General features: G+C 35.7%; 470 protein-coding genes, 1 tRNA gene, 15 pseudogenes, 7 riboswitches and 6 other annotated features (2 of these 499 running past the window's edge). Of the genes and pseudogenes, 129 read left to right on the top strand and 357 right to left on the bottom strand.

Features of this window, described 5'->3' with window-relative positions; all coding sequences use genetic code 11:
- The 30 genes from NSQ08_RS06360 to NSQ08_RS06215 all read right to left on the bottom strand — a co-directional run.
- On the bottom strand, positions 1 to 10 hold the 5' portion of the coding sequence (locus tag NSQ08_RS06360; RefSeq protein WP_340772636.1) for a uracil-DNA glycosylase. The gene continues 641 nt to the left of window position 1, outside the view; only the first 10 of its 651 coding nucleotides appear in the window; it begins with the start codon at positions 8 to 10; the stop codon falls past the left edge of the window.
- 133 nt (positions 11 to 143) lie between these two features.
- On the bottom strand, positions 144 to 824 hold the full coding sequence (locus NSQ08_RS06355) for a zinc metallopeptidase (RefSeq protein WP_002086606.1): 681 nt from the start codon (positions 822 to 824) through the stop codon (positions 144 to 146).
- Positions 825 to 929: 105 nt separating this feature from the next.
- The gene (gene ypjB, locus NSQ08_RS06350; RefSeq protein WP_002141040.1) at positions 930 to 1,715 is read right to left on the bottom strand and encodes a sporulation protein YpjB; all 786 of its coding nucleotides are present in this window, start codon (positions 1,713 to 1,715) and stop codon (positions 930 to 932) included.
- 107 nt (positions 1,716 to 1,822) lie between these two features.
- The gene (gene lit, locus NSQ08_RS06345; RefSeq protein WP_340772632.1) at positions 1,823 to 2,509 is read right to left on the bottom strand and encodes a lipoprotein intramolecular transacylase Lit; all 687 of its coding nucleotides are present in this window, start codon (positions 2,507 to 2,509) and stop codon (positions 1,823 to 1,825) included.
- A gap of 25 nt (positions 2,510 to 2,534) precedes the next feature.
- Entirely contained in the window at positions 2,535 to 3,125 is a 591-nt protein-coding gene (locus tag NSQ08_RS06340; RefSeq protein ID WP_002086612.1) for a DUF1405 domain-containing protein, read from the bottom strand.
- Positions 3,126 to 3,637: 512 nt separating this feature from the next.
- The gene (qcrC, locus tag NSQ08_RS06335) at positions 3,638 to 4,405 is read right to left on the bottom strand and encodes a menaquinol-cytochrome c reductase cytochrome b/c subunit (RefSeq protein ID WP_002011836.1); all 768 of its coding nucleotides are present in this window, start codon (positions 4,403 to 4,405) and stop codon (positions 3,638 to 3,640) included.
- A 43-nt stretch (positions 4,406 to 4,448) separates the two neighbouring features.
- On the bottom strand, positions 4,449 to 5,123 hold the full coding sequence (qcrB, locus tag NSQ08_RS06330; protein ID WP_000932700.1) for a menaquinol-cytochrome c reductase cytochrome b subunit: 675 nt from the start codon (positions 5,121 to 5,123) through the stop codon (positions 4,449 to 4,451).
- A complete protein-coding gene (qcrA, locus tag NSQ08_RS06325) occupies positions 5,124 to 5,636 on the bottom strand; it encodes a menaquinol-cytochrome c reductase iron-sulfur subunit (protein WP_002030772.1) in 513 nt (170 codons plus the stop codon).
- A 144-nt stretch (positions 5,637 to 5,780) separates the two neighbouring features.
- Positions 5,781 to 6,236, bottom strand: a complete 456-nt coding sequence (locus tag NSQ08_RS06320; protein WP_113770076.1) for a YpiF family protein — start codon at positions 6,234 to 6,236, stop codon at positions 5,781 to 5,783.
- Positions 6,237 to 6,389: 153 nt separating this feature from the next.
- On the bottom strand, positions 6,390 to 6,926 hold the full coding sequence (locus NSQ08_RS06315) for a ReoY family proteolytic degradation factor (protein ID WP_002086615.1): 537 nt from the start codon (positions 6,924 to 6,926) through the stop codon (positions 6,390 to 6,392).
- A 73-nt stretch (positions 6,927 to 6,999) separates the two neighbouring features.
- Complete coding sequence (locus NSQ08_RS06310) at positions 7,000 to 8,262, bottom strand: tetratricopeptide repeat protein (protein ID WP_340772619.1); 1,263 nt, start codon at positions 8,260 to 8,262, stop codon at positions 7,000 to 7,002.
- Between the two features lie 107 nt (positions 8,263 to 8,369).
- A complete protein-coding gene (gene aroA / locus NSQ08_RS06305; RefSeq protein WP_002086617.1) occupies positions 8,370 to 9,644 on the bottom strand; it encodes a 3-phosphoshikimate 1-carboxyvinyltransferase in 1,275 nt (424 codons plus the stop codon).
- Between the two features lie 157 nt (positions 9,645 to 9,801).
- Positions 9,802 to 10,914 (bottom strand): histidinol-phosphate transaminase, encoded by a 1,113-nt coding sequence (gene hisC, locus NSQ08_RS06300; protein ID WP_002086618.1) that lies wholly within the window; start codon positions 10,912 to 10,914, stop codon positions 9,802 to 9,804.
- A 116-nt stretch (positions 10,915 to 11,030) separates the two neighbouring features.
- Positions 11,031 to 12,116, bottom strand: coding sequence for a 3-dehydroquinate synthase (aroB, locus tag NSQ08_RS06295; RefSeq protein WP_061675130.1), 1,086 nt, complete (start codon positions 12,114 to 12,116; stop codon positions 11,031 to 11,033).
- Positions 12,116 to 13,288: a chorismate synthase gene (aroC, locus tag NSQ08_RS06290; RefSeq protein WP_340772610.1), complete on the bottom strand. Its 1,173-nt coding sequence runs from the start codon at positions 13,286 to 13,288 to the stop codon at positions 12,116 to 12,118. The genes aroB and aroC overlap by 1 nt, the downstream gene beginning before the upstream one ends.
- A 300-nt stretch (positions 13,289 to 13,588) precedes the next feature.
- Positions 13,589 to 14,035, bottom strand: a complete 447-nt coding sequence (ndk, locus tag NSQ08_RS06285) for a nucleoside-diphosphate kinase (RefSeq protein WP_000415879.1) — start codon at positions 14,033 to 14,035, stop codon at positions 13,589 to 13,591.
- Between the two features lie 124 nt (positions 14,036 to 14,159).
- Positions 14,160 to 15,122, bottom strand: coding sequence for a heptaprenyl diphosphate synthase component II (hepT, locus tag NSQ08_RS06280; protein WP_002011823.1), 963 nt, complete (start codon positions 15,120 to 15,122; stop codon positions 14,160 to 14,162).
- Positions 15,123 to 15,160: 38 nt separating this feature from the next.
- Positions 15,161 to 15,874, bottom strand: a complete 714-nt coding sequence (gene menG / locus NSQ08_RS06275) for a 2-heptaprenyl-1,4-naphthoquinone methyltransferase (RefSeq protein WP_002086620.1) — start codon at positions 15,872 to 15,874, stop codon at positions 15,161 to 15,163.
- A 29-nt stretch (positions 15,875 to 15,903) separates the two neighbouring features.
- Positions 15,904 to 16,656 carry a heptaprenyl diphosphate synthase component 1 gene (locus NSQ08_RS06270; RefSeq protein WP_201039686.1) on the bottom strand — a complete coding sequence of 251 codons (753 nt, stop codon included), beginning with the start codon at positions 16,654 to 16,656 and terminating at the stop codon, positions 15,904 to 15,906.
- Between the two features lie 271 nt (positions 16,657 to 16,927).
- Positions 16,928 to 17,497 carry a GTP cyclohydrolase I FolE gene (gene folE, locus NSQ08_RS06265; RefSeq protein WP_002011819.1) on the bottom strand — a complete coding sequence of 190 codons (570 nt, stop codon included), beginning with the start codon at positions 17,495 to 17,497 and terminating at the stop codon, positions 16,928 to 16,930.
- A 121-nt stretch (positions 17,498 to 17,618) separates the two neighbouring features.
- Positions 17,619 to 17,891 carry an HU family DNA-binding protein gene (locus NSQ08_RS06260; RefSeq protein WP_001043860.1) on the bottom strand — a complete coding sequence of 91 codons (273 nt, stop codon included), beginning with the start codon at positions 17,889 to 17,891 and terminating at the stop codon, positions 17,619 to 17,621.
- A 298-nt stretch (positions 17,892 to 18,189) separates the two neighbouring features.
- On the bottom strand, positions 18,190 to 19,668 hold the full coding sequence (spoIVA, locus tag NSQ08_RS06255) for a stage IV sporulation protein A (RefSeq protein ID WP_000416521.1): 1,479 nt from the start codon (positions 19,666 to 19,668) through the stop codon (positions 18,190 to 18,192).
- A gap of 242 nt (positions 19,669 to 19,910) precedes the next feature.
- Positions 19,911 to 20,624, bottom strand: coding sequence for a hypothetical protein (locus NSQ08_RS06250; RefSeq protein WP_002126422.1), 714 nt, complete (start codon positions 20,622 to 20,624; stop codon positions 19,911 to 19,913).
- A gap of 65 nt (positions 20,625 to 20,689) precedes the next feature.
- The gene (locus NSQ08_RS06245) at positions 20,690 to 20,893 is read right to left on the bottom strand and encodes a DUF2768 domain-containing protein (RefSeq protein WP_002011815.1); all 204 of its coding nucleotides are present in this window, start codon (positions 20,891 to 20,893) and stop codon (positions 20,690 to 20,692) included.
- A 227-nt stretch (positions 20,894 to 21,120) separates the two neighbouring features.
- Positions 21,121 to 21,372 carry a stage VI sporulation protein F gene (locus NSQ08_RS06240; RefSeq protein WP_000369753.1) on the bottom strand — a complete coding sequence of 84 codons (252 nt, stop codon included), beginning with the start codon at positions 21,370 to 21,372 and terminating at the stop codon, positions 21,121 to 21,123.
- A 116-nt stretch (positions 21,373 to 21,488) separates the two neighbouring features.
- The gene (locus tag NSQ08_RS06235; RefSeq protein ID WP_002011813.1) at positions 21,489 to 22,511 is read right to left on the bottom strand and encodes an NAD(P)H-dependent glycerol-3-phosphate dehydrogenase; all 1,023 of its coding nucleotides are present in this window, start codon (positions 22,509 to 22,511) and stop codon (positions 21,489 to 21,491) included.
- An 18-nt stretch (positions 22,512 to 22,529) separates the two neighbouring features.
- A complete protein-coding gene (der, locus tag NSQ08_RS06230) occupies positions 22,530 to 23,840 on the bottom strand; it encodes a ribosome biogenesis GTPase Der (protein ID WP_002011811.1) in 1,311 nt (436 codons plus the stop codon).
- 124 nt (positions 23,841 to 23,964) lie between these two features.
- Positions 23,965 to 24,150, bottom strand: coding sequence for a capping complex subunit for YIEGIA (locus NSQ08_RS06225; protein ID WP_002086624.1), 186 nt, complete (start codon positions 24,148 to 24,150; stop codon positions 23,965 to 23,967).
- The gene (locus NSQ08_RS06220) at positions 24,147 to 25,040 is read right to left on the bottom strand and encodes a YIEGIA family protein (RefSeq protein WP_002086625.1); all 894 of its coding nucleotides are present in this window, start codon (positions 25,038 to 25,040) and stop codon (positions 24,147 to 24,149) included. Before NSQ08_RS06220 ends, NSQ08_RS06225 begins: the two co-directional genes overlap by 4 nt.
- Entirely contained in the window at positions 25,033 to 25,644 is a 612-nt protein-coding gene (locus tag NSQ08_RS06215) for a YphA family membrane protein (protein WP_002086626.1), read from the bottom strand. The genes NSQ08_RS06220 and NSQ08_RS06215 overlap by 8 nt, the downstream gene beginning before the upstream one ends.
- 117 nt (positions 25,645 to 25,761) lie before the next feature.
- On the opposite strand from NSQ08_RS06215, the gene NSQ08_RS06210 reads away from it, so the two are divergent.
- Complete coding sequence (locus tag NSQ08_RS06210; protein ID WP_000513901.1) at positions 25,762 to 25,896, top strand: YpzI family protein; 135 nt, start codon at positions 25,762 to 25,764, stop codon at positions 25,894 to 25,896.
- A gap of 143 nt (positions 25,897 to 26,039) precedes the next feature.
- Here the strand turns inward: NSQ08_RS06210 and NSQ08_RS06205 are convergent.
- The 5 genes and pseudogenes from NSQ08_RS06205 to NSQ08_RS06185 all read right to left on the bottom strand — a co-directional run bounded on the left by NSQ08_RS06205 (position 26,040) and on the right by NSQ08_RS06185 (position 30,502).
- Positions 26,040 to 26,830, bottom strand: a pseudogene (locus NSQ08_RS06205) (hypothetical protein).
- A 151-nt stretch (positions 26,831 to 26,981) separates the two neighbouring features.
- Positions 26,982 to 28,031: a type 2 isopentenyl-diphosphate Delta-isomerase gene (gene fni, locus NSQ08_RS06200; protein WP_340772584.1), complete on the bottom strand. Its 1,050-nt coding sequence runs from the start codon at positions 28,029 to 28,031 to the stop codon at positions 26,982 to 26,984.
- Positions 28,032 to 28,043: 12 nt separating this feature from the next.
- A complete protein-coding gene (gene rpsA / locus NSQ08_RS06195; protein WP_002126412.1) occupies positions 28,044 to 29,192 on the bottom strand; it encodes a 30S ribosomal protein S1 in 1,149 nt (382 codons plus the stop codon).
- A 328-nt stretch (positions 29,193 to 29,520) separates the two neighbouring features.
- A complete protein-coding gene (gene cmk, locus NSQ08_RS06190; RefSeq protein WP_340772577.1) occupies positions 29,521 to 30,198 on the bottom strand; it encodes a (d)CMP kinase in 678 nt (225 codons plus the stop codon).
- Positions 30,199 to 30,328: 130 nt separating this feature from the next.
- Positions 30,329 to 30,502 (bottom strand): DUF5359 family protein, encoded by a 174-nt coding sequence (locus tag NSQ08_RS06185; protein ID WP_002135263.1) that lies wholly within the window; start codon positions 30,500 to 30,502, stop codon positions 30,329 to 30,331.
- 213 nt (positions 30,503 to 30,715) lie between these two features.
- Between NSQ08_RS06185 and ansA the strand changes: the two genes are divergently transcribed.
- On the top strand, positions 30,716 to 31,690 hold the full coding sequence (gene ansA / locus NSQ08_RS06180) for an asparaginase (RefSeq protein WP_088030883.1): 975 nt from the start codon (positions 30,716 to 30,718) through the stop codon (positions 31,688 to 31,690).
- A gap of 34 nt (positions 31,691 to 31,724) precedes the next feature.
- Here ansA and NSQ08_RS06175 read toward each other — a convergent pair whose 3' ends face one another.
- The 12 genes from NSQ08_RS06175 to NSQ08_RS06120 all read right to left on the bottom strand — a co-directional run bounded on the left by NSQ08_RS06175 (position 31,725) and on the right by NSQ08_RS06120 (position 41,735).
- Positions 31,725 to 32,705, bottom strand: coding sequence for a YpdA family putative bacillithiol disulfide reductase (locus NSQ08_RS06175; protein ID WP_002030753.1), 981 nt, complete (start codon positions 32,703 to 32,705; stop codon positions 31,725 to 31,727).
- A 109-nt stretch (positions 32,706 to 32,814) separates the two neighbouring features.
- The gene (locus tag NSQ08_RS06170) at positions 32,815 to 33,345 is read right to left on the bottom strand and encodes a peptidoglycan recognition protein family protein (RefSeq protein ID WP_002011791.1); all 531 of its coding nucleotides are present in this window, start codon (positions 33,343 to 33,345) and stop codon (positions 32,815 to 32,817) included.
- Between the two features lie 79 nt (positions 33,346 to 33,424).
- Entirely contained in the window at positions 33,425 to 33,661 is a 237-nt protein-coding gene (locus NSQ08_RS06165) for a DUF3961 domain-containing protein (RefSeq protein WP_002011789.1), read from the bottom strand.
- A 94-nt stretch (positions 33,662 to 33,755) separates the two neighbouring features.
- Complete coding sequence (locus NSQ08_RS06160) at positions 33,756 to 33,965, bottom strand: hypothetical protein (protein WP_002126403.1); 210 nt, start codon at positions 33,963 to 33,965, stop codon at positions 33,756 to 33,758.
- An 80-nt stretch (positions 33,966 to 34,045) separates the two neighbouring features.
- Complete coding sequence (gene gudB / locus NSQ08_RS06155) at positions 34,046 to 35,332, bottom strand: NAD-specific glutamate dehydrogenase (RefSeq protein WP_000225168.1); 1,287 nt, start codon at positions 35,330 to 35,332, stop codon at positions 34,046 to 34,048.
- A 348-nt stretch (positions 35,333 to 35,680) separates the two neighbouring features.
- Positions 35,681 to 36,289: a genetic competence negative regulator gene (locus NSQ08_RS06150; RefSeq protein ID WP_002011786.1), complete on the bottom strand. Its 609-nt coding sequence runs from the start codon at positions 36,287 to 36,289 to the stop codon at positions 35,681 to 35,683.
- Positions 36,290 to 36,366: 77 nt separating this feature from the next.
- Positions 36,367 to 37,242 (bottom strand): MerR family transcriptional regulator, encoded by an 876-nt coding sequence (locus tag NSQ08_RS06145; protein ID WP_215591000.1) that lies wholly within the window; start codon positions 37,240 to 37,242, stop codon positions 36,367 to 36,369.
- Positions 37,242 to 38,018, bottom strand: coding sequence for a metallophosphoesterase (locus NSQ08_RS06140; protein ID WP_002188977.1), 777 nt, complete (start codon positions 38,016 to 38,018; stop codon positions 37,242 to 37,244). The genes NSQ08_RS06145 and NSQ08_RS06140 overlap by 1 nt, the downstream gene beginning before the upstream one ends.
- A gap of 71 nt (positions 38,019 to 38,089) precedes the next feature.
- A complete protein-coding gene (locus tag NSQ08_RS06135) occupies positions 38,090 to 38,569 on the bottom strand; it encodes a LysM peptidoglycan-binding domain-containing protein (protein WP_002030746.1) in 480 nt (159 codons plus the stop codon).
- 22 nt (positions 38,570 to 38,591) lie between these two features.
- Positions 38,592 to 39,155, bottom strand: a complete 564-nt coding sequence (locus NSQ08_RS06130; RefSeq protein ID WP_002064506.1) for a CPBP family intramembrane glutamic endopeptidase — start codon at positions 39,153 to 39,155, stop codon at positions 38,592 to 38,594.
- Positions 39,155 to 40,684, bottom strand: coding sequence for a RecQ family ATP-dependent DNA helicase (locus NSQ08_RS06125; protein ID WP_002188974.1), 1,530 nt, complete (start codon positions 40,682 to 40,684; stop codon positions 39,155 to 39,157). Before NSQ08_RS06125 ends, NSQ08_RS06130 begins: the two co-directional genes overlap by 1 nt.
- Complete coding sequence (locus tag NSQ08_RS06120; RefSeq protein WP_002188973.1) at positions 40,674 to 41,735, bottom strand: helix-turn-helix domain-containing protein; 1,062 nt, start codon at positions 41,733 to 41,735, stop codon at positions 40,674 to 40,676. The genes NSQ08_RS06125 and NSQ08_RS06120 overlap by 11 nt, the downstream gene beginning before the upstream one ends.
- Before the next feature lie 297 nt (positions 41,736 to 42,032).
- Here NSQ08_RS06120 and NSQ08_RS06115 point away from each other — a divergent pair, with 297 nt between their 5' ends.
- On the top strand, positions 42,033 to 42,281 hold the full coding sequence (locus NSQ08_RS06115; RefSeq protein ID WP_001151994.1) for a ferredoxin: 249 nt from the start codon (positions 42,033 to 42,035) through the stop codon (positions 42,279 to 42,281).
- Between the two features lie 117 nt (positions 42,282 to 42,398).
- Here NSQ08_RS06115 and NSQ08_RS06110 read toward each other — a convergent pair whose 3' ends face one another.
- Positions 42,399 to 42,977, bottom strand: a complete 579-nt coding sequence (locus NSQ08_RS06110) for an ECF transporter S component (RefSeq protein ID WP_002011769.1) — start codon at positions 42,975 to 42,977, stop codon at positions 42,399 to 42,401.
- 163 nt (positions 42,978 to 43,140) lie between these two features.
- Positions 43,141 to 43,280: riboswitch (FMN riboswitch) on the bottom strand.
- Positions 43,281 to 43,528: 248 nt separating this feature from the next.
- On the opposite strand from NSQ08_RS06110, the gene NSQ08_RS06105 reads away from it, so the two are divergent.
- A complete protein-coding gene (locus NSQ08_RS06105; protein WP_002030740.1) occupies positions 43,529 to 44,215 on the top strand; it encodes a hypothetical protein in 687 nt (228 codons plus the stop codon).
- A gap of 220 nt (positions 44,216 to 44,435) precedes the next feature.
- On the opposite strand, the gene NSQ08_RS06100 is transcribed toward NSQ08_RS06105, so the two are convergent.
- The 14 genes from NSQ08_RS06100 to NSQ08_RS06035 all read right to left on the bottom strand — a co-directional run bounded on the left by NSQ08_RS06100 (position 44,436) and on the right by NSQ08_RS06035 (position 57,483).
- Positions 44,436 to 45,050 (bottom strand): peptidoglycan DD-metalloendopeptidase family protein, encoded by a 615-nt coding sequence (locus NSQ08_RS06100; protein WP_002141020.1) that lies wholly within the window; start codon positions 45,048 to 45,050, stop codon positions 44,436 to 44,438.
- Between the two features lie 85 nt (positions 45,051 to 45,135).
- On the bottom strand, positions 45,136 to 45,717 hold the full coding sequence (locus tag NSQ08_RS06095) for a cob(I)yrinic acid a,c-diamide adenosyltransferase (protein ID WP_002011763.1): 582 nt from the start codon (positions 45,715 to 45,717) through the stop codon (positions 45,136 to 45,138).
- Positions 45,718 to 45,859: 142 nt separating this feature from the next.
- Complete coding sequence (gene resE, locus NSQ08_RS06090; protein WP_002011760.1) at positions 45,860 to 47,635, bottom strand: sensor histidine kinase ResE; 1,776 nt, start codon at positions 47,633 to 47,635, stop codon at positions 45,860 to 45,862.
- A complete protein-coding gene (resD, locus tag NSQ08_RS06085; protein ID WP_002011758.1) occupies positions 47,635 to 48,351 on the bottom strand; it encodes a DNA-binding response regulator ResD in 717 nt (238 codons plus the stop codon). Before resD ends, resE begins: the two co-directional genes overlap by 1 nt.
- Positions 48,352 to 48,652: 301 nt before the next feature.
- On the bottom strand, positions 48,653 to 49,810 hold the full coding sequence (gene resC / locus NSQ08_RS06080; RefSeq protein ID WP_061675124.1) for a cytochrome c biogenesis protein ResC: 1,158 nt from the start codon (positions 49,808 to 49,810) through the stop codon (positions 48,653 to 48,655).
- Between the two features lie 14 nt (positions 49,811 to 49,824).
- Positions 49,825 to 51,450, bottom strand: coding sequence for a cytochrome c biogenesis protein ResB (resB, locus tag NSQ08_RS06075; RefSeq protein ID WP_340772535.1), 1,626 nt, complete (start codon positions 51,448 to 51,450; stop codon positions 49,825 to 49,827).
- 121 nt (positions 51,451 to 51,571) lie between these two features.
- Positions 51,572 to 52,093 carry a thiol-disulfide oxidoreductase ResA gene (gene resA, locus NSQ08_RS06070; protein WP_002141016.1) on the bottom strand — a complete coding sequence of 174 codons (522 nt, stop codon included), beginning with the start codon at positions 52,091 to 52,093 and terminating at the stop codon, positions 51,572 to 51,574.
- A gap of 94 nt (positions 52,094 to 52,187) precedes the next feature.
- Positions 52,188 to 52,916, bottom strand: coding sequence for a 23S rRNA pseudouridine(2605) synthase RluB (rluB, locus tag NSQ08_RS06065; RefSeq protein ID WP_002011753.1), 729 nt, complete (start codon positions 52,914 to 52,916; stop codon positions 52,188 to 52,190).
- A 288-nt stretch (positions 52,917 to 53,204) separates the two neighbouring features.
- Positions 53,205 to 53,735, bottom strand: a complete 531-nt coding sequence (gene spmB / locus NSQ08_RS06060) for a spore maturation protein SpmB (RefSeq protein ID WP_002086660.1) — start codon at positions 53,733 to 53,735, stop codon at positions 53,205 to 53,207.
- A complete protein-coding gene (spmA, locus tag NSQ08_RS06055; protein WP_002086662.1) occupies positions 53,732 to 54,328 on the bottom strand; it encodes a spore maturation protein SpmA in 597 nt (198 codons plus the stop codon). The genes spmB and spmA overlap by 4 nt, the downstream gene beginning before the upstream one ends.
- On the bottom strand, positions 54,321 to 55,445 hold the full coding sequence (locus NSQ08_RS06050) for a D-alanyl-D-alanine carboxypeptidase family protein (protein ID WP_002086664.1): 1,125 nt from the start codon (positions 55,443 to 55,445) through the stop codon (positions 54,321 to 54,323). Before NSQ08_RS06050 ends, spmA begins: the two co-directional genes overlap by 8 nt.
- Positions 55,446 to 55,558: 113 nt before the next feature.
- Positions 55,559 to 56,473: a superoxide dismutase gene (locus tag NSQ08_RS06045; RefSeq protein WP_002030730.1), complete on the bottom strand. Its 915-nt coding sequence runs from the start codon at positions 56,471 to 56,473 to the stop codon at positions 55,559 to 55,561.
- Positions 56,474 to 56,579: 106 nt separating this feature from the next.
- Entirely contained in the window at positions 56,580 to 57,071 is a 492-nt protein-coding gene (locus tag NSQ08_RS06040; protein WP_002141015.1) for a YpuI family protein, read from the bottom strand.
- 22 nt (positions 57,072 to 57,093) lie between these two features.
- A complete protein-coding gene (locus NSQ08_RS06035) occupies positions 57,094 to 57,483 on the bottom strand; it encodes a hypothetical protein (protein ID WP_063218626.1) in 390 nt (129 codons plus the stop codon).
- A 186-nt stretch (positions 57,484 to 57,669) separates the two neighbouring features.
- Here NSQ08_RS06035 and mprF point away from each other — a divergent pair, with 186 nt between their 5' ends.
- A complete protein-coding gene (gene mprF / locus NSQ08_RS06030) occupies positions 57,670 to 60,255 on the top strand; it encodes a bifunctional lysylphosphatidylglycerol flippase/synthetase MprF (protein WP_002141014.1) in 2,586 nt (861 codons plus the stop codon).
- Between the two features lie 4 nt (positions 60,256 to 60,259).
- Here mprF and NSQ08_RS06025 read toward each other — a convergent pair whose 3' ends face one another.
- Positions 60,260 to 61,054, bottom strand: coding sequence for a hypothetical protein (locus NSQ08_RS06025; protein WP_016101477.1), 795 nt, complete (start codon positions 61,052 to 61,054; stop codon positions 60,260 to 60,262).
- A gap of 173 nt (positions 61,055 to 61,227) precedes the next feature.
- Here NSQ08_RS06025 and deoD point away from each other — a divergent pair, with 173 nt between their 5' ends.
- From deoD to NSQ08_RS06005, 4 genes are all read left to right on the top strand, one after another.
- On the top strand, positions 61,228 to 61,935 hold the full coding sequence (gene deoD / locus NSQ08_RS06020; protein WP_000110707.1) for a purine-nucleoside phosphorylase: 708 nt from the start codon (positions 61,228 to 61,230) through the stop codon (positions 61,933 to 61,935).
- A gap of 201 nt (positions 61,936 to 62,136) precedes the next feature.
- Positions 62,137 to 63,948, top strand: a complete 1,812-nt coding sequence (locus NSQ08_RS06015; RefSeq protein WP_340772506.1) for a sensor histidine kinase — start codon at positions 62,137 to 62,139, stop codon at positions 63,946 to 63,948.
- A gap of 107 nt (positions 63,949 to 64,055) precedes the next feature.
- The gene (locus tag NSQ08_RS06010) at positions 64,056 to 64,586 is read left to right on the top strand and encodes a tyrosine-type recombinase/integrase (RefSeq protein ID WP_000806230.1); all 531 of its coding nucleotides are present in this window, start codon (positions 64,056 to 64,058) and stop codon (positions 64,584 to 64,586) included.
- Positions 64,587 to 64,711: 125 nt separating this feature from the next.
- Positions 64,712 to 64,906, top strand: a complete 195-nt coding sequence (locus NSQ08_RS06005; protein ID WP_002011737.1) for a DUF3924 family protein — start codon at positions 64,712 to 64,714, stop codon at positions 64,904 to 64,906.
- Between the two features lie 264 nt (positions 64,907 to 65,170).
- Here NSQ08_RS06005 and NSQ08_RS06000 read toward each other — a convergent pair whose 3' ends face one another.
- The gene (locus NSQ08_RS06000) at positions 65,171 to 66,016 is read right to left on the bottom strand and encodes a DUF72 domain-containing protein (protein WP_012260627.1); all 846 of its coding nucleotides are present in this window, start codon (positions 66,014 to 66,016) and stop codon (positions 65,171 to 65,173) included.
- Positions 66,017 to 66,176: 160 nt separating this feature from the next.
- Between NSQ08_RS06000 and NSQ08_RS05995 the strand changes: the two genes are divergently transcribed.
- The 3 genes from NSQ08_RS05995 to NSQ08_RS05985 all read left to right on the top strand — a co-directional run bounded on the left by NSQ08_RS05995 (position 66,177) and on the right by NSQ08_RS05985 (position 69,359).
- Entirely contained in the window at positions 66,177 to 67,427 is a 1,251-nt protein-coding gene (locus NSQ08_RS05995; protein ID WP_002030719.1) for an ATP-binding protein, read from the top strand.
- 309 nt (positions 67,428 to 67,736) lie between these two features.
- Positions 67,737 to 68,711 carry a Gly-Xaa-Xaa repeat protein gene (locus tag NSQ08_RS05990; RefSeq protein WP_078175641.1) on the top strand — a complete coding sequence of 325 codons (975 nt, stop codon included), beginning with the start codon at positions 67,737 to 67,739 and terminating at the stop codon, positions 68,709 to 68,711.
- Between the two features lie 219 nt (positions 68,712 to 68,930).
- Entirely contained in the window at positions 68,931 to 69,359 is a 429-nt protein-coding gene (locus NSQ08_RS05985) for a hypothetical protein (RefSeq protein ID WP_016101480.1), read from the top strand.
- A 178-nt stretch (positions 69,360 to 69,537) separates the two neighbouring features.
- Here NSQ08_RS05985 and NSQ08_RS05980 read toward each other — a convergent pair whose 3' ends face one another.
- Positions 69,538 to 71,577: a transglycosylase domain-containing protein gene (locus NSQ08_RS05980; protein WP_016101481.1), complete on the bottom strand. Its 2,040-nt coding sequence runs from the start codon at positions 71,575 to 71,577 to the stop codon at positions 69,538 to 69,540.
- Positions 71,578 to 71,888: 311 nt separating this feature from the next.
- On the opposite strand from NSQ08_RS05980, the gene NSQ08_RS05975 reads away from it, so the two are divergent.
- The 3 genes from NSQ08_RS05975 (at position 71,889) to NSQ08_RS05965 (ending at position 74,437) form a co-directional block, all read left to right on the top strand.
- On the top strand, positions 71,889 to 72,509 hold the full coding sequence (locus NSQ08_RS05975; RefSeq protein WP_000231445.1) for a DUF47 domain-containing protein: 621 nt from the start codon (positions 71,889 to 71,891) through the stop codon (positions 72,507 to 72,509).
- An 11-nt stretch (positions 72,510 to 72,520) separates the two neighbouring features.
- Positions 72,521 to 73,519, top strand: a complete 999-nt coding sequence (locus tag NSQ08_RS05970; RefSeq protein WP_002030715.1) for an inorganic phosphate transporter — start codon at positions 72,521 to 72,523, stop codon at positions 73,517 to 73,519.
- A 117-nt stretch (positions 73,520 to 73,636) separates the two neighbouring features.
- On the top strand, positions 73,637 to 74,437 hold the full coding sequence (locus tag NSQ08_RS05965) for a sulfite exporter TauE/SafE family protein (RefSeq protein ID WP_002086690.1): 801 nt from the start codon (positions 73,637 to 73,639) through the stop codon (positions 74,435 to 74,437).
- Between the two features lie 293 nt (positions 74,438 to 74,730).
- Here the strand turns inward: NSQ08_RS05965 and NSQ08_RS05960 are convergent, their stop codons facing one another.
- The gene (locus tag NSQ08_RS05960) at positions 74,731 to 74,958 is read right to left on the bottom strand and encodes a hypothetical protein (RefSeq protein ID WP_000883004.1); all 228 of its coding nucleotides are present in this window, start codon (positions 74,956 to 74,958) and stop codon (positions 74,731 to 74,733) included.
- Positions 74,959 to 75,128: 170 nt separating this feature from the next.
- On the opposite strand from NSQ08_RS05960, the gene NSQ08_RS05955 reads away from it, so the two are divergent.
- Positions 75,129 to 75,641 (top strand): Crp/Fnr family transcriptional regulator, encoded by a 513-nt coding sequence (locus tag NSQ08_RS05955; RefSeq protein WP_002149445.1) that lies wholly within the window; start codon positions 75,129 to 75,131, stop codon positions 75,639 to 75,641.
- 29 nt (positions 75,642 to 75,670) lie between these two features.
- On the opposite strand, the gene hmpA is transcribed toward NSQ08_RS05955, so the two are convergent.
- From hmpA to NSQ08_RS05940, 3 genes are all read right to left on the bottom strand, one after another.
- Complete coding sequence (gene hmpA / locus NSQ08_RS05950; RefSeq protein ID WP_002126349.1) at positions 75,671 to 76,879, bottom strand: NO-inducible flavohemoprotein; 1,209 nt, start codon at positions 76,877 to 76,879, stop codon at positions 75,671 to 75,673.
- Between the two features lie 191 nt (positions 76,880 to 77,070).
- Entirely contained in the window at positions 77,071 to 77,589 is a 519-nt protein-coding gene (locus tag NSQ08_RS05945; RefSeq protein WP_061688841.1) for a hypothetical protein, read from the bottom strand.
- 114 nt (positions 77,590 to 77,703) lie between these two features.
- Positions 77,704 to 78,801 (bottom strand): site-2 protease family protein, encoded by a 1,098-nt coding sequence (locus NSQ08_RS05940; RefSeq protein ID WP_340772457.1) that lies wholly within the window; start codon positions 78,799 to 78,801, stop codon positions 77,704 to 77,706.
- Positions 78,802 to 78,953: 152 nt separating this feature from the next.
- On the opposite strand from NSQ08_RS05940, the gene NSQ08_RS05935 reads away from it, so the two are divergent.
- Positions 78,954 to 79,151, top strand: a complete 198-nt coding sequence (locus NSQ08_RS05935) for a hypothetical protein (RefSeq protein ID WP_000776287.1) — start codon at positions 78,954 to 78,956, stop codon at positions 79,149 to 79,151.
- A 184-nt stretch (positions 79,152 to 79,335) separates the two neighbouring features.
- Here the strand turns inward: NSQ08_RS05935 and NSQ08_RS05930 are convergent, their stop codons facing one another.
- Positions 79,336 to 80,187, bottom strand: a complete 852-nt coding sequence (locus NSQ08_RS05930; RefSeq protein WP_002011668.1) for a hypothetical protein — start codon at positions 80,185 to 80,187, stop codon at positions 79,336 to 79,338.
- Between the two features lie 108 nt (positions 80,188 to 80,295).
- On the opposite strand from NSQ08_RS05930, the gene NSQ08_RS05925 reads away from it, so the two are divergent.
- Complete coding sequence (locus NSQ08_RS05925; RefSeq protein WP_002030704.1) at positions 80,296 to 81,072, top strand: class I SAM-dependent methyltransferase; 777 nt, start codon at positions 80,296 to 80,298, stop codon at positions 81,070 to 81,072.
- Between the two features lie 39 nt (positions 81,073 to 81,111).
- Here NSQ08_RS05925 and NSQ08_RS05920 read toward each other — a convergent pair whose 3' ends face one another.
- Entirely contained in the window at positions 81,112 to 81,321 is a 210-nt protein-coding gene (locus NSQ08_RS05920; protein WP_000880630.1) for a hypothetical protein, read from the bottom strand.
- A gap of 262 nt (positions 81,322 to 81,583) precedes the next feature.
- Positions 81,584 to 81,842, top strand: a binding site (T-box leader).
- 59 nt (positions 81,843 to 81,901) lie between these two features.
- Here NSQ08_RS05920 and brnQ3 point away from each other — a divergent pair.
- Positions 81,902 to 83,257: a branched-chain amino acid transport system II carrier protein BrnQ3 gene (gene brnQ3 / locus NSQ08_RS05915; protein WP_340772448.1), complete on the top strand. Its 1,356-nt coding sequence runs from the start codon at positions 81,902 to 81,904 to the stop codon at positions 83,255 to 83,257.
- 24 nt (positions 83,258 to 83,281) lie between these two features.
- On the opposite strand, the gene NSQ08_RS05910 is transcribed toward brnQ3, so the two are convergent.
- The 6 genes from NSQ08_RS05910 to NSQ08_RS05885 form a co-directional block, all read right to left on the bottom strand.
- Positions 83,282 to 83,638 (bottom strand): DUF3992 domain-containing protein, encoded by a 357-nt coding sequence (locus NSQ08_RS05910; protein ID WP_002193226.1) that lies wholly within the window; start codon positions 83,636 to 83,638, stop codon positions 83,282 to 83,284.
- A gap of 10 nt (positions 83,639 to 83,648) precedes the next feature.
- The gene (locus NSQ08_RS05905; RefSeq protein WP_000598709.1) at positions 83,649 to 84,281 is read right to left on the bottom strand and encodes a response regulator; all 633 of its coding nucleotides are present in this window, start codon (positions 84,279 to 84,281) and stop codon (positions 83,649 to 83,651) included.
- A complete protein-coding gene (locus NSQ08_RS05900) occupies positions 84,278 to 85,333 on the bottom strand; it encodes a sensor histidine kinase (protein ID WP_002011673.1) in 1,056 nt (351 codons plus the stop codon). Before NSQ08_RS05900 ends, NSQ08_RS05905 begins: the two co-directional genes overlap by 4 nt.
- The gene (liaF, locus tag NSQ08_RS05895) at positions 85,333 to 86,073 is read right to left on the bottom strand and encodes a cell wall-active antibiotics response protein LiaF (RefSeq protein ID WP_002126337.1); all 741 of its coding nucleotides are present in this window, start codon (positions 86,071 to 86,073) and stop codon (positions 85,333 to 85,335) included. The genes NSQ08_RS05900 and liaF overlap by 1 nt, the downstream gene beginning before the upstream one ends.
- Before the next feature lie 106 nt (positions 86,074 to 86,179).
- A complete protein-coding gene (locus tag NSQ08_RS05890) occupies positions 86,180 to 86,842 on the bottom strand; it encodes a PspA/IM30 family protein (RefSeq protein WP_002011675.1) in 663 nt (220 codons plus the stop codon).
- A gap of 44 nt (positions 86,843 to 86,886) precedes the next feature.
- On the bottom strand, positions 86,887 to 87,243 hold the full coding sequence (locus tag NSQ08_RS05885; RefSeq protein WP_002011676.1) for a lmo0954 family membrane protein: 357 nt from the start codon (positions 87,241 to 87,243) through the stop codon (positions 86,887 to 86,889).
- A 310-nt stretch (positions 87,244 to 87,553) separates the two neighbouring features.
- On the opposite strand from NSQ08_RS05885, the gene NSQ08_RS05880 reads away from it, so the two are divergent.
- Positions 87,554 to 87,976: a GNAT family N-acetyltransferase gene (locus NSQ08_RS05880; RefSeq protein ID WP_078175633.1), complete on the top strand. Its 423-nt coding sequence runs from the start codon at positions 87,554 to 87,556 to the stop codon at positions 87,974 to 87,976.
- A 68-nt stretch (positions 87,977 to 88,044) separates the two neighbouring features.
- Here NSQ08_RS05880 and NSQ08_RS05875 read toward each other — a convergent pair whose 3' ends face one another.
- From NSQ08_RS05875 to gltP, 3 genes are all read right to left on the bottom strand, one after another.
- Complete coding sequence (locus NSQ08_RS05875; RefSeq protein WP_078175632.1) at positions 88,045 to 89,361, bottom strand: Na+/H+ antiporter NhaC family protein; 1,317 nt, start codon at positions 89,359 to 89,361, stop codon at positions 88,045 to 88,047.
- A 94-nt stretch (positions 89,362 to 89,455) separates the two neighbouring features.
- Positions 89,456 to 89,561: riboswitch (SAM riboswitch) on the bottom strand.
- 120 nt (positions 89,562 to 89,681) lie between these two features.
- Positions 89,682 to 90,200 carry a DUF402 domain-containing protein gene (locus NSQ08_RS05870; RefSeq protein WP_002030693.1) on the bottom strand — a complete coding sequence of 173 codons (519 nt, stop codon included), beginning with the start codon at positions 90,198 to 90,200 and terminating at the stop codon, positions 89,682 to 89,684.
- A gap of 68 nt (positions 90,201 to 90,268) precedes the next feature.
- Entirely contained in the window at positions 90,269 to 91,543 is a 1,275-nt protein-coding gene (gene gltP, locus NSQ08_RS05865) for a glutamate/aspartate:proton symporter GltP (protein ID WP_340772427.1), read from the bottom strand.
- A gap of 491 nt (positions 91,544 to 92,034) precedes the next feature.
- Between gltP and NSQ08_RS05860 the strand changes: the two genes are divergently transcribed.
- Both NSQ08_RS05860 and NSQ08_RS05855 read left to right on the top strand, forming a co-directional pair.
- Positions 92,035 to 93,309 carry a murein hydrolase activator EnvC family protein gene (locus NSQ08_RS05860; protein WP_340772426.1) on the top strand — a complete coding sequence of 425 codons (1,275 nt, stop codon included), beginning with the start codon at positions 92,035 to 92,037 and terminating at the stop codon, positions 93,307 to 93,309.
- A gap of 98 nt (positions 93,310 to 93,407) precedes the next feature.
- Positions 93,408 to 93,572 (top strand): hypothetical protein, encoded by a 165-nt coding sequence (locus NSQ08_RS05855; protein WP_003188170.1) that lies wholly within the window; start codon positions 93,408 to 93,410, stop codon positions 93,570 to 93,572.
- Positions 93,573 to 93,604: 32 nt separating this feature from the next.
- On the opposite strand, the gene NSQ08_RS05850 is transcribed toward NSQ08_RS05855, so the two are convergent.
- The 12 genes from NSQ08_RS05850 to NSQ08_RS05795 all read right to left on the bottom strand — a co-directional run bounded on the left by NSQ08_RS05850 (position 93,605) and on the right by NSQ08_RS05795 (position 104,611).
- Entirely contained in the window at positions 93,605 to 94,960 is a 1,356-nt protein-coding gene (locus NSQ08_RS05850; RefSeq protein WP_002140989.1) for a sodium-dependent transporter, read from the bottom strand.
- 111 nt (positions 94,961 to 95,071) lie between these two features.
- Positions 95,072 to 95,318 (bottom strand) — a binding site (T-box leader).
- A 61-nt stretch (positions 95,319 to 95,379) separates the two neighbouring features.
- Entirely contained in the window at positions 95,380 to 95,997 is a 618-nt protein-coding gene (locus NSQ08_RS05845; protein ID WP_002140988.1) for an NAD(P)-binding protein, read from the bottom strand.
- Positions 95,972 to 96,724, bottom strand: a complete 753-nt coding sequence (locus NSQ08_RS05840; protein ID WP_002030685.1) for a sirohydrochlorin chelatase — start codon at positions 96,722 to 96,724, stop codon at positions 95,972 to 95,974. The genes NSQ08_RS05845 and NSQ08_RS05840 overlap by 26 nt, the downstream gene beginning before the upstream one ends.
- Before the next feature lies 1 nt (position 96,725).
- Positions 96,726 to 97,502, bottom strand: a complete 777-nt coding sequence (cobA, locus tag NSQ08_RS05835) for a uroporphyrinogen-III C-methyltransferase (protein ID WP_002030683.1) — start codon at positions 97,500 to 97,502, stop codon at positions 96,726 to 96,728.
- 84 nt (positions 97,503 to 97,586) lie between these two features.
- Positions 97,587 to 97,787 (bottom strand): DUF3906 family protein, encoded by a 201-nt coding sequence (locus NSQ08_RS05830; RefSeq protein WP_000366913.1) that lies wholly within the window; start codon positions 97,785 to 97,787, stop codon positions 97,587 to 97,589.
- Between the two features lie 10 nt (positions 97,788 to 97,797).
- The gene (locus NSQ08_RS05825; protein ID WP_098636230.1) at positions 97,798 to 99,420 is read right to left on the bottom strand and encodes a nitrite/sulfite reductase; all 1,623 of its coding nucleotides are present in this window, start codon (positions 99,418 to 99,420) and stop codon (positions 97,798 to 97,800) included.
- Positions 99,421 to 99,431: 11 nt separating this feature from the next.
- Positions 99,432 to 100,025, bottom strand: coding sequence for an adenylyl-sulfate kinase (cysC, locus tag NSQ08_RS05820; RefSeq protein WP_061675107.1), 594 nt, complete (start codon positions 100,023 to 100,025; stop codon positions 99,432 to 99,434).
- A gap of 12 nt (positions 100,026 to 100,037) precedes the next feature.
- Complete coding sequence (gene sat / locus NSQ08_RS05815; RefSeq protein WP_002011693.1) at positions 100,038 to 101,174, bottom strand: sulfate adenylyltransferase; 1,137 nt, start codon at positions 101,172 to 101,174, stop codon at positions 100,038 to 100,040.
- A 39-nt stretch (positions 101,175 to 101,213) separates the two neighbouring features.
- Positions 101,214 to 101,918, bottom strand: coding sequence for a phosphoadenylyl-sulfate reductase (locus NSQ08_RS05810; protein ID WP_002011694.1), 705 nt, complete (start codon positions 101,916 to 101,918; stop codon positions 101,214 to 101,216).
- An 87-nt stretch (positions 101,919 to 102,005) separates the two neighbouring features.
- On the bottom strand, positions 102,006 to 102,149 hold the full coding sequence (locus NSQ08_RS05805; protein WP_000116159.1) for a YezD family protein: 144 nt from the start codon (positions 102,147 to 102,149) through the stop codon (positions 102,006 to 102,008).
- Positions 102,150 to 102,221: 72 nt separating this feature from the next.
- Positions 102,222 to 102,330: riboswitch (SAM riboswitch) on the bottom strand.
- A gap of 117 nt (positions 102,331 to 102,447) precedes the next feature.
- A complete protein-coding gene (lysA, locus tag NSQ08_RS05800) occupies positions 102,448 to 103,764 on the bottom strand; it encodes a diaminopimelate decarboxylase (RefSeq protein ID WP_002126306.1) in 1,317 nt (438 codons plus the stop codon).
- A gap of 180 nt (positions 103,765 to 103,944) precedes the next feature.
- Positions 103,945 to 104,126, bottom strand: a riboswitch (Lysine riboswitch).
- Positions 104,127 to 104,215: 89 nt separating this feature from the next.
- Positions 104,216 to 104,611, bottom strand: a complete 396-nt coding sequence (locus NSQ08_RS05795) for a DUF3888 domain-containing protein (protein ID WP_176280957.1) — start codon at positions 104,609 to 104,611, stop codon at positions 104,216 to 104,218.
- A 253-nt stretch (positions 104,612 to 104,864) separates the two neighbouring features.
- On the opposite strand from NSQ08_RS05795, the gene NSQ08_RS05790 reads away from it, so the two are divergent.
- Positions 104,865 to 106,751 (top strand): LTA synthase family protein, encoded by a 1,887-nt coding sequence (locus NSQ08_RS05790; RefSeq protein WP_033708925.1) that lies wholly within the window; start codon positions 104,865 to 104,867, stop codon positions 106,749 to 106,751.
- A 182-nt stretch (positions 106,752 to 106,933) separates the two neighbouring features.
- A complete protein-coding gene (gene pssA, locus NSQ08_RS05785; protein ID WP_002011698.1) occupies positions 106,934 to 107,635 on the top strand; it encodes a CDP-diacylglycerol--serine O-phosphatidyltransferase in 702 nt (233 codons plus the stop codon).
- 32 nt (positions 107,636 to 107,667) lie between these two features.
- Here the strand turns inward: pssA and NSQ08_RS05780 are convergent, their stop codons facing one another.
- The 20 genes from NSQ08_RS05780 to ilvE form a co-directional block, all read right to left on the bottom strand.
- Entirely contained in the window at positions 107,668 to 108,648 is a 981-nt protein-coding gene (locus NSQ08_RS05780) for a 2-hydroxyacid dehydrogenase family protein (RefSeq protein WP_078175629.1), read from the bottom strand.
- Positions 108,649 to 108,783: 135 nt separating this feature from the next.
- Positions 108,784 to 108,948 (bottom strand): YozQ family protein, encoded by a 165-nt coding sequence (locus tag NSQ08_RS05775; protein WP_002011700.1) that lies wholly within the window; start codon positions 108,946 to 108,948, stop codon positions 108,784 to 108,786.
- Positions 108,949 to 109,016: 68 nt separating this feature from the next.
- On the bottom strand, positions 109,017 to 110,036 hold the full coding sequence (locus NSQ08_RS05770) for a histidinol phosphate phosphatase domain-containing protein (protein ID WP_078175627.1): 1,020 nt from the start codon (positions 110,034 to 110,036) through the stop codon (positions 109,017 to 109,019).
- Positions 110,037 to 110,048: 12 nt separating this feature from the next.
- The gene (hisE, locus tag NSQ08_RS05765) at positions 110,049 to 110,372 is read right to left on the bottom strand and encodes a phosphoribosyl-ATP diphosphatase (protein ID WP_002011702.1); all 324 of its coding nucleotides are present in this window, start codon (positions 110,370 to 110,372) and stop codon (positions 110,049 to 110,051) included.
- Between the two features lie 10 nt (positions 110,373 to 110,382).
- Positions 110,383 to 110,688 (bottom strand): phosphoribosyl-AMP cyclohydrolase, encoded by a 306-nt coding sequence (hisI, locus tag NSQ08_RS05760; RefSeq protein ID WP_002086731.1) that lies wholly within the window; start codon positions 110,686 to 110,688, stop codon positions 110,383 to 110,385.
- Positions 110,685 to 111,443 (bottom strand): imidazole glycerol phosphate synthase subunit HisF, encoded by a 759-nt coding sequence (gene hisF, locus NSQ08_RS05755; protein WP_078175626.1) that lies wholly within the window; start codon positions 111,441 to 111,443, stop codon positions 110,685 to 110,687. The genes hisI and hisF overlap by 4 nt, the downstream gene beginning before the upstream one ends.
- Positions 111,437 to 112,156 carry a 1-(5-phosphoribosyl)-5-[(5-phosphoribosylamino)methylideneamino]imidazole-4-carboxamide isomerase gene (gene hisA / locus NSQ08_RS05750; protein ID WP_002086736.1) on the bottom strand — a complete coding sequence of 240 codons (720 nt, stop codon included), beginning with the start codon at positions 112,154 to 112,156 and terminating at the stop codon, positions 111,437 to 111,439. The genes hisF and hisA overlap by 7 nt, the downstream gene beginning before the upstream one ends.
- Positions 112,129 to 112,758, bottom strand: a complete 630-nt coding sequence (hisH, locus tag NSQ08_RS05745; RefSeq protein WP_002011707.1) for an imidazole glycerol phosphate synthase subunit HisH — start codon at positions 112,756 to 112,758, stop codon at positions 112,129 to 112,131. The genes hisA and hisH overlap by 28 nt, the downstream gene beginning before the upstream one ends.
- Positions 112,759 to 113,343 (bottom strand): imidazoleglycerol-phosphate dehydratase HisB, encoded by a 585-nt coding sequence (gene hisB / locus NSQ08_RS05740; protein WP_002030662.1) that lies wholly within the window; start codon positions 113,341 to 113,343, stop codon positions 112,759 to 112,761.
- Positions 113,343 to 114,632 (bottom strand): histidinol dehydrogenase, encoded by a 1,290-nt coding sequence (gene hisD, locus NSQ08_RS05735; RefSeq protein WP_061675104.1) that lies wholly within the window; start codon positions 114,630 to 114,632, stop codon positions 113,343 to 113,345. The genes hisB and hisD overlap by 1 nt, the downstream gene beginning before the upstream one ends.
- 11 nt (positions 114,633 to 114,643) lie before the next feature.
- The gene (gene hisG / locus NSQ08_RS05730; RefSeq protein WP_033708301.1) at positions 114,644 to 115,279 is read right to left on the bottom strand and encodes an ATP phosphoribosyltransferase; all 636 of its coding nucleotides are present in this window, start codon (positions 115,277 to 115,279) and stop codon (positions 114,644 to 114,646) included.
- Positions 115,255 to 116,517: an ATP phosphoribosyltransferase regulatory subunit gene (locus NSQ08_RS05725; protein WP_002140970.1), complete on the bottom strand. Its 1,263-nt coding sequence runs from the start codon at positions 116,515 to 116,517 to the stop codon at positions 115,255 to 115,257. Before NSQ08_RS05725 ends, hisG begins: the two co-directional genes overlap by 25 nt.
- A 308-nt stretch (positions 116,518 to 116,825) precedes the next feature.
- Positions 116,826 to 117,407 (bottom strand): 3-isopropylmalate dehydratase small subunit, encoded by a 582-nt coding sequence (gene leuD, locus NSQ08_RS05720; protein ID WP_078175625.1) that lies wholly within the window; start codon positions 117,405 to 117,407, stop codon positions 116,826 to 116,828.
- Positions 117,385 to 118,779, bottom strand: coding sequence for a 3-isopropylmalate dehydratase large subunit (leuC, locus tag NSQ08_RS05715; protein ID WP_002011716.1), 1,395 nt, complete (start codon positions 118,777 to 118,779; stop codon positions 117,385 to 117,387). Before leuC ends, leuD begins: the two co-directional genes overlap by 23 nt.
- Entirely contained in the window at positions 118,779 to 119,843 is a 1,065-nt protein-coding gene (gene leuB, locus NSQ08_RS05710) for a 3-isopropylmalate dehydrogenase (protein WP_002011718.1), read from the bottom strand. The genes leuC and leuB overlap by 1 nt, the downstream gene beginning before the upstream one ends.
- 78 nt (positions 119,844 to 119,921) lie before the next feature.
- The gene (leuA, locus tag NSQ08_RS05705) at positions 119,922 to 121,442 is read right to left on the bottom strand and encodes a 2-isopropylmalate synthase (RefSeq protein ID WP_002064438.1); all 1,521 of its coding nucleotides are present in this window, start codon (positions 121,440 to 121,442) and stop codon (positions 119,922 to 119,924) included.
- A gap of 1 nt (position 121,443) precedes the next feature.
- Positions 121,444 to 122,460 carry a ketol-acid reductoisomerase gene (gene ilvC, locus NSQ08_RS05700; RefSeq protein WP_003188179.1) on the bottom strand — a complete coding sequence of 339 codons (1,017 nt, stop codon included), beginning with the start codon at positions 122,458 to 122,460 and terminating at the stop codon, positions 121,444 to 121,446.
- A 21-nt stretch (positions 122,461 to 122,481) separates the two neighbouring features.
- Entirely contained in the window at positions 122,482 to 122,991 is a 510-nt protein-coding gene (gene ilvN, locus NSQ08_RS05695; RefSeq protein WP_000822948.1) for an acetolactate synthase small subunit, read from the bottom strand.
- On the bottom strand, positions 122,988 to 124,688 hold the full coding sequence (ilvB, locus tag NSQ08_RS05690) for an acetolactate synthase large subunit (RefSeq protein WP_078175624.1): 1,701 nt from the start codon (positions 124,686 to 124,688) through the stop codon (positions 122,988 to 122,990). Before ilvB ends, ilvN begins: the two co-directional genes overlap by 4 nt.
- A 73-nt stretch (positions 124,689 to 124,761) precedes the next feature.
- Positions 124,762 to 124,990: a binding site (T-box leader), on the bottom strand.
- Positions 124,991 to 125,005: 15 nt separating this feature from the next.
- Positions 125,006 to 125,902, bottom strand: a complete 897-nt coding sequence (gene ilvE, locus NSQ08_RS05685) for a branched-chain-amino-acid transaminase (RefSeq protein ID WP_002011723.1) — start codon at positions 125,900 to 125,902, stop codon at positions 125,006 to 125,008.
- A gap of 415 nt (positions 125,903 to 126,317) precedes the next feature.
- Between ilvE and NSQ08_RS05680 the strand changes: the two genes are divergently transcribed.
- Together NSQ08_RS05680 and NSQ08_RS05675 are read left to right on the top strand one after the other, a co-directional pair.
- Entirely contained in the window at positions 126,318 to 126,557 is a 240-nt protein-coding gene (locus NSQ08_RS05680; RefSeq protein WP_002140966.1) for a DUF3911 family protein, read from the top strand.
- A gap of 86 nt (positions 126,558 to 126,643) precedes the next feature.
- Entirely contained in the window at positions 126,644 to 126,883 is a 240-nt protein-coding gene (locus NSQ08_RS05675) for a YkuS family protein (protein ID WP_002011725.1), read from the top strand.
- Positions 126,884 to 127,311: 428 nt separating this feature from the next.
- Here NSQ08_RS05675 and NSQ08_RS05670 read toward each other — a convergent pair whose 3' ends face one another.
- Both NSQ08_RS05670 and ytfJ read right to left on the bottom strand, forming a co-directional pair.
- Entirely contained in the window at positions 127,312 to 127,401 is a 90-nt protein-coding gene (locus tag NSQ08_RS05670) for a hypothetical protein (RefSeq protein WP_000608225.1), read from the bottom strand.
- A 108-nt stretch (positions 127,402 to 127,509) separates the two neighbouring features.
- A complete protein-coding gene (gene ytfJ, locus NSQ08_RS05665; RefSeq protein ID WP_002030645.1) occupies positions 127,510 to 127,917 on the bottom strand; it encodes a GerW family sporulation protein in 408 nt (135 codons plus the stop codon).
- A 172-nt stretch (positions 127,918 to 128,089) separates the two neighbouring features.
- On the opposite strand from ytfJ, the gene NSQ08_RS05660 reads away from it, so the two are divergent.
- On the top strand, positions 128,090 to 128,464 hold the full coding sequence (locus NSQ08_RS05660; protein ID WP_002011728.1) for a hypothetical protein: 375 nt from the start codon (positions 128,090 to 128,092) through the stop codon (positions 128,462 to 128,464).
- 34 nt (positions 128,465 to 128,498) lie between these two features.
- Here the strand turns inward: NSQ08_RS05660 and NSQ08_RS05655 are convergent, their stop codons facing one another.
- A complete protein-coding gene (locus NSQ08_RS05655) occupies positions 128,499 to 129,842 on the bottom strand; it encodes a TrkH family potassium uptake protein (protein ID WP_002140965.1) in 1,344 nt (447 codons plus the stop codon).
- A 1,208-nt stretch (positions 129,843 to 131,050) separates the two neighbouring features.
- Here NSQ08_RS05655 and NSQ08_RS05650 point away from each other — a divergent pair.
- Positions 131,051 to 132,286 (top strand): dicarboxylate/amino acid:cation symporter, encoded by a 1,236-nt coding sequence (locus NSQ08_RS05650; RefSeq protein ID WP_002030637.1) that lies wholly within the window; start codon positions 131,051 to 131,053, stop codon positions 132,284 to 132,286.
- A gap of 22 nt (positions 132,287 to 132,308) precedes the next feature.
- Here the strand turns inward: NSQ08_RS05650 and NSQ08_RS05645 are convergent, their stop codons facing one another.
- Both NSQ08_RS05645 and NSQ08_RS05640 read right to left on the bottom strand, forming a co-directional pair.
- Positions 132,309 to 132,464: a hypothetical protein gene (locus tag NSQ08_RS05645; protein ID WP_002011733.1), complete on the bottom strand. Its 156-nt coding sequence runs from the start codon at positions 132,462 to 132,464 to the stop codon at positions 132,309 to 132,311.
- A 153-nt stretch (positions 132,465 to 132,617) separates the two neighbouring features.
- On the bottom strand, positions 132,618 to 133,037 hold the full coding sequence (locus NSQ08_RS05640; protein ID WP_002064429.1) for a MarR family winged helix-turn-helix transcriptional regulator: 420 nt from the start codon (positions 133,035 to 133,037) through the stop codon (positions 132,618 to 132,620).
- 162 nt (positions 133,038 to 133,199) lie between these two features.
- Between NSQ08_RS05640 and NSQ08_RS05635 the strand changes: the two genes are divergently transcribed.
- Positions 133,200 to 133,631 carry a regulatory YrvL family protein gene (locus tag NSQ08_RS05635; protein WP_002126264.1) on the top strand — a complete coding sequence of 144 codons (432 nt, stop codon included), beginning with the start codon at positions 133,200 to 133,202 and terminating at the stop codon, positions 133,629 to 133,631.
- A gap of 33 nt (positions 133,632 to 133,664) precedes the next feature.
- Positions 133,665 to 134,252, top strand: coding sequence for a thioredoxin family protein (locus NSQ08_RS05630; RefSeq protein WP_078175613.1), 588 nt, complete (start codon positions 133,665 to 133,667; stop codon positions 134,250 to 134,252).
- A 39-nt stretch (positions 134,253 to 134,291) separates the two neighbouring features.
- Here NSQ08_RS05630 and NSQ08_RS05625 read toward each other — a convergent pair whose 3' ends face one another.
- Together NSQ08_RS05625 and uppP are read right to left on the bottom strand one after the other, a co-directional pair.
- On the bottom strand, positions 134,292 to 134,756 hold the full coding sequence (locus tag NSQ08_RS05625; RefSeq protein WP_012260608.1) for an SRPBCC family protein: 465 nt from the start codon (positions 134,754 to 134,756) through the stop codon (positions 134,292 to 134,294).
- 195 nt (positions 134,757 to 134,951) lie between these two features.
- Complete coding sequence (gene uppP, locus NSQ08_RS05620) at positions 134,952 to 135,743, bottom strand: bacitracin resistance undecaprenyl-diphosphatase (protein ID WP_002030627.1); 792 nt, start codon at positions 135,741 to 135,743, stop codon at positions 134,952 to 134,954.
- 181 nt (positions 135,744 to 135,924) lie between these two features.
- On the opposite strand from uppP, the gene NSQ08_RS05615 reads away from it, so the two are divergent.
- The 3 genes from NSQ08_RS05615 to NSQ08_RS05605 all read left to right on the top strand — a co-directional run bounded on the left by NSQ08_RS05615 (position 135,925) and on the right by NSQ08_RS05605 (position 137,701).
- On the top strand, positions 135,925 to 137,283 hold the full coding sequence (locus NSQ08_RS05615) for an MATE family efflux transporter (protein ID WP_002140955.1): 1,359 nt from the start codon (positions 135,925 to 135,927) through the stop codon (positions 137,281 to 137,283).
- A 76-nt stretch (positions 137,284 to 137,359) separates the two neighbouring features.
- Positions 137,360 to 137,533: a hypothetical protein gene (locus NSQ08_RS05610; RefSeq protein ID WP_000343684.1), complete on the top strand. Its 174-nt coding sequence runs from the start codon at positions 137,360 to 137,362 to the stop codon at positions 137,531 to 137,533.
- An 18-nt stretch (positions 137,534 to 137,551) separates the two neighbouring features.
- Positions 137,552 to 137,701, top strand: coding sequence for a hypothetical protein (locus NSQ08_RS05605; RefSeq protein WP_000743737.1), 150 nt, complete (start codon positions 137,552 to 137,554; stop codon positions 137,699 to 137,701).
- A 25-nt stretch (positions 137,702 to 137,726) separates the two neighbouring features.
- Here the strand turns inward: NSQ08_RS05605 and NSQ08_RS05600 are convergent, their stop codons facing one another.
- Positions 137,727 to 138,236, bottom strand: a complete 510-nt coding sequence (locus tag NSQ08_RS05600) for a hypothetical protein (protein WP_002030623.1) — start codon at positions 138,234 to 138,236, stop codon at positions 137,727 to 137,729.
- Positions 138,237 to 138,335: 99 nt separating this feature from the next.
- On the opposite strand from NSQ08_RS05600, the gene NSQ08_RS05595 reads away from it, so the two are divergent.
- Entirely contained in the window at positions 138,336 to 139,244 is a 909-nt protein-coding gene (locus tag NSQ08_RS05595) for an aminoglycoside phosphotransferase family protein (protein WP_002030620.1), read from the top strand.
- Here NSQ08_RS05595 and NSQ08_RS05590 read toward each other — a convergent pair.
- From NSQ08_RS05590 to NSQ08_RS05570, 5 genes are all read right to left on the bottom strand, one after another.
- Positions 139,241 to 139,402, bottom strand: a complete 162-nt coding sequence (locus NSQ08_RS05590; RefSeq protein ID WP_002126244.1) for a hypothetical protein — start codon at positions 139,400 to 139,402, stop codon at positions 139,241 to 139,243. The two genes, NSQ08_RS05595 and NSQ08_RS05590, sit on opposite strands and share 4 nt — an antisense overlap.
- A 97-nt stretch (positions 139,403 to 139,499) precedes the next feature.
- A complete protein-coding gene (locus tag NSQ08_RS05585) occupies positions 139,500 to 140,273 on the bottom strand; it encodes a hypothetical protein (RefSeq protein WP_002140953.1) in 774 nt (257 codons plus the stop codon).
- A 24-nt stretch (positions 140,274 to 140,297) separates the two neighbouring features.
- On the bottom strand, positions 140,298 to 140,744 hold the full coding sequence (locus NSQ08_RS05580) for a flavodoxin (RefSeq protein ID WP_002086759.1): 447 nt from the start codon (positions 140,742 to 140,744) through the stop codon (positions 140,298 to 140,300).
- Positions 140,737 to 140,901: a hypothetical protein gene (locus NSQ08_RS05575; protein WP_002011628.1), complete on the bottom strand. Its 165-nt coding sequence runs from the start codon at positions 140,899 to 140,901 to the stop codon at positions 140,737 to 140,739. Before NSQ08_RS05575 ends, NSQ08_RS05580 begins: the two co-directional genes overlap by 8 nt.
- Before the next feature lie 223 nt (positions 140,902 to 141,124).
- Positions 141,125 to 142,303 carry an amidohydrolase gene (locus tag NSQ08_RS05570; RefSeq protein WP_002030615.1) on the bottom strand — a complete coding sequence of 393 codons (1,179 nt, stop codon included), beginning with the start codon at positions 142,301 to 142,303 and terminating at the stop codon, positions 141,125 to 141,127.
- A gap of 359 nt (positions 142,304 to 142,662) precedes the next feature.
- Here NSQ08_RS05570 and NSQ08_RS05565 point away from each other — a divergent pair, with 359 nt between their 5' ends.
- The 5 genes from NSQ08_RS05565 (at position 142,663) to dltD (ending at position 146,979) form a co-directional block, all read left to right on the top strand.
- Positions 142,663 to 142,809, top strand: a complete 147-nt coding sequence (locus NSQ08_RS05565; RefSeq protein WP_002011626.1) for a teichoic acid D-Ala incorporation-associated protein DltX — start codon at positions 142,663 to 142,665, stop codon at positions 142,807 to 142,809.
- Positions 142,810 to 142,821: 12 nt separating this feature from the next.
- The gene (dltA, locus tag NSQ08_RS05560) at positions 142,822 to 144,336 is read left to right on the top strand and encodes a D-alanine--poly(phosphoribitol) ligase subunit DltA (RefSeq protein ID WP_078175607.1); all 1,515 of its coding nucleotides are present in this window, start codon (positions 142,822 to 142,824) and stop codon (positions 144,334 to 144,336) included.
- Positions 144,333 to 145,499 (top strand): D-alanyl-lipoteichoic acid biosynthesis protein DltB, encoded by a 1,167-nt coding sequence (dltB, locus tag NSQ08_RS05555; RefSeq protein WP_340772362.1) that lies wholly within the window; start codon positions 144,333 to 144,335, stop codon positions 145,497 to 145,499. The genes dltA and dltB overlap by 4 nt, the downstream gene beginning before the upstream one ends.
- Positions 145,500 to 145,567: 68 nt before the next feature.
- On the top strand, positions 145,568 to 145,807 hold the full coding sequence (gene dltC / locus NSQ08_RS05550) for a D-alanine--poly(phosphoribitol) ligase subunit DltC (protein WP_002011622.1): 240 nt from the start codon (positions 145,568 to 145,570) through the stop codon (positions 145,805 to 145,807).
- Positions 145,804 to 146,979: a D-alanyl-lipoteichoic acid biosynthesis protein DltD gene (gene dltD, locus NSQ08_RS05545; protein ID WP_002126231.1), complete on the top strand. Its 1,176-nt coding sequence runs from the start codon at positions 145,804 to 145,806 to the stop codon at positions 146,977 to 146,979. Before dltC ends, dltD begins: the two co-directional genes overlap by 4 nt.
- A 17-nt stretch (positions 146,980 to 146,996) precedes the next feature.
- Here dltD and NSQ08_RS05540 read toward each other — a convergent pair whose 3' ends face one another.
- The gene (locus NSQ08_RS05540) at positions 146,997 to 148,133 is read right to left on the bottom strand and encodes an NAD(P)H-dependent flavin oxidoreductase (RefSeq protein WP_002140949.1); all 1,137 of its coding nucleotides are present in this window, start codon (positions 148,131 to 148,133) and stop codon (positions 146,997 to 146,999) included.
- Positions 148,134 to 148,206: 73 nt separating this feature from the next.
- Between NSQ08_RS05540 and NSQ08_RS05535 the strand changes: the two genes are divergently transcribed.
- Entirely contained in the window at positions 148,207 to 149,127 is a 921-nt protein-coding gene (locus NSQ08_RS05535) for a S66 peptidase family protein (RefSeq protein WP_002011617.1), read from the top strand.
- Between the two features lie 27 nt (positions 149,128 to 149,154).
- On the opposite strand, the gene NSQ08_RS05530 is transcribed toward NSQ08_RS05535, so the two are convergent.
- From NSQ08_RS05530 to NSQ08_RS05520, 3 genes are all read right to left on the bottom strand, one after another.
- Complete coding sequence (locus NSQ08_RS05530) at positions 149,155 to 149,553, bottom strand: SseB family protein (protein WP_002011614.1); 399 nt, start codon at positions 149,551 to 149,553, stop codon at positions 149,155 to 149,157.
- 87 nt (positions 149,554 to 149,640) lie between these two features.
- Positions 149,641 to 150,195 carry a cysteine hydrolase family protein gene (locus NSQ08_RS05525; RefSeq protein ID WP_002126225.1) on the bottom strand — a complete coding sequence of 185 codons (555 nt, stop codon included), beginning with the start codon at positions 150,193 to 150,195 and terminating at the stop codon, positions 149,641 to 149,643.
- 13 nt (positions 150,196 to 150,208) lie between these two features.
- Complete coding sequence (locus NSQ08_RS05520) at positions 150,209 to 150,622, bottom strand: carboxymuconolactone decarboxylase family protein (protein WP_170935223.1); 414 nt, start codon at positions 150,620 to 150,622, stop codon at positions 150,209 to 150,211.
- A 123-nt stretch (positions 150,623 to 150,745) separates the two neighbouring features.
- Here NSQ08_RS05520 and NSQ08_RS05515 point away from each other — a divergent pair, with 123 nt between their 5' ends.
- Positions 150,746 to 151,198, top strand: a complete 453-nt coding sequence (locus NSQ08_RS05515; protein WP_002030598.1) for an Lrp/AsnC family transcriptional regulator — start codon at positions 150,746 to 150,748, stop codon at positions 151,196 to 151,198.
- Between the two features lie 100 nt (positions 151,199 to 151,298).
- Positions 151,299 to 151,481, top strand: a complete 183-nt coding sequence (locus NSQ08_RS05510; protein ID WP_000707108.1) for a DUF3913 family protein — start codon at positions 151,299 to 151,301, stop codon at positions 151,479 to 151,481.
- A 29-nt stretch (positions 151,482 to 151,510) separates the two neighbouring features.
- On the opposite strand, the gene NSQ08_RS05505 is transcribed toward NSQ08_RS05510, so the two are convergent.
- The 17 genes and pseudogenes from NSQ08_RS05505 to NSQ08_RS05425 all read right to left on the bottom strand — a co-directional run bounded on the left by NSQ08_RS05505 (position 151,511) and on the right by NSQ08_RS05425 (position 169,342).
- The gene (locus tag NSQ08_RS05505; RefSeq protein WP_060750607.1) at positions 151,511 to 152,524 is read right to left on the bottom strand and encodes a CPBP family intramembrane glutamic endopeptidase; all 1,014 of its coding nucleotides are present in this window, start codon (positions 152,522 to 152,524) and stop codon (positions 151,511 to 151,513) included.
- Between the two features lie 312 nt (positions 152,525 to 152,836).
- Positions 152,837 to 153,613, bottom strand: coding sequence for an ABC transporter permease (locus tag NSQ08_RS05500; protein WP_002030593.1), 777 nt, complete (start codon positions 153,611 to 153,613; stop codon positions 152,837 to 152,839).
- Positions 153,613 to 154,515 (bottom strand): ABC transporter ATP-binding protein, encoded by a 903-nt coding sequence (locus NSQ08_RS05495; protein WP_002030591.1) that lies wholly within the window; start codon positions 154,513 to 154,515, stop codon positions 153,613 to 153,615. Before NSQ08_RS05495 ends, NSQ08_RS05500 begins: the two co-directional genes overlap by 1 nt.
- A gap of 14 nt (positions 154,516 to 154,529) precedes the next feature.
- Positions 154,530 to 155,318 carry a hypothetical protein gene (locus NSQ08_RS05490; protein WP_061675928.1) on the bottom strand — a complete coding sequence of 263 codons (789 nt, stop codon included), beginning with the start codon at positions 155,316 to 155,318 and terminating at the stop codon, positions 154,530 to 154,532.
- Positions 155,315 to 156,013, bottom strand: coding sequence for an ABC transporter ATP-binding protein (locus tag NSQ08_RS05485; RefSeq protein ID WP_002186347.1), 699 nt, complete (start codon positions 156,011 to 156,013; stop codon positions 155,315 to 155,317). The genes NSQ08_RS05490 and NSQ08_RS05485 overlap by 4 nt, the downstream gene beginning before the upstream one ends.
- Positions 156,010 to 156,390, bottom strand: a complete 381-nt coding sequence (locus tag NSQ08_RS05480) for a GntR family transcriptional regulator (RefSeq protein ID WP_002030586.1) — start codon at positions 156,388 to 156,390, stop codon at positions 156,010 to 156,012. The genes NSQ08_RS05485 and NSQ08_RS05480 overlap by 4 nt, the downstream gene beginning before the upstream one ends.
- A gap of 193 nt (positions 156,391 to 156,583) precedes the next feature.
- Positions 156,584 to 157,957: a putrescine aminotransferase gene (locus tag NSQ08_RS05475; protein WP_078175602.1), complete on the bottom strand. Its 1,374-nt coding sequence runs from the start codon at positions 157,955 to 157,957 to the stop codon at positions 156,584 to 156,586.
- On the bottom strand, positions 157,958 to 159,451 hold the full coding sequence (locus NSQ08_RS05470) for an aldehyde dehydrogenase family protein (protein ID WP_078175600.1): 1,494 nt from the start codon (positions 159,449 to 159,451) through the stop codon (positions 157,958 to 157,960).
- Between the two features lie 269 nt (positions 159,452 to 159,720).
- Entirely contained in the window at positions 159,721 to 161,850 is a 2,130-nt protein-coding gene (locus NSQ08_RS05465) for a sigma 54-interacting transcriptional regulator (RefSeq protein ID WP_063219081.1), read from the bottom strand.
- 144 nt (positions 161,851 to 161,994) lie between these two features.
- Positions 161,995 to 162,243, bottom strand: a complete 249-nt coding sequence (locus NSQ08_RS05460) for a hypothetical protein (protein ID WP_002011502.1) — start codon at positions 162,241 to 162,243, stop codon at positions 161,995 to 161,997.
- Between the two features lie 417 nt (positions 162,244 to 162,660).
- A complete protein-coding gene (locus NSQ08_RS05455) occupies positions 162,661 to 164,010 on the bottom strand; it encodes an APC family permease (protein ID WP_078175598.1) in 1,350 nt (449 codons plus the stop codon).
- A 422-nt stretch (positions 164,011 to 164,432) separates the two neighbouring features.
- Positions 164,433 to 165,401, bottom strand: a complete 969-nt coding sequence (gene nrdF, locus NSQ08_RS05450; protein ID WP_078175596.1) for a class 1b ribonucleoside-diphosphate reductase subunit beta — start codon at positions 165,399 to 165,401, stop codon at positions 164,433 to 164,435.
- Positions 165,402 to 165,495: 94 nt separating this feature from the next.
- Positions 165,496 to 166,881, bottom strand: a pseudogene (locus NSQ08_RS05445) (ribonucleoside-diphosphate reductase subunit alpha); the annotation flags it as partial.
- Between the two features lie 401 nt (positions 166,882 to 167,282).
- Positions 167,283 to 167,981: pseudogene (locus tag NSQ08_RS05440) on the bottom strand (ribonucleotide reductase N-terminal alpha domain-containing protein); the annotation flags it as partial.
- Complete coding sequence (gene nrdI, locus NSQ08_RS05435; RefSeq protein ID WP_000959445.1) at positions 167,968 to 168,327, bottom strand: class Ib ribonucleoside-diphosphate reductase assembly flavoprotein NrdI; 360 nt, start codon at positions 168,325 to 168,327, stop codon at positions 167,968 to 167,970. The gene nrdI and the pseudogene NSQ08_RS05440, both read right to left, overlap by 14 nt.
- Positions 168,328 to 168,804: 477 nt before the next feature.
- On the bottom strand, positions 168,805 to 169,122 hold the full coding sequence (locus tag NSQ08_RS05430; RefSeq protein ID WP_002030565.1) for a hypothetical protein: 318 nt from the start codon (positions 169,120 to 169,122) through the stop codon (positions 168,805 to 168,807).
- A 25-nt stretch (positions 169,123 to 169,147) separates the two neighbouring features.
- Positions 169,148 to 169,342, bottom strand: coding sequence for a hypothetical protein (locus tag NSQ08_RS05425; protein WP_002030563.1), 195 nt, complete (start codon positions 169,340 to 169,342; stop codon positions 169,148 to 169,150).
- Positions 169,343 to 169,603: 261 nt separating this feature from the next.
- Between NSQ08_RS05425 and NSQ08_RS05420 the strand changes: the two genes are divergently transcribed.
- Entirely contained in the window at positions 169,604 to 170,182 is a 579-nt protein-coding gene (locus NSQ08_RS05420) for a GNAT family N-acetyltransferase (RefSeq protein ID WP_078175594.1), read from the top strand.
- A gap of 60 nt (positions 170,183 to 170,242) precedes the next feature.
- On the opposite strand, the gene NSQ08_RS05415 is transcribed toward NSQ08_RS05420, so the two are convergent.
- Positions 170,243 to 170,845, bottom strand: a complete 603-nt coding sequence (locus NSQ08_RS05415) for a histidine phosphatase family protein (RefSeq protein WP_078175592.1) — start codon at positions 170,843 to 170,845, stop codon at positions 170,243 to 170,245.
- A gap of 81 nt (positions 170,846 to 170,926) precedes the next feature.
- A complete protein-coding gene (locus tag NSQ08_RS05410) occupies positions 170,927 to 171,085 on the bottom strand; it encodes a hypothetical protein (RefSeq protein WP_002086806.1) in 159 nt (52 codons plus the stop codon).
- Between the two features lie 253 nt (positions 171,086 to 171,338).
- On the opposite strand from NSQ08_RS05410, the gene NSQ08_RS05405 reads away from it, so the two are divergent.
- Positions 171,339 to 171,524 carry a YkvS family protein gene (locus tag NSQ08_RS05405; protein WP_002064385.1) on the top strand — a complete coding sequence of 62 codons (186 nt, stop codon included), beginning with the start codon at positions 171,339 to 171,341 and terminating at the stop codon, positions 171,522 to 171,524.
- 50 nt (positions 171,525 to 171,574) lie between these two features.
- Here NSQ08_RS05405 and queF read toward each other — a convergent pair whose 3' ends face one another.
- The 4 genes from queF to queC are packed head-to-tail and all read right to left on the bottom strand — an operon-like array spanning position 171,575 to position 173,953.
- Positions 171,575 to 172,072: a preQ(1) synthase gene (queF, locus tag NSQ08_RS05400; protein WP_002140938.1), complete on the bottom strand. Its 498-nt coding sequence runs from the start codon at positions 172,070 to 172,072 to the stop codon at positions 171,575 to 171,577.
- Positions 172,073 to 172,090: 18 nt separating this feature from the next.
- The gene (gene queE, locus NSQ08_RS05395) at positions 172,091 to 172,807 is read right to left on the bottom strand and encodes a 7-carboxy-7-deazaguanine synthase QueE (RefSeq protein ID WP_078175590.1); all 717 of its coding nucleotides are present in this window, start codon (positions 172,805 to 172,807) and stop codon (positions 172,091 to 172,093) included.
- Positions 172,800 to 173,291: a 6-carboxytetrahydropterin synthase QueD gene (gene queD / locus NSQ08_RS05390; protein ID WP_002011526.1), complete on the bottom strand. Its 492-nt coding sequence runs from the start codon at positions 173,289 to 173,291 to the stop codon at positions 172,800 to 172,802. The genes queE and queD overlap by 8 nt, the downstream gene beginning before the upstream one ends.
- Positions 173,291 to 173,953, bottom strand: a complete 663-nt coding sequence (queC, locus tag NSQ08_RS05385; RefSeq protein WP_078175588.1) for a 7-cyano-7-deazaguanine synthase QueC — start codon at positions 173,951 to 173,953, stop codon at positions 173,291 to 173,293. Before queC ends, queD begins: the two co-directional genes overlap by 1 nt.
- A 93-nt stretch (positions 173,954 to 174,046) precedes the next feature.
- Positions 174,047 to 174,090, bottom strand: a riboswitch (PreQ1 riboswitch).
- Between the two features lie 208 nt (positions 174,091 to 174,298).
- Between queC and NSQ08_RS05380 the strand changes: the two genes are divergently transcribed.
- A complete protein-coding gene (locus tag NSQ08_RS05380) occupies positions 174,299 to 175,507 on the top strand; it encodes an ATP-binding protein (protein WP_002140936.1) in 1,209 nt (402 codons plus the stop codon).
- 9 nt (positions 175,508 to 175,516) lie between these two features.
- Here the strand turns inward: NSQ08_RS05380 and NSQ08_RS05375 are convergent, their stop codons facing one another.
- From NSQ08_RS05375 to NSQ08_RS05360, 4 genes are all read right to left on the bottom strand, one after another.
- Entirely contained in the window at positions 175,517 to 175,633 is a 117-nt protein-coding gene (locus NSQ08_RS05375) for a DUF6254 family protein (protein ID WP_000038354.1), read from the bottom strand.
- Between the two features lie 105 nt (positions 175,634 to 175,738).
- Positions 175,739 to 176,272 (bottom strand): DinB family protein, encoded by a 534-nt coding sequence (locus NSQ08_RS05370; protein WP_078175586.1) that lies wholly within the window; start codon positions 176,270 to 176,272, stop codon positions 175,739 to 175,741.
- Positions 176,273 to 176,410: 138 nt separating this feature from the next.
- On the bottom strand, positions 176,411 to 178,105 hold the full coding sequence (locus NSQ08_RS05365) for a M3 family oligoendopeptidase (RefSeq protein ID WP_340772322.1): 1,695 nt from the start codon (positions 178,103 to 178,105) through the stop codon (positions 176,411 to 176,413).
- A 160-nt stretch (positions 178,106 to 178,265) separates the two neighbouring features.
- Positions 178,266 to 178,712 (bottom strand): MarR family winged helix-turn-helix transcriptional regulator, encoded by a 447-nt coding sequence (locus NSQ08_RS05360; protein ID WP_078175583.1) that lies wholly within the window; start codon positions 178,710 to 178,712, stop codon positions 178,266 to 178,268.
- Positions 178,713 to 178,906: 194 nt separating this feature from the next.
- Between NSQ08_RS05360 and NSQ08_RS05355 the strand changes: the two genes are divergently transcribed.
- Complete coding sequence (locus tag NSQ08_RS05355; protein WP_002140933.1) at positions 178,907 to 180,403, top strand: DUF3149 domain-containing protein; 1,497 nt, start codon at positions 178,907 to 178,909, stop codon at positions 180,401 to 180,403.
- A gap of 29 nt (positions 180,404 to 180,432) precedes the next feature.
- Here the strand turns inward: NSQ08_RS05355 and NSQ08_RS05350 are convergent, their stop codons facing one another.
- Complete coding sequence (locus NSQ08_RS05350) at positions 180,433 to 180,714, bottom strand: aspartyl-phosphate phosphatase Spo0E family protein (protein WP_002030543.1); 282 nt, start codon at positions 180,712 to 180,714, stop codon at positions 180,433 to 180,435.
- A gap of 489 nt (positions 180,715 to 181,203) precedes the next feature.
- Between NSQ08_RS05350 and NSQ08_RS05345 the strand changes: the two genes are divergently transcribed.
- Complete coding sequence (locus NSQ08_RS05345; protein WP_078175581.1) at positions 181,204 to 181,974, top strand: divergent polysaccharide deacetylase family protein; 771 nt, start codon at positions 181,204 to 181,206, stop codon at positions 181,972 to 181,974.
- Between the two features lie 67 nt (positions 181,975 to 182,041).
- On the opposite strand, the gene cbpA is transcribed toward NSQ08_RS05345, so the two are convergent.
- From cbpA to NSQ08_RS05290, 11 genes and pseudogenes are all read right to left on the bottom strand, one after another.
- The gene (gene cbpA, locus NSQ08_RS05340; protein WP_002086818.1) at positions 182,042 to 182,665 is read right to left on the bottom strand and encodes a cyclic di-AMP binding protein CbpA; all 624 of its coding nucleotides are present in this window, start codon (positions 182,663 to 182,665) and stop codon (positions 182,042 to 182,044) included.
- Between the two features lie 125 nt (positions 182,666 to 182,790).
- Complete coding sequence (locus NSQ08_RS05335) at positions 182,791 to 183,420, bottom strand: class II aldolase/adducin family protein (RefSeq protein WP_002011549.1); 630 nt, start codon at positions 183,418 to 183,420, stop codon at positions 182,791 to 182,793.
- A 249-nt stretch (positions 183,421 to 183,669) separates the two neighbouring features.
- Positions 183,670 to 185,928: an NEAT domain-containing leucine-rich repeat protein gene (locus tag NSQ08_RS05330; protein ID WP_340772314.1), complete on the bottom strand. Its 2,259-nt coding sequence runs from the start codon at positions 185,926 to 185,928 to the stop codon at positions 183,670 to 183,672.
- A gap of 440 nt (positions 185,929 to 186,368) precedes the next feature.
- Positions 186,369 to 187,151, bottom strand: coding sequence for a DeoR/GlpR family DNA-binding transcription regulator (locus NSQ08_RS05325; RefSeq protein ID WP_002030497.1), 783 nt, complete (start codon positions 187,149 to 187,151; stop codon positions 186,369 to 186,371).
- 40 nt (positions 187,152 to 187,191) lie between these two features.
- The gene (locus NSQ08_RS05320; RefSeq protein WP_242246220.1) at positions 187,192 to 188,376 is read right to left on the bottom strand and encodes a saccharopine dehydrogenase family protein; all 1,185 of its coding nucleotides are present in this window, start codon (positions 188,374 to 188,376) and stop codon (positions 187,192 to 187,194) included.
- Positions 188,373 to 189,470, bottom strand: a complete 1,098-nt coding sequence (phnW, locus tag NSQ08_RS05315) for a 2-aminoethylphosphonate--pyruvate transaminase (protein ID WP_340772310.1) — start codon at positions 189,468 to 189,470, stop codon at positions 188,373 to 188,375. Before phnW ends, NSQ08_RS05320 begins: the two co-directional genes overlap by 4 nt.
- Before the next feature lie 16 nt (positions 189,471 to 189,486).
- A complete protein-coding gene (gene phnX, locus NSQ08_RS05310; protein ID WP_002126164.1) occupies positions 189,487 to 190,281 on the bottom strand; it encodes a phosphonoacetaldehyde hydrolase in 795 nt (264 codons plus the stop codon).
- A gap of 21 nt (positions 190,282 to 190,302) precedes the next feature.
- A complete protein-coding gene (locus tag NSQ08_RS05305; protein WP_340772307.1) occupies positions 190,303 to 192,060 on the bottom strand; it encodes a putative 2-aminoethylphosphonate ABC transporter permease subunit in 1,758 nt (585 codons plus the stop codon).
- Positions 192,061 to 193,058, bottom strand: a pseudogene (locus NSQ08_RS05300) (ABC transporter ATP-binding protein).
- A gap of 19 nt (positions 193,059 to 193,077) precedes the next feature.
- On the bottom strand, positions 193,078 to 194,154 hold the full coding sequence (locus NSQ08_RS05295; RefSeq protein ID WP_002030507.1) for a putative 2-aminoethylphosphonate ABC transporter substrate-binding protein: 1,077 nt from the start codon (positions 194,152 to 194,154) through the stop codon (positions 193,078 to 193,080).
- A 228-nt stretch (positions 194,155 to 194,382) separates the two neighbouring features.
- Positions 194,383 to 194,538 carry a hypothetical protein gene (locus tag NSQ08_RS05290; RefSeq protein WP_002011566.1) on the bottom strand — a complete coding sequence of 52 codons (156 nt, stop codon included), beginning with the start codon at positions 194,536 to 194,538 and terminating at the stop codon, positions 194,383 to 194,385.
- Between the two features lie 97 nt (positions 194,539 to 194,635).
- Between NSQ08_RS05290 and NSQ08_RS05285 the strand changes: the two genes are divergently transcribed.
- Positions 194,636 to 195,019, top strand: a complete 384-nt coding sequence (locus NSQ08_RS05285; protein WP_002011568.1) for a DUF3905 domain-containing protein — start codon at positions 194,636 to 194,638, stop codon at positions 195,017 to 195,019.
- Positions 195,020 to 195,057: 38 nt separating this feature from the next.
- Here NSQ08_RS05285 and NSQ08_RS05280 read toward each other — a convergent pair whose 3' ends face one another.
- From NSQ08_RS05280 to phaR, 5 genes are all read right to left on the bottom strand, one after another.
- Complete coding sequence (locus NSQ08_RS05280; protein WP_002126155.1) at positions 195,058 to 196,407, bottom strand: TrkH family potassium uptake protein; 1,350 nt, start codon at positions 196,405 to 196,407, stop codon at positions 195,058 to 195,060.
- A gap of 23 nt (positions 196,408 to 196,430) precedes the next feature.
- Positions 196,431 to 197,624, bottom strand: coding sequence for an NAD(P)/FAD-dependent oxidoreductase (locus tag NSQ08_RS05275; protein ID WP_340772304.1), 1,194 nt, complete (start codon positions 197,622 to 197,624; stop codon positions 196,431 to 196,433).
- Positions 197,625 to 197,718: 94 nt separating this feature from the next.
- On the bottom strand, positions 197,719 to 198,804 hold the full coding sequence (gene phaC / locus NSQ08_RS05270) for a class III poly(R)-hydroxyalkanoic acid synthase subunit PhaC (protein ID WP_000206840.1): 1,086 nt from the start codon (positions 198,802 to 198,804) through the stop codon (positions 197,719 to 197,721).
- Positions 198,805 to 198,887: 83 nt separating this feature from the next.
- Positions 198,888 to 199,631, bottom strand: a complete 744-nt coding sequence (locus NSQ08_RS05265) for an acetoacetyl-CoA reductase (protein WP_002030515.1) — start codon at positions 199,629 to 199,631, stop codon at positions 198,888 to 198,890.
- A gap of 152 nt (positions 199,632 to 199,783) precedes the next feature.
- On the bottom strand, positions 199,784 to 200,266 hold the full coding sequence (gene phaR / locus NSQ08_RS05260; RefSeq protein WP_000566956.1) for a polyhydroxyalkanoic acid synthase subunit PhaR: 483 nt from the start codon (positions 200,264 to 200,266) through the stop codon (positions 199,784 to 199,786).
- A 198-nt stretch (positions 200,267 to 200,464) separates the two neighbouring features.
- Between phaR and phaQ the strand changes: the two genes are divergently transcribed.
- The 7 genes from phaQ to NSQ08_RS05225 all read left to right on the top strand — a co-directional run bounded on the left by phaQ (position 200,465) and on the right by NSQ08_RS05225 (position 205,936).
- The gene (gene phaQ, locus NSQ08_RS05255; RefSeq protein WP_000903018.1) at positions 200,465 to 200,917 is read left to right on the top strand and encodes a poly-beta-hydroxybutyrate-responsive repressor; all 453 of its coding nucleotides are present in this window, start codon (positions 200,465 to 200,467) and stop codon (positions 200,915 to 200,917) included.
- Between the two features lie 42 nt (positions 200,918 to 200,959).
- Complete coding sequence (gene phaP, locus NSQ08_RS05250) at positions 200,960 to 201,484, top strand: polyhydroxyalkanoic acid inclusion protein PhaP (RefSeq protein WP_002011575.1); 525 nt, start codon at positions 200,960 to 200,962, stop codon at positions 201,482 to 201,484.
- A 101-nt stretch (positions 201,485 to 201,585) separates the two neighbouring features.
- A complete protein-coding gene (locus tag NSQ08_RS05245; protein WP_001067911.1) occupies positions 201,586 to 202,029 on the top strand; it encodes a MaoC family dehydratase in 444 nt (147 codons plus the stop codon).
- 142 nt (positions 202,030 to 202,171) lie between these two features.
- Positions 202,172 to 202,357 (top strand): alpha/beta-type small acid-soluble spore protein, encoded by a 186-nt coding sequence (locus NSQ08_RS05240; RefSeq protein WP_000241212.1) that lies wholly within the window; start codon positions 202,172 to 202,174, stop codon positions 202,355 to 202,357.
- Positions 202,358 to 202,470: 113 nt separating this feature from the next.
- On the top strand, positions 202,471 to 203,790 hold the full coding sequence (locus tag NSQ08_RS05235) for a TrkH family potassium uptake protein (protein WP_033708914.1): 1,320 nt from the start codon (positions 202,471 to 202,473) through the stop codon (positions 203,788 to 203,790).
- 38 nt (positions 203,791 to 203,828) lie between these two features.
- Positions 203,829 to 204,001, top strand: a riboswitch (yybP-ykoY riboswitch).
- Positions 204,002 to 204,080: 79 nt separating this feature from the next.
- Entirely contained in the window at positions 204,081 to 204,875 is a 795-nt protein-coding gene (locus tag NSQ08_RS05230) for a TerC family protein (protein ID WP_002011580.1), read from the top strand.
- A 209-nt stretch (positions 204,876 to 205,084) separates the two neighbouring features.
- Positions 205,085 to 205,936, top strand: coding sequence for a formate/nitrite transporter family protein (locus NSQ08_RS05225; protein WP_002011581.1), 852 nt, complete (start codon positions 205,085 to 205,087; stop codon positions 205,934 to 205,936).
- A 27-nt stretch (positions 205,937 to 205,963) separates the two neighbouring features.
- Here the strand turns inward: NSQ08_RS05225 and NSQ08_RS05220 are convergent, their stop codons facing one another.
- The 9 genes from NSQ08_RS05220 to NSQ08_RS05180 all read right to left on the bottom strand — a co-directional run bounded on the left by NSQ08_RS05220 (position 205,964) and on the right by NSQ08_RS05180 (position 214,123).
- Entirely contained in the window at positions 205,964 to 206,275 is a 312-nt protein-coding gene (locus NSQ08_RS05220) for a cyclic-phosphate processing receiver domain-containing protein (RefSeq protein ID WP_340772297.1), read from the bottom strand.
- Positions 206,276 to 206,289: 14 nt separating this feature from the next.
- Positions 206,290 to 207,012 (bottom strand): prepilin peptidase, encoded by a 723-nt coding sequence (locus NSQ08_RS05215; protein ID WP_033708915.1) that lies wholly within the window; start codon positions 207,010 to 207,012, stop codon positions 206,290 to 206,292.
- Positions 207,013 to 207,124: 112 nt separating this feature from the next.
- Positions 207,125 to 207,835 (bottom strand): LutC/YkgG family protein, encoded by a 711-nt coding sequence (locus NSQ08_RS05210; protein ID WP_002030525.1) that lies wholly within the window; start codon positions 207,833 to 207,835, stop codon positions 207,125 to 207,127.
- Positions 207,835 to 209,256 carry a LutB/LldF family L-lactate oxidation iron-sulfur protein gene (locus NSQ08_RS05205; protein ID WP_002011586.1) on the bottom strand — a complete coding sequence of 474 codons (1,422 nt, stop codon included), beginning with the start codon at positions 209,254 to 209,256 and terminating at the stop codon, positions 207,835 to 207,837. Before NSQ08_RS05205 ends, NSQ08_RS05210 begins: the two co-directional genes overlap by 1 nt.
- 16 nt (positions 209,257 to 209,272) lie before the next feature.
- Positions 209,273 to 209,992 carry a (Fe-S)-binding protein gene (locus tag NSQ08_RS05200; RefSeq protein WP_002011587.1) on the bottom strand — a complete coding sequence of 240 codons (720 nt, stop codon included), beginning with the start codon at positions 209,990 to 209,992 and terminating at the stop codon, positions 209,273 to 209,275.
- 168 nt (positions 209,993 to 210,160) lie between these two features.
- Positions 210,161 to 210,850 (bottom strand): FadR/GntR family transcriptional regulator, encoded by a 690-nt coding sequence (locus NSQ08_RS05195; protein ID WP_307838320.1) that lies wholly within the window; start codon positions 210,848 to 210,850, stop codon positions 210,161 to 210,163.
- Positions 210,851 to 211,079: 229 nt separating this feature from the next.
- Complete coding sequence (locus NSQ08_RS05190) at positions 211,080 to 212,480, bottom strand: sensor histidine kinase (RefSeq protein ID WP_002011591.1); 1,401 nt, start codon at positions 212,478 to 212,480, stop codon at positions 211,080 to 211,082.
- Positions 212,481 to 212,483: 3 nt separating this feature from the next.
- Positions 212,484 to 213,155: a response regulator transcription factor gene (locus NSQ08_RS05185; protein WP_340772290.1), complete on the bottom strand. Its 672-nt coding sequence runs from the start codon at positions 213,153 to 213,155 to the stop codon at positions 212,484 to 212,486.
- Positions 213,152 to 214,123 carry a YncE family protein gene (locus NSQ08_RS05180; protein WP_002030528.1) on the bottom strand — a complete coding sequence of 324 codons (972 nt, stop codon included), beginning with the start codon at positions 214,121 to 214,123 and terminating at the stop codon, positions 213,152 to 213,154. The genes NSQ08_RS05185 and NSQ08_RS05180 overlap by 4 nt, the downstream gene beginning before the upstream one ends.
- 136 nt (positions 214,124 to 214,259) lie before the next feature.
- On the opposite strand from NSQ08_RS05180, the gene NSQ08_RS05175 reads away from it, so the two are divergent.
- The 4 genes from NSQ08_RS05175 (at position 214,260) to NSQ08_RS05160 (ending at position 219,526) form a co-directional block, all read left to right on the top strand.
- Entirely contained in the window at positions 214,260 to 215,375 is a 1,116-nt protein-coding gene (locus tag NSQ08_RS05175; RefSeq protein ID WP_340772286.1) for a PucR family transcriptional regulator, read from the top strand.
- A 117-nt stretch (positions 215,376 to 215,492) separates the two neighbouring features.
- On the top strand, positions 215,493 to 216,905 hold the full coding sequence (gene glcD / locus NSQ08_RS05170; protein ID WP_340772284.1) for a glycolate oxidase subunit GlcD: 1,413 nt from the start codon (positions 215,493 to 215,495) through the stop codon (positions 216,903 to 216,905).
- Positions 216,902 to 218,230 carry a (Fe-S)-binding protein gene (locus NSQ08_RS05165; protein ID WP_340772283.1) on the top strand — a complete coding sequence of 443 codons (1,329 nt, stop codon included), beginning with the start codon at positions 216,902 to 216,904 and terminating at the stop codon, positions 218,228 to 218,230. Before glcD ends, NSQ08_RS05165 begins: the two co-directional genes overlap by 4 nt.
- A 465-nt stretch (positions 218,231 to 218,695) precedes the next feature.
- Positions 218,696 to 219,526 (top strand): CAP domain-containing protein, encoded by an 831-nt coding sequence (locus NSQ08_RS05160; RefSeq protein WP_002030537.1) that lies wholly within the window; start codon positions 218,696 to 218,698, stop codon positions 219,524 to 219,526.
- 35 nt (positions 219,527 to 219,561) lie between these two features.
- Here the strand turns inward: NSQ08_RS05160 and NSQ08_RS05155 are convergent, their stop codons facing one another.
- The 11 genes from NSQ08_RS05155 to inhA1 all read right to left on the bottom strand — a co-directional run bounded on the left by NSQ08_RS05155 (position 219,562) and on the right by inhA1 (position 232,696).
- Positions 219,562 to 220,167 carry a DUF1648 domain-containing protein gene (locus tag NSQ08_RS05155; protein ID WP_340772280.1) on the bottom strand — a complete coding sequence of 202 codons (606 nt, stop codon included), beginning with the start codon at positions 220,165 to 220,167 and terminating at the stop codon, positions 219,562 to 219,564.
- A 91-nt stretch (positions 220,168 to 220,258) separates the two neighbouring features.
- Complete coding sequence (locus tag NSQ08_RS05150; RefSeq protein WP_002126127.1) at positions 220,259 to 221,182, bottom strand: RluA family pseudouridine synthase; 924 nt, start codon at positions 221,180 to 221,182, stop codon at positions 220,259 to 220,261.
- A gap of 100 nt (positions 221,183 to 221,282) precedes the next feature.
- Positions 221,283 to 221,699, bottom strand: a complete 417-nt coding sequence (locus NSQ08_RS05145) for a hypothetical protein (RefSeq protein ID WP_002126125.1) — start codon at positions 221,697 to 221,699, stop codon at positions 221,283 to 221,285.
- 100 nt (positions 221,700 to 221,799) lie between these two features.
- Positions 221,800 to 223,992 (bottom strand): MMPL family transporter, encoded by a 2,193-nt coding sequence (locus NSQ08_RS05140; RefSeq protein WP_002140908.1) that lies wholly within the window; start codon positions 223,990 to 223,992, stop codon positions 221,800 to 221,802.
- A gap of 110 nt (positions 223,993 to 224,102) precedes the next feature.
- Positions 224,103 to 224,750, bottom strand: a complete 648-nt coding sequence (locus tag NSQ08_RS05135) for a phosphatase PAP2 family protein (RefSeq protein ID WP_078422531.1) — start codon at positions 224,748 to 224,750, stop codon at positions 224,103 to 224,105.
- A 59-nt stretch (positions 224,751 to 224,809) separates the two neighbouring features.
- Positions 224,810 to 225,859 carry a spermidine/putrescine ABC transporter substrate-binding protein PotD gene (gene potD, locus NSQ08_RS05130; RefSeq protein ID WP_002011485.1) on the bottom strand — a complete coding sequence of 350 codons (1,050 nt, stop codon included), beginning with the start codon at positions 225,857 to 225,859 and terminating at the stop codon, positions 224,810 to 224,812.
- A 38-nt stretch (positions 225,860 to 225,897) separates the two neighbouring features.
- A complete protein-coding gene (gene potC / locus NSQ08_RS05125) occupies positions 225,898 to 226,698 on the bottom strand; it encodes a spermidine/putrescine ABC transporter permease PotC (RefSeq protein WP_002011483.1) in 801 nt (266 codons plus the stop codon).
- A 6-nt stretch (positions 226,699 to 226,704) separates the two neighbouring features.
- Positions 226,705 to 227,553 (bottom strand): spermidine/putrescine ABC transporter permease PotB, encoded by an 849-nt coding sequence (potB, locus tag NSQ08_RS05120; RefSeq protein WP_002126118.1) that lies wholly within the window; start codon positions 227,551 to 227,553, stop codon positions 226,705 to 226,707.
- Positions 227,550 to 228,533, bottom strand: coding sequence for a spermidine/putrescine ABC transporter ATP-binding protein PotA (gene potA / locus NSQ08_RS05115; RefSeq protein WP_002030425.1), 984 nt, complete (start codon positions 228,531 to 228,533; stop codon positions 227,550 to 227,552). Before potA ends, potB begins: the two co-directional genes overlap by 4 nt.
- A 237-nt stretch (positions 228,534 to 228,770) precedes the next feature.
- Positions 228,771 to 230,138: an aldehyde dehydrogenase gene (locus NSQ08_RS05110; protein ID WP_340772267.1), complete on the bottom strand. Its 1,368-nt coding sequence runs from the start codon at positions 230,136 to 230,138 to the stop codon at positions 228,771 to 228,773.
- Between the two features lie 170 nt (positions 230,139 to 230,308).
- On the bottom strand, positions 230,309 to 232,696 hold the full coding sequence (gene inhA1 / locus NSQ08_RS05105) for a M6 family metalloprotease immune inhibitor InhA1 (RefSeq protein ID WP_340772265.1): 2,388 nt from the start codon (positions 232,694 to 232,696) through the stop codon (positions 230,309 to 230,311).
- Positions 232,697 to 233,038: 342 nt separating this feature from the next.
- On the opposite strand from inhA1, the gene NSQ08_RS05100 reads away from it, so the two are divergent.
- On the top strand, positions 233,039 to 233,173 hold the full coding sequence (locus tag NSQ08_RS05100) for an anti-repressor SinI family protein (protein ID WP_002011474.1): 135 nt from the start codon (positions 233,039 to 233,041) through the stop codon (positions 233,171 to 233,173).
- A gap of 79 nt (positions 233,174 to 233,252) precedes the next feature.
- The gene (locus tag NSQ08_RS05095) at positions 233,253 to 233,576 is read left to right on the top strand and encodes a helix-turn-helix domain-containing protein (protein ID WP_002030429.1); all 324 of its coding nucleotides are present in this window, start codon (positions 233,253 to 233,255) and stop codon (positions 233,574 to 233,576) included.
- Positions 233,577 to 233,658: 82 nt separating this feature from the next.
- On the opposite strand, the gene calY is transcribed toward NSQ08_RS05095, so the two are convergent.
- The 6 genes from calY to NSQ08_RS05065 all read right to left on the bottom strand — a co-directional run bounded on the left by calY (position 233,659) and on the right by NSQ08_RS05065 (position 238,812).
- Positions 233,659 to 234,252, bottom strand: a complete 594-nt coding sequence (gene calY, locus NSQ08_RS05090; RefSeq protein ID WP_088038971.1) for a biofilm matrix protein CalY — start codon at positions 234,250 to 234,252, stop codon at positions 233,659 to 233,661.
- A gap of 441 nt (positions 234,253 to 234,693) precedes the next feature.
- A complete protein-coding gene (locus NSQ08_RS05085) occupies positions 234,694 to 235,563 on the bottom strand; it encodes a DUF4047 domain-containing protein (RefSeq protein ID WP_340772262.1) in 870 nt (289 codons plus the stop codon).
- A 161-nt stretch (positions 235,564 to 235,724) separates the two neighbouring features.
- Positions 235,725 to 236,312, bottom strand: coding sequence for a CalY family protein (locus tag NSQ08_RS05080; RefSeq protein WP_193652820.1), 588 nt, complete (start codon positions 236,310 to 236,312; stop codon positions 235,725 to 235,727).
- A 64-nt stretch (positions 236,313 to 236,376) separates the two neighbouring features.
- Positions 236,377 to 236,946 (bottom strand): signal peptidase I SipW, encoded by a 570-nt coding sequence (sipW, locus tag NSQ08_RS05075; RefSeq protein WP_340772258.1) that lies wholly within the window; start codon positions 236,944 to 236,946, stop codon positions 236,377 to 236,379.
- A 197-nt stretch (positions 236,947 to 237,143) separates the two neighbouring features.
- Entirely contained in the window at positions 237,144 to 238,430 is a 1,287-nt protein-coding gene (locus tag NSQ08_RS05070; protein ID WP_340772256.1) for a D-alanyl-D-alanine carboxypeptidase family protein, read from the bottom strand.
- A gap of 154 nt (positions 238,431 to 238,584) precedes the next feature.
- Positions 238,585 to 238,812 carry a hypothetical protein gene (locus NSQ08_RS05065; protein ID WP_000251865.1) on the bottom strand — a complete coding sequence of 76 codons (228 nt, stop codon included), beginning with the start codon at positions 238,810 to 238,812 and terminating at the stop codon, positions 238,585 to 238,587.
- Positions 238,813 to 239,095: 283 nt separating this feature from the next.
- On the opposite strand from NSQ08_RS05065, the gene NSQ08_RS05060 reads away from it, so the two are divergent.
- Complete coding sequence (locus NSQ08_RS05060) at positions 239,096 to 239,320, top strand: hypothetical protein (RefSeq protein ID WP_002188839.1); 225 nt, start codon at positions 239,096 to 239,098, stop codon at positions 239,318 to 239,320.
- Positions 239,321 to 239,510: 190 nt separating this feature from the next.
- Positions 239,511 to 239,583: transfer RNA gene (locus tag NSQ08_RS05055), tRNA-Val, on the top strand.
- 648 nt (positions 239,584 to 240,231) lie between these two features.
- On the opposite strand, the gene NSQ08_RS05050 is transcribed toward NSQ08_RS05055, so the two are convergent.
- The 7 genes from NSQ08_RS05050 to NSQ08_RS05020 all read right to left on the bottom strand — a co-directional run bounded on the left by NSQ08_RS05050 (position 240,232) and on the right by NSQ08_RS05020 (position 244,107).
- On the bottom strand, positions 240,232 to 241,473 hold the full coding sequence (locus NSQ08_RS05050; RefSeq protein WP_340772252.1) for an ABC transporter permease: 1,242 nt from the start codon (positions 241,471 to 241,473) through the stop codon (positions 240,232 to 240,234).
- Positions 241,466 to 242,365, bottom strand: a complete 900-nt coding sequence (locus tag NSQ08_RS05045; RefSeq protein ID WP_078179203.1) for an ABC transporter ATP-binding protein — start codon at positions 242,363 to 242,365, stop codon at positions 241,466 to 241,468. The genes NSQ08_RS05050 and NSQ08_RS05045 overlap by 8 nt, the downstream gene beginning before the upstream one ends.
- A gap of 32 nt (positions 242,366 to 242,397) precedes the next feature.
- Complete coding sequence (locus NSQ08_RS05040; RefSeq protein ID WP_340772249.1) at positions 242,398 to 242,556, bottom strand: SDR family oxidoreductase; 159 nt, start codon at positions 242,554 to 242,556, stop codon at positions 242,398 to 242,400.
- A 263-nt stretch (positions 242,557 to 242,819) separates the two neighbouring features.
- The gene (locus tag NSQ08_RS05035; RefSeq protein WP_340772247.1) at positions 242,820 to 243,173 is read right to left on the bottom strand and encodes a hypothetical protein; all 354 of its coding nucleotides are present in this window, start codon (positions 243,171 to 243,173) and stop codon (positions 242,820 to 242,822) included.
- A 133-nt stretch (positions 243,174 to 243,306) separates the two neighbouring features.
- Entirely contained in the window at positions 243,307 to 243,489 is a 183-nt protein-coding gene (locus NSQ08_RS05030) for a DUF3976 domain-containing protein (RefSeq protein ID WP_340772245.1), read from the bottom strand.
- Between the two features lie 28 nt (positions 243,490 to 243,517).
- Positions 243,518 to 243,895, bottom strand: coding sequence for a permease (locus NSQ08_RS05025; RefSeq protein WP_340772243.1), 378 nt, complete (start codon positions 243,893 to 243,895; stop codon positions 243,518 to 243,520).
- Entirely contained in the window at positions 243,892 to 244,107 is a 216-nt protein-coding gene (locus NSQ08_RS05020) for a helix-turn-helix transcriptional regulator (protein ID WP_002140896.1), read from the bottom strand. The genes NSQ08_RS05025 and NSQ08_RS05020 overlap by 4 nt, the downstream gene beginning before the upstream one ends.
- Before the next feature lie 826 nt (positions 244,108 to 244,933).
- Between NSQ08_RS05020 and odhA the strand changes: the two genes are divergently transcribed.
- From odhA to NSQ08_RS04990, 6 genes are all read left to right on the top strand, one after another.
- Positions 244,934 to 247,801: a 2-oxoglutarate dehydrogenase E1 component gene (odhA, locus tag NSQ08_RS05015; protein ID WP_002011454.1), complete on the top strand. Its 2,868-nt coding sequence runs from the start codon at positions 244,934 to 244,936 to the stop codon at positions 247,799 to 247,801.
- Positions 247,802 to 247,930: 129 nt separating this feature from the next.
- On the top strand, positions 247,931 to 249,187 hold the full coding sequence (gene odhB, locus NSQ08_RS05010) for a 2-oxoglutarate dehydrogenase complex dihydrolipoyllysine-residue succinyltransferase (RefSeq protein ID WP_002168867.1): 1,257 nt from the start codon (positions 247,931 to 247,933) through the stop codon (positions 249,185 to 249,187).
- A gap of 125 nt (positions 249,188 to 249,312) precedes the next feature.
- Complete coding sequence (locus tag NSQ08_RS05005) at positions 249,313 to 251,232, top strand: putative thiazole-containing bacteriocin maturation protein (protein WP_340772233.1); 1,920 nt, start codon at positions 249,313 to 249,315, stop codon at positions 251,230 to 251,232.
- A complete protein-coding gene (locus NSQ08_RS05000; RefSeq protein WP_340772231.1) occupies positions 251,229 to 253,178 on the top strand; it encodes a TOMM precursor leader peptide-binding protein in 1,950 nt (649 codons plus the stop codon). Before NSQ08_RS05005 ends, NSQ08_RS05000 begins: the two co-directional genes overlap by 4 nt.
- Before the next feature lie 22 nt (positions 253,179 to 253,200).
- Positions 253,201 to 254,763, top strand: a complete 1,563-nt coding sequence (locus tag NSQ08_RS04995; protein ID WP_340772229.1) for a SagB family peptide dehydrogenase — start codon at positions 253,201 to 253,203, stop codon at positions 254,761 to 254,763.
- A gap of 92 nt (positions 254,764 to 254,855) precedes the next feature.
- Positions 254,856 to 255,446 carry a class I SAM-dependent methyltransferase gene (locus tag NSQ08_RS04990; RefSeq protein WP_340772227.1) on the top strand — a complete coding sequence of 197 codons (591 nt, stop codon included), beginning with the start codon at positions 254,856 to 254,858 and terminating at the stop codon, positions 255,444 to 255,446.
- Between the two features lie 32 nt (positions 255,447 to 255,478).
- Here NSQ08_RS04990 and NSQ08_RS04985 read toward each other — a convergent pair whose 3' ends face one another.
- From NSQ08_RS04985 to NSQ08_RS04975, 3 genes are all read right to left on the bottom strand, one after another.
- A complete protein-coding gene (locus NSQ08_RS04985; RefSeq protein ID WP_340772225.1) occupies positions 255,479 to 255,889 on the bottom strand; it encodes a DUF3908 family protein in 411 nt (136 codons plus the stop codon).
- A 239-nt stretch (positions 255,890 to 256,128) separates the two neighbouring features.
- The gene (locus NSQ08_RS04980; protein ID WP_340772223.1) at positions 256,129 to 256,617 is read right to left on the bottom strand and encodes a GNAT family N-acetyltransferase; all 489 of its coding nucleotides are present in this window, start codon (positions 256,615 to 256,617) and stop codon (positions 256,129 to 256,131) included.
- 101 nt (positions 256,618 to 256,718) lie between these two features.
- Positions 256,719 to 258,053: a CoA-disulfide reductase gene (locus tag NSQ08_RS04975; RefSeq protein ID WP_193652812.1), complete on the bottom strand. Its 1,335-nt coding sequence runs from the start codon at positions 258,051 to 258,053 to the stop codon at positions 256,719 to 256,721.
- Positions 258,054 to 258,252: 199 nt separating this feature from the next.
- Here NSQ08_RS04975 and NSQ08_RS04970 point away from each other — a divergent pair, with 199 nt between their 5' ends.
- A complete protein-coding gene (locus tag NSQ08_RS04970; RefSeq protein WP_340772220.1) occupies positions 258,253 to 258,675 on the top strand; it encodes a hypothetical protein in 423 nt (140 codons plus the stop codon).
- A 43-nt stretch (positions 258,676 to 258,718) separates the two neighbouring features.
- Here NSQ08_RS04970 and NSQ08_RS04965 read toward each other — a convergent pair whose 3' ends face one another.
- Positions 258,719 to 259,954 carry a TcaA 3rd/4th domain-containing protein gene (locus NSQ08_RS04965; RefSeq protein ID WP_340772218.1) on the bottom strand — a complete coding sequence of 412 codons (1,236 nt, stop codon included), beginning with the start codon at positions 259,952 to 259,954 and terminating at the stop codon, positions 258,719 to 258,721.
- A gap of 19 nt (positions 259,955 to 259,973) precedes the next feature.
- Positions 259,974 to 260,756 (bottom strand): zinc ribbon domain-containing protein, encoded by a 783-nt coding sequence (locus tag NSQ08_RS04960; protein ID WP_002086912.1) that lies wholly within the window; start codon positions 260,754 to 260,756, stop codon positions 259,974 to 259,976.
- A 200-nt stretch (positions 260,757 to 260,956) separates the two neighbouring features.
- On the opposite strand from NSQ08_RS04960, the gene NSQ08_RS04955 reads away from it, so the two are divergent.
- Positions 260,957 to 261,790, top strand: a complete 834-nt coding sequence (locus NSQ08_RS04955; protein ID WP_201051571.1) for a hypothetical protein — start codon at positions 260,957 to 260,959, stop codon at positions 261,788 to 261,790.
- Between the two features lie 45 nt (positions 261,791 to 261,835).
- Here the strand turns inward: NSQ08_RS04955 and NSQ08_RS04950 are convergent, their stop codons facing one another.
- The 12 genes from NSQ08_RS04950 to trpE all read right to left on the bottom strand — a co-directional run bounded on the left by NSQ08_RS04950 (position 261,836) and on the right by trpE (position 272,705).
- Positions 261,836 to 262,807, bottom strand: coding sequence for a DUF4179 domain-containing protein (locus tag NSQ08_RS04950; RefSeq protein ID WP_340772214.1), 972 nt, complete (start codon positions 262,805 to 262,807; stop codon positions 261,836 to 261,838).
- Between the two features lie 4 nt (positions 262,808 to 262,811).
- Positions 262,812 to 263,351 carry a sigma-70 family RNA polymerase sigma factor gene (locus tag NSQ08_RS04945; protein ID WP_002202739.1) on the bottom strand — a complete coding sequence of 180 codons (540 nt, stop codon included), beginning with the start codon at positions 263,349 to 263,351 and terminating at the stop codon, positions 262,812 to 262,814.
- 159 nt (positions 263,352 to 263,510) lie between these two features.
- Positions 263,511 to 264,203: a YukJ family protein gene (locus NSQ08_RS04940; RefSeq protein ID WP_340772212.1), complete on the bottom strand. Its 693-nt coding sequence runs from the start codon at positions 264,201 to 264,203 to the stop codon at positions 263,511 to 263,513.
- A gap of 81 nt (positions 264,204 to 264,284) precedes the next feature.
- Positions 264,285 to 265,784 carry an L-lactate permease gene (locus NSQ08_RS04935; RefSeq protein WP_340772210.1) on the bottom strand — a complete coding sequence of 500 codons (1,500 nt, stop codon included), beginning with the start codon at positions 265,782 to 265,784 and terminating at the stop codon, positions 264,285 to 264,287.
- Between the two features lie 127 nt (positions 265,785 to 265,911).
- Positions 265,912 to 266,262: a DUF4029 domain-containing protein gene (locus NSQ08_RS04930; protein ID WP_002086916.1), complete on the bottom strand. Its 351-nt coding sequence runs from the start codon at positions 266,260 to 266,262 to the stop codon at positions 265,912 to 265,914.
- 74 nt (positions 266,263 to 266,336) lie between these two features.
- On the bottom strand, positions 266,337 to 267,113 hold the full coding sequence (trpA, locus tag NSQ08_RS04925; protein WP_002011422.1) for a tryptophan synthase subunit alpha: 777 nt from the start codon (positions 267,111 to 267,113) through the stop codon (positions 266,337 to 266,339).
- Positions 267,114 to 267,116: 3 nt separating this feature from the next.
- Complete coding sequence (gene trpB, locus NSQ08_RS04920) at positions 267,117 to 268,310, bottom strand: tryptophan synthase subunit beta (protein ID WP_002086917.1); 1,194 nt, start codon at positions 268,308 to 268,310, stop codon at positions 267,117 to 267,119.
- Positions 268,307 to 268,921 (bottom strand): phosphoribosylanthranilate isomerase, encoded by a 615-nt coding sequence (locus NSQ08_RS04915; protein WP_016119827.1) that lies wholly within the window; start codon positions 268,919 to 268,921, stop codon positions 268,307 to 268,309. Before NSQ08_RS04915 ends, trpB begins: the two co-directional genes overlap by 4 nt.
- Positions 268,918 to 269,679, bottom strand: a complete 762-nt coding sequence (gene trpC, locus NSQ08_RS04910) for an indole-3-glycerol phosphate synthase TrpC (protein ID WP_078175505.1) — start codon at positions 269,677 to 269,679, stop codon at positions 268,918 to 268,920. Before trpC ends, NSQ08_RS04915 begins: the two co-directional genes overlap by 4 nt.
- Position 269,680: 1 nt before the next feature.
- Positions 269,681 to 270,706, bottom strand: a complete 1,026-nt coding sequence (trpD, locus tag NSQ08_RS04905) for an anthranilate phosphoribosyltransferase (protein WP_044437821.1) — start codon at positions 270,704 to 270,706, stop codon at positions 269,681 to 269,683.
- Entirely contained in the window at positions 270,703 to 271,290 is a 588-nt protein-coding gene (locus NSQ08_RS04900; protein ID WP_340772198.1) for an aminodeoxychorismate/anthranilate synthase component II, read from the bottom strand. The genes trpD and NSQ08_RS04900 overlap by 4 nt, the downstream gene beginning before the upstream one ends.
- On the bottom strand, positions 271,287 to 272,705 hold the full coding sequence (gene trpE / locus NSQ08_RS04895; protein WP_340772196.1) for an anthranilate synthase component I: 1,419 nt from the start codon (positions 272,703 to 272,705) through the stop codon (positions 271,287 to 271,289). Before trpE ends, NSQ08_RS04900 begins: the two co-directional genes overlap by 4 nt.
- A gap of 51 nt (positions 272,706 to 272,756) precedes the next feature.
- Positions 272,757 to 273,001 (bottom strand) — a binding site (T-box leader).
- Positions 273,002 to 273,043: 42 nt separating this feature from the next.
- Positions 273,044 to 273,282: a binding site (T-box leader), on the bottom strand.
- 307 nt (positions 273,283 to 273,589) lie between these two features.
- Between trpE and putP the strand changes: the two genes are divergently transcribed.
- Positions 273,590 to 275,068: a sodium/proline symporter PutP gene (putP, locus tag NSQ08_RS04890; protein ID WP_002188786.1), complete on the top strand. Its 1,479-nt coding sequence runs from the start codon at positions 273,590 to 273,592 to the stop codon at positions 275,066 to 275,068.
- Positions 275,069 to 275,226: 158 nt separating this feature from the next.
- Positions 275,227 to 275,625 carry an Ig-like domain-containing protein gene (locus tag NSQ08_RS04885; RefSeq protein ID WP_201051550.1) on the top strand — a complete coding sequence of 133 codons (399 nt, stop codon included), beginning with the start codon at positions 275,227 to 275,229 and terminating at the stop codon, positions 275,623 to 275,625.
- A gap of 24 nt (positions 275,626 to 275,649) precedes the next feature.
- On the opposite strand, the gene NSQ08_RS04880 is transcribed toward NSQ08_RS04885, so the two are convergent.
- Positions 275,650 to 276,045, bottom strand: coding sequence for a PH domain-containing protein (locus tag NSQ08_RS04880; RefSeq protein ID WP_078184104.1), 396 nt, complete (start codon positions 276,043 to 276,045; stop codon positions 275,650 to 275,652).
- An 87-nt stretch (positions 276,046 to 276,132) separates the two neighbouring features.
- Here NSQ08_RS04880 and NSQ08_RS04875 point away from each other — a divergent pair, with 87 nt between their 5' ends.
- Complete coding sequence (locus tag NSQ08_RS04875) at positions 276,133 to 276,804, top strand: DUF4386 domain-containing protein (protein WP_340772187.1); 672 nt, start codon at positions 276,133 to 276,135, stop codon at positions 276,802 to 276,804.
- Here NSQ08_RS04875 and NSQ08_RS04870 read toward each other — a convergent pair.
- Entirely contained in the window at positions 276,794 to 277,369 is a 576-nt protein-coding gene (locus NSQ08_RS04870) for a Crp/Fnr family transcriptional regulator (protein ID WP_340772185.1), read from the bottom strand. The genes NSQ08_RS04875 and NSQ08_RS04870 overlap by 11 nt on opposite strands.
- 180 nt (positions 277,370 to 277,549) lie before the next feature.
- On the bottom strand, positions 277,550 to 278,461 hold the full coding sequence (locus NSQ08_RS04865) for a DMT family transporter (protein WP_002030492.1): 912 nt from the start codon (positions 278,459 to 278,461) through the stop codon (positions 277,550 to 277,552).
- 203 nt (positions 278,462 to 278,664) lie between these two features.
- Here NSQ08_RS04865 and NSQ08_RS04860 point away from each other — a divergent pair, with 203 nt between their 5' ends.
- The 6 genes from NSQ08_RS04860 (at position 278,665) to exsF (ending at position 283,880) form a co-directional block, all read left to right on the top strand.
- Positions 278,665 to 279,396 (top strand): alpha/beta hydrolase, encoded by a 732-nt coding sequence (locus NSQ08_RS04860; RefSeq protein ID WP_002030493.1) that lies wholly within the window; start codon positions 278,665 to 278,667, stop codon positions 279,394 to 279,396.
- Between the two features lie 90 nt (positions 279,397 to 279,486).
- Positions 279,487 to 280,005, top strand: a complete 519-nt coding sequence (locus NSQ08_RS04855; RefSeq protein ID WP_002011397.1) for a YjcG family protein — start codon at positions 279,487 to 279,489, stop codon at positions 280,003 to 280,005.
- 1 nt (position 280,006) lies between these two features.
- Positions 280,007 to 280,429, top strand: a complete 423-nt coding sequence (locus tag NSQ08_RS04850) for a GNAT family N-acetyltransferase (protein ID WP_340772180.1) — start codon at positions 280,007 to 280,009, stop codon at positions 280,427 to 280,429.
- A 99-nt stretch (positions 280,430 to 280,528) separates the two neighbouring features.
- Positions 280,529 to 282,595 (top strand): ATP-dependent helicase, encoded by a 2,067-nt coding sequence (locus NSQ08_RS04845; RefSeq protein WP_002011394.1) that lies wholly within the window; start codon positions 280,529 to 280,531, stop codon positions 282,593 to 282,595.
- A gap of 143 nt (positions 282,596 to 282,738) precedes the next feature.
- Positions 282,739 to 283,209 carry a spore coat protein CotY gene (cotY, locus tag NSQ08_RS04840; protein ID WP_002011392.1) on the top strand — a complete coding sequence of 157 codons (471 nt, stop codon included), beginning with the start codon at positions 282,739 to 282,741 and terminating at the stop codon, positions 283,207 to 283,209.
- Between the two features lie 167 nt (positions 283,210 to 283,376).
- The gene (gene exsF / locus NSQ08_RS04835) at positions 283,377 to 283,880 is read left to right on the top strand and encodes an exosporium protein ExsF (protein WP_002011391.1); all 504 of its coding nucleotides are present in this window, start codon (positions 283,377 to 283,379) and stop codon (positions 283,878 to 283,880) included.
- Positions 283,881 to 283,956: 76 nt separating this feature from the next.
- On the opposite strand, the gene NSQ08_RS04830 is transcribed toward exsF, so the two are convergent.
- Together NSQ08_RS04830 and NSQ08_RS04825 are read right to left on the bottom strand one after the other, a co-directional pair.
- The gene (locus NSQ08_RS04830) at positions 283,957 to 284,142 is read right to left on the bottom strand and encodes a hypothetical protein (RefSeq protein ID WP_033708144.1); all 186 of its coding nucleotides are present in this window, start codon (positions 284,140 to 284,142) and stop codon (positions 283,957 to 283,959) included.
- A 164-nt stretch (positions 284,143 to 284,306) separates the two neighbouring features.
- Positions 284,307 to 284,666 (bottom strand): DUF1360 domain-containing protein, encoded by a 360-nt coding sequence (locus NSQ08_RS04825; RefSeq protein ID WP_002140858.1) that lies wholly within the window; start codon positions 284,664 to 284,666, stop codon positions 284,307 to 284,309.
- Between the two features lie 124 nt (positions 284,667 to 284,790).
- Here NSQ08_RS04825 and exsY point away from each other — a divergent pair, with 124 nt between their 5' ends.
- Entirely contained in the window at positions 284,791 to 285,255 is a 465-nt protein-coding gene (gene exsY, locus NSQ08_RS04820) for an exosporium assembly protein ExsY (protein ID WP_340772172.1), read from the top strand.
- 48 nt (positions 285,256 to 285,303) lie between these two features.
- Here the strand turns inward: exsY and NSQ08_RS04815 are convergent, their stop codons facing one another.
- From NSQ08_RS04815 to NSQ08_RS04770, 10 genes are all read right to left on the bottom strand, one after another.
- Entirely contained in the window at positions 285,304 to 285,828 is a 525-nt protein-coding gene (locus NSQ08_RS04815) for a CotO family spore coat protein (protein ID WP_340772170.1), read from the bottom strand.
- Between the two features lie 147 nt (positions 285,829 to 285,975).
- Positions 285,976 to 286,746, bottom strand: coding sequence for an enoyl-ACP reductase FabI (fabI, locus tag NSQ08_RS04810; protein ID WP_002011384.1), 771 nt, complete (start codon positions 286,744 to 286,746; stop codon positions 285,976 to 285,978).
- A 108-nt stretch (positions 286,747 to 286,854) separates the two neighbouring features.
- Positions 286,855 to 287,709 (bottom strand): dTDP-4-dehydrorhamnose reductase, encoded by an 855-nt coding sequence (rfbD, locus tag NSQ08_RS04805; RefSeq protein ID WP_002011383.1) that lies wholly within the window; start codon positions 287,707 to 287,709, stop codon positions 286,855 to 286,857.
- 11 nt (positions 287,710 to 287,720) lie between these two features.
- A complete protein-coding gene (rfbB, locus tag NSQ08_RS04800; protein WP_340772165.1) occupies positions 287,721 to 288,692 on the bottom strand; it encodes a dTDP-glucose 4,6-dehydratase in 972 nt (323 codons plus the stop codon).
- Positions 288,693 to 288,707: 15 nt separating this feature from the next.
- Positions 288,708 to 289,253: a dTDP-4-dehydrorhamnose 3,5-epimerase gene (gene rfbC / locus NSQ08_RS04795; RefSeq protein WP_340772162.1), complete on the bottom strand. Its 546-nt coding sequence runs from the start codon at positions 289,251 to 289,253 to the stop codon at positions 288,708 to 288,710.
- Between the two features lie 8 nt (positions 289,254 to 289,261).
- Entirely contained in the window at positions 289,262 to 289,999 is a 738-nt protein-coding gene (locus NSQ08_RS04790; RefSeq protein ID WP_002011380.1) for a sugar phosphate nucleotidyltransferase, read from the bottom strand.
- Between the two features lie 14 nt (positions 290,000 to 290,013).
- Positions 290,014 to 290,694, bottom strand: a complete 681-nt coding sequence (locus tag NSQ08_RS04785; RefSeq protein WP_016119820.1) for a glycosyltransferase family protein — start codon at positions 290,692 to 290,694, stop codon at positions 290,014 to 290,016.
- Positions 290,695 to 290,705: 11 nt separating this feature from the next.
- On the bottom strand, positions 290,706 to 291,392 hold the full coding sequence (locus tag NSQ08_RS04780; protein WP_002140852.1) for a glycosyltransferase family protein: 687 nt from the start codon (positions 291,390 to 291,392) through the stop codon (positions 290,706 to 290,708).
- Positions 291,389 to 292,078, bottom strand: coding sequence for a class I SAM-dependent methyltransferase (locus NSQ08_RS04775; RefSeq protein ID WP_002125965.1), 690 nt, complete (start codon positions 292,076 to 292,078; stop codon positions 291,389 to 291,391). The genes NSQ08_RS04780 and NSQ08_RS04775 overlap by 4 nt, the downstream gene beginning before the upstream one ends.
- Before the next feature lie 155 nt (positions 292,079 to 292,233).
- Positions 292,234 to 293,331 (bottom strand): tetratricopeptide repeat-containing glycosyltransferase family 2 protein, encoded by a 1,098-nt coding sequence (locus tag NSQ08_RS04770; RefSeq protein ID WP_016119819.1) that lies wholly within the window; start codon positions 293,329 to 293,331, stop codon positions 292,234 to 292,236.
- 165 nt (positions 293,332 to 293,496) lie between these two features.
- Here NSQ08_RS04770 and NSQ08_RS04765 point away from each other — a divergent pair, with 165 nt between their 5' ends.
- The 7 genes from NSQ08_RS04765 to NSQ08_RS04735 all read left to right on the top strand — a co-directional run bounded on the left by NSQ08_RS04765 (position 293,497) and on the right by NSQ08_RS04735 (position 301,007).
- Positions 293,497 to 294,393: a BclA C-terminal domain-containing protein gene (locus tag NSQ08_RS04765; protein WP_340772150.1), complete on the top strand. Its 897-nt coding sequence runs from the start codon at positions 293,497 to 293,499 to the stop codon at positions 294,391 to 294,393.
- A gap of 123 nt (positions 294,394 to 294,516) precedes the next feature.
- Positions 294,517 to 295,362, top strand: coding sequence for a TylF/MycF family methyltransferase (locus NSQ08_RS04760; protein ID WP_002186420.1), 846 nt, complete (start codon positions 294,517 to 294,519; stop codon positions 295,360 to 295,362).
- 224 nt (positions 295,363 to 295,586) lie between these two features.
- A complete protein-coding gene (locus tag NSQ08_RS04755) occupies positions 295,587 to 296,345 on the top strand; it encodes a class I SAM-dependent methyltransferase (RefSeq protein WP_340772147.1) in 759 nt (252 codons plus the stop codon).
- A 6-nt stretch (positions 296,346 to 296,351) separates the two neighbouring features.
- On the top strand, positions 296,352 to 297,278 hold the full coding sequence (locus NSQ08_RS04750) for a glycosyltransferase family 2 protein (protein WP_002030400.1): 927 nt from the start codon (positions 296,352 to 296,354) through the stop codon (positions 297,276 to 297,278).
- Positions 297,279 to 297,408: 130 nt separating this feature from the next.
- Complete coding sequence (locus NSQ08_RS04745) at positions 297,409 to 298,569, top strand: FtsW/RodA/SpoVE family cell cycle protein (RefSeq protein WP_002030401.1); 1,161 nt, start codon at positions 297,409 to 297,411, stop codon at positions 298,567 to 298,569.
- 79 nt (positions 298,570 to 298,648) lie between these two features.
- Positions 298,649 to 299,389, top strand: coding sequence for a bis(5'-nucleosyl)-tetraphosphatase PrpE (prpE, locus tag NSQ08_RS04740; RefSeq protein WP_002030403.1), 741 nt, complete (start codon positions 298,649 to 298,651; stop codon positions 299,387 to 299,389).
- 223 nt (positions 299,390 to 299,612) lie between these two features.
- Positions 299,613 to 301,007 carry a peptidase G2 autoproteolytic cleavage domain-containing protein gene (locus NSQ08_RS04735; RefSeq protein WP_061674938.1) on the top strand — a complete coding sequence of 465 codons (1,395 nt, stop codon included), beginning with the start codon at positions 299,613 to 299,615 and terminating at the stop codon, positions 301,005 to 301,007.
- Positions 301,008 to 301,052: 45 nt separating this feature from the next.
- Here the strand turns inward: NSQ08_RS04735 and NSQ08_RS04730 are convergent, their stop codons facing one another.
- From NSQ08_RS04730 to NSQ08_RS04715, 4 genes are read right to left on the bottom strand one after another with little or no spacing between them, the layout of a single operon-like run.
- Positions 301,053 to 301,946: an RluA family pseudouridine synthase gene (locus tag NSQ08_RS04730; RefSeq protein ID WP_340772139.1), complete on the bottom strand. Its 894-nt coding sequence runs from the start codon at positions 301,944 to 301,946 to the stop codon at positions 301,053 to 301,055.
- Between the two features lie 15 nt (positions 301,947 to 301,961).
- Positions 301,962 to 302,759, bottom strand: a complete 798-nt coding sequence (locus NSQ08_RS04725; protein ID WP_002011365.1) for an NAD kinase — start codon at positions 302,757 to 302,759, stop codon at positions 301,962 to 301,964.
- Positions 302,760 to 302,777: 18 nt separating this feature from the next.
- Positions 302,778 to 303,416 carry a GTP pyrophosphokinase gene (locus tag NSQ08_RS04720; protein WP_002125951.1) on the bottom strand — a complete coding sequence of 213 codons (639 nt, stop codon included), beginning with the start codon at positions 303,414 to 303,416 and terminating at the stop codon, positions 302,778 to 302,780.
- A 30-nt stretch (positions 303,417 to 303,446) separates the two neighbouring features.
- Entirely contained in the window at positions 303,447 to 303,818 is a 372-nt protein-coding gene (locus NSQ08_RS04715) for a UPF0738 family protein (protein ID WP_002030390.1), read from the bottom strand.
- A 144-nt stretch (positions 303,819 to 303,962) separates the two neighbouring features.
- On the opposite strand from NSQ08_RS04715, the gene NSQ08_RS04710 reads away from it, so the two are divergent.
- The 4 genes from NSQ08_RS04710 to NSQ08_RS04695 all read left to right on the top strand — a co-directional run bounded on the left by NSQ08_RS04710 (position 303,963) and on the right by NSQ08_RS04695 (position 306,421).
- Complete coding sequence (locus NSQ08_RS04710; RefSeq protein WP_002030388.1) at positions 303,963 to 304,541, top strand: CYTH domain-containing protein; 579 nt, start codon at positions 303,963 to 303,965, stop codon at positions 304,539 to 304,541.
- A 185-nt stretch (positions 304,542 to 304,726) separates the two neighbouring features.
- The gene (locus NSQ08_RS04705) at positions 304,727 to 305,125 is read left to right on the top strand and encodes a globin domain-containing protein (protein ID WP_340772133.1); all 399 of its coding nucleotides are present in this window, start codon (positions 304,727 to 304,729) and stop codon (positions 305,123 to 305,125) included.
- The gene (locus NSQ08_RS04700; protein ID WP_002125944.1) at positions 305,125 to 306,018 is read left to right on the top strand and encodes a ClpXP adapter SpxH family protein; all 894 of its coding nucleotides are present in this window, start codon (positions 305,125 to 305,127) and stop codon (positions 306,016 to 306,018) included. Before NSQ08_RS04705 ends, NSQ08_RS04700 begins: the two co-directional genes overlap by 1 nt.
- Before the next feature lie 229 nt (positions 306,019 to 306,247).
- Positions 306,248 to 306,421 (top strand): hypothetical protein, encoded by a 174-nt coding sequence (locus NSQ08_RS04695; protein ID WP_000748141.1) that lies wholly within the window; start codon positions 306,248 to 306,250, stop codon positions 306,419 to 306,421.
- Positions 306,422 to 306,553: 132 nt separating this feature from the next.
- Here NSQ08_RS04695 and pepF read toward each other — a convergent pair whose 3' ends face one another.
- The 4 genes from pepF to mecA all read right to left on the bottom strand — a co-directional run bounded on the left by pepF (position 306,554) and on the right by mecA (position 312,058).
- On the bottom strand, positions 306,554 to 308,380 hold the full coding sequence (gene pepF, locus NSQ08_RS04690; protein ID WP_340772129.1) for an oligoendopeptidase F: 1,827 nt from the start codon (positions 308,378 to 308,380) through the stop codon (positions 306,554 to 306,556).
- Positions 308,381 to 308,430: 50 nt separating this feature from the next.
- Positions 308,431 to 309,666: a competence protein CoiA gene (locus tag NSQ08_RS04685; protein ID WP_340772126.1), complete on the bottom strand. Its 1,236-nt coding sequence runs from the start codon at positions 309,664 to 309,666 to the stop codon at positions 308,431 to 308,433.
- A gap of 91 nt (positions 309,667 to 309,757) precedes the next feature.
- Positions 309,758 to 311,302 carry a cardiolipin synthase gene (locus NSQ08_RS04680; RefSeq protein WP_340772124.1) on the bottom strand — a complete coding sequence of 515 codons (1,545 nt, stop codon included), beginning with the start codon at positions 311,300 to 311,302 and terminating at the stop codon, positions 309,758 to 309,760.
- A gap of 72 nt (positions 311,303 to 311,374) precedes the next feature.
- Positions 311,375 to 312,058, bottom strand: coding sequence for an adaptor protein MecA (mecA, locus tag NSQ08_RS04675; protein WP_002011351.1), 684 nt, complete (start codon positions 312,056 to 312,058; stop codon positions 311,375 to 311,377).
- Between the two features lie 436 nt (positions 312,059 to 312,494).
- Between mecA and NSQ08_RS04670 the strand changes: the two genes are divergently transcribed.
- The gene (locus NSQ08_RS04670) at positions 312,495 to 313,169 is read left to right on the top strand and encodes a TerC family protein (RefSeq protein ID WP_340772121.1); all 675 of its coding nucleotides are present in this window, start codon (positions 312,495 to 312,497) and stop codon (positions 313,167 to 313,169) included.
- Positions 313,170 to 313,219: 50 nt separating this feature from the next.
- On the opposite strand, the gene spx is transcribed toward NSQ08_RS04670, so the two are convergent.
- Positions 313,220 to 313,615 (bottom strand): transcriptional regulator Spx, encoded by a 396-nt coding sequence (gene spx, locus NSQ08_RS04665; protein ID WP_002011348.1) that lies wholly within the window; start codon positions 313,613 to 313,615, stop codon positions 313,220 to 313,222.
- Between the two features lie 580 nt (positions 313,616 to 314,195).
- On the opposite strand from spx, the gene NSQ08_RS04660 reads away from it, so the two are divergent.
- Complete coding sequence (locus tag NSQ08_RS04660; RefSeq protein WP_000559981.1) at positions 314,196 to 314,399, top strand: hypothetical protein; 204 nt, start codon at positions 314,196 to 314,198, stop codon at positions 314,397 to 314,399.
- A 29-nt stretch (positions 314,400 to 314,428) separates the two neighbouring features.
- Here NSQ08_RS04660 and NSQ08_RS04655 read toward each other — a convergent pair whose 3' ends face one another.
- Positions 314,429 to 316,075 (bottom strand): peptide ABC transporter substrate-binding protein, encoded by a 1,647-nt coding sequence (locus tag NSQ08_RS04655; protein WP_002140829.1) that lies wholly within the window; start codon positions 316,073 to 316,075, stop codon positions 314,429 to 314,431.
- Between the two features lie 354 nt (positions 316,076 to 316,429).
- On the opposite strand from NSQ08_RS04655, the gene NSQ08_RS04650 reads away from it, so the two are divergent.
- Positions 316,430 to 317,875 carry an MATE family efflux transporter gene (locus tag NSQ08_RS04650; RefSeq protein WP_002166144.1) on the top strand — a complete coding sequence of 482 codons (1,446 nt, stop codon included), beginning with the start codon at positions 316,430 to 316,432 and terminating at the stop codon, positions 317,873 to 317,875.
- 190 nt (positions 317,876 to 318,065) lie between these two features.
- Here the strand turns inward: NSQ08_RS04650 and NSQ08_RS04645 are convergent, their stop codons facing one another.
- From NSQ08_RS04645 to NSQ08_RS04625, 5 genes are all read right to left on the bottom strand, one after another.
- On the bottom strand, positions 318,066 to 319,001 hold the full coding sequence (locus tag NSQ08_RS04645; RefSeq protein ID WP_002086978.1) for an ABC transporter ATP-binding protein: 936 nt from the start codon (positions 318,999 to 319,001) through the stop codon (positions 318,066 to 318,068).
- Positions 318,994 to 320,037 carry an ABC transporter ATP-binding protein gene (locus tag NSQ08_RS04640; protein WP_002011337.1) on the bottom strand — a complete coding sequence of 348 codons (1,044 nt, stop codon included), beginning with the start codon at positions 320,035 to 320,037 and terminating at the stop codon, positions 318,994 to 318,996. Before NSQ08_RS04640 ends, NSQ08_RS04645 begins: the two co-directional genes overlap by 8 nt.
- An 18-nt stretch (positions 320,038 to 320,055) precedes the next feature.
- Positions 320,056 to 321,072 carry an oligopeptide ABC transporter permease gene (opp3C, locus tag NSQ08_RS04635; RefSeq protein WP_002086981.1) on the bottom strand — a complete coding sequence of 339 codons (1,017 nt, stop codon included), beginning with the start codon at positions 321,070 to 321,072 and terminating at the stop codon, positions 320,056 to 320,058.
- A complete protein-coding gene (gene opp3b, locus NSQ08_RS04630; RefSeq protein WP_000534165.1) occupies positions 321,069 to 321,998 on the bottom strand; it encodes an oligopeptide ABC transporter permease in 930 nt (309 codons plus the stop codon). The genes opp3C and opp3b overlap by 4 nt, the downstream gene beginning before the upstream one ends.
- Positions 321,999 to 322,124: 126 nt before the next feature.
- Positions 322,125 to 323,774 (bottom strand): peptide ABC transporter substrate-binding protein, encoded by a 1,650-nt coding sequence (locus NSQ08_RS04625; RefSeq protein WP_340772112.1) that lies wholly within the window; start codon positions 323,772 to 323,774, stop codon positions 322,125 to 322,127.
- A 319-nt stretch (positions 323,775 to 324,093) separates the two neighbouring features.
- On the opposite strand from NSQ08_RS04625, the gene NSQ08_RS04620 reads away from it, so the two are divergent.
- Together NSQ08_RS04620 and trpS are read left to right on the top strand one after the other, a co-directional pair.
- Positions 324,094 to 324,474, top strand: coding sequence for a DUF3899 domain-containing protein (locus NSQ08_RS04620; protein ID WP_033708890.1), 381 nt, complete (start codon positions 324,094 to 324,096; stop codon positions 324,472 to 324,474).
- A gap of 105 nt (positions 324,475 to 324,579) precedes the next feature.
- Positions 324,580 to 324,797, top strand: a binding site (T-box leader).
- A gap of 74 nt (positions 324,798 to 324,871) precedes the next feature.
- A complete protein-coding gene (trpS, locus tag NSQ08_RS04615) occupies positions 324,872 to 325,861 on the top strand; it encodes a tryptophan--tRNA ligase (protein ID WP_098635454.1) in 990 nt (329 codons plus the stop codon).
- Positions 325,862 to 326,125: 264 nt separating this feature from the next.
- Here the strand turns inward: trpS and NSQ08_RS04610 are convergent, their stop codons facing one another.
- The 7 genes from NSQ08_RS04610 to NSQ08_RS04580 form a co-directional block, all read right to left on the bottom strand.
- Positions 326,126 to 326,872, bottom strand: a complete 747-nt coding sequence (locus NSQ08_RS04610; RefSeq protein ID WP_002030367.1) for a YjbA family protein — start codon at positions 326,870 to 326,872, stop codon at positions 326,126 to 326,128.
- A gap of 141 nt (positions 326,873 to 327,013) precedes the next feature.
- The gene (locus NSQ08_RS04605) at positions 327,014 to 327,805 is read right to left on the bottom strand and encodes a DUF2268 domain-containing protein (protein ID WP_002030365.1); all 792 of its coding nucleotides are present in this window, start codon (positions 327,803 to 327,805) and stop codon (positions 327,014 to 327,016) included.
- Between the two features lie 115 nt (positions 327,806 to 327,920).
- Positions 327,921 to 329,159 (bottom strand): beta-ketoacyl-ACP synthase II, encoded by a 1,239-nt coding sequence (fabF, locus tag NSQ08_RS04600; RefSeq protein WP_061688962.1) that lies wholly within the window; start codon positions 329,157 to 329,159, stop codon positions 327,921 to 327,923.
- Positions 329,160 to 329,190: 31 nt separating this feature from the next.
- Positions 329,191 to 330,123, bottom strand: coding sequence for a beta-ketoacyl-ACP synthase III (gene fabH / locus NSQ08_RS04595; RefSeq protein WP_001100550.1), 933 nt, complete (start codon positions 330,121 to 330,123; stop codon positions 329,191 to 329,193).
- Between the two features lie 435 nt (positions 330,124 to 330,558).
- Entirely contained in the window at positions 330,559 to 330,735 is a 177-nt protein-coding gene (locus tag NSQ08_RS04590; protein ID WP_002011319.1) for a ComZ family protein, read from the bottom strand.
- A gap of 64 nt (positions 330,736 to 330,799) precedes the next feature.
- Positions 330,800 to 331,672, bottom strand: coding sequence for an NAD-dependent epimerase/dehydratase family protein (locus NSQ08_RS04585; protein ID WP_002086991.1), 873 nt, complete (start codon positions 331,670 to 331,672; stop codon positions 330,800 to 330,802).
- Positions 331,673 to 331,701: 29 nt separating this feature from the next.
- A complete protein-coding gene (locus NSQ08_RS04580) occupies positions 331,702 to 332,436 on the bottom strand; it encodes a hydrolase (protein WP_000028694.1) in 735 nt (244 codons plus the stop codon).
- A gap of 156 nt (positions 332,437 to 332,592) precedes the next feature.
- Here NSQ08_RS04580 and NSQ08_RS04575 point away from each other — a divergent pair, with 156 nt between their 5' ends.
- Entirely contained in the window at positions 332,593 to 332,775 is a 183-nt protein-coding gene (locus NSQ08_RS04575) for a YjzD family protein (protein ID WP_001211111.1), read from the top strand.
- Positions 332,776 to 332,808: 33 nt separating this feature from the next.
- Here NSQ08_RS04575 and clpB read toward each other — a convergent pair whose 3' ends face one another.
- Positions 332,809 to 335,409, bottom strand: coding sequence for an ATP-dependent chaperone ClpB (clpB, locus tag NSQ08_RS04570; RefSeq protein ID WP_340772104.1), 2,601 nt, complete (start codon positions 335,407 to 335,409; stop codon positions 332,809 to 332,811).
- Positions 335,410 to 335,582: 173 nt separating this feature from the next.
- On the bottom strand, positions 335,583 to 335,762 hold the full coding sequence (locus tag NSQ08_RS04565) for a YjzC family protein (protein WP_002086997.1): 180 nt from the start codon (positions 335,760 to 335,762) through the stop codon (positions 335,583 to 335,585).
- Between the two features lie 491 nt (positions 335,763 to 336,253).
- Here NSQ08_RS04565 and NSQ08_RS04560 point away from each other — a divergent pair, with 491 nt between their 5' ends.
- The 3 genes from NSQ08_RS04560 (at position 336,254) to NSQ08_RS04550 (ending at position 337,507) form a co-directional block, all read left to right on the top strand.
- Complete coding sequence (locus tag NSQ08_RS04560; protein WP_002030271.1) at positions 336,254 to 337,063, top strand: Cof-type HAD-IIB family hydrolase; 810 nt, start codon at positions 336,254 to 336,256, stop codon at positions 337,061 to 337,063.
- 105 nt (positions 337,064 to 337,168) lie between these two features.
- The gene (locus NSQ08_RS04555) at positions 337,169 to 337,309 is read left to right on the top strand and encodes a hypothetical protein (RefSeq protein ID WP_000516816.1); all 141 of its coding nucleotides are present in this window, start codon (positions 337,169 to 337,171) and stop codon (positions 337,307 to 337,309) included.
- A complete protein-coding gene (locus NSQ08_RS04550; RefSeq protein WP_002011309.1) occupies positions 337,310 to 337,507 on the top strand; it encodes a DUF3813 domain-containing protein in 198 nt (65 codons plus the stop codon).
- A gap of 26 nt (positions 337,508 to 337,533) precedes the next feature.
- Here the strand turns inward: NSQ08_RS04550 and NSQ08_RS04545 are convergent, their stop codons facing one another.
- Entirely contained in the window at positions 337,534 to 338,391 is an 858-nt protein-coding gene (locus NSQ08_RS04545; RefSeq protein ID WP_002125914.1) for a YitT family protein, read from the bottom strand.
- A gap of 100 nt (positions 338,392 to 338,491) precedes the next feature.
- On the opposite strand from NSQ08_RS04545, the gene NSQ08_RS04540 reads away from it, so the two are divergent.
- Together NSQ08_RS04540 and prsA are read left to right on the top strand one after the other, a co-directional pair.
- Positions 338,492 to 338,623 carry a DUF3941 domain-containing protein gene (locus NSQ08_RS04540; RefSeq protein ID WP_001120851.1) on the top strand — a complete coding sequence of 44 codons (132 nt, stop codon included), beginning with the start codon at positions 338,492 to 338,494 and terminating at the stop codon, positions 338,621 to 338,623.
- A 130-nt stretch (positions 338,624 to 338,753) separates the two neighbouring features.
- A complete protein-coding gene (gene prsA / locus NSQ08_RS04535; protein ID WP_340772100.1) occupies positions 338,754 to 339,611 on the top strand; it encodes a peptidylprolyl isomerase PrsA in 858 nt (285 codons plus the stop codon).
- Positions 339,612 to 339,765: 154 nt separating this feature from the next.
- On the opposite strand, the gene NSQ08_RS04530 is transcribed toward prsA, so the two are convergent.
- The 11 genes and pseudogenes from NSQ08_RS04530 to NSQ08_RS04480 form a co-directional block, all read right to left on the bottom strand.
- Complete coding sequence (locus tag NSQ08_RS04530; protein ID WP_340772098.1) at positions 339,766 to 340,461, bottom strand: hypothetical protein; 696 nt, start codon at positions 340,459 to 340,461, stop codon at positions 339,766 to 339,768.
- Between the two features lie 86 nt (positions 340,462 to 340,547).
- Complete coding sequence (locus NSQ08_RS04525) at positions 340,548 to 341,033, bottom strand: hypothetical protein (protein ID WP_340772096.1); 486 nt, start codon at positions 341,031 to 341,033, stop codon at positions 340,548 to 340,550.
- A 139-nt stretch (positions 341,034 to 341,172) separates the two neighbouring features.
- Positions 341,173 to 341,616: a hypothetical protein gene (locus NSQ08_RS04520; RefSeq protein ID WP_340772094.1), complete on the bottom strand. Its 444-nt coding sequence runs from the start codon at positions 341,614 to 341,616 to the stop codon at positions 341,173 to 341,175.
- A 255-nt stretch (positions 341,617 to 341,871) separates the two neighbouring features.
- Positions 341,872 to 342,234: a hypothetical protein gene (locus NSQ08_RS04515; RefSeq protein ID WP_340772092.1), complete on the bottom strand. Its 363-nt coding sequence runs from the start codon at positions 342,232 to 342,234 to the stop codon at positions 341,872 to 341,874.
- Between the two features lie 19 nt (positions 342,235 to 342,253).
- Positions 342,254 to 342,844: pseudogene (locus NSQ08_RS04510) on the bottom strand (RHS repeat-associated core domain-containing protein); the annotation flags it as partial.
- A gap of 140 nt (positions 342,845 to 342,984) precedes the next feature.
- Entirely contained in the window at positions 342,985 to 343,350 is a 366-nt protein-coding gene (locus NSQ08_RS04505) for a YxiJ family protein (RefSeq protein ID WP_340772087.1), read from the bottom strand.
- Between the two features lie 24 nt (positions 343,351 to 343,374).
- A pseudogene (locus NSQ08_RS04500) lies at positions 343,375 to 343,854 on the bottom strand (RHS repeat-associated core domain-containing protein); the annotation flags it as partial.
- Positions 343,855 to 344,065: 211 nt separating this feature from the next.
- Entirely contained in the window at positions 344,066 to 344,503 is a 438-nt protein-coding gene (locus tag NSQ08_RS04495; protein WP_340772085.1) for a hypothetical protein, read from the bottom strand.
- 92 nt (positions 344,504 to 344,595) lie between these two features.
- Positions 344,596 to 345,063 (bottom strand): hypothetical protein, encoded by a 468-nt coding sequence (locus NSQ08_RS04490; protein WP_002202793.1) that lies wholly within the window; start codon positions 345,061 to 345,063, stop codon positions 344,596 to 344,598.
- A gap of 4 nt (positions 345,064 to 345,067) precedes the next feature.
- Positions 345,068 to 346,897 (bottom strand): annotated as a pseudogene (locus NSQ08_RS04485) (RHS repeat domain-containing protein); the annotation flags it as partial.
- A 161-nt stretch (positions 346,898 to 347,058) separates the two neighbouring features.
- Positions 347,059 to 347,913, bottom strand: coding sequence for a CvfB family protein (locus NSQ08_RS04480; RefSeq protein ID WP_002011240.1), 855 nt, complete (start codon positions 347,911 to 347,913; stop codon positions 347,059 to 347,061).
- A 285-nt stretch (positions 347,914 to 348,198) separates the two neighbouring features.
- Here NSQ08_RS04480 and NSQ08_RS04475 point away from each other — a divergent pair, with 285 nt between their 5' ends.
- Positions 348,199 to 348,690: a YajQ family cyclic di-GMP-binding protein gene (locus tag NSQ08_RS04475; protein ID WP_002011241.1), complete on the top strand. Its 492-nt coding sequence runs from the start codon at positions 348,199 to 348,201 to the stop codon at positions 348,688 to 348,690.
- 18 nt (positions 348,691 to 348,708) lie between these two features.
- Here the strand turns inward: NSQ08_RS04475 and NSQ08_RS04470 are convergent, their stop codons facing one another.
- Positions 348,709 to 350,070 carry an alpha-amylase family glycosyl hydrolase gene (locus tag NSQ08_RS04470; RefSeq protein ID WP_193652775.1) on the bottom strand — a complete coding sequence of 454 codons (1,362 nt, stop codon included), beginning with the start codon at positions 350,068 to 350,070 and terminating at the stop codon, positions 348,709 to 348,711.
- 157 nt (positions 350,071 to 350,227) lie between these two features.
- On the opposite strand from NSQ08_RS04470, the gene NSQ08_RS04465 reads away from it, so the two are divergent.
- Complete coding sequence (locus NSQ08_RS04465; RefSeq protein WP_256484863.1) at positions 350,228 to 351,460, top strand: ammonium transporter; 1,233 nt, start codon at positions 350,228 to 350,230, stop codon at positions 351,458 to 351,460.
- Between the two features lie 202 nt (positions 351,461 to 351,662).
- Here the strand turns inward: NSQ08_RS04465 and katB are convergent, their stop codons facing one another.
- From katB to asnB, 3 genes and pseudogenes are all read right to left on the bottom strand, one after another.
- Positions 351,663 to 353,129 carry a catalase KatB gene (gene katB, locus NSQ08_RS04460; protein WP_340772072.1) on the bottom strand — a complete coding sequence of 489 codons (1,467 nt, stop codon included), beginning with the start codon at positions 353,127 to 353,129 and terminating at the stop codon, positions 351,663 to 351,665.
- Positions 353,130 to 353,366: 237 nt separating this feature from the next.
- Positions 353,367 to 353,628 (bottom strand): annotated as a pseudogene (locus NSQ08_RS29890) (ferrochelatase); the annotation flags it as partial.
- A 189-nt stretch (positions 353,629 to 353,817) separates the two neighbouring features.
- On the bottom strand, positions 353,818 to 355,665 hold the full coding sequence (gene asnB, locus NSQ08_RS04450) for an asparagine synthase (glutamine-hydrolyzing) (protein WP_061675293.1): 1,848 nt from the start codon (positions 355,663 to 355,665) through the stop codon (positions 353,818 to 353,820).
- A 242-nt stretch (positions 355,666 to 355,907) separates the two neighbouring features.
- On the opposite strand from asnB, the gene NSQ08_RS04445 reads away from it, so the two are divergent.
- Positions 355,908 to 356,462 carry a DUF2777 domain-containing protein gene (locus NSQ08_RS04445; protein WP_002140810.1) on the top strand — a complete coding sequence of 185 codons (555 nt, stop codon included), beginning with the start codon at positions 355,908 to 355,910 and terminating at the stop codon, positions 356,460 to 356,462.
- Between the two features lie 53 nt (positions 356,463 to 356,515).
- On the opposite strand, the gene NSQ08_RS04440 is transcribed toward NSQ08_RS04445, so the two are convergent.
- The gene (locus NSQ08_RS04440; protein ID WP_002011256.1) at positions 356,516 to 356,884 is read right to left on the bottom strand and encodes a YisL family protein; all 369 of its coding nucleotides are present in this window, start codon (positions 356,882 to 356,884) and stop codon (positions 356,516 to 356,518) included.
- 150 nt (positions 356,885 to 357,034) lie between these two features.
- On the opposite strand from NSQ08_RS04440, the gene rocD reads away from it, so the two are divergent.
- Positions 357,035 to 358,225 (top strand): ornithine aminotransferase, encoded by a 1,191-nt coding sequence (rocD, locus tag NSQ08_RS04435; protein WP_000616665.1) that lies wholly within the window; start codon positions 357,035 to 357,037, stop codon positions 358,223 to 358,225.
- Between the two features lie 105 nt (positions 358,226 to 358,330).
- Entirely contained in the window at positions 358,331 to 358,615 is a 285-nt protein-coding gene (locus NSQ08_RS04430; protein ID WP_000925332.1) for a hypothetical protein, read from the top strand.
- A 34-nt stretch (positions 358,616 to 358,649) separates the two neighbouring features.
- Here the strand turns inward: NSQ08_RS04430 and NSQ08_RS04425 are convergent, their stop codons facing one another.
- Entirely contained in the window at positions 358,650 to 359,549 is a 900-nt protein-coding gene (locus NSQ08_RS04425; RefSeq protein WP_044438097.1) for a fumarylacetoacetate hydrolase family protein, read from the bottom strand.
- Positions 359,550 to 359,795: 246 nt separating this feature from the next.
- On the opposite strand from NSQ08_RS04425, the gene NSQ08_RS04420 reads away from it, so the two are divergent.
- The 7 genes from NSQ08_RS04420 to gerPF all read left to right on the top strand — a co-directional run bounded on the left by NSQ08_RS04420 (position 359,796) and on the right by gerPF (position 362,056).
- Positions 359,796 to 359,975 (top strand): aspartyl-phosphate phosphatase Spo0E family protein, encoded by a 180-nt coding sequence (locus NSQ08_RS04420; protein WP_002087032.1) that lies wholly within the window; start codon positions 359,796 to 359,798, stop codon positions 359,973 to 359,975.
- A gap of 96 nt (positions 359,976 to 360,071) precedes the next feature.
- Positions 360,072 to 360,293: a spore germination protein GerPA gene (gerPA, locus tag NSQ08_RS04415; RefSeq protein ID WP_001111190.1), complete on the top strand. Its 222-nt coding sequence runs from the start codon at positions 360,072 to 360,074 to the stop codon at positions 360,291 to 360,293.
- A gap of 14 nt (positions 360,294 to 360,307) precedes the next feature.
- Positions 360,308 to 360,514, top strand: coding sequence for a spore germination protein GerPB (gene gerPB, locus NSQ08_RS04410; protein WP_001012505.1), 207 nt, complete (start codon positions 360,308 to 360,310; stop codon positions 360,512 to 360,514).
- A gap of 67 nt (positions 360,515 to 360,581) precedes the next feature.
- Positions 360,582 to 361,196, top strand: coding sequence for a spore germination protein GerPC (gene gerPC / locus NSQ08_RS04405; RefSeq protein ID WP_001070757.1), 615 nt, complete (start codon positions 360,582 to 360,584; stop codon positions 361,194 to 361,196).
- A gap of 6 nt (positions 361,197 to 361,202) precedes the next feature.
- Positions 361,203 to 361,397, top strand: a complete 195-nt coding sequence (gerPD, locus tag NSQ08_RS04400) for a spore germination protein GerPD (RefSeq protein ID WP_001052805.1) — start codon at positions 361,203 to 361,205, stop codon at positions 361,395 to 361,397.
- A gap of 14 nt (positions 361,398 to 361,411) precedes the next feature.
- Entirely contained in the window at positions 361,412 to 361,798 is a 387-nt protein-coding gene (locus NSQ08_RS04395) for a spore germination protein GerPE (RefSeq protein WP_002030295.1), read from the top strand.
- Positions 361,799 to 361,840: 42 nt separating this feature from the next.
- Complete coding sequence (gene gerPF, locus NSQ08_RS04390) at positions 361,841 to 362,056, top strand: spore germination protein GerPF (RefSeq protein ID WP_098385040.1); 216 nt, start codon at positions 361,841 to 361,843, stop codon at positions 362,054 to 362,056.
- A 50-nt stretch (positions 362,057 to 362,106) separates the two neighbouring features.
- On the opposite strand, the gene NSQ08_RS04385 is transcribed toward gerPF, so the two are convergent.
- From NSQ08_RS04385 to NSQ08_RS29885, 9 genes and pseudogenes are all read right to left on the bottom strand, one after another.
- Entirely contained in the window at positions 362,107 to 362,814 is a 708-nt protein-coding gene (locus NSQ08_RS04385; RefSeq protein WP_016119808.1) for a DNA alkylation repair protein, read from the bottom strand.
- 215 nt (positions 362,815 to 363,029) lie between these two features.
- Positions 363,030 to 363,308, bottom strand: a complete 279-nt coding sequence (locus NSQ08_RS04380; protein WP_002030298.1) for an RNA polymerase alpha subunit C-terminal domain-containing protein — start codon at positions 363,306 to 363,308, stop codon at positions 363,030 to 363,032.
- Positions 363,309 to 363,331: 23 nt separating this feature from the next.
- Positions 363,332 to 367,057 (bottom strand): helicase-exonuclease AddAB subunit AddA, encoded by a 3,726-nt coding sequence (addA, locus tag NSQ08_RS04375; RefSeq protein ID WP_340772037.1) that lies wholly within the window; start codon positions 367,055 to 367,057, stop codon positions 363,332 to 363,334.
- Positions 367,054 to 370,569 (bottom strand): helicase-exonuclease AddAB subunit AddB, encoded by a 3,516-nt coding sequence (addB, locus tag NSQ08_RS04370; protein ID WP_340772035.1) that lies wholly within the window; start codon positions 370,567 to 370,569, stop codon positions 367,054 to 367,056. The genes addA and addB overlap by 4 nt, the downstream gene beginning before the upstream one ends.
- Positions 370,570 to 370,686: 117 nt before the next feature.
- A complete protein-coding gene (gene lepB / locus NSQ08_RS04365; protein ID WP_002011277.1) occupies positions 370,687 to 371,250 on the bottom strand; it encodes a signal peptidase I in 564 nt (187 codons plus the stop codon).
- 56 nt (positions 371,251 to 371,306) lie between these two features.
- Positions 371,307 to 371,900: a TVP38/TMEM64 family protein gene (locus tag NSQ08_RS04360; RefSeq protein ID WP_002011278.1), complete on the bottom strand. Its 594-nt coding sequence runs from the start codon at positions 371,898 to 371,900 to the stop codon at positions 371,307 to 371,309.
- A 354-nt stretch (positions 371,901 to 372,254) separates the two neighbouring features.
- Positions 372,255 to 372,859 (bottom strand): annotated as a pseudogene (locus tag NSQ08_RS04355) (DUF4306 domain-containing protein).
- Positions 372,860 to 373,109: 250 nt separating this feature from the next.
- Positions 373,110 to 373,691 carry a competence protein ComK gene (locus NSQ08_RS04350; protein WP_002011279.1) on the bottom strand — a complete coding sequence of 194 codons (582 nt, stop codon included), beginning with the start codon at positions 373,689 to 373,691 and terminating at the stop codon, positions 373,110 to 373,112.
- 49 nt (positions 373,692 to 373,740) lie between these two features.
- Positions 373,741 to 373,827, bottom strand: a pseudogene (locus NSQ08_RS29885) (RNA-guided endonuclease TnpB family protein); the annotation flags it as partial.
- A gap of 293 nt (positions 373,828 to 374,120) precedes the next feature.
- Here NSQ08_RS29885 and NSQ08_RS04345 point away from each other — a divergent pair.
- Complete coding sequence (locus tag NSQ08_RS04345; RefSeq protein ID WP_002188726.1) at positions 374,121 to 374,306, top strand: hypothetical protein; 186 nt, start codon at positions 374,121 to 374,123, stop codon at positions 374,304 to 374,306.
- A gap of 50 nt (positions 374,307 to 374,356) precedes the next feature.
- Here NSQ08_RS04345 and NSQ08_RS04340 read toward each other — a convergent pair whose 3' ends face one another.
- Together NSQ08_RS04340 and cspA are read right to left on the bottom strand one after the other, a co-directional pair.
- A complete protein-coding gene (locus tag NSQ08_RS04340; protein ID WP_340772028.1) occupies positions 374,357 to 374,611 on the bottom strand; it encodes a hypothetical protein in 255 nt (84 codons plus the stop codon).
- A 33-nt stretch (positions 374,612 to 374,644) separates the two neighbouring features.
- Positions 374,645 to 374,848 carry an RNA chaperone/antiterminator CspA gene (gene cspA, locus NSQ08_RS04335; protein ID WP_002011282.1) on the bottom strand — a complete coding sequence of 68 codons (204 nt, stop codon included), beginning with the start codon at positions 374,846 to 374,848 and terminating at the stop codon, positions 374,645 to 374,647.
- A 275-nt stretch (positions 374,849 to 375,123) separates the two neighbouring features.
- Here cspA and NSQ08_RS04330 point away from each other — a divergent pair, with 275 nt between their 5' ends.
- A complete protein-coding gene (locus tag NSQ08_RS04330) occupies positions 375,124 to 375,618 on the top strand; it encodes a DUF6584 family protein (RefSeq protein WP_002011284.1) in 495 nt (164 codons plus the stop codon).
- Positions 375,619 to 375,754: 136 nt separating this feature from the next.
- Here NSQ08_RS04330 and aceA read toward each other — a convergent pair whose 3' ends face one another.
- The 11 genes and pseudogenes from aceA to NSQ08_RS04280 form a co-directional block, all read right to left on the bottom strand.
- The gene (gene aceA, locus NSQ08_RS04325; RefSeq protein WP_002140795.1) at positions 375,755 to 377,032 is read right to left on the bottom strand and encodes an isocitrate lyase; all 1,278 of its coding nucleotides are present in this window, start codon (positions 377,030 to 377,032) and stop codon (positions 375,755 to 375,757) included.
- A 25-nt stretch (positions 377,033 to 377,057) separates the two neighbouring features.
- Positions 377,058 to 378,647, bottom strand: coding sequence for a malate synthase A (gene aceB / locus NSQ08_RS04320; protein WP_340772011.1), 1,590 nt, complete (start codon positions 378,645 to 378,647; stop codon positions 377,058 to 377,060).
- A gap of 179 nt (positions 378,648 to 378,826) precedes the next feature.
- Positions 378,827 to 379,504, bottom strand: a complete 678-nt coding sequence (locus NSQ08_RS04315; protein ID WP_340772008.1) for an S-layer homology domain-containing protein — start codon at positions 379,502 to 379,504, stop codon at positions 378,827 to 378,829.
- Positions 379,505 to 379,852: 348 nt separating this feature from the next.
- A complete protein-coding gene (locus NSQ08_RS04310) occupies positions 379,853 to 380,509 on the bottom strand; it encodes an S-layer homology domain-containing protein (RefSeq protein ID WP_088030986.1) in 657 nt (218 codons plus the stop codon).
- Between the two features lie 401 nt (positions 380,510 to 380,910).
- Positions 380,911 to 381,807, bottom strand: coding sequence for a DMT family transporter (locus tag NSQ08_RS04305; RefSeq protein WP_113769110.1), 897 nt, complete (start codon positions 381,805 to 381,807; stop codon positions 380,911 to 380,913).
- 219 nt (positions 381,808 to 382,026) lie between these two features.
- Positions 382,027 to 382,818, bottom strand: coding sequence for a methyl-accepting chemotaxis protein (locus tag NSQ08_RS29880; protein WP_407707571.1), 792 nt, complete (start codon positions 382,816 to 382,818; stop codon positions 382,027 to 382,029).
- Positions 382,819 to 382,974: 156 nt separating this feature from the next.
- Positions 382,975 to 383,754 (bottom strand): annotated as a pseudogene (locus NSQ08_RS29875) (MCP four helix bundle domain-containing protein); the annotation flags it as partial.
- A 150-nt stretch (positions 383,755 to 383,904) separates the two neighbouring features.
- Positions 383,905 to 385,167 (bottom strand): M48 family metallopeptidase, encoded by a 1,263-nt coding sequence (locus NSQ08_RS04295; RefSeq protein WP_340771993.1) that lies wholly within the window; start codon positions 385,165 to 385,167, stop codon positions 383,905 to 383,907.
- Between the two features lie 261 nt (positions 385,168 to 385,428).
- Positions 385,429 to 385,728, bottom strand: coding sequence for a hypothetical protein (locus tag NSQ08_RS04290; RefSeq protein WP_340771988.1), 300 nt, complete (start codon positions 385,726 to 385,728; stop codon positions 385,429 to 385,431).
- A gap of 83 nt (positions 385,729 to 385,811) precedes the next feature.
- Complete coding sequence (locus NSQ08_RS04285) at positions 385,812 to 385,949, bottom strand: hypothetical protein (RefSeq protein WP_340771985.1); 138 nt, start codon at positions 385,947 to 385,949, stop codon at positions 385,812 to 385,814.
- 234 nt (positions 385,950 to 386,183) lie between these two features.
- Positions 386,184 to 387,032 (bottom strand): CPBP family intramembrane glutamic endopeptidase, encoded by an 849-nt coding sequence (locus tag NSQ08_RS04280; RefSeq protein WP_340771983.1) that lies wholly within the window; start codon positions 387,030 to 387,032, stop codon positions 386,184 to 386,186.
- 139 nt (positions 387,033 to 387,171) lie between these two features.
- Here NSQ08_RS04280 and NSQ08_RS04275 point away from each other — a divergent pair, with 139 nt between their 5' ends.
- Both NSQ08_RS04275 and NSQ08_RS04270 read left to right on the top strand, forming a co-directional pair.
- The gene (locus NSQ08_RS04275) at positions 387,172 to 387,873 is read left to right on the top strand and encodes a response regulator transcription factor (RefSeq protein WP_340771980.1); all 702 of its coding nucleotides are present in this window, start codon (positions 387,172 to 387,174) and stop codon (positions 387,871 to 387,873) included.
- 9 nt (positions 387,874 to 387,882) lie between these two features.
- A complete protein-coding gene (locus NSQ08_RS04270; RefSeq protein ID WP_340771977.1) occupies positions 387,883 to 389,625 on the top strand; it encodes an ATP-binding response regulator in 1,743 nt (580 codons plus the stop codon).
- 153 nt (positions 389,626 to 389,778) lie between these two features.
- On the opposite strand, the gene NSQ08_RS04265 is transcribed toward NSQ08_RS04270, so the two are convergent.
- On the bottom strand, positions 389,779 to 390,681 hold the full coding sequence (locus NSQ08_RS04265; RefSeq protein WP_033730687.1) for an AraC family transcriptional regulator: 903 nt from the start codon (positions 390,679 to 390,681) through the stop codon (positions 389,779 to 389,781).
- 136 nt (positions 390,682 to 390,817) lie between these two features.
- Between NSQ08_RS04265 and NSQ08_RS04260 the strand changes: the two genes are divergently transcribed.
- Positions 390,818 to 391,303: an RNA polymerase sigma factor gene (locus NSQ08_RS04260; RefSeq protein WP_002125854.1), complete on the top strand. Its 486-nt coding sequence runs from the start codon at positions 390,818 to 390,820 to the stop codon at positions 391,301 to 391,303.
- 5 nt (positions 391,304 to 391,308) lie between these two features.
- Complete coding sequence (locus NSQ08_RS04255) at positions 391,309 to 392,430, top strand: anti-sigma factor (RefSeq protein ID WP_340771964.1); 1,122 nt, start codon at positions 391,309 to 391,311, stop codon at positions 392,428 to 392,430.
- A gap of 67 nt (positions 392,431 to 392,497) precedes the next feature.
- On the opposite strand, the pseudogene NSQ08_RS04250 reads toward NSQ08_RS04255, so the two are convergent.
- From NSQ08_RS04250 to NSQ08_RS04235, 4 genes and pseudogenes are all read right to left on the bottom strand, one after another.
- A pseudogene (locus NSQ08_RS04250) lies at positions 392,498 to 392,731 on the bottom strand (hypothetical protein); the annotation flags it as partial.
- A gap of 398 nt (positions 392,732 to 393,129) precedes the next feature.
- Positions 393,130 to 393,501, bottom strand: a pseudogene (locus NSQ08_RS04245) (hypothetical protein); the annotation flags it as partial.
- Positions 393,502 to 393,984: 483 nt separating this feature from the next.
- Positions 393,985 to 394,962: an HD domain-containing protein gene (locus tag NSQ08_RS04240; protein WP_340771961.1), complete on the bottom strand. Its 978-nt coding sequence runs from the start codon at positions 394,960 to 394,962 to the stop codon at positions 393,985 to 393,987.
- A 240-nt stretch (positions 394,963 to 395,202) separates the two neighbouring features.
- On the bottom strand, positions 395,203 to 396,309 hold the full coding sequence (locus tag NSQ08_RS04235) for a metallophosphoesterase (RefSeq protein ID WP_340771958.1): 1,107 nt from the start codon (positions 396,307 to 396,309) through the stop codon (positions 395,203 to 395,205).
- A gap of 34 nt (positions 396,310 to 396,343) precedes the next feature.
- On the opposite strand from NSQ08_RS04235, the gene NSQ08_RS04230 reads away from it, so the two are divergent.
- On the top strand, positions 396,344 to 396,517 hold the full coding sequence (locus NSQ08_RS04230) for a TetR family transcriptional regulator (protein ID WP_340771955.1): 174 nt from the start codon (positions 396,344 to 396,346) through the stop codon (positions 396,515 to 396,517).
- 179 nt (positions 396,518 to 396,696) lie between these two features.
- Here NSQ08_RS04230 and NSQ08_RS04225 read toward each other — a convergent pair whose 3' ends face one another.
- From NSQ08_RS04225 to NSQ08_RS04200, 6 genes and pseudogenes are all read right to left on the bottom strand, one after another.
- Entirely contained in the window at positions 396,697 to 396,864 is a 168-nt protein-coding gene (locus NSQ08_RS04225) for a hypothetical protein (RefSeq protein WP_340771952.1), read from the bottom strand.
- Positions 396,865 to 396,871: 7 nt separating this feature from the next.
- Positions 396,872 to 397,720: a hypothetical protein gene (locus tag NSQ08_RS04220; RefSeq protein ID WP_340771949.1), complete on the bottom strand. Its 849-nt coding sequence runs from the start codon at positions 397,718 to 397,720 to the stop codon at positions 396,872 to 396,874.
- A 599-nt stretch (positions 397,721 to 398,319) separates the two neighbouring features.
- The gene (locus NSQ08_RS04215; RefSeq protein WP_215584670.1) at positions 398,320 to 399,249 is read right to left on the bottom strand and encodes a hypothetical protein; all 930 of its coding nucleotides are present in this window, start codon (positions 399,247 to 399,249) and stop codon (positions 398,320 to 398,322) included.
- 110 nt (positions 399,250 to 399,359) lie between these two features.
- Positions 399,360 to 399,824 carry a DUF6882 domain-containing protein gene (locus NSQ08_RS04210; protein ID WP_215584668.1) on the bottom strand — a complete coding sequence of 155 codons (465 nt, stop codon included), beginning with the start codon at positions 399,822 to 399,824 and terminating at the stop codon, positions 399,360 to 399,362.
- 94 nt (positions 399,825 to 399,918) lie between these two features.
- Positions 399,919 to 400,092, bottom strand: a complete 174-nt coding sequence (locus NSQ08_RS04205; RefSeq protein WP_201066347.1) for a hypothetical protein — start codon at positions 400,090 to 400,092, stop codon at positions 399,919 to 399,921.
- Positions 400,093 to 400,505: 413 nt separating this feature from the next.
- Positions 400,506 to 401,060, bottom strand: a pseudogene (locus tag NSQ08_RS04200) (RHS repeat-associated core domain-containing protein); the annotation flags it as partial.
- A 105-nt stretch (positions 401,061 to 401,165) separates the two neighbouring features.
- Between NSQ08_RS04200 and NSQ08_RS04195 the strand changes: the two are divergent.
- Positions 401,166 to 401,297, top strand: a pseudogene (locus tag NSQ08_RS04195) (IS6 family transposase); the annotation flags it as partial.
- A 17-nt stretch (positions 401,298 to 401,314) separates the two neighbouring features.
- On the opposite strand, the gene NSQ08_RS04190 reads toward NSQ08_RS04195, so the two are convergent.
- The 12 genes from NSQ08_RS04190 to NSQ08_RS04135 form a co-directional block, all read right to left on the bottom strand.
- Complete coding sequence (locus NSQ08_RS04190) at positions 401,315 to 401,560, bottom strand: hypothetical protein (RefSeq protein ID WP_098167239.1); 246 nt, start codon at positions 401,558 to 401,560, stop codon at positions 401,315 to 401,317.
- A gap of 23 nt (positions 401,561 to 401,583) precedes the next feature.
- Positions 401,584 to 408,192, bottom strand: coding sequence for a DNRLRE domain-containing protein (locus NSQ08_RS04185; protein ID WP_340771923.1), 6,609 nt, complete (start codon positions 408,190 to 408,192; stop codon positions 401,584 to 401,586).
- A gap of 533 nt (positions 408,193 to 408,725) precedes the next feature.
- Positions 408,726 to 409,799 carry a sulfate/molybdate ABC transporter ATP-binding protein gene (locus NSQ08_RS04180; RefSeq protein ID WP_340771920.1) on the bottom strand — a complete coding sequence of 358 codons (1,074 nt, stop codon included), beginning with the start codon at positions 409,797 to 409,799 and terminating at the stop codon, positions 408,726 to 408,728.
- 12 nt (positions 409,800 to 409,811) lie between these two features.
- Positions 409,812 to 410,669, bottom strand: coding sequence for a sulfate ABC transporter permease subunit CysW (gene cysW, locus NSQ08_RS04175; protein WP_340771917.1), 858 nt, complete (start codon positions 410,667 to 410,669; stop codon positions 409,812 to 409,814).
- 11 nt (positions 410,670 to 410,680) lie between these two features.
- Complete coding sequence (cysT, locus tag NSQ08_RS04170; protein WP_242246139.1) at positions 410,681 to 411,508, bottom strand: sulfate ABC transporter permease subunit CysT; 828 nt, start codon at positions 411,506 to 411,508, stop codon at positions 410,681 to 410,683.
- A 21-nt stretch (positions 411,509 to 411,529) separates the two neighbouring features.
- Positions 411,530 to 412,585: a sulfate ABC transporter substrate-binding protein gene (locus NSQ08_RS04165; RefSeq protein WP_340771908.1), complete on the bottom strand. Its 1,056-nt coding sequence runs from the start codon at positions 412,583 to 412,585 to the stop codon at positions 411,530 to 411,532.
- Positions 412,586 to 412,818: 233 nt separating this feature from the next.
- Positions 412,819 to 413,844: an S-layer homology domain-containing protein gene (locus tag NSQ08_RS04160; RefSeq protein ID WP_340771906.1), complete on the bottom strand. Its 1,026-nt coding sequence runs from the start codon at positions 413,842 to 413,844 to the stop codon at positions 412,819 to 412,821.
- A 27-nt stretch (positions 413,845 to 413,871) separates the two neighbouring features.
- Entirely contained in the window at positions 413,872 to 414,123 is a 252-nt protein-coding gene (locus NSQ08_RS04155) for a hypothetical protein (protein WP_002030353.1), read from the bottom strand.
- A 185-nt stretch (positions 414,124 to 414,308) separates the two neighbouring features.
- Entirely contained in the window at positions 414,309 to 415,841 is a 1,533-nt protein-coding gene (locus tag NSQ08_RS04150) for a fatty acid--CoA ligase family protein (RefSeq protein ID WP_061688990.1), read from the bottom strand.
- Between the two features lie 146 nt (positions 415,842 to 415,987).
- Positions 415,988 to 416,431 (bottom strand): hypothetical protein, encoded by a 444-nt coding sequence (locus NSQ08_RS04145; protein ID WP_016101568.1) that lies wholly within the window; start codon positions 416,429 to 416,431, stop codon positions 415,988 to 415,990.
- 170 nt (positions 416,432 to 416,601) lie between these two features.
- Positions 416,602 to 417,591, bottom strand: a complete 990-nt coding sequence (locus NSQ08_RS04140; protein WP_002030357.1) for a lipoate--protein ligase — start codon at positions 417,589 to 417,591, stop codon at positions 416,602 to 416,604.
- A gap of 9 nt (positions 417,592 to 417,600) precedes the next feature.
- A complete protein-coding gene (locus NSQ08_RS04135; RefSeq protein WP_340771888.1) occupies positions 417,601 to 418,335 on the bottom strand; it encodes an MBL fold metallo-hydrolase in 735 nt (244 codons plus the stop codon).
- A gap of 203 nt (positions 418,336 to 418,538) precedes the next feature.
- On the opposite strand from NSQ08_RS04135, the gene yhfH reads away from it, so the two are divergent.
- Positions 418,539 to 418,667, top strand: coding sequence for a protein YhfH (gene yhfH, locus NSQ08_RS04130; RefSeq protein WP_000567010.1), 129 nt, complete (start codon positions 418,539 to 418,541; stop codon positions 418,665 to 418,667).
- 39 nt (positions 418,668 to 418,706) lie between these two features.
- On the opposite strand, the gene NSQ08_RS04125 is transcribed toward yhfH, so the two are convergent.
- Together NSQ08_RS04125 and NSQ08_RS04120 are read right to left on the bottom strand one after the other, a co-directional pair.
- Positions 418,707 to 419,720, bottom strand: coding sequence for a LacI family DNA-binding transcriptional regulator (locus NSQ08_RS04125; RefSeq protein ID WP_002087115.1), 1,014 nt, complete (start codon positions 419,718 to 419,720; stop codon positions 418,707 to 418,709).
- Between the two features lie 224 nt (positions 419,721 to 419,944).
- Positions 419,945 to 420,454: a GNAT family N-acetyltransferase gene (locus NSQ08_RS04120; RefSeq protein WP_193652844.1), complete on the bottom strand. Its 510-nt coding sequence runs from the start codon at positions 420,452 to 420,454 to the stop codon at positions 419,945 to 419,947.
- Positions 420,455 to 420,603: 149 nt separating this feature from the next.
- Here NSQ08_RS04120 and NSQ08_RS04115 point away from each other — a divergent pair, with 149 nt between their 5' ends.
- Positions 420,604 to 420,945: a PH domain-containing protein gene (locus NSQ08_RS04115; protein WP_316281902.1), complete on the top strand. Its 342-nt coding sequence runs from the start codon at positions 420,604 to 420,606 to the stop codon at positions 420,943 to 420,945.
- A gap of 175 nt (positions 420,946 to 421,120) precedes the next feature.
- Here the strand turns inward: NSQ08_RS04115 and NSQ08_RS04110 are convergent, their stop codons facing one another.
- From NSQ08_RS04110 to NSQ08_RS04100, 3 genes are read right to left on the bottom strand one after another with little or no spacing between them, the layout of a single operon-like run.
- Entirely contained in the window at positions 421,121 to 421,798 is a 678-nt protein-coding gene (locus tag NSQ08_RS04110) for a Yip1 family protein (protein WP_340771873.1), read from the bottom strand.
- A gap of 24 nt (positions 421,799 to 421,822) precedes the next feature.
- Complete coding sequence (locus NSQ08_RS04105) at positions 421,823 to 422,125, bottom strand: DUF2087 domain-containing protein (RefSeq protein ID WP_340771870.1); 303 nt, start codon at positions 422,123 to 422,125, stop codon at positions 421,823 to 421,825.
- 36 nt (positions 422,126 to 422,161) lie between these two features.
- On the bottom strand, positions 422,162 to 422,377 hold the full coding sequence (locus NSQ08_RS04100; RefSeq protein ID WP_340771867.1) for a hypothetical protein: 216 nt from the start codon (positions 422,375 to 422,377) through the stop codon (positions 422,162 to 422,164).
- Between the two features lie 143 nt (positions 422,378 to 422,520).
- Here NSQ08_RS04100 and NSQ08_RS04095 point away from each other — a divergent pair, with 143 nt between their 5' ends.
- Positions 422,521 to 423,282, top strand: coding sequence for a hypothetical protein (locus NSQ08_RS04095; RefSeq protein WP_340771864.1), 762 nt, complete (start codon positions 422,521 to 422,523; stop codon positions 423,280 to 423,282).
- Between the two features lie 39 nt (positions 423,283 to 423,321).
- Here NSQ08_RS04095 and NSQ08_RS04090 read toward each other — a convergent pair whose 3' ends face one another.
- The 4 genes from NSQ08_RS04090 to NSQ08_RS04075 form a co-directional block, all read right to left on the bottom strand.
- Positions 423,322 to 426,072, bottom strand: a complete 2,751-nt coding sequence (locus NSQ08_RS04090) for a YhgE/Pip domain-containing protein (RefSeq protein ID WP_340771860.1) — start codon at positions 426,070 to 426,072, stop codon at positions 423,322 to 423,324.
- 206 nt (positions 426,073 to 426,278) lie between these two features.
- Positions 426,279 to 426,851 (bottom strand): TetR/AcrR family transcriptional regulator, encoded by a 573-nt coding sequence (locus NSQ08_RS04085; RefSeq protein WP_000963368.1) that lies wholly within the window; start codon positions 426,849 to 426,851, stop codon positions 426,279 to 426,281.
- A 272-nt stretch (positions 426,852 to 427,123) separates the two neighbouring features.
- Positions 427,124 to 429,061, bottom strand: a complete 1,938-nt coding sequence (locus NSQ08_RS04080) for a M56 family metallopeptidase (protein WP_340771857.1) — start codon at positions 429,059 to 429,061, stop codon at positions 427,124 to 427,126.
- 2 nt (positions 429,062 to 429,063) lie between these two features.
- Entirely contained in the window at positions 429,064 to 429,465 is a 402-nt protein-coding gene (locus NSQ08_RS04075) for a BlaI/MecI/CopY family transcriptional regulator (RefSeq protein WP_340771855.1), read from the bottom strand.
- Between the two features lie 240 nt (positions 429,466 to 429,705).
- On the opposite strand from NSQ08_RS04075, the gene NSQ08_RS04070 reads away from it, so the two are divergent.
- Complete coding sequence (locus tag NSQ08_RS04070) at positions 429,706 to 430,548, top strand: ABC transporter permease (RefSeq protein WP_016101578.1); 843 nt, start codon at positions 429,706 to 429,708, stop codon at positions 430,546 to 430,548.
- A gap of 202 nt (positions 430,549 to 430,750) precedes the next feature.
- On the opposite strand, the gene NSQ08_RS04065 is transcribed toward NSQ08_RS04070, so the two are convergent.
- The 6 genes from NSQ08_RS04065 to NSQ08_RS04040 form a co-directional block, all read right to left on the bottom strand.
- Positions 430,751 to 431,050 carry a hypothetical protein gene (locus tag NSQ08_RS04065; RefSeq protein WP_199662666.1) on the bottom strand — a complete coding sequence of 100 codons (300 nt, stop codon included), beginning with the start codon at positions 431,048 to 431,050 and terminating at the stop codon, positions 430,751 to 430,753.
- 112 nt (positions 431,051 to 431,162) lie between these two features.
- Positions 431,163 to 433,529, bottom strand: coding sequence for a DUF6359 domain-containing protein (locus NSQ08_RS04060; protein WP_340771845.1), 2,367 nt, complete (start codon positions 433,527 to 433,529; stop codon positions 431,163 to 431,165).
- 223 nt (positions 433,530 to 433,752) lie between these two features.
- Positions 433,753 to 435,174 (bottom strand): protoporphyrinogen oxidase, encoded by a 1,422-nt coding sequence (hemY, locus tag NSQ08_RS04055; RefSeq protein WP_033706504.1) that lies wholly within the window; start codon positions 435,172 to 435,174, stop codon positions 433,753 to 433,755.
- A 19-nt stretch (positions 435,175 to 435,193) separates the two neighbouring features.
- Positions 435,194 to 436,129 (bottom strand): ferrochelatase, encoded by a 936-nt coding sequence (gene hemH / locus NSQ08_RS04050; RefSeq protein WP_340771838.1) that lies wholly within the window; start codon positions 436,127 to 436,129, stop codon positions 435,194 to 435,196.
- Positions 436,130 to 436,143: 14 nt separating this feature from the next.
- On the bottom strand, positions 436,144 to 437,190 hold the full coding sequence (hemE, locus tag NSQ08_RS04045) for a uroporphyrinogen decarboxylase (protein WP_002011155.1): 1,047 nt from the start codon (positions 437,188 to 437,190) through the stop codon (positions 436,144 to 436,146).
- Positions 437,191 to 437,379: 189 nt separating this feature from the next.
- On the bottom strand, positions 437,380 to 439,497 hold the full coding sequence (locus NSQ08_RS04040; protein ID WP_002011154.1) for a transglycosylase domain-containing protein: 2,118 nt from the start codon (positions 439,495 to 439,497) through the stop codon (positions 437,380 to 437,382).
- Between the two features lie 127 nt (positions 439,498 to 439,624).
- Between NSQ08_RS04040 and hmoB the strand changes: the two genes are divergently transcribed.
- Complete coding sequence (gene hmoB / locus NSQ08_RS04035) at positions 439,625 to 440,128, top strand: heme-degrading monooxygenase HmoB (RefSeq protein WP_002011151.1); 504 nt, start codon at positions 439,625 to 439,627, stop codon at positions 440,126 to 440,128.
- Positions 440,129 to 440,227: 99 nt separating this feature from the next.
- Here the strand turns inward: hmoB and NSQ08_RS04030 are convergent, their stop codons facing one another.
- The 13 genes from NSQ08_RS04030 to NSQ08_RS03970 all read right to left on the bottom strand — a co-directional run bounded on the left by NSQ08_RS04030 (position 440,228) and on the right by NSQ08_RS03970 (position 457,773).
- A complete protein-coding gene (locus NSQ08_RS04030) occupies positions 440,228 to 441,646 on the bottom strand; it encodes a PH domain-containing protein (protein WP_340771829.1) in 1,419 nt (472 codons plus the stop codon).
- Positions 441,639 to 442,115, bottom strand: coding sequence for a PH domain-containing protein (locus NSQ08_RS04025; RefSeq protein ID WP_002168951.1), 477 nt, complete (start codon positions 442,113 to 442,115; stop codon positions 441,639 to 441,641). The genes NSQ08_RS04030 and NSQ08_RS04025 overlap by 8 nt, the downstream gene beginning before the upstream one ends.
- Before the next feature lie 192 nt (positions 442,116 to 442,307).
- Complete coding sequence (locus NSQ08_RS04020) at positions 442,308 to 442,982, bottom strand: hypothetical protein (protein WP_340771823.1); 675 nt, start codon at positions 442,980 to 442,982, stop codon at positions 442,308 to 442,310.
- A 249-nt stretch (positions 442,983 to 443,231) separates the two neighbouring features.
- The gene (locus tag NSQ08_RS04015; RefSeq protein ID WP_340771820.1) at positions 443,232 to 444,227 is read right to left on the bottom strand and encodes a hypothetical protein; all 996 of its coding nucleotides are present in this window, start codon (positions 444,225 to 444,227) and stop codon (positions 443,232 to 443,234) included.
- 797 nt (positions 444,228 to 445,024) lie between these two features.
- Complete coding sequence (locus NSQ08_RS04010; RefSeq protein WP_340771817.1) at positions 445,025 to 451,963, bottom strand: SpaA isopeptide-forming pilin-related protein; 6,939 nt, start codon at positions 451,961 to 451,963, stop codon at positions 445,025 to 445,027.
- Positions 451,964 to 452,021: 58 nt separating this feature from the next.
- Positions 452,022 to 452,114: riboswitch (cyclic di-GMP riboswitch) on the bottom strand.
- Positions 452,115 to 452,285: 171 nt separating this feature from the next.
- A complete protein-coding gene (locus tag NSQ08_RS04005) occupies positions 452,286 to 452,822 on the bottom strand; it encodes a TetR/AcrR family transcriptional regulator (RefSeq protein WP_002087150.1) in 537 nt (178 codons plus the stop codon).
- Between the two features lie 417 nt (positions 452,823 to 453,239).
- Positions 453,240 to 453,506, bottom strand: coding sequence for a CPCC family cysteine-rich protein (locus NSQ08_RS04000; RefSeq protein WP_340771812.1), 267 nt, complete (start codon positions 453,504 to 453,506; stop codon positions 453,240 to 453,242).
- A 9-nt stretch (positions 453,507 to 453,515) separates the two neighbouring features.
- Positions 453,516 to 453,950: a hypothetical protein gene (locus tag NSQ08_RS03995; protein WP_002087154.1), complete on the bottom strand. Its 435-nt coding sequence runs from the start codon at positions 453,948 to 453,950 to the stop codon at positions 453,516 to 453,518.
- Between the two features lie 218 nt (positions 453,951 to 454,168).
- Positions 454,169 to 454,822 (bottom strand): DUF975 family protein, encoded by a 654-nt coding sequence (locus NSQ08_RS03990; protein ID WP_061674025.1) that lies wholly within the window; start codon positions 454,820 to 454,822, stop codon positions 454,169 to 454,171.
- A gap of 201 nt (positions 454,823 to 455,023) precedes the next feature.
- Complete coding sequence (locus NSQ08_RS03985) at positions 455,024 to 456,463, bottom strand: PH domain-containing protein (RefSeq protein WP_002087156.1); 1,440 nt, start codon at positions 456,461 to 456,463, stop codon at positions 455,024 to 455,026.
- Positions 456,456 to 456,932 (bottom strand): PH domain-containing protein, encoded by a 477-nt coding sequence (locus NSQ08_RS03980; protein ID WP_002087158.1) that lies wholly within the window; start codon positions 456,930 to 456,932, stop codon positions 456,456 to 456,458. Before NSQ08_RS03980 ends, NSQ08_RS03985 begins: the two co-directional genes overlap by 8 nt.
- 83 nt (positions 456,933 to 457,015) lie before the next feature.
- Positions 457,016 to 457,186 (bottom strand): hypothetical protein, encoded by a 171-nt coding sequence (locus NSQ08_RS03975; protein ID WP_002011131.1) that lies wholly within the window; start codon positions 457,184 to 457,186, stop codon positions 457,016 to 457,018.
- Between the two features lie 2 nt (positions 457,187 to 457,188).
- Positions 457,189 to 457,773 carry a TetR/AcrR family transcriptional regulator gene (locus NSQ08_RS03970; protein WP_002087159.1) on the bottom strand — a complete coding sequence of 195 codons (585 nt, stop codon included), beginning with the start codon at positions 457,771 to 457,773 and terminating at the stop codon, positions 457,189 to 457,191.
- Positions 457,774 to 457,929: 156 nt separating this feature from the next.
- Between NSQ08_RS03970 and NSQ08_RS03965 the strand changes: the two genes are divergently transcribed.
- The gene (locus tag NSQ08_RS03965) at positions 457,930 to 458,073 is read left to right on the top strand and encodes a sporulation protein YjcZ (RefSeq protein WP_100248471.1); all 144 of its coding nucleotides are present in this window, start codon (positions 457,930 to 457,932) and stop codon (positions 458,071 to 458,073) included.
- Positions 458,074 to 458,266: 193 nt separating this feature from the next.
- Here the strand turns inward: NSQ08_RS03965 and NSQ08_RS03960 are convergent, their stop codons facing one another.
- From NSQ08_RS03960 to ecsC, 4 genes are all read right to left on the bottom strand, one after another.
- The gene (locus NSQ08_RS03960; protein WP_002087162.1) at positions 458,267 to 458,968 is read right to left on the bottom strand and encodes a LutC/YkgG family protein; all 702 of its coding nucleotides are present in this window, start codon (positions 458,966 to 458,968) and stop codon (positions 458,267 to 458,269) included.
- The gene (locus tag NSQ08_RS03955; RefSeq protein ID WP_340771786.1) at positions 458,949 to 460,379 is read right to left on the bottom strand and encodes a LutB/LldF family L-lactate oxidation iron-sulfur protein; all 1,431 of its coding nucleotides are present in this window, start codon (positions 460,377 to 460,379) and stop codon (positions 458,949 to 458,951) included. The genes NSQ08_RS03960 and NSQ08_RS03955 overlap by 20 nt, the downstream gene beginning before the upstream one ends.
- Positions 460,380 to 460,381: 2 nt before the next feature.
- A complete protein-coding gene (locus NSQ08_RS03950; protein WP_002087164.1) occupies positions 460,382 to 461,119 on the bottom strand; it encodes a (Fe-S)-binding protein in 738 nt (245 codons plus the stop codon).
- A 136-nt stretch (positions 461,120 to 461,255) separates the two neighbouring features.
- Positions 461,256 to 461,373: the 3' end of an ecs operon protein EcsC gene (gene ecsC, locus NSQ08_RS03945; protein WP_002030211.1), read on the bottom strand. Its footprint extends 590 nt past the window's final position; only the last 118 of its 708 coding nucleotides appear in the window; its start codon lies off the right edge, out of view — the gene reads right to left on this strand; its stop codon occupies positions 461,256 to 461,258.

The following is a 461,373-nucleotide window of genomic DNA, read 5'->3' as shown; positions in this document are numbered from 1 at the left end:
TGTCCGTCACCTTCTTTCATCATTCCATACTTATCTTTATTTTAACTAGTTCTATACCCCATATTCTCTCTATTATTTCCATTTGTAACATATTATAAGATTCAATCCACAAAACAAAAAAAGACTATCAAAATTGATAGTCTTTAATCGTCGCTACGCTGCATACCAGTATAAATTAATACGAGACGTAATAATTCAAATACTGCTACAGCAGCTGCTGCTACATATGTTAATGCTGCCGCATTTAATACTTTACGAGCTTGACCGTACTCATCTGTTGATACGATACCAAGTGCTTCAATTTGTTGCATTGCGCGTTTTGATGCATCAAACTCAACTGGTAATGTAACAAGTTGGAAAATAACACCTGCTGCCATTAAAATAATTCCTAGTAACAACAAACCAGACATTTGTGCAAATACACCAATTAGGACAAAAACCCATGACATGTTTGAACCAAAATTAGCAACTGGCACTAACGAATGGCGTACACGCATAAAGTTATAATCTTTCGCATCTTGAATTGCGTGTCCTACTTCATGTGCTGCTACAGCTGTACCAGCAACTGAATGACCATAATAGTTATCTGTCGATAATCTAACCGTCTTTACACGCGGGTCATAATGATCTGACAAATGACCTGGCGTTTCTTCTACGGCTACATTGTACAATCCATTTTCATCTAAAATTTTTCGAGCCACTTCCGCTCCTGTCATACCTGATGTTGAATAAACTTGTGAATACTTGCTATAGGCACTACGTACTTTTGACTGTGCATACAACGGTATGATCAAAATGATCGCGAAGTAAATTAAATAAAACATCATAAACCTCCATTGAAGTTTTAATTATAGTACTTCTCATTCTATTTTTTTCTTCCACCGTTGTCAATAAATAAACCTTACAATCCGTATCTTTATTTATGCGTATTATCTATCTTTAGAATGCAAGTTGCTTCTCCGCTTCTCTCTCTCCCCTTTATACTTTCTCCATCCAACATACGTTAAAGTGAACAAAATAAGTCCTCCAGTAATTGTCATAAACCAAATGAGAGATGGAGCAATCTCATCTTTTTTTACTGTATGAAATATTTTTTGCAAATCACCTTTAATAATCCCTAGTTGCATTTGTCCACCTTTCGTTTTTAACATAACGTTACGAAATTCATCCAAATAAGATAAATGTGCATTTACACGCTGCGCTTCGTTTTCTGGCAGAGCAATCATTAAACTAGGATAAATAATATTAAATTCATTTAAAAATGTATTTAGCGTCTGTTGGAACTGTCCATCATCTTCTTTTTCCATCGCCTTTTCTACTTGAGAAAAAGCATTCATTATCTTTCTTTCTCTTTCCATCCAAAGTGGCTGATATTTAGATACTTGTGCATCAACAGCAAGTTGTAACGCTAACATATTATCCACTTTAACTTGCCTATCTGAATCTTCCGCGAGAGATTGTTTCGCCTTATCGTATGCTAAAGAAACGACTCTAATTTGTCCCGGAGTTACTTTTGAATTATTTTCATTCTCCTTTGATAGAAATTGCTCTGAGAAATGGTACAGTACTTGTATTGCCTTTTCATCTTCTTTTTTCTTCACTAACTGCAAAGAGTCATCTAGCAATCCAGTTAGTTCACTCCACTCTTCAGCATATATACGTACTGGAAACATTATAATTAGAAATGCTATCAGTCCAATTAATGTTCTCTTCATCCCGGTCCCCCCTATAACTACTAGTACAAAATATGTGGAATTGGACAAGAATAGAACAGAACAAAACCAAAAAATATATTATCTCTATGAAAACAAAAAAATTCTCTTTAAACAGAGAATTTTTTCTTTGAAACCCTTTTCTTTTTCACTAAATATTTATACACACCGTAGCAAAGCATGCTACCACCTAAAATCAATAATAAAATAATACATGCAGCATGCATAAAGAATTCTTCCGGTAACATTAAAATAACCGGATCTGTTTCAATATCAAACATCCAATAATCATTGCTAAATAAAAGCTTATGAAATAATACGAAACTCTTTTCAAAATTAATAGCAATTGGTAACGTAAGAGCTATTGGAAAAATAATTGTAAGAATCGCTCCATGAAGTAAAAACTTTTCTTTTTTCTTTTTTAATAAATACGCTCCTCCTAATACAACAATTACAATCGTTCCATACATTATATATTGAATCTTTACTAAAATATTTTTAACATCTACAAAATGAATGCGTCCATTTGTGGACATATCTAATGTCGGCAATTGTAATGCACCTTCATAAAACGGCGATAAATATGTAATAAGCACATCATAGTTTCTCTTAATTTCATCTTTCGTCATATCCGCTAAATCTGGAATATTTAAAAAATCAATTTCAAAATAATACAACCATTTTCCATATACAACTACCGTTGTCGCGAGAGCGAAAACAGAAAATGCTATGCTATAGGAAACTACTAAAGTGATCAATCGATCCAATATGTTTATACCGCTCTTATTTTTCTTCATTTTCTCCCCCTAAATGTCCTCACCATCATAAAGAAAACTGTTTTCGGTTCTCACGTAAGCAATAATAATATGTAATACACAGTACAGCAATACTTAACCAAAACGTAAAATAACCAATTTTCTCTACAAATAAATGCATAATCCCATATCTCGGCATTTGCCAAAATAAATAATCAATTGCATCATTATGTAATGTCCATATGCCAGCTACAGTGAAGTGCCATTTTTTTATCCGATAAAACGGAGCATATAACATTCCCTGCACTGCCATCGCAAAATGAGATAACATTAACATATATCCCATAAGGCCAATAGGGCCTTTTACATAAATCATAATTGCATTTACAACAACAGCCCAAACACCATATTTTATTAAAGTAACTATCGCTAGCGCTTCTATTAACCCCCAGTTCTTCTTCATCAAAAAAGCAATTAAAACAAAGACAAAAAAGAGAGTCGCCATAGGGCTATCTGGTACAAACGGCCAAAATATAGGTGAGGTTTCTTTTAATTGATTTCCATACCATATGAATCCGTAAATTGTACCTAATATGTTAACAACCAATAAAAATAATAGTACCGAACGTTGCCTTAACATTGCATACAAGTAAGCCAATCTGTATGTCCAACACCTTTCAAACAAAGTAATTCTTTCATCGAACTCTACTCTATTATATAGCAAACTTTCCGTCATCGTAGAGTAGAAAACTGAAACAGATTAAATTTTCTTTAGGGATGGCTTTGCTATCCCTTTTCTGTTTCAGCTTCCCCTCATCAAACCGTACGTGAGGTTTTCCCTCATACGGCTTTCCGATGCTCTTCCTTCTTTAGCTTTCAGTTTGTTCTAGCTTCCTACTTTCACGAGTGTGTATGTTATTTTCTTCATCAAGTCCTTGATACGACCATGTTTCTTTCGAACATTTCTTTTCTTATTCCAAAAAAGGTTAAGCCGTTCTAAGACGTACCAATCTATTTTACCGAGCCACTTCTGTCCAATTGAAGATAGGCTATAATAATTTTTGAATCCTTGTAGAATTCTATTTAAACCTTTCACCATCAAACAGTGCCCAGCTTAGCTGGGCACGCAAAATAAAAAGCTGACTACAGATTTTGTAGTCAGCTTTTCTATTATTTTTTATTATACTTTGCAACGAATTCCGAAAGCTTTTTCAGTTCCTCATCTGTACCTTTAAATACACCTTTAGGCATTGAACCTTTTCCATCTTTCGCAATTTTAGCGATCTCTTCTGGTTTTAAAGTTAAGTTTTGTAAAGCCGGTGCTGCCGCTCCGCCCTGTAAATTGTCACCATGACATGTTAAACAAGTATTTTTTTGCATCAACTTGTAGCCGTCATCATTTTTATCAACTGGTGCTGTTTTTACAATTGCTCCTTGTTTTTTTGCAGCTTCCCAATCGTGGTGTGCTACAGATTCCCAAGTTAAAAAAATAATCGATGCAATTGCTAAAAGCATAAACCCCGTTGCTACAGGACGCTTCAATGGTGCTCTTTCTGGGCCTCGATCTAGAAACGGAGCTAATAGTAACGCTCCAAACGCAATCCCCGGCATAATAAACGCACCAATTACAGTAAATGAGCCTGAAGCATACGAATACTTTAATAACTGATACAAGAATAAGAAATACCAATCTGGAAGTGGTATATATCCTGCATCTGTAGGATCCGCCATTCTCTCAAGCGGTGACGGATGCGCCACTGTTAAACATAAATAACCGACTAAAAAAACTGCACCAACCATCCATTCTTTTAACAAGAAATTCGGCCAAAACGCTTCTGTTTTCCCTGGATATTCAGAATAATCTTTTGGAATATTTGGTTTCCGGGCTACTGGTACCCGAGAATCTCCTACAAACTTCATCCCTTTGCCGCGATGCATAATCTCCCTCCTTTTGTTCTTTCCCCTTTAATTTAGCAATCTCTTATAGCGGACCGGAAATACCTTGTTTGCGAATCATGATGAAGTGGAAGGCCATTAAACCTAGAAGTGCTGCTGGTAAGAAGAAGACGTGAATAGCAAAGAAGCGAGTTAATGTTTGAGCGCCAACGATTTCGGAATGACCAGCGAGTAATGTTTTAATATAAGGACCAATGAGCGGCGTTTGCTCTGCAATTTGAATCCCTACTTTCGTAGCAAATAACGCTTTCATATCCCACGGTAATAAATATCCGGTAAAACCAAGACCTAACATAACAAAGAAAATAAGAACACCAACAATCCAGTTTAACTCACGAGGCTTTTTATACGCACCTTGGAAGAAAACTCTGAGTGTATGTAAAAACATCATTACAATTACGAGACTAGCACCCCAGTGATGCATACCACGAACAATTTGCCCGTAAGCTACTTCATTTTGTAAATAATAAACCGACTCCCAAGCATTTTTAATATCCGGCACATAATACATCGTCAAAAACATTCCGGACAAAATTTGAATTACTGTAACGAAAAAGGTAAGTCCTCCAAAGCAATAGACGAATGCAGAAAAGTGATGTGCCGGGTTAACATGCTCAGGTACTTCATGATCAGCGATATCACGCCATATCGGTGTAATATCTAAACGTTCGTCCACCCAATCATAAATTTTATTTAACATCTACTTTGCACCCCCTCTTGGCTTCGCTTTTCCTAAATACAGCGTTCCATCTTTCACTTTAGACTCGTACACATCAAGCGGAGCAAGAGGCGGTGTGCCTTTAATGTTCATCCCATCTTTTGTGTAACGTCCCCCGTGACATGGGCAAAAGAATTGATTAGGATGTGCTTTGTCCGAATTCCAGTTCACTGTGCAACCTAAATGTTTACACACTGGAGAAAATGCAACAATGTCTCCGCTTTCATCTTTATGCACCCAAGCAGATTTTGGCTCTTCAGACTTGTACCATCCGTCAACCTGCTTCACCTTAAAATCGAAGCGCTTCGGCTCTGTTGTAATATCCTTTACTTGTCCAACAGCAACCATATCTGTTCCCACTTCTTTTCTTAACACCGGATCAAGCGCAAACCTCGTCATCGGCATTAAAATACCCGCCGCCATAAAGCCTCCTACCCCTGTAAGTGTGTAATTTAAAAACTGTCTTCTTGACACACGATGTTCTTTCTCGCTCACGAAAATTTCCCCCCTCTATCAGAAATTGTCCCCTCGTGAAAAAATTATATAAAAAATAAAAACTAGGACACTATCATGATATAATACCCTCTTGCATAGGTCAATATCATACTACTCATAATAATAAGAACTTTCTGTTTATTGTTATTTTATCCATCTTTCTTCCAACATTTCCATAATATTTTTTATGTGTGCACGAATAACTTCCCTTTTCGCTTGGTCACTAAATTGCTCTAATGATAACGATGGAAACCAAAATAAATCACCCTGCACATCTCTCATATCTTCTTTCCATGAAAAGTCACTTGTCACATAGGCAATATGCTTAAAACCTTGCCTTTTTAAATGATCTGTCCATTCTTGCAAACGGTCTTTTTCATTCTTTTGGCTCTCTACCAAATACGTAAATGCGGGCAGTAAAAGCACTCTTCCTTTATACTCCCTTTCCAACTCCATACTCAAAGCCTCAATAAATTCACCTTGCTCTACAACCATTTTCATCCCTTTTGCTGCCGAAATAGACAAAAGGGGTATAATCCCTGTATCTACATACTCCCTCGCTTGCTCAAACTGTTCTACATCTTTTACAATCCATTTCACCTTTTCTCCCCTCCTCCATTCGAAATAACAGAACTTTCACTTTATATATATTAAACCATACTAAAAGAGGTAAAAAAAGAAAAACTACCTATTATTAAGTAGTTTTTCTTAAAAAGTCTGAATTTCGTAAAGATTACATAATCAAAATGAATTCTATAAAATTTTCAACTCTGCTGTTAACCTATGAAATGCTTCCTTATCTTGCTTATCCAAAGCTTCATCAATTTGTTTCAAAAGACGTTCTCTTCTAAATGAGAATACACTTTCTTCTAAAAATCGTTCTGCAAGCAATCGATCTTTTTCATTCACTTCAATATGCTTTGGCAAATATGGGTTTTCTTCTAATACAGCTACATAGTTTGCATTTTGGAACGATGATTTAAAATTAAGCTGAATATAAATATCCTCATCTCGATTCAAACGAATATCATGAAACGATTTTTCTGCATCTGTTGTCATTACATTTTGTTTGAAAAAGTGAAACGGTGTGTCTTTCACACAATTTGCTGACATTACTAAGCCACGCGGACAATATTTTGCATGTTCTACGAAGTGGACTTTATGCATTAATTGATCGTGACTCATTAAATAATTCAAAATCCATACACATTCACGCTGTTTCAGTTGGTAATTATTCAAAAACCATTTTACAAAATCCTTCTTCTCGTTTACAGAAACAGGGGTATTCATAGCGATTAAGTCCCTCCTCTGTCTTTCTCTTTTCTTTTTAGATTCAAGAAGCGGCATTCAGTTTCCTTCCAACTTATGAAAAATCCTCTAAATTATATAACAATTCTTCAATATGAATTTGTGTCGGGTCTAGTTGTATTAACTGCGTAAATACTTCTTTCGCCTCTTTTCGCATTCCTTCTTCTAATAAGAAATAACCGTACTCTTCCAAGAAATCTGGATGATTCTTAAAAGAAGTATATGCACTTTCATAGTGTTTTAATGCATCCGAATACATTTCTAATTGTTTTTTTGCAAATGCAAGATCCCAAAGTAGTTGTGTATCTGGTTCTCCACTGTCAATTGCACGCTCTACAACTGCAATTAGCTCTTCGTATTTCTCTTGTTCTTTTAAAATATACGCATATTTTAATATCGCACCTAAATGTCCCGGATCTAGCTCCAGTGCTTTTTGAAGCACTTCTTCTGCCTCCGCTATTTTACCTAATTTCGCCGCAATATTCGCTAATTCTACATAGAAAGGAACAGACAGCTCATCTACTTTAATTCCTTCTTGAAGTGTTTCATAGCTTTCTTGAAGCATGCCTTCTTTTTCATAGCTTTTCGCTAAATACATGTATAACGATGCGTATTCAGGATCTAATTCTTTTAATTCTTGCCAAGCACCAATTGCTCTTTGATATTCTTCTCCTTGGTATAATGTGAAGGCATATCCAAATAATGAGTGAATATCTTTTTGCTCTTCTAACCCCGCTTCATAGTAAGAGATTGCCTCTTCCCAGTTTCCAATAGCACTTAAAGTTTCTGCTAGACGAAGCGCAATGACAACACCACCCATAGCTTCATGTTCTGCTAGTAACGATTCATAATAAGTGATCGCCTTTTGCTCTTCACCTTTACTACTATATAATTCTGCTAACCCAAACGTAATAACAGGTTCGTCTGGCATCATTTCTTTCGCCTTTAATAGTTTTTGTTCTGCTACATCATCAAAACCTTGCATTTGGAATAAATCCGCTACAAGTAATAACGATTGAACATATAAATCATCGTTTTCTGGAATATCATGAAGCACTTCAATCGCTTCATCTTCTTTATCTAAATCAATATATAATTCTGCTAAAAATACCGTAAATTCACTTTCTTCCGGATATAGCAAGCGTAAGTCTTCAGTAATTGCTAACGCCTCATCCATAAACCCAAGTGTATGATAGTAACGAGCGATATCATACTTCTCTTCATCATTAGCAACTCGTAGTTGTTCTTTTAATAATTGTAATCCTTTTTCTGCTTCACCGTTTTCAATATAAGAAACAGCCTGTTCAAACTTTTGCATAAACGTCTCCTTTAATTCAAAAAATATTCTCTTCTGTTCATTTATCATAAGCAACTAGGTGTAAGAACGCAACCTTTTGAGTGAGCTACCTCTTCCTATACTTTCTCTCATAGCGCAGCTAATTGTTCGAAAAATTCCGGATACGATACAGCGACCGCATCACTATTCTCTATTTTCACTTCTCCATCTATAATACACGATGCGATTGCAAGCATCATCCCAATACGATGATCGCCATGACTATTAACAGTATTGCCTTTTAAACTTTGTTTACCATATATAATCATACCATCTGGTGTAGCTTCAATCTTCGCACCTAATTTGCCTAATTCATCTACAACCGTATCGATACGATTTGTTTCTTTTACTTTTAACTCCTCAGCGTTTTTAATAACAGTAATTCCTTCTGCCTGCGTTGCCAATAAAGCAATTACAGGAATTTCATCAATTAATCTTGGAATAAGAGTTCCACCAATTTCTATTCCTTTTAGTTTAGATGTTTCAATCGTAATATCCCCGCACGGTTCAAACTCTTCATTTCTAATATGATCGATAGAAATAAGTGCACCCATCTTTGTTAATACATCTAAAACCCCTGTTCTCGTCGGATTTAAACCAACGTTTTCCAATACAAGCTTACTATTTTGGACAATTGCACCAGCTACTAAGAAAAACGCCGCCGAAGAAATATCTCCTGGAACTTCTATGTCTGCACCTTTAAGTTGTTGTCCACCTTGTAATGAAACAGTCCGTCCATTAACATCTACGGTACAACCGAATGCACGCAACATTCTTTCCGTATGATCACGAGATTGCATAGGCTCTGTTACCGTAGTAATCCCTTCCCCTTGCAAACCCGCAAGTAAAACTGCTGACTTCACTTGTGCGCTTGCTACTGGTGAATGGTAATGCATACCTTTTACCTTACCACCGCGAATAGATAAAGGTGTATATTGTCCGTTTTCTCTACCATCAATTTGAGCATTCATCTTACTAAGCGGGTCTGTAACACGTTTCATAGGACGTTTTCCAATTGATGCATCACCAATTATCGTACTATGGAACGGCGTATTTGCTAAAATCCCAAGCATAAGACGAATAGTCGTCCCTGAATTCCCCACATCTAATACTTCTTTCGGTTCTTGTAAATTATGTAATCCTTTACCGTAAATCGTGACATCGTTACCAAACTGTTCAATCTGGACACCTAGTTTTTGAAAACATGCAATTGTACTTAAACAATCTTCTCCTAATAAAAAATTTGATACTTTCGTCGTCCCTTCCGCTATCGCTCCAAACATAACAGAGCGATGCGAAATAGATTTATCTCCTGGAACAACAATTTTCCCATTCAAACTATTTTTTCGTCCTACTAGTTTCAAACTGTATCCTCCTCACATTTTAAATAAGTTATATGTACAATAGTTCTTCTTATACGTCTACTTCTATTGTAACGTTTTCTTTCTTGAACGTGCAAACAACTCCCCTTATTGCAGTTCAAATGAAAAAGGCTCCTGTAACAGGAGCCTCCACCATTTCTTAAGAATACGTTTCTTCTTTCTTCACTTGTTCTTTTACAAGTTCCGTAAGTAATTCAATAATCTCATCATTTTCTTCTTTTAATCCAACAGTAATACGAATACCATCATGCATACCAAATGCTGCACCAGAACGAACGATATATCCTTTTTTCATTAATCGTTCGAAAGCTTCATTACCAGGTATACCAAGTTTCAAGAAAATAAAATTCGTTTGAGATGGATAGTAGAATACGTTATATTCCTTACAAAATGCATAATATTGATTTAATCCTCCGGCATTTTTCTTCACACACTCTTGTAAAAACTGTTGATCCTCTATTGCCGCTAATGCTACCGCTTGGGCGATAGTTGATGTGTTAAATGGTAGTCTTGCTACCTCTAGCTGCCCAATAAGCTTTGCATCACCAATCGCATATCCAATACGAAAAGCAGCTAATCCATATGCTTTTGAGAATGTGCGTAACACCATAAGATTTTCGTACTTTTCAAGAAGAGGTAATGTTTGCGGATAATCTTCTGCCCCAGCATATTCATAATATGCTTCGTCCATAATAACGAGCGCTGACTTTGGAACTGATTCTAAAAATGAAAGTAATTTTTGTTTTTCTACATATGTACCTGTCGGATTATTCGGATTACAAATCCATACAATCTTCGTTTTCTCATCTACTTGTTGTAACATTGCATCTAAATCGTGAATGCCATCTTTAAGTGGTACTTCACGAACTTCTGCTCCTTCAATAACAGCATGGTGATGGTATTGCGAGAACGTAGGGTTCGCCATTACAACATTTGTTCCATTATGTAGCAAAGCACGACTAATCATTTGAATGACTTCATCTAGCCCACTACCAAATAAAAGCTGTTCCGCTTTTACACCTAAATGCTCTGCTACTTTCTCACGAAGCTCAAATGCCGCCCCGTCCGGATAGAGTGCATATTGATTAGCTAACGAAGTTAATGCTTCTGTCACACGCGCAGAGCAGCCAAACGGATTTTCATTCGATGCTAATTTTACAATTTTTGACAATCCGTATTCTCTTTTTACTTCCTCAATATTTTTCCCAGGTACATATGCTCTCAAAGTTAACAATTGCTCTTTTACTCTCACTTTTCTTCCCCCAGTCATTGATATGATTTATAATGTCTTACTGTCATCTTTAATCATAACCGTTACCATTACGAGAATACCTTTAAATATGCATTTCATACCTGCTCTATGACTTTTTACACCATATCCTTTTGAAATGCTTCTAACGCAATATGAACAGTCTCATCTGAAATAGATACGACATTCACTCCCCCATATTCCTGCATAAGCACCATATGAATTGTTCCAGCATTTGCTTTTTTATCTTGTTTCATCAACTGAACGAGACGTTCTACATTCAAGTCACTTGGCATTTTTGGATAACCGTATTTCAAGAACCACTGCTTTATTTCTTTATAAGAAAGATCAACTTTGTACACTTGCTCACTTAAAAACATAGCAAATAGCATGCCAACCGCTACTCCATCACCGTGAGTAATATTCCCATATCCTAACTCTTTTTCAAGAGCATGTCCTAACGTATGCCCAAAATTCAAATGGGCACGTACACCTTTTTCTGTTTCGTCTTGCGACACAATATTCGCTTTCACAGGAATCGCCTTCGTTAATATATGAATTAACTTTTCATCACGAAGATCCGTTAACGTTTGTACTTCTTCTTTTAACCAATGATATAGCTCTACATCACCAATAAGAGCATGCTTTATCACTTCTGCATAACCTGATCGCCACTCTTTTTCAGGAAGTGAATGTAAAAATGGCGTATGATATACAACAGCTTCTGGCTGATGAAACGCTCCAATCATATTTTTTCCTAGTGGATGGTTAATTGCTACTTTCCCGCCTACTGCGCTATCGTGAGCTAATAAAGTCGTTGGAACTTGGACAAAGCGAATACCACGCATAAACGACGCGGCAACAAATCCAGCCAAATCTCCAATCATTCCGCCTCCAAGTGCGATGATTAAAGAATTTCTATCTAATTTATTTTCAAGAGCCGAAGTGTGAGCCTCATAGAAATTTTCAAAAGACTTCTCTTTTTCGCCACTCGGTACAACAAACGAAAATACTTTTTGCTCTACTTGCAATGCATCAACAACTGTCTGTAAATGCAGTGATGCAACAGCTTCATCAGAAATGATCATTATGTTAGATACTGCAGGATTCATTTTTTGAATAAGCGTTGTTAAGTGTGACAACGCCTCCCTTCCAACATGTACATCATATTCTTTTGATTTCGTTTGAATATGTATGTTCTCCATTAAAATCCCCTCGCATATTCATTATGTTTCTCAATATTTTCACGTATAAGATCGATACGATCTAATCCAAATTGTTCAATTAAAGCTGTTGCGAGCTCCCAAGCCACAACAGCTTCAGCCACAACGCTAGCTGCTGGCACTGCACAACTATCTGAACGTTCAATACTCGCTGTAAAAGGTTCTTTCGTATCAATATCAACACTTTGAAGCGGTTTATATAATGTCGGTATCGGTTTCATAACACCGCGCACAACAACCGGCATACCAGTTGTCATGCCACCTTCTAATCCACCTGCATTGTTCGTTTTTCTTCTGTACCCCTGCACTTCATCCCAAAGGATTTCATCATGCACTTCACTTCCAGGTCTATGTGCTGCTTCAAAACCAATTCCAATTTCAACACCTTTAAAAGCGTTAATACTCATAATTGCCGCTGCTAATTTTGCATCTAATTTTCTATCATAATGTACATAGCTACCTACTCCAATTGGCATTCCTTCTACAACTACTTCAACAATACCACCGATAGAATCACCATTTGCCTTCGCATCATCAATTGCTTGCATCATCTTTTTACCGGCCTCTTCATCTAAACAACGTACAGGAGATGCTTCTGTAGTACTTTGTAATTCCACAATAGAGTTATATTTAATATTTGCTGCCTGTACACCACTAATCTCGATAACATGTCCCGCTACTTGTATACCTAATTCCGCTAATATTTTTTTTGCAACTGCACCAGCTGCAACACGAACTGTCGTTTCACGTGCTGAAGAACGCTCTAATACATTCCTCATATCTCTATGACCATATTTAATCGCACCATTTAAATCTGCGTGTCCAGGTCTAGGTTTCGTAACTTGCCTTTTCATTTCTTTCTCTTCCTGCTCAGTTAACGGCTCTGCGCCCATAACCTTTGTCCAATGTGTAAAATCACGATTTTCAACAACAAGTGCAATCGGTGACCCCATCGTCTTCCCATGCCTAACACCACTTACAATTTGCACTTGGTCTTTCTCAATTTGCATGCGTCTACCGCGTCCATATCCTTTTTGTCTTCTAGCTAATTCTTCATTTATATCATTCGCTACTAAAGATACCCCTGCCGGAACACCTTCTAAAATTGTCGTAAGTTGCGGACCGTGGGATTCACCAGCTGTAATATATCGCATACGTTATTCCTCTTTTCGCATATGTATTTATCCCGCTACATAAAGCAGCTATATTATCTTCCATCACTCTTTAAAATACAAAGAAATTATATAGTAAATCGAATGTTTGCTTTCCCTACTTGTAATTGTTCGATTATTTTCATAATAGTAAACCTTTTACTTTACATACCAATATATCATAACAGCCCTAACTTCGTAACTGATCGAAATAAAAAAAGTGCAAGAAGAATACCCCTATTCTTCTCACACTTTTTACTATTATCACAGTTATTAAAGCGTTTACAAATTATTTCAAAATAATTAGTAAATCCATTGATTCATTAATTTTGAGTAGTCTACTAATTCTTCTTCCTTAAAGAAAATAGCAATCTCGCGTTCTGCACTTTCTAAAGAATCCGAACCGTGGATAATGTTTTTCGCAACAGTTACACCGAAATCTCCACGAATTGTTCCAGGAGCAGCTTCATGTGGTCGTGTTTTACCCATCATATTGCGTGCTGTATCTACTACACCTTCACCTTGCCATACCATTGCGAATACAGGACCAGATGTAATAAAGTCTACTAATTCACCAAAGAAAGGTCTTTCTTTATGCTCACCGTAGTGTTGTTCAGCAATTTCCGGAGTAACTTGCATTAATTTTGCACCAACTAATTGAAAGCCCTTTTTCTCAAAACGAGCTACAATTTCCCCAATGAAGGCACGTTGTACACCGTCTGGTTTTACCATTAGAAATGTTTTTTCCATAAAAAATCTCTCCACTTCTGAATTATGTATGTAATTGTATATCCCCACACACATATTAACACCCTTATCACAATTGCGCAATAGTTTTGAAATAGAGAGATTATTTTATTTTTTAGACAAAACACTAAAATTTTCGTTTTCCAATATACTTTGCGACATTTTGCAACGCATACTTCGCCTGTCCACGAGGGAGTGGTTTTATTATTTCTAATGCTTTATGTAAATAACGTTCACTAAACGAAAATGCTTTATCAATAGCTTCGCTCGCTTTAATATCATCAATAATTTCTTTCATTTCACTTGCTGTTGTATTTTCATGCACAGATGTAATTTTTTGACGAAGAACTGGATCTTCCATGGCATACAAAACAGGTAATGTAATGTTACCTTGTAATAAATCACCACCAGCAGGCTTTCCAAGCTTCTCTTCTGTCGATACGAAATCTAAAATATCATCAATAATTTGATAAGACATACCAACAAAATATCCGTACCAAAATAGACGATTTACAGTATCACGATTAGCACCAGCAGCAATCGCTCCCAACTGACAACTTGCGGCGATTAACAATGCTGTTTTTCGTTTTATCCTTCTTAAATACGTTCTTAAATTTTGATCATAGTTATACTTATCTTTAATTTGTTCGATTTCACCTTTACAAACTTCTAAAATTGTATGAGACAACGCTTGATGTGCATCTGGAATTTCTATATTTGTTATACATTCAAGAGACTTCGCAAACAAGTAGTCTCCTGTATACATTGCAATACGATCTCCCCATTTCGCATTCACTGTTGCGCTACCGCGTCGTAAAAACGCAGCATCAATGACATCATCGTGAACAAGCGAAGCCATATGAATTAGTTCTAATGCAACCGCAACATGCTTAATTGCATCTAACTTATAATCCCCAAATTTCCCTGCAAGCAAAACAAAAACAGGGCGAATCCGCTTCCCACCTGCTTCAATAAGCTGTAATGCCGCTTCTTCTACTAACGGCTGCTCCGAAGCAACTGTCTTCTTCAATTCTTTTTCTATAACATTAATATCCGATCGTAAAAAAGAGTACATAAGTTGTAACTTCATATTGTTCACCTTAACCTAAAACGTCTTTTTTCTATTTTCTATTTTGATTCTGGTTTAATACCTAAATGCATAGCTGCTACACCAAATGTAAATGGTTTCACTTGCACATTCTTAAGCCCAGCTTCTTCAAACATACGTGCTAACTCTTTCATCCCAGGGAATGTACTAGCAGATTCCTGAAGCCATGAATATTCTTTATAACTTTTCGCAAACATCTTTCCAAATAACGGCATGATATATTTAAAGTATAAGACATATCCTTGACGAAAACCTATCATCGTTGGTTGAGATGTTTCCAGGCAAATTACTTTTCCACCAGGCTTTACTACACGCGTCATTTCTTTTAATACTTGCATGTAATCCGGAACGTTACGTAACCCAAAACCAATCGTTACATAATCAAACGTATTATCTTCATAAGGAAGTTCCATTGCATTTCCATGCATAAGTTCTACTTGCTTTAATTCTAAAGCTTCTACCTTTTGTTTACCGACAGCTAGCATATTTTCGCTAAAGTCTAAACCGTAAACCTTCCCATCTTCACCTACAGCTCCCGCTAGTGCAATTGTCCAATCTGCCGTCCCGCAGCACACGTCAAGTGCCTTACTCCCGGGTTTCACATCCATAATTCGCATCGTTTCTTTGCGCCATGCCTTATGCCTTTGAAAACTAATTACAGAATTCATCACATCGTATTTATCAGAAATTTTCTCAAATACGTCATGTACTCTTTCTTCTTTTGATTGTTGCATGCTCGTACCTTCTTCCAATGTAAAGTTGCTTATGTCCTTGATTTATCTCTTAACATAGAAATTATCTCATTAACTTCTGTATGATTCTCTAAAAAATTTTCTTCTTGCTTTCTCATTTCCATAAGCCATTCATTAATAACTGTTTCCAAATTTTCATCATCATCCAATGAGATTTTTTGGACTGCTTGAAAAACAGGTGAATTTTGTTTATCAGCATACAATTGACACTCTTTTTGAAGACGATTTTTTCCTAACACATAAGTTATATATGGTTTCCAATTAGATAACTGAAAATGATCACATGTTTTTTGCAAAAGCGCAGATTCAATTATTACTACACTTTCCATTATGTCTTGAATCGTCACATGTGCTTTTTGATACAGCATAATTTTATGTTCATTAATCTCCTTAATTCCTTCAGCAAGTGCACGAATTAAGATAATATCACAATTCATTGACAATAAGTAATAGTATAGACCACTATAATAATCCCCTGCAAGAACTGTCAATTGACGACGCTTATGGAATCCACTCGTCTCTTCGTTTGCTTTATTTGATACTTTTTCATGTGTATCAAGAGCAATTTGTACAAGCATAATCGTTACGACATAATGATCAATTTGTTCTTTATGTATATTTGCACTTTTTAATGCACCGTATAACAGCGCTATTTTTTCTTCATCAATAAATGGTTCTTCAATATAGTTTATAAAATAAGGATGGCGTAATTTCTCCATCAATTTCTCTTTAATACCCGCATACCCTCCGTAGATGTCACACACAAAAAATCACCCTTGTTTTCTAATTCATAAAATTTATTATAACACATACATTCTATTTTCTATAATCAAAACTTGGCTACTTCTGCCAAACTGCCACCGAATAAAGCCTCAACTTTTATTCATACAAGTTATCTTCGTCTCTAACAACTACAAACATTCATTTACACAAAAGACAGAAGTAATTTTCAACCTTTATATTCTTGCTCTTTAACATTAAAACTATATCATTTTTTTGTATATAAAAAAAAGAAAAGCAGTTTCCCGCTCTTCTTTAATTCGTCTTAATAAACGATAAAATTTCACTACGTGCTGCTGCATCATTTTCTAACACGCCGCGCACTGCAGTCGTTACTGTTTTCGCACCAGGCTTTTTCACACCACGCATCGTCATACACATATGCTCTGCTTCTACTACTACCATTACACCATGCGGCTCTAGTACTTCCATAATAGAGTTAGCTACTGTTGATGTAATACGTTCTTGTAGTTGCGGACGACGCGCAATTGTGTCTACAGTACGAGCTAATTTACTTAGTCCCGTTACTTTTCCACCTTGCGGAATATATGCAACGTGAGCAACTCCATAAAACGGAACAAGATGATGCTCACACATCGAATAGAATGGTATATCTTTTACTAGCACAAGCTCTTCGTGGTCTTCTCCGAATACTTTGTGTAAATGCTCTTTCGGATCCTCATGCATTCCTGAGAATACTTCTGCGTACATTTTCGCAACACGTTTCGGTGTATCAAGTACTCCCTCGCGATTTGGGTCATCTCCGATTGCCTCTAAAATAAGACGTACTGCATGTTCAATTTGTTCTAAATTAACTTTTGCCATCCGCTAGCCCTCCCGAAAAACCTAAAAGTGATACGAACACATTCTAGCATATTTATGTTTTTAAAAGCAAAAAGAAGAGTTTCCAAAAAGGAAACTCTTCTTCCCTGTTAATATGTAAGGATTATTTAACCGCATCTTTTAACGCTTTACCAGGTTTGAATGCAGGTACTTTACTTGCAGCGATTTCAATCTCCTCACCTGTTTGTGGGTTACGACCTTTACGAGCCGCACGCTCACGAACTTCGAAGTTACCGAATCCGATTAGTTGTACTTTATCACCTTGTTTTAAAGCTTCTAAGATAGAATCAAAAACAGCGTCCACTGCTTTTGTTGCGTCCTTTTTAGAAAGGGAACTTGCTTCTGCAACAGCATTGATTAAATCTGTCTTGTTCATGCCATTCACCTCCTCCCAAAGATAAGACTGTATAATGATCATAAAATGAGTCTTACTTTCATTTGTAGGCAATTTTTACAAATTCTATACTACAAAGATGTAGATAAATCATTATCAACGCCTATATTATACGATTCTCCTTTATAATTCAATATTTTTAAGGAAATTGTTACTCTAAAAATGTGAAATTCTGATGAAACTTGACAATTTACAACAAAATATTAGATAATGACTGTTTATTTTTCTATTACGTACTCAAAAAGAAAAAAATCCCTCTGCAATTAGAGGGATTTTTTTCTTATAATATAATCGCAATTAATCCGCCAGATCCTTCATTAATAATTCTTTCTAGCGTTTCTTTTAATTTATAACGAGCGTTTTCTGGCATTAGAGATAACTTCGCTTGAATTCCTTCTCTAACAATAGAGCTAAGAGAGCGCCCAAATATATCAGAATTCCAAATTGATAGCGGGTCATCTTCAAAATCTTGCATCAAGTAACGAACTAGTTCTTCACTTTGTTTTTCAGTACCGATAATTGGTTCAAATGTTGATTCTACATCCACTTTAATCATATGAATAGACGGCGCAACCGCTTTTAATTTAACACCGAACCTTGAGCCGTGACGAATAATTTCCGGTTCATCTAAGCTCATATCAGCTAATGCAGGCGCTGCTACTCCATATCCGGTTTGTTTTACCATCCGCAAGGCATCCGCCACTTGGTCATATTCTGTTTTCGCATGAGATAAATCGAGCATAAGCTTTAATAAATGATCTTTCCCTCGAATCTCTACTCCTACTACTTCTTTTAAAATTTGATCATACAATTCATCTGGCGCATATAAATCAATCTCTGCCACACCTTGCCCCATATCGATGCCAGCTAGACTCGCTCGATCAATAAATTCATATTGACTAAACTGCCAAACGACACGGTCCACATCACGAAGACGTTTTATATCCTTTACAGTCTCTTGAACCGCTTCCTGATAACTTTGGCGTAACCAATGCCCTTCATTTAGTACCATTACCCAGCTCGGAAGGTTTACATTCACTTCTAAAACCGGGAACTCGAATAATGCTTCTCGCAGTACGTTATACACATCTGTTTCTCTTAAACTCTCTACACTCATCGCAATTACTGGGATATCATATTCTTCTGATAAACTTTGACGTAACTGCTCCGTATCTGGATGGTATGGCTGTACAGTATTGATAATCATAATGAAAGGCTTTCCTACTTCTTTTAACTCATTTACAACGCGTTCTTCTGCCTCTATATAATCTCTTCTTGGAATTTCACCAATTGTTCCATCTGTTGTAATAACGACACCAATTGTTGAATGCTCTTGAATTACTTTACGTGTTCCGATTTCTGCAGCTTCATGGAATGGAATAGGCTCTTCATACCAAGGAGTATTAATCATGCGCGGACCATTCTCATCTTCATAGCCTTTTGCTCCTGGAACCGTATATCCAACACAATCTACTAATCGAATATTCACTTCAAGACCTTCATCTACTTCGATAGAAACCGCTTGGTTTGGAACAAACTTCGGTTCCGTCGTCATTATTGTACGACCAGCAGCACTTTGAGGCAGTTCATCCTGCGCTCTTTGACGGTCTGACTCATTTTCAATATTAGGAATAACAACAAGTTCCATAAATTTTTTAATAAATGTTGATTTCCCTGTTCGAACAGCTCCTACAACTCCAAAATAAATATCACCGCCTGTGCGTTCCGCAATATCTTTAAAAATATCTACCTTTTCCAAGTGATTCCCTCCCTCAATATTTTTGGGAATAATTCCACGTTTATAGTCAACTAATACCTTCTCTAATGTTGCCTATAATATCTGATATAATATAATGGTATTCTAGAAGTTCGGACAATATATCATATAATTTTGTCCAATTTCATATGACTATTTAAAAATACCTTTTGTTTGCATCGCAAGTTGTATAACATAAAAAACCTTTCTTCTAGAACTTATTCACTAAAAGAAAGGTTCATGACTTATGATTTCAAAAAAATTGGTTCTCCATTTTTTACTGTATACGGCAAAGAGTATGCAGGAACAAACGGAGAATCCTTCGATAGTATACTCCGGATATCTTCACCTTCTTTAAATTGTCCTTCATTTTTTTTCAACGCTTCATATAAGTCGATTCTATAATCAACAAACAATTCTCCTTTTTCATTAATTACAAGAGGGAGACCTTTTCCTGAGTACGGACTTGTCACTTGTGGTACATCTTTATATCCTAGTTTTTTGAAGTCTAATTCATAAACACCATCTGTGATCACTTTTTTAAAAGGTGGATATTGATGTTCATCACGATACATTCTTAGCTTCAATGCCACTTCTTGAATTTGTTCCGCCATTCTCACATCAATTAACTTTACTGTCGGATTTTTTTCAACATCTATTAATACATATTGATATACTCCACCACTTTCATACGCATTCCCTGGTGCCTCTTGTATGTACCTTGGAGCAATTTTTTGAAAATCAATTGGATACTTCTGATAAATCGGCGTACTCATATCACGCGTCTTAATTGGTAATAAACCATCCGTTTGCTCCTTATATGTATTAATGGCTTTTTGTACAACTTGCAACTGGTCTTCATAAGGAATAGCACTTTGTTTCATATTTTCTCTTGGATACATACACCCTGTTAAAATGCTCATGCAACAAAATATTAAAATAATATGGATTTTTTTCACTGACAATCACCTTTTCATGCTAGTATGGACTGTTGCTTTTGTAACATTTACCGACTACACATCCTTTATTGCTCAATAGGGCCACTAAATACAACAAGGAAAATAACAATTCCCGATACAATCATGAGGGTGTACGCTACTAAAGCTGTAATCCCTTTCAAAAATTTATTCTTCATTTTATGCCTACTCAATAAAATAAAACTTACTGCAAGAAACATAAATCCAATTGCCCCTAAAGCAAACCACATTTTCATAAGTCCTTCCGACATATATACACCCCTTTACTTTCAATCTATTTTTATACTATTTTAACAAATTAAAATCTTTAAACAAATAAAAATCATCATTTTTCCGTGAATTGATGATTTTTATTTAAAATAATAAAACCGAAGCACGAAATGATGCGCTTCGGTTGACCAAATATGCCCTTAACAGCTCTATTCCCATTCTTTCATAACTATCATATGCATTCTCTAAACTCTTTGTTTCTCATAATTTATTTTTTAAACATTTTACTTAACGAACCAAAATCCGCCGGCATATTATTGTTAATAATCGCTTTTACAATTTGATCCTCTTGCTCTTTCGGCACTTCGCGTCCTGCCATTAGAGCAACTTGATGAATCAATTGGCGAAGCACTGTCTCATCACGTAAGTTCGCATTTTGAACAGACGACGCTAATTTAAAAATATCTTCTTTGTTCACTTTCGCTTCTTTTTCAATGTTATTAAAAATGTTGTTATCCATTCTTTTCACCCTCTCCTCAAGTTACTCTTCATCCTATGCAGAGATGAAAAATTGGTGAAAAGACCCATAAAAAATAAAAAACGGTAGAAGTACGAAATGTACTTCTACCGCTTTCTTTATAACAAATCAGGTATCGCTTCAACTTCATGTTTTCGAACACGTCCCATCAATGAGCCTACTGCGTCTTTCACATTATTCCCATTGAACAGCACGTCATATAAAGCAGCTGTAATCGGCATTTCAACTTCCATTTTCTCTGCCAATTCATGAGCAGCTTTCGTTGTTCTTACACCTTCTACAACCATACCCATACTTTCTAGCACTTCTTCTAAAGAGTGCCCTTTTCCAAGCATATTCCCAGCGCGCCAATTTCGGCTATGCACACTTGTACAAGTTACAATTAAGTCTCCCATACCAGTTAGACCAGCAAACGTTAACGGATTTCCGCCCATTTTTCTTCCTAAACGAGCAATCTCTGTTAAACCACGTGTCATTAATGCCGCTTTCGCATTATCACCTAATCCAAGCCCGTCAGATATCCCCGCAGCTAGTGCAATAATATTTTTTAAAGCACCACCAAGTTCAACTCCAACGATATCTGGGTTTGTATATACACGGAAATAGCTATTCATAAACAAATCTTGTACTCCCTCAGCCGCTTCCATACGCTTTGCTGCAGACGTAACAGTTGTCGCTTGACGCAATCCAACTTCTTCAGCGTGACTCGGCCCAGATAGTACAACAACATCCTTAATCAAGCTCTCTGGAATTTCTTCCTCAATCACTTCCGAAATACGTTTTGACGTACCTGGTTCGATTCCTTTACTTGCATGAATCCAAGTAATTGGCTCTGTAACAATTTCTTTCATCTCTTGCAATACGTCTCGGTACGCTTTCGTCGGTACTACTAGCAGTACTGTATTTACATCTACTAATGCTTCTTCTAAAGAAGAATAGGCTACGATTGTGCTTGGCAATGTAATCCCTGGAAGATATCTACTGTTCTCACGCTTCGTATTAATTTCATTCATGAGTTCAGGACGGTTTCCCCAAATACGTACATCATGCCCATTGTCAGCTAATACCATCGCTAACGCTGTTCCCCAGCTACCTGCTCCTATTACTGTGATTTTTGTCATAAAATCACATCCTCTCCATTAGTCTCTTGCTCTAGCGATAATGTGAATCGGCGTTCCTACAAAACCGAACGCTTCACGTAAACGGTTCTTTAAGAAGCGCTCATATGAAAAGTGCATTAATTCTGTATCGTTTACAAATATAACAAATGTTGGTGGTTTTACCGCAACCTGTGTCGCATAGAAGATTTTCAGACGGCTACCATTATGTGTCGGCGTTGGATTCATCGCTACCGCATCCATAATTACATCATTTAATACATTCGTTTGTACACGGATGCTATGGCTTTCATTTACCTCATTGATAACCGGTAATAACGTTTGTGTACGCTTTTTCGTTTTCGCAGATAAGAATACAATCGGTGCATACTCTAAAAATTGGAAATGAGCACGGATGTTTTCTTCAAATGCTTTCATTGTTTTTTCATCTTTTTTCACTGCATCCCATTTGTTTACAACGATAATAACAGCTCGTCCTGAATCATGAGCATATCCAGCGATTTTTTTATCTTGCTCAATAATTCCTTCTTCTCCGTCTAAAACGACTAAAACAACGTCAGAACGTTCAATCGCTCTAAGTGCACGAAGTACACTATACTTTTCTGTACTTTCGTATACTTTCCCTTTTTTACGCATACCAGCTGTATCGATGATTACATAATCTTGATCATCTTTACTATATGGTGTATCAACAGCATCACGTGTCGTTCCCGCTATATTACTTACAATTACACGTTCTTGACCAAGAAGTGCATTTACAAGTGATGATTTCCCTACGTTTGGACGTCCAATTAAAGAGAAACGGATTGTTTCATCGTCATACGCTTCTTCTTCAATCTTTGGAAAATGATTTGCTGCTTCATCTAACAAATCACCAAGTCCTAAACCGTGTGTACCTGAAATCGGGAATGGCTCGCCAAATCCTAATGCATAAAAATCATAAATATCACTACGCATGTCTGGATTATCAACCTTATTTACCGCAAGTACAATTGGTTTTTTAGAACGGTATAAAATTTTAGCAACTTCTTCATCTGCTGCAGTTACACCATCGCGACCATTCGTCATAAAAATGATAACATCTGCTTCATCAATCGCTACTTCCGCCTGTTGACGAATTTGTGTCAAGAACGGCTCGTCTCCAATATCAATTCCACCTGTATCAATAATGTTAAACTCATGATTTAACCATTCTCCCGCACTATAAATACGGTCTCGCGTTATACCTGGTATATCTTCTACGATTGAAACTCTTTCTCCAACAATTCTATTGAAAATAGTAGATTTCCCTACGTTCGGGCGGCCTACTATCGCTATTACTGGTTTCGGCATATACTTTCATCCTTTCAACTTGCTTCTGTTTATTATGTAAAAAACCCTTCTTTGTGCAAGAAGGGATTTGCATTCCAGAATATTTCTCAACGTATCAAAACACCTCACATTATACCACACGTTACTAATGTTTCACAATAATATATACATTATCTTGTAAGCGATGTGCAATACCATCTAAAATAGCCTCTAAATTATTTGCAACAAATTCCAGTTCCTCTGTCGACTCGCAAATAAATAAAGGGGCACCACCTGCAAATTTCTCTGGCGTTGTTGTAATGACTGCGAGAATAACACTTTCTAACATCATCTCTTATCTCCCCTTCCTTTCGGAGCTTCTGATGACATATGAACAGCACTCTCTAATGTTGGTACATTTCCGATTACCCCTATCGCTTTTTCTGCATCTTGATCTTGCGGCAGAACAAAAATCCCAACTCTCCCATCCTCTAAATCACGCTTCGCTAACGGTACAAGTGCCGGCGTTCCAGAATCTCTATATATTCCTAAAGCAACCGAAACATCATGTAAAATAGCTTGCCGTTGTCCTAAGTTTGAGATTGTAACCATCGCATCTATCGATTTCGGTTTTAAAATAAACCCCATTCCATATTTCATAATTTCTTCTTGCCTTGCTGGCAATCCAATATTCATAATGTAAATATTATCAATATAAAGTCCCGCTCCTTCAAAACGAAGTGGAACGTGCTCTATTTCTACAAGGTCATGAAGTCTTTTACCTGACATTAATTTTTTCGCAATGAAAAAACTTACTATACCAGTAATTACCCCGGCAATCCATGAATCGAATCCTATATACGCAAACGTTGTTACAAACGACGTTAACATCGCCAAGTAGTTACGACTTTCAAATACTAATGCAATTCCTTCAATGTATGTATTACCACGTGGTACGAGCTCATATCCATCTAATTGTTGAAGCGTATTTCTTTCCATATTGCGCACATCACGAAATTGCGTCGCTGCTAACGTAAGAAATGTAATTGCAGAGAAATCTTTTTTCAAAACAGACGGAATCGCAATTGCTCCTAAGGCAGCCGCAATTAATCCCATCGCGATATGAATAATTTTCCCGTGAAGCCTCGTCGGATATTGCCTCGTATCGGTACGAAGCATTAACAACCTAGTTATTGTACCTGCAATTACGCCACATAAAATAGCTGGTGTATATTCAGTCATGTATTACCCTCGCCTTTCTTTTACGTGTTTTCCTCTTAAATTGTTCCATATATACCGATGCCTTTGTAATCCAAAGTAAAATCGCCATAAATAAAGTGGAAACAGCAGCAACATCTAAAAAAGCTAAACTGCCGTATTCATAAGGAAAATGTAATTTACGAAAAATCAGCGTCACCAATAATTCTCCTTGTAACATCCCTATATATAAGGAGCATAATCGTAATATGCGATCCCCGTGCAATAAAACCGATGCATACACAAGTGCACCACTTAACAGCAACAACCTATCAACCACAATCCAAATTGGATCATATACTTCTAACAAATGAAAGCTTGTATATAACATTGCAATAATAAGTGCCGAAAGTAAGGTATATAATTTTTTCCAAATAGAATATAACGCGATACCTACAAAAGAAATAATACAAAGCAAAAGGGCATTTACCGATATCGTGAAAGAAGCAATCGTCACATTTAACGGAGAACAAATAATAAAAATTAATATACAAGCACTTATCTTCCAACGAATAGATTCCTTTTTCATAAAAAAGGTCACGACAATCCACCCTATCCAAGCAACAAAATAAAAAGTACTCCCATCCATCATTTCACCTCCTATGATTTCCATTATGGGAACTTTTTATGAAAGTTAATCCTCCTTTTCTTTGTGCATAGTTTTTCTCATAACAGCAAAACTTTTAATAAGGAGGTGTAACTCACAATGGGTAAAGATCGCCAAGAACGAAAGCTAAGAGAATCACGCCGCGTTGAATCTGATCGCGACCAATCACTTCAATATCCCGGTGCAACAAGTCTTGATACACCGGAGCAAGCTCGAAAGCAGAATCAGCATTAAATAAAGTGAAACCTCAGTGGGGGGGTATCCATCCCCACTGATTATTAGCTCACACCAATCAAGTTGCCCTCAAATAGGCAATACAAAAAGACGGTTTCGATATTGTACGAAACCGTCTTTTCACACAATTATTTTATTTATTTCTACTCGTAATATAATTCTTTTGTTTTCGCATTATAAACCCTATCACTCAACGAGGCATCAATCGTAACTACACCTGTTGGTTTTTTAGAATATGTAATAACATAATACGTATGTAGAGAAGGATTTTTACTCTTTTTACCTCTACACGTACATAATCTGTCTCTCCTATCTCATTTAACTTTCGCTCAACCTCTTTTTTCGCACCTACAATATATTCTTTTTCTCCTTTAATTTCCCTACTCACAATGGTATATCCTTGATCAGAAAGTAATACTACTTCAGAATTACTTAAACTCACTTCATTTGGTATATTAAAATAATAATTTGCATACGAATCTTCCGATGGATTTTTGTCTTCTCCTAATTCCCTTGGCAAAATTAGTGCTTCTATTCCACTTCCTGCATTCACCGTTGGATTCCTATACAATTTATTCCCGACTGCGATTGTAATATTCGCCGTTTTAATTGCTGATTGTGCTGTTGTTGAACTAGAATCTCCTTCTCTTACATTTGAAGTTAATGAAATTTCAACCTTTTTATTATATCCAGAAACCGCTGTATCTTCTCTTATATTTCGTGCATGGATGTTAACATCTTCACTATTATATGTAATGCGTCCTATTGTATTTTTACTATTTGAAGATACATTATCTCCTTTTTTATTAACATCCTCATCCCCTAAATTATCGTAAATTTTTCCTTGTTTCTTTTGACTCTTAAATAGCAATCTCTTATCTTGTTTTATCGCTAACCAGCTATATAGAGAAGAATACTTTCTTACTTTTACCATATTTTTTCGCACGATATTTATATATACTTTTATTATAATGTAAATTCTCTCTTTTTTCCATTTATAGAATTATATAGAATGATAACTTCTCGCCCTCCCTCTTCATTTTACGAAAATAAAACGCAAAAAAATCAACCGGATGGTTGATTTTTTATCGCCTACTATAATGTGCAGTGTCAATCCCTCGCTGCGCTAACCAATGGTACGTTTCACCTTTTACAACAAGAGGTACAGATTGTAACTCTTCTATCGTCTTCACGCCAAGAGCTGTCATAATAAATTTTAAATCTGTATGTAAAAGATCAATTTCATCCACTAAATCCTCAACACCATCTTGCATTAAAATACGTAAAAAGTATCCAGCAAACGCAGTTGTATTCGCCCCTAATGCGATTGCCTTCGCCACGTCAAGTGCTGTTTGTATACCCCCAGATGCAATAAAAGAGAGGTTATTATTTGTAGAGGTTGCTTCAATAATCGAGGTAGCTGTTTGTATGCCCCAGTTATTAAAATAAGAAAGTATTCGCTGTCTTCTTTCATTTTCAACAGCAGCAAAATTCGTACCACCTTGTCCGCCAATATCAATTGCTGTTATACCTATATTCGCTAACTGTTGTACTGTTTCCTTACTCATTCCAAAACCGACTTCTTTTACGATGACAGGTACTTTACTTTTTAAAACTATTTTCTCAATCCGCTGAAATACACCAGTAAAATCACGGTCTCCTTCTGGCATCGTTAACTCCTGTATGACATTTAAATGAATTTGCAGTGCATTCGCTTCAATCATATCAACGGCACGCTCTGCCTGTTCGACAGTTGCCTCACTTCCTAAGTTTGCGAAAAAAATCCCATTCGGATTTACTTTCCTAACAACTTTATACGAAGCCGCTTCACTTTCATCTTTTAAAGCTGCCATTTGCGAACCTACAGCCATAGCAAGGTTATGATGTTTCGCTACATATGCTAATTGCTCATTAATATGTAATGTTTGCTCTCCTCCACCACCAGTCATCGCATTGATAAAAATCGGCGAACTTAGTGAAAGTTCGCCGATTTTTGTTTCACATGTTATAGTGTCATAACTTGAATTTGGCAAGCTTTGATGCACAAAATCAATATCATGAAAGCCATGCGTACGAGACTGACCAGTAGAAAGAGCATATTCAATATGATCTAATTTACGTTTTGCCCTTACCACTTGTACCCCTCTTTATTTCTTTAATTTTTTCAGTTGTTCACCAATAATATCACTTAACTGGAAAGTAGCCGAATCAGCATTTGGCTCATATTGGCTATAATCTTCTGTTACATTATTTTCTTCAAGCGTTTCTTTTATGCTTAAAGAAATACGTTTTTCTGCTACATGGACTTCAAGTACTTTCACTTTTACTTCTTGTCCCATTTCCAATACTTCATTTGGATTTTTCACGTGACGATTTGCAATTTGAGATACATGTACAAGCCCTTCAACACCAGGTAAAATTTCAACAAATGCACCGAATGTAACAAGGCGTTTTACTACTCCCTCACGAATATCTCCAGCTTTTATTTCGCCAGCAACATTTTCCCAAGGTCCTGGCTGAGCTGCTTTAATTGATAAAGAAATACGTTGCGTATCAGCATCAACAGATAACACTTTTACCTTTACCTTTTGACCTTGCTCTAATACCTCAGAAGGTTGCTCTACACGTTCGTGTGAAATTTGTGAAATGTGAACTAAACCGTCCACACCACCAACGTTAACGAAAGCACCAAAATCCGTTAATCGTTGTACTGTTCCTTCAACAATATCCCCTTCTTTTAACGAAGAGATTGCTTCTTTTTTCTTAGAATCTAGTTCTAGTTCTACTACCGCTTTATGTGAAAGAATAACACGATTTTTTTCACGGTCTAATTCAACAATTTTCACCGCTAATGTTTTTCCTTTATAGTCAGCAAAGTCTTCTACATAATGTACTTCTACAAGTGAAGCTGGGATAAAACCACGAACACCAAGGTCCACAACTAACCCACCATTCACGATATCTTTTACAATAACATCAAATACATGACCAGAATTAAATTTTTCTTGTAATTCTACCCACGCTTTTTCTGCGTCAACAGCTCTCTTAGATAAAACAAGATCATCATCTTCTAATTTAATAATTTTCAATTCAAGTGTTTGATCTAATTCTACAACATCGCTTGCTTTTTCAATATGAACGTTAGCTAATTCACTAATCGGAATTACGCCATCTGTTTTGTATCCAACATTTACAAGAACTTGTTTCTCTTCAACTTTCGTTACAGAACCTGTAACAACGTCACCAACTTGTAATTCTTTTGAATTCATAACTTCTTCATTCATTTTCTCTACCATGGAAATACCTCCCTACAGAATTGACAAAGCATTTTTATGTATATACGAAATGAAAACAAATGTTTTCATTTGCATGTTTAAGAATTTATCATCACATATTCTGTTTCAATACAGCTCACAAGAAACTATATTAAATCTATATAAATAGTATACAGCAAAATCATCTTGAAGAAAGTATGATTTGAAATATAATAGCGAATATATTCTGACAGTTTTTTTCCTCTGTAACTAACTTCTTACAAATTAGCCCATTTGTCAAGAAAAGAGACTTATAATTCACTTATCCTTTACAATTCAAAAAAAAAAGAAAGAGGATAGTCCTCTTTCTTTATTTCGCAAATACTCCTGAAACAATACCCATAATTTTTTGGACAACTTCTTCAATTGATAAAGAAGTTGTATCTAATTCCAATGCATCATCAGCTTTTTTCAAAGGAGAAACTTCGCGTTCTGAATCTAATTTATCACGCCTAGCAATTTCTTCTCTTAACTGCTCTAAATTAGAATCGAAATCTTTATTCATATTTTCTAAATGTCTTCTTTCCGCTCTTTCTTCTACAGAAGCAAGCATAAAGATTTTCACTTCAGCATCCGGTAGTACATGTGTACCAATATCACGGCCATCCATTACTACGCCGCCTTTTTTAGCTAATCCTTGTTGACGACGTACCATTTCTTCACGAACAAGACGATGCTTCGCTACAATAGATACACGATTCGTCACATCTGGCGTACGAATCACTTCAGAAACATCTTGTCCATTTAAAAATACAAGTTGTGTATTTTCCCCTTGCTGAAATTCAATATTTACATTTTTTACAACTTCCATTAACTTTTCTTCATTTTCAATATCCACTTTTTGTTCAAGGGCTGCATATGTAATAGTACGGTACATTGCGCCTGTATCAATGTAAACATATGAAAGTTTTTTTGCAACAACTTTTGCCACTGTACTTTTCCCAGCAGCCGCTGGACCATCTATAGCAATCGAAATTCGTTTATCCATTGTAACACCTCATTTTTCACTTATAAAACAAAACGAAAAGCAGGTATTTTCCCCCTGCTTCTTCTCATTTGCCTCACGTCATTAAATCCTCAATAATTGTAGCATAATCCATCATAGAAGAAAATGAAAACTACTTATTCACCTGTAAGATTTCCGCCTTATTTTTCGTGACGACACCTTCGTAATAAACAATTTTCGATAAATATTTCACTGAAGATTTATGTATAAAAAGCAGTTGGACGACAGAAAGAAAAATAAATTGAATCAGTAATATACGAATTATAATTTTCTCCACTTTTTTCAAAAAAACTCACTCCTTCCCTCTCTACACTTACACATCCACTCTCATAAATTTCCATAAACAAAACCTAACCTAATAACCACTTACCGGAGCACACTTAAAGTAATTTATTTTATTGTCATTTTCTAAGCATACTTTTATACATTTTCATTGTCGAATTTACTCAAAACATGTTATGTTCTAAATGTATTTTTCAACTTGAAAGGGGTATAAGCATTGAAAAGAATCCTAGTTTTACACACAGGTGGAACAATTGCAATGGAGGAAGATAAAGAAACTGGGGTCGTACAACCAGGTAAAAAGAATCCTCTTTTAAAATTCATTCCTGATTTAGAAGGCGATGTTGATTTAATTGTCGAAGATGTGTTCCATCTTCCATCTCCTCACATGACTCCTAGCGAAATGCTACAATTGCAAGTCATCATTGACGAAAGAGTAAAACAAGACGATATTCACGGCGTAGTCATCACGCATGGTACCGATACATTAGAAGAGACAGCTTATTTTCTTGATTTAACAGTTCAAGCAACTATCCCAATCGTTGTGACAGGGGCAATGCGTTCTAGTAATGAATTAGGTGCCGATGGTCTATATAATTTCTTATCAGCTGTAAAAGTTGCTAGTAGTAATGAAGCTGCTGAAAAAGGTGTTCTAGTCGTATTAAATGACGAAATACATTGTGCTACAAATGTAACAAAAACGCACACAAGTAATGTCGCGACATTCCAAAGTCCACAGTACGGACCAATTGGCATGGTAACAAAACGTGGTGTTGTTTTCCATCATGCTTTAGTGCATCACGAAACATGCACAGTACGACAGATTTCTAAAAACGTTGTCGTTCTAAAAGCATACGCAGGTATGGATGATACATTATTATCAGCAATCGAAACACTACCAGTAGACGGAATTGTTATTGAAGCACTTGGACAAGGTAATTTACCTCCAAGAACACTTCCTAGTCTAAGGCGATTAATAGAAAAAGGCATTCCAATTGTATTAGTTTCACGCTGCTTTAACGGTATCGTTCAAGACGTATACTCTTATGAAGGTGGCGGAAAACAATTAAAAGATATGGGCATTGTTTTCACCTACGGTTTAAACGCTCAAAAGGCGCGAATTAAATTACTAGTCGCACTAGAAAACACAAACTCTCACGAAACAATCCAACATATGTTTATGCACGATTAAAAAAGAAGCTGTCGAAGATTTCGACAGCTTCTTTTTATTCTTCTCTTGATGCAATGGTTTGCGCAATCGCATCTCCATGGAATCTACCGTTCTCGATAAATATTTCATTTGCGTTATTCCCCGCAGCAATTACACCTGCAATAAAAATATTTTCAGCGTTTGTTTCCATACTACCCTCTATATAAATCGGGCGCCCTGTTTCTTCATCAATCCGAACTCCCATTTTTGTTAAGAAGCTGTGGTCTGGATGGTAACCCGTCATAGCAAATACAAAATCGTTTTGAATTGTATTTGCCTCACCATCTACTGTATACGTCAACGTATGCTCAGTAATTTCTTTTACATGCGCATGGAAATGCATTTGAATTGTCCCATTTCGTACTAACGCCTCAAATTCCGGCAAAATCCACGGCTTAATACTTGGCGAGTATTCCCCACCACGGTATAGAACTGTTACACGTGCACCCGATTTAACAAGCTCTAACGCTGCATCTATACTTGAATTTTTACCACCTATTACAACGACATCTCGATCAAAATAAGGGTGTCCTTCTTTGAAATAATGAGCTACTTTCTCAAGTTTCTCACCAGGTACATTCATATAATTTGGATTATCATAATATCCAGTTGCGACAACAATATATTTCGCAACATATATTTCTTTGTTTCCGTCACGCTTCGTCGTTTCAACTTTAAAAACATCACCATCTTTTTGAACTTGTTCCACTCGTTCAAATGCATTTACACGTATAGATTTACGCTTTACTACTTCACGATAATACGCAAGCGCCTGATTACGAAATGGCTTACGATTTTCTGTAATAAAAGCAACTTCACCAATTTCTAATTTTTCACTAGAGGAGAAAAATGTTTGATGAGTTGGATAATTATAAATTGCATTTACAATGTTTCCTTTTTCGATTACTAACGGATTTAACCCCACTTTTTGCAACGAAATCGCCGCTGCTAATCCGCATGGACCGCCTCCGATAATAATAACTGTTTCTTTTTGCATACTTAGTTCACTCCTAGTCTTCTACCTCTGCTCTATTTATATAAACAAGAAAAAACCTACTTACAGCAGTAGGCATCTATCTTTATTGTATTCATTTTTCATATATTTGTCATCTAAACGAAACATACATCCGATAGACATCTGCTAAAAACTGCTGAAATTTAATTCCTTGTTGCCCTAATACATTCTCAGGATCGATTTTCCGAGTAGGATCCAACGTTTTGTGTGACACAATAGCCTTTTTAGGATTTAAACCGAAATTTTGACATAAATAAGCGTGATACCACGTAAAACGAGTATACGCCTCCCAAAAGTTTACGTCGCCACCATAGCAAAGTTCAACCCCAATTGCAGCCTTATTCGCATCATAACCGAATAACTCATTATCCGTTGGCACATTGTATCGAACATGGTACGCAACTTCATTTATAGGGACAATTTCTAATATTGTTTTATCATCAATAAATGTATGCGCTGAAGCTTTCGGTTGTATTTCATTAAAGTAATCCCGATTTCCTATCGCATTGCTACCAGGGTTCCCCGTGTCATGACTTACAATAAATCTTACTTTTGAAAGAGGAATTCCTGGTCGTGAATTTCCATACCCAATATAGTTACGCTCTATAGGGAACATCGCCATTACTACCAACTCCCGCTCTAAAAAATTACCTTACTTCCTTATATATGTATTCGGTGGCAATGTCCTTATGGCATATTTCTTATGCGAAGAGAACATCGAAAATATTTGATGTGAATACCATAAATAATACAATACTTACAGCCACTCCGTAAAAACCGTAAAACCAAATACAATCTTCTTTCGTATCTAAACCGAAAAATTTATTTACCGATTGTAATAATGTGCCACGCTTGCTTTGTTTGTTTCGTAATACTTCCACTCGTTCTACAACATCTGCTGGCATCATAAATCTTTGGTCTACTGTCATTTTCATCATTTATCTCTCCTTAAAATCATTTCCGTTTTGCTTATCTAAGGAAAGTATAGCACGTTTGTTCGTGTAGAACAAGCGTTCTTTTTTATTTTTTATTCTATTTTTCACCAAACCAAGTAATAATTGTGAATATAAACGCGATAATTGGTCCAACTACAACTGCACCAAATATTAAAAATAATAATCCTTCGCCGAACACCCGAACGACACTTGTTTTTCGGGCTCTCTTAGCTCTTGCAAGTTCACCCTCTAACACCTTAACCTTTTCTTCTAATTGGTCTACTCGTTCCATTATTTCATTCCCCATATACAACACCTCATTTAATACTTCAACAAAAAAACGCGATTCCCTCGAAAGGAAATCACGTTTTCTCAAAACATTATATATTATACCCAACCTCTGAAGCGACTAGCCTCAGCCATTTTACGAACACCAATCATGTATGCAGCTAAGCGCATGTTCACTTTACGAACTTGTGATGTTTCATAAATTGAATCGAATGATTTTACCATTACTTTTTCTAAACGTTGTTCTACTTCTTCTTCAGTCCAGTAGTAACCTTGGTTATTTTGTACCCACTCAAAGTAAGATACCGTAACGCCACCAGCACTTGCTAATACGTCTGGAACAAGTAAGATACCACGATCTGTTAAGATTTTTGTTGCTTCTAATGTAGTTGGACCATTTGCAGCTTCAACCACAATTTTCGCTTTAATCTTATCAGCATTTTCTTCTGTAATTTGGTTCTCAATTGCAGCAGGAACTAAAATGTCGCAATCAAGTTCTAACAGTTCTGTATTTGAAATTGTATTATTAAATAGTTTTGTTACAGTACCAAAGCTATCGCGACGATCTAGTAAGTAGTCAATATCTAATCCATTCGGATCATGTAATGCACCGTAAGCATCTGAAATTGCAATTACTTTCGCGCCTGCATCATGCATAAATTTAGCTAAGAAGCTACCCGCATTACCAAATCCTTGAACAACAACGCGTGCACCTTTAATATCAATGTCACGTTTTTTCGCAGCTTCACGAATACAAATTGTTACACCTTTTGCAGTCGCTGTTTCACGTCCGTGTGATCCACCTAATACAAGTGGTTTACCTGTAATAAATCCTGGTGAATTAAATTCATCGATACGGCTATACTCATCCATCATCCATGCCATAATTTGTGAGTTTGTAAATACATCTGGAGCCGGAATATCTTTTGTCGGACCAACAATTTGGCTAATTGCTCGTACATAACCGCGGCTTAATCTTTCTAATTCACGGAAAGACATCTCACGTGGGTCACAAATGATTCCACCTTTACCTCCACCATATGGTAAATCAACAATACCACATTTTAAACTCATCCAAATAGAAAGTGCTTTCACTTCATTTTCTGTTACGTTTGGATGGAAGCGAATTCCACCTTTCGTTGGACCAACAGCATCATTATGTTGTGCACGATATCCTGTAAATATTTTAACAGTCCCGTCATCCATACGAACTGGAATTTTCACTGTCATCATACGAATTGGTTCTTTCAATAATTCATATACTTCGTTTGGATAACCCAATTTTTCTAATGCTTCATTAATTACAATTTGTGTTGAATTTAACAATTCAAAATGTTGTTCCCCTTGTTGTTGTGTTTTCGTTTGAGTTCCCTTTTCGGCTACCATAGTAAGTAAACCCCCTGTAATTTCACTTGTTTAGTAAACCTTCATTGCCTAGTATACACCGTTAAATTTGGAATGCAATAGAAAACGCTAACAAATATATACAAACTATTTTGTATTGCAAGCGTTTTCACTATTATTATAGTCCTTTTATTGCTTTTAGAAAAGTAAAATACTTAAATATTTAAATATTTTTTATTTTCATCAAAATACATTCGATAAAACCATTATTTCATCAAGAAATACTGATTACATTTTAACATACAGATCGGCTAGTCTTGTTACCTACACTTCGTTTTATAGATTTTAGATTTTCAGCTGAATAAAAATAAAACCTCAAGCTACGTTACATTAGCTGAGGTTTTGTTTTTTCACAAAGTAATTGTATATTTGTTCAATCGCTTGAGAATCCATTAATTCTTTACCATATTCCATTACGCGGTAAATTGTTGCTGTTGACGGATTACCGTACTCCGCTAAAATAGCTATAAAATCCGCCTTCAATAATTGAAATTGCTCTTCTTCTTCTATCCAAAGATAAAAACGATCATCCCACGTATACAACTTCCCATCAGTTACACCAAGGTTATATAAGCGATTTGACAAATTGATTACATCATCTAATGTAGCAAACTCGTAAAGTATATGTTCACTTTCATCAAGAGTCACTTGCATTTCAATAAACTCGTCACGGAACTCATCTTCTGTGTCCACTTCGTGATTTTCTTTTGTTACAATTACAACCATACCTTGAGCTTGTAGAGAAAATACTTCAACAGCAATCGGTCCATCCGCTTCAAACCCTAATTCTGTATTTGCTTCTTGCATCATATCACGGAATAGTTGCTGTACTTTCGGTGCATTTCTCCACAAATCTTCTTTCGTTAATCCTCGTTCAGATAAATCATCAAATGTTAGGAAAATTTTAATCTTATTATAATTTAAACGTTCCAGTCTCATCTCATACCCTCCCTACGTAACCATTGCATCTAATTTTTATTATATGAAATAGAAAATAGATGGTTCTTTTCGAACGACTATTCCGACATCTTTAACCATCCATCCCATTCTTCTTTCGTGTTACCAATTAGGATATTTTGAAGATTTAATTGATCTCCAATGCCTTTTCTTCCTATAAAACCACCAGAGATGTTTTCATTTTTTTCTTGCAACAAGTCAATAAATTCTACTGCCTCTTCAAGTTCTCGTTCATCATCAAAAGATATAAACAAATATTTAGGTTGTAATTGTTCAATAGCTAGTAAAATACCTTCTTCATCTAAACTTGTCCCCATATACATTGTTTGATATCCTTTTAGTCGTAAATACGTCGCGAAAATAAATCCTTTTAATATATTATTTTCTAAAACGAAAACTTTGTTAACGGAAGAATACACCGACGCATTATGATAGATCATTCCTAAACGTGTTTGTAAGAATGATACAACATATTTGAATTGCGACATTGTAATCTCATTATTACTTTTTAAAGTTAACAACTTGTTTGCCACTTGAAGAATGATGCTTGCAACAACCTTTTCCGTTGAATATATACTAAAAACCTCGTTTAATAATGCAGAAATTGTAATTTCATCAAATTCTAACAAAGCTTGTAGTATATCGTCCACTAAAACAACTTCTGTATCAGTAATTTTTTCTTTTTGAACGTTGTTCTGCAACCGATTCCCTTCTAATAACTGAACTGCTTGTCCAATCATCATCCCCTCAGAAACTTTGTTCATTAACCATTTCAAAATATGAATATGCTCTTCTGTATATAAACGATGCCCCGCACGATTTCTCTTTGGGGCAATAATATGATAGCGTCTTTCCCATGCGCGAAGTGTACTCGGTTGAATTTCGAGTATATTTGAGACAGCTTTTATATTATATTTTCCATTTGAATTCGGCATTATTTCCCTCCGCATAACGTAATGATATGTGTTTGGGAAGGTGCCCGAAAACGAAGAGGGAACAATGTTGTTCCATACCCATTACTAACAAAGAGAGTCGTATTAGAATGCTTATATACGCCACCCTTTAAATACTTTTCAGATGGAAACAACCGAATCTGGCCTCCATGTGTATGTCCACTTAATACGAGCGAAATTTGTTCATTACCAGACATTTTCTTTATTATATCTGGGTTGTGACTAATTAAAATGCGAAAACCTTCTTCTTTACAATCAGACAACGCTAAATCTAAACGATCTCGTTCTAATCCAACATCATCGATACCGAGTAAGCAAATTTTCTCTCCTAATTCAGACTCAAATACAACTCTTGTATTATCTAATACCTTCACATTATTTTCTATTAATAAAGCATCTAATTCGTGATATTCAATTTCATAGTCATTATTTCCCCATACAAAATATACAGGGGCTATTTCTCTTAACTTTTGAATATTTAAAGAGATTTGCGATAAAGGTACTCCTTTTTCAGCTAAATCACCGCCAATAATTACGATATCTGCTTTTCCTTTCACTCGTTCAATTAGCGAGCTAGAAATGATCCTTCTATGAATATCCGAAATAAAAAAAACTTTAACTTTTTGAAAACTTTCCGGAAATTCTTCGAACACTAAAGTATGTTCCAACACTGTATTACGCATCGCTTCTTTATACATTCCAAAAAGACATACAAAACCAATGCATATGAGAGTACATAATAATATAATCCATGACATATATTTTTTACTCTCCCTCCTCGTAAAGTATAGTCCTTAATTTTATGTGGAGCTATATATCACTCATTTAGCTAGCTCTCATACTTCGTGGACTTATCTTTTATAGGAATTTTCAATTCTTGTCCTACCTTCACTTCGTCTTCTTGTAAATCATTATACTTTTTTATTATTTCTATCCCATCTTCATCTGAGAAATATTGCTTCGCTATACTTTCTAAAGTTTCTCCATCTTTCACAACATGAGTTGCTACTTTCTCAGACTGCTTCTTTGATTCAGTCTTAGCGGAATCAAAGAAAATTACTTCAAACGCACTTTTCTCAGCATTATTACTATCACTTTTTACCTGTATATACTTATCCGTATACCATAGGATACTAATAGGTAACAATATGAACAAAAATGTTAGCACTCGGACGAAAATGTGATTCATTTTAAACTTTGGTTTGTTCTCTTTATTTCTATGAATTTCACTACGCGGCGGTAAACTTTCATCTTCTTCCACTTGCTCAACTTCTAACTCCTCTTCAAAATCAGGAATTCGTTTTCTCATGTTGTTCACCACCACCTTCCATTTATTTTCTTAATTGGAGCCCCATTATAAAATCAACAAGAAAGTGTGCAAAGATTGTTATAAACAAATTTCCTGTCCACTCGAATACATAACCAAAAACAAAACTAATAAAGCAGACGAAACAAAACAAAAAAGGCTTCGTTATATACCGAATATGTAACACAGCAAAAATTAAACTCGCTATTACAATTCCGAAATGAGTCTGCACTACACCTCTAAATAAAAACTCTTCCGCAAAGCCAATAATAAACGTAATAACGAGTAAATGCATGACAGAAATCCCTTGAAACATTCTATCGTTAATGCCACCATCATCAAACCAAGATTCTGGAAACACTCGCATTGCAACATAATCTAATAACACAATACAAATCGCTAACAAGCTACCTATTAAAAGTATAGAAACCGGTTCCCATTTCCATAAACTATAAACTTCTCTTTTATCTTGAAATAATATATATGCTAGTAAACAACCGATACCAATAATGATTAGTTGTGTTATGTAGAGATTCAGTCTTATTTCTCTCGGACTCATATCTTCAACATTATGCCTTTGAATGTTCATCATTCCTCCATCTTTCTTAGGCCGAAAAGCTTTTGTAACTCTGTTTCCCAATTATAGTCGAAAACTAACTGTTGCGCTCGTCTTTTTTTATAATCCGTTTTTGTAATACCACAGTAATCACAACAGTTTTCTATCTCTTTTTCTTTTCTATAACCGAATTGTTGTAATAAATATTCACGTCTACATCCTTGAACTTGTATCCATGACTTCATATTTTCTAACTCACTATATTTATTACGCATTCTCACTTCCACTTCCGCTATTAATCTGTGCATTATTTCATCTGACAAGCTCTCTAGCATGAGATTCCGCTGTTGTATGATTCCAAGATGTTCGAGATGATAACGTGTAAAGCGCCAATACTGTTCATTAAATCTTGCTGCATTATAACAAATTTCTTCTACATCTTCTAATGGTAATACTTTCGTTTGAAACATTCTTTCTTGTAGTAACGAAAATAAAAATTGTATTTGCGATTTACTTGGTAATTCATCTTCAATGATTGAAATTGGCAAATCGTGATCCAATGGACTACATAATAAAATGGCTATACTCAATTCTCCATCTCTTCCGGCTCTTCCAATTTCTTGTAAATAGGAAGCTACATTTGTCGGATATTGAAAATGAATAATATATCTTGTATTCGCCTTATTTACCCCCATCCCAAAAGCACTTGTACATATTACAATTTGCAACTGGTCATTCATAAACTGTTGTTGAATTAACATACGCTCTTCATGTTCCATACCACCATGATAAAAAGCTACACCTGTAATTCCTTTTCCTCTTAAATACTCGGTTAAACGCTCTGTCCAGGCCCTACTTGAACAATAAACAATACCAGGCCCTTGCAAATACATTACATGCTCAAAAAGCGCCTCTTTTTTTTCTTCTATTGTTTCCACAAATTGCACTTCCATCGCAATATTTGGACGATCAATTGAGTACACATGCTCAGCAATATTTTTTAGATTTAAACTTTCCGCTATATCTCGCAGTACATCCTTTGTCGCAGTTGCTGTTAATGCTAGTACTGTCGGAGATCCGATACTCTCAATTACTTTATCTAATTTTTTATAATCTGGCCGAAAATCATAGCCCCATTGTGAAATACAATGCGCTTCATCTACGACAAATAATGAAATATGAATTTTTTTCAATTCTCTTATTAGAAGTTCCGACTGCAACATCTCTGGCGATACGAAAACAAATTTATAAAAAGATAGCTTTTTCATTGCTTCTCTTTTTTCAATTAACGTCCGAAAACTATTCAATGCAATAACTCGATTTTTCACGACATACTTTAATTGCGTAACTTGGTCTTCCATTAAAGATAATAATGGTGATACAACAAGCACCGTACCCTCTTGCAGAAGCCCCGGAAGTTGATAACACATTGACTTTCCCCTTCCAGTCGGAAGCATTGCTACAACATCTTTTCCTTCCAATAAGTCCGTAATAACTCCTTTTTGCCCCGGACGAAATTCAGAATATCCAAACCACTTATATAAATATTCCTCAAGCTTCATTTATACCCTCCATCCGTGCCAATACAAGACGTACTTCAAAATAAGAGATTTCCTCTCCAACCGCTTGCTTCAACACACGCAATTTACGTGTTTGTAATGCTTCAATTACTTTTGTTACTTTTTCCATTTTTTCTTTTTCCATAAACATTTCAATAGAAAATTCTTTTTCTCGTAAAGCAATTTCTACAAAATGGTCTTCTATCGTGGCAACCTTCAAATTCCGAATTGTTGCTATTTCTTCTAAAGAGCGTCCTTGTCTCCAAAGATTATATGTTTTTTTCGTTGATAAACTAAATAAATCAGCTTTCTCATTTGGATAAGATATAATTTCAGCTAATAATGGAAACTCATTTTCTTTATTGCGAACTTCTTGAATAAGGAAATGAATTGTACCCCAAAATAAAAAATACACTCGAAATATATCTTGTTTCGTAATTTCCGCTAATTGTTGTAAAGTACACCCAATACGTTTATACCCAGTTAACCGATATATTACGATTGTCGCCTCTACTGGATTATTTTTTTGTAAAAGAGTATGCATTTCCTTCCATAATCTTTTAGCCAATTCACTTCTCATATACGGTATTCCAGTGAGAAAACGTTTCACCCACATCATTATTTCTGTATCCTGTTGAATTGGAATAAATTTCGTATTCGCCTGTTGTAAATTCGAAATGGTTTGAACGATCAATGATAATCTCTTCCAAAACGTTTCACCTATTTCACCATAGTGTAAACCATTTAAATATGTCGGAAAGGCAAAGTCACCTTCCCATTTGTTTAATTGCACGTTACCAGCAGTCGTTAACACATATGTATTATCATGTATACCTTGAACTAAATCCGTTTGTAACAACTTTGCAACTTCTTGATTATAATCAGCTCTATTTAATGACTTATAAATCCCAAACAAAAAAGAAATTTGAAACATATTCCCATCTTGTAATGTTTGCGACGATCTCTTTCCTTTTAATAAATAATAAATCGAAGAAACGGTTCTTTCACCATTCAATTGTTTTAAACAATATAATAAAGTATATTGTAGCTGCATTACCGCTTCCACCTCTCAGTCTAACTTCATTCCTTTTTCAATACGATTGCACATTAACTGCTATTCATTGAACTTATCATATTCACACTACATGCTTGTATATATTCTATTGTATCAAACGAAATAACATTTAAGTATTTTGAAAATCTTATGAAATAATTCAAAAATAAGTTGACACTCTAATTGATAAGCATTATCATTATAATTTTATGTTGAAAAGTTTTTAAAACCGTTTTACAATAAGATTATAATTTTTTGGCGAACTTTTCACATACATATTATCAGGAGGGAAAAAATATGGCAAAATATACAATCGTTGACAAAGATACTTGTATTGCATGCGGTGCTTGTGGTGCTGCTGCACCAGACATTTATGACTATGATGATGAAGGCATTGCATTTGTAACATTAGACGATAACCAAGGTATCGTTGAAATTCCAGATGTATTAATTGAAGATATGATGGATGCATTCGAAGGTTGTCCAACTGACTCAATTAAAGTTGCTGACGAATCATTTGATGGCGACTCTTTAAAATTCGAATAGTCTTTTATTAACTTCAAAAAATCCCCCTCATACTTATGAGGGGGATTTTTTGAACTCTTTTTCATTCTCACTAACAAAAAAACCATTAGCAGTTACGCTGCCAATGGTTTAATATTTTTAAGCATTTTTCATTTTTGCAAATACCCATACTTTCAAGCGTGAAAATAGTGCTACAAATACAATTGTTACAACAATTCCTTTAATTACATTAAACGGTAATATCGCCGTTACAATAGTTTGTCGCATAATATCACTAGACATAGCTGGTGAATTTAAAAACCAAGTGTACGCTGGTAAAATAATAAAGTAGTTTAACACACTCATAATAACTGTCATAGTAATTGTACCTAGCATTAATCCTGTCGTTAAACTTTTTACTGTGCGATACTTTCGGAATAAGAATGCTGCTGGACCAATAAATAAACATCCCGCTATAAAGTTTGCTACTTCTCCTACTGGTACTCCCGTTAAACTTCCTTGAATTCCGTAATGCAAAATATTTTTTATCGCTTCTACAATTACACCTGCAATTGGACTAAAAATTATCGCCGCAATTAAAGCTGGCACATCACTAAAATCAATTTTTAAAAATGGTGGAAGCCCTGGGAATGGAAAATCCAACATCATTAGTAAATACGCAATACTACTTAGCATCGCTACACTCACCATCTGCACTACACTGTTTTTTTGTTTCATCTTTCTCTCTCCTTTTCCATCGATCTTCTCATGGAAAGTGGAAAGGTTCTGCTATGCCTATTTTTTCATAGAACGAAAAAACCCTTTGTGATTTACACAAAGGGAGAATTTTAAGGCACATCAAACAGACGTTCAAATACTTATCTTTTTTGAACGCTTGAACCTCCATCTTCTCCCATCCAGACTGTACTGTCGGCTTTGGAATCACACCAAATCCTGCCTTAACGGCTCGCGGGCTTAGAACGAAATTATTAAATGTTCATCACCGCCGGTCGGGATTTTCACCCTGCCCCGAAGATAGACCGATATTCTATTTTCCACTTCATTATACAACAACATGATCGGATTGTGAACAAAAAAAGTGTAACTTACTAAAAATAAGTTATTAATTTTATATAATTAAAGAAACGATCACTATATTTTACAATACAACCCATATTTTTTATAATTCGGTATTTCTCTTATGAATCCCCCTAGTCATATGTCGTCAAAAGTGATAAGATGTTGAATTGTTAAGATAAGAACATTTTCTGAGTTATGGAGGAAATGTCATGAAGAAAGATAAAAGACACTCTATTCGAGAAGCAATGAAAAAGAACTTAAGAAAAGAATACTTTTATTTGAAAAAAGAATTACTTTTCTACTGTCCAATTGATCTAGGCACATTCTCAAGAGAGACATACTACGCTACTTTTGACCAAGATGGCATAAGTATTTATCAGTATGATAAAAAAACAGAAAGTAAATTAAAATTGTGTGAGCGTCATCCATGGAAGAGTTGGAATAAGGTAAAAGTTGATCACTATTTAACAACTTCTCAATTTATTTTCCAAGGTGAGCGAAACTGGATTTTATCCCTTTTCCAAAAAGGAAAAGAAGCTCAAAAAATAATTGAAGAACATACATCTTTACAAACGGAAGTTGTTTCCCGTCCGTTTTCCAAGAAACTTCCTGGTTTCCGTTCTGATACACCATTGAATAAATACATCGGTTGCATTTGTTACACTGCACTTATTGCATTTTTATTAAAATGGATGATTCCATTTCAAGCACCACAAATCGCCCTGTATTCTCTTTCAATTGGCTTTATGCTTCTTGGTTTACTTTGTCTTACAATTGGTCTAATCGAACCAACTATCGTACTATTTCGGACAAAAGAAAAAACAAGAACAAAAGTCTTTTACTTATATAGCTACTTAGCTATTACTGGATTTATATGTGTCTTTATTTTTTGGTAAAAGAAGCCGTCCCAAAAGATCTTTTGGGACGGTTTTTCGTTAGGAATAGGTTGCTCTTACTGTCGCATTTTATTGTTAGTCGACATTTCTTGTCGAAATGTCGATATAATAATAGCTATGTTCGATATAAATTTGCGTCGATATAATTTCATTTACTATCGCAATCTTAAATAAGAAAAAAATAAATTTATTCAAAAGTTATGCTTTTGGGACGTTGCCTTTACTTGACGTATAGTTGTTGGTTCGGATAGATTTGCTCTTGTCGCAATCCATTCCTCACTTTAATTTCCTCAACTGTCATACTAAATTTCCGGGCAATACCAACTAAAGTATCACCTTTTTGTACAATATATAGTGATGATGACACAACTTGATTTTTTTGTTCATTTAAAACAAGCAACGGATTCATCGCATTCCTTTTCTCCATCGTCCATCTCCCTTGATGCACTTCTAAATGTAAATGCGCTCCTCGCGATTCTCCTGTATTCCCTACCTCTCCAATTAGCTCTCCTTTTGAAATGTTATCACCTTGAACTACATATCTCTTATTTAAATGCGCATAAACAGCCTCATATTCTCCATGTTTAATAAACACAACATTTCCATAACTACTTGAAAAATAAGACTTTGTCACCTTACCATTTTGAATAGCTGCAACAGGCGTTCCAATAGGCGCAGCTATATCAATACCATAGTGTTTCCCATGTCTTGTCCCAAAATAATCACTTATCTGCCCATCAACAGGCCATATCCACTGATTCCCTTCAGCGTAAACATGTAATTGAGATAAAAATAATACACTCAATATCACCACGCCACATTTTAACGCTTTCATATACATCCTCCGTTTTCTAATAGCCGTCATACCTTCTCTATTGTGGGATATTACAGAAAAAAGTATACAAAAAAAAGAAAGTGTATTACTCCACTTCCTTCTCTTCTTTATTACGAAAAACAAGTGCACTGCGGTTATACTCCACATCTTTCACTTGTAAACGCGCATTTATTACTCTAGCAAGCGCAAATAAATAATCAGATAACCTATTTACATACTTTAGAACAATTTCATTGGTTTCTCCTTCTTTTTGCAATGACACTATACAACGTTCTGCTCTTCTTATAACTGTACGTGCAATGTGTAGTGCAGCCGATATCTCGCTACCGCCTGGTAAAATAAAACGCTCTAAAGGCGGCGCTTCTTCTGTATACGAATCAATTCGTCTCTCTAAATACTCGACCATCTCTATCGTTACTTTATAAGGGATTTTCTTCTCTACTATTGCTAAATCCCCTCCACAATCAAATAGTTCATGTTGAATATTTTCAAGTTCGTTATAAATGTTACGAAAACATTCCTCTTGTAATTTAGACATGGCATATCCGATATGAGAATTTGCCTCATCAATTGTTCCATAAGCTTCTACACGTATATGATCTTTATCCACTCGGCCACCTATGACACTCGTTTCCCCTTTATCACCTGTTTTTGTATAAAGTTTCATTTCATTATGACACCTCTCTTTTTATTTTCATTCTGATTATTAAAGAAAAAAACTCTACCATTCTTTATTTAATTGCACTTACAAAAAAATAAAAAAACAGTAAAGCTTTTATTCATAATCAACTTTTAAAAAACATATATATCTAAATTATACGATTTGGTAAATATACAGAGAATGTAGTTCCTTCTCCAACGACACTTGATACAAAAATCTTCCCGTCATGACCTTGAACAATATTTTTAGCAATCGCAAGCCCGAGTCCTGTTCCAATTTTTTTTCCGCGAGTTCTCGCTTTATCAGCTTTATAGAATCGATCGAACAAGAACGGAATATCTTCTTCTGGAATACCAGCACCTGAATCTTGCACTTCGAAAGTAAGGCCACTATTTTTCGTATTAATTACAAGTGTAACATGTCCACCTGCATTTGTATGACGGATTGCATTATCAATTAAATTCGTCAGTACCTGTTCCATACGGTCTGCATCAAACGGATATTGTTCAATTGGACTTTGGAAATCCACTGTTAATTGGACTTCTTTATCCTTTGCAATCCCCTGGAATTTACGGCCAATTTTTTCGACAAATGGATGAATATCTACTTCACCTATATGTAACTCTACATGTCCACTTTCCATACGGGCTAAATCTAATAACTCATTTACAAGTTTACCTAAACGAACAGATTCATCATAAATAATTTGAACAAACTCATTAATTTCTTCTTTCGTTTGCACAATATCATCTAAAATTGCTTCACTATATCCTTGAAGCATTACCATCGGTGTACGAAGTTCATGTGATACATTCGCAATAAAGTCTTGACGCATTTTCTCAAGACGACGCTCCTCCGTCATATCTCGCAATACTGCTACAGCTCCACGAATTTTTGTTTGATTGTAAAGCGGTGTCATAAGAACTACGTAGTTACCTTTTTGCAAATTAATTTCAACAACTTGTTGTTGCTCACTTTCTACAACGAGATGGAATAGTTCAACAAGTTCAGAAGGCAGTTTTTTAATTAACTCTACTTCTTTTTCTTCTTGCCAAACTTGTAAGAAGTGTTCTGCCGGTGGGTTGATAACAACGACTTCACCTTCTTGATTTAACGTAACAACACCATCTGCCATACTACTCAAAATGCTAGCTAACTGCTCTTTTTCTTGCTGCAGGGCATTCATATTAAACTTCAACTGTTTTCCCATTTGATTTAAAGCAGTTGCAAGCTCACCAATTTCGTCCTGCGACACCATAGGGGCTTTCGTATCAAATTTCCCGCGCGCTACCTCAAATGCAACCTCACGCATTTTACGAAGTGGTGCCGTAATTCGAGTAGATAAGAAAAATGCAAAGAAAGTCGTTAAAATAATCGCAATCCCGGCTGATAAGAAAATAAAATCAGTCGTTCTCTCCATACCTTGTATTGGAACTTGCAATGATTCATATACAAACACTGCACTTTGATTTTTTGACTGTACTGGCTTCCCGACGATCATAATATCATTTTCAGTATTTTTATTCTTCCTACTATTAGAAGCTTTTCTAATATTATTCTTAATATCCTTTTTATCTGTAAAAACAGCTGCTAATTCTTTATCATTTTTCAAATCATCTATTGTAAGAGTAACTAATCCTTCTTGTTTCGGCGAAGAAGAAATTTCCTTACCGTCTTCTACAATGATAATCCTTGAAAGTGGATCAGAAAATTTGTAAGCAATATCCTCAATCGTTTTTACATCGGCACCTTCTTCAATTAATTCCGTGACACTTGTTGCAACTTTCTGAAGCCTAGCTTCACTCATATCAACATAATACGTTCTAAAAAACTGTGAAAGTAAAATAGCAACAAATCCAAGAACAAACGAAACGAGAAGTAATATGGTCATCCATAACTTCCCTACTACACTTCTCCAAAGCATCAGTCGTTCACAACCTCAAACTTGTAACCTACGCCCCAAACGGTAACAATCATTTTCGCTGCATCTGGTGATTGTTTACTTAACTTTTCACGTAAACGCTTTACATGCGTATCAACTGTACGTAAATCTCCGAAGAACTCATATTGCCATACTTCTTTTAACAATTGCTCACGGTCAAAAACTTTATCCGGGGATTTCGCTAAGAATAATAGTAATTCATATTCTTTCGGTGTTAAGTTTACTTCATTACCATCCGCTGTAACGCGGTGCGCATCATTATCAATTGTTAAATGAGGGAAAACAGTAACATCTTTCGTCGTTGTATCTTGTGTAAAGAATGTCGTTGGTACAGCGCGGCGTAATACCGCTTTCACACGAAGTACTACTTCACGCGGGCTAAACGGCTTTACAATATAATCATCAGTTCCAACTTCAAACCCTTGTACCCTATTTACTTCTTCACCTTTTGCTGTCAGCATAATAATTGGCGTCGCTTTCTTCTCACGAATCCCTTTACACACTTCGATACCATCTTTACCAGGCATCATAATATCCAGTAGGATTAAATCATAATCATTTTGTAACGCCATTTCTAAAGCTGTATCACCATTATCCGCTTCTTCAATTGTGTATTGCTCTCTTTCTAAATACATCTTTAATAAACGACGAATACGATCCTCATCGTCTACAATTAAAATTCTTGATTCATTTTCCATTTCTACCCGCTGCGTACTTTTACCACAACGGTTTACACCTACCCTTCTACAATATAATGTTGCACCTATCCTCGTTTAATTAAGCATTTTTTAACGTTCCACTTCCCATATTATGCTTCACAAGAATAATAAAGTTTGTTCATTTTTTTTCCAAAACTATGTATTTTTTTTGAACAGTATATTTGGTCCTCGACATCATTTTACAGAATCAACCGCTACTTTGTCATGTTTTTCTCAAAAAAGAAGAAAATTTGACAAAAATAAAATAGGAAAGTGACATACACTTTCCTATTTTATTTCTCTATGCATATGAATGTAAACCCGCGATAATTAAGTTTACTACAATAAAGTTAAACATAATGATTGCAAAACCAATCACTGCAAGCCAGGCGGATTTTTCTCCATGCCATCCTTTAGATAAACGTAAATGTAATACCGCAGCATAAAAGAGCCAAGTAATAAGCGCCCAAACTTCTTTTGGATCCCAACCCCAAAAGCGCGTCCAAGCGATTTGAGCCCAGATCATTGCAAAGATTAATGCTCCTAATGTAAACACCGGGAATCCTATCGCAATAGAACGATATCCGATTTCATCTAATAAATCACTATTCGTATTCTTTACTAACGGCTGAAGTGCCGCTGACACTCGCTTACGTAAAACAAGTCTTAATACAATATAAAGTAGCGTTCCCACTAACACTGACCAAATAACAGTATTTAATTTTTTCGCATTTACAATCGCTGGAACTTCAACTGTTGGCTCTAATTTATTTTCTGTCATTAACTTCCCTTCATGCGGTCCAACTAAAGCAGGGAGATTATACTTCATTTCAACTTGTTGTTCATTTTTATCAATCCATTGAAACTTCGCTTCGTATTTCATACTAGAAAATACCGTTGTTATTCCAATAAACCCAACTGTACAAACAAGTGTGAAAACTACTGTCTCTAACCAAAATGTACGTTTGCTTCTCGTTGATTGATCTACATTCTTCAATAAATACATAACGCCCGTAATAAAACTAATTGCTAAAATTGCTTGTCCTGCTGCTGCAGTCGTCACGTGAATATGTAACCAATTACTTTTTAAAGATGGAATAAGCGGAGATATTTCCCTCGGAAACATACTCGCATATGCAATTAATAAAAGCGCAACTGGTAATGCAAAGAGTCCAATTATACTTACGCGGTACATAAAATACATGACAATAAATGCTCCAACAAGCATCATGCCGAAAAACGTACCGAATTCAAAAAAGTTACTAACTGGTGCATGTCCTGATGCAATCCATCTTGTAACAAAATATACTGTTTGTGCAATAAACCCTAAAATTGTAATCGTTATTCCTATATTTGCCCATTTATGACCTTTTTCTTTAATTGCTCCCCCGAAAAATAGAGTTGCAATTAAATATAAAATAAATGCGGTAAAGAGAAAGTTACTACTTATTTGCACCATATCGTTTCCCCACCTTAACTAATTTTTTTATCCACTACTTTATCGCTTGGCTGCGGAATTGCTGTACCTTCTAGTACTCTTTCAATATCTTTCTTTAAACCGAACCAATTTTTATTCGTATGTCCTGCAATCCACCATTCATCATTAACGCGTTGTATCCAAATACGGCGATGATTCCAATACATCCCTTGAATCACACCAACCATAAATATAAATCCTCCAATACCGAGAATCCAAAGCGTTAAATCTTTCCTTACAGTAAGTGCTGTTGCATTTTGCATTTCCACACCTGCAAAGGACATTTTATATTTGTTATTCCCATCTGGTTCTATATTTTGCTGAATACCGACAAAACTCACTTCACCATCTGGTGTTTCAGGCGTAAACATTTTAAACACAAATGCAGGGTTGTTTGGTAATTTCGTTTTCGTATTTGGTCTTCCATTCTCGTCAAAATAAAAATCTGGAAAATAGCTTAATAGTTCTAAAGAATAACCATTTCCTAAATCAAATTTTTCTGTAGGATTCGTTAAATCTACTTTAATCGGTCCCCACTTTTGATTATTTTCTTTGTTTTGCAAATGGAATGACATGCTTTTAAATTCACTTTCTTTGTAATCCACTTGATATACAGCAAATTGATCAAATTTCAGCGGTTCATTCACTCGAATTTCCGCTTCTTTTACTTTTTCTAATTTCGGTTTTTGTCCTGCTATATTTTCGCCGACCGCTTTATATAATACAGCATTCGTTTGGAAGTTTTTCGCAATCATTTTATCGCCTACACGATCAATCGCTTCATCAAAAACTTCCTTGTCCTTACTTTTATCATAAACTTCCTTAATAAATTTCTCGTTTTTTAAATAGTATTGACCATCCGTTCCTGGTATTTCTTTCGTTTCACCGTCACGTAACCAAAGGGCTTCGTCTACGTACATACTCGGTAAAAAACGGAGCATTGCACCGAATAAAAAGATAATGAGACCAATATGATTCACATATGGACCCCAGCGTGAAAACCGTCCCTTTTCAGCTAAAATGTTACCGTCTTCCACTTTCACATTATAATTACGTTTCTTTAAATTAATTTGAACTCGTTCTAAGTCACCTTCATGCGGCGTACCAGTCCCGTGCACTCTCTGTCTTTTCAAAAAACTTTGGTGTCTTTTCACCCCTTGTTTTTTTAAAGCTTTATAAAGAGGAATGACACGGTCTAAACTACATATAACAAGTGAAATACCAATGGAAGCAATTAAAATCATGTACCACCATGATCCATATAAATTATTAAATCCTAATTGATAGTATAATTGTCCTAAAAATCCATACTCGGTCTTATAATATTCAGCTGGTTCGATTCCTGGAGTTATGTACATTTCTTGGGGAAAGATAGTTCCTATTGCCGATGCAGCTAAAGTTATTACGATTAACCATACACCTACTTTTACAGAAGAGAAAAAACTCCAAATTTTATCGACTATCGTTTTTGTATGTGTGAGAGATCTCCGAGCACTCCCCTCATATCTCATATCCAATAATTTTATATTTTCATTACTTTCAAATGGTTTCCCACATGCTTCACAAAAAATGGTTCCTATCGGATTAACATGTCCACATTCACACTTAATTTCTTTCAACACTCTCACCGCCCCTATATCTATATGTACTATTGTATATTCTAACCTCAAGTTACCGCAATACTCAGAATTTTTAAATCAGAGGCACTATAAGGATGCACCTCATATGTAAAGGCTTTCTTTATTACGGAGTAATTTTCTTTAAATATCCTTCTAACTGTTCTTTCGTTTGTTCACCTATAATTTGTTCGACTACTATTCCATCTTTATCAATCAAAAAGCTTGTCGGTAATGGTCCTACCCCATATGTGCTTATGATTTTTGTTCCTTTATCAATAGCAACTGGGAATTTCAAATCATATTGTTTCACAAAGTTCTTAACAGCAATATCTGTTTCATCTGCATCTAACGCAATAATTTCAACGCCTTTTTCTTTATACTTTGGATATAATTCGTTCATATAAGGCATTTCTTTTTCACACGGTTTACACCAAGTGCCCCAAAAATTTAAAAATACACCTTTTCCCTTTAAATCTTTCAGTTCAATTTTCTTTCCTTCTAAATCTGTCACAACAAAGTTAGGTGCTTCTTTTCCAATTTGCATTTTCTCTTTATCAGCAAAAAATCCTTGATAAAGTGTAAATCCTACAGCACCGCATAAAATGAGTAGAATAATAACACGAAATAATAAGCGATTTTTTTTCATATTGTCTCCCCTCTCTTCGACGAGTGATGAATATATGTATTTTTTAATAAATCACCAGCGGAGCATTCCACTGGTGAAAGTTTCACACTATCGATTAGCGCGGCTTTGTAGAAGCCAATGCACGTAATTGTTTCACCTCATGTGGTGTCAATTCTCTTGCATCACCAGGTCGCAAGCTACCTACTTCTAAAAAGGCGTAGCGTTCACGCTTTAGTTTCACTACTTTACAATCTAACGCTTCAAACATGCGGCGTACTTGACGATTACGTCCTTCATGAATCGTTAATTGTACAATTGCCATCTCTTTACGCTTGTCCCAAGAAATAATTTTCGCTTGTGCTGGTGCTGTTTTCCCATCTTCTAATGCAACACCTCGTTCTAACATGCGAATTTTCTCACCTGTTAATGGCCCTTTAATTTTCGCAACATACGTTTTTTCAACTTTATATCTCGGATGCATTAATACATTTGCAAATTCACCATCATTTGTCATCAATAATACGCCAGACGTATCATAATCTAAGCGTCCGATTGGGAATAAACGTTGTCTAATTTCAGGGAAAAAGTCTGTTACAACATTTCTTCCTTTATCATCTGATACACTTGAAATTACACCAGTTGGTTTATATAGTAAAAAATAAACAGGTTCTTCTTTTTCAAGAGGGATGTTATTTACTTCCACTTTATCTTGAGGAGTTACTTTTGTTCCTAACTCCTTCACTATTTTCCCATTAACTTTCACTTTCCCTTGCTGAATTAATTCCTCAGCCTTTCTTCTCGATGCAATACCTGCTTGCGCAATCACTTTTTGTAATCGTTCCATTTCTTTTTTTCACCTCAAATTTATCTTACCTTACATTAGAAAGACTTGGCAACCGCCTAAGCTTTATGCCATTTACTTCGCCTATCTTTAACAACATAGCAATGATGATAAACGTCTAAAGGCATATCACGTTTTCACCCTTTATTATTGTTTACACTTTTTCATGTTGTCCACGATAAAAGTTCATCATTTTGTCAAAAACACCGCATAAAAAAACCACTATTAAACTACACGTTAATAGTGGTCGTATACGTATTATAAGCTAAATAGCGCAAAAAATGAATAGCATTACCGAAACAATAGGGAAACAAACACAATTGAACAAATAATTCCGATTAAATCTGCAAAAAGTCCTACCTTTAATGCATCTCCCATTTTTCTAATACCGACAGCCCCAAAGTATACTGTTAATATATAAAAAGTCGTATCTGTGCTACCTTGCATCGTTGAAGCTAACCTACCAATAAACGAGTCTGGCCCATATGTAGCGATTAAGTCGGTCGTAATACTTAAACCAGCAGATCCCGAAATCGGACGTATAAGTGCAAGTGGAACGATTTCGGCTGGTACATGAATAAAGTCTAACATCGGCTTCATTACCGATATCATCGCATCTAAAGCACCTGATGCCCGGAAAATAGAAATAGATACAAGCATTCCAACCATAAACGGCAAAATGGAAACCGCAATTTGAATCCCTTCTTTTCCGCCCTCAACGAACGATTCGTACGTTGGAACTTTCTTTATCGTGCCATACAAAAGGATAAAACCAATTACACAAGGAATTACCCATAATGAAATTGTATTTACAATACTCATTTTTTCCGCCCCTTTCTACTCCTTCTCCGGTAAAAATAGCGGTCAATCCAAATCGCTCCAATCATCGATAACACTTGTGCTATAAATGTTACGCCAACGATTTCAGTAGGGTTTGCTGATTCATAAGTCATTCGAATCGAAATGACAGTAGTCGGAATTAATGTAATCGCTGAAGTATTTAATGCTAGAAACGTCACCATAGAACGACTTGCTGAATCCTTTCCACCATTTAACTCTTTCAATTGTTCCATTGCTTTAATACCTAAAGGTGTTGCTGCATTACCTAACCCAAAAAAGTTCGCCATCATATTTGATAAAATGAATCCCATTGACGGGTGATCCTTCGGTATTTCTGGAAATAATCTTTTTACTATCGGCATAAAAAGTGATACTAACTTCTTTAACAATCCAGCTTCCTCAGCAATTTTCATTAAACCGAGCCAAAATACTAAAACACTAATAAGTCCAATACAAATCGTTACAGCATCTTTTGACCCTTCAAACACTGCTTTGGTCACTTCTTCCATCGTTCCATTTATCATGGCATACACAATCCCTATAACTGCCATCGCTGCCCATACGAGATTAACCATCTATCCCAACACCTATCATGTAAGAGAAGATTTCTTTTACGTTATTCCAATACATTCCCGTTGTAGCTACTAACTTTCGTTTACTGTAAAACAAATTTCGTTCTCCAACTTTCTCGTTCCCTACATAAATTTCTGTCTTCCCAATCTTTACTCCATCCGTAAGTTTTGCACTTTTATCGAGCTCAACTTTCAATAACACGCTCTTTCTTTCCTCTTCAGTTAAAGGTACAGAAAAACTATTTTTCGTATAAACATGATTGGCATATTTCTTTTCATTTATTTCAGCGAGTGCGCCTTGTCCTAAAACTTTCGCTTGCTTATAGCGTTCAAAGCCTTTATCAAACAAATTCATATGATCATCCCAGTCACTAGAAGCACTCAAAGTTACGACAATTAAATCTAGTCCATCTTTTGAAGCTGTTGTGACAAGCGTCCGTCCTGCTTTCTTCGTAAAACCTGTCTTTCCCCCTGTTGCAAATTCATAATAAGATGTCACAAGCTTATGTTTATTTTTCCACGGATAATCCCAAGAATCTGATTTATACGTTTTTGTTCCAAAAATTTTCTTAAAGGTCTCGTTCCCCATTGCATATTTCGTTAATAATGCCATGTCATAAGCCGACGAATAATGCGATCCATCCCCATCCAAGCCATGCGGGTTTGAGAAATGCGTATCTTTCATTCCGATTTCTTTCGCCTTTTCATTCATTAAATATACAAATCCTTCTATACTCCCTCCCACATTTTCAGCAATTACTTGTGCTGCATCATTACCAGATCTAAGCATTAATCCGTAAACTAAATCTTCTAACTTAACTTTTTGTCCAGGTTTTAAATAAATTGCCGATCCTTCTACTCGTACCGCTTCATTACTAACCGATACTAACTCTTTCATTTTTCCTGATTCAGCAGCTAACAATGCTGTCATAATTTTTGTTATACTAGCAATTTTTTGTGGCTCATGTTCTAATTTCCCATATAGCACACGACCGGATTGTTGTTCCATTAAGACTGCGTTACGAGCACTGACACCACCGTTCATTTTTGCATATGCAGGAATTGGCATAACGCTTGCGTACATTATAATTAGCGTAATTATTATACAAATTCGTCTCATATTTCCCCCCCACGTCCTTTTGGCACTTTTTGTACAAGTGTATGCTTGGCCTTTTAAAATATGAACGAAATCTTCCTTCCACCTCCACTAAAAAAGACGCATGAGATATGCGTCTAATACGGTGTCCATTCAATTTGCTTCGCACTTTCAAATCTCTTTTCTACATCTGGCCAATTTACAACATTCCACCAATTTTTAATATATTCATCTTTTCGATTTTGATATTGTAAATAATACGCATGTTCCCATACATCCAGTACAAGGAGTGGTATCGTATCCCACTGTGTAAACAATTGATGAAGCGTGCTTTGCAAAATTTCTAACCTTCCTGAACGGGGTACCCATACAAGAATTGCCCATCCTGAACCTTCCACTTTAGAAGCGGCTTCCGTGAAATGCTTTTGAAAACGTAAAAAACTTCCGAAATCTTGCTCAATTTGTTGTGAAAAAGCCCCTCTCGGACTTCCACCCCCATCTTTTTTCATGTTATTCCAAAATATCGTGTGTAAGTAATGACCTGATCCATGAAAAGCCGCTTCTCTTTCCCAATGCTTAATTAAATCAAATTGATTTGTTTTTCTCGCTTCTTCCATCATCTTCTCTGCTTTATTTAATCCTTCCACGTAACTACGATGGTGTTTATCATGGTGTAACATCATAATTTCTCGTGAAATGTACGGTTCTAGCGCATTATATGGATAAGGTAATGGCGGAAGGGTATGCCCCCCAATCGGAACAGCTCGTTCGCTATCCCCTCTTTCACATAGTTCATATTCCTCTCCTTCTTGCATAAATACTTCCTGTAAATGGTGTTGAATATGTTCTACATCATCACTTATTTCATACATAAACTCGGCATCTGTGTCGTATTCATGCTCTTTCATACGCTCTAATAACGTTTGAATTTTATAAGCAAGCATATGGACATCATACACTTCCATTGCACGGCTATCTAATACTTGAAGAACACTTTCACACCAGCTTTCTACTTCATGAAAGTAATCTGTAAATACACCTTGCTGACTCATGTCACACCTCCTTGATGCTATCCACTTTAACTATATTCAATTAAAATCCCTTATATAACTGGACAAAAGGAAAAGAAGCTAAGTATCCTTAGCTTCTTTTCCTTAATTAATATTTGTGCAACATTTTTGTTTGGTAATCTGTCTCATAATATTCTAGTTCTTCACGCATCAATTGAAATTTCCCTTCTAAATCCTTCATCATTCGTTCTATAGATCCAGGGGGGATTTGCTGAAAAACAATAGAATTTTTCCCTGTATAAGCAGAACGACTATTTTCATACCACTGATCATTCTTTGGCGAAAAAAACTCTGCAATTACTTGATGGTAAATCTTATATAAAACTGTTTCAGCTGCGGTCTTTCGAAATGGTTGGCTATTCAACAAAACAAAACATGCATCAAGTCCTTCTTCACAAAAAACAAGAAGTCTTCTTATTGATGCTAATATCCCTTTATAGTATTGCTCGTTTCCTGTTGGTGTCTCCTCCAATAAAGAAGGTAACGTATGATAATTCACATAATTAGTTATCAAGGAAATTACATCTTCTAAAAATATAGAAACTTGTTCTGTTTGATTTTCAACCATCAAATTAGACATGGCTTCTCTCTCCTTTGCCGTTTTACGCTATTTCTACTCTTTTATTTTTATGTAATTCAGCTAATATTTCTTGTACTTTCACCACTGTTCCCTCATCAAAGTATCGTTGAAAGTCTGTTACTTCATTGAGATACAAGCGCTTCTGCGCGCGTAGCTCTTTATCTTTCACTAAACAAGCGATCGCTACAATATCTCGTAAATATACGTCTTGTTCTTCTACTTTATAAACTGGATTTCCTTCAAAAGGGATAATTTCTTGTAAAATTCCTTCAAAATATCGAACATATAAGACAGAAAAGGTTTTCTCTTGATTATTTAATATATATGTTACTTCAGATCTATTAAAAAAATCTTCTGATGTATTCGGTTTTGCTTTTTCTAACTCATATCCTGCATAACCTATTATAATCATCTACTTCCCCTCTCTTCCTTCTTTCACCTTATCTTAACTCAATTTTCTAATAAACGAAATATTCTTTTAAATATAACCTATATAAAAAATAGCTTCCCTATACAGGAATTTACCTTTTTATTTTTCTTGAAGTTTGTCATAATAATATTATTGTCTCAGTTTTCTTACACAAGGAGAGTTGTATTTATGTCGTTTTCATGGAAACGTTTCTTACAAATCGGGAAAATAATCTTCCCATTTGTTGTCTTAACAATTGTTTTCTTTCAAGCTAAAAAAGAATTAGCAGGCATTTCTTTTTTAGAAGCAATTGAAACAATTAAAAACATTCCAACTGGTGGGGTATTTTTAGCGATTACACTCGGTGCATTTGCCGTTTCAACTATGTTCTTTTATGACTTTGTTATGCTTCGTTACTTAAAAGCAGATATACCTGTACAAAAGATCTTCCGCATCTCATGGATTGCCAACACTTTAAATGGATTTATCGGTTTTGGTGGTCTTGTTGGTGCCGGTGTACGTACAATGCTATATCGTCCGCATATAAAAGATAATGGAAAACTTATTAAAAGTATTGCTTGGATGACAACCGCTTTTATTAACGGATTAGCCATTCTGTCATTCCTCGGCCTTATTGGAATATTAGACACTAGTTTTATTCTGCACGAAAAACCGTGGTTATGGCCTGTTCTTATCTTCTTTGCTCTTTTCGTTCCTATATATATTGGGTTTTCTAAAATTAAAAATAGAAAAACAAAACAGCTAGACGGACAAGAGGAAGAAGAAGAAGAGAAAAATCCAACTGTTTTATATTCATTAGTTTCATTAGTCGAGTGGGTATCTGCCGGTATCGTTATGTACGTCATTTTAATATTGTTTGGAATTGATATCGAATTTCAAAAGTTTTTAGGTGTTTACGTAATTGCTGCTTTAGCTGGTGTCGTAAGTCTTGTTCCTGGTGGCCTTGGTTCATTTGACCTTGTTTTCTTAACTGGACTAGGACAATACGGCGTTGATACAGGCGTATTACTACCTGCTATGTTATTATACCGACTTGTCTATTACATCTTACCATTCTGCCTAGGTCTCATTTTTGCAGCCTTTGAAATGACAGGAGCTGCCATAAAAAAAATTGAAGATAAACCATTTATTGCACCTGCGTTAGAAACAACTGGTGTAATTTGGACTTTACAACGTGATTTTTTAGGGAAATTAGGTTCATGGGCATCCGCCGCTTTAACAGTATTCGCTGGCTTAATGGTTATTCTATCAACAATTTTACCGACTAGTATAAATCGAGCTCACGCCTTACATATTTTAGCTCCAAAGCACCTTATTCAATTTTCTTTTAGCTTATCATTAACATTCGGTATTCTCCTCCTGATTCTTTCGCGAGGCATATATTATGGAACAAAGCGTTCTTACTATATGACGATTGTTTCTTTAATTGGAGCAGCAATCTTTAATACCCTAAAAGGAATTGACATTGAAGAAACCTTTATTTTATTAATCGTACTTGCTGTGTTGTATATGCTTCGTAAAAGATTTATACGCGAGAAAATGGAAGTCTCACTTTCTGATATCGTAAAAGTATTTATCTTCTTATTACTTACGCTATATTTATATAAAAACTTAGGTATTTTATTTGCGGGTGCAAAAGAAGCGTTCCAACCTGATTTTGTCGTTCGAAATATTACACAAGTTAAACGAAGTGCATTAGCAGCAGCCTTTTTCGTTCCTACTTTTTTACTTATCGGCTCACTAATTGCCAATCGTTACCGTAGTCAATTTCCCGGGCAACCAGCTAATGATAAAAGGTTAGAAAACTTCTTAGATGAACATGGCGGGAATGTACTTAGTCATTTAGGTTTTTTAGGAGATAAACAGTTCTTCTTCAGTAGTGACGGAAAAGCACTTCTTCTCTTTTCAATTACTGGAAAACGTCTTGTTGTACTAGGTGATCCAATTGGTGATCCATCCTCCTACCGCACTGTGTTGCAAGAATTTTTAACTGAAGCTGATCGATTTGGGTATATTTGCGTATTCTATCAAATTGAAAGCAAATGGATGAGCTTATACCACGATTTTGGCTACAACTTCTTTAAACTTGGTGAAGAGGCTGTCGTTGATTTAAATACGTTTACAATAACAGGAAAGAAACGTGCTGGTATGCGAGCCACTTTCAACCGTTTTGAACGAGAAGGTTATACATTCTCTATTCATCAGCCACCATTCTCAGACGAATTATACGAGGAATTACAGAAAGTTTCTGATGCTTGGCTCGGCGGAAAAAAAGAGAAAGGATTTTCACTTGGGTACTTCGATCGTGAGTATATTAGTCGTGCCCCTATCGCTACATTATCTGATGCAGAAGGAAAAATCATTGCATTCACAACCTTTATGCCAGTATATCAAAGTGGCATATTATCTGTTGATTTAATGCGTTATTATCCAGATGCCCCTAGCGGAATTATGGATGCAATTTTTATCCACTTATTCCACTGGGCAAAAGAAAATGAATACCATTCCTTTAATATTGGTATGGCACCACTCTCAAATGTCGGTTTATCAACGCAATCGTTCTGGTCTGAACGAGTTGCTGCTGCAATATTTAATAACGTTCGTTACACATATAGCTTCAGCGGTTTACGACATTTTAAAGAAAAATACAAACCTGCATGGAGTGGAAAGTATTTAGCATTTCGAAAGAATCATTCTTTACCAATTACAATGCTCTCTGTAACAAAATTAATAGGAAAACGAAAAAACAGCTAAGTACTTAGCTGTTTTTTCGTTTTTGCACTTGTATACTAAACTCCTTTTCATACTTCTTACCATTTATATAGAAATCCCCCCATATTTTATATGTTCCTTCTTCTGGAAATGTAATACGATATTGTAATTGCTCATCCGTATCAACAGGAATGGCATATAAAAAATGTCCCCTCGTTTCATCAACGATATATAGCGCGTTGACTTCGCCTCTCCCTGAATTTAATTTCAGCTTTTCTCCCTTTTTCGCTTGAAACTGAAATGTTAATGTCGTTGCCTCATTCGGATGTAATGCACCAAATAAAAGAGACACTTGATGCTCTCCTATATTTTTTGTAAGTACAGTATCGACAGGTAGTTTCTTTTTATTCTTGTCCTTGTTTGTCTCCTTTTTTTCTTCACCAAAATCTTTCTTAGCAAATGATTCCACGGACTTGTTTTCATTTTCATACAAAAATATCGTGTACCCTTCACCTTTTGCTACATCTGAAGATAGCTTATACGATCCATTTCCAGCAAATATAGGCTTCGTTTGTTGTATGTTTTTCAAATTCCCATCCACTATCACTGCTCGAATTTGATCGTTCACACCACGAACTTCATTATTCATTTTATTTAGCAATTGAAACGAAATATCGACTTTTTCATTTCCTTCTTTATTTTTCACATCCCATTTCACTTCTTGAACATCTCCGGTCGTTTCTACAGTTTCTTGATATTTTTTTATGTAAAATCCTCCTGCCACAATAAGTACTAGTGCAATAAGCCCAATGACAAGATTTTTCAAAATATCACCTACCATTTTTATTGTCTTTATCCATGCAAAACCTCTTAAATATATATTCTAGATTATGATTTATGAAATCCTCCTCTTTTGCACATATTACAAATAAAAAAGATTTTAATTGAAAGGAGTCGTAGTGTATAATGCAAATGATATTGATTTCTATCAATACATTATAAGGAGGATTTTTCATGAGTGTACATATTGAAGCAAAACAAGGCGAAATTGCTGAATCTATTCTATTACCTGGTGATCCATTACGTGCAAAATATATTGCTGAAACATTTTTAGAGGATGTTACTTGTTATAATAACGTGCGTGGCATGTTAGGTTTTACTGGAACTTACAAAGGAAAGCGTGTATCTGTTCAAGGTACAGGTATGGGTGTTCCTTCTATTTCTATTTATGTAAACGAATTAATTCAAAGCTACGGAGTGAAAAATTTAATTCGTGTTGGGACATGTGGTGCAATTCAAAAAGATGTTAAGGTACGTGACGTTATTATTGCGATGACGGCTTGTACAGATTCTAATATGAATCGCTTAACATTCCCGGGTTTTGATTTTGCTCCTGCTGCAAACTTTGATCTTTTAAAGAAAGCTTACGATGCTGGAACAGAAAAAGGATTACACGTTCGTGTTGGTAACGTATTAACAGCAGATGTATTTTATCGTGAGAGCATGGACATGGTTAAAAAACTTGGAGATTACGGTGTATTAGCAGTAGAGATGGAGACGACTGCTCTTTACACATTAGCAGCTAAATATGGTGTAAATGCATTATCTGTATTAACAGTAAGCGACCATATCTTCACTGGTGAAGAAACAACATCTGAAGAGCGTCAAACTACATTTAACGAAATGATTGAAATCGCTTTAGATGCAGCAATTCAGCAATAGTACACTAAAGAACTCGTCATACGTCTGGCGAGTTCTTTTTTATGCTAAAATACTTCTATAGTCACTGTACCGTCTCTTTATGTGACTTTCTATAAAAAACTACTTTAGAGAGAGACAGATTTATCCCCTCTACTTTTTTGTAACCTTTGTTATAATTAAGAAATCATTTATATTACAGTATTTTTCATACGAGGTGAAACAGTGAAGAACAGAAGCATCGTCTTTAAACTATTTTTATTAACATCAACTTTATTTACAATCATATTTCTCCTTTTTTTCCTTGGACAATCTCTATTTTTAGAGAAGTTTTATATTAATAAAAAAGTAAAAACCGTTCAAACGGCTTTTGAAAAATTCGTAGATAATTATGAAAAAAGCGACAAAAGTTTTGAGGAAATCAGAAAGCTAAAACAAGAATTTCACGATAAAACGAATGCTGAAATGCAATTTTTAGATTCTAACGGCATTATTAAAAGTGAAAACAATTACTACATTGAGGTAATTAACCCTAATAACAATAAAACCTATTCCATCCCACTTAATAATCTTTTAACACCCGAAGAATATAATAAATTCGAAAATTTAGGCTTAAAAAAAGAGGGCATGATTCACGTAGAGGGATTTTTACAAGATAATATAATAACGCCACTAGAACTGACGACTAATTATAATCGATGGCGAAATGAAAATGTCAATTCGGATTTTCAAACAATTAGTGGTAACCCCTCTAAAAATAGACTCACAAATCGATATAAAACTACGTCTCAGATCAGTTTTACCGGTGTGATATCTAAATTACATATCCCTTCCAAATCTGAGGTTCGCCTTGCAAATGATTTTGAAACATTACAAGCTGTTGAATATTTTGCAAGCACTATTAGACAAGGTACTTCTAATTCAAATCAATTAAACACGTATATTTTAGATAGTGGGGAAAATATAAAAAACAGTGTCTTTGTAAAGCCTATTATGGAAAACGGAAAAACTAAGGAGTACGCTTTTGTGATAGCATCTTTACAACCTGTGAATGAAGCAATGCTCGTTTTAAAAGATTATTATGTCTATGCCTTAATTATCGTGTTTCTCGTTATTATTTTGTTATCCTTCTACTACTCAAAAATCATTGTTAAACCATTAATTAAGATAAATCGTGTTACAAAAAAAATGGCCAACTTTGATTTTAGCGAGAAGTTACCTGTTACAGCAGACGATGAAATTGGCGGGTTATCAAGTGGTATTAATACACTCTCTGTAAATTTAAAAGATCGAATCGACCGATTAAATGTTGCTAATACAAAATTACAACAAGATATTGAACGCGAACGTCAATTGGAAAAAACGAGAAAAGAATTCATTTCTGGTGTATCTCATGAATTAAAAACACCACTTAGTGTTATTCGTAGCTTCGCTGAAGGTATTCAAGATGGCGTAAGTAAAGATACGACATATTATACAAATGTTATTTTGGAAGAGACAGATAATATGAACAGGCTCATTGTTGAAATGTTAGAATTAGCAAAACTAGAATCAGGTACGTACAAACTAGAAATGTCGACATTCTCGATCGGTGAATTAATTCAACAAGTCTATACAAAATTATTATTTAGCATGGAGGAAAAACATTTACAAGTGGACATCCATGCTGACTCTTCTCTATTTGTTAAAGCAAATCGTAGCCGTATTGAGCAAGTCGTTGTAAACTTACTTAGCAATGCAATTCGATATACTCCAGATGGTAAAAAAATACACGTCTCTATTATAGAAACGGAAGATACAGTGAAAATCAAAATTGAAAACACAGGTAATCCTATTCCAGAAGAAAGCCTTGAAAAAATTTGGGATCGCTTCTACCGTTTAGACGCTTCTCGTAGCCGTCATACTGGAGGTACTGGCCTTGGGTTATCCATTGTGAAAAACATTTTAGATCTCCATCACGCTGAATACGGCGTGTATAATACCACTAATAGCGTTGTATTTTATTTTAATTTACAAAAAGTAAAAGAAGTCAAATAATTTGTCTTAATTTCACTAGGAGTTCACATGAAATTCACACTCTCCCTTTATAGTAAGAAACAAGTTAATCCTTTCCTTTACACATATAAAAGAGGAGAGTGCGTGAAATGAAACAAGCAGGACAACCTATTCAAAATGAAAAACAATTAGAAACTATCAAAAATATACTTTTACAATCTTCGAAACGTGATGGCTTATTATTCGTATTAGCTGTAAATTCTGGCTTAAAAGTAAGTGAAATCTTACAATTAAAAGTTAGTGATGTAATCGATGAAGACGAAAATGTTCGCCATTCCATTTTATTTTACAATGAAAAAGTAAAGAAACATAAATGGTTTGCTGTAAATGAAGACTTACAGCACGCAATCGAAGACTACATGAAAGAACGTAAAACTTGGAAACGTAATGAACCATTATTAAAGTCTCAAAAAGGAACAAAGTCTATTACGAGACAACATGCATGGTACATTTTAAACAAAGCTGCAAAAGAAGTTGGATTAGAAGGGATTAGCTCACATACACTTCGAAAAACTTGGGGCTATTGTGCATACAAATCAGGTGTTGATATTGCATTTTTACAACACTTCTTTGATCACAGTACTCCATCCAAAACTTTAAAGTATATCGGTATTGCTTAATAACTCTTATACATAAAAAGGTTACCATTTGTAAATTTGGTAACCTTTTTTATGTTTCATATTCTCTTTTCTTGTCTTGTCTCTCCTATACTGTAGTGGTACTCTAATAGTAAGGGGGAGAAATTATGAACACATTAACAATTGAATTACCGAAAGAAACGGCTGAAAAACTTGATTTATTAAAGAAATCTTATGAAAAGAAAACAGGTGCTACAATTTCTGAAAGCACTCTCGTTCAAACACTTATCTCAAAGGAATTTATCCAAGCGATAACTCCTTTTGATTTACAACAAATCATCAATGGAAAAGAACAGCAGTAATTGCTGTTCTTTTTTTATTACTATTTAAAATATAAAATGAAACTTTAATCAGTGGGGGTCTTACTGCCGCAAATAGCGGGATAAAAAGTTTTTTACTTATTTTCCGAAAAACCATTGACAATGATAATGATAACCATTATCATTTATTATGAAGCCAACAATTGATGAATCAACCAAACGCTCAGTAACATTGTTACCCCTCTTTTTCATATAGAAAGGCACTGTACATTCCCCCTGTTTGTACAGTGCCTTTCTTGTTTATCATCATTCAAACAAATTTAATTGCTCAGGCTTCGGCTCACCATATGTAATGTCCATCATTTTCATAAGCTGTTTCGCATTATCCGCTGCATCTCCACCCGAATTATTATTAAACAATACAAATATATCCTTCGTCTTCTTTTTCAATCGCTCTAATCGTTCTACCCATTCCGCCAATTCTTTACTATTATAACGATATAAACAGCGAACCGATCTCCAATTTTCTCCTTTATCCAGCCAACCATGAACATTTCGGCCATGAAAACGTATTAACGCCATGTCCGAGTTTGTTGCATCTAATATAAGCGGTACTGATCCTATTCCAGCCTGAGGCTCATCGCAAATTGTATGAATCCAGTTTTCTTTTTCTAAAAACTGTAACGTCTTATCTCTCATTTCTGGATAAAACCATGTTTGATTTCGAAATTCTATTGCACATGGTAAATCTTCCATTTTTTCTTTCGTGTATCGAAGTAAATCTACATTTTTCACTTTACAATCAAACCATGGTGGATATTGAAATAAAATCATTTTTAATTTATTTGTTTCTATTAAAGGAAGAATGGATTGTTTATACACATCAAACATCTCATCGAACGTAGAAAAAGGGATTTCCCCTTTCATATGTCCTGTCATTCCTTGATAGGCTTTTACTATAAAAGAAAAATCTTTCGGCGTTTCCATCGCCCATTTTGTATAATTCCGCGCAGGTTGTATCGCATAAAATGAACTATCTACTTCCACAATGGGAAAATGTTCACTATAAGTTCGCAATTTTTTTCTATTTTCATAGGGATTTATATATAAAGAATCATGATCTCCCCACCCTGTCACTCCAATGAAAAGCAAATATATCCCTCCCTTTTTAACTTCACCTTCTATCCATTCTACTCACTTCCCGGACATTTCAGCTAATCAATTTCATTAAGTAGCCCCTTCTTTAAGAGTATCCGTATAAAAATATGATATACTAAATGGAAGAATTTTTAAATTGAGGGGTTATTTATTTATGCTTCCAAACGATGATATTGTATCTCATGAAAAACGAATAGAAGAACTAGAAAATAAAGTGCGGTTATATGAAGAGCTTGTGAATCAATTACCACATCATTTCACATACAAAAATCCACATATTGGTTTACAAATAAAGAAAACGAGAACGACTCACTCCATTCAAAACATACAAAAAGAGAATAAAAAGGCTGATTTTCAACTTACTTGCGATTCATTATTTTTATTTGAACAACTTGAAACATACTTTGTTCATATTTTTGATGCTTTTTCACATCATGTCACCTTTGTTGATAGTAAAGGAAATATAACTTTATGTAATCAAGCTGCAGCAGATGATTTTGGTGTAGTACGAAATGATATAATTGGAAAGCCAATTCAACAATTACTAAACTTGCCAGAAGAACAAATTAAAGCGATTGAAACATTAAGAACAGGAACAGAAATATATAATGAAGAAGTGTTAGACAAAAACTATGGTATTTTAAACAATCGAATTATTCGGGATTATAACGGAGAGATTTTTAGAGTTATTAGTGTCTTCCATTATTTAAACACAGAACGTGATGCAGAAAAATTTTCATTAGCAGGACGAATCGCAGCTGGGATTGCTCATGAAGTACGAAATCCCCTTACAACGGTACGTGGATACTTGCAATTTCTACAAGATAACGTTTCTCCATCCAATAAAGAATTGTTTAAAAGTCTACTCATTCCTGAACTAGATCGTGCAAATAGTATTATCACAAAATTTTTAGCCATTTCAAAAACACGTGAATTTACTAGAGAACCTTTTCCCATCAATACGTTTTTACGCGAATATATTCAACAACTACTTGCTAGTGAAGTTTTTTTACACAATATTTCTATTGACTATGAATTTTCTACGGAATTAGATGGTGTACTTGTCAATATCGATCGTCATGAACTTGTGCAAGTTTTTTTAAATTTATTTCAAAATGCTATCGATGCTCGAGGCGAAAGACCTCTTTCCATTCAAATCTCTAGTTATCGCCTAGATAACTTTGTTCGGATTACTTTCACAGATAACGGAACTGGGGTTCCTCCAGCTATTCAAGAATATATCTTTGATCCATTCTTCTCAACAAAAGATTCAGGAACAGGACTGGGCTTGTCAGTAACGAAGAAAATTATTCAAAATCATAACGGTACATTAAAAGTTACTAGTAATCACAGTGGGACAACTTTTACAATATCTATCCCATCGTTGCCCAAAAGAGATAGTTAAAGTGTCGATAAACAAAAACAGTGGGGGCAGTTTTTAACTGCCCCCACTGTTTTTGTTTAACTCATCATTTTCCTAAAAAACTATACAAAATGAAACTTTAATCAGCGTTTTTTGCATCTCCTACTGCTTATTAACCCTAACTAATCAGCCTTTTGCTAGATAGAAATCTTTCAATCTCTTTAATTCCCCTTACTAAGTAGGTAAAACCCTTATTTTTTTTGAAATAGTAGTTTGTCCATCACGAATTTAGTTTTATTTTCATTTTATTATATTGAGACTATTTATTCTATAAAAGAAAGGAATGAAAAGATGAACAATAAAAATAGAGGGAAAGTATTCTTCGGTAACGATTGTTGCGAAGTCCGGGCTTGTAGTTTTATTAACATCTCTAAATCTGAACTTAAAGAATTTATTAAAATCCTTCAAGCTCTTGGACAAAATATTAAAGATATATTCCAAAATCCTTCTCAAAGTAATATTGATAAACTTATAGCTACCCTAGATAATCTACAAAAATCCCTCAAATGTTTAGACTTATCACCTGCACAAGAAAAAATCGGAACTTCTATTATTACTCACCTATTAACTATTCTAAAAACAAAACCTTTCTCGTGCGGAGCATTATACGTTGAACTGCAAAGCCTGCTTAATTTTTTACTGTATATCGCTAAGTTATTTAAAGTTAATTGCTGTACTATAGACAAACTTATTAAGCTGATTATAGAAATCCAAACCATTTTAGTTAAATATGGCTCTGGTTGCCTTGGTGGAGGTGCTACTGGTGCTACCGGCGCTACTGGACCTCAAGGACTTCGTGGCGTTACTGGCGCTACCGGCGCTACTGGACCTCAAGGACTTCGTGGGGCTACTGGACCATCGGGCAAACCACTCCATGTAACTATAGCAGCAATAGGAAATTCTAATCCACAAACTATATCACCTGGAACGAATATCCAATTTAATCAAGTTTTCGAACTAAATAATCTCATTTTTAATGACACTTCAGATACTTTAACTATTTTAGAAACAGGAGTATACGATATTAGTTTCTCAGCATCTACAACCTTCCCGGGTTCTTCACCATTTGGATTCGGTATTTCATTCAACGGTCAACCACCTACTCGTAATTTTTCAACTAACGTTATCGGTAGTGCGGTTTCTTTCTCCACAATTGTTACTTTAACAGTTGGTACAACAATCTCTGTACAACCTACAGTAAATACTATTTCCATCCCTAACACTGGTGACACAACAGCTACACTATCAGTCTTCCGAATTTACTAATTTTAGTTTTCATTTTATTTTTGAACGACCAAGAATGTTTGATTTATAGTAATTTGTATTATTTTGATTGTATGTTAAATCTTTCTTTTAATAAAAAGGAGCACTTATTTTGGAGGATAAGTGCTCCTTCTTTACGTTTCTTTACTTCAAATTTACTCTAGCTTAATCCTCTTTTTGTATGATGAATAGTGAAGACAAAGACATGAAAGAGGGATGACAATGCGAATTATATCACTGACACGTTTTTGGTTTGTTCTTATGGTATGCATAATTTTATGTATAGGGTTTCTTTTAACTCTAAACTATTCAAATGTTTCAAAAGCAGAAAGAAAAACACTTCCATACGAACTTCTGTATACAAAACAAAACAACATCCCGTATTCCTCTTCCACACAAAATGAAAAAAAAGTTATAAAAGGAATGCTTATTACAGAAGCTTCTAGTTATGAAAACCTACTTCAAATCGCTGAAACGATTACAGATCAATATAAAAATAAAGACGTTGATGAAATAACACTCTCTATCCATAATGAAAATACTGGAAATTTTGAAGAGGAATTGCCATATGAACCTATTAGTAAAGGAATAATAACCGTCACGTATGATTCTCAATCCTTCGGTAGGACCAATGTTACGCTAAATAAATAAACTGAAGCTTTAATCCGTGGCGCTTTTCCCATCCCCACGGATTATTAAGTTAAACCCATCAAATTTTTATAGGCAGCTCGATTCTCACCTAACTTCTTTTCTGTTGCCACATTTTGAACCGAGATAAAACCGCTCATTTCTCATAAAAAAGAGGCGAACTCGTTATTCGCCTCTTTTTTTACCAAAATGGAATCCACTCTTTCACTTTATCTATCCATTCATTTTGCTGTTCTTTTCTTTGTTGTTCCTCTTCTTTTCGTTTTTTCTCTTCTTCTTTTCTTCGTTTTTCTTCCTCAATCATTTTTAATTGCTTTGTATAATCCGCCTCAGGTATTAGTGATAACTGAAATGCCTTTTGAGCTGGATTTCCATTCGCTTTCTTCATAATATCCCGGAACATTGTCGTTGTAATTTGGCTGCCTCCTGGCACATAATGCTCACTATCCGTTTTATCATACCCTACCCAAATCGCACCTACTAAATCCGGTGTGTATCCAACAAACCACGAATCCTTCGCACCAGTGCTTGGTCCATTTACAAGCTGGGTAGTCCCTGTCTTGCCTGCGGTATCGATATTATTAACTTTCGCTTTTTCACCTGTTCCCCTTTCAATAACACCTTTTAATAAGTATGTCATCTTTTGGGCAACTTTCTCGTTCGTCACACGAGTTTCTTTCTTATACCATTTTCCAATTGTTTCCCCTTCAGCATTTTGGATTTCTCTAATGGCATGAGCTTCTACTTGGACACCATCATTTGCAAGTGCGCTATACGCTTGAGCCATTACAAATGGTGAAGTCCCTACATGCATACCTCCTAAAGCAATCGGATACGTATGGTCTTCAGGCTCTAATGGAATACCAAACCGCTCTAAAGATTTCAATCCTTTATCTAATCCAATTTTCTCTAATAGCCAAACTGCTGAAACATTATATGACTTTGCCACCGCTTCATACATCGTCACATTACCATGGAACGTATGATCACTATTTTGTGGTGCATATTCTTTAATATTAAACGGTTCATCTTTTAAGACATCGTATACTTCATATCCTTGTTCTAACGCTGGTACATACACTGCAAGAGGCTTTAACGTTGAACCTGGCTGTCTTTTTAATTGTGTTGCATGATTAAACTGTAAAAATTGATAAGGACCTCTGCCTCCAACTAAAGCCGGAACACCGCCAGTTTTTGGATTCATAAGGACCACTCCAGTTTGCATAAGCTGATCTGAGCCACTATCTTTAAAATAACTATCATTATTCACAACATCTTCAACCGCTTGTTGTTTTTTCGAGTCAAGTTCCGTATAAATACGATAGCCACCTGCTAAAATTTCATTTTGTGTTAATTCATACTTGTCCATCGCTTCTCTAACAATATAATCTACGTATTGAGAATATTTTCCCTTATATTTATCGTCAACACCACGTCGTAATACAAGACCTGATTCTTTCTCCTGATTATATTGTTCTTCAGAAATATATCCTTGCTCCTTCATTAAACCTAATACGACATTACGTCTTTCAATTGATTTATTAAAGTTTTTATACGGCGAATACGCAGATGGCGCTTTAATTAATCCTGCAATCGTTGCAGCTTCTGAAATCGTTAAGTCTTTTACTTCTTTATCAAAATAAGATTTAGCTGCTCTTTTTATCCCCCAAGCACCTTCACCAAAATAAATTTGATTCATATACATTTCAACAATTTCATCTTTCGTATAAGTACGTTCTATTTTTTTCGTTAGAAAGTATTCCTTTATTTTACGCGAGAATGTACGGTCTTGCGTTAAAAATACATTTTTCGCAAGTTGTTGTGTAATTGTACTACCACCTGCCACAACTTCACCGGCTGTAATGTTCTTAAATACAGCACTTATAATTCCACTATAGTAAATACCATGATGACTAAAAAATTCCTTATCTTCTACTGCAACAATTGCTTGAACCATAATATCAGGAATATCTTTCCTTTTGACCCCTTCTGTTTTAGAAGAAGCTAATTTAGTCGCAACTTCATTATTTGCATCATAAATTAAAGTCGGTTGTGGAACAGCTTGTTTTAATTCAGATATATCTTGAATGGAAATTATTATATTTACAACAATAAATAGAGTAGCAAGTAAACTTCCCAATACAATTAATGAATTGCGTAGTTTCTTCCTCTTATTGAACCACTCAAGCGTTTTTTTAAAGTGAGTGTTCTTCAATTTCATTGGTTCACTTCCTTCATTTGTTTACACTCTTTTTTTTAAAAGGAAGAATATACCTCCTTTTAAATTTATTATAATAACGTAGTCGTTCCTATAGTGTAAAGCTTTTCTTTCACATTCATACTTTTTGCAAGAAAAGGACATTCTACAAGTAAGATATTCATTGTTGAGTATTAATATTATTAATACAACAATGAGAGTTTTGTTAAGTTTTTGTAAACTTTTCGATAAAATGTTTTAAAAAACGACAGTTTTTTGTTAGAATTGATTAGCCAATATATTTTACATATATTACTTTTGTGGGGGTAACAATAATGGTCTTTAAATCAAAAAAAGATAAATTTTCTGAAATGCTTATGAACGTTTCCGAAAATTTAAAAGAAGGCGCGCAGTTTTTCGTGGAGTATAAAATTAAAAATGCTAGCGATTTAAAAGAGTTTTCTATGCGCATGAAAGAGTATGAGTCAAAAGGTGACTCATTCATTCACGAAATCATTATGGAGCTAAACAAAGCGTTTATTACTCCTATTGAACGTGAAGACATCCTACAACTTGCAATGAGTATGGATGATGTATTAGACGGATTAGATCACAGTGCTGGTCTATTCGAAATGTATTCTATTACAGAAGCTGATGAATACATGATTAAATTCGTTGAAGCAATTAATCAATGTGCGATTGAGATTGCAAATTCTGTTGAACTACTTTCTAAAAAGAAATTAGTCGATATTCGTACAAATGCGATCAAGATTAAGGATTACGAGTCACAATGTGATGATATTCGCCGTCATGCGATTAAACACTTATTCTCTCGTGAGAAAGATCCGATTAAGATTATTCAATTTAAAGAGATTTACGAAGAGCTTGAAGAAGTAGCTGATAGCTGTCAAAGCGTTGCAAACGTATTAGAAACAATCATTATGAAGAACGCGTAAGGAGTTTGATCATGGATACACTCTTGATACTGACCGTTTTAGTAGTCATTTGCGCTTTAGCTTTTGACTTTATCAATGGATTTCACGATACAGCAAACGCTATTGCAACGGCTGTTTCAACGAAAGCTCTAAAGCCTAGACATGCAATTGTTATGGCAGCTATTATGAACTTTTTAGGTGCGATGACATTTACAGGTGTAGCAAAAACGATTACAAAAGATATTGTTGACCCGTTTGCTTTGCAAAATGGTTCTCTTGTAATTTTAGCTGCTTTGCTTGCGGCAATAGTCTGGAATTTGATCACTTGGTACTATGGCATTCCAAGTAGTTCTTCGCATGCAATCATTGGCGCAATCGCTGGTGCAGCAATTGCTGCTGCTGGTATTAGCGCATTAAACTATAAAGGGTTTATAAAAATTCTTGAAGCTTTAATCATTTCACCGATCATCGCTTTTGTTATTGGTTACATCGTATATAGTATTTTTAAAGTGGTATTTAAAAACTTTAACTTAACGAAAACGAACAAGAACTTCCGTATATTCCAGATTTTCACCGCTGCATTGCAAGCTTATACGCACGGTACGAATGATGCACAAAAAGCAATGGGAATCATTACGATGGCTCTTATGGCCAATAACTATCATACTTCTGGCGATATCCCTTTCTGGGTACAATTATCTTGTGCAATCGCAATGGGTCTTGGTACTTCTGTCGGTGGTTGGAAAATTATTAAAACTGTCGGTGGACAAATTATGAAAATTCGTCCTGTAAATGGTGTAGCTGCCGATTTATCATCATCACTTGTTATTTTCGGCGCAACATTTATTCACTTACCGGTTAGTACGACGCACGTTATCTCTTCTTCTATTTTAGGAGTTGGTGCTTCACATCGCGTGAAAGGTGTAAAATGGGGAACTGCAAAACGCATGTTAATTACATGGGTTATTACACTTCCTATTTCAGCTTCTTTAGCTGCATTATTTTACTACTTATTACACTTAATCTTTTAATCAAAAGTCGTCTTCCTTATTTTTCTAGGAAGACGACTTTTTTGTGAACAAGCCTATTTCTTATTAAAAAGCGTGTATAATGATTGATGGATAAGTTATATAGAGGAGTTGGCAATTTTGGAATACATCATGTTACTTTTCATCGGATTAATCGCCGGGACAGTCGGGAGCCTAGTCGGACTTGGAGGCGGAATTATTATCGTTCCGTTATTAATTGGATTACACAGTTTATCACCACAACTCGCAGTAGGAACTTCTATGGTAACAGTCGTTTTTACAGGGCTGGCTTCTACCCTTACTTATATGAAACATAAACGGGTAGATTATAAAAGTGGACTTATTTTATTTATCGGGAGTGGCCCTGGTGGTATTATCGGATCATGGGCAAACAAATTTTTAAACCAAGATACATTTTCTTTATACTTTGGGATTTTTCTTATATTCGTCTCCATTCTTCTTATACTACGAGACAAATTGAAACCTCTTTCCCTATCAAATATGACTGTAATTAAGCGATCTTTTACAGATAACGAAGGAAATACTGTAGACTATCAATTCCCACCATTTCTCGCTATCTTTATTGCCTTTATAGTTGGATTTATATCCGGATTATTTGGAATCGGTGGTGGTGCCTTACTTGTGCCAGCGATGATGCTCCTTTTTGCGTTCCCAGCACACATTGCTGTAGCCACTTCAATGTTTATCGTATTTCTCTCAGCAATTGTAAGTTCTTTAACTCACATCTCTCTAGGAAATGTCAGCTGGGCTTATGCATTAATTCTTATTCCTGGTGCATGGATTGGCGGAAAAATCGGGGCTTATATTAACACAAAATTAAGCGGTAATGCAGTAATTAATTTATTACGTATCACATTAATTATTCTTGGAACTAGATTAATCATTACTTCATTTTTATAACGCGTTCTTTCTAGAATGCGTTTTTTCTTATACACATGAATATAAAAAGGCTCCTAGGAGAACAAATAAAACTAAACAAACACTTAATAGCATAAAATTTGAAATATGTAATTTCTTCAAGTAGATCACTCCTATAGCTATGACTGTTATCTTTATGATAGCGAAAAAACACTTATCTTACAGTTACAAAGCGCTAACAATGCAAAATCATTTATTACAAATTTTATCCTTATATTTCATTTCTTTGTATAATCTATCGATTCAATAAAAAAAGATGTCATATTGACATCTTTTTAGTGAAGAAGTGACCATCCCATAAAGTCTTCATGTACCTGGCACGCCCTCTTATCGTTTCGATCATATAATTCAGCATAACTATCTGTTTCTTCATCATAAGCCATCGTATAAATAATTTGGCCGTCTATTTCAACGGATAAAACGACTCCACCTTTCATCTCTTCCACATGAATGATAGCATTCGCCGGAATTCTCATATCCGTCATCTTCATCGCATCTAACAATATACTAAACCCCCTACAGCGTATTCATTGCTAGTACTATTACACACTAAATAGTATACTACTGTAATAGCATACATTTCGTCAATGAAATTGCTGTTTAAAAAGCATATTGTCTTTATACATATACGCTAAAATATAAGAAATAGAAATGTTTTAATGGGGGGCTAACATTGATTCTACATAAGGGAGATGTATTATTCCGTCAAGGTGAGGACGGTCCATTATATTTTATAAAAACAGGTTTATTAAAAGTTATTCGGTTAGAAGAAGACGGAACACCATTTTTATTTAATATTATCGTTCCTGGTGAAACGATACCTCACCATTCTTTAATTTCACCGAAGGAATATCACGGTACAGCTATCGCTTTAATGAAAACAGAAGTGGAGCCTATAATTAGCAATGAATGGTACGACAAACTTCAGGCAAATCCTGCATCATATGAAAATATCGCTATACAATTACAATCGAAGTTAAGAATGATGCAACAGCGTATCGATCAATTGACAACTGTCTCTCCTAAAGAGCGCCTTCATCGTTTACAAGAGTGGTTCACCTTATATTTAGGTGACATCCCTATTTATGAAATATTAACACAAACTGAAATTGGTCAGCTCATAGGTGTACGCCGCGAAACAGTTAATCGCTTATTAAGAGAACAAGCAAAAAACGAGGTAAAATAATACCTCGTTTTTTGCTTGGCAACATTAATCTATTGTAAGCTTGCTGCGGGACCGAAAAATTCATAATGAATGTTCTCTTGTTTAACACCCAAATCAATTAATGCAGCATTTATATGCTTCATAAATGGTACTGGACCACAGAAATAAAATTCTGCTTCAGTCGTTGGAATAATAGTTTGTAACCATTCACGTTCAATGAATCCTTCTTGATCAAAATTCTTCATTTCCACATCTTGCTCTGTCGGTGAAGAATAGCAAGTATATGCTTTAACTTGTTCATACTCTTTTTCTACTGTCTCAACATGCTCTTTCATCGCATGTGTATTACTATTTATCGCCGCATGAACAAAGCATACATTACGCTTTGATTCTTGTTCAATTAACGTATTTAACATACTCATCATCGGTGTAATACCTACTCCACCACTAATTAGTACAACAGGTAATGTTGACTCCATATTTAATACGAAATCTCCCGCTGGTGCACTTACTGGTAAGACATCCCCTTCCCCTACATGATCATGTAAGTAATTAGATACTTTACCATCTGGTGTATCTACACCTTTTTCTTTCTTTACACTAATACGATAATATTCTTTTCCTGGAGCATCAGACAAGCTATATTGACGATTATGTGTATATGTCTCACCTTTAATATTTATTTGAATCGTTACATATTGTCCTGGGATGAATGAAGAAACTTTCCCGCCATCTTCAGGTTTTAAATAAAATGATGTAATAACGTCGCTTTCCTTCACTTTTTTAACAATCACAAAGTTGCGGAAATCTTTCCATCCACCTTCTTTATGTGCAGCTTCTTCATACATACCCGCTTCAATGCTAATGAATGCATCAGCAATGACGCCATACGCTTCTCCCCATGCATTTAAAACTTCATCAGGTGCGCCTGCGACCTCTTTAATCGCTCGTAGTAAGCATGTACCTACTATTGGATAATGCTCTGCTTTAATACCTAAACTTCTATGCTTATGACCGATTTGTTTTACAACTGGAATAATAGCTTCTAAATTATCAATGTACATTGCAGCTGCATAAACAGCATTTGCTAATGCTTGTTGTTGTCTTCCTTTTTTCTGGTTCGTATGGTTGAAAATATTCAATAACTCCGGATGTTCCGAAAATAAAATTTGATAAAATCTCGTTGTAATCTCAACGCCTTTTTCTTGTAATAACGGTACTGTTGACTTTACGATTTCAATTGTTTTTGCACTTAACATTGTATCCCACTCCTCTATTTCCTTAACTGTTTTTAGTTTAACTGAATTGTATAATTCATATTGTGATTTTAATCACTATTAACATGGTGTTTTTGTGAAAAATATATGAACAATGCACATATTAAGTAAATTTTAATTAGCCATCATTAATAGTGCTCAAAAAAAAGCTAACTAGAATTCTAGCTAGCCTACTACTTCGTTTGTATTGCTTGTTCAATTACTTGTATATTCTGCCCATCTCCAAACTCGGTATACCCCCATACATTCGTCTCACCTTTATATTTATTTACAAGTATATCCAAGTCATGATATACGCGATGAGCATAGATTACATACTCCATATTCTGAAGCTCCACACCTTTTTTTACAATTTCATAACTTCTATTCACATCGCGTTTTATTTTTTCATTTTTTATTTCTTTATGTATATTTTTTAAAGAGGCTTCTTGCTCTTGAAACCATTGTTTAAAATGTTTCCAATCCCCATCTGTATATTTCTCTGCCTTGCCATAATTCAAGAAATTATTATAACTTTCATGTGTCGTACGAACAAAATCGAGTGTCTTCTTCTTCTCTTGCACCTCTTCTATTTGTGCTACTGTATTTACTCCAGCAGACTTATTCGCATAATATAATAGTACTTTCATAAGACTATAGCTCGCTATTGCCATCACAGTAATAGTTACCAATACACTTAACAATTTCTTCATATACAGAACCCCTTTTCTACTATGAATATTACAATGTACTGTTACACTTGTAACATTCTCTCGTAGAAATGTAATTCCTGTTTAAATCCTCCTTTTCATTTCGACACTATTTTTCTACAAACTTCTCCTTGGTAAATGCTCTTGTAAAACAACATAACCTTCATAAGCTGTATAACCGAGTATAGCCATTAATCCGATATAACAAGCAAATACTGTCCATTTCGTTTTCGTATCGACTTTATAATAATTTTCTTGTTGTTCCTTTTCTGTTTCCCATTCATTTAATTTTCTTTCTGACATTTCAAATGCTTCTCTTATATCAATTGTATGCATTTCTTTTTCATCTTCATATGGGACATAATCAAGTGGCTCAAATTTTGGTAAAAGGTACTCTAGCACTTCAATCTTTTGAAGTTCTCCTGTTTTTAATTCTTTTTCACGTTCTCTTTGTCTTAATACATTCATTTCATGGTGAATCATATAAATCGTTCGATGCACCGCACCAGTTTCTTTTAATTCCTCTTCAAGCCTAGCAGCATATTCTTTCATTCCATCGATTTTATATCCTAATTCCTTAATCGGCTCATCTCTCTTTATTACTCTATATAGTTCCATACAGCCGATAATAAAAATAAATCCTCCTAAAATACTTTTGAAGTAAATAGAATAGCCGAGTAGTAAAACTAGCCCTGCTCCCCAAATTTTCGTGCTTACAACTGAAATTATTCGTCCACCATCTAATGGAGAAACTGGAATTAAGTTAAAGAAATTAATCATACTTCCAAGTAAAATAATAAGCGCCCAAAACGGCTCTTTCGTGATTATATACAGTGGGATCGCGGGTAAAAATGAAAGCAACCCGAAAAGAGGTCCCATATATGCAATGTAAGCTTCATCTTTTGCATTTTTCGGCATCTCTTTCATCCCAATAAGAGCTCCCATAAATGGTATGAAGATTGCTGGCGATGTTGGTATCCCTTTCTTTCTCGCTGCCCATAAATGCCCCATCTCATGTACAAACAATAAATATACGAGTGCTACCCCAAACTTCCAACCATATATGACTGCGTATGCACCAAGCGATAAAAACATACTAAATACTGTTGAAAATTTTGCTAACTTAAAAATTGCAAATACCCATTTTAACTTAGATAGTAAAAATAACCCTATTGCAACGATAACTCCCCATAATCCTTTTTTATTATTTTTCATATTCCTCTCCTTTATCTCGCTTTATTGAGCCATATACACTCATCAAAACTTATTCTTTTTCTCTATTATGACATATTTTTTTCTATTGTTAGAAATAATGTTTATTCCATCCATTTTTAGCCAAAAATAAAAATAAAAGGAGGTAAATACAAATGAAATTACAATCTCTTATGATAGGCGCTCTATCGTTTTTAGCTTCAACTCTTATTTTTTATACCGTCAGCTACGTATTATTATTAGATTGGTTGCCAAATCACTTATTTATAGCCCTTATTATTCTTTCTGCTCTTATGATTTCCTTTCTAATTACACGAAAATCAATGAATGAGCCATCTGCAAAAGCAAAATAATAGAGGGGATCTTTCCCCTCTATTATCATTTCCTAGGAAAGGCCATATAGACTTTATGATTCTTACTGCCCGCTATTTACGGGCAGTAAGGAATCCCACCTCAAAATTCGGCTGGAGCAAAGAATTTAGGTAGGAGTCGTGCTAATAATCAGCGGGGGATGCCCCCGCTGATTAAAATTTCACTTTATCTTTGTAAATTCATTTTTTCACCATACTCTTTAACAATTTGAATAATGTTTTGAAATGCTCCTACTTTTTCTTTCTTACTATTTAATATTTGTAAATCGTGATTATCATAATAGGTTTCTAGTGATTTTAATTGTGATTCTGAAGCATCTTTTATCGGAACAGTAACATTCAACTCATACTGTTTATACCCTTCCTTTACTTTTTCAGCTGAAATTATCTCACTCTCTTTTGCGCCAATTAATTTTTGAACCTTTTCCGGGAAAATTAATTGCAAATAATATTCTTGTTCCTTTGCTAACTTATTATATAGTGATTGTGAAATCGTATAACGTACTGTATAATTCATTTTTTGATCACCTGCTTTAATATGAAACGCAGTAATCTGCATGTCTTTTTTTGTTACTTCCGTTAAAGTACCTACCTGCATCTCATCTTCTTTTTGTTCTGGAATCTTTGGAAAGATAGCCAAAAGCTTTTCCGTATCTTTTTCGTTAAGCATATACATATCTTTCTTATATTGAATCCATCCTCGGCGATCTTCTCCTCTTAACCATGCATAATATGTTTCTTTTTTTCCATCACTACTAATTTGTATTTCATATTCCGGTTCACCAAAACTACCCGTTACTTCTTGTTTTTCCGCTTTGTTTATAATATCCACCACCAACTCCGCATCCATTTTCTTTAAATTTTTTTCTTCTTTACCTTTTTGCATAACAGTTACTTGTAATGGTTCTCTCATTTCATTCACTGTCTCCTCTACTTGTTTCGGTTCTTTCTTTTGCTCGGATTGACCACACGACGCGAGTAAAATAACACATAAAAACATTAAATATTTCCCTTTCAAATCGATTCTCCTTTTCCAATAAGAAATCCTTATAATCCTCATGCATAAAACAAAAACGTTACATTATATAGAATGAGCTATACTATAAACTGAAGGGAGGATTTTACAATGTCCATTAATTTTCATGATGCAAATAATAAGTATACGTATGCAAATCGTAACGCACATATTTCATGGCAGGAAACAATAAACAATATTGTAGATGTACAAAACAAACAAATAATTGATATAGGTTGTGGTGGAGGCATTTATACGAAAGAACTTGCTCTTATGGGAGCCAAAAATGTTGTTGGGCTTGATTTTTCAAAAGAAATATTACAAGCTGCAAAAGAAAATTGTAATACCTTCCCAAACATTTCATTCATTCACGGTGATGCACATAATATCTCATTCCCTAATGAAACATTCGACCTTGTCATTTCTCGTGCAGTCATTCATCATTTGCATGATATTCCCACATTTATACGAGAGGCTTCTCGTATATTAAAAAAAGACGGTCTACTTATTTTACAAGACCGGACCATTGAAGATTGTATAATCCCAGGAAGTCCTGAACACCTTCGTGGATATTTTTTCTCGGTCTTTCCAAAACTCATTGAAACAGAAGCGCAAAGAAGACCAAAAACCACTACTATACAGCAATTATTACAAACATATCCTCTTCAAGCTCTCCCTATTCAAACACAATGGGAAGTACGAAAAGTACATGATTCTGTAGAGGCTTTGCTACAAGATTTATCTCCTCGAACAGGCCGATCCATTCTATATGAACTAACAGATAATGAACTTTCTCAGCTTCTACATCATATCCAAACGGCATTACAAAACGTCTCTCCTATCATCGAAAGAGATCGTTGGACAATTTGGAGCGCGAAAAAATTGTAAGGAAGGAAGCCTCACAAAATAATGTGAGGCTTCCTTCTTTCATAATCTAATTTTGCAACACTCTTGATATCCTCCACTCCTGGCCTGTGCACTTCCACACTTCGGACATACTAAATATCTAGACTGATTTGTCAACAAACTACCTTTTTGAAAGAGTAAAACTTCTGCTTGTTTAAACGAACGCGAATAATATAACCACATAAAACCAATTATAGCAATAATGCCAAATAATACTCCCATCGCAAGCATTTCAGTCACCTCTTTTGGTTTGTTCTTTCCAGCAAGTGGATTGTTGTATTATTCTCTGCAAATTCAAACAATTCCTTCCTTACTCCTATAAATATCGATTTTCTCCATAAACTTTACAATTCTCTATAATGTTTTACAGCATTTTTACAAATAGTATTAACCCTTATATTCTCAGCTATATTTCTACAGGAAAGTGTATTTCTCAAAAAATATGTTGACTTTCTAAAAAAAACATGTAAAAATGTTGTCAGAATACTTGAATAAAAATTCATTGACGAGAACGAGTATGTTATAGAGCTGTTCCCCAGAGAGTTGGTATTTTGCTGAAAGCCAACGCTCAGTTCGTAACCGAAAATCATCTCCGAGAAGTAGAACCGAATGCTAAAGTAAGTTCTTACCGGTCGTCCCCCGTTACAAGGAACACGTATCATGTTGTACGTTGTAAAGCCGTATACATATAGATATATTTCTACATGTATAAATTAGGGTGGTATCGCGGGTAAATATAACTCGTCCCTTTCTTAAGGGACGAGTTTTTTGTGTTCTTACAATGAATTTACAAAAAAGGAGAAAAAAAACAATGAACACTGTATCAAAAAAACATGTTTTTTTCACAGGTCTTATGCTGTTTTCTTTATTTTTTGGAGCAGGAAATTTAATTTTCCCTCCAATGCTTGGACAAAATGCTGGTGAAAACTTTTGGCCAGCAATGATTGGTTTTTTACTAACAGGAGTCGGCTTACCACTACTTACTGTTATCGCTATTTCTCTATCAGGAAATGGAATGCAACAACTTGCGAGTCATGTTCACCCATTATTCGGAATATTCTTTACGGTAGTTGTATACATTGCAATCGGTCCATCTATGGGCATCCCACGTGTTGCTAATGTCGCTTATGAAATGGGAATTAGTTCTTTCTTACCAGAAACTATTCGCTCTAGCAGCCTAACGCTATTTTTATACACAGTCATCTTCTTTGCTATCGTATTTTGGCTTAGTTTAAATCCTTCTAAACTCGTCGATCGTATCGGAAGCGTATTAACACCTATTTTATTACTCTCTATTTTCTTATTATTCTTTAAGAGTGTATTTTCACCACTTGGGCAATCAGGACCAGCAATGCAAGAGTATCAAACTTCTCCAGTTTTCAAAGGTTTTATGGAAGGATACTTAACGATGGATACCATTTCAGCGCTTGCATTTGGAATTATCGTTGTAAATGCAATTCGCTCAAAAGGTGTGAATGACCGCAAATCAATTGCCATCGCAACAACAAAAGCAGGACTTATTGCCGCTACTGGTCTCGTACTTGTATATGGTGCACTTGGCTGGCTCGGTACAACTAGTGTCTCTCTCGGATACGCAACAAACGGCGGACAGCTACTTACCATTATCGTACAACAATTACTCGGTCCATATGGTCTAATTCTATTATCTCTTATCGTTACACTCGCTTGCTTAACAACATGTATTGGACTTGTATCTGCATGCAGTCAATACTTCTCAACATTATTAACAAAATTTTCATACACAACGTTAGCAAGTGTCATTTGCACATTAGGATTATTAGTTGCCAACTTAGGTTTAACAAAAATTATCGCAATCTCTGTTCCTATTTTACTTGTTGTATATCCAATTGCGATTGTACTCGTATTACTATCATTACTTCATAAATATTTCGGTGGATATCGTTCTGTTTATGTAGGTGCGTTAATTGGTTCTGCAGTTGTGAGCGTATTTGATGGATTAAAACAAGGGAATATTCCTGTTTCATCTATCACATCTTATTTCGAGTTTATTCCATTATATAATGAAGGAATCGGCTGGTTAGTACCAGCATTAGTTGGGGCTATTATCGGTTTTGCTATCGCAAAATTAAGTGGCGCCAAAGCAGTACCATTAACGGATCATTCATCTGAATCGAAAGTATCATAAAAAAACTCCCATTTCGGGAGTTTTTTACATTTGATAAGAAGTATGATTAAAGCTACTTACTTTATAAGCTTTCGTATAGTAATCAATATTCGTATCCACTGTTTCTACTTTTACAACATCATAGCAATCTTCTTGCTTCACTAGAAATAAATAATATTCTTCTGTTGCCTCAATAATTGCAATACGATCTGTTTCAATATCATATTGTTCACAAAGTGCTTGCAACGCATTCACATAGTTGCCTAATTTTTTCGTTTCATCCATTCCAAATATCGTTTGAACTAACATACACTCTCTCCCCTTTGTATGTACTGTTAACACCTTAATGATAACGCTTACATTAATAACCGTCAATAAAAAGCTTTGACCATATATAGTCAAAGCTTCCTTCTTATTTCGTCAATTGGTGTCTAAACGCATAAATAACCGCCTGTGTCCGGTCACTTACATTTAGCTTATTTAATATATTACTCACATGTGTCTTTACTGTTTTAAGGGCAATAAACAACTCATCTGCAATCTCTTGATTACTTTTCCCCTCTGCAATTAATAACAAAATTTCAGACTCTCTTTCTGTTAACTCCTCATGCAAAGGTTGTTCTTTCTTCTGACGCATACGAGACATCATTTTGCCAGTAACTTTCGGCTCTAATACCGTTTCCCCATCATAAGTAGCTCTTACAGCATCTGCAATATCACTCGCTCTTGATGTTTTTAATAAATAACTTGTCGCCCCCGCCTCAATAACAGGATATAACTTTTCATCATCTAAAAAGCTCGTGACAACTACAATTTTCGCTTCTGGCCATTCTTGAATAATAGCACGTGTCGCTTCAACCCCATCCATCTCATCCATAACAAGGTCCATTAAAATAATATCCGGTCTTAATTGCAACGCTAACTCTGAACCTTTTCTTCCATTTTCAGCTTCTCCAACTACTTCAATATCTGGCTGCGTTGATAAATATGCTGATACACCCATTCGAACCATTTCATGATCATCAACTAGTAATACTTTTATCATGATTCTCCCCCTCTCTCAATCATAATAGGTACTTTCACTTCTATTTGCGTACCTTTATTCGGAAAACTAAGAACTTTTAATGTACCACCAATTTCATGAACTCGCTCTTGCATTGACCTTAAACCATATGAACCAGCCTTATTAACACCAACTTTAAACCCAACACCGTCATCAATAATTTTCAAAATCGCATATTGATCAATTTTCCGAAGGCGTACTTCGGTTTTCTTTGCCTTCGCATGCCGTAAAGTATTAGACAGCGCCTCTTGTACAATACGGAATAAATGATCCTCTACACCTTTTTTTAATTGAATCGGTTCAATTAACCATTCAATTTTCATATGTTGCTTTCTAGACAGTTCTGTTAATAATTCTTCTATACCCTCTGTTAGTTTCTTACCTTCTAACTGCACTGGGCGTAAATGAAGGAGTAATGCTCTCATTTCTGATTGTGCATTTACAACCATATTCTCAACAAGCTGCAACTGTTTTTTCGTCGTATCTGGAATTTCAGCTGCTTGCTCATTAATGGCTGACATCATCATCGACATTGCAAAAAGCTGCTGACTTACAGAATCGTGCAGCTCTCTCGCTAATCGGTGCCTTTCTTGAGAAATCGCTTCTTGTCTCATCTCTTCATTCCAATGGGCTCGTTCATTCGTTACTTTTTGAAATAGCCCAGCTTGCTCCTCTAAGCGACGAGCAAGACCAATTACTTTTCGTTCCACTTCATGAAATTCATCGTCCGCAGTAAATGAAACATCACTCGGAAAATTCCCTCGCTCTACTTCAAATAGAAAAGTATTTAATCCTTGTATACGCTGTTCTATATAATAACCGATTGCATATCCTACAATTCCTCCGATAAGAAGACTCGTACTCATAATAAACAAGCCAATTGGAACAGAAGCAATGGATTCTTTCCAGAGTAAATCATAAACTTGTTGCTCGCTTTTCCATACATATACAATTGTACAAATAAGTGCGATACTCACAGAGGACAACATAGAATAACGAATATACATCCACGAAATATTCCTTTGTTTTTTCATTATACTTTCCTCACTTCCGTATCGCCTACGACAAGCGAAGAAATAATTTTAATACGACGAGGGGCTTCTTTATACTGTTCTGTTCTAAACGTAACATTACGGTTAAATCCAGTTTCTTCGTGTCCTGGCAGGAGCACTCGCCCAACAATAACAGAATGATTTAAAGACAATTCAATATCATATGGTACATATAAGCGAATATTACCAATGACGCCCCGAATCACAATAACTGTTTCTCCCTCTGGAATCATAGCAGTTGTTAAATCAATCTCGACGTCACAAGCACCATATTGGACGTTAATATCCTCTATTTCATAAATATGATCCATCATTCGTACATTACCTACAAACATATTTTTTATATACGGTTCTGTACGATATATTTGTTTTTCTTCATTTATATATCCCTTTTCTTTAATTTCAACTTTCATCGCTTTTTGCCGATGTCCTTGTTGAATAAGTTGATAACCAATTAAAGCTAAACAAGCAAACACAACAAGTACGAATGCCGCTGATGAAAATAAGAAGAATAAGAAGACAATACCACCGACAAATAAAAATACATTCCCTCTTACATAACGGTTCTTCTTTCGATAATGTCTTCCAAACATAATCATAATAAATGCAAATATTAGACCACCTGGTTCAAAATGTCCAAGTATCATATCAAGAAAAAGACCGAATCCAAATATGATGAGGAGCATCCCCATAAATTGTGTTTTTGAAAATTGCTTCTTCATTTCAGCTCCCCCCTCCTTGTCACATATACATAGAAGAAAAGGCATTGCTTTCCAACACCTTTTCTCCTATCACTATATCATAAGCCTGTTTTATTATATACTACAATTATTTTGTTACTTCTTTCGTTAACGATACTTCATTTTTCTCTTTCATTTCACTCTCTAGTTTTGCAATTTTCATATCAAATGTATCACGCTCATGCTCTTCATTTATACGAAGCTCTATGTCACGAATGTGATCTTCAATTTCTTCGAATCGTAAGAACGGATTATTTTCATCCATTTTATGCATAGCAGTATTCATACGGCGGTTTGCATGCGCCATATTTTCACGTGCCATTAATTCCATACGCTTTGCGTTCATTTCTTTTAATTTATTTTTCATTTCTGAAAGACGACGCTCTAACTCATCAATTTGCTCTACAACACCAGCATACATTTCTTCTAAGCGAGTTACTTGCCCTTCATAATACGCTACTTCTTCTAATGCACGTTCATGCAATTGCAATTCGCCTGCTTCTTGTGCGATGATAGCTTGCTTTGATCTTTTATTAACGAAATAACGTGCTTGCTCAAGCTCACGAGCGAAGTTAGATTTTAATGTTTTATGACGCTGAATTAACTTCTCAATTTTTGTTATTTCACGCTCACTATCGCGTAAATATTGGTTTAACATAGCAATTGGATTTTTTCTTTCTTTCTCATCTAACACATTATGAAAATCAGCTAAAATTGCATCGCGTACACGTCCGAATAAAGATTGTTTCATTATAATCTTCCTCTCTTCTACTTTATAATTTGATTTATTTTATATTAGTTTTTCATTAACTTGTTCCACTCATCTTCAAAGTTGCTATATGGTTTAGCACTTTCTGGAGCAGAATCAACAACTACATTTTTTCCTTTTTTCCACTCACGGTATCCGTAGTATAAAACTACTAATGCTGCGATACCGATTAATGCTGGGGAATGAGAAAGTGCAATGGACAAACCGATTAAACCAACAATACCCCAAGCTAACTTTCCAAAGAATGATTTAGCTCGCACAAATGATTTATAGCTCCAGTACACAACTCCTGCTCCAATGGCGAATCCTACAATACCAGCAAGACTACCAAGAGCAATTAAAGCCAAAATACCGGCTGCGATAAACGCTAGAAATTGTTTCATCTTGTGCTTGCCTCCCTTCGATTTGATACTCTTATCTTAACTATTTTTTCATTTTTTCATAACGAGCTTAAGAACCGTTTTTAACTCAGACTTAAGACTGAGTTAAATTCAGCCTTTTGCAAAACGAACATGTATGCGATGCGTATAGATACAGAAAAATTCTTATTCAATAACGGATGAAAATCTCAACTTGCGCGTCCAAAAAATTAGCAATACATACAAACGTTTATTAAATTACATTAAATATATTATTAAGAAAATTATGTTAAAATAAATCAGAAGGCTACATTTAAATTAAAGGGGATATATCATGAATTTACACATTACGAAAGAAATCAATACCGCCGCTAAAAACTATATAAACAATCAGCTTTATGAATATAATTTAAAGCACTTTCCATCTGATTTAAGAGACAGATACTTAGAGATTCATTTATTTCTTAAAGATGAAAATGGTAAAATATGCGGGGGAATATTAGGTGAAGTCTGTTGGAATTGGTTAGAGATTCACTCTTTTATCATCGATGAAGATATACGTGCATTAGGGTATGGAACTAAACTGTTATTAGAAGTAGAAAAAATCGCTTCAGAAAGAAATTGTGATTTTATAAAAGTTGACACTTTAAGCTTTCAAGCATTAGATTTCTATAAAAAATATGGTTATAAAGAGTATGGTATCCTCGATAATGTAGGAAGAGATTATAAACACTACTATTTGAAAAAGGATTTATAAATAATAAAAAACGCTCAGAGAATGTTCTCCGAGCGTTTTCAACTGCTAATAATAAATGTCTCTTTATGTTATGCAGTTTTATGATACTCTTTTTTTTCCGCCACTTTAGAAAATCTCGGGAAACCAATTAATATAGAAATGATTCCACATACTCCAACTAAAATTGGATAAAATGCATATGGTAACAATTCGACCGGAGATAACGCAGCAAATCCTGCCGCTGTTAACATTTGAGCACCATATGGGATTAACCCCTGTACACAGCAAGAGAAAAGATCCAGTACACTCGCTGATTTACGGGGATCAATTTCATACTGATCCGCAATTTTTTTCGCAAGCGGACCTGTAAAAATGATAGAGATTGTATTGTTTGCTGTACACACATTCGTCATACTCACTAAGCCAGCAATACCAAACTCCGCTCCTTTTTTCGAACGAATATTACGTGTTAAAAGATTCATTAAATATTGAATGCCACCATTATACTGGATAAGTTCAACCATACCACCGATTAAAATGGCAAGTAACACTAACTCCATCATACCGCCCATTCCAGTCGTTACACTTTTAAAGAAACTCTCTAACGTATAACTTCCATCTATAAGACCGATAACACCAGATAGTACCGTTCCACCGGTTAATACAATAAGTACATTCCAGCCAAGTAGCGCTGTAACAAGTACACCTGCATATGGTAAAATCTTCACCCAATCAAATGTATGAGCTTTAATTTCTGTATCATTACCTAAAGTAATCATTACTAATATTACAATTGTAATGACTGCAGCTGGCAATACAATTAAAAAATTCGTTTTAAACTTATCTTTCATTTCTGTTCCTTGCGAACGAACAGCAGCAATTGTCGTATCAGAAATAAATGATAAATTATCACCAAACATCGCTCCACCCACAACAGTAGCCATCGTAAGCGCAATTGAGATATCTGTTTGCCCACTAATACCTACAGCAATCGGTGCTAATGCAGCAATTGTTCCCATTGAAGTTCCCATCGCTAATGAAATAAATGCCCCTATAACAAAAATTCCAGCAACGATAAATCCTTGGGGTAAAATAGATAACGCTAAGTTAACAGTGGAATCAACTCCGCCCATTCCTTTTGCTGTTTCAGAAAACGCCCCTGCAAGTACAAAAATTAATACCATAATCATAATATCAGGGTTTCCTGCACCTTTAGCAAATCGTTCTACTTTCACATTAAAGCTTTCCTTACGATTCATCACTAAAGCAATTCCTACAGCAATCATAATCGCTACGAGTATCGGCAATTTATAAAAATCACCTGTAATAATCCCAGAACCAATAAATAGCGCCAAAAATATTCCAAGTGGTAATAAAGCTAAACCATTTCCTCTCGTTTCTTTCAAAGTATCATCTCTCCCTAGTTTTCAACCTTTTCTAATTAACAACAAAAGACCTCTTCCGACGAGAAGAGGTCTTATACATCTATAAGAAACACTCTTCTCATTTTTCAAGCACACGCTTGCTGGATTTGGCACAGCACTCTGAAATCGAGTCCGCTGCCGAGGCATCGTAGGGCCAGTCCCTCCGCCTCTCTTTATAAGAAGGTTTCATATTTATTTTTTAATAATAATTTCTTTCCTAACTTTACTCGCTTACAAAACAAAAGTCAATTATTTTTTGTATAGATTTTTTTGGTAATTATGCGAAAATATGAATAAACCAATCATTTTAACTTTTCGATTTCTTTATCCAATATTGAGATCCAATAAAATTTTCTATTTTTTATCGTCGCGATAATCCATTTTGTTGTATTCCATGCTAACTCATATTCTTCTTTTGTAACATCACCAATTTTATAGGCATCCTCTAACTCGTCTTCATCCAGTACATAGATCTCACCGTTCGGTAACAATACTACATCTAAATATAAATCATCAAAATAAGGTAAACCACGCTCGTCTATTTTATATTCTTTCGTCACGTCGATATAATATTGTACTAATTGTTTTTGATTGTCTAACATAGCTGTAATTGCAAAGTTTTCCCCGTTTATAAAATATTGCATCCATGTATACCCATCACCTGCAATGCAAAGCTGTTTACCATTGTATTCTTTATAACTAGGTTCTCTCACTTTTTTTATGTCCAGTATTCCTAACATTCCATCCTCTACTTGCTTAACCCTATAATCCTTCTCTATTAGTCGCTTCCACGAAGAACCGTCACCATATTTACGTTTCATTACGTCCGCTCCTCTTCTATATATAGAAAAGCCCCCACATATTATGTGAGAGCTTGTTCATATTATAATTAAGCTGCTTGACCCTTTTCAGATATCTCTTTTAAATAGGCTTGTCCTTTTTCAGCGTCATATTGACCTTCCCACTTAGACATAACTACAGCCGCTAAAGAGTTACCTACAACGTTAACTGCTGTACGAGCCATATCAAGAATACGGTCAATACCTGCAATAAACGCTAAACCTTCAGCTGGAATACCTACTGTACCAAGTGTTGCTAATAATACAACGAATGATACGCCCGGTACACCCGCGATACCTTTTGATGTAACCATTAATACAAGTAATAACGTAATTTGTTGTGTAATGGATAATTCAATACCGTACATTTGCGCTAAGAAAATTGCCGCAATTGCTTGATATAAAGTTGATCCATCTAAGTTAAATGAATAACCTGTTGGAATAACGAAAGATGTAATTGCTTTCGGACAACCGAATTTCTCCATTTTCTCCATAATTCTCGGTAAAACCGTTTCTGAACTTGCTGTAGAATACGCTAAGATCAGCTCGTCTTTTAAAATCTTAAAGAATTGGAAAATGTTTATTCCAAATATTTTCGCTGTAAGTCCTAATACAACTACAACGAAGAAGATCATTGCTCCGTATACTACAATGAGTAATTTCCCTAATGGAATTAATGAAGCTAATCCGAATGTAGAAACTGTAACACCAATTAATGCGAATACACCAAATGGTGCAAACTTCATAACTTGGTTCGTTACATAAAACATTGCATCTGCTACACCTTGGAAAAATTGTAGAACTGGTTTACCACGCTCACCAATTGCTGCTACACCTAAACCAAATAATACCGAGAAGAAGATAATAGCAAGCATATCACCTTCAGCTAATGATTTCATAATGTTCGTCGGAACAATATTTACAAACGTATCCGCGAACGAATGACTTTGTACTTGCTCTGTCGTATGTGTATATTTAGAAATATCTGTTTTTGTTAACTTATCCATATCAACGCCTTTTCCAGGTTGGAAAATGTTTGCTATTAATAAACCAACAACAATTGCAAGTGTTGTAATAATTTCAAAGTAAATAATTGTTTTTCCGCCTAGTCGACCTAACTTTTTAATATCGCCAACACCAGCAACCCCAACAACAATACTCGCTACAACAATCGGTACAACAATCATCTTAATTAATCGGATGAAAATATCACCAATTGGTTGTAAGTACTTCACCACTTCCTGATTGCCAAAGAAAATCGCCCCAACTGTAATACCAAGCGCAAGTCCTATTAAAATTTGCCATGCAAGTCCTATTCTTTTCATACTTGTGGTAACCCCCTCTTCGATGTGTCACTCTATCTCTCATTCTATCTCTATAAAACTTGAAATTAAGAGTATTACATATTATTCGACAATTCACTACATTTTGTCCCTGTTGAAAATCATAAATCAAAATTTAAAATCTGACAACAAAATAAGTTTGCACGAATGCAAATAATTTTCTTGACAAAAACAAACTCCATGTCAGAAAACCTCACATGAAATCGATTCCTTACTAGTGATTGATAGGTTTTTAAAATACTGTTTCATTATGGAAAACTCCATCATTTCCCATGTTTTTTTAAAAAATATAGAAATTGATATCTTTTTCTATACATTCAAGAATTTTAACTTTATGACAAACACTACGAAAAGATACTAAATTCCGACAAAACTTAGCAAAATTATAAAATTTTCTTTACATTATGATTACAACGATAGACACTCTTCTTCTTATGATATATAACATTCATAGGGAAAGGAGCAAGACAACCATGAAAAAGAAATTTGCAGCATTTAGTGTTTTAGCAGCTGGAACGATTTTCGTTTCCCCGTTACTTTCACCCGTATACGCTGAAACGAATGAGAATAAATTATCTAATATTCAATCCGAATTAGAAGGCAAACAAAATGACTTACAAAATAAATCAGCTGAGAAAGAACAAATAGAAAAAGAAATCCAGGAATTACAAAAGAAAATCGACGAATTAACTACTTCTATTAATAAAAACGAAGCTGAATTAAACGATACAAAAAAAGAAATTAGCAACACACAGCAAGTTATTACTGAAAAAAAGAAACATATAGAGCAATTACAAACGAACATAGATACACGGCAGGAAGTTATTAAACAACGACTACAATCTATGCAAGAAAAGCCTCGTACGAGTATCATTACAGAAGTAATAACAAGTTCTGCAAATATTGCCGATCTTGTTGATAATATGTATTCTGTAAGTTTAATTTTAAATAACGATACAGATATTGTGAAAAAACAAACAAGCGATCAAAATGCTGTGACGACAGAAAAAGAGGCTGTTGAGAAAAAAGAGCAACAACTGAAAGCATCTGAGCAAAAATTAGAACAAAAACAGCAAGAATTACAAAGTAACCAACAACAGCAACAAACTTTTATTAACGATCTACATACGAAAGTAGCAAAAGTAGATTCAGAGATTGAAGGGTTAGAAGAATCAAAAGGCATTTTAGAAAACCAGCGTCAAGCTGTTCAAAAAGCAATTGAAGAAGAAAAACGTGCAGAAGAAGCGCGTAAAGCTGAAGAGGCACGTAAGGCTGAGGAAGCAAAAAAACAAGCCGCCGCTTCTGCTAAAGAAAGCACACAATCCGCACCAACACCGCAAGATACGAACAAAGGTGGATTTATTAAACCTGCCGCTGGATCGAAAACTTCAGGATTTGGTACACGTTCTTTAGATAACCATAAAGGAATCGATATCGCAGCTTCAGGAACAGTGCCAATTATTGCCGCTGCAGATGGCGTCGTTATCCGTTCAGAATTATCATCTAGTTACGGAAATGTTGTATACTTATCTCACCGTATAAACGGAAAAACATATACAACTGTATATGCACATATGAGTAGCCGTTCTGTATCTAATGGACAAACTGTAAAACAAGGCACTCAACTTGGCTTTATGGGGAACACTGGCCAATCATACGGACAACATTTACACTTCGAACTTCACCTTGGGGAATGGAATGTTGGTAAGACAAACGCAGTTGATCCGTCTCCTTATATCGGATTATAAAAAACTCGGTGCATACCGAGTTTTTTTTACTACTTCACACTTTTTAGGCGTTTTACATAAACTACAACTAAATGCCTATATTTTGCGGGGTGATAAATATGAATACACAATTACAAGAAGAAATAGAAGAAGCTAGAGAAACATACATTGGCCGGCTATTTACATTCGGCGGCTCAGCGTTATTTTTAATTGGATCATTTATCGCAGTTGTCACAGCTTATAAAGCATATAATCGCTTATTAAATACTTCTACAACACAATAAAAAGACGGAGAATCCACATCTCCGTCTTTTTATTATGCAAACATTTTAAATACGCCTATCGCATTTAAAAATACGATAATTACAGTTACCGGAATAACATAACGAAGTAAGAAGAACCAAATGTTAAATAATGTTTTCCCTTTCGTTTCCGTAACTTCTAATTCTTTCATTAATAACTCTTTACTCATTTTATTTGGTACGAATAGCGAAATGGCTAGCACTCCGAGTGGCAGTAATACATTACTTACCGAAAAATCGACGAAATCAAAGAATGTCTTACCAAATATTTTTACATCACTCATAATTCCAAACGATAACGCTGATGGAATACCAACTGCAAAAATAAGAATACCAATTAATAAAGAAGCTGACGGACGCTTCTTCTCATTATCTTTCGCAACAGATGCTACTACAATTTCAAGCATTGAAATCGCAGATGTTAAAGTCGCAAAGAAGAATAAAACTAAAAACATAATGAAGAAAAATTGTCCAAATGGAATTTTTGCAAAGACAGCAGGAAGAACGATAAACAGTAGCCCTGGTCCTTCTGTCGGTTTAACTCCTAATGCGAAAATCGCTGGGAAAATCGCTAATCCTGCAAGTACTGTAATAAATACAGTTAAACTTACAATAGATGTTGCTGATTTAGCTAAATGCTCTTCTTTCTTTAAATACGAACTATACGTTACCATTACCGAGGCACCTACCGTTAGTGAGAAGAAAGATTGTCCCATCGCATATAAAATCGTATCTGCTGTAAGCTTTGAAAAATCTGGTTTTAAGAAGAACTCTACCCCAGCCATAGCACCATCAAGTGTTAACGCACGAATAATGATAGCAATAAATAAAATGAATAATAACGGCATCATGTACTTACTTGCTTTTTCTATGCCTTTTTCCACACCTTTACTAACAACAAAAATGGTACAAAGCATAAAGATGAATTGCGCCCCAATCGCACTTACTGGATTTGAAATTGTTTCAGCAAACAATTGTCCATAATCGACTACTCCGTTCCAGAAACTACCTGTGACACTATAGTATAAATAAAGTAAAATCCATCCACCTACAACACTATAAAAAGATAGTACGCTAAAACAAGTAACAACCCCCATACGACCAATCCAAGGATATAACTTGCTATTCGGTACTAATACTTTATAAGCTGTAACGGCCTCTTTTTGAGTACTACGGCCAATAACAAATTCAGCTAAAAGAAGAGGCATACCAATAAATAAAGTTAATAGTAAGAATACAAGGAAGAATGCGCCTCCCCCACCATTACCTGCAACATATGGAAACTTCCATATTGCACCAAGACCTACTGCGGCTCCGGCTGCTGCGAGTACAAAGCCAATTTTCGACGTCCATTGCTGTGTTTCTTTCATCATAAATTCTCCTTTTCTGAATATTATAACTTTTATCAATTATACACTTTCATTTCATACTCGCACACCTCCTTTAGAAAATAAAAAAGTCCCCTACACGCAAATATGCATGTAGAGGACGATATATGTAATAGAATACCGTGGTACCACCTCAATTGGATCAATAAATCCCACTTGTTCAGGTACAGGAAAATTCCGATACCCTATCCTTTTAACGGCGGAACCCGGGTTGCCTACTGCAATGTTCAGCATACCTCTCGCAAGCCCATTCTGTATATTTTATCGTACCGGGCTCACACCTTACCCCAGCTCTCTGAACGCATCAAATATACGTACTCTTCTTGCTCATCGATTTCATCTTTTGAAGTTACTTGTGATTATAAATTATATTTTTATATTTGTAAAGCACAATTCGCTCACTATCCTATATAAATTCCCCTCTCTAATTCTTGTAAAAAAAGCTCTCTTTTTTGTTCACTTTGAACATATATCGACTTTAATACTTCTTGTAACAATATATTTTTTTGCCTTTTCTCTACTTGTAATTCTTTCACTTTTAGTCTAACTTCATATAAAAAATCAAGATACGATTCATACTTCTCATCATATTTATTTGCGATATCATCACGAATTTTTTTTGCAAGTTTCGGACTTGCCCCTCCAGTAGAAACAGCTACATTAAGCAATCCACGATGAATTGCCGCCGGAAAATGAACATTTCCACTTTCCGGATTCGTAATAACATTTACCAATTGATTCACTGCGGCATCTTCAGCAATTTGTTCATTTAGTACCGAATTACTAGTCGCTGCAACTACTAAAAAAGCATCTTTAATATCACTTTTCTCATACTCTCTTTGATACCAACGAATTTGCTTTTCTTCTACAAGTTTCACTAAATTTGCATCTAATTCTGTACTTACTACAACAATATCCGCACCTTGTTTTAGTAAAGGAATAATTTTAAACCCCGCTACTTTCCCTCCACCAATGACAACAACACGTTTCTTATCAACTCGCACTGTAAGTGGATACATATTGATCTCCCTTCAATATTTCCTCTGTTTTCTGAATTAACATCTCTCGAAACGCTACATTCTTTCCTAAATAGGGACTTATTTTTATCTCTTCCGACTCATATTGACGCACTTCTTTCTCAACATGTTTCATGAGTAAGCCTGTAAATAATAAGTAAGGTAACACAACAATGTTCCGTTCTTTTTGTTCTACAATTTCTTTCAACCTCTCATCAAACTTCGGCTCCGCGGCTGCTAAATAACAAACTTCCACCTCTTTAATGTTCTCTTCTTTTTGAAATAAAGAAGAAATCCACTTTATGTCTTGTAAAGTTTCCGGATCACTACTCCCTCTTGCAACGAGCAAAAGTGTTACTTCTTCTTTATAGTCTTTAATACCACTTCCGTTATATACCGCTTTTACAAGCACTTCTGATACACCAAATGGATTACCATACACTATTTTGATATCCGGATATTCCTCGTTTAACTTTCGTAATTCAAACGGAATATCTTTCTTTACATGTCCTGCCGCTAATAAAAAAACAGGAATAGCGACAATCTCTGTAGCACCACGCTTCACACATGTACGAAATCCTTCTTCAATAGAAGGATTCGCTAGCTCTAAAAAACAAATTTCTTGAATATTTGCCTCTACACGGTTCATACATGACGTAATAAATGCAACCGCTTCTTCTTTTGCTGCTTTCAAACGGCTTCCATGACATATATATATAACAGCCTTCATTTTACAATACTCCGCTTACTTGATATGCATTTTCCGTTTGTTTCTCAAACCAATGTATCTTTTCTCTAAAACGGACAACTTCTCCAATAACAATCATACTCGGATTCTGAATTCGTTCTTTTTTGGCAACATCTACAATTGTTCCTAACGTCGCTGTAACAGTACGTTGCATAGATGTCGTTCCCCACTCAATGATAGCGGCAGGTGTACTTTGATCTTTTCCATGTTTTATTAGTTGTTCACATATGTAAGGTAAATTACTAACCCCCATATAGACCGCTAATGTATCTACACCTTTCGCTAAACTTTCCCACTTCACTTCCTCTTCAGCCCCTTCTTTCCGGTGCCCTGTCACAACAGCAAAACTTGCACTTGCATCGCGATGCGTTACTGGAATTCCAGCATAAGCAGGAGCAGCTATACCAGCTGAAATACCAGGAATAATTTCAAATGGGATACTTTGCTTCGCTAACGCTTCAGCTTCTTCTCCACCTCTTCCAAATACAAATGGATCTCCGCCCTTAAGTCTCGTTACAACTTTTCCTTTTTTCGCATATTTAATAAGAAATGTGTTAATTGTCTCTTGCTTCATCGTGTGATAATTTGGGAGTTTCCCGCAATAAATTAAATCCGCTTCAGGCTTTGCATGAGAAAGCAATTCTTTATTTACGAGACGGTCGTACAATATAACATCAGCCTTCTCGATGCATCTCAACCCTTTAACAGTAATTAAATCCGGATCACCAGGACCCGCCCCGACGATATAAACCTTCCCCATAATCTCTCCTCATTTCTACTATAAAATGAAACTTCCACTCTTAATCACGAATGGAAGTTACTATTATTTCGTATTACATGTTCTCTACTCATGAATAACAAATGCCGCCCCTTTTCGAATCTTCTTTTTTTCAAACAAAGAAATCTCTTTCACTTCTGGTAACGGTAAAAAATGTTTTTCAAGCTCAATTTCCGCAAGCTTAAATGCCTGTTCTTCACTCTGAGCAACGACAACAATTGGAACAATACTATTTACTAATACAGCTTCAAATCGATATAAGTCCATATTGCCCCTCCTAAGATGCTATTACTTCTTCTAATACACGATTTAGTACAATTTGTAATTCTTCCACTCCAACACGTCCTACGAAATCATAAAACGTTTCGGCTAGTAATTTATTCTTTTGGAAATAACTTAAAAAGGACACGAGAACATCCGGCAAATCTTCTCCATCTATTTTCCCTTTTAACTTTTCGTTATATGCTCCTCCGTCTAATAGTGTTCCGCCCACATATATTTCAAACGCCTCAACGATTCCCTTTTCCTTCGTTTTCAGTTTTATCCCTTGCAAACCAATATCAGCAATTTGACGTTGACCACATGAGTTCGGGCATCCTACCATATGAATTCGAACTGGAACATCGAGTGCAATTTGTGTATCTAAGTACTCTGCGATTTTACGTAATCTTTCTTTCGTTTCTACTAACGCAAGATTGCAATACTCAATGCCAGTACATGAAACCGCATGACCGATAAACGATTTCGGATTTGCTGAAATTGCTTCAAACAACGGTTCACTTAATAATCCTGCAACATTTTCTGGCAGAACATTCGGAATAATGAAGTTTTGTGAGTTACAAGTTCGAATTTGCCCGTTTCCATATTGCTTTGCAATTCTTGCAATCTCAAACATTTCCTTTGCGTGTAAACGCCCTACTGGTACATTAAAGCCGACATACTTTAATCCTGCTTGTTTTTGATCTTGAACGCCATAAAAGTATCCTGCATTCCAGCCTTTGAGAGCACTTTCCCCTTTACTTTGCAATGGGCCTGTGTATTCTACTAGTTTCTCTTTAAATTTCTCAGCGCCCCAGTCAGCGACAAGAAATTTCAAACGTGCTAAGTGGCGTTTTTCACGATATCCAAAATCACGGAATATAGTAGCAATTGCAATCGACACTGCCTTCACTTCTTCTGGTAAAACGAATACATCTAATTCTTCCGCTAAGTATGGACGAGCTGATAATCCTCCACCTATTTTTATATGAAACCCAACCTTTTCCTCACCATTTATTTCTTTCGTAGCAGGTGTAAACGCCACACAGTTAATCTCTGCATTTGCTGAATTATAAATGTTAGAACTAATAGACATTTTGAATTTACGTGGTAGATTAGAAAACTCTTCATTATGTTGGAAGTAATCGTATATTTCTTTAACAATCGATGTTGTATCAAATAGTTCATTCGCATCAATTCCAGCAAGTGGATTTCCTGTGATATTACGCGTAATATCACCGCATGCCCCCGCTGAAGATAAACCAACTCTAGCTAACCTCTTAAAAATATCCGGAATTTGCCCAATTTCTAACCAATGAAACTGAATCGCCTGTCTTGTCGTAATATCTAACACATCACGCCCATAATCTTCAGCGATGGAAGCCAGCACCTCTGCCTGCGCATTTGTAATAATTCCAGAAGGAATGTTGACACGCATCATAAAATAGCCCGCTTCTTTTGGTCTTTGCAAATACAATCCTGCCCATTTAAAAGCGTCCCACTCTTCTTTCGGAATAGATTCAAATCCATTCTCCGCATAGTAAGGAATATCATTAAAGATTTCTAATCCATCTTTTTCTAATTTCTTTTTCTCGGACGGATTCAATTTTTCATTATTTGCCCATACTTTTTCATAAGTCATTTTTAATCCCCCTATATAAAACTACGCTCTTGTAAGTATTTCACGATTTGTTCTGCACATTCTTCAATAGAATACTTGTGCGTTTCTACAATTAATTCTGCTTGTTTTGGTTCCTCATACGGTGAATCAACACCAGTAAACTCTTTAATATCACCTTGTCTCGCTTTTTTGTATAACCCTTTTGGATCACGTTTTTCACACTCTTCAATTGGACATTTTACAAACACTTCTATAAACTCATCTGCCGCTAATAAATCCCTAACTTGTTTTCGATCTACTTGAAATGGTGAAATAAACGCTGTAAGGACAACAGTACCTTGATCTACAAATAGCTTCGCCACTTCGCCAATACGTCTTATATTTTCTATACGATCACTTTCAGAAAAACCTAAGTCTTTATTTAAACCGTGCCGAATGTTATCCCCATCTAGCACATAATTTCCTATATTCTTTTCAAATAGTTTACGAGCAACCGCATTCGCTACTGTAGATTTGCCCGAAGCTGATAAACCAGTAAACCAAACTACAAAACTGTGATGCCCATTCTTCACTCTTCTCTCATCTTTTGAAACAGAAGCTGTATGCCAAGTAATATTCGTATCCATCTCATTCTCTCCCTATTCTGTTACTACTTCTTTTTTCAAACCTTTAATTAGCACTTCCACTACTTCTTTACGACTAAATGTACTTGGCGGAATCTCACCATTCCTTAACATTTCTCTTACTTTCGTACCCGATAAAATGACACGGTCTTCTTTTCCATGCGGACATGTTTTCGTTGAAGCCATTGCTTCACATTTCGTGCAGTAAAAACTATGTTCAAAAAATAACGGCGTAATCCCTAACTCTTCTACTGTAAAATTCGTAAAGATTTCCTGCGCTTCATATGTTCCGTAATAGTCCCCTACCCCAGCATGATCACGCCCTACAATAAAGTGGGTACAACCAAAATTCTTTCTTACTAGTGCATGAAATATCGCTTCCCTTGGTCCTGCGTAACGCATTGCTGCAGGAAATACACCTAAAAAGACACGATCTTTCGGATAATAGTTTTGAAGTAATACTTCATAGCTTTCCATCCTTACATCAGCAGGAATATCATCTGACTTCGTTTCCCCAACGAGCGGATTTAAAAAGAGACCATCTACAATTTCAAGGGCAGATTTTTGAATATACTCATGGGCACGATGTACTGGGTTTCTCGTTTGAAATCCAACTACTGTTTTCCAACCGCGTTTTTTAAATTCTTCTCTCGTTTCAATTGGATCTAAATGATAAGAAGGAAACGGATTATTTCCAAAGCGTTTTGTAAGAATAATAGCTCCTCCAACGTAAACGTTTGGTCGTTCATATAATTTTTTCACACCTGGATGTGCTTCATCCGTCGTTTTATATACAAGTAACGCTTCTTTTTCTTTATCTGGTACAAAAATATCTTCTATTTGAATAACACCATATACATTTCCGGCGTTGACAAGTTTTACTTCCTCTCCAGCCTGCAGTTTCTCGGCTACTTCTTCTGTTACCGGTAGTGTAATCGGTATACTCCATACGCTACCATTTGCTAAACGAAGCGTTTCTACTACTGAATCATAATCTCTCTTCCCTAAAAATCCTGTAAGAGGGCTATATCCTCCTGTCGCCAAAAGTTCTAAATCACTAAGTGCAATTTTGTCTATCTCGATTTCCTTTACAATGTTCGATATTTCATATGTTTCATCAATGCGGTTTACTAATTCATTTGTTGTACTCATCTTCTTATATCCCTTCTTAGCTTTATTTCAAAATCTATCTCATTGAAAGTGAAGGCCACATTCCGTCTTCATTTTCCCAGCCCATCTTCCATCTCTTGAGTTGCCACCATCACCTACAGGTAATGTACATTTCTCACACCCAATACTCGGATAGCCAACATCATGCAATGGGTTATACGGCAAACTATGTTTATATACATATCGCCAAACTTCTTTCCAAGTCCAATGAATGAGCGGACAAACTTTAATAGATTGAAAACGACGATCTTGATTTATAAACTGTGTATGCTTACGCGTTTCTGATTGTTCCCTTCTTAAGCCTGATATCCACGCTTTTTCCGCTGCTAATGATTTTTCTAACGGTAAAATTTTTCTAATACTACAGCAAAGATTCGGATTACTTTCCCATAACTTCTCTCCATGAAGCTTCGCTTGTTCATCGAGTGTAAGTTCTGGCTGTTTTTCTATAATATTTAATGAAGGAAATCTCTCGCGTACCTTCTTAATTAATTCGTACGTTTCTTGAAAATGAACATTTGTATCCAAAAATACAACTTTAGCAGATGGATTTACTTGGTTTATAAGATGCAATAAAACCATTCCCTCCACCCCAAAGCTACATGCATATACAATTTCATCTTTATATTCGTTATAAGCCCAACTTAATACTGATAGCGCGCCTTTCGTTTCATCTTCTTCAGAAAATGAAACACTATTTTCTTTCCACGTTTCGTACGTCAACATGTTTTTTCCCCCTGTAAAAGCAAAAAGACGGCTTTAACCTATTAAAAATAGATTAAAACCGCCTCTAGTTTTTCTAGTCAGCGCTTTTTACTTTAAACGAACCTTTTCACTTTTTTCTAATTGAATCACTTTTCCATCTTGCACAACAATTGTAATGGAACCATATTTCATATCAGCAAGCATCGCTTGAATTTTCTCAGATACTTCATCAAAATGCTCCCGTACGCTCACGCAAACAGCCCCCCTTTTTATTCATAAAAAAAATCTTTCCCATTTCGAAAAGACTGTTCGGTAATATATTTTACCTTATCTTTCAAAATGGATTCCATTTTGCTGGATTTAGCACCTTGCTTTCTATAAGCAGGTTGCCGAGCTTCGTAGGGCCAGTTCCCTCAGCTTCTCTTGATAAGCTTTGTATTTGTATTTTATCACAATTCTGATTTTTTTCAATCCTAGTTTTCCGATATATTTAATTATTTTTCTTTTTTTAAAAGGAGTTGCCTTTACTAGACAACTCCTTCTTTCTCATTCACACCAGCTCTTTAATACGTATGCGATCGTTCCCAATGATATTTTCATATGTTTCACGTTCTACGACAATTTGTGACGTCCCGCCTTTTGCAAAGACGACAGCTGGTCTACGAATACGATTATAATTATTCGCCATCGAGTACCCATATGCCCCCGTACAAGAAATTGCTAGTAAATCAGAAGAAGCAACTTGCGGTAAGTTAATATCCCAAATCAGCATATCTCCACTTTCACAGCATTTCCCAGCAATCGAAACGAGTTCCTCATTCTCATCATTCCCTCGATTCGCCAACATCGCCTCATAACGGGCTCCGTATAGCGCTGGTCTTAAATTATCTGTCATTCCACCATCGACTGAAACATATTTCCGAATGCCAGGAATCTCTTTCACCGCTCCGACTGTATAAAGTGTTGTTCCAGCATCACCTACAATACTACGACCTGGTTCAATCCATATTTCTGGAAGCGGATATTCACATAATGTAAATTGTTCTCTTATCGTACTTGTTACAGCATGCACATACGTTTCAAGTGTTAACGGTGTATCTGAATCCGTATAACGTATACCGAAACCTCCGCCCACATTTAATACTTTCATCACATAATGTGTTCGCTCTCTCACTTCTTCTAAAAATTGGCGGAGTACTTCAATTGCTCGAACAAATCCAGCCGTTTCAAATATTTGTGATCCGATGTGCGAGTGAATTCCTAGCACATTATAATTTGATTTTTGCAAGGCAAGCTCAATTGCTTGCATCGCTTGACCATTTGAAACACCAAATCCAAATTTCGAATCCTCTTGACCTGTTGTTATATATTCGTGTGTATGTGCCTCTACTCCAGGCGTTACACGGATTAATATGTTCACAAATTTCCCATGTTGCATTGCTAAATCATGTAAAATTTCTAATTCTAAGAAATTATCTACTACAAAACAACCGATATTCGCCTGAAGAGCCATAATCATTTCTTCTTCTGTTTTATTATTTCCGTGAAAATGAATACGCGATGCCGGAAAACCAGCTTGGAGCGCAGTATATAATTCTCCTCCAGAAACAACATCTAAAGACATATTCTCTTCACGAGCTACTCGGCACATCTCCATGCACAAGAACGCCTTGCTTGCATATGCTACTTGATAAGAGAAACCACTTTCTTTAAAAGCACGATGAAACGCGCGGCACTTTCCTCGAATAGACTCTTCATCGTATACATAAAGTGGTGTTCCGTATTGTTTTGCTAGCTGCGTCGTATCGCACCCACCAATTTCTAAGTGTCCTTGCCCATTGATTCGGCTTGTGCCGTGTAAATACATTTGAATTCCTCCCTTATTTCCTCTAAAACTCATAACCCCAATCTTCTATTCATTGCAGCACGCTTTTAGATAGACAAAAAACGCGCGGAACAATGTTCACACGCGTTTCTTATTAGGAAAAATATATATTGAAAAAATAAACGAGTTGTTATCTCCTCAAAATAAGAAACCGCATCAACATCTCCAAATAGCTCTTCATAAAATAAATCTTATGACAGTACTACATTTATTCAATGCAGTCCCAATATATGAATAAGATGGTTATTCTTATATTTCGGCAATAGTCCCTTTCAACCTATGATCACAGATTCCATTAAATCTCCCATAGCTTACTCTTTCCTATCGCGGCCTCTACCTTTGAGAGTAGATGAGGTAAGTCTATTTAATTTTCAAACATCTAATTGTTGCTATTAACAATACCAAAGGACCATTTTATTTGTCAAACAATTTTTTATATTGTTTTTTTACAGTTTAATTTTGTATCATTTGGTAAGCGCTTTACTGAAACCTTTGTCACTTCCCATTCGCCCTCTTCGTTATTAAATGTAACCGTTACCTTCTCAAATGGTGGAACAATTTTCCCACCAACCTGTTCATACTTCGTTACTTCAATACTCGCTTGAAATAAATATGTACCACTATACACTTTTTTTAAACTAATAATTTTAGGACATTGATAAGGCTTCAAGCTCCCATATTGTTTTTCAATTGCCTTATTTATTTTTGGAAATAAAACAGAATAAAGGGCATCTTCCATAAGGGGTGCATCATATTGTGCTACCGATACACTCGGTGAAGCAAAAAGTATAACACTACTGCATACTATAAAATATAATAATTTTCGCATTATAACCTCCGTTTTATTACTCGATTCTTTTTGCGCACGATAATTATCATACATAGAAACTCCGTTTTATTGTCTCCCACTGCCCTTTTTCTACTCAATTATTATAAAAAAGCCCACAACTCTCTTTTATTTTCGTATAATGATACTCATAGTATAATAAACATAATAACAAAGGACTGTTCGTATATATAAAATGAGGCGCTAATCAAACCGGCTCACAAGAACCGTCATGCTTTTAGGAGAGGAGTATATTATGCTACAAAATCTGTTTCCAAAACTGCGATTTGCACTAGTTGCAGTCGTTTTATTATGGATAAAAACATATATTGTGTACAAGCTAGCATTTGATATTAGAATTGATAACTTCTTTGAAGAGTTTATGCTTTTTATTAACCCACTAGCTTCGTTACTTTTATTTTTTGGTTTCGCTTTACTGGCATCTAAGTACCGAAACCGAATTATTATTGTAATTAGTTTTATACTGTCATTTATTTTATTTGGAAATGCAATGTTTTACGGGTTCTATAACGATTTTGTTACTTTCCCTGTTTTATTCCAAACAAATAATATGGCTGACTTAGGGACGAGTATAAAAGAACTCTTTACGTATAAAACATTACTTTTATTTGCAGACGCAATTATTTTAATGTTTATTTTGCGTAAATTCCCATCATTTGGTGATAAAACACCCCTTTCTCGCTCTGAGAAGCGAACTTTCTTTAGCGGTGTAACAGTATTATTAGCACTACAAATTGTTGTTTCAGTTATATATAAACCACAAATGTTCTCACGCTCATTTGATCGTCAAACTGTCGTGAAAAATTTAGGGTTATACACATATCATCTATTTGATATTACACTTCAATCTAAGTCTTCAGCTGAGCGTGTATTTGCAAGTGGAGACGGGTTCTCTGAAATTAAAAACTATACAGACTCAAAAGATAAACAAGTTGATAAAAACTTATTTGGAGCTGCAAAGGGTAAAAATGTAATTTTAATTTCAATGGAATCTACACAAAGTTTTGTTATTAATAAAAAAATAAATGGAAAAGAGATTACTCCATTTTTAAATGAGTTTATTAAAGATAGTTTTTATTTCGATAACTTCTATCATCAAACGGGACAAGGTAAAACTTCTGATGCTGAATTTATCGTTGAAAATTCCCTTTATCCGTTAGACCGTGGTTCTGTATTCTTTACTCATGCAACAAATGAATACACTGCCACACCAGAACAATTAAAGAAATACGGATATTCTTCTGCTGTCTTCCATTCAAACGATAAAACGTTTTGGAATCGTGACGTAATGTATCCTGCGCTTGGATATGATCGTTACTTTAATTTAAATGATTACGTAGGAACGGAACAAATGTCTGTCGGTTGGGGATTAAAAGATAAAGAGTTCTTTGAGCAATCTATTCCAAAGTTAAAATCTTTACCACAACCGTTCTATACAAAATTTATTACGTTAACAAACCATTTTCCATTTCTTCTAAATCCAGAAGATCAATATGTTGATGAATTTAATTCCGAAAGTGGTGTTTTAAATCGCTACTTCCCAACCGTTCGTTACACGGATGAAGCTCTTAAATTATTTATTAAACAATTGAAAGACGAAGGACTATATGATAATTCCGTTATTGTCATTTATGGTGATCATTACGGCATTTCTGAAAACCATAATGCAGCTATGGCTCAGTTCCTTGGGAAAGACGCTATTACACCGTTTGATTCTATGCAATTACAACGCGTCCCTCTCATTATTCATGTGCCTGGCCAAGAAGGAAAAGTCATCTCTAAAGTATCTGGTCAAATTGATATTAAACCAACGTTACTTCATTTACTTGGTATTAAAACAAATCAATCCGTAGAATTTGGAACAGACTTATTTACGAAAGAAAAAGACCCTCTTATGGTAATGCGGGACGGCAGTTTTGTTTCGGAAGATTATGTTTATACAAAAAATATGTGCTATAAAAGAAGCACAGGTGAAGAAGCTGATTTAACACTATGTCAGCCTTATATTGAAAAAGCAAAAACAGAATTAAAATTATCCGACAAACTCATTTATGGAGATTTATTAAGATTTGATCCTAACAATCGATATAAAACCGGAACGATGACAACGAAATTTGAATAGTGTAGGAAGCAACTTTACAAAAGTTGCTTCCTTTTTTTACTTATTTTTCAAATTTCTCTTCTATACAATCTTTCACAAATTGGGAATTTTTTTCGTATGAGAAAGAAATTTATGGTATGATAAAATAAGTAAACTTTCATACACTAATTAAGAATTTATAACAGAAAGCAAGGGATCAGATTTTGTATAGAGCAGCTATTCCAAACTTATTTACGCTCGGGAATTTATATAGCGGATTTTTGTCAATCGGCTATGCATCTTTAGGATATTATAAATCAGCTGCTATTTTAGTACTGATCGGGATGATGTTAGATAGTCTTGATGGTCGTGTCGCTCGTTTATTACGCGTTGATTCACAAATGGGAAAAGAGCTTGATTCACTAGCGGATGTTGTAACATTTGGCGCAGCACCTGCTGTTTTAATGTATTACACATCTTTTTCCAACTATGGAATCATTGGACTATACATAGCGGGATTATTCCCTCTGTTCGGAGCATATCGCTTAGCACGATTTAATGTAACACCATCTTCTACTTCTATGAAATATTTCACTGGAGTTCCGATTACTGCAGCAGGAGGGCTTGTTGCTTTCTTAACATTATTTTCACATACCATTCCAAAAATTGTTCTCATTACCGTATTTGTAACGTTCGCATTTTTAATGGTGAGCCGTGTTCGTATCCCAAGTTTAAAAGATGTACCAATTCCACGATATAGCATAATTATTACACTATTTTTAGTTGGAATTATTATCACAATGTACCAAACAAGTTTTGGCAACATTTCTGTTTTCTTATTCATTGCCATTCCACTATACATTTTGTATATGTTATCTCAATTTATTAGACAAAGACCTTCTAAAAAAGCGAATAAAGAAAAATAAAAAAACCTTCCGTATTTCGGAAGGTTTCTTTTTTATTTTGTAACTAATACTTTTTGATTTACAGGTGTTACAGGTTCTTCACCATTTAATACAGCTAAAATATTTCTTACTGCCATTTCAGCCATTGCATCACGTGTTTCGAATGTTGCATTTCCTACGTGAGGAGCAAGTACTACATTCTTTAATCCTTTTAGCTCTGCTGTAATTTTCGGTTCAAATTCAAATACGTCAAGAGCTGCACCTTCAATTTCATTCGTTTTTAGTGCATGAGCAAGTGCTGATTCATTCATAATTGGTCCACGTGAAGCATTTATAATATATGCTGTTTTCTTCATCATTTTAAACTGTTCTTCATCAATCATATGATGTAATTTCGGATTATAAGCACAGTTAATTGTAATAAAGTCCGCTGTTTGTAATAATTCTTCCAACGTTACGTATGTCGCTTCCAGTTCACTTTCAGCTTCAGGCTTTCGATTTGGTCCTGTATATAAAACATTCATTCCAAATGCTCTCGCACGCTTTGCAACTGCCTTCCCGATTTCTCCAAGGCCAATAATTCCGATTGTCTTACCGTGTACTTCGCGGCCCAAGAAGAATAACGGTGCCCATCCGTTAAATCCAGTTGTACGACATAACGTATCACCTTCAGGAATTCTACGTGCCGCTGCTAAAAGCAGTGCAAACGTTAATTCTGCTGTCGCTTCAGTTGATACTTTCGGCGTATTTGTAACAGCAATACCCTTTTCTCCAGCATATGTGTAATCAATATTATCGTAACCAGCACCATAATTTGCGATAATTTTTAAGTTTGGTGCTGCGTCAATAACCTCTTTCGATACCTTCGTAGAAAGTAAGCTTAAAAGTGCATCTTTATCTTTTACACGTTCTGCTAACTCTTCTACACTAATTAATTCTTCTTTATTGTACATTTCTACATCATGATTTTTCAATAATTCTAATCCGATTTCTGGAATTTTCCCTGCTACTAATATTTTCGCCACTACTAACACCTCTTCTATACAAAATATGATATCTCTTATATTTCATTGTAAGAAATCTACATATAAAAACCAAGGAATTTGATTATAGTTTTGAAAATCGACACTTTTCCATAAAAAAAGAGGAGATGCAACTCTCCCCTCTTTTTACGCTTTTTCTTGCGATTCTTTCCCAAGCTTCGCATCGATTGTTCCTTCTGCAACTGTATCGCTAATTTGTTCCTCAATAACTGAGTTAGCAGTATTATTTGTTTCAGAAGTATAGGCTTGATCTGCCGCTTGTACGTTTTGTTTATTTTGTTGTTTCACCATTTTTCATCCTCCTTTTCATTCTTTCTTATTTTGAACAAAAAGGGTGATTTTCATCAAAAAATCGTGTTTCATTTTGAAATTATTACTTCTTCTTCAAGCAATCTCATCGTTCTTACTCGTTTCGTAAATGTAGCTATGTGAGAAATATCATGATTGCGTAATGTCTTTATATTCTCTTCCACATACTTTCCTAAATCATTCGGATAATGGGCATCTGAGGATAGAGTAATCGGAACTCCATGCTTAGCTAATACTTGTAAATAAAGCGGACTTGGGCACATTTCGCGCACAGGATATCGATAGTACAATCCCGCATTTATTTCTGTTGCTGTATTTGTTTCCACTAACGCACGAGCAATTTCCTTATAATAAGAAAGCTGTTCATTCTCATCTAACCGGTAATTAAATACTTTTATGTTATCAAGGTGAGCTATAATATCAAAAAGCTCGGAACGAACAGCACTTTCAACTGTAGCGAAAAACGTGTGATATAAAGTATGTAACTCATGCGTACCAAAATACTCTTTCGTATCTGGATTATCAAATCCCCATCCATCTATAAAATGGACCGAACCGATTACATAATCAAAGTCTCCTAATGCTAGTAAACCTTTTAACTCTTGTTCACCCTCGATAAAATAATCCGCTTCAATTCCAAGTTTGAGCGTTATCCCTCGTTTACTCCATCGCTCTTTTGCCTCTTCAATCGCCTTTGTAAAATCATAAATAGACGTTACTCTTACTTGATCTAACCATTCTTTTTGCAGGCGACCAAGCTTAGAATCACTAATATCTACATACTTTTCATAATATCCTTTCGCTTCATGAAAACGATATAAATGATCGACAATACCAACTTCTTTTATACCTTTTCGCACAGCTTCTTCTAAATATAAATCAATCCATTTCGCTGTAAATGGACCTTCCTTCACACGTCTTTGCAGGCGTTCTTGTGTTTTCATAAGCCATTCCATAGAATGTTTTTCTTCTTTAAGCGGTTCAAAATATTGTAGCGCATCATTTATTTTAGCTAGCCACCCTATTGAATATGGTCCTTCTTCTAAATGAATGTGATAGTCCACTTTCATCCATATTCCCCCTTATAATGTATCTATTTCTCTTCTGTCCCCTACTCGCGAAAGCTTTCCATTTCTTTCTTTCACTTCTTGCATGACATCTTCTAATGGAATATTTTTTTCGGCTAATAGAACAAAACAGTGATAGAACACATCAACCATTTCTTTTACTATTTCTTCTTTATCATTATTTTTAGACGCAATAATTACTTCGGTGCACTCCTCACCAATTTTCTTTAAAATTTTATCTTCACCTTTTGAAAATAAATAATTCGTATATGATTCAGAGAGTGGATTTTTCTTTCGTTCTTCAATTGTTTCAAATAATAACTTAAGGATATCTTCCATATGTATCCCCCTATATAATTTTGTAGTGAAAACACGTTTTTTCTCCCGTATGGCAAGCAGGCCCTACTTGCTTTACGACAACAACGATTGCATCTTGATCACAGTCTAAATAAAGTGATTGCACATATTGGACATTTCCCGATGTACCGCCTTTATTCCATAACGATTGTCTCGAACGGGAATAAAACCATGTTCTTTTCGTTTCCAGCGTCTTGTCATACGCTTCTTCATTCATATAAGCTAACATTAAAACTTCTTTCGTATCTTCCTCGATAACAACAGCTGGTATCAATCCTTTTGCAAAATTAGGTTTCATAACCGCACCTCAACGTTTGCTTCTCTTAATTTTCTCTTTACATCTTGTACAGTCGCTTCACCATAATGAAAGATTGATGCCGCTAATGCTGCATCAACTGTTGTCTTTTGAAATACTTCTATAATGTGATCCACATGACCACATCCACCTGATGCGATTACTGGAACAGAAACGCTGTTTGAAATTGCTCCTGTTAAACGAAGATCATATCCGTTTTTCATTCCATCTGCATCCATACTCGTCAACAAAATTTCTCCTGCCCCGAGCTTAACAACGCGCTTCGCCCATTCGATTGCATCCATCCCTGTATCGACTCTTCCGCCGTTCACGTATACATTCCATTTATCTTCCTCTACTTTTCTAGCATCAATTGCTACGACAATACATTGTGAGCCAAAATGTTCCGCACCTTCCTGGATTAACTTCGGATTTCTCACTGCCGCTGAGTTTATTGAAACTTTATCTGCTCCAGCTCTTAGTAAATTGTACATATCTTTAACACTTGAAATCCCCCCGCCAACTGTAAGAGGAATAAACACCTTTGAGGCTGTTTGTTCTACAACATCTATAATCGTCTTTCGCCCTTCATGCGTCGCAGTGATGTCTAAAAATACGATTTCATCTGCTCCCGCATCATTATATAATGCGGCTATTTCAACAGGATTACCGACGTCTTGTAACCCTATAAAATTCACACCCTTTACTACCCGCCCTTCTTTCACATCTAGACATGGAATAATTCGTTTTGCTAACATAGTTTTGTTACCTGTAACACTTTTTCTAAATCAATCGTTTTCTCGTAAAGTGCCTTCCCAATAATGACGCCATATATGTTCATATCATTTAATCTTTTCACATCTTGAATAGATGCGACACCTCCAGATGCAATCACACGAATACCCACGCTTTTTTGCAGTAACTCTAATTGCTCAAAATTTGGTCCTGCAAGTGTCCCATCTTTTGAAATGTCCGTAAACACAATCGTTTGAACACCTACACTTTCCATTTGCTTCGCTAAATCGATGTACGAAATTTCAGACACATCTAACCAGCCCCTCGTTGCTACGAAACCATTTTTCGCATCAATTCCAACTATGATTTGCTCCTTATATAGACGAACCGCTTCTTCTAAAAATGATTTATCGTAAAGGGCAGCCGTTCCTAATATCACTTTTTCTACACCTACTGACAACAACTTCTCCACTGCCGCGAGTGACCGAACTCCTCCTCCAATTTGCACCGGAATACGTACCGCCTTGCATATTTTTTCAATGACAGGTAAATTTACTGACTCCCCAACAATTGCTCCATCTAAATCAACAACGTGTAGTATTTTCGCTCCAAGTTTTTCAAATATGATTGCTTGTGCGACTGGATCTTCATTCATCACCGTTTCTTTACTAAACTCTCCTTGATAAAGCCTGACGCATCGTCCTTCTTTTAAATCGATAGCTGGGAAGATTTCCATGCTTCTACCACCCCTTTGAAATTTTTTAACATTCGCATCCCAATTTCCCCACTTTTTTCAGGATGAAACTGTGCGCCAAATATATTTCCTTTTGCTACAAAACCAGGTACTTTCACTCCATATTCACTTGCCCCATACACAATTTCATTCGGACAATCTGCATAATAAGAGTGGACATAATATACGAAAGAACCGTCCTCTACTCCATTCCAAAGCGATATTTCTCCTTCTTTTTTTAATTCATTCCACCCCATATGTGGAATTTTATAAGGAACTTTTAACTTTCGAATAACACCTGGCAATAAATTTAATCCGTTACAATTTTGTAGTTCCTCACTTTTTTCAAATAAAAGCTGCATTCCTAAGCAAATACCCAGAAGCGGTTTTCCTAAGCTCCCAACTTCTTTTAGCACACACACTAAATCTTTTTCTTCTAAAACGCCCATCGCTTTCGGAAATGTGCCTACTCCTGGTAAAATAACTCCATCACTTCTCAATATTTCTTTTTTATCATCCGTTATGATGTACTCTGTTCCAATATATTTTAATGCTTGTTCCACACTACGAATATTTCCCATTCCATAATCTATAATTGCAATCAATTACAACATCCCTTTCGTTGAATTTACACCATTAATATTGGCATTTTTATCGACTGCCTCTCTAAGCGCTCGACCGAACGCTTTAAATAAAGCTTCAATTTTGTGATGTGTATTGCTTCCGTATAAAATGCGAGCATGTAACGTAATATTTGCAGCATGAGCAACTGCTCTAAAAAATTCTTCCGTTAATTCTGTGTCAAAATCCCCTAGCTTCGGATTTGTTAATTCACCTTGAAATACAATATATGAGCGCCCGCTTATATCAATCGCGACAAATCCTAAAGATTCATCCATCGGTACATACGCTGAGCCGTAACGGTTAATCCCTTCTTTATTTTGCAATGATTCTTTCAAGCAAGTTCCGAGTACAATTCCAACATCTTCAACCGTATGATGAGCATCAACGAATACATCACCTTCAGCTTCAATTTGCAAACCAAATCTTCCGTGTCTAGCAAATAAAGTTAGCATATGATCAAAAAATCCAACTCCTGTTTGCACAGAAACATTCGTACTTTCATCAAGTTGCAAACTTAATTTAATTTTTGTTTCCGTCGTCTCACGTACTTGACTAGACTCGCGCATTATTCTTCCTCCTTAAACCTAATTTGGATTGCTCTTGCGTGTGCATGTAAACCTTCTTTATTTGCAAGTTCTACAATATGATGCTGTACACTTCTTAACGCTTCTTCCGTATACGAAACGAAGCTTGATTTTTTTACGAAATCATCGACGGATAACGGAGAAAAAAATCTTGCCGTTCCACTTGTCGGTAATACGTGATTCGGCCCCGCCAAATAATCTCCGAGCGGTTCAGGTGCATATGGACCAAGAAAAATTGATCCAGCATGCTTTACATAAGCTAGAGCATTCATTGGCTCTTTTATGTGTAACTCTAAATGTTCTGGAGCGATTTCATTTGATAAATGAAACGCCTCTTCTAAAGAAGGGACAATAAAAATTGCTCCATTTCTTTTTATGGATTCACGAGCGATTTCACTTCTAGGCAACGTCTCTAGCTGCCTTTCTATTTCTCTTTCTACTTCTTTAGCAAGCTTTATATTTGTTGTAATACAAATAGCTGTTGCCCTCTCGTCATGTTCTGCCTGTGATAATAAATCAGCAGCAATATATTCGGCATTTCCTGTTTCATCTGCGATAACTACAATTTCTGATGGTCCAGCAATCATATCGATATTGACTATCCCATATACTTCTCTCTTCGCTAGCGCGACATATAAATTCCCTGGCCCAACTATTTTATCTACTTTAGGAATCGATTCCGTTCCATATGCTAGAGCAGCAATTACTTGAGCACCACCGGCCATATATATTTCATCTACACCTGCAAGACTTGCAGCAGCTAAAATATGCGGATCAATTCCTCCTTGCTTCGGCGGTGTTACCATTACAATTTTTTTCACTCCTGCGAGTTTTGCTGGCAATACATTCATTAATACTGATGAAGGATACGAAGCAGTCCCGCCCGGCACATATACACCTACATTTTCTAACGGACGAATAAGCTGCCCTCTAATTACCCCTTCACTCACGCAATCAAACATAGATTGTCTTTTTTGCTTTTCGTGATACGAGATAATATTTTTCTTCGCCTCTTTTAACGCTTCTAAAAAAGCTTGTTCTACAAACTTACTTGCTTGTTTTATTTCTTCCTCACTTACACGAAAATCTTTTGTCTCTACACCATCAAACTTTTTTGTATAGAACGATAAAGCCTCATCTTTACTCTTCCTTACGTTTTGAACAATTTCACTTACACTTCTTTGAACAGTTTCTTCTATTATATTAGCGCTTTCTCGTAGCGATTTTATTTTCGATAAAGCCTCTTGGAAATCTTCAAAAACTATCTCCATTTAAAGTCCCCCTATTTCCCTGACAAAATTTCTTGTTCCATCATATTTATAATACAGAATATTTCGTCTTTTTTAGTTTTCAATGCAGCCTTATTCACAATCATTCGAGCTGATATAGAGCACATTTCCTCAAATACAATTAACCCGTTTTCTTGTAATGTTTTTCCTGTTTCAACAATATCAACAATGGCATCTGCCAAACCTAGAAGTGGAGCAATCTCTACAGATCCTTCTATTTTAATAATTTCTACATCCTCCCCTTTATCATGAAAATATGTAGAAGTAATGTGCGGATATTTCGTAGCAATTCGTTTTTTTCGATAACTCTTCGGATTATACGTAGGAATAGAAGCGACACAAAATTTACACACGCCCACTCCTAAATCGACCATCTCATATATATCTTTCTCAAATTCCATTAATATATCTTTTCCAACGACTCCAATATCAGCTACACCATGTTCTACATAAGTAGCAACATCTACCGCTTTCACTAAAATAAATGAAATGTTTGTGTTTTTACTTTTAAACACAAGTTTTCTTCCTTTATCTTTGAGCTCTGAACAATCAATTCCAATTTTTTCAAACAGTGGAATAACATGCTTTTCTAATCTTCCTTTCGTTAACGCAATTTGAATGTTACGCATGAAGCCTCCCCTTCTTTCTGGATGATCCATTTCTCTCTCCATACATATTCCACTAGTGACTCACTCTTCGCCTCAACGACTGTCATTATTTTATTCTTGTTTGCAAATTGAAAAGTATCGTTTAAATTAGAGAATAAAGATAACTGGGCATTCTTCCCGTCCTTTTGAAGTAAATTTCGTAACCTTTCCGCTTCTGCTAATCTATTTAACTCATAATGAATCATAATATCTATTCTCTTTCGTTTATATGGTTCTTGCTGCTCTTGAAGTGCCTTAACTATTTGATTTACTTGCACCGCGAGCCCAACCGCTGGCATCATCTCTCCAAAATTTCCAATTAACTCATCATATCTTCCGCCACTAACAATCTCTTCTCCAATTTCATATATATACCCTTTGAAAATAACACCCGTATAATAATCCAAATGTTGAACCATACCTAAATCAATTGATATGTAAGAGCCATATCCTAACTGTTCAATTGTTTCATATATTTCTTTCACTCTCGCAATGGCCATTTTCATTTCATTACTTGAGGCGAGTTTTTCTGCTTCCTCAACAACATCTAAACTCCCGAATAACCTTGGTAGTTTCTCAAGTAACCTTACTGTTTCATCACACCGATTTAATTTCTTTTCTTCTATAAAGTGTGAGAGTGCGGCATAATTTTTACTTTCAATATACGTTCTAAGTAACTTCTCTTCTTCATCATTAATGGGGAGCTTTTTTACGATACATTTATATAACTGCACTTGCCCAATCTCAATTGTGAAAGATTGCACCTTTAATTTTTGAAGTGCTTGAATTACGCTTATCACACATTCAATTTCAGCCCTTACATTTTCAATCCCGATAATTTCAATACCACTTTGCACTATTTCATTATATTTCCCAGTAAGGGACTCATTCGCCCGAAATACATTCCCGCTATAAGTTACTTTAAGAGGAATATCTCCTCTCTGTGTTCCAATTACTCTTGCTAAAGGAATTGTCATATCTGGGCGTAAAACGATAATCCGTCCTTTTTCATCGAAAAATTTATACATCTTTTCTTCATCTATCGGCCTGTTTTGAAATGCAAAAACATCATAAAATTCAATTGTAGGTGTCCTTATTTCTTCATAACCTCTCTCTAAAAAGGTCCGTCTTAATTTTTGTTCCACTTCTTCAATTAACGTACATTCTTCGAATAAGTAATCTCTCGTTCCATTCGGATTTGCCCGTTTCCACTTTGTCATCTGAATTCACACACCCTTCCCTCTTTAATTTATGCCATTCCATCCACCCAAACCGAAAATAAAAAGAGCCTTGTAGACAAAATACCTACAAGGCTCTTTAGTAGAGTGTAGGTACAACGGGAATAACCCTTGTGCCTACACGTTTTCACGTTAGGTTCAAGGGTTTCATGTATGATGATGTAGTTTTGTAAGCATTTTAATAGATTGCACGATATTCATAATACTTACTCCCTTTCTCCTCTGATTTTTTACATATTATATAACAGTTAATTCTGAATGTAAATACATTTAGAATATTCTACTTTTAGTTAATGTGAAGCTACTTTTCTTTCATACTCTTCAATTTCTTGTTCATATTGCATTGTAATGCTGATTTCATCTAGACCATTTAATAATTTTTCTTTCCACATTTTCTCGATTGTAAAATGAAACCTGTGCGTATTCGTAATAATTACTTCATTCTCTAAATCAACTTCCATTTGATCTCTTGCATTCGTTTGGGCAAGTTGTTCACGCATCTCTTTATCCATTACAATCGGTAACATACCATTCTTCATACAATTCATATAAAAAATATCTGCAAATCCTCCGGCGATAATAACGCGGAAACCATAATCCGCAAGCGCCCACGGAGCATGTTCTCTTGAAGAACCACATCCAAAATTATCACCTGTAATTAATATACTTGCTCCTTTTCGTTCTTGTGCATTAAGGGAGAAATTAGGATTTTCATGGCGCTCATTATCGTAACGCCACTCATCAAATAAATATTTTCCAAATCCCGTCCTTTCAATTCTCTTCAAATATTGCTTCGGAATAATTTGATCTGTATCAATGTTATCATTCATAAGTACTGCGGCAATACCTTTATGAATATGAAATGGTTCCATCGTAACTCTCCTTTCTAATATCAACAAAATGACCATATAACGCAGCTGCTGCAGCCATAGCTGGACTTACTAAATGTGTTCGTGCTCCTTTCCCTTGCCTTCCTTCAAAATTACGATTTGAAGTAGAAGCACAATGTTCTCCTTCAGGTACTTGATCTGGATTCATCCCAAGACACATTGAACATCCAGGCTCTCTCCATTCAAATCCCGCTTCTTCAAATATGCGATGTAAGCCTTTTTGCATCGCCCGCTCTCTCACACTTTTTGATCCTGGTACAACGAGTGCTCGCACACCTTCTTTTACCTTTTTCCCTTTTACAACAGATGCAGCAATTTCTAAGTCAGATAAACGTGAATTTGTACAAGAACCAATGAAGACATGCTTAACAGGAATTTCAAACGTACTTTGCCCAGGGCTCAATCCCATATATGAAAATGCTCTTTCATCATTTTCGTTATGCTTCTCTGGTAATTTTTCATCAATAGGAACACCCATACTAGGATTTGTTCCCCAAGTGACATACGGTGCTAAATCCGTAACATCTACCGAAATATGTAAATCATAAATTGCATCTGAATCTGTATAAAGCTCCGACCATTTCCCCGTAAACGTTTCATAGTCTTTCGGTGCATATTCACGCCCTTTTACATAAGAAAATGTTTTCTCATCTGGTGCAATGATGCCAGCTTTCGCTCCCCCTTCAATTGCCATATTGCAAAGTGTCATTCTCTCTTCCATACCCATATCACGAATCGTCTCTCCGTAGAATTCCATTACATGCCCCGTTCCAACCGCTACACCGTACTTTGAGAGAAGATGCAAAATAATATCCTTTGCATAAACGCCTTTCGGTAACTTTCCTTTTAATTCAATCCCCATCGCTTTCGGTTTTCGTTGCCACAGCGTTTGAGTTGCTAATACATGTTCTACTTCACTCGTACCAATACCAAACGCTAAAGCACCGAAAGCACCGTGGGTTGCTGTATGGCTATCACCGCATACAATCGTTTTCCCCGGTTGTGTGAGCCCAAGTTCTGGTCCTATAACGTGAACGATTCCTTGCTCTTCATCACCAATATCGGCTAATCGCACCTTAAATTGTTTACAATTGTCACGAAGTGTATCCAATTGCTGCTTCGCAATGCGATCGGTAATATTCCAAACATCTTTCGTTGGAATATTATGATCCATCGTTGCAAACGTTAATTCCGGTCTCCGAACAGTTCGATTTGCAAGCCGCAAGCCTTCAAAGGCTTGCGGTGACGTTACTTCATGAACGAGATGAAGATCGATATATAATAAATCCAATCCATTTTCATTCGTTACAACTACATGTCTTTCCCAAAGCTTATCTAGTAACCTTTTCCCCATTATCTTCCTCTCCCTACTAGTGCCTGCTCTTCCATTTCTTGAATAACTGCCCTCGTAAATGAAGTTGTCGTCTCATTTCCCCCAATATCAGCTGTACATTTCCCAGATTGAAGAACTGCAGAAATTGCCTCTTCAATCGCATACCCTTCTCTCGTTAATCCAAATGATTGCCCAAGCATCATCGCTACTGAACGCATCATCGCAATTGGATTCGCTTTATTTTTACCTGCAATATCTGGCGCTGATCCGTGAATAGGCTCATATAAAGACGGCCCGTTTTCCGCATGGCTCGCTGATGGAAGCATTCCTAATGACCCTGCTAATACAGAAGCCTCGTCGCTCAAAATATCACCAAATAAATTTTCTGTTACGATAACGTCAAATCTCCTTGGGTTTCGAATTAACTCCATAGCAGCTGCATCTACTAAAATGTGCTCTAATTCAACATTAGGATAACGAAGAGCTACTTCTTCCGTAACAGCTCTCCACAATTTACTAGATTCTAAAACATTCGCTTTATCAATAGAGGTTACTTTTTTCTCTCTCTTACTCGCTAATTGAAAAGCATACGACACGATACGTTCAATTTCATGACGATGGTACGTAAGTGTATCAGTTGCCGATTCTTCCGTTCTTTCTTTCGGATAAGAGAAATAAATACCGCCTGTTAGTTCACGAACGACAACGAAGTCAATTTCATCTGCGTTTTTTAATGGCGATAAATGTGCAGTTGCGCTTTCTACTGTTACAGGACGAACGTTCGCAAATACACCAAGTCCTTTTCTTAAAGCTAATAATCCTTTCTCTGGCCTTTCTTTCGCATCATCCCACCGCGGTCCACCAACCGCTCCAAGTAAAACCGCATCACTCGCTAAACAAGCGGCAAGTGTTCGCTGTGGTAATGGTTGCCCATTTAAATCGATAGCCGCTCCGCCAAAGTACTCATCTTGTAAATGAAAGTGATGTCCATATAGCCTCTCTACCATATGCAATACTTCCTTCGCGCTTTCCATAATTTCCGGACCAACACCATCACCCGCTAAACAAACGATACGTTTTTCCAATTAAAACACTCCTTTTTATCTGAATTTTCAGAAATATATTTTGATAAGTAAGGGACGATCCCCTCACTTATCAAACAGTTACTTCACAAGAGTAATAAAAGATTTTAATTTTCCGGCCGCATGAACATACGCTCTCGCCGATGCTTCTAATACGTCTTGCGCAACACCAAAACCTGATACTTGATGAGTTCCTTCTTTTAATTCAACATGAACATGTGCAAGTGCATCTTGACCTTGCGTTATAGATTGTATGCGATAATCCGCTAAGTCACATTCTAATCCTAAAATTCTTTGAATTGCATTATAGATCGCTTCAATACTTCCAGAACCAGTTGCTGCATCTTCGTACATATTTCCTTCCTCATCTTTTAGTACAACCGTTGCACACTGTGTACTATTTGATACGAAATGTACTTGCAATTGAGTAATGCTATATTGCTGGGCCGCAAATGCTGCTTCACCAAGCATAAGCGCACGTAAATCTTCTTCTGTAATTTCTTTTTTACGGTCAGCCAAGTTTTTAAATGCTTCAAACACCACATCTCGTTCTTCTTTTGTAAACTCATAACCAAGTTCTTTCATTTTTTCAGTAAACGCATGGCGCCCGGAATGCTTTCCTAATACAAATAAATTTTGTGACTCTCCAATCAGTGATGGTTCAATAATTTCATACGTCGTTACTTCTTTTAATACACCGTCTTGATGAATACCTGATTCGTGAGCAAAAGCATTTGCTCCAACAATCGCCTTATTTTTCGGTACAACCATACCGGTTAACCGACTTACTAACGTACTCGTCGCTTTAATTTCTTTTAATGTCATAGAGGATTCTGCTTCATAGAAATCTTTTCTAATATGGAGAGCAACCGCGACTTCTTCTAGCGCCGCATTCCCCGCTCTTTCTCCAATTCCATTAATCGTTCCTTCTACTTGTAACGCTCCGCCTTCAACCGCAGCTAACGAATTCGCTACTGCCATCCCAAGATCATCGTGACAATGACAAGAGAAAATTGCTTTTTCATACGACGGAACGGATTCTTGTAAGTATTTAAAAAGAGAATAATATTCTTCTGGATTCGTATATCCAACTGTATCAGGAATATTGATTACATTCGCTCCTGCGCGAATCGCGACTTCTACTGCTTCCGCTAAAAATGCTCTCGATGTTCTTGTTGCATCTTCTGCTGAAAATTGAACTGTTGGAAATAGTGATTTCCCGAGCGTAACCGAGCGATGTATGCTATCTAATACATCTTCTTTTGACATACAAAGCTTATATTTCATATGAATGTCACTCGTAGCTAAAAATACGTGTAAACGAGGAGAGACAGCGCCTTTCACAGCTTCATAGGCTCTTCGAATATCACTTTCTTTCGCTCTAGCTAAACTCATAACCGTAGCATTTTGAATGGTATTTGCGATACGTTTTACCGATTGAAAATCACCTTCAGAAGCTGCTGCGAATCCAGCTTCCATTACATTAATACCAAGTCTCTCTAGTTGCCTCGCAATCTGTAATTTCTCTTGTTCATTTAAATTAACTCCTGGTGATTGTTCGCCATCACGTAGCGTCGTATCCATGAACAAAATTTGCTTCATATTATTTGACCCCTGCCTTTACTCGGGGCTGTACGAAAGGCATCATTTCACGTAATTTACGTCCAACTACTTCGATTTCATGTTCATTTTCTTTTTCATTTGTCGCATGGAAATTTGGTTTTCCTGCTTTATGCTCTGCAATCCAGCCTCTTGCAAATGTACCATCTTGAATTTCTGCTAGCACTGCACCCATCGCTTTCTTCGTATCTTCCGTTACAACGCGTGGTCCTGATACGAAGTCGCCCCACTGCGCTGTATCTGAAACTGAATATCTCATATTTTCAAGTCCGCCTTCATACATAAGGTCAACGATTAGTTTTAGTTCATGTAAACATTCAAAATATGCAACTTCCGGTTGATAACCAGCATCAACTAACGTTTCAAACCCAGCTTTTACTAGTGCAGTCACTCCGCCGCAAAGTACAGCTTGCTCTCCAAATAAATCTGTTTCTGTTTCTTCTTTAAACGTTGTTTCTAATACACCTGCTCTCGTCGCCCCAATTCCATCTGCATATGAAAGTGCCTTTTCAGTCGCAACTCCTGTTGCATCTTGATATACTGCAAATAATGCAGGAACAGCTCCCCCTTCCGCAAACGTACGACGTACTAGATGTCCTGGACCTTTCGGTGCTACTAGAAATACATCTACATTAGCTGGCGGTTTTACTTGATCAAAGTGAACATTAAATCCATGCGCGAAAACGAGAGAATTGCCGCCTTGTAAGTTTGGTGCAATTTCAGCTTCATATACTTCCGGCTGTAATTCATCAGGTAGTAGAATCATTACTACATCTGCTTTTTCTGCTGCTTCCGCTACTGTATATACAGAAAAACCGTCTTCTTTCGCCTTATCCCATGACTTCCCTTTCCTCAGTCCTACTACCACATCAAATCCGTTATCACGTAAGTTTTGCGCATGCGCATGGCCTTGCGATCCATATCCGATGATTGCTACTTTCTTTTCCTTTAATACATTTACCGTTACGTCTTTTTCATAATAAACTTTCGCCATTTTCATTTCCCCCTATTTTTTAAATAATTATTGAATTAACATAACTTGTTTATCTTGTTTTTTCATACTACGTGTAAATGCTGTTACACCTGTTCTAGCAATTTCTTTCAAACCATATGGACGAAGTAATTCAATTAACGCTTCTACTTTCTCCTGGGTACCTGTTACTTGCACCACTATGGAATCCTTCCCAACGTCTATTACAGCGGCTCGGAACGGTTCAATTAAACTATATAATTCTGCTCTTGCTACAGACGTTGCTACTTTAATAAGTGCAAGTTCTCTAGCGATCATCGCTTCTTCTGTAATATCTGATACTTTCAGTACATCGATTTGCTTATGAAGTTGTTTAATTAACTGCTCAACTTGCTGTTCATTTTCAACGTGTACAACAATCGTCATTCTCGAAATATCCGATGATTCCGTATGACCTACTGAAATACTTTCAATATTAAAATGTCTACGTGTCATAACACCTGTAATTCGATTTAACACACCGCTTTGATTTCGAACTGTCGCTGTTACAATTCTCTTCACCTTTTCTCCACTCCCTCCATTTGATGAACGCCTTTTCCTGGGGCAACCATCGGCATTACCTTTTCGGATTGAAGTACGCGGCAATCAATTACAACAGGCTCTCTTAACTCAATTGCATACTGTAATTGTTGCTTTGCAAGAAGTGGGTCTTCAATACGAACACCTTTTATGCCATAAGCATTGGCAAGCGCAACAAAATCTGGTTGGCATGAAAGTAAGGAGTGCGAATATCGCCCATTATAAAATTCCTCTTGCCATTGTCTTACCATCCCTAAAGCTTCATTATTTAAAATAAAAACTTTAACTGGTAAAGAATGCTCTTTTAACACACTAAGTTCTTGCAGGGTCATTTGAAATCCAGCATCACCGACAATTGCAATAACTAGTTCTTCAGGCTTTGCGATTTGTGCACCTATTGCTGCTGGAAATCCGAAGCCCATTGTTCCTAAGCCTCCAGAGGTTACCCATCTATCTGGGTTTTTCAGCGGATAATATTGAGCTGCCCACATTTGATGTTGCCCAACATCTGTTGTTACAATCGCTTCTCCTTTCGTAATTTCGTATAGCATATCAATTGCATATTGAGGTTTAATACGCTCTGCATGTTCTTTGTAAGAAAGAGGGTATTTTTCTTTTCTACTATTCAATAATGAGAGCCAATCATTGTGATTTACTTCCCCTTCCTTAAAGTTGAGTATAGCTTCTAATGCTTGCTTTGCACTCGCAACAATAGGGATTTCAGTCGGCACATTTTTCCCAATTTCCGCTGGATCAATATCTATATGTGCGACAATCGCCTCTTTAGCAAAATAAGCTAAATTTCCAGTAAGACGATCATCAAACCTTGCACCTATATTAATAAGTAAGTCACATTCGTATAACGCCATATTTGCGGTGTATGAACCGTGCATTCCTCCCATCCCTAGAAATAGTTCATCATCTGGCGGAAACCCACCAAGACCAAGTAATGTATGAACAACTGGAATATGATATTTGCGAGCAAAACTTGTTAATTCTTTCGATGCTTTCGCATGCAATACACCTGCTCCAGCTAAAATTAACGGTTTTTTTGAAGTCGCAATCGCTTGTAATAATTTGTTTATTTGTAGTAGATTCGGTTCGTAATTAGGCTGGTATCCTGGTAAATCCATTTGTACATCACTACATCGCTCACCTTTCTCTACTACCATATCTTTCGGAAGGTCAATTACGACTGGACCTGGTCTTCCTGTTCTAGCGATATGAAATGCTTCTTTAATAATTCGGGGTAAATCCGATGCTTTTCGTACTTGATAATTATGTTTTGTCACCGGCATCGTAAGCCCCATAATATCAGCTTCTTGGAAAGCATCACTCCCGATTAACGTTGTTGCTACTTGCCCTGTAAATACAACAAGTGGCAATGAATCAATCATCGCGTCAGCTAGACCAGTAATAACATTTGTAGCACCCGGTCCACTTGTTGCAATTACCACTCCTGGATTTCCTGTAATTCTTGCATATCCTTCAGCAGCATGAATTGCACCTTGCTCATGCCTCGTTAAAATATGCGGAATTTCACAATCATAAAGCGCATCATATAGAGGTAAAACCGCACCACCTGGATAACCAAAAATCACCTCTACTCCTTCCTTTTCTAGCGCTTCTAACAATAGCTGTGCACCAGTTGCCAGTTTCTCTTCCGTTTTTGAAGACATTTTTCTTATAAGCCCCCTTTTTTAAAACATTTATAAAATAAAAAAATCCTACGTCCACACTCCAGCTATGTGCTGAAGGGACGAAAGATTTCGCGGTACCACCCTTCTTTGCAAGATTACTCTTGCCTCAGTGACTCGGGATATGAGTCTAGCTAATAACGGAGCTACCGTCTAAGCCTAAACAAACGTTTCAGCTTAGCACTCAAGGGTGATGTTCGTCGACGTGAACCATCGGTTTCCAGCAACCACCGACTCTCTGTGAGGCTTCACAGTCAACTACTCCTCCCTATCAACGCTTTATCATGTCATAAGAGCTATTATCCAACTTTATTTTCTTCGTAAATTTTCTCTCCATCTTCTACAACTAATTTACGGAATTCTTCTAATAAACGATTCGTATGTGGCCCTGTTCTACCTAAACCAATCGTTCTTCCATCTACTGTCGTAACAGCAATTACTTCAGCAGCTGTTCCTGTTAAAAACACTTCATCAGCTACATATACATCATGCCTTGTAAATAATTCTTCTCTTACGTCATATCCAAGTTTTTCGCCGATTTCTAAAATCGCGTTTCGTGTAATACCTTCTAACGCTCCAGCAGAACTTGGTGGTGTAATTAATTTATTTCCCTTCACAATAAATACATTATCTCCAGAGCCTTCAGCTACATATCCTTGGTCATTTAACATAAGTGCTTCTTGTACTCCAGCTAATTTCGCCTCAATGCGAACTAAAATATTATTTAAGTAATTTAAAGATTTTACTTGAGGCGATAAAACATCGGGGCGATTGCGACGCGTTGCAACTGTTATAATCGGAATCCCTTTTTCATAATATTCTTGTGGAAATAAAGATAATTGCTCTGCAATTACTACTACATTTGGTTTCGTACAAGAATCGGGATCTAATCCCAAGTTCCCAGGTCCTCTTGATACAACGAGGCGGATATATCCATTAGATAGTTTGTTTTGTCGAATCGTTTCAACAACGATTTTCGTTGCTTCTTCTAACGTATATGGAATTTCTAACATGATGGATTTCGCTGATTCATATAACCGGACAAGATGCTCTCTCAAACGGAAAACATTACCGCTATATACCCTAATTCCTTCGAACACTCCATCGCCATATAAATAGCCATGATCATATACTGAAACCTTTGCTTCGTCTTTTGGAACAAATTCTCCATTTAAGAAAATCCACTGCTCGTTCACTTGAAAGCGCCCCCTATGTTCTATGAGTTTTTTATTGTTTCCTAGTCTACTCTCCTTTTCAAATAAATCAAGTGAATTTTTAGAAAATTTTTAATTTTTAATCGTACGTACATCTTTGTTTATATTGATTTAATAACATTGTTAACGTTTACAAAAAGTCAAAAAAATTTTTTCGTCAAATTCTACTAAAAAAATATTTGTTTAAAAGAAGGGTTTTCGCCAATTGATACGAATCTATTGTATTCAATAAACGGACGTCCGATTTTATAAATCCGGGAATATACAACGACTTTTGGTGAAAAAGGGGGAAAATAACAAAAATAACGCTGTCTAAAAATAACATTCATATTTTTCATTTAGTAATCATAATCCTATTTTTAAAAAACAATTTGTCAAATTGAAGGAGGAAATAACAATGGCGTGTGTACAAATTAAAGGAACGAGACAAGAGGTAGTAGAAATGCTACAACTATTTGATCTAATGGATACGAAAGGATTTTGTAAATTCAATAATTACGTTGAAGTAGAACCAAATAGTAGGAAACATAACAACTACACAGCTTCAATCGATATTCAGTCTAATAACAGCTCAGCACAAGATACATTAAATGATCAATTCGTTAGTCAAATGCTTACTGGTGTATATAACGACTAAACAAATATTCTCTTCCTACCATTTTTTCATAAATATATGCTATGGACTTGAGCATACTAGCAACTAGATGGTAGGAGGTGAAAATTATGGCTAGAATTGGTGTTGAGAACTCTTTAACAGATGTTCAACAAGCTCTTCAGCAACAAGGACATGAAGTCGTTTCACTTAACTCTGAAAATGATGCACATGGGTGTGATTGTTGCGTTGTAACCGGGCAAGATTCTAATATGATGGGCATTGCAGATACATCGATAAAAGGATCTGTAATTAAAGCACATGGTTTAACAACAGATGAAATTTGTCAGCAAGTTGAAAACCGCACTTAATCATTTTTATCACATTATTTGTGAGCTAACATGTAAAGGGAATGGAATGGTCCCACTGATTATAGTTTCAATTTATTTATAGAAAAAGGGCTCCTTTTCAAAAGGAGCCCTCTTTTTTATATTCACCTAACGGGAAAGTAACATATACTGGATGAAAGCCCTACCTCTCTCTCATCATTACGGTTCCACTGACCGCTCCTTGATTCACTAGTATACATATAAAGCTTACATATACAATTTATAGGGTTTGTTCACAAAAGTTGTTGGTAAGACTACCCGATCTTTCGCAAACTTTTCGTATTATATTCATAAGATTTATTTACTTTACACTAGCTTTAACCGAGACACGAATTAAAATTCTAACACCAATACAATAACTTGTCAACATTTTTTACAAATTAAAAACAGACATTAACGGTTTGTCTGTTTTAGAATGGAGCTTTTTCTTTTATTACATATACAACAAAACCGCTTACTAACATACATAAGCCAACTACTAAGTTTTTGATATTAATCATAAATTCCTCTCCCTTATTCCACACATCATATATATTTACAGTTCAATTATTCCGATCGTCATAAAGCGCACTTTTTCTAATATATCATAATTCCTAAAAAATGCAAGTTCACTTTTGGCGACCATTCACAAATTTATCCACAGTGCTTGGCACAGTATTTAACGCTTTTTCAATTAAATGTGTACTACTATTGAGATGCAACACTTGCACACCGTTAGAACCAACTACTAAAAAAGCAACTGGGCTAATAGAAACCCCAGCCCCGCTTCCGCCTCCGAATGGATGACTTTGCTTGTTCTCTTTATGCTGCCCTTGTCCGCCGTTATGTTTTTCGGAAATAAAATCACCTTTAAAGTCACTTCCACCAGCTCCAAAACCAAAAGCCACTTGAGATACTGTTAATACTACATTTCCGTCAGCTGTTGAAACCGGACTTCCAACAATCGTATTTACATCTACCATCTCTTTTAAATTTGTCATTGCTGTTTTCATTAAATTTTCAATTGGATGTTCCATTATGTACTACACCCTTTCCTCATTATTCTTTTTTATACTTTCCAAAATAGAGGAAGTCATACTAAGTTTTCCTATTTTGAAAAAACATTTTCCACTTTCCAATTGGATATTACTCCCTGTACATGCTCGGATAAAAAGGAAAAAGAGATACATACTACTATTGAACCTTGTTATGAAAGGAGTCCTTACTTTGACTGAGAAATTTGATGAATATAAAAAAAGAGATCGAATAGATAGTGATTATAAAGAAGAATACGCAGCTGAAGTTGCACCACAGCGTATCGATTATGATGATAAAGATAACGATGATGTAAGATCGTCTGCAGCTGGATCGACTGCTGGTTTCATTGCTCTTGCCTTAGCAATATTATCATTATTCACATTCCCAACACTATTTGGTCTTGTGTCTGTTCTACTTGGTATTTACGCTTATAATCGCGGGGCTACTGTAACTGGCGGTACCGCTGCCATTGTGGGTGGTATCGCTGCACTCATTGCGATTTTATTCCGAGTGGCGCTTATTGGTTTATTGTTCTCTCTTTTTTAAAAAGAAAAAGGTATCTCGCTTTATGCGGGATACCTTATCCTGTAAATACATCTTCTGATGGATATTTAATTTTTTGTTTTGCTGGTCGTGCCAAAGAGAACACAAGTGTTAACGGTCCGATTAATCCACAAAACATAACAAACATAATAATACATTTTCCAAACGCCGATAGCTTCGCAGTAATCCCCATTGTTAACCCTACTGTACCAAACGCTGAAATTGTCTCAAATAATAACTGAATAAAACTGAAGTCTTCTGTAAGCATTAATACAAATACCGCTGTAAAAATAAGTATTTGACTAGCAACGACAATTGCTAACGCTCTCGTTACTGTCGACATTTTAATCGTACGCTGAAATAAAACAAAATCCTCTTTCTTTCTAAAGAAAGAAAGAACTGATGTAATTAAAATAACGAATGTCGTTAACTTAATTCCACCGCCTGTCGATACACTTCCCGCACCAATAAACATTAATACCATTGTAAATAGTATCGATGACTCTTCCATCCCCCCATAATCTACCGTGTTAAAACCAGCTGTACGAGGTGTAATTCCTTGGAAGAACGAAGCCCATAATTTTTCATTTAAAGATAAGTGCCCCAAAGTCTTCACATTATTATATTCCAATACAAAAATCACAATCATCGCAATAACATTAAGTGCTATCGTTCCAACAATCATGATTTTGGAGTGCAGTGATAATTTTCGGAAACTACGGCTATACCATATATCAATTAATACCGTAAATCCTAACCCTCCTATTACAATTAAAGAACAAATCCCAATATTAATAATAGGATCTCCTACGTATCTTGTTAAATTATCTGGCCAAAGCGCAAAGCCGGCATTATTATATGACGCAATAACGTGAAAAATACTATAGTATAAACCTTTTCCAAAACCAAACTCTGGAATAAAGCGAATCGATAAAAAGATAACTCCAATTAGCTCAATACAAATAGAAAAAATAAAAACACGTTTTACTAATTTCACAAGACCACCAATATTTGTTTGATTAAATGCTTCTCCAATTAATAATCGGTGGCGTAAACCAATTTTTTTCCCTAATACCCAAACAATTAAAATGGCTATCGTCATAAGACCGAGACCACCCGTTTGAATTAAAAACATAATAACAATTTCACCAAACATCGTAAACGTACTCGCAGTATCTACAACACCTAAACCGGTTACAGTCGCTGCCGACGTAGCTGTAAAGAAAGCATCTACCCAACTAATATGTACTTTCGTTGCAAACGGTAACTTTAATAACAACCCTCCGACCACAATTAAACAAAAAAAGCCTAATGCTAAAATTTGTGGTGGATTCAATCGTATAAAACGATTATACAACCCTTGTTTTTTTGCTACTTCCATATCACTAACTCCCTTTATCAAGTGAAGCTTTTATCCCCTCATAAATAAAGACTCTTTAAGAGCCTACAAGTAGCGGGATAAACCTTATATTCTCATAATATAGTTGAGCATAATCCTTTTTTTCATAGATTTCAACTTTTATTTATATTCAGACTCCTATCGTTTTACAAAAGAATATTTTCTATTATATCTCCACTTATACTATAACTCTTACAACAACTATTTTATCCCTTTTCAAATTCCCATATCTTTCACTCCAAGTTCACACGAGGGTCACATCTACCTTTTATAGTATATGTATCGGAGCTGTTCCTCCCTAATTTATAAGACATTCCCCAGTGTCTTGAACAGCTTTCCATCCCTAATTAAATTGTCCCCTTCCTTGACCATCCTATATGTGATGGTCTTATTTTTTTTATTCTTTCTATCTTTTATTTGAAACTCCCTCTCTCTTTCACTCCATGTTCACACGAGGATCACATCCACCTTTTATAGTATATGTATCGAAGCTGTTCCTCCCTAATTTATAAGACATTCCCCAGTGTCTTTGAATAGCTTCCATCCCTAATTAAATTGACATAAATTGTCCCCTTCCCTTGACCATCCTATATGTGATGGTCTTATTTTTTTATTCTTTCTATCTTTTATTTGAAACTCCCTCTCTCTTTCACTCCATGTTCACACGAGGATCACATCTACCTTTTATAGTATACGTATCGGAGCTGTTCCTCCCTAATTTATAAGACATTCCCCAGTGTCTTGAACAGCTTTCCATCCCTAATTAAATTGACATAAATTGTCCCCTTCCTTTGACCATCCTATATGTGATGGTCTTATTTTTTTATTCTCTCTTTCTTCTTACTTAAAACTCCCTCTCTCTTTCACTCTATGTTCACATCTATCTTTTATAGTATATGTATCGAAGCTGTTCCTCCCTAATTTATAAGACATTCCCCAGTGTCTTTGAATAGCTTCCATCCCTAATTAAATTGATATAAATTGTCCCCTTCCCTAGGCCATCATGTGATGGTCTATTTTTTTTCCAAATACATAAATGTATTCTTTCCACATATTTCAGCAAAGCTGGACTATATACATTGAAACAGACAGTTTTATACTAAATATTCAGAAAATATTGTCAAATTAGGTATTTTTTCGGTATAATTAATTTAGAAAGCAATTTTACAAAAACAAAGGGGGGGTTTTTATTGAAACAAACAAAGGCAATCTTAATTGCATTATTTCTCGGTCTAGTTGTCGGACTCACTTTAAATTTAGCTGCTCCATCAATTTTTGAGCCATTGAATCAATATGCGTTCAATCCACTTGGTCAACTGTTTATTCGACTTATTAAAATGCTAGTTGTTCCTGTTGTGTTCATTTCTATCGTACTTGGGGCTGCTGGTCTTGGAGATCCGAAACAACTTGGAAGAATTGGTTTAAAATCAATTTCATTCTTTCTCGTAACAACAGCTGTCGCTATCTCTATTGCAGTTACATTTGCACTTATCATAAAACCAGGAGCTGGCGGTAACTTTAAAACAGATGGGCTTAAGTATGAAGGTGCAAAAACTGAAACATCTTTCGTTGATACATTGCTGAATATTGTGCCAGATAATCCAGCAAAAGCGATGGCTGATGGGAACATGCTACAAATTATTGCCTTTGCCGCATTGATCGGACTCGGTTTAGCTGTTTTAGGAAAACGAGTTCAAGGTGTCCATTCATTACTTGAACAGGGCAACGAATTAATGATGTATCTTGTTAATCTCGTCATGAAATTAGCTCCAATCGGAACATTCGGGTTGCTCGCTTCGTCCGTTGGTAAAATGGGTCTTGCAGGCGTCGCTGCGATGTTCAAGTATATGATTGTCGTTATGTTGGTACTCATTATTCACGGTGTCTTCGTATACGGCGGCTTATTAAAGGTACTAGCCAAAGAAAGTATTATTCGTTTCTTTAAACATTTCGGTCCGGTAATGGCAATTGGGTTTAGTACATCTAGCTCTAATGCGTCCCTTCCATTTGCCATGAAAACCGCCCAAGAAAAACTTGGAGTTCCAAAAGCGATAAGCTCTTTTGTACAACCACTAGGTGCAACGATTAATATGGATGGTACTGCTATTATGCAAGGGGTAGCAACTGTATTTATCGCTCAAGTATACGGCGTTGAACTTACATTACCACAATTAGCTATGGTCGTATTAACTGCTGTACTAGCTAGTATCGGTACTGCAGGTGTACCAGGTGTTGGACTAGTAATGCTTACGATGGTTTTAAATCAAGTAAATCTACCAGTAGAAGGCATTGCTTTAATTATCGGTATTGACCGCATTCTAGATATGTCTAGAACTGCTGTAAATATTTCCGGTGATGCAATTTGTGCAATGATTGTTGCAAAATCAGAAGAAAAATATAATACGGATCAATCTGCAGCATCTTAAATCAAAAAAGGAGTGAATCATTTCACTCCTTTTTTGATTTACTTCCTTTTTTCGAACGATATTCTTTTCCTTTATTATCATTTCCCGTTTCAAATTCAGTACTAAACTCCTGCTGGAATTGCCCTGATTTTGGTGAACCTTGATTTCCACTTCCTTGACTACCATTACGATTCGTCATATTTCTCCCTCCTTCCTTTATTAGTAGTATGGCGCTCTATCTTTTTTCATACACATTTTATTTTTTATCATCTATTACACACAGAAGAAGACCTTCCATATATGAGGAAGGTCTTCTTTTTAATTAGGTAAGCGTTTTCTTATTTGTAATTATTTAAATAAGTTTTTTAGAAATAGATATCATTATATCCATTTCATCTTCTGAAAGTGCGGAAAATCTTTCTTGTAAATATTTCTTTTTCTCACCTTCCATTTTCGCAACTAACTCTTTCCCTTGTTCTGTAATCTCTAAATATACAACTCGGCGATCTGATGTAGAACGTGAACGAGTTACAAAGCCTTTATTAATTAATTTTTCTGTAACAGCTGTAATATGACTATTCGACACATTTAACTCATTAGCTACACGTGAGACCATTTCTTTATTCGTACGGTTCAATATTCTAAGGACAATGAACTCATTCCACGGTATGTAACCACCAAATATTTTTCCAATATCATTACGCAACGTGCGAAACATTGCAAAAACATTTGTCGATAGTTCTTCCATTAATTGTTCTCGATTTTGAGACAACTTTGACAGCCCCTTTTATTTAATTTAGTTAAATAAAAACCTTATTAATAATTTTACACGAAATCTTACTTTTTGTCACCTTATTTCCCCATAATTCGTAGTTTTTTAATAGATATTTCATGGTACAATGAAATTGATTTTCCAGAAAAAGGAGTTGGGGCAATGAGTGAAGAAGACAAACTTTCTAATCTCAGTCTAAAAGATAAGACTATTATTATTAGTGTTGTTATTCTTATTCTCATTATATTCTTTGCATTTATATTTTTTGTATATGTAGGAATCTTTCATATTACAGGTATAGAATATTCATCAAGAACAGCTCTACTACTCTTTTTTTTACTCATTCTTTTATTAGACGGTATTACATATTTTATATTCATTTTCTTTAAAGTGCTCCTACATCCAATGATGACAAGTATGCCCAATTGGCTCTCAATTGCTCTGCTCTCTATAATTGAAATTACGTTAGATTGGTTTGTCATACATACCGCCGATGACTGGATAGAGAGTGTACAAATGCCCAACATAGCTGAATTATGTGTCACACTATTCCTTTACACACTAAATAAATTATTTAGTGATAAGAAAGAGTAAGAATACAAGCTTTTCTATATAAAAATTGGTACAATAAAAATAAATCATACTAAAGAGGTGTTACTTATGAACTTACTACAATGGGCTGATAAAGGCATGTCCTTTGATACATATGTGAATGAAATGAAAGTAAACCAATACGAGCTACTACACATTTACAATAACTTTTTAATTCCAAATGAATTACTTCCAGTTTTAGAAGAACGTCAAAATGATGGCTGGCGCGTTATCGTATTAACAGCTGACTGGTGCGGCGACGCTCTTTTATGTGTACCTGTTATGAAACGAATTTCTGAAGTTGCAAATATTGATATGCGTTTATTAATTCGCGATGAAAACTTAGAGTTAATGGATCAATACTTAACAAACGGAACAGCACGTGCGATTCCAATCTTTATTTTCATTGATAAAGACGGAAATGAACAAGCCGTCTTTGGACCACGCGCTCCAAAAGTACAAGAATTAGTAACTTCAATGCGCGCTACATTACCTGAAAAAGAAGATCCAACATTCGAAGAGAAACAAAAAGAAATGTATGCTAATTTTCGTGCTACATTAGCTGATGATACTTCTCTTTGGGAACATGTAATGGAAAGCATGATTGAGAAAGTAGTAAAATAAAAAACCTGCCGATTTCGGCAGGTTTTTTATTTTACTAAATTATAATCCTTTTTTCTGAGAATATACAGCATCTACGCACGCTGCTAAACGTTCCATTTCACCCATGTATATTCCACGTGTCATCCACCCAGTCAACTTGTACATAATCTTATATAAAAAATTCTTCGGTTCAAATTCTACGATTAAAGTAAGAGATGTACCTCCTTCATCCTCTTCTAACATATAAGTTGCAGCTGTATAACCTTGCTTCATCTCACATCCAACTGAAACGATATACGGTTCATCATACTCTAAAATTTCCGCCTCAAATTCATATATTTTCTTCCCCATCTTTTGCACAGATATATATTTGTCACCTTCACGAGGGTTTTCAACATCTATATTTGAAGGATACCTATTTTCTACCATAAAGGTACTCCATTCTAGTATTTTCTCGTCATTGTGTACATAATCAAATACAACATCAATTGGTGCTGGAATTACTATTTCTATTGCAAAACTCACTAAATTGCTCCTCTCAAATACCCTATCGATTTCCTTAAAATTATTATAACGAAATCATTATGGCATATTTCACATGGTGAAATACAAGTAATTGAAGGTAAAAGTTTCATTTTTCTCTCTCTATAAAAAAATACCCTACAGAGTAGACTTTTTTTTCAAGTGTCTATTCTATAGGGTATTGCTGATATTTTATACTTACATAATGAAGAAATAGAATACCGCAGCTAAAATGAAACGGTAGTAAGCGAACGGTGTTAGTTTTACACGACCTAATAATTTTAAGAATGAAACAATTGCAAGCATCGCAACAACGAATGCTGTAATAAATCCAGTTGCAAATAACGGTATATCAGCCACGCTTAATATATCCCAGCTTTTAATTAAATCTAAGGCACTTGCAGCTACCATCATTGGCACCGCTAGAATAAATGTATATTCCGCTGCCGCTGTATGCGAAACACGTGCTAATAAACCACCACTTATTGTTGATCCAGAACGAGAAAATCCTGGCCAAAGTGCTAAACATTGGAACATTCCGATTGTAAATGCTTGCTTATATGTGATTTCATCTAACGTTCTTGCTGTACTTGGTTTTGAAAACTTCTCAGCAACAATCATTAAAATACCACCAGCTACTAAACTAATAACAACCGGTCCTGGACCGAATAAAACTTCTTTAATTGCGCTATGGAATAGTACGCCGAGTATGCCGGCAGGAATCATCCCGATAATAATATGTAATAAATTTAAAGATGGTCCATCAGTTACTTTCCCTATTCCAACTAATGACCATAAACGTTTCCAAAATATAACAACAACTGCTAAAATCGATCCCAACTGAATAACAACTTCGAAAACTTTCGCTCTATCGTCTTCAAATCCAATTAAGTGTCCTGTTAAAATCATATGTCCTGTTGATGATACTGGTAAAAACTCTGTTAAACCTTCAACAGCACCCATGATTAATCCAATTAACCAATCAGCCACAAGTAGTGCCTCCTTAATAACGAATATGTAATTTTTCACACCTTATCATAATACCTTATCCCTTTTCAAAGTGCATCCTTTTTTTATTGATTTCATTTGTTGTATACGCTTATTTCTTTTCTATTTTCTGATTAAATTGTATGATAATAAGAGTTTGTTTTTTACGTTGAAAGGGGATTTTATGAAAGAAACTACTTCATTCTCACAAAAGTTAAAGCAATTTTTATTACTCTTTTTCCCGATTTTTGTAACGCAAATGTCATTATTTGCGATGAGCTTTTTTGATACGACAATGTCAGGACATGCGAGTCCTATTGATTTAGCGGGTGTTGCTATCGGAACAAGTATATGGCTTCCCGTTAGTACCGGCTTAACAGGAATTTTAATGGCTACTACTCCTATTGTTGCACAGCTCGTTGGATCAAAGAAAAAGGAGGACGTTCCCCACATTGTCATTCAAGCAGTATATTTAGCAATTTGTGCTAGTTTCGTTGTTATCCTTATCGGATTCTTCGCTGTTTCACCTATTTTAAATGGCATGCAATTAGAAGAACCCGTGGAACGTATTGCAGCACAATTTTTAATTATTATTGCAATTGGAATTATCCCTTTATTTACTTACACTGTTTTACGCGGGTTTATTGATGCATTAGGAAAAACTCGAACAACGATGATTATTACATTACTATCATTACCAATTAATGTAGTATTAAATTACTTATTAATTTTTGGTCACTTTGGCTTTCCAAAACTCGGTGGTGTTGGTGCGGCAATCGCTTCTGCAGCAACCTATTGGTGTATTTTAATTATTACGGTTATTATTATTCGTACGAAAGAGCCTTTCGCTTCTTTCAATATCTTTAAACAGTTATACCGCCCTTCCTTTACAATCTGGAAGGAATTCCTGAAACTTGGCGTCCCTATCGGATTTGCTATCTTTTTTGAGACGAGTATTTTCGCTGCGGTAACACTTATGATGAGTAATTTTAGTACGACAACAATAGCAGCACATCAAGCAGCTATGAACTTTGCTTCCTTGTTATATATGACTCCTTTAAGTTTAGCAATGGCAATGACGATAGCCGTTGGATTTGAAGTTGGAGCAAAACGATACAATAATGCGAAACAATATGGGTTTATCGGAATTGGGTTAGCCCTTGCTTTCGCTCTTTTATATTCAATCCTTCTTTATTTCTTTGATGATGAAATTGCTTCTATTTATACGACAAATGCAAATGTCCATCATTTAGCTAAAGAATTTCTTATATTCGCGATTTTATTTCAAATTTCAGATGCGATTGCAACTCCAGTACAAGGAGCACTTCGTGGTTATAAAGACGTAAATGTTGCCTTAATTATGACATTAATAGCTTATTGGGTAATAGGTCTACCTCTTGGCTACATGTTAGCAACTTATACTGACTGGGCAGCAAAAGGTTATTGGATCGGTCTTATTATCGGTCTAGCATTTGGAGCAATCTTCCTGCTTATCCGTCTCTTTCAAGTACAAAGAAAATATACAACGCAAAGCAGCCGCTAATGATATAGCGGCTGTTTTCTTCATGCATATTTTTTCTTGTAACGTGTAACATAATGAAAAAGAAAGGTGGATACATATGGACGAAAAACAAAAGAAACAATCATTCGATGAAGAATTCGCCCCTGAAATTTCACCTGGATATCGGCAAGATGTACATAAGCCACCTAAATATAAAAATACTTCTTTTTTAATGGGCATTACCATTTTCGCAGCTGTATTACTCGTGCTCATCATTTTCGTCTATTTTTAAGGAAGGGTGGTCTATTATATGAAGAAACAAGATTCAAATCGTTCAAAAAGAACTGTTAAAACAGAAAAAGGATATGCAGGAGATTCTGTTCATACACTGAAACAAGTTGAGCAAGGAAATTTATACATTGCTCAAAAAGAACTTGGTCAACAAAATGAAAATCTTTAAAGTCCCTCTGCTTCTAGAGGGTTTTTTATTGTACGTACTGTTTTTGATCTAACACCATAAATATATTATTAACCTTTACAATTTTCATGTCATAATTTAATTTCATTTCACTTCTCTTACCATTTTCAATACCAGCAACGTACGCTACAGCATGATAGCGAAAACTCTCATCTGTCTCTTCACGTATCTCTTCGTTTGTAAATTTATACTCTAAATCCCGAAAACGGTTTGGGTAATAATTTTCTATTAACTGTTCATACCCTCTATTTACAAATATTTCTTCACCTTTTCGTTTCACATCTTCTTTATTATTAAACTCAAACACTGATAGTTGCACTGTCACAAAGTGTTCTCCTATCATTTTCATTTCTTTATCAGTTAAAGTTTCTATACTTTTGTTCTTTAATTCCTTATTTAACTCGTAGCGATCTATCGGTTTAAAGGTAGCAAAAACCTCCTCTTTATATGGCCAAAACAATCCAAAAGCGATACATAGAGAAATGATTAATATTCTTTTCTTCGTAATGCACCCCACCCTCCTCCATAATGATAGTTATATTTTAACATATAGAAAGAAAATTCTGATATCATAAAGTGGAATAACCTACCTTTAACTTAGAAACGAGGAACAATTATGGACTCTTACAAACAATATATAAAAGAAGCTCTACCAGATCTTTCTATACATTCATATATGCAAAATGAAGAAGGGTGGGATAATATAACGGTTATTATAAATGATGAACTACTATTTCGTTTCCCACGAAAACTTGAATATGCAAACCGAATTCCGTTAGAAAAAGAACTGTGCACAATTCTTTCTCATTCATTACAAGAAATCGAGATTCCTAAGTATCATTTATTGTATAAGAATGATTGTAATACTGTTCCATTTTGCAGCTATTATCCTCTCATTCATGGTGAACCGTTAACAAGTGAACTAGTTGCAAAGCTAGAGAAAAAAGAACTTGAAGTAATTATTACACAATTAGCCACTTTCCTTGCGACTTTACATAGTATTCCTTTAAAACGTACTGAAACGCTAGGGTTCCCTATCGAAAAAACACTTACCTACTGGAAAGAACTACAAACAAAATTAAATCAATATTTTACTAACAGTCTTACTTCATTACAGAAATCAGCCTTAAATCGTTTATTCGAAAATTTCTTTACCTGTATAACTAAATCTACCTTTCAAAATGCAATCATTCATGCTGACTTTACACATCATCACATTTTATTTAACAACCTGCACAAAAACATTTCAGGTGTTATCGATTTTGGAGATGCTCAAATTGGCGATCCCGCTTTTGATTTTGCTGGGCTATATTATGATTTCGGTCGTGAGTTTACTACATCTGTATATGAACAATACAGTGCACTTATTTCTCACCGCGATCCATTACTCATTCACCGCATCACTACCTTTTATCAATACAGCCCTTTACTACATAACCTTATTTATAACATTGAAACAAACAACGAAATAATATTAAAGAAGAATGAAGAACAGCTTAAAGCAATACTACAGGGACGAGATTAAATTCTCTCCCTATACTCTCTCTCCTCATACATCATTAACTTTTTATCCATTTCAACAATAACTTTATACAATTGAAACGCCTGTAAAATTTGCAGTTGAATTCCAAAAGGAGCATTCTGTTCTTTTAACCATTGAAATACTGCCGTTTCATCTTTCATTGATTATTCCTCCTCTTATTAAAATCTGCTACTCATATACCGTAAATGATGAAAAGCTTTTCATGTCAATAATAAAAAGGATGCAAAATTGCATCCTTTAATGTACTATATTTTTCTTCTGCTTCGCTTCTTTCTTTACTTCTTCCCTTTGGCATTCACTACGAAACGCACAACTCATACACTCAGAACGAAAATGACGCTCTGTATAGTGCTCAGGTTGCTGCAACATTTCTTTCATTCTAAATAAATCATCCATTCCAGTTATAATATCTTCCTGCTTTGGAATGTACTCATACTTAGTTCCTTCTATTAAATTAATAACTTCAATTTTCCCCGGAAGAATACCGAAAGCTTTATAACTGAATACTGTCATTAGCTTCTGACAAAGAGCAAGCATTTCCTCATCCGCATCGACAACATACTTTTTAATTACAAACGATTCAGCACTCCACTCACCAACTTCAAATGTCAATGACATGTGGACACCTAACTCTTCCATATATGTTTGAAACTTCTCATATAAAAATAACGGCGGTGCCTGACTATCATCCCTTTCAACAAACTGTAATAAGTGATCAGTTAGCTTCGCTAAAACAATATAGTACTCCGCCTTTGAAGCAAACATATTAATCCTTACTTTTTTCCAATACTTTTCTATTAATATTAAAAGTACAATTTTCGTTTGTTGGCCCGCAGGTAGCGTGTAATATTCATTAATAATTTGATTCACAATCATTTGCGCTATTTGTTGCCATTCAAATGAAGAAGGTTCTCTTCTTTTTATATGACGGAAATAAAATTTATGCGGACAACGCATAAAATCATACAAATGGTAATCTGTCATCGTTTTGATTGAGATTTTCTCATGCAATTGCTCTTCATCTCCCTTCTGCCATTAAGAAAGGTGTTTTACGAATTCAGCTCCAAACTGTAAACATTTTTCTACATCTTCATCTTCTGGCGTTAATTCTACTTTCAATCCTTCTAACACAACTGCTGCCCCGCGCTCCTGCAGCTTTTCTATTAAAATATCAACCGCTACCCCGTATTTCGGATAAGCCGAATCACAAGAACCGAATGCAGCTGCTTTTTTACCAGTTAAGTTAATAGAATCCATTGCATCATAAAAATCTAAAAAATCATCAGGAAGATCACCATCTCCCCAAGTATAAGCGCCTAAAATAATCCCGTCATATTGCTCTAATATAGAAGCTTCTGGTGTATCCATAATATCAATTACTTCAATCTCATTTTCTGTTTCACGAATCGCACCCGCAATATGGTCAGCCATTTCCTCTGTATTTCCACTCATACTTGCAAAAATCATTACTAACTTACTCAACTGAACCTCTCCTTTTACCTTGTATCTCTTTTTCTGTTTGAAGCGTACTCTTCTCATCTACATATTCAGAACGAATTACATTTCGTTGCCATTCAATATGCTTATCAACATCTTTATTTTTTAATCCCCTTCGTAAAAGGTGAAATGTTTTTCTCATTAAGGTTCCTCATCTATTTCATTGATAATAATTATCAATTTCAATTATACCATTAGATTAATTGAAATTGATTATCAAAGTCAATAACTATTTTTTAAAAAATAGTTAAAATGTACAAGCTTGTCGGTTAGCTATTCATATACTATAAATGAGCATAGTTCTTTCTCAGCCCTCTCTGACGGAAGAAATAAAAGCAACTGCAATAGAGTGCAGTTGCCTTTTTTTATGCTTTATCAGTTTCTAGTAGTCTTATAGTTGTCTCTAAAAATAGTTCCACTCCATTAATTAAAGCCGATTCATCCACATCAAATTTCGGATGATGATGTGGATAACAAGTATCAATATTTTTATTCCCTGTTCCTAATTTAATGAAACAACCAGGTGCTTTTCTTAAATACGCTGAAAAATCTTCTCCTCCCATAGAAGGTTCAAGATGCACAATACGCTGATTTCCGAACAATTTTATCGCACTTTTTTCTACTATTTTCGTAATGTACTCATTATTAACAACTGGATCATATCCGTAACGATACGTATATGTATAATCTCCCCCATGTGCTTCTGTAATTCCTTTTACAATTTGCTCAATTTTCTCTTTTGCTTCCTCTCTTAATGTTTGATTAAAAGATCGAACAGTTCCCATTAAAGCTGCTGCACTAGGAATGATATTATCGGCCATCCCCCCATGAAATTGTGTAACTGACACTACTCTATGCATAAAAGCACTTGTATTTCTTGATACGATATGTTGTAAATTTGTAATAATTTGTGCTCCGATAGCAATAGGATCTATCGTTTCTTCTGGTCGTGCCGCGTGACCACCCTTTCCTAAAATTTCAATTGTAAATACGTCTGGTGCTGCCATCATAGGGCCATATACAATTCCTATCTTTCCACTTTCTAATCCAGACATAACGTGCAAACCTACTACATAATCGACGCCGTCCATAACACCGGCCTCCACCATTTCTTGTCCACCACCGGGATACACTTCCTCTGCGTGCTGAAAGAACAGACGGATTTCGCCTGCAAAATCTTCCTTCATATTTGCTATCGTCTCTGCTGTACTTAATAAAATAGCTGCGTGAGCATCATGCCCGCATGCATGCATTATTCCTTTATGCACAGACGTATAAGGTTTCCTTGTCTCCTCTTGGATTGGTAAAGCATCTATATCAGCTCGAATCGCAACTACTTTTCCTTGTTGCCTTCCTCTTTTAATTGCTAGCACACTGTACTGCGTTGGTCTCGTTACTTCAAAAGAAGAAAATGAGCATAATGTTTCATATATAAATTGCGAAGTTTCTTTTTCATGAAACGATAATTCCGGATACTTATGGAAATGCCGTCTCCATTTAATGATATTTTCCTCTGAAATAAAACTCCTCCACTCTCTTTTCATAATAATTACCTCCTTTTAAAAGGCTCTATACCTTGAAAATGTACTAAGTACCCAGTGATTATTAACCCACTCCAATTCAGGAATAACAAAACAAATATTATATTTTCCCGCCTTCTCACAATCCACTTTTATACATTCACACAATCCACTTCCTATTTACATGTCAAACCCATTACAAATTCATGCTGAATGTAATATAATTGCTAAGTTAGGGATTTTCTTTTTTAGTATTTAGTGCTAATATCAGAAAAGAGCCTTTTGACTTATTTTTACCTAAAATGTGGGATTTTGTTTTTTTCACAATAATGTAGGACATGATACCTACAAAGAGCTATTATTTCATTAAGCGAGGGAAAGACATGGAAAGATTAAAAGAGATATGGTCTCAACCACTCACACAATGGGTTGCAAAGACGGTTTATTACCTTGCAATTTTATTTGCATTACTTTGGTTGTATGGATTCCATGATACAAACACAAGTACATTTATTTACAATGAATTCTAGGGTGGGAACGTTATGAAGTTATTAGAACAAATTGAAAAGTGGGCTGTAGAAACGCCTGATCAAACCGCTTTTGTTTGGCGAGATGCGAAAATTACGTACAAACAATTAAAGGAAGATTCTGATGCGTTAGCACATTGGATTTCTTCTGAGTATCCAGATGATCGTTCACCAATTATGGTTTATGGCCATATGCAACCTGAAATGATTATTAACTTTTTAGGTTGTGTAAAAGCTGGACATGCTTACATTCCTGTAGATTTATCTATCCCAGCTGATCGCGTACAACGTATCGCTGAAAATTCTGATGCGAAATTACTTTTATCAGGAACTGAAGTAACTGTAACTGATTTACCAGTTCGTATCGTAAGTGAAGACAACTTAAAAGATATTTTCTTTACTCATAAAGGGAACATTCCAAATCCTGAACATGCGGTAAAAGGTGATGAGAACTTCTACATTATTTACACATCAGGAAGTACAGGTAATCCGAAAGGGGTTCAGATTACTTATAACTGTCTTGTTAGCTTTACAAAATGGGCTGTAGAAGATTTCAACTTACAAACAGGGCAAGTATTCTTAAACCAAGCACCTTTCTCATTCGATTTATCTGTAATGGATATTTACCCATCATTAGTAACGGGTGGTACACTTTGGGCAATCGATAAAGACATGATTGCACGTCCAAAAGACTTGTTTGCTTCTTTAGAGCAATCGGATATACAAGTATGGACTTCGACACCATCTTTCGCAGAAATGTGTTTAATGGAAGCCTCTTTCTCTGAAAGTATGCTACCAAACATGAAAACATTCTTATTCTGCGGTGAAGTGTTACCAAATGAAGTAGCTAGAAAATTAATTGAGCGTTTCCCGAAAGCAGCAATTATGAATACGTACGGTCCAACAGAAGCTACTGTTGCTGTAACAGGCATTCACGTTACAGAAGAAGTGCTTGATCAATACAAATCACTTCCAGTTGGCTACTGTAAATCAGACTGTCGCCTTCTTATTATGAAAGAAGATGGTACAATTGCACCTGACGGTGAAAAAGGTGAAATCGTAATTGTCGGTCCAAGCGTAAGCGTTGGCTATTTAGGAAGCCCTGAATTAACAGAAAAAGTATTTACCATGATTGATGGTGAGCGTGCCTATAAAACAGGTGATGCTGGCTATGTAGAAAATGGTCTTCTATTCTATAATGGTCGTCTTGATTTCCAAATTAAGCTTCATGGTTATCGAATGGAATTAGAAGAAATCGAACATCATCTTCGCGCGTGTTCTTACGTAGAAGGTGCAGTTGTTGTTCCAATTAAAAAAGGTGAAAAATATGATTACTTATTAGCGGTTGTTGTTCCTGGAGAGCATTCGTTTGAAAAAGAATTCAAATTAACATCTGCAATCAAAAAAGAACTCAATGAGCGATTACCAAATTACATGATTCCACGTAAATTCATGTATCACTCTTCTATTCCAATGACACCAAATGGAAAGGTAGATCGCAAAAAATTATTGAGTGAGGTTACAGCATGACCGCATATGGATCATTTTATTTTTTCGCTATAGTAGGCATTTTATTAATACCTACTATCATAGCTGGATTAAAAGGTAAAATGTTGCGTAAATATAATGCCGTTTTAACATTAGTAATGCTCGTTATTATCTTCTCTGATAAACCGAAGCAAGCAATCATGTTAGCCGCATTTATTATTTGGCAATATACCCTTATTAAAGGCTATTTAATGTTAAGAAAACAAAATAATAGTACATTCACGTTTTGTATAGCTGTTATTTTATCGATTTTACCGCTTATTTTGGCAAAAATCGCACCGTTTGTACCTGAATTGCATTTTATTGTTTTCGCAGGTATGTCTTACGTAACATTTAGAGCTGTACAGATGGTCTTTGAAGTTCGTGATAATTTAATTAAAGAACTTTCCTTCTTTAATTTCTGGGAATTCGTTTTATTCTTCCCTGCGATTTCAAGTGGACCTATCGATCGTTACCGTAGATTCCAAAAAGATATTCAAAAGCCGCCTAGTGCTGAGGAATATCAAAAGTTACTATATACAGGGATTAACCGTATTTTCCAAGGTTTTCTGTATAAATTTATAATCGCGCACTTGATAACAACATATCTTGTAAAGGCAGTATTCGCCAATCAAGATACACTTTTATCTAATGTGATTTTTATGTACGCTACTAGCATGCAGTTATTCTTTGACTTTGCAGGTTATAGTGCATTCGTAATTGGTATCAGTTACATGATGGGAATTAAAACTCCAGAAAACTTTAATAAGCCATTCCTTAGTCGTAACATTAAAGACTTCTGGAACCGCTGGCATATGAGTTTATCATTCTGGTTCCGTGATTTTATTTACATGCGTTTCGTCTTTTTTGCAACGAAGAAAAAGTTAATTAAGAACCGTTACACAATTTCGTATATCGGTGCATTTTTAAACTTTTTCATTATGGGAATTTGGCACATCCAAGGAAGCGCTGTTGCGCAGTATGTTATTTATGGTCTATATCATGCCGCACTGTTTATTTTATTCGATATTTTCGAACGAAAAAACAAGAAGCATAAGTTTTGGCCAAACAATAAATTTACACACGTCCTTGCGATTGTAATTACGTTCCACGTTGTATGTTTCGGTTTCCTGATCTTCTCTGGACACCTTAACAGATACTTTTAATGCACCCTTCTTATACTATTAAGAAGTTGCACATATAATATATTTCGGATATAAAGGAGATTTTAAAAATGGCAGAATTCAAAGAGCAAGTATTAGATATTTTAGAAGAAGTATGTGAAAACGATATTGTGAAAGAAAACTTAGATGTTCAATTATTTGAAGAAGGTATTCTTGATTCTTTCGCTGTAGTATCTTTATTAGTAGAATTCCAAGAGCGTTTAGAGATTGAAGTTTCTATTTCTGATTTTGACCGCGATGAGTGGGCTACACCAAATATGGTTATTAAAAAGTTAGAAGAAATCCGATGAACAAAGTGAAATTTGGTCCGATGCTTTTAGCATTGGCCCTTTTTGCTGTATTCTTACTTATTCCTACGCGCTTCCTACTCCCACTTTTAAGTGATGAGAAAGTAGAACAAGCTGCGACTTCTTTAAAAGAAGAAAAGATTCAAAGTATGATTTTACAGCAAAAGATGTTAGCAGACCCGAAATATCTTCCGATGTACGGTTCATCGGAATTCGCACGTATGGATGCTTTCCATCCATCGAATTATTTCAAAGTAAAGCCTGAAGGATTCACACCATTCCTACTTGGGCGCGGTGGAACACAAGACCTTGTACATGTATTAAACTTCACATCTACAATGGATCAATTGAAAGATAAGAAAATGATATTCGTTCTTTCTCCGCAATGGTTTGTACCACAAGGTATTGATGAGACACACTTTGCACCTAACTTTTCAAAACAACAGGGTTACCACTTCATTTTCAACGATGATTTAAAACCTGAAATGAAAAAACAAATTGCAAAACGCTTATTAAACTTTGAGATTGTTAAAAAAGAAACTTTATTAAAAATTTCGCTTGAAGGTATCGCCTACGATGATACAAAGTATAAAGTAAAAGCACTTGCTGCTAAACCTTTCGCTTATATTTATCGTAACATTCTAGATCGTAAAGATTTATTTACAGTTATGTTTAATATTAAGCCGCATAAAGAACAGCTTGATCCATCATTGAAACAAATGAACTGGGAAGAAGCTCGTAAGCATGCTGATCAAACAGGTGCAGTAGAATCAAGCTCTAACGAATATGGCATCGAAGATGATTACTTCAATAGCAAAATTAAGAAGAAATTAAAACAACGTGAAGGTTACTTAAAAAATGATGCTTATGACCAATCACCAGAATATGAAGATTTACAAATTGTACTTGATTTATTAAAACAATCTGGCGCAAAACCGCTCTTCATTTCTGTTCCTGTAAAAGGTCCTTGGTATGATTACGCTGGCTTCCCGAAAGAAAAACGCGAATTATACTACAATAAAGTTCATGAGCAAATTAAGCAAGCTGGCTATCCAATTGCTGATTTCTCAAATCATGAATATGATAAGTACTTCTTAAAAGATCATATGCACTTAGGTTGGAAAGGCTGGGTTTACATCGACGAAGCTATCCAACAATTTTATAAAGCAAACTAACGGAAAGACCGCTTGAATTATTCAAGTGGTCTTTTTTTATATACATCTTGTAATTGTTCAATTACGTTCTCTGCTTCTTTCATGACACGTTTCACTACGTGCTGAGCTGATTCCGTTCGTGCTAATGATGATGCTTGTCCCGCCCAAAGCGACATATACTCTTCCTTATTTTGCTTCGCTGCTTCTTGACGTATTTTTGAAGTTAATACGTTTTGCACTGGATACATCGGTAAATTCTCTTCTCTTCCTTCATGTTTCTCTATAAATTCATTACGAATACCCCGTGCATATTTCCCGGAAAACGCACGGGTTACCGTTGTACTCGTATCTGTACTATGTAAAATCGCCTCTTTATACACGTCATGCGTAATACTTTCTTCACTCGTTAAAAAGGCTGATCCCATTTGAACAGCCTCTGCCCCTAACGCAAATGCCGCAACAAGTCCTTGCCCATTCATTACACCACCTGCTGCAACAATCGGGATATGAGGTACTTCCGCTACTAATTGCGGGATTAATGCAAATGTACCAATCATCGCATCTTGTTCTTTCCCAATAAACGTTCCTCTATGCCCTCCTGCCTCGCTACCTTGCCCGACAATAATATCTACCCCTAACTTAGCAAGTGCTTTCGCTTCCGCTACATGGGTAGCTGTTCCGATAACTTTTATCCCTTCCTTTTTCAAATCATCTATTTCTTCTTTTTCTAACGTTTGAAATGCAAAACTAACGACTGGTACCTTTTCCTCTAATAATACTTGTAATTGTTCTTTATAGCTTTTTGGAAGTTTTAAAGTCTTTTCTTCCTCTATACCTAATTCTCTATTCACTCCACTAAGCAATACTTTCGCCTCGTTTACCTTCTCTTCTTCTATCTGTATCTCTTTCGTTAAAAGTAAATTAACACCGAAAGGCTTATTTGTTAGTTCCCTTATTTTATAAATCGCTTCACGGATTTGTTCTGGGCTCATATACCCTGCTCCAAGCGTACCTAATCCTCCGCTATTACTCACAGCTGCAACAAGTTCTGACGTTGTAATCGCTCCTGCCATACCTGCTTGAATGATCGGATACTTAATTTGTAATATATCTATTACTCGACTTGTAAACATCATTTTCCCTCCTACTTTCCCTATACCTTCTTTATATGACATGCTTTCCCCTTCTTTTACAAGGATTGAACTTTCGCTCAAGCGAATATATTGAAAGAGAAGGAGGCTGAGAACAATGATTTATCCAAATGCGTTGCAAAAAGGTGATACAGTAATGGTTATTGCACCGTCTGGCCCACCAACACTTGAGAATATATTAAAAGGTGTGAACGTATTACAAGAGATGGGATTATCCGTAATAATTGGAAAGAGTGTTTATGAAAAATATGGATATTTAGCTGGAAGTGATCAAGTTCGTCTTGATGATATACATGAAGCATTTACAAATACTGAGGTCAAAGCAGTCTTTTGTGCACGAGGTGGTTACGGCAGCGCTCGTCTCCTCCCTTACATTCAATATGAAATCATTCAACGGAATCCAAAGATTTTTTGGGGATATAGCGATATTACGGCTTTACATACTGCCTTTTCACGTTATGCGGAGCTGGTTACTTTTCATGGTCCAATGATTGAAGAATTAGGAAAAGGTATAGATTCTCTCTCCTTATCTTCTTTCAATCAACTATTCCATCCGTATTCATCTATCTTATATGCATCAGAATGTATCGTACCTACCTCTCCATGTACAGTTACAGGCACATTAGTTGGAGGGAATTTAACTGTGTTAACAAGTATAATTGGCTCGCCCTATGAGATAAATACGTCAAATAAACTTTTATTGCTTGAAGATATTGGTGAAGAACCGTACCGCATTGACCGGATGTTAAATCAACTACTTTTATCTGGACAGTTTAATGAATGCAGCGGCGTTATTTTTACAAGTTGTCACGACTGCAACCCTTCTAAGCCATCTCAATCATTGCAAACAATATTATATGAATATTTCACGCCATATAATATACCTGTGTTATTCGGTTTACCGATTGGACATATAAGTCCAAATATCGGTATTCCCCTCGGAGCTACAGCAACAATAAATACAACTAACAAAACTGTTTCTATTTCTTCTGGTATAGCCACTCCATGTTCAAATTAAAAAGGAAAAGCTGCTAAGCTTTTCCTTTTACTTATAATAATTAAAGATTCGTCCTGATGCTATCTCTGCAATTTCTTCTGGAATAAATGTTTTACTCATATCTGTTCCAACATTTAATACAGCTGTCGCATCTTTCTCGATGCTACCCAATAATTCTTTTCCACGTATCGTAATAAGGGGTGTACCTTCTGGCAACACATCTTTTACAAATTTCAATTGTGTAAAGAACGGAACGATCCATCTACCCTCTCCTTGGAAATGACGCAAACGAAGTGTTCCTTCCGTTGCCCCGTCTTCTGCTTCAAGTGAACCAGCAACATAAAACTCCGTTGTTAAGAGCAATTCATAAAATTCCTTTTGCTTTTGTTTATCATCTCCTGCTAAAACGAGTACTTCTTCTATTTTCTTTACTGGAATTTGCTCCATATGATGCCACCCCTATTTTCAAAATGATTATACTTAGATTATACGAAATATTCTTATTTTTTTCTACATAATTCCACAATTATTTTCTTAAAATAATTTTAAAACACCTTCAGTCGTAACGATTTTGGCAAATTCATCATGTAAGTTTACAAGTGTCATATTGTGAATGTCCTCTGCACTATACTCTGTCCCGTCCAGACCTTTACGATTGAATGTAGCCGTCGCATCGCTCACTAAATACGTTGTAAGCCCTAAATTACCTGCCATCCGTGTTGTAGTCTCCACACAATGATTTGTTGTTAATCCTACAATCACTACCGTATTACAATTTTGTTCTCTTAATTGTTCTTCCAAATTTGTGCCAATGAACGCGCTATTAACGGATTTCTGGATAATTATTTCATCTGGCATTGGTTGCACTTCTTCTTTAAAGTTTACCGTTTCCGCATGTTGATAAAACATCGATTGAACATTTTCTTTATTTACATGTTGAATATGAAAAACTGGTAGTTTTCTTTTTCTCCATTCTTCTAACAAACTTTTCATATTTTCTTCCGCCAAAAGGTTATTCCTCACGCCCCAGTATGGTAAGTTGAATGCTTCCTGTACATCAATGATTATAAGTGCTGCTTGATTAAGCATAATATCCTCCTAATTAATTGGGCTGTAATTGAAACAGAAAACCAAGTTGCTGCGAAGCAGTAATAAAACAAATATAGGCACAAAGCTCTACAATTTCTTTTTCAGTCCAATATTGTTTTAATATATGAAACATATTATCATCTATCGCCTTTTGGTCATGAACAAATGCATGCGCAAAAGTAACGGCTACGCTAATTTCTTCTATTTTTTGTATATCATCCGGCTTTCCCTTTGCCATACAGTACGGACATTCATTCCCAAACGCTAATGTTCTTCTTACTTGCTCCTTTAACTCTACGGAAAGGGCCCCTGTACTATACAGTGTATTCTCTAACGTACTCCACGAATTTAATATATCTGGATTATGACCTAATAATTTTTGAAACTTTGTATCTCCTACATTTGATAATGTAATTCTCTCCATCATTTCCCCTCCTATTTCCTTCTTTTTTATTGTAAAATAAATAAAGTTCATTTTACATTTCATATGAATCTTAATTTTAAATTTTTCTTTACAAAAATTATCATTTTACTGGAGGTATATTTACAAATGCAATTAGACCGTGTTGATCGAAAAATTTTAAATGAATTATATAATGATAGCCGCCTTTCGATGCGTGAATTAGCAAAACGAGTAAACTTATCGGCTCCGTCTACTACAGAACGTGTACGTAAACTTGAAAGTGAGGGGATTATTCAAAAATACACAATCGATATCAATTATAAAAAAGCAGGACTTGTTTTAGATTGTATTTTAGAAATCACTTTAAAAAATGGTGATACAACACGTATGCAACAGTTTATTCAGTCTTATCCATCTGCAAGTTTTTGTTACCGAGTAACAGGAAGCTTATGCTACATTGTAAAAATCTCTGTTCCTTCACTCGTTGAACTTGAAGAATTTATCAATGATGTTTCTTCATATGCAACGACAGTTTCTCATATCGTATTATCAGAAGTAGCTCTTACTCCGGACATTGAACATATATTCCCAGAAGTTTAATTCATCTTTATTCACAAAAAGAGTAAAAACCCCTTACATTAAGAATAAAAATGATATATCATGTATTAAAATACATAAAGTTCGAGAAAGGGGCTTTACATTGAAAATCTGGTTTTATGAAAAAACGGCACAATTAGATGACTTGCTTGGTATTTGGGACAATGTTCCGACCATCCCTCGAATTGGTGAAAAAGTTGAACTTCTAAAAACCGTTCGGATCGTTACAGATATTAAATATGTAAAGAACGGTAATAATTTTCGTGTAGAGATTATTACAAATTAAAAAGTAGCTCTTTAGGAGCTACTTTTTAATTATCTATTATGCGCTTTCTTTATAACAATTTTATCTTCTTCTACAGAAACTGTTACATAATCATTTTCTTCTAACCGAAGCTTATTTACAGCTTCATCAGGTAATTCTACAGCCATCAATCTATCTGTTACTATCACTTGGCTATATATTTCATTTTCTTCTGATGTATTCACTACTTTTTCTTCATTTATGAAACGAATCGGTGGCACACCAACTTCTTTTACTGTACGCCATTGGTTCCAAGTAAAAGGAATGAACCATAATAAACCGATAATCACAAGACCAATGCCGATCCATAAATTACTTTGTGCTTGTAATTCAGTAATCGAGATTGCGTCACTTCCATCTCCACCTACAAATTGCATACTCGTTGCAATCAAATTATTTAGAGCATGCACAGCAATATTCGTCCATATATTTTTTGTCTTTATGTATAGAAGGCACATAATAACACCGAACATGAAAGCACCGATAACATCAAAATGTCCTAGTCCAAAAATAAGAGAGGATATAATAACCGCTCGTTTAATCCCCCATTTGTAAGCCATTCGCTGCAAGAAAAAACCTCTAAAAATAACCTCTTCCATTATTGGGGCTAATACACATGCTGAAATGAAAGTAAATATCGTCATGTATATGTTACTCGTATTAATTACATTTCCATCTTCTAACATGGTAACTAAGAAATTAGGTAAAGTATGTGCTAAAATATAAAATTGAATTTGGGATATACCGACTGCAAAAATCATTCCCATGATCGTTGCTAATACAATTAACCCCCAATGTAAACGTCCGGGCTTATCAAAAAAACTTTTAAAAACAACATTATTTTTACTTGTTTTTAAATATAGCCACAATAGTGGAAATGCAAAAAATATTGATATTTGTGACAGCAACTCTATCGTATTGTCAGAAGCACCTGATAAACTTAATGGAATCATCGTCAGGAACATCCCTATAATCATCCATCCAAAAAAACTACGTAGCCTTATACGTGAAAATGCATGTTGCATATTGAACACCTCCAGAGATGATATAAAGTGAAACTTTAATCAGTATTTTATGGGTAGCCCTTCTCCACAAATGGCCGGATAACTAAATTATAATATGAATATAGTTGAAAATCTTCCTATTTTTCTCACTTTATTCCGAATAATATACGTATTAAATTACATAATAACAATCCTATTTGATATACCATATCAATGTTCTTCAACTTAGTTACAATTATGTTCCTAAGTAAATATGTATCTGCCACACTTAAAAGCTACATAAATCAAAAAAGCTGGTTAATAAAAATCCCCGTTAACACGGGGATTTTTCTACTATAATACGTCACGTTTTTGGAATAATACACTTGATGCTACAAGTAATACAGCAAAGTATGCAACTACAAGTAATAATGAAGTTGTAAACGTAAATTCTGTAAATGGTGGTTCTACTCCGCCACTTACTAATTTATTGCTGTCGTACACACTTAAATTTAAATGCGAGAATACAACAAACTTTGCAACACCTTTAGCAAACATCATAAGCACCATTGTAATTGCACTTTGTAAGAAGAATAAGAACAACGAAATAATTAATGGTAATACAGAATTTCTAAATACATTAGCTAAGCAAAATGAAAGAGTTGCAAAGAAGAACGGTGAAAGTACTTGATATAAAATGGACTTCATTACGATTCCTAACGTTACTCCTGTTTTACTACCGTCCATTACAATCCCGCCAATAATCATTGCGATTAACGTGCTAGCAAATATGATAAATAATATAGTAAGTAACACTGTAATATATTTAGAGAACAAAACTGTAATTCGTTTTCTCGGACGGATTAATAACTGCTTAATTGTACCTTTTTGGAACTCATCAGTAATTGTACGAGACGCAATCGTAATTCCAAAAATTGTTGCAAATAAGGTAATTAAACCAATCTCTGAACTTACAAAATCTAAATATGATCCTTTAAACTCATTTCCTCCTCCCCATTTCAGCATCGCTAAAACTCCCAAAATCTCCAATGCTGCAATTACACCTATTAAAATGTACATACCTTTTTTCGCATGTAACTTTAAAAATTCATTTTGAATTAATTTAAACATTACGCTTTCACTCCCCCTGTAATCGCTAAGAACTCATCCTCTAACGTTTTATTTTGAACAGTAACACCGTATACGAGTACATCAGCATTCACTAACTGTTTTACAATTTGCGGAATCTCTTCTTTCATTACAGATGCCACAGCTACATTTCCTTGTACTTTACCTTTAATAATTTCGTTCGCTTTTTGAACTTGATCTACTTCAAATGCAACTACAACTGTTTCATCATGCTTCGCTTGTTCATGTAAGTTATACTCTTGTACAAACTCACCTTGCTTTATAATAACTACGCGATCACACATTAATTCAATTTCACTTAATAAATGACTTGATACAATGACTGCAATATTTTCTTCTTTCGCTAATCGTTGTAAATAATCACGAATTTGGCGAATACCAGCTGGATCTAATCCATTTGTCGGTTCATCTAAAATTAAGATTTTCGGCTGATGAAGTAACGCCTGCGCAATTCCTAAACGCTGTTTCATACCAAGTGAGTATGTTTTCACCTTTTTATGAATCGCATGCTCTAATTCAACAAGCTTTACAATTTCAGCGATGCGCTCTTTACTAATTGGGGTAATCGCCATGTTCGCAAAATGCTTTAAATTTTGCATTCCAGTCATATAATCATATAGCTCGGGATTTTCTACAATCGCTCCAATTTGCTCTAGCGCCTTTTCACGCTCTGTGCGAATACTATGACCACAAATTGTAATATCGCCTTCTGTCATCGAAATAAGACCTGTCATCATACGAATTGTCGTCGTCTTACCGCTACCGTTCGGTCCAAGGAATCCGTATACCTCTCCTTCACGAACCTCAAATGATAAGCCCCGAATAATTTCTGTTCTACCGATTTTTTTTCGGACATTTTCTAATTTCACTACTACATTTCCCAATGATGATTCCTCCTTTAAACTTCTAGTTTTTTGTCGATGATGCGCCCTGTTATATAAACAAGTAGGATAAATATTCCTATAGAAAAACTAAGGCTATATAAATTCATAAGCTTTTCCGGGAATAACATTATATCTCCATCTGACGATTCATCTATATAAATTAAATTTCTTATTAAGGGCACTATAGGAGCAAGCCCACCCAACATTTCATATATAACGCTCATCACTTTTGTTACTAATAAAAACAACAAAAATATAATCGTATATTCTAGCTTCTTCTTTTTCAAAGAAAAAACTTTAACGCTAGCTACTGCAAAAAGTAATACAAGCAATATGCTAGATAATTTAAATACATATAACATAGTACTAAAGAGGTGCTTTAATGGATTGAATACACTTTGGGTAAATAACACTTCATAGAGCTCTGTACCCTTTATTATTTTCATAGAAATACTATATAAAAAAATAGAACCTATTACTTCAAAAATAAGTAAACTAATTGCAGTATATAACAATATTGCTAAAACAATCTTTTTACCTGATGTCGGTGTTAACCGAAATAATGTACTTTCAGTCATTTTTCCAAATGCAGATATCGCCTGAATAAATATCAATGCTATAAAAATTATATATACTAAGATGACTAAGGAAACTATAATTATTTGCCTTACCTCTCCTGATTCTTGCTTAATATAATTTCCCAAGCTTACGAAAGCGACAGCTACAACGAATATAAATGATAATAATGAAATAATAATTTGTTTTTTATTCGCATTGTACATATATATTAAACTGGCCTTCATCTACTAAACACCTCCTTAAACAAATCCGTAACAGCTTTTCCTCGTTGGAAACGTAATTCCTCTACATTTTCATGCAGTACACTTTCACCATCTTTTAAAAAGATTACTTCGTCAAAAATATTTTCCACTTCTCCAATTAAATGTGTTGCAATTAAAATGGTACAATCTTCGCGATAAAACTGTAAAATAAGTTCTAATACGTGTTCTCTAGAAACGAGATCAATTCCGCCCAGTGGTTCATCTAGTACGTATAACTTCGCTTTCCTCGAAAATGTTAAAATAATTTGTAGCTTTTCAACCATACCTTTTGATAAAGCTGTAATTTTTTCTTCTAACGGTATTTTAAATTCCGCAATCGTATCTACCGCTTTTTGAATGTCGAAGTCTTTATAAAAATCTCGATAGAAAAATAAAGAATCTTTTACCGTCATCCAATCATCAAAGACTGGCTTATCAGACATAAATGAAACGATTTCTTTCGTCTCTAACCCTACTTTTTTACCGTTAATTACTATGCTGCCTTCAGAAGGGTGTTGTAGGCCTGCAATCATTTTTAATAACGTCGTTTTCCCGCTTCCGTTATCTCCAACAAGCCCAACGATTTTTCCTTCTGTAATCTCTATGTTTAACTCACGGATCACTGCTTTTAATCCGTACCGCTTCCATAGATTTTCTATTTTTAATAACTCTGTCATTCGCTCTCCTCCCTTTTCTCATGTAATGAAGAACGAAGGATTGTAAGAATTTCTTCTTCTGAAAAACCTAAATTGTCCATTCCATCTATAAAAGAATGAAGTAATTCTTTCGCCATATCTTTTCGCAGCTCCATAATTTTCTCCCCTTCATTCGTTACATATCGCCCCATTCCTCTACGTGTTACAACAACTCCATCCCTCTCTAACTCTTGAAATGTACGTTGAATCGTATTTGGATTTACTTGTAATTCACTCGCTAATTCACGTACGGAGGGAATTTTATCGCCAGGCAATAAATGACCCGTTACAATTTCTTTCTTTATGTATTCCATTACCTGAATGTAAATTGGTGTATTTGGAGAAAACTCGATTTTCATTTCTCCCCTCCTGTCTTAGTGTGTTAGTTAAATAGTACACTAAGACAAATTATATGTAAATACTTACAATAAAAAATGTAATAAAAAGGCAGTGTAACTTTTCGTTACACTGCCTTCCTGTAATAACATACAGGTAAATCTATTCTAATTATAGTTTCAATCGTTTGAATTCACATATAACCTTATACAAAATTTATTTTACTTTTACTTGAGTTAGCACAGATTTAAACGTATTAATAACTGTATCTACTTCTTCATAACTAATTGTAAGGGATGGTTCAATACGAATAGTTTTTGAATTAATTAATGTTCCCGCAACAAGAATTCCTTGATCAAACATCGCCTTTGACACTTCATAACCAATCTCGTCTTTATGGAATTCAATCCCAATCATTAAACCTTGACCACGAATTTCAAAGATTTTATCTTCGTGTCCTTCTGCTGCTTGTTTCAATCCTTTTAAGAAATACTCCCCAACTTCCATAGCTCGTTCCGGTAATTTCTCTTCCAATAAAACATGGATTGTTGCAATTGCAGCAGCACATGCAAGTGGATTTCCTCCAAATGTTGTTGTGTGCATAAATGGATTTTCAAACCAACTTTTGAATACTGTTTCTTTCGCAACAATAGCTCCCGCTGGCATTACACCTCCACCAAACGCCTTCGCAAGACAAATAATATCCGGCACGACATCATATAATTCTGCAGCAAACATTTTTCCTGTACGTCCCATTCCAGTTTGTACTTCATCAAAGATAAGGAGTGATCCAAACTCATCACAAAGCTCTCGTACTTGTTTCAAATAATTTTCTGGAGGTAAAATAATACCGCCCTCTCCTTGAATTGGTTCTAAAATAACTGCTGCAACATCTTCTCCCACTAATGCACATGTCTCAAATGTTTTTCTCATCATATCAATATCGCCAAACGGAACATGACGGAAACCCGGAATTAATGGTAAAAATGGCTTACGGAACATTCCTTTTGCCGTCCCAGATAAAGCACCAAGGCTCTTACCATGGAAAGCACGCGTTGTAGCAATGAACGTTGTTCGTTCACTATACATTTTTGCTAGTTTTAGTGCTGCCTCCACACTTTCTGTACCACTGTTTGTAAAGAAGGCGTATTTCAAATCACCAGGTGTAATATCCGCTAAAATCTTTGCAAGCATTGCTCGAAGTGGATCCAGTAAATCCTGACTGTGCAATGCTTGACGTTTTAATTGATCTGTCACAGCTTTTACCACTTTCGGATTACGGTGACCAACATTATAAATTCCAAATCCACCTAAACAGTCAATATATCTTTTACCGTTAATATCCATGAAACAAGATCCTTCATCTGACCACTCTACTGCTGCAAATTGTCCATCTTTTGTTACTGTTTTTCTATAAGCAAGAAAACCAGGGTTTACATGCTCTCTAAATCCATCTACTGTTTCTTTTTGAATCCAGTTTGCCTCTTCTTCAGTAACCTTTTCTTTTTCAATTAACTGTAGTACTTTCGTAATATACTCATTTACATTTGATTCTTTCTCATTCAATTTATTTTTCACGTTCGTTTCCATCTAATTCACTCCTACATTTTTTTTATTTGTAAACCAACCAATAGGTTCTACTTCTAGATTTATATTAATCTGCTTAATTTCTTGAAATTCTTCTAACCCAAACGTTCCTAGACTACGACCTATACCACTTTGCTTATATCCGCCCCAAGGCGCCTCATTGTATGTTGGATGATAACTATTAATCCACGTAATTCCTGCGCGAAGTTTGCGAATCACACGCATTGCTTTTGCACCATCGACTGTAAATACTCCTCCAGCCAAACCATAGTCTGTACCATTTGCCAACTCAATTGCTTCCTGTTCGTCTTTAAACTTTTGAATTACTACAACAGGACCGAAGATTTCTTCCTGGACAATGCGCATATCAGGTTTTACATTGACAAAGACTGTTGGTTCAATAAAGAAACCATCACCTTTTCCATCCTCCATTATTCGTCTACCTCCGCAAGCAACGTTTGCACCTTCGTCTTTCCCAATTTCAATATAGCGTAATACTTTTTCCATATGTTCTTGACTTACAAGTGGCCCCATTTCTGATTCTGGATTATCACCAGGTCCAACGTTAATTTGCTGTGCTCGCTCTACAAAACTATTAACAAATTTATCATAAATCTTTTCTTCTACAAGGATTCTTGATCCTGCTGAACATACTTGTCCGCTACCTGCATAAATACCGAATAGAGCATAATCAATAGCGGTCTCAAAATCTGCATCTGCAAAAATAATATTTGGAGATTTCCCTCCAAGTTCTAACGAAATCTTTTTCATATTATCTGCCGCTGTTCTCATAATGTGCTTACCTGTTTTTGTTCCACCTGTAAAGGAAATCATGTCCACTTTATTACTCGCTGCAATTTCATTTCCTACTATTGGACCGGCCCCCATTACCATATTGGCAACACCTTTTGGTAGCCCTACTTTTTCAAGGATTTCGAATAGCTTTGTTGCAGTGATTGGTGTCACTTCAGAAGGTTTAAACACAATGGTATTTCCAGCTGCTAAAGCAGGTGCAATTTTCCATACACTCATCAATAGCGGATAATTCCATGGAACAATTAATCCACAAACACCAACTGGCTCTCTTACAACCATCGCTTGCATCGGATCGGCTACATGATATGTTTGACCATCTGGCTTTGTAATCAATCCGGCATAATAGCGAAAACAAGCCGCTGCATCTCCAATATCTCCTTCTGCCTCACGGTACGTTTTTCCATTATCCATTGTTTCAAGGTATACTAATTCTTCCATATTTTTATCAATTTCATCTGCTATTTTAAATAAATATGATGCCCTTTCAGCAGTGGATGTTGCTGACCAAATTCCGCTATCGAAAGCCGTTCTTGCCACTTCTATCGCGTATTTTGCATCCTCAATCGTTCCCTCAGGTGCATATGCTATACCCTTGCCATTCGCAGGGTTAATAATCGTTCTTTTTTCTTGATCACTAGAGTCTCTCCATTCACCGTTTACATACATTTTTAAATCTAGCACTATATTGAATCCCCCTTCATCGATCATTTATATATTTATAAGCAATTTTCATGCCAATCTTTAAAATCCAAAGGAATCATACATAAACTGACTATTTTCTTAAAAACAATAAACAATTTATGCACTCTCGCATACACTATTCCATTTTGCATAAAACGGAATGTTAATCATTTCCGCTACCGCCTTCACCACTCGGGACTTGACTCCTAGAGAATATGTACATGCTGAGCGCACACAAAAAGGAGAAGTCTATGTGACCTTCTCCTTTTTTAGGAATAAGAGATGATATCAGCCGCTATCCCTTTTTCACTAACAATTTTTTGATATTTACGACTCACTGAAGATTGGCTGATTCCAAGAGCTTTTGCAGCCTTAGTCGTTGTTTTGTACTGCTTCATTGCAAGTAAAATCAATTGTTCTTCTACAGAATGTAGTGCTTCTTGTAATGGTAATACTCTTGTAATAGCTGGTTTTGATTTTTTAAAGTCATAACCAGTTGTTAAAAACTTACTAACAAACTCCGCTTCAATTACTGGATCGTCTGCTGATACTACTAAACGTTCAATCATATTTTGTAATTCACGTACATTTCCTGGCCATGAGTAAAACTCTAGTAAGCTAAGCGCATCTGGAGTTAAATGATAATTTTTATTATATTTTTCATTTAACTGTTGTAAGAAATGAAAGGCAAGTACCGGAACATCTTCCATTCGCTCTCGTAAAGAAGGAACTCGCAGTGGAATTACATTTAGCCGATAAAACAAATCTTCACGGAATGTTCCAGATTCGACCATCTTTTCAAGGCTCTTATTTGTAGCAGCAATAATTTGTACATTTATTTTCGTAGGGATTGTACTTCCAATAGGAATTACTTCTTGTTCCTGTAGGACTCTAAGCAATTTCACTTGCAAATGTAAAGGCATTTCTCCAATTTCATCTAAAAATAAAATACCTTGATCCGCCCGCTTAAAATATCCTTCTTTTCCATTTTTATCGGCTCCTGTAAAAGCACCTTTCGTATAACCAAATAGTTCACTTTCTAACAAAGTTTCTGGAATTGCACCACAATTTAATTTTAAAAATGGCTTTGAAGATCGGTTTCCAAGTTGATGAATTGCCTGAGCAATTACTTCTTTTCCGACGCCAGATTCTCCAGAAATAAGAACATTGGAAGAAAAATCTGCTATTTTTTTAGCTTGGTTAATAATTTGCTCCATTTTCGGACTACAGTAAATAAGCTTCTTAAGAAAACGATCTTTATTTTTAAAGTCATCTAACTCCTTCTTATATTGCTCTGATATCTTCTTTATTTCATGTAATTCCGTCTTCAATCTCGTTGCTTCGGTAATATCCCTTGAGGCAATAATAATACGATGAAGCTCTCCGTTTTCATTAAATACAGGGTTTCCAACTGCTAATATTTTTCTTCCGCTTTTTGTTTCTTGTACAACTGATACCTTTTTTTGTTTTTCCAACACTAATCGCGTAACAGAAGGACTGAATAATCCTTTATTTTCTAATTCTAAAAGATTTTTTCCTAAAAGGTCTTTCAAACTACTCCCCCAAAAATCATTGATAACAGTTTCACTATAACGAATTAATTCCCCTTTATGATTAACAACTAATATTTCATCATAAATACTAGACAAGATTGCATGTAAATCTTCATTTAAATCCTTTATATATTCAATTTCCATCGCCATGTCCTCGACCATCGGCAAATCTTGCACAATAATAACCATTCCTTCAATACTTTGATCAAAGTTTGGAATTGGACTATAGTCAACTAATACACCCATCTCATTTGTGATTTGTAATTGATTCAAGATCGTTTTTCCCGTTGTAAATACGTTATTAATGTGCTCTTCGTTAAAAATCAGTTTTGCTGGTACATTCATAACTTTTTCAGGAGTCGATTTAATCATCTTCAAACCAGACTCATTGCAATTTACAATTTTCTTTTCACGATCTACTACAAAAATCCCCATTGGAATAGACGTTAAAATAATTTTTAATATATCAACACTCTGATTTTCTTGTTTAAATAGTTCTGCAAAAACATCCTCTCTTCTTATATATCCTGTTAGCTCATCCATTTCATTTTTTACTATTGCAATCGGCGCTCCAATAATTTGAAAAAGAGCTGTTAAAGAAATATCTTTACTAAGATGACATATTGTATCTAGTGAAACAGCATTTGAAAGCAATACCTTAGCAGTTAATCCCTTACTATTTGATAGCAGATCCTTCACATGAACGTATGCAAATAATTTCTCTTCTCTTTTTAAAAATAGAAAAGATTCTTTTATATTTTCAACATCTATATTCCATTCCTTTTCAGATTGATCGATAGGTAGAGAAACAATAGGTCTAATTTTTTTATGAGCAATGGAAAACATGCTGCTATTCCTCCTTTGAACTATATAATTTGTATTGTATCATTAAATACAGATTTTTTTAATTAATCTGAAAATAAAACGTTTTTTTCTTTACTTAATAAAAAAAGGAAGATGAACGCCTCCATCTTCCTCATTGTTCTATCATTAATCACTACCACTAACGAAAAGGTCTTCTTGAATATAAGCTAATACCATACCTGGAATTACTTTATCTCCCGCTTCTACTTCTAAAGATTGAACTTCTCCACTACATCCCATCTTAATTACTTCCAGTTTACCATTCATATCTTTAATAGCGAATAATGGCTCCCATTCATAAATTCGAGAATCCTTATCGATAGACACTTTTTCAATTATTCCATAACACGGACTCGTAATAATATCATAATACATAATCAATCATCCCTTTCTTTTATTCTATTAATATTGTTCTTCTAACCTTTGTGACTGAAAACACCCCGCTTTTATATTTTTACTAATTGTACAAAGCAATAATTGTGCCAAATGAAAATACTATATTGATCATCATTTATCAGCCATACTCCCTAGACTTGCCTCTCTTCCTTATGAACCGTTGAATGAATTATGCAATACTGCATGGTTGCCCAATCTTCAAAGAAAAAAACATCGGATCCATTCCCGATGTCTTTTTCTTTTTTATCCCGCTATTTGTGGGCAGTAAAACTCCCACCTCAAAATTCGGCTGGAGCAAAGAAGTTAGGTGGGAGCCCCGCTGCCCGTAAACGCCCGATTGGTGAGGGCTAATAATCGGAGGGGGATGAACACCCCCCCACTGATTATAGTTTCACTTTATATTTCCTGTGCTTCTTCAAAATGCATTTGCGGAGGAGCTGAACGGAACATATTTGTAACATATAGAAGGTACCCAATTCCAATAGCAGCCCAGCAAAGTCCCAAAATAAGTGAATGGATATTGAGATTAAACCACAGTACGGCTACAGTAGCAGCACCCAAAATAGGCATAACTAAGTAATTTAAGAAATCTTTTATCGTCTTATATCTTTTTTGCTTGATTATATAGTAAGAAATTACAGACAAATTAACAAATGTAAATGCAATAAGCGCTCCAAAGTTAATAAGAGATGCTGCTGTTTCTAAATCAATGAATATAGCGAAGAGCGAAATAATTCCTACAAAAATAATATTATATACTGGGGTTCTCCAGCGAGGATGAATGTATCCGAATATTTTCTTCGGAATTACATTATCTCGCCCCATTACGTATAATAATCGAGATACACTTGTATGAGAAGCTAAACCGGACGCAAGTGTCCCCATAAGGGTTCCTACTAAAAAGAAAGCTTGAAATAATTTCCCGCCAACATATAGTGCAATTTCTGGAGATGCTGATTCTTGATTTTTAAATACAGATGTATCTGGAAACATAGATTGTGTAAAATACGTAGTAGTAATGAATAAAACTCCGCCGATTAAAGCAGTAAGAAAAATAGCTCGAGGAATTGTTTTCTTCGCGTTTGGTGTCTCTTCTGAAAATGTAGTTACTGCATCAAAACCTAAAAACGAGAAACAAAGAATTGTCGCACCTGCAACTAACGGTGATATTTGTATATCTGATTGAAAAAACGGCTGAATGGAAAAGATTTCTCCTGTTCCCTCTCCCGATAATAAACCTTTTATAACTAGAAAAACAAACACGGCCATTACTAACACCTGAAATATTACTAAGAAAGTATTGAAATTAGCAGTAGCATTTACGCTAATCATGTTTATTAATGTAATCAGGAGAACAAAGCCAATGACCCATACCCAATTAGGAACACTTGGGAAAAATGCTGACATATAAATTCTCGTTAATAGTGCGTTCACCATTGGTAGAAACAAATAATCCAATAATGCGGACCATCCAACAAGAAACCCAAGCCTTGCACTAATTGTCTTCTGTGTATACGTATAAGCAGATCCTGCCGTAGGAAAAACCTTTACCATTTTGCCGTAGCTTGCAGCGGTAAACAACATCCCTGCTAATGCAATAAGATAAGCTCCTGGAACATGACCACCCGTTTTTTCAGAAACGATTCCAAATGTATCAAACCCAACCATCGGTGTCATATACCCGACCCCTAGCATAACAATTGACCAAAGCCCTAATGAACGTTTTAAACCAACTACTTTTCCCACCTATCATTCCTCCTACTTTCTCTATCTAATTTCCATTTAAAAATCGACAGTTAAAAGGAAGCGTTTTCAAACGACTATATATCACACCGCATATTACCTCCCTTTTTGTTACTTTTTAAATATTCATGCAATTTTTAAGCCAAAATTTCTAGCATTTGAAAATTCAATACTAAAAAGAACGTATAGGTGGAGTTGGTCCTCATTTCTTCTCATTTTTTATTCATTTTGACATAAGTTATTCAATCTCTCATACGACTAAATATGAAAAATAAAACTTTAATCCTTGTTTTTTCATTCCCACTTCCTCAAAAATTGGGCTTTTACAAGATTAAAATATTCCCATGAAATAATAACATTATGTAAACTATTCATAGCAAAAAAGCTGTCTTTTCTATAAAGACAGCTTTTTCTATAACACTATATTAAAAATTGAATACGAAGTCATCGTCTGCTAACTTTTCAACATTCGTTGCTTTTACGTAACCATTTCCTTTTACAGAGAAGAAGTCATGGTTTTTCGTATCTGTACGTAAACCATTTAAAACGATTGGGTTAATTTCTTCTTCCTCAAACTTCGGCTCAAGTCCTAAGTTCATAAGTCCTTTATTCGCATTGTAACGAACGAAACGATTTACATCCTCTACAAGACCGATAGAAGTGTAAATTTCTTCTGTATATGCCAATTCAATTTCATACAGTTCCATTAATAACTCTTGCGTTTCCGCTTGTACTTCTTGTTGCTCTTCTGCAGAAAGTTCTGTGAAGATTTGTTGTGCTAAAATACCAACGAATACGCCGTGAATTGACTCGTCACGAATTATTAAGTTAATAATCTCACCACTTGCCGTCAATTTACCTTGACCCGCTAAGTAAAGTGGATAGAAGAATCCACTATAGAATAAGTAACTTTCTAAGAACACACTTGCTACCATTGCCATGTATAACTCTTTTTTCGTTACTTCAGGCTTTAATAAGCGACGATAGTAACTAGTAACAATACCAGCTTTTTTCTCAAGTAATGGATGGTTATCTACCCATTCAAAAATATCATCAATTTCTTCTTCAGTAGCTAACGTTGTGAAAATATGGCTGTAACTCTTCGCATGTACTTCTTCCATAGCGCCCATGAAAGCTAATACACTTTTCGCTTGTAAATTTTCAAGATGAACAAGTACAAGTGGCATCCCTTCGCCACCTTGTTTCGTATCTAAAAGTGTTAAACCACCTAATACACGCTTATAAGCAATTTGCTCTTCTTTTGATAATTGTGCCCAAGTATTTTTGTCAGAAGACACTGCGATTTCTTCTTCTGTCCAAAACTGAGCGATGTTTTGCTTCCAAAACATTAAACTAAAATCATCTTCTTTTTTGTTCCAGTTTACCGCACGCATTAAATCGCCCCTTCTCTAAATAAACATAAAAAATTGATAACTAAGCATGAGCAGGGTTCAGAAAAACCCTGCTCATAATGTCTCACTTTTTATATTAAACGGTACAAGCCACGCACTCTTCCACGCTTAATTTACGTGTTCTCGTATAATAAAGACTCTTCAAGCCTTTTTTATGTGCATAAATGTAGTAACGTGCTAACTCACGTGTTGAAATATCACTATTAACATAAAGAATTGTACTAATTCCTTGGTCAATATGTTCTTGAACTTCTGCGATTAAATCAATTAATTTAAACTGATTCATATCATAAGAAGATTTATAGTACCAGAACGTATCTTTTGATAAATACGGCATTGGATAATATGTTGTCGCATTCGCATACGTTCTTGATTCAATTTGACTTACGATTGGCATTACGCTTGAAGTTGCATTTTGAACGTAACTGATCGATTGTGTCGGAGCGATTGCAAGACGATATGAGTTGTATAAACCATTCTTCTGTACTTGCTCTTTTAAACTTGTCCAATCTTCTTTTGTTGGAATATGAATTCCTTCAAATAATTGCTGAATTTTTTCAGTTACTGGGCTGTAATCTGTCGTTTCATACTTTTCAAAGTATGTGCCGTTTGCATAATCAGACTTATCGAAGTCTTTAAATGTTTCGCCTTTTTCTTTAGCGATCTCCATACTTTTCTCAATCGAGTAGTAATTTAACATCATAAAGAATGTACGAGCGAATTCTTTCGCTTCAGCACTTTCATAAGCGATTTTATTTTTTGCTAAATATCCATGTAAGTTCATTGCTCCAAGTCCAACTGAATGAAGCTCATCATTTGCTTTTTTCACAGTTGGGGCATTCGGAATGATCGTCATATCAGAAACAGCTGTTAAAGCTTCCATTCCCGCATGAACTGCTTCACGAATTTCTTTATTTTCCATTACGTTTACGATATTTAACGATCCTAAGTTACAGTTAATATCACGGCGGATAATGTCTTCTGTACCGTAATCATTTATTTCAGAAGTTTCTTGTAGCTGGAAGATTTCTGTACATAAGTTCGACATCTTCACAGTTCCAATATCCTTCAGTGGATGCTGGTTATTTGCATTTGATTTAAACATTAAGTATGGGTAACCAGACTCAAGCTGAATCATAGCAATTTTAATAAGCATATCACGCGCACTAATATCTAGTGGCTTCTTCTTCACTTTCGGATTGCTCATTAATTCATCGTACATTTCGTCGATATCTATATCATCTAAATGTTTTCCGTACTCTTTAAATACTGTATAAGGCGCGAAAACATGGAAAGGTTCGTTTTTCTCAGCAAGCTCAAAGAACTTACTTGGAACGATAATTCCGATTGATAGAGACTGAATACGGCTCTTCTCATCGGCATTTATTTTTTTGGTATCAAGGAATTCAATAATATCCCAATGGAAAATGTTTAAGTATACTGCACCTGCACCTTTTCGTTGCATATTGTTACTCCATATCGTCAAAACGTATGGGGGATAGTCATTTCTGCTATCCTCTCTATATCGCTATAGAGTTCAGACCATATCTTCTTCTCGCCAAATTCTTCATTTAACCATTTATCATATGTTTGATGCACATGAATATGGCATAAACTATAATAAATGTATACACCCTTTGAATTTGGTTGTTTTGAGAAGCCAGGTTCGAGCTACTTAGTCACCTACATAGCCACTTGGTCGTTGAACCTTCTCCTTATCTAATAAATTTAGGAGCTCGGCTGCTGATTTCCTGCAATCTTGGATTTTCAGGGTTCGCTACGTAATTTCTTCGTAGTATCCTACCTTGATATACTCAGGCGTTCCAGCAATTGACCTGGTTTTATAGTTGAGCCATAAAGTTAACCCAACTGATTCGCATACGAAAACGAATCTTCAAGTAATTTCATAACAGGTACTACACCACTTGCGGCGTTATCAATACCTTTAATTTGCTCACCACGTGCACGTAGCTTAGATAAGTTTAAAGCTACTCCACCACCGATTTTCGATAATTGCATTGCAGTATTAATGTTAAAGCCGATTGAATTTAAGCTATCATCCATTTCTAACAAGAAACAAGACACCATTTCTCCTCTTCTGCTTCGTCCCGCATTTAAAAAGGTTGGTGTCGCTGGTTGGTAGTTTTGTTTTACAATCATGCTTGCGAAGTGTTTTGCCTTCGCAACATCACCGCGTCCTAAGTATAATGACACAATTGCTACACGATCTTCATAGCTTTCTAAGTATTGTTTTTGATCATTCGTTTTTAACGCATAATCTTTATAGAACTTAGATGCTGCCATATAAGATTGGAACTCGAAGTTTTCACCATAAGCGATGTTATAAACTCCTTCTACTTCCTCCAAGCTATACTCGTCCAGAACGTTGTAATAGTAATCATGTTCTTTCATATACTCCATTCGCTCTGCCACGCTATTAAAATGAACGGTATTCTCTCTAGCTTCTTCCATAAAGACTTCTAATGCCTCTTTATCTTTATGAAGCTGATAAAAACCGTCCTGCATTTGCGTGATTTCATTATTCAGTTCAATGTGTCGCAATCTCCCGCACCCTTTCTTTAAAATATTCTACATCATTATTTGTTCCAGATAACTCAAATTTTGATACAATAGGCACTTCATATTTAGTAGAGATTTTGTCAGCACTTGCACCAAACATGTCTCCCCAATTACGATTGCCACTTGCAGATACGCCTTTTAATTTTTCATTATTGCGTTCTAAAAAGTCTAAAACACGTTCCGGTACATTTCCAAAACCTGTTGTATACGTAATAAGAATAAAGTCTTCATCTAATACTAGAGCTTCATCAATTTGAACGGCCGGCATATTTAATTTGTGAATGAAACGCTTCACGTTTCCTGTCATAGAATCATATGCAACTAACATTTCCGACCCTCCCTCTCCAATCTATATTCTCTGTATGTCGTTTCTTGATTTCTCTATATATTGTATTACGTTTCAAAATAAGACACAAGATATATGTATAAATTCTTTCTTTTTTTAACTTTTACTTTTCGACATGACCGTCGATTTTTTTCAATACAAAGACTATGAAACAACATTCTAAAACTCATGTCAATAAAGTGCTTTTCAAAAAAGTTGTCAACGAATTTAACCTTATTTTTAAAAAAGTTACCAATATTTTTTGTCATAAAACAGTAAATGCTGGAGTAATATATTTCTCCAGCATCACGCAAAAAAGAACAGATATTAAACGATAATCTGTTCTAACAAACGATTACATTTATCAATTTTACTTTATTAAATATTATACATATTCTTTCGTTCCTCGTTACATACTAAAAGATAACTATTATAGAAAAAGATTATTATTATGGAACTTCAATTTATTTATGAAAAAAATTATTCAGGGTGCTCAATACGCAAAATATCTCTTACAAATATATGATGTGGATTCTCATCTTTATCGAGCATTGTACATATAGGAGCTTCTTCATCAAAGTATACGATCATTCCTTCTACGTACTGATATGTATGTTGAACTTGTACCGTTACTTTAATTTCTACTGCTTGTTCATACGCCCTTTTTATTTTCTGAAGCATTTTTGCTGAACATTTTCGTTTTTCTGGATACATAACCATTCCCATAAACCTATTCCCAGCTCTATCTTTCCACATATAATCCCAATGTGGCAATATGCCTTGTTTAAAATCCCCCATAATTCTCCTCTCCTTTATCTTCTATTTATGAACGTGGTGTTTCTGAATATGTATAAATTACCTGTCCACCGCGCTGTGCGTTCCCGATAATATGTTTAAAATCTTCTCGATTCACAACAACTTCTCTGAACGTATAAAATACATCTTTCTTCGCAACATACTCCTTTATTTCATCATTTTTCAGCTGATCCAAAATTGTATTTGCTAATTGTTTATCCATGTATTTCACCTCTCTGCAATATTTTATTCTATCGCATCTTCTATAGGTCCACAACGGTAAAATTATCCCGTTACTATTATGTAATTCACTTTCATTATTTTTATATCTATATCACTTTATTATATTCGCACTAAATATCATATACTAACATAGCTACTTCTCTATATCAAACTTTTTGATGCCCTGTATAACAAAGTTCCAAATCACTGTTTGATATTTTATTTTATGCTACAATATACATTTAGAACTAGGAGGGATACTATGATTCGGAAAGCAAAAAAGACAGATGCGGTAGAAGTAGCACCTTTATTGTATAACGCTCTGCACGAAATTGCTGAAAAAATCACAGGTAGCACAGTTGAAGCAAAAGTAATACTAGGACTTGAAACATGGTTCGTAAAAGAAAATAATCGATTGAGCTATGAAAACTGTTTAGTGGCTGAACAAGGTGGAAAGGTAGTTGGGGTTATTGTCGTTTATCACGGTAGTGACGCTGAACAACTTGATGCACCAATCATACACTACTTAAGAGAACTACATGAAGACGAATCCATTACGTTAGAAAAAGAAGCTGAACTTGATGAGTATTATATTGACACGTTGTCAGTTTCAAGTATGTACAGTGGACGTGGTATTGGCTCTAAATTAATCGATGCAGCTGAACTTCATGCAACTGAAAAAGGGCATGAAAAAATCGCCTTACTTGTTAATTTAGAAAACAAACGCGCTTTTTCACTATATGAAAAACTTGGTTTCAAAGAAGATAAAACCGTTATGCTCGTCGGTGAACCGTATGCCCATCTAATAAAACCATTACGGTCATTGGTTTCTATATCTTAAAAGGACAATTCTTTTTTACTTGTTATGCAGAGAAAGAGGCTGCCAAAGGGACAGCCTCTTTTAAATTAATTTTGTATTTAATACATTTCCATCCATCGCCTCATGAAATGTATACGTTGTACATCCCCATGGCTTCCTATGGAAAATAGGCGAACCAGACCACCCCATTGCCCTCAGTTCAGTCCCAATCATCGCATTAAAATAACTATGACCTACAAGGGCAATATGTCCATGTACGAGCCCATAGCGGTGCAACATATTAGCGGCTTGCCTTGCTCTTTCTCGTACTTCCTTATAAGACTCAACCTCTTTACTATAACCAACTATCCATCGTGTACGTCCAATAAACATCCATACATTCGGTTTACATTTCAACCATTTTGGAGCATAAAAACTCGTTGGAACTTCAGCTTCCCTAAAAAGAGGATTTTGCACAAAAGATAGGGAATCCAATAACTCAGCCGCTGACTGTACAGCGCGCCTTTGATCACTCGTTACAACCAGTTTCGCTGATTCAATCGCCTCAATTGTTTCAATTGGTATAGGAGTTTCTTTTACTGTAGTCCCTAAATCATATTGCTTCATCCATTCACGAAATGAAATAATTGTCATTGGCTCTATAGTACTGTCCAAACGACCATGACGAATAAAAGAAATTCGCATTCTTTCCACTCCCCATTCATCACTTACGAACTATATTACGTACTATTTCTTCTTGCCATCATACCATGCATAAAAAGAAAGTTATATATCCCCACCACTATCATGTGTTATCGAAGTGTGCACACCATCCAGTCCATCAAAATATGTAGTTGTTTCATGATGACGCACTTTTTTCAACTGTATATATGAAAATAAAAATAATAAAATCGCTATAAAGCTCCCCACAATTTCAAACATCATTTTCCAGCCCCTAATTTCTCCCACTTTAGTAGGTCATTGTATCTTTTATTATACTCCCGTATAAAGATGTATGCATTTTCATCATTCTTCTCCTAAACAATATTTTTTACATATTTCCTTACAAAAAGTGAATATTTTTCGAATTTTTACTTTGGAAACATTTACAAAGTAGTAAATATAGTTCAAAATAAGAAGAAATAAAAAAGCCCAAATTATTCTTTTTTTGGGAAAACTGGAACAAGGAGAGTTGCTTATGCAGATCGCAGAAACTGGAGATATCATTGAATTTAAAGGTGGAATGCAAGGCCGTGTTCAAAAGGTAAATCAAAACTCCGTTATTGTTGATATAACAATTATGGAGAATTTTAGAGAACTAGATATGGAACCTCTTACAGTTGTAAGCCATAAAAACTATACTGTCATTAATCAACATGCATAATATAATAGAAAGAAAGGATCTGTATATCATACAGATCCTTTCTTTCTATATTAACGATTATCGATCTTTTCTGGATATAAATCGTGATTCATCATGCGGTAGTCTGCCATTTTCTCATACTTAGTTCCTGGGCGGCCGTAGTTACAGTAAGGATCGATTGAAATACCACCACGTGGTGTAAATTTCCCCCATACCTCAATATAGCGTGGATCCATTAATTTAATTAAATCATTCATAATAACGTTCATGCAATCTTCGTGGAAGTCACCATGATTTCGGAAGCTAAATAAATATAGCTTTAAAGATTTACTCTCTACCATTCTTTGTTCTGGAATGTAGCTAATATAAATTGTTGCAAAATCTGGTTGTCCTGTTTTCGGACATAAACTTGTAAATTCAGGACAATTGAATTTTACAAAGTAATCACGGTTTGGATGGTTATTATCAAATACCTCTAAAATTTCCGGGCTATATTCAAATACATATTTTGTATTTTGATTTCCTAATAATGTTACATCTTTTAAATCTTCATCTAATCTTCCTGCCATTTTAAACATCCCTTCTCATTATACCCCTCGTTTATTTCCCCATACTAACGCATGAAGCTGAGGCAGTACTTTCGCATCATTCATTTCTTTACAATTCACAGCTTTTTCAATAAGCCACTCATATTTTTCTAATAGTTTTTTTATAAGCACCGCATCATCCACTGTTTTCGTATCATCATTCCCTACTTGTAAGAAAAATGGTACATTCGGATAACGCTCGTGCATCTTAACTGCATATTCAAAATCTTGATCATCGAATACTACTACTTTTAAACTAAAATCTTTCCCTGCTAGTTTATGAATAACAGAATCTAACATCTGAAAATCTGTTTTCATAGTTGAACTTGGTGGTTTTGGAGAAATCGTTACCTCATCAATTTGAAGCAACCAATCTTGCCATTTACTCCCTTGCGTTTCTACCGCTGTTCGCATTCCATTCTCCTTTAATATAGAAAGAAGAAATTGCATATTTTTCAGCAAAACAGGATTTCCACCCGAAATCGTAACATGAGAAAAATTTTCTCCACCAATTTCTATAAGCTCATTCCAAATGTCTTCCGGTGTCATTTGTTTAATTTGATCTTTGGCCGATCCATCCCATGTAAAAGCAGAATCACACCAAGCACAGCTATAATCACAGCCCGCTGTACGGATAAACATTGTCTTTTGTCCTACAACCATTCCTTCTCCTTGAATGGTTGGACCAAATATTTCTAAGACGGGGATTTTACTCATCGAGCATCCACTCCCGTCTTACTTCCGCATAACTAGTCGGCGTCTCAAAAAGACGAACAAATTCAACACGAGCTCCCTTATATTCGTTCGCACGATTATCTTTCGTTAATGCTTCTGCCATCTTTTCATAAATCCAAACGACCATATTTTCAGCAGTCGTATTCATTTCTGGCAATGTTTCGTTTAAATAACGATGATCTAAATAAATTTCTATTTCATTTTTCCAAATCTCTTTTATATCTCCAAAGTCAATTGCAAGGCCTATTTCATTTACATATCCGCTAATTCCAAATACGACTTTATATGTGTGTCCATGTAAATTTTTACATTTCCCTTCATAGCAGTGTAAATGGTGCGCTGCGTCAAATGTAAATTCCTTGCTGACCATTACTCTTTTATTATGATATTTGAGTTGTTCACGCTGAATATCCTTGTCCATTTTTTGCAAATTTTCTACGATGCGAAATCCAAAAAAGTTATCCATTAGTTGCTCGCTCCTTCGCGTTCTTGTAGATACGTATCTAATCCCGCTTTACGAAGTTGACATGCTGGACATTCACCGCAACCATCACCAATGATTCCGTTATAACATGTTAATGTTTTTTCTCTAACAAACTCAAATGCTCCAAGTTCATCAGATAATTTCCATGTCTCTGCTTTATCAATCCACATAAGTGGTGTATGAATAATAAACGGATAATCCATAGATAAATTTAATGTAACGTTTAATGATTTCACAAACACGTCACGACAATCTGGATAACCACTGAAATCAGTTTCACATACACCCGTTACAATATGACGTGCTCCAACTTGTTTTGCTAATACAGCCGCAAATGATAAAAATAGTAAATTTCGTCCATCTACAAATGTTGATGGCAATTCACCTTCTTCATGTGTAATCTCCATATCCGTTCTCGTTAACGCATTTGGAGCAAGTTGATTTAATAGGCTCATATCTAGTATCGTATGTTTAATTCCTAGCTCTTTCGCAATTTCCGCTGCACAATCAATTTCTAATTTATGACGTTGATTGTAGTTAAATGTTACAGCTTCCACTTCTTCAAACTGCTGTATCGCCCAAAATAAACATGTTGTACTATCTTGTCCACCACTAAAAACAACAACTGCTTTTTCTTTTTTCATTTCACTCATTCTCCTTCTCTACTACGAATAAGAAGAAAGAACGTTCTTGAACTGTCACAATAAAAAAACAAAACAATACCTAATGATATTGTTGTTTCCATAGTTTTTTATAGAGGGAGTTCGCGAACCTCTCCCATGCAGTGCACGGAATTTCTTCTTTCATTGACAAAGATTATTGTAACATATTGTATACTACCAGAAAAAATTTCTGATTTTTTCCGCTATTTCGCATTTCATTTATTTCATTTTATAGTATGATTAATTTAATGTTAAAAGAGAGGAGGCATCCCACTGGAACTCTTTATTATTTACCTCTTTTTAAATATATTATCTATTCTCGTTACAATGCTCGTATATCATTTATTTTGGAATCAGAAAGGGAAACGATCTCCTAAATTAAATTCAGCCATATTTATTGTATTGTGTTGCCTCGCTACCATACTATGTATCACTTTCGCAGCAAAAACAAATAATGGTTTTCAGTTCGACATGCGACATATCGTATTAATTGTCGGCACGTTAACGGGAGGGCCTATTGCTGGTGGTTCTATTTTAGCTGTATTAAACATTTATCGCTTTTTATTGGGAGGAATAGGTGCGTTTCCATCCTTTATCGCTTCTATTCTCCTATTTATTGTTCTACTATTAACATACAAATTTTTCAATCGAAGTTCTAATCATATAAAAATAACACTTGCTATTTTTTACAGTCTTACTTATGGATTTGGTTGGATACCATTTTTCCTTGCAAGTGTTACAAATGAGGCAGATTATATACCACATATCATTGTGTACGAACTATGTACGATGATTGGTACGATCCTTATTTTATATTTACTACACATATTACAAATGCAAGTTCGTCTCCAAAATGAACTTATGAACGCTGAGAAATTTCATTTAATCGGCGAAATGGCAGCTTCTATCTCTCATGAAATTCGTAATCCTTTAACTGCAACGAAAGGTTTTTTACAACTTTTACAGTCAGATGCATGTTCTGAGAAAGAACGAAAATTATATATCGACATAGCCATTAATGGTATCGAACAAGCAAATCACGTTCTTACAGACTACTTAACTTTTGCAAAACCGAGTATTGAAAAAGAACAAAAATTACAAGTAGAGGAAGAATTACTTCATGCGTTGTCTTTGATCACACCTCTCGCCAATTTAGCAAATGTTCGTATAAATTATATAAAACAAAGTACATCTTTCTTTATCGCTGGCGAAAAGCAAAAACTGAACCAATGTTTATTAAATATTTTTAAAAATTGTATTGAGGCTATGCCTACAGGTGGCGACCTTATTCTTACATTAGTTCCAGACCATAAACATATACAATTATATATAAAAGATACAGGAGTTGGTATGGATCAAGAACAAATAAAACGCCTTGGATCACCTTTCTACTCAACGAAAGAAAAAGGTACCGGACTCGGAATGATGGTCGTCTTCAGCGTCATTCAAGCAATGGATGGAAAGATTGATATTATGAGCGAAAAAGGTACAGGTACAACTTTCTTATTAACTTTCCCACTCATACAAAAAACGTGATGAACTTCATCACGTTTTTTCTGTTCCTTCAACTAATTCTGCAAAAGCTTTCACTTTCCCATGCGGCTTTTGATTTTCTTTCCGAGCTTTCCAGGCGCGCTCTTCTTCTCTCTTTTTCTTTGACATGCTTTTCAACTCCTTCTTTTCTTTTCTCCATGTAGTATTCCAAAATGAGAAAGAAAACTATGCATGAGTAAAAAAGAAAAGAAGCGGTTCCCCACTTCTTTCATTTTAACGCTGTAAAATTGCATGTTTCGCTTCTTTTAGCTGTGTAAGATGTCTTTGTTCGTGTAAATCTAGAAATTGAACCCATTGATATAAATTCAAATCATTAAAAATAGGATGTTTTAATCCATTTTCAAATAATTCTTTTTCATCTATTACACTATGAAGGGCATGTAATAATTCTTGTCGTGAATGTTCTAGTAATTGAATTCCTTGCAGTTTTTTCATTAATGTTTCTGTTGGTTTCATTTGTTGAGGAGCTTCCCTTTTATGTGTGCGATCAAGCGTAAGTTGGAGGTCTTTAAATGGAGCAATTTTTCTTTCTTTTTTTTGCAAAGCATATACAAGGGCAGATGTGACAGACTGTTCAACTAAATGCAAATGATGCAAAATTTGAATAATACTCCATTTATCACGGCGTGGCTTTACATTCACCTCCGTATCATTTAACATTTCAATTTCTGATAACAGCGTGCTTCGTGTAGACTGTAATGAGTGGACTAAAGTTTCTAAACTAACATCCATATTAGATTGAAGCATAGTTCTTTCCCCCCTTTTGTTGGTGAAAAGGGGCGCTCCCCATTAGAAACACCCCTAAAATAATTCTGAATTTTCTTTTATTATCTCATCATTTTTCTATTATGTCGATGTTAAACATAGGAAAAAAGTGCATGTTTTTTACAATTTTGTGTCGTCAACAGCACGTAACCACGCTTCAATTTCTGTAATTACACTTTTTACACACCCTTCAGCGAATGGTGATGTTAAATTTGCAACTTCTACTAATTCTAAGAATGATTTACTTCCACCTTGTTGACAAAGATTCACATAATCTTCCCAAGCCTCTTGTCTATTATCTCTTGCACGTTTCCAAAATTGCAGTGCACAAATTTGAGCTAACGTGTAGTCAATATAATAGAAAGGTGAGCTATAAATATGACCTTGACGTTGCCAGAAACCACCACGCTCTAAATAATCATTATCTTCATAATCACGATGTGGTAAATACTTCTTCTCTATGTTACGCCATGCTGACTTACGTTCTGCTGGCGATGCTTCTGGATTTTCATATACATAATGTTGATATTCATCTACAGATACACCGTACGGTAAAAATAGAAGTGCTGAACTTAAGTGTGAGAAATAATATTTATCCGCATCTTCTTCAAAGAATAACTTCATCCATGGCCATGTAAAGAATTCCATACTCATTGAATGGATTTCACATGCTTCATATGTTGGCCAATTATATTCTGGAATTTCATACTTACGACTTTCATATACTTGGAAAGCATGACCAGCTTCATGTGTTAATACATCAATGTCCCCAGACGTTCCATTAAAGTTTGAGAAGATGAATGGCGCTTTATAATTCTCGATATATGTACAATATCCACCACCAGCTTTTCCTTTTTTCGCAACTAAATCTAATAAATCATTATCGAGCATGAAATTAAAAAACTCATCTGTTTCAGCTGATAATTCTTTATACATCGTTTTCCCGTGATTAATAATCCAATCGGCATCGCCTTTTGGAGTTGGATTACCTGTAGCAAACTCAAAGTTTTCATCATAATAAGCGAGCTTTTCTACACCAATGCGTGCTTTTTGTCTATTTCTTAACTCGGTTGCAACTGGAACGATATAATCTAATACTTGCTGACGATAGTTCGCTACCATTTCAGCATTATAATCTGTACGATACATTCTTGCATATCCTAATTCAACAAAGTTTTTAAAACCAAGTGTTTTTGCGATTTTCGTTCTCACTTTAACAAGCTCATCATAAATACGATCTAACTCTTCCTCGTTCTCAGCTAAAAATCCGTAGTATGCTTCACTTGCTGCTTTGCGTTCACTTCTTTCTTTTCCTTGCATAAACGGAATAAGTTGCGATAACGTTCTTTCTTCTCCTGCAAAGTCAATCTTTGCAGATGCTAATAACTGTGTATATTGCGAAGACAATTTATTCTCTAATTGTAAATCTTTCACTACTTCATCTGAATATGTTTTTAAATCACATTCAGCTAGAGCAAATAATTGCTTTCCATAATACGCTTCTAATTCTTCGCGGAATGGAGAATGAATTAACGCATTATAATACTTTGTACCATACCCTTGTACAACTGGAGAGAATTCATCAAAGAAATCCTGCTCATCCTTATAAAAGGCATCTGTCGTATCAACAGAATGACGAATGTAACAAAGGTTCCCCATTGTACCAAAGTCATTACGAATTTCGTTAATTGAATTGATAACTTGTTTTTGTTCTTCTACAGTTTTTGTGTTATCAAACTTCTCTAAAGCAACAGTAAATTTCCCTTTTAATTCTTCAATATTTGGCCGTTTATATTCATAGTCTTTAAATGACATGAACGAGCCCCCTCTCCATTATATGCATCATTATTATAATTCAATTCTTACTTACAAATCTCCTCTTATTCTTCAGCAAAATGCGGTAGATGATGTCATAAATACATGCACACAAAAAAGCCTTGGATTTCTTTATCCAAAGCTCCTTTGGAACATATCATCATTTTTCATACTTTCCAATTTTTTTCAATAGCTCGAGTAATTCATCCTTCTCATCCTTCGTTAACATTTCAAAAGACTGATATATAACTTGCTCATGACCTGGAAAAATAGAAGCAATAAAGCTCTCTCCAGCCTCCGTTAATTGTGCATAAATAACACGCCTATCATTTGGACATGGAATTCGTTTTACAAGCCCTTTTTTCTCTAGCTTATCTACAACGTATGTAATGCTGCCACTAGCTATTAAAATACGCTCACCGATTTGCTGAAGTGGTTGGCCTCCTTTATGATATAGTAATTCTAATACAGCAAACTCAGTTGGATTTAATCCGTTACTTTGTATGGATTTATTTGTAGTATCCATAACAGAACGATGTACACGGGATAATGCAATAAATACTTTTAAAGATTGAGAAATGTCTTCTCGCTCATTATTTGATGTCATACCATTTCAACCCTTCACTTAAATTCTCCGCAACAAAAAGAAAAGCAACGTAGCACTTCATTACAACTTCCGAATGAATGTTCACTCATTCCTTTTCCTTTCCCTAATGTAATGCAAATGATTCTTGAATAAAAACATGACAATTTTAACATAGTTTATATATAATGATAATAAAAAAAGAAGGAGTACCAAATTTGAAAGTCAAATTACAAAGCATAGTTTTTTACATACTGCTTGTTATACTGCCAACGATAGGGATTGGTGCCACATTTTTTTCATATCACACTTATCAAATGAAACAGGCAAACAAACTATCTGCTCACACTGTTCTCTTTTTATATAGAGACTATTTAGACCATCACCTTGGTGAAGCTATATCTGCCTTAGAAATGCTCGCAAAAGTCGTAGGGACCGAAACTGGAAACATCAATGGGATTAAACAGATTGTACATGATACCGATGGAAATGATGAACGTTTTTCCGGTCTATATTACGCTACGACAGATGGGATGATTACACTCGCATCCCAAGGCGATTCGCCGCCTATTGACGTTTCTGACCGCCAATACATCCAAGATGCGTTGCAATCTAAGAAAACAACTGTATCATCAGTTATTACAGATCGCGTTCTTGGACATCAAGCTATTATGATTGCGTCTCCAATATTTAATAGACAAAAGGAACTCTCAGGCTTATTATTAGCAAGTTTACGCTTTGACTACATTTCAGCCTCTTTAAATGCTATTAAACCACAATATCATTTCGAAGTGACTGATAAACATGATGTAGTTTTTCTAACCGATGATAATAACGAAACAAGCGATGGGCATTCTAACATGCTTACTACCCCACTCCAAAGATTAAATTGGAAAGTCTCTGTTTCTCCGTTACCTATTCATCAACAAACTTTATACCAGTTAGTTTCAATAGAGTGTATAGCTACTTTATTTTTAATGTCTATTTTATTTTTACTTGCTCAATATATGTTATTAAAACGTCAAACAAAACTAGAAAGACAACAAAATGAACTACAAAAAATTGAATTGGTTGGAACTTTTGCAGCTAGTACAGCTCATGAAATCCGTAACCCTCTTACTGGAATTAAAGGACTCGTTGCTCTGTTAAAAGAGAAATATAAAGATGAACAGGATCAGTTCTACTTTTCCGTAATCGAGCAAGAAATAGAGCGGATTAATGAAATTGTAAGCGAATTTCTTATTCTTGGAAAACCAACTGCCATCATTGAACAAACATATGATGTAAGAACGATTCTTAATGAGGTAGCATTAATTATCCAATCTGAATCGAATCTACATAACATTGTATTTCATTTACATTTGCCAGACCATCCTGTTCATATACGTTGCTCAAAAGACCATATGAAACAAGTGGTTTTAAACATTACAAAAAATGCAATTGAAGCCATGGCTTCTGGTGATACATTAACCATTGTAGTAACAAACAACGAAAAACACGCACACTTGCAAATTATTGATACTGGAAAAGGGATTCCTAAACATATTCAAAAACACCTCTTTCATCCGTTCTTTACTAATAAAGATACTGGAACAGGTCTTGGGCTTGTTATATGTAAACGAATTGTAGAGATGTACAATGGGCATATATTTATTGATAGTAAAGAAAACAAAGGAACGACAGTTCATATAGAGATTCCATTACACATAGTATAATTATCCTTATCCTAAAAGGGTAATTATACTTATTTCATAAAACCAGCTACAAACATTCTCCAAAAATTGTTTGATTTCCCTTCATACTCAATTTGAAAAATAGGAACCTTTATAATTGAAAACCATTTCGGTGTTTGTTTTTCTTTGTAACGCTGATACTGTACGATAAGCTTGTCCAATTCTTGACTAACTTGAATTGTCTCCATACTATTTAACCCACTTGTTAATCCTAAATGAATCATTTCTTCACGTTTCATATGAATATCATGCGAAAGCTTTTCTAATGTGTACTTCCTTTTTACAGTAAACATCCATATCCCCCTTATTTTTCTTCCATACTCTCAACGCCTCATCTACTTTAGCCCTTTAAACACTTAATTCTATTTAAAATTGAAGAATCAGAAAATTTAACATTTTTCCCCTGTAATTTACAAATCTTTACCCTCACTTTGAGAATTATTACAAATTATTCTATCTTTGTAAATACATTCGCAATAATAGACATTTTTTTCATCTTCTTTTTTGTAAATACTCAGTAAACAGTGGATTCTCTATTTTCAATTTACTTTTCTTCGACATTTTTTGTTTAATTTATGTAAAAACGCAAAACATAATGATGATTGATAAAGTGAACTTTAATCAGTGGGGGTTTTGTCCATCCCCCACTAATTATTAGCCTTCACCAATCGGGCGTTTACGGGCAGTGGATTTTCCACCTAACTTCTTTACTCCAGCCAAATTTTGAGGTGGGAGTCTTACTGCCCGCAAATAGCGGGATAAAATAGAAAGGAAATATTTATATGCGCAAATATACTATTACAGTTCTCATCTTCACCCTGTTCATACCATTCTTCCTCTTTCCTATTCAAGCAAACGCTCATACGAATAAAGTTGCTATTGTCATCGATGATTTCGGCAATAATATGAAAGGCACAGATAAGATGTTATCACTTCCTATTCCACTCACTGTTGCTGTTATGCCATTTCTTCCTTCTACTAAACAAGATGCAATAGCTGCCCATAAAAAAGGGCATGAAGTTATTATACATATGCCAATGGAACCAATTAAAGGAAAAAAAGAGTGGCTTGGACCAAAAGCGATTACAACAGATTTAAGCGATGAAGAAATAAACAACCGACTCGAACAAGCAATTCAAGAAATACCTCATGCAATAGGAATGAACAATCATATGGGATCAAAAGTAACCGCTGATGAAAGGATTGTACGTCTTATACTTTCTGCCTGTAAAAAGCACGGTTTATTTTATTTAGATAGTAAAACAAACCCTAATAGTGTTGTCCCAAAAATCGGTAAAGAATTAGGCGTTCCTATTATTGAAAACCAATTATTTTTTGATGATGTATATACGGTAAGTCACATTTCAAAACAAGCACAATTACTCATAAAAAAAATCCAAGACAAACCCATTATGGTAGCTATCGGACACGTTGGGGCTCCAGGTGAAATTACATCACGTATTATCGAAACTTCTATTCCTAAAATTCGTGAGCATGCAGACTTTATTTTTTTATCTGATTTAGCATTATCTCCACCTTCTGTTTCAAAATAAAATTCATTTCTCGTACTAAAAAAGATACCTATCTACACATAGCAGATAGGTACCTTTCCTTTTCAACTTAAATATAATCTACATGACTCACCCTGAATCCCTTTTTCTCTATCTTTTCAATTAATTGCTTTAATTTTTTTTCATTTAACTCATCCGATATATTTACGATAACACGGCGAATATATTGATCACCGTTATCAAGCGTAAACAGTCCACCGATATTATATGCTTTTAATAATGTCCCAAGCTCTTTAATTGTTCCCTTACAATCTTGTGTTGCAATTGTTAATATATAACCACCCGTCCGCATACCGAACGAATCCTCAATGACATCAAATACATTAGAATGTGTTAAAATGCCGACAAATTCATTATACTCATTTAAAACCGCTAAAAACGGGAGACGACGAATAACATAAAAAGCTCTAAAAAAAGAATCCTTTTCAAAAATAAACGAATTTGGACTTTCCAGTACATCTTCTGTACTTACATCCTCTAATCTGCTATTACACTTCTTTTCTAAAAGATCTACTTTATAAATAATCCCCGTGAATTCCTTCTCATTTTCTGCTAATACAGGAATTGCGCGAAATCCCGTTTCATTCATAATTTGTAGCGCCTTTTCACCAGAATCATTCGTTTTGCAAAATGTCACCTGCTGTTTTGGCAGAAAATGATATTTAACTCGCAAAATATGTTCCTCCTTACATGTCAACATGTAATCTATATATAATAAGGAGACCTATATTTTATGAGTAAAATTTCTTTTTAAAACGCTTTCATTTTTAAGGGATGATAATCTCTGTGAATACATCTTTATATAACAGAACTTTTTGCCCCTTTTATCATTAAAAGCTTTACGTGATAGTTCATTAAATACTCTATACCTTCCAACCATTTTTTCGCTTCTTCTGGAGTTTTCCCCCACACGATCATTCCGTAATTATGAACAAGGACTACTCCTCCACCTTCAATAAAATTCGGAACATTATTTTCTAATAAATTAGCGAATTTCTTTTCATCTTCTACAATTGGAATTGTCATTTCTGTAATACCGTCTTTTCCAAAAACACGTTCCACACTACGTTTTTCGAATGTTACTTCTCCTTCTTTCCCATATAGCTCTGACATTAAATGACTATCTACAGTCTGTACTTGTAAAATGCATTCTGCACTACTTTTTTTATAAATATCCGCATGCATAAATGACTCTATAGCTGGTTTTTCTTCGTTTTCAAATACTGGCTCACACATGCAATTTACGACAATAAAATCTTCTTCAGAAAATACCCCTTTATCTCTTCCCTCTACATTCACTAAAAATGTTAATGGCTCTTTTGACGTACACATCGATAAACTAATTTTCGTACCATAAAACCAATCGCGAAGTGCCAATTCTGCTTTCACATCTTTTAATTCGTTCCATTTTTTCAGAAAAAATAACATTTCGTCACCCCCGGCGTAATATTAATATAATATTCAAATCCTTTCTATATAAAAGGAATGTTTTTTGATTATTCTAAAAATTTAATTGAATTATCACACGAGAATGCCTTTTTGTCAATATGGTTTCAGCACCTATCGGAAAAATAGGCATATCACATGTAAGCACTCCTGTCTATTTCGTACTTGATTTTGTACATATAAAAAATACGTTATTCTTCTTATTAAAGAATAACGTATTTTTCTCATTTGTTATTTAATTATTGCGTTATATAAAAATTGTGCGTATTGTTCACGTGTTACGAAATCATCACCTGAAAAATTACCTTTGCCGTCACCTTTTGATACTTTATTATCCACTAAAGCTTTCACATATCCTTCCGCCCAATGACCAGATGGCACATCTTTAAAGCTCTCTACATTATTTTCATTTTCCTTTAACTGGAATACTCTTTGTAATACCACTGCCATTTCATAACGAGTTAATACTCCATCTGGACGGAACTTATCATTACCGTATCCTGTCATAATTCCAGCTTGTACCACTGCATCAATAGCCTTTTCATACATATTTCCTTTCGTATCTGTAAACATCGTTTTTTGTTCTAAATCAGTGTCTAATTTTAAATACCTTTGTATTAGAAGTGCTACTTGCCCGCGAGTAATGTTGTCACCAAATCCAAATTGCCCATTTCCATAGCCTATAAATAACTTTTCTTTCGCTAAATAGTTAATTGCTTCTTCTGACCAATGACCCTTTGGCACATCTTTAAATTCAATTACTTCTTCCGCTACTTTTTCATTTACAACATTTTGAATAACAGACCCTGTGAAGAAGATTCCTGTATCCGCAAATGGATCTTTCACACCAAATTCATATACTTTCTCACCTGGTGTACTCCACTTAACTACATCGTTACTATACATACCACCTTCACTCTTCAAACGAATTTTTGTAGAGATTTTACCATCTTTTTCGTATACAGGTACTTTCACTTCTTTATTTACTTCTGTGTCCGCTAAAAAGACTTTTTGATTTTGAACATTAATGTAAGCTGTCTTACTTAGTTCCACAACTGGTCTCACATCGCGGATTTCATTTGCAACAAAACTTAAATATACTAACTTATTCAACTTACTAACTGGCGATAAGTCTGAAATATAATTTGCTTCTAAATCAAGTTTTTGTAAGTTTACTAGATTTGATAATGGAGTAATATCCTTTAACTCATTATTAGGTAAATCTAATTCTGTAAGCTGAGTCATTTTAGCAAGTGGTGTCACATCTTCAATTTGATTTTTACCGATAAATAATTTATTTAATTGATTCATTTGATCAATACCCGATAAATCTTTAACCTTATTACGCGTTAATACTAAGTCCTTTAAAGGTAATGAATATAACGGTTTAATATCTTCAATTTGATTACCTGCTAAAGTTAAGTATGTTACATTTTTCAATGCGCTTAATGGAGCAACATCCGTAATTTTATTATTTGCTAAATTCAAGTAATCTAGTTGTTCCATTTTCGCTAATGCTGTTACATCTTCTATTTGGTTGCCTGATAGATATAAACTTTTTACATTTTTCATTTCAATTAGTGGTGCAACGTTTGTAATTTTATTATTACTCAAATCAAGAGATTCTAAATTTTCCATCTTAACAAGTGGTGTTACATCTGAAAATTCATTACCTCGCAAAGCTAAATGATTTAATTGCTTTAAATTCGCAAAGAACGACGGATCTGTTATCTTCGCATTCGCAACTGTTAAAGATTTTAAATTTGGCATATATTTTAATGCACTATAATCCAGAATCTCATTCGTGTTTAAAAACAAGTCCTTTACTTGTAATAACTCTTCTTTCGTAATTGGTGTATTTAAATCTTTTCTATTAAATACTTTTTTATTAACAAGTTCTCTTAATTTGTTATCTGTTATCATATTTTGATTATCAACTGGATTATCTGTTTCCGTATTGCCTGAATTAGAGTTATCATCTGGTTTCTCTGTTTCTTTTTCACCTACAGTTGGATCTTTAATTTCAAATTGAACTTGATATTTGTGATCATATCCAATAGCCGGAATAAATATATGCATTTGCATATTGTGCTTCTGCTCAAATTCGCCAATTTCAAATTGGACTACTTTCGTTCCATTTTTTCTTTTATCTTCTGACAGAACTTTCACATCATGAAATACACCAGGTTGATTTCTATCTTCTATTCTAAGATATTGAAAATAATCGCTATCTTGTATTGTTACAGTAACGATTTTTTTCCCATCTTCAATTGCTACTTTAGGATTTTTTATGTACTGAGAAACCATAGATGGCTCATCTTTTTGATCCTTATATATTTTAATCTCAGTATCATACGTGCGATCACTGGCTGCTGCTACCGACTGGTTTGCTTCAATTTTTATTGCTGCTAACGCTGGAGTAGAATACGCAGCAAATGGAATAGCTAATGTTGTTGCTACTACTAGAGCTTTAATATAACTTTTTTTCAAAATAATATCCCCTTATCTTATATATATATTCCAATTGATAATTACTATCAATCGCTAACATAATAAATGATAATGAATCTCATTATCATTGTCAACAAGAATATTACATTAAGTTTATATTTCCATAGATAAAAAATAAAAAACCCTTTACTCAAAGGGCTTTTTTGCCTATCGTATGAAGGATTTCACTTTTTTCTTTTTCATTAATAACACCAATTTTTTGCAAAATGTTTGCATACAATACAAGTTTATTATATATCCGTTCCGACATACTTTCCCTTCTTTCCTTCGACCAACTTTTTTTGTATTGGTAAATTATATGAACGAGATGAGAAAATGTGTCCACTTTTTGCATAAATACAAAGCTTTTATTTTTTTACTTGCTGATAGTAAAACTCCCACCTAAAAATTAGGTGGGAGTTTTAACGTATTCAATTCATTTAGCAAACTGTCCATTGAATATTATGCTTTTTGACTTCTTCTTCAAAACTATAGGGCATTTTCTTATCACAAATAATATGTTGAATACGAGAAAATCCTGCTATTCGGTAGTTCCCTTTTACGCCTACCTTTGTATGATCGCATAAAATATACGTTTTCTCAGCTAATTTCATCATCGCTTCTGACAGTTTCGCCTTTTCTAATTCAAAGCTAGAAACCCCAAAACCTTGCAACAACCCATCAATCGAAACGAATGCTTTATGAAAATGAAATTGATGAATTACTTGCTGTGAAATAGACCCCGACACACGTGAATGTTTTGGAGATACTTTCCCGCCTATAAATAAAACTTCACCGTGAAACATCTTTTTATTAATAGAAGAAATTAATTGTGTTGCTACTGGAAATGAACTTGTTACAATCGTTAAATTTTTACGATGAACAAGATATGGCACCATTTGAAGTGGTGTACTTCCATCATCAATCGCAATAACATCTCCATCTTCCACAAACGTTGCTGCTTTATACCCAATTCTTTTCTTCTCTTCTATATGCAGCATCTCTCGTTCTAACATCGGTGCCTCTATCCCAGCTCCCGGAAGTTGAACGGCTCCACCGTACACTTTCTTCAATTTTTTTTCACGATCTAATTCTTCTAAATACCGACGAATCGTCTCTGTTGATACTGCGAACTCTCTCGCTAATTCTGAAACTTTTACTTTCCCTTTAAACTCTACCTTCTCAAGAATTGTCCTCTTTCTCTCTTCACCTACTACAGACATAGCCTCACCCCATTTATATCTACCTCATAAACTGTCTTACTTATACAAAGTTATAATTTTCTTTTTCAATGAAAATCTCTTCATGAATATAAATACCGCGCTTTTCTAGTTCGTCAAAAATAATTTGTGGATTTTCGAAAGCTTCTTCAGGAGTAATAACACCGACTTTATTAACTACTCCTTTTGCAATTAACTCTGTAGCGATTCCAAATGGGATACCAACATTTCTTGTATAGGCCCTTAATTTCTCCCAACCTACTACAGAACCGTCAGATAGCGGATGCGTATGGTATAACACATGCCTTTGTTTTTGATTATTTTTCATACCTACTACTTCTACATGAAGTGCATAACCATAAAGCTCTGTTGCTTGTCCTTCTTTCGATTTTAATAGATACTTCGAAATACAATCCATAATACCAATTTCTTTACCGTTTATTTCAATTTGATCATTACGCAATATACCATAATCATATAAAGCACGAACGAGCTGCATATTTTGCTCTGGCCAAGTTCCTCTTGTTTCAATAAGTTGTACACCTTTATCTTCCAGTGCCTTCGCTAACGTAATCGTTTCTGAATGCGGGATTATATACTGCATTGTTTTTCCGTAAGGTGCTGGTAATTCAATTTCTCTCGGGCGCGCAAACGGAGATACTTGCTTAAATTCACCTTCCTCATACACTGTACGCGTCGGCAAATGTGGATCATATTCATATGTCGTTGTCTCTGTAATTGATGCAGAAAAAGCAATTGGACGATACGAGCCATGACTTACTCGAACTGACTCTACAGTATCTAACTGATTTGCTGCATACATGGCCATCATTTGCGTTACACCTGGTGTCATACCAAACCCAGGTAAACATGTTGTTCCATGTTGAACAAATTTAGAGTGGGATTCATTTTCTTCACCAAATCCATTTAAGTTCACACCGTGACAACCGGCATCTGCGATACAGCGAGTAGACAATCCATTTAACTTTATCGTCGTACCATCCATTACAATGTTATAGCCCTTCATTTTTGCGACCGTATCCTCATGATTTGTCACATCGACTTTCACAAAATCAACACGAGGATCATTTAACCACTCTACTACTTTTCGGCCTTCCTCTTCATTAAAATCGGCTACCGTAATCGTCTCAAAAGATGAAAATTGAACTAAATCTAAAATTGCTTCACGACAAATTTTACCTGCTCCACCTAAGCAAAATACTTTCATCCTATAACAACCCCTTTAGCAATACTATCAACTAAGCGATTAATATCGTCTTCATGTACATCACCGATATTTCCAATGCGGAACGTATCTACTTTCGAAATTTTACCTGGATAAATAACAAATCCATATCGCTTTAATTCATTATATAGCTGCAAAAATTCAAATCCTGCTTCTGGATAAATGAAAGATGTAATAATAGGAGATTGATATTTTTCATCTACTAATGGCTTAAAGCCTATTTCTTTCATTTTGTGCACTAGTAGTTTTTGATTGCTATAATATCGATTGTAACGGGCTCTTACCCCGCCTTCTTCTTCTAATTCAAGCAATGCCTGATAAAAAGCATGTACAACATGTGTAGGTGAAGTAAAGCGCCATTTCCCATTTTGCTCTTCCATCGTTTCCCACTGATCATATAAATCTAATGATAAAGAACGAGCTTGTCCTTTACATTTCAATAGTTCATCACGATTTGCGATGACAAAACCGAATCCGGGAACACCTTGAATACATTTATTCGCACTACTAATCAGAAAGTCAATTTGCAACTCAGCGATATCTATTTCAATACCACCGAAACTACTCATTGCGTCAACCAGTGTAACTTTTCCATATTGTTTTCCCAATTTACATACGTCTACAATTGGATTAATAATACCTGTAGTTGTTTCACAATGAACAACTACAATATGCGTAATCTCTTTATCTTGTTGTAATAACTGTTCTACTTCTGCAATATTAGTAGGCTCCCACTCTTCTGTTTGACTGACCACCACATCTATATGTAACATCTCTGCCATTTGTACCATACGCTTACCATACGCACCATTTGTACAAACTAGCAGCTTTCCGTTTCTAGGAATAACAGAACCAATTACTGCTTCAACCGCAAACGTACCGCTTCCTTGCATTAAAACTGTTGTGTACTTTTCTTCTTCCTTTGTCGCTAACGATACAAGCCTATTTCTTACATCTTGCACCATCGTGTTATATTCAACATCCCACGTACACCAATCGTATAACATAACTTCTTTTACAGTTTTTGTTGTCGTTAATGGTCCTGGTGTTAATAATAAATAGTGATTTTCATTCATGATCGTGTGCCCCCCTTTATGAAATAATAAGTTCTTGTTTCTCGATATGTTCAATTACGTTTTCGAGCTCCTGCATCGTTTCAATTGTAAAATGAGCCCCATTTTCAACGAAACGATTACGAACTACTTCTATTTTTTCACGAAGATCTAACGGATCCATATTCTCAACTTCCTCTTCCGTTAAACCGAGCTCACTACTACCGAGGATTACACCAACTGTCCACATTCCAGCATTTCTGCCCTCTTTCATATCTGACACGGTGTCTCCAATTTTTATCATATGATTCATTGGGTATACACAGAGTTCCATCGCATTTTTATAACACATCCACGGATATGGACGACCTGCTGGAACATCATTTGGCGTCACAAGAAAATCAGGTTTATACCCTTGTATTTCTGCTTCTTTTGCAACAATGTCCATCATTTCTCTCGTATAACCAGTTGTTGATCCAATTTTAATACCTCTTTCACGTAGTGAAGAAACCACTTCTTTTACCCCATCAATTGGCGTGGCATAGTACGGTAAAATAGCAAAGAGAATTTCTTCAAACTCTTCATACATCTCATGAATATCTTCTTCTGTTGGTAATTGTCCGAATACACGCTTCCACTCATTCGAAATACGGGGCATTTCCGTTAATACCCTAACATGATCAATCTTCAATAACCCCATTGGTTTACGAGCTTCTTCTGCTGTAATTTCAACACCGCGTTTATGAAAAATCTTCATGAATACTTCTAATGGTGCAAAACATCCGTAATCAACTGTCGTACCTGCCCAATCAAAAATAACTGCTTCAATTTTCATTCTATCCATCACCCTTCTTACTTATCTTTTTTGCCATTGTGACGTTCGGTTACGAAGTGCTTTCGTTCCCCATTCATATACAACCCTCACTACAATATTTGTAACAACAATAAGTACACTCATTGCAGCTGCTGGTGCTACATTTCCTGCATCGTCCATATTTACAATTGATACAGCAGCTAGTTTAAAATCAGCCGCATATAAGAACACTACTGCCGATACAGTCACCATTGAATTTACGAAATAGTACATAACCATTTCTAAAATAGCTGGTAAACACATCGGTACTGTTACTCGAAAGAAAGTTTTATAAAACGGTACGCTCATCGACTGTGAAACAAGTTCAAACTCTCGGTCCAGTTTCTTTAAAGCAGTCGTTGCGGTAACAAACGTTACAGAGTAAAAATGAATGATATTTACTAATACTAAAACAGCAATTGTGCCATATAAGGAATGAAACGGATTTGTTACTGAAAGTCCTAGAATTTGAATTGTTGGTTGACTAAAGAAAAAGACATATCCTAATCCAAGTACTAATCCAGGAATCGCTAACGGTACAATAGAGAAAAAGTAGCCTACTTTTCTGAAAAACTGTAGCTGTTCTATTTTTTCAATCGCATAAGCGAACACAAATGTTAAAATCGCCCCGATAACTGCCGTAATAGCTGAGACAATTACACTATTTTTAAATGCTTCAATTCCGTCTCCTGTCAAACTTGAAAAATTAAAATGCTCAAGTGTAAAACTCATATTATATGGCCATACTTTCACACTTGCAGCAATACCAACTGCCACAAATAAAAGAATGATCATAAACGTGACTACGCTACAATATACGAATGAAATAACATCTCTTTTCTTATTATTTATTATTCTGTAAGGTACTGCTTTTGAAGATAAGAGATTCGCCTGTTTTCTTTGCGTAATACGATCAACTGCAAATGCGAAAATAGCTGGGATCAATAAAATCATTCCAACAGTTGCGCCCATGGACATATTTTGCTGTCCAATTACTTGCTTATATACGTCAGTAGCAAGTACGTTATATTGTCCTCCAACAATTTTAGGTGCCCCAAAATCAGTGAAACTAAGTGTAAATACAACGAACATCGCACTAATTAATCCGTATTTCACACTAGGTAAAGTAACCGTAAGAAACTGTTTCACTTTACTTGCACCCAGCATATTAGAAGCTTCATATAAACGATAATCAGAACCTTGGAGAGCAATTAATAAAATAAGGAATGCTTGCGGAAATGTATACATAACTTCAGCCATTACAATTCCTACTGGTCCGTATAACGGTATTTGTATTCCTTCAAATAAACCAAACATTCCTTTTGTTATTAACCCTTGATTACCAAATAAATATGTAAGCGCAATACCGTGCATCATCGTTGGTGCGAATAATGGTAATAATGCTATGTATTGAAATACGCGCTTTCCAAAAACATTTGTACGAGCGATCGCATATGCGTAAGCGAAAGCGAGTGTAACCGAAATAATTGTTGTAGCGCCCGAAATCCATATCGTATTTTGTAGTGATTGAACTAGCGTTGGTGTTGTGAAATATTTACTGAAATTCGCAACACCAACAAAAGCTCCATCTTTATCATAAAAGGCTTGTGTAAACAGTTGTAATAAAGGCAATACAAGCATGATAAAAAACGCGAGAAGCATACCAATAATTAATAGTCTTTGTATCCACTCTTCTTTACCGATACGTCTCTTAATCTTTTTTTTTGTACTTTCTGCCTTAAAATTTTCTAACATCTCCATCTATACAATGACCTTCTTTCCATATGACAACATATGATTTTCTGAGAAAGAGATTTGAATTGGCTTTCCTTTTCTAATAGCAGTTTCCTCTACTTCTGATGCCAATATATCCACTACAATTTTCTCATTATAAAGGTGTGTTTTCTCTTCTATGACCCGCACTTCCGTCCGGTATACAGAACCGCGAAATTCCATGCTTTCTACAACTGTTTTAATACCATTATTTTGTACAACTGTTACATGTTCAGGACGAATCGCATGTTCTTCGTTATTTTTCGAAAAGAAATTAATAGAACCAATAAAATCTGCCACAAACGGATTGGCTGGTCTTTGATAAATCTCCTCTGGTGTTCCAATCTGCATAATTTCCGCATGATTCATTACAACAATTTTATCAGCCATCGTTAATGCCTCTTCTTGATCATGCGTTACCATAATAGTTGTTACTCCCACTTTTTCTTGCAAATCACGCATTTCTCTGCGCAACTTTTCACGCACTTTTGCATCTAAAGCAGATAACGGCTCATCAAGTAACAAAATATCGGGAGACAGAGCGAGCGCACGTGCAAGTGCTACTCGCTGCTGTTGTCCACCAGACATTTGAGCAGGATATTTATCTTTTACATTCAGCAAATCAACAAGTTCTAACGCCGATAGCGCTTTTTCTTTTACTTCTGCTTTTCCATATTTTTTTGTTTTTAAGCCGTATTCAATGTTTTCAAGTGCAGTTAAATTCGGAAATAATGCATACGATTGAAAAACCATTCCGAAGTTCCTCTTTCCAGGTGGTAATGCTGTAATATCTTTTCCATTCACAGCAATACTACCTGTTGTTGCCTCTTCTAGCCCCGCTAAAATTCGGAGCAATGTCGTTTTCCCACAACCACTTGGGCCTAATAAACAAACTCATTTTTTTTCACAGTAAAAGAAATATCCTTTAACGCTGTAAATGCATCAAACTGTTTTTGGATGTGTTGAATTGATAAATATTCGCTCATTTTTCTCTCTCCCACTCACTTACTTTTTCGGTTCTGCTTTTTGGCCAAACTCTTTTTCCCATTTTTCTAAAATTTTGTCACGATTTTCTGCTGCCCATTTAAAGTCATTCTTTTTATATAACTTTTCTGTCACATCTTTAGGGAATCCATCTGGAAGTTTATAATCATTTTTAATTGTCGCAAATCCATTTTTCTCGAAGTATAACTTCATTACATCATCTGTAATTGCCCAATCTAAAAATGCTTGCGCTAATTTATCATTTTTAGCATTATCTTTTTTAATAAGTGCGTTCGCTTCTACTTCCCAGCCTAATCCTTCTTTCGGCAGTACAACTTCAACTGGTGCACCTTTTTGTTTCTCTTTCAAAGCACTATAAACCATTGATACACCAACTGGATATTCACCTGCGCCTGCTAATTTCGCTGGTTTTGAACCTGAATGAGTATAAGTTGCCATATTATCATGAAGTTTCTTCATGTAATCCCAGCCCTTATCTTCTCCCATAATTTGTAGCCATGCAGAAACTGTTAAAAATCCTGTTCCAGAAGAAGCCGGATGCGGCATAACTAGCGTTCCTTTATATTCTGGTTTCGTTAAATCTTCATATGATTCTGGCATCGGTAAATTTTTCTTCTTCAATTCTTCTTTATTTACAGCAATCCCCGTCATAAATGCAGTATTTCCTACCCATTTTTCTGGTTTCTTATCGTCTTTAAATTGCGAAAGGACACGATCTGCTCCTTTTGGAGAGTATCCTTTTAACATATCTTTTTTCTCTAAAGCTAATAGACTAGACGCTGCAGTTCCCCATACAACATCTGCTTGTGTATTTTTTCCTTCAGCTAGCAATTTCGCTGTAATAACTCCTGTTGAATCACGAACAATGTTCAACTTCACGTCTGGGTACTTCTGTTTAAAAGAATCAAGATAAATCGGTACAAGCTCTTCTTCAATCGCTGTGTAAACAGTTAATGATCCAGATAATTTATCATCTTTTACTTTTGCTCCAGCACTTTCTTCTTTCTTTGCACCACACCCCATTAATAACGAAAATACCATTCCAGTTGCTACAGCTTTAAAGATTGTTTTTTTCACTGTCTCTCTCTCCTTTTACAAATCTTATATACAACTCTAATATAAACAACTAGTGTAAAAGCAGTATTAAACCAACATTAATCTTTTGTTTGTTGTTTGTTTTTGTGTAATACGTTGCTACTTCTATGTTTTTTCGCATTTTTCTGCTAATATCAAACGTGAAATTTACAAATAATTAAAAAAACCTTTATAATCCCACAAAAAAATGAGGCGTTTGTAAAAAACGCCTCATTTTTGTTTACCTTTTTTTGAATTACGATTTGCATACTTCGCACTATTTTCTCCTTCATACTCTAATGCAAATTCTGCATCTGGTAAGCTTTCTTTCGGAGTTTTATTATTATTAATTGCTGCATTTTGTTTTACTTTTCTTTTTACCAACATATTCACCTGCTCTCACGAAATAACTTTCTATTCTAGTTTGAAACAACTTACAGTAATTATTACTGGGAAGTGTTAACAAGTACATAAGAGCTTATAGATGGAAATACTACATACGAACAAGCCATTACAAAAAGGAGCGATTACTTTGAAAGAAAAAGAAACGATACAATCGCCAATTTTAGACGAGACGCTCCCTCATCAAATGAACTTTCCTTCTTTTAAAGGCACAGGCAAAAAGATGCAACAACCTTTTATAAATCAATATGATGTTGTAATTGGAGACAGTAAATACGATTCCACTAACAGTCCTCTTAATAATTGGAGTGATGAGGTAGATCCTGCTATTATGGCTGGGGAAGAATGGATCCATCCTACAAATGATATCGGATGGATTGCAGAAGAAAATCAAGAATTACTTAAAAACGAAGTTGATAATAAAAATGATGCTTTTATGCATCCCCAATTCGGAATTAACGACTAAAAAACCATTCTACCTAACGCAGGTAGAATGGTTTCATACTATCCAATAATAATTCTCTCTTTCGGATATTTATAGCGAGGCGGTTGCTCTCTTCCGCCACTAGCTAAAATAAATGTCAAAATACCGACGCGTCCGATAAACATAAGTACAATAAGTACAAGTTTACCAACAGTTGTTAAATCAGGAGTAACACCTGTTGATAGTCCCGTCGTCCCGAAAGCAGAACAAACTTCAACGATTAAGCTCATAAGCGGTACATTTTCCGTAATAGATAAAATGAATAGCGCTGAGGCACATAATAAAATCCCCATCGTCATAACGACAGATGCTTTCAACACGTCCTCTTCATGTAGCTGACGTTTGAAAACTCGGACTGTTCTCCCGCCTCTTGCAAATGTATATAACGATAATATACTAACTGCAAATGTTGTTGTACGTATTCCGCCCCCAACTGAACTTGGAGATGCCCCAATGAACATTAATATACTCATAAATAAAAGCGTTGGTTGTGATAATTCACGTATGTCCATTGTAGCCAGTCCTCCACTTCGCGTCGTCACAGATTGGAATAATGTATAAAATACAGTTTCATGCCATGACTTTCCTACTAAAAAATGATTTCGTTCCAATAGAAAAATCATAATTGTTCCAACAATAACGAGTACAAAAAATGTCGTTGTCGTCAATTTTGTAAATAACGAAAAGCGAAATAGTTGTTGTCGTCTTTTACTAAGGAATTGTTTTACTTCCATTAACACTGGGAAACCGATAGCTCCTAAAATAATAAGCAACATATGAATCATTTGAACAATATAATCTTTTTTGTACGGAATAAGTGATTGTCCTGTTAAATCAAATCCTCCGTTCGTTGTTGCACTCACAGCGGCAAAGAAACCGTGAAAATAAGCTTCTTGCCAAGTCGGGAAATATAGTAAGAACCTTGTACCTAACAGTATTGCTCCAATGAGTTCTATCGAAATAATTACAATTAAAATAGAACGCATCAATTCTACAAGGCCCGATAAATTCCCTTGGTTATGGTCTGCCATAATTAATCTTCTTCTTTGCAAACCAATCTTTTTCCCCGTTATAATCCAGACGAATGTACCAAGCGCCATAATTCCTAATCCGCCTAATTGTAAAATAAGGGCTAAAACAATAATTCCTGCCGTTGTAAACGTATCTGAAATCGTAACAACAGACAGTCCCGTAACACTTACCGCACTAACAGATGTAAATAGTGCATCGATAAATGTCCATTTCACTTCAGGCTTCGTAACAAATGGTAAACTAAGCAAAATTACCGATACGACTACTGCTAGTAAATAAAATACAACGATAAGTTGTACGGGACGTAACTTTTGTAAAAACTTTTTTATATCTCTCATTCCATCACTTCGCTACCTTTTTTCTATCGATTAAATAAAGAAAAATCATCACTTTCTTCATTTGTAAATAACTGCTGAAATAGTTTCGCAAATACCATTCCGTATACAGTTCCATTTCCCCCATACGGCAGTGCGTAATATAAATTATGTATTTTTTTATCTTCTTTTAAAATAGGAAGACCGTCATGACTGCCACCAAATGCTGCTGCCCAATAGTACTCTGCCCGTATATTTTTATACTGCGGGAACATTTCTTTTACAGTGTTAATAAGAAGATCACGCTTATGCAATAATTTCGTATCGCCGATTTTTTGAATTTTCAGCGCCTCATCTAATCCGCCTATAACAATGCGGTTTTGATACGTTCGACTATACAAATACGGACGTGCTGTTTCCCAAATTAACGATTGCTCATGCCAGCCTTCAAAATAATCTATCTTATTTGTCACAACGGCATAAGACGTTTCTACTGTTGTATTTTTTTCTTTCTTTCCAAAAATTGCTTCATAACCTGTCGCCATAATAATATTCTTTGCTACTATTTTATTTCCTGTATTCGTGTAACAAATTAAATCATTTTGGATTTGTTTAATATGTAATGCCTCTGTATGTTCGTATATAGTAGCGCCCATTTGTTTCGCTTTATGCAAAAGACTATGCGCTAATAAATACGGATTCACTTCTGCATCACCGCTTGTATATAACGCTGCTTGTTTTGCAAATGAATAACGTTTCTTAATATCAGACTCTGTAAAATATTCAACCGGAAATCCATAATGGCGTAACGTATTATATTCTTCTTGTAAAAATGAAACATCCTCATCTCTACTTGCATAATACAAACTATTTCGCGGAATAAAATGGGGATCAATATCGAGAGTTGGCACAACCTTCTCCATTGTTTGCAGCGCTTCATAACAAAGTCTATATGCTCGTACCCCTTTCTCTTCACCAAATGTATGAATAAGAGAGGTTAACGATTTATCATGAACAAATTGTAATAATCCTGTATTTGCAGCTGTGCTACCACATGCAATTGCTCTTTTTTCAATGAGCATAACACGCATTCCAATTTTAGCTAACGAATACGCTATATGAGCACCTGCTTCTCCACTTCCAATTACTAGTACATCACATATCATATCATTTTCTAACGTTGGATAACAAGGTACAGAAACTCCAGCATTCCAAAACAACTTACCAGTCATAAGCTTCATAATTATACTCCTACAATGTAATTTTCTCCTTTCTATGTTTCGTCATTTTCCATAAAAAAATCCAACTAACATACGCTAGTTGGATTTCTTCTCTTTAATTAGAACGCTCTTCCAGCCAATTTCCAACCGTCGGATATGTTTGCTTTACAGCCGTTCCACCATACACGATAGACATATGTCCTGTCGGTAAACATACATACTGTTTATCTGTGCTAGAAATATGATCAAGTAAAGCTTCTACTTGACATGGCAGAGCAATGTGATCACGTTTCGCAGAAATATTTAAGACATTCGCCTTAATATTTGCAAGGTCTACCTTTTGTCCGCGAATAACGAGTTCACCCTTCACTAATTTATTATTTTGATAAAAATCACGAATCCATTGTCTATACGATTCACCTGGGAACGGAATACCATCGCCTACCCACTTTTGAACTAATTTCCAACTTTCGACGAAGCGCTCATTTTCTGAACGATCGACTAAAGCAACATATGGACCGACAAAGTTTGTAATTGGTTTTAACATCTTATTTCCGAAATCAATCATTTCTGGCGGAATATTTCCGAATGTATCAACCGCTTTATCTAAATTGAAATATTTCTCATCTAATAAAGGACCGTATAATCCTGTTTCAGAGAAATCAAAAGGACTTGTCATAAAAATCAAGTTACGAATTGGCATGTCCGGATGAAGCGCTGCATAAATAGATGTTAACGTTCCACCCATGCAATAACCAAGTAAAGAAATCTCGTCCGATTTTGCAGTTCTCATTACTTTTTTCACTGCTTTTGCAATATAATCGAACACGAAATCATCAAACTTCAAATGACTATCTTCTAAACCGAATGTGCCCCAATCAAGCATATACACATCAAAACCACGATCTACTAAATATTCCACTAAACTATTTCCTGGAGTTAAATCCATAATATACGGTTTATTAATAAGAGCGTATATTAATAAGATTGGAACTCTCTGTGTTTTTTCTTGTTTTGGAATGTAACGATACAGCTTCGTTTTATTCTTCGTCCAAATAACCTCTTTCGGTGTTAAACCAACTTGTGGTTCTGGTTCGCGTAATAAAACTTCGCTCGCTCTTTTCACACGGCGATATGCTTTACGATATTCTTCTGGGTACAACTCCAATTGCTTTTCCCATTCCGTTACGAATGTAGTCATTTTTCCTATCTCCTTTTTGGTCAATTTCTTTCTAAAAAAAGAAGTGCATTCCTGCTATGGATATGCACTTTTTTCTTACTTCATTACATGTATAATCCGCCGTTAATGTTTAATTGCTGACCTGTGATATACGCACCGTCACGGCATAGATATACTACACCTTTTGCAATTTCATCAGCTTGACCAAAACGTTTTTTCGGGATTTTCGCAACGATTTTTTGACGCACTTCTTCTGGTACTTCTGCTACCATTTCAGTATCAATAAATCCTGGGCAAATTGCGTTTACAGTTACATTTGTTCTTGCAAGTTCTAACGCTAATGATTTTGTAAATCCTAGCATACCTGCTTTTGCTGCTGAGTAGTTTGTTTGTCCAAATCCACCAGCTTGGCCAATAATAGAAGAAATACTAATGATTCTTCCTTCTTCTGCTTCCGATATGTATGGAAGTACCGCGCTTGTCGTATTAAATACACTGCTTAAGTTCACGTCAATTACGCGCTCCCAATCTTCACGATTTAACTTCTTGAATGTACGATCTCTTGTAATACCAGCATTATTAACAAGAATATCAACTTGACCAAAATGATTCACAGCTTCTTCTACAAGTCTGTTCGCATCTTCTACTTTAGAAACATCCGCTTGAACTGCATAAACGTCATGTCCTTCTTTTCCTAATTCATTTACTAAGTTTTCAGCTGCTTCTTTACTGCTGTTATAGTTAATAACTACTTTTGCTCCCTCTTGTGCTAATGCTACTGTGATTGCTTTTCCAATTCCTTTTGCCCCACCTGTTACGATTGCTACTTTGCCATTTAATTGAACCATTTCTTTTCCCCCTTAAATGAATTTGTGAACGATTGTTATGAATCATTTTGGTACTCATACTAATTGAGTCCATATATTAATTATGTTTCGTTGTTTATACATGAAAAGAGATTCTCCCTCCCTCTTTTACACGTTATAAACAAACGCCATTATCATTTTTTATTTTCTGGCTTATTTACAGGCTTTACTTCTTCTTTTACAGGTACTTGTAGTTTAGCTAGTACTGCATTTTGCTTTTCTAGCAATTCTAAAATTTGATCAACTTTCGTTTCTAACGTGCGCATATCTTGTTTTACTTTCGTAACATCACGCTTTAATGTAGGAGCTTGTCCTAATGAATCCACTTTCTCTTCTAGAATTTCCTCGATGTTATCAACTTTATTTTCTAAGTTAATAACAAGCGTAGCTACTCTAGCGATATCCTCTCTCGTCGGCACATTCACCTGTTCTAAATAATTTTTTGTCGTATCATTTAATGCTTTTTGATAAAACAAATTCAAATCTAGAACGCTGCCCATCCAAGCAGAATATTCTTCTGTTTTAATTGTTTCATTGAGCGCTTTTCCCCAAAATGTTTCGGTTTGTTCATAAGCATTTTTCCATGCTTGCAATGGATCGAATTTTTGATCAATCACTTCGACTACACTCCCTTTTTCGTTTTTGAAACAATTCAACCTATTCACTATTTTCTAATATTCCGAATAAAACTTCAAGTATATATTTTATTTTTCTTTATTTTCTAACAAATGTATTGACATTAAAAACAGATAGGTGTAAATTGCACTTATAAGCAAAAAATTCCATCTAACTGATTCATGAGGTGATGTACAATCATGCTACATAATGAACCAGAACACCCAGAAAGTTTGGAAAAAAACCAAGCGAAACAACCAAACTCCATGCCAAAAAACTTCTTAGTTCCTTTCTTACTTCTCTGTCTAAAAGACTGGAGTCTTCATGGTTACAAACTTATTCAAATGCTAATGGACATCGGCTTTTCTTCTGTTGACCAAGGTAATGTGTATAGGACACTACGCAAATTAGAAAAAGAAAATCTTATTTCTTCTACTTGGGATACAAGCGAAGGCGGGCCAGCGAAACGAATTTATTCTTTAACAGAATATGGAGAGCAATATTTAACAACATGTGCGACTTCTTTTGAACATTATCAAAATATGTTGCGGACGTTTTTCACGTTATACACCAATGCATTCTTTCCATTTTCTACTTCTCCAGAAAAGGATGAAAAGGATTCTTCATCTTCACCTGGTGGTACAGCAGAGTAATCTGCGTTCACAATATGCAAAAAAACATTTGGAGGTCAAACAATGGAAACTAAGCCATACGAATTAGTCGATGCATTTTGGAAAAACTGGTCTCAATCTCTTTCCCTCTTCTCTTCAGCTGGGAAACAATTAGAGCAACTTACTTTAGAAACGTTAAAACAACAACAAGACGCTTTGCATAAATTAACATCAGGAGTAGATGAACTAGAAAAAGAACTACACCAATTCACTGCTCAGTTCAATAACCAATATACAGACTATGTGAAGCAATTAACTGGAAACTCCTTAAATGATCAAATTAACGAGTGGCAAGAAAAGTGGAATGAGCTTTCTAATCAAATGCACCAACTTACTGTTTCGCCTACGAAAACATCTTTGTCTATTCTTACTCAAACTAGCGGCCAATTTGAAGAAACAACAAAACACTTTATCGAACAACAACAGTCGCAACGTGAAGAGGTTCAAAAACAGTTAGAAGTTTTTTTGGGAGAGTTCAAGTCCAAACAACTAGAACTCGCAAAGCAGTTCGAGGAAAACTCAAAAAATCTATTTACTTCCATCAAGTAAGAAAAATGTGGCAACTAACTGCAGCACAAACAAAACTCTTTCTTCCTCCTACTACATCAAGATGGCTTACATTTTTCGATATGGAAAAGAAGGAGGACAAAATGAATCCATTTCAAGAAGCACAAACTGTTCCGGAGCTTCGTTACGATGAGATTCAAGTCGGTGATCAAGCATCACTTACAAAAAAAATTACGGATGAGGACGTTATCAATTTTGCAAAATTGACTGGAGATGTAAATCCTATTCACATTCTAGACTCTTTTGCAAAAACGACAATGTTCAAAGAACGTATTGCCCATGGCATGCTCGTTTCAAGTTTTATTTCTACCATTCTTGGAACGAAACTTCCTGGCAAAAATACGATTTATTTATCACAAAACGTTTCATTCCGTGCTCCTGTCAAAATCGGTGATACACTTCGCGTTGTGGCAGAAGTTATTAAAAAACGGGACGATAAAAAAATTATCACATTGCAAACAAACATATATAATCAATCTGATGATATTGTCGTAGAAGGTACAGCGACAATACTGAAAAAAGAGTAGCAAATTTGCTACTCTTTTTTCTATCCAAGAACTTCTAATCACACCGTTTACTTCCGTGTATGAGTACGTCGTTTACACATAAAATAACATTACCAGATAGCACTTAGCTAAACTGGATTACTCTTTAAGGATGTGTATCAACATGGTGAAAACAAACAAATTACTAGTTCCGGGTGCAGAGCAAGCACTTGAACAATTCAAATATGAAATCGCACAAGAATTCGGTGTAAGCTTAGGATCTAATACAGCATCTCGTTCTAACGGATCAGTTGGCGGTGAAGTAACGAAACGTCTTGTTGCTTTAGCTCAACAACAATTACGCGGATAACTATATAACCTATGGCTTAGAGGCAGATATTCTCTGCCTCTTTCTTTTTTAACATACATAATAGTGCTTCTTCACATACTAGTAAGAGCAAATCGAAAGGAACGATATGTGAAATGAAACGGATTAACATTAGCATGAGTCCTCCCCGTGTTCTTACTGTATCTTTTATTATGCTATCAATTATCGGTACATGCCTATTGAAATTGCCAATTGCTACAACAACGTCTATTTCATGGCTCGATGCTTTATTTACAACGGTTTCTGCTTGTACGGTTACAGGGCTTGGTGTTGTGGACACTGGTAAAGTATTTACCTTATTTGGCCAATGTGTCATTTTAACACTTATACAAGTTGGCGGGCTTGGCATTATGAGCTTTGCTGTTTTAATCGCAATTATGCTCGGTAGAAAAATCGGCCTTCAAAACCGGATTTTATTACAACAAGCATTAAATCAAACAAATGTCGGCGGAATCATTCGTCTTGCAAAAGCATTATTTTTATTTTCTTTTACTGTAGAATGTATCGCTACTTTACTTCTCTCTTTTGAATGGGTACCAAAATACGGGGTTGCCAAAGGTATATATTATAGCTTTTTTCATTCTATCTCAGCCTTTAACAATGCTGGGTTTTCTGTGTGGAGCGATAATTTAATGTCGCACTCCCATAGCATTCTCGTCAATCTCGTTATTTCTTCCCTCATTATTTTAGGTGGGATTGGTTTTACGGTTATCGTAGATATAAAAAGAAAGAAAAACTTTAAAAACCTTACTTTGCACTCAAAGCTTATGCTCTCTTCTACTCTAATCGTCAATATTATTGCTACAGCTTTTATCTTTATATTTGAGTTCCATAATTCAATTTCCATGAGAGGTTTTACACCATTTGAAGAAGGTATGGCTGCTTATTTTCAAGCGGTTTCAACACGTACTGCCGGGTTTAATACTGTTGATATCTCTGCATTATCAAAACCTTCACTTTTATTAATGATGCTTCTTATGTTTATTGGTGCTGGCAGTGCTTCAACTGGTGGTGGGATTAAATTAACGACTTTTTTGATTATGTTTTTCGGCGTATTTAAATTTTTGCAAGAACAAGATGATATTGTCGTGTTTAAAAAATCCATTAAAGATACGCTCATTGTCAAATCATTAACGATTACTATTATTTCAATTTCGTTTATTTTTCTTTCCATTTTAATTTTAAGCATCACTGAGAAGGTTCCTTTATTAATGAGTGCTTTTGAAGTATTTTCAGCATTTGGAACTGTCGGCCTTAGCATGAATTTGACACCACACTTAACAATTATCGGCAAAACAATTATTATCTTTATGATGTTTTTTGGAAAGATGGGGCCTTTAACATTAGCCTTTTCATTTGCACGTAAAAAACAAAGAAAAATAAAATATCCCAACGAAGATATTTTAACAGGTTGACAACCGTATAAATTATCCATATAATGAGAGTACAATAGCATATCTCCAAAGGGGAGTAGCGTCCAAGAACTATTTCTTGGAAACAAAGTCGTCATTACGTAGAACTTAGTTCTTCCGGCTTTGTTGGCATTTTCATTACATATGTCTAGCAAGACCTTTGCCTATCAACGGCAGAGGTCTTTTTTGTTTTCAAATTCCTTCCACCGTTGATACGCAGGAGTATGGGGAAACTAAACAGTGGGGAACTTCTTCACTTGTTTAGTCTTTATAGAAATGAGAGGAGAATGTACATGGATGTATCATTATTATTGGAGTATGGTTGGGTATTACTCATCCTAATTGCACTAGAGGGGATTTTAGCGGCTGATAACGCTCTCGTTCTCGCAATTATGGTAAAACATTTACCAGAAGAAAAACGAAAGAAAGCACTATTTTATGGATTAGCAGGAGCGTTCGTTTTCCGCTTCGGATCACTATTTATGATTTCGTTCCTAGTAGATGTATGGCAAGTGCAAGCAATTGGTGCGATTTATCTTATGTTTATCGCGGGGAATCACTTATTTAAAACGTATGTTAAAAAGAATACACATGAAGAAACAGAAGAAAAAGAAGCAAAGAAAAAACAAGAGAACTTTTGGTGGACTGTATTTAAAGTCGAAGTTGCTGATATCGCCTTCGCAGTTGATTCAATTTTAGCTGCTGTTGCATTAGCAGTGACTTTACCGAAAACAGGATTAGGTACGATTGGTAGTCTTGATACAGGTCAATTTATCGTTATCTTTACAGGTGGACTTATCGGATTAGTTATAATGCGATTTGCAGCAACTGCTTTCGTACAAATATTAAAACGTAAACCAGGACTTGAAACTGCAGCATTTTTAATTGTAGGTTGGGTTGGTGTGAAATTAACAGTTTATACGTTAGCACACCCTGCTTTAAATGTCCTTCCGCATTCATTCCCAGAATCCACTCCGTGGAAGCTTACATTCTGGATTGTATTAGTTGGAATCGCAGTTTGCGGTTGGTTCTTCTCGAAAGAAGTAGAAGTAAAAGTAGAAAAGAATTTAGACGAAAAAGCGCTGTAATTACAGCACTTTTTCTTTTTTCTCGTTTCAATTCCCCTCTCTATTTTTAGAAAAAATTCCATTATACTACCTTTTGTAAACGCTTCCTTTGTAGATGTATGTCCTTTTTGTGAAATATTGCACAAACTTATTGAAACTATGAACAAATCCATGTACCTTATTCATATAAGGAGTATTTATAGACGATGTATTAAAGGAGCGTATTACTCATGCTAGAACAAGGATTAGATTACGTTGTAAAACTGGCTAAGAGCAAAAAACAAATGCTAGATATAAATCCAATGCAATATTTCATTCGTGCTGCACTTGCGGGCATTTATATCGGTTTTATTATTGTACTATGTTTTAAATTAGGTAACTTTTTTCATATTGCAGATTCACCAGCAACATATTTAGCTTCCTCCATGTTTTTCGGAATTGCTCTCGTACTTATTATATATGGCGGCGCTGAATTATTTACTGGCAATACGATGTACTTCACAGTGGCAACTTTAAGAAAAGAAACAACGATTTCTGATACACTTCGTAACTGGGTTGCTTGTTATGCAGGTAACTTAGCTGGCGCTTTATTCTTTGCCTTACTATTTTACGCAACTGGAATTTTCGAAGCAATTGATCACAGTCATTTAATGAATAAAGTTGTTGAAGGAAAGATGAATACACCTACAATGCAATTATTCTTTAAAGCGATTTTATGTAACTGGCTCGTATGTCTTGCCTGCTTCTTACCTTCTCAAGTGAAAGGTGACACAGCAAAAATATTAATGATGATGATGCTCGTTTTCACTTTCTTTTTATCTGGTTATGAGCATAGCATTGCAAACTTATCACTGTTTGCTTTATCTTTAGTATCACCACATCCTGAGACAATTTCTTTTGCGGGCGCTATTCATAACTTAATTCCAGTTACAATCGGTAACATTATTGGCGGATCCGTATTTGTCGGTATGGTATATCATTACTTAACAAAGAAAGCACCTGTTGTTGAACAAGAGAAAACTCAATTAGTTGGAGCTCAAACGGAGGAAATTATTCCTTTACAAGCACATATGAAACATTAAAAACTCCAAAGTTTTACTTTGGAGTTTTTAGCTCCCTACATATTTCAAGGCAATATAAGGATTAATTTCCCCGTTTTCCTTCCCTCTCTCTATGCTCTTTTTCATCTGATGCATACCGATGACATCATTTGTATGAAGGTGAATTTCATTAACATATAAACCTTCGTTGCAGAAAGCTTCTACGAAATCTAACCCACTTTTTTGTCGCCATCCCTTATTATAATCGAGGGAAATAATATTCACCTCATTATCCCTAACAATTTGCAAGGCAGATTCTACTGTAGTTGCCAAAACATATCCGTATGGGCAACTTCTTTGATCATCCATATATACATTCATTTTCTATCTCCTCTCTATTTTGTATACGTGACCAGCATGTAACATATTGCTCCAAGACTAATAAAAGGACCAAACGGAATTTGGCTCCTCATTTTCATACGTTTTAATACTATACCAGCTCCAAAGAAACAAAGACTAAAGCAAGATGCTAAAAATAAAATCATAAAAATCCCTTTCAGTCCCACTATAAATCCAAGCAGCGAAAGTAATTTTATATCCCCTCCACCAAGCCCTTCTGGATATATCTTTTGCATGCAATATAACAAAATGAATATAACGCCACTACCAACTATACTATCTGTCCAAGTGACTAACGGTACAAAAATACATTCTAAAATAAGCAAAAGCGCAAACCAAATTAAAATACGATTAGGTATTAGCATATATACTAAATCTGTAACTGAAATAATTAGAAGTAACGAAAAAAGCGATAAAATGATGATGAGCTCTCTTTCCATTCCAATTACATATACAGTAAGAAAAAATAAACTGCCTGTAACAAATTCAAATACTATGTACAAACTTGAGATTTTGCTCTTACAATTCGTACAACGCCCTTTTTGTATACAAAATGAAATGATTGGAATAAGTTCTTTCGGCTGTAACGTATACTTGCAGTAATGACAGTACGAACGCGGTGTAATAATAGATTCCCCTACTGGAACTCTCATCGCAATCACCATAAAAAAAGAACCAAACACCATACCTATTAACAATGCATATAAATAAGTGAACATCCCTTCCTCTCCTTTCCAAAAGAACATAACAAAAAAAGGAGAGAACTTCTACTTCATATTATCTTTATTCTATTAAAAAAGCAGGCCGTTTTCCGGCCTGCTTTCCCCTATTTTATACGATGAAATATACTGCTTTTAACGGCCCGTGTACTCCGACAACAAGATTCATTTCAATATCCGCAGAGTTACTTGGTCCTGTAATAAAGTTAATACAAGATGCGACTGCTTCACCTTTTTCCACACGTGAGTTCATATCCTGAACTGCTTGCGTAATACGAGGTACAAGTGTTTCACGTGGAATAATAGCAAAGTATACAGTCGGTAAAAAGTGTAAAGAACGCCCTTGTCCTTTATGACTTTGTACAACAATCGTACCAGATTCAGCTAAAGTATAATCACTAAATGCAATACCGATATTCGCTTTTTCCGCTATACGCATATTCTCTTCTTTTTTCTCAGGATCCCATACATTTACCTCAACATTTTGCTTTGGAAGCTCTTCTTTAAATAAAGAAGTCAATCCATAGGAATCAAAACGTTCATCTGCTGATAATATAATAGGTCCTCCGCCGTTTTCAACGATTACTTTTTGAATATCTTCACGTAAGCGGTCGTTTGTCGTTTCCACAACAGTTGTATGAATGTTTGTACATTGCTTTTTAAATACTTCTAACAATTCTTCTTGTGAATAATCTTTTAACGTTTCTACATTCACATTACTTTTCCATGCTGGACGTTCTACGCCTTCTGTTTTACGCGCGCGCCCAAGTTCTTTTGCGATATTATCTAGAAAGGACTCACGGTTTTGAATTAATCCTGTCATTATTTGTCCCCGCCTTTCTTATGATCTTTATACCAATCACGGAATCGTTCTTTACTTGGAGCTGGGAATTCACGAATATCCGTCCAGTTTTTAAGTGGTCCAACACCTTTTGATACACGGTTACCAGATGTAAATGGACTCATTGCTGCCGGTGCCATTTTCGATCCCATTTTATATAAAGCTGCTGAAGAAGCACCCATACTAAACATTTTCATTGCTAATTTTTCTGCAAGTGGGGCACGACCTTCTTGCTCAACGATGACTTGACGATGTTTTAATAATAAATCATGTAATGGAATTTTTACTGGACAAGCTTCTGTACATGCTCCGCATAAACTAGATGCATAAGGAAGCTCTTTGTAATCGTCATACCCACCTAAAAGTGGTGTTAATACCGCACCGATTGGTCCTGAATAAATAGATCCATACGAATGTCCACCAACGTGACGATATACGGGACATACGTTAACACAAGCGGCACAACGAATACATTGCAATATTGAACGGAATTCCGATCCAAGAATTTGAGAGCGGCCATTATCAACAACGACTAAATGAAACTCTTCTGGTCCATCTACCTCTTCCTCTTGAATTGGTCCTGCTACTGTTACATAACTTGTTAATTTTTGACCTACCGCACTACGACATAGTAAACCAACTAAAACATCTAATTCTTCCATTGTCGGAACCATACGTTCCATACCCATTACTGCAATTTGTGTTTTCGGAATCGACATGACAAGATCGGCATTACCTTCGTTCGTCACTAAGCAAAGAGAGCCAGTATTTGCAACAGCGAAGTTACAACCTGTCACACCAATTTCTGCATCCATAAATTTCTCACGAAGTTGTTTACGAACAAACTTTGTCATTTCGTATGGATCATCAGAATTTTCATATCCAAGTTTTTCTTTAAATACATCACGAATTTGCGTTCTGTTTTTATGAAGTGCAGGCGCAATAATATGTGATGGTGGATCGTTATCTACTTGCAAGATATACTCTCCTAAGTCACTCTCTAACACTTCACAACCAATCTCTTCAAGGGCATGATTCATACTAATTTCTTCAGTTACCATTGATTTTGATTTTACAACTTTCTTCGCTTGTTTCTTTTTTGCAACGTCTTGAATATACTTTGCTGCATCCTCTTTCGTTTTCGCAAAGTAAACGTGACCGCCTCTTTTTGATACATTTTCACTTAACTGCATTAAATAATAATCAAGATTTTCTAACGTATGTTGACGAATTTGTTCACCTAGTTCACGCCACTCTTCCCAGTTTCCCAACTCGTCAGCTGCTTTTAATCGATTTGTATATAAACGCGTTTGTGCAGAAGATACCGCTCCGCGCATAAACGAATCTTGAATTCCATCGCCAACGCGATCATTAAATTTTTTCTCACTGATTTTCATAGACATAGCTTATGTTCCCCCTTCATGAGCGACTATTCAAGACCTCAGCAATATGCATTACTTTTACTTCTTTTCCTAAACGCTCAATACGTCCGCCAATGTTTAACAAACACCCACAATCTGCACCGATTAAATAATCAGCACCTGTTTCCATTACACTATCTACTTTTTCATCTACCATTTGCTCAGAAATTGGAGTCATCTTAACTGAAAACGTTCCCCCAAACCCACAACAATTTTGCACGTTCGGCAGTTCTCTCACAATTAATCCTTTTACGCTTGATAATAAAATTCCTGGTGCCTCTTTTACTCCAAGCAGGCGTGTCATATGACAAGATTTATGAATAGTAGCTATCCCTGGTAAACTTGCACCAACATCTGTAACTTTTAAAACATCTACAATAAATTGTGTAAATTCATATGTTTTATCAGCAACCTTTTGTGCACGTTTAGCCCACTTCGGATCATCTTTAAAAACATGCGGATACTCATGAAACATTGTCGCACAAGATCCAGATGGCGTAACGATATATTCTGCATCTTCGAAAGTTTCAATCATATGTTTCATCGCTTCTTTTGCTGCTTCTACATGGCCGCTATTATAAGCAGGCTGACCACAACAAACTTGTGCTTCTGGAAATTCAATTTCACAACCTAAACGCTCCAATACTTCAACTGTTGCTTTACCGACGTTTGTTTCAAACATATCGACTAAACAAGTAACAAATAAAGTAACTTTCATAACTATAATTCCCCCTCATTACAACTCCGCCAAAAATCATATGGTCATCAGATGACTAAGATTAGAAGAAGTAGGCTCAACCATAGCCTATCCTCTCCCTCTTCTAAAGAAAACGCTTACTTAATCTCTCTCTATTTTATCAGAAAATTAGATTTTTAAAAGATTAAATTACGAATTTATATCGCTTTTACCTGTGACAATATATTCTACATTTGTTAAATGATCTAGCATCGCTTGCTGCGCTAATTCCACATCTTGCTTTAACACCGCATCATATATAGATTGATGCTCTTCTAAAAGTCGTTCTGATGTTGTTTGTTCACCATATAAAATAATGCGTCTTGATTCACCAATCGTTTCAGCAATCATCTCTGAAACATGATTCATGAGCTCAAGCAAGATGTTATTATGCGAAGATTCTGCAATTCCCATGTGAAAATGAAAGTCTGCTTTTTCGCCAGCCTTCTCATCTCCAATGCTCTTTGCCATTTCATCTAACCACTGCTTCATATTTTGCAAATTAGCTTCCGTACGTTTTGCCGCTGCCGCTCGAACTGCCCCCACTTCGAGCACCTTCCGTACTTCTAATAAATTCAAAATATCCTCTTTCTTCATTAATAACTTGTTATTTAGTGATTTTGTTAATGAAGAAGGATCGAAATTCCTTACATATGTACCTTCTCCTTGTTTCATTTCAATTAAGCCCATTGCTCTTAGCGCACTTAGCGCTTCACGAACAGCAGATCTGCCAACTTGAAACTGCTCAGCTAATTGATGAACAGGAAGTAGTTTGTCACCAGGTTTTAACGTACCATTTTTAATCATTGTTAAAATAGCTTCAGATACTTCTTCGTAAATTTTTTTCGGTTTAATAGATTTGTACTCCAGTTAAATCACCTCAGTATCTTCCAAACAACAATTGTAACGTTTTATAAGAACTTAGCATCCATAACTATTTTAGAACGAATTAGTAAGAAGTACAAATGTTTTGTTCATAAAATAGTCAAATTTTTGATATTTGTTTGATATTAATTAATACATTTACGCGTAACTATTTACCTTCAATATGAAGAGCATATTCCAAAAGTTAGAATATGCTCTCCTCATCTTGTGCTTTTAATTTAATACTAACTGTCGTGCCCTTACCTTTTTCACTTTCTATTCTCCACTCACCGTCATGTATATGAACAATTTGCCTTACAATTGCAAGACCTAAACCTGTTCCACCGTGTTGACGACTTCTCGCTTTATCTACTCGGTAAAAGCGTTCCCCCAGATTTTCTAAATGCTCTCTATCAATACCTATTCCTGTATCTTTTATGTGCAATTCACAATAATCATCGATTTGCTTTAATGTTATTATGATATCCCCGTTTTGATTTGTATAACGTATCGCATTATCTAATACATTATGAAGTACTTGTTGCATACGATCCTCATCAATCATTACGATAATTTCAGGATTTAAATTCGTTGAAATACGAAGGTTTTTTTCTACAAACTGTAACTCGTACGTATTTAGTACATCTTCAATAAGCTGTGAAAAAACGATAGGTTGTTTCTTTAAGGGAAAGTGTTCACCTTCTAGCTGCGCTAGATCTAATAAATCATGAACGAGGCGCTGCATGCGACCTGCTTCTTTATGAATAAGTTGCGTTACTTTTTCCTGCTGCGGCCCCTTCGCTACACCGTCTAAAATAGCTTCACTATATCCTTTAATATAACTAAGCGGTGTTCTAAGTTCATGCGAAACATTAGCTAAAAATTCCTTACGCTTTACATCTTCTGTTTCTAAGGAATTTGCCATTTTATTAAAGGCTTTTCCCAATCGTCCAATCTCATCTTCTGAAGAAATTGTAATCCGCTCTGAGAAATCTCCAGTAGCCAAATGATTTGCAACTCGTTCCATTTGCGAAAGCGGTCTCGTAATGGCGATAATAATTTTTCTACCAATCCATATTGTAATTAAAATCATTGCAAGTGCTAACGGCGCTAAAATAAGACCCATATCAAATATTAAGTCTTTTATACTTTTTAAAGGAATATAAGAGTATACAATACCAACTAATTTTTTATTATCTAAAACAGGGATGACAACACCCATAATATTGCGATCAAAATGTTCTTCATACCCTATCTTTGTCACTGTTTTCCCATCTAATAGCGCCTGTCTATCCCCTTCACTTATAAGAGAATGATGGTGAACATCAAAAGGCAAACATGCGCTTAAATCACGCGGATTGTATACGAAAAGGACATCTGAACTAGATATTTGATCATATGCCCTTACTTTCTCTTCAAAAGTGGATACTCCTTCACGTTTATCATATTGCGTGGCAAGACGTTTCCCTTCCATTACTAATGAATCTTTTAAATTATCAACGTATAACTTTTCATATGAGTATAAAGATACAAAATAAAGAAAGGAAACTGTTACACATACTGCACATACTACTGTAAGCCAAAGCTTTTGTACCATCGTAAACATACGTTACACCTCAAATTTATAACCTACACCCCAAACGGTTTGAATGTAGTTTCCACTTTCTCCTAGCTTTAGACGCATCGTTTTCACATGCGTATCTACCGTTCTTGTACTTCCTGCATAATCATATCCCCACACCTTTTCAAGCAATTGTTCCCGGCTAAATACTTGTCCATTATGTTGGCAAAGAAAATATAGTAAATCGAACTCTTTTACCGTAAGAGGAATCGTCTCACCATTCGTCTCGACCCTCCTACTTTTTTCATTAATAAGAATCGGTCCAAATTGAATCTCTTCTTGCTGTTCTTGCTTTGTATATCGTCTTAAAACAGCTTCCATACGAGCAATTAGTTCCCCGGGACTAAATGGTTTTACAATATAATCATCTGCTCCCATACGTAAGCCGTTCACCCTATTCCACTCTTCACCTTTTGCTGTTAAAAATATAATAGGTACATCCGACGTTTTTCGAATCTCTTTACAAACTGAAAGCCCATCCATCTCAGGCATCATAATATCTAGTACAACGAAATCGTAATGATCCGTATCTAATTTTCGAAGTGCCTCTTTTCCATTTTCAGCTTCTCCCCACTCGTATCCGAAGTTATCTAAGTACATTCCGACAAGTTGCCTCATATCACTTTCGTCATCTACGACTAGCACGTTATATTTACTCATTGTCCTTCCCCTTCTCTCTCTATGAGTTGAAACGGTCCTTTTCCGACTTTAATTGTTTGTTTTATTTTCATATTCTTCATATCCATTACGCATACTTCATCGCTATCATAACTAGCTACATATCCTTCTGCACCGCTTTTCAAAAATGCAAATGGATTAGATCCTACTTCTACAAATCCTACCTCTTGATACGTACTTGCATCAAACTTTCTAAGCGTATTTGAACCGTGACTTAGCGCATATACATACTTATCATCCTTTGTTATATTCACAGGCATAAACGGAGCATGTAAAGAACGCATCATCTCTCCGCTCTGTAAAGAATACACTAATACTTTCTCATTCACTTGACTTCCATCACCATGTCCACCAATCCATATTTCTTTCCCATCAGCGCTAACCGTTGCTCCTGTTGATGCTGGTGGAATCATAAAGGACTGTATCACTTCTTTTTTCTTTGTATCAATGGTCGTTAGTTTTGTATCATAAAAGTTGAGTACAGATAACTGGTTATGATGCTCTACCATCGTTATCGGCCCTTTTCCTGTTGAAACACTCCCTGTCTCTTTTCCTTTTATCGCAAAGAACCTTACCTTTTGTTCATTTTGATCGGCAGCAAATAATTGTGTTCCATCATCTGATGCGATAACATTAGCAATTCCTTTTCCAGTCTTATATTTGTCCACTTGTCTTCCTTCTGCTAGTGAATATACATACATATATTCTAATTGCTTACCATAAACAAGTATTTCCTCACCATTTGGAAGTAGCGTAACCCCCGCAATCGGCTCATTTAATTCCCATGTTGTTAATAGCTTCTTTGTTTTTTTATCAATAAAACTAATACTACCTTCCTTTATATTCGTTGTTATAATAACACTTTTATCTTTAGCAATCGGTGTATACGAACTTCCTTGACACCCTACTAATAGAAATAAAAAACAGAGAAGAAAAACATACTTTCTCAAAAGATTCCCTCCATCTTCGGATGATTTCGTTATAATTGTAAAATAACAAATAAATGTGTGGAAAATGTGAAATCTTCCTTTATTAATAAACTTACATATATAATGTACAACAAATAGAATTTGAGGTGTGTAAATTATGCTTTTTCCTGATTTAGCGAATAAAATTGCACGTGAAGTACGCAGATTAATTACTGAAAACATTATTATTATTAATATACAAGGCGTTATTATCGCAAGTACAGATGCGGAAAGAATCGGTCAATTTCATGAAGGTGCACTCCGCTGTGCGAAACAAAAGAAAACTGTCATTATTACAAAAGACGATGAACGACGACTGCAAGGTGTAAAAGCTGGGATGAACCTTCCTTTACTATTCCATGACGAAGTAATCGGCGTGATTGGAATTACAGGAGAACCTGAAAATATTTCACAATACGGAGAAATATTACGTAAGATGACCGAATTATTAATTCATGAAAACTACTTTTTAGAACAACTAGAACTTGAGCACCGTTCTTATGAAGCATTTGTCTTTGATTGGCTTCAAAATACAGACTGGTCTCCAAGTTTTCTCGATCGTGCAAAAACGCTTGGCATTGATTTATATAAGAAGAAACAACTTATTTTATTATCAATCGCCCAAGATAATACGATGCTCCAGCGTAAAATTTGGCAACATATGCGCAACATTTTAGCAAAAGAAAATTTATTTGTTCGCTGGGGAAATGATCGGTTTATTTTGTTTACAACAATCCAATCCAAAGAGCAAACCTTTCAATTTTTAAAACGGTTAAAACAAGACTGTGAAACTTTATTTTCTATTACTTTATATATCGGGATTGGACAAACAGTTACGCCAAGCAATATGAACTTATCGTACGAACAAGCATTACGCGCCCTTTCAGTATCACTTGAAACGAAAAAAATTGTATTTAATGAAGATTTACGTTTAGAAATGTGCTTACAAGATATTTCTACTGAAACTCGAGAACAGTTTCTAGAGCGTACCATTGAAAACTTAGTATCATCTCCTGAGCTTATGCACACTTTACGTTTATTTATCGATTATAACCAATCTTATAAGCAGACAGCTGAGCAATTACATATACACATTAACACATTGCATTACAGGCTAAAAAAGATTGAAGAACATACAGGACTTGACCCGAAACAATTCAAAGATTTAAATGTTTTATACTTCGCACTCCTCTTATTAGATAATCATACAAAAAATAACGATAAAATTGATTAATCTTTAGATGATTGTACATAGAAAGAATCCTCCAACTTTTTTATCATTATAATGAAAGCACTGTTACAACGTTTTTTATTATGACGAAATACGTTAACAGTTTGAGGGGGATTTCCAATGTTAGAAAAGCAAATTATTGATTCATTCGTATCTATTGTTGGCGAAGATAATGTAGATACATCCAATATGGGGCGTTTAACTTATAGTTATGATGCCACTCCAAACTTCCAAGCGATGCCTGATGCAGTCATTGCTCCTCGTAATACAAATGAAATAGCAGACGTGTTAAAAGTGTGTAACACTCATAAAATCCCCGTATACGTTCGCGGGTCTGGAACAAATCTTTGCGCTGGAACGTGTCCACTTGAAGGTGGTATCGTCCTTATTTTCCGTCATATGAACAATATTTTAGAAATTGACGAAGAGAATTTAACAATTACTGTACAAGCTGGTGTTATTACACTTGATATTATTAAAGCAGTAGAAGAAAAAGGTTTATTTTATCCACCAGATCCAAGCTCTATGAAAATTTCTACAATCGGCGGTAACATTAATGAAAACTCCGGCGGATTACGTGGTTTAAAATATGGCGTAACACGTGATTATGTAATGGGGCTTGAACTTGTCTTACCGAACGGCGATATCATTCGTACTGGTGGTAAATTAGCAAAAGATGTCGCTGGTTATGATTTAACTCGTTTATTTATTGGTTCTGAAGGAACACTTGGTGTTGTTACGGAAGCTATATTAAAACTTGTCCCTATGCCTGAAACGAAGAAAACGATGCTTGCGCTATATGAAGATATTAACGAAGCTGCTCGAGCTGTTTCTGCTATTATTGCAAATAAAATTATTCCGGCGACACTTGAGTTTTTAGACCAACCAACAATTGAAGTTGTAGAAGAGTTTGCACAAATCGGTTTACCAACTGACGTTAAAGCAATTTTATTAATTGAACAAGATGGCCCGCCCGAGGTTGTCAATCGAGATATCGAAAAAATGGCTAACGTTTGCCGTGCTATGAATGCGGTCGATGTTCGCGTTGCAAAAGATGAAGCGGAAGCAGATGCGCTTCGTACAGCACGCCGTAGTGCACTATCAGCACTTGCAAGACTAAAACCGACAACAATATTAGAAGATGCAACTGTACCACGTTCACAAATCGCTCCAATGGTTGAAGCAATTAATGCAATTGCAAAGAAATATAATATGCCTATTTGTACTTTTGGTCATGCTGGTGATGGTAATTTGCATCCGACTTGTATGACAGATGCCCGTAATGAAGAAGAAATGCATCGTGCCGAACAGGCTTTTGCTGAAATATTTGCGAAAGCGATTGAGCTTGGTGGTACGATTACCGGCGAACATGGTGTTGGCGCAATGAAAGCTCCGTATTTAGAAATGAAATTAGGTAAAGAAGGTATTGCTGCTATGCAAGGGATTAAACAAGCCTTCGACCCAAACAACATTATGAATCCTGGAAAGATGTTCGCGAAAGACTCTCGTAAAAGAGTGGTGGTTGAGCGATGACCACATTAAATAAAGAAAACATTCAAAAGGAATTTAAAGAACGATTAAGTGAAGATGAACTACTAAACTGTATGCGATGCGGCTTTTGTTTACCAACTTGCCCTACTTACATTCAATCTGGGTATAAAGAATCACATTCCCCACGCGGACGTATCGCCTTAATGAAAGCCGTCGTTGATGGTTTAATTGAGCCGGATGAAGATGTTGAAGATACATTAAATGTTTGCCTTGGCTGCCGCGCTTGTGAACCTGTTTGTCCATCTGGTGTGAATTATGGACATTTATTAGAAGAAGCTCGTGATATTATTAATCAAAATAAAAAGTTCTCCATGCCCGTGAGAGCTGTTCGTAAAGTTGTTTTTGAAGGACTATTCCCGCATCAAAACCGAATGCGAACATTAACAGGACTAATCGGATTTTACCAGCGTTCTGGTTTACAAACGCTAACACATAAAACAGGTATTATGAAGTTATTCCCTGAAACACTTGCAACGATGGACCTCGTTTTGCCAAAAGTCCCTAAAATGAAAGCAATGAAAGATCGTCCTGAATTTTTACCTGCTGAGGTGGCAAAGAAGAAACAAGTTGCATTCTTCACAGGCTGTTTAATGGATACGATGTTTTTAGAAACAAATAACGCAACGATGAAACTTCTTCAGTTAGCTGGTTGTGATATCGTTATTCCGAAAACACAAAGTTGCTGCGGGGCATTACATGGGCATGCTGGTGAAAAGAGTGGAGCAAAAGAATTAGCAAAACGAAATATAGAAGCATTCGAAGATTTAAACATCGACTATATTATTACGAATGCAGGTGGTTGCGGAGCTTACCTCGTAGACTATGATTATCTGTTAAAAGATGATCCCAAATGGGCTGAATGCGCAAAGCAATTTGTTTCTAAAATTAAAGATATTACTGCTATACTAGTAGAACTAGATTTCCATAAACGTAATGACTTACGACTCACGCCGCAAAACATTACGTATCAAGACTCTTGTCATTTACGTAATGTTATGCGAACATCTTCGGAACCTCGTATGTTACTAGAGGCCATTCAAGGCGCAACATACCGCGAAATGAAAGATGCGGACCGTTGCTGTGGTTCCGCTGGTATTTATAATATTGTCCATTCGGAGTTATCAATGGAATTTCTAGATTACAAAATGGACCGTGTACATGAAACAGATGCAGCGACAATTGTTACTGCAAACCCTGGATGTCTATTACAAATGAAACTAGGTATTGAACGTGAAGGTCTTTCTCATAAAATGAGAGGAATTCACATTGTTGATCTATTATTAGAAGCAATTGAAACCAACTCGTAATAACTCGTAACATACGTAATAATAGGAAAACGGCTATCTCCTTCGTCTATGTAAAGAGATAGCCGCTTTTTTGTCCGCTACAACATTAAAAATATGTTACTTTATTATAAAAAAGAACAACAGAAACATTACAGTTTTGTAAAAATACATCCAGTATATTCCTCAAAAAAATGCTAAAATCATTGATACAATAGGATTCTTCATTTTTAATATAGGTACATTTATCCAAAAACCCCCTCTTAAAACCAAGTATAAAAATGCTGAAAATTCCTTTTATACTCTATGTTTCTCTTATTTCATCCCTTTCCTCCTCTTAGGATAAATTAGGAAAATTTTAAGTCTATGAATTTTTTTCCATCTTTTTTCTCGCAAATTGTATGCTACGATGAATTGGTCAGTCAGACAGGCTGTCAAAAACAAATCGTGTGAAAACAAATTAAAACTTTATATAGGGGGACACACATCATGAAAAAGCGTGTTTTATTATCTGTAGCTGCTGCAACAGCTCTTACTTTAGGAGTATCTTCTTTAGATGCACAAGCTGCAACAGTACAACCATCTAACATAAAGGTTCAAAATATTCAGCATTCAAAAATGATGATGAAGCAAATGAGCCAACAAGAATTACAAGCATTCTTACAATCTATGGGAGTTGAATCATTAGCACAATGGAACCAAGGACAATTCCAACAAGATTGCTTCATTCCTGGTCAACAGCCTACTGAAAATGTTGTTACTGAGCAACCAACAGCTAAGCCAGAAGCTCAAAAGCCTGCTGAGGAAACTCAAAAACCAGCTGAACAAAAGCCTGCTGAAGAAGTTGCTAAACCAGAAGCTCAAAAACCAGCTGAAAACAACAATACTCAAAACGAAACACAAAAACCAGCTGAGCAAAAGCCTGCTGAAGAAGCAAAATCTTTAAGCGAATTCGAACAACGCGTTGTTGAATTAACAAACGCAGAGCGTACAAAACAAGGCTTATCAGCATTACAAATCGATACTGAATTAAGCAAAGTAGCACGCATTAAGTCTGAAGATATGCAAAAAAACAACTACTTTGATCATAACAGCCCTACATACGGGTCTCCGTTTGACATGATGAAGAAATTTGGTATTTCTTATAAATCTGCAGGTGAAAACATCGCCCAAGGACAACGTACTCCAGAAGAAGTTGTACAAGCTTGGATGAACAGTGCTGGACACCGTGCAAACATCTTAAATAGTGGCTTCACTCATATCGGTGTTGGCTATGTAGAAAGCGGCAACTACTGGACACAACAATTTATTACGAAGTAAATAAAAAGAGAGTCTTCTAGGAGAAGACTCTTTTTTTATGTTTCATAGCTTTCTAATATGTATGCGTATAAAATGTAGAACATAAACAAAATAGACCCGCAGCTTATTACACTAATTAACAAGTAAAATCCCCACTTCAGGCTCAAAAGCAACGAAAATAATATGCCACATGCCATCACTTGAAAGATTCGCCTACTAACTAAACGGATTTTTTGTAATTTGATCGGTTCTTTCTCTCTATCCTTCACCTTTTTAAACACTTTACTAAACATAAAAAGAAACATACTAATTCCAATCGTTAGTCCTGTCTGAAAGGATATAATACTTCCCAAATTAATAAAGAGAATTAGTAGGTGGACAAACATCATAAATAAAGTAATACTCTTTATAAATCCATTTATAATGAAATATTCCCCTTCATTAAACTTATATATATTATGTAAAATAACATATACTAATCCATGTAAAATAATAATAAGGACAGGGATAAATAATACGACAACTTGTTTACTCATAAACTCGTTCGCTCCACCATTCTCGTTCCAATGCACTGCCATACGAGTTGGTAAATATGGATAAATACATAGAGTAAGTAAAAGACAAGCGAAAAATATCCCTAGCATATATTTATATTTGATCAAGTAATTCTCACCTCTCTTTTCTCTTAACGGCTTCGCCTCTTTCAGAGAAATCCCTGCAAAAATCCACCTTTTTCAACTTTAAACTTACACTTTACCTATTTTCTCTTTCAAATTTTTTCATTGTATCGTTTAAATTTGTAGGGAAAGGTACGTCAACAACGATCTCTTCTTTCGTAATCGGATGCAAAAAATTAATCTTCATCGCATGTAACGCTTGCCCGGACATATATGTTGTTTGCCCACCATATAATACATCCCCAACTAATGGATTTCCATTATAGCTCATATGAACGCGAATTTGATGTGTTCTACCGGTTTCTAACTGTAACGTTACGAGTGTCGCATTTTGTTTTTTAAAATATTTCTCTACTTTATAGTACGTTATAGCTTGGTCTCCCTTTGGAGAAACACGGCGCCTTGTAGCATGATGTCGATCTCTTCCGATGGCCGCGTCAATTGTCCCTTGCTTCTTTTTTACTTTTCCTTCAACAAGTGCCATATACGTTCTTTTGATTTTCCGTTCCATTAATAAACGATCCATAATTGCACCCGCAATTCTATGTTTTGCGAATACAACACCACCTGTCGTATCTTTATCTAATCTATGGATATGCCGAACCTTCGTCTCTAAACCTTGCATTTGAAAATGAAAAGCAACAAGATTGGCAAGTGTTCCCGTCCCATTTTTTTCAGAAGGATGTGTATCCATTTGCCCCTGCTTATTTACAATGAGTACGTGATCGTCTTCAAACACTACATTTAATTCACCATATTCCGGCTCTACGCCGTACTCCTCCTCCATAAACATATGAACTTGTAACTTATCTCCTTCTTTTAAAAGTTCATTCCATCTCCTTTGTTCTCCGTTAACCGTAACACCTTTTTCCATACGAAGCTGATGTAATAACTTTTTTGGTACTTCCCATTCTACTTTTAACAACGACTCAATACTTATACCATTCCACGTCGCTGGAACCGTAATTTCGCACCATTCGCCCTTTTTCTTTGTTTCCATACTATAATCACCTTATTTCTATTGATTCTCTCATTGTAACGGAAAACATAATTTGATGCACCGTCAAAAATAGAGGACAGCCTTATAATCGACTGTCCCCTCACGCTCTAAGCCTTTTCATTTCCTGCAACACTTCTTCAGCTTTTTGTTCATACAATAAATCTTTAAAGAAATCCGCCAATCGTTTATAGTCGTTGTACGTATCTAATAAGTCGTCTATTTTCTCTCCTTTCATAACTTGTTGCTTTTGCTTCATTTTTACTGGATAGCGATACCCCGATACTTCTTGTATTTTGTAATACTCATCCTCTACTTGAATGACTTTTACAAGTTCCTCTTCTTCCGCATCCATCGTATACCCGTCAAAGTCTCTAAGCAGTTCATAAATAATATGAGTCCATTCATCTTTTGGGTAAAACCCTTTTTCCAACCGATAACCGACAATGCGATACATATGCCCATCGTTTTCAGCAAACTGTACTGTATCATTTAGCTTAAACTTAAAATAACGAAACATTGCCTTCACCTACTTGTATGTAATGTTCTTATCACATACTATGCGCAAAATATGGGCCCTGCTATTCATAAAAAAAACTCATCTATAAGATGAGTTTTTTTTATGATGATTTTCCTCTTTTCTTTCGAAATGGTAGCCACCAGTTCCAATCCCCAAACAATTTCATTAAACTTGGTACGAGCATAAGACGGATAATTGTTGCATCAAGAAATATTGCTAGTGCAACCCCAAGCCCCATCTGCTTTACTGGTAAAATATCAGTAAAGGCGAACGCACCGGTAACAACAATCATAATTAAAGCGGCGGACGTAATAATTCTACTTGTCGAAACAAGTCCTTCTAACGTTGCTTGGTCGTTATCTCCTGTTTCTTCATAAAGCTCATGAATACGTGAAATAAGAAATACTTCATAATCCATGCTAAGCCCAAATACGAGGCCGAAAATAAAGATTGGTAATACAAATAAAACTGAACTCTCTTCTAATCCGAAATGACCACCTTCAAATAACCAAATAACAATTCCAATTGTTGCACTTAAACTAAGTACGTTCATAATAATAGCTTTAATTGGAATGAGTATAGAGCGGAATGCGAATAATAAAATGACAAAGGTTGATCCAAATATAACAGACATACCAATTGCAACTTTATCTTTAATTTCATCTTCTAACTCTTGCTGGAACGTCGTCATACCGCCCAAATAATAAGTAACATCATTTTCTTTATAATTCTTTTTGAAATCACGAACCCATTGTTTTGCGGTTTCTGTACTTGGCTTAGTATCCAAAAAGACTTCCATTGTTGTTTTATTCCCTTTCGTATACGCTTCAAATACAGGAGCTATTTTCGCAGCTTCTGGCGACTGTAACATTCCAGCAACTTGATCTGCTTTCATTCCATTTAGCCCGTCATATACACTTTTCACCTTATATACTTGCTTATCGTCTTTTAACTTTTGAACAACAGCTTCTATCTTTTGTAAACTTTCTTTTTCTGTTATATCTTTCTTCGTCTCTACTACTAATGTAACATCAGCGTGTGTTTGGACAGTTTTATTAAAGGCTTCTTCATACTTCTCAAATGCAACTCTCGTATCACTCTTTTCAGGTAACGCTTCAACACCAGGAAACTGCAAGTTAGCTGTACGCAGCGGTAATAAACAAATAACAATAAATGTTGTAACAACAATAATCATGACGATTGGATGTTTCATTACAAACTGTGCAAATTTACGCCATACATTTGATGGCGTAGGCGCCGCCTGATTCTTTTTTAATATCCTTTTACCAATTAAAGATAATAGCGCCGGAAGAAGTGTTAGCGAAAACAAAATGCTCATAATAACGACAATCATCCCGCTAATAGCAACAGACTGAATATAATCTATCTTAAAGAAAAATAAGCCTGATAAACCGACGAATACACATAACCCTGAAAATACGATAGCACGCCCTGCCGTTTGATACGTAATCGCTATCGCTTCTTTCACTGTTCTCTTCGCAACTTCCTCTCGGAAACGATTTACAAATAACAGTGCGAAATCAATTGATAATGCGAGCCCAATCATCGGCGCAACATTTAACACGAAAATAGATAGCTCTTTATCACTACCTATAAAATATAAAATCCCCATCGTACTAATGACACTAAGCGCGCCATTTACAATCGGTAAAATAGACGCAATCAGACTACCAAATGAGAATAATAGTACGAGAAAAGCAATAGGTAATCCAATCATCTCTGCTACTTTTAAATCATTTTGCGTTCTTTCATTAATCTCTTGATTAATTTTCGGATATCCTGTCGGTGTTACTTTTAATACGCTATTACTTTCCTTCTCGATTTTTCCGGCAAATTGTAATGTCTTTTCCATTCGTTCTTTATTTGTTTTCCCGGAAAATAAAATCGTCGCATAACCGATATCATCTTGTAGCATCTCTTTATTTTGCATTGGATGATGGAAAGATTCGTATTTTTCTTTCTCTTCAATTTGATTTATTATCCCCTCTATACGCTTTTGGAAATCCTCATGCGAAGTATCCTTTTCCTTCTCAAAAACGAGTAAAAGTGTATCTTGAGACTGCTTAAAATCTTTATCTAAAATTTCTTTCGTCTTTTGATAATCCCCTTCTGTTTGGAAACCATCACCGCCCAATACTCCTGGAAGTTTTGGAGCAAAAATTCCGAGCACTATCGCAAGTAGTAGTAATGCTACAATTACTGTATAACGAAATTGATACAAAAAAGTTCCTAACTTCCCCCACTTATCAATTTTATGTACATTTGTCTTCACACAGTTTCACCTACTTTATATAATTCACTTGTCATTTATACTTTATCACATCTTCCCATAAACAAAAAACGTCTAGAAAAACTATAATACTAGTTTTTCTAGACGTTTTTTTATCTCTCGTTATTAAGTCCCAATCTCTCGGTAAGTAAACGATGACAATAAATTGCGATGATTAACAAAATGCCACCTGCACAGTAACCAGCTAAAATATCAGTCGGGTAATGAACATTTAAAATAACTCTACTTAATCCAATCAATATAATTAATATGCCCATCGAAATCGTAATACCACATTTTCCAGCTACACTCTTCAAATTGGCAGCAATGATATAGGCAAGAAAACCGAATGTTATAATAGATAGCATTGCATGTCCGCTTGGGAAGCTATACCCAAGTGCGTCAAGTGCCTCATTTAATGATGGGCGGTCTCTTTTTGCAATTTCTTTTATTCCCTTATTAACAAGGTGTGTCGTTAATATAGCCATTGGATACACAATCATAGCAGCATAATAACGCTTTTTCCAAAAAACGAGCAAGCTTATAATTAGTGTCGTTATAACTCCAATTGCAGATCCTAGCTTTGTAAAGTATGAGAAGAATGTAAGTGAGCTTTCCGTTTGTAATCCTTTTACCATATCACGTACGTATGTATCCATCATTGTAACACCACCTACATGTACCCTCCAAGCGATGATGCTAAATAGAACAAACAATACAATGATACACATTAACTCATACTGATGTAACTTTTTCTTCAATCGATTTCCTCCTACTATGAAAAAATGCGATTTCTACTTTAGAAACCGCATTTTCTTACTTATTTACCTTTTGTTTTCAGCTCTGTCCAGTAGCGATCGTAGTCTTTTAACTTATCGTCTACATCAACAAGCCACTCTGTACGATCTAATTCTTCTTTTGTTAAGAAGATCATGTGATTATCACGATATTCTTTACTATGAAGAGGATGAGCTTTTTCATTTGGATTACTGTAACCAATTGACTCGTAGTTTTTCACACTTACTTTTTCATCTAATAAGTAGTTCATAAACTTCTCTGCAAGTTCTTTATTTTTCGCACCTTTTGGAATTGCTAACGTATCAGCCCAAATTGTGCCACCTTCTTTTGGGACAACGTATCCTACATCTTTATTGTCTTTCGCAATGAATGCTGCGTCTCCAGACCAAACTGTCCCGATCCAAGCATCTTCTGTAATGAATTTTTGTTTAATGTTATCTGTATCGAATGCTAATAAGTTTGGAAGTAGCTTCTGTAAATCAGCAGACGCTGTCTTTAACTGTGCATCCTCTTTCGTGCTATTAGAGAAACCGTTTTTCTTAAGTCCCATTCCTAATACTTCACGAGAATCGTTTAATAAAGTAACATGTCCTTTATATTTCTCGTTCCATAAATCATTCCAGCTTGTAGGTGTTTCTTTCACATACTTTTTATTGTATGCAATTCCTGTTACACCCCAAGTATATACTAGAGAATACTTATTCTCTGGATCAAACGCAGGTGTTTTAAAGTTAGAAACAAGGTTCTCGATGTTCGGGATATTCTTCTTATCTAAAGGCGCTAATAAGTCCATCTTCGCCATCGTTTTCACCATGTAATCAGATGGCTGAATTAAATCATATGTCGCGCCACCAGCTTGTAATTTCGCAAGCATTTCTTCATTACTTGCATATTTATCGTAGTTAATTTTCACGTTATATTTCTTTTCAAAATCTTTTAAAACTTGCTCATCAAAATTGTCAGCCCAGCTATAAATGTTTAATTCTTCTTTTTTCTCACCACAACCAGCAAGTACACCTGCAGCAAGACTGAAGCTAATTGCTATACCAGCTAATCTCTTCACTAATTTCATCGGTTTATTACCTCCTCGTTCTTTCTATATCATTCGTATTATAAAGGAAGGTGTCCTCCAGAGTTCTCTTCACCGTCTGCACCTTTATTACGGAAAATTTCCGATAGCACCATTAATCCTACAATTACAACAATTAATATTGTAGAAAGAGCATTAATTTCAGGTGATACTCCACGCTTAACCATACTATAAATGTATAATGGCAATGTTGTTGATCCTGGTCCTGATACGAAGAAACTAATTACAAAATCATCAATCGATAATGTGAATGTTAATAATGCGGCTGAAATAACTCCTGGTGCAATTGCTGGAAACGTTACATAACGAAACGTTTGCCACGGCGTTGCTCCTAAATCGTTTGCAGCCTCTTCTAAATCACGTCCCATACCAGAAAGACGTGCCGCTAAAATAACAACAACAAATGAAATACTGAATGTAATGTGTGCAATAATAATTGTTGTTTTTCCAAGTTCCATACCTAATTGACTAAATAGGATAAGTAAAGATAATCCCATTAAAATATCAGGAATTAAAATTGGTAAATATACAAGACCGTTAATGGCCCCTTCAAAACGATATTTGTAACGGTGTAATGCAATAGCAAAAATCACACCAAGAACTGTCGTCACAATTGTCGTTATAACAGCAATCGTCATACTATTTACAAACGCATCAATAACATCTTGTTTTTGAAATAAATCTGTATACCAATGGAGTGTAAAGCCCTCCCATTCCGCATTAATGCGAGAATCGTTGAAGGAATATACCATTAAAACCATCATTGGAAAATACAAAAACAATAAGATTAACCAAGAATAAGAAACTAAAAACTTCTTCATTTTTGCCTATTCCCCTCCGTTTCCATCATATTTATATACTTTCGTTGCACGATAATATAAGTAAATTAACAGAACAGAGAATAGAACAACAATCATAGATAACGCGGAACCAAACGGCCAGTCACGTGAACCTAAGAATTGGTTTTGAATTACGTTTCCGATTAATGCTACTTTCGATCCACCCATAACGTCTGATACAACAAACATTCCGATAGAAGAAACGAATACTAAAATAGAACCAGTTGTAATCCCTGACATCGTCATCGGTACTGTTACATTCCAAAATGCCTTTACTGGTGTTGCACCTAAATCATAAGCCGCCTCTAGCTTACGCTTATCAAGCTGCTCAATTGCTGCATACACTGGTAAAATCATAAATGGTAATAAAGAATATACCATTCCGAGTATTACAGAAGGCGTATTATATAGCAGATTTAAAGGTTCACTAATAATACCTAGTTTCAATAGCAATGTGTTTACAAGACCTTGTGAACGTAAAATAACAATCCATGCGTATGAACGAACAAGAAAGTTAATCCAGAACGGAATCGTTGCCAATAATAGAAGGATAGAACGATATTTACGATCAACAATTGTAATTGTATAGGCGAATGGATAACCGATTAATAAACATAGTACTGTCGTAATAACAGCTATCTTCACTGTTTCCCATAACGTCCCCATATATAATGGATCAAACACACGTGCTATGTTATCTAATGTAAATTTCATTTCCACTGTCCCGTATGCTCCGCGCTGCATGAAGGCAAATGCTAATACGAACAGAAGTGGAATTAGGAAGAAGAGTAACAGCCATACGACTGTAGGTAATGCGAGTAATTTCCCTTTCTTCAATTTAAGGTCACCTCGTCCTCTTGCTCCCAGCCTACATATACATTATCTCCAATGCTCCACTGCGTTGCTTCTTCAGCAGTTTGATATGCCATTAGTAATTCCGCTGTTTTCTCCTCACGTACATATAGCTTTTCCATATTTCCAACAAATTCAATATCTTCAATATGTCCAAGATGGTATTCTTTTAAAATTGGCTCTTCAACCGAGCGAACTTTTACATTTTCAGGGCGAACTGCTACGTAGTTTTCCCCATTTTTCACGATATTATTTTCACCGATGAACGTCGCAACAAACAATGTTTTCGGCTTATTGTAAATTTCCTTAGGCGTGCCGACTTGTTCGATATGCCCTTTATTCATAACGACAATACGATCACTCATACTCATCGCTTCTTCTTGATCGTGCGTTACATATATGAACGTAATTCCTAAATTACGTTGTAAGTTTTTCAATTCACGTTGCAAATCTTTTCTTAACTTAAAGTCAAGCGCTCCAAGTGGCTCATCTAATAGTAATACACGTGGGTTGTTTACAATTGCTCTTGCAATTGCTACACGCTGCTGCTGTCCACCAGAAAGCTTCGAAGGTTTACGATTACGGAACTCAAGTAACTGCGTTAAACGCATTGCCTCTTCCGCACGTTCTTTCTGTTCTGCTGCTGATACTTTTTGCATTTTCATACCGAAACAAATATTTTTTTCAACATTCATATGTGGGAATAGTGCGTAATGTTGGAACACTAAATTCATATGACGCTTGTATGGCGGCAAATCGTTAATCTTTTCATCATCTAATAAAAGATTCCCTTTAGTTGGGGTTTCAAATCCTGCGATCATACGAAGTAAAGTCGTTTTCCCGCAACCACTCGGTCCTAAAATTGTTAAAAATTCTCCTTCTTTAATATCTAAAGAAAGAGGGGGGATAATCACTTGATTTCCAAAATGTTTTTCTACTGCTTCAACTTTAATAATCTTTTTCATTTTCCCGTCCTATCTACCTTAAATTTTAATTTTTATATTCATGAATAAATATTTATGTTCTATAGACTATTTTTTTGTTTCGATCCAAACAAAAATGGTTGTTTAGCAGCGTTCTCTTCTATTCTTTATGTAGTATGTTTGATTCATTTTCGCATGATACATATGTCGAACAGAAAAACCCCTTCAGTTGCGAAGGGGTTTTTATCATACGGCTACGCCTACTGATAAACACCATCATCATTTTAACAACTTTCGTATGAATTTTAAAGCACTTTTTGTAGAAGAGTAACGAATTTTCATGTCGAATGCTGTAGATTGGGACAAAATGCTTTTATAATGGGAAAAAGTCCGAAAACTTTGTTCACCATGATAGCTGCCTAATCCACTACTTCCAACGCCCCCAAAAGGTAAATATGGCGTTGCAAGATGATATACGACATCATTTATACATCCTCCGCCATATGAAATATTACTCGTCACTTTCTCTTGCACTTTTCTATCTTCAGAAAATACATATAGTGCTAACGGCTTTGGATGGTGCTGAATCGTTTCAATTACCTCTTCTATTTTGTCATATTCTATAATTGGTAAAATAGGTCCAAAAATTTCATCTTCCATAACAGCACTGTGCCATGTAACATTCGTTAATACTGTCGGCTCGATGTGTAATGTTTCTTTCGTATAATTCCCGCCAATCACAGGTTTACCGTTTTGTAAAAATGTACATAGACGTTCAAAATGACGCTCACTTACAATTCGCACATAATTGTCATTTTGCAAAGCATCTTTTCCATATTGCTCTGCGATTTCATGTCGTAATGCCTCGATTAACTGCTCTTTCACTGAAGAATGAACGTACATATAATCAGGCGCTACACACGTCTGCCCAGCATTCAAAAACTTGCCCCAAACGATACGTCTTGCGGTTACATCTAGCTTTGCATCTTTATGTACAATACATGGGCTTTTCCCGCCAAGCTCTAACGTAAGAGGCGTTAATTTTTTCGCCGCTGCTTCCATCACAACTTTTCCAACACCAACACTACCTGTAAAGAAAATATAGTCAAACGGTTCCTTTAAAAGTGCAGTGCTTTCCTGAGCGCCGCCTTCTACTACCGATACAAGCTCTTCTGGGAATAATTCACCTAACATTCTCGTAAGCACTTTTGAAACGTTTGGCGTTAACTCTGACGGCTTTAAAACGACTGTATTGCCAGCTGCCAATGCTCCTACGAGTGGCGCAATTGCTAATTGAAACGGATAGTTCCACGGTGCGATAATAAGCGTCACACCATACGGTTCTGGCACCACTTTCCCCTTCGATCCAAAATGAGTAAGAGCTGTGCGAACACGCTTTGGTTTACTCCAAGATGAAATATGCTTCATTTGAAAAGAAATCTCTTTTAGTACATATCCAATTTCTGTTGTAAATGATTCGTGAACTGATTTATTCAAATCTAATTTCAACGCTTGAAAAATCTCACCTTCAAAACGCTGAATTCCTTCATAAAGCTTCTGCAAATTCTTCTTTCTCGTCTCTAGACTTCTCGTATGTCCTTTGTGAAAATATTCCTTTTGTTTATTTACAATAGAGGAAATACTCATGCACTCACCTTCTCCCACTATTTTTATCCAATTCTTTCATTATTTATATAGACTTCATATGTAACAAATTTCTATTCTTAAAGTTACATTATATATAACTTTTCCCTTTATATAAAATTCATTGCTCACAAAAAACTACCGAAAGAAAATCTCCCGGTAGTTTTACTGTATTAACGGTATAAACGAACAGCACCTGCAGAATTATCATCAGCTTGTCCTACTACTTCAAACTTCAGACCAAGCTTCGGTAAAATACGTCCTGCATCTGGAATCTGTTGATTAATATACGTTTTCGAATCATCAAACTTCGGTACACCAGCTAAGCCATTATACGTATACGTTCCACGCGTTGGAGATACAACTTTCCAAGCTGGCGTTTTGTCGAATGAGAACGCCGCATCAGCAATCTGGAATCGTGTACTACTGTCAATTGTCGGCTTACCATTTAAAGTTCCTACAATTGCTTCTGGATGAGAATCAACTACACCAAGGAAACCGTGTCCTGGATGTAAACCAACCCAGTTATCTGAGTAAGCTGAGTCTGCATACCATACAACCATACCTGAGTTATATTCTGGACCGCGAGCAAATTTCAATGCGCTATCTGATCCAGTATGGTTTCTCCACTCTACATAGTAGTTATGTTTTTTCTTCTCTGTTCCGCTAGAAACAACGAAACCATCTAATTTAAATTGTGATGTACCTTCTGCATCATCTGAGAATGCAACTTTACCATCTACTGTTAATGACGCATTATCAAGTAGGAAACCATTTAATGCTAAACCACCATCTGTAATGTACTCAAATGTTAATTTTACTTTCTTACCTTTGAATTGACTTAAATCATATGATTTGTCAATCCATTTCCCATTTGTCGTAGCTGCATTTCCACTATTTGCTTTCTCACCAATTCTTTCAATTAACGTTTGTTGACCATCTTCTGTTACAGCGTGTACTTCAAGGAAATCATACTCAGCTTCAATCTCATATAATGATTTGAAATCGAATTTCGCATTCGTTGCATTTGTCAAATCAAACAGTGGTGTTTCCATTTTTGTGTGAAGATTGTCACCTTTTGTGCTGTAGTAATACTGTTTACCAAATGCTGGAGCAATTGTTTTTACATCCTTATCTGGTAAGTTAACACGAATCATACCTGGTCGGCTAGATTTCGTAACACTTTGGTCTAAATATGTTGCTAGACCGACACCTTTATTTAATTTCTCGTAATCTACTTCTACGATATTTGCCCAGTTACCACCGATTGTTTTTTGGAAAAACTCTTTATTTTGTGGTGAGAAACTTGTTGGCGTTGTTCCTGCGATCTTACCAGCCCAGCTTCCGCCACTCATAACAGACCAAGCTTGAATTGGTTCACCATGACCGGTATAGTCTGTATCATACTCATCTGGAAGACCTAAATCATGACCATATTCATGTGCGAATACACCAACCGCGCCATCTTCTGGTTCAATTGTGTAGTCGAATGCTGCCATATTTCCGCCCCAATATGGAACTTTCGCTTGTGTACCTTCAATTGCGAATGGTTTTGGTCCAACTGTCCAGCGATGTGACCAAATTGCATCATCACCTAATTTACCACCGCCAGCTTCTTGTCCAACACCCGCATGAATAATCATTAAGTGATCGATTAAACCGTCTGGTTGATTTTGATTTCCATCACCATTTACATCGTATTGATCGAACTGATCAAACTGTGATAAATCAAGACCGCTATCTACAGCTGCTTTTAATGCATCTTTTACTAGATCACGTGGTCCTTTTGGTCCTTTATTATCATGACCTGTTGCAGCATCAGCACCGTAATCAGCAGCTTTACCAGGAACTGTTAACCATTTTGTAACTGTTCCATCAACAGTGTAACTACCACCAGATTGCTCTTCGTAATATTGTTTAAACGTTTCGATTTTGCTTCCATCATCTAACGCGAATGGCTCATCACCGAATAACATTTTTTCATAGTGTTCTTTGTTAAAATCGTTAGAATACATGTAGCCAGGTTCTTTATCAATATTGTTATGCTTGAAATCAGCATACTCTACAAGTAAAACGAGTACTTTATCCTTTCGAACTTCACCGTTATATTCTTTTTGCTTTGCTGGAGAAGTTGGTACTTTACCATTTAGACCGCCTTTAACTGGGCCTGTCGCTGCAGGTGTCCCTGTTGCCGGTTTGTCTAACTTTTCTTTCGTTTCTGCTTTCGCATCTTTCACTTTCTTTAAAAAGTCAGATGCATCTTTCGTAAGTTGGTCCCCATTTGTCGCTTCTTTCCCAGGATTTTCACCCTTCTTCTTCTCTACATACTTTTCGACAGCTTTCTTTGTTTCTGTCTCTGAAGCTGACGAATCAATTACCCCACGATTTTTTAGCGCATTTGCTAATCTCTCTTCTGGGATTAAGTGATCATCAACTGGACTTGTAGCTGTCTTGTTCTCCGGCGTTTCAGCGTATACAGACTGGCTTCCAGCACCAAACGACAAGCCTAGAACAGCTGTCAAAGCAATTGATGATAACACTTTAAATGGTTTCTTTTTCATCCCTTATTGCCTCCCCTAATATAAAATATGTATTACATACTTTATATTATTAAAAATTCAATATATTTTCAATATTTAGTTATATTATGTAATTTTTTTAATATATTTGTAAAAATTTCATAGTTAGTATACGAATATATCACAATTCAACAATGTTTTCAGAAAATATTGAAAATATTTGTCAGAAACTTTATAATCGCCATAGAGGGAATTTAATGGGGATTTTATCTTTGTTTCATCTACAAAATATTTGATAATTCACTATATAAAATACAAAATCTGATTGCATTATCATATATTCTGTAGCAGCAATTATGACCACTAATTAGGGAGGAATTACATTTGTACAAAGATAAGGCTGACTCACTAGATCAAGAATGGATTGATTTAATACTTGAAGCTCTAGATGCTGGCATTGCCCTGCAAGATATTGAACACTTTTTTCAACGTATGAAGCATACGAGCCAGGCTCAATAGCCTCGTTCTTTTTAACGAAGTTTATGTTATAATAATCACATCATAAGACGACTACATATTGATAGAAAGGTGCGCAAATATGATAGGAGAACGTATAAAACGCCTTCGTTTACAAAAAGGCATTTCATTAACAGAACTCGCCGAAAAAGCTGGTGTAGCTAAATCTTACATTAGTTCTATAGAACGGAATTTACAAAAAAACCCTTCTATTCAGTTTCTTGAAAAAATTGCAGCTGTTCTACAAATTCCAGTTGATACTTTACTTCACGATGAAACAACAACGGAGGGTCACCTAGACTCCGAATGGACACAGCTCGTTAAAGATGCGATGAGCTCTGGTGTCTCAAAAGAACAGTTTCGTGAATTTCTCGAATTTACACAATGGAAGAAAAATCAACAATAATACATATAAAAGAGTGCTTAAAACGGGCACTTCTTTTTTTCTTTATAAAAAAAAGCGGGGAATCCCCCGCTTTTTTTATTTATTATTTTTCTTCTCCATCTGTTTGGTTAGCATTGAATGTCCATTCTAAGTTCAATGAATCGCCTTGGAATTTGTTTTGATCTTGACCATTCTCTTCGAATACAAATTGTACCCATAGATAGTCCTCTGTACCAGCTTCTAAGCCACCTTTTTCTCCCCACTCAGGAGCAAAGATGTCTTTAGCTAAAACATCTGGATCCACATTTTGTAAATCTGCTAAAGTTGTTTCATATACAGGCTCACTTTGTTTATCCCAGTTCCAAAGGAATTTCACTTTAATGTGCTTACCAAAATCTTCACCAGCATTATCGCCCTTTGCATCTTTCACAGTATACTTTGTCGCTAATTTAACATCTTTAATTGCTAAAGTACCGTCGTTCTTTAATAAGAACTCTTTCTTAACAGAATCCCCTGGTTTTAAATCTTTAATATCTACAAGCGTTTTAGGGTTTAATGTAAGATCTAACGTCCCAGCTGCAAATGTATTGTTTGATACTTCTTTATCGCTAAAGTAAGCGAATGTTCCTCCACCAATTAAAGATAACCCCAATGCTGCTGATGCAACTCCCATACCTAATTTCTTTTTCAGACTCACAATCAATTCCCCCTAGCTGTTTTTTGTATTTTTATCTCTTATTTCAAAATAAGAGGTGTAACTAAAACTATATTAGCTTAGCTAATATTTGTTCTTTTTTTAAAACCTTAAGTTCATTATAACGAACAAGACTATATAAATACAATATATATTTTGATTATTTTTATTTCTCAACATTTTTTCCTTTTTTTCAGAAAAGTATTGAGAAATAAAGTGAAACCTTAATCAGTGTTTTTCTGTCCATCCCCACTGATCATTAACCTTCACCAAGCGGTGCTGCCAACTAACTTCCTCGCATTCGTTAAATTTTTAGGTGAAGACCTTATACCCACGAATAGTGAAATAAGAAAAACAAAGCAAATAGGTGAGTCGTAGGGCTCTCTCACCTATTTGTCTTATCATTGTATTTATTCCTTCCGAAATGCTGCTGTATTTTACTTACTATTCCTTCTTTTCTTCTTGCTTCTTACTCTCTTCTAGTTTTTTCGCCTCTTCCTGCTTCTTACTCTCTTCTAGCTTTTTCGCCTCTTCTTGTTTCTTGCTCTCTTCTAGCTTTTTCGCTTCTTCTTGCTTCTTACTCTCTTCTAGCTTTTTCGCTTCTTCTTGCTTCTTACTCTCTTCTAACTTTTTCGCTTCTTCTTGCTTCTTACTCTCTTCTAGCTTTTTCGCCTCTTCTTGTTTCTTGCTCTCTTCTAGTTTTTTCGCTTCTTCTTGCTTCTTACTCTCTTCTAATTTCTTTTGCTTCTCATCCTCACTCACTTGCTTTGCTGTTTCATCTACTAATAATTTTTCAAAAGCTTGAATTTGTTTATCAATCCCCTGTAAATTAACCTCTTTATCAACATACTCGCAGTATTCTTTAACTATATGAAAACCAGCATTCACATACGAGAATACTTGCTTATTAGATTCACTTTTATCTCCAGTTAACTCTTCTTTCACTTTGTTATAGGGATTTTCTATTGATTCATATACTTTTTGTAACAACTCTCTCTCAGCAGCTATTTTCTCACGCCCTTGCTTCCACGTAACAAGCACCTGTTCTAACTCTTGAGTGGAAGTGAAAGTTACTTTCGATTTCATCTCTTCAGACTCATGCAAAATAACTTCCTTATGTTGCTTAGCTTGTTCTGTCAACTGATCAACTGTTTTTGGAAAAATACTTGCTGTCGAAATAGTAGCCTGCACTTTCGTCTCATGAATGAAAGTTGCCTCTGTATAAGTCATCATTTGAGAGCCTAAATAAAAAGTAATAGAGCACAAACATGGCAATATAAGCATCTTTTTGAATTTGCGAGGTGTCTTCAGCATTTTAATCTCTCCTATCGAACATCTTGTTCTTTATCAAGAACTATAATCTTATTATAATAAAGCGAATTACAAAATGATATAAAAATTATGTTTCTTTTTACATTTCTCTTTTAACACAAAAAGAGACTACCACTTTTGATAGTCTCTTTTTGTTGTCATTATTATTTCGTTTCACCATCGCCTTGCTGTGCATCAAACGTCCAAGTTAATTGTAACTTATCGCCTTGGAATTCATTTTGATCTTTTTTATTATCAACGAATTCAAATTTCACTTTAAATTTATCAGATTTACCTGCAGAAATACCTTTTTCATCCCAGAACCAAGCAGCTAAATCATTATTTACTGCTGTAAGTGTATCACCCTTCAATTTATCTAATGTAGTTTCTTTCACAATCGTCTCATGCTTATCTACATTTTTTAAGAATGTTACTTTAATATGTTTACCAAAATCATCTTTATTATCTTTCTTCGTATCTTCTACATTATAGTCTGTTTTTAATAGAACCTTTTTAATATCTAAAGAGCCTTTATTTTCTAGTTTAAATTCTTTTTCAATTGTATCACCAGGTTTTAAATTCGATACATTAACAACTGTTGATGGATTTAATGATAAATCAAGTGTACCAGCCGCAAATGTATTATTTGACACTTCTTTATCGCTAAAGTATGCAAATGTTCCTCCACCAACTAATGCTGCTCCTAATACTGCTGATGCGATACCCATTCCTAATTTTTTCTTTAAAGTCATGTCCATATCCCCTTAATATATATATATTTGTTAACTTCCTAAACGGAAAGTATAACCAAACGAACTAGACGGATTGTTCTACTTTTTTATCTTTCTTTTCTCCGTCAATGCTACGAATAGCGCCAAAAATAGAAATTGCGGAATAGCCAAGTAAAAAGACTCCAGGAATAATGAGAAGTAATGCTGCTCCCGCTTTTGAACTCGCATAATTCAGTCCATAACCAACGTATGGAACTGTAATATCTGCATACTTTCCAATTAAATTCTCTGCAAGTACTGGTGCTAAATCTGGTCCGTTGTTGTTATCCCCTTTTGTTTCATACATTACTTTTCCATTTGTATCTTTCACACCGATAATACGGTGAGTGATAATTTTGTCATCTTTCTCTTTAAACGTAATAACATCACCTTTTTTATATTTAGAACCATCTTTCGTTGGCTCTATCGCAATGATTGATCCTGTTAAAAATGTTGGTTCCATCGATCCTGAAAGAACGCTCTTAAATTGATATCCCATCACTGTTGGATCCCCGCCACTCGCTTTTGAAGAAATAACTACAAAAGCTAAACAAACCATTACCGCAAATAAAACAAATGAGATAACGTTGCTAATCACCTTCCAAATTAATTTCATCGTCTCTCTCCCTCTCCGTTGTTTTATGTTATTTGAAGTATACAATATCCATTTACGTTCTCCAACAAGAACACAAGTAAATAATATAACGAACGATTTGGAAATGCAATAAGAAAATTTACAATTATTAGTTAAATCTTTTTTGAAATGCATACAAAAAAGACCGTGACAAAATCTCATCACGGTCTACTATCAATTTATTTTTCTTCTGATTTCATCCCTTGGTTATTTCGGCGCAGCACTACATATAAAATCGCTCCAAATAATAAAATCGCTCCTATTCCAACACTTATCACTTTCACATTCGATTCCTTTACTTCAGGTGCAACTGTATCTTTTTTAGGCATCGCAAAAGTAACATCTTCTTTTGAAAGAACATTTATAGTCTCAATCGTTTGATTATTCTTTATAATATCTACCGCACCAACTACTTCACCGCGATGAATTCCTTTTTGATACAAAGATTCTTTATCCACTGTATTAACCCGAAAAGCCGTTTTTATATTTTTCCCTTCATCTTTCTTTAGCATAAGCTCTGCACTTTTTTCCAGCTCAGAATCAACATCTTTATTTAAATACTTTGCCTTTTGGTGCCAACTATGTTTATCTAGTACAGTTTGCTTCGTAAATTGCCCAAAAGAATATTCCGCCATCTGCTTCAAATCTTCATAAATTTCAGGTCTTTGAGAAGCCATTACTACATTTATAATACGATTTCCATCCTTCTCATTTAATAAAACGAGCGTATTGCGCGCTTCATTCGTAAATCCTGTCTTACCACCAATGCTATATGGATTTTCAAAATAAGTAGACTTATTAAAAATAGAAACTGTTTGCGTAGATGTCGTAACCGTCGTTCTTTTCGTATTCATCGCTTGTAAAATTTCAGGATACTTTTGCACACCTCTCGTAATCATCGCCATATCATATGGCGTCGTATAATGATTTGGATCATGCAATCCATTTGGCGTTACAAAATGACTATCTTTAGCCCCTAATTGCTTCGCCCTTTCATTCATCATATTGGCGAAGTTTTCAACACTTCCTCCAATACGCTCCGCAATCGCATACGACACATCATTCGCACTCAGCACCATTAAAATCATAAGTGCAGTATTTCTATTAATAGTCTCACCAGGGTGAAACTCAATTTGATAATTACTCTTCTCTTGATCTAATGCTAATTGTGAAAACGTAAATTGATCCTCTGGCTTCGTATGCTCCATCAGTAAAATCGCCGTTAACACTTTCGTCATACTAGCAGGGAACGCACGATGATGTGCATTTTTGTCGTACAACATATCTCCTGTTTTCGCATCAATAGTAGTCGCAAACTGACTAAAAACATTCGGCCCTTCCGCAGGTGGAGGTGCCACTTGCTCCGGATTTACTCCAATATTCGTCTCAGCATATAACGTCATAGGTGTCAAAAAAAATAAACAAATAACCATAACAAAAACCGAAATTTTCTTAAAATTTACCATATGACTCTCCCTTTTCCCTTTACTTTCACATTCTATAAAATACCTCTACCAACCTATATGTAATTTGTATTAATTTGGAAGAATATTCACTTTTTTTACTATATCACACTTTTACGATTAGGAACATAAATATACAACAAAAAATAAGAAGGAATTACTCTTTCTTATCCTTCTCATCAATCAATGAGTCTATTAAATTTTGACTAGCTTCCTCAGGTGTAATCTCATCTGTCATCCCCATAAACGACCAACCTTTAGAATCGACCCACTCAACAAACTCTTGTAAAAACTCATCATGTGTAACATCCACATCAAGAATTGAGCCATTAATCGAAATCGTCCTATTTCTAGATACGCGCATCTTGAACGTTTTTCTTACCATTACAATAATTCTCCCTCTACTTCTGAATATTTATAAATATCTTGTACTTCTTTTATACATGATTTCTTGAAAATTGTAAAAAGGATATATTGGCCAATTTGCATATTAAAAATGAAAATCTCTTATTATATAACCCTCACACTACATTCATTTAGTCATAAATTACGGAATACATCCATATAAAAAAACAAACCAACTTATATTCTATCACACTAACTACACTTGACTTTAGTACGATCAAATAGAATATATTAGAAAACACCTTAAAATGAGGAGGAACTCCATGGCGCGTTGTACATATTGTAAAACGAAGTGGAAAGTAAAAGATGTATGGTCGATACTCGTGACATTTGAAAAAGATTGTCCGTATTGTTTCGGAAGACAATATCTATCAAAGAAAACATTGAACGCTATGCCAGAACTTATAAGCTTACCTTTACATTTCTTATTCCCTTTTCTTGTTGATTTAAGTGATGAAGGTCCTTTGGATTGGTATCGGAAATCATAATATACCCGGTTTATTCAAAATCCACTTTCAATTAAATGCTCTTCTTATATATTCCTTAATACGCTACTAGCGTGATTCCAAATACTTTACCTTTAAAAGATTACCATGAAAATATTGTAAAATTTCAGTTAATTATATATAATTGCTTTAGCATAATGATTAAAGATGCTATTACATAAGCATTTTTTAAGATCCCGTAGCTCAGCAGGGAGAGCGCCACCTTGACAGGGTGGAGGTCGCTGGTTCGAGGCCAGTCGGGATCATATGAGAAACCCCTTGATAGTCACGGGGCTTTCTTTATGTAGCAAATCAATATACTTTTTTAAGAATAAATTTTTTATCTACTGGTCAAGATTTGGTCGATAGCTCTCTTTTGGTTAACGATTAATTTTTCATATGAAAATAAACTTATGATTTTAAATCTCTTATTAGATTTGAGTCAATATTTTAGACAAAAAAGTTCAATCTTAGCTAGCTTTATTTTATTTGATTTACTGCTATTTGTAATATCGTTCACCGTGATATAGCAAAGTGCGATTCTAAACTTGTAATATTCAACATGTCTTCAAAAAGCAATAAATATATCCACTTCTTTCAACTTATATTTATTTCGATTGAAACATTGCGTAAGATTCTGTGAAACTTCCAGTTCATCAATCGCTAATATTATATTTATACCATTTCCCCTACTTCTTTTCCTCAATTTTTGAGAAAGACATAAATTATATCACTCATAGCTCTGCGTTGTTCACCAGAACTCAATTCTTCACTCTCTTCTTGGGAGCTTTTTAAAGTTTTCTTTGAAAAATAGCCTAATACAATAATTTTTATATTTATTTATATATATTTCGTAACAACAAAGAACTACATAGATTAACTATGTAGTCTTTTTAAATATGAATAGGCCAATCTTATTTTTTCCCTAACTTGATTGCCTTTTTTATATTACTGAATGCACCTTTACCATATAATAATACGCCACCGCGGTAAACACGACTCGTTAAACCAATCATCATACATATTGTTGCTAATAGAATCGCTAATGCAAGCGCAATCTCCCATACTGGGATATTGAGGAATCCAATTCGTACGAGCATAACAATAGGAGTAAAGAAAGGTATATAGCTAGTAATGGTAACAACCGCGCTGCTTGGATTTGACATTCCATAAAGTGCGATATACAAAGCAGCAATTAACATAAATGTCAGCGGCATAACAGCTTGAGAAGATTCCTCTATACGACTAATAATAGAGCCGAGTAGACAAGATAATGAGCCATATAATAAGAATCCTAATGTGAAGAATAGAATCCCATAAAACACTAGAGTAGGAGCAACAGAATTTAAATCAATACTATTTAAAATATCATTTTTCGATTCATTAATTGCTGTTTTATACCCTACAGTTGCAACCAAGCCCCAAATTATTATTTGTGTAATACCTGCCAACAATGTTGAGAAGAGCTTCGCATATAAATGTTTTGTAGGCGAAATACTTGAAACAACTAACTCCATTACACGAGAAGATTTTTCTGTTGCAACATCTGTAGCTAATTGTGCAGCATACATTAATATCATTACATAATTTAGCATGATAAAGGTATTAATTAAAATTCCTACACCCTCTGTATGTTCTCCATCTTTAACCTTATCTGAAACAGTTTTGGTTTGTATTTCTACTGGCGTTGTTAACACCTTTAATTCATCTTGCGATAGATTCAATTGCTGAGCGAAATTAGAAGATTGTATTTGAGATAAAATAGTTTGAACCTTGCTAACATCTTGCTGATTTACATCTGTCTCAGTTATATACGTAGCCTTTAGTTGTTTATTATCCAATTCCTCTACAACGATTGCATATGTATAATCACCATTTTTAACACCTGATTCTGCTTTTGGTTTATCCGTACTACGCTTAACATGTATCTTACTATCGACATTTTTAAACACTTGATTAATAGTTGTATATAATTCTTCTTTTTCTGTAACAACAACAACTTGATCGTCCTCGTTACCTGCAAAATAGTTATAAATCTTGTCAAAATTCATCAATCCTATAATTAACATAGAAATTATTATTGTAATAGCAAAATATGATTTTGATTTCACCTTAGATCTATAGTTTTGTAAAAAAATTGTCCAGAAACTATTCATGCTGTGCACCTACTTTCGCAATAAAGATATCATTTAATGTAGGCTCTTCTACTGCAAACTTTTTAACATAACCTAATTTCGTTATCTCTTTAAATAAAACATGCGAAACTTCTTCATATGAAATTTTAAGGGTAACTGCATTTTTACGTTTCTTCATACTTTCTACACCTTTTATTTCTTTCAAATGTTCAAAGTCATGATCGCCAACGATTACAACGTTCTTTTTACCAAAATCACTTTTAATTTTGGCAATGTCACCCTGAACAACAGGTACTCCTTTGTGCATGATACAAATGTGTTGGCATAACTCTTCCACATGTTCCATACGATGTGAACTAAAAAGAATCGACGACCCTTGTTTTTGCATATCAAGAACAGCGTCTTTTAACATTTCAACATTTACTGGGTCTAAACCACTAAATGGTTCATCTAAAATTAAGAGTTCAGGCTTATGTATAATCGCTGTTATCAGCTGGATTTTTTGCTGATTCCCTTTAGAAAGTTCTCCTACCTTCTTGTTCAGATGCTCAGTTATATTAAAACGCTCCAGCCAATAGTGAAGTTCTTTTTCTGCATCTTTACTTTTCATGTTCTTTAGTTTTGCAAAAAAATTAACTTGTTCTTTGACAGTCATTTTCGCATAAAGACCACGTTCTTCTGGTAAATACCCAATCTTATCCGTAACACCATAATTTATAGGTTTACCATTCCATGAAATGGTCCCGCTTGATTTCGATAAAAGTCCAAGTATCATTCGAAATGTAGTTGTTTTACCTGCTCCATTCCCGCCCAAGAATCCAAATATTTCACCTTTCGGTATCTCAATATTCAAATTATTCACTGCAACATGCTCGTCAAATTTCTTTGTTAAATCTTTAATTAGTAAACTCATTATCCACACCCTTAATTCCCAAGATGATTTATTTATACAATTGTATATCCATAGTCAACCACAATATTTTGCCCTCTAATGGCATCACTTTTATCAGACATTGAAAATAAGATGACGTTTGTAACATCTGAACTTCTAACAATTTCCCTATATAGTATTTTTTTCAACAACTTATTTCCTTCAAAAATCATTCATTACCAACAAATGTTATATTTTTCATTATAAGGTTAGCATAAGATTTAGAATAACCAATATGCAATTTTGCATATTTTAATATTTTTATAAAGTATTTCTTTGAAAAAATTTTCGTTATGTACTTTAAAACAACTTATAGGCACATTTAAGCTGCTCAATAGATAAATCATTCGTTTCTATTTTTTCAAAAGTTCCTGCTTTCCATCTCATAACGCTCACTACTCTCTATTAAAAATTTGTTTCTTCATTATTATAGTACTTACTTTAACATCGGCCTTACTACTCTACATTCTTCACTATGAGGCTCTTTTACGAGTATGGGCAGCCTTTCATCCTCTTCTTCTAAAATCATTTCAAATACTTCTGTTTTTTCTTCTAATATGTTGGATTCACTATCTTTAGTAGGATGTTTGCTCGTTTCAATTTTCTTTGTTACTTCACCAAGTCTTTGTCCGATTTCTTCTGCTTTGGCAGGTTCATTCGTAACGTAGTATTCTTCGTTCTCCCATACTAACATAGGTGGCACTTGTTCTCGTTTGTTACATATTATATAAGTAATACTAGCTACAAGTAGTAAACATGTTAATAAAAAGAAGATAGCTTTTTTATTCATATACTATTCTCCTTACCTATCATTTTATTGGATTATATAATACACAAAATATATAGTAAATGGATTTTATGGTAATTTTTGTTTTATTTTCAAAAAGAAAAACCTTACAAAAGTAAGGTTCCATTTTTAAATTCTATAGTGACTGATTTATTAAAACGAGCATTACGATAATCGCTATAAACATAACAACTAAGCAGCCGATCATTTTATAAAATCCTCGTTTCGTTAACGTTCCGCCCTGAACGTCTTTACGAATAAATAAGAATACCGCTAAAAATAAAACAAGCCCCATGCCAAAAGCGTACATCATTTGCATATGTTAATCTTCCTTTCTCTTTTACATCTTAATATCTTTTCGATAAAACAACAAACGATATAAAAACTGTACTCATCGTAAGTGCCATAAGTATGTTCAATAGTTCAGTAGCAGATAGCGTAATTACTTTTAAGTTTAAGCCAATAGAGAAAAGAAGATAGTATGCGGTTAATGCAAAAAAGCTGAAGAACATTCCTTTATAACGAATGAGTTTCATTCGCTCATCTTTTTCTTTAAATTGCGGGTGCAAGTAGCTTAGGCAAAAACACATGATCATCATTGCAAGTACTGTATAGGTTGGAATTGGCGGTGCAGAATGCGTCATTATACCTGCTAATATCATAGTTCCGCTCATAATTGAAAAGATAATCCCCATAATTACAAAGTACTTTTGTGAATAATTCATCCTTTCTCCCCCTCTTCTTTTCCTTCATAAATAAATACATGTTCTATCGTTGTCTGAAATGCTTTTGCAATTTCAAATGCTAATGGAAGTGATGGATCGTATTTTCCTTTTTCAATTGAAATGATGGTTTGTCTGGAAACTCCAAGTTTCTCAGCCAATTTTTCTTGAGATAGTCCAAATTTTTTTCGGTATTCAACCATTTTATTTTCCAAGGAAATTTCTCCCTCCTTCCTTATACCGAGTATATATGTAAAGGAAACTTTACGTCAAGTTTCCTTTACATTCATTCCGTCTATTTTTCATTCTATTTATATAGAAGAAACTGTTTCAAATTCAGCACGTCTATTTTGAAATGAAACATGGAACAATGTATATAGCCGTTACTATATCTCCTCTCCGTTTTTATGAAAATTTAATATCTCCATATTTGTTTTATCCTTTTAAAATGTTTCATTCTGCTCTTTATCGGGTGAAATGCGCTATTGTTTTTACGTTGTTTTTCGCCATATTTATAGAAACTAACGATTTATGAAGCATTTTTTATGTTTAGCCACTTTTTTTGTAGAAATCCTTCATTTTCCTTTCGATATTTAACACTATCGATATGAAGTTTATGGTAAATTCATAATTTTTTATTTTTTATACTATATTCCGTTATATTGTTGTATAATATCAATGAAAGCGCTTATTATTCCAATATACATAATTCGAACTAAACTTTATCGAAACATTCTGATAGTTATACTTATATTTAAATGCAACAATTATAGTTATTAATGTAGGTATACCAAATATATCCACCCCGTTTTCCCGTGAAATTACTTTATAACATGAAAGATTAACTTGGGTGATAAGTTATTGTGAATGTTTTTTTACAAAACAGATAAGTAATAGTGTTTGGTATTATGTAAATTATTGTAATAACATAAGAGTAAAGAAAAACATTTACATTGATTATTGGTTCATCAATTATTGAAAAGAGCAAAATGCACCTTTTTGTATGGAAAAAGGATTATATGCATTGGGAGGTTTAAACAAATGACGAGGAAGAATACAACGACAAACCCTTGGGCCAAGTTCCATGGTCCGAACCTTGGTTATGTTATTGAGCAGTATGATCTTTACGTAACTGGAGCAGGTTCTGTTGATCCGGAATTACAAGAGCTTTTTGAAATTTTTGGAGCTCCTTCGTTTCAAGATGATGTCGTAACAGGGGACAACACAGCAACACATTTTTCTCCTCAAAACACAGGGAACATTGAAAAGATTCTTAAAGTCGTTCAACTTGTTGAACAGATCCGTTCTTTCGGGCATACATTGGCTCACATTAATCCGATGGAAGATGCTGCAAACGGACAATCTCTTATAGAGAAAACAATGAACGAACTGAGCGATGCTGACTTGAAAGCGATTCCAGCAAAAACAGTATGGCAAGATGCACCAGAGGGCATTCACACTGCACTTGATGTAATTCATAGATTAAAAGACGTTTATACAAAATCTTTAGCTTATGAATTCTCACATATACAAGATAGTGAAGAACGCGCGTGGTTGCATCAAATGGTGGAATCAAATTCATTGCGTCAACCATTATCAAATAAAAAACGAACTGCTCTTTTAAAACGTTTAACTGCTGTTGAAGGTTTCGAGCAATTCTTGCATAAAACATTCGTTGGTCAAAAACGTTTCTCAATAGAGGGCGTTGATATGCTTGTACCTGTACTAGATGAAATTGTTTCAGAAGGTGCTAAAGGCGGCGTTGAAGATGTCATGATTGGTATGGCTCACCGTGGTCGTCTAAGCGTACTCGCTCACGTATTAGAAAAGCCATATAATCACATGTTTGCAGAATTCAAACATGCAAAAATAGAAGGTGCAGTGGCAAATGCTGGCTGGACTGGCGACGTGAAATACCATTTAGGTAGAGAACAAGTCGTTGGTAATGAAGAGGTTAGCACTCGTGTTACATTAGCAAATAATCCGAGTCATCTTGAGTTCGTTAACCCTGTTGTTGAAGGTTTCGCACGTGCAGCTCAAGAGAATCGTAAAAAATCTGGTCTTCCAGAACAAGATACTACAAAATCATTCGTAATTTTAGTTCATGGTGATGCTGCATTCCCTGGTCAAGGTGTGGTGTCTGAGACACTCAACTTAAGTAGATTGAATGCATACCAAACTGGCGGAACGATCCATGTTATCGCAAATAATGCAGTCGGCTTTACGACTGATAGCTATGATTCTCGTTCTACTAAATATTCAAGCGACCTTGCAAAAGGTTTCGATATTCCGATTGTTCACGTGAATGCTGATGATCCGGAAGCTTGTCTTGCTGCTGCAAACCTTGCGATCCAATATCGTACGCTGTTCAAAAAGGACTTCTTAATCGATTTAATCGGTTACCGCCGATATGGTCATAACGAAATGGATGATCCAGCAGTTACGCAACCACAAGTGTACAAAAAAATTAAAAATCACCCAACTGTAAGAGCAATTTATGCAGATCAATTACAATCTGCTGGCGTTCTGAATGCAGATGAGGTTGAAACAATTACTCAGTTTATACAAGAGGAATTAAAGGCTGAATACGCACAAGTGCCACCAGCTGATACGAGTGCTGCAACAATTCACGTTAAAGTTCCAGAGGTTGTTGCAAAAGGAATCCAGCCGATTGACACTGGTGTTTCAATTGAATCACTTCGTGCAATTAATGAAGGACTATTATCTTGGCCTGAAGGCTTTAACGTATATCCAAAAGTGAAGAAAATTCTTGAGCGCCGTAAAGATGCTCTTGAAGAGAACGGTAAAATTGAATGGGCACTTGCTGAATCGTTAGCATTCGCTTCTATTTTGCAAGAAGGTACGCCAATTCGTTTAACTGGTCAAGATTCACAGCGTGGTACATTCGCGCACCGTCATATCGTATTACACGATACTGATACAAACGAAACATATTCACCATTACACCGTTTACCGAACATTAACGCATCATTCTCTGTTCATAACAGTCCGTTATCAGAAGCTGCTGTTGTTGGTTACGAATATGGTTACAACGTATTTGCTCCAGAAACTCTTGTGATGTGGGAAGCTCAATACGGTGACTTCTCAAATACTGCGCAAGCATTATTTGATCAATATGTTTCAGCAGGAAGAGCAAAATGGGGTCAAAAATCTGGTTTAGTTCTTCTATTACCACACGGTTATGAAGGTCAAGGGCCAGAACACTCTAGTGCACGTCCAGAGCGTTTCTTACAATTAGCTGCTGAGAACAACTGGACAGTTGCAAACTTAACGAGCGCGGCACAATACTTCCATATTTTACGTCGTCAAGCATCTATCTTAGGAACAGAAGCTGTTCGACCGTTAGTGCTTATGACGCCAAAGAGTTTATTACGTCACCCACTTACGCTTTCAACTGCTAGTCAGTTAAGCGAAGGACGTTTCCAACCTGCTTTAGAACAAGAAAACCTTGGTGCGAAACCAAACAAAGTAAAACGTCTTGTTTTAAGTACAGGTAAAATGGCAATTGACTTAGCAGCAGAAATCGAAAGTGGTAAGCATGAGTACAGCCTAGATGAAGTTCATATGGTTCGTATCGAGCAGTTGTATCCATTCCCTGCTGAAAAAGTTCAATCTATTATTAAACGCTTTAAAAACTTAGAAGAAATCATTTGGGTTCAAGAAGAACCTCGTAATATGGGCGCATGGCATTACATGGCTCCAATTCTGTTCGAACTAGCTGGGGATAAAGTGAAAACAGGTTACATTGGACGCCCGGATCGTTCTAGCCCATCTGGTGGCGATCCATTCGCTCACAAAGCTGAGCAAGAATTAATCGTTGCACACGCTTTAGATGTGAAGTACAACTTCCGTCAAGATAAACAAGAAATTGAAGTTTTCAGCAACTGAAAGTAACAATGAGTTTTTCAGGCTTGGCTGTGGCAGATAGTCTGCCACAGCCAGGCTAACAAATGGAGATTACCGAAGATTAAAGAAGATAAAACACACCGTTAGGCAAATAAGGGGAGGACATTTAAAATGATCGAAATTAAAGTACCTGAGCTTGCAGAATCTATTTCAGAAGGAACTATTTCACAATGGCTTATCAACGTAGGCGACAAAGTTGAGAAAGGTGGCAGCGTTGTTGAGCTTGAGACTGACAAAGTCAATGTAGAAATCATTGCAGAGGATTCAGGTATTGTATCGAAGTTACTAGGCGAACCTGGAGATACAGTTGAAGTTGGTGCTACTATCGCAATTTTAGATGCAAACGGCGCAGCGGTTGAAGTAAGCACACCTGCTCCGGCTAATGAGCAACCAAAACAAGAAACTACTGAAGCACCAAAAGCAGCAGCTCCAAGTGCTGAACAAAATAAAGCGTTGCAAGGTTTACCAAATACAAATCGTCCTATCGCATCACCAGCTGCTCGCAAAATGGCTCGTGAATTAGGAATCGATTTAAACGAAGTACGTAGCACAGATCCACTTGGACGTGTGAGACCACATGATGTACAAGCTCACGCTGCAGCGCCAAAAGAAGCACCAGCTGCTCCAAAACAAAGTCCGGCTCCAGTTGCAAAAACTGAATTTGAAAAACCAGTTGAGCGTGTGAAAATGTCCCGCCGCCGTCAAACAATTGCAAAACGTCTTGTAGAAGTTCAACAAACATCTGCAATGTTAACTACATTTAACGAAGTTGATATGAGTGCAATCATGGAATTACGTAAAGAACGCAAAGATGCTTTCGAGAAAAAACATGATGTACGTCTTGGCTTTATGTCATTCTTCACAAAAGCAGTTGTTGCAGCATTAAAACAGTTCCCATTATTAAATGCTGAAATTCAAGGCGATGAGCTTATCATTAAAAAATTCTATGATATCGGTATTGCAGTAGCAGCTCCAGATGGATTAGTTGTTCCAGTTGTACGCGATGCTAACCAATTGAACTTCGCTGAAATTGAAAGCGAGATTCGTAATTTAGGTCTGAAAGCACGCGATAATAAACTTTCATTAAAAGAGCTACAAGGTGGTACATTTACAATTACAAATGGTGGTGTGTTCGGTTCTCTAATGTCGACACCAATCCTAAATAGTCCACAAGTAGGTATTCTAGGGATGCATAAAATCCAAGTACGTCCAGTTGCAATTGATGCAGAGCGTATGGAAAACCGTCCAATGATGTACCTTGCACTATCTTACGATCACCGTATTGTTGATGGTAAAGAAGCAGTTAGCTTCCTTGTTGCTGTTAAAGATATGCTTGAAGATCCAAAATCATTATTATTAGAAGGTTGATAGATTATTAATCTATTAAAGGCTGTAGAATGAATCATTCTACAGCCTTTTTTTATTATGTTCATACGGGACAAATCACAATACATAGACTAATAATGTATGCCTAAAACGTAAGGGGGATAAACATGAATAACCTTCCAGTTCATGCAAAACTTAAAGCAAATAAGGATACTTTCTTCCTCCCCGATTCAAACGGGGGTGTTTACTTTCGAAATAACTCCAGTTCATTCCGTATGGATGGTGATGGAATTTATGACTGGATTGAGAAATTAATGCCTATGTTTAACGGTAATCATTCTTTGACAGAAATAACCGATGGTCTCCCTCTCCCCTATCAAAATCGTGTATTTGAAATTGGAGAGATTTTATATGAAAATGGTTTCATTCGTGATGTAAGCCAAGATGCTCCCCACGAATTAAACAGTGCATTACTCGACAGATACGCTTCGCAAATTGAGTTTTTAGAAGCTGATTCCCATTCAGGCGCTTTAAAATTCGAAACGTACCGCGCAGCAAATGTGCTTATAATTGGTTCTGGCGATATGCTTACTTCCCTAGTTTCTTCTTTATTAGAATCTGGTTTACCTACATTCCATTATCTTGTTACAGATCGTGCTGAAACAAACTACGATCGAATTCACGAACTAAGCGAACGTGCATATGCAAATGATGACAATGTACTTATTCAAGAAATAGATATTACAATTGATCGCCCTTTACATGAAGTATTCGAGCCTTTCGACTGGATTTTATACGTTTCCCAAAATGGAGATATTGAAAGTTTAAGAGCAATCCATACTATTTGTAGAGAGTTTAAGAAAAATTTCATACCAGCTATTTGCTTATCAAGAATTGGTTTAGCTGGACCCGTCGTAACCGCAGACCGTGAAGAATGCTGGGAATCAGCTTGGCATCGTCTACACGAAACTACTTTACAAAGTGAAAGTCCACCTGAACTTTTCTCACCAATTGCATCTGCAATGTTAGCAAATGTTATCGTTTTTGAGTTATTTAAACATGTGGCTGAAGGTTCACATAGGCAGCATAATCCTCAATTCTTTTTATTAAACTTGGAAACACTTGAAGGAAAGTGGCACCCTTTCATAAAACATCTTCTCGCAACCGATGAAATCTTTACAATTGATACGGTGCAAAATCTTCAAGAAAACCTTGCCCAACGTTCCGGACAATATACTTCAACTGAACTTTTTCGTTTTTTTGATACGTTAACTTCTAAAGAAGCTGGTATATTCCACATGTGGGATGAACAAGATTTACACCAATTGCCTTTATCACAGTGCAATATTCAAGTTGCAAATCCATTATCAGACGGACCTACCTCTCCACTTCCTACTATAACTTGCGGTGGATTAACTCATAATGAAGCACGCCGCGAAGCTGGTTTAACAGGAGTTGAAACATATGTAGCTGAAATGATTCATCGTCTTATCCCCGAACATACTGATATCGGTATTGGTGCTGGGGAAACGATGACAGAAGGTGTATACCGAGCACTCCAAAAACATTTAAATAATAAGTTATATGAACGCCAATCACATATGCTAGAAGAGATTACAGAGCTTGATTTAACCGAAATTCATGATAAACATTGTAGGTTTTACTACGATGCTCTCTCTACAATTCATGAAATACCTAAAGTAGGAATGAGTGAGGAGTTACTTGGTTTTCCTGTCGTTTGGATCGGTATTAATGATAGATGGTATGGTGCAGCAAATATTAATATAACACTCGCATTAAGAAATGCTCTGCAACAAGCACTCCTTCATATTCAAAATGAAGAGATTCCTTATAAAGCTAATATGTTACCGGAATCATCCATTGTTTTATATAGTACGGATCCTGTTAGAGTAGCAATACAAGAAGAGGAAGAAATTCCAGGCGTACAGTCTTTACAAGTTGCTTTGCAAAATTTAACGGAAAACAACTTGTATCCATTCGTTTTTGATTTAGCTATTGAGTCATTTTTAAGAGACAACTTAGACGGTGTATATGGGGTATTAATTGCAAAGGAGGATGACCAATGACTCAAAACATACTACTTATAGGAGATGGCCTACTCACAGACTATGTACATGAACAATTGTGTAAGCAATATTCACTCATCCGCCAGCATACAATTACAGAAGCTCTCCCTGAAAACATTCATCTTGCTCTCGTTTTACATGACGGGTCTCCTTCTTCCGTACATCGTGATGCTGAGCTTATCTTTCGCTCAAATAATATTCCGTGGCTTCGCGCGTTTACTTCGTTTGGTGAAGGTATTATCGGTCCTTACGTGAAGCCTCTTACAACTGGATGTTCCCACTGCGCTGATGGACGCCGGTTTATAGCTGGCTTTGATCAAAAAGAAATGTGGGAACTACAACGAAAATATGCATTAAAAGCAGAGAACGTGACGAGGCGTGATGTACGCGCCACCCAAAATGGAATGTTACAAATGTGCCAGCTCATTCATGCTGAAACAGAGAAAATATTAGCTCATGGATATTCTTCTTTAGAAAGCGAACTCATTTTACTGGACTTACAAACGTTACAATGTACCCGGAATTCGTTTCTTCCAGACCCTCTCTGTCCGGTATGCAGCAATTTGCCTGACGATACAGCAGATGCAGCGCAAATTTCTTTACAACCAAGTTTGAAAACGAGTACTGAAACGTATCGCTGTCGTTCCATTCATGAGCTAAACACATTTTTAACGAGAGACTATTTAGATTACCGGACTGGTATTTTAAACGGCCAAATGCAACATTCTTTATTACCGTTTGCTGATGTCATTATAAACATGCCGTTACTGTTTGGAAATGAAGGTGTCGCGGGCCGGACTCATTCATTTGCACTTAGTGAAGCAACTGCTATTTTAGAAGGATTAGAACGCTATTGCGGTATGTCGCCTCGTGGAAAAAAAACAAATGTACATGGCAGTTTTCGTGAGCTAGAAGATATTGCACTGAACCCCCTCACACTTGGTGTGCATACAAATGAACATTACAATCGTGATAGTTTTCCATTTAAGCCGTTTGATCCTGATTATGAGCAAAACTGGGTATGGGGATATTCTTTATTACAAAACCGACCACTTCTAGTTCCAGAATCAATCGCTTATTATAGCCTTGGTCATAGAGATGCTTTCGTGTATGAAACATCAAATGGATGTGCAATTGGTGGTAGTTTAGAAGAAGCAATTTTTCACGGCATTTTAGAAATTGTAGAGCGTGACGCCTTTTTGCTCACTTGGTATGCCGAATTACCTCTTCCCCGTCTCGATCTTAGTTCAGCCAATGATACTGAATTGCAACTAATGTTGGAACGCTTACGCACAATTACTGGATATGAATTATACGTTTTCAACGCGACGATGGAACATGGTATTCCGAGCATATGGGTCATTGCGAAAAATACAAGGCAAGATGGTATGAATCTCGTCTGTGCTGGCGGCGCACATATGGAACCAATTCGAGCTGTAAAAAATGCAATTCATGAAATAGCGGGCATGTTACTTATAACAGATGAAGAGCTTGAACAAAAAAGAGAGAAATATGAAAACTGTTTACAAGATCCATATCTTGTTTCGCAAATGGAAGACCATAGTATGTTGTACGGATTGAAAGAAGCGGAAGAACGTCTTCACTTCCTTTTACGTGATGATGCTCCAGTGCAAACGTTCCAAGAAATGAATGCATTACAATCATTTGATATGGATTTAACATCTGATCTTCATCAACTTTTAAACAGGTTACATCAATCTGGACTTGAAGTAATTGTTGTAGATCAAACGGTCCCCCTTATAAAAAAGAACGGCTTACATTGTGTAAAAGTAATTATTCCAGGCATGTTACCGATGACGTTCGGTCACCATCTCACTCGGGTTACAGGACTGGATAGAGTGTATACCGTACCGATGACACTTGGATATTGGGCTGAGCCTTTAACGAATGAAAGTTTAAATCCACATCCGCATCCGTTTCCATAATTCATAGTGAGGGGGAAATTTGATGCAACCTGATACTTTTTTACATCATCTCCATTTTTCTATTAATGAAATTATGTCGTCCGATAAAGAGATTGACTGGGAAGACGCACCACTTTCTTATAAATTATATCGAAATTTACCAGTAATCCCTCTCTCTTTAGAAATCCCATTAACTTTGCGGAATTCTTCTACTAAACCTAACTTAGAGGAAATCGGTCATTATCTTTGGTACTCATTTGGTTTAACACAATTATGTCAGCCTACTACTAACCTAGAAAATAATAAAACAACGACTCTATTTCGAAGATTCATCCCTTCTGGGGGTGCTTTATATCCAAATGAATTATATATGTATTTAAAAATTGATCATTATCCAGACGGCATTTACCATTACGACGCCGCGCACCACCGTCTTATCTTACTTCGTGAAGGAAATTTTGATTCTTATCTTACAGAAGCACTCGGCAATCGTTGTAACATACATTCTTGTTTTGGTGCTGCATTTGTATCCACTATGTTTTGGAAAAACTTCTTTAAATACAATAACTTTTCGTATCGTCTTCAAGGATTAGATAGCGGTGTTCTCATCGGGCAATTACTTGAATGCGCAAAACAATTTGGTTATACAAATGGTGTATATTTTCAGTTTCTAGATCGGGCAATGAATCATTTACTTGGACTGTCAGAAGGTGAAGAAAGTGTGTATGCTGTTATTCCTTTAAGTACAGAACCGAATACAGATTGGTTTCATGATGATCATCGTAAAAATAAAACCGTTACTTCTCATGACTTGTTGCAGCAAATCCCGCCGTTAACACATGAGCATTTCGTTCGCTCAAAATATGTAGATGAATATCCGATGATAAAAAAAATAAACGCGGCTTCTATGATTGAATCAACAGAACACTTCCAAACATTTACCCGTGAAGAACGACAACAATATAGTGCACACGCTATGCAGCTACCTAAAGTGGAACGTTTATCATATGATTTTTTACAACTTTGTAAAAAACGATATTCACCTGATTCTGACTTCATTTTAACGAAATGGGATGCAGCCGAGCTCGCTACTTTACTACAAGAAGCGAGCCTCTCCTTCCCTTATTACAACGACCTTGATGGCAAATATTTAAATGAAAACGCACGAGTCTCACTATATGGATGTTTTTATAACGTAAAAGACATAGAAAACGGCGCTTACGCTTATAACAGTAGGACACATTCCATACAGCCAATTCGGTACGGAGACCTTCGTTATTCTCTGCAATCTAGTATGACGATGGATAACGTAAACCTTTTTCAAGTACCACTTTGTCTACATGTAATCGGAAATAAAGATTACTATAAAAATAAATTAGGTTATAGAGGATATCGAATTCATCAAATGGAAGCTGGCATGCTCGTTCATAAACTCGTTTTAGCTGCGACCGCTATGGGGATGGGCGGGCATCCGTTACTAAGTTTTGATACAAATTCATGCGATCAATTGTACGGGATTGATGCCGGAAATGAAACTTCACTCATTCAAATTCCGGTTGGGGCGTATCGAGCGCGAAATTGGCTAAAAGGGTCCTTGCATAATTAGAAGCACGCCGATTAATGGCGTGCTTTTTTTAAAGGAGTTAAATTATTAAAAGCGAAATAAATACATATTCTTATATAAAAGGAGAGTTTGAATTGAGTATTTTACAAAGGTTAATCGAGCAAGCGAAAAATCCTCACGGGACAATTGGTTCCTCTATGCTTTGCATTATGAATGCTGCGCATACGAGACTAACAAATTGGGCTTTACAAAAAATACATATACGTGAAAATGCAGTTATTTTAGATATTGGTTGTGGGGGTGGTAAAACCATACAGACTCTTTCAAAACGAACTCCGCTTGGGAAAATATACGGGATCGACTACTCCAATCAAGCTGTTGAAAACTCAAAGAAAGCAAATATGAAGGATGTCAAAGCAGCGAAAGTAATTATTCATCAAGCAAGCGTCTCCTCTATTCCATATCATCCGGACTTCTTTGATCTCATTACCGCTTTTCAAACCCACTACTTTTGGCCTGATGTTGAGAATGATATGAAAGAAGTATTTCGCGTCTTAAAACCGAATGGATCCTTTTTACTAGTCGCTGAAACTTTCAAAATCCAATATCATATGGATAAATTTAAGACGACCGAAGAATTAGTAAACCTTTTTTATGAGACGGGATTTACAAGCGTGAAATGTTACGAAGAAAGAGGGTGCCTTTGTTTAATAGGAAATAAGTAAAAAAGCAGACCTTTCAAGGTCTGCCTTTTTTACTAGATTACTTTAAAAATACTCTTAATTTGTCTTGCAAATAACCAGTTTTTCGTACCGTAGTTATCATTTAGACTATCTAAATTAATAGCTTTCCCGTTAGAAAACTTTAGTTCTAACGTTGTATTTTTGTCATTTGTTTTTAAGTTGCTATTTGTAATGTCATCATACTTTAATTTTTCAATCTCAATATACTCTTCCTTCTCTTCTCCGATAACGACGTGATCTTGGAAGAAGAAGAATACTTCTACTTTCTTACCGAAACAAAATACGTTTTTCGTATAAATTAATGTCGCGTTATCAAGTCCGACACATACTTCTTTCATCTCTTCAACAACGCTTCCTAAGTCTTCTTCGTTTCTTGCATTTGATTCAGCAATCCATTCTTCGATTGTATTCATGTTAATTGCCATACTGTGCCCCCTGGTTCGTTTATTGCTTTATTAAAAAATAAATACTATATGACAATATAAGCGATACGTACTATGTTTTCAAGGGCGAACGGTATATTCACAATAAAGTGAAACTTTAATTAGTGGAGGTTTTCTTCATCCCCCACTGATTATCAGCCCTCACTAATCGGGCTCTTACTGCCCGCAAATAGCGGGATAAAGTTAAATTTCAAAGTAATCTACTAGGGGCACCGATTTTATTATATTTTGAACGTTTGAACGAGACATTCTTCATCATCGATTAACTGTGTTTTTTCATCAAATTCGATGTTTAGCTCCCTATATACTTTCTTCCAAAAAGAAACAGCTGGTACATTTTTCACAAGTTCGATAACGAAATATTGTCCTCGTTTCTCTTTTAGTACATTCTCAATAACTTGTTTACCGATTCCTTTCCCCTTGTACTGATTCAATATAAAAATGTCATTTATGCTAAAGTCATTTTCTTTTTTCAAGTATGGACGTTCCAGTAGTAATAAAAATCCTACAATATCATTGTCACTTTTAATAAAATACGGAGTGATTCCATCATTTACCCAAAACATATGCAAATCTTCGTATTCAAAAAATCCATTTGCTCCAATCTTTATATTAGGAGTGAATGTAGAGAGGTCATGAAGATATAGTGCGTACAAATTACGTAATATTTCTTTTTCTGATTCTTGAACTGTTTGAAGTGTTACAAACATTTTTAATAATCCCCTTCCCTATATGTAACTGTTTCTCCCTCTTTATTATTCGCTAAAAAAGTTTACCTACCTTTGCAAAAAAAATAGCACTTAAAAAAGTGCTATTCCGCTCTCCTTGCTGCTTGTTGAATTGGATCCCAAACGCTGTTATATGGTGGAGCGTAACTTAAGTCGACATCTTCTAAATCGTGAATACTCATTTTATTGAAAAGTGCCATCGCGATAACATCAATACGTTTATCTACGCCCTCTTCTCCAATTACTTGACCGCCTAATAATTGTTTCGTATCGGCGTGATATAGTAATTTCAAGTGAAGTGGCGAAGCACTCGGATAATAGCCTGCCATATTTGTTGAATCTACTTTGACCGTCTTATACGGGATGTTTAGCCCTTTCGCTTCTTTTTCATTTAAGCCTGTTCTTGCGAGCGTCAGATTCATAAATTTAATAATGCCCGTACCTAACGTACCTTTAAATGCTCTTCGTTTATCAACCATATTGAGTCCGGCAAGTCGCCCTTGTTTATTCGCAGTCGTTCCGAGCGGGATATGATCATGAGTTTCCTTTATAACATGGTAATGCGTTGCACAATCACCAGCAGCGTATACGTCTTGTACATTCGTTTGCATATAAGCATTTACTTCAATTGCACCTTTATGAGTTTTACGTATATTTGTCCCTTCAAGAAAATCAGTATTTGGCTGTACACCGACAGATACTAAAACGAGATCTGTTTTATACGTACCTTTATCTGTTTCAATTTGTTCCACTCTTTCTTTTCCTTTAAATGCTTTCACATTTTCATTCGTTAAAATTTCAATATTGTGTTTATCTGCTTCTTTATGTATATATTCAGCCATATCTGCATCATAAATCGTACCGATATGATCATTTCGCTCAATCATTCTTACTTTCTTACCAAGTTCGACGAATGTTTCTGCCATCTCTAGTCCAATTGCACCGCCGCCAATAATAGTTACATCCTCAACTTTATTCGTTTCTAGCGTTTTTAATATGCGCTCAGCATCCGGAATTGTTTTTAAAAGATGAACGCCTTGCAAATCTCGCCCTTCCCATTCTGGCATAACAGGACGCACTCCAGTCGCAATTAATAAACGGTCATACGGAAATTCAAAAACATCTTTCGTCTCCGTATGCTCTGCGTACACCATTTTCTTTTCCGTATCTACTTTCGTTACTTCATGACGTACTTTCGCATCAATTCCATATTTATCACGAAACGTCTTTACATCGCGTGCAATTAACTTTTCAGTAGAAGCAATAACACCACTAATCACATACGGTAATCCGCACTGAGCGTATGAATAGATTTCACCTTTTTCTAACGTTACAACATTTGCAGTTTCATCGTTTCTAACAATTTGCATTGCTGCACTCATACCTGCTGCATCTCCGCCAATAATGACATAGTTCACTTTACCACTCCTTCTTTTTTACATACTCTTTACGATTTCCATATTTTATAGAAATAACACCTACTTCCATTGTAAAGAAATAGAATTCTATCTACAAATTTGGTGCACAAACCTATGCATGAATAGGTATCCGTCGTGTCTTATAAACAAGATGTTTAATATGCTATAACAGTAACTATTGAAAGTAGGTGAAACATACATGTGCGCCGGCCTTCTCGCTCAAACTCCAGAGGAACCGCAAGAACCGAAAGCCGCCATGCCACTTGATCAAGAATTTTCTATTAACGCAACATTATACAGCGCTCGTGCTTGGTTATCTAATGATGAGACTTTCGCACAAACGATTTGGAAAGGCTCTCGCTTTGCTTCAGCATCACACGCTGGCAAGTCCATCTTACCAATCGGTACTGTTAAAATTTTGAACTTATCTGATGATACAATAACAGTTACTGCATCATCAGAAAAAGATGATACTCTCAAAATAGTCGTACCGCCTCATTCTGAAGGTGTTTTAACATCTAGTGCATTATCTGATGTGCAAGCAAGTACATCAGGAGGAGCAAGCAAAGTCACATTCCTCTTTCATATCTTTTTCTCAAGGGATCCTGGTCCAGCTAAATAACCATAGAAAAGGTACAGCTATGCACTGTACCTTTTTCACGTGTTTATTCTCTTGATTTGATCAATTCAACATTATAAGTTTCAATATCTGTTAGCTTTCCTGTAAAATACGGATTTTCTCTATACCAAGACTGTTTTGAAAAATACGCTTGCATATCTTTCGTTTGAAACATATGTCCATGTCTTGCGTATATTTCGTTTCTTGCTATTTTCAATTGTTCTTTCGATAAATATGTTAAGTCCGTACTCGTTAATTTTCGAATATCACTATCAGGGAAGATGAAACCATTATATACATACCCAGTCGTAGGCGGAGTAACATTGTAAACAACTGTTTTTTCTATACTTTTCTTTTGGAATGGAAGATTATAAGCCGACAGTGCCGTTACCGTTTCTACCTTTGTCGTTTCCCTGCCGTTTTCTCCATTTCGTTCTAAATAAATCGCCGCACTTCCATCAGTCGCTATCGGTCCCCACATAATTTCTTCTCCGGTCAACGCTGTAACTGGCTTTTGATTCACGTATAATGTCGCACCAGATTCATTCGTTTGAACTGTAATATATTGCCCTTGCAACGTTAAATCTACCGTTACATTATTTTGACTTTGTTTCATAAGTACAACCTTTTCCTCACGTGATAGTTTTACATAGTCATTTTTATATTCAGATTGAAATACTTGAGTTCCAGGAAGAAACGGTCCATATTGCTTCTCAAACTTTTTGTCATTTGTCTTATCAATTTCTTTTCCGTTCAATTTTAAAGATGTACCTTTTTCATTTGTAAGCAGAGTCGTATAATACGTCTTTGCTTTCAATTTATACCGATCAAATAAAAAGAAATGTTTCCCATCTTTCGTTAAAGAAAAATCTGCTCTTTCTATTCCATCCCCTTGTTTTTCACCTTGCCTCAAATATTCTTTCAATTCATTCACATAAGATGGATTTTCTTTTATATATGAAAATAGAGGCGTTAAACTCTCTCTCGTTACAATAACGGCTGGATCATCTGTCGTGACGATCTCAGCTAATTTCTCCCCGTCCCTCTCTTGTAAAACAGTAATAATTCTCTCTACTTGCGATGATTGTGAGTAATATGAAGATCCATACGCATATAATCCGCCCCATACTATAATAAAAAATGTTAAAAGTGTAATTCCAATTATTGTCCCTTTGCTCATTTTCTGCTTCTTTACTACAGGATCCCGCCTCTTCGTCCCGCAGTTTTGACAAAATTGCACACTGTCTTCAAAATGAGTCCCGCACTTTGTACATACATTCATCCATTCAACCACCTTTTCGTTAGAAGCCTGTTAATCCCCCGATAAAGGTTTGGATTATCGTTTTAATGTAAGACCAAAACACGATAAACGTTGCAATTCCGATTAAAACATTTGCGATAATAAGTGTGTAAACAGGATCTACTCCGCCGTTGTCTAGTTTTAATATAGCTACAATTATACTAATTCCCATATATGTTGTAGCCAGCCCTAATAAGATTGGTAAAAAAAAGATCAATAGGAAACTAAATAGAAAAGAAAGAACTAGTATAGCAATAGCTGGCGTCGCTATCGTCCCCCATATACCGAATGCTTCAAGAAAAGAAAAAGATGATTTCATCATCTTACCACTTACAAAAATAATAAATCCGACAAATAAAGTTAAAATTAATAAAAAGAAAAAGACCATTACAGATTCTCCAAAGAAAGTAGGAGTAGCTATATCTGGCACTAATGTCCTTGTAACAGTCGCCGCTGCGCTCATCATTCTATAAAAAATACATGCTCCTAAAAAGCAAATAAGCACAAGACTTACAATTCCATTTCGCACTTCAATATTTCCACTTTCCATAATGGCCGATGGTGATTTAAAAGCATTTTTAAAGAACTGAAAATAGCCACTTGCAAATTGTTTCACTTGCTCTACCGTTTCATTCGGACGAGTTTCCTTTACTCGTGCCGGGCGCGATAGCTGCCCTTCTTCCTGCCCACCACTCGCTACCACTTCTTCCGTTAACGAATGTCCACAATTTCCGCAAAACCTTGCTTCCGCTGCATTTTCAGTATTACATGCCGGACATTTCATTCTCTCATCCCTCCTTAAGCATATACCTTATAGGGTGTTACAAATTCAATATATGACTTTGTACATAAAACATGACTACAAGAAAAAGAATATGAAATCCTTCTTTTAAACGAAACTATGTGTGCTAGTAATATAGAAAAATAATGTTATTATGAAACAGAGCAAATAAAGTGAAACTTTAAACAGATTGGATGAAGACAGTGGAATTTGTAAACTCGATTTTTCAAACACTCCTTACAAGTGTGATCCAATTATTTTCTTTAATTGGTGTCATCATTGTAATTGGATTTATATTAGGTTATTTAGAATCTCTCACACGAACGTATTGGTCGAGAGCTTTTGGTAGGAAAGGCTTTCTTTTAACCGCGTGGATTGGTGTTCCCGTTCATGAGCTTGGACATGCAATTATGTGTCTATTATTTCGTCATAAAATTGTAGCAACGCAGTTTTTCCCAACAGATACAAGTCAGGGAGCTTTAGGTTACGTACAACATCAATACAATCAAAAAAGTATATACCAACGAATCGGTAATTTCTTTATCGGCATCGGTCCTATTATTTCTGGTATTACTGCCTTAATACTTTTAATGCGCTATTTCGTACCAGCGTCATATTCTTTATTTAATACGAATCTCGAAACAACTGTTGCATCGACTTCTATTAACTTAGACATGATCCAAAACATGTTTTTATCAACATTCTTTTTATTAAAAAGTCTATTTACAATGAGCAATTTATTGACTCCTTCATTTTGGTTATTTTTATTTATCGCTATTTGTATTTCCGCACATATCGCTTTAAGTAAACCAGACATTAAAGGATCAATAGACGGCGTCATCGTCATGTTTATCTTATTATTTTTATTCAATATAATAGCGGGACTGTTTCAGTACGATAGTAACCAACTAATCGGTAAAATGATGAAGTATAATATGTATCTCATTGCATTTTCTAGTGTAGCGCTTCTTTTCTCTTGTATTTCTACACTTGTTAGTTTTGGGTTTTATAAAATGAGAAGAGGGCGTTCATTGTGAACGTCCTCTTCTCTCCTTAAATAATTATTTATCAGCTTTAATAAGTTATTGAATCGGAATAGGTGGTCCAATTTTTTTGTTTTCTTTCCCCGAATACGGTACAAGTGAATATTTTCCCACCGCTACATTTATTCCATCAAATCTACTAAAAGAAATACCGCCATCTTCATTCGATATAACCACCTCTTTAAATGTATGTGCTTCCCCAGATTCTGATTCGATTTTAAAATAAATATCTTCATTTGTACTTTGTGGCACATCATAATAAATCGTTGTGGAAATCGGCGTAGAAACTACTTTGTTAACAGTTACTTTATTGCCATCGTATAAAGCAATTGTTTCATTTAAATCAAACGTCCGCTTCTCTTTCATCAACTGAGCTTGTGATACTTCAATAGCAAATATCCATGGTTGCTCAATTACAGTATCTCTGTTGAATGTATCATAAGTAATTTCGATTTGAAGTTCATCAGTTTGTGGCATTTCACTTAACTCGATACCACCGTAAATTGTAAACATAGAATCATTTACTTCAATTGATTGTGCATCCTTTGTATTAGAAAAGTCACGCCCATTTATTCGTACCTGTGGAATTAAATATGTTTGATAATCAAATTTCACACCCTTCGCTGGCTCAAATGTTGAACTGATGAATAATTTATTGTCATCCACTAATACCTCATTTAACGTCAGTTTACCGTATTTATTTTCAGCAGTTTTCCCAATAGCCATTTTATAGGGAGAATAGTCAAGTGGTTGCTGTTTATCAATATATTTTTCAATCAATCCCGCAATAAATGGCATATTTGCTAAAGATGTTTGTCCAAGTGGCACTGTAATACTGACAATTAACATGCAAGCTGCTGCGACCCCGAACCATTTTTTTGTTTTTTTATTTTTGCGTAGCTTATTTTTCACACGTTTTTCCCACTGCTTTTCCTCTATTTTGGTTAAGGGAGTCTCCTCAAACTCTGTGATATCTAGCTGAATATCATTTAACTCTTTATAAATAGACATGCCCTCACACTCCATTTTTAAAAATAAAAATCTGTTTGAGCTTTTTTCGTCCGCGTGACAGTTTGTTATGAATCCATGATTCTTTCACGTTAAGATGGGAAGCAATTTCACGAGACGGTACACCTTCTAAATAATACTTTTCAAAAATGTTCCGCTCTGTTGCTGACAACTCACTAAGCAATTCCTGTACGTCTAAGAAGTCATTTTGTTTTCTTTGTTCTTGATACAGACGATCATTAATCTCTGTACAGACAGTTTGTTGCTGATTTCTCGCATTTTTCCGCTGATAATCAATTGCCCGATATTTAGCAATGGCTGCTATCCATTGTTTAAACGTATTTTTACTTGAATCAAATGAATCGATATGAAACCAAATGGCTAATAATACATCATCTAAGCATTCTTCATAATCTTGCTGATTACTCTGTACATATCTTTTAATAATCACGCTTAGTAAACCGCCGTATGTTTGAATAATAAACGTAACGCTTTTCTCATTACGCTTTTTAATTTGTTGCACAACATTTTCTTCCGTTATCTTCAAAGGTAGACCTCCTTGTCCTGCTAATTGGGTACCTACTTTCTAATACGAATAAAAATCAATAACCCTATCACCATTTTTTAATATTACAAACATAATTTCATCACTATATATCTTGTATACAATGAGAAGAGCTAGTCCATTTTGAACTAGCTCTTCTCATCAGTTATTTCTCTTATAATCACAATGCTCAACCGGAACACGAGCATGCCCTTCTTCATCCGTACACCATGACTGTGACTGAAAGGCAAGAAAAATACCAATCCACTCTTCCTTCTTCTCAAAGTGAATCAATATCCCACCGTCTTGCCATTTGCCATCATCACCTTGCCATTTCTCTACATTCCCTTGATTCATATGAATATCGTGTATACCGTTTCCAGGTGTAAAATGAAAATACGAATCCGGAACCTTTTCTTCTGGTCCCCACCTTTCACCAAACGCATAAATAATTGCTTTCTCATCTATTGCTCGTTTTATATAACGTTCTATTTTCTCATTTAAATCATTATCAGATCCCGATTTTTCAGCAGGTAAAGGAATCATTTGCTTTGAATCAAATAAATTACCTCTTACATAATCTAAAGCTACTTTCGGCTCATTGTTTTTCACTTCTGTAAACCCAAACGGTAATGTCGGTAAAATGTGAATAGCTTCCGAATCAATATGTTCGCTTGCAAAATATAAAACTTCTGACGGATAACTTTGCGACTTTACGTTAATTGCAATACGATAATCTACTTCTGCTTCGCCTTGTAAATGAACTTGATAATGAGGTGTTTTCCCTTTTCCAATCTTAGATTGTACAACTGTACCTTTTAACACGCCGTAGTTTTTTAGGGGCATACATTTCATCTCCTATTCATTTAGTAGAAGCTTTTCATATTTAAAACATTATCCAATCATAAAAAAAATCCTCCTATGCTAGGAGGATTTTTAATTTCTCAACATATACCAAACAATAACCTCTACCACTACAAGTAACACCGCACCAAAGATCATAAACGTCGTCTTCTTTAATAGTTCATTTTCACGATACGGGATATTACATAAGTACGCACCTAGTGTAATCCGTGATGGACAAGCGATTGTCGCTACTGATGATGCGGTGTTTTGTAGTGTTGTGACGTATTGCCACGGAAGTGCTACGTTTTGGGCTGTTTGCATTTGTAGCTTTATAAACATCGCATTTGATCCTGCGTTACTACCTGTTAAAAAGCCGCCGATTCCCCCAATAAACGGAGCAACGAAAACGAAAAATGTCCCAAATGTTTCACCAGCTGTTTTTGCGAGTAATGAATGCATACCAGATGCACCCATTAGTTCTGAAATGGCGATGAACATCGTCGTTGTAATTGCGAATGGAATCCATTGTCTTATCGTTTGCGAGAGTGATTGTTTCATAATATTAGATGGAATGCGGAAGAAAATAATTGTAAATAAACAAGTCATGGCGAGCCAAAACCCTGGCGAATATAGTAACTCTAGTTTGTAAGAGTATGATTTTAAATCGAGAACTGCATATGACCTAAGAAAATCATGTAATGCTGGAACGAGGCGAGAAAGTAAAATACAAACTGTTAAGAATATATAAGGGCTAATAATTTTTATAATAGATACTTCTCTCTCTACAGCCGCAGCATGTTCTGTTATAAAGTTTTGCTCACTTTTCCCTTTTAATTTAATGATTAGAAAGCCAAATGTAATGGTAACGATAGAACTTAATATCCCTGCTAGTTCCACACTTACGTATGCGTTAGAAAGATAGATTCCGAGAGAAAATAATAGAAAGAATCCTATCCCTTCCTTCCACTTTTCTATAACTGCCTGCCAGCCACCAACAACGTATAAAGAAAGGAAGATAAAATATGCGAAAATCGGGATGCTTAATAATGCTGTATTTGTACCAAGAGTTGTGAGCGGCATGTTAATAAGCTGAGAACCGATAATCGTACCCGTTGCCATCGCGCCCCATGAACTTGCAAGTAAACCGATAAACGATAGTAGCACAGCTTGAAACGGTTTATAACCGAGCGAAAGAAAAATAGGTGCTGCGACCATAAAACCAATTCCGAATCCACTCACTGATTCAATAAGTGGACAAATACCAAAACACATAAGAAGCATTTGTAGTAAGCGATCGTGCGTAACTTCTTCTAGAAAACGCGCTACTTGATCGATGTATCCCATTTTGTTCATGAGGTGAAATAAAAAAATACCGAAAAATAAAACGTATCCGACAATAAAACAAATTAACCACCCTTTAATTGTTGCGTGTACAGTTTCACTTATCCCTAATTGAAACGTTGGCGAAAGTAAAACGATTCCAACAGAAACGGCATAAGAGATTAATGAGGCTCTTAATGACGTTTGTTTAAACAAAAACAAACAAATAAAAATCATCATAATCGGGATAAGTGCCAACAATATGGCCATGCTATCATCTCTTTTCGTAAAAATTGCAATTTTTAACTATTATATAACAGATGTTATGATTTTCAATTATTTTTATAACAGATTTAAAAAAGGAGCTGCTTGGCTCCTTTTTTGAATAACTAATATTTTATCTTTTATCCTGAAAAACCGTCTGCTGTCCAATCATTTTTTCTAGTACAACAAACACAATATAAGCACATATTACTTGCAATACAATATTCCCAAGTTTTATTAATTCAAATGAATGGATCCATTGGAATAATTCACTTAATAATACAATCGAAACGATACTAAATAGTTCTATACTAACCGAAAATATACATACTTCTAAAATAGATTGCTCTTGTATTCGATTTAATTGGGAAAAGATGAATACATATCCTAAAAACAGAGCCATCAACTCTATTTTCGTCATGCTAATGAGCCAAGCGTATAATGGTACAGTTAAAAGAAGATATAATAGTTTACGTCTTAGCATGCCTTCTCACCCTCTAAGTTATAAGTATTTTCTGTATATTTTAACATTTATTACACAAAAGAAACAGAAGAGACTTAAGCCTCTTCTGTTTCTTTTACTGCATGTATTAACTCACAAATTTCTTCTCGCTTTTCATTTTCTAACAGCTCAATGACTTTACTTCCAACGACAACGCCGTCACATATTGTAATCATTTCTTCAATTTGTTCTCGTGTTGAAATACCGAATCCTGCGACTACTGGTAAGTGGACGTGTGCTTTTACTTTTTCTAAGTAACTACGAATCTCATCTTTAAAGTTTTGACGTACTCCCGTTACGCCCGCTACTGTAACGGCGTAGACGAATCCTTGTGATTCACTCGTAATTTTTTCGATTCGTTCAATAGGGCTCGTTACGGTAACGAGTGGAATTAAAGCGATATTCGCCACGCGAAGGAGCGGTGCAATAATGTCTTGTTCTTCATACGGTAAGTCTGGAACGATAATACCGTCCACCCCTGCTTCAAGACAGCTCTCAATGAAACGTTCCTTTCCGAATGCGAGTACTGGATTTAAATATGTCATAAGTACAAATGGAATTTGAACTTCTTGCCTCACCTCTATTAATGCTTGAAAAATACCTTTCAATGTTACACCGCTATCTAATGCTCTTTTTCCTGCCCTTTGAATAGTTGGACCGTCTGCGACTGGATCTGAGAACGGAATACCGATTTCAACGATGCTTGCTCCTGCTTCATCAAGAAAACGAATTCTTTCTTTTAACTTTTCAAGTCCACCATCTCCGCCCATTACATACGGAATAAATGCTTTCTTGCCATTTTCAAACGCTGCTATAATTTTTTCTACTCCCATTTTTTACACCTCTTCCATATAACGTTTTATACTCTCTACATCTTTATCACCGCGGCCGGATAAACAAATGACAAGTCCTTCGTCTTTCTTCATTTGCGGCGCTAGTTTTAAAGCGTATGCAACAGCATGTGAACTTTCTAATGCCGGGATAATCCCTTCTTTTTTCGTTAATAATTGAAATGCTTCTAACGCTTCTTCATCTGTAATGGAATGATAAGAAACGCGGCCAATATCTTTTAGCAAGCTATGTTCTGGCCCAACACCCGGGTAATCCAGCCCTGCCGAAATAGAGTGCGCTTCTTGAATTTGCCCTTCTTCATTTTGCAGAAGGTACATCATCGATCCGTGTAAAACACCGACACTTCCTTTCGTTAAAGTGGCTGCGTGCTTTTCTGTGTGAACACCTTTCCCAGCTGCTTCAACACCGTAAAGAGCAACTTCTTCATCGTGTACGAACGGATAAAACATTCCCATTGCGTTACTACCACCGCCAATACAAGCAACGACTGCTTCTGGTAATTTTCCTTCTAACGCTTCGTATTGCTTTTTCGTTTCTTTCCCAATTACACTTTGGAAATCACGAACAATTTGCGGGAATGGATGTGGCCCGAGAACTGATCCCATAATGTAGTGCGTATCGTGTACATGTGAAACCCAGTAACGAAGCGCCTCGTTTACCGCATCTTTCAACGTGCCGCTACCTGCCGCTACGCTTTCTACTTTCGCTCCGAGTAATTCCATTCGGAACACGTTTAATTTTTGTCGTCTCACATCTTCTTCTCCCATGAAGATGACGCATTCTAAACCGAAAAGTGCACATACAGTAGCTGTTGCAACTCCGTGTTGTCCTGCTCCTGTTTCAGCGACAACTTTTTTCTTACCCATTCTTACCGCAAGAAGTGCCTGACCAATTGTATTGTTAATTTTATGAGCTCCCGTATGATTCAAATCTTCACGCTTTAAATAAATCTTTGCTCCGCCGCAATACTTCGTCATATTTTCCGCAAAATAAAGCGGTGTTTCTCTTCCAACATACGTTTGTAAATAATGATCTAATTCCTTTTGAAACGCTTCATCTTGCATCGCTTCTTTATATGCTTCTTCTAGTTCTAATACGGATTGCATTAATGTTTCTGGAACGTATCGTCCTCCGTATATACCGTAATGACCTTTTTCATCTGGATATGCGTAGTTCATTTTGAACACTCCTTCGCTTTTTTAATAAATTGTTTTATTTTCTTTAGATCTTTCTTTCCTTCTGTCTCTACTCCGCTGCTCACATCGATCATATATGGCTGAACGGTTCGAATTGCTTCTTCTATATTAAGGATGTTTAATCCGCCAGCTAATATCGTTTTCTCTCGCAACTCGTTTGGCATATGTGCGAGTAACTCCCATGAGAATGTCTTTCCGTTTCCTCCGTGGAACTTTTCTTTCGGGCTATCAAATAACAGATAATCTGTATCGTATTTTTTCGCATATTCAATATCTTTCTCTAAAGCTACTCCTACCGCTTTTATAGACGGAATATTCAATCTCCTAATTTGATGATTGTCTTCATCCCCATGTAGTTGCACATGCGTTAACCCGCACTCCTCTGCAATTTTCTGGATCACTTCGACTGATTCATTTACGAAAACACCTACCTTGAAAACGTGGGCTGGAATTTCCCCAATAATTTCTTTCGCTTGTCCTGGAGTGATTTTCCGCTTACTTTCTGCAAAAACAAATCCAATTGCATCTGCTCCGTATTCGCAAGCATGTTTTGCTGTTTCAACATCAGTGATGCCGCAAATTTTCACTTTCATATGTTCACCTTACAGTCTTCGAAAAAGTTACTTATAGAAGATGATGTCATAAGTGCTTCTCCAACTAATACACCTTTTGCACCAGCTCGTTTGACGCGAATAATATCTTCTTTTGAATGAATGCCGCTTTCACTAATCCAAAGTAGGTTTTCCTCATTCAGTCGTTTTCCGAGCTTTTCAGTTTGGCTTAAATCTACTTCAAATGTTTTTAAATTACGGTTGTTAATACCGATAACGTGCGGATTTAATCGGATTGCAATTTCTAATTCCTGTTCATCATGAACTTCAACAATCGCTTCTAATCCTTTTTCTAGCACGTAGTTATAAAGCTCGTTTAATTTCTCTTTTGACAATGCTGCAACAATTAATAAAATAAGATCTGCACCAGCTTCATACGCTCTATCAATTTGGATTTTATCGATTATAAAATCTTTACATAAAAGCGGAATGTTACTTTCTGCTCTTGCCGTTTGTAAGTCGTGAAACGACCCTTTAAAAAATTGACCGTCTGTTAAAACCGAAACTGCTCCAGCACCGCATTCTTCATATGTTTTCACTTGTTTTGGCACATCAACGTGTAAATTAATATCGCCTTTTGATGGAGACGCTCGCTTTACCTCTGCTATTACAGTAAACCGCTCTAAAGCTTTTACAAGTGAGTGTGTTTTCCTTTTTTCTTTCACTGGTGAATATGTTTCATATAACTCCGCAACTTCTACTTTCTTTTGCTCTACAATTTTGTCTAAAATCGTCCCCATTTTAATTCACCCTTTCTAATTTTTCATGGCTTGCTGCAATTAATAAGTTTAGTTTGGCTAATGCTTTTCCAGAGTCAATGCTATGTGCCGCTAGTGTAATTCCTTCTTCAATCGTTTCTGCTCTTCCATTTGCGAAAAGGGCTAGACCTGCATTTAATAAAACAGTATCGCGATAGACACTCTTTTCTCCGCTTAATACTCCGAGCGTAATCTTTGCATTTTCTTTTGAATTCCCACCTCTAATTTCTTCATTTTTCACTCTTGAAAAACCATACTTTTCTGGATCAATACTCATTTCTACTATTTCATTATCTTTTAAAACGACGACATGATTTTCTCCCTGTAATGATGCTTCATCTAAAAAGCCACTTCCGTTTACGACGAGCGCTTGTTTTCTGCCAAGTTTCTGCAATACTTCCGCTACCGGCAATAACATATCTCGCTTATAAATACCGACAAATTGTGTTTCTAAATTAACCGGATTCGTCAACGGTCCAATTAAGTTAAAGATCGTCGGAACGTTTAATTCTTTTCTTATTTTCATAATGCGTCTTAATGCTGGATGCATCGCTGGTGCGAATAAGAAGGCAATACCTACATTCTCTAATAAATAGTCAATCTCACCCGGCGTACAGCTTATGTTTACACCGAGTTCTTCTAATAAATCGGCACTTCCTGTTTTACTAGAAACAGCGCGGTTTCCATGTTTCGCAACCTTTACACCAGCTCCGGCAAGTACAAATGCCGATGTTGTACTAATATTGAATGTTTGCGCACCGTCACCACCCGTTCCGCAATTGTCCATCGCGCCTTTTATATGATTTGAAAACGGTAATGCCTTTTCGCGAAGAGCACGAACGAGACCGTATATTTCTTCTGCTGTTTCGCCTTTCGCTTTCAGCAATACTAAGAAAGCTGCAACTTCACTTTCCAATATGTTGTCACTTAATAAAAGAAGTCCCGCTTCATACATTTCTTCTTCTGTTAAATGTTGTCCCTCTACTAATTTTCGAAGATAACTGTTCATACTCTCTCCTCCTCTTTCACTTCTGCTAAAAAGGCACGTATTAACTTTCCGCCTTCTTCTGTTGCAATTGATTCTGGGTGAAACTGTAATCCGAAGAGCGGATAATAGTTGTGACGAACTGCCATGATTTCTCCGTCATCCATCGCTGTCGCAAGTATGTCAAAACACTGCGGCAAACTATTTTGCACTGCGACGAGTGAATGGTAACGCATCGCTGTTAACGGCTGCGTTACGTACGAAAAGATTGACGTTCCGTTATGTTTCACACGCGATGTTTTTCCGTGTTTAATGCGCTCTGCTCTAACAATTTCTCCTCCAAATGCGGATATGATCGCTTGATGGCCAAGGCAAATCCCTAAGATGGGAACGTTCTGATAAAAATGACGAATAACATCGATACAAATTCCAGCATCTTCTGGTTTCCCAGGTCCTGGCGAGAGCACAATTCCTTTCGGCTTCATCTCCTCTAATTGTTCAATTGTTATTTGATCATTTCTTACGACAACAATTTCTTTCTCGTACTCGCCTAATAGTTGATACAAGTTATATGTGAACGAATCATAATTATCGATAAGTACAATCATTTCATAACCTCCAAAAGCGCTCTCGCTTTATTTAATGTTTCTTCATATTCAGCAACCGGGTCTGAATCGTAGACGATACCCGCTCCTGCCTGAACGTACGCTTTCTCGTCTTTTACAACCATCGTTCGAATTGCTAGCGCCATATCAAGGTTTCCTGAGAATGAAATATATCCAACCGCTCCGGCATATACATTTCTTTTTTCATGCTCTAACGTATTAATAATTTCCATCGCCCTTATTTTCGGAGCACCTGATACTGTACCAGCTGGTAAACAATACGCTAATGCATCAAATCCACTCGTTTGTTTTCGCAATATTCCGTAAACTTCAGATACAATGTGCATAACGTGAGAGTATTTTTCTACTTTCATATATTTATCTATCGTCACAGAGCCAATTTCACTTACTCTGCCAATATCATTTCGTCCTAGGTCCACAAGCATCATATGCTCTGCTCGCTCTTTCTCATTTCCTAACAGTTCTTTTTCGATTTCCTCATCTTCCTGCTTCGTTTTCCCTCTCGGCCTCGTACCAGCAATTGGGTTTGTCATCACTTTATCCTCTCTTACTGATAACAAACTTTCCGGCGAAGAGCCAAGTACAACATAATCTTGAAAATCGATATAGAACATATATGGTGATGGATTTGCAATTCGAAGTTTCCGGTATAATGCAAATGGATCTCCAATACATTCACTTTGCAAACGCTGGGATAATACAACTTGGAAAATATCTCCGGCCCGAATGTATTCTTTCGCTGTTTCTACCATTTCACAAAATTCTTTTTCAGTTATTGAAGAAGTGAATGATAATATTGATTGTATTTCACTTACTTCCGCTTCTTCTCCCTTTAGCACTTCCTCTTTGTATACTTGCAATCTTTCGTATACTTCTTCATAAGAAGCTGAATCGTCTTCCCTGCATACATATACAAATGACAACTTTTGGCGTAAATGATCGTAAACGGTAAACTCACGATATAGTAAAAGGTGTACTTCTGGAATATTTAATGGATCGTGTAAATCTGCTCCAATGTTTTCATACTGCCGAATGACGTCATAGCCAATATATCCAACTGCTCCCCCGCAAAACGGAAATGGACTGTCTACTTGCGCTGGTGCGATTACCTCTTCTAGCATTTGCAGTACGTTACCCTGCAGCTTTTCTTTTTTCCCATACATCATTCGCTCTACTTCTATACCAACGCTTTTCACTTCTCCATAAGGATTACACCCTAAGTAAGAATAGCGCCCTTTATCTTGATGAAGCTGCGAACTTTCTAATAAAAACTTTTTCTTTCCCTTCATACGTCTATATAAAGAAATTGGCGTAATGCTATCTCCTTCTTCTTCAGCAATTACTAAAAATGTGTTTCTTTGTTCTTTTTGCTTCATAAATTCCTCTTTTGTCATCATGCCTTTCACCTCACTCTGAAAAATAAAAAAGTCCCCTACATATCGAAATATGTAGAGGACGATAAATTTACCGTGGTACCACCTCAGGTTGGACGCAAAAGCATCCCGCTTTATTCAGGTACAAAATATATACCTTATCCTTGTAACGGCGGAACCCGGGTTGCCTACTGAAAATAATTGTTCAGCATACCTCTCGTAAGCCCATTCCGTATATGGCACCGCACCGGGCTCCCACCTGTCCCCGGCTCTCTGAAACGTCTCCAATATACGTACTCTTCTTACTTAAACGATTTAACATATTTAATTTTTTGTACACAAAAAGGGAGTACTCATCCTATAGAAAGGACGGGTACTCCCGTGGTGCCACCTTAATTCGTTACGAATGTAACGCACTTTGCCGTATCAAAAAATAATACGTGTCTCTTGTATCGATGAGATCATGTCGCCAAAGCCTACTTCTTTCGTTTCGGTTTGGAAGCTCCGAAGCCCATTCCACATCAATCCCATACTGATTCGCACCAACCATCAGCTCTCTGACATGTTCATCATGTGTACTCTTCTTCATCAACGCTTGCATTTTTTTAAGTTGCACTCATTATAGACCTAACTTTTTTCACAAGTCAATACTTTTTTCAAAAAAATATTTCTCCCTTCTTTCAATATTATATTGACAAAACAACGTGTTTTTATGTAAATATAATAAATACTCTATTAAAATTAAGGTTTTTTCGTCTGAAATTTATATATTAAAAAATTAAAATGATGTCAAAAAACGCTTACATTTCTGAAAATTCGTATTTCTGTATGGATTTTTCAGAATAATCATGATAGATTATAAATATGCATAACGCATCAAAAGACATGACAAAAGGAAGGGGAACTACATGAGTACGCAGATGTTAACTTTAACTTCTATCTCTATTTACATGCTCGGGATGTTAGTAATTGGCTATTTCGCCTACAAACGAACATCCAACTTAACAGATTATATGCTTGGCGGGCGTACACTAGGCCCCGCAGTAACAGCATTAAGTGCTGGAGCAGCTGATATGAGTGGTTGGCTTTTAATGGGCTTACCCGGTGCAATGTTTAGCGTTGGATTAAGTAGTAGTTGGATTGCGATCGGCCTAACATTAGGCGCATACGCAAACTGGATCTATGTCGCTCCTCGCTTACGTACCTACTCTGAAATTGCAAACAACTCTATTACTATCCCAGAATTTTTGGAACACCGTTTCCACGACAAATCCCATATGCTACGCCTAGTATCTGGACTTGTTATTATGATATTTTTCACGTTTTATGTAGCTTCAGGATTTGTCTCTGGCGCTGTATTATTCGAAAATTCATTTGGACTCAATTACCATGTTGGTCTTCTTATCGTTGGTGGAGTTGTCGTAGCTTACACATTATTTGGTGGGTTTTTAGCTGTAAGTTGGACAGACTTCGTGCAAGGAATCATTATGGTAGTCGCTCTTATTCTTGTTCCAGTCGTAACAATTATGCACGTAAATGGACTTGGTCCAGCATTTGAAACAATTAAATCTATCGATCCGGCATTATTAGATATTTTTAAAGGTACTTCTGTATTAGGAATTATTTCATTATTCGCATGGGGCCTTGGTTATGTTGGACAACCACATATTATCGTACGCTTTATGGCAATTTCTTCTGTAAAAGAAATTAAAAGCGCACGACGTATTGGTATGAGCTGGATGATTTTTTCTGTTGTCGGAGCTATGTTTACTGGCCTTATCGGTATTGCGTACTATTCAAAAGCAGGTTTAAAACTTTCTGATCCAGAAACGATTTTCGTTGAACTTGGCACTATTTTATTCCATCCACTTATTACTGGATTTTTATTAGCAGCTATTTTAGCAGCGGTTATGAGTACAATTTCATCTCAGTTACTCGTTACTTCGAGTGCTATAACAGAAGATTTATATCGTACATTCTTTAAACGTTCTGCTTCTGATAAAGAACTTGTATTTGTCGGTCGTATGGCTGTTCTTGTTATCGCTTTAATTGGATGTGCATTAGCACTTAAACAAAATGATACAATTTTAGCTCTTGTTGGATACGCTTGGGCTGGATTTGGTTCTTCATTCGGACCTGCTATTTTATTAAGCTTATATTGGAAACGTATGACGAAGTGGGGCGCACTTGCTGGTATGATCTCTGGTGCCGCTACAGTAATTATTTGGACTCAGTTCAAATTCTTAAAAGAATTCTTATATGAAATGATTCCTGGTTTCACTATTAGTTTACTAGTAATCGTAATTGTTAGTTTACTAACACAACCTTCAAAAGAAGTTGAAGAGCAATTTGAGGATTTCGAAAAACAACATAGTCATAATCTATAAAAAGAAAGCTCTGCTGTTATGATAACAGCAGAGCTTTCTTTACAGTTCGACAATCTTCTTCTCAAATTTAACAAATTCTTTATGTTTCGTTAAATTTAACATAACACTACTCCTTTATAGTATGAGTATCAGCACTTATACAGAAAGGGGACTCCAACATGTTAGCAGCTTTCCAGCAACAACAAACACGAAAATTTTCACCCATCACAAATACTTCTACGTCTTGTTTGAACATACAACCTAATCCACCTAAAATTTCAATCGCTCCTTCTGTTATTTCAGTCATTGGTGTTCATATAAAAAAAAATAAGCTGAAAGTAAGAACTGGACAAAGCACTGAGTTATCAGCTTCCGTTTTGCCAGTGCAAGCAACGAATACAGAACTTATTTGGACAAATATGAATGCTGATGTTATCACAATGTATCCAAAAGGTGATACGGTAACGATTACTGGAAAAAGTGCCGGAAGAGCAGTCGTAATTGTCACAACTGCTGAAGGAAAGTTCCGTGACCTATGCATTATTCATGTACAACCTTATATGACAAATCCAAAGTAAAAGAGTGGCTTCGTAGCCACTCTTTTACTTTGTTTCAATGTGTGAATTTTTACTTGTAACGAGATTGATGAATTGTTCTTTATCTTTAGGAGAAATAATTTCTGTTTGATGTGATCCATAAATAATTTCAAGTCGATCAAATGATAATGCATGAGCAGCTATTGGATTTTTCGTATTTGAAATTTGTTTTATATCTCGTATAAATATGCGTTTTTTAACGAAACCTGATCTAATTGTAATTGTTTCTTCCCCAACAATATATTTTGTTGAAAACCAACTCCAAATAAATAGTATGGCTAAAGGAATTGTAAAAAATAAAAGAAAATATTCGCTCCCTGCAAATATCGGAGCAAAACAGACACCTACAACAATACAAAGAATTGGATATAACCATACATCTTTTTTTGATGGAAATTCCACTAAACTTCCTCTCCCTTGATTTAAGTCAATGAATCTCCTCCTCTTCCCTATTACAATGAAAACAACATTAGAATAGGAGGACGTATTATGACTGAGCGAAATTTTGCCTTATTTGCAGGCACTTCTCTTCTTATCATGGCATTCACTGCATTTTTTTCTTACGGTTTTGTTCACGGAAATCTCGTTGTACCAAGTAATGCGAGCACGACACTCCATAATATTCAAACTTCAAGTTCACTTTTCAAAGCAGAAATTTTCGGATGGATTATCATTTTTATTACGGATATTATCGCCTCGTGGGCTCTTTATTTCTTTCTAAAACCTATCCATACTAGCCTCTCATTGCTAGCTACCTGTCTTCGTCTTATGTATACAGCTATACTTGGTATTGCTATATTCAATTTAACATTTGTATTACTTCTTTCAAAAAGCACAGTTGCTAATTCAGAAGCATATACAATGTTATTTCTAGAAGCTTTTGAATACATTTGGTCTGTAGGATTAATCATTTTCGGCTTACATCTTCTCACCTTAGGGTACGTAACCTTTCAATCTAAAAACATACCGAAGACTATTAGTATATTACTGCTCATTGCTGCAATCGGCTATATCATCATTAACGTAATGAATACGATATTTTCACAATATGATGCGATTATTTCCATTCTTAACGTTTTCTTTCAACTACCGATGATCACAGGTGAACTAGGATTTAGTATATGGCTATTGCTTAGAGGTGGAAAAAACACTACTGTTTGAGTCGTTTCTTAATTCTGCTTAATGATTCTGGCGTAATACCTAGATAACTTGCCAATTGATATTGAGGAACACGATCGATTAAATGAGGTCGTTTTTGTAATAATGATTTGTAGCGCTCTTCTGGTGTCGATGTAATAAATAATGTAAGTTCTTCTTGTACTTCACCAAAATTGTATTCAATCATTTGGCGCGTCATTTCTTCTAACTGTGAATATTTCTTATACATGTCCTTTTCACTATACAGATCGCCAACTACAACTAGACAATCTTCTAGGCACGTTAACGTATGTGGGGATAATTTATCTTGTTTATGATGATTGAAATTTGCGATTGCTTGTTCTTCTGTATAAAAATTTGATGTAACTTCTTTTCCAGATTCATCTATACAATGTTGCCTCACGCATCCTTTTAATACAAAATAACATTTAGACGGAACATCTCCTTGCCCTAGGAGCACTGTTCCTTTTTTATACTCTTCAATTTGTAATCCTTCTACGATCATGCGCTGCTGCTCTTCACTTAATGTTGTAAGATTTGTCATGTATTTCATTAAAATCTCTTTCATTTGGTCTCTCCTTCCCCCTCTATATTTGTATGAGAAACGTATGATGTAACTCCACTATATATTATCTTTTTTCATGCTACATGGCGGGAATTCCCCCTATTAATCTGTTTTATTTTCTGCATGGAACAAAAAAAGAGAAGTTACCAATAACTTCTCTTTTCGTATATTAGAATAAACTCGCTATAATTCCTGTGTATAAGCCGGTTCGTTCACCACATTTTTTGCTGTTCGCTTTTGTTGCTGTAGTAAGAAAACAGATACACCAAACAATACGAGCATGCTACCGATAATTTGCATTGCATTTAATTTTTCTCCAAGTAAGAAGAACGCTAGTATAGATGCCCCAACTGGTTCTCCTAAAATGCTCATTGAAATCGTTGTTGCATTTACGTAATTTAATAACCAATTATTAATGACGTGTGACACTGTCGGTACAATCGCAAGTAAAAGAAAAATACTCCAATCCCACTTCGTATAGCCTGTAAATGGCACTTGAAGTATAACGTTATAAATCGCTATAAATATACCAGCGAAGGCAAATACAGTGAAACTATAAATCCAATGAGATACTTTCTTTACTGTCGTTTGTCCGATAAATAAATAACCGACAACTGCAATTACACTTAAAAAGGATAATATATCCCCATAAATTGCTTGCTCACTTAGCCCTAAATCTCCCCAGCCAATACACATTACGCCTAGTATCGCAATTCCCATCGTCGCAATTGCTGAATAGGTTGTTCTTTCTTTAAATAAGAAAAAACCTCCCACTAAAGATACGATCGGTTGAAGTGCTAAAATAATCGTCGAACTAGCAACTGTCGTATGCTTTAAGGATTCAAACCATAGAAGAAAATGAAGAGCTAAAAAGAAACCAGATCCAATTAAAAATCCCCAATCTTTTATTTGAATCCTACTAAACTCTTCCCGTTTTTTCCAAACGATCGGCAGCATAATAAGTACGATAATCCATAATCGATACATACTTAAAACGGAAGATGGTGCTGAGGACATCTTTGCAAAAACAGCTGCGAATGAAATTGCTATAATGGAAATTGCTAGTGGTAGTGCGATTGATCTTTCTTGTTTCAAATCCTGTCTCCCCTCTCACCTGTAAAAAATCCCACTTCATTATATCCGTTTTCTTTCACAACTTAAATACTAATTTTTTAGATTCTTCGTACCATTATGGTAAAATAGAAATTAAGGCACCTATTAGTGATTATTTCTTTCCTTTTCACTACAAGCGTTGCTCTTACAATCATTACAGTAAATTTTTATTTAGGGGGATATACATGAATCAAACAATAGGGAGAATTGAAGAAATTTCATTTTTTAGTACATCACTTCAAGAGGAGCTTACACTTCTTGTTTATTTACCAGTAAATTACACACCTCTCCATAAGCATACGGTTGTTATTGCACAAGATGGTAGAGATTATTTTCAGCTTGGTAAAGCGCACCGTGTAATTGAGCGTCTTCGTGAAACTGAAGAAATCGACCGCACAATTATTGTCGGTATTCCATATAAAAATGTACACGATCGTAAGGAAAAATATTTCCCAAATGATGTAAAGAATGCTGCTTACATTCGCTTCCTTGCTCACGAGCTTGCTCCATATATTGATGCAAATTATCCAACGTATCAAATGGGTAAAGGACGCGTTTTAATTGGAGATTCTCTCGGCGGTACAGTTTCCTTCATGACCGCACTTATGTATCCGCATACATTTGGTAAGGTCGTTATGCAATCACCATTTGTTGATGAAACAGTCATGAACTTAGCAAAAGATTTCAAAAATCCGGGGGCGCTAGATCTTTATCACGTAATTGGGACCGAAGAAACAGCTGTCAAGCGTACAGACGGACAAGTATCTGATTTCGTAGAACCGAATCGCGAGTTAAATAAACTACTTACAGATAGAAATTTCATCACGCATTATGAAGAGTTTGAAGGGAATCACACATGGAAATATTGGCAAGCAGATTTACCAAAAGCATTTTCTCATATTCTATCAATGAAATAATAGAGAGCGGTATTCAGAATAATTTGATATAATAGATAAAGAGATTTATTCTCAAAATCTAACTAGACTTGCAAAGGGAGGAATTGGAACATGAAATTAGGAATTGTAATTTTCCCATCAAAAATGATTCAAGATAAAGCGAACGGATTACGTAAACGTTATGATCCGCATTACGCATTAGTTCCGCCACATATTACATTGAAAACACCCTTTGAGACGCAAGATGAACAATTAGAATCGATTGTGAATGAGTTACATACAATCGCAAATAAAACGAACCCTTTCACCCTTCATGTTGGGAAAGTCGGTTCATTCGCACCTGTTAATAATGTTCTTTATTTTAAAGTAGAAAAAACACCTGAACTTACTTTCTTAAATGAAGAAATGCATAATGGTTTCTTTACACAAGAGCGCGAGTACTCTTTCGTACCTCATTTAACAATCGGTCAAGACTTATCAGACGCAGAGCACGCTGATGTATTAGGTCGATTACGTATGAAAGATTTCTATTATGAGCAACCAATCGATCGTTTCCACCTTCTATACCAATTAGAAAATGGAACGTGGACTGTACATGAAACATTCCACCTTGGAAAGGAGAACAACTAATTTGCACGCACAAATCGTACAAACGGACGAACAACTAAGAGATGCATTCTCTGTACGTAAGCAAGTATTTGTAAATGAGCAACGTGTTTCTGCAGAAGAAGAGTATGATGAGTTTGAAAAGATTTCAACACACGTTGTTATATATGATAATGATGTTCCAGTTGGTGCTGGTCGCTTCCGCATCGTTGATGGAATAGGAAAAATGGAGCGCATTTGCGTACTAGCTTCACATCGTAAAAAAGGCATTGGTAAAATCATTATGGATGCACTTGAAGCGTATGCGAAGGAAGAGTCTCTACCGAAATTGAAACTCCATGCTCAAACACATGCTGAATTTTTCTATAAAAAGCTAGGATACGTGACGGCTTCTGATGTGTTTATGGAAGCAAATATCCCACACATCGTAATGATAAAAGAATTATAATTTTGTAGCAGGAGGTAGCCCCTCCTGTTTTTTACATTGCTATTTTCTTTTTCTTCCGCTAAAGTTAAATGTTGATGCTATAGTTTTGAAGGTGAATATATGACACAAGAAAAATTTTCACAAAAACCGTTAACACACGCTGGCATTCCGCAAGCGGCGTATCATATTCCGAAAACATCTACCCATTTAATTATGGAAGAAGATGCAGATGCGGCGTATTTCCGCGCTTTAGAACAGCAAGGTGTTTATTTAAATGAAAAACAGTTAGAAGCAGTGCAAACGACAGAAGGACCTGTCCTTACACTAGCTGGTGCTGGAAGTGGTAAAACATCTGTTTTAACAACTCGCGTTGGTTATTTAGTTAATGTAAAACATGTCCATCCGCGAAATATTTTGCTGCTGACGTTTACACAAAAAGCAGCTGAAGAAATTCGAAGCCGTGTAGCGAATTTACCTGGTATGAATCATGCCGCAAGTAGCTATGTCGTTGCTGGTACATTCCACTCTGTCTTTTTAAAATTGCTTCGTAGTCAAGGATATAATCAGCAAATTTTAGCAAATGAAAAACATAAACAAATTATGATAAAGAAAATTTTGAAAGAATTGCGCTTAAAAGACGATTATGATGCCGAAACGATACTCGCTATGATTTCACTTGAGAAAAACAACTTGAATCGTCCGAAAGATGTAAAAGCGAAAACACCGGTTGAACAAGAGTTCAAAGAAGTATACGAACGTTTCGAAGAGGTAAAACAACGACACAATTATATCGATTTTGACGACATCTTATTAGAAATGTATTATATGTTAGAAAATAACGCTCCCCTGCTTACTCAATTACAAGAGCGTTTTCATTACATTGAAGTAGATGAGTTTCAAGATACGTCGTATGCACAATATGAAATTGTAAAATTGTTAGCCACGCCGAGAAATAATTTATTTATCGCAGGTGATGACGATCAAGCGATTTACGGCTGGCGAGGGGCAAGTCACCAAATTATTTTATCTTTTCCAAAGGAATTTGATAATACTACGATTATCGCACTTAATACGAATTATCGATCTAATCCATTTATCGTAGGACTTGGAAATGAAGTTATTAAGCTCAATCAAGAACGTTTTGATAAAGAGCTATATTCTGTTCGTAACGATGGCATACAGCCGTTTTATGCACGACCTGTGACAACTCTTGATGAAGCAAATCAAATTTTGCAACTCATTCAGGAAAAAGTAGATAGTGGTGAACGAAATTATAAAGATTTTTGTTTATTATATCGTACACATTCTGTAAGCCGTTCTTTACTTGATCAGCTTACAATTCATAAGATTCCATTTATTAAACATGGAGCGAGCCAATCGTTCTACGAACATTCTTTAATTAGGCCCGTATTAGATCACTTACGACTCGTGCTTGAACCGTTCCGCCTCGAATCACTTTCAAATATATTACCAACAATGTATATTGGCCGTGATGAGTGCATTTCATTTATTGAACGTGAACAATGGAAATATGGTGAGGGCCGTTTCCCTTCTCTTCTTCATTTTCTATTACTAAACCCAAGCTTGAAACCTTTTCAAGTTAAAAAAGTAAATGAGCGAATCGATTTTATTAAGTTTATAAAAGAACTTGAACCGAAAAAAGCATTGAAAGAAATTATTCATGGTAAAGGAAAGTATTTAGAGTACTTACAAAGTAATGATCGTTCTTCCTTTACGATGCATAAGGACATACAAGAAGAAATGTTAGAAGAATTAATGGAATCAGCAACTCGCTTTACGGATATTCCAGCTTACTTACAATTTATTAACGAGGCCATTCAAGGTCAAAAAGAAATGGAAGCATTAAAAACAATGCCTCAAAAAGATGCTGTATCGCTTATGTCAATTCATAACGCGAAAGGCCTTGAGTTTCCATGCGTCTTTTTACTCGGAGCAAGCGATGGTATATTGCCGCATACTTCTTCTTTAAAAGATGCAAATGACCGTGTGACGGAGACTTCTGAAGCATTAGAAGAAGAACGACGATTACTCTATGTCGCCATTACACGCGCAAAAGAAGAACTTTACATTTCCTCCCCGCAATTTTTCAGAGGAAAGAAACTAGATATATCTCGTTTTCTATACACTACGCAAAAAGATTTACCTGAAAAGACATCCATTAAATAATGGGTGTCTTTTTCCATATCACGATATGTACATCCCCTCTATATAAATTCCCTGTTTCTATCCTGAGAATTAACGTAATATCAACCATATCCCGTTCATATTGTAATAGTGTATGTCAGAACTCACGATAAGGAGTGAACATAATGAGCTGCAATTGTAATGAAGATCATCAACACCATGATTGTGATTTCAACTGTGTATCTAATGTCGTTCGTTTTATACATGAACTACAAGAATGTGCAACCACAACATGTGGATCTGGTTGCGAAGTTCCATTTTTAGGAGCACATAACACTGCATCAGTAGCGAATACACGTCCTTTTATTTTATACACAAAAGCTGGAACACCTTTTGAAGCATTTGCACCATCTGCAAGCCTTACTAGCTGCCAATCTCCAATTTTCCGTGTAGAGAGTATAGATGATGATGACTGTGCTGTATTGCGTGTATTAACTGTAGTTTTAGGTGATGGTACCTCTGTACCACCTGGTGACGATCCAATCTGTACATTTTTAGCTGTACCAAATGCAAGATTAGTATCAACCTCCTCTTGTATTACTGTTGATTTAAGTTGCTTCTGCGCTATTCAATGCTTACGCGATGTTTCTATATAAAACTGAATACTAATTTAAGCATGGATTGGGTGGCAGATGATTCTGCCACCCAATCCATGCTTAAAAGGTATTATTATGTATTTTTTATAAAATTGGGAACTTGTCTAGAACATAGAACCTGTCCTTTTCATTAACTAAAAGTAGAAACAGATAAAGGAGTGAAAAACATGTTCTCTTCTGATTGCGAATTTAATAACATTGATTGTGAGGCGAAACCAGCTAGTACACTACCTGCCTTCGGTTTTGCTTTCAACGCTTCTGCACCTCAGTTCGCTTCACTATTCACACCACTACTATTACCTAGCGTAAGTCCAAACCCAAATATTACTGTTCCTGTAATAAATAATACAGTAAGTGTCGGAGACGGTATTCGAATTCAAGTAGCTGGTATTTATCAAATCAGTTATACATTAACGATCAGTCTTGATAACGTTCCTACTGCACCAGAAGCTGGTCGTTTCTTCTTATCATTAGGTACACCAGCTAACATTATTCCTGGATCAGGTACAGCGGTTCGCTCTAACGTTATTGGTACTGGTGAAGTAGACGTATCCAGTGGTGTTATTCTTATTAACTTAAACCCTGGTGACTTAATTCAAATTGTACCAGTTGAACTGCTTGGAACTGTAGACATCCGTGCTGCAGCATTAACAGTTGCACAAATTAGCTAGTAAAAAGCGGTATTTCTTAATTGAAATACCGCTTTTTATTTTTACAATAAAAAACACTCACCGTAACATGAGTGTTTCATTCTTCATATTGTTTTATTGTATTTTTCTTTTTCCCACAGTTGCATCCCTTTTTTTTCACAAACCCTTGTTGCTGTAACTGTTCTTGATATGCCTGTTGGTGTGCTTGTTGCTGTTGCTGTATGTTATACCACTGCTGTAGATCATATGAATTTTGCCTTGGATTATTGCTCACAGCAAACATCTCCTCTACTGTCAATTCTGTCTATTTACTATATGAACAACTCTTTATTTCCGTTCCCGCATCCTCTTAAACTCCGCTTTTTCTAACATCATGAAGATTTATCCCGATTGGTGCGGGCTGATAATTAGCGGGGGATGCCCCACACTGATTAAATTTTCACTTTATTATTCTCCCATAAAATATCCTGTAATTGTTTCAATGATCGCTGCTGCACCTGCAATGGCTAATAATGCTAGTACAGGCTCTGCAACAATAGGAATCCATTTATATAAAACTAATAAAAAAGCACTAACCCACACACCTGTACACCAATAGCAGCTTAATAATTCTCCCATCCACTTTCTTAATCCTTTCCCTTTCACCTTTGTAAAAGTCGATACACTTCCATCAGGCTCTGTAATCTCTAACTCATCAATAAACGGTCTTCGCAAAAAAGCTGTAATTTTATCATAAACAATAAGACGAGTTAACCTAAATGCAGCTAGCGCAAAAATAAAAAATAAAAGCCAGCTTGTAAATAACATAATTCCACCTTCCCTATCCTCTTTAGCCTATTTAAAAAAAAAGGTCTTAAGATTGTGACCAAATCTCCCCCACTCCAATATCTTATTAATGTAAATACAAACAAGAAGATAAGGAGTGACATTAATGAGTTGTAACGAAAATAAACACCATAGCTCTTCTCACTGCGTAGTTGACGTCGTAAAATTCATCAATGAACTACAAGATTGCTCTAGTTCAACATGTGGTTCTGGTTGTGAAATTCCATTTTTAGGAGCACACAATACAGCAGCAGTAGCAAATACACGCCCTTTTATTTTATACACAAAAGCTGGAACGCCATTTGAAGCATTTGCACCATCTGCAAGCCTTACTAGCTGCCAATCTCCAATTTTCCGTGTTGAAAGCGTAGATGACGATAGCTGTGCTGTCCTACGTGTGTTAACTGTAGTATTAGGTGATGGGTCTCCTGTACCACCTGGCGACGATCCAATTTGTACGTTTTTAGCTATACCAAATGCAAGATTAATCTCGACATCTACTTGCATTACTGTTGATTTAAGCTGCTTCTGTGCTATTCAGTGCTTACGCGACGTTTCTATAGTTAAGTAAACTAAAAAACTATTGGGGTGGTAGAAGCTTTCTACCACCTTTACATATTTAAAAGCCGGCCATATCAATCGATTTGATGTCTTCTATAGATAATCGAATATCTCTCATACTATTTGGTGGCATAATGGATACAATGCCATTACGGTAAGATATAATCGATCCTATATATGAGACGGTCGTCGTTCTTATTCTACATCTTATTTTTGGAATGTAATGAGGACGATTTAATAAAAAATGAATTTTTTCTTCATTATTCATATCCTTAAAGGATTTATTGTAAGGGACCGTTCTCACTTGCTCTTCCTCTTCCTCTACTTTTTCTTCCACCTCCACTTGAGGCTCCTCTCGTGGTTCTTGTTTCTCTTGTTCTACCACTTCTTCCACAGCACTACTTACAATATTTTCATTTCTATTACTTTGCTCTTTTTGATCCTCATCTTCAAAATTCGTTAAAATAATTCTTTTTATTTTCGGTGCAGCGAGTTCTAAATTTACTTGTGCAATATATAACAACGGTTTTCCAACTGTTGAACTTTTATTTTTATTCTTCACACTCGTCCCTCCCACTTCCATACGTAGCTGGATAAATCGTGTACTATTATAGTTATATTCATAACGTGGCTAGAACTTTCGTTAAAAATCGTTCTTTCTGGGAACAATTAAAAAGGACAGTCTCAACGTTTAGAGACTGTCCTTTTTAAACTTTAATTCCTATTATATTTATCCTAAAATATGATATCCTGAATCAACATGAATGTTTTCACCTGTTACTCCGCGTGCTAAATCACTGAATAAGAATACTGCTGTATCTCCAACTTCTTCTGGAGTCGTCGCACGACGAAGTGGTGCGCGTTCCTCAATTTCTTTTAAGATTGAGTTAAAGTCGCCTACACCTTTCGCAGATAACGTACGAATTGGTCCTGCAGAAATAGCGTTAACGCGAATGCCATGTTGTCCTAAATCGTTCGCTAAATATTTCACGCTAGCTTCTAACGACGCTTTCGCAACACCCATAACGTTATAGTTTTTCACAACGCGCTCGCCGCCAAGGTATGTTAAAGTTAAAATATTTCCGCCTTCTGTCATCACTTTCTTCGCTTCTCTTGCTACAGCTGTTAAAGAGAATGCACTAATATTTTGTGCAAGTAAAAATCCATCGCGAGAAGTATCTACAAATTCGCCTTTTAAATCATCACGATTTGCAAAAGCAATACAGTGTGCAACACCGTGAATTGTACCAACTTCTTGCTTAATAGTTTCAAAGCAAGCTGTAAGTTCTTCATCATTCGTTACATCACAAGGTAATACAAGTGATTCTTGTCCTTCTAATGTTTCCGCTAGTTCACGAACGTTTCTTTCTAAACGCTCTCCTGCATATGTGAATATTAATTTTGCACCTGCATTATGCAAAGAGCGAGCAATTCCCCATGCAATACTTCTTTGGTTCGCAACGCCCATAACAACAAATGTTTTCCCTTGTAATAGTTCCATGATATATCCTCCCAGAAATACTTATACTTGTTATTAGTACCTGATACTATAATTATAGTACCATAAAACCTCTTAAAGGCAAACAAAAAAGTCACTAACATAAATTTGTTAATGACTTTTTGTTTCTATAAAAAACCTTTCTAATCCTTCTTCCCAAGTAGGCATTTGTAAAAAACCATTTAATCGTAGCATGTTATGTTGAAAAATAGAATATTTTGGTCTCGCAGCCGCCGATCCGAATTCTTCAGTTGAAACAGGTAATACATTCACTTTCATATTTGCATACGAAAATATTTTTTGGGCAAATTCAAACCAAGAACATGATCCTCTATTGGATACGTGATACGTACCGTATAAAGAAGTGTGAATGAGCTTATTAATCATCATATTTAAATCTGCCACGTACGTAGGAGAGCCAATTTGATCCGCTACAACAGATATGTTTTCTCTCTCTTTTCCTAATCGTAGCATCGTTTTCACAAAATTATTTCCATACTTACCATACAACCACGATGTACGAACTATAAAATATTTATTATGTAACTCTTTTACGAACTGCTCTCCTGCAAATTTAGAAGCTCCATATATATTTATCGGTGCTGGATTATGAAATTCATGATAGCCATCCGGTTTGTCACCTGGAAATACATAATCGGTACTGACATACACTAACTTAGCCCCTACTAATTGTGAAGCAACCGCTACATTTCGAGCTCCAATCGCATTTATTAAGTAAGCAAGATCCTGTTCTTTCTCAGCACCATCTACCTTCGTATACGCTGCACAATGAACAATTGTATGTGGCTTTATTTCTTGTACCACTTGCTTAATTCGGGATATATTTGTTACATCTAATAACTTTTTATCAAATGGATATATGTCATATTCCTCAGAATTCAACTCTTCTTGTAGTTGCTTCCCTAGCTGACCGTTCGCTCCCGTTATGATAATCCGTTCTTTCATCTACATGCCCCTTACTTTTCTTTTAGTGGTTTCCACCAGTCCACATTGTTTTTATACCATTCCACCGTTTCTTTTAATCCTTGTTCGAACGTATACTTCGGTTCCCATTCAAACTCATTCTTCATTTTTTGTGCATCAATCGCATAACGACGGTCGTGACCTAAACGGTCTGTTACAAATTCAATATCTTTTTTCGTTTTTCCTAAAAGTTTTATAATTTGTTCCACAACATCTACATTTGTTTTTTCGTTATTTCCGCCGATATTATACACCTCTCCTACACATCCCTTATGCAAAACGGTGTCAATTGCACTACAATGATCCGTTACATGCAGCCAATCCCTTACATTCAATCCATCACCATATAATGGTAGTTTCTTTCCTTCAAGCGCATTCGTAACCATTAACGGAATTAATTTCTCAGGATATTGGTACGGTCCGTAGTTATTAGAACAACGCGTTATAATAACTGGTAATTGATACGTTTCATAATAAGATAAGGCTATCATGTCGCTACTCGCTTTACTTGAAGAATATGGACTATTAGGAGCTAGCGGGGTTTCCTCTATAAATTTCCCGGTTTTCCCTAAAGAACCGTATACTTCATCTGTTGATACTTGCACGAGTTTAATATGTGAATATTTTTTCACTAACTCTAACAGCGTGACTGTACCTATTACATTCGTATCATAAAAAGGAATTGGGTTTTCAATACTACGATCCACATGTGATTCAGCTGCGAAATTTACAATTACTTGCACGTCACATTCCTTAACAACATGTTCCAGCAGCTCTCCATTTTGGATTTTCCCTTTTACAAATGAGTAGTTAGGATTTTCTTGAATAGACTTTACATTATTTAAATTCCCGCTATATGTTAATGCATCGTAATTAATGATTTTATATGTTTCATAGTTTTTTAACATATAGTGAATGAAATTACTTCCAATAAATCCAGCTCCACCTGTAACTAATATATTCATAAACAACTCTCCTACTTAAAAACTATCTTCATATTCCTGAAGTAATGGTAATATTCGATCCTTATCGGACAAGATAGGATTTGTTACCGGCCATGGAATTGATAATTCTTTATCTTCCCAAAGCAAACCGGAATCGTGATCAGCACTATAATACTCATCTACTTTATACATAACAATTGTATGAGGTACAAGTGTACAAAAACCATGAGCAAATCCTTTCGGCACTAATAATTGCCTATGATTATCCGCACTTAAAATATAACCTCTCCACTTTTTAAATGTAGGTGAATCTTTTCGCAAATCAACGATAACATCATATATTGCACCTTGCATAACTTGAATGAGTTTCGTTTGTGCTTTCGGATTTTTTTGAAAGTGTAGCCCTCGAATCGTCCCCGAATGCGCTGAATAAGATACGTTATCTTGCAGAAATAAATGCGTAATCCCTAACGATTCTAGCATCTTCTTATTATAACTTTCAGTAAAAAAACCTCGCTCGTCTTCAAACAATCTCGGTTCTAACAATTTCGCATCGGTAAAATTTGTTTCTACAACTTTCATATTTTCACCTATTCTCCATTAAACTGTTTCCCAAAGTTTATATCCCGCGCTAACGTATTCGCTCTTTGAAGAGAAGCATGCGTTCCCGCATCAGTCCACCAGCCACTCATTTCATTATAAGTAAGTACTCCTCGTTTTAAATACCAATTATTTATATCTGTAATTTCAAGTTCCCCCCTTGCGGAAGGTTTTAATTCTTTTATATAAGAAAAGACTTTCGAATCATACAAATAAATTCCCGTAACAGCATAAGAACTTTTCGGCTCATTCGGCTTTTCTTCAATTTCAATTATTTTTCGGCCTTTAATATGCGCTACACCAAATCGCTCGGGATCTTCTACAGATTGAAGCAGCACTTTAGCCCCTTCTTTTTGACTTGCAAACTCTTTAACATACGGGCAAATATCATCTGAAAAGATATTATCTCCTAATATAACTACCATCCGATCATTTCCTACGAAATCTTCACAAAGTCCTAGCGCCTGCGCAATCCCACCCGCCTTATCCTGCACACGATACGTAAAGGATACACCAAACTCTTGACCACTTCCTAGAAAGCTCACAACATCTCCCATATGCTCTTTACCGGTAATAATCATAATATCTGTAATTTCACATCGCTTCAGCTTATATACCGCATGATAAATCATCGGATACCGCCCAACGGGAAGTAAATGTTTATTCGTTACTTTCGTTATTGGATATAATCTCGATCCTGTCCCGCCTGCTAAAATAATCCCTTTCATCCTTCATCTCTCCCTTATGATGGAGATAGCACCTCTTTATAATGTTCCACAAAAATTCCCCGGTATTTCTCATATGTATCCGCATCAAACTCATCTCCGTTGTAATGAATACACCATAGATTTGCTTGATTAGGGATACCAATTAAATATCCAGCCTTTTGAAATTCTAAAGACTGTGACACATCATAGAAATGGAATCCTTGAAACAAATCCTCTCGCCACGGAATATCATACTGCGTTGCCATGAGTAAACCATCGATTGCTTGCACTGACATAAAAGATTGATTTCCATAAAACCCCTGATCCAAATTTAATAATTGATAATTCTGTCTTCTGTACTCAATCACTTTCCCTACTAAATTTTTCCCTTCCCACCATATCCCGTTACTCGGTAAAAACTGAGCACCAGCTACTCCAATTAAACCAAGCTTTTCATTTTCTTTAAAAAGAGAAATGAGGGTACAAAACATATCACGATTAATAAGGTAAGTATCTTGATGTATATATACTTTATATTTCGCCGGATATGAAAGTGCTCGATTGTACGCACTTGCCATACTTTTCGCATCTCGTATCGGAAAAATTTGCACTCCATAGCCAGGGGGAACAACAATGTTTCTTATTTGCCTTTCGCATTGCTCGAAAAGTTCTTCATTATTTACACAAACAACGACTAATATTGTATGATCTTTCATTTTGTAGCCCTCTATTCTTCCTTATTCACATCTGACATATAGTTCTCTACAAATACTTTTCTATACTTTTCATAGTTCGTCATATTTACATCGAAATGATAATGAATACACCAAGCATCACGCTGCACAGGGACACCGACTGTATACCCAGCTTTTTTAAATTCAAAAGATTGGGATACATCATAAAAATCAAACCCATCAAATAAGTCCTCTCGCCACGGAATATCATATTGTGTCGCCATCAATAAACCGTCAATACATTCCACAGGAATAAATGTTTTCGATTCATGAAATGGTTGCTCTAAACTTGCCATATAAAACAAATCGTTCATATAACCAATGACTTTCCCGACAATCCCACGCCCTTCGTTCCATACACCATTTGGAGGAACATATTGGGATCCAACCATCCCAATCATCCCAAGATGTTCATGCTCCTCAAATAATTGAATTAATCCATATAGAAAGGCTCCATTTATAATAAAGACATCTTGGTGTAAATACACTTTATACTTCGCTGGATGTGAAATGGCTTGATTGTATCCGCTCGTCATACTTTTTGCATTTCGAATCGGCATAAATTGTATAGTATACCCAGGAGGTACTGCCAATTTCAATATATGTCGCGCACATTGTGCATACAATTTCCGATCATTTATACATGTAACAAATAGTATTGTTTTTTCTGCAGCACTCATAATTGTGATTTTTCTGCTTCAATAATATATTGAAATACAACTGTCTCAGCCATGAAGCCACTTCCAAGACGATACTTTTTACAAATTCCATATAACTCTTCAATAAGTGGCTCATATATTTTATGATCAACATATACACGATCTACTTTACTAATAGAATATCCTGCTTTTAAAAACATTCTTAGCATTTCATTAAAAGTAAAGAAACGAATATGCGTTTTATCTAATAATCCATATTCTGTATACGTCCAATTTCCAGCGAGTAAGGGAGCTAATACTGAAATGTGCGCAACGTTTGGTATGCTAGCTAAAATCACACCATTTTCTTTTATATATGGCTTTACTTTCTTTATAACAGCCCACGGATCAAATAAATGCTCTAATACATCCCCGAATATGACACAATCAAATTGTTCCTTCTCATAAGGAAGATCCATTGTTTCTATATCACCTAAAATAACATGATCTAGTTTTTCTTTCGCCTTTTCGGCAGCCTCTGGGAACGCCTCAATTCCTGATACACGTGCTCCATTTTCTTTTATAGCGGCTCCTAATGCACCGCTCGAGCAACCAATATCAAGAACTTCTTGCCATTCCTTTTTTATATGCTTGAATAAATTAGGATTTATCGCATTATAATAATGTTCAGATTTTTCTTCGTATAAAGAACTTTTCTCCCGATTCATTTCACACACTCCTTATGCAAATTGAATTTGAAATATAAACAAAAGATATTCTACAAAGGATGCCATCTCTATTGGTTGCATTACCGATAATCTAATATATAGCCATTCTACTATCATTAGAATAGCGACAAGTCATTTCCTAAAAATAGAACAAATTACATTTTATATTGTTTATCATAGATGCCTCTAAAATATTTACGGTTATATTCAATCGCAGCATTATTCGGAACATAAGAAGCTGCCAATTCATTATAATAATAAGCTTTATCTTGATCTCCTAATCTGCTATAACAAATACACATTTGTAAATATGGAATCCACGTATAACTAGCCGGACTGTGAAAAGGACTATCCTCTGCTAGCGGCACTTCAGTTGCTAGCTTAAACCAAAATATCGCTTCATTATACTTTTGTTGTTCCATATATATATATCCTATTCTTGTACAATTCTCTCCTCTAGGAATACCATAACGAAACGACTTCGTACAAGTTTCAACTGCCTTCTCCCAGTCTCCTAACTTCGCATAACAATCTCCTAACTTACCACATGCATAAATTTTCTCTTCATGCCATCCTTCCTCTTGATTAAGAAATGTTTCATACAGAAGAACCGCATCGTCGTATTTTTGATTATCCATAGATTCATTACCGTAATAAAATAAATCTCTCGGGCTTAATTCTTCTCCAGCTGCTACAGCATTCTGAAAAATTTTTAAATTACGATTCGTTATTTCTTTTTCTTTCTTATGTGTAATGGCGACATTACTATTGTAAATCTCACCAGAAACAGCTAAATACTCATGCACCTTTCCAAACCATTGAAATTGTTTTTCACGCTTTACAAGTCGATATCTTCTTGTGCAATATAAAGGTTTCCCATTAGAATCCATTACAAGATAATAAGGCATAGAAACAGCGTCAACTTTACCATCTAACTCTCGTTTTAATGTTTTCAGTGATTCTTGAGCTTCCTCTAATAACACATCATCCGCATCTAACCATAATATATATTCTTGCGTTGCTTTTGAAAACGCAAAATTTCTAGCTGCCGCAAAATCATCAATCCACGGAAAATCGTGTATGTTAGAAGTGTATTTTGCTACAATTTCCTTCGTTCGATCAATGGATCCTGTATCAACTACAATAATTTCATCAACAATTTTTTCTACCGCGTCCAAACATCGATCTATTGTATTTTCCTCATCGCGAACAATCATACATAGACTAATTGTAATTCCTTGCTTGTTCAACATAATCACCCTCTTCCAACTCAATCATATGTTATACATACAACAAACTTTCCATTTTTTTAACTTGTTCAAGCTATTTTAGATTTCTTTTTAATAATTCAAATGTCCGTGTCATTTTCTTGTGATTTTGCATCTACTATATAATGAAAGCTTTATGGAGGTGAATTTATGTCAAATAATAATTATTCAGATGGCTTAAATCCTGATGAATTCTTATCAGCTAGTGCATTTGATCCTAATCTTGTAGGTCCAACTTTACCACCAATACCACCGTTTACACTTCCAACCGGGCCTACTGGACCGACTGGACCGACTGGACCTACTGGACCTACCGTACCTACTGGGCCAACTGGGCCTACTGGACCGACTGGACCGACTGGACCGACTGGACCGACTGGGCCTACTGGACCGACTGGGCCGACTGGGCCGACTGGGCCGACTGGAGACACTGGTACAACTGGCGCGACTGGAGACACTGGCGCAACTGGGCCGACTGGAGACACTGGTGCAACTGGACCGACTGGAGACACTGGCGCAACTGGACCTACCGGGCCGACTGGAGACACTGGCGCAACTGGACCGACTGGGCCTACTGGGCCTACTGGAGACACTGGTGCGACTGGGCCTACTGGACCGACTGGGCCTACTGGGCCATCTGGATTAGGACTTCCAGCAGGATTGTATGCATTTAACTCTGCTACAATTTCTTTAGCTCTTGGAATTAATGATCCTGTACCGTTTAACACGGTTGGATCTCAGTTTGGTACAGCAATTTCTCAATTAGACGCTGATACTTTCATCATAAGTGAAACTGGATTCTATAAAATTACTGTTATCGCATATACTGCAGCAGTAAGTATATTAGGTAGCCTTGCAATTCAAGTGAACGGCGTTAATATACCTGGCGCTGGAACAAGTTTAATCTCACTTGGAGCGCCTCTCGTTATCCAGGCAATTACACAAATTACAATAACGCCATCAATGGTTGAAGCTGTTGTTACAGGACTTGGATTATCTCTAGCTCTTGGTACAAGTGCATCCATTATTATTGAAAAAATCGCTTAATTTTTTTACTTAGCAGTAAAACTGATATCAGTTTTACTGCTTTTTCAATTATGAATTCAAGCATGAAACTTTCACTATCTACATAATCATATTGTTGTATGACATTTTGCAGGAGGCACAAATATGGAAAATAAATTTGCTGTTCAGCTTTATCTCGAGTTGTTAAAGAAAACAATTTTATTTGAAATATGGCTAGAGTATGAGCCATATTTACCTGCTTCATTACATATTTCTAAGGAACTTCCATATGAACCAGTTACCGTACCACTTCCTTTATTCATTAAGCAATATGCTGAAAACCATAACTTGAAAATTGTGAAACCAGATGTTTTAAAAAGTGAACGTCAAGATGGGATGGATTGGCCAAGAGCAGCACACAGTATGATCGGCCGGGAACGAATGAATCAATTACATGAAGCACTAGAAACAGTTGTCCGTGAAAATATAGAAGGTGATTTTATTGAAACAGGTGTGTGGCGCGGGGGATCGTGCATTTTTATGAATGGTTTTTTACAGGCAAATAACATTACTGATCGTAATGTGTGGGTTGCAGATTCATTTGAAGGTTTGCCAACACCGAATTTAGAACACTATCCGAAAGATTACGGAGATTATTTACACTCTTTCGATTACTTACGCGTTTCTTTAGAACAAGTACAAGAGAATTTTAGAAAATATGATTTATTAAATGATCAAGTAAAATTTTTAAAAGGCTGGTTTAAAGATACTTTACCAACAGCACCAATAGAAAAAATTGCAATTGCACGCCTTGACGGTGATATGTACGAATCCACAATGGATGGTCTCGTGAACTTATACGATAAAGTTTCTAAGGGTGGCTATATTATTATCGATGACTATGGACTACCAGCTTGCGCAGAGGCCGTGACAGACTTTAGAAATCAAAGAAACTTAAAAGCTCCTATTACTAAAATTGATGTATTTGGTGTTTATTGGAGAAAAGAATAGGGCGAAACTTTATTCAGTTAGGGTTTCTCCATCTCACACTAATTATTAGCCTTCGCCAATAGCATGATAAATAAAAACAAAAGCTCCCATTACTATTTCCAGTTGTTCTAGGGAGCTTTTTACATATCGCAACAGTTCTAATATCGTTTCCCCTCCCACTATAAAATGTTAGCTGCATATTAAAAATGTTGGTTCCCTATTTACTACAAGGAAGGAGTGAAATTATGAGCGAGCTTGAAAAAAAAATCGTATTAATCCCACCTCCCGAACTCGTCCAATATGTAGGTGGCGACTTTCAAAAGGTTGGAAAAGAATTCATAAAGCATTTTATTCAAATTGGCAGTTTAAAATCCAATGAAACAGTGTTAGATGTAGGTTGTGGTGTCGGTCGAATGGCGGTTCCATTAATGAATTACTTAGGTGATGATGGAGCTTATTATGGATTTGATTTATTTAAAGATGGCATTACATGGTGCAAAAATAATATTTCAACTGCCCGTAGCAATTTCCATTTTGAACACGTTGATATATATAATCAATTCTACAACCCAGAAGGAGAAGAAGATGCTTCTCAATACAAATTTCCATATGAAGACGATTCATTCGATTTTATTTTTTTAACTTCTGTATTTACCCATCTCCTTCCGAAAGAATTAGAACATTACGTATCTGAGATTGTACGTGTTCTAAAAAAAGATGGGAGATGTTTTATTACCTTCTTTCTCATTAACCCTGAATCATCCTATTACTTAAATTCTGGGCTAAGTACATTAGGTTTTTATCATCAAATTGAAAATTGTTATGTTGTGAATAAAGATATTCCTAATTTCGCAGTTGCCTATCCTGAAGAAGATATCCGCACCTTATTAAATAAACATGGCTTAGAGGTAATTAATAAACCGCATTATGGTTTATGGTGCGGCAGAAATGATTATACAAGTTATCAAGATATCATTCTTACAAAAAAAGCTTCTGAAAGGTAGTTTCGTATGAATAATAAAAAAAAGTCACCTCTCGTTTCCATCCTTATTCCCACTTATAATCGACCACATTATTTCAAAATTGCTCTAGAAAGTGCATTAGCACAAACTTATCCAAACATTGAAATTATTATAGGAGACGATAGTACAAATGATGAAACAGAAATCTTAATAAATGAACAGTATTTACCTAATTATAAAAACATAACATACATTCGAAATACCACTACTTTAGGACAATTTCATAACGATCTTATGCTCTTAGAGAAATCTAATGGGGAGTATATAAATTTTTTAATGGACGATGATGTGTTTTATAATCATAAAATACAAAAAATGATGGCTTATTTTGAGCAAGACACAAATAAAAATCTCGCTCTTATAACTTCTTATCGAGTACGTATTGATGATCACGGGAATTTAATTGGAGATGCTCATCCAACACAAAGATTATATAGCGAAGACATTCAATTAAACGGAATATTTTTAGGCGACTGGATGTTAAAAGGTGGACATAACATTATCGGTGAGCCTACAACTATTCTGTTTAGAAAACAGTTACTCACTGAACCTTTCGGCACGCTAAAAGGAAGGCACTATTCTTGTAGTGTCGATATGGCATCATGGATTTCCTTACTTTCTAAAGGAGACGCAGTATACATATCCGAACCTTTAAGCCAATTTCGCTACCATACTGGGCAACAAATACACAGCAAGCTCCTTGAAGGATCTGAGGATTTTACGCACCTCGTTATAACTTCAAAAGAATACGGATTTTTACAAGATAATACAGATTATAGACTAGGTCTAATTAGCGCTTATAAATGGTGTAAAGGTTCCTTAGAATATTATAGCCAGCTACCAAACCTCATTCCAGATGCACATGTACGTCTTTCCCATTGTTTGGACATAATTATAAAAGAGCTACATCATTAGTCTATTCTGCGAAAATAAAATGTGTGAGCTTTACGTGAATAATGCGTATAGTTCATACATTCTTTTTAAACTATGTGATGCACCAACTAAAACCCACTAATATAGAGAGCAGTAGAAAGGAATTCATACAGTGAAAGATCCGAACACTCAATATCAAATAGACTACATATTAATATTCATTTTATTTGCCATTGGGATTGTTAGCTGCTTTGCTATCGCAAGTGCACAAGCTTCTTTACCACCATTTTTACAAAACGTAAATTTTGTATTAAAACAAATCCAATGGTATGCCATTGGATTTATCGCCATTGGTGTTATTATGGTTATTGATTTCGATCGCTATAAACAAATTGCTTGGTATTTATATAGCTTTGCACTCATACTTCTAATTGGCCTAGAACTTCAAGTTCCTGGCGCCGTTACAATTAAAGGGGCTACCGCGTGGTACAGACTTCCAGGCATCGGAAACTTTCAGCCTTCTGAAATTATGAAATTATTTTTGATTATCGTCGTTGGACGAATTATAGCGAATCATAATGAAAAATACCTTTTTCGGACAACTCGTGAAGATTTCATTTTACTTTTAAAAATATTTGCAGCTAGTTTACCTCCACTACTTCTAATCGCAAAAGAACCTGATTTAGGAAACACAATGGTCATTTCAGCGATGCTTGCAACAATGGTTTTAGTTTCTGGTATACGTTGGCGCTTTATCCTCGGATTAACCTCCGGTATTTTCGCCATAGGCTCTACTTTAACATATATTTATTTCACGCATACAGAGTTCTTTAAAGAGCACATTCTAAAAGAATATCAATTAAATCGCTTCTATGGTTGGCTTGCACCTTATGAATATGACGCACAAGGATACCAATTAAGACAAGCATTTTTAGCTACTGGATCAGGAGAGATGCAAGGAAAAGGATGGGAAAATAGACAAGTATATTTTCCAGAGCCACATACAGATTTTATTTTTACAAATATCGCTGAACAATTCGGTTTTTTAGGAGCAAGTGTTATTATTTCATTTTTTTTCTTACTCATTTACCGAATGATCCATATCGCTTTAGAAAGCAATGAACCTTTCGGTAGTTATATTTGCGCTGGTACAATTGGAATGTTTACGTTCCAAGTATTCCAAAATATTGGGATGACAATTGGTTTACTCCCTATTACAGGAATAACGTTACCGCTTATGAGCTACGGCGGGAGTTCACTGCTCACATATATGGTTGCTATTGGATTTATTTTAAACGTACGCTCAAGAACTAAAATCTTTATGTTTAAATGAACCATATCGAAAAACGGTATGGTTTTTTTCTATGTCCATTTTAGATATACTAATGAAAAAATGAGCTGGAGGTTTAAATATGAAATATGACATTATAGGTGATATTCACGGATGCTTCCAAGAGTTTCAAGATTTAACAACGAAACTAGGGTATAGCTGGGATAGTGGTATCCCAATTCATAACGCAAAACGAAGGCTTGCATTCGTTGGTGATATTACAGACCGAGGTCCTCATTCATTACGGATGATTGAAATTGTATGGGAGCTCGTAATAAATAGAAAAGATGCTTATTATGCTCCAGGGAATCACTGTAATAAACTGTATCGTTTCTTCCTTGGACGTAATGTTACAATCGCTCATGGGCTCGAAACAACTGTTGCAGAATATGAAGCATTGCCTTCTAATAAGCAACAAATAATAAAAGAAAAATTCATTACTCTTTACGAACAATCACCGCTATATCACATACTGGATGAAAAAAAATTAACCGTCTGTCACGCTGGTATTCGGCAAGATTACATAGGAAGACAAGATAAAAAAGTACAAACCTTTGTATTATATGGTGATATTACAGGCGAAAAACACCCTGACGGCTCACCTGTCCGCCAAGATTGGGCGAAAGAGTATAAGGGTGAAACATGGATTGTTTATGGACATACACCTGTCAATGAACCTCGCTTTGTGAATCATACAGTCAATATTGATACTGGTGCTGTATTTGGTGGTAAACTAACTGGACTACGTTACCCTGAGTTGGAGACCGTTTCTGTCCCTTCTTCCCTACCTTTTGTCCCTGAAAAGTTCCGCCCAATTTCATAAAGTGAAACTTTAATCAGTGGGGGTTTTGTTCATCCCCCACTGATTATTAGCCCGCACCAATCGGGATAAATACCTCTACTTAATACAATTCACGATTTGCAGAGGATCATGGTGTTTTCTAGACATATTCCACACTAAAACTAGATAAAGCAATTAAAAAAAGATGCAATAAAGTGCATCTTTTTTTAATTGCACGGCATATACTGTCGCAGGAGGTGACGGAATGAAGAAAAAATCTTCTAAACAAAAAAGAAAATTCCACCCTTTATACCATCCCATGTATGGAATTAACAACTGGTGCAGTATTCGAGCGGCAGCTATAGAAGAAATAGAAGAACAAGAGTCATCAAAAAAAAGCAAACCGAGAGAAAAATATATCTCTTTAGAAAATGCTGTTATGAGGCGAATTATAGATAGCAGGAAAATAAAAGCAAAACAAAAAAAGAAGCTCGCTTCTAATAATGATGAACCTGTGCTTAATTCGGAAAAGATACAAGAAAATATAGAAGAAAACATTCCTGCAGCAATAAAGGAAAAAGTACAACCAGAAATTCCAGCTACTATTATAAATCAAGTAAAAAAAATAAAAGAAGCATTAATCTCGGGCAACGATGTACAAATAGAAAGATCCGCCCCTATTCAGGCTCCTGTACCTACACCTATAAAAAAAGAAAATAACAAAGGAGCTCGTCACGCATATAAAGAAGGACTTCACTCTAAAGCTGATGGAATCGCTTCACATGCAGAAGGGCTTCTTACACATGCAACGGGTCCCTTTTCTCATGCAGAAGGGACAAAAACAAAGGCAACTGGACATAGTTCGCATAGCGAAGGAAGTGAAACGACAGCAGGCGGCTCTTATTCTCATGCAGAAGGAAAACATGCAATTGCTTTGGGCGAAGCAGCACATGCAGAAGGAACCGCAACTATCGCTAACGGATTCTCATCTCATGCGGAAGGAAATCATACATCAACAGCTAATTTTGCAGGCAGCCATATTATGGGTAAATTTGGTACAGCAGAAGAAGCTTATTCCTGGTTTATCGCAAATGGGACAAATGACACTGATTATAATATAGGTGCCAAATGGCTTGCCCATAACGGAGAAATGTATATCGATGGTGCTTCTTACAATGCAGGTGGTACTGATTTTGCACAAATGTTTGAGGCAGCAGATCATAGCCCTATTGATATCGGCTATTTCATTACATTTAGTAGCGAAGAAAAAATTCGAAAAGCTACTTCAAATGATTCATTCATATTAGGAATATCTAGCGCTACCCCCGCTCTCATAGGAAATAGCGGTGCTTTAAGTTGGCAAAAACGCTATAAAACAGACAGCTTCGGAAAACGTCAATATACGCGTACGGATACGCAAGAAATACGACCTCTTTTAAATACAGAATGGGATCCAGCTTGTAAGTATATATCAAGAAGAGACCGTACTGAGTGGCTTCCTGTCGGATTAATTGGACAAATGTTAGTACGTGATGACGGCACTTGTGAAACACACGGATATTGTCGTCCGAATGATGACGGCATTGCCACGAAAGCTGAAAGTGGCTTTTTCGTTATAAAACGTACTGGTGAAAATCAAATTTTAATATTATTCCGCTAAAAAAAGGGAACAAAATTCTTTTTATGATAAGAATTTTGTTCCCTTTTAATTGTTATGTAAAGCGTATTGCATATCCTCTGGGATACTTACGGTAAAAGTCATTCCCTTTTCTAAAATAGGATGATAAAACGTCAAAGATGTACTATGCAGCGCTTGACGTTTTATCACATCTCTTCGGCCACCGTATAGATCATCCCCAAGTAGCGGATGTCCTATATATGCCATATGTACACGAATTTGATGTGTTCTTCCCGTCTCGAGCTCAAGCGCTACATGCGTCTTATCGAAAGAACTCTCCATCACTCTAAAATGAGTAACAGCTCTTTGACCATCTTCACAGACAGTTCGCTCGATAATACTATCCGCTTTTCGTCCGATTGGCGCGTCAATCGTTCCTACTTCTTCTAAAATAGTCCCATGAACGATTGCCTCATACGTTCGTTTCACCCCTTTTTGTTGATGCTGCTTCGATAAAAGGTGGTGAACGAATCTATTTTTCGCAATTAGCATAAGCCCTGAAGTATCACGATCTAACCTCGTCACAATGTGCACCGTACTTGCAAGATTTTGTTTATCATAATGATATAAAAGAGCGTTTGCAATACTTCCTGACGGGTGCTCCCTAGACGGAATCGTCGACATATTTGCTTCTTTATTTATAACAAGAACCGCATCATCTTCATATACGATACATAAAGGGATCTCTTCCACTTCCATCCCTTCACTTCTTTCCTCCACTGGAAAAAAGATTTGTAACTCTTCACCAGCTTGTAACTTGTGACGAACACTTGTGTGTTGACCGTTTACTTCAATTGCTCCCCCGCGGAACTTTATATCCGTTAAAGCAGCTTTCGAAATCCCTTTTGTTTTCAAAAATTCTCTAACTAAAGTTCCCTCTTCAGCCAGCCCTATATCCCATTTCAATGTAAATCTGTTCAAATATATAAACCCTCTCTATTTATCTGCAACAAACGAGTCACGAACACGTTTCCAGAATGGGAACGGACGGAAACGAACAAATCGTACTTTCTCGTTTGCAACGCGATACTGAATTGATTTCACATCTTGATGAACCATCGTCAAATGATCCACGGTAATTTGCATGTTCATTCCTGCAGCCGGCTTTAAAACGCATGTATGATGCTTCGGCAGTACGAGCGGCGAACCTACCGTACGAAATACACGATTGTTGATAGATGCCATTTCTGCAATTTGAATCGCTTCAATAGAAGGGTGAATAATTGCTCCGCCAAGCGCCTTATTATACGCGGTACTTCCTGAAGGAGTAGAAATACAAAGACCATCTCCGCGAAACGTTTCGAAATACTCTCCGCGTATTTCCACTTCTGTTACTAATGTACCTTCTGCACTTTTTACAGTCGCTTCATTCATCGCCAAATACTGCGACTCTTTACTACCATTCACATAGCGAATAATCACTTCTAAAAGTGGATATTCAACCACTTGGAACGGTGTTTTAGCGATTGCAATCACCAACTTCTCTACTTCCGTCGGTAACCAATCTGCATAGAAACCTAAATGCCCTGTATGTACACCAACAAATGCGGTTTCATCTAATCGATTATAGTAACGATGGAATGCATATAAAAGCGTTCCATCTCCCCCAACAGAAATTACAATATCAGGTTCCTTTTCATCCATTGTAAACCCAAAATCTAACAAGTATTCTTTCATCGTACTTGCTAGTGTATCTGATGATTGATCTCCCTTTGACATAATTGTAAATTTCATCGCCCAACACCCTTTAGTTTATGATTCAGAATCTTTCGTTTCCTGCTTTCGTGAAAAGACCTTTTGCGCTTCTTGAATTTCAAGACGAATGGAAGACATTTCTTCATCTAATAAAAACGCCGCTTCCGCTGCACGTTGTAAGCGTATTTTAATATCTTCAGGAAAACGTCCACTATATTTGTAATTTAAAGAATGCTCAATCGTTGCCCAAAAATTCATTGCTAACGTGCGAATTTGAATTTCAACTAACACTTTTTTCTCCCCCTGTATCGTTTGAACAGGATAACTAATGACAACGTGGTAAGAGCGATAGCCGCTATCTTTCTTTTGCGTTACATAATCACGTTCTTCTACAATGTCAAAATCATTTCGTTTTCGAAGATATTCTACAACAGGCTTAATCTCATCTACGAATTGACACATCATTCGAAGGCCCGCGATGTCCTGCATATCTTCTCTAATTCGGTCTAGCGGTACATTTCTCTTCTCCGCTTTATCAATAATACTTGCAACCGACTTTACCCTTCCTGTTACAAACTCAATTGGAGAATGCTCCGTTAACATTGCAAATTGAGTACGCATTCCTTTTAGTTTCACTTTCAGCTCCGCCACCGCTTGGTGATACGGTGCTAAAAATTCTTCCCAATTACGATTCATTTCAACCACCACCAAAATCAATCCATTTGCTTATAGAAACACTTTTTCTACAGCAGTTACTAGTTCTTCTCCGTAATTTGCATTACCTTCAATATTTTCAACTAAATATTCTACTTCTTCTTTTAATCCTTCTAATTCTATTTCAACATCATTCACGCGAATAAACATCGCTGTATCTTTATTCATCGCTTCATGCACTGCTTCCCAGCATGTATGCGGAATACTTACATAAATGAAAGATGATTCATTTTCTAAGATATATAAAAATGATAAATTGTCTGAGTCTACAAGTACGTGATTACGCGCACTTAACTCCTTTACCTCTATTTCAGTATTTTCCGCACAAAAAATAAGCGCATTCTCTCTCGTTTCTACGCTCTTAACTTGAATTTTATTTTGCATACTCGAACTCCTCCATCTCAACTTCCTGTCTTACTTAACAGTATTATTGTATCATAACATGGACGCAAACAAATAAAACATTGAACCAAATTTGCGAAAAAGCGATAATGTGGAAAGAATTATTTTTCAAAAGGAGCGCATACAATGACACAAGAAATTGAAATTGAATTTAAAAATATGGTTACAGAGGAAGAATTCCAAACATTATGCAAATCTTTTTCTATTGAAGCATTTACAAAACAAGTAAATCACTACTTTGAAACGCCTCACTTCTCTTTAAAAGATACGGGCTCTGCACTTCGTATTCGTCATAAAGATGGAACTTATACATTAACATTAAAACAACCTGCTGAAATTGGTTTATTAGAAACTCATCAGTCTGTAACAGAAAAAGAAGCACAACTTATGATGGAAACAAACACAATCATTCAAGGAACTGTAATGGATCAGCTACACAAATTACAAATTCCCGTTTCCGCTTTAACTTATATGGGTAGTTTAACAACAGAAAGAGCTGAAATATTATTTGAAGGCGGAACGCTTGTCTTTGATCATAGTTTCTATTACAATCACGATGATTATGAAATTGAATACGAAGTGCAAGATGAAAAGACCGGTAAAGCAGCATTTATAAGGTTATTAAAGCAACATAACGTACCAGTTCGTCATACAAACAACAAAGTAAAACGCTTTTTCCTTGCCAAACAAAACGAAGAGCGCTAAAGTAAAATTTCCATCAGTCAAGAAGAGCTGTACTTACGGCTACATTTCACCTTTTTGAAAAGTAAAAGATTTATTAGCAACATATAGAATAAGCAAAGAATGTTATGAAGGCTGTTTAGTTGCTCTTCATAACATTCCATTGCTACAATAGATATACATTTCATGGAAAAAGGGGTTTATAAAGGATGAGCAAGCAACCGATGACACCATTTGAAGCAATCGGCGGTGAACAATGCATTGCAACATTAGTGGATACATTTTATTCCTATGTCAGTGAACACCCTGACTTATCTCCGATCTTCCCGGATAATTTAACAGAAACTGCTAGGAAGCAGAAACAATTTTTAACACAATATTTAGGTGGTCCTAATTTATACACTGAAGAACATGGGCATCCTATGCTAAGAGCACGCCATCTTCCGTTTGAGATTACTCCAAAACGCGCAGAAGCTTGGCTGTCATGTATGGAGCAAGCAATGGATGATACAGGAGTGCACGGTCATATAAGAGAGTTTGTTTTTGAACGTTTAGCATTAACTGCTCAACATATGGTCAATACTCCAAATGAAACAGGTGAAGTGTAATGGATAAGCAGGAAGCAAAGCATATAAATATGCCTTCTCCTTCCACATGCGAGCATAAATCTGTAGAAGCATATTTATTTATTGATCCACTTTGTAAAGATTGCTGGGATATCGAGCCATTTATTATTAAACTATGGCTTGAGTATGGGAAATACTTCTCTATTCGTCATATAGTAACAGGAAAAGTGGACGGGGCAAACGCTTCCTCACACAAATGGAATAAACCTGCTAATATTCGATTTGTGTGGGAAAAGACAACAAGTTTACAAGGTTTTTCATGTGATGGAAAAGTACATATGCAAGAGGCGTCGTCAACACCGTATTTAGTTTCGATGGCAATTAAGGCGGCGGAGTTGCAAGGCCGAAAAGCAGGTTCGAAGTTTTTGCGAAAACTCCAAGAATACATTTTTCTTGAAAATGTATCAAACCCTGACTGTGAATTATTGCTTACATGTGCTAAAGATAGTGGCATTGATGTAGAGGAATTTAAAAAAGACCTACACTCAGTTAGCGCAAAAAAAGCTTTCCAATGCGACCTAAAATTCACAAATGAGATGCATATTACAGAAATACCTTCCCTCCTATTTTTTCATGCAAATTCAGATGAGGAAGGTATTAAAATCACAGGGATTTATTCCTATGATGTATACGTACAGCTATTAAAAGAACTGGTAAAATGCGAAATTGAGCCAGAACCATTACCTCCTTTAGAAGCATTACTAGAAGCAACACAATTTATTTCTTCAAAGGAAATCTCATTTATATATGACTGCCCTCAGCAAGAAATAGAGCGTGAACTAAAAAAATTACAACTAAAACGAAAAGTACAAATGATTGAAGTGAAGTGCGAGCGTTATTGGAAATGGATAGCAACAGAAAAAGACCTGGTGTAAACACCAGGTCTTTTTCTTTACGGCTTATAAAAATATTAAAGGGGATGGGAGAAATTTTCACGTTCAAACAAAGGGGTATATGTTTGTATGTGAATTCGTTCACGCTTATTATATTACAAGATTCGACGTCAGATGACAACCCCTTTTGTCGAATTTCACATTTTTGTCACATTCTAAACGTTTTCATTCTTGAATAAGCTATAAAAAAAGCAATTTAGGAGGTTTCCTTATGAAAAAATCTCATATTTTTCTTATCTTTCTATGTGTTATTGTTTCTTTTTTCTTGTATATCCTCTCTCTATTACAAGCTTTCCCTAAAATTATTGCCTTTCCTCTTTTATTCGGAGTTATCGTCATCGCTGTCTCTTATTTCAACTATAGAAAACGATTTAAAGGATTTTAATTACAAAAATCAACTGTAAAACTGCCTTCTAATTTAGAAAAAGTAAGGAAATCCCCCTTATTTTTTCGACAAATATCGACAAAAACATTTTCAAACAAAAAAGACGAGGATAAAATCCCTCGTCTTTTCTCATTACTTTTCTTCAAATAATAACGCTTCTAATTCATTTAATTTCTCTTCAAATACTTGAAGTGCCTCTTTCACTGGTTCAGGAGATGCCATATCAACTCCTGCTTTTTTCAACACTTCAATTGGATAATCGGAGCTTCCCGCTTTTAAGAATTCGTTAATGTAACGTTCTACTGCTGGTTGCCCTTCTTCTAAAATTTGTTTAGATAACGCAGTCGCTGCACTAAATCCTGTTGCGTATTGATATACGTAATAGTTGTAATAGAAGTGCGGAATACGAGACCATTCTAAACCGATTTCTTTATCGATTACTAAAGCATCCCCGAAATATTTCTTATTTAAATCGTAGTAGATCTCCGTTAACATATCTGGCGTAACCGCATGTCCTTCTTGTACTTTTTTATGAATGATATGCTCGAACTCTGCAAACATTGTTTGACGGAATACAGTACCACGGAATCCTTCTAAATAATGATTTAATAAATATAGACGCTCTTTTTTATCTTCTGTCGTTTTTAATAAATAATCATTTAGAAGCGCTTCATTACAAGTTGATGCTACCTCTGCAACGAAGATTGAATAATCACCGTATACGTGTGGCTGTGTCTTTCTTGTGTAATAACTATGCACCGAATGACCAAACTCATGAGCAAGTGTATATAAATTATTTACATTATCATGCCAGTTCATTAAAATATACGGATTTGTTCCGTATGCACCAGATGAATATGCTCCGCTTCGTTTGCCTTTATTCTCGTACACATCTACCCAGCGATTTTCATATGCTTCTTTTAAAATTTCAACATATTCATCACCAAGTACGTTTAAAGATTTTAATAACAGGTCTTGCGCTTCTTCATACTTCACATTCATTTTCACTTCTTGTACAAGTGGTGTATATAAATCGTACATATGAAGCTCATCAAGTCCTAGTGCACGCTTACGAATATCAATGTAACGGTGTAATAAATGTAAGTTGTCATTTACCGTTTCAACGAGTTGATCGTATACTGCTTCAGGAATATTATTATTGCTTAATGCTGCTTGGCGAGCAGAGTCATATTTACGAATACGTGCATTGAAATTATTACGTTTCACTGCCCCGCTTAACGTACTTGCAAATGTGTTCTTAAATTCCCCATACGTTTCAAATACAGCTTTGAATGCATCTTCGCGAACACGACGATCATCACTTTCTAAAAACTGAATGTAACGGCCATGTGTTATTTCTACCTCTTCTCCATCCTCACCTTTAATAGATGGGAATTTCAAATCCGCATTATTCAACATACCGAATGTATTACTTGATGCACTCATCACTTCAGATGCTTCTGCTAATAACGCTTCCTCTGCCTCAGATAATACGTGCGGGCGTTGACGTGTAATTTCTTCTAATGCATGCTCATATACACTTAGTTCTCGATTTTCTTGTAAGAATGTTTGCAATGTATCTTCTGAAATAGATAAAATTTCAGGTACGATATACGCTGTGCTACTAGATACTTGTGAGTATAAATTTGTTGCGCGATCATTCAGTGCTTGATACACAGAGTTTGTTGTATCTTGATCGTAACGCATATGTGCATATGTATATAGCTTACCTAATCGCATTGAAATTTCATCTTCATATTGCAATGCCTCAAGCAAATTGTCTGCAGAGTCGCCAAGCTTCCCTTTAAATTCAGTTAACTTTGGCAATAGCTCTTTAATAGCTTGGAATTCTTTTTCCCATTCTGCATCTGTTTGGAAAATATCTTCTAATCGCCATGTGCTTGCTTCTTCAATCTCATTGCGATTTGGTAATGATTTTGCTTTATTTTGTTCAGACATTCTGTAAGCCCTCCTTTAAATATCTCTACTTAAGTACAATTCTGTTTTTCTTATGTAATTCCTTCACGTTCATTCTTTATTATATCCCCTTTTTCTTCTCTCATGTTGAACTTTGTCTCAAATAGAGATAGTGCGTGCGCTAAGCAAATTTCATCATATTTCCTAACTTCCTCCTCCGCCTGTAACATAACTATATTCCTCATTTTTCGGTACGTATAAGTCCCTACTTTATGCAACACGCCTACAAAACATAAAAAAGTCATATATTCAGTAACCGCTACTTTCCATATATGTTGTGAAAAGTACGGAAGTAAGCGCATTTTCGTATTTTTTTTTACATAACTACACACATATTGAAGGGAAATACAATTCCCTACCGCAAGCTCACCTATACACTTCATGTATAGAAAAGCTTGCCATGTAAATGGATTTGTTTGAAAAGCAAACGCGGATGGGAGCGGAACACCGATTTCAGAAGGAAAGCTCGCTGGGGTACATTTATATTGATATAAGAGGCGGAGTAGTGACTTATGATTATAATTCCAGATAGATAGAGCGTTTTGCCGAAAATGGTTCTTTTTTCTCTCCCATTCTTGTCCTAATACCTCTTTTTGGAAAGGAACAGAGGAAAAGAGCATGTCAACAGTAGTCGTATCAGTTGGTAAATAAATAGTATGTGAGAAAGAGACATTTGTAGAAAACGGAGTGATAAATGCGCATTTCATAAACGATTTTTGTTTCGGACAGAAGAAAATAAGAAATGGCTGAGGATAAGATTGTAAGGAGAAAGCCAGAAGTGAGGAAAATTTCATCCAATATGCAGATTGCTTTTTTAATTGATTTCCACCAATGATCCAGATGACCTGTATACCAGCTTGCCAATACGAGTATGTTCGTTTAGAAAGCTGTTCTATGGAGAGATTGGCGCATTGATATTCAATCGCAATTTCCCTACCTGCTCTCTCTACGAAAACATCTGGTCTTTGCTGGATTTTTGGAAGGTAATGCTCTATATCCACATGAAAATTTTGACGTTTCAACCATCTATATAACAATTCTTTACCGTGCATATGATACATAGATTCTGCTTCATAAAAGGTAAGACATGAATCCACTTTCTTATGAGCAAAATGCCAGCTCTTTTGTGTTCCTAATTTCATTTGCACTTCTTTTCCGCAAGCTGTACAAAAGAATTTTTCTCGTTTACGCATTTCGCGTAAACGTTCTTCATCCCGGTTATATAATAGATGAATTTTCTCTCCGTTTTCTCTCCTTGCAATAAACATCCACCATCACACCCTTTCAACTTCTTGTATTCTACAATTTACTACAAATTCCTCTCAAAAAAAGAGATGTCCTAAATTAGGACATCTCTTTCTATAATAAAGGTGATAATAACCGATACGTCGATTCAACAATCCGCCTATGAAGACGTCTCTTATGAAATCGGTCAACATGAATTTCACTGGATTCTTCTAAATCGTCTTTAAAATCTTGAACGAGCTTTCGAATGCTACCTGTATCATATAAAAAGGCATTTACTTCAAAGTTTAAATGAAAACTTCTCATATCCATATTAGCTGTCCCAATTGATGCGAGATCAGAATCCACGATGACAACTTTACTATGAAGAAAACCTTTTTCATATTCATATATTTTTACTCCTGCATCTAATAACTCCGGAAAGTACGATCTTGATGCATAAAAGACAGTCCGCTTATCTGGCTTACTTGGCATTAACAAACGAACATCAATACCAGCAAGTGCAGCTACTTTTAATGCAGATAAAATATCATCATCTGGGATAAAGTATGGTGTTGCAATCCAAATCGATTTCCTAGCTGAAGCAATCATTGCAAAATATAAATGTTTAATTGTTTCCCATTTATTATCCGGTCCACCTCCAACAAGTTGGACTCCGCCCCAATGATCACCCTCAACTGCTTCCGCTTGTAAATATTCAGGTGCTAATACCGCCTCACCAGTCATATAAAACCAGTCTTGAAGGAAAATCAGCTGTAAACTTTGAACTGCTTCACCGCGTAAATATAAATGCGTGTCTCGCCAAAAACCGAAATATTTATCCTTCCCTAAATACTCATCACCAATATTTAATCCACCTACAAACCCTTCATTTCCATCTATAATAACGATTTTTCGGTGGTTTCGATAATTAATTTTATCGTTTAAAATTGGAAAGCGCACAGGGAAAAATGGAATCATTTCTACTCCTGCATCATTCAATTCTTCAATATACGAATTTGATAATTTAAAGCTTCCAACCGCGTCGTATAAAAAACGAACGACAACGCCTTCTTTTGATTTTTTTATTAAAATATCTTTAATTTCTGTACCGAGCTTGTCATCACGCACAATGTAATACTCCATATGAATGTGGTGTTTCGCTCGATTTAACCCATCTAAAATTGCTTGAAACGTTTCGTCTCCATTTGTTAATGTCCTCGTTTCAGTTTGAAATGAAATATTTAAAGCACCTAGTCGATCTGCTAAACGAAATAACAATTCTTGATGCTTATGATTTCGTAAAATCCGTTCTTCGTAATCTTCGTGTCCCTTATATTGTAAAAACGCCTGTTCATCGAGTAATGCCTTCTTTTGGAACATTCTTTTTCTACGAAAATTTTGTCCAAATAAAAGATAAGCAAAGAAACCGAACACCGGAAAAATACCTAGTACGATTAACCACGTAAGTGTTTTAGACGGATGGCGGTTTTCTAAGAAAATAACACATCCAATTAAAAATGCGGAAACCGTAAATAAAATACTAATAATACCTAAAATAGAAACATCCTTTATCCCAATGACATCCGAATAAAATGCTACATCAATAAACATGCGTAATGAAACAAATAATGCGAACACTAGTAGAAAAAAGAAAAGTAGTTTTAACGTGTTTTTCATCTCTTACCTCCTTACTAAGAAAGCCTTCCTATTCTTCATAAAAAAAGCCGATTTCATACTATAGAAATCGGCCTACATTTTAGGAGGGAAATTGTTGCGAATTGTCTCAAGCGCACGCTCTTTCACAACCTGTTTCCCATACTCACTTACACGGTGAATCGTTAAAGTAGATTCTTCTCCATATTCTAAAACAATACTTAAAATACGATCAATTTCTTCTTCATCATGTAGCACTTCATCGAATTCCACATATACATAATATCGGTCCTCAAATGAATGTAATTCATCTTTTATATCTTCAAAGATAAGACGATGACTTAATGAAATAACATCTTCAAAATCATTAAACTTAATTAAAAAGCCAAACGTACCATCTTCATTAAAGTTTGTTCCTACTTGTTCTTCTACCTCTTCCACTAATTCTTGCTGGAATAATGATTCGATGCCTTCATCTAGAGGAATGTCTATAATTTTGTCTACACCTATTGGTAGTTCCAGCTTTTGTCCATCCTTTGAAAGCTCCGCTTTCGTTACAAGTACTTCAATCCCTTTATCGACTGCTTGCACTTGGATCCATAACGGCCCATCGATAAAGAAATCATCATGATCACGAGCTTCGTCCATCATCTCCCAAAAGAGCTCTTCACTTCGTTCTCGATCATACCAAATTTCTTCACGATTAAACCCTCTATCCTCTATATCAATGTACGTAATAAAAAATTTCATCGTATGGTCATTAATTCTTTCAATATCCAAAATACAACGCTCCCTTCCTGCTTAGAATTGTTATGAAGGGATTCCCCACTCATATGACAAAACAATAGATTCTTGTACTCTCATTTTATGATAAGATTCTCCAGAAGGGAAATAAAATCGATTTATTTTACAAAAATAGTTATATACCTATCTGTATTCGACTTTTTACATAAAGTGAAACAATAATCAGTATTTTTTTCATCCTCCACTGATTATTAGCTCGCACCAATCGGAATAAATATACCATTATACCAATTCACTGCTCGCAAAAAATTTGGACATACATTCCCATATTCCCTCGTACACTGTAATAAAGTGAAACTTCTATTAGAGGTGATTATTTTGTCCCTGGGAGCACGGGATCAAAACTAGACAAACTTTCTTCACCACATACATATATTTCGCTTATTAAAACATCATAAATGGAGGCAGACGAATGGACTTAGAGTTTTTAACATCTGTACTAATGATTGTCGGTATCGATGTTGTACTAGGTGGCGATAACGCAATTGTCATCGCACTAGCTAGCCGAAATTTACCTGAAGCAAAACGAAATAAAGCCATTTTGATTGGTACTATGTTAGCAATTGTGCTACGAATTCTCCTCACGATACTAGCTGTCTATTTACTTGATATCCCATTTTTACAACTCACCGGCGGAATTTTACTTACATTAATTGCGGTCAATTTACTCACTGATAATAACAACGATCTTTCTTCTATCAAAGGAAAAACGACTTTATTCCAAGCTGTGCGTACAATTGTATTCGCGGATCTCGTTATGGGGTTTGACAATGTTATTGCCATTGCAGGAGCAGCTCACGGAAGGCTTTCACTCGTAATTATCGGTTTATTCATTTCTATCCCGATTATCATTTGGGGAAGCAAACTTATTTTAATATTCATGGAACGCTTTCCATTTCTCATTTATTGCGGAGCAGCAGTTCTCGCCTATACAGCAGGAAAAATGATTACACATGAAGACAGACTTGCAACGTTTTTTCATCATAATCCTAGTTTTTCCACAAGTATCCCTTATTTGTTCATTTTCACCATTTTATGCATAGGCTTTATCGTTCAACAAGTGCGATTACGTAATGTTAAACAGTAAAAAAAAACCTTCTACTCTATAATAGGTAGAAGGTTTTCATATTATTATAATTAATTTACAAGACGCTGTGCTTCACGTAATTGGAACGTTCTTACTGTACGTGGTAAGAAACGACGGATTTCATCTTCGTTGTAACCTACTTGAAGGCGTTTTTCGTCAATCATAATTGGACGACGTAAAATACCTGGATAGTCACGAATCATCTTATATAAATCTTGAAGTGGTAAAGACTCTAAGTTCACATTCAATTCTTGGAAAACTTTTGAACGAGTAGAAATAATCTCATCCGTTCCGCTTTCTGTCATACGTAAAATCTCTTTAATCTCATCAATCGTTAATGGATCTGAGAAAATATTACGTTCTGTATAAGGAATATGATTTTCCTCTAGCCATAATTTCGCCTTTCTACAAGACGTACAGCTTGGAGAACTATATAATGTTACCATACAAAGCTCACTCTCCTTAAAGAGTACAAATTCTGTACTAATTACAGTTTAAATTTCTAACTTCCGCAATTTTTCGCGATAACTTGTCTTATAGCAAAGTAAAAAATCGCAATTCATGTAAGCAACAATAATTACTTTTAATAAGTAACTTCTATAATCATTATACAATAGTTTTTGCAAGAAATATACAGTGAATTTACTGCTAGTTGAGAAAATTTCTCCGTGTACTCCACTGCTATGCAACATGATTATACTCAGTAAAACTGTCCTTTAACAACGGTCTTCAACCCTTTTGATACTTACTTTCTACAATAATCTTCACTTGATATACAATTACAGTTTCATAATCTTCCCCATTAAAAAGAGAGCGTTTTCTTACCTTTTCCCGACAAAACAATTGAGAAATGTAAGACTCTAAAGGTTAGAAACAAAAAGGAACATTCGTTCTTATTTTAACAAATCTCTCCGCTCATGTCTATATGCTTTCTAAAGTAAATCGAATATTTTTCTGACATTTCTTTCTTTTTTACCATTTATCTCATACAATAAAAATACAGACAGACAAAGGGGGAATTTACATATGATCGCTTTTTTTACTGATTTTATCATTGTTGCTACCCTCATCATCGGAATAACAGCATTGATTGGTGTCATTACAAATAGCATCGGTGAAAAACTCTTTGGTGGGAAAGAAAAAATGAAGTTTGTTAATAAAAGTTTAGATGTACAATCTGGCTGGAACCAAGTTGGCGGAAAAGGCATTTATAAAAAACGTACGTACTAAAAAAAGCAGGTAATCACCTGCTTTTTTTGTTATTTTCCTACTGATGCCCATTTGAAGCTTACTTCGCCACCATACTTATGGTTGTACATATCTTTAATTGTTTCTCTTTGTAAATATGCTCTACCACGTTGATATACTGGAACAATCGCAGCGTCATCAAGTAACATTTTTTCTGCTTCAAGTAAGTTTTTCCAACGAGCATTTACGTCGCTTCCATCTTTCTTCGCTTTCATAATAATCTCATCGTACTTCGGATTAGAATACTTCATTTTATTTTGTGCCCCATCAGTTACGAACATATCAAGATATGTAACTGGATCTGGGAAGTCTGCACTCCATCCAGAGAATGACATTACAAAGTCGCCCGCATCTTCTAATTTTAGTTTTTGCGCGAATGGTTGTTGTTTAATTTTCACTGTTAAACCTGGTAAATTCTTTTCTAACTCACCTTTTAAATATTCACCAGTTTTCTTCGATAATTCAACGTCTTCATTTAATAGCTCTAATTCAATTTCGTTTTTACCAAGCTCTTTTTTACCAGCTTCCCAATACTTTTTCGCTTCTTTTACATTTGGTTTTACAATATCTCCATTTTCAACACGGAAATCTTTTTTATCCGGTCCTTTAATGAAATTGTCAGGAATTAATCCCGTCGCTGGCTTAGAACCGTTATTTAATAATGTATCAACGAATGGTTTACGGTCAAAACCAAGAGAAATTGCTTTACGAATATTTTTATTTGCTAAAGCTGGGTCTTTTTGATTTAAGCGAAGGAAGAATACAGATGTATCTTCTACCGTTTTGAAATCTGGTTTTCCTTTATATTTATCGATGAACTCTGCTAATAACGTCGCTCGATCGACTGCGTTTGTTTCATATAAATTAATTGGCGTAGACGTATCTTTTACAATATTAAAGTTCACTTCCTCAAGCTTCACTTCTTTATTGTCCCAATATGATGAGCTCTTTGTCATTTTGAAGCTACGTTCATGTTGCCAATCACTTAATGTAAATGGTCCGTTATAAAGTGTTGTATTTGCTTCTAAACCAAACTTCGTCCCTTGCTCTTTCACATACTTTTCATTAACAGGATAGAAGATCGGATAGACCATTAAATCAACAAGATATGGAATAGAATTATCTAATTCTACTTCTAGTGTATGATCATCAATCGCTTTTACACCTAATTGGTCTGGACTCATCTCTTTTTTATTAATTTTCTCAGCATTTTTTATATCGTACATAATGTACGCCGATTTCGCAGCTGTATCTGGATTAATTGCTCTTTGCCATGCATACACGAAATCTTTCGCCGTTACAGGTTCACCATTTGACCATTTTGCATCTTCACGTAATTTAAATGTATACTTTTTACCGTCTTCTGACTTTTGGAATTCCTTCGCTACACCTGGAACTAATTTATCGTCTTTCCCAAGGCGGTATAGGCCTTCCATCGTATTGTTCATTACTTTTGAAGAAACTGCATCAGCTGATAACGCTGGGTCCATCGTTGGAATTTCTTGTGTTTCAATTAAGTTAATAACTTGCTTCGCACCGCTTTTCCCGCTATCCCCTTTTGCGTTCGCTTGCGGTTCATCTTTTTGGTAGCCACATGCCCCTAAAATCATACTCATTGCTACTGTTGATGCTACAAAAACTGGTATCTTTTTTTTCATACTTCCACCCTCCAAAAAAAATGTTAGCCCTTTTATTTTCAAACAGAAAGAAATATATATATGTTCTAATAATTCATATTATACACATAAATATATTCTTTGTATATTTATATTTCTATTTTGTTAAAATTTTCTGTTAACACCACGTGCATTTGTAAACGTTTCATACTGCGTTTTTATTGAACTAAAGTGTTAAAAATGACCATTTTTATACTTTTCTAAATTATCAGGGAAAAATAAATTTTATATTCTATAATATCTTACGCATAATTATTCCTCCCTTTTTGTCATAAAATGAAGGTTTATTCATATTGAAAATATGTAGGCTAAAATAAGTGCAAAGGATATGAAAGTGTGTTACGATACACTTTGCTAAAAATAGATATCGGTAAAGAGGGGACGGACATGACAGCAATTCGCTCAAAAAACGGGCCAACAGAGAAATTAAGTTTATTCTTATTAACATGGCCTATTTTTCTAGAAGTTTTTCTTTTTATGCTGATGGGGATCGCTGATACTTTCATGTTAAGTGCATTATCAGACGATGCTGTATCTGGGGTTGGTGCAGCGAATCAATACCTTCATATCGCGATTTTAGTACTAGAAGTCATAGGGAATGGTGCAGCTATCGTTGTATCCCAATACCTCGGTTCTAAACGCTTTATGGAAGCATCAAAAATATCAGCATTAGCCGTCACATTAAATTTAGTGGTCGGACTCATTATAAGCGCTGGTTTTCTTTTATTTTCAAAACATATGATGATGGCAATGAATTTACAAGGCGATGTACTAACGTATGCACAAAGCTATCTATCCATCGTCGGAGGAGCTATTTTCCTTCAAGCTATTATTAACTCATTAGCCGCAATTATCCGCGTTCACGGCTTTACAAAGCAAGCAATGTTTGTTTCGCTTGGAATGAATATTATTCATATCGCCGGAAACTACGTACTTATTTTCGGGAAATTCGGTTTCCCTGAACTTGGTGTGCAAGGAGCCGCGATTTCTTCCGCTGTCAGCCGGTTAATCGCACTTATCGTTTTCTTCTGGTTACTGTACCGCGTTATGGAATACCGTGTGAAATTACAATATTACTTCACTTTATCAAAAGAATACGTTGGCAAAATTTTGAAGATCGGCATTCCATCTGCATTCGAACAAGTCATGTATCAAGCTTGTCAAATTGTCTTCTTATATTACGCAACATACTTAGGTACGGAATCGTTAGCTGCAAGACAATACGCTACTAACATTTCCATGTTCACTTATTTATTCGCCATTGCTATCGGTATGGGAACAGCTATTATCGTTGGACGCCTAGTTGGCGGAAATGAAAAGGATGAAGCTTACACACGCGTATGGAAAAGTGTACAATGGGCGATTGGCGTAACTTTATTTATGGTCATGCTCGTTGTTACATTCCGCACACAATTAATGGGACTATTTACAGATAATCCTCATATTATCGCTCTAGGGGCAAGCGTTCTTTTACTAAGTGTACTACTTGAAACAGGACGGACGATGAACATCGTCATCATTAATTCACTTCGTGCAGCTGGCGATGCAAAATATCCTGTTTTAATCGGCGCATTCTCCATGGTGTTAATGAGCTTACCACTCGGTTACTTTTTCGCCTTCCATTTAGACATGGGGCTCGTTGGTATTTGGCTAGCGATTGCTATCGACGAATGGACGCGAGCAATTATTATGTTCTTCCGCTGGAGAAGTAGATCGTGGGAAAATTATGCACTTGTTAAACCAAATGAGCAAGATGAGAGTGTTTCTGTTCAGGCGCAGTAAAATAAAAGTGTTTCTAAATGAAGAAAAAGGCGGCTGGATTTCAGTCGCCTTTTCTTCATTCTTGGAAACTCTTAATTTGCTGTCTTTAAACAGAAAAAGAACTTGGATAAAATCTCTTTATACTAAATTAAGTTTAATTAGTATAAAAAATAGAGCCATCCTTCTGTAATAGAAGAATGGCTCTACTTTATTATTGATAGATTTCTTTATATTTCTTATACTCTGCTTCAGAACATAATACAAAATGTCCTGGGCGAATTTCACGCATTGTTGGTGCTTCCTCACCATATTGATGTTGAGATGGATCGTATACGATACGTTTACGATTGCGCTCATAATCTGGATCTGGAAGCGGAATTGCAGATAGTAGTGATTTTGTATATGGATGCATTGGATTCGCATATAACTCTTCACTTGTTGTCAACTCAACGATTTGACCACGGTACATTACACCAATGCGATCACTAATGTATTTTACCATTGATAAATCATGGGCGATGAATAAGTATGTTAAACCTTTTTCTCTTTGTAACTGTTTCAGCAAGTTTACAACTTGCGCCTGAATCGATACGTCAAGTGCTGAGATTGGTTCATCAGCAATGATAAATTCAGGTTCTACAGCTAGCGCACGAGCGATACCGATACGTTGACGTTGTCCGCCTGAGAATTCATGCGGGAAACGGTTTGCGTGCTCTTTATTTAAACCAACTGTATTTAATAATTCATGAACACGGTCCATACGCTCTTTTTTGCCTTTTGCTAGTCCGTGAATATCAATACCTTCTGCGATAATATCCCCTACTGTCATACGAGGATTTAATGATGCATATGGATCTTGGAAAATCATTTGCATTTTACGGTTGAACTTCTTCAGCTCTGCACGTGATTTTTTACCATGTACATTTTCACCATCGAACAACACTTCACCAGCAGTTGCATCATATAAACGAATAATCGTTCTTCCAGTTGTCGATTTACCACAACCTGATTCTCCTACAAGACCAAATGTTTCTCCGCGGTAAATATCAAATGAAATATCATTAACCGCTTTGACAACACCACCACTCACGTCGAAGTGCTGCTTTACATTTTTTACTTCAATTAATTTCTCACGTTGTTTAGTCATGTTGTTCACCTGCTTTCATTTGAAGAATGCGTTTTTCAACGACTGCCGGTGGTTTTACTTCTGGAGCTTGCTCGTGAAGTAACCAAGTTGCCGCATAATGTGTATCACTTACTTTAAATAAAGGTGGGTCCATTTCAAAATCAATTTTCAACGCCTGCGGGTTACGTGGTGCAAAAGCATCACCCTTTGGCGGTTTTAATAAGTCTGGAGGCGTTCCTGGAATCGCATATAGCTCGTCCTCTGCACCATCTAAGCTTGGCATAGATGCGATTAAGCCCCATGTGTATGGATGTTTTGGATTGTAGAAAATTTCATCAACAGTTCCAATTTCAACAACTTTACCAGCGTACATAACCGCAACTCGGTCTGCAACGTTTGCCACTACACCTAAGTCATGCGTAATGAAAATGATTGCTGCTTCTGTTTTTTGCTGAATGTCCTTCATAAGTTCTAAAATTTGCGCCTGAATTGTAACGTCTAGCGCTGTTGTCGGCTCATCGGCAATTAATAATTTCGGATTACAAGCTAACGCCATCGCAATAACTACACGTTGTCTCATACCACCTGAGAATTGGTGAGGATATTGTTTTAAGCGTGCTTCTGGATTTGGAATACCTACAAGGTCGATTAATTCTAAAGCAACTTTACGTGCATCTGCTTTACTCATCCCTTGGTGTTTAATAAGGCCTTCCATAATTTGATTTCCAATTGTCATCGTTGGATTTAATGATGTCATTGGATCTTGGAAAATCATCGCAATATCTTTACCGCGTACTTGCTGCATTTCTTTTTCTGTTAGTTTCGTTAAGTCACGACCTTCAAATACGATTTCACCGTTTTTAATACGTCCTGGAGGATTCGGAATTAATCCCATTAACGCTTTAGAAGTAACTGATTTACCAGAACCAGATTCTCCTACAATCGCTAATGTTTCTCCTTTTTTCAAATCAAAAGTAACACCGCGTACAGCTTGTACTTCACCTGCATGTGTATCAAAGGAGACTTGCAAATCTTTTACCTCTAGCAATGTTTTCATTTTTACTTCTCCCCTCTTTTACTTACGCATTTTTGGATCTAACGCGTCGCGTAATCCGTCTGCAATTAAGTTGAATGCTAAGATTAACATACTGATGACAACCGCTGGGATGAACATCATATGTGGATACGTTTGAATTGATTTATAACCATCATTTACAAGAGAACCAAGTGATGCGAATGGTGGCTGAATACCTAGTCCGATGAAGCTTAAGAATGCTTCACCAAATACCGCTGTTGGAATTGTAAACATTGTCATTACGATAATTGGTCCCATTACGTTCGGAATTAAGTGCTTCACAATTAACTGTGTATTCGTTGCCCCTAATGTACGAGATGCTAATACATATTCTTGGTTTTTTAATTTTAGGATCTGTCCACGAACGATACGCGACATCCCTATCCAACCTGTAATTGCCATCGCAAGTGTAATTGACCAAATACCTGATCCCATAATGATTACCATTAAAATAACGATGATTAAGTATGGAATACCGTTAATGATCTCCATAATACGTTGCATAATATTATCTACTCTGCCGCCATAGAAGGCTGAAATACCTCCGTATGCAACCCCAATTACTAAGTCAATCGCTGCTGCTAAAAGAGCGATATATAATGATACTCGTGTACCTTCCCATGTTCTTGTCCATAAATCACGGCCAAGATCATCTGTACCAAACCAGAAGTACTCTTTAATATCACGTTTTTCATATTGGTCAACACCATATTGATCTGTACCGTCAAATGGTAGCCAATGAACATTTTCAATCACTGGAATTTTCGGTGGCATTTTCGCACGACCTAAATCCTGCTCTTTATAAGAATGCTTACTTACCATCGGTCCTAAAATTGCTAGTAGTACAATAAGCATTAATAATACGAAACCAAACATTGCACCTTTATGTTGGAACAAACGTCTTCTTACATCTTGCCAAAACGTTAAGCTTGGACGGGCAATGACTTCATTATCAACATTACTCTGATTGGCTGGTTGAAATAAATCTGGAGATAATTTTTGTACATCTTTCATCATTTTTTCCCTCCCGCTAAACGAATACGAGGATCAATAATTCCGTATAAAATATCGACAATGAAAATAACTAAGATGAAGATCGCACTATAGAAAATTGTAGTTCCCATAATAACTGTATAGTCATTCACTGTAATCGATTTAACGAATTGTTCCCCAAGTCCAGGTACAGCGTAAATTTGCTCAATAACTAGTGTCCCTGTAATTAATCCTGCAACCATTGGTCCTAAAATTGTTACAACTGGAATTAATGCGTTACGCAGTGCGTGCTTGATAATGATAACGCCTTGGCTAATTCCTTTCGCTTTCGCTGTTAAAATGTAGTCTGCTTGCATAACCTCAATTAACTCTGCACGAGCGAAACGTGCGATTGTTGCGATAACTGCCATCGATAAGGCAATTGTAGGCATTACTGTAAACTCCGGTCCTTTCCAGAATGCTACTGGGAACCAACCAAGTTTTACCCCTACGAAATATTGTAGTAATGCGGCGAATACGAATGAGGGCACCGACATCCCGAGTACGGAAATAATTGTCGCCCCATAATCGACCCACGTATTGTTACGAAGCGCCGCAACGATTCCTAAAATTAAACCGATAAATGTTCCTAATATAATCGCTTGTAAACCAAGTTGTGCTGATGGTCCAATACGATCCACAATCATATCTGTTACTGGGCGGTTATCATATTGGAATGATACCCCTAAATCACCTTTTGCTAAGTTACCTAAGTAACGTGCATATTGAACTGGTACTGGATCATTTAATCCATATTTTTCAAGAATGATTTCTTTTTGTGCCGGTGATAGCTTCTCCTGGTTTTTAAGCGGAGAACCCGGTAGTAATTTCATCAAAAAGAAAGTCAGTGTAGTAATTAAAAATAATGTCAAAGCCATGTACACGAAACGTTTTAATACATAACGTCCCATAGTCAAGCACCTCCCCGTTTTTCTCAAAAGCAATAAGATAGTTTAAAATATTCTTACTTTTATTTTTTTAAAATAAGAGCATATGCCCATCATAGGCATATACCCTTGTAAACGATGGAAAAAAGATTATTTTTGTTCAACAGATGCCCATTTGTAAGTTAATCTACCACCATAGTTAATTGGGATAATATCTTTTACGGCACCTTTTACCACATATGCTGAACCTTTTTGGAAGATCGGAGTAATAACTGCATCCTCTTTAATTAATATTTTCTCTACTTCTAAAAGGTTGTTCCAGCGAGCTTGTAAATCTTTTGTATCTGTTTTTGCTTTTAGAATTAGCTCATCATATTTCGGATTAGAATATCCTGTTTTATTTTGTGAACCATTCGTAACAAACATATCTAAATATGAAACTGGATCTGGGAAGTCTGGACCCCAAATACCAAACGCCATATCATATTCTTGAGAGTCTTCTAACTTATTTTTTTGTGCGAATGGCTGCTGTTTAATTTTGATCGTTAAACCAGGTAAGTTCTTTTCCATCTCACCTTTTAAGAATTCGCCAATTTTTTTCGCATCTTCATTATCAAAGCTTAAGAATTCTAGTTCAATTTTATCAGTGCCAAGCTCTTTCTTTGCTGTTTCCCAAAGTTTTTTCGCTTCTTTTGAATCCGTTTCAACTAGATTTCCATTTTCAGCACGGAAGTCTTTTTTATTCGGACCTTCAGCGAAATCTTTTCCAACAAATCCGTAAGCACCGATTGCGCCGTTGTTTAAAATAACTTTTGCAATGTTATCACGGTCAAAGGACATTGAAATTGCTTTTCTTAAGTTTTTATTACTCAAATACTTATTATTTTGATTAAATCTTAAGTAGGCAACTCCAGCTTCTTTTCGTGTTTGGAACTCTGGAGTTTGTCTAAATTTATCAACAAATTCCGATGTTAGAGCCGCACGATCAATCGAATTTGTCTCATATAAATTTACATCAGTCGATGTATTTTTCACAATATTGAAATTTATTTCTTCGATTTTAACCGTCTTGTTATCCCAATATGATGGGTTCTTCTTAAATTGGAAGCTTTGTTCATGTTTCCAATCACTCATAACGAATGGCCCGTTATATAATGTTGTATTTGCCTCTAAACCAAACTTATCACCTTGTGATTTCACAAAGTTCTCATTTAGTGGGTAGAACACTGGATAAACCGTTAAATCAATAAAGTAAGGAACGGGATTGTCTAATTCCACTTCTAATGTATAATCATCAATCGCCTTTACACCTAATTGGTCAGCAGGTAATTCTTTTTTATGAATTTTTTCTGCATTTTTAATATCGAACATAATGTATGAATACGTCGCTTTTGTATCTGGATTTACTGCTCTTTTCCATGAATACACAAAGTCTTTCGCTGTTACAGGTTCCCCATTCGACCATTTCGCATCTTTTCTTAACTTAAATATGTATTTCTTCCCATCATCTAGCTTTTGGACATCTTCAGCAATCCCAGGCATTCTCTTTTGATCTTTGCCAGTACGATATAAACCTTCCATCGTATTATTTAATGCTGTTGAAGATGCAGAATCTGATGCTAACGATGCATCCATTGATGGAATTTCAGATAACTCTGTTAAATTAAGAATCTGTTTTCCGTTACTACTACTAGTAGTGTTTTCTTTTGCTTTAGCGTCCTCTTTCTGGTAGCTACACGCGCCAAGCAACATACTTGCCGTTAAAGTTGATGCAAGTAATAACGGTATCTTTTTCTTCATGTTGTGTTGCCTCCCCTAATTGCACTTACTGTACCCTCACTTGTAGAAAAGTAGAATTGAAAGAATAATCTCCAAGTTTCTACAATTTTCATTATACATATAATATGACGATTGTGAATATAGTTTTTTGTTTTTTTGTTAAAATTTTTAATAAAATGTTTATATTTTTAATTTTTCGTAAAGGGATACGTTAACATTGCTACCATCATCTTGAAATTAGAACCTCAATTGCGTATAATTTTCAAAAAATTATTTATATTACTTATTATAACTTTTATAGTATAATAATTCTAGTAATATTTTGACGGAGGGGAATATTTTGAATAAAGTTTTTTTTCATACTTGTATACTATTTTTGGTTGCGATAATCGCTTCTAGTGTGGGCGCATTCCTCGTTTCATCTCATTTTTTGTTGAATTTTGTCAACATCTCATTCTATATTGCATTGGTTTTTATTCTTATAGGTGGTTTTTTATTCATATTTCAAAACGGATTTTTTAACGTAACAATTTACGCATTCCAAAGAGTATTTGGTACGAATAAAAAAATTGACTCTTTAATTGAAGAAGCAGAGGAACCTATCGATAAGAAAGAACGTATTTATAAAACATATTCATTCAAATGGACGTATCCGATTTGTATTACCGGTATCGTACTTGGATTGTTCTCGATCCTCATTAGCTTTACTATTTTGATGTAGTTTGCAAACACTATCCCATATGATATAATAATCAGCAAAACATTTTGTTATAAAACTTTAGTTCTTTCATATTAAAAGAGCTTAGGTAACAATAAATAAATTTATATGTATGCGATGATAAAGAAGAGTACATATTGGGGCAATTTCAGAGAGCTTGTGGCTGGTGTGAACAAGTAATTGTACAGTATGGAATGGGCTTTTGAGCACCAAACCGAACCGAAAGTAGTAGGCTTTGGCGTTATATCCAGACGTTATTATGGATCTTGAGAGATTTCACAGCTGTGAAATAATTAGGGTGGTACCGCGGTCCATTCGTCCCTATGTAATTTGGGATGAATGGGCTTTTTTGTATGCCTTCTCTTCCCCATCGCACATTCAATTTTAGGAGGAATTACTTATGTCAGTTATCTTTTCTGGTATTCAGCCAAGCGGAACAATTACACTTGGAAACTATTTAGGAGCTATGAAGCAATTTACAGAGCTTCAAAATGAACACGACTGTTATTTCTGTATTGTAAACCAACATGCGATTACAGTACCTCAAGATCCCGTACAACTTCGTAAAAACATTCGCAGTCTTGCTGCACTTTATGTAGCATGCGGCATCGATCCTGAAAAAGCTACTTTATTTGTACAATCAGAAGTACCAGCACACGCTCAACTAGGATGGATTATGCAATCAGTTGCTTACGTTGGAGAATTGGAGCGTATGACGCAATATAAAGATAAATCTTCTGGTAGAGATTCAGTTCCAGCTGGATTACTAACGTATCCACCATTAATGGCTGCTGATATTTTACTTTACAACACTGAAATCGTACCTGTTGGTGATGATCAAAAACAACATATGGAATTAACACGCGACCTAGCAGAGCGTTTCAACAAACGCTTCCGTGAAGTGTTCACTGTTCCTGAAATTCGTATTCCAAAAGTAGGAGCTCGCGTTATGTCATTAACAGAACCTACGAAAAAAATGAGTAAATCTGATCCGAATCCAAAAGCAATGATCAGTATGCTTGATGAACCAAAAACAATTGAAAAGAAAATTAAAAGTGCTGTAACTGATTCAGAAGGTATCGTGAAATTTGATAAAGAAAACAAACCTGGAATCTCTAACTTATTAACAATCTACTCTTCATTCTCTGGAAAGACAGTTGAAGAAATAGAAGCAATGTACGAAGGAAAAGGATACGGCGATTTCAAAGGCGACCTAGCACACGTAGTCGTAGAAGCAATTCGTCCAATCCAAGACAAATATAACGAACTAATCAACTCACCAGAACTAGACGAAATTCTAGACAAAGGTGCCGAAAAAGCGAACCACGTTGCATTCAAACAACTACGCAAAGTAGAAAACGCAATGGGATTAAGTAGAAAACGTAGGTAACTTATAAAGCGGAGGCGACTGCTCAGCCCTGACGTCTAAGGTTCTTTCCCACAGAAGGTGCTTTTTACCTTCTCGTGGGAAAGAACCTTAGACGCGAAGGGCTAGGATCCGGAGCTGGATTTCTTATAAAGCGGAAGCTGCTCGCTCAGAATGTGAGGGGGATGGAGCTCCTGACGTAGAGGCGCTTTTTGCCTCGCAGGAAGGCGCGAAGCCACCGAACATTCTTGTCACCTCCATAAAAAAAACCGCCAATTGGCGGTTTTTTTAATTTACCTTCTGCTCATTTTCCATTTCCCATAACTTTTCAAAAAACGGCTGTCCTTTTACAAGGCGCTCACATAATTGCTCGTGCTTCTCAGACCATCCAGTTTTCGCTTCATCATAAAGTTTAGCCCAAACATCTTCAAACTCCATATGTTGGACCATTCCGTACGCTGATGGATCCCACTCTGTGAACCAATAGCGAATTTCAGCTGGATTTTTCGTTGTATGTAATTGATCTAATGCCATAAATAATAATTGTTTTAACTGTCTTTCTTTACGAGTTAGGCCGTTCATAATGAAAGGCGACGGTGATAAAATATGATGTTCTTTTTCAATCTCTTCCACTTGGAACTCATACTTTTCTGCTTGCACATTCTCTACCATCTCATATACCATCTGTTCTTGACGCGGTATAAGCCTACTTTTTCTAATTGGCACATTATAGCCGATTGAATCAATCGCAATAATTCCTTTTCCATCTGTAACTACAAAACAATATTCTTGTTGCAAACGTTCGTGATTTTTACGAATATAAGCCTTATGATATACGTCTTCCAATAATTTTTGCGGAAGCTCTAATAATTCGTTCTCGATGTAATGATATAATGTGGCATCTACTTTTAATAATGGCACTTGATCTAATAGCTCAATCGTATCATCTTTCCGCCATTCGTAAAAATGACAAACGTTATACCCATTCTCTTCACCTTCAAACCAATTTACCCATACATCATGTAGATATAACATTCACTACCCCTCACTTCACTACTGTTTGTACCAATCATTATGTTCAGTTTCGCTTAACTTTATTCCACTTGAGGAAATATATTCTAATTATTATTTTTTCTTCTATAATATAAAAAAAACAGGAGATAGCTCCCCTGTTTTTCATGAAACATGAAATGTATTTGCTTTATTCAATATTTCTTTCGCATCTATAGATAATAAAGAAAGTGTATTTTCTCCTTCAAATGCTACACAATCTTTCACAATATGAAATCCAAGTGCATAGCCAAGCATTTTCGGATACGAGTGCAGTCCATTTAATAAAACATCATGCTCCCTCGTACCTCTCTTTACACCTATTCGTTCTTGTATTGAATTCCTCCAATAATAAATAGCATCTTCTTTTGAAATGTAAGTAGTCCACGGTGCACATCTTTTTTCTGTATACCTTTCATACACAGCTTGCTCAGCTAACCCTTCCATAATCATCGTATCAAGTAATGTATACTCTGTTTCTTTCGTCTCAATTTGATGTAACCTACATATATGATGGTATTCATGCGTTAATAAAGCTTTTAGTTCCTCTACTGAATTACGTCCACATACGAATAAGAAAATAACGTGACGCATAGATAAGCCAGCCTTCCCGTTATATTCCTCTTGTACAGTTCGATTGTATGAATCTGATAATAAAATAAAGATAGGGACATCTGGACCTTTTAGCCAACCTTTCAATTTTTCATACTCCATGCTAAGTTCTTTCCAAATTTCTTTCTTCTCTAACTCTTTAATTTCCTGCTCCCCCCGCATTACTGGGCGATACATACCTTTAGAGATTAAAAAGCGATACAGTCTCTCTTTTGGCAATGGAATATACTTTGTAAATTTCTCACAAAGCTTCTCTGGACGTCCATAATACAGATGTAACCATTCTGCCGTTTCAACAACCCCCAACCTTCATCCCTCCTTTTCTTATGTATATGCAAAAAAGAAAAGAACGTAAAGGTGATAAAAAATAAATAAGGTGTCTTTTCGTAATACTTTACGAAAAGACACCTTATGGTACAGATTATTTATATGCTTTAAATACTAATACTGCGTTATGACCACCGAATCCTAATGAATTACTTAATACAGCTCGCACTTCTTGATGCCTCGCTGTATTTGGTACGTAATCTAAATCACATTCTGGATCTGGTGTTTCATAGTTAATCGTCGGAGGAATTACTCCGTCTGTAATTGATTTAATAGAGAAGATCGCTTCAACAGCACCAGCTGCTCCTAATAAATGACCTGTCATTGATTTCGTTGAGCTAATCGCTACTTTATATGCATGCTCACCGAAAGTTTCTTTAATTGCCATTGTTTCATACTTTTCATTTGCATCTGTACTTGTACCATGTGCATTAATGTAATCAATATCTTTTGGCTCTAGACCTGCATCAGCTAAAGCTTGACGCATCGCACGAACTCCGCCTTCACCGCCAGGAGCAGGCATTGTAATATGGAACGCATCACCAGTTGCACCATAACCAGCAATTTCCGCATAAATGTGAGCACCACGTGCTAATGCGTGCTCTAATTCTTCAAGAATAAGAATTCCTGATCCTTCACCCATTACGAAACCGCTACGATTTTTATCGAATGGGCGGCAAGCCGTTGCTGGATCTTCATTGAATGTTAATGCTTTCGCTGAGCTAAACCCAGCGAATGCCATACTTGTTAATGGCGCTTCTGCTCCGCCTGTTATCATCGCATCAGCATCACCGCGCTGGATTACTTTAAACGCATCACCAATTGAGTTTGCTCCAGATGCACAAGCTGTTACAGAGCAAGTATTAATTCCTTTCGCTCCTGTAGCGATTGACACTTGACCTGCTGCCATATCTGGAATCATCATTGGTACGAAGAATGGGCTCACGCGGCGCGGACCTTTTTCAGCAAAAATCTTAAATTGTTCTTCGTATGTTTCCATACCACCAATACCAGAACCAACCCATACACCAATGCGTGGTGCATTTTCTTCTGTAATTTCAAGCTTCGCATCTGCAACTGCCATTTTCGCTGCTGCTACTGCATATTGCGTAAAGCGGTCCATACGGCGCGCTTCTTTTTTATCTATATATTTTTCGACTTCAAAGTCGTTAATTTCTGCTGCTACTTTTGCAGGAATTTGTTCTGAATCTATTCTTGTAAGTCGTCCGATTCCGGATACACCGTTTTTAATGTTTTCCCAAGCTGTTTCAACATCTGTTCCGATCGGTGTAACAGCTCCTAGCCCTGTAATTACGACCCTCTTTTTTTCCATACAAAATACACTCCTTTTTTTCTCTCAGTCCTTATTTACCCCAACGAAGAGCTACTGCTCCCCATGTTAACCCGCCGCCAAAACCGACTAGTATAATTAAATCACCATCTTGAATACGTCCATTTTGCAATTCCTCTACCATTGCAATTGGAATTGAAGAAGCCGATGTATTACCGAACTTTTCAATTGTCATACTCATTTTTTCTTTCGGTAAATTTAATCTTTCTCTTGCAGATTCCATAATACGAATATTCGCTTGATGTGGTACTAAGAAGTCCACATCCTCTTTCGTAAGTCCCGCTTTTTCTAACACGCGAAGACAGGAATCACCAAGTTGGCGAACAGCAAATTTAAAGACTTCTCTGCCGTTCATCATAACATACTCGTCTTGATAAAGATGCTTACCGCCACTTCCGTCCGCTCCTAATTCAAAAGAAAGTACACCTTTCCCTTCCGAAACAGCTCCCATTACGATAGCACCTGCTCCGTCCCCAAATAGTACTGCTGTATTTCGATCGTTCCAGTCTACAATTTTAGATAGTTTGTCACTACCAACTACTAATACATTTTTATAAGTTCCCGTTTGAATAAATTGCTGCGCTGTAATCATTCCGTACATAAAGCCAGCACACGCTGCACTTAAATCCATTGCGGCTGCGTGTTTTGCGCCAATTGCTTCTTGGATTACACAAGCTACTGCTGGGAATGCGCGATCTGGCGTTACTGTTGCCACTAAAATAAGATCGATATCCTCTCCGCTAATCCCGGCATCTTCAAGTGCTTTTTTAGAAGCCTCTACCGCCATATATGAAGTATCTATTGTATCATCGGCAATGCGTCTTTCTGCAATTCCCGTTCTCGTACGAATCCATTCATCAGATGTATCTACGATTTTCTCTAAATCGTGATTTGTGACTACTTTTTCTGGCACATATCTTCCGATCCCTAAAATGCCCACGTTCACATCGCAGCCCTCCGTTTTATATCAATTATTATGACTTGGTACTAATTTTAAAACATAAATGTACTTTTGTCTAGAATATATTTCAGCTAAAAAAATAAGACAGCGTATTACTAACTTTATTTTTCATTAAAAGAAACAGAAAAATTCCTATCCTTTCAAAAGATAAACTTCCCAATACTTTTGACCTTACTCCGCTCGAAACAAAAAAAGCCCTTTCCGCTTCTATCCACAGCTCGAGCCTCTCTCCCATCAAAAAAGAAGGGTTTGGTTTTATTCTTTATCTGCTTTCCCTTCAAAACTAAGACCTTCTCCTCATAACCTTCCCCTTTAGCCTCATCATCCCTCAGGTTTCACTCCACTCGAAACAAAAAAAGGCCCCAACCGCTTCTATCCACGGCTCGAGCCTCTCTTCCATCAAAAAAGAAGGGTTTGGTTTTATTCTTTATCTGCTTTCCCAAGCTCATATGCTTCGCCCATTACTTTCATCAATAGCTCTAACACCGGCTGTGCTTTCTCCATATCAAGTGCAATTCCATTAGAATCTAAAATTGCCTTTGCTTCTGGTAAATGCTTCATTGCGATTTGTAAAAATTGCATACTTTTTTCGTTCATGTAATCTCTTCCTCTCCATTAAAGCTTTTCAATCAATTATCCATACAATAGTGTAACACGCATGCTACCCTTCGTATAACTCTTTATATTTTTTCATATGTGCCAATTGTTTATTTAAACCGAATTCTACTGGTGTATTTTTTTGAATAGAAATAACCTCTACAGCTTCATCTCTTACTTCCACATTTTTGTTATTTACTTTATCATCTGCATGTAAAAGACTCATACCCTTTTCCCATAACTCTTCTTTTCCACTAAGTAAATTATATATACCGAGGTGTTTTACATTCATTCCATTTTCCCATAAATATTCACATACATCTTCAACGTAAAGTAAATCACTTCCTTTTTCTCCATTTATACAACGGCACTCTTTTTCATCAAGTTCTGATAAAATAAGCTGATGATACATCATAAACGACGGTTGCCACGGCCCATATAATGTAGGAACTCGATATGCACTATATTGTAATTCGCCTTTTTTCAACCCTTCTTCCACTTTCGAAAATAGATGTTTGTTTTCGGATTCTTCAGTGCTTCCTATTTCAATAGAAGAAATTAAATTTAACTTTACTTTATTTTTTTCACACATCCTTACGATTCGTTTTAAATATTGTAATATGACCCTTTCATTCCGAAATCCACTTTGCTGATTCGGCTCATACAAGCAAAAATAAACTGTATCGAAACTCTCTTCCTCTACCGATCGCCATCCGTCTTCATCCCTTATAGAATAGTACGTAAATAACGCATTCCGCCCAATCAACAATAATTTCTCTTCATTAATTTTTGTCATACTATCAAATTCATCAAAATCAAGACCATATACTTCTACTTCTTCTGCAATCATTTTATTCACAAGGTGATAACCTACAAACGTAAGTGCACCTATAATCAGCACGCGTTTCATACCACCAACCCTTTCCCCTTGAAACAAATAGCTCCTCATTTATGTATATGGGAGCTTCACAATTCTTCTTCATATTTTTTAAAGAAATCAGTCGTTTGTCTAACCATTTTATATTTCACATCTTGCAGATGGAATAAAACAGAAGTATCGCATTGATTGAATTGCCTCATTTTCTCGTATTTACGTAACAATTGTTTTCTTCCTCTTTTTTCCTGTGTTGAGACAAAAATTTTAACAGGTACACAAGACGGCAGAAGCGCAAATGATTTCTTATTTATTTTTGATTCTAATTCTTCTTCTTTGGAATCATACGCCAAACTTAATTCCTTCACTAATCTTTTGTAAAAAAACTTATGCTCTTTCTCAAACTCCACATATTCTGGTAAATCTAAACACGGATTTAACATAACGACAGAACGTATACATTCCGGGTACTTGTTCATCATCTCCAGTGCTACAAGCGCTCCCATACCATCTGCCATAATGTGCATTTTCGCATTCAATGTCTCTTTTCTTAGAACGACATCATACAAACGTTTTGCAAGACGAACAGCTCGGTCGTTCCCCCAATGCCTTCCGTATAAGTTAGATGAAAAGACTGTATAACCTTTTTCAATAAGGCCCTGTAAAAAATAAGCTCTCCCTGCATGCTGTGTCCATAAACTTGTACCATTCTCAATAAAATAGTTATAATCTCCTAGGAGCATAACAGAAAATCCATTTGGCTTTTCCGGTAAATAAATTACACATGGTTCTTTTTCTAAGTAAAAAAAACGTTCTGTAATACTCATTTTTCCCCCGCCTTATTTTCTAAACGTATAAAAGTACTCTTTTATAATGTATGAACAGAATGCAAATTTGCGTTGAAAAATCTACAAATATTTTTCTATATTCTTTTTTCAATTGTGTTACAATAAGGACAGATTGAACGAATAGAGGTGTAAAATATGCGTTTCATTTGGGCATTAATTTGGTCGTTCGCGCTTGTACATATGATGAGCTACGTAATCGGCTCTATGACTGGCGGTACATACGATTTTAACCAAGCGTCTATTTTCTCAGTTGTTCTTGCGGTATTAGTATTAGCGATTGCAGCTGCGATTCCAAACGAGCCAGTAGAACAACACTAAAAAAAGAGTCCGGATTTTATCCGAACTCTTTTTTTACTTCATACGCACGACTAATTCGTTATTTTCTACATCAACCACTACGTGACTATTGTCAGTAATCGCTCCTGCAATTAATTCTCTCGCTAATTTCGTCTCAACTTGACGCTGTACGTATCGTTTTAACGGACGAGCTCCGTACAGCGGATCGAATCCAGCTTCTACAACAAATTCTTTTGCAGATTCCGTCAATTCTAATGATATGTGGCGATCTGCTAAACGCCCTTGTAATTCTTGTACAATCTTATCAACAATACCTTTAATTTCATTCCTTGTAAGAGGTTTGAATAAAATAATTTCATCGACACGGTTTAAGAATTCTGGTCGGAAATGTCCTCTTAATTGTCCCATTACAAGTTCTCTTGACTCTTCTTTAATAGAACCATCTTCTTCTAGCCCTTCTAATAAGTGAGCAGATCCAATATTTGAAGTCATAATAATAACCGTATTTTTAAAGTCTACTGTACGTCCTTGTGAATCTGTAATGCGGCCATCGTCTAACATTTGTAATAAAATGTTGAATACTTCTGGATGTGCTTTTTCGATTTCATCTAACAAAATAACAGAATATGGTTTACGTCTTACTGCTTCTGTTAATTGACCACCTTCTTCATATCCAACATATCCAGGAGGCGCTCCAATTAAGCGTGACACTGCGTGTTTCTCCATATACTCAGACATATCGATACGAATCATTTGCTCTTCACTGTCAAATAGTGTTTGCGCTAACGTTTTTGCAAGCTCAGTTTTACCAACACCCGTAGGGCCTAAGAAAATAAATGAACCAATTGGACGATTCGGATCTTTAATGCCAGCGCGAGCACGAAGTACTGCGTCTGATACAAGGCTTACCGCTTCCTCTTGACCGATAACACGCTCTGATAAAATTTGTTCAAGACGTAATAATTTCTCACGTTCACCTTCAACGAGTTTTGCGACAGGAATACCAGTCCACCTTGAAACAATGTCTGCAATTTCTTCTTCACTTACTTCCTCGCGTAATAAGCGATTCTCTTGTTTATTATGTGCACCCATCTCTTCTGCTTCTTTTAACTCTTTTTCGATAGCTGGAATTTTCCCGTGGCGAAGCTCAGCTGCTTTATTTAAATCGTAATTTCCTTCTGCTTCTTCTAACTCACGGCGCAAGCGCTCTAAATGCTCACGTAAGTCACGCACTTTATGAATGTCTTCTTTTTCTTTCTCCCATTTCGCTCTCATACTACTTGCAACTTCTTTTAAATCCGATAATTCACGTTGCAATGTTTTTAGGCGCTCTTGACTACCTAAGTCCTTTTCTTTCCCAAGAGCAGCTTCTTCAATTTCCAGCTGCATAATGCGGCGCGTTACTTCATCTAGTTCTGTTGGCATAGAATCAATTTCTGTTCGAATTGTTGCACAAGCTTCATCAACTAGATCAATCGCTTTATCAGGTAAGAAGCGATCCGAAATGTATCGATCTGATAAAACAGATGCTGCTACAATCGCGCGGTCATGAATATTTACACCGTGATAAATTTCAAAACGCTCTTTTAAACCACGTAAAATGGAAATTGTATCCTCAACAGTTGGCTCTTCTGCTAACACTTGTTGGAAACGTCTTTCTAACGCTGGATCTTTCTCAATATATTTACGGTATTCATCTAATGTCGTTGCCCCGATACAATGCAGTTCACCACGCGCTAACATCGGTTTTAACATATTTCCCGCATCCATCGCTCCTTCTGTTTTACCAGCGCCGACGATTGTATGAAGTTCATCAATGAATAATAAAATGCGACCTTCACTCTTTTTAATTTCATTTAATACAGCTTGCAGACGTTCTTCAAACTCACCGCGGAATTTTGCTCCGGCCACAAGTGCACTCATATCTAAAGCGAAAATTGTTCTATCTTTTAATCCTTCTGGGACATCTTTTTTCACAATACGCTGCGCTAATCCTTCAACGATTGCTGTTTTACCAACACCTGGCTCTCCGATTAAAACGGGGTTATTTTTCGTTTTGCGTGAAAGAATGCGGATCACGCGGCGAATTTCACTATCTCTGCCAATTACAGGATCAATTTTCCCTGCTCTTACTTCAGCCACTAAATCACGGCCATATTTTTCTAACGCTTCATAAGTTGCTTCTGGATTTTGACTAGTCACTCTTTGATTCCCCCGAACTGTCATTAAAGACTGTAATAAGTTGTCTTTCGTAATATAAAATTTTGCGAATAATTGACTTATATCGCCTTTTTCTTCAGAAAAAGCAAGTAATACATGTTCGATTGAAATGTAGTCATCTTGCAATTTCTCCGCTTCTTTTCCTGCTCTTACAAGCAGTTGTTGCAAAGCACCTGTTACATATAATTTCCCTGCCTCTGCCCCGCTTCCAGTTACAGAAGGCTTTTTCTTAATTAAACTTTCTACATCTGTTTTTAACGCTTCTATATCGACATTCATTTTTTGAAAAATACGTACCGTTAATCCGTCTTGCTGCTCTAATAACGTAAGCAATAGATGAACAGTATCTACTTCTTGATGATGATGAGATACCGCTAAAGATTGAGCACTCATAATCGCTTCCTGTGTTTTCGTTGTCATTTGATTTAAGTCCATCTTTACAGTCCTCCAAATGTTTGACTTTCTTTGACCTTTGATTTGATTATACGCCAACTGACTTTTTTATACAATAATTTTGCTTATGTATTTTCAAACTTATTATTGGAAAAAGAAAAAAGTAACATTCATTTTCCTAATCAAAAAAGCCGCAATAACGATTGCGGCTTCTGTTACGGTTTTCTTTTATATGTCCACTGACGGTTATGATTTGCGTTCTCTGGAAACTTTTCACCGGCAGTTAATTGTACCATTTGCGGATTTTTCACCATACTTCCCGTTTCACCAATTTCTACGTAAATGCCATCATTTGGCGCTTTTTGCCCTGAACGAAACCTGCGATTTTGTCCCATTTCCATTCTCCTTCCATGACGTCTTGCCTCATTAGTATATCCATTTTAAAAGAAAGCTTTTCTGTCATGTTTAGGAAACAAGTACTACCGTTTACCCATGTACATATATATAATTACACAACCTTAAGCAGGAATTATTGGCATATTTGTTGAAAAAAAAGAAACCAACCAAAGTTTAGGCCAGTTTCAAAGGAGAGTCAAACATATACGAGAAGATTACATGTTCATTATAAGCCTCATCATACGAGCAATGTAACCCTTTTCACAATTTGTACATAATGAAAAAAACATTATTTGAACTTTCTAAAAAGATATTGACTTTTCCTAATTTCCAACGAGAAATAGTAGACACCACAGCGCTTCGCGACGTAAGATGGATATATAGTGAAACTTTCATCTACAGTAGTTTCACCCAGTCTAACCTCTTATTTCTGCATATTAAAAACGGAAATACAGATAGAATCAAAAAATTTATTATAAGAGGTGAAATTATGAACAAACAACATTTAATCGCATTAGACTTAGACGGAACTTTATTAACAGACAACAAAATAATTTCTCCAAGAACGAAAAACACAATTGCAAAAGCAAAAGAACAAGGACATATTGTCGTTATTTCAACAGGGCGTCCATTCCGCGCTAGTTACGATTATTATAAAGAACTTAGCCTTAACACACCAATCGTAAACTTTAATGGAGCTTACGTGCATCACCCTCTTGATTCAAGTTGGGGAACACATCACTCTCCTCTTGAACTTTCAACAGCGCAAGAAATCGTCCGAGCTTGCTTTGATTTCGGCGTGAAAAATGTCTATGCTGAAGTCATCGATGATGTGTATGTCCGTGAAATTGATGAAGATAAAAAACATATTTTTGAATTCGGTTCTCCAAAGATTTTCACAGGAGATTTATTAAATATTTTAAACGACCATCCAACTTGCTTATTAATCGATGCACATGACGAGCATTCTGCTGCAATTCGCCAACATTTAACAGATATGCATGCTGAAGTCATCGACCATAGAAAATGGGGTGCACCTTGGCCAATTATTGAAATTGTAAAAAGCGGATTAAATAAAGCTGTCGGATTACAAAAAATTTCAGGCCATTATAACATTCCTAAAGAGCGAATTATCGCTTTTGGTGATGAGGATAACGACTTTGAAATGATCGAATTTGCTGGTCATGGAATCGCAATGGGTAATGCGATTCCTGAATTAAAATCACTTGCAAATCATACGACATTAACGAATGAAGAAGATGGTATCGCTCTATATTTAGAAGAGGTTCTTGGATTGTAATCTAAAAATTCCCTGCTTATAGTTTCTCGCTAAACGCTCATACTATTATTAGACGCAAAAGTCAGCGCGTCAATTGTTTTCAGCTAAATAAAGGGGGTTTTTCGAATGGGTAAAAAGAACAAATCAAAACGTTTTATCCAGCAAGGAGCCGATGCTGTTATGAAGCATGATGCAAGATTCCCGTACAGAGGTACATTAGCTGAGGCAGAAAAAGCGAGAAGTAACTCTTCATTTGGAGGGGTTTAAATGGGGAACTTACTATTCCAACAAGCTAGAGACGCTGTTTCAAGTGCCGTTTCTTGTTCAAGTGGCGCTGAACAACAGGAACTCGTTTATAGAGCAAAAAACTCTTTGCACTCTGCTTATGCAAACTCTTCAACTGCTGAAAAAGTTCAGCTACGTGAAATGCAGGAGCAATTGCAAAACATTACGAATTCGCATTAAAAAAGGAGGACCAGTTTTGGTCCTCTTTAATCTTTTCTAAACAATCCAAACACACCGACCGTTTGCAGTATATTTGTAAATGCACCTGGGTCCACTTGTTTAATAACCCTCTCTAATTCATACAACTCGTAACGAGTAATAACAATCATTAACATTTCTTTATTTTCATTTGTATAAGCACCTGTTGCTGGTATAGTTGTAATCCCCCTCACTAAGCGAGAGTGAATCGCTTTTCGCACATCTGCCCCGTTCTTTGTAACAATTAATGCCGTAATCTTCACATGACGGGTATGAATCGCATCAATAATTCTCGTTGATACATACAAAGTGACTAAAGTATATAATGCCTTTTCCCATCCATATACGTAGCCAGCAGCGATAATGATAAGTGCATTAAAGAAGAAAAAATACGTGCCGACAGGCTTATCTTTTATTTTTGATAAAATCATAGCAATAATATCTAGACCACCTGTAGAAGCCCCCCACTTTAAAGCAACCCCTACCCCAATCGCTGAAATAATCCCACCAAAAATCGCATTCAATATAATATCGTGCGAAACCGCTCTAACTGGGATAATTTCTAAAAACAAAGTCATAAATACAACACAAAGAAAACTAAAAAATGTAAAGGCCTTCCCAACCTTTTTCCACGCTAAAATAACGACAGGAATATTAAATAAACTAAACAATACCCCCGTAGATATATGAATAGATAAAAAGTCACCTAATATTTGTGACAATAATTGAGACAATCCAGCAAAACCACTCGCATACACTTTCGCTGGTGTTAAAAATAAATTCATCCCAATCGCATTTAATAAACCCGCAATAATTACAACGACTAACTTCTTAATAAGTTCAGTATAATTCAGCTTCAAATCCATTTCTAATCCACCTTTAGTATTCATGAATGCACCGCTATACATAGTCTTTACGAAAAAGGAAATGATAAACATACAACGTTTAGAAATGGAGTTGATACATATGCCACATACTAGCGATAACGACAAAAAAGCACGCGACAATAATGCAAAGCGCACTCAAAAAAATGAACAAGAGCAAAAAAATATTCAGCAAGGAAAACGTGCATATTCTAAGAAAACCGATCACCTTTGATTACATCGTACATCAACGTTAATGTTGATGTACTTTTTTTACATTTTACAGGGAAAAAACATTAAAAATTCACTTCATGTTCACTTCTATATTCTACAATAGCGATAACATATTCGGATGAGGTGTTAGCATGAAAGGAAAAAGTACATTCATTATCACTGCACTAATAAGTATATTAATGCTATCTGCTTGCGGACAAAAAAATGACTCGGCCATAATCGCTACAACAACAAACTCAACAATTACAAAGAGCGATTTCGAAAAACAATTGAAAGATCGATACGGAAAAGACACGCTATACGAAATGGTAGCACAAGATGTTATTACTAAAAAATATAAAGTATCTGATGATGCAGTAGATAAAGAAGTAGAAAAAGCAAAAGATCAATATGGAGAACAATTCAAAGCAACACTAGAAAATAATCGTTTAAAAGATGAAGAAGATTTCAAAAATCAAATTAAATTCAAACTTGCATTGAATGAAGCGATTAAACAAAGCGTTACAGAAAAAGATGTGAAAGACCACTATAAACCAGAAATTAAAGCTAGTCACATTTTAGTAAGTAACGAAAATGAAGCGAAAGAGATAAAGAAGAAATTAGATACCGGCACTTCATTTGAAGAATTAGCAAAACAAGAATCTCAAGATTTAGCATCAAAAGATAATGGCGGAGACCTCGGATACTTCGGGGCAGGAAAAATGACACCTGAATTTGAAAAAGCTGCCTACAAATTAAAGCCCGGCCAAATTAGCAATCCCGTAAAATCACCAAACGGCTATCACATTATTAAACTAACTGATAAAAAAGATTTACAACCTTACGATAAAGTGAAAGACTCTATACGTAAAGACTTAGAAGAAGAACGTCTTGCCGACCCTTCCTTCGGTCAAAAATTATTACAAGATGAATTAAAAAAGGCAGATATTAAAATAAACGATAGTGACTTGAAAGATACATTTTCTCATCTTTTTGGGAAAGGGAACTAAAATAAAGCACGATCTTATTGAAAAAATAAGATCGTGCTTTTTTAATCTTCTATCAACATTTTTAACTTTTTCTTCAAGATTTTATAATTCCAAGTGATATGATCTAATTCTACCTCCATTTTAATTCGATGCTTATACCTCTTTCTCTAACAAGTTATACGCATTTCAAAATTAACCACGGATACCACAATACCTCTTCTGCCTCAATTTCCCCATCATCAATTAAATGGATAATCTGCTTTGCATCTTCATACTTATCAACAAGTGATAATTCATTTAATTTCTTACCAAAATCCTCTTGTAAATTATTATGAATAAAAGAATAAAAATTATTGTTACTAAAACCACATATATCAAATCCTAATATTTCATCGTTCTCAACATCAGCAGGTAATGCACTTTCGATAAAATCATATATAGAAACTTCAAAATCATTTTCTTCTCGCTCATTCATTAAGAAATCCGTCCGATACTCTTCTGAAAGATGCAAACTAATAATCTCTAAATTTTCTATCCCTTTTAAATAATTTCGCTTAAAGAATCTCGCATCTTCTAAATTTTTAAAAGCATTCGGCCACGAGAACTTTTCTTCTTCCATTAGTGTATCTAAAAAAGATTGTCCACTTTCATGTTCCTCTTTACTAATCTTCAACCTTCCATTTATCATCTGAGCAATAGGATCATTTTTATTTGAATTACACCAAGGGAAAAACCAATAATCCGGAAATGTAGGCCGACTCTCATTACATATCGTTAAAATCGTTTGTGATAGTCCCTCAATATTGCATTCTTTATAGATAAGTTCCCTATCGTAGGAAATTATGAGGTATCCAGCGTTATAAAATTTCATATGCATATCTCCTTTTCAAAGGGTTACTAAACATTCATTACAAATGTGGAATCCTCATACTTCCGGTTAGCTATACAGTTTCTACTTTACGGATGCTCTCTAGTTTCTTTATACTCATCAATAATATATCCTGAATAAGCAGTAGCCTGCCTCTCATATCCAATTCTCGTTAGTTTTATATCATTAATCCATTGGAAATAATGCGTTAGCTCATGCGCAATAGTAACCAGATAGCACCCTAAAGCGTTATCTTTTCCATTTTTCTGCACCGTATCATAATAATCCCCTGTCGAAATACGAATATACGGCTCAACATTTCGATCAAACGGCCCAAAGAAAGTACCATAGACTAGCTCTCCATCCATTGTCTTTATTTTATATGAAGTTTTCACATAAATAGGTACTCTAATTGGGAAAAAGTATTCTTGGCGCAGCCATTTACAAAATTCCTTAATGGCTCTTCTTACTTCAGGATCAACATCTGTATCAAATTTCAATCGTAATCCAGTACGGTGACTCTCCTCTTCTAAATTATAATATTCTTCCCAATTCGTCAGCGTCCAAATATGCATATTATCAGCCTCATTACTTCATATTTCCTAAAGAATGAAGGTTCATTTCGATTATTTGATTGGCTCCCCTAATTTTTCACCATTTTTAGTTTTAATACTAAAACTTTCCTACCTTCTAAAAAGTATAGAATAGTTAATCCTATAACTTTTTGATGTTATAACATACCTCTTCTATACTTTTTACATCCGCTTCAAATGATACTTCATACTCCCATTTTTCACTCTTTAAATCATTTTTAGAAAAAGTAAAGTATACGAAAAATCGATTTCTTTTGAGCTTCACTTTAAGCTCCATTTCCTCTTCATCGGCACTCAATACAGCTTCCTTAATTTCTTTTCGCAGTAATGCTTCTAGTTTTTTACCAAATCCAATTATTTCACTCATCAAAAACATTGGCCCTTTATACTCATAATGGACATTATTTGAGGATACAGCTAAGAAATTCAGTTGTACATCACGTAAATACAACTCATCATCATTTGGATACAAAGATCCAAATGATGCAATGGTTATCTTTTTTTCGCCCCCTAAAAATACCATCTCAAGTTCTTTTCTTCTTTCCACCATATGACCTTCTTCCATTGTTTATCCTTCTGCGAACAATACCTTAGAGTAATAGCATCATATTCATACGTTGCGACAACTTCTCTATTTTGATCTGTCATCGCTACTACATCACTGTGACATATATAAAGAAAGAAGAGCCTATATTCGCTCTTCCTTCCCCAAATCATTTCTCTATTTATTCTTCATCCCCTTCTACATCATATGGTAACTTTTCATTTACACACATTTAACAAATGAATCTTTCTAACCACTAATTTTTCTGTTGATATATTAATAGCCTCTAAAAGCAAACTGAATATACATGTAAGTACCAACACCATAAATAACAAAAGCAACTATAGTAATTAGCCAATTTTCACCATTTTTTTGTACATACTTCGAGCATGTCCAAATAGTAAGCAAAATTAGCAATTGGATTGCCGTCACTTTTGATATAGCAATTATAGTAGTTTCTGTCACAAATACTGTCCACATTCCTAGGAACATACGTATGCCTTGAATAATAAACAAAATCCTACTATTATTAATACTTTCTTTAATATTAATTACACAACCTTCTTGAAATAAAACAATCAATATTAATATTAAACTTAAACTCAAAACTATTATAAACTCTAAAAAATCTATCCACACTGTGCATCCCTTCTTTTCTCTATCTACGTTTTCCTACAGCATTAGAAATTTTCATAAGTTTTGCTGTCGTTGAATTTTTAAACGCTTTTTCCCTTTGTTTTTTCGCCCTCTTCATTCCATCTAGCCGAACTCCTGGATTCCTTTGGATATGTTTTCTAGGATTATTCATCAATCGTTTTGTATTGCTTATTCCTTGCCTAATTGCAGGTGTGAAACTTCTTTTTTGAAAAACTCCTCTTCCCAAGCCCTTAAGAGGACTAATAAAGCCAAAGGTCCTTCCTAGCCCACCAAAAGCCACACCTTTTACCGCTCCATATCCCGCTGCTTTAAGTCCTCCTTTCCATGTGTATCCCTTATTTTTATATAGATACTTTCCTACTTCAAAACCAGCACTTATAGCCGCACTACCAACCCACCAAGCTACATGCCCATCTGGATCCACCATCATCACCGGATTATTATCACCATACGTATACCCATTCATTGTAACCGGATCATCCTCATCACCTGGCTCAGGATCTACTGATAAAAACACACCATGATCTGGATTATAATAACGGGCCATCCGATAATACATGCCAATCTCTTTATCATACATGTATCCTGCGTATTCTTTTCCCAATTCCAATACTGTTTATGCGGCACCACAGTATATGCTTAACAGTATAAAAAAGGATTCCTATCGGAATCCTTTTTTTATGTGGAACATCTCTTTTATTTGCACTAAACTTCTTTACTGTAAACTCTTGACTAATATGTTTCAACTATTTTAATTAATAACTTCCGAGTAAATTCATAAACATTTAATTGCTGATGCAATTCTTGATATTTTGACTTTTCCCTAAATAAGAACATATATCGGGGATATGTTTGATAAAAATTTTTATACAATAATCTTCTTTGATAAATAGGAATTTTTGTTTGAGATAAAACATAACTCAAACTTCCTTCAATTATCGAACAATAACTGTAATAGTCTTCAGCAAAACAATCTAGATTATAATCTAATTCGATGCGCTCAATATCATCTGAAGGATATGGAATTTCTAATTGCATTTTAGCACTCTTTATCTCTTGCAATAATTCTAAATTAATTTTTGCCATAGTAATATTCACAATCCATTCACTTATATTAAATTCTTAGCGCTTTTTCTTTTTCCACCCATTGTTCCAGTAAGTAATTATCTTACCATTTTTAGTATAATAGCCACCTTTTTTCCCATTCTTAATTTTATACCCCTTTTTCCCATTTGATAAAACTACTTCTTCTCTTAAATGTTTATTTGATCGATAAAACGATCTAGCCATATCTGTATATCTTTTTTGTCCATAAGATTTTCCTTTCCAAGTTACATGCTTTTTATGATGATATTCCAGAGATTTTGATTTACTTTTAAATGTTCCCTTACTCCAATGGCGTGTCGTAGTATACCAATTCTTAGCAGATTTATAAGCTATTTTTCCAGCTTTGAAAGCTGCTCCACCAACTAATCCGACACCAACAGCTACTGCAGCTGCTTTCCAACCATTCTTTTTATACGCTTGATACCCATCATAAGCCGCAAAACCTGCGTTTAATACCATCCACGCCAAATGCCCATCCGGGTCTGTCATCGCGACTACGTCACCACGAGGGTTATAGTATAACGCTTCTTCTTATGATTTTATAATCAACAAAAATTAATGTATCCAAAAAGAGAGAAGAGTCTACATCACATCAGCTCTTCCCTCTTTCAATTACTTCTCTGTTTATTATTCTGCTTTCATTTCTTCTGCATCATATAGCAAACATTCATTTTCCAATTCAAATAACGAACTTACCATCCATTTTTCATAAATTTTCTTCTATATAATTTTTAGCTACCTCATTGTTTGGGTCATCTTTTAATATATCCTTTGCCCAATTCATAGCTGCTTTTTCTTCAAAAACATCATCTGGAACATTAGCAAAAAACAATAAAAACTCCCTATATTGCATATCATTAGGCTCCAATTCGATACACTTCTTTGCATGATAAAAAGCAGCTAGATATGCCCCCTCTAAATGACATAGTGGATGACATAAAATTTCTGATGCTAGTGCATGTAATCTAGCATCATTTCGACTCTCTAAATAACTAGTCAAGAAAGTGTATACAATAATATTGGGTTCATTAAAAGACCATTCTATTAAAAAATCCTCTAATTCCTCAATACTTATTTTATTTGCATGTGCTATCGCATTTCCAATGTCTCCTCGATAAATTGCATTTTTCAACAAATTATTCATTGTTTTACCCACCCATTTGATATATATATCTTCCTGTTCTTCTTAACATACGTAACCGTTACCTGTTGCCCTTTCAAATTTCACTAACGCTTTTACAATTCATCTTCTACATAAAATACTACATTTTGAAAATTGCTTTTAAATTTCTCTATGTTATAGTCATCATCACTTGCAAACATTAAAATTGATGTATCAAAAAAACCAAACTCCATTACTGATCCTGGCAACGTTAAATTGTACTCATCTTTCCAATACTCTCTGTTTTCTAAAATAATTGGAGTGTCTGGAATATTTTCAAGGAGTTTTTCATTTCCTTTCTCCACAGCAATCACCACTCCAAATATAAGTAAAACTTTATACTCTTTCAAAAAGCTATAAAGATCTTCACCTGAAATATAAAATTTTTCTTGCTCAAATATGGTATCCATCACTTCCACTCCGCCTTTATATACATGCGGCACCATATCTGCAAATATCCAATCATACTTGCTCATATCCTCAAATATAAATGAAAGCATTTCATTTATATATCCTGAATCATCTGCTACATAAAATCTCATAGTATCACCACTTCTTTCTTAAAGGATACCACGTAGTATGCTGTGATTTTCCATTTCTCCATTTAAAATATCGCTTTTTATCTAACTTTCCGTTTTTAAAGTGATATGTCACACTATTTTTCTTTGCACCATCTGTTGGTATTGTCCGCTGATCAAATACTACCTTTCTCTTCGGCGCCCCAATTTTCCCTTTATATTTCACTGTTTGCTTTACAGCACGCTTAGCCAATTGTTTACTTACAAAACGTCCTACATGTGGAGCAGCCATTCTAGCCCCATGTATAGCAAGTGGAACAAACCACGCTAAATGCCCATCCGGATCCACCATCATCACCGGATTATTATCACCATACGTATACCCATTCATTGTAACCGGATCATCCTCATCACCCGGATCAGGATCCACCGATAAGAACACACCGTGATCTGGGTTATAGTAACGAGCCGTTAAGTAATACATGTATCCTGCATATCCAAACGGATTATCTGCTGCGATACCTTTCGTATCACTCTTTAATACATTACCCCACGAATCATATTCATACGTTGCGACAACTTCTCTATTTTGATTTGTCATCGCAACGACATCACCACGAGGGTTATAGTGGTAGTATACTGTTTGTCCTTGCGATTTCATTGCTAGTCGTACGCCACTTGTTGAGTATACATATTGACGAAGTACAGTTCCACTTCCATCTGTTTCATACAATGGATTGATACTGTCTCCATCATAGAAGTAGCGTGTTACTGTTCCACCTACATTCTTTTCAATACGACGATTATCTTCATCATACTTATATGTTGCAAATGGATTACTCTCACCCTGTTTCGTAGTCGCTACAATCTGGTCATCTTCATTCCATGCATACTTATACTTTCCATCAGATGTACGGTTGCCATTCGCATCATACGTTAACGATTCGTTTCCGAATTTTACAAGTTGATTTCCTTCATTGAACGTTGCGGCTATAGACTTTGTTTCCGCTCCATTCTCTACAACTTTAACACTCGTACGGTTTCCAAATCCATCATATGTGTATGATTTACTTGTTCCGTTTGGTAATGTCTCGTTTAGTAGTTGGTTAATTGGGTCATATATAAAGTTTGTTTCTGTTACTTTTCCGCCTGTACTTTCATGCTTTATCTTCGTACGGTTCCCCGCTTGATCATATTCATATCGTTCAGAAAGTAGAATACTGTTTGATGTACCTACTACTAAATCTTTAATCTTGTTCGCATGGTCATAGTTGAAGGTAGAACCTGAACCATTTCCAGCTGTATACGTACGAACATTTCCTTGATCGTCGTAATCAAATCGATACGTTTGAGAACCGTCTGTCACACATATGTTTTGATCTAACGTGTTGTAGTCATACGATACTTTATTTGTGTATCCGCCTTGCGTTACTGTTTGTTCTTTTAATTTTTCTGTCTTACTGTTTGCTTTGTCATGATACGCCCAGTCAATTTTTCCACCTCGGCTATCCGTTGCACTTGTGGCGCGATCTGCCTTATCGTATGTTTTCATACGTTCTACACCATTAACATGGTCTTTGACTTTCGTAACTTGTCCATTCTCATCACGTTCAAATGTAAATGAATCTTTTCCATTGCGCTTTTCGCCAATGACGCGGTCTGCTGAATCATAAACAGATTCTAAAATTGAGCCGTTTGGCATTTTTGTCTGAATTTCGTTCGCATTCTCATCATACGTATGTTCAATACGACGGTTTAACGCATCGACATACACTGTATTTTTATTATCTACATCATATTCGTATTTGTGTGTTTGCGTTTTCCCACCAAACATGACAGATTTCTCTGTTGTATTTCCTTAAAAAAATAATCCCCTAACATTTTAAACATCAACAATAACAATAATAATAAATAATAACATGAATATTCAATTAATTTATCGTATTTTTTAGAAAATGGCAAAACAAAAAAGACCCATTCCCTAACAAACTAGAGAAAAATAGATCTTTTTCATTCACTTTATTTCTTAAAGTAAGTCCAACCTTCTTCTTGGTAAATCTTTTCTTCTTTCATCAGTTTACCAAGTGCACGCTTAAATGCAGCCTTACTCATATTGAAACGTTCTTTAATGTCTTCTGGGTTACTCTTATCCCAAAACGGCATTGCTCCGCCTCGTTCTTCCATATATGCATAAAGTACTGCTGCATCATCTTCCATTCCTTCTTCTTTACGAGGAAGAAGTGAAATGTTAATTGTACCGTCGTCTTTCACGTCAATAATACGACCTGTTACGCGCTCACCGATGCGGACTTGTTCTTTTCTTTCTGTATGGTGTAAGAAAGCACGGAAATGCTCGTCAGTTAGTATGAATGAACCAACTTGAAGTGAGCGATACACACGTCCATTTACGTTTTTATTACGCATAGATGGCGTTGCATCTACGATAATTTCTTGCATATCACTGTCTCTTGCCGGAAGAGCAATTAAACGATCACGATTCGTTAATTTTAACGTACAATATAATTCGTCGCCTTCCTGAGGCCATACTGGCATATAAATTGGAAACTCATCAAGTGGAATTAGTATATCTTTTGATACACCAATATCAACAAACACACCTAAACTAGGAATAACTTCTACAACCTTTACCCAATTCCAATCATGCGTTGTAATAATTGGTTCCTTCATTGTTGCTGAAATACGATTTTGGTGATCAAGGTATAAGAATACATCAATCGTATCGCCTTCTGCAATTTCTCCAGCTAATTCGTTTTTATGTAGGAAGATTTCTTCCTCTTCGTTTCCAACCATATATCCGATTTCCGTTTCGCGTAAAACAGTTACCTGTTCAATCGATCCTAATTGCAAATACATATTTTTTAATTCCCTTCTCTATATATAAAGTTATCTTTTTTATCATTCCAAACAAAAGTTAATTATAACACGATTTTTCCTTTATTTGTCCAACTGCCCAAAATTCACTATAATTAAATAAAGACTGTATCTATAGGACTATATTCCCCTACGGATGATCCGTCAAAACACTTAAGTTGCAACAACTCTATCTAATCGATGTACTTTCCGCTATACTTTAATATGTATATTACATAGCCTATTTAGGTGCATGAAAAGATAGAAATTTATTTGGAGGTGCTAACTATGGCAAAAGAGAGTTCTTTTGACATCGTTTCGAAAGTAGAATTACCTGAAGTAACAAACGCAATTAACATCGCATTAAAGGAAATCCAAAACCGATATGACTTTAAAGGTAGTAAAAGTGATATTAAATTAGAAAAAGAAGTACTTGTTTTAACTTCTGAGGACGAGTTCAAATTAGACCAAGTAAAAGACGTTCTAATTTCTAAACTTGTAAAACGTAACGTTCCAATTAAAAACTTGGACTACGGAAAAGTTGAAACTGCATCTGGTAATACTGTTCGCCAACGTGCAACTCTGCAACAAGGTATCGATAAAGATAACGCGAAAAAAATTAACAACATCATTAAAGAAATGAAATTAAAAGTAAAAACGCAAGTACAAGATGACCAAGTACGCGTAACAGCGAAAAGCCGTGATGACTTACAAGCAGTAATCGCAGCCGTTCGCAGCGTCGACTTACCAATCGACGTACAGTTCATTAACTACCGCTAAGAAAAAAAGATCCTCTATCTATACAGAGGATCTTTTCTTTTTAACCGCAATTAAAAAAGCAATAAATAATACGTTCACACCGACTATTAAGGAGATAAACAACCAATTCACACCTGTTTCTTCGCTAACTTTATACACATTCGACTCTTCGCGCTTTAAAACAAGATAAAACTTTCCGTTTTCTTCTCTTATAATTTCGTCTTCTAACAATCCTCTTAACTCTTGTTTTTCACCAATTGCACTTACAGGTAAGGAAACCTTTTGCGTTTCTTTCGTATTATTAATCGCTACTAGTGTTACTTCATCTTTATACTTTCGTTTTAATATACTCATTCCATCTTTATCATATAGAAGTTCAAACGTACCACGTCGTAAAGATGGTCTCGCTTGTCTAAGTTCACCTAGCTTCGTTATGTGCTGCATAAACTTTTCATCAGATTTGAAATCCATTAATCGTCTATTATCTGGAGCATCTCCCCCATCTAATGCGATTTCAGTTCCGTAATAAAAATTCGGTATCCCCGGGGATGTTAATAAGTAAGTGATCGCTAGTTTTAAACGAGACGGCGGGTAATACATATTTTCTTTTGCAATACGTGCAAATCGCTTTGTTTCTTGATTATCTAAAAACGTAGCGAATTCCTCTTCTTTTCCACTCACATCATATAAAGGTTTCACAGACATATCTGCTTTTGAAAATGACTCTACTATTTTTTTATAGTACTCATTATCTTCCTTTGTCATAATGTGAAAATCTTTCTTTACCTTCTGCAAATCCTTTTGCACTTCATCCCAAAAAGCACGCGGCTTTTTTTCACTATGTATCACATAACTTCCGTCTAAATCGACTTCTTTTATCCACCATTTCATCGAGTCTATTAATTGTTGTTCATTTTCTTCATACGGAAATTGAAAGACAACTTTCATTCCTTTTTTGTGAGCCTCATTTACAAGTTCTTTCACATCATTTTCTGTTCCGAAATGTTCATTTACTTTTTGAAAATTTCGAACGCTTAATCCGTCATACTTTTCACTTTCAAAAAGCGGCGAAAGCATAATAGTAGTAAATCCCATTTCTTTTATGTAGTCCAATCTTTTTATAATCCCACGTATATCTCCGCCCTGATACCCTTCTAAATTACCAACGTCTAACTGTTTGTCATTTTTCGATTCTCCGTTATTAAAGCGATCAATCATAATGGAATATATAACTTCATCTCGCCATTCCCTTTTTTCTTCCGCAAAAGTATGTACTGGTACAAACAAAATAACAGCTAAACAAAAACAAATGAATAGTTCCTTAGTCCATATTTTTTTCACACGCATCCCCCAAACTTCCAATTGTAAGAATATTATACCAATTTTTAGAGCAAATCGCATACGTTGATTTTATCCCCCAAAAATACATCATGTTAGGTTTTCTGACATCATCTAAAAAGTTTTCTGGATTTTTAGTTGATTTTTCTTTTTATTTCGAATATGATATGAAACATAACATATATATGTTATTTTTTCTAACATCATAGGAGGAGAGAGAATGAATACGGGAGATACAGTTTTTATTTTTGTAACGACAGTAATGGTCATGTTGATGACACCAGGATTGGCACTTTTTTATGGGGGTATGGTTCGCAGTAAAAACGTACTCAGCACGACAATGCACAGTTATAGCGCAATGGCTATCGTTTCGATTCAATGGATTGTTATCGGTTATTCTTTATCATTCGGGCCAGATTGGCACGGACTTATCGGCAATCTCGATTGGTTCGGTCTAAACGGAGTTACCTACGCACCAAACCCAGACTACTCATCTACTATTCCTCACAATTTATTTATGATGTTCCAACTCATGTTCGCTATTTTAACTCCCGCTTTAATTTCAGGGGCATTCGCCGAAAGAATGCGATTTTCTGCCTTTCTTATTTTTATCCTTCTTTGGACAACAATCGTTTACAATCCTGTCGCTCATTGGGTATGGGGCGTTGGCGGATGGCTGAGAGAACTCGGCGCGTTAGACTTCGCTGGTGGTAATGTCGTTCATATCACATCTGGCGTTGCTGGTCTTGTATTAGCTATTTTTCTTGGAAAACGAAAAAACATAAGCGGCACCTCCCCTCATCATTTACCATTTACAATGTTAGGCGCAGGCTTACTCTGGTTCGGCTGGTTCGGTTTCAACGTCGGTAGTGCATTATCTTTAAATGACGTAGCTTTAACTGTATTTATTAATACAAATATAGCCGCCGCTGCCTCAGCTCTAACTTGGATGCTTTCTGAATGGTTCTTCCAATCAAAACCGACTGCGATGGGAGCTGCTTCCGGGGTTGTTTCTGGTTTAGTCGCAATTACGCCGGCTTGTGGATTCGTTACACCTTTCTCCGCTCTTCTTATCGGAGCAATTGGCGGTATATTATGCTTCGGAGCTGTCTTCTTCTTAAAAAACAAATTCGGATACGACGATACACTCGATGCATTTGGATGCCACGGCATTGGAGGAACTTGGGGCGGTATTGCAACTGGACTATTTGCTACTACTACTATAAATAGCGATGGTGCTAACGGATTATTTTACGGAAACGCCACTCTCCTTTTCAAACAACTTGTAGCAATCGGAGCAACATATGCATTCACAATCATAATGACGTACGCCATTATTAAGGCTATTAACTTCTTCCTTCCTGTTCGCGTCGATGAGCACGAAGAACAAATGGGGCTTGATATTTCGATGCATGGGGAGAAAGCTTATGAGTATACTGAGCGAGTAAATTAAAAAAGAGATGCAATCTATTAATAGTAGATTGCATCTCTTTTATCGCACTGATTAGCACACCCCATCCTGTATTTCCATAAATATATCGATCGTTTCTTTCAATATATCGATTTACCGACGAATTCCGACATAGCTAAAACGCAAAATACCCTGCATGATTTTACACAAAAAAGACGACCGTTTAACAGTCGTCTTTTCCTATTTACTTCGGAACATTCCCTACATACTGCGTAATATCAACATTTAACGCCCCTGCTAAACGCATTCCGTAGTCATGATCTGCGCGGAAGAAGTTGCAAATAGCTAGTAATTTCGTTTGCTCATTTACGCCTTTTAAGTCGTTTGTTAAGTTCGCAATTAAGTTGTCTTGCTCTTCTTTAGAGAATGAACGGTAACGCTCACCCGCTTGCTTGAAATCATTTGGTTTGTCAATTTTTTCACGAGATACGTAGCCTTCTACTTTCATAGTTGAATCGCGGTAAGTTGGGTCCTCAACTGGATTTTCAGTATGACGGCTCGGTTCGTAGTTTATTGTAGATGGGTTTTGATCCACTTGCATCGCACCATCACGTTGTTGATTACGAACAGCTGCGTATGGGCAGTTTACAGGAATTTGTAAATAGTTTGCACCAAGGCGATAACGCTGCGTATCTGGGTAAGAGAATAAACGACCTTGTAATAATTTATCTTCAGATGGTTCAATACCATTTACAGTTGCACTTGGAGTAAACGCCGCTTGTTCTACTTCCGCAAAGAAGTTTTTCGGGTTACGATTTAACGTCATTGTCCCTACTTCAATTAATGGGAAGCGATCTTCCGGCCATACTTTCGTCGGATCTAACGGATCGAAATCTAAAGAATCCGTTTCTTCTAGTTGCATTACTTGTACGTGTAAATCCCATTTCGGATAGTTTCCTTTTTCGATTGCATCGAACAAGTCACGAGTTGCATGATTGAAGTCTTTCCCTTGCACTTCTTGCACTTCTTTCGCACTTAAATTACGTACACCTTGCTGTGGTTTCCAGTGATATTTAATGTAGACGATTTTACCTTCTGCATTAATCCATTTAAATGAATGTACGCCGAATCCTTCCATTTCACGGTAGCTTGCCGGTGTACCGTAATCAGAAAATACCCACGTCATCATATGTGTAGATTCCGGACTTAACGTCATGAAATCCCAGTAACGATCTGGTGTTTGAACATTTGTATCAGGTGCTGGCTTTAAAGAATGCACCATGTCAGGGAATTTAATTGCGTCACGAATGAAGAAAACCGGTAAATGGTTACCTACGATATCATAGTTTCCTTCTTCTGTATAAAATTTAACAGCGAACCCACGGGGATCACGAGCTGTCTCTGGAGAACCTTGACCATGAATAACCGTTGAGAAACGAACGAATACAGGTGTTTCAGTTCCTTCATTTTGTAAAAACGCTGCTTTCGTATATTGCTGCATGCTGTTTTTCGTTACGAATACACCGTGAGCACCTGCACCACGTGCATGCACAACACGCTCAGGAATACGTTCACGATCAAAGTGAGCAAGTTTTTCTACTAAATGATAGTCTTCTAACAATACCGGTCCACGGCGACCAGCTGTACGAGAGTTTTGGTTATCTCCAACTGGAGCACCTTGGTTTGTTGTTAAGCGCTTATTTGGATTCATCAAGGGTGATCCTCCTCTTTCCTTCATAGTAATTATTATTTATTTAAAATTATTATAAACTAATTATTATTCAAAATTAAATCCTTGTCAACTATTTCCTTCATTTTTTTGGAAACAATTTCAGCTAAACAAGCAATAAATACAGATTGTAAATTGGGCATATTTAGTCTAAAATATGCGGCATTTAATTCATCAGTTACAACTTTACATTCATAATCGGTGTCATATAAAACTCCTAAATCGAGCAATGTGTTTTAAACCTAAGTAACAAAAAAATTCATACTCTGTAAACATTTTATTCATTGAATCTGTTAATTTATGCGCCTGCTCTTTCATTATTTTCCCAAGCGGTGAAATTCCACCAATTGCTTTATACCGTTCGATTAAATTTTGGAGCGCTTCTTCAGACGGCTTACGCCCGTGACGAATGCGAGTATACATCATCTAATGACTCCGGCGTTCCATACACCATCACAAGCAAACCTATTTTCTTCGTCATCTATATAGCACCTCAATTTTGGAAATGAGAATCTTTTTCAAGAACATTTGTTTCCAATTATAACAAGCAATAATAAGTACGTCAAAATAATAATTCTAAATAAGTATTGTTTCTAATATGATTTCGAATTTTATATGACAATTTATTTAAGAAAAAGAGCGGCTCACATAAATATAAGCCGCTCTTTCCCTATTCCTTAATATTTACCCCATACTCTTTAAACCAAACATGAATTTGCGCTAAATGAGCTAAAAGCTGCGGCCCTGTCATTAATTGACCAAACCACGGTTTTTGAAATGCACTGCCGCCAGACTGGATCAATCCGCTCAATTGCTCCTTATCGAACAATTCATGCAAAATTGAGCCTTTATCCGTTAATAAATCTTGGAGCCATACTGTGACTGCTTTCGTATAGTGCGGGTTATGCGTTTTCGGATACGGACTTTTCTTTCTATACAATATATCATTTGGAAGTAATCCTTCTAAAGCCTTACGCAATAGACCTTTTTCGCGGTTTTTATACATTTTCATTTCCCAAGGAATATTCCACGCATATTCGACAAGTCGGTGGTCCGCAAATGGAACGCGTACTTCTAAGCTTGCCCCCATACTCATACGGTCTTTTCTGTCTAATAATGTTGTCATAAACCATACCATGTTTAAATAAAATAATTGTCGTCTCTTCGCTTCTAATGGGCTTTCTCCCTCTAAAATAGGAACTTCTTGAATGGATTCTTCATAGCGTTGTTGTACATATTGTTGTAAATTTAATTTATTTCTCCATTCTTTCTTCAGAAGTTGTTCACGCGCTTCTGTAGAACGCATCCACGGAAATGCACTTGATTGTAAATCATCTTCTCTATAAAACCACGGATAACCGCCGAATATTTCATCTGCACATTCTCCAGATAAACCGACGACAAAATCTTGTTTTATTTCACGGCAAAACCATAATAATGAAGAATCAATATCTGCCATACCAGGCAAATCGCGAACGAGTACTGCTTCTGTTAAATACTGTGCTAGTTGTTCATTAGAAATGACGCAGCGATGATGAATTGTTTGAAATGTCTCTGTCATTAAATTAATAAATGGTGCATCTGAATTCGGCTGAAACGCATTCGCTTTAAAATATTTGTCGTTATCTTCATAGTCAACAGAATACGTGTGCAATTGACCTTTCCCTGATCTTTCATACTCTTTCGCAGCAATTGCTGTGATAGCACTTGAATCTACACCTCCTGATAAAAAAGTGCATAGTGGTACGTCAGAAACTAATTGTCTCGTAATCGCATCTTGTAATAAAAAACGAGTTTTCTCTACTGTTTCTTCAAATGAATCTTCATGTTTTTTACTTTCTACATTCCAATATCTCCATATACATAAACCGTCTTTTGAGAACGTCATTGCATGACCCGGACGCAGTTCTTGAATACCAGCATATACACCGTGACCAGGCGTTCTAGATGGTCCGAGGCCAAATATTTCTGACAACCCTTCTAACGTTACTTCCGCCTTCACATCTGGATGCGCTAGTATCGCTTTTAACTCTGAACCAAATAATAATCGTCCGCTATCATATTTATAAAAAAGCGGTTTTACACCTAATCTATCTCTAGCAATAAAGACTCGTTCATTTTTCTCATCCCATACTGCAAACGCATATATACCGTTTAAATGATCGACACATTCTTCTTTCCATTCAATATAAGATGCCAATAGTACTTCTGTATCGGAATGCCCTTTAAATGTATAACCTCTTCTTAATAACTCTTTGCGAATATCTTCTGTATTGTAGAGCTCTCCGTTATAGCAAATCGCATAACTCGTTTCGTCTTTTAAACAAGTCATGGGTTGTTTACCACCTTCAGGATCTACAACGATTAACCGTTTATGCCCAAATGCGACGTTCCCTTTAATCCAAACTTTATTATCATCTGGACCGCGTTTCGCTAGCGTTTCCGCCATCTTCGTCACGATGTCCCTTTCCCCTTCTAATGAGCGTTTATAATCCACCCATCCTGTAATCCCGCACATAAGAATCATCCTTCCTAATCTAATATCTGTTTCTGAACGTGCAGTAATCCCCACCCTATGAGTGCGGATACATAAAAACAACAAACTTGACGATAACTAACTATCCACATATGGAATAGCAGTTTCACAGTGTAAAGCGTGTTTTATTGTATGCCCATCTATCTTTAGGTGTGTCTAGTTATAAAGAACGTACGAACTGTCCATAACAAGAATAACTATTTCTATAAAAGGAGAAATGAACTATGATACAACGCAAACACATTTTGTATAACCAACCGCGCGCTCATACAGTCGGTAATGTAGAATATATAAACAAAGAATGGGTATTCTTTGATGATGAAAATGATGAGGCTTTTCTATTAGAAGATATTGCTGAAGATGGTTTTGAAATTTTATATAACAACAATTGGCTACCAGCTCGTTTTTATGAACAAGACATATTACAAATTGCAAATGAACAACATTCTCTCCAAAACGGGGAAATGATACGAATTCGAAAAAAATTACTTCTTAGCTATAATGAATGGCTTGAGGAATTACCTGACTCTGTCTTTACATTATTAACCGAATCATTGCAATCACTTAATTACTCTTTATATGATTGCATGTATTGTCATAATTATTTATCCTTCTTGCCAAAAGAGGAAGCATGCGAAGGAGTAAATATTCTTTTATTCGATAACGACGAAATGATTTGTACATTGCAGCATCATTTTGTACGCCACTCTTCCTCTAATAAAAATATTTTGCGATTTACGAAAGTAAACGGAGAAGAGTTGCATATTGATGCGACATAAAATAAAAACCACCTTATCTCCCAAATATTTGAGATCATAAGGTGGTTTTATTTTTATTTGAATACGTACCAGCCAAGCGGTAATTTTAGTCCTAAGTATAATACCGCTACTAGCGCGACAATAAATAAGCCCCAAACCGCCCCTGTTGGTTTGTTTTTGCTCATTTTCACAAGAACCATTTCCATTCCAGCGATTACTAATATACCAGCTAGCATTTTCATGCCGTACCACATGTGCATGCTACCTGTTGCCGTCTTCACAATACTCATGTACAACATGAAACCTGTCACAATAATGATGATATACATAAGGCGAAGCCCCATATGTACACCTTTACCTTTTCTTCCTGCTGAATAAAGTGAATACGCAACGAAGAATAAAATTAATCCTAACGCCCATGCTGTAATATGCATATGTACCATCGTATCCCTGCCTCCTCTTTTTCACACTTTTTCACTCTATATGATAACATGTTCATATATTTTCAGGAAATGTTTCGCTTTTTTATATTTAAATGCTATAATATTTAGAGTATTTACAAACTTCTTGTAATAACAAAAGGGGGAACAATCATGATTCAAACTAAGGATATTATCGAACTTACAGACACATACGGGGCAAATAACTACCATCCACTTCCAATCGTTATTTCTAAAGCAGAAGGCGTTTGGGTAGAAGATCCTGAAGGAAACCGCTATATGGACTTATTAAGTGCATATTCTGCAGTAAACCAAGGTCATCGTCATCCAAAAATCATTAACGCTTTAATTGACCAAGCTAATCGAGTGACGTTAACTTCTCGTGCTTTCCATAGCGATCAATTAGGTCCTTGGTACGAAAAAGTTGCGAAACTAACAAATAAAAATATGGTACTTCCTATGAATACAGGTGCAGAGGCTGTTGAAACTGCAATTAAAACAGCTCGTCGCTGGGCTTATGATGTGAAAAAGGTAGAAGCAAACCGTGCAGAAATCATCGTTTGTGAAGATAACTTCCACGGACGTACAATGGGTGCTGTTTCTATGTCATCAAACGAAGAGTACAAGCGCGGCTTCGGTCCAATGCTTCCTGGCATTATTGTAATTCCTTATGGTGATTTAGAAGCGTTAAAAGCTGCGATTACACCAAATACAGCTGCATTCATTTTAGAGCCAATCCAAGGTGAAGCAGGAATTAACATTCCACCAGCTGGTTTCTTACAAGAAGCTTTTGAAGTATGTAAAAAAGAAAACGTTTTATTCGTAGCAGATGAAATCCAAACAGGCTTAGGCCGTACGGGTAAAGTATTTGCTTGCGACTGGGACAATGTAACTCCTGACATGTACATACTTGGTAAAGCACTTGGCGGCGGCGTATTCCCAATCTCTTGTGTTGCAGCAAACAGCGACATTTTAGGTGTATTCGAGCCAGGTTCTCACGGTTCTACATTCGGTGGTAACCCACTTGCATGTGCTGTTTCTATTGCAGCTCTTGAAGTATTAGAAGAAGAAAAATTAACAGAGCGTTCTCTTCAATTAGGAGAAAAACTAGTTGGGCAATTAAAAGAAATTGATAACCCAATGATTACTGACATTCGCGGTAAAGGTTTATTCATCGGTATCGAATTAAACGAGCCAGCTCGTCCTTACTGTGAACAACTAAAAGCAGCTGGTCTATTATGTAAAGAAACACACGAAAACGTAATTCGTATTGCACCACCTCTAGTAATCTCTGAAGAAGATTTAGAGTGGGCGTTCCAAAAAATTAAAGCTGTACTATCTTAATCATAGTGAGGTTGTCCTAAATATAGGACAACCTCTTTCTTTTTTTAGTAGTTTACCGTAAAATAAAATTGAATATTCTGTTTTTATTAAAAAGGGGGTAACTGTATGCTATTGAAATACGGTAAACACATTAATAATTTAGCTACAATTTTTATTTCTATGACATTCATCGGCTTCATATTATCTACAACTTTACTCAGTCATTATTCAACTCCTAATACATTCACACTACTCAAAACATCATTTTGGGCTGCTGTTTTCCTTACAATTATCGGTTTTGGCCGTGAGAGAAGCGCACTTGCAGTTATGCTAATTGGAATTTGTACTTTAGCATTAATCGGATTGTATATTTTCGCCATCATAGATTACTCCGTTAATCCACGCCCATAGAAAAGAGCTATCTTTTCACAAGATAGCTCTTTTTTCATTTCACAATATTTCTAAGCGTACCAATTCCCTCTACTGTAATAACAACTTCATCACCAGCATGTAAAAACTTCGGTGGTGTAAAACCTTTACCAACACCAGCTGGTGTCCCTGTTGCAATGATATCTCCTGGCTCTAATGTCATGCCTTTACTTATAGTTGAAATAATTTCTTCTACTGAAAAAATCATTTCTCTCGTATTTGAAGTTTGCCTTACTTCTCCATTTACCACTGTTTCAATGTGTAATGCATTTGGCGTTCTAACCATCGATTTATGAATTAAATACGGTCCCATCGGACAAAATGTATCGAAACTTTTCCCTAGGAAAAATTGTTTATGTTTTCTTTGAATATCTCGAGCAGTTACATCATTTATAACTGTATATCCAAAAACATGATCAAGAGCTTTTTCTATTTTTATTTGTTTCCCTCGCTTACCGATAACGATTGCTAGTTCACCTTCGTAATCAAGTTCATTCGTCGCGTGAGGGTGACCATTAATTTGCTCATCAATTCCAATCACTGTTGTTGGCGCCTTTGTAAAAATCATTATATTTTCAGGGATAGACTCTACTCCGCCCATTTCTACCGCATGCTCACGATAGTTCTTTCCAACACAAAGAATATTTTTTCTCGGCCTTGGAATCGGTGCTAATATTTTCACCTCTGCTAACGGATAATACGCCGATCCCGCATTTTCCTTCGCCCAATTTACAATATCGTACACTTTCTCAAGACATTCGCTTCCTCTTTCAATACACTCTAACATGGTAATTGGGATAGTAACCTTTTCCCCTTTTTGTCTTTGCGCTTCTCTTAAATGTAATACCTTTTCTTCCTCTTCATCCACAATACCTACAAATACTTTTTCTTCTTTCTTAGCCGTTACAAAACGCAATACTTCCACTCTCCATCCTAAAACTCATACCCTTTAATTGTATTCGCATCCTTAAGAAAAAAACCTTCTTATACACGCTAATTTTTACAATATTCAACCGTTATTATATTTGTTCCTCATCCGTTATTTGACATAAAATGTAGAAATTATACTTTTTTTAGCGAAGATGTTTCTTTTTTATGGGATTTTTGTATAATATGTACTACATATATACATAAAATTTATTGAGAGATGGAGCCGATTTCAATGTTTGAGCAAGCTATCGAAAAAAAACGCGAAAAAATGATCTATTTTGCTGAACGCTACGGAATGACTTCTCAAAAAACAGTAGATTGTAGCCAGGAATTGGACAGGCTCTTAAATGTTGTTTGGCCTATACATACAGATTGCACACATACTCAAATGTTCGAAACACATACGCAATAACGTATGTGTTTCTTTTATTTCGAAAAAATACACATTTTATTGAAAACGCCCATACAATAGTAGAAAAGAAAATTTTAAAAACGAAAGGTGTTTTGTATGCCAGCTATGGTCGGACATATTCGTATCGTTAACATTGGATCAAGTGGTATTTTTCATATTGGAGATGTATTTGCGATTAGGCCTATTAGTTATTCACGCGCTTTTGCGGGAGCCGGTTCATTTAATGTTGGGGATAACGTCTCTGTCTACAATTATCAAAGCTCAACGACCGTCAATGATTCAGATGTAATTGATCAAGCAATAATTGGTTCGAACTAAAGGGGGCGATTGCATTGAATTTTTATGTGAACCAAAGTATCATCATTAACAGCATTAAAATCGATAGCATTACGACCTCTTCCGTTTTTCAAATTGGAACTGCAGGTAGTATTAAGGCTCTTTCTAAATTCTCAAATTCTGGCGGATTTACAGAACCGCTTCGCCCTTTACATGCGAAAGGACAAATTATTTCCATCAAACCATCAACTAGTTCTTCTTAAGGTATCCTTGTCATAAATATATAGCAGGAATATATTTCCCCTCCCTATTGAAAAGGAGGTTTCACAAATGAATCAAGATATATATACTTACCTACACCAACTTCAACAAGCTCTCCAAATACAGCAGCAAACTATTCTAAACCTTGAAGAGCAAGTTCGCCTACTACAAGAAGAGCTTAATGAGTTAAAAAGTCGTCCCTCCTCTTCTATAGGAAAAGTGGAATATAAATTCGATCAATTAAAAGTAGAAAATTTAAACGGCACTTTAAATATTGGCTTGAATCCATTTTCAACAAAAGGGCAACAAATTGAAGATTTTCAAGTGGATACAGAAACATTAAAAGTAAATCCTGAAACAGAAACAAATCCAGACTTTTATCAAGGTATCCTCCAAGAAATGCATCGCTATTTAGATGAAGAAGCATATAGTCGAATTCTCCATTTTGAACAAGAAGAGAGAACGCCGCTTGATGAGATGTATCGACAAATGATGGTGGATGACATAAAAAAACAGATGGAACATAGACTTCCATATTATTTATCACAAGTTCAATCGTATGAGGGTATTTCCACAGATCCCGATTATTTACGAGACATCATTATTCAAGCGATGAAACAAGATATTGACAAGGCGTTCCTTTCCTTTATTCAACACATACCGGGCAATTTCCGAAAGGAGTGAGTATGCATGAATTTAAATGTTGTAAACCGCGAGTTAAAAGTAGGCCAGATTAAAATGAACGGGGTTTCTTCTTCCGCATTATTTTTAATTGGGGATGCAAACCTTCTCATCCTTTCTTCTATTCTTGATACGCCATTCGAATCTGTTACAGAGGGGCCATTTGTACCATTAGTAACAGATGTCCCTCCGACTCCAGGTTGAGGAGAGGAAAAATTATGCTCCGTCATACTTCAATTGTACAAAATGTTTCTATCGTTTCTATGGGGGTTGCAGCTGTCTTCCAGGCCGGGGATTCTAATCAAATAGAATTAAAAAATAGAGCACTTATCGTTCATCGAGAAATCCCTTGTTATATAAAAGGTGAAGGTCGTTTTGATGCGTTTGAAATCTTTACAGATGAATACATTACAATTCCAAAGCGAACAACAGATGTAAAAATGAATATTGTAAATGAGTGCCCTTTTATTGAAGTAAATGATGTTCACTTGCGAACCCTTTTAAATTCCGCGTGCTTCCAAATCGGCAATGTTGACTATGTTTTTAATAATTCTCGTACGCTACAAATCCGCCAATTTATTACTGATGAACCTTCCTCTAAATAATTCATATAGTAATTAAAAAGCTTAGTAAAGTAGGTGGATGGTATGCCTTCGATTGTAGGAAATCTCGTCGTTCAAAACAGTAACGGCTCTTTCAACTTAGGAGATTTTTATAACGTGTCTCCGAAAGAAAATACGAAAGCTTATAACGGATCTGGGGCTTCCAATGTCGGATTTGTCGTTAACACTTTTAGCGGCGTTAGTGCAACAAATACATTCGATTCGGACGTTGCAGACCAAGATCAAATTGGAACAGCGTAAAAAAAGCATTAGCTCTTCTTGTATAGAGCTAATGCTTTTCCTTCTGTTTTTTAACACCTTACATATTTACGTTTGAACCCCAGTCTTCCTCTATCAAGTCCTTTATGAATACTTTCGTAAGCGTTTAGAAAACTGCTTTTCTTGTTGTCCCGTTTTAGCTCCACTATGCCTACTTCCTTTGCAGTTTCAACTGCCTTTTCATGTAGCGGCACATATGAAATCCCCACAGTGTTTAGAAAATTATTCATAGCGGATTTCGTTCGTTCTGGCGCATCGTGAATTGTATTTTTCACAACTTCTAGCATATTGGTAATCTTACTTTCGGAAAATTCATGGTCTTTTCGATTCCCTAAAAGCCAGCAGTAGCAACTCCATCCCGCTGACATTCTTAGTTCGTCACCACTTGCAATCCATTTATCAGCAACGTCTTGTGCAAAATCTGACTCTGATAAAGTTACTGCTACCACATAATCGGACAGCATATAAAAGTACGCCCCATCCATCCAACGATCAAAATCCGATTCTTTCATAGTTTTTGGATCTGCAATAATGCCTGCAAAGTACATCGCATCATAGTTACCTGTAGCATAAAGCTCTTCAGCTAAACTTTGATTGATTTTTATTTTCTTCGCGATTGGTTTCATAGCACCTGTAGCTACGCCAAAAAGTGGCTCCTTTGCACCATTAGATATGTATATTTTTTTAGTTCGTTCCTTGCCGAGAATTTCAAGCTCTTGCATTACTGTTTCAAAATCCATCGTGTTGCACTTCCTTCCTTACTATTATAATCAATTCGCTTATCTTCTTTATCAAGTTCTCTATACTTCATAACTCCATCTTTTAAAGCGTTTTGTCCATCGATTTATGATTTTCAAAATGGGATTTCGTTATACGCGTTTATCTAGCTAATTAATACCGATTATAAAAACTAATCATTAATGAAGATGCTACTCCCCGCTAATGATTAGTTTTTTTATTTAAATGATAATCCCTTATCTTCTAAAGCCGCTCTCAATTTAGGTAAAGATGCTGGCCCTATACCGTGCAGTTTCAAAATTTCTTTTTCACTATACTTTGAAAGTTCTGCTTCAGTCGTTATTCCATGGTGCTCTAACGCTCGCCTTGCTGGTGCTGAAAGAAGAGAAAGAAAGCCTTCTTTTGGCTTTCTCTCTTTCTCACAGGTTGGGCAAGTTGGACAATCGCTATTTTTGTAGTACTCGTGTCCTTGATCACAAGTTCTTAACGTCGCCATAATCCATAACCCCTTTCTAAGCTCTATTTGTCAATATTTACAACATGATTTCCATCAAAGAAATATAAACATTTCTCTTTCACAGGATGTTTTAAGCTTTTCTCGAGTGCTTTTGCATATAGTGAAAGCTGTACTTTGTATCGGTCTTCTAAAATTGGTTTCGCTTGATCAAATCCGCCTGGGAACTTTCCTTCAATCGTATCTGTTTTAAAGTCGATTAAAGTAATTCCGTCTTCCTCTTCGATCATGCAGTCGATAACCCCTTGGACAAGTATTGATTCGCCTTTCTTCCCTTGCCAATCTTGATACGCTTCTTCTGCTGAAAGCATCATCGTAAATGGTACTTCGCGCTCAACACTTTTTGCTGCTAATACCCTTTTACCTAAGTCACTGTCAAAGAATGAAATTACCTTTTCAATCGCTATTTCTTCAGCTTGTTCAAATGTTAATAGTTCTTTATTTACCATGCTTGCAATTTGTTCTTGAAGAACTTCAATCGTAATTGGTTTCTTCAAATCTACATGCTGCATAACGGCATGGACTGCTGTCCCTCGCTCTGCATATGTTAGCCCTTTTTTCTCCATAAAGCGCGGACGTGTTTTAATTGGTGCACGAAGTTTTTTAATAAAGGCGTTATCGCTACCTTCTTCAGATTGATAATTTCTCTTTATTTCTGTAACAGACTGCTTCGCACGGTGAGATGTCGCGTCCGCATACCCGTATTCCCACATCAATCTGTCGTACACTTCTTCTTTCCGTTCACTTTCTAACGGAACAGCTTTTTTATCACGAAGCGCTTCTAATAACTCTTGTTTCTCTTCTTGAACTGGTTCTGGTGCAAGTAAATCTTTTCCTTCAACAACTTCTACTTTCCAGCTAGCACTATATTCATAAATTTCGCCTGGAATATTTCCTTGTCCTAATTCAAGAAGCATTTCACTATCACGATGTCTATATAATGAAGGTGCAATCCAGTCTAAATAACAAGACGCTCCGGCACGTATATGGTCTGGTAATAACCATTCACTATGCTCTCTTGCATCGAGCCATTTTTCCATTTCTTTATTGGCATCTTTAACTGTTCCAATTAAAATTAACTTCTCTTTTGCACGTGTTAACGCTACGTATAGTACGCGCATTTCTTCCGCAATTAATTCCATCTTCATTTTACGCTTAATCGCTAGTTGCGATAATGTCGTATATTTAATTCGTTTACGAGGATCGATAAATTGTGAACCAAAACCGAAATCTTTATGAAGTAAGAAACGCTTCATTAAATCTTGTGTATTAAAACGGCGACCAAGTCCAGCTACAAATACGACTGGGAACTCTAGCCCTTTACTTTTATGAATCGTCATAATGCGAACAACATCTTCTTGTTCTCCGAGGGCTCTCGCCGTTCCCATATCATCTCCGCGTTCTAAAATACGCTCAATAAAGCGCAAGAAGCGGAATAATCCTCTAAACGATGTTGCTTCATATTGTCTTGCGCGGTCATATAGTACGCGTAAGTTTGCCTGCCTTTGCTTTCCGGCTGGTAAACCGCCGACAAAGTCGTAATAGCCCGTCTCACCGTACACTTTCCAAATTAAATCAGAAAGAGATTGTTGACGCGCAAATTCACGCCACCCTTGCAGTAAGTTATAAAACCACTCTAATTTATCATGCAGTTCTTGTTCTTCTTCAAGCGGCGCTCCCTTTAAGAATGAGCTCATCACTTCATAAAACGAGCCTTTCTTTCCATGAGCACGAAGCGTCGCAAGTTCTTCGTCATTTAGTCCAACGATCGGTGAACGAAGTACAGCTGCAAGCGGAATATCTTGCATCGGGTTATCAATGACGCGGAATACGTTCATCATAATATTTACTTCTGTCGCTTCAAAGTAACCAGTCGCAAGGTCAGCATATACCGGAATTCCTTGTAGTTTTAACTCTTCCATAATTTGCGGCGCCCATGGCATGGAGCGAAGTAAAATAACGAAATCACGATATTGCACTGGGCGCATACTATCAGTTTTACGATCATACACTTCATAGCCTGAATCGACCATTGCTTTAATACGCTGCGCCATAAGACGAGCTTCAAGCTGCGCTTTTTCTACTTCGGCACCTTCTTCACCGTCTTGCACTTCTTCCTCAGTTTGCTGAATACATAATAGCTCTGCCGCTACATCTTCACCTTCTGGATAGCTAGCACCTAGCTTTAATTCAGCGTCAGCATCATAATCGATTTCGCCGACTTCTTCGCCCATAATTTGTTTGAAAATAAAATTCGTACCTGCTAGCACTTCATGACGGCTACGGAAGTTTTTCGCTAAGTCAATCTTCATTCCGCCGCCCGATCCTTCTTGTGTGAAACGTTTATATTTTCCTAAGAATAAACCAGGCTCTGCTAGTCGGAAACGGTAAATCGACTGTTTTACGTCACCAACCATGAACAAGTTTCCTTCACTCTCAGAATCTTTCGTTACGAATTTAATAATTGATTCCTGTACGAAGTTCGTATCTTGATATTCATCAACTAGTACTTCAGCAAATTTATTACGATATTGAAGTGCTACTGCTGACGGCTTCATTTCACCGCCTTCACTTTGCTCGCTTAAAATTTGCAAACAGAAATGCTCTAAATCTGTGAAATCGACCATTCCTTTATCTCGCTTAATCGCTTGGAAACGCTCTGTAAATACTTTTACAAGCTTCACGAGTTTTTCTAATACAGGATGCATATCTTGAAAATCTCGTAAGAAACTTTCAGGTCTGCGGCTAAATAGCTCTTCTTGTAATTTCTTCACTTCATCTTTCGCTTTATTACGAAGAGAATCTAATTGTTTTACAACATCTTCGTTGTAATCACTTTTTTTAATACGCTTTAACGTTTGCCACGATACATTTTGCATCGCTTCATAAACGCTTGTCCACGATCCACGAGCTGCTGAGGATAACGTTCCAAGTAAAGCTAAATCCGCTTGTAAAGTTTCAACGCGAGGCGCTGGACCATCAGGAAGCATTGCGAATTCAGTCGCCTTACGAATATACTTTTCCGCTGTTTCAAGCTGGAATTTTACATCTTCTAATAAGTAAGAAGCGTACACTAAATCTTCAATCGTCTTTCCTTCAACGTCGTATGCTTCTACTAATTTATCAAGCCACTTCTCCGGGTTTGGATGCGCTCTTGATTCTGTATGAAGCGCTAAAATCATTCGTTGTAAGTCATCGTCACTACGGTCACTCGTATAACGATCAACTAGTTCAAAGAAAATACTATTATCTTCGATTCCATATTCTTCTTCTAATATGTCATCTAGCACTTCTTCTTTTAATAACTCATTTTCTGTTTGGTTCGCAATACGAAAACGAGGATCGACATCAAGCATGTAATAATATCCTCTAATAACTTGTAAACAAAATGAATGAATTGTTGAAATGGAAGCTTTATTTAATAAGCTAAGCTGCTTTCTTATATGCTGTGAACCTGGCCCATCAATTAATACTTTTTCTAACGCTTCCCCAATTCGATTTTTCATTTCTTGCGCTGCTGCATTCGTAAATGTTACAACGAGCAGGCGGTCGACATCGACTGGATTTTCCTCACTTATAATCTTTTTAATAATACGTTCAACTAATACCGCTGTTTTCCCTGATCCAGCTGCCGCTGCGACTAAAATATCACGTCCGTTCGCTACAACCGCTTTCCACTGGTCATCTGTCCATTGACTACCTTCTGGTTTCTGAGGCCAATTTTCTATCATTCTCCGCCAACCTCCTCTCTAATTTTCTCCATCGCTTCGCTATCTTTCATATCTTTTAACGTACGGAATTGGTTATCTTCAAGTGATTCATCAAATTGACAAACAGATTTGAAGTTACAGAACGTACATGCCGCTTTATTCCCCTTTTTGTAAGGAGCAATATCGATAACACCTTCTGTAATGTCTTTTCCGATATTTTCAAACGAGTGGTGTACATATTTTTGAAGTACGTTAAACTCTTGTTCACTTGCAATGCTAGAACGCGCACTAAAACTACCATCTTTTTTCAGACCAGCAGAAATAATATCAGAGCTTCCTGTTGAAAGTTTATTATCCATTAAACGCACAACGTCAGCATCTCCTAGTACGAGACCTTTCATTTTAAATTTCTTTAAAATTTCTTTCTCAATTTCTTCTTCAGATGCATCGCCTTTCATCTCAACAATCGGGTTATGAATATGGAAATACAATACACCCGCCGGTGATGCAGTACTGCCCTTTTTCATCCACGTATGTGCATTTGAAGTAACAACATCTAAATACGTTAACATTTGAAGTGCGAGTCCGTAATACACTTCTGTTAAATCTAACGCTTTCGAACTTGATTTATAATCAATAATACGAAGGAACGTACCACTCTCATCTTCCGCCTTATCAACACGGTCAATACGGCCAACTACTTCCATCTTCACACCATTTGGCAACGCAAATTCCATTGGCGGAAGAGATCCAGTCCCGCCCATACCGAACGGTACTTCTAAATCAACTGGTACAAATCCACTCGACTTCGCATGTTCACGAAGAATAAGTGACGTACGGAAAATGATTTGTTGTAGTTTTTGCTTTAAATAGAAATGACGGTTCGAACTTAATAAAATTTGTCTTTGTAATAACGGTGCAATTTCTTCTATTACTAAAGCAGAAAGGTGTTCACACTCTTTTATTGATAAATCCGCCCAAGTCCGATTTTCACGTAATAGCTTGTCTGCAATTCTCTTCAGCGCTGCATGGAATAATTCACCGATATCTGGCGCATCAAGTTTGAAAATATCACGCTCTCTTAGCGATAAACCGTGCTGAGCAAAATGAGCGTACGCACAGCGATTAAATAGTTCCATACGAGAAACACTTCCCTTAATTGTATCTCCATATAAATCCCTACTTACATCTGTACTTAGTTTCTGTGCACGATTTCGGTAGAATAAACTTGATAACACACGGCTACTTTTTTGCTTCCATTCATCTGAAGTAACGTAGAAGTTATATACGTCCCACCAAAAGTCTAAATTGCCTTCAAATCCGTATCGCTTCCACGTTTGCAGTTGCTGCATGACATAAGACAACGTTACTTCTGGCGTTGCTACATATGAGATTTGTTCCGAACGCGATAAGTCATTTACATCATTCGTAATAAACGATTCTTTCACATCAGGGAACATTCTTTTTATTTTCTTAATAAAACTAGAAGCAAGTAACGTCTTTCCTTCTTCATCCGCAAGCGGACAGGAAATGTATAACTTCTCAGATGCTCTCGTCACCATTTGATACATAACGAACTGTTCTTCTAATAAAGTTTGTCTCGTCGTTGGTGCTAATTCGATACCTGCAGCGGTGAGAACATTTCTTTCCTCATCAGAAAGCATACCTTCATCCATAGGCGCTGCTGGAATCACTCCTTCATTTACTCCAATAATGAACGTCGCTTTAATATCTGATAATCTAGAATGATCAATGTTAGCAACTAACACTTGATCTAGTGATGGCGGAATGTTCGCAAATTGAAGTGCTTCAAGACCTGTCGACATAACCTCCGTAAACATTGAAAGGGACATCTTCTCTTCGCCAAGCATCTCAACGAACGTATCAAGAAGATTCATCACTTCTTCCCATACTTGCTCATGGTCTGTCGCAAATAAGAAATCTCCATTTTCTTCTGCACGAACACGTAATTCTTCTAGTTTTTTCGGAACGTCAAGCTCCTCTAAAAATAAATATACCGCTTCGCACATTTGCATAACTGTTCCAGCACGCTTCAGTCTTTTTTGCATACGAATAACTGGCGTTCTTACAACGTCGCGAAGTCGATTTATTTTCTCTTCCATTTCACGCTCACTGTCTGTTATCATTTCGCTCGCATCATCAAGAGAACGATAACGACGATACATCCACGGATCTTCAGAAGTCCATCTCTTCCCTTGTACACCGTACGCTAAACAGTAGTTTTCAAACTCATCCATCTCTTCGCGCATCGCTTCTTTTCTTACATCTAATGGATATAAAAGCTCTGTTTTCACGCAGCGAAATACTGCATCATAACGCCAATTCCCGCTAATAATCTCGAGTGCAGAACGAATACATTCTACTAGCGGATGATGTGACATTGGGCGTTTTTCATCGATGAAATGCGGGATATTATAATCCGTAAATAACGTTCGCATTACGTCGTAATAACTTTCTCCGTTACGAAGAAGGACTGCGATATCTCGGTAACGATAGTCTTCATCCGCCACAAGTCTTCTAATTTCACGAGCTACACCTTCTACTTCAGCTCGTAAATTAGCTGCTGTACTGATTGTCACACTCGCTTCACCATGAAATTTTTCATTTGGACGTGTTTCGTAGTGCGTTTCTAAATGTGCTAATGCTTGCGAATGAAAACGCGGCTGTTCCATCAGCGGAATTGTTTTTTCAATTTCTATTTTCTCTTCACGCGCTACTTGTTTTATTCGTTCATACGTTAACGTCGTTTCATAAAATAAATCTAGTTCATTCACTGGCTGCGCTAACGTTTTTTCATCTATCGTTAATGTTATTGTTACTCTAGTTCCTAATTTCATTAACCCTCTAACAATTTCTAGCTCTTGAGGGGAAAATGAATGGAATCCATCTATATAAATTTCCGCGCCTTTTACATACTCAGAGTCTGAAAGCTTCTCAATTAATAATTGTAAGTAGTCTTCTGAATCTAAATATTTTCCGATTAAAGCACGTTCGAAATCATCATATAATAACTGTAAATCATACACTTTATTCGCTAGCAGCTTTTGCTCTGCACTACTACTATGCGCATCTAATTGTTGCCACATTTCATATACGTTAGATGGCGTCACATTATAACGTTTAAACTCCGCAATCATACTACCAAGATGTTCAAAGAAACCGTTTTGCTCCGCTGCTTTTTGAAACACCGATAATCCATCTTTACGAGATTCTACAATTTTACGAAGTAACATATGTACACCGGCTTCATCAATATGAAGACGACTCGCTCCGCCAACTTCTTGCAGCACCTTCCACGCTAATCGCGAGAAACTAAAAACTTGTGCCCGAATAGAACCTCTTACCTCTTCACTCCCAATTAACGCCTGCTGCGTTTGGAATGTCATCTGTTCTGGCACAAGATATAATATTGTTTTCCCTCTTGGGCGCTGCTTTAACTCTTCTTGCACTTCGTGTAAACAAAGTGTACTTTTTCCACTTCCAGCTCTACCAATCACAAATCGAAGTGACATGTAACCCCACCTTTCACTTACATAACGAACGTTAGTTTGCTACCATAATTGTATTATAGGACGATAAAAAAGACAAACATACTCGTTTGTCTTTTCCTTATACTTCATTTTATTATATCAACCTTTTGAAAAATTCGTTTGTACCTCTTGAATCGGCCAATATCGTAAATCAACTTTACCGACAACTGTATCAGCTTTCACAAAGCCGAAGTGCCTACTATCCCAGCTACCAAGGCGGTTGTCACCAACTACAAAAATAGAACCGGGTGGTACAAACTTTTCTTTCGTTAACTCTTCTAGTTTAAAATCGCCTGTTAATTGCCGTCCATTTGTCTCTTTCTTATACGTCTCTAAATAAGGTTCATCCACGAATTGTCCGTTTATATATAATTTATCATGCTTATATTCGATATGATCCCCAGGTAAACCGATAATTCGCTTTACATAGTCCTCTTTTTTATTCGCATGAAAAACGACGACATCAAATCGATTCAAGTCCCCTACTTGATAACTCACCTTATTTACAACGAGCATATTTCCATCTTGCAATGTCGGCATCATTGACTTCCCCTCTACAACGTACGTTGAAAAGAAAAACGTTCGAAAAAATACAGCTAATAGTACACCAATTAAAATTGTTCTTACCCACTCTAGCCCTTCTTTTTTCAAAGTTTTCTTCATTCGCTTCTCCCCTCGCCCTTTAATGATGAAGCTTATCTTTACAAAGAAGACTTTTCCTAATGTAGTTCTAACTTTACTTCAATTTTTTTACCAACATACCATAAAATAAAAATAACAACGCCCACAATAACCGATTTCACCGGCTTATGAATAAATGAGACTAAATCATGACCGATATACGTTAAAATAAAGATCATAACAAGCTTTCCAAATGCTAATGCTAGTCCAAACTGTTTTACGCTAATGCGAGACAAACCAGCTACAACATTTATAAGCGCAGATGGTGTGAACGGAAAACAAAATATAACAAAGATTGGCGCGAACCCTTTTCTTTCAATCCATCCCATCGCTTTTCGCACTCTCTCATGCTTATTTACAAAAGAAAAGAAACGACTTCTTCCAAAGCTACGAATAATGAAAAATACAAGCATTGCACCAATTACTGACCCAATCCATGAATAAAGAAAACCGAACCAAAAACCAAATGCAACAGCATTCGCCAACACAAACACAATGAGTGGCAATGCCGGAATAAGCGCCTCAATCATCGGTAAGCCAATACCGAGAAGCGGCCCGAACGCACGATAACTTTCAACAATATGATCCATATTTTCTGGTGAAAAATACTCTTTGATCGTTTGAAAATCCATTCTACACTTTACCCCTTTACTCTAATTACTACCTCTACTGTATCATCGCTTAAATGAAAGAGGAAATGGTAGATACGACATATGGAGATGTATTTATTAAAGTTTCCATATCATTCGCTAGAATTCCTTCATTATTATGCTATGATAATCTTTCAATATTCGACAAGACATGAGAATAATTTAGACACCACGCACAGATTATAACTTAACGGTTACATATTATAAAAAAAAGAAACTACAGAAAGTGTCAATCTGTAGTTTCAAAAAAAACCTTACTACGCGTAAGGTTATTTCTACCTGTATGGAAATGAGTAATGACAAATAATTGTTATACCTTCAAACAATTCTCCTTTTCTAATGACTAGTTCTTACAAGAAACTTTTTTAGTAAGCGTATACTATCAATCACGATAAGTATTAATAAATATAAGAAAGATAGTATTAATACTGTACTTGGAATAGGTAACATTCGAAATTTGTATAAAAACTTATCAATCATATATATATCTTGCTCATTCGTTATAGTAGTAGGAGTGAATATAAGGTGCTCTTGCCAATTATCTATCCAAGTTAAATCAACTGCGGAAAATTGCATTATTCCTAACCACAAGTAAAGAAAAATCGGTATGAGAACCATATATTGTAAACTATGTAATATCTTTTTTTCCTTCTTACATTCAATAATTTGAAAGACAATAAGTGTCAGTACGTACACAATCGATAGAAGAAATACTATGGTGACAACTGGTTGAATTGAAAAAGCAAATAGCAAATAGCAATTTATCAATTTCACTAATTTGACTATATTCTGTTGCATTTTGAGGCGTAAAAATAAAATGTTGTTTTATCAGCACCTATCATTAACTGACTGCCAACGAAACCAGTAAACATAAAGGTAAGAAATAATATAGGCAAAACAAGAATATATTGCGCCCAAAATAACATGGTCCTTTTCAACATAACAGCCCCCTTTTTTATATAATAAGGAAAGAACTATCCTGTATACCGCGAATATAAAACGATATATAATCACACTACATTAAGTATATTTAGGAAAATAACCCTTATATTGTAATTACATATCACCTTAAGTTATTAGAGAACGAAAATTCAGGAAATTAACCTTGTTTTATTTATGAATCTTACCGTGCAAATAGTATATATAACAAAATCAAAAAGGATGAGTCTCCCCATCCTTTCCCTTTCCCTCTCACACTTCGCCTTCCTTCACAAAATACACTTTCTCATATGCTGGTGTTAATTTAGATTCTTCATTTTTATCAATCTCTTTAAAGCAAGGATTTCCTTGTTTTTTCTTACGATCTTCATACTCTGTCCGTAATTTCGCTGTACGATTTTGCTGATTTTCAAAGCTACTTTTTGACATTTCTAGTTTCACAGCGAAACCATTTATAAATCTAATAATAAGATTTCCATCTTTTAATTCTTTATTATCTTCAATATGAAAATGAGATAACCACGCACACTCTTTTCGAGAATAAGAATACGTAGGAAAAAAATAAAGTTGATCTGTCGGGCTAATTGCGATAGGAGCTTTATGTGTAATACGAGTTAACTCCTTCGTTCCTTCTTTTCTTCCAAAGAAACTAGAACCATGCTTCCGGCAACTTCTCTCTATAATATCAAGAGGCTTTTGAAATACGAAAAAAGAATCTTCCATTTCTACAATTCGCGTAACAACTTTCTTTTCTCCTAGAACAACAGGAAGTAAGGCCATTGTATTTTTGCTTACAACATAGTTTTCGACATAACGTTCTACTTTACTTTCCATAGTCTACTGTCTGCTACTACAAATATAGGCAAATGTATATCCTTAGAGTATGTAGTTTTTGCACGCTAAGAATATTTTTATCTATACTCGCTCTTTTGTTAGTAACAGATTTTTCACCTCTCTTTTTTAAATTTTCGATTGCTATTTAATTTCCCTTCTTCATTTCCCTTTTATAGTAGCACCTACGAAAAGGAAATGGTTTACATTCTGCGATTCTTTACAAATACTTATAATAAATCAAATATAATACAAATATGTTAATAAAAATATATGGATATCAAAAGAATAATCTGTATAAAAAGAGGATTCTATATACGAAAAAAGAATTTATATCATTTGTAATATATTTAACACATTCCCCTTTTCATATAATTACAGCAATTAATTTTGCTATAATTAAAATATAAATCAAATATACGGAGGTCTCTCATGGAAGAAAAGCAAGATCATCCAACAATTCAAATGAAAAATAGTAGCATTGTTATCGTAAAAAATTCAGCGAGTATTATATTCGGTTTATTTTTTATTTTACTGTTCTTCGCGAAGCCTTTTCGTAAATCTAGATGTCCAGAATGCAAGAAACGTGAAAAGAAAAAAGCTGTGAAAGAACACTAAAAGGCCTTCCTTTACGGAAAGCCCTTTTTACATACTGATTGCCATTTCCTTCATTCTTCTTCATCCTCAAAAAAACTACTATTTTTCCTTCCAAGATTCTCTGTATCTCTTTCAACCTGTACTATGATTATATATGGTTCTTGATCTAAATACCGAGAATGAGACTTCCTCAAATCAATTACCGTCACTTTATCATTTTCATAAGTTTTCGAGTACGCCTTTATTTCTTCAATCGTACTTTTTAGGCTGTCTTTATTACTAATATAAATATCGTATATCTCAACAACAAAAAAAAAGGATGGCATAAGCCATCCTTTTTTCTATAATAAACTATAAAATTATAGTTTGATTACGTTTTTAGCTTGAGGTCCACGGTTGCCATCTTCGATTTCGAAGCTAACTTTTTGGCCTTCTTCTAAAGATTTGAAACCATCAGTTTCGATTGCAGAGAAATGTACGAATACATCGTTTTCGCCTGGAACTTCGATGAAACCGAAGCCTTTTTCGTTGTTAAACCATTTTACTTGTCCTGTAACTGTCATAATTATTTCCTCCTACGAAAATACATTTTATTTAGTCTTCATGTATAAAAAAAGAATCCACACATTATCAAATTCGAAACATAAACTAGTTCTCACATACTTTTTCCCGTTTGTTTTCGGCATTTGATAATATATGGATTGCTTAATTTAATTATTCAACTGGTATTATCATAACACACTTAAAATAGAATGTACAATCTTTTTAAAAATAAAATTTCTAAATTTTAGTATTTCTTATAAAATATAACCATACCTATTCTAATAAGGAGGCGTGTATGACAGAAATAATCCCTAAAAAAACATTAAAGAGAATTGAAAAAGATATTGAAAATAACAACCTTGGAAAAGCAAGAGATAGATTACACGGATTAATCACTACTTATCCGAATGAATTAGCACTTAGGAAAAAACTCGGTGACATTTACTTTACATTACAATACCCAGAAATGGCCGGACGGTATTGGTATCTTGAAAAAGAGAAAACAGATGTTATGCACGCGGCATGTCTACAATTTGAAAAATCGATGGGAAACGACTCTTATCATATTGTACGTGCTTTAAAATTCAAAGGAGATCGTAACATTATTACAGGACTACACACCGAACGTCCCTTACAGCCATTGCAGAAAAAAGTGATAGAGGAACTAATTGATGATTATGAAGAAACATGGAAAGACAAACTATTTACATGGGGCTGTCTATCATTATTCGCATTCCTTCTTTTTACTGCTATCGTTGGTATATTCACTATATTAGATTGGATATTTTAAATAGAAGTGAACGTCCCACAATACGACGACAAATAAAATTACATCAACTTTCCGACAAAGTTTAACAATGTCAGCGACGTAATAACAAATAAGAAAAGTGCCCCAAAAATATTTTTTGGGGCACCTACTTATACCTTTATTTCGTAAACTGTTCTTCTTCTGTGGATCCTTTTAGAGCAGTCGTTGATGAAGTACCGCCTGTAATCACTTGTGCTACTTCATCAAAGTATCCTGTTCCTACTTCGCGTTGATGGCGCGTTGCAGAGTAACCGTATTTCTCTGCTGCGAACTCTGCTTGTTGTAATTCAGAGTACGCTGCCATGCCGCGCTCTTTATAACCACGCGCTAATTCAAACATGCCGTAATTTAATGAATGGAATCCAGCAAGCGTTACGAACTGGAATTTATAACCGTACGATGCAATTTCTTTTTGGAAGCTTGCAATCGTTTTTTCATCTAATTTTTGTTTCCAGTTAAAAGAAGGGGAACAGTTGTAAGCAAGCAGCTTCCCTGGATATTTCTTATGAATTGCGTCCGCAAAGCGTTTTGCATCTTCTAAGTTTGGCTCCGACGTTTCACACCAAACGAGATCTGCATACGGCGCATACGCTAAACCACGTGCAATTGCTTGATCAAGACCTGCTTTCGTATGATAAAACCCTTCTGGCGTTCTTTCACCTGTAATAAACTCTTGATCAACTGGATCGATATCGCTCGTAATTAAATCTGCCGCATCTGCATCTGTTCTTGCGACGATAATTGTTGGTACACCCATTACATCCGCAGCAAGACGTGCCGAAATTAAATTACGCACCGCTGTTTGCGTCGGTAATAATACTTTTCCGCCTAAATGCCCGCATTTTTTCTCTGAAGATAATTGGTCTTCAAAGTGCACGCCAGATGCACCCGCTTCAATCATCCCTTTCATTAATTCAAATACGTTTAACTGTCCACCAAACCCAGCTTCAGCATCCGCCACAATTGGGACGAAATAATCCGTATCACCGTTACCTTCCATATGCTGAATTTGATCAGCACGTTGAAGTGTTTGGTTAATTCGTTTTACAACAGCTGGCACACTGTTCGCTGGGTATAAGCTTTGGTCAGGATACATATGTCCAGAAAGGTTCGCATCTGCCGCTACTTGCCAACCGCTTAAATAAATTGCTTTTAATCCAGCCTTCACTTGTTGCATCGCTTGGTTTCCTGTTAATGCCCCAAGTGCATTAATATAATCTTCTGTATGAAGTGATTTCCAAAGCTTCTCTGCACCACAGCGCGCTAACGTATGTTCAATATCAATCGATCCGCGCAGACGAATTACATCTTCAGCTGTATATGGACGTGTGATCCCTTTCCAGCGCGTATCTAGTTCCCAGCTTTCCTGCAATTTATCAATTCTTTCGTTTTTCATATGTTCCATCCCCTTTTCTTGTTTCTTATAAAATTTCATAACCCGGTAATGTTAAAAACGGCATGAACTCGTTATTACGAACAAGGTTTGTAAACAGTTTTGTTGCTTCTTCAAATCTCCCCTTATTAAATGCTTCCTTACCAATCTCTCTTTCTATTTTTGCTAGTTCTTCTTCTTTCAATTCTTCCATCAATTTAAAAGTGATATTACGGCCATCACTTAACTTTCCACCCTCATGACGAATCCACTGCCATACTTGTGCTCTTGATATTTCCGCTGTTGCCGCATCTTCCATTAAGTTATAAATTGGAGCTGCTCCTCTCCCGCTTAACCAAGATGCAATATACTGAATACCGACGTTAATATTCGTGCGAAGGCCACCTTCTGTAATCGTTCCCATCGGCACTTCTAATAAGTCCTTTTCTGTTACACGTATTTCTTCACGCTTTCTAAAAATTTGATTTGGCGTTTTCATTATGTGATTAAATACTTCCATTGCAACCGGTACAAGTCCCGGGTGGGCAACCCAAGTCCCGTCATGACCGTCTAAAGCTTCGCGCTCCTTATCAGCACGCACTTTCTCGAAAGCTGCCTCATTTGCTTCTGGATCATTTTTAATTGGGATTTGCGCTGCCATCCCTCCGATTGCTGGCGCATTACGGCGATGACACGTTTGAATAACTTTCAAAGAATACGCGCGCATAAACGGCGCTGTCATCGTGACTTGCGCTCTATCCGGAAGTAAAAATTCATTATGATTACGGAAGCTCTTTAAGAAACTAAATATATAATCCCATCGTCCGCAGTTTAAACCAGCAGAATGATCTCTTAATTCATACAAAATTTCATCCATTTCAAATGAAGCGTGAATCGTTTCTATTAACACAGTCGCTTTAATCGTTCCGTTCGGAATGCCGATATACTTTTGAGCGAATATGAAAACGTCATTCCATAATCTTGCCTCTAAGTAACTTTCCATTTTCGGTAAGTAAAAGTACGGGCCACTTCCTTTTGCTAAAAGCGTCTTCGCATTATGGAAAAAGTACAAACCAAAATCTACTAAACTGCCAGACATGTTCTTGCCGTCAACTTGCATATGTTTTTCTTCTAAATGCCACCCTCTCGGACGCACAATTAATACAGCTGTTTTACTATTTAAACGATATTCTTTTCCGTTTTCATTTTCATGTGAAATCGTTCCCTTACTCGCATCTCGTAAGTTAATTTGACCTTCGACAGCATTTCTCCAAGTTGGTGCATTCGAATCTTCAAAGTCTGCCATAAAAAGATGTGCTCCTGAATTTAAAGCGTTAATGACCATCTTTCTATCCACCGGCCCAGTAATCTCCACGCGGCGATCCTCTAAATCTTTCGGAAGCTGGGCAATTGTCCAATCCCCTTCACGTATATGCTTTGTTTCTTCTAAAAACGTAGGAAACTCCCCTGCATCAATTCTTTTTTGTTTCTCCACACGCTTTTTTAAAAGTTCCGTGCGGCGTTCATTGAAATTTTCATGCAGTTCCTTTAAAAAACTAAGCGCCTCAGGTGTCAATATTTCGTTGTACGCTGGTAACATTTCTCCGGCCAGTGTAACCCGTGAAGTTTGCGTCGACATATTAGCATCCCCTTCTTAAACTGTCTTATAACAGATTTGATTTTATGTTTTATATTATATAACAAATCTTCAGAAAAGGAAGTTTTTTTTGAAAATTCACTTCGTTTTTTTTCAAACCGCCTTTCTTTCGCGCAAAAAAAGGCCACTGCTATACAACAGTGGCCTTTATGTATTATTTTTTATTGCTGTGCCATATCATTCGAAATGGCTCTATATAAAAACTGTGCGTATTGTTCGCGCTTTACGCTCATAGACGGACCAAATTTATTTTCTCCTATTCCAATTGTAATATTATTTGTTTGTATTGCGCTAATTGCATTGTTTGCCCATGAATCTGTTAGAACATCATTAAAAGTATGAGGTCCCTTTGCTTCTAATTCAAAAGCATTCGTAAGAACCTGTGCCATTTCCGCACGTGTTAGCGTATCCTTCGGTCTAAAGTTCCCAGTTCCATCACCTTTTAAGATACCTACTTCTGTTAATACTAAAATTTCTTCTATGAACATTGTTGAGTTTTCATTAATATCTTTGTATGGATTCTCAAGTACGTCGCCTTCCTCAAACACTTCGCTAAAATCAATCGTACGATAAATTAAAGCCGCTACTTGCTCACGTGTTACATCATCACCAAAACCAAACTTCCCATCTCCATAACCATTAATAATTCCCCAGCCTGCTAGAGTATGAATAGCTTCAAAAGACCAATGACCTTTTGGTACATCTTTAAATACAACAGAATTTGCTTGTTGTTGTTGCTTCACAACTACTTCAGCATTTACTTTAGTACCTTCTGCACTTAATACAACTCCACCCATAATTGTTAAAGCCATTGCTATTTTTAAAAACTTTTTCTTCACCGCATTTTCCCCCTAAAAACATACTTTTTTTCTACTATAAAGAATTAATAAAAACGTATCAATATACTTATTTATATAAGTTTTGTCTAATTTGTGAACATCTTTTCACATACTTTCCTTTACACTTCGTTGATAATAAAGTTACTAAATAATATCTTTTTCTTATGAATTGTCACTTTAACACACCTGTTTTTTTCATTTTTGGTAAATTCATGTTTTGTATTAAAGTGAATAAATATACATGAATTAAATAAAAAAAGCGCAAAACTTTTGCACTTTTTTCAAAATAACATATTACTATAATTAAAATATTTTCACCTTTCTATTAAACAACTTTTGAATTTCCGCTTAATACTTCTCATCTTTCAAATGAAAATTAATAATAGCCTTATATAAAAATGCTGCATATTGCTCACGTGTTACAAATTTATTTGGTTCAAATTTTCCATTCCCTGTTCCTATTATGACATTATTAGATTGCAATGCACTAATTGCATTTTTTGCCCAATAATTATTTGGTACATCTGCAAATGTATGTTTCTTCTTCACTTCAAATGAAAATGCTCGTGTAAGGACTTGTGCTACTTCTGCACGTGTTATCGTTTCCCCCGGTCTGAAATTCCCCTTCTCATCGCCTTTAAAAATACCATGTTCTGTTAATGCTAAAATTTCCTTTGGAAACATTGTTGATCTTTCAGAAATATCTTTATACGGATTATGTAACGGTCCTTCATGTTTTATATTAAGTGCGCGATACAGTACTGCCGCCACTTGTTCTCGCGTTACATTATCGCCAACACCAAATTTCCCATTTCCATAACCTAGCATAACTTTATTATATGCAACCTCTATAATATATTCATATGCCCAATAGCCTACTGGAACATCATCAAATACAATCATTTCTGGATACTCTTCTGCTTTTATATTAGGAACATTTACATTTAATAATAAACCACCCATAATAGTCGCTACCGTCATTATACGCAACATTCTTTTCTTCATTGCCCTCTCTCCTTCATTTCCATTTTATTAAAATGGAAAATAATAGACTACATTCTTTTTCCATATTACATATGCTGTATTTGCAAATCTCATGTAATACATTCATTTTTAACATCTATTATTTTGAAGATTACTACTAAAGGGAAGCAAATCCGTCCTCATTTCAATTGGTATACCGAATCATAGACAAATTATTATGACGTATACTCTGTAAATCCTTCTTCAGTTTCAAAGGATTTACAATGTTGTACACTAACATATTCTATAAGATTTTCATTAAATCCTTTGCTTATAAAAACTTCATTTTTCAGACAAAAAAAGTGCAAATATTGTCCATTTGCACTAAAAAACATTCCACCTATTAACGTTAATGACGTAGCTACTTTTAATCCCGGTAAATATTATGCTTCTGAGTACACTTTCACTCTTTCATCCCTCGGCTTCCAGAAAGTAAATGCCATTCCTACAAATATAAGGATAATCCCCACTACTTGCATACTAGTCGGTCTAAATCCGGTAAAGACTGTATCTAATAGTATTGCAACCGCAGGATCTAAAAACACTAATACCGAAATTAATCTCGTCGATAAATCTCTTAAACTGTCAAAAAATAAGTAATATACAAATCCCGTATGTATAAGTCCTGTCGCTGTGATCATTATCCAGTTCATCTCTGTTAATCCTTGAAATTTCCCGAAATCTACGAATGGTAGCAATAAAAATATACCCAAAAAAGTTTGTAAAAATGTCATCGCATATGCACTCGCATGCTTAATTCCTTTTCCGAGCAACGTTGTAAATGCATAAAATAAAGCTGCAAGAAGCGCCCACACCATTCCAGACGACATAAGTTTCTCAAGCGACATACTTCCATCTACCCCAGCTACTAAAACTGTACCGATGAAACATATGGTAATGGACAGAACCGCAAATGCTGTTAACCTCTCTTTAAATACAATACTACCAATCATTAATACGATGATCGGTGCAAGATGATATACAGAAATCGCAATTGTAATCGACATAAGTTCAAACGCTTTAAATAAAAACACCCAGTTAAAAACGAGAAATACGCCACACGCTAATATTTGTACAATTTCTTTTTTATTCCATTTCTCATTTTTATATTGTCCTGTTGCAAACCAACATAGCGTTAAAAATAAAGTCGCACAAATACACCGAATAAATACTAATTCAAAAGATGGTAAACCCGTTTGGACAGAAAAAAATCCAATCGATCCGAAAATAGACATCGAAAGGATCATTTTTATAGCCGGCATTGATTTTGAATGAAACAATTTTCTCCTCCCCCTACAATCATCTCTTTATAAACTAAAAATTCTAAAAACATTACATATCATTATATATCACAATTGAAAAACTGTAAAAAAATAGAATGTAAAAAGTAGAATTCACACCAAATCTTCATAATAGAAAAATCATCCTTTATTTCTTATAAAGGATGATTTTTCTATTATTTATTCAGAGGAATTTCACTATATATAAACTTAAATATACTATTTTTGAAGAGTAAATTGTGAAACAATCTGCTTTAATCCTCCTGCTACGCTATGCAGATGCTCAATTGAAACCGAGATTTCTTGAACCGATTTTTCTTGCTGATGAATAGACTCTTTTACCCTATCAGTTCGATCAGATGATCTTTGAGAAATTTGAGCCATGTCTTCTGCAGAAGCAGAAATCTCCTCACTACTCGCTGCAATTTCATCTGTAGACATAGATACAGTTTGAATTTGATTAGATACTTGCTGCACTTTTTCAGTGATTTTTCCAAATACTTTTTCTGTATTCATCACTACTTGTGTACCTGCCTGTACCTCATTATCTACTTTCCCCATCATGTCTACCGTATGGTTCGTTGTTCCCATAACTTGAATAATAAGTTTCTCAATTTGTTTTGCAGAATCACTAGATTGTTCTGCTAATTTTCTTACTTCATCTGCCACAATTGCAAATCCTCTACCACTTTCTCCAGCACGTGCAGCCTCAATTGCGGCATTTAATGCTAATAAGTTAATCTGAGAGGTAATACCTTGCATAACATCAATAATTTTAACAATCTCTTCTGATTGTTCCTTCATAGTCTCAACTTGTTTGACACCGCTATGTACTGAATTTTGGATCGTATCCATCTGTTGAATCATTTGTTTCATTAATTTGTTACCACTCTCTGCATCTAATGCTGATTGAGCAGACAATTCATTTACAGAGGATGATGTATTCACTATACTCTGCATTCCTTGTGTCAACTCTTCCATCGCACCCGCAGTTTGCTCCATTGCTTGCATTTGACTCTCTGCACCATTTGCAACTTCTTCAATATCTATAGTGATTTTCTTCGCTGCACCACTAGATACTTCCGATGCAGATACTACTCCGTCTGCATGTTGGAATAAAAGCTGAATATTATTATCTACTTCTTGCATATTTGCTCTTAGCCCTGCAATCATCTCGTTAAAATCACTTACTAATAAGCCCAATTCATCTTTAGCATTATAATCACCATATACAGTTAGATCTCCTTCTTTTGCTCTTTCCATCATACGACTAACCGTTTGTAAAGGAGCAACTATAAGCTTGCTAATAATATAACTTACTATACATATAACGATTGTAGTAACTACTGCAAGAATGATAAAAGTAATAACGGACTGATCTATCATTTTTTGAGAATCTTTAAATACTTGATCAGCTAAGTTTGAAACATATGCTTCTAGATCTACCGCATAACTAGCTAACTCTACTCCCTTTGGTTTTAATTCCTTATGAAATTCGTTTACCAGCTGGGGTTCGTTTGTCACCTTCGCTTTTTCAAACAACTTTTTATATGTATCCATATAACTTGGCAAAGATTTCTTCATCTTCTGAAACAGTTCATCCTCTTGCTTACTTAAATTAACGCCATCATCATATTCTTTTAATAAAGAATCATATTTCTTTAGATCCTTTTCAACATTACCAATAATCCCCTCTTTATTTGTCCCCTCATTTTGTGACACTGTAATTAATTCTAGTAAGTTATATTCTAGTGAATTTTGTGTACGAAGCATCCCTTCTAATAAAATTGCTGAATTTTGATAATCATCTACGACAATTTCCGTATCATACTTAATCTGATTAATTGAATTAACTGCTACACAACTCATAGTTATCATTCCCAAAACTGCTAATGAGATAAGCGAGAACAATTTATATTTCACTTTTAAATTTTGTAAAAAATACATTTTTCCACCTTTATTCCTTTATATATAGATTTTTAGAATTTTATAGCTTATTATTTACAAAATCACAATAAAAAGCAATGATAAATATTCCCATTCTCAAACTTATATTTTTATAAAAAGAAAAAAGTAGCATAATCGCTACTTCTTTCTTTATTTTTTCTGTTTTTCATATTGTTCAAACGTATGAATTCTTTCAAAAATTGGTGGATGTGTATATAAGAAAAACTTCACTAACGCAGGCGGATTCACTTGGCTTAAGCTCGTTTTTGATAAATATTGAAAAGTTTTCACACCTGATTCCCCATCTTTCGTCATGTCTAGAGCGTATTGATCTGCCGCCCGTTCTTCTATGCGTGATACGTAATTTGATGCAGGACTTGCAGCAAAAGATAGTATAGAAGAAATTAAGAAGAATAAAGGTAAAATTGAGAAACACGCTAATTTTGAAATTTGCAATGTATCTCCCCATTTTCGAATACACATATTTAAAATACAACTAATTAAATACATACCTATAAACGATAGCAACACATAGCTCGCAACGCCCCAATATATATGTTTCATTACGTAATGTCCCATTTCATGAGCCATGATAAATAAAATCTCTTTATCTTTTAATTGCTTAAGCGTCGTATCCCACATTACAATGCGAGAGTTAAGGCCAATTCCCGTTACGTACGCATTTAACGAATTCGTTTTTTCCGACATATTTACTTCATATACGTGTTTAGCTGGAATATCAGCTTTATCTGCCATTGTCAAAATTTTCGTTTCTAATTCTTTATTTTTTAGCGTCGAGAAATCATTGTAAAGTGGATCAATAATAACAGGTTGCACGAACGTTAAAAAAATCGTAAACGGAACAGAGAGTGCCCATCCTGCTAGCCACCATCTCTTCGGGAATTTACGGATAAGCCATAAAAGAACAGTAACGATAAGTAACATAGTCGCGTAATTCACCCAAAAATCGATAACGTGATCTTTTACCCAGCTTTGTGTGCTTTGCGTAGATATTCCGTAATCAACGGACACTTTACGCCCGATCCATTGCATCGGTAATGCAAGAACTGTTGTTAGTAGTGATAAATAAAAGAAATAAATCGCAACTTGTAAGACATTTATTTTGGTCGTTTCCTTCGACCATTTCTCAAACTTTTTTGAAATACCGAGCACGAGTACAAATAATAAAATAATCCATTCAAGAGGCGTCGCTAAAAAGAACAGTAAGTTTTTCACGCGCGAATAATCTTGGCTTAGCGTAAGCTCCCTCGCATTCATAAAAGTCTCTGGATCTGCACTCGTTCCTTTATACATGTCCGGAATGAGTTCATGATTCCATCCAAATAAATACCAATATATAAGTAACGCAAACCCAACGTACAAAAAAAACGACCACCCAATAACTTTCCTCACGCTATTCCCTCCTCTATGCTGCCTGTCTATTATTATTGTAAGTTCGTACATGCTAAATTAGAACAAGCTTATTATGAGAATTGCTCGAGAGCCTTCTACTTACATAAAAAAACTCTTCTACATAAGAAGAGTTCCACCTACCTTTAGACACTTTATTCGGTTCATAATCTGGAATAAGAAACGTACTTACAACCCAACATATTAAACCAGCGCCTTTTATATAGCGTATATATTCATAGTCTTGAAATATGACGCGCCCCCTTAAGGAAGTACATCCACTAATAAACTAAAATCTTGCAAAGAAAAAGAACTATATTTCATAATACCTTGTACAGTTAGAAGTAAAATAAGACCCATCACACACATATAATTAATACTTTCTTCATGCTTTTTCTCAGCAACTACTCCGCCCGTTATGCATAAAATCCCTAATAAATGGAGCGCTAAATACATAAAAAAGTAAGCTTCCTCCCAGCGAAGAACAACATTTACTGTCGTAATCAATACTAAACTCAGTACAATCAAATAAAAAAACTTATTTGACGATATTGTTTCATTCATATAATTTTATACATCCCTTTCAAATTTCGAATTAATAATGATTTAGTTTTCATAAAGTGAAACTTTAATCAGTGGGGTTTTGTTCATCCCCACTGATTATTAGTTGAACCAATCGGGCGTTTACGGACAGTTAATCTCCCACCTAACTTCTTTGCTCCAGTCGAATTTTGAGGTAGGAGTTTTACTACCCGCAAATAGCGGGATAAAATCAAAGTCCCCATCACTTTCTCCAACATTTTATAAGCCCTAACATAATTCACTTCATTTCTACATATTGTCTGAAGATGCGCTTCATCATTTCTTCTATAATAAAGCTGACTATTATTAATGTCCCTAACACGATAAAAAGAAAAATAATATTTCCTGTATCATTATTGACGGAAAAGTACTTATATCTAATAGAAGTACAATAATCTATCATTTCCTTCAATATTTTCTCAAACGTCTTCTCTACCTTATTTATCTCCTATTATACTTGAAAAGTTCTTCTCCCTCTCCGCATATATAACAGGCACTTCTTTACTCCAATATTTGCGATTCACAAATAAAAAGATGAGTACTAAGTTTAATCCTGTCATAAAAATAATTAATCCTGGAAAGAATGTCGTATAGTTCGAAAAATCGGCAAAACTCATTATCTTTTCTCTACTTACTAAAAAAGAAGAACTAAGCACAAGCGCATTGTTTAACATATGAATAGCAATTGGCATGAGTAAGCTTTTCGTACGAATATATACAATTGATAGTACGATGCTAAACACAACTGCACCAAGGAAATCAACATGTAAGCAAGCAAATAAAAGTGCTACAACGACCATTGCTATACTAGTACCCCATTTTGATGCAAAACGCTGCAGTAAAAACCCTCGAAAAACAAACTCTCCGACAATAGGCGCGATAAATACAACCCTAATAAATTGAAATACATATCCCCCGGTACTATCTATAATCGGTTCATGCAAGGCATTCATAATAAAATCTGGTGTAATCCATGCAAAGCTGTACATATATAAAATAAGATAGCCGTAACTAAACATACAAAGTATAATCGCGATGTACAAAACTTGCACTAGGTTAAATGTTTCGTTTCTATTAATAAATAATGAAAATGAAACACGATGCTTTCTATATCCGTAAAAAAGCCATATTATTGGAAGGATATAAAATATAAGCATATTTATAAAAGATGAATTTTGTATATGAAATGTACTTTCTAGCAATTCATTACTGCTTCGTGCTATTAAAATTAATAGTGCAAATACAATTAAAAAATATCTAGCTCGCATCGTTTGAAACGGATTCACATTCATCTCCTCCCCATGTTACTTTTATCATATCATTTGAATCTTAATTTTTTGTGAAAGAAAACCTTAAAATTTCCTTAAAAATTCCATAAGTTACAAAAAGATGATATGATATTCGAGGAAATTAGGAGGGATTCATATGTATCACGCAAATATTCTACTCATTGATGATGAAACAGCAATTTTACAATTACTAACTACCATTCTTGAAAAAGAAGGTTTTTCTCATATTACAACTGCAACATCTGCGGAAATAGCCTTATCTCTCACCGAGCAAAACAATTATGATTTAATTATTTTAGATGTAATGCTTCCTGGACAATCCGGTTTTGACATTTGTCCAATCATTCGCCAAAAAACGGATTGCCCTATCTTCTTCCTAACAGCAAAAACATCTGAGGTAGATAAAATTTCCGGATTTTCATACGGTGCGGATGATTACATTACGAAACCATTTAATCCACTAGAAGTAGTCGCTCGTATGAAAGCTCAACTCCGAAGACATATGAAACAAAACATACAAGAACAAAGAATATACTCCTTTTCTTTTGGGAGATTTGAAATTGATCAACATTCTGCGGAACTAACAGTAGATGGAAACGTTGTCGAATGTTCCGCTCAACTCTTTCAACTACTACTATTCTTTTGTGAGAATCCGAACTACGTATTTTCGAAGGAAGAATTATATGAAAAAGTTTGGGGAGCACCTGCCTATAATGGAGATGATAATACTGTTATGGTTCACATTCGAAAACTACGTGAAAAAATTGAACAAGATCCAAGTAAACCAGAATACATAAAAACAGTTCGTGGACTTGGCTATAAGTTCATTACAAAGTAGGTTAAAGATATGAATTTTAATAAACGACTTATAATCCAGTTTATTTTACAACACGTTTTTGTCTTAGTTACGTTACTTATCGCAGTAATTGCTTCTTTTTCTTATTTAATTTTTCTTCTTAATAGTACTTTATATGAACCTAATATTTCTGATTATGATACCTTTACAATCTCCGAATATATTTCTTCTGAAGACAATAACATTACTTTAAAATCTGAGGTAAAAGATTTAATAACAGAAAAGAGTGATTGGCTTCAAATTGTAGATGAAGATGGAAAGGTCCTTTACAACTTTAATACGCCTAACGATGTTCCGACCTCTTACACAAAGACATCCTTACTTACGTATTTACAGAATAGTAACAACAATATTTATAAATTTAACTATTGGGAAATTAAATTAGAAAAGAAACCAGTGATCGTTATTTACGGTGCCAAACTAAAAAGTAATGCATTACTAAAAACGATACAACAAGGACACCCTTCTTTATCATTAAATGAATTTGCATTAACTGAACAAGAAAAACAATTACTTTCTAAAGAAAAAGCAACACTGCAAATATTTAATAACAATGGCGAAGAAGTTTTTTCCTATCCAACTGGGAAGAAAAAAACATTTTCGGCTATAAAAACAGCTCTTAATGAAAAAGAACCGTGGAATTATAAAGAAAATACATCTAGTTTTTACGATTCAAATAGCGGTCATCTCGTTGTTGTATCCGCCCCAAACGCTCATTATTATCCAGATGATGAATTAGATGATATATTTACCAAAAAACTTCTAATCGGATGCAGCTTAATCCTCCTTATTGTGTTTGTTTATTTAGTCATTCTTTCAATTTGGTATGGAAATAAGTTTGGAAAGCCTTTATTACACACGATGCGCTGGCTTAAAAACATAGCCGGAGGAAAATATGAAGAACCTGTTAGTAAAAAAGGCAAACCTGTTCGGTTCCGGCGCTCCGGTAAAGAAAAATGGTCGTTCCGTATATTCAAAGACGTTACAAACTCACTAGAGCACCTTTCTATTACTTTGAAAAAGAACGATGCAATGAGAAAAGTACTGCAACAAACACGTGAAGAGTGGATTACCGGCCTGACGCATGATCTAAAAACACCGCTTAGCTCTATATACGGCTATGCATTATTACTAGAATCGAAGCAATATAATTGGACGGATCAAGACATTCAACAATTTGGCCTTGTAATGAAAGAAAAATCTCAATATATGACTACATTAATTGACGACTTAAGCTTAACATATCAATTAAAAAATGATACTCTTCCTGCGCAACACGTAAATGTTGAAATTAATCAGTTCGTCCGAAAAGTACTATTACAATTTATTAATAACCCGACACTACAAAATCAAAACATTGAATTCGTGCCAAGTTCAAGCAAAATCCAATATTTTATTGAAGAAAAATGGTTCCAACGTATTATCGAAAACTTACTCGCAAACGCTGTAAAACATAATAATGAAACGACAAACGTAATCGTAAAGCTTTCGCAAAATGCAAATTCATTTACACTATCTATTTCAGATAATGGAAAAGGTATGGATGATAAAACGAAAGAACTTCTATTCGAGCGATATTACAGAGGAACGAATACAGAAGAAAGCAACATCGGAACTGGACTTGGTCTCGCCATTACAAAACAGCTCGTTCATGCCCATAACGGAACGATTTTCATTGATAGTGAAGTTGGAAAAGGAACGACGATTATACTTGTGTTTCCATTTAGTTCGTAGGAAAAGGTGCTTTTATAAAGCACCTTTCTCTTTTCGGAACAGCGCGCTAGTAAATGAAATTATATCGACTTAACTATAAAATACAACAATAGTAGCAACCTATTAATAAAAGAAGACCGTCCAAAAATACCTTTTGAACGGTCTTTCTTTCTATTATTTCTTCTTCACCGGTATCCAAAGTTCAATTTGAGCGAACTCACTTTTGTCTGCATGGGAACGTTCATCGTATAGCTCAAACTCATTAACGCCGCAATGTTCGTATCCTGAATGCGGGAACCATTCTGAGAATACTGCATTCCACGTTTGGTGAATAGACGATACCATTTCTTCATGAGGAACTTTCGGCGTTGTAAATACTGCATACGTTGCGGATGGGAATGTACGCTTTGCAACTGCATTTGGTACATTTTCAAAGTCTGTAACTTCCATTCCGATAATATAAGTGAAGTCCCCTGTTTCTAAATTAAAATCAGTACATAAGCCAAGTTCTACCCATTGGCTCGTATCTTTACGATTCGGAATCGTCGTTCCAAGATCTTTTTGTAAATATTCTTGCCAAAATGCTGGAATGTCTTGATGGTTTTTTCCTTCTTTACTTGTAGTCTTCAGCTCATAACCCGCCATTAAAAATTCTGGTTTATTTACAATACGATATTCCATTTGTATGCCCCCTAAATATGGATTTAATTTTCTTTGCTTTACATTCACTCTATAATACATTGGTGTTTCGATTTCTTGTTTTCGATATTCACTTGGTGTCATTTGAAATAATTTTTTAAAGGCTCTCGTGAACGTTTCGTGAGATTGAAAGCCATGCTCAAATGCGATATCAATAACTTTTTCATCCGTATGAGAAAGTTGATAAGCTGCCCGGGCTAACCTCCTCTTTCGAACATACTCCATTACTGTATCGCCTACTAACGCCTGGAATACACGATGAAAATGCGACTCAGAAAAACCTGCAACACGTGCTAAATTACGCAGCGTTTGTTTTTCCATTACATCTTCCTCAATATAATCAATTGACCTTTGAATTTGTGTTTCATAGCTTTCCATCTCTGTTCACCCGCCTTATATGTATTATGATAAAAGAGAATCCTATCCAATTCTTGACGTTTTTTACTATAATTCCATAAAAATTGTAACTTTTTTATATGTATTTCGTTGTTATGTATGAAGGGAGGGAAATGTAGTGAAACGCAAACAATCATTAGAAGAAATTTACTCCGAGCATATGCAAGATTTATTTCGCTATCTTCTCTCCCTAACCGGAGATTCTCATAGTGCTGAAGATCTCATGCAAGAAACATTTTACCGAATGCTCGTCCATATTGACTATTATAAAGGAGAAGAAATTAGGCCGTGGTTATTTACAATCGCCTACAACGCCTTTATCGATTGGTACCGAAAAGAAAAGAAGTATAAAACAACGCAAATTGAAGAATTCCATTTACCAAACGTGCCAAGTACAGAACACTCTTATTTCGTAAAACATGAGATTGCTAGTTGGTTACAAAGTATATCCTCTCTTCCGCTCGAAAGACGAAATGTGTTACTACTACGAGATTACTACGGATTCTCTTATAAGGAAATAGCAGAAATGACTGGTCTCTCGTTAGCAAAAGTAAAAATTGAATTACACCGAGGACGAAAAGAAACGAAAAGCATAAAGGAGTGATACAGATGGGTTGTGCAGAGTTTAAAAAACTGTGGACGAAATACGAAAAAGGAACGCTCACACATGACGAACAAGAACAGTTAGAAAGTCATATAGAAACTTGTGCAGAATGTGAAGCTCATTTAGATGACTTACTTGCGAAGAGTGAACCCGTAAAGAAAAAATTACCGCCAAAAGATCTTAAAGTTCCTTTTTGGAGAATTAAGTGGAAACATCGGTTACAAACGTTTGGTTTTATATTATCCATTTGCATCGTTATATATATAATCGGTGGGGTATTATCAGCCTTTTATTTTCAAGCTAATAATGATAAAAGGCTAGAAGAAATTAGAGAAGTTCCTTCGCTTGCACTTGAAGCAACTATCCCAAATAGCCGTGTTATGGGGGGCGGAACAAGTGTAGAAGCTTTTTTCCGTACGAACAGCAGCTTCGATTTAGTAAGAACCGTCGGTAAAAAAGAAATGCCACTCGGTACAGTAGAAACAAAAAGCTTCTTATCATCTGTAGATGTCACGAAACAAACTTGGATGAATCCGTTCTATCAACCAAAACTCTGCTTTGTTCATCCCAAAACAAAGCAGGGTGATTATTTAAAGGATTCCTCAAAAAAAGTATGGGATACACTTGCAAAAGTACATGATGGAACCGTTGCAGAAGTAGCAATTTCTTTTGATAAAACTTACACTTTAAAAGAATTAGAACCGCTTTTATATAGCATATTCGAAGCACAAGAACTCCCTCCAACTCCTGTATGGTACGCTTTAGATACAGGACAAGAAAGAATAAACGAAGAAGATTTCATCCTACCTGGGGGCGAATTTATAGGATTTCCAGAACATATAGGATTCCTTGATGATGAAAGAGAAAATCTGAAAACGCAAGAGGCTAAAGTAATTGAAATGATGCGTATTCTTTCTACGCATGAAAAAACTGTAAATAAAGTTGCCATGCTTCCTGAGGGGCAGCTGAACTTAGATAAACGTTATAAATATGTAAAAGATAACGGCGTAAAAGTATACGGCATTGTCATTACTGGGCCGTCGAAAGAATTATTAAAATTACAAAACTCCCCGCACGTACGTTATGCGACTCTTGGAGATATTGAGGTTTGGAATTGGTTTGATTAGTGAAAATGAAAAGGTTGTGTAGAAAATAGCAGCTATTTTCTACACAACCTTTTTAATAATTTAAAACCTATATTTCACTAACAGAATCTGTGAATAAAGCGTGGAATACGTTAACTTCCCCCATACGTAAACATTCCGTTTCTATATCAGGAATTGCAGTTCTAGCAACCTCTCGTTCTACTCTTACAAATCCTTTTGTATTCATTAGTTTATCAAATTCACAAATGGTATCCATTTCTACATCGATTGTTTCAAAAGTCCATTCCCTTACATCTTCATCATATGTTGTTTTTAATACGTATTGACACTCCCACCCCTAAAGGGGCCAGCTGACTAACGTCAGTGGGATTCTTGCTACCAAAGGCGAAGTCCATTTCTGGTATCGCTGACGTGCAAGATTGCGGTGTGCCATCACCACTCCCACAACAGACCATATAGGTTCGTGGGCTACGGTACTGTGACCATACCGTACAGATTGTTCATTCTCAAATGTTTTTACGTCTTTTGCATGACGACTTAATACATTTTACGGAGTAGAAGAATTTGCTACCCCAACCTCATATGTATTCTGTTTTCAGAGAACAATCGTTTTAGAGTCTTTTGCATGACTATGAATAAAGTATACCATGTTTTGCTATGCAAAAACGATGCTTTCATCCCACGTCTAAAGACGGACTAAAGTCCTGCGTGGGCTTTCCCGTATCGTAAATTCTGTAAGCTAACAAAAACCCCTAAATCAAGGCGCTCGCCTCTTGATTTTCGTATCCAATCAATATCATCATTTAACATCGGTTCTTTTCCATTTAGTAACACATTATATTCTAGACAATTATATAGGTTTAAATCTGTATAGTCTGACACGTGATAATCACAAAATGTTGACTCGATTAAAGACAAAATTTCCTTTTGAGAGCTTTCGTTTTTTATAAAACTCTCTTTCAAGTCTACAAACTTTTTATGCTCTTTGGACTCCTCGTACAATCCTTTTTCTTTCACAATATTTTTCGGAAAGAATTTGTAAACTGTTTCTTTTAATTCATTCATCATTTCAGGTTTTGCCGTTTTAACCATTCTGTAAATCCTCCTATGCTAAAAAGAATTCTCACCGCAATAAAGAATCATACCCTAAATATGTTATTAATTAACAAATAAATTATATTAAAATAAACAATATGATTCAATTCTGTTTTTTAAAAATTTTTCTGTTATAATGGCTGATTCCGAACATTATGTTTATCATAATATGAAAATTACAAAAAAAAACGACAAAAACCTTTAAATTACCTTAAAAAATATAACAATCCATATATAAAGAACGAAAGATTCTAAAGCGATTATTGAAAAATATATTATTTTGTCACATTAAAAATTAGTACTTTTTTCACAAATTATTTTTGATGGAAAACTTTATAAAATTTATTTTTTACTATAAAAGGTATTTCTCTGGTAAAATATTATAGTCTCGTAAAAATGTAACACATTTCCATACGAACAACCCTTTAAAGCGAAAAGGTGTCATCATAATTGATGACACCTTTTCCTATTACAAATAAACTAATTAGAAATCACTTTCACATACATCCCTCTTATCGCCTTTTCATAAGCGATATCGCTCATCTGTCTTATTTTTTCCGATACAACAGACGATCGAACAACTTCACCTTCACGAAGTAATGGAGGATCAATAAGACGCACTTTATTTTTCTGATGTAGATCATACTCATTTCTATCTTCTTTTACTTCTATACTTGGATGAACTTTTCTTAATAAAGCATCTACTTCTTGATCTTTACATAGCCGCAATTTCGTAATAAGCTCATGATCTTCAAGAAGAAAATCATCTGGATTGATTATCTTTTTATGAAGAGCTAATTTTAACGTTTTAGCTAACATATCGTTTCCATAAATATTCATTGGTTTCATAAAGAAATCAATTACTTCTTTGTAATACGTCTTCGTAAACCATTCTGCAATTTCAATATTTTGAAGAACCATTTTCCCATCTACTTCGATTAAATCCTCTAAAAAACTATGAACTTCTTCTAAAGAAATATATCCATATGTAAACATATCCCGTAATGTGTAATCCACTCGGTCTGCACATAATTCTGGCGCAGATTTTTCAAGTAATGTCCACTTCGAATCATCTAACAAAATATCTTCATAGTTATAACCATGTTTTGAAAGAATCGCCGGGATTTCCGAGTTTTTCACGACAGAACTAAATATTTCTTCATGATAACTTTCATTTTCGCTATCAAAAACGTAATCGATCACATGGGAAAAAGCAGTATGCGATACATCATGCAGTAAACCAGCAATCTGTTCTTCTACTGAACCACCAAGTTTTTTAATTAACAACATAGCACCAACTGAATGATCAAAGCGCGTTACATTCCATTTCTCATTCATTAAGTAACTTGCTCCGGCCTGATGAACCCCTTTCAGCCTTTGCACAGGTTTACTTAAAATTAATTCTTCTAACACTTTATCTACTTTAAACTCACCGTATATGACATCTAATATGATCACTTAAAATCCCCCTTTTCAAGCAGAGTCTTCTTATAGTATCTCTTTTTCCAAGGAGAGTAAATACGGACATTCCGCACTTATATATCTACAATTAAAAATATATTGATTTTACGTTTTTTATATGTATATTATAAATGTCTGTTATTTGTTTTAATTCATTTATTTTTATTGAGCGCTCCTTATATGGAGCCTTTTTTTATTTTTAAAAATAGAGAGCACTCAGCTCTCTATTTCACAATCCTATTCAAATGTAACTTCAACCTGCACAATCTCAGATCTACTTCCCAGTCTAAGCGGTGGTCCCCAGAATCCAAATCCAGAAGAAACAATTGCGTGGAATGCACCTTTTTGTGCGTATCCCCAGTCTAGTTCGTACATTCTTCTCGTCACAATATGGTTCGGCGCCATTTGTCCGCGATGCGTGTGACCGGATAATAATAAATCAACGCCGGCGTCCGCTGCTTGTTTTAATTCAAATGGTTGGTGATCCATTGCGATAACAGGAAGCGATTTATCTACCGTACTCATTAGATTTTCAAAGCTTTGACGATCTCGCTCTGTTTTATCCCTTCTTCCAACGAGATAAAAATCATCTTCAATTGTAATGACTTCATCTAAAAGAATACGAATATCAATCTTATCCATCTCTTGTAAAAACTCAGGAACAGCTCGGCCGTAATATTCATGGTTTCCTAACACACCATATACGCCTAATGGAGCTTTCATCTGTTTCATGATTGGTCCCATATTTTTCTGAATGAACACACCTGGATGATCATCGATAATATCACCCGGCAGTAAAATAATATCGGGTTTCATTTCATTTACATGACGAACGAGTCTCTTTAAATGAGCAACTCCAGACAGTTTACCGAAGTGCATATCAGAAGCCATCGCAATGCGTAAACTTTTACGCCCTTCTACTTTTTTCGGTATATGTACATCATACTTTCTTACAACCGGGCTATACGCATTAAATACCCCGTATGCGAAGATAAAGAAAAATACGAGTAAAGTGACTGCCCCTGTCCAAATAATTGCCGTCTCTTTCTCCACTGAAAACTGTAGAAGGAAAACTGTAATATCGGCTAACGGCAATAACATAAGCGCGTATTGTATAACCGCAAACCAAATTGAACCGACCGTTCGCAGGAAAGGAAGGAATTTAAACACTTGTACGAGAATATACGCATATGAAATGAAGCCAACTACGAAAGCGTAATATCCCCAAGATTCCCAGCCGAACACCGTACTGAGCCAAACCCATCCGTTCCAGCCGATGTAAAACATGAGTAGTGTGTATACAATTAAAATAGTGAATATATTGAAATAACGAAAATTTTTCACTGCTAGCCTCCTTATTGATTTCTTCTATTATATCTTGTTATGCACGTTTAACGTAAATATTAAGCACATCAATCTTCACAATAAAAACATTGATAAACACATCGTTTTAAAGTTTTTAGGAACGGCTGTAATGGGCATTTTAGAATCTTACGTATTAGACGAAATTGATAATGATATTGAATATGTTGGGACAACTTCTTTATTTTGATTTAACATCACAGATAGTGAAATATTTTGATTAATAATAAGAGGCTATTTCAATGATAAAAAAGAGCTTGAATTACTTCAAACTCTTTTACATATAAGCGTAATTTCAATTGATTCTCTATTTAACCCTTTATTTCATGAAATTAACCGATGTTTCTTAGTTGTTTTTCTAATGACCATCTAGCTGTTTTTTTCACTACGAAACCAAATTGCACCTTTTTCCAACCATTCTTTTCTATACTCAATAAATGTATAGCCTTGATCACAATCATCATAACCAAATTGAAAACCGCAACATAGACAAATCTCATATGATGGGTCATCATCTTCATCTTGTATCCGTTCCATTATCCCCTCATGTATTAAGTAACTCAACATAATACAGCGTATCATCCGTCTGAAAATACATAACAGATCCGCGGCTATAATAAGTAACAAATTGAATCGGTTCTCCTAGTTCATTACAAAGATTCATATCATGCACATGATTATTATTTAAATCATAAACAACCAACTTTTTATCTCGAGTAATGAATACTACTTTACCTTGAACAACCGCAAAACTTTCCGACCATATTTCCCTAATTAAATTTATTTCATTCCACAACATATGAAAATTTTTATCTTTCATTTGAACTAAAGGAAATTCTGAATAATAATAGAGCCAAACGTCTCCATCTATAACGTTCATTGCATAACAATCATCTATAGGAGGTACATTAAACCTTTCTACATATTGATCATAATTATTAAAAATCAATTTACCTGTAGAATCAAAAGCAACTATACCATTTACTCCAATTGGGCACTCTCCGAAAACCCCTTCATCACAATAACTAACCCATATATCTTCATTCACATCAACCTGACAATCTTGAATCCCTTCTCCGGCATAAAACTTACAATGTTCACTTCCGTCCGAATTGTAAATAACCGTATTATCATCTTCATAATTAAATATAAGTAACCATCTCTCTCCAATTCGTTGCATACATCGCACAGATTCAACATCGATATCTACGTTTAAATTGAATTTACTTATATTCACATTATTTTTATCCAAATAAATAATACAAGGTTGATTCGTATTATCTTGTACTAGTAAAATCACATTTTGTTTATAATCCAAACTCACTTTTTTTAACTGATAAGCTTCAACAATATCCTTAAAACTTACTAACTCTTTACATGCGATATCTTTCATATAGATGAAAATCCTCTCATTGATTCTAAACATAAAAAATAAGCGTCAAACTTCTATAATTTTAATAAGTTTGACGCTTACTCTCAATTATTATTTTAAATACTGCCCTTTCATTCTCCTAATCCTAATCCCAGATTGGTGCGGCAGAAAAACCTTCAAGACTCATTTCCATTGAATTTAAAAGTATTTAAAAATGAAGAAAGCTGACTTTTAATACTAAGTATATATTCATAGAATTCATATATATAACAACTTAGCGTGCTATCTCCTTCACCTGAGAAGTCAGTTATAACAATCTTGATGAAATTATCATCCTGCTCGCCTATATGAAAACATTCCATTATTTATACCTCCCTATAATACGTATAACAGCTTGGCTAATAAATAACTAATCTAAAGTATAATTGTGGAAAATTTATATTTATAAGTTCATCTAATCTCTTATTGGTAATGAAGGTGTCTGACCTTTTTTTGCTTTAGAATTATAATGATAGTATAGCGTTTATCCTTATGTTTTTATAGCCAACAAAAATTAATGTGTACAAAAGAGAGAAAAATCTACATCAGCTTTTCTCTCTCTCTATCAACCACTTCTCTATTTATTCTCCCTCTTCTAAAATCCCATATTGCTCCCAACAAAATATTCGTTTCCCTTTAACAGCATATATTGTTTGATCCCTTGAAAAAATATACTCAAATTGAATAGGATTTCCATCGCTATCTACTGTTAACAGAGTTGCTAATTTTTTATTTACAAGTGAATATGCATGTATTTGATTGTTATCTACACCAAAGATAATATTATTTTGTACTTTTAAATATAGTGATGTATGATTCAATGTTGTTTCATACAGAATAACTTGTTCGCATCGTTCTTTATTAATCTGTGTGAATGAATACGTTCCTTGCTCGTTATAGTAAGACATTAAAATATCACCTGTCTTCTGTATATGTATTGCTGTACAATCACAGACAGATCTCTTTATTGAATTATTAAATTCATTAGTAATTAAATCGCCATTCTTAGAAAAAATAGCTAATCCGCTCTTTTCAAATTTATTAATATCATATATATTTTCCCAATCTATCGAATCAAACTCTTCATCTGAAATAAACAATTCCTCTACAGAAGTAAATATACCTTCTTCACTATACCCAACCAATAAATGTTCTTCTTCATCAACTTGAAAATACTTTATTCCATTTCCTAAGTAATATGAAGCAACGATGTTTCCTTTTTTATCAAAAATTGTAGCCGTTGTATCTTCCTTTTTCTCAACGAAACTTTTAACCAAAATCCAATTTTCTCCTAAAGGTTGAATGAAGTTAAAATATTGATTATTTTCTATAGTATATTGTTTCAAAACGCCAGATTTCAACGAGTGTATAATTTTATAATAATAAATGTCTGTAACCTTTTTATCCAATACTAAAATTATAATATCTTGTTTATTTCCCGTTGCAATACAGAGAATTTCCCCTTCTACACATGAAAAATCCATCCGCTTATTAAATACTAGTTTTTTCATAACTAACAGACCTCCAATGAATTGATAATACTCTAATTCAGTCGGAATGCTCTCACTTCCACCAGATAATAGGAAGAACTTACCTTATCTATATTTTTAGTAGGCTCTACTTACAATGCATCAGGTAACATAACAGCCATAAACAAATCACTTCTCTCACCTGGTGCTATATATATTCCTTCTGCATCTAAATATTCAATGGAAAAGGCTGCTAGCTCATGCGCCATTTCTTGATCGCATTCAAAAAGTGAATTTATAAAAACCTCACTTCCTGTAATCTTTTGTAAATCTTTCAAACAGTTAGACTTACTTCTTGCATAATCAGCCACATTCTCATTAGCCCAAGACCACATCCAACTGTTACTCTTTCCAGACCAAGAACCTATAAAAACAACACTAAATTCAAGTAACACTTGACCATTATTTTTAAACTGTAATATACATTGATCTTGATCATACCAATACTCATCAAAGTTATAGATATTATAATCCGAAATGAATTTTTGCTGTTTACTTTCTAATTTGTCATAACACATAACAAGATAATTCTCGAATTGTTCATCCGTCATTGCCAATTATCACACGCTCCTTTACTGCAAGATTCCCAAGTAATATTGATTTGTTTAAAGGAAACTTTACCTTTTATAAGTTTTATATCCTTTGTATACTCTATATCCACCTATTATTGTAATAGGAATAAACTGCGCAAAATGACCACCCGGATTCACCGATAAGAACACCCCATGCATCATATTCATACGCTGCTACAACTTCTTTATTTTGATCTGTCATCGCAATGACATCACACTGTTCCATATATAAAGAAAGAAGAGTCCCTATCAACTCTCCTTCTTCGAATGAACACCCAACAGTATATCTTTAACCCATTAACTACTTTTTATCTCTCTTTATTTGGTTGTCCAGTACAGCATAAAACTTCTGTCTATTTTTCTCATTCCTTATTATTAGTTTAACTCTAATCGTGCTTTGTAAATATGAACGTACTTTGTAATTGGTAAAAAACAACTTCCTATATTTAGTATCATTATATATTTGCTGAAACCATTCATAATTTTGAAGACATTTTATATTTCTATCAATTTTTCTAGTGTTTAAACCTGAATCTAATCCACTAGATTCTAAAATCCCACTAATTAATCCTAATAAAAAACTAAACATTCATTAGTCTATGGCTTCAAATATAATATGTTAGCCATTAATCCTCCTTGAACATTTTATATACCTTATATGATTTTCTAGCGTCTTTTCTTATTATTAAAAATCATTTTCTTAGTTGCTTTTGTACTTCTATCCCCTCTAATTTGCTTTTCGTATTTTCCGCCCGGAACTACATTCTTCATTGCTTTCCCCCATGCCTTATGAGCAGCCTGTCCCTTTTTAAAAGGTAGACCTGGCATTTTGTTATATGCTTTTCTTGCTACATTAAGGGCTCTATAAGAACCACCGCCTACACCACCGATAGCACCAAGTGCTGCTCCACCAGCTACTGCCCCAGCCAGTTTCCAACCTCTAGCTCCGCTTTTTTTAGCAGAATAATAACTTGATACACCACCAAAAGCAGCACCAGCTGCCATCCATGCCCAATGTCCGTCCGGATCCACCATCATCACTGGATTATTATCCGCATAAGTATACCCATTCATCGTAATCGGATCATCTTCATCACCCGGATCAGGATCCACCGATAAGAACACACCATGCTCTGGATTATAGTATCTCGCAATCAAGTAATACATCCCAATTTCTTTATCGTACATGTATCCCGCATATCCAAATGGATTGTCTGCTGCTTGATTCGTTTCAGATACTTCTGTGTTAGCTGCTTTATACGCAATAGTCGATTCACGACCTTCATTATCTATTTCTTTAATAATCCCATTATCCTTATTATATACAAACCCACGGGATTTCAAAGTATTCGTCATGCTTCACGTACCTTGAAAGGCATTGAAACGATTCATGCTATATACAAACAAAAGAGAAGTCACATTCCAGACTTCTCTTTTTCAACGTACAAGGAATTATAAGATTTATTCAGAACCAATTATTCTCTATCTTCCTTTGCTAACTCATACGTATATGCTAATACAAATCCCAAACCTAAACTAATAGCTACTATTAATTGAAAGAAAAATGAAATATCATTTAGAATACTTGTAGTTATTGCCAAAATCCCGCTAACAAATAACATGCCAGCAATCAAAGCTGAAAGGTAATGCCTTTCTCTCAGCAATGTATACATTAAATATATGGAAATTCCTATTCCCAAAACCATCTTAAAAATATACATACATTCGACCCCATACTTATATTTTACCTTCTTTTTTTATTACTTTTTTTATTGTGTTTCTTATCATATTCTTTATATCCCGATTTGAACCCTTGATAAAATGTGTAACCGTCAGGAATAAAGCCTATAAACCCTAAAGTTTTTAATCCTAATTTCGTTCCAGCTTTTCGCATTCCCTGTTTTAACTGTTTTTTATTGAATGAAGGTGTATTTGCAAGCTTATAGTTTCTTGCCCCTAAACGATACCCAGCGCCAAATGAAGTAACATGTGGGATAAATGTAGCTGGATTTCCAACATAAGATTTCCAAACAGCCTTCCCCCCAGATTTTGTTGCATACCAAATCTGTTTCCCTTTACTTTTCCATGCTTTATGCCCATCTGGATCCACATTCATTACTGGATTGTTATCCGCATACGTATACCCATTCTGCGTCACAGGATCATCACTATCACCCGGATCTGGATCCACCGATAAGAACACACCATGCTCCGGATTATAGTAACGAGCAATCAAATAATACATGCCAATTTCTTTATCATACATGTATCCCGCATATCCAAATGGATTCTCTGCTGCGATACCTTTTGCGTCGCTCTTTAATACGTTACCCCACGAGTCATATTCATACGTTGCTACAACTTCTTTATTTTGATCTGTCATCGCAACTACATCACCACGAGGGTTATAGTGATAGTATACCGTTTGCCCATTCGATTTCATAGCCAAACGTGCACCATCTACTGAATATACATATTGACGCAATACATTCCCACTACCATCTGTCTCATATAATGGATTAATACTATCCCCGTCATAGAAGTAACGTGTCACTTTTCCATTTACACTTTTTTCAATACGACGATTATCATCATCATACTTATATGTTGCGAAGGCATTACTTTCACCTTGTTTCGTAATTGCTACAATTTGATCGTCTTCATTCCATGTATACTTATACTTACCATCAGATGTACGATTTCCATTCGCATCATACGTTAACGATTCGTTTCCGAATTTTACAAGTTGATTTCCTTCATTGAATGTTGCCGCTATAGATTTTGTTTCTTTTCCATTCTCTACAACTTTCACACTCGTACGGTTTCCAAATCCATCATATGTGTACGATTTACTTGTTCCGTTTGGTAATACCTCGTTTAATAATTGGTTAATCGGGTCATATACAAAGTTTGTTTCTGTTACTTTTTCGCCCGCACCTTCATGCTTAATCTTCGTACGGTTACCCGCTTGGTCATATTCATATCGTTCAGAAAGAAGAATGCTGTTTGACGTACCTACTACTAAATCTTTAATTTTGTTCGCATGGTCATAGTTGAAGGTAGAGCCTGAACCATTTCCAGCTGTATACGTACGAACATTTCCTTGATCGTCATAATCAAATCGATATGTTTGCGAGCCATCTGTCACACGTATGTTTTGATCTAACGTGTTGTAGTCATACGATACTTTATTTGTGTATCCGCCTTGTGTTACGGTTTGTTCTTTTAATTTTTCTGTCTTACTGTTTGCTTTGTCATGGTATGCCCAGTCAACTTTTCCGCCTCGGCTATCCGTTGCACTTGTGACACGGTCAGCCTTATCGTATATTTTTGTACGTTCTACGCCGTTGACATGGTCTTTTACTTTCGTAACTTGTCCATTTTGATCACGTTCGAATGTGAACGAATCTTTTCCGTTTCGTTTTTCACCAATCGCGCGATCTGCTGTATCATATACAGATTCTAGAATCGAGCCGTTTGGCATTTTTGTTTTAATCTTGTTTGCATTTTCATCATATGTGTGTTCAATACGACGGTTTAACGCATCGATGTACACTGTATTTTTATTATCTACATCATATTCATATTTGTGTGTTTGTGTTTTCCCACCAAACATGACAGATTTCTCTGTTGTGTTTCCATTATGATCATAAAGATAATTTACAGAAGTACCATTTTTCAAGGTAACCTTTGTTAATAGATTATCTTTATTGTAATCATATAATTTTGTATTTCCTTTTTCATCTGTCTCGCTCTTTTTGTTTCCTGATGCATCGTATGCAAAGGTGTTTTTTTGCCCCTCTTCATCATACGCTGCGATGACATTTCCATCGTTGTCATACTCGTTTTTAATAAGAGCATTTCCTTCTAGTAAACGAATATCATCAAACCAGACTTTTCCTTTATTATTGTTTCTAAATAACAGATATACTTGAATCTGCTTAATTGGTTTCTTAGCTGGAATGACAACCGCACTACGGTTCCAATCATTTGTCCCACTTGGGAATTTTGCTTGATAATTCTCTCCACTACCATCTTGATAGTAAACATCTGCCCAAATTGAATAATCTCGTGATAGTTTATCTGGCGCATCATTTTCTACATTTTCAGATTTAGACATTCCTGTTAATGTGATTGGTTCTGCTTTTTTCTGATTTAAGTTTATATGATGACCATACCCTACATTTGAACCGCCATATTGGCTACGCTCTAATACAATAGACGAATGTCCTGTAAAACTTTCCTGATGAGAAACATCTTTCGGATCACAACTTGTTCCGTCTCCTCGAATCCATCCAGGAATACATCCTTGTTCGGTTACATTCTCTACACTACTATTTGTAATAGAATTGAAACTAGAAGAAACTTCTCCTTTTTCAAGCTGTAATTTATCAAACCATACGGAACCATCTGTAGTAGAACCATCATTTTCTACTTGTAAATAGATTTTTACTTTTCTTGTTTGCTCTGTTGTTTTAAAGGTTACTTGGCGATTAACCCAGTCCCTTTTCCCTTGTACTTTATTATAACGGGTATCATGCCAACCACCCTCTATATCTGTACCATGTTCATTTAATGACTGTACATTGAAGAAAGCTGCTCCCGCAGATAAATCGGTTTTGATCATACCACTTAATGTATACGTTGTATTTGGCTCTAACGTTACTTCTTGGATTGCGGCAATATAGCCCCAATCATTATTCGTCGCTTTTGTTGTAATCTTTAATGACGAATCTCCACCAAGACCACCTGGTGCTGGTGTTGCATCTTTTGCGATAGAACCGGAATTATTGTTATTTACTGGTGCCCATTTATCCGTGCCATTTATCTCAAAGCTCGGATTTTGAATCAGGTTTTCCCCTGTTCCTAACTCTTTACTTGTTTCAGTCGGATTGCCGTATTTATCATGTTGAGTAACGGAAGAAGTATGTGCTGATTGGTCTGTTGCAGATACTTCTGTGTTTGCTGATTTATAAGCAACAGTTGTTTCACGATTTTCGTTATCTGTCGCTTTTATAATCCCATTGTCTTTATTGTACTCAAACTTTTCTGTCCCCATTTCATCGGTAACAGACGTAACATTCCCATTACCGTCATAGGTCGCAGTTTCTGTTTGATTTTTAGGAGTCGTAGTTTTCACTAAATTATTTGCATTATATTCATACGCCGTTGTTAAATTCAGACGCCCAGAATCTTCGACTATTTTCACTGGATTTCCAGCATCGTTATACGTATAAACAGTCTTACGCCCTTTTGGATTCGTTAACGTAACTTCTTTCGCATCCGTATTATATGCTAATGTTGTTGCTTTCCCTAATGGGTCTGTCACTTTTACTAATCTATTATTCTCGTATGCATACGATGTTTTATACGGTTTTGCATCTGTATGTTGCGGGTCATAAATAGATGTTAATAAACCATTATCATATCCGTATTTATATACTTTTCCTTCTGGTGTTGTAGAAGAAACTAGTAAATCACCATCATACTTAAATGTAATCGTCTTGTTATCTGGACCGATTACTCTTGCGGCTTTTTTATTATTTCCATCATATTGTACTAATAACTCTTTACCAGAAGCGTTCTTTACTTTTGATAAACGGGATTCACCATCATACTCATATGTCGTCGTGTTTCCATATTTATCTTTTGTATACTCAATACGCCCCTGTGCATCGCCAGATTTATAGAAAGTAACAGTTTGGTCTTTATCTTTTATTTCATACCCACCTGATACTTGCTTAATTTCTAAATATATACCAGTAGGAGCTTGATACGTATTATCTCCTGTTCTAGTAAAGGTAATATTCGCACCGTCAGCAGAAATTAAAAGTAAGTTTCCATTTCCATCGGCCCAAATTCTTTCTTCTAATCCACTAGACCAACCCGTACCAAATAAACCTATCTTTTTACTTTGGCTATTATAAGTTCTTTCTACTGATACATCCGGCCCGCGCCCTGATAATGTAATATCTTTCTCACTCATGATAAAGTTACCATTTGTAGCATTTACTTTACCATTTAACACCGGAACTGATGCCCAGTAATCAAACATCCCTATAAATCCAAAATCTTGGGAGAATTTAAGAACAAACTCATGCGAAATTTCACTTTCAGCATGCCCAGCTTTACTATACGCTGTTACACGGAACCAGTAGTTTTTCGAACCTGCATAGATTCCACCAGAATTCTTATACACAGGTGATGGATCAACTGCTAATTCTGCACCTTTTTTATCGTGATGAAGTAAATATTGGCCTTTCGTTATTTCATCTTTTGTTGGCCAAATCTTCTCATTTTGCGTTGTCCAATTTGTTTTATTTCCTACATCGAACGCTTCGTAATCTTTTCCGTTATAAATCCAAACTTTATAACCTGTTGCTGCTGGAACTGAGTCCCACTTCAGCGTTACATAACCAGTTTGCTGATCTGTCGCATTAATATATGCAGAGCCATCTGGCTTTTTCACTTGTTCTAGTGGAATAAATGGAACTACTCCATCAGAAAGCGGACTATCACCAAATGGATACTCTGCCACAATACGAATCCAGTAGCTACTTCTTCCGCTATAATCCCCGTATGGACCTCCTGCTTGATAAGCATTTTTATATATTTGTCCTGGGTCAGTAGGTGCTTCTGCACCTTGTCCGTCATCATGTATCCAGTAACGCCCTTGTGCAATTTCTTCTGGCGTTGGGAATATTTTTTTATCCTTCGTTGTCCAACTTGTCACATTACCAACTGAAATATATTCATAGTCATATCCATTAAAAATAGCTACTTTATACTCTGTTGCTCCTGGAACTGGATCCCATTGTACATTAAAGTGACCTGAACTACTTCCACTCCCATTCGAGTAAGCTTGTACTCTCGGTGTATTCGGTTTTGCATACGAATACTTAACTTCTAAGTACGGTGCATTTTCTCCGTTTTCAGCTGCAATAAACTTTTTCCAATGATTCTGACCATTTCCATTTGCATGTAGCTTAAAACCGTTGTTTGGTCTCGCACCTTCTACCCATGCTTTCACTGTATTCGTTACATTGAACTGAGCCCATTTTCCGCGGCCTACATCAGCGTGTGCAATGTTGTTAGAACCTGGTTTATTATTCCAGTTAATACCTCCGACATTCCATCCACCTGTAACTTCATCTAACCAAACACCATTTGGTTGATTTCCATAATAATGCCAAACTGCATAGGCATGGAATGTTGCACTTTCAATCTTTGCACCTTTTAAATTTGAAACGTCTGGTTTAATGAATGAAAAGTTTGTCCCAGAGGCCCCGTCATAATAACCTACTTTTAATGTATAAGCATTTTGACCAGCATCCCAAAGCTTTCCTCCTGAATAATTGACAGTTGGATACGCGCTTGAAGCATAAGCATTTTCAAAGTTATCCAGTTCAATTGAAGGGTCTACATATACCGGATATTTTCGTTCCGGCGCTTGTAACCACTTTGGATCCGCTGTAACAGTTAACGTATATGTTTTTTCATCTGTCTTCTCAATATTGTAACGAACCGCATCTGACGTTACAGCCTCACCTGATTGTTGATCTACATTTGAATCGTTCATATACGGTTTCGGTAATGTGAAGACTTTTTCTTTTTTCTCATTTTGGAAGTCGATTGAACCATCTTCCTGTATATTCGGTGTTAAATCTGTTTCTAATGCAAACGTAAAAATATGATGTCCTGTATACTCACGCAATACAAAGTCTTCTTTTACATTTTCATTAAACGTCGTACTCTTTAAATCAATATTCGGGAAGATCCCTTTATACCAGACTGTATTATTTTCATGTGTTGCAGTAACTGGTGACGGCTTCACTTCACCTTTTTCACCATTTGCACTCATTAATTTGTACTGAATATTATGATCTTTCACTTTAAATTGAACGTACTTTCCATCTTGTGCTGTTTTCTCAAATTCTGGTTCTAATTTTGTATTTTCCGTTACAATTTTTGCATTTGGTGCTTCTACTAATTTCGGTGAAACCTCTTCTAACTTTCCATCTTTCTCAATATGAATCGGTTCCGTATATACCTTTTTCGTATAAGTACCATCATTATTATCGAAAACTTTCTCTGTTTCCGTTCTTTCTTCTACAATCTCAGTCGGATTTGCCTGTGCTTTAGCCTTATCCTTCTTTAACTGATCTGGATGTGGAGCTGGTAACTCCTTTTCCTCTTTCTTTTCTACTTCTGGACTTTGTTCTGAATTTGGAGATGGTGTAAACGGTGGTGCAGTTTCCGCCAATCCATTCAGCGGTATAGAGGTAATAATTAATGCAACTACCATAAGTTGGATTAAGTACCTATACCAATTCTTTTGTTTCTTTTCTTTCATAAACTCACCTCGCTGAAATATTTTTAACATAATAATGTTACATATCCCAATCTAAATAAACGAAAGAGTAAAGTAAATATAGTTTTAAAGTTTTGAAGATTTTATGCATAAAATCCGACAATTTAACAACAATTTTATAAATTTAATTACAGATAACTTTTTTTGTTATATATTTGAAGATTAACAATAATCTTATCTATTATTGTTCGCTAGCGACATGATATGAACATCATTCAACTAACCTTTTATTTTCACTTTCGATTTTGTTCTAGTATTCAATAAAGCTAATACACTGAGCTTCATATTCCTGGTGTAAATGTGCTTCCCTTAACTGTAATACCTTTATTTATAGAAGATAATCAGAATATATTCCTTAATAACTGTTTGAACACGCCCCCTCTCCTTGTTATATCTACAGCTTTTCCAACTATATTTCATATGAGAAAAGGTTATCACTACAAACAAAGAGGAAGCCTCCCAAAATATATTTTAGGAGGCTTCCTCTTATTAATAGATTGCTGATTTTAACTCTCTTAAATAACAAAATCCTCCGGAATAAACACCTTCACTTCTCTCGGATGTACGTATACAAACTCACCCGTTTGAATGCCTAGCTGTCTAAACTGTTCTTTACTAATTTCTGCTTCTAGATACTCATCTGTTCCGTCGCGCTTCAATTCTACATATACGACAGGGCCAACTGCATGTGAGTATGTTACTTTCGCAGGGATGGCATCTATACTTTGTTTCGTACGATCGATTGATAAGTGATGTGGTCTTACGTATCCCACTCCGTCTACGTTTGAAACGTGCTTATGCTCTGGTGCTTCTAGCTCCACTGATCCTACATTTAGCTTACCTTTATGAACGCGGCCGTGAAATAAATTCACGTTTCCTAAAAAGTCATATACGAACGGACTTGCTGGTTTTTCATATACTTCTTCCGGCGTTCCCATTTGTTCAATGCGTCCTTCATTCATTACAACGATGCGGTCCGCAACGTCTAACGCTTCTTCTTGATCATGCGTTACGAATACGCTCGTAATTTGAAATTCGTCATGTAGTTTCCGGAGCCATCTTCGCAATTCTTTCCGTACTTTTGCATCAAGTGCACCGAACGGTTCATCTAGCAATAAAATTTTCGGTTCGACTGCAAGTGCCCGGGCTAGTGCGATACGTTGGCGTTGTCCGCCAGATAATTGCGCTGGATAACGTTTTGCGAAACCATCCATTTTTACTAGTTTCAATAGTTCTGTTACTTTTTCTTTTATTACTTCAGCTGAAGGTCTTGCACTTTTCCTTCTTACTTTTAAACCGAAAGCGACATTTTCAAATACATTCATATGTTTAAAAAGTGCATAGTGCTGGAAGACGAAACCGACTTGCCTGTTTTTCACGTGAATATCAGTTAAATCTTCTCCATCAAATGAAATGGAGCCTCCATCCGCTTCTTCTAGTCCTGCAATAATTCGTAATAACGTCGTCTTCCCAGAACCTGATGGGCCTAATAAAGCGACCAGTTCACCTTTTGGAATATCCAAATGAATGTCTGTCAGCGCTTGAAATGTACCATATTGTTTTGATACATTTTGAATTTGAATACTCACCGCACTCACTCCTTATTGTCGTTTTTCCATTCTCCATTCAATCCAGTTTTTTATAACGAGCGTAAAAACTGCGATGAGTGACATTAAAGTCGCCACAGCGAACGCTGCTGAAAATTGATATTCATTGTACAAAATTTCAATATGAAGCGGCATCGTATTTGTAACGCCGCGCACGTGACCAGACACAACGGAAACCGCTCCGAATTCACCAATGGCCCGGGCATTACATAAAATCATGCCGTATAAAAGGCCCCATTTTATATTTGGCAATGTGACGCGCCAAAACATTTTCCAGCCGCTTGCGCCAAGTGATAGAGCCGCTTCTTCTTCACTCTTTCCTTGCGCCTGCATAACTGGGATTAATTCACGCGCAACAAACGGAAACGTAACAAATATCGTCGCAATGATAATGCCAGGGACAGAGAAGATGAGCTTTATCCCGTGTTCCATTAACCATCCGCCAAAAGCAGCACGAGGTGTGAAAAGTAAAACGAATACTAATCCTGCAATGACTGGTGATACAGCAAACGGCAGTTCAATAAGAGATAATAATAGTTGCTTTCCTTTAAACTGAAACTTCGTAATAAGCCAAGCTGCTGCTATTCCGAATATCGTATTCAGCGGCACAACGATTAAAGCAACGAGAAGTGTTAACCTAATTGCCCAAAATGCTTCTTGATCTGTTACTGCGGCAATATATACATCAATTCCTCGTTCGAATGCTTTCATAAAAATTGTCACGAGCGGCAGTAATAGAAAGAGAGATAAAAATAAAACTGTTATCGTAATGAATAGAATGGGTACAAACTTAGATTCTTTTTTAACTGATACGCTTTTTACTATTTTCTTTTCTAATAATGTTGGTTCCATTTTCTCCTCTCCTATTCGCTTTTCAGTTCATGCCTTCTGCTCCAAGTTTGAATCATATTAATAAGTAGTAGGAAAAGGAGAGAAATAATAAGCATCACAGCCGCTACAGCTGTTGCTCCTGCATAATCATATTGTTCGAGTTTCGTCATAATCATAAGCGGTGCAATTTCTGTTTTCATTGGCATATTACCTGCAATGAACACGACAGATCCATATTCCCCTAACGCCCGCGCAAAGGCGAGTGAAAAACCAGCAAGCAAGGCCGGGAATATTTCTGGCAAAATAATTTTCAAAAATATTTGGAAGCGTGATGCCCCTAAACTAGAAGCTGCTTCTTCTACTTCTTTATCAATACTTTGCAGCACTGGTTGCACCATCCGAACGACAAAGGGCAAACCAATAAACGTAAGCGCCACAATAATGCCGAGCTGGGTAAAAGCTACTTTTATATGAAACAGATTAAATATTTTTCCGATCCAACCATTTTCCGCATAAAGCGTCGTAAGTGTAATACCAGCTACAGCAGTCGGAAGAGCGAATGGTAAATCGATTAGTCCGTCTAATAACCGCTTCCCTGGAAATGTGTAGCGAACGAGTACCCAAGCAATTAATAAACCAAAAATGGCATTTACGATTGCCGCTGCAAGTGAAGTTGTGAAACTTACTTGATACGAATGCAGCACGCGCTCACTCGTTATAACCCCAGCAAACTTCTTCCAACCTAGCTGCGATGTTTGAATAAATACGATAGAAAGTGGTATAAGTACGAATAAACTCATATATAGCATTGTAAATCCAAGAGATAATCCAAACCCTGGTAAGACACGCTTCTTCCTCATATAACGTCACCTCATCCCCCCTTATTTTTTATACATTTGATCGAATACGCCGCCATCATTAAAATGCTTTTCTTGTGCTTTTTTCCATCCTCCAAATAGTTCATCAACTGTAAATAATTGAACTTTCGGAAATTGTGATGCGTACTTTTCTGCTACTTTTTCATTACGAGGGCGATAAAAGTTTTTCGCCGCAATTTCTTGCCCTTTTTCTGAATACAAATATTCAAGATATCCTTCTGCTACTTTTTTCGTTCCCTTTTTATCAACGACTTTGTCTACAACTGCTACTGGCGGCTCGGCAAGTATACTAATCGAAGGTGTTACAATTTCGAATTTATCTTTTCCAAGTTCTTTTTGTGATAATAACGCTTCATTTTCCCAAGCGATTAACACATCACCAATTCCTTTTTCAACGAAAGTTGTTGTTGCCCCGCGTGCTCCTGAATCTAGTACTTCCACGTTTTTATAAATTTGACCGACAAACTCTTTCGCTTTATCTTCACTATTCTTATATTTCTTCAGTGCATATCCCCACGCCCCTAAATAGTTCCACCGTGCTCCCCCAGATGTTTTTGGATTCGGTGTAATGACAGACACACCTTTTTTCGTTAAATCATCCCAATCTTTAATTCCTTTCGGGTTTCCTTTCCTCACAAGAAATACAATCGTTGATGTGTACGGAGTAGAATTATCCGCAAGTCGCTTCTGCCAATCTTCTGCTAGTTGTTTCTTCTTACTAATCGCGTCAATATCATAAGCGAGCGCTAGCGTTACAACGTCTGCTTCTAAGCCGTCAATAACGGAGCGTGCCTGACTTCCTGATCCCCCGTGTGATTGCTTTACATTTACTGTCTGACCATGTTTCTCTTTCCAATACTTCGCAAAGTCTTTATTAAAATCTTGATACAACTCACGCGTCGGGTCATATGAAACATTTAAAAGTTCAACCGTCTTCTTGTCTCCGCCTCCTTCAGAATTACTAGTGGATGTTGCCGAACCACACCCTGATAAAAGAACAAATGCTGACAATAAGACACCTGTACTTTTCATAAACGCTGTCTTACCCCACTGTTTCATATATAAAGCCCCCTTAGTTTGTACAATAGAAAAAGGCACACAATCTATTCACAAAAGTGAACGTTGTGCGCCTTCAGTTTCTCTGATGAGCTTCTATTGTATTCTGTTTGATTTCTTTCCATTTTAATTCCGTAATTCACATGTGTCAACTTGGAATTCGGAATTATTATATAAGAAACTTCATACAAGCTAAAAATCAGCGGGAATAGAATCCCACTGATTTTAGTTTCGATTTATTTCTTTAACTTATCTGTCTTCGCAATAAATTGAGCTGCTTCTGCGCGGCTTACCGCTTTATCTGGAGCCCATCCATTATCTGTTCCAACTGAAATATTTTCTTGGATTAAAATGTTCGCATACTTCGTACCCCAATGATCTTTTAAATCAGCAAATTCTTTTGGTAGTTTAATATTTTCATTTCTTTCTAATTTATATGCATTCACAAGCATAGAAGCCATTGATGCACGGTTAATTAGCCTGCTCGGATTAAAGTTACCCTTATCATCACCTTTTACAATGCCAGCTTTTTCAACTGCTGCGATGTAAGGTGTAGCCCAATGATTTTGAGCATCGCGGAATGATGGCTTCGCATCTTTATTAATTTCCAATCCTAAAACAGTAGCTAATATTTTTGCTGCTGAACCACGATCGATATTTTCAGCTGGTGCAAATGTACCATCTGGCTTACCGTGTACTGCCTCTTTGTCTACTAAATATTGAACTGACTCTTGTGCCCAAGTCGGTACATCTGAGAACTTAGATTTCTTTTCAATTGCACTCGCATCGATTTCAAACTGCACTTGATATTTATGGTCATATTTAATTGCTGGAATTAATATATGCATTTGCATATTATATTTTTTCGAGAACTCATCGATTTCAAATTGAACAACTTTCGTACCATTATTCGCTTTATCTTCAGAAATTACTTTTACATCATGGAATGTCCCTAATTGATTCTGATCTTCTACTCTAAGATACTGGAAATAGCTACTATCTTGCACTGTTAACGTCACAATTTTTTTATCGCCTTGTATTGTTACTTTTGCATTTTTTAAATATGTTGAAACAACCGATGTTTCATTCGTTTGATCTTTATAAGTTTTTAAAATAACGTCATATGTACCATCTGCAAGTTTGCTATTTGCTTTCATTTCAACCGCTGCATCTGCTTTCGCAATCGGTGCCATAATACCACTGAATGGAACTGCTAAAGTTGCTGCTATAACGAACGCATTAACATATTTTTTCTTAATCATTATCAATGTCAAATAAAATTAATAATACTATTTCCTACATAAGTACGCCTTCCGCTCATTTTTAAAAAGCAAATAATGCGCCGTGTGAACTTTTCTTTCCAAATAATCAATAGAATACGAGCTTGATGGATCCACTAAATCCCCAATCGCCCCTGAAAGGTGATCAATTACCTTTTGCAATGTTTCTAAGTTCTTCTTTTCCCTCTCCATATTCATTTCATCCATAATGTCACAAATAAGATATTGCACTTTCCGTAAGCGTAATTCCTTCTGCTCCACGTATATCTCCTCCTTATTAGCAATATTACGTTTTAAATATATGGGCTTATAGCTTAACCAATTCTAAAAAATAACGCGAAACTTTAATCAGTAGGAATTTTGTCCATCCAAACTAATCCAGCTTTTTTGGGACAAAAAGATATCCATCTCTATACATGTAGTCATAGTGATGGATATCTTTATTTTTATACTTGCAATGCCTTCTCTCTCAAAGCTCTTCGTAACAACTTACCAGTTGTATTCTTCGGCAATTCTGTTAAAAACTCAATGCTCTTTGGCACTTTGTATTTCGCTAAATGCAGCGTGCAGTAATGCGTAAGCTCCTCTTCTGTTACGTTCGTTTGCTTCAGAACGACGTAAGCTCGCACTGCTTCTCCTAAGTTTTCATCCGGTACACCAATTACGACAACTTCAGCCACAGATTCGTGAGTATATAATACTTCTTCTACTTCACGAGGGTATACGTTATAACCACCAACTAGGACGATATCTTTTTTGCGATCGACGATATAGAAGTAACCTTCTTCATCCATTTTCGCTAAGTCACCTGTATATAGCCAGCCGTCTTTAAGTGTCGCAGCTGTATCTTCTGGCGCATTATAGTAACCCTTCATAACGTTAGGTCCGCGAACAATTAGCTCCCCAACTGCACCGACAGGTACTTCTTCCCCAAGTTCATTCACAATTTTATTTTCTACATGCCAAATATTTGTACCAATCGAACCTGGTTTACGAGGACGATCTAACGGATTAAAACAAGTAACTGGTGATGCTTCTGATAAGCCGTATCCTTCTGAAACAATCACATCAAAACGTTTTTCAAAGTTTTGCAGAAGGGCAACAGGCATTGACGCACCACCTGAAATACAGAGACGAAGCGTCTTTACATCTTCTGCGCTTGCTTCTTCAAATAAATATAAGTAATTGTACATCGTCGGCACACCTGCAAAAATCGTTGGTTCATACGTACGACAAATACGGAATACTTCTTTCGGACTAAACCTCGGTACCATTAAAATCGTTGCCCCGTTCACAATCGGCGCATTTACTGCAACTGTTAAACAGAACACATGGAACATCGGCAATGCCGCAACGACGCGATCATCCGCAGTATATTGTAAATATGACGCAACATCGCTTGCGTTACTATATAGGTTTTTATGTGTTAACATAGCGCCTTTTGGCTTTCCGGTTGTACCTGAAGTGTATAAAATAACAGCTACATCTTCTTCATCTAGTTCAGGACCTTCGTAAGTTATGTCTCCAGTTCCTATAAAACTAGTAAACGTTTTCATTTTTTCCGTTTCTGTATGAGTAAAATCTGATGAGGTTTCGCATATGATGATATTTTCAAGTGAAGGAAGTCTTGTTGTAAGAGATTGTATAACAGGTAGAAGGACGTCGAGTACAATGATTGTTTTTACATCTCCATTTTGTAATATGTAATGTATTTCGTCTGCTGTATAAATTGGATTAATCGGAATGACAGTTGCTCCGGCTTTCATCGTTCCGTATAAACCTACTAAAAAATGTGGTGAATTGCCTACAGCTAATGCGACATTGTCCCCTTTTCCAACGCCCATTTTTGCTAAATTACTAGAAAACCTAGTGACCACTTTGTTTAATTGGTCATAAGAGACCGACTGATCCATAAATATGTACGCCGGTTTATCCCCCTTCTTTTTTGCCGTTTCAGCCAAAGATTGAACGAGATTCACACAAACCCCACCTTTATAAAATTTAGAATATTTAAAAATTCTAAATTAATTATATTAAAAGAAAATTAAAGTAGCAAGTGATATTCCATTAACTGCATATACAACGATCACCTCCTGTTGACTCTCTTTGGAAGGATACGGAAATTTCATTCGTTAGCAAATGATGAACCAAAGGCTAAAATCATTTCAAGATAATATGCACTCATCTTTTCACTAAGTTTTTCTAGTTCCTCTTTATTCAAGCTCGTATGCTCCCCATACAAGTTGATTGCATCCGCTCCGTTTTCATGAAAAAACAATGTTACATATAATGTCAGTAACCCGGTATTGGCCTCATCTATTGACAAAACAAGATCTGGCGTTTTATTCATCGTACTAAAAGCTTCATTTCTTTTCCATTTCTTATTTTGAAACATAGTTTGTATATCATCTATCTTTCGTTTGTTATCCGTATGCGTAAAATATATGACATTATCCCTCCCTGGCTTTCCAATAGATAAAAGTGTGCGACTTGAGGACGTTTCATCGTTACAGGCTGTCATTCCGATGACGAAGCTGAGCAGTAATACAACGTACATTATCCTTTTCATTTCAATTCGCCTCCTTTTGAATATATATATTCCTTTATGAGGGGCAAATTCCCTGTGATTTTATGGTGAATGAAATTATATAAGCGATTTTTAAAATATATCGACTTACCGATAAAACGTGACAATCTACGCAAAAAAGAGGCTGCCCGTTACGGCAGCCTCCCTTATTTTTAGAAGAATAAATGCAAGAAATCTTCTGTTGTAATATTACCGAAATAGCGTACGATATCTACGCCTTCTAAAGCTACAGTGAATGCATCTTTATCAAATTGTACACCTGTTAGACGCTCTTCAATGTCATGCACATCTAGTGAGCCGAAGAAGTCACCGTAAATTTTACATTCTGTTACTGTCCCTTTTTTCACTTCAAGACGAACGTCAACTTGTCCAACTGGGAAGCGGTGTGAATGTTGTAAGTTGAACTTCGGAGATTTTCCGTAGTTCCAATCCCAATTTTGGTAGCGCTCTTCAGAAAGTTTATGGATTTCTTTCCAATCATTTTCTGTTAATTCATACGTTGGAATTTCTGTTTCTCCTTCGAAAATTGTTTCTAGAAGAAGTTGTCTAAACTCTTCTGTCGTCATTTTTTCGTTTAAGAACTCTGTAATATTCGCAACGCGGCTACGGATTGATTTAATTCCTTTTGATTGAATTTTATCCATTTTCACTTTTAGTGCTGATACGACGTGATCGATTTCAGAGTCAAATAGTAACGTACCGTGACTGAACATACGACCTTTCGTTGAGAACTGCGCGTTACCTGAAATTTTTCTACCTTCAGCTAAAATATCGTTACGACCACTTAGTTCTGCATTTACGCCTAATTTACCAAGCGCTTTCGTTACAGGCTCTGTGAACTTTTTGAAGTTGCTGAAACTATCTCCATCATCTTTCGTAATAAAGCTGAAGTTTAAGTTTCCTAAATCATGATATACTGCGCCTCCGCCTGATAGACGACGAACGACATGAATACCTTGTTCTTTTACGTAATCTGCATTAATTTCTTCTACTGTGTTTTGGTTTTTACCAATGATAATCGAAGGTTTGTTAATGTAGAACAGTAAATATGTTTCGTTAATATCTAAATTCTTCACACAATATTCTTCAATTGCTAAGTTTATTCTAGGATCTGTAATCCCTTTATTATCAATAAATAACATCGTATCACCTCATGAATTCCATACGTAACCACTATGCGCTAGCGTAGTATGGCCACTGAAAATTTGTTTTGCTTCTGTTACTAAATCAGATAGGTTGCCTGTATGCGGTAAGTGCGTTAATAAAAGTTCTTTTACATTTGCATCTTTCGCAATACTTGCTACTTCTGTACTATTCATATGCCCTGCTTTTGCAGCCTCTTGATGTGCATACATATTACATTCACAAATGAAAAGATCAGCATCTTTTGTGAACGGAATAAATTCAGGAATATAACTTGAATCTGCACTGTATACAACAACATCATCGCCAGCTATAATACGCATCGCAAAGCATGTAACAGGATGAACAGTTTTTAAGAATGAAATGGAGAACGGTCCAATTTGAAGTGTTTCTTCTGGATTGTACGCGATTCCTTTCGTATGCGGTTCATGCGTTAAAGAATGGAATCCATTCTCATCAAACGAATGACCGTATATTGGTAACTCCGGTAGTTGTCCTTTTGTCACACTCGTAATTAATCTTGCATATTGCAGCACCCCAATGTCTGCAACATGATCATGATGATAGTGTGACAGTACAACTGCATCTATATGAGATGGTGTTATATATTTTTGAAGCTGTGCTAGTACACCACTGCCACAGTCTACAAGTAAACGAAAACCATCGTGTTCAAACAAATACCCCGACGTTGCTTCTCCCGCTTCTGGAAAGCCGCCCCAAAAGCCGACAACAGTCATCTTCATATGTATCCATCCTTTCTAAAACCGCGTAGGAATGCCGTTTTTTTCCGTACTTGAGAAAGTTTTTTACTTACATCCTACATTGTTAACTATAATCCATTTCCTAAACTTTTTCATTAATTTTCACTTTTGTTATAAAACAGTTGTTGACTTTTATTATTTGTACTAATACAATGATAGTAAGAAATGGAAATGGAGGGATTGACATGATCGATCAACCAATGGAGTTTTTCCGAAATTTACCGACGAAAACTTGTGCTCATTGCGGGAAGGAAATTGATGAGCAGCACGAAGCATACCATAACAAATGTGACGATTGCGTTCACGAAGAATAGTAGTTTGTAAACATAAAAAAACCTAGCAGACATAGTCTACTAGGCTAATAACATCGTATCCTTCATCGTTGAACCTTTCACCAAGAGCTCCAGTTCAAACTCATACAATTCTTTTTGTCGATAATTTTTCGTATGGATTTTATCCATCATTAAGTCGACAACTTTTCGGGCCATCTCGTCGATTGGTTGTTCAATTGTCGTAATACCTGGCTCTGTAATCTGCGCCAAAATTTGATTATCAAAACCGATCACAGCGAGATCTTCTGGAATACTCCAACCATGGCGTTTCGCCTCTGAGATAATTCCAGCTGCAACCTCGTCGCCTCCTGCCAAAATCGCGGTAGGATTTTTTTTGTCCTTTAATACTTCATTGAATATTCGTTTTCCATCATCCCAAGAGAAAGCGTTTTCAAGAAAATCGATCGCTTCCACTTCTCTACTCTTTTCAGTAATAGCGCGTAAAAAGCCCATTTTTCGCTGTTGGCTCACTACTTTCGTTTCGTTGCCACGACAAAAAATCAGATTACGATAGCCTTGTTCTAATACATGATTGGCAGCTATGTATGCACCCTGTGCATGATCGAACTTCACTGTTGGAACATTTGCTTCCTCAATATATTCATTACATAACACGATTGGACCGTGTTGCAAGTATGGCTCCACATTCTCCCATGGATTTTCTAGTGAACATAGAATAATCCCATCTACTTGTTTCGTAGATAATAATTGTAAATACTCCATCTCTTTTTCCGGTAAATATCTTGTTTGACAAATAATCAGTTTATATTTATGTTCAGAAGCAGCAATCTCGATTGCTTCAATAAATCTACTAAAAAAAGGATTTGTAATCCTTGGAACAAGCACCGCAATTGTTTCTGTTTTTTGTTTACGAAGCCTTCTCGCCGCAGAATTAGGAACGAAGCCTAAATGCTTCATTGCTAATTGAACCCTTTTCTTCTTCTCATCTGAAACATATGGATGATTATTGATCACCCTAGAAACCGTTGTCCTTGATAACCCCGCTAATTTCGCCACGTCCTCGATAGTCGACACGAAATTTCCCCCTTTGCATGAAAACGTTTTCTTATCCTGATTATATAGTATATTATTGGAAACTGCAATATAGGTTCTTATGATTTTACTATATTAATATTATACATAGGGAAAAGTCTGTTAATGGCAGGGAATTACACACTACTTTTAGAATTTCACAATATGCATATGAAAAAAGATTTACATACCATAACGTATATACACCTTCTTAATTAATAAGAATTCTATTCAATATAAAAACCCATCAATACGTCGTCTCCATATGATCCATCTTCATATTTAATTTGCTTTCTTTGCCTTCCTTCTTCTACAAAGCCAGTTCGTTTATACACTTTAATTGCCCTATCATTAATAGAAACTACACCTAAGCAAATTTTCTCTAAACCTTTCTGCCCTTTAGCCCAGCTAATAAGAAATTCAATTAGCTTCGTACCAATGCCCTGATTACAATACGCCTCCCTAATCCCCATTCCCATTGTGCCTGCATGTCGTAACCGTTCTAGTTCATATCGTTTGAAAACCAGAAAGCCAACCACCTTACTATCTACCTCGTAAACTATATAAAGGTTGCCTTTTTCACTACTTGTCTGTATCTTTTCTCTTTCTGCATCAATATCATTTGGTAATTCATTTGGAGATGATATAAAAAACTTTGTAGTAGTTTCTGATAATATAATTTCTTTTCTAATATCCATAATTGATTCCGCATCAACCTCTTTTGCTAATCGTATCACCGAATCACCTCGTACCTTTTTCTTTTAAAAATAATATTGGAACTATCAAACTAAGAATCTCTAAAACGCTCAATATGCAACATTACATATTGAGAATCTTTTCACTTTTGATACAATATCCTTACATCTATATAAAAGGAATGTATACAATGAATCCAATTTTAACAGCCGCAAAACAACTACTACATAAAGAAGAAAAGATTTTATCTACTTTAAAATGTTCACTTACTGACTATATAAATACGCATAAAGTCCCATATCCAGGCATGCTACTTGCTACTAATAGAAGACTTCTCTTTTTTAGCCAATATAAAAATACATTAATTGCCGAATTTGAGTATGAAAAAATTGTATCTATAGAAACGAAGAGAAGAATTTTTGACAAAAAAATAATATTTTATTATGAAGATGAATATATAACGGTGGGATACATTACAAGTTCAAATATTGAAGAATTCATAGACTTACTACAAAGAAAAATGCAAGACTAGCGCGGGCTACTAATCGGGCATTTACGGGCTGTTGATCTCCCACCTAGCTTCTTTGCTCCAGCCGCATTTTGAGGTGGGAGTTTTACTGCCCGGAAAATAGCGGGATAAAAGGTGGTTTGTCCATATCCAAATCACCTTTTTCATACAAGTTTACAATTATACTTCCCACCTATCCTTACGGTTTAGCTATTTCCTGCATAAACCCAGCCATGCTCGCTAATAAACTAGTGAAAACGAAAAGTACAATAATAAGAGGGATAAGTTTGTCTTTATTTAAATTCGTTATCGTTTTTAAACCTATTCCTAATAAAACGTAATACCAAATGTTAAATATATCTATTCTTTGAGCGATTGTATGCAAGATCATATTATCTGTCGCTATTGCACCTAAACCTGTATAAGATATCTCATACCCACTTAGAGAAAATGCAATTAATCCGTTTAAAATCATCCCTAATCTTAATACAAACGAAGCATAAATGATTATCGGGAATGTTTCTTTATAGTTAATATCAACTCCAAAGAAAATCATAATGTTCTTATAGAATATAGGCGCAAAAAGTATAGCTACGATTCCACTGACTGCTGAAAATCCAAATGTAGTAAAGAAAGTTATGTATTTCGGAACAGTAAATCCCGTTTTATCATGAAACATACTGAGTGCAGGATTATTTAAAGAATTCCAAGACATTAAGGCACTTGAAATTATAATAAGCACAATTAAAAGGGCTAGTGGAAAGAATATATTTCTTTGATTCTTCATCCTTTTGAATTGTAGTGTTGGCGAAGTGAATATCCCAAAAATCGATGGTTTTCCAGAAATCTCTTCATGCATAAGACTACTAGCTTGCAAGAAAATCCCCCTTCCTCATTACATTTATAACTCTTCCCACTTCCTCCATACTTCTCTCCCATTTACACGGTACACATTATCCTCCCGATCCATAAATCCATGCACGATAAACTCTCGTCTAATCGTACAAAAATCATCATGATATTGTTTTATGAATGTATTAATTTCTTTTTCCGTATACTGATTTTCAGCGTTTAATTTGCTAATCAAATGTTCTAATAACACTAACTTTTTCTTCTTTTGACCTGGAATCGATTTTAAACGATTCTCTTTATCAAAAAAGTTACGAATGGTCGTATCCCTAAATTTCATTTCGCTTTCGGTCATTTTGTTGTCCTCCATCAGTTTTTATGTAATAAAATTTTATTGTTTGTCCTTACTATTTTTCTTCATTCTTTTACTTACAACATCCATAAAGTAATACCCACTAATTAGCACATAGTAGAATAAAAGTATTCCTAGTGCATCTTTCATATTTATATATTTTTCTTTATGAAACAAGATAGGTGAAAGGGCGTAAACAAGAAAGATGATTAGCGGATTTACGATAAAATAATAAGTAAGATTTCCTTTCATCATATCAACTCCTCTATTCTAGTTTTCTCTGTAAATTGTTGTAATTCCTTTTCACTTTTACTCCTCTCATCCACACTTTTTTAATTTATTTATCACCCTTATATTTGTAACTTATTATTCAAATTAACAATTCCATATGGTAAATTATGTTACAATCCATTTATACATACTTTGGAGGGTACATAGTGAAAAAAGCTATTATAGTATTAAGCATCCTATATCTTATTTTAACTGTACATACAGGAGCTGTTCTTTTAGGAAAAGAAGATTATAGAGGTGCTATCAATACATTAAAAGAAACGAAGGAAGTCTCTTCATTTCAATCTGCAAAAGACGGTGTGATTTTATTAAAAGGAACATTAACTACTACACAACCTATTACAGAGGAAAAACTTCAAAATAAAGAATTTGCACTTCTTGAAATTAATACATATAAACGACGAAAGGCAAATTGGAAAAACATTGATACCGAGCAGCATATTGCAAAGCAGCTCTTACTAAACAATGAGGCTCTTCCTGCATTAAAAGAAATCCGCTTCTCAATGGAACCAATTACACTGTCAGGAAAAGATATTTCCGCCGAAGACTACACACTAAAAAAAGATGATACTCAATTAACAATTAAAGGTAAAGGATACCGATACACAGGAATAGAAAACAAATCAGACACTCTTATTTTTGGTATAAAAAAAGGAGATACACTTGAAGGTTATAGTGGCTCTGAAATTCTAATAGGAAAAACAAAAGAGGACATTTCCAGCAACATGAAACTATATACTTTTGCTGAAAGATATGGTCCATTTGTTTGGATTGTAGCAACAATTATTCTTATAAGTATTGTTATATACTTGTTCCGTAAAAATAGAAAAACAAATGAACTTTCTCAACCAATAAAACAAGACCAATAAAAAAGGCACCATTTCGGTGCCTTTTTTTATTGGTCTTATTTAAGCTTCAACCGATTGATTCTCAGCAATATTTTTAAACTGTCGTTTGTGCATCCAAGTTAATGAAGCAATTGTTCCAAGTGATAATACAACGATAAAGATCATTAATATCCCTATATTTTGCCACATGAAGTTAAAATCACCGCTTGATACGACTGCTTTAAATCCTGATACAGAGTATGTCATCGGTAGCCAAGCATTAAATGGTTGTAAAAACTTAGGAATCAATTCTAACGGGAATGTTCCAGCGCTAGTTGTAAGCTGTATAATTAATGTTAAGATCGCAATGAAACGGCCCGCATCACCGAATGCTGTTACTAAACATTGAATTAATGCGATGAATGCTAGACTTGTAACGATGCTAAAGAGTATGAAGTATGGAATGCTTTGTACTTCTACACCTAATCCAAACAGTAATATGACATCTGCTACTATTGCTTGAATAATACCGACTGATAATAAAACACCAAACTTACTAATAAACCAACTAAATCCTGATTTTGGAACGCCGACTGTATCGCGTAATGGGTATACGATAGATAATAGTAATGCCCCAACGAATAAACCGAGCGATAAGAAATACGGTGTGAATCCTGTTCCGTAGTTTGGAACTTCCGCCATTTTCTCTACCTTCACTTTTACTGGGCTTGCAAACATATCATACGTTTTATCCGTTCCTTTTACTTCTCCTGTTTTTTCTGCACCTTCACCAAGTTTCTCAGCAAGTTCACCTGAACCATCGTTTACTTTTACGAGGCCATCTGTCACTTTTCCGGATCCGTCTGTTAGTTTATTTACTCCATCGATTAGCTGGGTTGAGCCAGTTGCCATGTTATTTAGACCACCATTTAGAGTACCTAAGCCAGTTGTTACTTGACCCGATCCATCTTCTAATTGATTTACTCCACCTGCCATTTGATTTGCTCCTACAGATAATGTTCCTAAACCGCCTGTCACTTGGCTTGAGCCATCTGCTAATTGATTTACTCCACCTGCCATTTGGTTTGCTCCTGCAGATAATGTTCCTAAACCGCCTGTTACTTGGCTTGAGCCATTTGCTAATTGATTTACACCACCTGCCATTTGATTTGCCCCTGCAGATAATGCACCTAAACCACCTGTTACTTTTCCAGAGCCATCTTCTAATTGATTTATCGCATCAATTAATTGACCAGATTCGTTTTTAAATTTATTTGCGCCTTCTTTTGCTGCATTTAAATTCTTACCAAACCCTTGGAAATTTCCAACAAATCCTTTTTGTATACTGGCTAATTTCTCAATACTATCTGTTAAAGAGTCCAATTTCTCTGTGTTCGGTAGTTTGTTTTGCGTATCACTTGTTTTTTGATTTATTTCACCTTTTAATTGTTTTACTTCTTCATTTAATTTATTTGTTCCACCCGCTACTCCAGCAGCTTTTTGCTGAACTGTCGCTGTATTTTTTACAGCACTTGTTATGAATGGTTGTAACTGCTCTTGATATTCTTTTGGTAAACTTTCAATTTGCTTTTGTAAATTCGCTACATCTTGCGCTGCATTTTTTGCATCTCCTGCTGTTGATTGCGTAAGTTCATTTAACTGCTTTACATTCGCCCCAGCTCCATCTATTTTCTCATTTACTGTATTCAATATAGAAGGGCCTTTTGACTGCATTTCCTCTAAACCTGCAGCAGAACTTTTCACTTTACTATTTAAATCTTGCAAACCCTTTTCAATTTTTTGAGAAGCTTCCTCTAATTGTCTTTGTCCCCCAACCAGTTGTTCCATACCATTTGATAGATCAGTTGTTCCTGTTTTTAATTCACCAATTCCTTTTTGCATTTCACCCGTTTTGCTATTTAACGTATTTAAACCGTCTGTTACTTTTCCGGAGCCATCTATTAATTTTCCGATACCTGTCTGCATCTCACCTGTTTTACTATTTAACGTATTTAAACCGTTCGTTACTTTGCCGGAGCCGTCTAATACTTTCCCGACACCTATCTGCATTTCACCTGTTTTGCTATTTAGCGTATTTAAACCATCTGTTACTTTTCCGGACCCATCTTGCAATTTATTAGATCCATCTGCTAATTTCTGAACTCCATCCTTCATCTCCCCAGACTTCCCTTGAAGTGTATGAAGGCCATCCGTCACTTTACTTGAACCATCATGCAACTCACTTGATCCATCGTGTAGTTTATTTGCTCCTTCCGCTCCATCTGCTAATCCTTTTGAGACGTCTTTAATGGAATCAAACATTTTCTCTGCATATGTTTTCGTTAACGTACTTGATACTTCACCTTTAATTTTTTCAATGGCTGTTCCGCCAATTTGTGAAGATAAGAAGTTTAAACTTTCATTTGGAATGTATTCTAAGTTTAATGGTTTCGGATCGTCTTTTAATAACGTTGTAGCGTTACTTGAGAAGTCATCTGGAATACGTACTAACATGTAATACTTTCTGCCTTCCATTCCCTCTTTCGCTTCTTTTTCACTTACAAATTCCCATTTAAAACTTTTATTATCTTTTAAGTTATCAACGAGCCCTTTCCCGACCTCAATTGGTTTCCCATCAAGTTCTGCACCTTTATCTAAATTGACTACCGCAACTGGCAAGTCATCTAGCTGTTCATACGGATCCCAAAAGGCCCATAAAAACATACCCGCATATAAAATCGGTACGAATAAAACCGCGATAATTGGAATTAATATTTTTTTACTTTTTATAATCTCTGCAAATTCTTTACTAAGCAACTTATGCCATTTCATAATTTATCCCCCTTTTTAAAAATGACCAAAATTGATTTACGGTCATTTTTACCCAAATAAAAAGGCTATATCTGTTCATACATATGCCTTATCCCCGAATTTATACTATGCACATTTTCATCTACATGATTATATTTAACCATCCTCCTTACACGATTGACCAATTTGTTCAATTAGTCATTTTTTATAATATTAAAAGGATTATCTTAATTTGACAATCCTTTTAGTAAATAAAGTTCGAATAATTCCGATATTTTTTCTTTTTCTAACGGTTCATGATTTTTTTCCCAATCAAAAATAAGTGATACGTATAGGCGAAGCATAATAAACGCTGTAATTTCTGGATCACATTTGCTAATTTCACCCTTTTCAATCGCAATTTCTAAATACGATTGAATAACAGAAACGATTTCCACATCTACTTGTTGCATCACTTCTTGTACTTCTTTCGTTCCCATATCGCGCTCTTCTTGAATTAATTTAATCATGAGCTGATGTTCTTTTCTAAATTCTAATATGCTATATAATGCTCTATGTACATTTTCAAAAAATGAAATATCTGAACGAATCGCATTTTCTGCAACTTGCTTCATCTCTGTAATTAAATTAGAAATAATTTCACCAAATAGCTCTTCTTTATTTTTGAAAAAAGTATAAATCGTTCCTTTTCCTACATTCGCTAACTTCGCAACTTGATCCATCGTCGTCGCCTTATAACCGAACGCTGAAAAAGACTTTGTTGCAGCTTCAATAATAGAACGTTTTCGATCTATCGCCACATCGTCACCTCCAAAAATGACCAATTGGATAATATAGTCAATCAGTACATCTTTGATATTACCACACGCTTACATTCTATACAAGTTCTCTTTTTTATTATTTCCAGTATAAAAAATTCCAGTCAAGTTATACCATACTGTCCATAGTGTATCAAAAAGTATACTTGTATGGAAAGCAAGAATATATTCATAATAATTGCTGGCTAGATCACACTAGAAATCTAATTAAATAGACAGTGTTCTTAAAACCAAAAGTTTAAGAACACTGTCTTTTATTTTGACATAGAAAGTAATATTTTCTCCATCTCTTTCTTAGTTAGCTCATCATCGATTATCTCTTCGTATATCTTTGTATCTCTTGTAAAAATATCATTCACTATGACAATTTGATACTCACTATTCTTACCTTGTGCTGGTACAAACATTTTGAGGCCTCTTAACTTACCCTCTCCATGAGAAGATTTATTATATACCATTCCTTTCCCATCTAAACTATAACTTTCTAGATTCTCTTCTCCAGGCATCATGTAGTGTAGTGGATCCTTATTACCACCTACATACATTCTTGACTGATAAATTGTAAAACCATATTTCCCTTTTGTATATTCTGATTTAATAACTAATTCTACATCTCTTCCAAAATATGAATCAGCCCATTCTCTTTTTAACTCATAACCTTCAGTCATATAAGTCGGCTGCTTAATTTGAAATGGTACATGATCTTTCGCTTCTTCTATAGTATATGTTAAAGACTTCTCCAGCTTATCTCCAAGCGGTTTTAATGTCTTCTCAATAGTAGCTAGTCTTTCTTGATCAGCTTTCTTCAAGCGTTCAGGTTTATATTCCTTTGTATCTCCATCATAATTCTCAGGCACATTTTTCTTAACCATTGCTTTTTTATGAATTTCTTGCGCTTCCTTAAATAATTGAACATACTGCTCAAATTCTTCTTTTGTAAAATTCTTTTCTGCCAAATACAAAAAATCTGTATTCCTTTTATATGACTTTATTGACATCCCCCATTCTCTACTTGCATTCTCCGGTGTACCTAATACTGTTTCTATCGCTTTTTCAAAAGCCGCTTTAGATTGCTTTTTTTCTACAACTTTTTCTTTCTGTCTTTCATCCCCCTCAATTACCCTTGCATTTAATAAGAATCCGCCTGCTATAGCTGCTATAGCAATGATTCCAAGTAAAGAAAGACGATAAGATTTCTTTTGGAACTTTTTAATCATAACGATTCTCCTTTTCAGTGTTCGTTTATTTCTACTTAAATTTGCTAGGCTTGGTGCTTGATAGGAATAATGTTCTAAAAGAGTAATAATTGTATGACCGTATGCAATTTGCTCCTCTTTATCTATAAAAGTAAGCGCATATGCATCACAGGCTAATTCTTGATCTTCTCGCATACAGAAATAGGCGTACCAAAGAATCGGATTGAACCAATTTAATAGGAGCAAACTGTACATAATCCAATTTACAGCTACGTCGTTTCTCTTAATATGAGCTAACTCATGGTAAAAGACATATTGTAATTGTTGCTCATTTAATACTTTCATATGTTTTTTTGATAGTAATACTTTCGGACGAAAGAAACTGAAAACAGTTGGGCTCGCAATCTTTCCTGCTAGACGTAATGAAACTGCCTTCTTCATTTTCATAGACTGCTTACAGCGATTAAACACTGTAACGACCTGTTCATCCGTAATATCCGCTTGTTTCTTTATGTAAGAATATAAACGTCTATTTGTAATAAACGTTATGACTGCTAATACGATTACCCCAGCTAGCCAAACATATAGAGCAAGTTTGTATAAAGAAAATGTAGTCTGTTGTTCCGCACTCGCGTTTACTTCAGGTTCACCATTTTTTGTCACAGTTTCAGAATTTGATTCCAATTCCACTGTATTATTGGTTTCTATGTTCACTATACTCTCAGTAGACGGCATATTTTTTGGAATAACTTCCGATACACTAGAACTATAGGAAAGTAATGAATAAATACTATAAGAGCTATCTGGTGACCATGGTAAAAGAAGTCTTATCATTAATACGATCCACAACATATATTGCCATCGGGGCGTTAACTTATTTCTAAATAGAACTTTTATACATAAGATAAATCCAACTAATATACTAGCCATAAGTGACGTTTCTATAAGCCAATCAAAGATTCGAGGAAGGTATATATTTATAAACATATCTATCATTTTTATCTATCCTTCCTCTTATTCTCCTCTGTCTTCTCGTCTAAAATACGTTTCAGTTCATTAATATCTTCTGAAGACAATTTTTCTTCTTTCAAGAAATTTACAAGTAACGGTTTAAATGCAGCACCGCAAAAACGCTGTAGCAAAGATTTCGTTTCTACTTGTAAATAATTATTTTGTGATACTAGCGGAAAATAAGCATACATGCGCCCTTTATCTTGATGGTAAGAAACGGCTTCCTTTTGTACTAACCGGTTAATTAATGTACGGATGGTTTTCGGTTTCCAGTCCATTGTATCTTCCAGTTCTTCTATAATTTCATTCGCTGTTTGTGGAGAATTCGACCACAACACTTTCATAATTTCTAATTCTGCTTCAGATATTTTAGGTAATTTATTTGTCATATTGTTTTCCACCCCTCGTATTACATTTGTAATCTACTTTTAAGATTACAAATGTAATACTTAATTGTCAACCATATTTTAGAAAAAACAACTTTTGTAAGTCTTGTATTGAAACCTTACCTGACAACACTTAAATTTCTCTTTTTCTAATAAACAAATAAAAAAACAAGAAAATCCTTACATTTAATAGTAATATAGAAAGTAGACAGATTTATAAAAATAGTGGAGGCTTTTTCAGTCATGATGCGTGCGCTTCGTTTAAATATAAGGCAAGCTTTTTGTAATCGTGTTTCTTTAATTATTATGTTTAGTGGATTAGCTCTTATTTCTATTTATCATTATTATTATGTAATTCGTTATTTAGGAGACGCAACGAATGGGGCTATAGCAACTGCATTTAAATGGATCGGGTTTCGTAATAATGAAATGGATATTTATTTATTATTAATGCCTGTTATTGCAAGTTTACCATTTAGTACGAGTTATAATTCCGATAAATCCGATGGTTTCAAAACTTTTATAAGTAAGGAAATTTCCCTATTCTCGTATTCCTTTACAAAGTATATCGTTACATTTTTCTGCGGTGGATTTCTTTATACTTTACCGTTCATTCTTTCTTTATTACTTTGCAAATTAACAATTCCAAATGGAGATCCAACCGTCGGTACTAGCATGATAAATGGCAACGGAATGTTCGCAGAGTTATATTTCTCTTCTCCCATCACTTATATTTATCTATATATTGGGATTAATTTTTTATTCGCTGGTTTAATGGCCCTCTTAGGTTTAGCAGCGTCCACATGGTCACAAAAGGATTACATGGCACTTCTATTCCCATTGGCAGTTACTTCCATTCCCTTCGTCCTGCTAAATACAATATTCCCTACAATAGGCGGAGCACCTATTCACTTATATGATCCAAAACAACCATTACACGGGATGTCACCATACATTTTACAATGTACATTTTTCTTCCTTGTCAGCTTATTTATGTACATAAAAGGATTACAACGGGACAAAAAAAGATATATGAGAAGACTTCAAAAACGAGATCGATGTAGAAAGGCTTTTCAGCCATTATAAAGTGAAACTTTAATCAGTGGGGGTTTTATCCATCCCCCACTGATTATTAGCCTTCACCAATCGGGCTTTTACGGGCAGTTATCTCCCGCCTAACTTCTTTGCTCCAACTGAATTTTGAGGTGGGAGTTTTACTGCCCGGCGAATAGCGGGATAAAAACCTAATTTCCTCACGTTATCTTGGAAATTAGGTTTTTTTATTCATTTACGGCGTACCAGCCAATCCCCACAAAATAACAACAGTCGCAAAATAAATGGCTTTAATAGCTACCACTAAACATAATGCAATAATTGCATATTTACTTAATTCTCTTCTTGCACCGATTAAAGTAAAAATAACCGCCAAACTAAACGTTATATAGGAAGTTGCGGTATTTATTAAGTAATACATACTATCTAGATTCTGTGTAAGCCCTGTTATATCGGCTACAAACTGAAGCATGACGATCATGCTAAAAAAAATTGCAAGCTGATTCATTAATTTCCCGTTTATTCGGGATACCATATGTCTACACCTCCCTGTATTAAAGAATGAATATTCAATCTATTTTATCATGAGAATTCCTAATAATGTAAAAGAACGCTTAGTATATTTCTAAGCGTTCTTTCTCGACTATTTAAGAAGCCTTCTTCAAATCAATTTGAACAAGTACTGGATCGTGGTCACTTACACGTCCATGTTCTTTCATAATGTTTGAGTTTAAGTGTACAGGGTCTACAATTGTGTGCGGTGCGATGTTATTTGTTACTAAAATATGATCTAGCACTTGTGCGTTACCTTCATGAATGTACGTGTAGCGGTTCTCTTTCGGCACTGTGTTTAACATATCTTTTAATATCGTTCCCTCTAGTGCTTCTAAAGGTTTAGAGAATTCAAAGTCATTCATATCACCTAATACAACAACTGGTGCATTTGTATTCTTTTCTTGAATACCTTGTACGACATGATTCACTTCTTGTGCTAATTGAACTCGTTTTTCTTCACTCTTTAATACGAGCGGCTGCACTTTTCCAAATGGCGTTGCATCTCCTAGTTTTGAGTTTAAGTGATTTGAAATGACAACAACGTTTTGTCCTTGGAATGTAAATTCTGCCGCTAACGGTTTACGTGTACTTTCAAATAAAGGATTTTCGTCTCCAATACGAACTACATTTTTATCTAGTAACTTCGGTACTGTCGCTAATTTCACACGAGATGGGTTATAGAAGAAACCGACGCGAATATTCGCTCCAGGTGCCCCGCCGTCTTGATTGTTGTTCGGCGCAATTTCTACATACTCATACTTCGGTCCACGAATTTCTAATACAGCATCAATGATACGTTTTGCGCTTAAAGATGCATCAGTCGTACCGTCATTGATTGCTCCATTATTATCTTGCATCTCTTGTACACCGATAATATCAGGCATTTTTAAATTATATTTAATAGAATAAGCTAACGCTTTCACTTTTTCATCTGTTGTTTCTTTTTTGTTCGCTGAGAAGTTTTCAATGTTATATGTAGCAACTGTTAACTTATCAAGACGCGGCTGAATATTTGCCCCTACTTGCTTAAATCCGCCGTCCACTACAGATGGTAATTCCGTTACTGGCGAAATGCGGAACGAACCGTAGTCATATCCTACTACGCCTGTTATATCTCCAGTGAACGTATCGCCTACTTTCGCGACATAATCACGAGGTACTTTTACAGAAAGGCGCTCTGGATTTAATTGCTCTTTATCTAATAAAGGTGTACCATACTTCGTTACTACTTTATCTCCGCCATTTTTTACTTTTACATATAAATTACCGTTTTTCTGCGGAGCGATAATTTTTGGTGTTGGCATCGTAACGCGCATACCTTCTACACTTTCATAAAAGTCGATTGCATCTTCATTTGGATCAAATAGACCGAATGCATCATTATCGATAATTTGATCAGGGATTTTTACACCGTTTTCTCCTAATACAATCGGCGCTGGTAAAGGTTGATCTTTTGCGATTACAGCAACGCGACTCGCCTTAATTTCCGTCGTCGTTAAGTCTGTTTCAAATCGCTCTGCATATCCAGGTCCAACATATTCTTCTACTTCTCCATCAACTTGGACAAGATCTCCTACTGCTACATTCGCATCTTTTTTGTATACGTAAATACCTTCAGAAGTAGCTGGATCATTATCCGGCTGATTATCTTCTATATAAAAACCATTTTTATCAAGCGCTGTGACAACGCCCTCCACACTGTTTGCTTTCTTCCCATTGTAAGGAGAAATATGTGATTTCCCTTGAATATCATGAATACGAACTGGTTCATTTGTTACGATTATAAATGAAAATGTCGAAACTGCTGAAGAAGTAAGCCCTTCTTTCTCTGCAATTGCTTTAATCACACTATTTTCATTCACTACAATTTGTCCGTTATAACGAACACTCTTGTTTGTAGGGTTAGAGCCATCTAACGTATAGTAGATTGTTGCTCCTTCTGTATTCGTTGTTAATGTTACTGCTGTTCCTTTTGCAACTTCCCCACCATTTGGTGATGCCACTACATCGCTAACGCGGTTTTGTTCTTCTCCTTGAAACTTATGAGCTGTTACTGATTTTAAACCTGGGCTACCGAAATATAACTCAAGCGTCCCTGTCAACCTAACTTTCTTCCCGATATTTTCAGGATGATCTTTCACGTTTACAGCCGTCCTCACATCACCTTTTGGTAATTGAACAGGCATGATCTTGTCTGGATTTGTTTCGTTTGGCGAATCGGCAATTGCCACGTTTGTGTCGTCAAACTTAGCCGGATCTTTCGTGTATTTAGAAGGACTTTGCGTATACCCAACGATATATCCTTCCACTATCCCCTTCGTTTTCCCTTGCTGCTTAAATACTTGAATTGCTTTTTCTACTGACATAGAAGTAGTTTCTTCCGCCTGCGCTAAAGTTCCAGTAAATGAAAGCAATAACATTAATGATAAAAAGACACTTAACAATTTCTTCACAGCCATCTCCCTCTCCCTCTCCCTATTTCATATTTTCTCAACATTTCTATCATATCAAATGATTCGTTATATAGAACTATATTTCGACAAGTTTTACACAAAATTTATTTAATTTACAAGTTTTCAAACTATAATACAAAATAACTTATATAGGTTTATTGACTAAAGGTATTTTATCCAATAAACAAAACGCCTTCAATATAATTGAAGGCGTTTTGTTTGAAATATTTTAATGTGCGACTAATTTAGTCTCCATTACTTTCTCTAAATGAAATAACACACGTTTCGCCGCTAACTCACCTTGCTCAATACAAGCCGGAAGACCAGAACCAGCGTAAGAACTACCTGCCAAATACACACCTGGCAATTCTTCCTCCATAAATGTTGTGAGCTTTTTCATTCGCTCTTTATGGCCTACTGTATATTGAGGCATGGCTTCTTTCCAGCGGCTTACAATTGTAAACTCTGGATCCTCTGTAATATCCATTGTCTTTTGTAAGTCCTCTAATACGAGCTGTACAATTTCTTCGTCAGTTTGTTCAACAATCGCTTCATCACCTGGGCGTCCGACGTAACAGCGAAGAAGCGTTTTTCCCTCTGGCGTTGTATGTGGCCATTTTTTATGTGTCCACGTACACGCTGTAATTGTATAATCACTATTTCTTGATACGACAAATCCGGTACCATCAATATCACGCTGAATTGCAGACTTTGGGAAAGCAAGTGCCACGTTTGCAACTGATGTAGACGGAATGTTACGGAAGAAACGAAACTGCTTATACTGCGCAAACATAGATGGCAATACTTTATGCGGCGTCGCAACTACAATCGCGTCTGCTTCCATTTCTTTTCCGTTACTAAGCGTAATCGTATAACTATCACCAAGTTTTGCAACCTTTTCGATACGAGTTCCCTTCATTACCATATCATTAGGAATCTTCGTTTCAAGAGATTCTACTATAGATTCTAAACCGGTTTTCACAGTTTTAAATATTCCTTTTTTCAATTCAGCCTTCTCTTGCTTTGGAGCGAGCGTACGCATACCGAGTGAAATACTACGGTGCTCCTGTTCAATTTGATAAATTTGAGGGAATGTTGACATTAAACTCATTTCATCAATATCCCCTGCATAAATACCAGATAATAATGGCTCAATTAAATTTTCAACGACTTCATTTCCAAGGCGATGCCTGAAAAACTGCCCGAGTGATTGATCAGAAACTGGTTTTGATCTAGGCATTAATAAGTCAAAACCAGCTCTTAGTTTACCAATTGGGGAGAACAATCCGGAAAATAGAAACGGCGTAATTTGCGTTGGAATTCCCATCATTGAACCGCTCGGCATTTTATGTAACCGATTGTTTACGAGAACGAACGATTGACCAGCCTTATTATTTACAAGTTCAGCATCAAGTCCTAATTCTTTCACTAATTTAGCTGCGCTCTCTTTTCTTGCTAAGAAAGAATCAGGACCGCGTTCAATTGTAAATCCATCTTTTTGAACGGTTTGAATTTTCCCGCCAAGTTTACCAGACGCTTCTATAAGCAATGCATCTATCGGCAAGTTTTTTTCACGAATTTCTTTTTGTAAGTTATACATTGTTGTCAATCCTGTGATGCCACCGCCGATGATCACAACTTTTTTCCTCAAGTAAGCTCCCCCTTTCTACTTACATTACAGATTCTTTTTTCTTTAATACAACATCTGCTAAACAGTCGATAAATGCGTCCGATGCGTTTGGCATTTCTGGACGATAATATTTCGCGCCAATTTCATCCGTTACCACTTTACACTCAAAGTCATTGTCATATAAAACTTCTAAATGTTCCGCAACAAATCCAACTGGTGCATATACGAATGAACTGTAGCCGTATTTTTCATTTAGTTCTCTCGTTAAATCTTGTACATCTGGACCAATCCAAGGATCTGGTGTATTTCCGGCACTTTGCCAACCTACTGCATAATTTGCTACTTCAGCACCACGTGCAATATAGTCAGCTGTTTCGTTTAATTGATCCGGGTATGGATCGCCGAGTGCGATAATTTTTTCTGGTAAACTATGTGCAGATACGATTAACACTGCTTTTTCACGTTCTGCTTCTGACATACCGTTATATATACCTTTCACTACATCGACCCAATACTGAATAAATTTCGGTTCTTTATACCAGCTATCGATGCCGTGAATTGTTAAGTTTCCAAGTTTTCCTGCTTCTTCTTGCGCTCGTCCTACATACGACTTCACGCTAAAAGTAGAATAGTGAGGGGCAAGAACGAGTGCAATTGCATCTTCTATTCCATCTTTATGCATAGCTTGTACTGCATCTTCAATGAACGGTTCAATATGTTTTAAACCAAGATACATGTGGTACTCTACTTCATCTTGTATTTCATTTAAACGTGTCTCTAACTTTTTAGCTTGCTCTAATGTAATAGTAGCTAAAGGAGAAATACCACCAATTGCACGGTAACGCTCTGTTAAATCTTCTAGCATTTCAGGACTTGGCTTTCTTCCTCTGCGAATATGTGTATAGTAACGTTCAATATCTTCTTCTTTATATGGCGTTCCGTATGCCATTACAAGCAAACCAATTTTCTTTTTCATACAGACAATCTCCTTTACTTCGCTAACTGTTCTTTAGAGTACTCATGAATAAATGTAGTTAAGCGTTTTAATGTATCTGGATTTACTTCTGGGAATACGCCGTGACCTAAGTTAAAGATATAACCTGGCTGCTTCATCCCTTGATCTAAAATACCTTTTACATGTTCTTCAATAACAGGCCAAGGTGCTAATAAGAATGAAGGATCCATATTTCCTTGTACCGCCTTGTGAACACCACGTGCGCGTGCTTCTTCAATCGGTAAGCGCCAATCTAAACCTACTACATCAAGCGGTAAGTCGTGCCATTCATTCACTAAATGTGCAGCACCTACGCCGTGCATAATCATTGGAACACCCATCGGGCGAACTTCTGCAAAAATACGCTCCATCGCTGGTTTAATAAATATACGGTAATCCGCTACATTTACTGCTCCAACCCAAGAATCGAAAATTTGAACCGCTTTTACTCCTGCGTTAATTTGCGCTTTTAAATATGTAATAACCATATCTGCAAGCTTATCCATTAAAGCGAACCAAGCTTTCGGCTCTGCATACATAAACGCTTTCGTATTATGATAGTTACGAGAAGGACCGCCTTCAATCATATAGCTCGCTAACGTAAATGGAGCTCCTGAAAAACCGATTAACGGTACATCTAACATTTCTGTCGTTAATAAACGAATTGTATCTAGTATGTAAGGTACATCATCTTCTGGATTGATTTCCCCTAATTTTTCTACGTCTTGTAAAGAACGGATTGGACTATCGATAACTGGACCAATGCCAGATTTAATTTCCACATCAACACCAATTGCAGGTAGTGGTGACATAATATCTTTATAAAGAATTGCTGCGTCTACGTTATATTGATCAACTGGCAACTTTGTAACGTAAGCGCACAACTCTGGATTATGTGTAATTTCAAATAAAGAATATTTCTCTTTTATCTTTCTATATTCCGGCTGTGAACGACCTGCTTGACGCATATACCATGCTGGTACATACTCTGTACGTTCCCCCCTACATGCTTTTAAAAATGTCTCATTTATAGTTCTTACCAAGACCCTAGCTCCCTTCCTTACCAATGCTTTTTCTTTAAATATGCTCTATTCCGATATTTATCTTTTTTTACTATACAGCTTGTAAAAACAAAATGCATAACATTATGTACGTTGTTCATTAAATTGACACAAACGTTCGTAAAAACGTTTACTATTTTCACAACATTCTTATTATAGCACAGAGAAAAACTACGGTTTAGCTACTTTTGACTTTTCTCCTTCACGGTTCGTTTGTGTGTTATATGGTACAACGTAAAAACTTGGTTTTGAGAATATATTAATAAACTTCTCCTCATATTTCCCCGTTCCTTTTGCCGTTCCAACGTGAGTATGAATTCCTTTTTCAACTTTATAAATCCGATACATAATTCGCTCATCAGGAAGCGGCGTCCAGCTTAGTTTCATTGCAAATAAACCGAAAGGACTAAATGCTAGTTTTGCTTCCACGTTTTGAATCTTATCTAAACGAATTGGCAGTCCAATTGTTTCAACACCTTTTGGCCTATGAAAACTCGCTTTATCTTGTATGTTTGCTTTCGTTAAAATCTTTTTAAATAACATCGTTGCAGATGCATTTCCATCTTGTAATTGATGCTCTTTATCGGTGCGGTCATAGCCAATCCAAACTGCACCTACTAAATTCGGTGTATATCCAACGAACCACATATCACGCGCACCATTGTCATCATTCGGCAATGAAGTTGTGCCTGTTTTTCCAGCTAAAGCTCCATTATATACGCCAGCTTTCGCCGTACCTTCTTTCACAACTCCTTCAAGCATCTTTGTCATATACCATGCCGTTTGCTTCGAAAAGACTTTCGTTTCAGCTTTTGATGATTCTCCAATGACCGCCCCGTGTCTATTTAATACTTTATCGATAACGTGCGGTTCAATAATATTCCCGTTTGCTAAAAAAGATCGGTACATTTTGACAAGATCAAATGGAGACACACCATTTTTCAGCCCGCCAAGTGCTGTGCTTAAACCTGAGTCTGCAATATGAACATTCCCTTTCTCTAAATATTGCTTTCCCTCATCTACCCCTAATTCATTTAATAAAGATACAGCTGGCACATTTGCTGATTCTAATACCGCATCGTACATCGTCATCTCTTTCGTATACTCATGGTTATAATTTCGAGGTTCATAACCTTCAAACGAACTTTTTTCATTCGTTAATAAAGAATATGGATTATATTTCTTCGTCTCAAGTGCAGGTCCATATACGATAAGCGGCTTTAAAACAGAACCAGGCTGCCGCTTTGCAAAAACGCGATTAAGCCCTCTCGGAACATATTCTCTTCCGCCAATCGCGGCTTTAATTCCGCCAGTCTGATTATCCATTAATAAAAATGCACCTTGCGCCCCGTTTTCTTTACCAGGGAAATTTCTCGCATCTTGAAACTGGTTATATGCTACCTTTTGAACTTTTTCATCCATCGGTACGACAAACGTATATCCTCCGCGCAGTACTTCTTGATGCGATAAACCATATAAACGCGCCGCTTCATCTATAACCATATCGATATACGGCATATATGCGAGTTCACGTTCATCTGAATTTTTATAAAGAGCGATTGTTTTCCCTTGGTAACGAACACTATCTTCCGCTGTTAAATAGCCTTGTTTATGCATAAGTGACAAAACAAGATCACGGCGCCCTTTACTCTTTTCTAGGGATAAGTACGGTGAATAGCCATTTGGCGCTTTCGGAAGCCCTGCAAGCATAGCTCCCTCTTCCACTGTTAAATCTTCTACATTTTTATTAAAATACAACTTTGCTGCCGCTTGAATACCATATGCCCCATGACCGAAATAAATATGGTTCATATACATTTCAAGAATTTGCTGCTTCGTATATTTTTGCTCTAATTGAAGAGAAATTGCGACCTCTTTCAATTTGCGCGTAAATGTTTTTTCGCGAGTTAAAAAGACGTTTTTAGCCAGTTGCTGCGTAATCGTACTACCGCCTTCTACCTTCTCTCCAGCTAACGCGTCTTTATAAAGCGCCCGAAATATAGAAGGGTAATCAATTCCTTGATGCTCATAAAAACGAGAATCTTCCACAGCAATAAATGCTTGCTGCACGTACTTTGGAATTTCTTCAATCGGCACGAGCTCTCTATTTTCTACATATAACTTCGTAATTTCTTTTCCTTTCTGGTCAACGATACGTGATGAAGAGTGGAAAACAAGCTGCTTTTCATCCATCATATAGCCACCAGTTAACACAATAAGTTTATAGAGTACAATCGCTACTACGAACGTTGCTACCCCGCCTAATAAAGTCCACTTTGCTTTCTTCATACATCGGCCTTCTTTCCAAATGATGGTACATTTATTATTTGAAAAAGAAGTATCTTTATGTATATAATCTTCGAAGTTTTTTAAGAGAATTGATATAATAGAGACAAACCATAAAGGGGGCATTAAAATGAAGGCTATTATTTCATACGAAACACCTCTAGAACAAGCACATTTCACTGCAAAAAATAACGAAAAAGATATGTTTTATAAAGAAAATACTGAAGAATCTGTAGAATCGACACTTCAGTATGACGTATTAGACGCTGTTGGAGAATTTAAAGGACAATCTGGCTACATCGTTTGTAACAATATTTCTGTAACAGACGAAGGTCGCCCTGTATTTGAAAACCGTTTTAAAAACCGTGCTGGTCTAATCGAAAATGAGCCTGGCTTCCAAGCAATCCGTGTTCTTCGCCCATTAAGTAATGATACATATGTCATCTTAACGATGTGGGAAACTGAGCAAAACTTTAAAGACTGGACAGAATCACGTTCATTCGAAAACGCTCATAAAAAACGCCCTGCACAAGCAGAGGGACAAGCTCAGGCTCAGGCGCATCCACATGCAGAACAGCAAAAAAGTATTTTCTCGCGCCCGTCGTTCGTGACTACTTTTGATGTGTTAGTTTAAGTTTCTGAGTTTAGAGACCTCGGTACATGAAATTATATTAGCGATTTTTCGAATATATCGACTTATCGACAAATGACGACACACAAAAAGGAAACACCATTACACACTGGTGTTTCCTTTTTCTTTGTACCAATTATATATGCGAAGCGCGTCTTCTTTTCGCATATGCTTCACTTCATAACCATGTCCCGCCACCGCTACAGCAGCTGTACATAACTCGTCTTTCTTTTGAAAATAAGATTGATTGTATCCGACCACTTGAATATGCCTTCTTCGCATGATCCCTGTATATTTCGCGAGACCTCGGTGCACCATTACTAACTGATTGTCTCGTATCATATATCCACCACTTTTATATCTAGCGTATGCAAGTATTGTAAATACAATAAATAGCGGTATAAGAACGAACAACGCAGTATGTTGTTTAAAATATATACTCGCACCAGCGATTGGCATAGCGAGCACAGCACTTGTAATCCAGCCCATTACGACGTAACGGCGTAATGCAGCCTTCGGTAAATGAACGATTTCCTCTTCTATTTCATATGGCAACTGTAAATAGGCAAGTAGCTGCTGTACATCTTTTTTCTTCATAAAAGGATGTAACATCACTTCATTCCCTGCCGCTTCTATACTTTGAATGACTTCCACTTCGACAGAGCAATAACCGAAAGGCTGGCGGAGAATTCCTTCTTTCACAGTAATTGCTTGAATGCGGTGGAGCTTTAAGACAAACTCTTTCTTATCAAATAACCCTTGCACAATACGAATTTCATTCCCGTTTCGCTCTATTTTAAAGTTCGCATATTTTAGCGCATAACCAGCTGTCGAAACGACCCACGAAACCGCCATTAAAATCGCGGCCATAACGATTAATTCATATACACCATTATCCATCACATACGCTTCTACTTTATTAATGAGCCATTCTGGAAGAAATTGATTAAACTCTGTGTAAATAAGAAGTAATCCAGAAAACACTAATCCGAATCTACCAGACGTAATGGAAGCTACTAAAATCTCTTTCATCGTTAACTGATAAATCGTCTTACTTTCTTCTGCCATGGGTACTTCTTCACTCGCAGCGCTTCTTTTTTTATTTAATAAGGAAATTAGTTCCTTCGCTTCATCTTCTTTAATACCAGCTAACATCACTTCCGGCTCACTACCGCCGCCCGCTACTTCTATATTTAATTTCGTAAGCCCAAGCATTTGATAAATGACATTAGAAGATGTACTAATGTTTTGCACACGATCTTTATTTAAATAACTTTCCTTCTTCACAAAAACACCGTGTTTAATATGTACAATATTATTTTCAACCCAGTACACTTTGAAATACCATTTTATAGCTGAGAAAATTGCCATAATAAATAATATGGCCAAAAGAACAAGATGTAAGAAATACCAAGGTTTTACTTCACCATCTGAACGAAATAAAACAAGAAAAATAAAAGGCAACAAAGTCGCAATTCTAATACCTAACAATATCGTAATCGGATGTTGCCTCTTATACACCCTCATCACTCACCTTCGCAAGCTCTCCAATTTGTCTTTTCAACTGCTCTGCTTCTTCTTTCGTTAAACCTGGAATACTATGAGAAGTTGCCGCTGTTGAAATATGTAATTCTGCTAAATTATACTTTCTCATAATTGGCCCTTGCTCAATCGTTACGTGCTGCACGCGAATCATCGGAATAAGTACGCGTTTTACAACGAACATTCCCTTTTGAATCTCAATCTCTTCTTCATTTAATCTGTAACTATAATAACGTTGACGTAAATTTGGAAATACAAAATAGTCAAGTGGAATGTATAGAACTGCTCCTGTCACTAACAATCCAAACAACCAGCCCCACCAGTTAAAGTTAATCATAAAAAAGAAATACGCAATTACGACTGCTAGTATAACCGCCGCCCCAATTAAAGCATGAATTCTCCACACTTTCAGCATATTAGAATGAATCTCCCTCTCTAACGGCTGCATCTCATCACTCCAATTATATGAATTTATTAATTATATATTAGTTGTTATATACAGTTTTGTAAAATTATAGTTCCTTACATTGTGTCGAGCATTTCTTTAAAATTCCCTTCATTAATCGAATACACATAAAGAAAGAAGAAGCAATAGCATCTCTTCTTTCTACAAATCATTTCTTCTATAATAGCTTTATTATTAAATATAAATTTCTTCTTTCCAACTACTAGATTTTGATTTGAACACAATTAAATTTTCACTTTCCCATTTTAATGTGCCTAAAAATCTTGAATACACCATTTCGTTACCTACCTCTTCCACCAATAATTGATCGCGAATCTTTAAACCCTTTTCATCGTACACCTCACATCGTAGTTGGAAACCTTTAACACGATGAATTCCTTTTAATATCGCTATCTTCTTACGGCTTGGGCTTTTTTTGGGTGTCTTCCCTACTAAAAATATCCCTTCATAGTTTTGTTTCACAATTTCTCCCAAAGACTCCTCGACATACTCTCTAACAATAGATGGTGAGAGAGTAGAGTTTTCTTCAAGTCCGGGGATAACATATTGATGTACTAATTTACAAAACTCATTGTATTTCTCTTCAACTGAATCACGTGTTAAAAATTCCATAAAATCGTAAGGAACATATACACAAATTTCACCTAAAGCTCTATTCACTTTATATGAAATATCAGTATTTTCATTAGCTAAACAATAGACAGTAACTTGCTCAATCTCTCCTAATCCCATTTCAAACTCGTTAATTTTCTTTGAGAAAATTAACTCAAAAATCCTAATTTCATGCACACGCAAATAATGTTTTTTAGGACGTTGTTTTTTCCAATCATAAAATTTTACTTTGAGCACTATAATTCACTCCTTTTAATAAAAAACACTATGAAAACAATGTAATTCTACAACATCATAGCCTCACACATTCATTATATTAAAAATAAAGCTAGTTTTTTATAATTTTTTTGATATAATTACTTACGGGAAACGGGAAGAATTTTGTCTTCCCTTGTGTTTTTATTTGCATCTAGTACTTTTGCTAGATGCCTTTTTTTATGCTAAAAAGGTACCCTCATATACTTTGAGGATACCTTTTTCATCAATTTAGTGCATTTCAATAATTGTACCATCTTCGAATACTTTGAATACGCCAGTAAATCCTGCTCCAGCTGCGCCTTCTATTTTATATGTCGTACGCACTCTAATTTGATAATATTTCTTTCCATTTTCTACTTGCGTATCCTCTAGCGTGTAATTATATTCTTCTTTATATTCATTTTTGATATATTCTTTAGCTTTCTCAAAAGTAAATGCATCTTGATTCTTCCCTGTCTCTACTTTTTGGTCCTTTTCTGTTACTACCTTCTGATTCTTTTCTGTCTCTGTTTTTTGGTTCTTTTCTGTTACTACCTTTTGATTTTTTTCTGTCTCTGTTTTTTGGTTCTTTTCTGTTACTGCCTTTTGATTTTTTTCTGTCTCTGCTTTTTGGTTCTTTTCTGTCGCTACCTTTTGACTCGTTACTGCATCATTTTTTTGTGCCTTCGCTGCTGTCGTTACACTCTTTGCAGTTTTTTCCTCTTCACCAATTTTAGTGATTAATCCTAAAGCCTTTTTATTATATTCTTCAAGGTTCTTGTTATCTTTTGTTTCTGAAACTACCTTATTTAACATCTCTTTCGCTTCTGCATAATTTTTCTTACTTATTAACTCTTCGCTTTTCACCAGTTGCTCTTCATACTTCTTTTTTTGTTCTAAGATCGCTACTAATGCTGTTCGTTCTTCCTTGGCTTGTTTTATAAGCGTATTATTTCCATTCTTCATGTTCTCTACTTTTCCAAATGACTTGATTGATTCTTCTACCTTTGTTTCTTCTTTTAACTTCACTGCTTCAATCATTACTTTCGTTTGTTCTACAAGCACTGTTGCATCTGAATCATCTTTTTTCTCATCTAATGCTCGTTCAAATGATGATAAAGCATTTTTATATTCTTTATTCGTTAACGCGGTCTTCCCTTCATCCATTGCTTTGTCAAAATCCCCATTACTACATCCAGCTAGCATTAAAAACGTAAGTCCAATTACCGTTAATAACTTTCTCATTTTCTCTCCCCCTATATATACCTAAAACAATAACATCATATGTATAAAAGTCTGTGTAGTAATTAGACTGAAAGTAAATATGTACTGTACATTTCATTTACTATCATTACTTAAAACTCCTAAATAGTTGGTAGTTGGTTTTTTTCTTTTAAGACAGAAAGGAATTTTAATAAAGCCCTTACTCAGAATCTTTACTACACACACTCTTATACACATAGAAAAATCATTTTTCGTTTATAGTTTGCTATTTCTTCAGCTTTAAACATTCTCAGCTAATTGGAATACAAACTATAATCTGTAACATACCGAAAAGCAACAGAAAACAAACCGTAACAAAAGTCACGATTTGTAACTCTCTTGTAACGCAAATGTAACATAAAGGTTTTAAACATACAATAGTTTTTTTTACATTATTTTCCCCTCTACATTTTAAGATCCAATAAGATTCCAACCCTAATTTCATCTCCCACCTACTATTGGACTATCGCTCTTCAAACGCTTTAAGAACGGGACTTATTTCCTAAATCATTAAAATTAATTACATAGATTGCTCTTTTTTCAACAAAACACTACGAAAACGTATAACCTTTTCCTTCCATACCTTTACACATCAAATATATATAATAAAGCTAGTTTTTATACTTTTTTTGAAATAAGCACATTCGTGAAGCGGGAAGACATTTATCTTCCCTTGTGTTTTTTATTTGCAGCTAATTCTTTTGCTAGATGCTTTTTTTATGCCAAATAAAGATAAAAAAGGTATCCTCAAATACTTTGAGGATACCTTTTCACTTTTATTATCTTTGCTGTTTTCTACCTAATACGAGTAATCCAAAACTCATCATTACAAGAAGTGCTCCCATATATGGTTCCACAGGCATTTTCTGCCCTGTCTTCGGTAATTCTTTTTCAGGTTTCTCTGGATTCATTGTTCCAGGCTTCTCTGGGTTCGTTGTTCCAGGCTTCTCTGGATTCATTGTTCCAGGCTTCTCTGGATCTGTTGTTTCCGGTTTTTCTGGATCTGTTGTTCCAGGCTTCTCTGGATCTATTGTTTCCGGTTTTTCTGGATCTGTTGTTCCAGGCTTCTCTGGATCTGTTGTTCCAGGCTTCTCTGGATCTGTTGTTCCAGGCTTCTCTGGATCTGTTGTTTCCGGTTTTTCTGGATCTGTTGTTCCAGGCTTCTCTGGATCTGTTGTTCCAGGCTTCTCTGGATCTGGTTTTTCCGGTTTTTCTGGATCTGGTTTTTCCGGTTTCTCTGGATCTGGTTTTTCTGGACCTGGTGGTGCTAAATGACTCAATTCGTTTAATACTTCTAATTGAACTGAATTTATCATTCCTTTTGTGATTTCAAATGGAATTGGATTAGTTAATTTTTCATATCCTTTTGGTGCTTCTACTTCTACAAGTGTGTAGTTACCTACAGATAGATCTGAGACTTTTGCTTTTCCTTCTTTATCTGTTGTTACTCTCGCTACTACTTTACCTTTTTCATCATGAACTTCAAACACAGCTCCTGATAATATATTCTTGCTTTCAGCAGCCATTTTTGTAATTTCCACTGAACCTTTATCTAACTGTTCATTCTCTACTTTCAATGATAAAACTTTCGTCATACCTTTTTTGATTTCAAATGATACTGGTTCTGTTAACTTCTTGTAACCTGGTAAGCCTGCTTTTTCTACTAATTTGTACTTTCCTACAGATAAGTCTGAGACTTTTGCTTTTCCATCTTTATCTGTCGTTACTTCTGTTACTACTTTGCCTGCTTCATCTTGTACTTCAAAGACTACGCCCGCTAATGCTTTTTGGCTCTCTTTATCTACTTTTGTAATTTCTACTGAACCTTTATCTAATAATTCATTCTCTACTTTTATTGATAAAACTTCTGTCATACCTTTTGTAATTTCAAATGATACTGGTTCTGTTAATTTTTTGTATCCTGGTAAGCTTTCTTTCTCTACTAATTTGTACTTTCCTACAGATAAATCTGAAATTGTTGCTTTTCCTTCTTTATCTGTCGTTACTTCTGTTACTACTTTTCCTTGCTCATCTTGCACTTCGAAAATTACGCCCGCTAATGCTTTTTGGCTCTCTTTATCTACTTTTGTAATTTCTACATTTCCCTTGTCTAACATTTCGTTTTCTACTGTTAAAGTAAGAGATTTTGTCATACCTTTTTCAATTTGGAAAGTAATCGGATCTACTAATTGCTTATATCCTTTTGGTGCTTTTACTTCTACCAACTTGTATGTTCCAACTGATAAATTAGTAACTTGTGCGTGTCCTTTTTTATCTGTCGTTATTTTAGCGACTACTTGTCCTGCTTCGTCTTGAATCTCAAATACGGCATCAGCTAAAGCATCTTTATTTTCTTTGTCTACTTTTGTAATTTCTACATTTCCTGTATCCACTAATTCATTTTCGACAGTTAATTGTAATGCTGTAACTCTACCTTTTTCAATTTCGAATAAAATTGGTTTTTCTAGTGGTTTGTATCCGGCTGGTGTTTCTACCTCCACCAACTCATACTTTCCAATAGATAAATCTGAAACGTTTGCCTTTCCATCTTTATCCGTTTTTACTTTTGTTACTACTTTCCCTTTTGAATCACGTACTTCAAATACAATACCTTCTAATGGTGCTTTACTATCTTTGTCTATTTTTGTGATTTCAACATTCCCCGTATCCACCATTTCGTTTTCTACAGTGAACGCTAGAGATTTTGTCATACCTTTTGTAATTTCAAATGGTACCGGCTTTTCTAATTTTTTGTATCCTGGTAAGCTCTCTACTTCTACCAGCTTGTACTTTCCTACAGATAAGTCTGAAACGTTTGCTTTTCCTTCCTTATCTGTTGTTACTTTTGTTACTACTTTGCCAGTTTCGTCTTGAACTTCGAAGACTACACCTGCTAACGATACCTTATTATCTTTATCTATCTTCGTTATCTCTACATTTCCCGTATCTACCATTTCATTTTCTATTTTTAATGATAGAATTTCTGTCATACCTTTTGTAATTTCAAATGATACTGGTTCTGCTAACTTCTTGTAACCTGGTAAGCCTGCTTTTTCTACTAATTTGTACTTGCCTACAGATAAGTCTGAGACGTTTGCTTTTCCACTTTTATCTGTCGTTACTTCTGTTACTACTTTGCCTTGCTCATCTTGTACTTCAAAGACTACGCCTGCTAATACTTTTTGGCTGTCTTTATCTACTTTTGTAATTTCTACTGAGCCTTTATCTAACTGCTCATTTTCTACTTTCATTGATAGGACTGTCGTCATACCTTTTTTAATTTCGAATGATACTGGTTCTGTTAATTTTTTGTATCCTGGTAAGCCTGCTTTTTCTACTAATTTGTACTTGCCTACAGATAAGTCTGAGATTTTTGCTTTTCCTTCTTTATCTGTCATTACTTCTGTTACTACTTTTCCTTGCTCATCTTGTACTTCGAAGACTACGCCTTCTAATACTTTTTGACTGTCTTTATCTACTTTTGTAATTTCTACTGAACCTTTATCTAACTTTTCGTTCTCTACTTTCAATGATAGGACTTCTGTCATACCTTTTTTAATTTCGAACGATACTGGTTTCGCTAGTTTTTTGTATCCTGGTAAGCTTTCTACCTCTACTAGCTTATATTTCCCTACTGATAAATCTGAAATTGTTGCTTTTCCATCTTTATCTGTTGTTACTTTTGTTACTACTTTATCTTTTTCATCTTGCACTTCGAAGGTTACGCCCGCTAATACTGCGCCACTTTCTTTGTCCACTTTTGTAATTTCTACTGAACCTTTATCTAACAGTTCGTTCTCTACTTTCAATGATAAAACTTTCGTCATACCTTTTTTAATTTCGAACGATACTGGCTCTGTTAGTTTTTTGTATCCCGGTAAGCCTGCTTTTTCTACTAATTTGTACTTGCCTACAGATAAGTCTGAGACGTTTGCTTTTCCATCTTTATCTGTCGTTACTTCTGTTACTACTTTGCCTGCTTCATCTTGTACTTCAAAGACTACGCCCGCTAATGCTTTTTGGCCTTCTTTATCTACTTTTGTAATTTCTACATTACCCTTGTCTAACATTTCGTTTTCTACTGTTAAAGCAAGAGATTTTGTCATACCTTTTTCAATTTGGAAAGTAATAGGATCTACTAATTGCTTATATCCTTTTGGTGCTTTTACTTCTACCAACTTGTATGTTCCAACTGATAAATTAGTAACCTGTGCGTGCCCTTTTTTATCTGTCGTTATTTTAGCGACTACTTGTCCTGCTTCGTCTTGAATCTCAAATACGGCATCAGCTAAAGCATCTTTATTTTCTTTGTCTACTTTTGTAATTTCTACATTTCCTGTATCCACTAATTCATTTTCGACAGTTAATTGTAATGCTGTAACTCTACCTTTTTCAATTTCGAATGAAATTGGTTTTTCTAGTGGTTTGTATCCGGCTGGTGTTTCTACCTCCACCAACTCATACTTTCCAATAGATAAATCTGAAGCATTTGCTTTTCCATCTTTATCCGTTGTTACTTTAGTAACTACTTTCCCTTTTGAATCACGTACTTCAAACACAACACCTTCTAATGGTGCTTTACTATCTTTGTCTATCTTTGTGATTTCTACATTCCCTGTATCTACCATTTCATTTTCTACAGTAAATGTTAAAGACTTCGTCATACCTTTTTTAATTTCAAATGACACTGGCTTTTCCAACTTTTTATAACCAGGTAAACTTTCTACCTCTACTAATTCATACTTTCCTACAGGTAAATCTGAAACATTTGCTTTTCCATCTTTATCTGTCGTTACTTTTTTCACCTCATTGCCCTTTTCATCTTGGACAACAAACGCTACTCCCGCTAACGGCGCCTTATTATCTTTATCTATCTTCGTTATCTCTACATTTCCCGTATCTACCATTTCATTTTCTATTTTTAATGATAGTACCTCGATCATGCCTTTTTTGATTTCAAATGATACTGGCTCTGTTAGTTTCTTATAGCCTGGTAAACTTTCTACTTCTACTAGTTTGTACTTTCCTACTGATAGGTCTGCAATTTTTGCTTTTCCACTTTTATCTGTTGTTAATTTCTTTATTACTTTTCCAGCTTCATCTTGCACTTCGAAGACTACACCTTCTAATGCTTTTTGGCTGTCTTTATCTACTTTTATAATTTCTACTGAGCCTTTATCTAACTGCTCATTTTCTACTTTCAGTGATAAGACTTCTGTCATACCTTTTTTAATTTCGAATGATACTGGCTCTGTTAATTTTTTGTAACCTGGTAAGCTTTCCGTCTCTACTAATTTGTATTTTCCTACTGATAAGTCTGAGACATTCGCTTTTCCATCTTTATCTGTCGTTACTTTTTTTACCACTTTTCCTTTTTCATCTTGCACTTCGAAGACTACGCCTGCTAATGCTTTTTGGCTGTCTTTATCTACTTTTGTAATTTCTAATGAGCCTTTGTCTAACTGCTCATTTTCTACTTTCAATGATAAAACTTCTGTCATACCTTTTTTAATTTCAAATGATACTGATTCTGTTAGTTTCTTGTAACCTGGTAAGCTTTTCGTCTCTACTAATTTGTACTTTCCTACTGATAGATCTGAAACGTTTGCTTTTCCATCTTTATCTGTTACTACTTTTCTTACCACTTTATCTTTCTCATCTTGGACTTCAAATTCGACACCCGCTAATACTGCGCCGCTTTCTTTGTCCACTTTTGTAATTTCTACATTACCTTTGTCTACCATTGCATTTTCTACTGTTATTGGGAATATGCCGTCCCCTGTTACATTTACTTCGAACTCTTTTTCTTTTAATTGGTATCCTTCGGGCGCTTTCGTTTCTTTTAAAATATATTTTCCTGGTGCTAACGGTTTAGAAATTGCCTTACCGTCTTTATCTGTAATAATATGTTCAACTACTACACCGTCTTTTACTACATCAAACTCTGCATTTGCTAACGCTTTACCACCATTTTCCGAATCAATTTTCTTTAATTCAATTTGACCCTTTTGCATGGTATTTTTAATTTCAATTGTTTTTGTTTCTCCAGCTTGAAGCGTAACCTCTACCGGACTTGTTAATTTTTGATATCCCTCAGGTGCTACTTTTTCATAAACTTTATACGTCCCAGGAGCTAAAGTTTGAGGTGCTGAAAAACCTTTTTCGCCTGTTTTCAGTACTGCAACAACCTTATCCTCACTATCTCGAACTTCAAATTCGGCACCTGTTAACTCTTTAGTCGGATCCTCAGCATCTATTTTATGAATAGCTACTGTACCGTCTTTTGGAGGTTCAGGCGGCGTAACCGTTACTTCATTTGATGTTAATTTCTTATCATCAAAATGTAATTCTGCTTTATTAGGAATCTTCTTATCTACGTAAGAAGATAAGTCTGCATCAGCTTTAATTTTCGCCTTAATATTCAAGTTAATTATCTGGTCTTCATATGACTTATAGTCAAAACTCTCACCGAACGTAAATGTTACTTCACTTTTTTGTTTATCTATCTTTAGTGTTCCTTTAGAAGTAATATCTTGGCCATTTTGATCATACACTTTTGCCTCTAATACTTCTAATACATCTTCTAAATCATCACTAATTACCATAGATGTGTATTTAGGAGGATCGTTTGGTATATGTGTACCAACTTGATATTGAATAGGTTGATCCATTTGCGCTAACTGCTGATTCTCTACAAGCTTACCATTCTCATCAACTATATTCTTTTCAATACTAGGTGGATTATCTTCGCTTGAACCGGTTCCTCCCCCACCACTTACGAATACTTCTCCTACTTTTTCTTCAGTTTTAATATTTTTGCCTTCTAATTTCACTGTATTTTTATGAGGCTTTGCAGCGGGATTGGTAATCTTTGTTTTATATCTTAAAATATAACCTTTTGAACTGTCTGGAAATTCAATTGTAAATCCAGTCTTCGTTGCATTAATTTTAATTTTAGATAAATCTGCTGGCTTAGCATTTGTTGGTGCATAGCCATCTTCAAATACAGCCTCTTCTAATACTAAGCTATTTGTAATTAATTCATGCCCAAGTCCTAATGTGTCTGTTAATTTAAGATCTTGCATTTCTGTTCCAGTTGCATTTACATATACCGTCCAGTCTGCAATTGAAGGATCTTCTTGATTATAAGAACCCCATTTCAATAGATTATCTGTATTGGGCTGCGGCTGCGGTCTCTCTGTCGTATTACTTACACTTACTTCTTTATTTACGATTTGACCATCAACGTTAAATTCTAATGGGATTTTTTCGACACCATCATATGCTTCTAGATTAAAGTAGAATTCTACGAATAAAGAACCTTTAATGTTATTCTTTCCATCTACATAATCACCCATAGTACACGTCAATAGACCATTTTTCATATCACATGTACCAACTATTTTTCCTTCAGCATCTTTTAAAGGAAAACTCAGATTCATAAGATCTTTTCGAAATTCTTTTGGCATATCAATTGTGAATTGATCTCCACTCTTTATCTGTTCTTTAGCTGACCACTTCACTTCTACTTTCATACCATCTGAGGCCTGATATGGTTCAGATGTCGTGCCATCAGTACGGGAAATGCTAATATCATCCACTGGACTTTTCATCACAGCAGCTTGAATAACTGGAGCCCACACATTCAGCACTGAAAATAATACTAGAAAAACTAATGAAATCATTGAAATGTGCCTTTTAGTAATTTTCACTTGCATATTTTCCTCCTTGAATATTATATTTATATAATAAAAAAGATCGTCCGGTTGCATCAAAAAGTGCAACCAGACGATCTTAGTAACCAATATATATTACCGTAGACTCTAAGCTTTGCGGCCTATCCTTTCGAATAGTGTGCTAAAAATATGTTTTATTCTTTTTTTGTTTCATTTTCCACTTGTACCAAATATTACTATACCGTCTGGACGGTTATAATTCAACACCTATACAATTGTTCTATTATTCTAATAAAAAAAATAATTCCTCGCCGGATTAAATACACCAATGGGGAATTATTTTTTATTCTATAGTTTATATATTCTATTTATAGGAAGCATTAATAAGGGCTTGAATCACTTTTTCTCTTAATTCAGGGCTTAGTCTTCCGATCCCTAAATATTCCGAATACCATAATCCATCAGCTGCTAATCTAATAATTGTGGCACAAACAGAATCCATTCCATCATTTTCTATTTTAGTTTGCAATTGCTGAAATGCTTGTTGTAATGGCTCAAGTAATTCAGGTTTTAGCATTAATGCTACCATCATACTACTACACAACTCTTCTGTTCTTTTCTCATTACTTAATCTTTCCTCTACAAAAGAACGAACCCACCTTCCTTTCTTCTCTGTGTCTTCCGTTACCTTATTATGAATAGCACCATGATACTCCTCTGTCCCTTTAAGTATCATGCCTTCTATTAAAGCTTCTTTATTTGAAAAGTGATACAATAACCCACCTTTACTTACACCTGCCTCTTTTGCTACTGCTTCTAAAGTTAACTTAGCCACTCCTTTAAATTGAACAATTTGAGAAGCGGCGGCTAAAATTTTTTGCCGTGTTATGCTCGTGTTCATTCCTTTTTAAACCCTCATTTCTACTAATTCTATCTAAATACGTATTTTATTTTTAATATTGTTGAATACTACTAGATATTTTTTATTCAATATAGGCTTCATTACATTTGAATTGTTAGTTGCTTCTTCTATTAAAAATTTCCATATCATCCAATATGATAACATTAAATACACTCCGTAGACTATACATCTATACATTTATATAAATTCCTAATATTCCCATGAATGTGAAATGCAATTTTAACGAGTCGATTTCCTATCCTTTAGTTTTCAAGCATTTTTCGACGCTGGTCTTCCTACCACCCTATCAGCTTTATTGTTTTATTTTATAAGACGGTGCCAATTCTTTAATCACTAAATAAAAAATGTTATTACTTCTCTTTCTATAAGTAATAACATTTTCTACCTATAAACCACTTAACAAATTTCTCTCCAACTAGCATCCTTCATATCTTCACTAGTCTGCTTTCTAACTGATCCAACGAAACATTCCTCGCAAGCACCAAACGCAATGAAATTTCTCTGCGCTTGTCTTAACGAGGGCTCATTTGCTCCGCCTTCAAAGTCATGATCGTTAAACTGAACAGGATCATCTTCCCAATAACATATGTTACAGATTTCATATGTACCTGGTGGTTCTTCTTCTAACGTTTTATATCCGCAGCATGGACAAGTGTATTTCATATAATCACCTTATTTCTCTTCATATGTAGTCCTGCTTACTAAAAATGTAATAGAGCAAATGACAGTTAGTCCCATAAAGTACATCATTACAACAATACGCGTATTTTCATATATTGTAGGGAACCCGTCAGATATAACTTCATAACCAAAAACAATACTTATAGCTAAGAGAATATATAAAATTAAGGATGGAATAAAATGTAGCTTTACAGGTAAAATAACACACCTAAACAATATCTCCCCAAGAAGACAGCCAACTAAAACAACAGGGATTCCAATTATCAAAGTAGCAGCCAACATGTTGGCCATAGCAATAAAAAGATTCGTAAAAATAGAAAATAGCCCTCCTTCGAAAATCCCCTTCTCATCGTATATTTGAACTATCGTCATTGAAATAAATAAGCTTAATAAAGAATGGGAATACGGAATTAAAAATTTCCTCAATCATGCTCACCTCACTTTTCCCTTCACATATATTATTCATTATTTTCTATCATTTTTACATGAAAAAATAACCCTCTATGATAAAACATAGAGGGAATAATTTCTATATAAAAACCTATACCTTATCCTGAAGTGAACCCGAAAACAGAACACATATCAAAACACCTAAACCGTCTGTTCCCTATATTCTTTAGGGGACAAGTGGTTTAGGTGTTTTATTAGAAGGTAGTACCTTCTTTTTTATAATATTCTTTTGAAATCTCTTCATAAAATGCTGCCGATGTCGCGTAGAAATAAGGTGCAGACCATAAGAAACCGATTCCTAAAGTAAGAATACTTAAAATGAACCAGCCAAGGAAACTTAAGCATAGTAAAAAGTAATCCATTTTATGTCCATTCATCATATGGCGACTTTCGGTAATCGCTTGATTCGCTGTGTATTCTGGACGATCATTCAAAATAAAATACGTCATAGAATAAGAAAATGATTTAATAATACCCGGAATAATAAGAAGTAATGTCCATAGCATCAAGTATACATACATTAGTAAATATGTTAAAAACGACTTCATAAGCTTACTTCCATCGCTAAACCATCTAAATAAATCACCAATGCGAGCACTAGTCTCACGGATTACATTTAAAACAAGATAGTAGGCGCCTATTGTTAACGGACCAATAACAAGCATTGCAATAATACTTACTGTAAGCGAATCACTTGCTTCTTCCCAACCCCAAAACATCGAGAAAACACCTGTAATTAGAAGTTCAACAGCTCCAATAAGGATTCCAAGTAATAAGGTTGCCCCTACCGCTAATCCCCATTTTCCTTTTAATGCATCAAGTGCTTCTCTTTTCAACTGACTTATCATATATAACCTCCTAATATTATTTCTATATTAGTATACCATTTATATCAAAAATTTCACGAATTTCCCTGAAATAGAAAGGTACTACCTTTTTTTCTGATACGTATTGAGAAATGTGAGCTGTATTTGCACCCATATATGAATCAAACTACTCATTTCTCCATAACAAAAAAGCCTGCCTTTCATATAGGCAAGCCATTTCATTTAATCCTCACTTATTCTCTTCTTATACCAATCCTGCATTCTCTCCGCATCTTCTACTCTCGTATGCTCTAGTTTATAATTCGATGATGCACTAGAAAACGTATACGTACATAAATCCGCTCGGCGCTGGAAATATGATTGTGTTTTTTCCATTGATTGGACGTGTCTTCTTTTGACAAGTCCTGTATGTTTTCCAATGCTACGATGCACAATTGTAATTTGCTCCCCATTTACACTGTAACCATTTGTTTTAAACGTTCCGTATCCAAGTGTAAAGATAAGGATCGCGAGTGGAATCAACGCCCACATGATGTAATACTTTTCAAAGTATATACTTATTCCAGTAAGCGGGATTGCTAGCATTGCGAAGAATATAAAACTATCAATTAAGTAACGGCGCAAGGCTGCTTTTGGTAATGAAATAATGTTTGTATTCAGTTCATATGGCAATTGTAAATGAGCGAGTAACTCTTGCACACGATCTTTTCGAATAATCGGATGCAGCGTAACTTTGTCTTTCTCTTCTCCCAATCCCTTACTTTGAATGACTTCGACTTGCACAGCACAATAACCGAACATCTGACGGAAAATACCTTCTTTTATCGTAATCCCTTGAATGCGGTGTAACTTTAGTACAAGTTCTTTCCTTTCAAGTAATCCTTGAGAAATACGCACTTCATCGTTTTTTCGATTTACTGTGAAATTACCATGTTTTAACGCGTAACCAATTGTAGATATAATCCACGAAAGGACGAGTAAAATAGCTACCATGTAAATCCAGCCGTATATATCATGATCCATTACATACGACTCTACGCTATTTTTTATCCATTTCGGAATGTACTCATCTACTTGGTGATACACGAAAAAGATTAATGAGAATAATAATCCAAATTGACCGGATGTAACAGATGCTAATAAAATTTCTTTCAAAGTTAATTTGTACTCTGTCGCTTGCTTTTCCTCTGTCATAACTTCTTTTTCTACTACTTCTTCTGATGTTTCTTCTGCTTTTACTTCTGGAGTTGGCTCATTTAGTAAGGAAATAAGCTCCTTCGCCTCATCTTCTGTAATACCAGCTAGGCTTACTTCGGCATCATCGCCTCCGCCAGCTGTTTCGATTTGAATTTTCTTTAAACCGAGCATTTGATATAACACGTTTGAACTTGTATTAATCGTTTGAACACGTTCTTTATTTAAGTAGCTCTCCTTCTTCACAAAGAGCCCTTGTTTAACATGTAATACGTTATTTTCAACCCAGTATGTTGTGTAATACCATTTTTCAAACGCTGAAAAAATAGTAAGTAAACCGAATCCAGCGGGAATTAAATACCAAAATGGGAACTTTCCATTTAAACTAAACATGAAAATAAGTAATGGTATAAAATCTGTTATTTTTAATTCTAATAACATCGTAATGGGATGCTGCCTCTTATACATCCTCATCACTCACTTTCGCTAATTCTGCGATTCTCGTTTTCAGCATTTCTGCTTCATACATCGTTAAGCCTGGAATACTATGAGAAGTTGCTGCTGTTGAAATATGTAATTCTGCTAATCCATGTTTTCTCATAATTGGCCCTTGTTCAATTGTCACGTGCTGTACACGAATCATCGGTACTAATACGCGCTTTACTACGAAAAGACCGTGCTGAATTTCAAGCTCTTCTTCATTTAATTGATAGCTATAATAACGCTGACGTAGTTTCGGGAATACAAAGTACGAAAATGGTGCTAGCGCAACTGTTAACCCAACCATCACATACAAAATCCACGCCCACCAATCAAACTTTATCATAAGGAACAGGTAAGCTAAAATGACGAGAATACCGATCCCTTCTTCAATTACAGCACGAACTTTCCACACCTTGACCATGTCAGGATGAATTTCATTTTTCAATGGATCCATGTAACCACTCCAAATCTATTAATCTAATATATGAATTGTCTCAATCTATATTTTACATAACTTTACATAAAATTGAAAATTTATTATTTATCCGTTTTTTTCTCAGGAATAAAATATCCGAACCAAAGGAGCCAAACTAAACTAATTAATGCGAGCCAACCTTTATCCGCTTGGAAAGCTTCAATCATACCTGGAATTTTATACACTCCCACAAATCCAAGGAAACCGAGCCACCAGTTTTTCTGCATTTTCATTTTTATTCCCCCTCCTTCATTACGTTTTTCACATTTCGAATCCAAATTTCTTTATATTTTAACTGGAATCCTATTAATATGTAATTACTCATATTATCAATAACGAGCGCTAACGTATGCGCGTTTTCTTCAGTTGCATGTTGTGACACAACACCAAGTTCCACACCTTTCTTTAATAAATCGTGGAATCCATTTAAGAAATCTTCTTGTATTTCAAATAAGCGTTTCTGGTACTTTTCATTTCGCGTCGCAGTTACGATGAATTCATTTATAACGCGTAATATGCCTTCTTGACCTCTATACTCCGATAACATATGTAAACCATCTGCGATTAACTTTTCTGCAAAGTTTTCTTTCGTATATTGTTCCTTATCGAAGTAACCCACGAAATAATATCCAGAAAAAATCTCTTCAAATAAAAAATCAACTAGTGCTTCTTTAGACGGAAAATGATAATAAATAGCTGGCTTTGATATGCCTACTTCTTTCGCAATCATTGAAAGACTCATCTTCTCAATGCCATGCTCTGCCATTAGTTTAAATGATGCATCTACAATGTGCTGCGATGTTTGTAAATTTTTTGTCATACTGTACCTCTTCTATTTTTACTTACCGGTCGGTAAGTAAATTGTAAAATGAAAATGAATGATTTGCAAGTTAATTAGAGTTTTAAAAGGAACTTCTTGATGAACCTAGAAAAATATAAAGTAAAAACAATGTATAACGATAAGGAGGATTTTCATATGGGATCTGGCGGTAAAGGTGGTAGCGGCGGCGGTGAAGATGGCAAAGATGGTAAGAGCGGTAGTAGTGGGCTTTTATTACTCATTCTGCTCTTTATCGTATTCATTATAATTGGAGCTAGTTATAGTGTGTTTAGCTTCTAAGAAAAGACACAATTCAGTTAGTTATAGTAGCGTAGAAAACTGAAACAGAGATTAAAATTTTCCTTCTTAAGGTTTCTTCACCAGTAAGGGCACACAAAATAGAAAGCCCCGGTTATATTTAACAGCCAGCGCTTTCTATTTTCAGTATTCTTATAATGCTTCATCTATATTTCCAACTCGCACACGTAAATCATTATTGATCATCCACAATAATATACGCTGTTCTAATTGGCCCATGTACACCTACGACAAGGTTCATTTCAATATCCGCGCTATTTGACGGACCAGAAACGAAGTTCACACAAGCCGGCAAGTTTTCTCCCGCTTTATTTTGATTATGGATCAGTTTTGTAGCTTGGGTTAATCTTGGTACAATCGTACTTTTAGGAACGATTGCAATATATGACTCCGGAAGAAGACTCACATGTCTTCCTTTTAACCCATCATTAAATAGCACAACGGTTCCTGATTCTGCCAGAGTCATATCACTGAACGTAATGCCAAGGTCAGCAGCTTTCGCAAATTTTATGTCCTCTTCTTTATGTTCTAATCCCCATGTACGAAAATGTGTTGTACCTTTATTGCTGAAACATGGCGTAAGACCATACTCATTAAAGCGCTCATCATTCGAACATATAACAGATTTGATATTCCATTCTTTTATAAAAGACCCCAATGTTTCAACAAGATTTTCCTTTGTTGTTCGCTTTACTTCTGTATGAATGACTTCGCAGTGCTCTATTAACTTTAATACAAGTTCGTCTTGCGCCAGTCCGTCAAAAACAGTCCACTGCGGGGAAAAAGACCAGTTCGGTTTTTTCACTGCTTCTGGACGTTTCCTACCAAGCTTTTCTGATAACTGGAGTAAAAATTCCTCACGATTTTGGATGGCCATCATCGTTCTCCTTTTCGTGTTTTTCAAACCACTCTCGAAACGGTTGTTTTTTCGGAACTGGAAAATCTCTCGCATCCGTCCAAGCTTTTAACGGCCCAATTCCACGCTCGATCTTATCCCCTTTTGCAAGAGGTTTTAATGCATATGGAGCGCTCTTCGCTGCAAAAGAAAATAGTCTAGGACTCTTCACCGCTTTTTCAAAACCTTTCATAGCCACGTTCCAAGCTACAGGTGATTGTTTTTCTTCTACAATGCGGCTACGATGTTTAATTAATAAGTCATGTAACGGGATTTTCACTGGACACGCTTCTGTACAAGCACCACACAGGCTAGATGCGTAAGGTAAATCCTTATATTCATCATATCCCCCTAAAAGCGGTGTCAACACAGCTCCAATTGGTCCTGGATAAATTGAGCCATATGCATGTCCACCAATATGCCTGTATACAGGACACACATTAATACATGCCGCGCAACGAATGCACTGAAGGACATTTTGGAATTCTGTTCCTACAATATCGGAACGGCCATTATCAACAATGACTAAATGAAATTCCTCAGGTCCATCTTCCCCGCCAGGCTCAGTTAACCCTGTAATATAACTTGTTAACTTTTGTCCTACAGAACTTCGGCATAGAAGTGTTACTAAAACATCAAGCTCTTCCCACGTCGGAACAATACGCTCCATCCCCATAACTGTAATCAACGTTTTTGGAAGTGTCGTAGTAAGTCTTGCATTTCCTTCGTTTGCTACGATAGAAATTGACCCAGACTCTGCAACAGCAAAGTTACATCCAGTCACCCCTATATCCGCTGCAAAAAAATCATCACGTAAATACGATCTTACAAACCTCGCCATTTCCGTAGGATCAGATGTTCCAGTGTAATTTAACTTTGTTTTAAATATTTCACAAATGTGTTCTTTATCTTTGTGAAGACACGGAACAACAATATGTGATGGAGGATCGTGGTCGTTCACTTGTAGAATAAATTCAGCAAGATCTGTTTCTAACACTTCCGCTCCAGCTTCTTCAATCGCTTCATTTAAACTAATCTCTTCCGTTACCATCGATTTTGATTTCACAATTTTTTTCGCGTTTTTCTTTTTTACAATCTCTTTTACATATTCCCTTGCGTCTTCTGCAGTCTTTGCGAAATAAACGAAACCACCGTTTTTCTCAATATTTTCACTCAGCTCATATAAATAATAATCAAGGTTTTCTAATGTATGCTTTCGAATTTCTTCTCCTAAAGCTCGCCATTCTTCCCAGTTCCCAAGACTCTCAGTAGCTTTTAATTTCTTGACTCTCAGACCATCTTGCGCTTTCCTGACAGCCTGTCGCATAAATTGATCCCCAATACCTGTTGCAGTACGCTTATGAAAGGGATCGTTCCCAATTTTCATTCCCATCTCTATATCCCCCCTTGTTTTCGATCTTCATTTAATACTTGAGCAATATGTTTTACATCAATTGGATAACCATTACGTGTTAAACGTCCTTTTATATTCATTAAGCAGCTACAATCCATCCCAATTAACAATTCCGCACCGGTTTCCATAATATGCTTTACTTTTTCTTCAACCATTTGCTCAGAGATTTCTGGCATTTTCACCGAGAATGTCCCTCCAAATCCGCAACAATCATAATTATGCGGCAATGAAACAACCTCCAGTCCCTTTACACACTTTAATAGTTTTTGCGGTGGTTCCTTAATCCCCATTAATCGGCTCATATGACAAGATGTATGAACCGTTGCTTTTTTATGAAGCTCTGCACCTAAGTCTTCTTTCCCTAATACTTCCACAAGAAATTGTGTGAATTCATATGTTTTATTTCCAAGTTCAGTAGCTTTTTTCTTCCAATCTGCTTCGCTTTCAGAAAATAAGCTAGAAAACTCGTGAACCATCATAGCGCAAGACCCCGATGGTGCCACAACATATTCTGAACTGGCAAAGGCTTCAATCATATGTTTTGCAGCTGTTTTTGTTTCTTTCACATACCCGCTATTATAAGCAGGTTGTCCGCAGCAAGTTTGAGTTTTTGGAAAATCAACTTCACACTCTAAATCTTCAAGAATTTCCACAACATCTTTCCCTACTTCTGGATAAAAAATATCTGCAACACAAGTAATAAATATTGATACTTTCATATTTTGCACCCCTAAATACAGTAAAGTAAGCTCAAGTAACTTTATCTGTATATTATTGGTAAAAAAATAAAAATATGGATAAAAATAAAAAAAAGTATCCTAAATGTGTAATTTAGGATACTTTTTGTAAAACAAATTAATTTCTATTAAGCAAGCGCATACGATAACAATTCATCGTCACTTCTCCAAGCCTTTGCAATAATTGATAATTCGCATATGCGCCGACCGGGGCACCGATGATCGGGACGAGCTGG

Origin of the sequence: Bacillus sp. FSL E2-8887 (assembly GCF_038007205.1) — a bacterium.
Taxonomy (GTDB): Bacteria; Bacillota; Bacilli; order Bacillales; family Bacillaceae_G; genus Bacillus_A; species Bacillus_A mycoides.
Note: the sequence above shows the minus strand (reverse complement) of the source record. Positions and strands in the feature narration are given on the sequence as shown.

Coding starts and splice junctions, on each gene's coding strand:
- lit (WP_340772632.1), bottom strand. CDS start 2,509: ATGAAGAAAAATAAGAGCGGTATAAACATATTGGATCGATTGATCACT.
- NSQ08_RS03950 (WP_002087164.1), bottom strand. CDS start 461,119: ATGAAAGTATCAATATTTATTACTTGTGTTGCAGATATTTTTTATCCA.
- NSQ08_RS05025 (WP_340772243.1), bottom strand. CDS start 243,895: ATGAATTATTCACAAAAGTACTTTGTAATTATGGGGATTATCTTTTCA.
- prsA (WP_340772100.1), top strand. CDS start 338,754: ATGAAAGGAAAAAGTACATTCATTATCACTGCACTAATAAGTATATTA.
- NSQ08_RS05350 (WP_002030543.1), bottom strand. CDS start 180,714: ATGTTTACTGTAAAAAGGAAGTACACATTAGAAAAGCTTTCGCATGAT.
- NSQ08_RS04760 (WP_002186420.1), top strand. CDS start 294,517: ATGGAAAATAAATTTGCTGTTCAGCTTTATCTCGAGTTGTTAAAGAAA.
- hisG (WP_033708301.1), bottom strand. CDS start 115,279: ATGCGTAACATTCAAATTGCGTTAACGAAAGGAAGATTAGAAAAGCAT.
- deoD (WP_000110707.1), top strand. CDS start 61,228: ATGAGTGTACATATTGAAGCAAAACAAGGCGAAATTGCTGAATCTATT.
- NSQ08_RS04565 (WP_002086997.1), bottom strand. CDS start 335,762: ATGGGACAAAATCGCAGGTTTCGTTCAGGGCAAAAAGCGCCAAATGAT.
- queD (WP_002011526.1), bottom strand. CDS start 173,291: ATGGATAACTTTTTTGGATTTCGCATCGTAGAAAATTTGCAAAAAATG.
- menG (WP_002086620.1), bottom strand. CDS start 15,874: ATGCAACAATCAAAAGAAGAAAGAGTACATGACGTATTTGAGAAAATT.
- NSQ08_RS04520 (WP_340772094.1), bottom strand. CDS start 341,616: ATGGAAGAAGGTCATATGGTGGAAAGAAGAAAAGAACTTGAGATGGTA.
- NSQ08_RS04445 (WP_002140810.1), top strand. CDS start 355,908: ATGATACAACGCAAACACATTTTGTATAACCAACCGCGCGCTCATACA.
- NSQ08_RS04590 (WP_002011319.1), bottom strand. CDS start 330,735: ATGAACGAAAAAAGTATGCAATTTTTACAAATCGCAATGAAGCATTTA.
- NSQ08_RS05420 (WP_078175594.1), top strand. CDS start 169,604: ATGATTCGGAAAGCAAAAAAGACAGATGCGGTAGAAGTAGCACCTTTA.
- NSQ08_RS03975 (WP_002011131.1), bottom strand. CDS start 457,186: ATGAAAATGCAGAAAAACTGGTGGCTCGGTTTCCTTGGATTTGTGGGA.
- NSQ08_RS05050 (WP_340772252.1), bottom strand. CDS start 241,473: ATGAATAGTTTCTGGACAATTTTTTTACAAAACTATAGATCTAAGGTG.
- NSQ08_RS05040 (WP_340772249.1), bottom strand. CDS start 242,556: ATGATTTTTGAAGGAAATAAGTTGTTGAAAAAAATACTATATAGGGAA.
- NSQ08_RS05190 (WP_002011591.1), bottom strand. CDS start 212,480: ATGTTTACGATGGTACAAAAGCTTTGGCTTACAGTAGTATGTGCAGTA.
- NSQ08_RS06035 (WP_063218626.1), bottom strand. CDS start 57,483: ATGATTATAATAGGTTATGCAGGATATGAGTTAGAAAAAGCAAAACCG.
- NSQ08_RS04000 (WP_340771812.1), bottom strand. CDS start 453,506: ATGAAATACACTTGTCCATGCTGCGGATATAAAACGTTAGAAGAAGAA.
- aroC (WP_340772610.1), bottom strand. CDS start 13,288: ATGCGATATATTACAGCTGGTGAATCCCACGGTCCGCAACTTACGACA.
- NSQ08_RS04225 (WP_340771952.1), bottom strand. CDS start 396,864: ATGGAACGGATACAAGATGAAGATGATGACCCATCATATGAGATTTGT.
- NSQ08_RS29880 (WP_407707571.1), bottom strand. CDS start 382,818: ATGCAAGCAATGGAGCAAACTGCGGGTGCGATGGAAGAGTTGACACAA.
- NSQ08_RS04825 (WP_002140858.1), bottom strand. CDS start 284,666: ATGTTATTTACAAGCTGGCTTTTATTTTTTATTTTTGCGCTAGCTGCA.
- odhB (WP_002168867.1), top strand. CDS start 247,931: ATGATCGAAATTAAAGTACCTGAGCTTGCAGAATCTATTTCAGAAGGA.
- NSQ08_RS04710 (WP_002030388.1), top strand. CDS start 303,963: ATGACACAAGAAATTGAAATTGAATTTAAAAATATGGTTACAGAGGAA.
- NSQ08_RS04395 (WP_002030295.1), top strand. CDS start 361,412: ATGCTCCGTCATACTTCAATTGTACAAAATGTTTCTATCGTTTCTATG.
- NSQ08_RS05070 (WP_340772256.1), bottom strand. CDS start 238,430: ATGGTAAATTTTAAGAAAATTTCGGTTTTTGTTATGGTTATTTGTTTA.
- NSQ08_RS05335 (WP_002011549.1), bottom strand. CDS start 183,420: ATGTTATTTTTTCTGAAAAAATGGAACGAATTAAAAGATGTGAAAGCA.
- cysW (WP_340771917.1), bottom strand. CDS start 410,669: ATGGAACCAACATTATTAGAAAAGAAAATAGTAAAAAGCGTATCAGTT.
- NSQ08_RS05900 (WP_002011673.1), bottom strand. CDS start 85,333: ATGAAAAAACAAAGGAATATTTCGTGGATGTATATTCGTTATTCTATG.
- NSQ08_RS04015 (WP_340771820.1), bottom strand. CDS start 444,227: ATGAGAAAGTTATTAACGGTAATTGGACTTACGTTTTTAATGCTAGCT.
- NSQ08_RS05945 (WP_061688841.1), bottom strand. CDS start 77,589: ATGAAGAAATTGTTAAGTGTATTGGTAACTATTACTGTGATGGCAATA.
- NSQ08_RS04215 (WP_215584670.1), bottom strand. CDS start 399,249: ATGAAAAAACTAGTATTTAATAAGCGGATGGATTTTTCATGTGTAGAA.
- NSQ08_RS06165 (WP_002011789.1), bottom strand. CDS start 33,661: ATGATGAAAATGACAGTAGACCAAAGATTTATGATGCCAGCAGATGTT.
- hisF (WP_078175626.1), bottom strand. CDS start 111,443: ATGTTAGCAAAACGAATTATTCCATGTCTAGATGTGAAAGAAGGGCGG.
- NSQ08_RS04490 (WP_002202793.1), bottom strand. CDS start 345,063: ATGAGATTTTATGTAGCAGATGATTCAGGATATATAAATGAAATGCTT.
- ndk (WP_000415879.1), bottom strand. CDS start 14,035: ATGGAAAAAACATTTCTAATGGTAAAACCAGACGGTGTACAACGTGCC.
- NSQ08_RS06170 (WP_002011791.1), bottom strand. CDS start 33,345: ATGGCGATGTTCCCTATAGAGCGTAACTATATTGGGTATGGAAATTCA.
- NSQ08_RS06120 (WP_002188973.1), bottom strand. CDS start 41,735: ATGCAGCTACAATATACTTTATTATATTGTTTAAAACAATTGAATGGT.
- NSQ08_RS05925 (WP_002030704.1), top strand. CDS start 80,296: ATGTCCATTAATTTTCATGATGCAAATAATAAGTATACGTATGCAAAT.
- NSQ08_RS04540 (WP_001120851.1), top strand. CDS start 338,492: ATGCCACATACTAGCGATAACGACAAAAAAGCACGCGACAATAATGCA.
- NSQ08_RS04495 (WP_340772085.1), bottom strand. CDS start 344,503: ATGAATAATTTGTTGAAAAATGCAATTTATCGAGGAGACATTGGAAAT.
- NSQ08_RS04105 (WP_340771870.1), bottom strand. CDS start 422,125: ATGACCGAAAGCGAAATGAAATTTAGGGATACGACCATTCGTAACTTT.
- hisE (WP_002011702.1), bottom strand. CDS start 110,372: ATGGAAGATATCCTTAAGTTATTATTTGAAACAATTGAAGAACGAAAG.
- NSQ08_RS05540 (WP_002140949.1), bottom strand. CDS start 148,133: ATGTCATATAAAGAAGGTATAGGGAAAGTAGGAGGGAAAATGATGTTT.
- NSQ08_RS04960 (WP_002086912.1), bottom strand. CDS start 260,756: ATGAAATGTCCGGCATGTAATACTGAAAATGCAGCGGAAGCAAGGTTT.
- NSQ08_RS04190 (WP_098167239.1), bottom strand. CDS start 401,560: ATGTATATTTTTAAGATGGTTTTGGGAATAGGAATTTCCATATATTTA.
- NSQ08_RS04275 (WP_340771980.1), top strand. CDS start 387,172: ATGTATCACGCAAATATTCTACTCATTGATGATGAAACAGCAATTTTA.
- NSQ08_RS04755 (WP_340772147.1), top strand. CDS start 295,587: ATGAGCGAGCTTGAAAAAAAAATCGTATTAATCCCACCTCCCGAACTC.
- NSQ08_RS05775 (WP_002011700.1), bottom strand. CDS start 108,948: ATGGTGAAACAACAAAATAAACAAAACGTACAAGCGGCAGATCAAGCC.
- NSQ08_RS04950 (WP_340772214.1), bottom strand. CDS start 262,807: ATGTCTATTTATAAAGAGTTAAATGATATTCAGCTAGATATCACAGAG.
- NSQ08_RS04610 (WP_002030367.1), bottom strand. CDS start 326,872: ATGTTATATCTACATGATGTATGGGTAAATTGGTTTGAAGGTGAAGAG.
- NSQ08_RS05150 (WP_002126127.1), bottom strand. CDS start 221,182: ATGGAAACAAAGAAAAAGGGCGAATGGTGCGAAATTACGGTTCCAGCG.
- NSQ08_RS05240 (WP_000241212.1), top strand. CDS start 202,172: ATGGTGAAAACAAACAAATTACTAGTTCCGGGTGCAGAGCAAGCACTT.
- potC (WP_002011483.1), bottom strand. CDS start 226,698: ATGAAGAAGTTTTTAGTTTCTTATTCTTGGTTAATCTTATTGTTTTTG.
- NSQ08_RS05405 (WP_002064385.1), top strand. CDS start 171,339: ATGCAGATCGCAGAAACTGGAGATATCATTGAATTTAAAGGTGGAATG.
- NSQ08_RS04575 (WP_001211111.1), top strand. CDS start 332,593: ATGCGTTTCATTTGGGCATTAATTTGGTCGTTCGCGCTTGTACATATG.
- NSQ08_RS04040 (WP_002011154.1), bottom strand. CDS start 439,497: ATGAAGAAAGCAAAGTGGACTTTATTAGGCGGGGTAGCAACGTTCGTA.
- NSQ08_RS04070 (WP_016101578.1), top strand. CDS start 429,706: ATGATGCGTGCGCTTCGTTTAAATATAAGGCAAGCTTTTTGTAATCGT.
- NSQ08_RS06105 (WP_002030740.1), top strand. CDS start 43,529: ATGAAGAAAGATAAAAGACACTCTATTCGAGAAGCAATGAAAAAGAAC.
- NSQ08_RS06130 (WP_002064506.1), bottom strand. CDS start 39,155: ATGAACATTCAAAGGCATAATGTTGAAGATATGAGTCCGAGAGAAATA.
- NSQ08_RS04005 (WP_002087150.1), bottom strand. CDS start 452,822: ATGAACACGAGCATAACACGGCAAAAAATTTTAGCCGCCGCTTCTCAA.
- NSQ08_RS05215 (WP_033708915.1), bottom strand. CDS start 207,012: ATGTTCACTTATTTATATGCATTGTTAATAGGTATGGTGTTTGGTTCT.
- NSQ08_RS05220 (WP_340772297.1), bottom strand. CDS start 206,275: ATGAATGTATATATGGATGATCAAAGAAGTTGCCCATACGGATATGTT.
- NSQ08_RS04555 (WP_000516816.1), top strand. CDS start 337,169: ATGGGTAAAAAGAACAAATCAAAACGTTTTATCCAGCAAGGAGCCGAT.
- dltA (WP_078175607.1), top strand. CDS start 142,822: ATGAAGTTATTAGAACAAATTGAAAAGTGGGCTGTAGAAACGCCTGAT.
- NSQ08_RS05990 (WP_078175641.1), top strand. CDS start 67,737: ATGAACAATAAAAATAGAGGGAAAGTATTCTTCGGTAACGATTGTTGC.
- NSQ08_RS04285 (WP_340771985.1), bottom strand. CDS start 385,949: ATGGGGACTTTGATTTTATCCCGCTATTTGCGGGTAGTAAAACTCCTA.
- ilvB (WP_078175624.1), bottom strand. CDS start 124,688: ATGTCTTCAAAAACGGAAGAGAAACTGGCAACTGGTGCACAGCTATTG.
- NSQ08_RS05535 (WP_002011617.1), top strand. CDS start 148,207: ATGATTTATCCAAATGCGTTGCAAAAAGGTGATACAGTAATGGTTATT.
- leuD (WP_078175625.1), bottom strand. CDS start 117,407: ATGGAACCATTTCATATTCATAAAGGTATTGCCGCAGTACTTATGAAT.
- NSQ08_RS05505 (WP_060750607.1), bottom strand. CDS start 152,524: ATGCAACATGCATTTTCACGTATAAGGCTACGTAGTTTTTTTGGATGG.
- NSQ08_RS04165 (WP_340771908.1), bottom strand. CDS start 412,585: ATGAAACAGTGGGGTAAGACAGCGTTTATGAAAAGTACAGGTGTCTTA.
- NSQ08_RS04770 (WP_016119819.1), bottom strand. CDS start 293,331: ATGTTGAACAAGCAAGGAATTACAATTAGTCTATGTATGATTGTTCGC.
- NSQ08_RS05110 (WP_340772267.1), bottom strand. CDS start 230,138: ATGAGTATTTCCTCTATTGTAAATAAACAAAAGGAATATTTTCACAAA.
- folE (WP_002011819.1), bottom strand. CDS start 17,497: ATGGCAAAAGTTAATTTAGAACAAATTGAACATGCAGTACGTCTTATT.
- nrdF (WP_078175596.1), bottom strand. CDS start 165,401: ATGCGTGCGGTAAACTGGAACAAAAAAGAAGATGATTTTAGTTTAATG.
- spmB (WP_002086660.1), bottom strand. CDS start 53,735: ATGAGTATTGTAAATACAATTTCATTATGGGTAATTCCTTGTGTAATT.
- NSQ08_RS05430 (WP_002030565.1), bottom strand. CDS start 169,122: ATGGGGGATTTTAAACAAGGCATATTGCCACATTGGGATTATATGTGG.
- NSQ08_RS05995 (WP_002030719.1), top strand. CDS start 66,177: ATGCTTCCAAACGATGATATTGTATCTCATGAAAAACGAATAGAAGAA.
- NSQ08_RS04995 (WP_340772229.1), top strand. CDS start 253,201: ATGCAACCTGATACTTTTTTACATCATCTCCATTTTTCTATTAATGAA.
- NSQ08_RS05530 (WP_002011614.1), bottom strand. CDS start 149,553: ATGGAGCAAATTCCAGTAAAGAAAATAGAAGAAGTACTCGTTTTAGCA.
- glcD (WP_340772284.1), top strand. CDS start 215,493: ATGTTAGAAAAGCAAATTATTGATTCATTCGTATCTATTGTTGGCGAA.
- hepT (WP_002011823.1), bottom strand. CDS start 15,122: ATGAAGTTACAACTTATGTACTCTTTTTTACGATCGGATATTAATGTT.
- NSQ08_RS05500 (WP_002030593.1), bottom strand. CDS start 153,613: ATGTTTAAATTAATTCAAAATGAATTTTTAAAGTTACATGCGAAAAAA.
- NSQ08_RS05675 (WP_002011725.1), top strand. CDS start 126,644: ATGGCTAGAATTGGTGTTGAGAACTCTTTAACAGATGTTCAACAAGCT.
- NSQ08_RS04670 (WP_340772121.1), top strand. CDS start 312,495: ATGGACTTAGAGTTTTTAACATCTGTACTAATGATTGTCGGTATCGAT.
- NSQ08_RS04580 (WP_000028694.1), bottom strand. CDS start 332,436: ATGAGTATTACAGAACGTTTTTTTTACTTAGAAAAAGAACCATGTGTA.
- NSQ08_RS06010 (WP_000806230.1), top strand. CDS start 64,056: ATGAAACAAGCAGGACAACCTATTCAAAATGAAAAACAATTAGAAACT.
- NSQ08_RS05480 (WP_002030586.1), bottom strand. CDS start 156,390: ATGAAAATCGAGTTTTCTCCAAATACACCAATTTACATTCAGGTAATG.
- NSQ08_RS05845 (WP_002140988.1), bottom strand. CDS start 95,997: ATGTATCCACTTACAGTGCGAGTTGATAAGAAACGTGTTGTTGTCATT.
- NSQ08_RS04965 (WP_340772218.1), bottom strand. CDS start 259,954: ATGAATGTATGTACAAAGTGCGGGACTCATTTTGAAGACAGTGTGCAA.
- mprF (WP_002141014.1), top strand. CDS start 57,670: ATGTCGTTTTCATGGAAACGTTTCTTACAAATCGGGAAAATAATCTTC.
- NSQ08_RS04100 (WP_340771867.1), bottom strand. CDS start 422,377: ATGATGAAAGGAAATCTTACTTATTATTTTATCGTAAATCCGCTAATC.
- NSQ08_RS06355 (WP_002086606.1), bottom strand. CDS start 824: ATGTTTTATTTAATTTACTTCGCGATCATTTTGATCATACCGTTGTAT.
- NSQ08_RS04625 (WP_340772112.1), bottom strand. CDS start 323,774: ATGAAGAAAAAGATACCGTTATTACTTGCATCAACTTTAACGGCAAGT.
- NSQ08_RS05855 (WP_003188170.1), top strand. CDS start 93,408: ATGAATACACAATTACAAGAAGAAATAGAAGAAGCTAGAGAAACATAC.
- trpD (WP_044437821.1), bottom strand. CDS start 270,706: ATGAACAGTTATCTTCGAAAATTAGTAGAGGGACAACATTTAACAGAA.
- phnW (WP_340772310.1), bottom strand. CDS start 189,470: ATGAATGAAAATCACTATTTATTATTAACACCAGGACCATTAACGACA.
- NSQ08_RS05245 (WP_001067911.1), top strand. CDS start 201,586: ATGAATCCATTTCAAGAAGCACAAACTGTTCCGGAGCTTCGTTACGAT.
- NSQ08_RS06225 (WP_002086624.1), bottom strand. CDS start 24,150: ATGATGTTAGAAAGTGTTATTCTCGCAGTCATTACAACAACGCCAGAG.
- pepF (WP_340772129.1), bottom strand. CDS start 308,380: ATGTCTGAACAAAATAAAGCAAAATCATTACCAAATCGCAATGAGATT.
- NSQ08_RS04430 (WP_000925332.1), top strand. CDS start 358,331: ATGCTATTGAAATACGGTAAACACATTAATAATTTAGCTACAATTTTT.
- NSQ08_RS04265 (WP_033730687.1), bottom strand. CDS start 390,681: ATGGAAAGCTATGAAACACAAATTCAAAGGTCAATTGATTATATTGAG.
- NSQ08_RS06145 (WP_215591000.1), bottom strand. CDS start 37,242: ATGCCGAATTCAAATGGAAAATATAATATAAAAGCTGTCTCAAATATA.
- katB (WP_340772072.1), bottom strand. CDS start 353,129: ATGAATCCAAATAAGCGCTTAACAACAAACCAAGGTGCTCCAGTTGGA.
- liaF (WP_002126337.1), bottom strand. CDS start 86,073: ATGAAGAAGCAATTTTCAAAAACACAATTTATGGGGATGCTCCTCATC.
- rpsA (WP_002126412.1), bottom strand. CDS start 29,192: ATGGTAGAGAAAATGAATGAAGAAGTTATGAATTCAAAAGAATTACAA.
- NSQ08_RS04660 (WP_000559981.1), top strand. CDS start 314,196: ATGATCGCTTTTTTTACTGATTTTATCATTGTTGCTACCCTCATCATC.
- fabI (WP_002011384.1), bottom strand. CDS start 286,746: ATGGAACTATTACAAGGGAAAACATTTGTTGTTATGGGCGTTGCGAAC.
- NSQ08_RS04470 (WP_193652775.1), bottom strand. CDS start 350,070: ATGCGATTTGCTCTAAAAATTGGTATAATATTCTTACAATTGGAAGTT.
- resA (WP_002141016.1), bottom strand. CDS start 52,093: ATGAAAAAAAATCGCTTATTATTTCGTGTTATTATTCTACTCATTTTA.
- NSQ08_RS04115 (WP_316281902.1), top strand. CDS start 420,604: ATGAATCCAATTTTAACAGCCGCAAAACAACTACTACATAAAGAAGAA.
- NSQ08_RS05905 (WP_000598709.1), bottom strand. CDS start 84,281: ATGATAAAAGTATTACTAGTTGATGATCATGAAATGGTTCGAATGGGT.
- NSQ08_RS04930 (WP_002086916.1), bottom strand. CDS start 266,262: ATGCTAAGACGTAAACTATTATATCTTCTTTTAACTGTACCATTATAC.
- NSQ08_RS04875 (WP_340772187.1), top strand. CDS start 276,133: ATGACTGAGCGAAATTTTGCCTTATTTGCAGGCACTTCTCTTCTTATC.
- queC (WP_078175588.1), bottom strand. CDS start 173,953: ATGAAAAAAGAAAAAGCAGTTGTTGTTTTTAGTGGTGGACAAGATAGT.
- NSQ08_RS04940 (WP_340772212.1), bottom strand. CDS start 264,203: ATGAAATGTATGCCCCTAAAAAACTACGGCGTGTTAAAAGGTACAGTT.
- NSQ08_RS04725 (WP_002011365.1), bottom strand. CDS start 302,759: ATGAAATTTACAATTATGTCAAAGGGAGATCAATCATCAGATACACTA.
- NSQ08_RS05205 (WP_002011586.1), bottom strand. CDS start 209,256: ATGTCTATGAAAATCAGTGAGAAAAAATTTAATGATCGCGTTGGCGAT.
- NSQ08_RS05520 (WP_170935223.1), bottom strand. CDS start 150,622: ATGATGGAGAGAATTACATTATCAAATGTAGGAGATACAAAGTTTCAA.
- NSQ08_RS05795 (WP_176280957.1), bottom strand. CDS start 104,611: ATGCGAAAATTATTATATTTTATAGTATGCAGTAGTGTTATACTTTTT.
- NSQ08_RS04900 (WP_340772198.1), bottom strand. CDS start 271,290: ATGATTGTACTTATCGATAATTATGATTCGTTCACATATAACTTGTAT.
- dltB (WP_340772362.1), top strand. CDS start 144,333: ATGACCGCATATGGATCATTTTATTTTTTCGCTATAGTAGGCATTTTA.
- NSQ08_RS05265 (WP_002030515.1), bottom strand. CDS start 199,631: ATGGTTCAATTAAATGGCAAAGTAGCAATCGTAACAGGTGGGGCAAAA.
- NSQ08_RS03965 (WP_100248471.1), top strand. CDS start 457,930: ATGGGATCTGGCGGTAAAGGTGGTAGCGGCGGCGGTGAAGATGGCAAA.
- ypjB (WP_002141040.1), bottom strand. CDS start 1,715: ATGAAGAGAACATTAATTGGACTGATAGCATTTCTAATTATAATGTTT.
- gerPA (WP_001111190.1), top strand. CDS start 360,072: ATGCCAGCTATGGTCGGACATATTCGTATCGTTAACATTGGATCAAGT.
- addB (WP_340772035.1), bottom strand. CDS start 370,569: ATGTCACTTCGATTTGTGATTGGTAGAGCTGGAAGTGGAAAAAGTACA.
- spmA (WP_002086662.1), bottom strand. CDS start 54,328: ATGGTTAATCTCGTATGGGCAGCGATGGCAGTTATAGGGATTGTGTAT.
- NSQ08_RS05145 (WP_002126125.1), bottom strand. CDS start 221,699: ATGTTTCGTTATTTTAAGTTTAAGCTAAATGATACAGTACAGTTTGCT.
- cotY (WP_002011392.1), top strand. CDS start 282,739: ATGAGCTGCAATTGTAATGAAGATCATCAACACCATGATTGTGATTTC.
- leuC (WP_002011716.1), bottom strand. CDS start 118,779: ATGGGGAAAAGGTTACTAGATAAGCTTTGGGAAAGACATGTAGTTGTA.
- NSQ08_RS04465 (WP_256484863.1), top strand. CDS start 350,228: ATGAATACGGGAGATACAGTTTTTATTTTTGTAACGACAGTAATGGTC.
- NSQ08_RS05225 (WP_002011581.1), top strand. CDS start 205,085: ATGCTAGAACAAGGATTAGATTACGTTGTAAAACTGGCTAAGAGCAAA.
- NSQ08_RS05005 (WP_340772233.1), top strand. CDS start 249,313: ATGAATAACCTTCCAGTTCATGCAAAACTTAAAGCAAATAAGGATACT.
- trpE (WP_340772196.1), bottom strand. CDS start 272,705: ATGATGACAAAAGAGGAATTTATGAAGCAAAAAGAACAAAGAAACACA.
- NSQ08_RS06240 (WP_000369753.1), bottom strand. CDS start 21,372: ATGGATAACAACATTTTTAATAACATTGAAAAAGAAGCGAAAGTGAAC.
- NSQ08_RS06045 (WP_002030730.1), bottom strand. CDS start 56,473: ATGAGTCAGCAAGGTGTATTTACAGATTACTTTCATGAAGTAGAAAGC.
- NSQ08_RS04695 (WP_000748141.1), top strand. CDS start 306,248: ATGAAAAAATCTCATATTTTTCTTATCTTTCTATGTGTTATTGTTTCT.
- cysC (WP_061675107.1), bottom strand. CDS start 100,025: ATGGATACGAATATTACTTGGCATACAGCTTCTGTTTCAAAAGATGAG.
- NSQ08_RS05725 (WP_002140970.1), bottom strand. CDS start 116,517: ATGACAAAGTGGAAACGGGCAAATCCGAATGGAACGAGAGATTACTTA.
- NSQ08_RS04480 (WP_002011240.1), bottom strand. CDS start 347,913: ATGTATTTGCAATTAGGATCGATTGAACAGGTAACTGTTTTACGCGAA.
- NSQ08_RS04705 (WP_340772133.1), top strand. CDS start 304,727: ATGAGCAAGCAACCGATGACACCATTTGAAGCAATCGGCGGTGAACAA.
- NSQ08_RS04310 (WP_088030986.1), bottom strand. CDS start 380,509: ATGAAGAAAAGAATGTTGCGTATAATGACGGTAGCGACTATTATGGGT.
- NSQ08_RS06160 (WP_002126403.1), bottom strand. CDS start 33,965: ATGGGGAATGAAATAATGGAACGAGTAGACCAATTAGAAGAAAAGGTT.
- NSQ08_RS06050 (WP_002086664.1), bottom strand. CDS start 55,445: ATGAGACGAATTTGTATAATAATTACGCTAATTATAATGTACGCAAGC.
- prpE (WP_002030403.1), top strand. CDS start 298,649: ATGAAATATGACATTATAGGTGATATTCACGGATGCTTCCAAGAGTTT.
- NSQ08_RS04420 (WP_002087032.1), top strand. CDS start 359,796: ATGTTTGAGCAAGCTATCGAAAAAAAACGCGAAAAAATGATCTATTTT.
- NSQ08_RS04775 (WP_002125965.1), bottom strand. CDS start 292,078: ATGAATCGGGAGAAAAGTTCTTTATACGAAGAAAAATCTGAACATTAT.
- yhfH (WP_000567010.1), top strand. CDS start 418,539: ATGATCGATCAACCAATGGAGTTTTTCCGAAATTTACCGACGAAAACT.
- NSQ08_RS04970 (WP_340772220.1), top strand. CDS start 258,253: ATGTGCGCCGGCCTTCTCGCTCAAACTCCAGAGGAACCGCAAGAACCG.
- NSQ08_RS05605 (WP_000743737.1), top strand. CDS start 137,552: ATGAAGAAACAAGATTCAAATCGTTCAAAAAGAACTGTTAAAACAGAA.
- NSQ08_RS04475 (WP_002011241.1), top strand. CDS start 348,199: ATGGCAAAAGAGAGTTCTTTTGACATCGTTTCGAAAGTAGAATTACCT.
- gerPF (WP_098385040.1), top strand. CDS start 361,841: ATGCCTTCGATTGTAGGAAATCTCGTCGTTCAAAACAGTAACGGCTCT.
- NSQ08_RS05160 (WP_002030537.1), top strand. CDS start 218,696: ATGAAAAAGCGTGTTTTATTATCTGTAGCTGCTGCAACAGCTCTTACT.
- NSQ08_RS06135 (WP_002030746.1), bottom strand. CDS start 38,569: ATGAGAAAACGAATTCCTGATTTTGAAGAGGAGTTAGAAGTTGAGCAA.
- NSQ08_RS04680 (WP_340772124.1), bottom strand. CDS start 311,302: ATGAAAAACACGTTAAAACTACTTTTCTTTTTTCTACTAGTGTTCGCA.
- opp3C (WP_002086981.1), bottom strand. CDS start 321,072: ATGATGAAAGATGTACAAAAATTATCTCCAGATTTATTTCAACCAGCC.
- NSQ08_RS04780 (WP_002140852.1), bottom strand. CDS start 291,392: ATGAGTGCTGCAGAAAAAACAATACTATTTGTTACATGTATAAATGAT.
- rluB (WP_002011753.1), bottom strand. CDS start 52,916: ATGGAACGATTACAAAAAGTGATTGCGCAAGCAGGTATTGCATCGAGA.
- NSQ08_RS05460 (WP_002011502.1), bottom strand. CDS start 162,243: ATGTATTATGATATTATTACGAGTCCGTGTTATGGAATAATTGAAAAA.
- NSQ08_RS05595 (WP_002030620.1), top strand. CDS start 138,336: ATGGACTCTTACAAACAATATATAAAAGAAGCTCTACCAGATCTTTCT.
- cysT (WP_242246139.1), bottom strand. CDS start 411,508: ATGAGGAAGAAGCGTGTCTTACCAGGGTTTGGATTATCTCTTGGATTT.
- lepB (WP_002011277.1), bottom strand. CDS start 371,250: ATGAAGAAAACTTTGAAAAAAGAAGGGCTAGAGTGGGTAAGAACAATT.
- NSQ08_RS05320 (WP_242246220.1), bottom strand. CDS start 188,376: ATGAAAGTATTTTGCTTAGGTGGAGCAGGTAAAATTTGTCGTGAAGCA.
- NSQ08_RS05230 (WP_002011580.1), top strand. CDS start 204,081: ATGGATGTATCATTATTATTGGAGTATGGTTGGGTATTACTCATCCTA.
- NSQ08_RS05380 (WP_002140936.1), top strand. CDS start 174,299: ATGCTCGTATATCATTTATTTTGGAATCAGAAAGGGAAACGATCTCCT.
- NSQ08_RS04980 (WP_340772223.1), bottom strand. CDS start 256,617: ATGTTTGTAACACTTCAAACAGTTCAAGAATCAGAAAAAGAAATATTA.
- NSQ08_RS05980 (WP_016101481.1), bottom strand. CDS start 71,577: ATGAAATTGAAGAACACTCACTTTAAAAAAACGCTTGAGTGGTTCAAT.
- NSQ08_RS04855 (WP_002011397.1), top strand. CDS start 279,487: ATGAAATTAGGAATTGTAATTTTCCCATCAAAAATGATTCAAGATAAA.
- NSQ08_RS05175 (WP_340772286.1), top strand. CDS start 214,260: ATGCTTTTTCCTGATTTAGCGAATAAAATTGCACGTGAAGTACGCAGA.
- NSQ08_RS05165 (WP_340772283.1), top strand. CDS start 216,902: ATGACCACATTAAATAAAGAAAACATTCAAAAGGAATTTAAAGAACGA.
- NSQ08_RS03955 (WP_340771786.1), bottom strand. CDS start 460,379: ATGGGAATGAAAATTGGGAACGATCCCTTTCATAAGCGTACTGCAACA.
- NSQ08_RS04870 (WP_340772185.1), bottom strand. CDS start 277,369: ATGAAAGAGATTTTAATGAAATACATGACAAATCTTACAACATTAAGT.
- NSQ08_RS04685 (WP_340772126.1), bottom strand. CDS start 309,666: ATGTTTATTGCAAGGAGAGAAAACGGAGAGAAAATTCATCTATTATAT.
- NSQ08_RS05235 (WP_033708914.1), top strand. CDS start 202,471: ATGAAACGGATTAACATTAGCATGAGTCCTCCCCGTGTTCTTACTGTA.
- NSQ08_RS06125 (WP_002188974.1), bottom strand. CDS start 40,684: ATGAAGCTTGAGGAATATTTATATAAGTGGTTTGGATATTCTGAATTT.
- NSQ08_RS06260 (WP_001043860.1), bottom strand. CDS start 17,891: ATGAACAAGACAGATTTAATCAATGCTGTTGCAGAAGCAAGTTCCCTT.
- inhA1 (WP_340772265.1), bottom strand. CDS start 232,696: ATGAAAAAGAAACCATTTAAAGTGTTATCATCAATTGCTTTGACAGCT.
- NSQ08_RS04985 (WP_340772225.1), bottom strand. CDS start 255,889: ATGGCAATTAACATGAATACAATCGAAGAATGGATTGCTGAATCAAAT.
- NSQ08_RS04025 (WP_002168951.1), bottom strand. CDS start 442,115: ATGCAGCCGTTAGAGAGGGAGATTCATTCTAATATGCTGAAAGTGTGG.
- gudB (WP_000225168.1), bottom strand. CDS start 35,332: ATGGTAGCCGAAAAGGGAACTCAAACGAAAACACAACAACAAGGGGAA.
- NSQ08_RS04815 (WP_340772170.1), bottom strand. CDS start 285,828: ATGGAAGTGGGAGGGACGAGTGTGAAGAATAAAAATAAAAGTTCAACA.
- NSQ08_RS06235 (WP_002011813.1), bottom strand. CDS start 22,511: ATGACAAAAATCACAGTAATAGGAGCAGGTAGCTGGGGAACAGCGTTA.
- phnX (WP_002126164.1), bottom strand. CDS start 190,281: ATGAAAATTGAAGCAGTTATTTTTGATTGGGCAGGTACGACAGTTGAT.
- NSQ08_RS04010 (WP_340771817.1), bottom strand. CDS start 451,963: ATGCAAGTGAAAATTACTAAAAGGCACATTTCAATGATTTCATTAGTT.
- lysA (WP_002126306.1), bottom strand. CDS start 103,764: ATGTATTTACACGGCACAAGCCGAATCAATGGGCAAGGACACTTAGAA.
- NSQ08_RS05410 (WP_002086806.1), bottom strand. CDS start 171,085: ATGATGTTTGAAATTGTGGGGAGCTTTATAGCGATTTTATTATTTTTA.
- resE (WP_002011760.1), bottom strand. CDS start 47,635: ATGCTTTGGAGAAGTGTAGTAGGGAAGTTATGGATGACCATATTACTT.
- NSQ08_RS05860 (WP_340772426.1), top strand. CDS start 92,035: ATGAAAAAGAAATTTGCAGCATTTAGTGTTTTAGCAGCTGGAACGATT.
- resD (WP_002011758.1), bottom strand. CDS start 48,351: ATGGAAAATGAATCAAGAATTTTAATTGTAGACGATGAGGATCGTATT.
- NSQ08_RS04655 (WP_002140829.1), bottom strand. CDS start 316,075: ATGAAAAAAAAGATACCAGTTTTTGTAGCATCAACAGTAGCAATGAGT.
- NSQ08_RS04715 (WP_002030390.1), bottom strand. CDS start 303,818: ATGCAAAATAAAATTCAAGTTAAGAGCGTAGAAACGAGAGAGAATGCG.
- NSQ08_RS04735 (WP_061674938.1), top strand. CDS start 299,613: ATGAAGAAAAAATCTTCTAAACAAAAAAGAAAATTCCACCCTTTATAC.
- NSQ08_RS05475 (WP_078175602.1), bottom strand. CDS start 157,957: ATGGAAACGAACGTGAAAAATAAATTGAATGAGAAAGAATCAAATGTA.
- NSQ08_RS05085 (WP_340772262.1), bottom strand. CDS start 235,563: ATGCTGAAGACACCTCGCAAATTCAAAAAGATGCTTATATTGCCATGT.
- NSQ08_RS05940 (WP_340772457.1), bottom strand. CDS start 78,801: ATGAAAAATAATAAAAAAGGATTATGGGGAGTTATCGTTGCAATAGGG.
- hemH (WP_340771838.1), bottom strand. CDS start 436,129: ATGAAAAAGAAAATTGGTTTGCTTGTAATGGCATACGGAACGCCATAT.
- NSQ08_RS05985 (WP_016101480.1), top strand. CDS start 68,931: ATGCGAATTATATCACTGACACGTTTTTGGTTTGTTCTTATGGTATGC.
- NSQ08_RS04095 (WP_340771864.1), top strand. CDS start 422,521: ATGTTACAATCCATTTATACATACTTTGGAGGGTACATAGTGAAAAAA.
- NSQ08_RS05275 (WP_340772304.1), bottom strand. CDS start 197,624: ATGAAGCTTATGACTGGTAAGTTGTTTTGGAATGCTGGAGTTTCTGTA.
- NSQ08_RS04350 (WP_002011279.1), bottom strand. CDS start 373,691: ATGGAAAGTAAAGTAGAACGTTATGTCGAAAACTATGTTGTAAGCAAA.
- gerPD (WP_001052805.1), top strand. CDS start 361,203: ATGAATTTAAATGTTGTAAACCGCGAGTTAAAAGTAGGCCAGATTAAA.
- NSQ08_RS05000 (WP_340772231.1), top strand. CDS start 251,229: ATGACTCAAAACATACTACTTATAGGAGATGGCCTACTCACAGACTAT.
- NSQ08_RS05365 (WP_340772322.1), bottom strand. CDS start 178,105: ATGTCATTTAAAGACTATGAATATAAACGGCCAAATATTGAAGAATTA.
- dltD (WP_002126231.1), top strand. CDS start 145,804: ATGAACAAAGTGAAATTTGGTCCGATGCTTTTAGCATTGGCCCTTTTT.
- NSQ08_RS04830 (WP_033708144.1), bottom strand. CDS start 284,142: ATGTTTGCTGTGAGCAATAATCCAAGGCAAAATTCATATGATCTACAG.
- NSQ08_RS04560 (WP_002030271.1), top strand. CDS start 336,254: ATGAACAAACAACATTTAATCGCATTAGACTTAGACGGAACTTTATTA.
- exsY (WP_340772172.1), top strand. CDS start 284,791: ATGAGTTGTAACGAAAATAAACACCATAGCTCTTCTCACTGCGTAGTT.
- NSQ08_RS05285 (WP_002011568.1), top strand. CDS start 194,636: ATGGAAATACTACATACGAACAAGCCATTACAAAAAGGAGCGATTACT.
- NSQ08_RS04360 (WP_002011278.1), bottom strand. CDS start 371,900: ATGGATTTTCAAACGATCAAAGAGTATTTTTCACCAGAAAATATGGAT.
- NSQ08_RS04270 (WP_340771977.1), top strand. CDS start 387,883: ATGAATTTTAATAAACGACTTATAATCCAGTTTATTTTACAACACGTT.
- NSQ08_RS04640 (WP_002011337.1), bottom strand. CDS start 320,037: ATGAAAACATTGCTAGAGGTAAAAGATTTGCAAGTCTCCTTTGATACA.
- NSQ08_RS04700 (WP_002125944.1), top strand. CDS start 305,125: ATGGATAAGCAGGAAGCAAAGCATATAAATATGCCTTCTCCTTCCACA.
- resC (WP_061675124.1), bottom strand. CDS start 49,810: ATGGTGCAAATAAGTAGTAACTTTCTCTTTACCGCATTTATTTTATAT.
- cmk (WP_340772577.1), bottom strand. CDS start 30,198: ATGGATAAACGAATTTCGATTGCTATAGATGGTCCAGCGGCTGCTGGG.
- NSQ08_RS05935 (WP_000776287.1), top strand. CDS start 78,954: ATGAAATTACAATCTCTTATGATAGGCGCTCTATCGTTTTTAGCTTCA.
- NSQ08_RS04145 (WP_016101568.1), bottom strand. CDS start 416,431: ATGAAAAGGATAATGTACGTTGTATTACTGCTCAGCTTCGTCATCGGA.
- NSQ08_RS05490 (WP_061675928.1), bottom strand. CDS start 155,318: ATGAAGGCCAGTTTAATATATATGTACAATGCGAATAAAAAACAAATT.
- NSQ08_RS05970 (WP_002030715.1), top strand. CDS start 72,521: ATGGATACACTCTTGATACTGACCGTTTTAGTAGTCATTTGCGCTTTA.
- NSQ08_RS04860 (WP_002030493.1), top strand. CDS start 278,665: ATGAATCAAACAATAGGGAGAATTGAAGAAATTTCATTTTTTAGTACA.
- NSQ08_RS04060 (WP_340771845.1), bottom strand. CDS start 433,529: ATGGCTGTGAAGAAATTGTTAAGTGTCTTTTTATCATTAATGTTATTG.
- nrdI (WP_000959445.1), bottom strand. CDS start 168,327: ATGTTAGTTGCATATGATTCTATGACAGGAAACGTGAAGCGTTTCATT.
- NSQ08_RS03990 (WP_061674025.1), bottom strand. CDS start 454,822: ATGATAAGTCAGTTGAAAAGAGAAGCACTTGATGCATTAAAAGGAAAA.
- NSQ08_RS06115 (WP_001151994.1), top strand. CDS start 42,033: ATGGCAAAATATACAATCGTTGACAAAGATACTTGTATTGCATGCGGT.
- NSQ08_RS06245 (WP_002011815.1), bottom strand. CDS start 20,893: ATGTCGGAAGGACTTATGAAAATGTGGTTTGCTTTAGGGGCAATTGGA.
- NSQ08_RS04065 (WP_199662666.1), bottom strand. CDS start 431,050: ATGGTATCCCGAATAAACGGGAAATTAATGAATCAGCTTGCAATTTTT.
- NSQ08_RS06100 (WP_002141020.1), bottom strand. CDS start 45,050: ATGAAAGCGTTAAAATGTGGCGTGGTGATATTGAGTGTATTATTTTTA.
- NSQ08_RS05850 (WP_002140989.1), bottom strand. CDS start 94,960: ATGAAAGAAACACAGCAATGGACGTCGAAAATTGGCTTTGTACTCGCA.
- odhA (WP_002011454.1), top strand. CDS start 244,934: ATGACGAGGAAGAATACAACGACAAACCCTTGGGCCAAGTTCCATGGT.
- NSQ08_RS04915 (WP_016119827.1), bottom strand. CDS start 268,921: ATGAAAGTGAAAATTTGCGGCATCACTGATGTTGAAACAGCAAAACAT.
- NSQ08_RS05305 (WP_340772307.1), bottom strand. CDS start 192,060: ATGGAGATGTTAGAAAATTTTAAGGCAGAAAGTACAAAAAAAAAGATT.
- NSQ08_RS06220 (WP_002086625.1), bottom strand. CDS start 25,040: ATGACTGAATATACACCAGCTATTTTATGTGGCGTAATTGCAGGTACA.
- ytfJ (WP_002030645.1), bottom strand. CDS start 127,917: ATGGAACATCCAATTGAAAATTTAATGAAAACAGCAATGACAAATTTA.
- NSQ08_RS04185 (WP_340771923.1), bottom strand. CDS start 408,192: ATGAAAGAAAAGAAACAAAAGAATTGGTATAGGTACTTAATCCAACTT.
- NSQ08_RS05645 (WP_002011733.1), bottom strand. CDS start 132,464: ATGACGAATCGTAATGGTAGTCAAGGAAGTGGAAATCAAGGTTCACCA.
- NSQ08_RS06310 (WP_340772619.1), bottom strand. CDS start 8,262: ATGCAAAAGTTTGAACAGGCTGTTTCTTATATTGAAAACGGTGAAGCA.
- NSQ08_RS04845 (WP_002011394.1), top strand. CDS start 280,529: ATGACACAAGAAAAATTTTCACAAAAACCGTTAACACACGCTGGCATT.
- NSQ08_RS04935 (WP_340772210.1), bottom strand. CDS start 265,784: ATGGCCATATTGTTGGCACTTATCCCGATTATGATGATTTTTATTTGT.
- phaQ (WP_000903018.1), top strand. CDS start 200,465: ATGCTACATAATGAACCAGAACACCCAGAAAGTTTGGAAAAAAACCAA.
- NSQ08_RS05095 (WP_002030429.1), top strand. CDS start 233,253: ATGATAGGAGAACGTATAAAACGCCTTCGTTTACAAAAAGGCATTTCA.
- NSQ08_RS05515 (WP_002030598.1), top strand. CDS start 150,746: ATGCAATTAGACCGTGTTGATCGAAAAATTTTAAATGAATTATATAAT.
- NSQ08_RS04220 (WP_340771949.1), bottom strand. CDS start 397,720: ATGAAAGATATCGCATGTAAAGAGTTAGTAAGTTTTAAGGATATTGTT.
- NSQ08_RS05045 (WP_078179203.1), bottom strand. CDS start 242,365: ATGAGTTTACTAATTAAAGATTTAACAAAGAAATTTGACGAGCATGTT.
- hisB (WP_002030662.1), bottom strand. CDS start 113,343: ATGCGCGAGTCTAGTCAAGTACGTGAGACGACGGAAACAAAAATTAAA.
- NSQ08_RS03960 (WP_002087162.1), bottom strand. CDS start 458,968: ATGGCCATCCAAAATCGTGAGGAATTTTTACTCCAGTTATCAGAAAAG.
- NSQ08_RS05870 (WP_002030693.1), bottom strand. CDS start 90,200: ATGAAACGTAAATATGGTGACGGTTCTTCGTGGAAGCGACTAATAGAG.
- sipW (WP_340772258.1), bottom strand. CDS start 236,946: ATGAAATTAATTTGGAAGGTGATTAGCAACGTTATCTCATTTGTTTTA.
- NSQ08_RS05415 (WP_078175592.1), bottom strand. CDS start 170,845: ATGCGAATTTCTTTTATTCGTCATGGTCGTTTGGACAGTACTATAGAG.
- NSQ08_RS06025 (WP_016101477.1), bottom strand. CDS start 61,054: ATGGTAGGTGATATTTTGAAAAATCTTGTCATTGGGCTTATTGCACTA.
- hisI (WP_002086731.1), bottom strand. CDS start 110,688: ATGAAACCTAATTTTGCAAAAGGATTGATACCAGCTGTTGTTATCGAG.
- NSQ08_RS06315 (WP_002086615.1), bottom strand. CDS start 6,926: ATGAATACCCCTGTTTCTGTAAACGAGAAGAAGGATTTTGTAAAATGG.
- der (WP_002011811.1), bottom strand. CDS start 23,840: ATGCCGAAACCAGTAATAGCGATAGTAGGCCGCCCGAACGTAGGGAAA.
- asnB (WP_061675293.1), bottom strand. CDS start 355,665: ATGTGCGGGATTACAGGATGGGTGGATTATAAACGCTCATTAGAAGGG.
- NSQ08_RS04750 (WP_002030400.1), top strand. CDS start 296,352: ATGAATAATAAAAAAAAGTCACCTCTCGTTTCCATCCTTATTCCCACT.
- ilvC (WP_003188179.1), bottom strand. CDS start 122,460: ATGAAAATGGCGAAAGTTTATTATGAAAAAGACGTAACGGTAAATGTA.
- NSQ08_RS05590 (WP_002126244.1), bottom strand. CDS start 139,402: ATGAAAGATGAAACGGCAGTATTTCAATGGTTAAAAGAACAGAATGCT.
- NSQ08_RS04135 (WP_340771888.1), bottom strand. CDS start 418,335: ATGAAGATGACTGTTGTCGGCTTTTGGGGCGGCTTTCCAGAAGCGGGA.
- NSQ08_RS05185 (WP_340772290.1), bottom strand. CDS start 213,155: ATGAGTAAATATAACGTGCTAGTCGTAGATGACGAAAGTGATATGAGG.
- rfbD (WP_002011383.1), bottom strand. CDS start 287,709: ATGAAAGAACGGATTATCATAACGGGAGCGAACGGTCAGCTAGGGAAG.
- trpB (WP_002086917.1), bottom strand. CDS start 268,310: ATGAACTACGCATATCCAGATGAAAAAGGTCATTACGGTATATACGGA.
- queF (WP_002140938.1), bottom strand. CDS start 172,072: ATGGCAGGAAGATTAGATGAAGATTTAAAAGATGTAACATTATTAGGA.
- aceB (WP_340772011.1), bottom strand. CDS start 378,647: ATGTCGACGCAAACTTCACGGGTTACACTGGCCGGAGAAATGTTACCA.
- NSQ08_RS05035 (WP_340772247.1), bottom strand. CDS start 243,173: ATGAATAAAAAAGCTATCTTCTTTTTATTAACATGTTTACTACTTGTA.
- NSQ08_RS06150 (WP_002011786.1), bottom strand. CDS start 36,289: ATGAGACTGGAACGTTTAAATTATAATAAGATTAAAATTTTCCTAACA.
- brnQ3 (WP_340772448.1), top strand. CDS start 81,902: ATGAACACTGTATCAAAAAAACATGTTTTTTTCACAGGTCTTATGCTG.
- NSQ08_RS06215 (WP_002086626.1), bottom strand. CDS start 25,644: ATGGATGGGAGTACTTTTTATTTTGTTGCTTGGATAGGGTGGATTGTC.
- trpA (WP_002011422.1), bottom strand. CDS start 267,113: ATGGGAGTAGAAAAAATTATAGCAGCGTTTGAAAATGGCAAGAAAGCA.
- NSQ08_RS06140 (WP_002188977.1), bottom strand. CDS start 38,018: ATGTCATGGATTATATTATTATGTACTCTCATATGCATTGGTTTTGTA.
- NSQ08_RS05575 (WP_002011628.1), bottom strand. CDS start 140,901: ATGAGAAAAACATTTCACCTTTTACGAAGGGGATTAAAAAATAAAGAT.
- rfbC (WP_340772162.1), bottom strand. CDS start 289,253: ATGAAAGTTGTAGAAACAAATTTTACCGATGCGAAATTGTTAGAACCG.
- NSQ08_RS05345 (WP_078175581.1), top strand. CDS start 181,204: ATGCGCAAATATACTATTACAGTTCTCATCTTCACCCTGTTCATACCA.
- trpS (WP_098635454.1), top strand. CDS start 324,872: ATGTCAGTTATCTTTTCTGGTATTCAGCCAAGCGGAACAATTACACTT.
- NSQ08_RS04530 (WP_340772098.1), bottom strand. CDS start 340,461: ATGAAATTTTATAACGCTGGATACCTCATAATTTCCTACGATAGGGAA.
- NSQ08_RS05615 (WP_002140955.1), top strand. CDS start 135,925: ATGAAAGAAACTACTTCATTCTCACAAAAGTTAAAGCAATTTTTATTA.
- NSQ08_RS04140 (WP_002030357.1), bottom strand. CDS start 417,591: ATGTTATTTATTGATAATAAAGGGATTACAGATCCTAGAATAAACTTA.
- trpC (WP_078175505.1), bottom strand. CDS start 269,679: ATGGGGACGATTTTAGACAAAATTGTAGAGCAAAAGAAAGTAGAAGTT.
- phaC (WP_000206840.1), bottom strand. CDS start 198,804: ATGACTACATTCGTAACGGAATGGGAAAAGCAATTGGAGTTGTACCCA.
- NSQ08_RS05830 (WP_000366913.1), bottom strand. CDS start 97,787: ATGGACTTATATCGATTTGAAGCTGTATTAGTAAATAGTATTGTTCCA.
- NSQ08_RS05210 (WP_002030525.1), bottom strand. CDS start 207,835: ATGACAGGATTAATTCAAAACCGTGAGTCCTTTCTAGATAATATCGCA.
- NSQ08_RS05290 (WP_002011566.1), bottom strand. CDS start 194,538: ATGTTGGTAAAAAGAAAAGTAAAACAAAATGCAGCAATTAATAATAAT.
- potD (WP_002011485.1), bottom strand. CDS start 225,859: ATGAAATTAGTGAAGAGATTAGCTGGTATAGCAATTAGCTTCAGTCTT.
- NSQ08_RS05370 (WP_078175586.1), bottom strand. CDS start 176,272: ATGCTTCAATCTAATATGGATGTTAGTTTAGAAACTTTAGTCCACTCA.
- NSQ08_RS04785 (WP_016119820.1), bottom strand. CDS start 290,694: ATGAAAGATCATACAATATTAGTCGTTGTTTGTGTAAATAATGAAGAA.
- NSQ08_RS06095 (WP_002011763.1), bottom strand. CDS start 45,717: ATGAAACTTTATACAAAAACAGGTGATAAAGGGGAAACGAGTGTCATA.
- NSQ08_RS04550 (WP_002011309.1), top strand. CDS start 337,310: ATGGGGAACTTACTATTCCAACAAGCTAGAGACGCTGTTTCAAGTGCC.
- NSQ08_RS03970 (WP_002087159.1), bottom strand. CDS start 457,773: ATGACAAAAAATTTACAAACATCGCAGCACATTGTAGATGCATCATTT.
- NSQ08_RS05975 (WP_000231445.1), top strand. CDS start 71,889: ATGGTCTTTAAATCAAAAAAAGATAAATTTTCTGAAATGCTTATGAAC.
- NSQ08_RS03985 (WP_002087156.1), bottom strand. CDS start 456,463: ATGTATAAGAGGCAGCATCCCATTACGATGTTATTAGAATTAAAAATA.
- NSQ08_RS04290 (WP_340771988.1), bottom strand. CDS start 385,728: ATGAATGAAACAATATCGTCAAATAAGTTTTTTTATTTGATTGTACTG.
- hisD (WP_061675104.1), bottom strand. CDS start 114,632: ATGGAGATAGTTTTTGAAGATTTCCAAGAGGCTTTATCGAAAATAAAA.
- NSQ08_RS05030 (WP_340772245.1), bottom strand. CDS start 243,489: ATGCAAATGATGTACGCTTTTGGCATGGGGCTTGTTTTATTTTTAGCG.
- NSQ08_RS05080 (WP_193652820.1), bottom strand. CDS start 236,312: ATGACTTTAAAGAAAAAATTAGGAATGGGTATCGCATCAGCAGTATTA.
- NSQ08_RS05770 (WP_078175627.1), bottom strand. CDS start 110,036: ATGAAAGTGGACTATCACATTCATTTAGAAGAAGGACCATATTCAATA.
- NSQ08_RS05790 (WP_033708925.1), top strand. CDS start 104,865: ATGCTACAAAATCTGTTTCCAAAACTGCGATTTGCACTAGTTGCAGTC.
- NSQ08_RS04885 (WP_201051550.1), top strand. CDS start 275,227: ATGTTAGCAGCTTTCCAGCAACAACAAACACGAAAATTTTCACCCATC.
- hmoB (WP_002011151.1), top strand. CDS start 439,625: ATGAAGGCTATTATTTCATACGAAACACCTCTAGAACAAGCACATTTC.
- qcrB (WP_000932700.1), bottom strand. CDS start 5,123: ATGTTAAATAAAATTTATGATTGGGTGGACGAACGTTTAGATATTACA.
- rocD (WP_000616665.1), top strand. CDS start 357,035: ATGATTCAAACTAAGGATATTATCGAACTTACAGACACATACGGGGCA.
- rfbB (WP_340772165.1), bottom strand. CDS start 288,692: ATGAATATATTAGTTACAGGTGGAGCTGGATTTATTGGAAGTAATTTC.
- NSQ08_RS06040 (WP_002141015.1), bottom strand. CDS start 57,071: ATGTCTAATTTGATGGTTGAAAATCAAACAGAACAAGTTTCTATATTT.
- spx (WP_002011348.1), bottom strand. CDS start 313,615: ATGGTAACATTATATAGTTCTCCAAGCTGTACGTCTTGTAGAAAGGCG.
- NSQ08_RS05465 (WP_063219081.1), bottom strand. CDS start 161,850: ATGTTTTCCATTGCTCATAAAAAAATTAGACCTATTGTTTCTCTACCT.
- NSQ08_RS04385 (WP_016119808.1), bottom strand. CDS start 362,814: ATGGATTTTGAAACAGTAATGCAAGAGCTTGAAATTCTCGGCAAGGAA.
- NSQ08_RS06005 (WP_002011737.1), top strand. CDS start 64,712: ATGAACACATTAACAATTGAATTACCGAAAGAAACGGCTGAAAAACTT.
- hisA (WP_002086736.1), bottom strand. CDS start 112,156: ATGGAAATCTTCCCAGCTATCGATTTAAAAGAAGGACGATGCGTCAGG.
- NSQ08_RS05200 (WP_002011587.1), bottom strand. CDS start 209,992: ATGAAAGTTACTTTATTTGTTACTTGTTTAGTCGATATGTTTGAAACA.
- potA (WP_002030425.1), bottom strand. CDS start 228,533: ATGAAAAAGATTATTAAAGTTGAAGCAGTAGAAAAACATTTTGGAAAT.
- leuA (WP_002064438.1), bottom strand. CDS start 121,442: ATGAAGCAAATTTTGTTCATGGATACGACGCTACGTGATGGCGAACAA.
- NSQ08_RS05065 (WP_000251865.1), bottom strand. CDS start 238,812: ATGGTAAGAAAAACGTTCAAGATGCGCGTATCTAGAAATAGGACGATT.
- NSQ08_RS04090 (WP_340771860.1), bottom strand. CDS start 426,072: ATGAAATGGCATAAGTTGCTTAGTAAAGAATTTGCAGAGATTATAAAA.
- NSQ08_RS05525 (WP_002126225.1), bottom strand. CDS start 150,195: ATGCTTAATCAAGCAGCACTTATAATCATTGATGTACAGGAAGCATTC.
- NSQ08_RS04160 (WP_340771906.1), bottom strand. CDS start 413,844: ATGATTAAGAAAAAATATGTTAATGCGTTCGTTATAGCAGCAACTTTA.
- NSQ08_RS06110 (WP_002011769.1), bottom strand. CDS start 42,977: ATGAAACAAAAAAACAGTGTAGTGCAGATGGTGAGTGTAGCGATGCTA.
- NSQ08_RS05485 (WP_002186347.1), bottom strand. CDS start 156,013: ATGACAGAGTTATTAAAAATAGAAAATCTATGGAAGCGGTACGGATTA.
- NSQ08_RS04720 (WP_002125951.1), bottom strand. CDS start 303,416: ATGAATCGTAATTGGGAAGAATTTTTAGCACCGTATCACCAAGCGGTG.
- NSQ08_RS05885 (WP_002011676.1), bottom strand. CDS start 87,243: ATGAAACAATTTCTAGCGTTTATCGCAGCCGGTATTTTGGCTTTAATT.
- NSQ08_RS05325 (WP_002030497.1), bottom strand. CDS start 187,151: ATGTCTGTAGTAGGTGAAGAGAGAAAGAGGACAATTCTTGAGAAGGTA.
- dltC (WP_002011622.1), top strand. CDS start 145,568: ATGGCAGAATTCAAAGAGCAAGTATTAGATATTTTAGAAGAAGTATGT.
- NSQ08_RS05635 (WP_002126264.1), top strand. CDS start 133,200: ATGAGTGAAGAAGACAAACTTTCTAATCTCAGTCTAAAAGATAAGACT.
- NSQ08_RS05810 (WP_002011694.1), bottom strand. CDS start 101,918: ATGTTGACGTACGAAACGTGGAAAGAAAATAGTGTTTCATTTTCTGAA.
- NSQ08_RS04380 (WP_002030298.1), bottom strand. CDS start 363,308: ATGGCGACGTTAAGAACTTGTGATCAAGGACACGAGTACTACAAAAAT.
- putP (WP_002188786.1), top strand. CDS start 273,590: ATGAGTACGCAGATGTTAACTTTAACTTCTATCTCTATTTACATGCTC.
- queE (WP_078175590.1), bottom strand. CDS start 172,807: ATGAGTAAAATCCCCGTCTTAGAAATATTTGGTCCAACCATTCAAGGA.
- NSQ08_RS05890 (WP_002011675.1), bottom strand. CDS start 86,842: ATGAAACAATCTTTATTCGGACGTGTACGCGATGCAATTTTAGCTGAT.
- NSQ08_RS05670 (WP_000608225.1), bottom strand. CDS start 127,401: ATGATTAATATCAAAAACTTAGTAGTTGGCTTATGTATGTTAGTAAGC.
- NSQ08_RS05660 (WP_002011728.1), top strand. CDS start 128,090: ATGAAAGGAGTCCTTACTTTGACTGAGAAATTTGATGAATATAAAAAA.
- NSQ08_RS04330 (WP_002011284.1), top strand. CDS start 375,124: ATGACAGAAATAATCCCTAAAAAAACATTAAAGAGAATTGAAAAAGAT.
- clpB (WP_340772104.1), bottom strand. CDS start 335,409: ATGGACTTAAATCAAATGACAACGAAAACACAGGAAGCGATTATGAGT.
- exsF (WP_002011391.1), top strand. CDS start 283,377: ATGTTCTCTTCTGATTGCGAATTTAATAACATTGATTGTGAGGCGAAA.
- gerPC (WP_001070757.1), top strand. CDS start 360,582: ATGAATCAAGATATATATACTTACCTACACCAACTTCAACAAGCTCTC.
- NSQ08_RS05570 (WP_002030615.1), bottom strand. CDS start 142,303: ATGAAAAGAGAGTGGAGGAGTTTTATTTCAGAGGAAAATATCATTAAA.
- NSQ08_RS06175 (WP_002030753.1), bottom strand. CDS start 32,705: ATGCAAAAAGAAACAGTTATTATTATCGGAGGCGGTCCATGCGGATTA.
- NSQ08_RS05880 (WP_078175633.1), top strand. CDS start 87,554: ATGAATTTACACATTACGAAAGAAATCAATACCGCCGCTAAAAACTAT.
- aceA (WP_002140795.1), bottom strand. CDS start 377,032: ATGAAAAACGAAAGAATTGATAAATTGCAGGAAAGCTGGGAACTAGAT.
- cspA (WP_002011282.1), bottom strand. CDS start 374,848: ATGACAGTTACAGGACAAGTAAAATGGTTTAACAACGAAAAAGGCTTC.
- sat (WP_002011693.1), bottom strand. CDS start 101,174: ATGAGTACAACAAATGAATTAGTAAACCGCATTGATGAAACATATGAA.
- NSQ08_RS05565 (WP_002011626.1), top strand. CDS start 142,663: ATGGAAAGATTAAAAGAGATATGGTCTCAACCACTCACACAATGGGTT.
- NSQ08_RS06210 (WP_000513901.1), top strand. CDS start 25,762: ATGGGTAAAGATCGCCAAGAACGAAAGCTAAGAGAATCACGCCGCGTT.
- NSQ08_RS05375 (WP_000038354.1), bottom strand. CDS start 175,633: ATGTCAAAGAAAAAGAGAGAAGAAGAGCGCGCCTGGAAAGCTCGGAAA.
- NSQ08_RS04075 (WP_340771855.1), bottom strand. CDS start 429,465: ATGACAAATAAATTACCTAAAATATCTGAAGCAGAATTAGAAATTATG.
- NSQ08_RS05610 (WP_000343684.1), top strand. CDS start 137,360: ATGGACGAAAAACAAAAGAAACAATCATTCGATGAAGAATTCGCCCCT.
- NSQ08_RS04790 (WP_002011380.1), bottom strand. CDS start 289,999: ATGAAAGGGATTATTTTAGCAGGCGGGACAGGATCGAGATTATATCCA.
- gltP (WP_340772427.1), bottom strand. CDS start 91,543: ATGAAAAGAATAGGACTTGCATGGCAAATTTTAATAGGACTTGCGCTT.
- opp3b (WP_000534165.1), bottom strand. CDS start 321,998: ATGGGACGTTATGTATTAAAACGTTTCGTGTACATGGCTTTGACATTA.
- fabF (WP_061688962.1), bottom strand. CDS start 329,159: ATGGAAAAAAAGAGGGTCGTAATTACAGGGCTAGGAGCTGTTACACCG.
- phaP (WP_002011575.1), top strand. CDS start 200,960: ATGGAAACTAAGCCATACGAATTAGTCGATGCATTTTGGAAAAACTGG.
- NSQ08_RS04765 (WP_340772150.1), top strand. CDS start 293,497: ATGTCAAATAATAATTATTCAGATGGCTTAAATCCTGATGAATTCTTA.
- NSQ08_RS04255 (WP_340771964.1), top strand. CDS start 391,309: ATGGGTTGTGCAGAGTTTAAAAAACTGTGGACGAAATACGAAAAAGGA.
- NSQ08_RS04440 (WP_002011256.1), bottom strand. CDS start 356,884: ATGGTACATATGCATATTACAGCATGGGCGTTAGGATTAATTTTATTC.
- cobA (WP_002030683.1), bottom strand. CDS start 97,502: ATGGGGAAGGTTTATATCGTCGGGGCGGGTCCTGGTGATCCGGATTTA.
- NSQ08_RS04525 (WP_340772096.1), bottom strand. CDS start 341,033: ATGCATATTTGGACGCTGACGAATTGGGAAGAATATTATAATTTAGAA.
- NSQ08_RS03980 (WP_002087158.1), bottom strand. CDS start 456,932: ATGGATCCATTGAAAAATGAAATTCATCCTGACATGGTCAAGGTGTGG.
- NSQ08_RS04645 (WP_002086978.1), bottom strand. CDS start 319,001: ATGACTAAACAACGTGAGAAATTAATTGAAGTAAAAAATGTAAAGCAG.
- addA (WP_340772037.1), bottom strand. CDS start 367,057: ATGATAGAAAATTGGCCTCAGAAACCAGAAGGTAGTCAATGGACAGAT.
- qcrC (WP_002011836.1), bottom strand. CDS start 4,405: ATGCATCGCGGCAAAGGGATGAAGTTTGTAGGAGATTCTCGGGTACCA.
- NSQ08_RS05280 (WP_002126155.1), bottom strand. CDS start 196,407: ATGAGAGATATAAAAAAGTTTTTACAAAAGTTACGTCCCGTACAACTT.
- NSQ08_RS05680 (WP_002140966.1), top strand. CDS start 126,318: ATGGCGTGTGTACAAATTAAAGGAACGAGACAAGAGGTAGTAGAAATG.
- NSQ08_RS05920 (WP_000880630.1), bottom strand. CDS start 81,321: ATGCTTGCGATGGGAGTATTATTTGGCATTATTGCTATAATTGGTTTT.
- NSQ08_RS05825 (WP_098636230.1), bottom strand. CDS start 99,420: ATGACTTATGAAAAAGTATGGGCAAATAATGAAAAATTGAATCCGTCC.
- NSQ08_RS05425 (WP_002030563.1), bottom strand. CDS start 169,342: ATGGATAAACAATTAGCAAATACAATTTTGGATCAGCTGAAAAATGAT.
- aroB (WP_061675130.1), bottom strand. CDS start 12,116: ATGGAGAACATACATATTCAAACGAAATCAAAAGAATATGATGTACAT.
- NSQ08_RS04080 (WP_340771857.1), bottom strand. CDS start 429,061: ATGATAGATATGTTTATAAATATATACCTTCCTCGAATCTTTGATTGG.
- NSQ08_RS05655 (WP_002140965.1), bottom strand. CDS start 129,842: ATGGAAGTAGCAAAAAAACAAGGGTTGTATAATCGTTTTATACGATTG.
- NSQ08_RS05060 (WP_002188839.1), top strand. CDS start 239,096: ATGGCGCGTTGTACATATTGTAAAACGAAGTGGAAAGTAAAAGATGTA.
- hmpA (WP_002126349.1), bottom strand. CDS start 76,879: ATGTTAAGTGCAAAAACAATTGAAATCGTAAAGTCAACAGTACCGTTA.
- NSQ08_RS04340 (WP_340772028.1), bottom strand. CDS start 374,611: ATGCCATCCTTTTTTTTTGTTGTTGAGATATACGATATTTATATTAGT.
- NSQ08_RS05360 (WP_078175583.1), bottom strand. CDS start 178,712: ATGACATCAAATAATGAGCGAGAAGACATTTCTCAATCTTTAAAAGTA.
- NSQ08_RS04545 (WP_002125914.1), bottom strand. CDS start 338,391: ATGGATTTGAAGCTGAATTATACTGAACTTATTAAGAAGTTAGTCGTT.
- NSQ08_RS05840 (WP_002030685.1), bottom strand. CDS start 96,724: ATGAAGGCTGTTATATATATATGTCATGGAAGCCGTTTGAAAGCAGCA.
- NSQ08_RS04345 (WP_002188726.1), top strand. CDS start 374,121: ATGGAAGAAAAGCAAGATCATCCAACAATTCAAATGAAAAATAGTAGC.